This is a genomic window from Methylobacillus pratensis (genome assembly GCF_054072455.1).
The window spans coordinates 172,042-633,414 of the sequence record NZ_JBSUSR010000001.1 but is presented as its reverse complement, the minus strand read 5'-3'; the positions used below and the strand labels follow the sequence as shown (position 1 = coordinate 633,414).

399 protein-coding genes, 6 tRNA genes, 1 other RNA gene and 4 riboswitches (1 of these 410 only partly in view) are annotated in these 461,373 nt (G+C 56.9%); of the genes, 222 read left to right on the top strand and 184 right to left on the bottom strand.

The features are described 5' to 3' along the window. Positions 1-20 precede the first annotated feature (20 nt). Both ACW4YW_RS02860 and aat read right to left on the bottom strand, forming a co-directional pair. Positions 21-782 carry an arginyltransferase gene (locus tag ACW4YW_RS02860; RefSeq protein ID WP_457136172.1) on the bottom strand — a complete coding sequence of 254 codons (762 nt, stop codon included), beginning with the start codon at positions 780-782 and terminating at the stop codon, positions 21-23. Beyond that, complete coding sequence (gene aat / locus ACW4YW_RS02855; protein WP_457136171.1) at positions 779-1,474, bottom strand: leucyl/phenylalanyl-tRNA--protein transferase; 696 nt, start codon at positions 1,472-1,474, stop codon at positions 779-781. The genes ACW4YW_RS02860 and aat overlap by 4 nt, the downstream gene beginning before the upstream one ends. Before the next feature lie 101 nt (positions 1,475-1,575). On the opposite strand from aat, the gene ACW4YW_RS02850 reads away from it, so the two are divergent. Next, positions 1,576-1,941: a hypothetical protein gene (locus ACW4YW_RS02850; protein ID WP_457136170.1), complete on the top strand. Its 366-nt coding sequence runs from the start codon at positions 1,576-1,578 to the stop codon at positions 1,939-1,941. 113 nt (positions 1,942-2,054) lie between these two features. Here the strand turns inward: ACW4YW_RS02850 and ACW4YW_RS02845 are convergent, their stop codons facing one another. Further along, positions 2,055-2,297, bottom strand: a complete 243-nt coding sequence (locus ACW4YW_RS02845) for a hypothetical protein (RefSeq protein WP_457136169.1) — start codon at positions 2,295-2,297, stop codon at positions 2,055-2,057. Positions 2,298-2,308: 11 nt separating this feature from the next. On the opposite strand from ACW4YW_RS02845, the gene ACW4YW_RS02840 reads away from it, so the two are divergent. Further along, positions 2,309-3,706, top strand: coding sequence for a TolC family protein (locus ACW4YW_RS02840; RefSeq protein ID WP_457136168.1), 1,398 nt, complete (start codon positions 2,309-2,311; stop codon positions 3,704-3,706). Next, on the top strand, positions 3,706-5,073 hold the full coding sequence (locus tag ACW4YW_RS02835; RefSeq protein ID WP_457136167.1) for a multicopper oxidase family protein: 1,368 nt from the start codon (positions 3,706-3,708) through the stop codon (positions 5,071-5,073). Before ACW4YW_RS02840 ends, ACW4YW_RS02835 begins: the two co-directional genes overlap by 1 nt. A gap of 36 nt (positions 5,074-5,109) precedes the next feature. Here the strand turns inward: ACW4YW_RS02835 and ACW4YW_RS02830 are convergent, their stop codons facing one another. Further along, a complete protein-coding gene (locus ACW4YW_RS02830) occupies positions 5,110-5,301 on the bottom strand; it encodes a heavy-metal-associated domain-containing protein (protein WP_457136166.1) in 192 nt (63 codons plus the stop codon). Positions 5,302-5,700: 399 nt separating this feature from the next. On the opposite strand from ACW4YW_RS02830, the gene ACW4YW_RS02825 reads away from it, so the two are divergent. From ACW4YW_RS02825 to ACW4YW_RS02815, 3 genes are all read left to right on the top strand, one after another. Beyond that, on the top strand, positions 5,701-7,908 hold the full coding sequence (locus tag ACW4YW_RS02825; protein WP_457136165.1) for a heavy metal translocating P-type ATPase: 2,208 nt from the start codon (positions 5,701-5,703) through the stop codon (positions 7,906-7,908). A 310-nt stretch (positions 7,909-8,218) separates the two neighbouring features. Beyond that, a complete protein-coding gene (locus ACW4YW_RS02820; RefSeq protein WP_457136164.1) occupies positions 8,219-9,886 on the top strand; it encodes a GGDEF domain-containing protein in 1,668 nt (555 codons plus the stop codon). Between the two features lie 18 nt (positions 9,887-9,904). Beyond that, positions 9,905-11,050, top strand: coding sequence for a mechanosensitive ion channel protein MscS (locus tag ACW4YW_RS02815; RefSeq protein ID WP_457136163.1), 1,146 nt, complete (start codon positions 9,905-9,907; stop codon positions 11,048-11,050). A gap of 36 nt (positions 11,051-11,086) precedes the next feature. Here ACW4YW_RS02815 and ACW4YW_RS02810 read toward each other — a convergent pair whose 3' ends face one another. Continuing rightward, on the bottom strand, positions 11,087-12,358 hold the full coding sequence (locus ACW4YW_RS02810; RefSeq protein ID WP_457136162.1) for an OmpP1/FadL family transporter: 1,272 nt from the start codon (positions 12,356-12,358) through the stop codon (positions 11,087-11,089). 90 nt (positions 12,359-12,448) lie between these two features. Between ACW4YW_RS02810 and ACW4YW_RS02805 the strand changes: the two genes are divergently transcribed. The 3 genes from ACW4YW_RS02805 (at position 12,449) to speG (ending at position 16,241) form a co-directional block, all read left to right on the top strand. Next, positions 12,449-14,680, top strand: coding sequence for a YgiQ family radical SAM protein (locus tag ACW4YW_RS02805; RefSeq protein ID WP_457136161.1), 2,232 nt, complete (start codon positions 12,449-12,451; stop codon positions 14,678-14,680). Between the two features lie 15 nt (positions 14,681-14,695). Further along, positions 14,696-15,562 (top strand): TraB/GumN family protein, encoded by an 867-nt coding sequence (locus ACW4YW_RS02800; protein ID WP_457136160.1) that lies wholly within the window; start codon positions 14,696-14,698, stop codon positions 15,560-15,562. A gap of 106 nt (positions 15,563-15,668) precedes the next feature. Next, positions 15,669-16,241, top strand: a complete 573-nt coding sequence (gene speG / locus ACW4YW_RS02795) for a spermidine N1-acetyltransferase (protein WP_457136159.1) — start codon at positions 15,669-15,671, stop codon at positions 16,239-16,241. A gap of 28 nt (positions 16,242-16,269) precedes the next feature. On the opposite strand, the gene ACW4YW_RS02790 is transcribed toward speG, so the two are convergent. The 8 genes from ACW4YW_RS02790 to ACW4YW_RS02755 form a co-directional block, all read right to left on the bottom strand. Beyond that, a complete protein-coding gene (locus tag ACW4YW_RS02790; RefSeq protein WP_457136158.1) occupies positions 16,270-16,584 on the bottom strand; it encodes a DMT family transporter in 315 nt (104 codons plus the stop codon). A gap of 160 nt (positions 16,585-16,744) precedes the next feature. Continuing rightward, positions 16,745-16,894, bottom strand: coding sequence for a DUF2474 domain-containing protein (locus tag ACW4YW_RS02785; protein WP_457136157.1), 150 nt, complete (start codon positions 16,892-16,894; stop codon positions 16,745-16,747). Continuing rightward, positions 16,881-17,888: a cytochrome d ubiquinol oxidase subunit II gene (gene cydB, locus ACW4YW_RS02780; protein ID WP_457136156.1), complete on the bottom strand. Its 1,008-nt coding sequence runs from the start codon at positions 17,886-17,888 to the stop codon at positions 16,881-16,883. The genes ACW4YW_RS02785 and cydB overlap by 14 nt, the downstream gene beginning before the upstream one ends. 3 nt (positions 17,889-17,891) lie before the next feature. Beyond that, complete coding sequence (locus tag ACW4YW_RS02775; RefSeq protein WP_457136155.1) at positions 17,892-19,322, bottom strand: cytochrome ubiquinol oxidase subunit I; 1,431 nt, start codon at positions 19,320-19,322, stop codon at positions 17,892-17,894. A 152-nt stretch (positions 19,323-19,474) separates the two neighbouring features. Further along, entirely contained in the window at positions 19,475-19,897 is a 423-nt protein-coding gene (locus tag ACW4YW_RS02770) for a response regulator (RefSeq protein WP_457136154.1), read from the bottom strand. A gap of 108 nt (positions 19,898-20,005) precedes the next feature. After that, a complete protein-coding gene (locus ACW4YW_RS02765) occupies positions 20,006-20,638 on the bottom strand; it encodes a response regulator transcription factor (protein WP_309564886.1) in 633 nt (210 codons plus the stop codon). A gap of 124 nt (positions 20,639-20,762) precedes the next feature. Continuing rightward, positions 20,763-21,176, bottom strand: coding sequence for a hypothetical protein (locus ACW4YW_RS02760; protein ID WP_457136153.1), 414 nt, complete (start codon positions 21,174-21,176; stop codon positions 20,763-20,765). Between the two features lie 73 nt (positions 21,177-21,249). Beyond that, the gene (locus ACW4YW_RS02755; RefSeq protein ID WP_457136152.1) at positions 21,250-21,414 is read right to left on the bottom strand and encodes a DUF1328 domain-containing protein; all 165 of its coding nucleotides are present in this window, start codon (positions 21,412-21,414) and stop codon (positions 21,250-21,252) included. Between the two features lie 119 nt (positions 21,415-21,533). Here ACW4YW_RS02755 and ACW4YW_RS02750 point away from each other — a divergent pair, with 119 nt between their 5' ends. Then, on the top strand, positions 21,534-22,946 hold the full coding sequence (locus tag ACW4YW_RS02750) for a sensor histidine kinase (RefSeq protein WP_457136151.1): 1,413 nt from the start codon (positions 21,534-21,536) through the stop codon (positions 22,944-22,946). Positions 22,947-22,960: 14 nt separating this feature from the next. Here the strand turns inward: ACW4YW_RS02750 and ACW4YW_RS02745 are convergent, their stop codons facing one another. After that, on the bottom strand, positions 22,961-23,659 hold the full coding sequence (locus ACW4YW_RS02745; RefSeq protein WP_457136150.1) for a DUF2490 domain-containing protein: 699 nt from the start codon (positions 23,657-23,659) through the stop codon (positions 22,961-22,963). Between the two features lie 237 nt (positions 23,660-23,896). Here ACW4YW_RS02745 and ACW4YW_RS02740 point away from each other — a divergent pair, with 237 nt between their 5' ends. Next, positions 23,897-24,412: a BON domain-containing protein gene (locus ACW4YW_RS02740; protein WP_457136149.1), complete on the top strand. Its 516-nt coding sequence runs from the start codon at positions 23,897-23,899 to the stop codon at positions 24,410-24,412. A gap of 64 nt (positions 24,413-24,476) precedes the next feature. Here ACW4YW_RS02740 and ACW4YW_RS02735 read toward each other — a convergent pair whose 3' ends face one another. From ACW4YW_RS02735 to ACW4YW_RS02710, 6 genes are all read right to left on the bottom strand, one after another. After that, positions 24,477-25,043, bottom strand: a complete 567-nt coding sequence (locus ACW4YW_RS02735; protein WP_457136148.1) for a lipocalin family protein — start codon at positions 25,041-25,043, stop codon at positions 24,477-24,479. Between the two features lie 29 nt (positions 25,044-25,072). Then, complete coding sequence (locus ACW4YW_RS02730; protein WP_457136495.1) at positions 25,073-25,528, bottom strand: YaiI/YqxD family protein; 456 nt, start codon at positions 25,526-25,528, stop codon at positions 25,073-25,075. 16 nt (positions 25,529-25,544) lie between these two features. After that, positions 25,545-27,377 carry a DNA helicase RecQ gene (gene recQ, locus ACW4YW_RS02725; protein WP_457136147.1) on the bottom strand — a complete coding sequence of 611 codons (1,833 nt, stop codon included), beginning with the start codon at positions 27,375-27,377 and terminating at the stop codon, positions 25,545-25,547. Positions 27,378-27,389: 12 nt separating this feature from the next. Continuing rightward, positions 27,390-28,970, bottom strand: coding sequence for a DEAD/DEAH box helicase (locus ACW4YW_RS02720; RefSeq protein WP_457136146.1), 1,581 nt, complete (start codon positions 28,968-28,970; stop codon positions 27,390-27,392). A 231-nt stretch (positions 28,971-29,201) separates the two neighbouring features. Then, complete coding sequence (locus ACW4YW_RS02715; protein ID WP_457136145.1) at positions 29,202-29,915, bottom strand: pseudouridine synthase; 714 nt, start codon at positions 29,913-29,915, stop codon at positions 29,202-29,204. 17 nt (positions 29,916-29,932) lie between these two features. Next, on the bottom strand, positions 29,933-30,436 hold the full coding sequence (locus ACW4YW_RS02710; protein ID WP_457136144.1) for a DUF3617 domain-containing protein: 504 nt from the start codon (positions 30,434-30,436) through the stop codon (positions 29,933-29,935). A 130-nt stretch (positions 30,437-30,566) separates the two neighbouring features. Here ACW4YW_RS02710 and ACW4YW_RS02705 point away from each other — a divergent pair, with 130 nt between their 5' ends. From ACW4YW_RS02705 to ACW4YW_RS02685, 5 genes are all read left to right on the top strand, one after another. After that, complete coding sequence (locus ACW4YW_RS02705) at positions 30,567-30,908, top strand: hypothetical protein (protein ID WP_457136143.1); 342 nt, start codon at positions 30,567-30,569, stop codon at positions 30,906-30,908. A 184-nt stretch (positions 30,909-31,092) separates the two neighbouring features. After that, on the top strand, positions 31,093-31,431 hold the full coding sequence (locus tag ACW4YW_RS02700) for a zinc ribbon domain-containing protein YjdM (protein WP_457136142.1): 339 nt from the start codon (positions 31,093-31,095) through the stop codon (positions 31,429-31,431). Positions 31,432-31,434: 3 nt separating this feature from the next. Continuing rightward, on the top strand, positions 31,435-31,773 hold the full coding sequence (locus ACW4YW_RS02695) for a tRNA-binding protein (RefSeq protein ID WP_457136141.1): 339 nt from the start codon (positions 31,435-31,437) through the stop codon (positions 31,771-31,773). A 226-nt stretch (positions 31,774-31,999) separates the two neighbouring features. Beyond that, positions 32,000-33,070 (top strand): GTP pyrophosphokinase, encoded by a 1,071-nt coding sequence (locus ACW4YW_RS02690; RefSeq protein WP_457136140.1) that lies wholly within the window; start codon positions 32,000-32,002, stop codon positions 33,068-33,070. A gap of 120 nt (positions 33,071-33,190) precedes the next feature. Then, on the top strand, positions 33,191-33,619 hold the full coding sequence (locus ACW4YW_RS02685) for a VOC family protein (RefSeq protein ID WP_457136139.1): 429 nt from the start codon (positions 33,191-33,193) through the stop codon (positions 33,617-33,619). Between the two features lie 78 nt (positions 33,620-33,697). Here ACW4YW_RS02685 and dhaK read toward each other — a convergent pair whose 3' ends face one another. From dhaK to rpiA, 3 genes are read right to left on the bottom strand one after another with little or no spacing between them, the layout of a single operon-like run. Further along, entirely contained in the window at positions 33,698-34,687 is a 990-nt protein-coding gene (gene dhaK, locus ACW4YW_RS02680; protein ID WP_457136138.1) for a dihydroxyacetone kinase subunit DhaK, read from the bottom strand. A gap of 27 nt (positions 34,688-34,714) precedes the next feature. After that, entirely contained in the window at positions 34,715-35,353 is a 639-nt protein-coding gene (gene dhaL / locus ACW4YW_RS02675) for a dihydroxyacetone kinase subunit DhaL (protein WP_457136137.1), read from the bottom strand. Beyond that, positions 35,354-36,046 (bottom strand): ribose-5-phosphate isomerase RpiA, encoded by a 693-nt coding sequence (gene rpiA, locus ACW4YW_RS02670; RefSeq protein ID WP_457136136.1) that lies wholly within the window; start codon positions 36,044-36,046, stop codon positions 35,354-35,356. A 96-nt stretch (positions 36,047-36,142) separates the two neighbouring features. Between rpiA and ACW4YW_RS02665 the strand changes: the two genes are divergently transcribed. Then, a complete protein-coding gene (locus ACW4YW_RS02665; RefSeq protein WP_457136135.1) occupies positions 36,143-36,925 on the top strand; it encodes a TrmH family RNA methyltransferase in 783 nt (260 codons plus the stop codon). Positions 36,926-36,935: 10 nt separating this feature from the next. Here the strand turns inward: ACW4YW_RS02665 and hslO are convergent, their stop codons facing one another. Continuing rightward, on the bottom strand, positions 36,936-37,817 hold the full coding sequence (gene hslO / locus ACW4YW_RS02660; protein WP_457136134.1) for an Hsp33 family molecular chaperone HslO: 882 nt from the start codon (positions 37,815-37,817) through the stop codon (positions 36,936-36,938). Between the two features lie 158 nt (positions 37,818-37,975). Between hslO and ACW4YW_RS02655 the strand changes: the two genes are divergently transcribed. Further along, positions 37,976-39,655 (top strand): diguanylate cyclase, encoded by a 1,680-nt coding sequence (locus ACW4YW_RS02655; RefSeq protein ID WP_457136133.1) that lies wholly within the window; start codon positions 37,976-37,978, stop codon positions 39,653-39,655. On the opposite strand, the gene gluQRS is transcribed toward ACW4YW_RS02655, so the two are convergent. The 3 genes from gluQRS to ACW4YW_RS02640 are packed head-to-tail and all read right to left on the bottom strand — an operon-like array spanning position 39,645 to position 42,054. Next, on the bottom strand, positions 39,645-40,544 hold the full coding sequence (gene gluQRS, locus ACW4YW_RS02650; RefSeq protein ID WP_457136132.1) for a tRNA glutamyl-Q(34) synthetase GluQRS: 900 nt from the start codon (positions 40,542-40,544) through the stop codon (positions 39,645-39,647). The two genes, ACW4YW_RS02655 and gluQRS, sit on opposite strands and share 11 nt — an antisense overlap. 11 nt (positions 40,545-40,555) lie before the next feature. Continuing rightward, a complete protein-coding gene (locus ACW4YW_RS02645) occupies positions 40,556-40,882 on the bottom strand; it encodes a DUF3301 domain-containing protein (RefSeq protein ID WP_407995968.1) in 327 nt (108 codons plus the stop codon). Further along, the gene (locus ACW4YW_RS02640) at positions 40,882-42,054 is read right to left on the bottom strand and encodes a PilT/PilU family type 4a pilus ATPase (protein WP_457136131.1); all 1,173 of its coding nucleotides are present in this window, start codon (positions 42,052-42,054) and stop codon (positions 40,882-40,884) included. Before ACW4YW_RS02640 ends, ACW4YW_RS02645 begins: the two co-directional genes overlap by 1 nt. A 374-nt stretch (positions 42,055-42,428) precedes the next feature. Between ACW4YW_RS02640 and ACW4YW_RS02635 the strand changes: the two genes are divergently transcribed. Then, entirely contained in the window at positions 42,429-43,100 is a 672-nt protein-coding gene (locus ACW4YW_RS02635; RefSeq protein WP_457136130.1) for a hypothetical protein, read from the top strand. A gap of 56 nt (positions 43,101-43,156) precedes the next feature. On the opposite strand, the gene pap is transcribed toward ACW4YW_RS02635, so the two are convergent. Further along, entirely contained in the window at positions 43,157-44,650 is a 1,494-nt protein-coding gene (pap, locus tag ACW4YW_RS02630) for a polyphosphate:AMP phosphotransferase (RefSeq protein ID WP_457136129.1), read from the bottom strand. Positions 44,651-44,886: 236 nt separating this feature from the next. On the opposite strand from pap, the gene ACW4YW_RS02625 reads away from it, so the two are divergent. Then, positions 44,887-46,095: an ammonium transporter gene (locus ACW4YW_RS02625; RefSeq protein WP_457136128.1), complete on the top strand. Its 1,209-nt coding sequence runs from the start codon at positions 44,887-44,889 to the stop codon at positions 46,093-46,095. Between the two features lie 21 nt (positions 46,096-46,116). Here the strand turns inward: ACW4YW_RS02625 and ACW4YW_RS02620 are convergent, their stop codons facing one another. Continuing rightward, positions 46,117-47,076 (bottom strand): AraC family transcriptional regulator, encoded by a 960-nt coding sequence (locus ACW4YW_RS02620; protein WP_457136127.1) that lies wholly within the window; start codon positions 47,074-47,076, stop codon positions 46,117-46,119. Positions 47,077-47,211: 135 nt separating this feature from the next. Between ACW4YW_RS02620 and ACW4YW_RS02615 the strand changes: the two genes are divergently transcribed. The 4 genes from ACW4YW_RS02615 to ispF all read left to right on the top strand — a co-directional run bounded on the left by ACW4YW_RS02615 (position 47,212) and on the right by ispF (position 50,018). After that, positions 47,212-48,156 carry an alpha/beta hydrolase gene (locus ACW4YW_RS02615; RefSeq protein ID WP_457136126.1) on the top strand — a complete coding sequence of 315 codons (945 nt, stop codon included), beginning with the start codon at positions 47,212-47,214 and terminating at the stop codon, positions 48,154-48,156. A 152-nt stretch (positions 48,157-48,308) separates the two neighbouring features. Next, complete coding sequence (locus tag ACW4YW_RS02610; RefSeq protein WP_309564912.1) at positions 48,309-48,689, top strand: YbaN family protein; 381 nt, start codon at positions 48,309-48,311, stop codon at positions 48,687-48,689. A gap of 142 nt (positions 48,690-48,831) precedes the next feature. Continuing rightward, positions 48,832-49,539 carry a 2-C-methyl-D-erythritol 4-phosphate cytidylyltransferase gene (ispD, locus tag ACW4YW_RS02605; RefSeq protein ID WP_457136125.1) on the top strand — a complete coding sequence of 236 codons (708 nt, stop codon included), beginning with the start codon at positions 48,832-48,834 and terminating at the stop codon, positions 49,537-49,539. Next, the gene (gene ispF, locus ACW4YW_RS02600; protein ID WP_457136124.1) at positions 49,536-50,018 is read left to right on the top strand and encodes a 2-C-methyl-D-erythritol 2,4-cyclodiphosphate synthase; all 483 of its coding nucleotides are present in this window, start codon (positions 49,536-49,538) and stop codon (positions 50,016-50,018) included. The genes ispD and ispF overlap by 4 nt, the downstream gene beginning before the upstream one ends. Positions 50,019-50,095: 77 nt before the next feature. On the opposite strand, the gene ACW4YW_RS02595 is transcribed toward ispF, so the two are convergent. The 6 genes from ACW4YW_RS02595 to ACW4YW_RS02570 all read right to left on the bottom strand — a co-directional run bounded on the left by ACW4YW_RS02595 (position 50,096) and on the right by ACW4YW_RS02570 (position 57,806). Continuing rightward, positions 50,096-53,182: an efflux RND transporter permease subunit gene (locus tag ACW4YW_RS02595; protein WP_457136123.1), complete on the bottom strand. Its 3,087-nt coding sequence runs from the start codon at positions 53,180-53,182 to the stop codon at positions 50,096-50,098. Positions 53,183-53,192: 10 nt separating this feature from the next. Next, complete coding sequence (locus ACW4YW_RS02590) at positions 53,193-54,311, bottom strand: efflux RND transporter periplasmic adaptor subunit (RefSeq protein WP_457136122.1); 1,119 nt, start codon at positions 54,309-54,311, stop codon at positions 53,193-53,195. 17 nt (positions 54,312-54,328) lie between these two features. Then, positions 54,329-55,630 (bottom strand): TolC family protein, encoded by a 1,302-nt coding sequence (locus tag ACW4YW_RS02585; protein ID WP_457136121.1) that lies wholly within the window; start codon positions 55,628-55,630, stop codon positions 54,329-54,331. A 105-nt stretch (positions 55,631-55,735) separates the two neighbouring features. Further along, a complete protein-coding gene (locus ACW4YW_RS02580; protein ID WP_457136120.1) occupies positions 55,736-56,275 on the bottom strand; it encodes a Smr/MutS family protein in 540 nt (179 codons plus the stop codon). A gap of 51 nt (positions 56,276-56,326) precedes the next feature. Next, complete coding sequence (trxB, locus tag ACW4YW_RS02575; RefSeq protein ID WP_457136119.1) at positions 56,327-57,277, bottom strand: thioredoxin-disulfide reductase; 951 nt, start codon at positions 57,275-57,277, stop codon at positions 56,327-56,329. Positions 57,278-57,335: 58 nt separating this feature from the next. Beyond that, positions 57,336-57,806, bottom strand: coding sequence for a Dps family protein (locus ACW4YW_RS02570; protein WP_309564917.1), 471 nt, complete (start codon positions 57,804-57,806; stop codon positions 57,336-57,338). A gap of 434 nt (positions 57,807-58,240) precedes the next feature. Here ACW4YW_RS02570 and ACW4YW_RS02565 point away from each other — a divergent pair, with 434 nt between their 5' ends. The 8 genes from ACW4YW_RS02565 (at position 58,241) to serS (ending at position 67,338) form a co-directional block, all read left to right on the top strand. Then, complete coding sequence (locus tag ACW4YW_RS02565; protein ID WP_457136118.1) at positions 58,241-58,444, top strand: hypothetical protein; 204 nt, start codon at positions 58,241-58,243, stop codon at positions 58,442-58,444. 151 nt (positions 58,445-58,595) lie between these two features. Beyond that, complete coding sequence (locus tag ACW4YW_RS02560; RefSeq protein ID WP_457136117.1) at positions 58,596-60,893, top strand: DNA translocase FtsK; 2,298 nt, start codon at positions 58,596-58,598, stop codon at positions 60,891-60,893. Between the two features lie 17 nt (positions 60,894-60,910). Then, positions 60,911-61,528, top strand: coding sequence for an outer membrane lipoprotein chaperone LolA (gene lolA / locus ACW4YW_RS02555; RefSeq protein ID WP_457136116.1), 618 nt, complete (start codon positions 60,911-60,913; stop codon positions 61,526-61,528). 21 nt (positions 61,529-61,549) lie between these two features. Further along, positions 61,550-62,908: a surface lipoprotein assembly modifier gene (locus ACW4YW_RS02550; protein WP_457136115.1), complete on the top strand. Its 1,359-nt coding sequence runs from the start codon at positions 61,550-61,552 to the stop codon at positions 62,906-62,908. Between the two features lie 13 nt (positions 62,909-62,921). Beyond that, entirely contained in the window at positions 62,922-64,148 is a 1,227-nt protein-coding gene (locus tag ACW4YW_RS02545; RefSeq protein ID WP_457136114.1) for a FecR family protein, read from the top strand. A 55-nt stretch (positions 64,149-64,203) separates the two neighbouring features. Further along, a complete protein-coding gene (locus ACW4YW_RS02540) occupies positions 64,204-65,514 on the top strand; it encodes a replication-associated recombination protein A (RefSeq protein WP_457136113.1) in 1,311 nt (436 codons plus the stop codon). A gap of 113 nt (positions 65,515-65,627) precedes the next feature. Beyond that, positions 65,628-65,837 (top strand): hypothetical protein, encoded by a 210-nt coding sequence (locus ACW4YW_RS02535; protein ID WP_457136112.1) that lies wholly within the window; start codon positions 65,628-65,630, stop codon positions 65,835-65,837. Positions 65,838-66,039: 202 nt separating this feature from the next. Continuing rightward, positions 66,040-67,338: a serine--tRNA ligase gene (gene serS, locus ACW4YW_RS02530; protein WP_457136111.1), complete on the top strand. Its 1,299-nt coding sequence runs from the start codon at positions 66,040-66,042 to the stop codon at positions 67,336-67,338. A gap of 48 nt (positions 67,339-67,386) precedes the next feature. On the opposite strand, the gene ACW4YW_RS02525 is transcribed toward serS, so the two are convergent. The 5 genes from ACW4YW_RS02525 to ACW4YW_RS02505 form a co-directional block, all read right to left on the bottom strand. After that, positions 67,387-69,147 carry a cation:proton antiporter gene (locus tag ACW4YW_RS02525; protein ID WP_457136110.1) on the bottom strand — a complete coding sequence of 587 codons (1,761 nt, stop codon included), beginning with the start codon at positions 69,145-69,147 and terminating at the stop codon, positions 67,387-67,389. A gap of 226 nt (positions 69,148-69,373) precedes the next feature. After that, positions 69,374-70,792, bottom strand: coding sequence for a membrane-bound lytic murein transglycosylase MltF (gene mltF / locus ACW4YW_RS02520; protein WP_457136109.1), 1,419 nt, complete (start codon positions 70,790-70,792; stop codon positions 69,374-69,376). Between the two features lie 162 nt (positions 70,793-70,954). After that, positions 70,955-71,485: an FxDxF family PEP-CTERM protein gene (locus ACW4YW_RS02515; protein ID WP_457136108.1), complete on the bottom strand. Its 531-nt coding sequence runs from the start codon at positions 71,483-71,485 to the stop codon at positions 70,955-70,957. 387 nt (positions 71,486-71,872) lie between these two features. Then, positions 71,873-72,178 (bottom strand): addiction module antidote protein, encoded by a 306-nt coding sequence (locus ACW4YW_RS02510; protein ID WP_457136107.1) that lies wholly within the window; start codon positions 72,176-72,178, stop codon positions 71,873-71,875. A 3-nt stretch (positions 72,179-72,181) separates the two neighbouring features. Further along, on the bottom strand, positions 72,182-72,376 hold the full coding sequence (locus ACW4YW_RS02505) for a type II toxin-antitoxin system RelE/ParE family toxin (protein WP_457136494.1): 195 nt from the start codon (positions 72,374-72,376) through the stop codon (positions 72,182-72,184). 275 nt (positions 72,377-72,651) lie between these two features. Here ACW4YW_RS02505 and ACW4YW_RS02500 point away from each other — a divergent pair, with 275 nt between their 5' ends. Then, positions 72,652-77,172: a hypothetical protein gene (locus tag ACW4YW_RS02500; RefSeq protein WP_457136106.1), complete on the top strand. Its 4,521-nt coding sequence runs from the start codon at positions 72,652-72,654 to the stop codon at positions 77,170-77,172. A gap of 41 nt (positions 77,173-77,213) precedes the next feature. Here ACW4YW_RS02500 and ACW4YW_RS02495 read toward each other — a convergent pair whose 3' ends face one another. Continuing rightward, positions 77,214-77,957: a hypothetical protein gene (locus ACW4YW_RS02495; RefSeq protein ID WP_457136105.1), complete on the bottom strand. Its 744-nt coding sequence runs from the start codon at positions 77,955-77,957 to the stop codon at positions 77,214-77,216. 1,846 nt (positions 77,958-79,803) lie between these two features. Between ACW4YW_RS02495 and hhe the strand changes: the two genes are divergently transcribed. Continuing rightward, a complete protein-coding gene (gene hhe, locus ACW4YW_RS02490; RefSeq protein WP_457136104.1) occupies positions 79,804-85,293 on the top strand; it encodes a DUF4011 domain-containing anti-phage protein Hhe in 5,490 nt (1,829 codons plus the stop codon). Between the two features lie 206 nt (positions 85,294-85,499). Here hhe and ACW4YW_RS02485 read toward each other — a convergent pair whose 3' ends face one another. From ACW4YW_RS02485 to ACW4YW_RS02475, 3 genes are all read right to left on the bottom strand, one after another. After that, the gene (locus tag ACW4YW_RS02485) at positions 85,500-87,305 is read right to left on the bottom strand and encodes a DUF6538 domain-containing protein (RefSeq protein ID WP_457136103.1); all 1,806 of its coding nucleotides are present in this window, start codon (positions 87,303-87,305) and stop codon (positions 85,500-85,502) included. A 104-nt stretch (positions 87,306-87,409) separates the two neighbouring features. Further along, positions 87,410-87,500 (bottom strand) — tRNA-Ser (locus ACW4YW_RS02480). An 89-nt stretch (positions 87,501-87,589) separates the two neighbouring features. Further along, positions 87,590-88,462, bottom strand: coding sequence for a DMT family transporter (locus ACW4YW_RS02475; protein WP_457136102.1), 873 nt, complete (start codon positions 88,460-88,462; stop codon positions 87,590-87,592). A 226-nt stretch (positions 88,463-88,688) separates the two neighbouring features. Between ACW4YW_RS02475 and yegD the strand changes: the two genes are divergently transcribed. From yegD to ACW4YW_RS02460, 3 genes are all read left to right on the top strand, one after another. Then, positions 88,689-89,945, top strand: coding sequence for a molecular chaperone (yegD, locus tag ACW4YW_RS02470; RefSeq protein ID WP_457136101.1), 1,257 nt, complete (start codon positions 88,689-88,691; stop codon positions 89,943-89,945). 269 nt (positions 89,946-90,214) lie between these two features. Beyond that, complete coding sequence (locus ACW4YW_RS02465; protein ID WP_457136100.1) at positions 90,215-94,594, top strand: response regulator; 4,380 nt, start codon at positions 90,215-90,217, stop codon at positions 94,592-94,594. Between the two features lie 12 nt (positions 94,595-94,606). Next, positions 94,607-95,704 carry an HD domain-containing phosphohydrolase gene (locus tag ACW4YW_RS02460; RefSeq protein ID WP_457136099.1) on the top strand — a complete coding sequence of 366 codons (1,098 nt, stop codon included), beginning with the start codon at positions 94,607-94,609 and terminating at the stop codon, positions 95,702-95,704. Positions 95,705-95,748: 44 nt separating this feature from the next. Here ACW4YW_RS02460 and ACW4YW_RS02455 read toward each other — a convergent pair whose 3' ends face one another. From ACW4YW_RS02455 to guaB, 15 genes are all read right to left on the bottom strand, one after another. Then, positions 95,749-97,344: an ABC-F family ATPase gene (locus ACW4YW_RS02455; RefSeq protein ID WP_457136098.1), complete on the bottom strand. Its 1,596-nt coding sequence runs from the start codon at positions 97,342-97,344 to the stop codon at positions 95,749-95,751. A gap of 39 nt (positions 97,345-97,383) precedes the next feature. After that, positions 97,384-97,986: a nitroreductase family protein gene (locus tag ACW4YW_RS02450; RefSeq protein ID WP_457136097.1), complete on the bottom strand. Its 603-nt coding sequence runs from the start codon at positions 97,984-97,986 to the stop codon at positions 97,384-97,386. A gap of 13 nt (positions 97,987-97,999) precedes the next feature. Continuing rightward, positions 98,000-98,497: a GreA/GreB family elongation factor gene (locus ACW4YW_RS02445; RefSeq protein ID WP_457136096.1), complete on the bottom strand. Its 498-nt coding sequence runs from the start codon at positions 98,495-98,497 to the stop codon at positions 98,000-98,002. 157 nt (positions 98,498-98,654) lie between these two features. Then, positions 98,655-101,120: a TonB-dependent siderophore receptor gene (locus ACW4YW_RS02440; protein WP_457136095.1), complete on the bottom strand. Its 2,466-nt coding sequence runs from the start codon at positions 101,118-101,120 to the stop codon at positions 98,655-98,657. Between the two features lie 101 nt (positions 101,121-101,221). Further along, positions 101,222-102,181: a FecR domain-containing protein gene (locus ACW4YW_RS02435; RefSeq protein ID WP_457136094.1), complete on the bottom strand. Its 960-nt coding sequence runs from the start codon at positions 102,179-102,181 to the stop codon at positions 101,222-101,224. Between the two features lie 5 nt (positions 102,182-102,186). Beyond that, positions 102,187-102,690 carry a sigma-70 family RNA polymerase sigma factor gene (locus ACW4YW_RS02430; RefSeq protein WP_457136093.1) on the bottom strand — a complete coding sequence of 168 codons (504 nt, stop codon included), beginning with the start codon at positions 102,688-102,690 and terminating at the stop codon, positions 102,187-102,189. A gap of 139 nt (positions 102,691-102,829) precedes the next feature. Further along, positions 102,830-105,277, bottom strand: coding sequence for a TonB-dependent siderophore receptor (locus ACW4YW_RS02425; RefSeq protein WP_457136092.1), 2,448 nt, complete (start codon positions 105,275-105,277; stop codon positions 102,830-102,832). A 100-nt stretch (positions 105,278-105,377) separates the two neighbouring features. Continuing rightward, on the bottom strand, positions 105,378-106,376 hold the full coding sequence (locus tag ACW4YW_RS02420; protein WP_457136091.1) for a FecR domain-containing protein: 999 nt from the start codon (positions 106,374-106,376) through the stop codon (positions 105,378-105,380). A 26-nt stretch (positions 106,377-106,402) separates the two neighbouring features. Then, positions 106,403-106,915, bottom strand: a complete 513-nt coding sequence (locus tag ACW4YW_RS02415; protein ID WP_457136090.1) for a sigma-70 family RNA polymerase sigma factor — start codon at positions 106,913-106,915, stop codon at positions 106,403-106,405. Positions 106,916-107,114: 199 nt separating this feature from the next. Next, positions 107,115-108,134: a tryptophan--tRNA ligase gene (gene trpS, locus ACW4YW_RS02410; RefSeq protein WP_457136089.1), complete on the bottom strand. Its 1,020-nt coding sequence runs from the start codon at positions 108,132-108,134 to the stop codon at positions 107,115-107,117. Positions 108,135-108,181: 47 nt separating this feature from the next. Then, complete coding sequence (locus tag ACW4YW_RS02405) at positions 108,182-108,775, bottom strand: hypothetical protein (RefSeq protein WP_457136088.1); 594 nt, start codon at positions 108,773-108,775, stop codon at positions 108,182-108,184. Then, positions 108,775-109,929, bottom strand: coding sequence for an AAA family ATPase (locus ACW4YW_RS02400; RefSeq protein WP_457136087.1), 1,155 nt, complete (start codon positions 109,927-109,929; stop codon positions 108,775-108,777). Before ACW4YW_RS02400 ends, ACW4YW_RS02405 begins: the two co-directional genes overlap by 1 nt. A gap of 179 nt (positions 109,930-110,108) precedes the next feature. Continuing rightward, on the bottom strand, positions 110,109-111,689 hold the full coding sequence (gene guaA, locus ACW4YW_RS02395) for a glutamine-hydrolyzing GMP synthase (protein ID WP_457136086.1): 1,581 nt from the start codon (positions 111,687-111,689) through the stop codon (positions 110,109-110,111). Positions 111,690-111,754: 65 nt separating this feature from the next. Next, positions 111,755-112,480 carry an SIMPL domain-containing protein gene (locus tag ACW4YW_RS02390; RefSeq protein ID WP_407995993.1) on the bottom strand — a complete coding sequence of 242 codons (726 nt, stop codon included), beginning with the start codon at positions 112,478-112,480 and terminating at the stop codon, positions 111,755-111,757. 14 nt (positions 112,481-112,494) lie between these two features. Further along, positions 112,495-113,955 carry an IMP dehydrogenase gene (gene guaB, locus ACW4YW_RS02385; protein WP_457136085.1) on the bottom strand — a complete coding sequence of 487 codons (1,461 nt, stop codon included), beginning with the start codon at positions 113,953-113,955 and terminating at the stop codon, positions 112,495-112,497. Between the two features lie 160 nt (positions 113,956-114,115). On the opposite strand from guaB, the gene ACW4YW_RS02380 reads away from it, so the two are divergent. Then, the gene (locus ACW4YW_RS02380) at positions 114,116-114,586 is read left to right on the top strand and encodes a DUF4124 domain-containing protein (protein ID WP_457136084.1); all 471 of its coding nucleotides are present in this window, start codon (positions 114,116-114,118) and stop codon (positions 114,584-114,586) included. Positions 114,587-114,656: 70 nt separating this feature from the next. On the opposite strand, the gene ACW4YW_RS02375 is transcribed toward ACW4YW_RS02380, so the two are convergent. After that, on the bottom strand, positions 114,657-114,992 hold the full coding sequence (locus ACW4YW_RS02375) for an RnfH family protein (RefSeq protein WP_457136083.1): 336 nt from the start codon (positions 114,990-114,992) through the stop codon (positions 114,657-114,659). Beyond that, entirely contained in the window at positions 114,989-115,426 is a 438-nt protein-coding gene (locus ACW4YW_RS02370) for a type II toxin-antitoxin system RatA family toxin (RefSeq protein WP_457136082.1), read from the bottom strand. The genes ACW4YW_RS02375 and ACW4YW_RS02370 overlap by 4 nt, the downstream gene beginning before the upstream one ends. A 146-nt stretch (positions 115,427-115,572) precedes the next feature. Between ACW4YW_RS02370 and smpB the strand changes: the two genes are divergently transcribed. Then, entirely contained in the window at positions 115,573-116,037 is a 465-nt protein-coding gene (gene smpB, locus ACW4YW_RS02365) for an SsrA-binding protein SmpB (protein ID WP_309564946.1), read from the top strand. 107 nt (positions 116,038-116,144) lie between these two features. Beyond that, positions 116,145-116,585: a hemerythrin domain-containing protein gene (locus tag ACW4YW_RS02360; protein WP_457136081.1), complete on the top strand. Its 441-nt coding sequence runs from the start codon at positions 116,145-116,147 to the stop codon at positions 116,583-116,585. A 7-nt stretch (positions 116,586-116,592) separates the two neighbouring features. On the opposite strand, the gene ACW4YW_RS02355 is transcribed toward ACW4YW_RS02360, so the two are convergent. From ACW4YW_RS02355 to ACW4YW_RS02345, 3 genes are all read right to left on the bottom strand, one after another. Further along, positions 116,593-117,099 carry a thermonuclease family protein gene (locus ACW4YW_RS02355; protein WP_457136080.1) on the bottom strand — a complete coding sequence of 169 codons (507 nt, stop codon included), beginning with the start codon at positions 117,097-117,099 and terminating at the stop codon, positions 116,593-116,595. 172 nt (positions 117,100-117,271) lie between these two features. Next, positions 117,272-117,568 (bottom strand): c-type cytochrome, encoded by a 297-nt coding sequence (locus tag ACW4YW_RS02350; RefSeq protein WP_457136493.1) that lies wholly within the window; start codon positions 117,566-117,568, stop codon positions 117,272-117,274. Between the two features lie 253 nt (positions 117,569-117,821). Next, positions 117,822-118,475, bottom strand: coding sequence for an SDR family NAD(P)-dependent oxidoreductase (locus ACW4YW_RS02345; RefSeq protein WP_457136079.1), 654 nt, complete (start codon positions 118,473-118,475; stop codon positions 117,822-117,824). Positions 118,476-118,563: 88 nt separating this feature from the next. On the opposite strand from ACW4YW_RS02345, the gene ACW4YW_RS02340 reads away from it, so the two are divergent. Beyond that, positions 118,564-119,481 carry a LysR family transcriptional regulator gene (locus tag ACW4YW_RS02340; protein WP_457136078.1) on the top strand — a complete coding sequence of 306 codons (918 nt, stop codon included), beginning with the start codon at positions 118,564-118,566 and terminating at the stop codon, positions 119,479-119,481. Between the two features lie 484 nt (positions 119,482-119,965). Here ACW4YW_RS02340 and ACW4YW_RS02335 read toward each other — a convergent pair whose 3' ends face one another. After that, the gene (locus ACW4YW_RS02335) at positions 119,966-120,241 is read right to left on the bottom strand and encodes a hypothetical protein (RefSeq protein ID WP_457136077.1); all 276 of its coding nucleotides are present in this window, start codon (positions 120,239-120,241) and stop codon (positions 119,966-119,968) included. A gap of 533 nt (positions 120,242-120,774) precedes the next feature. Here ACW4YW_RS02335 and ACW4YW_RS02330 point away from each other — a divergent pair. Next, entirely contained in the window at positions 120,775-121,176 is a 402-nt protein-coding gene (locus tag ACW4YW_RS02330) for a hypothetical protein (protein WP_457136076.1), read from the top strand. A 4-nt stretch (positions 121,177-121,180) separates the two neighbouring features. On the opposite strand, the gene ACW4YW_RS02325 is transcribed toward ACW4YW_RS02330, so the two are convergent. Next, positions 121,181-121,375, bottom strand: coding sequence for a hypothetical protein (locus ACW4YW_RS02325; RefSeq protein ID WP_457136075.1), 195 nt, complete (start codon positions 121,373-121,375; stop codon positions 121,181-121,183). Between the two features lie 165 nt (positions 121,376-121,540). On the opposite strand from ACW4YW_RS02325, the gene ssrA reads away from it, so the two are divergent. Further along, positions 121,541-121,901, top strand: a transfer-messenger RNA (tmRNA) gene (gene ssrA / locus ACW4YW_RS02320). Positions 121,902-122,100: 199 nt separating this feature from the next. On the opposite strand, the gene ACW4YW_RS02315 is transcribed toward ssrA, so the two are convergent. The 3 genes from ACW4YW_RS02315 to ACW4YW_RS02305 all read right to left on the bottom strand — a co-directional run bounded on the left by ACW4YW_RS02315 (position 122,101) and on the right by ACW4YW_RS02305 (position 123,901). Continuing rightward, positions 122,101-122,433: a YegP family protein gene (locus ACW4YW_RS02315; RefSeq protein ID WP_457136074.1), complete on the bottom strand. Its 333-nt coding sequence runs from the start codon at positions 122,431-122,433 to the stop codon at positions 122,101-122,103. A 437-nt stretch (positions 122,434-122,870) separates the two neighbouring features. Then, positions 122,871-123,113, bottom strand: coding sequence for a hypothetical protein (locus ACW4YW_RS02310; protein ID WP_457136073.1), 243 nt, complete (start codon positions 123,111-123,113; stop codon positions 122,871-122,873). Positions 123,114-123,313: 200 nt separating this feature from the next. Further along, a complete protein-coding gene (locus tag ACW4YW_RS02305; RefSeq protein ID WP_457136072.1) occupies positions 123,314-123,901 on the bottom strand; it encodes a DUF4142 domain-containing protein in 588 nt (195 codons plus the stop codon). A gap of 316 nt (positions 123,902-124,217) precedes the next feature. Between ACW4YW_RS02305 and ACW4YW_RS02300 the strand changes: the two genes are divergently transcribed. Beyond that, complete coding sequence (locus tag ACW4YW_RS02300) at positions 124,218-124,733, top strand: hypothetical protein (RefSeq protein WP_457136071.1); 516 nt, start codon at positions 124,218-124,220, stop codon at positions 124,731-124,733. Between the two features lie 146 nt (positions 124,734-124,879). Here ACW4YW_RS02300 and ACW4YW_RS02295 read toward each other — a convergent pair whose 3' ends face one another. Next, the gene (locus ACW4YW_RS02295; protein WP_457136070.1) at positions 124,880-127,087 is read right to left on the bottom strand and encodes an EAL domain-containing protein; all 2,208 of its coding nucleotides are present in this window, start codon (positions 127,085-127,087) and stop codon (positions 124,880-124,882) included. A 10-nt stretch (positions 127,088-127,097) separates the two neighbouring features. Further along, a complete protein-coding gene (locus tag ACW4YW_RS02290; protein ID WP_457136069.1) occupies positions 127,098-129,287 on the bottom strand; it encodes an HDOD domain-containing protein in 2,190 nt (729 codons plus the stop codon). 481 nt (positions 129,288-129,768) lie between these two features. Here ACW4YW_RS02290 and ACW4YW_RS02285 point away from each other — a divergent pair, with 481 nt between their 5' ends. Continuing rightward, on the top strand, positions 129,769-130,134 hold the full coding sequence (locus ACW4YW_RS02285) for a thioredoxin family protein (RefSeq protein WP_457136068.1): 366 nt from the start codon (positions 129,769-129,771) through the stop codon (positions 130,132-130,134). Positions 130,135-130,185: 51 nt separating this feature from the next. Here ACW4YW_RS02285 and ACW4YW_RS02280 read toward each other — a convergent pair whose 3' ends face one another. Continuing rightward, positions 130,186-130,725 carry a peroxiredoxin gene (locus tag ACW4YW_RS02280; protein ID WP_457136067.1) on the bottom strand — a complete coding sequence of 180 codons (540 nt, stop codon included), beginning with the start codon at positions 130,723-130,725 and terminating at the stop codon, positions 130,186-130,188. Between the two features lie 207 nt (positions 130,726-130,932). On the opposite strand from ACW4YW_RS02280, the gene ACW4YW_RS02275 reads away from it, so the two are divergent. The 5 genes from ACW4YW_RS02275 to glgX all read left to right on the top strand — a co-directional run bounded on the left by ACW4YW_RS02275 (position 130,933) and on the right by glgX (position 134,364). Continuing rightward, positions 130,933-131,008, top strand: a tRNA-Val gene (locus tag ACW4YW_RS02275). Between the two features lie 61 nt (positions 131,009-131,069). Beyond that, positions 131,070-131,146 (top strand) — tRNA-Asp (locus ACW4YW_RS02270). A 112-nt stretch (positions 131,147-131,258) separates the two neighbouring features. Continuing rightward, positions 131,259-131,645 (top strand): surface-adhesin E family protein, encoded by a 387-nt coding sequence (locus ACW4YW_RS02265; RefSeq protein WP_457136066.1) that lies wholly within the window; start codon positions 131,259-131,261, stop codon positions 131,643-131,645. 219 nt (positions 131,646-131,864) lie between these two features. Then, complete coding sequence (locus ACW4YW_RS02260) at positions 131,865-132,071, top strand: cold-shock protein (protein ID WP_407994141.1); 207 nt, start codon at positions 131,865-131,867, stop codon at positions 132,069-132,071. A 229-nt stretch (positions 132,072-132,300) separates the two neighbouring features. After that, positions 132,301-134,364, top strand: a complete 2,064-nt coding sequence (glgX, locus tag ACW4YW_RS02255; RefSeq protein WP_457136065.1) for a glycogen debranching protein GlgX — start codon at positions 132,301-132,303, stop codon at positions 134,362-134,364. 204 nt (positions 134,365-134,568) lie between these two features. Here glgX and ACW4YW_RS02250 read toward each other — a convergent pair whose 3' ends face one another. The 3 genes from ACW4YW_RS02250 to ACW4YW_RS02240 form a co-directional block, all read right to left on the bottom strand. Then, positions 134,569-134,850: a TonB-dependent receptor domain-containing protein gene (locus tag ACW4YW_RS02250; protein ID WP_457136492.1), complete on the bottom strand. Its 282-nt coding sequence runs from the start codon at positions 134,848-134,850 to the stop codon at positions 134,569-134,571. Continuing rightward, positions 134,814-135,149 carry a TonB-dependent receptor domain-containing protein gene (locus tag ACW4YW_RS02245; protein WP_457136064.1) on the bottom strand — a complete coding sequence of 112 codons (336 nt, stop codon included), beginning with the start codon at positions 135,147-135,149 and terminating at the stop codon, positions 134,814-134,816. The genes ACW4YW_RS02250 and ACW4YW_RS02245 overlap by 37 nt, the downstream gene beginning before the upstream one ends. A gap of 13 nt (positions 135,150-135,162) precedes the next feature. Further along, positions 135,163-135,375, bottom strand: a riboswitch (cobalamin riboswitch). Positions 135,376-135,979: 604 nt separating this feature from the next. Beyond that, positions 135,980-136,387 carry a YgaP family membrane protein gene (locus tag ACW4YW_RS02240; RefSeq protein WP_457136063.1) on the bottom strand — a complete coding sequence of 136 codons (408 nt, stop codon included), beginning with the start codon at positions 136,385-136,387 and terminating at the stop codon, positions 135,980-135,982. Between the two features lie 237 nt (positions 136,388-136,624). Between ACW4YW_RS02240 and ACW4YW_RS02235 the strand changes: the two genes are divergently transcribed. Both ACW4YW_RS02235 and ACW4YW_RS02230 read left to right on the top strand, forming a co-directional pair. Beyond that, positions 136,625-136,819, top strand: a complete 195-nt coding sequence (locus tag ACW4YW_RS02235) for a hypothetical protein (RefSeq protein WP_457136062.1) — start codon at positions 136,625-136,627, stop codon at positions 136,817-136,819. A 34-nt stretch (positions 136,820-136,853) separates the two neighbouring features. Beyond that, entirely contained in the window at positions 136,854-137,165 is a 312-nt protein-coding gene (locus ACW4YW_RS02230) for a hypothetical protein (RefSeq protein WP_457136061.1), read from the top strand. Between the two features lie 358 nt (positions 137,166-137,523). Here the strand turns inward: ACW4YW_RS02230 and ACW4YW_RS02225 are convergent, their stop codons facing one another. From ACW4YW_RS02225 to ku, 4 genes are all read right to left on the bottom strand, one after another. Next, positions 137,524-137,688 carry a hypothetical protein gene (locus ACW4YW_RS02225; RefSeq protein WP_457136060.1) on the bottom strand — a complete coding sequence of 55 codons (165 nt, stop codon included), beginning with the start codon at positions 137,686-137,688 and terminating at the stop codon, positions 137,524-137,526. Positions 137,689-138,207: 519 nt separating this feature from the next. Then, positions 138,208-138,642 carry a DUF3293 domain-containing protein gene (locus ACW4YW_RS02220; RefSeq protein WP_457136059.1) on the bottom strand — a complete coding sequence of 145 codons (435 nt, stop codon included), beginning with the start codon at positions 138,640-138,642 and terminating at the stop codon, positions 138,208-138,210. Between the two features lie 182 nt (positions 138,643-138,824). Continuing rightward, positions 138,825-141,341, bottom strand: coding sequence for a DNA ligase D (ligD, locus tag ACW4YW_RS02215; RefSeq protein WP_457136058.1), 2,517 nt, complete (start codon positions 141,339-141,341; stop codon positions 138,825-138,827). Positions 141,342-141,353: 12 nt separating this feature from the next. Continuing rightward, positions 141,354-142,211 carry a non-homologous end joining protein Ku gene (gene ku, locus ACW4YW_RS02210; protein ID WP_457136057.1) on the bottom strand — a complete coding sequence of 286 codons (858 nt, stop codon included), beginning with the start codon at positions 142,209-142,211 and terminating at the stop codon, positions 141,354-141,356. A gap of 490 nt (positions 142,212-142,701) precedes the next feature. Between ku and ACW4YW_RS02205 the strand changes: the two genes are divergently transcribed. Both ACW4YW_RS02205 and ACW4YW_RS02200 read left to right on the top strand, forming a co-directional pair. Then, entirely contained in the window at positions 142,702-142,923 is a 222-nt protein-coding gene (locus ACW4YW_RS02205; RefSeq protein ID WP_457136056.1) for a hypothetical protein, read from the top strand. A gap of 348 nt (positions 142,924-143,271) precedes the next feature. Further along, on the top strand, positions 143,272-143,778 hold the full coding sequence (locus ACW4YW_RS02200; RefSeq protein WP_457136055.1) for an FxDxF family PEP-CTERM protein: 507 nt from the start codon (positions 143,272-143,274) through the stop codon (positions 143,776-143,778). 678 nt (positions 143,779-144,456) lie between these two features. Here the strand turns inward: ACW4YW_RS02200 and ACW4YW_RS02195 are convergent. Continuing rightward, entirely contained in the window at positions 144,457-144,807 is a 351-nt protein-coding gene (locus tag ACW4YW_RS02195) for a hypothetical protein (RefSeq protein WP_457136054.1), read from the bottom strand. A gap of 129 nt (positions 144,808-144,936) precedes the next feature. Further along, the gene (locus ACW4YW_RS02190; protein ID WP_457136491.1) at positions 144,937-145,002 is read right to left on the bottom strand and encodes a DUF4113 domain-containing protein; all 66 of its coding nucleotides are present in this window, start codon (positions 145,000-145,002) and stop codon (positions 144,937-144,939) included. A gap of 182 nt (positions 145,003-145,184) precedes the next feature. On the opposite strand from ACW4YW_RS02190, the gene ACW4YW_RS02185 reads away from it, so the two are divergent. Both ACW4YW_RS02185 and ACW4YW_RS02180 read left to right on the top strand, forming a co-directional pair. Next, entirely contained in the window at positions 145,185-146,234 is a 1,050-nt protein-coding gene (locus ACW4YW_RS02185; RefSeq protein WP_457136053.1) for a P63C domain-containing protein, read from the top strand. A 175-nt stretch (positions 146,235-146,409) separates the two neighbouring features. Next, complete coding sequence (locus tag ACW4YW_RS02180; RefSeq protein WP_457136052.1) at positions 146,410-147,258, top strand: hypothetical protein; 849 nt, start codon at positions 146,410-146,412, stop codon at positions 147,256-147,258. 389 nt (positions 147,259-147,647) lie between these two features. Here the strand turns inward: ACW4YW_RS02180 and ACW4YW_RS02175 are convergent. The 10 genes from ACW4YW_RS02175 to ylqF all read right to left on the bottom strand — a co-directional run bounded on the left by ACW4YW_RS02175 (position 147,648) and on the right by ylqF (position 160,887). Then, positions 147,648-147,722, bottom strand: a tRNA-Arg gene (locus ACW4YW_RS02175). An 87-nt stretch (positions 147,723-147,809) separates the two neighbouring features. Continuing rightward, positions 147,810-149,366, bottom strand: coding sequence for an alkyl hydroperoxide reductase subunit F (ahpF, locus tag ACW4YW_RS02170; protein ID WP_457136051.1), 1,557 nt, complete (start codon positions 149,364-149,366; stop codon positions 147,810-147,812). A 100-nt stretch (positions 149,367-149,466) separates the two neighbouring features. Beyond that, positions 149,467-150,036: an alkyl hydroperoxide reductase subunit C gene (gene ahpC / locus ACW4YW_RS02165; RefSeq protein WP_457136050.1), complete on the bottom strand. Its 570-nt coding sequence runs from the start codon at positions 150,034-150,036 to the stop codon at positions 149,467-149,469. A gap of 98 nt (positions 150,037-150,134) precedes the next feature. After that, positions 150,135-151,316 carry a GGDEF domain-containing protein gene (locus tag ACW4YW_RS02160; RefSeq protein WP_457136049.1) on the bottom strand — a complete coding sequence of 394 codons (1,182 nt, stop codon included), beginning with the start codon at positions 151,314-151,316 and terminating at the stop codon, positions 150,135-150,137. Positions 151,317-151,414: 98 nt separating this feature from the next. Beyond that, entirely contained in the window at positions 151,415-153,313 is a 1,899-nt protein-coding gene (locus ACW4YW_RS02155) for an ATP-binding cassette domain-containing protein (RefSeq protein WP_457136048.1), read from the bottom strand. A 79-nt stretch (positions 153,314-153,392) separates the two neighbouring features. Further along, positions 153,393-155,495, bottom strand: a complete 2,103-nt coding sequence (locus ACW4YW_RS02150; protein WP_457136047.1) for an AsmA family protein — start codon at positions 155,493-155,495, stop codon at positions 153,393-153,395. Between the two features lie 51 nt (positions 155,496-155,546). Further along, positions 155,547-156,686: an MFS transporter gene (locus ACW4YW_RS02145; protein WP_457136046.1), complete on the bottom strand. Its 1,140-nt coding sequence runs from the start codon at positions 156,684-156,686 to the stop codon at positions 155,547-155,549. Positions 156,687-156,850: 164 nt separating this feature from the next. Continuing rightward, positions 156,851-158,857 (bottom strand): UvrD-helicase domain-containing protein, encoded by a 2,007-nt coding sequence (locus ACW4YW_RS02140; protein WP_457136045.1) that lies wholly within the window; start codon positions 158,855-158,857, stop codon positions 156,851-156,853. A gap of 174 nt (positions 158,858-159,031) precedes the next feature. Beyond that, entirely contained in the window at positions 159,032-159,751 is a 720-nt protein-coding gene (locus tag ACW4YW_RS02135; RefSeq protein WP_457136044.1) for a PEP-CTERM sorting domain-containing protein, read from the bottom strand. Between the two features lie 212 nt (positions 159,752-159,963). Next, positions 159,964-160,887: a ribosome biogenesis GTPase YlqF gene (ylqF, locus tag ACW4YW_RS02130; protein WP_457136043.1), complete on the bottom strand. Its 924-nt coding sequence runs from the start codon at positions 160,885-160,887 to the stop codon at positions 159,964-159,966. 262 nt (positions 160,888-161,149) lie between these two features. Between ylqF and ACW4YW_RS02125 the strand changes: the two genes are divergently transcribed. The 4 genes from ACW4YW_RS02125 to ACW4YW_RS02110 all read left to right on the top strand — a co-directional run bounded on the left by ACW4YW_RS02125 (position 161,150) and on the right by ACW4YW_RS02110 (position 165,196). Then, a complete protein-coding gene (locus tag ACW4YW_RS02125; protein WP_457136042.1) occupies positions 161,150-161,920 on the top strand; it encodes a PEP-CTERM sorting domain-containing protein in 771 nt (256 codons plus the stop codon). A gap of 20 nt (positions 161,921-161,940) precedes the next feature. Beyond that, a complete protein-coding gene (locus tag ACW4YW_RS02120) occupies positions 161,941-163,458 on the top strand; it encodes an alkaline phosphatase (RefSeq protein ID WP_457136041.1) in 1,518 nt (505 codons plus the stop codon). Positions 163,459-163,558: 100 nt separating this feature from the next. After that, the gene (locus ACW4YW_RS02115; RefSeq protein WP_457136040.1) at positions 163,559-164,284 is read left to right on the top strand and encodes a hypothetical protein; all 726 of its coding nucleotides are present in this window, start codon (positions 163,559-163,561) and stop codon (positions 164,282-164,284) included. Between the two features lie 90 nt (positions 164,285-164,374). After that, entirely contained in the window at positions 164,375-165,196 is an 822-nt protein-coding gene (locus ACW4YW_RS02110) for a class I SAM-dependent methyltransferase (protein WP_457136039.1), read from the top strand. A 24-nt stretch (positions 165,197-165,220) separates the two neighbouring features. On the opposite strand, the gene ACW4YW_RS02105 is transcribed toward ACW4YW_RS02110, so the two are convergent. From ACW4YW_RS02105 to ACW4YW_RS02090, 4 genes are all read right to left on the bottom strand, one after another. Continuing rightward, positions 165,221-166,159 carry a YihY/virulence factor BrkB family protein gene (locus tag ACW4YW_RS02105; RefSeq protein ID WP_457136038.1) on the bottom strand — a complete coding sequence of 313 codons (939 nt, stop codon included), beginning with the start codon at positions 166,157-166,159 and terminating at the stop codon, positions 165,221-165,223. Positions 166,160-166,192: 33 nt separating this feature from the next. Further along, positions 166,193-166,642, bottom strand: a complete 450-nt coding sequence (locus ACW4YW_RS02100) for a copper chaperone PCu(A)C (RefSeq protein ID WP_457136037.1) — start codon at positions 166,640-166,642, stop codon at positions 166,193-166,195. Then, positions 166,639-166,941 (bottom strand): hypothetical protein, encoded by a 303-nt coding sequence (locus tag ACW4YW_RS02095; RefSeq protein WP_457136036.1) that lies wholly within the window; start codon positions 166,939-166,941, stop codon positions 166,639-166,641. The genes ACW4YW_RS02100 and ACW4YW_RS02095 overlap by 4 nt, the downstream gene beginning before the upstream one ends. 64 nt (positions 166,942-167,005) lie before the next feature. After that, on the bottom strand, positions 167,006-168,025 hold the full coding sequence (locus tag ACW4YW_RS02090) for a zinc-binding alcohol dehydrogenase family protein (RefSeq protein WP_457136035.1): 1,020 nt from the start codon (positions 168,023-168,025) through the stop codon (positions 167,006-167,008). 295 nt (positions 168,026-168,320) lie between these two features. On the opposite strand from ACW4YW_RS02090, the gene ACW4YW_RS02085 reads away from it, so the two are divergent. Continuing rightward, the gene (locus ACW4YW_RS02085) at positions 168,321-168,974 is read left to right on the top strand and encodes a PEP-CTERM sorting domain-containing protein (protein ID WP_457136034.1); all 654 of its coding nucleotides are present in this window, start codon (positions 168,321-168,323) and stop codon (positions 168,972-168,974) included. 160 nt (positions 168,975-169,134) lie between these two features. On the opposite strand, the gene ACW4YW_RS02080 is transcribed toward ACW4YW_RS02085, so the two are convergent. Beyond that, positions 169,135-170,313, bottom strand: coding sequence for a PEP-CTERM sorting domain-containing protein (locus tag ACW4YW_RS02080; RefSeq protein ID WP_457136033.1), 1,179 nt, complete (start codon positions 170,311-170,313; stop codon positions 169,135-169,137). A 249-nt stretch (positions 170,314-170,562) separates the two neighbouring features. Between ACW4YW_RS02080 and hrpA the strand changes: the two genes are divergently transcribed. The 3 genes from hrpA (at position 170,563) to ACW4YW_RS02065 (ending at position 177,198) form a co-directional block, all read left to right on the top strand. After that, complete coding sequence (gene hrpA, locus ACW4YW_RS02075) at positions 170,563-174,624, top strand: ATP-dependent RNA helicase HrpA (RefSeq protein WP_457136490.1); 4,062 nt, start codon at positions 170,563-170,565, stop codon at positions 174,622-174,624. Positions 174,625-174,811: 187 nt separating this feature from the next. After that, the gene (locus ACW4YW_RS02070; protein WP_457136032.1) at positions 174,812-176,065 is read left to right on the top strand and encodes a lytic murein transglycosylase; all 1,254 of its coding nucleotides are present in this window, start codon (positions 174,812-174,814) and stop codon (positions 176,063-176,065) included. 95 nt (positions 176,066-176,160) lie between these two features. After that, the gene (locus ACW4YW_RS02065) at positions 176,161-177,198 is read left to right on the top strand and encodes a Gfo/Idh/MocA family protein (protein ID WP_457136031.1); all 1,038 of its coding nucleotides are present in this window, start codon (positions 176,161-176,163) and stop codon (positions 177,196-177,198) included. A gap of 51 nt (positions 177,199-177,249) precedes the next feature. On the opposite strand, the gene ACW4YW_RS02060 is transcribed toward ACW4YW_RS02065, so the two are convergent. After that, entirely contained in the window at positions 177,250-178,131 is an 882-nt protein-coding gene (locus ACW4YW_RS02060) for a DMT family transporter (RefSeq protein WP_457136030.1), read from the bottom strand. A 101-nt stretch (positions 178,132-178,232) separates the two neighbouring features. Between ACW4YW_RS02060 and ACW4YW_RS02055 the strand changes: the two genes are divergently transcribed. Both ACW4YW_RS02055 and crcB read left to right on the top strand, forming a co-directional pair. Next, positions 178,233-179,000 (top strand): AraC family transcriptional regulator, encoded by a 768-nt coding sequence (locus ACW4YW_RS02055; protein ID WP_457136029.1) that lies wholly within the window; start codon positions 178,233-178,235, stop codon positions 178,998-179,000. Between the two features lie 74 nt (positions 179,001-179,074). Continuing rightward, positions 179,075-179,153: riboswitch (Fluoride riboswitch) on the top strand. Positions 179,154-179,402: 249 nt separating this feature from the next. Next, positions 179,403-179,789, top strand: coding sequence for a fluoride efflux transporter CrcB (gene crcB / locus ACW4YW_RS02050; RefSeq protein ID WP_457136028.1), 387 nt, complete (start codon positions 179,403-179,405; stop codon positions 179,787-179,789). Between the two features lie 35 nt (positions 179,790-179,824). Here the strand turns inward: crcB and ACW4YW_RS02045 are convergent, their stop codons facing one another. After that, positions 179,825-180,736, bottom strand: a complete 912-nt coding sequence (locus ACW4YW_RS02045) for a LysR family transcriptional regulator (protein WP_457136027.1) — start codon at positions 180,734-180,736, stop codon at positions 179,825-179,827. A gap of 119 nt (positions 180,737-180,855) precedes the next feature. On the opposite strand from ACW4YW_RS02045, the gene ACW4YW_RS02040 reads away from it, so the two are divergent. The 3 genes from ACW4YW_RS02040 (at position 180,856) to ACW4YW_RS02030 (ending at position 183,109) form a co-directional block, all read left to right on the top strand. Continuing rightward, positions 180,856-182,013 (top strand): hypothetical protein, encoded by a 1,158-nt coding sequence (locus tag ACW4YW_RS02040; RefSeq protein WP_457136026.1) that lies wholly within the window; start codon positions 180,856-180,858, stop codon positions 182,011-182,013. Positions 182,014-182,167: 154 nt separating this feature from the next. Continuing rightward, a complete protein-coding gene (locus ACW4YW_RS02035; protein ID WP_457136025.1) occupies positions 182,168-182,410 on the top strand; it encodes a rubredoxin in 243 nt (80 codons plus the stop codon). A gap of 18 nt (positions 182,411-182,428) precedes the next feature. Further along, on the top strand, positions 182,429-183,109 hold the full coding sequence (locus tag ACW4YW_RS02030) for a 5-formyltetrahydrofolate cyclo-ligase (protein WP_457136024.1): 681 nt from the start codon (positions 182,429-182,431) through the stop codon (positions 183,107-183,109). A 53-nt stretch (positions 183,110-183,162) separates the two neighbouring features. Here the strand turns inward: ACW4YW_RS02030 and ACW4YW_RS02025 are convergent, their stop codons facing one another. Then, positions 183,163-184,011: a LysR family transcriptional regulator gene (locus ACW4YW_RS02025; protein WP_457136023.1), complete on the bottom strand. Its 849-nt coding sequence runs from the start codon at positions 184,009-184,011 to the stop codon at positions 183,163-183,165. A gap of 104 nt (positions 184,012-184,115) precedes the next feature. Here ACW4YW_RS02025 and ACW4YW_RS02020 point away from each other — a divergent pair, with 104 nt between their 5' ends. From ACW4YW_RS02020 to ACW4YW_RS01970, 11 genes are all read left to right on the top strand, one after another. Then, positions 184,116-185,864 carry a diflavin oxidoreductase gene (locus ACW4YW_RS02020; protein ID WP_457136022.1) on the top strand — a complete coding sequence of 583 codons (1,749 nt, stop codon included), beginning with the start codon at positions 184,116-184,118 and terminating at the stop codon, positions 185,862-185,864. 8 nt (positions 185,865-185,872) lie between these two features. Further along, a complete protein-coding gene (locus ACW4YW_RS02015) occupies positions 185,873-187,573 on the top strand; it encodes an NADPH-dependent assimilatory sulfite reductase hemoprotein subunit (RefSeq protein ID WP_457136021.1) in 1,701 nt (566 codons plus the stop codon). Positions 187,574-187,594: 21 nt separating this feature from the next. After that, positions 187,595-187,924, top strand: coding sequence for a DsrE family protein (locus ACW4YW_RS02010; RefSeq protein ID WP_457136020.1), 330 nt, complete (start codon positions 187,595-187,597; stop codon positions 187,922-187,924). A 46-nt stretch (positions 187,925-187,970) separates the two neighbouring features. Beyond that, on the top strand, positions 187,971-188,381 hold the full coding sequence (locus ACW4YW_RS02005) for a DsrE family protein (RefSeq protein WP_457136019.1): 411 nt from the start codon (positions 187,971-187,973) through the stop codon (positions 188,379-188,381). 1 nt (position 188,382) lies between these two features. Then, positions 188,383-188,763, top strand: a complete 381-nt coding sequence (locus ACW4YW_RS02000) for a hypothetical protein (RefSeq protein ID WP_457136018.1) — start codon at positions 188,383-188,385, stop codon at positions 188,761-188,763. 16 nt (positions 188,764-188,779) lie between these two features. Beyond that, positions 188,780-189,859, top strand: a complete 1,080-nt coding sequence (gene argC / locus ACW4YW_RS01995; RefSeq protein WP_457136017.1) for an N-acetyl-gamma-glutamyl-phosphate reductase — start codon at positions 188,780-188,782, stop codon at positions 189,857-189,859. Between the two features lie 108 nt (positions 189,860-189,967). After that, entirely contained in the window at positions 189,968-190,216 is a 249-nt protein-coding gene (locus ACW4YW_RS01990; RefSeq protein WP_457136016.1) for a hypothetical protein, read from the top strand. Beyond that, positions 190,213-191,688: a cbb3-type cytochrome c oxidase subunit I gene (locus tag ACW4YW_RS01985; protein ID WP_457136015.1), complete on the top strand. Its 1,476-nt coding sequence runs from the start codon at positions 190,213-190,215 to the stop codon at positions 191,686-191,688. The genes ACW4YW_RS01990 and ACW4YW_RS01985 overlap by 4 nt, the downstream gene beginning before the upstream one ends. Then, positions 191,685-192,290: a cbb3-type cytochrome c oxidase subunit II gene (locus ACW4YW_RS01980; RefSeq protein ID WP_457136014.1), complete on the top strand. Its 606-nt coding sequence runs from the start codon at positions 191,685-191,687 to the stop codon at positions 192,288-192,290. The genes ACW4YW_RS01985 and ACW4YW_RS01980 overlap by 4 nt, the downstream gene beginning before the upstream one ends. Beyond that, complete coding sequence (locus tag ACW4YW_RS01975) at positions 192,287-192,958, top strand: c-type cytochrome (RefSeq protein ID WP_457136013.1); 672 nt, start codon at positions 192,287-192,289, stop codon at positions 192,956-192,958. Before ACW4YW_RS01980 ends, ACW4YW_RS01975 begins: the two co-directional genes overlap by 4 nt. A gap of 13 nt (positions 192,959-192,971) precedes the next feature. Further along, entirely contained in the window at positions 192,972-193,505 is a 534-nt protein-coding gene (locus tag ACW4YW_RS01970; RefSeq protein WP_457136012.1) for a hypothetical protein, read from the top strand. Between the two features lie 112 nt (positions 193,506-193,617). On the opposite strand, the gene ACW4YW_RS01965 is transcribed toward ACW4YW_RS01970, so the two are convergent. After that, a complete protein-coding gene (locus ACW4YW_RS01965; RefSeq protein WP_457136011.1) occupies positions 193,618-193,923 on the bottom strand; it encodes a thioredoxin family protein in 306 nt (101 codons plus the stop codon). Positions 193,924-194,125: 202 nt separating this feature from the next. After that, positions 194,126-194,338: riboswitch (cobalamin riboswitch) on the top strand. A 150-nt stretch (positions 194,339-194,488) separates the two neighbouring features. Between ACW4YW_RS01965 and nrdA the strand changes: the two genes are divergently transcribed. From nrdA to ACW4YW_RS01925, 8 genes are all read left to right on the top strand, one after another. Then, positions 194,489-196,765 carry a class 1a ribonucleoside-diphosphate reductase subunit alpha gene (gene nrdA / locus ACW4YW_RS01960; protein ID WP_457136010.1) on the top strand — a complete coding sequence of 759 codons (2,277 nt, stop codon included), beginning with the start codon at positions 194,489-194,491 and terminating at the stop codon, positions 196,763-196,765. A 64-nt stretch (positions 196,766-196,829) separates the two neighbouring features. Continuing rightward, on the top strand, positions 196,830-197,963 hold the full coding sequence (gene nrdB, locus ACW4YW_RS01955; RefSeq protein ID WP_407996422.1) for a class Ia ribonucleoside-diphosphate reductase subunit beta: 1,134 nt from the start codon (positions 196,830-196,832) through the stop codon (positions 197,961-197,963). After that, positions 197,960-198,373: a class I ribonucleotide reductase maintenance protein YfaE gene (yfaE, locus tag ACW4YW_RS01950; RefSeq protein WP_457136009.1), complete on the top strand. Its 414-nt coding sequence runs from the start codon at positions 197,960-197,962 to the stop codon at positions 198,371-198,373. The genes nrdB and yfaE overlap by 4 nt, the downstream gene beginning before the upstream one ends. 127 nt (positions 198,374-198,500) lie before the next feature. Continuing rightward, complete coding sequence (locus tag ACW4YW_RS01945) at positions 198,501-200,750, top strand: TonB-dependent siderophore receptor (RefSeq protein ID WP_457136008.1); 2,250 nt, start codon at positions 198,501-198,503, stop codon at positions 200,748-200,750. A 107-nt stretch (positions 200,751-200,857) separates the two neighbouring features. After that, the gene (locus ACW4YW_RS01940) at positions 200,858-201,775 is read left to right on the top strand and encodes an alpha/beta hydrolase (protein WP_457136007.1); all 918 of its coding nucleotides are present in this window, start codon (positions 200,858-200,860) and stop codon (positions 201,773-201,775) included. Then, positions 201,772-202,044, top strand: a complete 273-nt coding sequence (locus ACW4YW_RS01935) for a hypothetical protein (protein ID WP_407994092.1) — start codon at positions 201,772-201,774, stop codon at positions 202,042-202,044. The genes ACW4YW_RS01940 and ACW4YW_RS01935 overlap by 4 nt, the downstream gene beginning before the upstream one ends. Beyond that, positions 202,041-203,576 (top strand): PepSY-associated TM helix domain-containing protein, encoded by a 1,536-nt coding sequence (locus tag ACW4YW_RS01930; RefSeq protein ID WP_457136006.1) that lies wholly within the window; start codon positions 202,041-202,043, stop codon positions 203,574-203,576. The genes ACW4YW_RS01935 and ACW4YW_RS01930 overlap by 4 nt, the downstream gene beginning before the upstream one ends. Before the next feature lie 88 nt (positions 203,577-203,664). Next, entirely contained in the window at positions 203,665-204,027 is a 363-nt protein-coding gene (locus ACW4YW_RS01925; protein WP_457136489.1) for a DUF3325 domain-containing protein, read from the top strand. A 115-nt stretch (positions 204,028-204,142) separates the two neighbouring features. On the opposite strand, the gene ACW4YW_RS01920 is transcribed toward ACW4YW_RS01925, so the two are convergent. The 3 genes from ACW4YW_RS01920 to ACW4YW_RS01910 all read right to left on the bottom strand — a co-directional run bounded on the left by ACW4YW_RS01920 (position 204,143) and on the right by ACW4YW_RS01910 (position 205,866). Next, entirely contained in the window at positions 204,143-205,201 is a 1,059-nt protein-coding gene (locus ACW4YW_RS01920) for an AI-2E family transporter (protein WP_457136005.1), read from the bottom strand. 39 nt (positions 205,202-205,240) lie between these two features. Continuing rightward, complete coding sequence (locus ACW4YW_RS01915) at positions 205,241-205,543, bottom strand: DUF1840 domain-containing protein (RefSeq protein WP_457136004.1); 303 nt, start codon at positions 205,541-205,543, stop codon at positions 205,241-205,243. 68 nt (positions 205,544-205,611) lie between these two features. Next, on the bottom strand, positions 205,612-205,866 hold the full coding sequence (locus tag ACW4YW_RS01910) for a PLD nuclease N-terminal domain-containing protein (protein ID WP_407994087.1): 255 nt from the start codon (positions 205,864-205,866) through the stop codon (positions 205,612-205,614). 103 nt (positions 205,867-205,969) lie between these two features. Between ACW4YW_RS01910 and ACW4YW_RS01905 the strand changes: the two genes are divergently transcribed. Beyond that, positions 205,970-206,962, top strand: a complete 993-nt coding sequence (locus tag ACW4YW_RS01905) for a CobW family GTP-binding protein (RefSeq protein WP_457136003.1) — start codon at positions 205,970-205,972, stop codon at positions 206,960-206,962. Between the two features lie 59 nt (positions 206,963-207,021). On the opposite strand, the gene ACW4YW_RS01900 is transcribed toward ACW4YW_RS01905, so the two are convergent. From ACW4YW_RS01900 to ACW4YW_RS01885, 4 genes are all read right to left on the bottom strand, one after another. Beyond that, positions 207,022-208,044 (bottom strand): CobW family GTP-binding protein, encoded by a 1,023-nt coding sequence (locus ACW4YW_RS01900; protein ID WP_457136002.1) that lies wholly within the window; start codon positions 208,042-208,044, stop codon positions 207,022-207,024. Positions 208,045-208,168: 124 nt separating this feature from the next. After that, positions 208,169-209,389 carry a zinc metallochaperone GTPase ZigA gene (zigA, locus tag ACW4YW_RS01895; protein ID WP_457136001.1) on the bottom strand — a complete coding sequence of 407 codons (1,221 nt, stop codon included), beginning with the start codon at positions 209,387-209,389 and terminating at the stop codon, positions 208,169-208,171. 145 nt (positions 209,390-209,534) lie between these two features. Then, complete coding sequence (dksA, locus tag ACW4YW_RS01890) at positions 209,535-209,954, bottom strand: RNA polymerase-binding protein DksA (RefSeq protein ID WP_457136488.1); 420 nt, start codon at positions 209,952-209,954, stop codon at positions 209,535-209,537. A gap of 153 nt (positions 209,955-210,107) precedes the next feature. Beyond that, on the bottom strand, positions 210,108-210,509 hold the full coding sequence (locus ACW4YW_RS01885; RefSeq protein WP_287110364.1) for a Fur family transcriptional regulator: 402 nt from the start codon (positions 210,507-210,509) through the stop codon (positions 210,108-210,110). 80 nt (positions 210,510-210,589) lie between these two features. Here ACW4YW_RS01885 and ACW4YW_RS01880 point away from each other — a divergent pair, with 80 nt between their 5' ends. The 6 genes from ACW4YW_RS01880 (at position 210,590) to ACW4YW_RS01855 (ending at position 218,206) form a co-directional block, all read left to right on the top strand. Beyond that, positions 210,590-212,458, top strand: coding sequence for a ribonuclease catalytic domain-containing protein (locus ACW4YW_RS01880; protein WP_457136000.1), 1,869 nt, complete (start codon positions 210,590-210,592; stop codon positions 212,456-212,458). After that, a complete protein-coding gene (locus ACW4YW_RS01875; protein ID WP_457135999.1) occupies positions 212,458-213,261 on the top strand; it encodes a polyamine aminopropyltransferase in 804 nt (267 codons plus the stop codon). Before ACW4YW_RS01880 ends, ACW4YW_RS01875 begins: the two co-directional genes overlap by 1 nt. Before the next feature lie 18 nt (positions 213,262-213,279). Beyond that, the gene (locus tag ACW4YW_RS01870; protein WP_457135998.1) at positions 213,280-214,437 is read left to right on the top strand and encodes a THUMP domain-containing class I SAM-dependent RNA methyltransferase; all 1,158 of its coding nucleotides are present in this window, start codon (positions 213,280-213,282) and stop codon (positions 214,435-214,437) included. Further along, entirely contained in the window at positions 214,430-214,807 is a 378-nt protein-coding gene (locus ACW4YW_RS01865) for a nucleotide pyrophosphohydrolase (RefSeq protein ID WP_457135997.1), read from the top strand. Before ACW4YW_RS01870 ends, ACW4YW_RS01865 begins: the two co-directional genes overlap by 8 nt. 128 nt (positions 214,808-214,935) lie before the next feature. After that, on the top strand, positions 214,936-217,542 hold the full coding sequence (gene pepN, locus ACW4YW_RS01860; protein ID WP_457135996.1) for an aminopeptidase N: 2,607 nt from the start codon (positions 214,936-214,938) through the stop codon (positions 217,540-217,542). 259 nt (positions 217,543-217,801) lie between these two features. Next, positions 217,802-218,206, top strand: a complete 405-nt coding sequence (locus ACW4YW_RS01855; protein ID WP_457135995.1) for a group III truncated hemoglobin — start codon at positions 217,802-217,804, stop codon at positions 218,204-218,206. Here ACW4YW_RS01855 and ACW4YW_RS01850 read toward each other — a convergent pair whose 3' ends face one another. From ACW4YW_RS01850 to ACW4YW_RS01840, 3 genes are all read right to left on the bottom strand, one after another. After that, complete coding sequence (locus tag ACW4YW_RS01850; RefSeq protein WP_457135994.1) at positions 218,207-218,968, bottom strand: phytanoyl-CoA dioxygenase family protein; 762 nt, start codon at positions 218,966-218,968, stop codon at positions 218,207-218,209. A gap of 49 nt (positions 218,969-219,017) precedes the next feature. After that, on the bottom strand, positions 219,018-219,518 hold the full coding sequence (gene tpx, locus ACW4YW_RS01845) for a thiol peroxidase (protein WP_457135993.1): 501 nt from the start codon (positions 219,516-219,518) through the stop codon (positions 219,018-219,020). Between the two features lie 95 nt (positions 219,519-219,613). After that, entirely contained in the window at positions 219,614-220,759 is a 1,146-nt protein-coding gene (locus ACW4YW_RS01840; protein ID WP_407994075.1) for an FIST signal transduction protein, read from the bottom strand. A 406-nt stretch (positions 220,760-221,165) separates the two neighbouring features. Here ACW4YW_RS01840 and ACW4YW_RS01835 point away from each other — a divergent pair, with 406 nt between their 5' ends. The 8 genes from ACW4YW_RS01835 (at position 221,166) to tilS (ending at position 234,967) form a co-directional block, all read left to right on the top strand. Next, complete coding sequence (locus tag ACW4YW_RS01835; protein ID WP_309565027.1) at positions 221,166-221,546, top strand: response regulator; 381 nt, start codon at positions 221,166-221,168, stop codon at positions 221,544-221,546. Positions 221,547-221,566: 20 nt separating this feature from the next. Further along, positions 221,567-221,932, top strand: a complete 366-nt coding sequence (locus ACW4YW_RS01830; protein ID WP_457135992.1) for a response regulator — start codon at positions 221,567-221,569, stop codon at positions 221,930-221,932. Between the two features lies 1 nt (position 221,933). Next, on the top strand, positions 221,934-222,458 hold the full coding sequence (locus ACW4YW_RS01825; protein ID WP_457135991.1) for a chemotaxis protein CheW: 525 nt from the start codon (positions 221,934-221,936) through the stop codon (positions 222,456-222,458). 19 nt (positions 222,459-222,477) lie between these two features. Next, complete coding sequence (locus tag ACW4YW_RS01820; protein WP_457135990.1) at positions 222,478-224,103, top strand: methyl-accepting chemotaxis protein; 1,626 nt, start codon at positions 222,478-222,480, stop codon at positions 224,101-224,103. Between the two features lie 9 nt (positions 224,104-224,112). Further along, complete coding sequence (locus ACW4YW_RS01815) at positions 224,113-229,053, top strand: Hpt domain-containing protein (protein ID WP_457135989.1); 4,941 nt, start codon at positions 224,113-224,115, stop codon at positions 229,051-229,053. A gap of 75 nt (positions 229,054-229,128) precedes the next feature. After that, positions 229,129-232,578 (top strand): DNA polymerase III subunit alpha, encoded by a 3,450-nt coding sequence (gene dnaE / locus ACW4YW_RS01810; RefSeq protein ID WP_457135988.1) that lies wholly within the window; start codon positions 229,129-229,131, stop codon positions 232,576-232,578. Positions 232,579-232,584: 6 nt separating this feature from the next. Continuing rightward, a complete protein-coding gene (locus ACW4YW_RS01805) occupies positions 232,585-233,574 on the top strand; it encodes an acetyl-CoA carboxylase carboxyltransferase subunit alpha (RefSeq protein WP_457135987.1) in 990 nt (329 codons plus the stop codon). Beyond that, positions 233,543-234,967, top strand: a complete 1,425-nt coding sequence (gene tilS, locus ACW4YW_RS01800) for a tRNA lysidine(34) synthetase TilS (RefSeq protein WP_457135986.1) — start codon at positions 233,543-233,545, stop codon at positions 234,965-234,967. The genes ACW4YW_RS01805 and tilS overlap by 32 nt, the downstream gene beginning before the upstream one ends. A gap of 25 nt (positions 234,968-234,992) precedes the next feature. On the opposite strand, the gene ACW4YW_RS01795 is transcribed toward tilS, so the two are convergent. Next, positions 234,993-235,577: an arylesterase gene (locus tag ACW4YW_RS01795; RefSeq protein WP_457135985.1), complete on the bottom strand. Its 585-nt coding sequence runs from the start codon at positions 235,575-235,577 to the stop codon at positions 234,993-234,995. Positions 235,578-235,621: 44 nt separating this feature from the next. Between ACW4YW_RS01795 and ACW4YW_RS01790 the strand changes: the two genes are divergently transcribed. The 6 genes from ACW4YW_RS01790 (at position 235,622) to ACW4YW_RS01765 (ending at position 244,545) form a co-directional block, all read left to right on the top strand. Then, on the top strand, positions 235,622-236,308 hold the full coding sequence (locus ACW4YW_RS01790) for an ABC transporter ATP-binding protein (protein ID WP_457135984.1): 687 nt from the start codon (positions 235,622-235,624) through the stop codon (positions 236,306-236,308). Continuing rightward, on the top strand, positions 236,305-238,812 hold the full coding sequence (locus ACW4YW_RS01785; RefSeq protein ID WP_457135983.1) for an ABC transporter permease: 2,508 nt from the start codon (positions 236,305-236,307) through the stop codon (positions 238,810-238,812). The genes ACW4YW_RS01790 and ACW4YW_RS01785 overlap by 4 nt, the downstream gene beginning before the upstream one ends. Positions 238,813-239,026: 214 nt before the next feature. Continuing rightward, entirely contained in the window at positions 239,027-241,372 is a 2,346-nt protein-coding gene (locus ACW4YW_RS01780) for a TonB-dependent receptor (protein ID WP_457135982.1), read from the top strand. A gap of 29 nt (positions 241,373-241,401) precedes the next feature. Beyond that, entirely contained in the window at positions 241,402-242,820 is a 1,419-nt protein-coding gene (locus ACW4YW_RS01775; protein WP_457135981.1) for a sigma-54-dependent transcriptional regulator, read from the top strand. Positions 242,821-242,916: 96 nt separating this feature from the next. Beyond that, the gene (gene purT, locus ACW4YW_RS01770; protein WP_457135980.1) at positions 242,917-244,119 is read left to right on the top strand and encodes a formate-dependent phosphoribosylglycinamide formyltransferase; all 1,203 of its coding nucleotides are present in this window, start codon (positions 242,917-242,919) and stop codon (positions 244,117-244,119) included. 12 nt (positions 244,120-244,131) lie between these two features. After that, the gene (locus ACW4YW_RS01765; RefSeq protein WP_457135979.1) at positions 244,132-244,545 is read left to right on the top strand and encodes a group II truncated hemoglobin; all 414 of its coding nucleotides are present in this window, start codon (positions 244,132-244,134) and stop codon (positions 244,543-244,545) included. 62 nt (positions 244,546-244,607) lie between these two features. Here ACW4YW_RS01765 and ACW4YW_RS01760 read toward each other — a convergent pair whose 3' ends face one another. Beyond that, a complete protein-coding gene (locus ACW4YW_RS01760) occupies positions 244,608-245,963 on the bottom strand; it encodes a DEAD/DEAH box helicase (RefSeq protein WP_457135978.1) in 1,356 nt (451 codons plus the stop codon). Positions 245,964-246,007: 44 nt separating this feature from the next. Further along, positions 246,008-247,384 (bottom strand): DEAD/DEAH box helicase, encoded by a 1,377-nt coding sequence (locus tag ACW4YW_RS01755; RefSeq protein ID WP_457135977.1) that lies wholly within the window; start codon positions 247,382-247,384, stop codon positions 246,008-246,010. A 345-nt stretch (positions 247,385-247,729) separates the two neighbouring features. On the opposite strand from ACW4YW_RS01755, the gene typA reads away from it, so the two are divergent. The 8 genes from typA to ACW4YW_RS01715 all read left to right on the top strand — a co-directional run bounded on the left by typA (position 247,730) and on the right by ACW4YW_RS01715 (position 256,483). Further along, entirely contained in the window at positions 247,730-249,538 is a 1,809-nt protein-coding gene (gene typA / locus ACW4YW_RS01750; RefSeq protein WP_457135976.1) for a translational GTPase TypA, read from the top strand. 248 nt (positions 249,539-249,786) lie between these two features. Continuing rightward, entirely contained in the window at positions 249,787-251,508 is a 1,722-nt protein-coding gene (locus ACW4YW_RS01745) for a tetratricopeptide repeat protein (RefSeq protein ID WP_457135975.1), read from the top strand. A gap of 188 nt (positions 251,509-251,696) precedes the next feature. Beyond that, positions 251,697-253,022: a DNA recombination protein RmuC gene (locus ACW4YW_RS01740; RefSeq protein WP_457135974.1), complete on the top strand. Its 1,326-nt coding sequence runs from the start codon at positions 251,697-251,699 to the stop codon at positions 253,020-253,022. Between the two features lie 5 nt (positions 253,023-253,027). After that, the gene (locus tag ACW4YW_RS01735; RefSeq protein WP_230347029.1) at positions 253,028-253,207 is read left to right on the top strand and encodes a hypothetical protein; all 180 of its coding nucleotides are present in this window, start codon (positions 253,028-253,030) and stop codon (positions 253,205-253,207) included. After that, a complete protein-coding gene (moaD, locus tag ACW4YW_RS01730; RefSeq protein WP_457135973.1) occupies positions 253,204-253,455 on the top strand; it encodes a molybdopterin converting factor subunit 1 in 252 nt (83 codons plus the stop codon). The genes ACW4YW_RS01735 and moaD overlap by 4 nt, the downstream gene beginning before the upstream one ends. Then, entirely contained in the window at positions 253,456-253,905 is a 450-nt protein-coding gene (gene moaE, locus ACW4YW_RS01725; RefSeq protein WP_457135972.1) for a molybdopterin synthase catalytic subunit MoaE, read from the top strand. A 39-nt stretch (positions 253,906-253,944) separates the two neighbouring features. Then, entirely contained in the window at positions 253,945-256,086 is a 2,142-nt protein-coding gene (locus ACW4YW_RS01720; protein WP_457135971.1) for a Lon protease family protein, read from the top strand. Position 256,087: 1 nt separating this feature from the next. Then, entirely contained in the window at positions 256,088-256,483 is a 396-nt protein-coding gene (locus ACW4YW_RS01715) for an RNA-binding S4 domain-containing protein (RefSeq protein ID WP_457135970.1), read from the top strand. A gap of 95 nt (positions 256,484-256,578) precedes the next feature. On the opposite strand, the gene ACW4YW_RS01710 is transcribed toward ACW4YW_RS01715, so the two are convergent. The 3 genes from ACW4YW_RS01710 to ACW4YW_RS01700 all read right to left on the bottom strand — a co-directional run bounded on the left by ACW4YW_RS01710 (position 256,579) and on the right by ACW4YW_RS01700 (position 258,652). Continuing rightward, positions 256,579-256,740 (bottom strand): hypothetical protein, encoded by a 162-nt coding sequence (locus ACW4YW_RS01710; protein WP_407996461.1) that lies wholly within the window; start codon positions 256,738-256,740, stop codon positions 256,579-256,581. Between the two features lie 123 nt (positions 256,741-256,863). Next, complete coding sequence (locus ACW4YW_RS01705) at positions 256,864-257,985, bottom strand: PA0069 family radical SAM protein (protein WP_457135969.1); 1,122 nt, start codon at positions 257,983-257,985, stop codon at positions 256,864-256,866. After that, entirely contained in the window at positions 257,954-258,652 is a 699-nt protein-coding gene (locus tag ACW4YW_RS01700) for an SDR family oxidoreductase (RefSeq protein ID WP_457135968.1), read from the bottom strand. Before ACW4YW_RS01700 ends, ACW4YW_RS01705 begins: the two co-directional genes overlap by 32 nt. A 131-nt stretch (positions 258,653-258,783) precedes the next feature. On the opposite strand from ACW4YW_RS01700, the gene ACW4YW_RS01695 reads away from it, so the two are divergent. The 22 genes from ACW4YW_RS01695 to ACW4YW_RS01590 all read left to right on the top strand — a co-directional run bounded on the left by ACW4YW_RS01695 (position 258,784) and on the right by ACW4YW_RS01590 (position 283,519). Further along, positions 258,784-259,125 carry a MarR family EPS-associated transcriptional regulator gene (locus tag ACW4YW_RS01695; protein WP_457135967.1) on the top strand — a complete coding sequence of 114 codons (342 nt, stop codon included), beginning with the start codon at positions 258,784-258,786 and terminating at the stop codon, positions 259,123-259,125. Then, the gene (locus tag ACW4YW_RS01690) at positions 259,122-260,534 is read left to right on the top strand and encodes a mannose-1-phosphate guanylyltransferase/mannose-6-phosphate isomerase (protein ID WP_457135966.1); all 1,413 of its coding nucleotides are present in this window, start codon (positions 259,122-259,124) and stop codon (positions 260,532-260,534) included. Before ACW4YW_RS01695 ends, ACW4YW_RS01690 begins: the two co-directional genes overlap by 4 nt. Continuing rightward, on the top strand, positions 260,531-261,616 hold the full coding sequence (gmd, locus tag ACW4YW_RS01685; RefSeq protein WP_457135965.1) for a GDP-mannose 4,6-dehydratase: 1,086 nt from the start codon (positions 260,531-260,533) through the stop codon (positions 261,614-261,616). The genes ACW4YW_RS01690 and gmd overlap by 4 nt, the downstream gene beginning before the upstream one ends. Positions 261,617-261,633: 17 nt before the next feature. After that, complete coding sequence (locus ACW4YW_RS01680; protein ID WP_457135964.1) at positions 261,634-262,614, top strand: GDP-L-fucose synthase family protein; 981 nt, start codon at positions 261,634-261,636, stop codon at positions 262,612-262,614. Further along, positions 262,611-264,362 (top strand): ABC transporter ATP-binding protein, encoded by a 1,752-nt coding sequence (locus ACW4YW_RS01675; RefSeq protein ID WP_457135963.1) that lies wholly within the window; start codon positions 262,611-262,613, stop codon positions 264,360-264,362. Before ACW4YW_RS01680 ends, ACW4YW_RS01675 begins: the two co-directional genes overlap by 4 nt. 28 nt (positions 264,363-264,390) lie before the next feature. Beyond that, on the top strand, positions 264,391-265,389 hold the full coding sequence (gene pseB, locus ACW4YW_RS01670) for a UDP-N-acetylglucosamine 4,6-dehydratase (inverting) (protein ID WP_457135962.1): 999 nt from the start codon (positions 264,391-264,393) through the stop codon (positions 265,387-265,389). Between the two features lie 3 nt (positions 265,390-265,392). Next, positions 265,393-266,532 carry a UDP-4-amino-4,6-dideoxy-N-acetyl-beta-L-altrosamine transaminase gene (pseC, locus tag ACW4YW_RS01665; protein ID WP_457135961.1) on the top strand — a complete coding sequence of 380 codons (1,140 nt, stop codon included), beginning with the start codon at positions 265,393-265,395 and terminating at the stop codon, positions 266,530-266,532. Positions 266,533-266,563: 31 nt separating this feature from the next. After that, on the top strand, positions 266,564-268,357 hold the full coding sequence (locus ACW4YW_RS01660; RefSeq protein ID WP_457135960.1) for a cytidylyltransferase domain-containing protein: 1,794 nt from the start codon (positions 266,564-266,566) through the stop codon (positions 268,355-268,357). A gap of 50 nt (positions 268,358-268,407) precedes the next feature. Further along, positions 268,408-269,040 (top strand): pseudaminic acid biosynthesis-associated methylase, encoded by a 633-nt coding sequence (locus ACW4YW_RS01655; RefSeq protein ID WP_457135959.1) that lies wholly within the window; start codon positions 268,408-268,410, stop codon positions 269,038-269,040. Positions 269,041-269,053: 13 nt separating this feature from the next. After that, complete coding sequence (gene pseG / locus ACW4YW_RS01650) at positions 269,054-270,568, top strand: UDP-2,4-diacetamido-2,4,6-trideoxy-beta-L-altropyranose hydrolase (protein WP_457135958.1); 1,515 nt, start codon at positions 269,054-269,056, stop codon at positions 270,566-270,568. Then, on the top strand, positions 270,565-271,617 hold the full coding sequence (gene pseI / locus ACW4YW_RS01645) for a pseudaminic acid synthase (RefSeq protein ID WP_457135957.1): 1,053 nt from the start codon (positions 270,565-270,567) through the stop codon (positions 271,615-271,617). The genes pseG and pseI overlap by 4 nt, the downstream gene beginning before the upstream one ends. 34 nt (positions 271,618-271,651) lie before the next feature. Continuing rightward, positions 271,652-273,736, top strand: coding sequence for an acyltransferase family protein (locus ACW4YW_RS01640; RefSeq protein ID WP_457135956.1), 2,085 nt, complete (start codon positions 271,652-271,654; stop codon positions 273,734-273,736). A 42-nt stretch (positions 273,737-273,778) separates the two neighbouring features. After that, positions 273,779-274,798 (top strand): hypothetical protein, encoded by a 1,020-nt coding sequence (locus ACW4YW_RS01635; RefSeq protein WP_457135955.1) that lies wholly within the window; start codon positions 273,779-273,781, stop codon positions 274,796-274,798. A 110-nt stretch (positions 274,799-274,908) separates the two neighbouring features. Next, positions 274,909-275,718: a hypothetical protein gene (locus tag ACW4YW_RS01630; RefSeq protein ID WP_457135954.1), complete on the top strand. Its 810-nt coding sequence runs from the start codon at positions 274,909-274,911 to the stop codon at positions 275,716-275,718. Next, entirely contained in the window at positions 275,715-276,644 is a 930-nt protein-coding gene (locus ACW4YW_RS01625; protein ID WP_457135953.1) for an NAD-dependent epimerase/dehydratase family protein, read from the top strand. Before ACW4YW_RS01630 ends, ACW4YW_RS01625 begins: the two co-directional genes overlap by 4 nt. Next, positions 276,641-277,804, top strand: coding sequence for a glycosyltransferase family 4 protein (locus tag ACW4YW_RS01620; protein WP_457135952.1), 1,164 nt, complete (start codon positions 276,641-276,643; stop codon positions 277,802-277,804). The genes ACW4YW_RS01625 and ACW4YW_RS01620 overlap by 4 nt, the downstream gene beginning before the upstream one ends. Further along, positions 277,801-278,565 carry a glycosyltransferase family 2 protein gene (locus ACW4YW_RS01615; protein WP_457135951.1) on the top strand — a complete coding sequence of 255 codons (765 nt, stop codon included), beginning with the start codon at positions 277,801-277,803 and terminating at the stop codon, positions 278,563-278,565. Before ACW4YW_RS01620 ends, ACW4YW_RS01615 begins: the two co-directional genes overlap by 4 nt. Then, positions 278,565-279,509 (top strand): UDP-glucose 4-epimerase family protein, encoded by a 945-nt coding sequence (locus ACW4YW_RS01610; protein ID WP_457135950.1) that lies wholly within the window; start codon positions 278,565-278,567, stop codon positions 279,507-279,509. The genes ACW4YW_RS01615 and ACW4YW_RS01610 overlap by 1 nt, the downstream gene beginning before the upstream one ends. Before the next feature lie 2 nt (positions 279,510-279,511). Further along, positions 279,512-280,063 carry a sugar transferase gene (locus ACW4YW_RS01605; RefSeq protein ID WP_457135949.1) on the top strand — a complete coding sequence of 184 codons (552 nt, stop codon included), beginning with the start codon at positions 279,512-279,514 and terminating at the stop codon, positions 280,061-280,063. A gap of 92 nt (positions 280,064-280,155) precedes the next feature. Continuing rightward, the gene (locus tag ACW4YW_RS01600) at positions 280,156-282,069 is read left to right on the top strand and encodes a polysaccharide biosynthesis protein (RefSeq protein WP_457135948.1); all 1,914 of its coding nucleotides are present in this window, start codon (positions 280,156-280,158) and stop codon (positions 282,067-282,069) included. A gap of 17 nt (positions 282,070-282,086) precedes the next feature. Next, the gene (gene galU, locus ACW4YW_RS01595) at positions 282,087-282,962 is read left to right on the top strand and encodes a UTP--glucose-1-phosphate uridylyltransferase GalU (RefSeq protein ID WP_457135947.1); all 876 of its coding nucleotides are present in this window, start codon (positions 282,087-282,089) and stop codon (positions 282,960-282,962) included. A gap of 5 nt (positions 282,963-282,967) precedes the next feature. Further along, on the top strand, positions 282,968-283,519 hold the full coding sequence (locus tag ACW4YW_RS01590; protein WP_457135946.1) for a hypoxanthine-guanine phosphoribosyltransferase: 552 nt from the start codon (positions 282,968-282,970) through the stop codon (positions 283,517-283,519). Between the two features lie 2 nt (positions 283,520-283,521). Here the strand turns inward: ACW4YW_RS01590 and ACW4YW_RS01585 are convergent, their stop codons facing one another. Then, complete coding sequence (locus tag ACW4YW_RS01585; protein ID WP_457135945.1) at positions 283,522-283,914, bottom strand: response regulator transcription factor; 393 nt, start codon at positions 283,912-283,914, stop codon at positions 283,522-283,524. 175 nt (positions 283,915-284,089) lie between these two features. Between ACW4YW_RS01585 and ACW4YW_RS01580 the strand changes: the two genes are divergently transcribed. The 4 genes from ACW4YW_RS01580 (at position 284,090) to ACW4YW_RS01565 (ending at position 290,642) form a co-directional block, all read left to right on the top strand. Beyond that, complete coding sequence (locus ACW4YW_RS01580) at positions 284,090-284,728, top strand: response regulator (protein ID WP_457135944.1); 639 nt, start codon at positions 284,090-284,092, stop codon at positions 284,726-284,728. Then, a complete protein-coding gene (locus ACW4YW_RS01575; RefSeq protein ID WP_457135943.1) occupies positions 284,715-286,613 on the top strand; it encodes an ATP-binding protein in 1,899 nt (632 codons plus the stop codon). Before ACW4YW_RS01580 ends, ACW4YW_RS01575 begins: the two co-directional genes overlap by 14 nt. Positions 286,614-286,917: 304 nt before the next feature. Next, positions 286,918-288,855, top strand: coding sequence for a beta strand repeat-containing protein (locus ACW4YW_RS01570; RefSeq protein WP_457135942.1), 1,938 nt, complete (start codon positions 286,918-286,920; stop codon positions 288,853-288,855). Positions 288,856-288,983: 128 nt separating this feature from the next. After that, positions 288,984-290,642 (top strand): ShlB/FhaC/HecB family hemolysin secretion/activation protein, encoded by a 1,659-nt coding sequence (locus ACW4YW_RS01565; RefSeq protein ID WP_457135941.1) that lies wholly within the window; start codon positions 288,984-288,986, stop codon positions 290,640-290,642. A 70-nt stretch (positions 290,643-290,712) separates the two neighbouring features. Here ACW4YW_RS01565 and gdhA read toward each other — a convergent pair whose 3' ends face one another. After that, positions 290,713-292,056 (bottom strand): NADP-specific glutamate dehydrogenase, encoded by a 1,344-nt coding sequence (gene gdhA, locus ACW4YW_RS01560; protein WP_457135940.1) that lies wholly within the window; start codon positions 292,054-292,056, stop codon positions 290,713-290,715. A 256-nt stretch (positions 292,057-292,312) separates the two neighbouring features. Between gdhA and ACW4YW_RS01555 the strand changes: the two genes are divergently transcribed. From ACW4YW_RS01555 to ykgO, 3 genes are all read left to right on the top strand, one after another. Further along, a complete protein-coding gene (locus ACW4YW_RS01555) occupies positions 292,313-293,305 on the top strand; it encodes a serine/threonine protein kinase (protein WP_457135939.1) in 993 nt (330 codons plus the stop codon). A 22-nt stretch (positions 293,306-293,327) separates the two neighbouring features. After that, a complete protein-coding gene (locus tag ACW4YW_RS01550) occupies positions 293,328-293,606 on the top strand; it encodes a cupin domain-containing protein (RefSeq protein ID WP_457135938.1) in 279 nt (92 codons plus the stop codon). Positions 293,607-293,687: 81 nt separating this feature from the next. Continuing rightward, positions 293,688-293,813: a type B 50S ribosomal protein L36 gene (gene ykgO, locus ACW4YW_RS01545; RefSeq protein ID WP_011479510.1), complete on the top strand. Its 126-nt coding sequence runs from the start codon at positions 293,688-293,690 to the stop codon at positions 293,811-293,813. Positions 293,814-293,868: 55 nt separating this feature from the next. Here ykgO and ACW4YW_RS01540 read toward each other — a convergent pair whose 3' ends face one another. Further along, the gene (locus ACW4YW_RS01540) at positions 293,869-295,074 is read right to left on the bottom strand and encodes a CynX/NimT family MFS transporter (protein ID WP_457135937.1); all 1,206 of its coding nucleotides are present in this window, start codon (positions 295,072-295,074) and stop codon (positions 293,869-293,871) included. 119 nt (positions 295,075-295,193) lie between these two features. Here ACW4YW_RS01540 and ACW4YW_RS01535 point away from each other — a divergent pair, with 119 nt between their 5' ends. Next, positions 295,194-295,490 carry a hypothetical protein gene (locus ACW4YW_RS01535; RefSeq protein WP_457135936.1) on the top strand — a complete coding sequence of 99 codons (297 nt, stop codon included), beginning with the start codon at positions 295,194-295,196 and terminating at the stop codon, positions 295,488-295,490. Positions 295,491-295,531: 41 nt separating this feature from the next. After that, complete coding sequence (locus ACW4YW_RS01530) at positions 295,532-296,023, top strand: hypothetical protein (protein WP_457135935.1); 492 nt, start codon at positions 295,532-295,534, stop codon at positions 296,021-296,023. Positions 296,024-296,124: 101 nt separating this feature from the next. On the opposite strand, the gene cyoE is transcribed toward ACW4YW_RS01530, so the two are convergent. The 7 genes from cyoE to ACW4YW_RS01495 all read right to left on the bottom strand — a co-directional run bounded on the left by cyoE (position 296,125) and on the right by ACW4YW_RS01495 (position 302,480). Beyond that, positions 296,125-297,045, bottom strand: coding sequence for a heme o synthase (gene cyoE, locus ACW4YW_RS01525; protein WP_457135934.1), 921 nt, complete (start codon positions 297,043-297,045; stop codon positions 296,125-296,127). 9 nt (positions 297,046-297,054) lie between these two features. Then, positions 297,055-297,393, bottom strand: a complete 339-nt coding sequence (locus ACW4YW_RS01520) for a cytochrome o ubiquinol oxidase subunit IV (protein WP_457135933.1) — start codon at positions 297,391-297,393, stop codon at positions 297,055-297,057. Then, complete coding sequence (locus ACW4YW_RS01515) at positions 297,394-298,011, bottom strand: cytochrome o ubiquinol oxidase subunit III (protein ID WP_309565083.1); 618 nt, start codon at positions 298,009-298,011, stop codon at positions 297,394-297,396. Between the two features lie 2 nt (positions 298,012-298,013). Continuing rightward, entirely contained in the window at positions 298,014-299,993 is a 1,980-nt protein-coding gene (cyoB, locus tag ACW4YW_RS01510; RefSeq protein ID WP_457135932.1) for a cytochrome o ubiquinol oxidase subunit I, read from the bottom strand. A 2-nt stretch (positions 299,994-299,995) separates the two neighbouring features. Further along, positions 299,996-300,883, bottom strand: coding sequence for a ubiquinol oxidase subunit II (gene cyoA, locus ACW4YW_RS01505; RefSeq protein ID WP_457135931.1), 888 nt, complete (start codon positions 300,881-300,883; stop codon positions 299,996-299,998). 428 nt (positions 300,884-301,311) lie between these two features. Next, a complete protein-coding gene (gene eco / locus ACW4YW_RS01500) occupies positions 301,312-301,797 on the bottom strand; it encodes a serine protease inhibitor ecotin (RefSeq protein ID WP_457135930.1) in 486 nt (161 codons plus the stop codon). Between the two features lie 326 nt (positions 301,798-302,123). Beyond that, the gene (locus ACW4YW_RS01495) at positions 302,124-302,480 is read right to left on the bottom strand and encodes a hypothetical protein (protein ID WP_457135929.1); all 357 of its coding nucleotides are present in this window, start codon (positions 302,478-302,480) and stop codon (positions 302,124-302,126) included. Positions 302,481-302,781: 301 nt separating this feature from the next. Here ACW4YW_RS01495 and ACW4YW_RS01490 point away from each other — a divergent pair, with 301 nt between their 5' ends. Continuing rightward, positions 302,782-305,004 carry a RelA/SpoT family protein gene (locus ACW4YW_RS01490; protein WP_457135928.1) on the top strand — a complete coding sequence of 741 codons (2,223 nt, stop codon included), beginning with the start codon at positions 302,782-302,784 and terminating at the stop codon, positions 305,002-305,004. A gap of 25 nt (positions 305,005-305,029) precedes the next feature. Here the strand turns inward: ACW4YW_RS01490 and ACW4YW_RS01485 are convergent, their stop codons facing one another. Then, the gene (locus ACW4YW_RS01485; RefSeq protein ID WP_457135927.1) at positions 305,030-305,653 is read right to left on the bottom strand and encodes a DNA-3-methyladenine glycosylase family protein; all 624 of its coding nucleotides are present in this window, start codon (positions 305,651-305,653) and stop codon (positions 305,030-305,032) included. 216 nt (positions 305,654-305,869) lie between these two features. Between ACW4YW_RS01485 and alkB the strand changes: the two genes are divergently transcribed. The 3 genes from alkB (at position 305,870) to ACW4YW_RS01470 (ending at position 308,033) form a co-directional block, all read left to right on the top strand. Further along, positions 305,870-306,511 carry a DNA oxidative demethylase AlkB gene (gene alkB, locus ACW4YW_RS01480; protein ID WP_457135926.1) on the top strand — a complete coding sequence of 214 codons (642 nt, stop codon included), beginning with the start codon at positions 305,870-305,872 and terminating at the stop codon, positions 306,509-306,511. Positions 306,512-306,604: 93 nt separating this feature from the next. Then, on the top strand, positions 306,605-307,303 hold the full coding sequence (locus ACW4YW_RS01475) for a glutamine amidotransferase (protein WP_457135925.1): 699 nt from the start codon (positions 306,605-306,607) through the stop codon (positions 307,301-307,303). Positions 307,304-307,307: 4 nt separating this feature from the next. Continuing rightward, complete coding sequence (locus ACW4YW_RS01470; RefSeq protein WP_457135924.1) at positions 307,308-308,033, top strand: GNAT family N-acetyltransferase; 726 nt, start codon at positions 307,308-307,310, stop codon at positions 308,031-308,033. Here ACW4YW_RS01470 and ACW4YW_RS01465 read toward each other — a convergent pair. Next, the gene (locus ACW4YW_RS01465; protein ID WP_457135923.1) at positions 308,002-308,475 is read right to left on the bottom strand and encodes an HAD domain-containing protein; all 474 of its coding nucleotides are present in this window, start codon (positions 308,473-308,475) and stop codon (positions 308,002-308,004) included. The genes ACW4YW_RS01470 and ACW4YW_RS01465 overlap by 32 nt on opposite strands. Positions 308,476-308,614: 139 nt before the next feature. On the opposite strand from ACW4YW_RS01465, the gene ACW4YW_RS01460 reads away from it, so the two are divergent. From ACW4YW_RS01460 to ACW4YW_RS01440, 5 genes are read left to right on the top strand one after another with little or no spacing between them, the layout of a single operon-like run. Beyond that, positions 308,615-309,892: a TolC family protein gene (locus tag ACW4YW_RS01460; protein WP_457135922.1), complete on the top strand. Its 1,278-nt coding sequence runs from the start codon at positions 308,615-308,617 to the stop codon at positions 309,890-309,892. Next, a complete protein-coding gene (locus ACW4YW_RS01455) occupies positions 309,889-310,986 on the top strand; it encodes an efflux RND transporter periplasmic adaptor subunit (protein ID WP_457135921.1) in 1,098 nt (365 codons plus the stop codon). The genes ACW4YW_RS01460 and ACW4YW_RS01455 overlap by 4 nt, the downstream gene beginning before the upstream one ends. Next, positions 310,986-314,075, top strand: coding sequence for an efflux RND transporter permease subunit (locus ACW4YW_RS01450; RefSeq protein WP_457135920.1), 3,090 nt, complete (start codon positions 310,986-310,988; stop codon positions 314,073-314,075). The genes ACW4YW_RS01455 and ACW4YW_RS01450 overlap by 1 nt, the downstream gene beginning before the upstream one ends. Positions 314,076-314,089: 14 nt before the next feature. After that, entirely contained in the window at positions 314,090-314,761 is a 672-nt protein-coding gene (locus ACW4YW_RS01445; RefSeq protein WP_407994018.1) for a response regulator, read from the top strand. Continuing rightward, positions 314,758-316,119: a sensor histidine kinase gene (locus ACW4YW_RS01440; protein ID WP_457135919.1), complete on the top strand. Its 1,362-nt coding sequence runs from the start codon at positions 314,758-314,760 to the stop codon at positions 316,117-316,119. The genes ACW4YW_RS01445 and ACW4YW_RS01440 overlap by 4 nt, the downstream gene beginning before the upstream one ends. A 69-nt stretch (positions 316,120-316,188) precedes the next feature. Here ACW4YW_RS01440 and ACW4YW_RS01435 read toward each other — a convergent pair. From ACW4YW_RS01435 to ACW4YW_RS01420, 4 genes are all read right to left on the bottom strand, one after another. After that, positions 316,189-316,274, bottom strand: a tRNA-Leu gene (locus tag ACW4YW_RS01435). A 275-nt stretch (positions 316,275-316,549) separates the two neighbouring features. After that, positions 316,550-316,897 carry a type II toxin-antitoxin system PemK/MazF family toxin gene (locus ACW4YW_RS01430; protein ID WP_457135918.1) on the bottom strand — a complete coding sequence of 116 codons (348 nt, stop codon included), beginning with the start codon at positions 316,895-316,897 and terminating at the stop codon, positions 316,550-316,552. Next, positions 316,897-317,145 (bottom strand): AbrB/MazE/SpoVT family DNA-binding domain-containing protein, encoded by a 249-nt coding sequence (locus ACW4YW_RS01425; protein WP_457135917.1) that lies wholly within the window; start codon positions 317,143-317,145, stop codon positions 316,897-316,899. Before ACW4YW_RS01425 ends, ACW4YW_RS01430 begins: the two co-directional genes overlap by 1 nt. 213 nt (positions 317,146-317,358) lie before the next feature. Next, positions 317,359-317,838 (bottom strand): cupin domain-containing protein, encoded by a 480-nt coding sequence (locus ACW4YW_RS01420; RefSeq protein ID WP_457135916.1) that lies wholly within the window; start codon positions 317,836-317,838, stop codon positions 317,359-317,361. 279 nt (positions 317,839-318,117) lie between these two features. Here ACW4YW_RS01420 and ACW4YW_RS01415 point away from each other — a divergent pair, with 279 nt between their 5' ends. Continuing rightward, the gene (locus ACW4YW_RS01415; RefSeq protein ID WP_457135915.1) at positions 318,118-318,531 is read left to right on the top strand and encodes a hypothetical protein; all 414 of its coding nucleotides are present in this window, start codon (positions 318,118-318,120) and stop codon (positions 318,529-318,531) included. A 117-nt stretch (positions 318,532-318,648) separates the two neighbouring features. Further along, on the top strand, positions 318,649-319,146 hold the full coding sequence (locus tag ACW4YW_RS01410) for a DUF2059 domain-containing protein (RefSeq protein ID WP_457135914.1): 498 nt from the start codon (positions 318,649-318,651) through the stop codon (positions 319,144-319,146). Between the two features lie 14 nt (positions 319,147-319,160). Here ACW4YW_RS01410 and ACW4YW_RS01405 read toward each other — a convergent pair whose 3' ends face one another. Both ACW4YW_RS01405 and ACW4YW_RS01400 read right to left on the bottom strand, forming a co-directional pair. Continuing rightward, positions 319,161-320,114 carry a hypothetical protein gene (locus ACW4YW_RS01405; protein WP_457135913.1) on the bottom strand — a complete coding sequence of 318 codons (954 nt, stop codon included), beginning with the start codon at positions 320,112-320,114 and terminating at the stop codon, positions 319,161-319,163. A gap of 64 nt (positions 320,115-320,178) precedes the next feature. Then, on the bottom strand, positions 320,179-320,601 hold the full coding sequence (locus ACW4YW_RS01400; RefSeq protein WP_457135912.1) for a hypothetical protein: 423 nt from the start codon (positions 320,599-320,601) through the stop codon (positions 320,179-320,181). 299 nt (positions 320,602-320,900) lie between these two features. Here ACW4YW_RS01400 and ACW4YW_RS01395 point away from each other — a divergent pair, with 299 nt between their 5' ends. Together ACW4YW_RS01395 and ACW4YW_RS01390 are read left to right on the top strand one after the other, a co-directional pair. Beyond that, positions 320,901-322,589, top strand: a complete 1,689-nt coding sequence (locus tag ACW4YW_RS01395) for an EAL domain-containing protein (protein WP_457135911.1) — start codon at positions 320,901-320,903, stop codon at positions 322,587-322,589. Between the two features lie 68 nt (positions 322,590-322,657). Further along, positions 322,658-327,553, top strand: coding sequence for an autotransporter domain-containing protein (locus ACW4YW_RS01390; protein WP_457135910.1), 4,896 nt, complete (start codon positions 322,658-322,660; stop codon positions 327,551-327,553). A gap of 66 nt (positions 327,554-327,619) precedes the next feature. On the opposite strand, the gene ACW4YW_RS01385 is transcribed toward ACW4YW_RS01390, so the two are convergent. Continuing rightward, positions 327,620-328,813 (bottom strand): pyridoxal phosphate-dependent aminotransferase, encoded by a 1,194-nt coding sequence (locus tag ACW4YW_RS01385; protein WP_457135909.1) that lies wholly within the window; start codon positions 328,811-328,813, stop codon positions 327,620-327,622. 134 nt (positions 328,814-328,947) lie between these two features. Beyond that, a complete protein-coding gene (locus ACW4YW_RS01380) occupies positions 328,948-330,000 on the bottom strand; it encodes a trypsin-like peptidase domain-containing protein (protein ID WP_457135908.1) in 1,053 nt (350 codons plus the stop codon). 117 nt (positions 330,001-330,117) lie between these two features. Between ACW4YW_RS01380 and uvrB the strand changes: the two genes are divergently transcribed. Then, positions 330,118-332,157, top strand: coding sequence for an excinuclease ABC subunit UvrB (uvrB, locus tag ACW4YW_RS01375; RefSeq protein ID WP_457135907.1), 2,040 nt, complete (start codon positions 330,118-330,120; stop codon positions 332,155-332,157). Positions 332,158-332,288: 131 nt separating this feature from the next. Here the strand turns inward: uvrB and ACW4YW_RS01370 are convergent, their stop codons facing one another. Beyond that, complete coding sequence (locus tag ACW4YW_RS01370) at positions 332,289-334,988, bottom strand: Rne/Rng family ribonuclease (protein ID WP_457135906.1); 2,700 nt, start codon at positions 334,986-334,988, stop codon at positions 332,289-332,291. Positions 334,989-335,575: 587 nt separating this feature from the next. Between ACW4YW_RS01370 and ACW4YW_RS01365 the strand changes: the two genes are divergently transcribed. Genes ACW4YW_RS01365 through ACW4YW_RS01350 form a run of 4 tightly spaced genes read left to right on the top strand, consistent with a single transcriptional unit; the run spans position 335,576 to position 338,477 of the window. Further along, positions 335,576-336,565, top strand: a complete 990-nt coding sequence (locus tag ACW4YW_RS01365; protein ID WP_457135905.1) for an RluA family pseudouridine synthase — start codon at positions 335,576-335,578, stop codon at positions 336,563-336,565. Continuing rightward, positions 336,549-337,205, top strand: coding sequence for an HAD family hydrolase (locus tag ACW4YW_RS01360; RefSeq protein WP_407995243.1), 657 nt, complete (start codon positions 336,549-336,551; stop codon positions 337,203-337,205). Before ACW4YW_RS01365 ends, ACW4YW_RS01360 begins: the two co-directional genes overlap by 17 nt. Beyond that, positions 337,184-337,546, top strand: a complete 363-nt coding sequence (locus ACW4YW_RS01355) for a Rieske (2Fe-2S) protein (protein ID WP_457135904.1) — start codon at positions 337,184-337,186, stop codon at positions 337,544-337,546. Before ACW4YW_RS01360 ends, ACW4YW_RS01355 begins: the two co-directional genes overlap by 22 nt. After that, the gene (locus ACW4YW_RS01350) at positions 337,539-338,477 is read left to right on the top strand and encodes a S49 family peptidase (protein WP_457135903.1); all 939 of its coding nucleotides are present in this window, start codon (positions 337,539-337,541) and stop codon (positions 338,475-338,477) included. Before ACW4YW_RS01355 ends, ACW4YW_RS01350 begins: the two co-directional genes overlap by 8 nt. A gap of 104 nt (positions 338,478-338,581) precedes the next feature. Here ACW4YW_RS01350 and pgi read toward each other — a convergent pair whose 3' ends face one another. Then, positions 338,582-340,234, bottom strand: coding sequence for a glucose-6-phosphate isomerase (gene pgi / locus ACW4YW_RS01345; protein ID WP_457135902.1), 1,653 nt, complete (start codon positions 340,232-340,234; stop codon positions 338,582-338,584). Positions 340,235-340,537: 303 nt separating this feature from the next. Between pgi and rpsF the strand changes: the two genes are divergently transcribed. The 9 genes from rpsF (at position 340,538) to ACW4YW_RS01300 (ending at position 346,979) form a co-directional block, all read left to right on the top strand. Then, positions 340,538-340,921 (top strand): 30S ribosomal protein S6, encoded by a 384-nt coding sequence (rpsF, locus tag ACW4YW_RS01340; RefSeq protein ID WP_457135901.1) that lies wholly within the window; start codon positions 340,538-340,540, stop codon positions 340,919-340,921. A 6-nt stretch (positions 340,922-340,927) separates the two neighbouring features. After that, positions 340,928-341,227 (top strand): primosomal replication protein N, encoded by a 300-nt coding sequence (priB, locus tag ACW4YW_RS01335; protein ID WP_457135900.1) that lies wholly within the window; start codon positions 340,928-340,930, stop codon positions 341,225-341,227. A gap of 12 nt (positions 341,228-341,239) precedes the next feature. Then, complete coding sequence (rpsR, locus tag ACW4YW_RS01330) at positions 341,240-341,467, top strand: 30S ribosomal protein S18 (protein WP_011479550.1); 228 nt, start codon at positions 341,240-341,242, stop codon at positions 341,465-341,467. Between the two features lie 11 nt (positions 341,468-341,478). After that, a complete protein-coding gene (rplI, locus tag ACW4YW_RS01325; RefSeq protein ID WP_457135899.1) occupies positions 341,479-341,925 on the top strand; it encodes a 50S ribosomal protein L9 in 447 nt (148 codons plus the stop codon). 136 nt (positions 341,926-342,061) lie between these two features. Beyond that, positions 342,062-343,450 carry a replicative DNA helicase gene (gene dnaB / locus ACW4YW_RS01320; RefSeq protein WP_457135898.1) on the top strand — a complete coding sequence of 463 codons (1,389 nt, stop codon included), beginning with the start codon at positions 342,062-342,064 and terminating at the stop codon, positions 343,448-343,450. A 2-nt stretch (positions 343,451-343,452) separates the two neighbouring features. Then, positions 343,453-344,526 (top strand): alanine racemase, encoded by a 1,074-nt coding sequence (gene alr, locus ACW4YW_RS01315; RefSeq protein WP_457135897.1) that lies wholly within the window; start codon positions 343,453-343,455, stop codon positions 344,524-344,526. Continuing rightward, entirely contained in the window at positions 344,526-345,887 is a 1,362-nt protein-coding gene (gene radA, locus ACW4YW_RS01310; protein WP_457135896.1) for a DNA repair protein RadA, read from the top strand. The genes alr and radA overlap by 1 nt, the downstream gene beginning before the upstream one ends. A 165-nt stretch (positions 345,888-346,052) precedes the next feature. Next, a tRNA-Ser gene (locus ACW4YW_RS01305) sits at positions 346,053-346,142 on the top strand. 393 nt (positions 346,143-346,535) lie between these two features. After that, the gene (locus ACW4YW_RS01300; RefSeq protein WP_457135895.1) at positions 346,536-346,979 is read left to right on the top strand and encodes a hypothetical protein; all 444 of its coding nucleotides are present in this window, start codon (positions 346,536-346,538) and stop codon (positions 346,977-346,979) included. An 84-nt stretch (positions 346,980-347,063) separates the two neighbouring features. Here the strand turns inward: ACW4YW_RS01300 and ACW4YW_RS01295 are convergent, their stop codons facing one another. The 19 genes from ACW4YW_RS01295 to ACW4YW_RS01205 form a co-directional block, all read right to left on the bottom strand. Beyond that, positions 347,064-347,558 carry a type II secretion system protein gene (locus ACW4YW_RS01295; RefSeq protein WP_457135894.1) on the bottom strand — a complete coding sequence of 165 codons (495 nt, stop codon included), beginning with the start codon at positions 347,556-347,558 and terminating at the stop codon, positions 347,064-347,066. Continuing rightward, positions 347,545-347,946 carry a type II secretion system protein gene (locus tag ACW4YW_RS01290; protein WP_457135893.1) on the bottom strand — a complete coding sequence of 134 codons (402 nt, stop codon included), beginning with the start codon at positions 347,944-347,946 and terminating at the stop codon, positions 347,545-347,547. Before ACW4YW_RS01290 ends, ACW4YW_RS01295 begins: the two co-directional genes overlap by 14 nt. Positions 347,947-347,948: 2 nt before the next feature. Beyond that, complete coding sequence (locus ACW4YW_RS01285; RefSeq protein ID WP_011479557.1) at positions 347,949-348,434, bottom strand: type II secretion system protein; 486 nt, start codon at positions 348,432-348,434, stop codon at positions 347,949-347,951. Then, positions 348,431-350,332 (bottom strand): secretin N-terminal domain-containing protein, encoded by a 1,902-nt coding sequence (locus tag ACW4YW_RS01280; RefSeq protein ID WP_457136487.1) that lies wholly within the window; start codon positions 350,330-350,332, stop codon positions 348,431-348,433. The genes ACW4YW_RS01285 and ACW4YW_RS01280 overlap by 4 nt, the downstream gene beginning before the upstream one ends. A 50-nt stretch (positions 350,333-350,382) precedes the next feature. Further along, on the bottom strand, positions 350,383-350,916 hold the full coding sequence (locus ACW4YW_RS01275) for a hypothetical protein (RefSeq protein WP_457135892.1): 534 nt from the start codon (positions 350,914-350,916) through the stop codon (positions 350,383-350,385). Continuing rightward, entirely contained in the window at positions 350,913-351,479 is a 567-nt protein-coding gene (pilO, locus tag ACW4YW_RS01270; RefSeq protein WP_457135891.1) for a type 4a pilus biogenesis protein PilO, read from the bottom strand. Before pilO ends, ACW4YW_RS01275 begins: the two co-directional genes overlap by 4 nt. Then, complete coding sequence (locus ACW4YW_RS01265; RefSeq protein WP_457135890.1) at positions 351,461-351,985, bottom strand: hypothetical protein; 525 nt, start codon at positions 351,983-351,985, stop codon at positions 351,461-351,463. The genes pilO and ACW4YW_RS01265 overlap by 19 nt, the downstream gene beginning before the upstream one ends. Next, a complete protein-coding gene (locus tag ACW4YW_RS01260; RefSeq protein WP_457135889.1) occupies positions 351,985-352,842 on the bottom strand; it encodes a hypothetical protein in 858 nt (285 codons plus the stop codon). The genes ACW4YW_RS01265 and ACW4YW_RS01260 overlap by 1 nt, the downstream gene beginning before the upstream one ends. Then, a complete protein-coding gene (locus ACW4YW_RS01255) occupies positions 352,823-354,538 on the bottom strand; it encodes a GspE/PulE family protein (RefSeq protein ID WP_457135888.1) in 1,716 nt (571 codons plus the stop codon). The genes ACW4YW_RS01260 and ACW4YW_RS01255 overlap by 20 nt, the downstream gene beginning before the upstream one ends. Then, positions 354,535-355,722, bottom strand: a complete 1,188-nt coding sequence (locus tag ACW4YW_RS01250; protein ID WP_457135887.1) for a type II secretion system F family protein — start codon at positions 355,720-355,722, stop codon at positions 354,535-354,537. Before ACW4YW_RS01250 ends, ACW4YW_RS01255 begins: the two co-directional genes overlap by 4 nt. Positions 355,723-355,743: 21 nt before the next feature. Then, positions 355,744-356,190, bottom strand: a complete 447-nt coding sequence (gene gspG / locus ACW4YW_RS01245) for a type II secretion system major pseudopilin GspG (protein WP_457136486.1) — start codon at positions 356,188-356,190, stop codon at positions 355,744-355,746. 64 nt (positions 356,191-356,254) lie between these two features. Then, complete coding sequence (locus ACW4YW_RS01240; RefSeq protein ID WP_457135886.1) at positions 356,255-357,220, bottom strand: hypothetical protein; 966 nt, start codon at positions 357,218-357,220, stop codon at positions 356,255-356,257. Between the two features lie 2 nt (positions 357,221-357,222). After that, positions 357,223-358,590 carry a TolC family outer membrane protein gene (locus tag ACW4YW_RS01235; RefSeq protein WP_457135885.1) on the bottom strand — a complete coding sequence of 456 codons (1,368 nt, stop codon included), beginning with the start codon at positions 358,588-358,590 and terminating at the stop codon, positions 357,223-357,225. Positions 358,591-358,602: 12 nt separating this feature from the next. Next, complete coding sequence (locus tag ACW4YW_RS01230) at positions 358,603-359,982, bottom strand: HlyD family type I secretion periplasmic adaptor subunit (RefSeq protein WP_457135884.1); 1,380 nt, start codon at positions 359,980-359,982, stop codon at positions 358,603-358,605. An 11-nt stretch (positions 359,983-359,993) separates the two neighbouring features. After that, positions 359,994-361,700 carry a type I secretion system permease/ATPase gene (locus ACW4YW_RS01225; protein WP_457135883.1) on the bottom strand — a complete coding sequence of 569 codons (1,707 nt, stop codon included), beginning with the start codon at positions 361,698-361,700 and terminating at the stop codon, positions 359,994-359,996. Further along, on the bottom strand, positions 361,697-363,367 hold the full coding sequence (locus tag ACW4YW_RS01220) for a type I secretion system permease/ATPase (RefSeq protein ID WP_457135882.1): 1,671 nt from the start codon (positions 363,365-363,367) through the stop codon (positions 361,697-361,699). The genes ACW4YW_RS01225 and ACW4YW_RS01220 overlap by 4 nt, the downstream gene beginning before the upstream one ends. 117 nt (positions 363,368-363,484) lie before the next feature. After that, positions 363,485-365,635 carry a calcium-binding protein gene (locus ACW4YW_RS01215; protein ID WP_457135881.1) on the bottom strand — a complete coding sequence of 717 codons (2,151 nt, stop codon included), beginning with the start codon at positions 365,633-365,635 and terminating at the stop codon, positions 363,485-363,487. Positions 365,636-365,723: 88 nt separating this feature from the next. After that, the gene (locus ACW4YW_RS01210) at positions 365,724-366,824 is read right to left on the bottom strand and encodes a hypothetical protein (protein ID WP_457135880.1); all 1,101 of its coding nucleotides are present in this window, start codon (positions 366,822-366,824) and stop codon (positions 365,724-365,726) included. A 158-nt stretch (positions 366,825-366,982) separates the two neighbouring features. Further along, positions 366,983-370,576, bottom strand: a complete 3,594-nt coding sequence (locus ACW4YW_RS01205) for a TonB-dependent receptor domain-containing protein (RefSeq protein WP_457135879.1) — start codon at positions 370,574-370,576, stop codon at positions 366,983-366,985. Positions 370,577-371,376: 800 nt separating this feature from the next. Between ACW4YW_RS01205 and yjjJ the strand changes: the two genes are divergently transcribed. Further along, positions 371,377-372,777: a type II toxin-antitoxin system HipA family toxin YjjJ gene (yjjJ, locus tag ACW4YW_RS01200; protein WP_457135878.1), complete on the top strand. Its 1,401-nt coding sequence runs from the start codon at positions 371,377-371,379 to the stop codon at positions 372,775-372,777. Between the two features lie 14 nt (positions 372,778-372,791). Here yjjJ and ACW4YW_RS01195 read toward each other — a convergent pair whose 3' ends face one another. Further along, on the bottom strand, positions 372,792-373,838 hold the full coding sequence (locus ACW4YW_RS01195; RefSeq protein ID WP_457135877.1) for a FecR family protein: 1,047 nt from the start codon (positions 373,836-373,838) through the stop codon (positions 372,792-372,794). A 46-nt stretch (positions 373,839-373,884) separates the two neighbouring features. Continuing rightward, positions 373,885-374,400, bottom strand: a complete 516-nt coding sequence (locus tag ACW4YW_RS01190; protein WP_457135876.1) for a sigma-70 family RNA polymerase sigma factor — start codon at positions 374,398-374,400, stop codon at positions 373,885-373,887. A gap of 256 nt (positions 374,401-374,656) precedes the next feature. Here ACW4YW_RS01190 and ACW4YW_RS01185 point away from each other — a divergent pair, with 256 nt between their 5' ends. The 4 genes from ACW4YW_RS01185 (at position 374,657) to ACW4YW_RS01170 (ending at position 380,282) form a co-directional block, all read left to right on the top strand. Beyond that, positions 374,657-375,604, top strand: coding sequence for a succinylglutamate desuccinylase (locus tag ACW4YW_RS01185; RefSeq protein ID WP_457135875.1), 948 nt, complete (start codon positions 374,657-374,659; stop codon positions 375,602-375,604). Between the two features lie 35 nt (positions 375,605-375,639). Then, entirely contained in the window at positions 375,640-376,230 is a 591-nt protein-coding gene (locus ACW4YW_RS01180) for a YceI family protein (RefSeq protein WP_457135874.1), read from the top strand. A gap of 190 nt (positions 376,231-376,420) precedes the next feature. After that, entirely contained in the window at positions 376,421-379,948 is a 3,528-nt protein-coding gene (locus tag ACW4YW_RS01175; RefSeq protein ID WP_457135873.1) for a DUF748 domain-containing protein, read from the top strand. 94 nt (positions 379,949-380,042) lie between these two features. Further along, entirely contained in the window at positions 380,043-380,282 is a 240-nt protein-coding gene (locus ACW4YW_RS01170) for a hypothetical protein (RefSeq protein ID WP_309565186.1), read from the top strand. Positions 380,283-380,346: 64 nt separating this feature from the next. Here the strand turns inward: ACW4YW_RS01170 and ribA are convergent, their stop codons facing one another. The 3 genes from ribA to ACW4YW_RS01155 all read right to left on the bottom strand — a co-directional run bounded on the left by ribA (position 380,347) and on the right by ACW4YW_RS01155 (position 383,459). After that, on the bottom strand, positions 380,347-380,976 hold the full coding sequence (gene ribA, locus ACW4YW_RS01165) for a GTP cyclohydrolase II (protein ID WP_407996538.1): 630 nt from the start codon (positions 380,974-380,976) through the stop codon (positions 380,347-380,349). 153 nt (positions 380,977-381,129) lie between these two features. Further along, on the bottom strand, positions 381,130-382,179 hold the full coding sequence (locus ACW4YW_RS01160) for a sigma-54 interaction domain-containing protein (RefSeq protein WP_407996792.1): 1,050 nt from the start codon (positions 382,177-382,179) through the stop codon (positions 381,130-381,132). A gap of 71 nt (positions 382,180-382,250) precedes the next feature. Then, positions 382,251-383,459 carry an acyl-CoA dehydrogenase family protein gene (locus ACW4YW_RS01155; RefSeq protein WP_457135872.1) on the bottom strand — a complete coding sequence of 403 codons (1,209 nt, stop codon included), beginning with the start codon at positions 383,457-383,459 and terminating at the stop codon, positions 382,251-382,253. Positions 383,460-383,595: 136 nt separating this feature from the next. Here ACW4YW_RS01155 and ACW4YW_RS01150 point away from each other — a divergent pair, with 136 nt between their 5' ends. Genes ACW4YW_RS01150 through ACW4YW_RS01140 form a run of 3 tightly spaced genes read left to right on the top strand, consistent with a single transcriptional unit; the run spans position 383,596 to position 386,191 of the window. Further along, on the top strand, positions 383,596-383,781 hold the full coding sequence (locus tag ACW4YW_RS01150) for a hypothetical protein (protein WP_457135871.1): 186 nt from the start codon (positions 383,596-383,598) through the stop codon (positions 383,779-383,781). Positions 383,782-383,817: 36 nt separating this feature from the next. Beyond that, complete coding sequence (ssuD, locus tag ACW4YW_RS01145; protein WP_457135870.1) at positions 383,818-384,975, top strand: FMNH2-dependent alkanesulfonate monooxygenase; 1,158 nt, start codon at positions 383,818-383,820, stop codon at positions 384,973-384,975. 10 nt (positions 384,976-384,985) lie between these two features. Continuing rightward, the gene (locus ACW4YW_RS01140) at positions 384,986-386,191 is read left to right on the top strand and encodes an acyl-CoA dehydrogenase family protein (protein ID WP_457135869.1); all 1,206 of its coding nucleotides are present in this window, start codon (positions 384,986-384,988) and stop codon (positions 386,189-386,191) included. 137 nt (positions 386,192-386,328) lie between these two features. On the opposite strand, the gene ACW4YW_RS01135 is transcribed toward ACW4YW_RS01140, so the two are convergent. Continuing rightward, positions 386,329-387,555 (bottom strand): SfnB family sulfur acquisition oxidoreductase, encoded by a 1,227-nt coding sequence (locus tag ACW4YW_RS01135; protein WP_457135868.1) that lies wholly within the window; start codon positions 387,553-387,555, stop codon positions 386,329-386,331. Positions 387,556-387,962: 407 nt separating this feature from the next. Here ACW4YW_RS01135 and msuE point away from each other — a divergent pair, with 407 nt between their 5' ends. From msuE to ACW4YW_RS01050, 17 genes are all read left to right on the top strand, one after another. Then, on the top strand, positions 387,963-388,553 hold the full coding sequence (gene msuE, locus ACW4YW_RS01130) for an FMN reductase (RefSeq protein ID WP_457135867.1): 591 nt from the start codon (positions 387,963-387,965) through the stop codon (positions 388,551-388,553). Next, positions 388,550-389,959 carry an LLM class flavin-dependent oxidoreductase gene (locus tag ACW4YW_RS01125; protein ID WP_457135866.1) on the top strand — a complete coding sequence of 470 codons (1,410 nt, stop codon included), beginning with the start codon at positions 388,550-388,552 and terminating at the stop codon, positions 389,957-389,959. Before msuE ends, ACW4YW_RS01125 begins: the two co-directional genes overlap by 4 nt. Beyond that, positions 389,956-390,888: an AMP-binding protein gene (locus ACW4YW_RS01120; protein WP_457135865.1), complete on the top strand. Its 933-nt coding sequence runs from the start codon at positions 389,956-389,958 to the stop codon at positions 390,886-390,888. Before ACW4YW_RS01125 ends, ACW4YW_RS01120 begins: the two co-directional genes overlap by 4 nt. Next, a complete protein-coding gene (locus tag ACW4YW_RS01115) occupies positions 390,885-391,673 on the top strand; it encodes an ABC transporter ATP-binding protein (protein WP_457135864.1) in 789 nt (262 codons plus the stop codon). Before ACW4YW_RS01120 ends, ACW4YW_RS01115 begins: the two co-directional genes overlap by 4 nt. 13 nt (positions 391,674-391,686) lie before the next feature. Next, positions 391,687-392,568, top strand: a complete 882-nt coding sequence (locus ACW4YW_RS01110; RefSeq protein ID WP_457135863.1) for a branched-chain amino acid ABC transporter permease — start codon at positions 391,687-391,689, stop codon at positions 392,566-392,568. 35 nt (positions 392,569-392,603) lie between these two features. Continuing rightward, the gene (locus ACW4YW_RS01105; protein ID WP_457135862.1) at positions 392,604-393,659 is read left to right on the top strand and encodes a branched-chain amino acid ABC transporter permease; all 1,056 of its coding nucleotides are present in this window, start codon (positions 392,604-392,606) and stop codon (positions 393,657-393,659) included. Positions 393,660-393,706: 47 nt separating this feature from the next. Next, complete coding sequence (locus tag ACW4YW_RS01100; RefSeq protein ID WP_457135861.1) at positions 393,707-395,044, top strand: ABC transporter substrate-binding protein; 1,338 nt, start codon at positions 393,707-393,709, stop codon at positions 395,042-395,044. A 65-nt stretch (positions 395,045-395,109) separates the two neighbouring features. Next, positions 395,110-396,453, top strand: coding sequence for an ABC transporter substrate-binding protein (locus tag ACW4YW_RS01095; protein WP_457135860.1), 1,344 nt, complete (start codon positions 395,110-395,112; stop codon positions 396,451-396,453). A gap of 1 nt (position 396,454) precedes the next feature. Further along, entirely contained in the window at positions 396,455-397,234 is a 780-nt protein-coding gene (locus ACW4YW_RS01090) for an ABC transporter ATP-binding protein (protein WP_457135859.1), read from the top strand. Positions 397,235-397,277: 43 nt separating this feature from the next. Beyond that, positions 397,278-398,504: an acyl-CoA dehydrogenase family protein gene (locus tag ACW4YW_RS01085; protein WP_457135858.1), complete on the top strand. Its 1,227-nt coding sequence runs from the start codon at positions 397,278-397,280 to the stop codon at positions 398,502-398,504. A gap of 66 nt (positions 398,505-398,570) precedes the next feature. Further along, a complete protein-coding gene (gene sfnG / locus ACW4YW_RS01080; protein ID WP_457135857.1) occupies positions 398,571-399,671 on the top strand; it encodes a dimethylsulfone monooxygenase SfnG in 1,101 nt (366 codons plus the stop codon). A gap of 65 nt (positions 399,672-399,736) precedes the next feature. Continuing rightward, entirely contained in the window at positions 399,737-400,879 is a 1,143-nt protein-coding gene (locus ACW4YW_RS01075; RefSeq protein ID WP_457135856.1) for an AMP-binding protein, read from the top strand. After that, entirely contained in the window at positions 400,879-401,652 is a 774-nt protein-coding gene (locus tag ACW4YW_RS01070) for an ABC transporter ATP-binding protein (protein WP_457135855.1), read from the top strand. The genes ACW4YW_RS01075 and ACW4YW_RS01070 overlap by 1 nt, the downstream gene beginning before the upstream one ends. Positions 401,653-401,677: 25 nt before the next feature. Further along, the gene (locus ACW4YW_RS01065) at positions 401,678-402,559 is read left to right on the top strand and encodes a branched-chain amino acid ABC transporter permease (protein WP_457135854.1); all 882 of its coding nucleotides are present in this window, start codon (positions 401,678-401,680) and stop codon (positions 402,557-402,559) included. 151 nt (positions 402,560-402,710) lie between these two features. Beyond that, positions 402,711-403,778 carry a branched-chain amino acid ABC transporter permease gene (locus ACW4YW_RS01060; RefSeq protein ID WP_457135853.1) on the top strand — a complete coding sequence of 356 codons (1,068 nt, stop codon included), beginning with the start codon at positions 402,711-402,713 and terminating at the stop codon, positions 403,776-403,778. 238 nt (positions 403,779-404,016) lie between these two features. Next, the gene (locus tag ACW4YW_RS01055; RefSeq protein ID WP_457136485.1) at positions 404,017-405,315 is read left to right on the top strand and encodes an ABC transporter substrate-binding protein; all 1,299 of its coding nucleotides are present in this window, start codon (positions 404,017-404,019) and stop codon (positions 405,313-405,315) included. 204 nt (positions 405,316-405,519) lie between these two features. After that, complete coding sequence (locus ACW4YW_RS01050; RefSeq protein ID WP_457135852.1) at positions 405,520-406,089, top strand: hypothetical protein; 570 nt, start codon at positions 405,520-405,522, stop codon at positions 406,087-406,089. Positions 406,090-406,440: 351 nt separating this feature from the next. On the opposite strand, the gene ACW4YW_RS01045 is transcribed toward ACW4YW_RS01050, so the two are convergent. The 5 genes from ACW4YW_RS01045 to ACW4YW_RS01025 form a co-directional block, all read right to left on the bottom strand. Further along, on the bottom strand, positions 406,441-407,565 hold the full coding sequence (locus tag ACW4YW_RS01045) for a porin (protein ID WP_457135851.1): 1,125 nt from the start codon (positions 407,563-407,565) through the stop codon (positions 406,441-406,443). Positions 407,566-407,858: 293 nt separating this feature from the next. Then, the gene (locus ACW4YW_RS01040; protein WP_457135850.1) at positions 407,859-409,091 is read right to left on the bottom strand and encodes an MFS transporter; all 1,233 of its coding nucleotides are present in this window, start codon (positions 409,089-409,091) and stop codon (positions 407,859-407,861) included. Between the two features lie 26 nt (positions 409,092-409,117). Continuing rightward, positions 409,118-410,503, bottom strand: a complete 1,386-nt coding sequence (locus tag ACW4YW_RS01035) for an efflux transporter outer membrane subunit (protein WP_457135849.1) — start codon at positions 410,501-410,503, stop codon at positions 409,118-409,120. Continuing rightward, positions 410,500-413,616: a multidrug efflux RND transporter permease subunit gene (locus tag ACW4YW_RS01030; protein WP_457135848.1), complete on the bottom strand. Its 3,117-nt coding sequence runs from the start codon at positions 413,614-413,616 to the stop codon at positions 410,500-410,502. The genes ACW4YW_RS01035 and ACW4YW_RS01030 overlap by 4 nt, the downstream gene beginning before the upstream one ends. Before the next feature lie 22 nt (positions 413,617-413,638). Further along, complete coding sequence (locus ACW4YW_RS01025; protein WP_457135847.1) at positions 413,639-414,811, bottom strand: MexX/AxyX family multidrug efflux RND transporter periplasmic adaptor subunit; 1,173 nt, start codon at positions 414,809-414,811, stop codon at positions 413,639-413,641. Between the two features lie 136 nt (positions 414,812-414,947). Between ACW4YW_RS01025 and ACW4YW_RS01020 the strand changes: the two genes are divergently transcribed. Continuing rightward, positions 414,948-415,583: a TetR family transcriptional regulator gene (locus ACW4YW_RS01020; RefSeq protein WP_457135846.1), complete on the top strand. Its 636-nt coding sequence runs from the start codon at positions 414,948-414,950 to the stop codon at positions 415,581-415,583. Here the strand turns inward: ACW4YW_RS01020 and ACW4YW_RS01015 are convergent. Together ACW4YW_RS01015 and ACW4YW_RS01010 are read right to left on the bottom strand one after the other, a co-directional pair. Then, entirely contained in the window at positions 415,580-416,149 is a 570-nt protein-coding gene (locus ACW4YW_RS01015) for a manganese efflux pump MntP (protein ID WP_457135845.1), read from the bottom strand. The two genes, ACW4YW_RS01020 and ACW4YW_RS01015, sit on opposite strands and share 4 nt — an antisense overlap. A 66-nt stretch (positions 416,150-416,215) precedes the next feature. Further along, a riboswitch (yybP-ykoY riboswitch) is annotated at positions 416,216-416,322 on the bottom strand. A 184-nt stretch (positions 416,323-416,506) separates the two neighbouring features. Further along, a complete protein-coding gene (locus ACW4YW_RS01010; RefSeq protein WP_457135844.1) occupies positions 416,507-417,292 on the bottom strand; it encodes a lipopolysaccharide kinase InaA family protein in 786 nt (261 codons plus the stop codon). Positions 417,293-417,425: 133 nt separating this feature from the next. Here ACW4YW_RS01010 and ACW4YW_RS01005 point away from each other — a divergent pair, with 133 nt between their 5' ends. Then, positions 417,426-418,040, top strand: a complete 615-nt coding sequence (locus tag ACW4YW_RS01005; protein ID WP_457135843.1) for a LysE family translocator — start codon at positions 417,426-417,428, stop codon at positions 418,038-418,040. 14 nt (positions 418,041-418,054) lie between these two features. On the opposite strand, the gene ACW4YW_RS01000 is transcribed toward ACW4YW_RS01005, so the two are convergent. Together ACW4YW_RS01000 and glgB are read right to left on the bottom strand one after the other, a co-directional pair. Continuing rightward, complete coding sequence (locus ACW4YW_RS01000; protein WP_457135842.1) at positions 418,055-418,333, bottom strand: hypothetical protein; 279 nt, start codon at positions 418,331-418,333, stop codon at positions 418,055-418,057. Positions 418,334-418,621: 288 nt separating this feature from the next. Beyond that, positions 418,622-420,799, bottom strand: coding sequence for a 1,4-alpha-glucan branching protein GlgB (gene glgB / locus ACW4YW_RS00995; protein WP_457136484.1), 2,178 nt, complete (start codon positions 420,797-420,799; stop codon positions 418,622-418,624). Between the two features lie 195 nt (positions 420,800-420,994). On the opposite strand from glgB, the gene glgC reads away from it, so the two are divergent. The 7 genes from glgC (at position 420,995) to ACW4YW_RS00960 (ending at position 431,245) form a co-directional block, all read left to right on the top strand. Next, a complete protein-coding gene (glgC, locus tag ACW4YW_RS00990) occupies positions 420,995-422,278 on the top strand; it encodes a glucose-1-phosphate adenylyltransferase (RefSeq protein WP_457135841.1) in 1,284 nt (427 codons plus the stop codon). Positions 422,279-422,339: 61 nt separating this feature from the next. Then, positions 422,340-424,088, top strand: a complete 1,749-nt coding sequence (locus ACW4YW_RS00985) for a glycoside hydrolase (protein WP_457135840.1) — start codon at positions 422,340-422,342, stop codon at positions 424,086-424,088. Positions 424,089-424,121: 33 nt separating this feature from the next. Next, entirely contained in the window at positions 424,122-426,149 is a 2,028-nt protein-coding gene (locus ACW4YW_RS00980) for an alpha-amylase/4-alpha-glucanotransferase domain-containing protein (RefSeq protein WP_457135839.1), read from the top strand. 47 nt (positions 426,150-426,196) lie between these two features. After that, a complete protein-coding gene (locus ACW4YW_RS00975) occupies positions 426,197-427,117 on the top strand; it encodes an ROK family protein (RefSeq protein WP_457135838.1) in 921 nt (306 codons plus the stop codon). A gap of 77 nt (positions 427,118-427,194) precedes the next feature. After that, positions 427,195-427,707 carry a sigma-70 family RNA polymerase sigma factor gene (locus ACW4YW_RS00970; RefSeq protein ID WP_457135837.1) on the top strand — a complete coding sequence of 171 codons (513 nt, stop codon included), beginning with the start codon at positions 427,195-427,197 and terminating at the stop codon, positions 427,705-427,707. A 3-nt stretch (positions 427,708-427,710) separates the two neighbouring features. Next, the gene (locus ACW4YW_RS00965) at positions 427,711-428,691 is read left to right on the top strand and encodes a FecR domain-containing protein (protein ID WP_457135836.1); all 981 of its coding nucleotides are present in this window, start codon (positions 427,711-427,713) and stop codon (positions 428,689-428,691) included. Positions 428,692-428,773: 82 nt separating this feature from the next. After that, complete coding sequence (locus ACW4YW_RS00960; protein ID WP_457135835.1) at positions 428,774-431,245, top strand: TonB-dependent siderophore receptor; 2,472 nt, start codon at positions 428,774-428,776, stop codon at positions 431,243-431,245. 89 nt (positions 431,246-431,334) lie between these two features. Here the strand turns inward: ACW4YW_RS00960 and ACW4YW_RS00955 are convergent, their stop codons facing one another. Together ACW4YW_RS00955 and ACW4YW_RS00950 are read right to left on the bottom strand one after the other, a co-directional pair. Continuing rightward, positions 431,335-433,911 carry a glycosyltransferase gene (locus ACW4YW_RS00955; RefSeq protein ID WP_457135834.1) on the bottom strand — a complete coding sequence of 859 codons (2,577 nt, stop codon included), beginning with the start codon at positions 433,909-433,911 and terminating at the stop codon, positions 431,335-431,337. Positions 433,912-433,953: 42 nt separating this feature from the next. Then, on the bottom strand, positions 433,954-435,561 hold the full coding sequence (locus tag ACW4YW_RS00950) for a glycoside hydrolase family 17 protein (protein ID WP_457135833.1): 1,608 nt from the start codon (positions 435,559-435,561) through the stop codon (positions 433,954-433,956). 244 nt (positions 435,562-435,805) lie between these two features. Between ACW4YW_RS00950 and ACW4YW_RS00945 the strand changes: the two genes are divergently transcribed. Next, positions 435,806-436,330 (top strand): hypothetical protein, encoded by a 525-nt coding sequence (locus tag ACW4YW_RS00945; RefSeq protein WP_457135832.1) that lies wholly within the window; start codon positions 435,806-435,808, stop codon positions 436,328-436,330. A 46-nt stretch (positions 436,331-436,376) separates the two neighbouring features. Here the strand turns inward: ACW4YW_RS00945 and ACW4YW_RS00940 are convergent, their stop codons facing one another. The 5 genes from ACW4YW_RS00940 to queG form a co-directional block, all read right to left on the bottom strand. Continuing rightward, complete coding sequence (locus tag ACW4YW_RS00940; protein WP_457135831.1) at positions 436,377-437,183, bottom strand: ChbG/HpnK family deacetylase; 807 nt, start codon at positions 437,181-437,183, stop codon at positions 436,377-436,379. Between the two features lie 13 nt (positions 437,184-437,196). Further along, positions 437,197-437,592, bottom strand: coding sequence for a GtrA family protein (locus ACW4YW_RS00935; RefSeq protein WP_457135830.1), 396 nt, complete (start codon positions 437,590-437,592; stop codon positions 437,197-437,199). Continuing rightward, positions 437,589-438,560: a glycosyltransferase family 2 protein gene (locus ACW4YW_RS00930; protein WP_457135829.1), complete on the bottom strand. Its 972-nt coding sequence runs from the start codon at positions 438,558-438,560 to the stop codon at positions 437,589-437,591. The genes ACW4YW_RS00935 and ACW4YW_RS00930 overlap by 4 nt, the downstream gene beginning before the upstream one ends. A gap of 33 nt (positions 438,561-438,593) precedes the next feature. Then, positions 438,594-440,207, bottom strand: a complete 1,614-nt coding sequence (locus ACW4YW_RS00925) for an ArnT family glycosyltransferase (protein WP_457135828.1) — start codon at positions 440,205-440,207, stop codon at positions 438,594-438,596. Positions 440,208-440,298: 91 nt separating this feature from the next. Beyond that, positions 440,299-441,366 (bottom strand): tRNA epoxyqueuosine(34) reductase QueG, encoded by a 1,068-nt coding sequence (gene queG / locus ACW4YW_RS00920; protein ID WP_457135827.1) that lies wholly within the window; start codon positions 441,364-441,366, stop codon positions 440,299-440,301. On the opposite strand from queG, the gene tsaE reads away from it, so the two are divergent. The 6 genes from tsaE to miaA all read left to right on the top strand — a co-directional run bounded on the left by tsaE (position 441,367) and on the right by miaA (position 447,907). Further along, complete coding sequence (tsaE, locus tag ACW4YW_RS00915) at positions 441,367-441,837, top strand: tRNA (adenosine(37)-N6)-threonylcarbamoyltransferase complex ATPase subunit type 1 TsaE (RefSeq protein WP_457135826.1); 471 nt, start codon at positions 441,367-441,369, stop codon at positions 441,835-441,837. Then, a complete protein-coding gene (locus ACW4YW_RS00910; RefSeq protein ID WP_457135825.1) occupies positions 441,807-443,138 on the top strand; it encodes an N-acetylmuramoyl-L-alanine amidase in 1,332 nt (443 codons plus the stop codon). The genes tsaE and ACW4YW_RS00910 overlap by 31 nt, the downstream gene beginning before the upstream one ends. 2 nt (positions 443,139-443,140) lie before the next feature. Then, positions 443,141-444,505: an MBL fold metallo-hydrolase RNA specificity domain-containing protein gene (locus tag ACW4YW_RS00905; protein WP_457135824.1), complete on the top strand. Its 1,365-nt coding sequence runs from the start codon at positions 443,141-443,143 to the stop codon at positions 444,503-444,505. 117 nt (positions 444,506-444,622) lie between these two features. Next, a complete protein-coding gene (locus ACW4YW_RS00900) occupies positions 444,623-444,988 on the top strand; it encodes a putative quinol monooxygenase (protein ID WP_457135823.1) in 366 nt (121 codons plus the stop codon). An 81-nt stretch (positions 444,989-445,069) separates the two neighbouring features. Then, positions 445,070-446,920 carry a DNA mismatch repair endonuclease MutL gene (mutL, locus tag ACW4YW_RS00895; RefSeq protein ID WP_457135822.1) on the top strand — a complete coding sequence of 617 codons (1,851 nt, stop codon included), beginning with the start codon at positions 445,070-445,072 and terminating at the stop codon, positions 446,918-446,920. Between the two features lie 39 nt (positions 446,921-446,959). Continuing rightward, a complete protein-coding gene (miaA, locus tag ACW4YW_RS00890; protein ID WP_457135821.1) occupies positions 446,960-447,907 on the top strand; it encodes a tRNA (adenosine(37)-N6)-dimethylallyltransferase MiaA in 948 nt (315 codons plus the stop codon). On the opposite strand, the gene dapC is transcribed toward miaA, so the two are convergent. After that, positions 447,904-449,094, bottom strand: coding sequence for a succinyldiaminopimelate transaminase (gene dapC, locus ACW4YW_RS00885; RefSeq protein WP_457136483.1), 1,191 nt, complete (start codon positions 449,092-449,094; stop codon positions 447,904-447,906). The genes miaA and dapC overlap by 4 nt on opposite strands. 50 nt (positions 449,095-449,144) lie before the next feature. Further along, on the bottom strand, positions 449,145-450,239 hold the full coding sequence (locus tag ACW4YW_RS00880; protein ID WP_457135820.1) for a PilT/PilU family type 4a pilus ATPase: 1,095 nt from the start codon (positions 450,237-450,239) through the stop codon (positions 449,145-449,147). 291 nt (positions 450,240-450,530) lie between these two features. On the opposite strand from ACW4YW_RS00880, the gene ACW4YW_RS00875 reads away from it, so the two are divergent. Next, positions 450,531-452,954 (top strand): EAL domain-containing protein, encoded by a 2,424-nt coding sequence (locus ACW4YW_RS00875; RefSeq protein WP_457136482.1) that lies wholly within the window; start codon positions 450,531-450,533, stop codon positions 452,952-452,954. Here ACW4YW_RS00875 and ACW4YW_RS00870 read toward each other — a convergent pair. Then, positions 452,926-455,034, bottom strand: a complete 2,109-nt coding sequence (locus ACW4YW_RS00870; RefSeq protein WP_457135819.1) for an O-linked N-acetylglucosamine transferase, SPINDLY family protein — start codon at positions 455,032-455,034, stop codon at positions 452,926-452,928. The genes ACW4YW_RS00875 and ACW4YW_RS00870 overlap by 29 nt on opposite strands. 46 nt (positions 455,035-455,080) lie before the next feature. Further along, a complete protein-coding gene (gene mnmC, locus ACW4YW_RS00865; protein ID WP_457135818.1) occupies positions 455,081-457,021 on the bottom strand; it encodes a bifunctional tRNA (5-methylaminomethyl-2-thiouridine)(34)-methyltransferase MnmD/FAD-dependent 5-carboxymethylaminomethyl-2-thiouridine(34) oxidoreductase MnmC in 1,941 nt (646 codons plus the stop codon). 100 nt (positions 457,022-457,121) lie between these two features. Between mnmC and modA the strand changes: the two genes are divergently transcribed. From modA to ACW4YW_RS00845, 4 genes are read left to right on the top strand one after another with little or no spacing between them, the layout of a single operon-like run. Continuing rightward, positions 457,122-457,892, top strand: a complete 771-nt coding sequence (gene modA / locus ACW4YW_RS00860; protein ID WP_457135817.1) for a molybdate ABC transporter substrate-binding protein — start codon at positions 457,122-457,124, stop codon at positions 457,890-457,892. A gap of 6 nt (positions 457,893-457,898) precedes the next feature. Continuing rightward, positions 457,899-458,579 carry a molybdate ABC transporter permease subunit gene (gene modB / locus ACW4YW_RS00855; RefSeq protein ID WP_407996584.1) on the top strand — a complete coding sequence of 227 codons (681 nt, stop codon included), beginning with the start codon at positions 457,899-457,901 and terminating at the stop codon, positions 458,577-458,579. Next, positions 458,569-459,621, top strand: a complete 1,053-nt coding sequence (locus tag ACW4YW_RS00850; RefSeq protein WP_457135816.1) for an ABC transporter ATP-binding protein — start codon at positions 458,569-458,571, stop codon at positions 459,619-459,621. The genes modB and ACW4YW_RS00850 overlap by 11 nt, the downstream gene beginning before the upstream one ends. Positions 459,622-459,625: 4 nt before the next feature. Beyond that, positions 459,626-460,159, top strand: a complete 534-nt coding sequence (locus ACW4YW_RS00845) for a class I SAM-dependent methyltransferase (protein ID WP_457135815.1) — start codon at positions 459,626-459,628, stop codon at positions 460,157-460,159. A 9-nt stretch (positions 460,160-460,168) separates the two neighbouring features. On the opposite strand, the gene ACW4YW_RS00840 is transcribed toward ACW4YW_RS00845, so the two are convergent. Then, positions 460,169-460,888: a S24 family peptidase gene (locus tag ACW4YW_RS00840; RefSeq protein WP_457135814.1), complete on the bottom strand. Its 720-nt coding sequence runs from the start codon at positions 460,886-460,888 to the stop codon at positions 460,169-460,171. A gap of 142 nt (positions 460,889-461,030) precedes the next feature. Between ACW4YW_RS00840 and ACW4YW_RS00835 the strand changes: the two genes are divergently transcribed. Further along, positions 461,031-461,373, top strand: the 5' portion of a protein-coding gene (locus ACW4YW_RS00835) for a hypothetical protein (protein ID WP_457135813.1). It continues 143 nt past the right edge of the window; the window shows 343 of its 486 coding nt (coding positions 1-343); the start codon lies at positions 461,031-461,033; its stop codon lies off the right edge, out of view.

The following is a 461,373-nucleotide window of genomic DNA, read 5'->3' as shown; positions in this document are numbered from 1 at the left end:
TTGGTTCACTGCAGGCAGTATTATTTTTGTTGTTCAGGCTGTTCAGTGTGAGGCTGTTCTGCATGGATCGGGCGCCATTCGCCGTCGATCAAGCCTTCCTGGGGCAGGAAGTTTTGCTTGTAGGCCATCTTGCGGCTTTCCTTGATCCAGTAGCCCAGGTAAAGGTAAGGCAGGTTGAGGCTCGCGCACCAGTCCAGCAGCCAGAGGATGTTGTAAGTGCCGTAACTCGCATGGCGGTCCGCCGCATCATAGAAGGTATAGACCGCGGAAACGCCGTCGCGTACGATGTCCACGACGCTGACCATTTTCAGTACGCCGTTTTCGCGGAATTCCACCATCAGGCTTTCGACATTGCTCTGTACCAGGAAATTGCGGTATTGCTCCGCGGTTTCCGGGTCGCCGGAACCGCCCTCATGCCGGGCGACCTGGTACGCGGAATAGAGGGCAAAGTGCTCTTCCGAGAATGTCAGCTCCATGAGGGCGACGGACAGGTCCTGGTGCTGCTTCCAGGCCCGGCGCTGGCTGCGGCTGGGCCGGAAGTCCGCCACCGGCAGCCTGACAGGGATGCAGGCATGGCAGGTCTCGCAATGGGGGCGGTAGGCAAACTTGCCGCTGCGGCGGAAACCTAGCTGTATCAGGCCGCTGTAAGTATGGGCGTCGATTAAATGGTGGGGTGTGGCAATCAGCGATTGCGCTGGTTTATCTGCAAGGTAACCGCAGGAATACGCCGTGGTGGCGTAGAACTGGATTTTGTGCAGGTGCTGTTCGCCGGGCAATGTCATGTCGGATAGTGTACCAACTCATGCAGCCGTTGTGAAAATTCTGCGCGTGGAATTTCACGCGCGCCCAGCGAAGCCAGGTGCTGGGTCTTCATCTGGCAGTCGATCATGCCGCAACCCAGGGCCTGGAGGCGTTGCACCATATGCACGAATGCGAGCTTGGAGGCGTCGGTAGCATGGTGGAACATGGACTCCCCGTAGAACATCCTGCCTAGGCTGACGCCGTACAAGCCCCCTACCAGTTTGCCGTCCATCCAGGTCTCGGCGCTGTGGGCATGGCCGAGCTGGTGCAGCGTGGTATAGGCTTCCATGATGCCTTCGGTGATCCAGGTGCCGTTCTGGCCTTCGCGTGGGGTGGCAGCGCATGCGGCGATCACTTCCTTGAAGGCTGTGTTGTAGCGGATTTCGTAATCCTGGCGCTTGAGCCGCTTGGCCAACGACCTGGATATTTTCAGCTCACCGGGGAGCAGCACCATGCGCGGGTCCGGGCTCCACCACAATACGGGCTCTCCTTCGCTGAACCAGGGGAATATGCCTTGGTAATAGGCGCTGAGCAGGCGTTCGGCAGTCAGTTCGCCGCCGATTGCGATTAACCCGTTGGGCTCCTGCAATGCAGCCTCCAAGGGAGGGAAGGGCGTATTCGCCTGCAATGCACGCACCAGGCCGCCAGGCAAGCGGTAGTATTGATGGCTCATGAGCGTTGGTGAGTAACGGATTGTGGCGACATGGTCAGGATTAGCTTAGCATAATGCAGTTGCGGCTTTGCTGCATGTCCTGATTGTGCTATTTTTCTTCCATGCGCCTTTATCGCACCATCATCCTGTTGCTGCTGACCATGTTCCTCGCGGATACCGTAGCGGCCAGCAGCAGCCTGCATCTGCCTGCCGTTTCCCCTGCGACAGCGCGGCCAGCGGCGCATCAGCATCATGTTACCCACGATCACGCGCAGCATGATGACGGCGCGTATCAGCATGATGAGCAGCATGGCGACAATTGCAGGAACTGCCATGATTGCCTGTCATGCTTCAGCGTATTGCCTATTTCCATCCGCATGTCTACGCCCGATTTGCCGCCTCGCCAGGTGGACATCGCGCCAAGCCTGATTTATTTTCCGCCTGCCCTGGCGCAATGGCAGCGCCCGCCGATCCCGCCCTCCATCTGATCTCGTCATGGCCGCTGCCTCTGCGGCCAAAGGTTTTAATGGCCCGCTTGCATCAAGCAGGCTTCATATCATGAATGGAGAGCATCATGCGATTCAATATAGCCTTGTCAGCTTTAGGCTGCCTGTGCCTTGTCCTGCCCGTGGCGGCAGCAGAGGCTGAAACCGAGCCGAGTCCGGCCTTGCGTCATGAGCCGGTCCTCGGGCAATACCAGAAATTCGAGCAGGGCGCCGCAGCCGCCCCGCTGCAGCCGCATGCCGAACACGATATGCACCACGACCATGCCGGCCATGAGCAGCATCAGCATGCCACGCAACATGATGATGGGCAGCACGGAGACGGCCACCATCACATGCATGGGGAATGATCATGGTCAAGTTGTTGCCTAAGCAATATATATCCTGCCTTGCCATCCTTGCTCTTGCCATCGTCACTGGCCTGCTCAGCGGCTGCGCCACGTTCAGCCGCGACGGCGGCATGGACGATGTACGCTCCACGGTTGCCCAACGCCTGAAACAGGACGTGGCCTTGGATAGTGCTGGAGAGGTTTCTTCGCAGCAGTGGACGGAGGAATTGTTAGCAAAGCCGCTCGGAGTCGAGGAAGCCGTGCAGCTGGCCTTGTTGAACAACCGGGGCCTGAAAGCCGGTTTCGCCGCGCTCGGCATTGCCGAAGCGGACCTGGTGCAGGCCGGGCGCTTGCCAAATCTGCGTTTCTCCATGCTGTACACGCGCCATGACGGCGACTACAAGATCGAGCAGTCGTTCACCTTCAATCTATTTTCCCTGCTGACGATGCCTCAGGCCAAGGCCGTGGAGCAGCAACGCTTCGAACAGGCCAAGCGCGAGGTGAGCCTGCAGGTGCTGGCCTTGGCGCAGGCAACCCGGCAAGCCTGGGTTGCGGCTGTCGCGGCGGAGCAATCGTCGCTGTATGCCGCGCAGGTGATGCAGGCGGCGGAAGCGGCGGCCGAGCTGGCGCGGCGCATGCACCAGCAAGGCAACTGGAGCAAGCTGGACCAGGCGCGCGAGCAAAGCTTTTATGCCGATGCCGCGCTGGAGTATGCGGCGGCGCGCGAACACCAGCGCATGACGCGCGAGCGGTTGTCACGCGTGATCGGGCTGGGGAACAGCGAGCAATTCACGCTGCCGCCGCGCCTGCCTGATCTGCCGGCCAAGGAGGAGGATCTCTTGCAGGTGCAGCAGCAGGCTTTCCTGCAGAGGCTGGACTTGCTGGCGATGCGTGCCGAGGTGGATGCGCTCGCCAAGCAGCTCGGCTTGAGCAAGACCACGCGCCTGATCAATGTGCTGGATATCGGCCCGGCCCGCGTGCTGGAGGGGCGGCGCGGCGAGGCTTACAAGAAGGGCATCACGCTGGGCTTTGAACTGCCATTGTTCGACTGGGGCAGCGCGCGCGTGAAGCGCGCCGAGGCAATCTATACGCAGGCGCTCGAGCGTACGGCACAAACAGCCATCGATGCTGAAACCGAGGTGCGGGCCGCATATGCACGCTACCGCGTGCGTTACGAAATGGCGCGCCATGTCCAAGACGAGATCGTGCCGCTGCGCCAGCGCATTCTGCAAGAGCACCAGCTGCGCTACAACGGCATGCTGCTCAGCGCCTTCGAATTGCTTGCGGACGCGCGCGAGCAGGTCAGCAGCGTAAGCCGGTATATCAATGCCGTGCGTGATTTCTGGCTGGCGGACGCCGGGCTGACGATGGCGACCATGGGGCCCGTGGCATCGCTGGATGCGAATGGAAGGGGAGAATAATGTTGAATCGCCGTGATTTTTTCAAGCTGGGGGCGGCCGCAGTGGCGGCAGGCACGGTCAGCAAGGTGGCAATGGCGGCTTTGCCGGAAATTGCCAGCATGGGGAGTGCAGAAACCCAGGTGCCGCGTGCGCCAGGCAACGGCAGGCCTTTTCACCCGGTGGTGACCTTAAACGGCTGGAGCCTGCCCTGGCGCATGCGCGACGGCGTCAAGGAGTTCCACCTGGTGGCGGAACCCGTGGTGCGGGAGATCGCGCCCGGCATGCAGGCGCATCTGTGGGGTTACAACGGCCAGAGCCCTGGGCCGACGATCGAGGTGGTGGAGGGGGATCGCGTGCGCATCTACGTCACCAATCGCCTGCCGGAGGCAACCAGCGTCCACTGGCACGGGCAGCGCCTGCCCAATGGCATGGACGGCGTGAGCGGCCTCACGCAACCGGCGATCCCGGCCGGCAAGACCTTCGTTTACGAATTCGAGGCCAAGCGCGCCGGTACCTTTATGTATCACCCGCATGCCGACGAAATGGTGCAAATGGCCATGGGCATGATGGGGTTCTGGGTCACGCACCCGAAAAATCCCGATTTCATGCGCGTGGACCGGGACTATGTTTTCCTTATCAATGCCTATGACATCGACCCTGGCAGTTACACGCCCAAGGTGGCGACCATGCTGGAGCACAATCTCTGGACCTTCAACAGCCGCGTGTTCCCGGGTATAGCCCCGATGGTGGCCGGACTGAACGAACGGGTGCGCATACGCGTCGGCAACCTCAGCATGACCAACCATCCTATCCATCTGCACGGGCACGAGTTTACCGTGACGGGGACTGACGGCGGCTGGGTCCCGCCTGCGGCGCGCTGGCCGGAAGTGACCACCGATATCGCAGTCGGCCAGATGCGCGCGGTCGAGTTTGTCGCCGATGCGCCGGGAGACTGGGCTTTCCATTGCCACAAGAGCCACCATACCATGAATGCCATGGGCCACCAGGTGCCGACCATGATAGGCGTAGAGCAGAAAGGGCTGGTCGACAAGATCACGCAGCTGCTGCCGGACTACATGCCCATGGGCGAAAGCGGCATGGCGGAAATGGGCGAGATGGACATGCCCCTGCCGGAAAATACCCTGCCGATGATGAGCGGCAAGGGCCAGTTCGGGGACATGCACATGGGCGGCATGTTTACTGCGGTCAAAGTGCGTGCGGGATTGAAGGTCGGAGATTACAGCGATCCGGGAGATTACCCGAATCCTCCCGGTACGGTGGCGCACGAAGTCGACGCCAGCGGAGTGCCGGTGAGCAGGGCGCCCGCTGCAAGCGGCGAGGGGCATACCTTGCATATCAGGAAGCCGGGTGGGCATGAAGGGCATTAGCGTCACGCCCTCTGAATTGGTCCGGCAGCGCGGTATCTATTCAGGCGTGTAGCCGGCTTCGCTGATCGCATCGCGAAAGCGGGCGATATTGGCGTTGCTGTCTATATGCACGGCCTTTTCCGCGAGGTCCACCGTGACTTTTGCCTGCGGGTCGACCGCCTGCGCAGCCTGGGTGATCGTCTGTACGCAATGATTGCAGCTCATGTCGTTGACCTTGAATGTATGCATGAATAGCTCCAGATTGAAAAATTGAGAATTGGTTGGATACAGGCGCAACAGTATGCGCCTTTCCCGCATGATAAAGTCAAGCCTTGGCCTAAGAACCTGTTCAAAGTCTTTTTATAGGATACGTTGAATCGGCAAGGCAGCTGAAGCAAGGCGCAAACCGCAGACGTGCTCATTGCCCGGCGAGGATTTGCAACGCAGCAGCGGCTGCCTTGACGGTTCAACCCGCAGGGCATGAGTTGAAAACGCGCCCGTTCTGCGTTGCAGTCCTTGGCAAGGCAATGAGCATTACCTGCGGACTGCGTCTTGACCGGACGCGTTTTCAAGCCATGCGTACCTATAAAAAGACTTTGAATAGGCTCTAAGCCTGTGCAAGATTGATATGATAAGGAAGTTGTCGCGATGACAAAGCAGCCACCATTGGAAAAACTGGATTTCGCCATTACCGGCATGACTTGCGCAGCTTGTGCAGGGCGCATCGAGAAATCCTTGAACAAGCTGCCGGGCGTGCAGCTTGCGAATGTCAACCTGGCAACCGAAAAAGCGCATGTGGAAGCGGTTGGCGCCGACCTGGCGCAACAGGTCGAGCAGGCGGTGTCCAAGCTTGGCTACCAGGCCCGCCTGATCAGGCCGGACGCCCCCATTGCGCCGGTCGAGGATATACAGGGCGGCTGGAAGGTCGGCATCGCCGCCTTGCTGACCTTGCCGCTGGTGCTGCCGATGGCGGGAATGCTGCTGGGACAGCACTGGATGCTGCCCGGTTGGGTGCAGTGGCTGCTGGCAACGCCGGTGCAGTTCTGGCTGGGTGCCCGGTTTTACCGTGCGGGATGGAAGGCTGCGATCAATCTTTCGGGCAACATGGACTTGCTGGTCGCTATCGGGACTTCCGCAGCCTATGGGCTTTCCGTGTACCTGCTCTGGCAGCACTCCGCGCATCTGTATTTCGAGGCCAGCAGCGCCGTCATCACCCTGGTCCTGCTGGGAAAGTGGCTGGAAAGCCGCGCCAAGCGCCAGACCACCGAAGCTATACGCGCATTGCAGGCATTGCGTCCGGATATTGCGCGCGTCCGCCGCGACGGCGTCGAGCGGGATGTGCCATTGGCTGAAGTCATGGTAGGCGACATGGTGCTGGTGCGTCCGGGGGAAAGGGTGCCTGTGGACGGGCTGATACGCGAAGGCAGCAGCCACCTTGATGAATCCATGCTCACTGGCGAAAGCGTGCCGGTCAAGAAAGGGGTGGACGGCAAGGTGACAGGCGGTGCCGTGAATCTGGATGGCGTATTGCTGGTGGAGACGACGGCGATCGGCTCAGAGACCACCCTGTCCCGCATCATCCGCATGGTGGAGGATGCGCAGATCGCCAAGCCGGCCATTCAGCGCTTGGTCGACAAGGTGAGCGCCGTATTCGTGCCGCTGGTGCTGCTAATTGCCGCGCTGACATTGGCAGGGTGGGTGTGGCACGACGGTCAGTGGGAGCAGGCCGTGCTCAATGCGGTGGCGGTGCTGGTGATTGCCTGCCCTTGCGCGCTCGGGCTGGCAACGCCTACTGCCATCATGGCAGGGACTGGCGTCGCGGCGCGATACGGCATCCTCATCAAGGATGCGGATGCGCTGGAGCTGGCGCACAGGATCAATACGGTGGCATTCGACAAGACCGGCACGCTGACGGTGGGCAAGCCGCGCGTGGTCAAGGTGGCCAGCGTGCCGGGACAGGAGCTTCAGTTGCTCAGGCTGGCGGCGGCACTGGAACGGGGCAGCCACCATCCGCTGGCTGTTGCGGTACTGGAGCATGCACAAGCCGCAGGGGTGGAGGCTGCCACCGCGACGGATGCCGTGGCGTTGCCTGGCAGCGGCCTGATGGCGAAGGTCGATGGCCGTCGCGTCTGGCTGGGCAACCAGCGCGCCATGCATCAGGCGGGCGTGGCGACGGATGGCATGCAGGCCGAGCTTGCGTCGCTGACGGGCCACGGGTATACCATTTCCTGGCTTGCCGCGGATAATGACGCAGGGCAGCCTGAACTGCTTGGCCTCATGGCGTTTGGCGATGAGCTCAAGTCCGAGGCTGCGGCGTCGATAGAGCATTTACACGCGCTCGGCATCAGGGTGTTGCTGTTGACAGGCGACAACCAGGCCAGCGCGCAGCGCATCAGCCAGCAACTGGAGCTTGACGAGGTATACGCAGAGCAATTGCCCGATACCAAGGCGGCAGTCGTGACGAGTCTGCGGCAAAAGGACAGAATAGTGGCCATGGTCGGCGACGGCATCAATGACGCGCCTGCGCTGGCTGCGGCGGATATTGGCTTTGCCATGTCCAGCGGGACGGATGTGGCGATGCATACCGCAGCTGTCACCTTGATGCGGAGCAGCCCATTGCTGGTGGCGGATACGATCGCGATTTCGCGCCGTACTTACAGCAAGATAAGGCAGAACTTGTTCTGGGCGTTTATTTACAACCTGGTGGGGATCCCGTTGGCGGCCATGGGGTTGCTGAACCCGGTCATGGCAGGTGCGGCGATGGCCTTGAGTTCGGCAAGCGTGGTCACCAATGCCTTGATGTTGCGGCGCTGGCGGCCTGCAGGGACAGGGCATGCGGAAGGAAATGACCGCTGAATAGCGATTTAGGAACACTAATTGCTTCAATTGTTTAGGGGAGTAGGCAGCGCTTTTAGTGTGGATTCAATGCTGGAATTGGATATCCGGCATTTGATTTTTATATAAAAATTAACTGAATGACGCAAGGGCGGCCGCAATACAGGCGGTTTGCCTTCAAGGCTTGACGGCGCATTCCGTGCGCATGGACCGAACAAAGGCCCCCATAAAACTTTTTTATGCTGGGGTCGGCAGCAGCATTGTAGAATGCTCAGCCAAGCATGGAGGCCTTCGGGTCGGCCGGTTCATACAGCTTCATTCAGGGGAGGGAATGGTTGCGTTCATGCCATTGATGGTGAAAGCCATGCCGATCAAGCGCTGGACTATGCGCTGGCTGTTATCATGCCTGTTGGCGTGCCAAGTGCTATTGGCACACGCCCAACCGTTGGCAGGGAGCGGCACGTGGTATGAAGCCGTCGAGCATGACGGCTCGAAAGAGGCATGGAACGAACAGGACGGATTGAAACCTGTCACCAGCCCCGCCAAGACCGGCGGGCATTTCATCTACAAGGCCGCATTCGACCTGGCTGAGGCTGGGCACTACGTCATCGATTTCGACAGCTCGAGCGTCATCGGCCATTTTACCCATCATATCTATAATGCCGCTGGGGAGCAGGTGGCGGCGCTCAAGGGCGGAATACAATCCCGCGTCGCCAACCCCTACATGCTGCGCCATGGCCGCGACCTCATGCTGCCAGCGGGGCGCTACGAACTGGTGAGCGAGGTCAGCGCGCCGTTTTTCCTTGCCCACCCGCAGCCCTACATCGCCACGCTTCCGGAATACCAGCAGTCGATCAAGTTCGGCAACGCCGTCGTATTGGTGTCATACGGCGCCATGCTGATCCTCGCGATCTACTACGCGGCCCTGGGATATATCCGCAAGCAGGCAACGGACCGCATGTACGCCCTGTTCATCCTCGGCAACATTTTCTACAACGGCACGGCATTGTTGATCCTGCCGGACCTGTTCGGCGTGCATTGGTTTTACCTGATCAGTTTCCCCATCCTGTTCTCCAATATTGCCTACGTCTATTTCGTGATCTACCTGCTCGAGCTGCGCAGGTACTCCGATTCCAAGCTGTGCCGGCTGGGGCACGGCATTATTTTCCTGCTCGCCCTGTTCATTCCGGCAGCCATGATCTGGCCCAATATTTCGCTGGAGCTCGCGCGGGTCGGGGTCGGCCTGATCATGCTGTATGGATTGACGGCGGGGATCAGGAAGGCATGGCGGGGAAACCTGATTGCGAAGTACTACCTGGGCGCGATCTCGGCCTTTTTCGTGATTGGCGCGTACTCCATCACCAATACGCGCGTGAGCGGGTCGCAGACTTTCTATATAGAGCACCTGGGAATGCTGGCGGTGACGGTCGAGATGGTGCTGCTGGCCCTGGTATTGGCGCGCCAGTTTGCCTTGCTCAACTATGAAAAGGAGCATGCCTTGACGCTGTCGAAACGGCACCTGAAGATCGCCCATACCGATGCCCTGACCGAGCTGCCCAACCGTTACGCGCTGGACCAGGAGTTGTCCGCGCTGCCGGTCGACGGCGTGCTGGTCTTCATTGATATCGACGGCCTCAAGTTCTACAACGACAACTACGGCCACAAGCGCGGTGACGAACTGCTGCGTTCTTTTGCCTACACGGTGAATGAGGCGCTCGGCGAACTGGGCGTCCTGCACCGGATCGGTGGGGATGAGTTTGCGATTACCAGTCCGCAAGGCAATGTGCAAAAGCTGGAGGCATGCCTGGCGAGGTCGATTGATATGCTGCGGAAGCAGGGGTTCGAGTTTGCGGGCATGAGTTACGGCATCGCCCATGCCATGGAAAGCCGTGACAGCAACATGCTCAAGTATCTGGCGGACACGCGCATGTATGCGCAGAAGCGTGAACGCCAGCGTAGTGCCGAGCAACATCCGAGAAAAACAACGACAACCGTTTGATCACAAGGAGGATAAAAAATGAAGAAATGGCCTTTGCTTTGGCCTGTGCTGGTCTGTCTGGCACTGCCATTGATCGCTGCATGGTTCGCCTATCCCGATACCCATCTGCCGCCGGGGTTCGGCGTATTCCCGCCCGATTACGACCAACCCGTGCCGGGCTTCAACCTGACGATATTCATCGTCATTGCCCTGGTGGAAATCGCCTTCGGCATTTTCCTGCTGTTCCCGGGCTGGTTCGGCTTCAAGCCGGTCCCGCCCTCACCTAAGCCCGCTAAAAAGCCGTTCCCGCTCTGGTTCTGGATCGGTGCGGCATTCACCCTGTTCTTCTGGTGGCTGATGTGGGCGCGCGTCACGCCATTTGGCAACCTGGTCTATTATGCCTTCAGCCCGATGTGGTGGGGTTTCATCCTGGTGCTGGATGGCTGGACCTACCGGCGCAACAATGGCGTCTCGCTGCTGTCCAGCAAGCCGAAAACCTTCGCCATCAGTGCGCTGGTATCGGTATTCGGCTGGCTGTTTTTCGAGTATTACGACTACTTCGTGCTGGGGAACTGGTATTACCCCAATACGCACATTCCCGGCTTGTCGCACGGCTTGATCGTGGCCTTGTTCCTCATCGCCTACACCACCGTGTGGCCCGCTATCTTTGAATGGTACACGTTGCTCAAGACCTGTCCAAAACTGGCTAGCCGCTATAGCCAGGGCCCGAAGCTGGCATTGCCTGCCTGGCTGTTGATCTGGGGCGGGTTTGCGCTGATTTTCCTCATGACCTTCCTGCCTTACCCATTGTTCTGGGTGGTATGGATCGGGCCGTTCGCAGTGGTGGCGGGCATACTCATGCGCCTCAATATCTGGAACCCGGTCAGCGCGCTGGCCCAGGGCAACTGGACCCCGATGATCCTGGTGGCGCTGGCTTCGCTCTTCAACGGCTTTTTCTGGGAAGTATGGAACTACGGCAGCGCGCATCCGTTGCCCGAATTGCAGACCAATCCCAACTACTGGATCTACAACATTCCCTATGTCGACGTGATCCACATTTTTGCGGAAATGCCGTTGCTGGGCTTCTTCGGCTACTTGCCGTTCGGGGTGCTGGTCTGGGTGGTGTTCATCTGGGCGGGCAAGGTGTTTGGTTTCGATTCCAGCATCGAGCTGGAGCAGAAGTAAGGCCCCGGCATCGGGCGCGGCAAACGCGCCTGATGTCTATTGCCAGCGGCGGCTCAGCATGAAGTGCAGGAACAGGGCTTCGTTTCGCAGCTGGGCATCGCCGAATGGCAACTCTCTATTGTTGTAGTTTACTTTCACCACCGGGGAGTATTCCACGCCGCCGGTGAACGTCCATTCAGGGCTGAACTTGTAAGCGGCGCCAAAGGTGTAGTGATGCTCGAGTATGCCCGCGATGAACGGCGTGGTGGACGCCCTGGGCATGGGATTGCGCCCGTAGTTGTATCCGGCATAGAGCGTGGTCTTGTCATTCAGTTCGTGGGCGAGTCCCAGCGCCAATACCACCTGGTCATGCCAGTCCATGCGATTGCTGCTTGTGATTTGGGAGGGCGCGAATGCGCTGTCCGGATTGCGGGCGGTCAATGTGGTGGATTTCAGCGCGTCGGACCAGTTGATCCAGTTGAGCTTGAAGGCGAGCAACCAATCGACCTCGGGCTTCCAGGCCAGGCCGACCGCTACTTCCCTGGGTGTGGCAAAACCGTCCAGCTTGGCGTCATCGTAATGGAATGTCTGGGCCCCGGCATTAAGCGAGAACGACCCTCCGGTGAGGGGCAGCTTGGTTTTTTCCGTGTAAGCCGCACCAAGGGTCAATGTGGGGTTGAGCTTGTACTGCAGGCCGATCTTGAAGTCGGGGCGTATGCCGTCGGCATCTTCAAGTTTGATGCCGCCAATGCCGGGGGAGTCGCGATAAAGCGACTGTTGGATACTGGCATAGGTTAACCCTACCGTGGTTCCCAGCGATAGCCGCTCAGTCACCTGGCAGCCTATGCCGATACCAATCTTGGCAATCCCGAACTTCGCAGAGAAATTATCCTGGCCGTTCTGTGAGGTATTGATGTTGCGGAATACGCCGCCGGCGCCTCCTTGCACGAATGTGCCGACTCCTGCCGTACATGGCAGGCTTTCCAGGGATTGCACGTAACCGCCCCCGGCCAAGGGCGTATAGCGGTTGGAGGCATGCACGTCGCTGCCGTATTGATCCTCATGCGATAAATCCAAGGTGCGCAACACGCTGCCAAAGCCATCGAACGCCTTGCCCTTGACCTGGGCGAGTCCGGCAGGATTGGTGTTGATGGCGGAGCTGTCGCGCGCCACCGCCACATCGGCGCCGCCCATGAGCAGCGACTCTGCCCCGAAGCCGATCAGGTTGAACCCGTTGGTGGCGTGGGCCGGCAATGCCAGCGAGAATAACAAGGCCGTCGCACCCCGGCCCGCTTGTCGCGCCCTCAGGCGCATGAAACTGGTTGTCATTGAATAATTGCCTGATTTATCAGTTAAATTTATAAATTTTTAGCGTATTTTCATCATGCTGCGGGGATTCCAAGGTAAAATGCCGACCCTATGGAATTACGACCGGAATCACCACGCTTATTGAGCGCTTATCGGCCATACTGGGCCAAGCGCTTCGGCACCGCCCCCATTCTACCCATGACGCGCGAGGAAATGGAGAAATTGGGTTGGGATAGTTGCGACATTATCCTGGTCACGGGCGATGCCTATATCGACCATCCCAGTTTCGGCATGGCCTTGGTGGGGCGCTTGCTGGAAGCCCAGGGCTTCCGTGTCGGCATCATTGCCCAGCCCGATTGGCATTCGGCCGATCCGTTCCGGGCGCTGGGCAAGCCCAACCTGTATTTCGGCATTACGGCCGGCAACATGGATTCCATGGTCAACCACTACACGGCGGACCGCAAGATCCGCTCCGACGACGCGTACACCCCTGGCGCGATAGCTGGCAAGCGGCCTGACCGCGCCATTCTGGTGTATTCGCAGCGTTGCCGCGAAGCCTTTCCGGGCGTGCCGCTGGTGATCGGCAGCATCGAGGCCTCGTTGCGCCGGATTGCGCATTACGATTATTGGTCCGACAAGGTGCGCCGTTCGGTGCTGGTCGATTCCAAGGCGGATATCCTGATCTATGGCAACGCCGAGCGTGCATTGGTCGAGATCAGCCACCGCATCGCCAAGGGCGAATCCGTCAGCGAGATTACCGATATACGCGGCACCGCCTTCCTGCGCAAGCACGTGCCTGAAGGCTGGGAGGAAGTGTCCTCCACCGCCTTGGACCGCCCGGGCAAGATAGACAAGCCGGTGGACCCCTATGCGATGGAACCGGCAATGGAGCAAACCGGCGAGTCCTGCGCATCCACAGCCGCAGCTGCGGCCAATAAGGGCCTGGAGCCGGGCGTGCAGGCCATCACCATCGTGCGCAAGCCGAACAAGCCCAAGGCAGAGCGCAGCAGGCAGTTCATCCGCCTGCCTGCCTTCGAGGAAGTTTCCCAGGACCCGGTGCTGTACGCCCATGCCTCGCGTGTGCTGCACCTCGAGGCCAACCCGGGCAATGCGCGCGTATTGGTGCAACGGCACGGAGACCGCGAAGTCTGGCTGAATCCGCCGCCGATCCCGCTGACGACCAAGGAAATGGACTATGTCTACGACCTCACGTACGCGCGCACCCCGCACCCGGCATACAAGGGAGAGCGTATCCCGGCCTGGGAGATGATCCGTTTCTCGGTCAACATCATGCGCGGCTGTTTCGGCGGCTGCACGTTCTGCTCGATTACAGAGCACGAGGGCCGTATCATCCAGAGCCGCTCGGAAGCCTCCATCCTCAAGGAGCTCGAGGAAGTGCGCGACAAGGTGGAAGGGTTCACCGGTACCATCTCCGACCTCGGCGGGCCGACAGCGAACATGTACCGCCTCGCCTGCAAGAGCGAGACCATAGAGAAGAATTGCCGCAAGCTTTCCTGCGTGTTCCCGGGCATCTGCGAGAACCTCAATACCGACCATTCGCACCTGATCCAGCTTTACCGCAAGGCGAGGGCGATCCCCGGCATCAAGCGTATCCAGATCGGCTCCGGCCTGCGTTACGACCTTGCCGTGAAATCGCCCGAATACGTGAAGGAACTGGTGCAGCACCATGTCGGCGGCTATCTCAAGATTGCGCCCGAGCATTCCGAGGAGAACGTGCTCAGCAAGATGATGAAGCCGGCGATGACCGCCTACGACGAATTCAAGGAAATGTTCGAAAGGTTCTCGCGCGAGGCGGGCAAGGAGCAATACCTGATTCCCTACTTCATCGCGGCGCACCCGGGCACTACCGATGAAGACATGCTCAACCTGGCCTTGTGGCTGAAGAAATACGATTTCAAGCTCGACCAGGTGCAGACCTTCACCCCGACGCCGATGGCGATGGCGACCGCCATGTACCATTCGGGCAAGAACCCCTTGCGCAAGGTGACGCACGACAGCGAAGACGTGCCGATCCCCAAGGCGGGCGGCGTACGGCGCCTGCACAAGGCTTTCATTCGCTATCACGACCCCAACAACTGGCCGATGCTGCGCGAGGCATTGAAGAAAATGGGCCGCGAAGACCTGATCGGCAACGGCAAGAAGCACTTGGTGCCGGCCTGGCAGCCCATCTTGCCCAAGGAGCAGGCCAAGGCCAACGGCAGCCGCCGCGCGGCCAAGCCTGCCGCGGCTGCGCCACGCCCGGCGGGCCGCGCGCCTGTCGCCGGCAAGCGGCCTGCCGCTTCGCATTCCGGCAGGCCTGCCAGGAAGCCTGGCCGTCCGTAACGCGGCATGACGGAGATGCGTATTTTCTTAAGCCTCACAAGTTTGCTCTTGCGGGGCTTTTTTTCCGCCTGCTGCCTGTGGTCCGCCGTCGCCATGGCGGCTGGCGACGGCATGCTGTGGAAGGTGCAGGCGGGCAACGGCACTGTCAGCTACCTGTTCGGCACCATCCATGTGGACGATCCCAGGGTGACGACCTTGGCAGAGCCCGTCAATGCGGCGCTCGAGTCTGCGCAATCGTTCATGATGGAAGTGCTGCCCTCGAATGACGTCTCGCCTTACTATATGCAGGGCAGCCTGGCCCAAATGCTGACCGAAGCAGAGCTGGAGCAGGTCTATGCCGCTGCCGATTTTCACGGCCTGCCGCGCGACATGGCGTTGCGCATGAAGCCGTGGCTGCTGGCCATGGTGTTCGACCTGCCCGTATCGCAGTCTCCCTATACCCTGGATGTGCAACTTTACCTGCAGGCGCAACGTGCCGGTAAAGCCGTCGAGGCACTGGAAACGCCGCAGGAGCATTTTTCCGCACTGGAAAGCATCAAACTGGAAGAGCAATTGCAGATATTGCGCAGCGTGCTCAAGCGCAGCCAGGAGCAAAAGGAAAAAGACTTCGAACTGCTGATACAGGCTTATCTTTCCGGCGATCTGGATAAGGTGGCCGCGCTGGATTCCGAACTGACGGCGGATGACCTGCCTGCCGGGCTATGGGAAAAGCTGCGCGTCAAGCTGCTGGACGAGCGCAACGTGCGCATGGCTGAGCGCATTGCCGCTGCCGCCGGCCGGCAGCCAGTATTCGTGGCTGTCGGCGCTGCGCATTTGCCTGGAGAGGGCGGCGTCATCGATTTGCTCAGCCGTTCAGGCTTTACCGTGTCTCCCGTCAAATAGCCAATGCCTCATTAGCCCTGCGCTTGCTTGGCATTTTGTCTAGCGCTTGTTCACATTCCAGGCGCGCTATAATCAAGCTATCCCACATAATGCATATGGATTGATTATGGCGATGCCCGACCGCATCAACTTGCGCCCGCTGGAACGCAACGACCTGCATTTCGTACACAAGCTCAACAACAACGATACCATTATGCGCTATTGGTTCGAGGAGCCTTACGAAGCTTATGACGAGCTGGTCGCCCTGTACGACAGGCACATTCACGACCAGAACGAGCGGCGCTTCATTATCGAGCTGGAAAACGGCGAGCTGGCAGGGCTGGTCGAGCTGGTGGAGATCAACTACATCCACCGGCGCGCCGAGTTCCAGATCATCATCGCGCCCGATTACCAGGGCCGCGGCCTTGCCAAGTCGGCGACGCGCATTGCGGTGGGCTATGCCTTCCGCGTGTTGAACCTGCACAAGGTGTACCTGGTCGTGGACACGGACAACCAGGCGGCGATCCATATTTATGAAACCTGCGGCTTCGAGGTGGAAGGGCATTTGAAGGAAGAATTCTTCTCCAACGGCTCTTACCGTGATGCCTTGCGCATGCGCTTGTTGCAGGACGATTACCTGCGCCATGTCGGGCCGGCGCCCGTGGATGCCTCGGTCTTGAGGGAGTGGCAGGATTACTGATCCTGCCTTCCTCCTCGTTGCAACACCGTTACGATACGAGCTTCAGGCCGATAATGGAGCCGATCAACAGCAGCAAGAACATGATGCGCAAGGTGCCGGCCGGGTCGCCGAACAACCAGATGCCGATGACGGCGGTACCGCAGGCGCCGATGCCGGTCCAGATGGCATAGGCGGTTCCCAGCGGGATGCCTTCCAGCGCCTTGGTGAGCATGAAGAAGCTCAGGATCGTAAACACCAGGAAGCCGACCGAAGGCAAAGGCTTGCTGAAGCTCTCGGAAAATTTCAGGCAGGTGGTGAAGCCGATTTCAAACACACCGGCCAGTAACAGGTATATCCAGGACATATGCAACCCTTTCATGCAGCTCGGGCCGTCCCGGGATCGTGGAGCATGATGGGGCCGTCCCCATCACGTGAGCGCTGGCTGAGAATTCGGCCAGACAAATATGGATTGATTCTTTCACGTCCCGTCCCGGCTGTCAAACCAGGCCGGGAAGTCCCGCCGTTCAGGAATGCAGGCCGATGGCCTGCATGAAAAGCCGCATGAGAAAGGCCGCAGCCAGCATTGCCGTGACGCTGGCCGCCCAGATCAAGGCCAGCCAGAGCAGGCGCTTGGTCCAGGCCGGTCGCGCCTTATCCTGGTCAGTGGTAGCCATCGCCGTGCCGCACCTTGCCCTTGAAGACGCGGTATGACCAGATCGTGTAGACCAGGATGACCGGAATGATGGCCAGCGTGCCGACCAGTGCGAACTTGAGGCTGGCGGGGGGCGCTGCGGCTTCCCATATCGTCACGTGCGGCGGGATGATCTGCGGCCAGATGCTGATCGCCAGGCCAAACAAGCCCAGCAGCACAATGATCAAGGCGGCGATGAAGGGCTGGCGGTCATAGCCCGACTTGAGTTCGCGCATGAGGGAATACAGGCTGATGGCGACCAGCACGGGCACGAAGGAGAGGAAGTAGAAATTGGGCAGGCTGAACCAGCGCTCGGCGATGCTCGGGTGGGCGAGCGGCGTCCAGATGCTGACGCCCGCGAGTGCGACCACGACCAGCCCTACCAGCGGACGGGTGACTTGCAGCATGCGCTGCTGCAACTTGTCTTCGGTCTTCATGATGAGCCAGGTGCTGCCCAGCATGGCATAGGCGACCATCACGCCCAGCCCGGTAAACAGCGAGAACGGGCTGACCCAGTCAAATGCGCCGCCGGAGAATGCGTTGCCGCTCAGCACGATGCCGTTGATATAGGCGCCTAGCGTCACCCCCTGGAAGAATGCCGCAGTGACGGAGCCGCCGATAAAGGCCTTGTCCCAGAACGCCTGCTCGCGCTCCGGCGCCTTGAAGCGGAACTCGAACGCCACGCCGCGGAAAATCAGCCCCAGCAGCATCAGGATAATCGGCTGGTACAGGGCGCTCAGCACCACCGCATACGCCAGCGGGAAGGCCGCCATGAGACCGGCGCCACCTAGCACCAGCCAGGTTTCGTTGCCGTCCCAGACCGGGGCCACGGTGTTCATCATCACGTCGCGGTCATGCTTGTCCTTGACGAACGGGAAGAGGATGCCGATCCCGAGGTCGAACCCGTCCATGATCACGTACATTGCGATGGCGAACAGGATCACCGCCAGCCATATCATTGGTAAATCAAAATCCATCTACTACGATTCCTTAGCGTTATGCAATTGCGATTCTAGCGAGAAAGAGGCGTCGGGGGCAGACAGCGGGCGCATGGGCTGCCTTGGCTGGCCCGGACCGCCTTCGGGTTCCGTCGACGCATGCCGGACGGGCAGACGCATGAGGTGCATCAGGTAGCCAATGCCGATGCCGAACACAAAAAGGTAGACCGCGACAAACAAGGCCAACGAAGCTGCCAGAGAGGCGATGTCATGGTTGGATACCGCGTCGGCGGTACGCATGATGCCATAAACCACCCAGGGCTGGCGGCCTATTTCCGTGGTGAACCAGCCCGCCAGGATGGCAATCACGCCGGCCGGCCCCATCCACAATGCCATGCGCAGGAAACCACGGTGGCTATATAGGCTGCCGCGGTAACGCAGCCAAACGCTCCATAGGCCCAATGCGATCATCAGCATGCCCAGCCCGACCATGACGCGGAAAGACCAGAAGATGATGCTGGCGTTGGGGCGGTCTTCCGGAGGAAAGTCCTTGAGCGCAGGTACCCGGCCGTCCCAGCTGTGCGTGAGGATCAGGCTGCCCAGGTGCGGAATGGCAACAGAAAAATGCGTGGTTTCCGCCTCCATGTCCGGCAGGCCGAACAGCAACAAGGGTACTCCGCCTTCATGATGCTCCCAGTGTCCCTCGATGGCAGCCAGCTTGGCGGGCTGGTGCTCGAGCGTATTCAAGCCGTGGAAGTCGCCGACCACTGCCTGCAACGGGGCTACGCCCACCAGCATCCACATCGCCATCGACAGCATGGTGCGCGTCGCCTCGGTCTTCTGTCCCTTCAGCAGGTGCCATGCCCCTGCGGCACCCACCATCAAGGCGGTCGCCAGGAAGGCGGCAATTCCCATATGCACCAGCCGGTAAGGGAAAGAGGGGTTGAAAATGATGGCCCACCAATCTACCGGCACCACGATGCCGTTCGCGATCTCGAAGCCTTGCGGGGTCTGCATCCAGCTATTGGATGCCAGGATCCATGTCGCCGAGATCAACGTCCCCAATGCCACCATGGCGGTGGAGAGCAAATGCAGGCCTGGCCCGACCCGGCTCCACCCGAACATCATCACCCCGAGAAAACCGGCCTCCAGGAAAAAGGCGGTGAGCACCTCGTAAGTGAGAAGGGGGCCGGTGACGCTGCCGGCAAACGCGGAGAATCCGCTCCAGTTAGTTCCGAACTGGTAAGCCATGACCAGGCCCGACACTACGCCCATGCCGAAATTGACGCCGAATATCTTCAGCCAGTAGTGGTAGAGGTCCTTGTATACCTCGCGCCCGGTTTTGAGCCACATGGCCTCGAGCACGAACAGGTAGCTGGCGAGGCCGATGGTGATGGCAGGGAAGATGATATGGAACGAGACGGTGAATGCGAACTGGATGCGCGCTAAGTCGAGCGCTGAGATGTCTGGCATGGCGGTATTCTGACTCCTTGATAACCAACCTGCAGGCACGCCTGGTAGACGGTGCCTGAAACGCAAGACCGTTAGCTTACTGTGTGCCCCTCTGCCTCAACAGGCCCAGATTCCTCAATAAACACCATCACAGATCGCGACGGCGGACGAGGCTATGCGGCAAAGCGCGCTGCCTGGGCCTCTATGGTCTCGATGGCAAGGTCGAAGTCCATCGACTTGTCGAAAAAGTGGTCCACGCCCAGTTCATTCGCCATTTGGCGGTATTGCGGATAGGCATGGTTGGTGAGGATCAGATAGGCCGGGCGCGGAAAAGGGAAATCGGGCCGCTGCGTGGCCTTGATCACTTCGAAGCCATTGCCCTGGGCCAGCTCGATATCGACCAGCAGCAAGTCATAGGGCTGCTCGTAGAGCTGCGCAATGGCTTCATCCTGGCTTAGCGCGACTCCTTCGAAGGACAGGCTCCTACAGTCGGACAGGATGTCCATGATCGTTTCGCGCAAGAGCAACGAGTCCTCGACGAGCAATACCTTCATTGCTCTCGTATTCGGCTCCACACCACTGCGGCTTTCTTTCATGATCGTATTCATAGGCTCAAAAATCATTGCTTGTGAATTCTATCGGGCAGCAGGGGGGGATGCCATCCGCCATATTCCTACATTTTCTTACGTTGATCGCAGCCATGCTTATGAGATCAACTGGTTCTTGATGGCATAGTAGGTGAGGTCCGCATTGGTCTTCAAGCTCATTTTCTCCATGATGCGGGTACGGTAGGTGCTGACGGTTTTCACGCTGATGCAGAGCTCCTCGCCGATTTCAGTGGCGCTCAGGCCGCTGGCGAGCTTGAAGAAAACCTGAAATTCCCGGTCGGAAAGGGTTTCATGCAGCAGCTTTTCCGAGGGGTTGCTCAGTTCGTTGGTCATGAGTTCGGCCAGTTCCGCCGAAATGTAGCGCTTGCCGTTGGCGACGGTGCGGATCGCCTTGATGATCTCGTCCGAGTCGGCATCCTTGGACAAATAGCCCTTGCAGCCGCTGCGCATGAGGTTAAGCGCGTATTGCTCTTCGCCGTAGCCGCTCAATATCAGCACCGGGAGCTCGGGTGCGACATGGCGCAAGTCGTGCAGGGTGTCCACGCCGTTCTTGTCGGGCATGGCAATGTCCATGACGATGGCGTCATACTGGTTGCTTCTTACCAGCTTGATGGCCTCCAGCCCGGATGCGGCTTCGCCGGCCACTTCCAGGTCGGATTCCAACTCGATCAGGTTGCGCAACCCCTGTCGGACAATATTGTGGTCATCAACTAATAGTATCTTTTTCATGTGTGCTGACGATCCTTGTCATTGGTTAGTCATTCGTTACCTATGGTTGTGGATACTAAGATGGCTTGCCGGTATCCGCAAGCCATCATCAAGGCCATGCCGCAAGGCCGGCATGGGCAATGCATCAATCGTCCTTGCTCAAGGCATAACCAACCAGCACTCCGGCGCCTACCGCGAGCGACAATGTGAGCAACGAGCGCTTGCGCAGCCATTTGCGTGACTGGATGCGGCTGCTCTTCAGAGCCTGAGACAATTCCTTGTCCAGCGACTCGGACCAGTCAGAGAAGTTTTCGGTCAGCTGCTCGATGATATGCTCGGTGGCGTTGCCGTGCGCATCCGGATCCAGCACGTCCTTGAGGCTTTCCAGCAAGGCAATCGCCTCCTTCTTGCTGTCGCGGGCCTTGCTTTCCAGTTTGCGGCCCAATTTGCGAACGGAGGCCTTGCCGGCCTTGGCGCTGTCGCTCAAGGCTTCCTGTGCGGTCTCTGCCAACTCGGAGGCTTGGTCTTTAATCTCGGATTGTGTGTTGCTGTTGAACATGTCGTACTCCAATACTGTCTATGGGGGGATTTCGGTGAATCTGGACTACTTTCCTGAAATATCGTGCAGTTGATCAGCGTCTATGAAAAATACCGGCCACCAGCGACACGATGGTGATGATCAGAAAAACGAAGAACAGGATTTTGGCAATCTCTGCCGCACCTGCCGCGATACCGCTAAAGCCGAAAAAAGCGGCAATCAGCGCAATCACAAAAAATATCACGGAGTAATGCAACATTATTTTTCTCCTTGGTTGTTCGGTGTACGGTTTACACTGTAGGCTTTTGATCGGCCCGGAATTAGCAGACAGCCACTGAATCGCTTGTCAGAAAAGACTTACACGATGTTTGGAATACCATGAATATCAAAGCCATCGGCAACAAAATAACCGGATGGGGCGAAAGCCTTGTCAGGCGGCTTGGCGGAAGGGTGCTGGCCATTCTGTTTGCCTCCATGATCCTGGCCTTGGTTTCCGTCATGTTCACTGACGCCTGGCTGGTGGAGCTCGAGCAGCAAAACGTCCAGATCGACCAAGCGCAGCGCAATATCGCCGTGCTGCATCAGTTGCGTACCAGCCTCAACCTCGCCGAGAGCGCGCAGCGCGGATATTTGCTCACCCAGCGCCAGGAACTGGTCACCACCTTCAACCAGGAAATCGAGGCATCACGCCGTCATATCCGCAAGATTGAAGGCTTGTTCAACGACAAGACGGTCGCGATGCGCGGCAAGCAGGAGCAAAACTGGCTGATCGCCCTCAACTCGACCCTCGAGGCCAAAAACGCGGAAATGAAGCTCGCCATTTCCCTGGTGCAGTCGGGCAAGGCGGAAGAAGCGATGCAAGTGATCAAGCTGGATCAGGGCGTCATCGAGATGGCGAGGTTCATGCAGTATTCGCAGATATTGCTGAACCAGCAGCACGAAGCGCAGGCGCAACTGGTAAAGAAGCGCGAGCAGACCATCGTCATCACCCGCATCGCCTTGGTCGGCACGGCGCTGATCCTCATCCTGCTCGTGATCATGGTGATTCGGCAACTGGTGCAGGAAATGAACAGCCGCGACCATTTGCGCCAGCAGCTGGCACGGGATTGCGCAGCCTACGAGGAGCGCATCCGCAGCAATTCCTACATGATGAAGACGCTGGCTCTGGATTACCAGTCCGACGTGGAGCGCGCGCGGCAAAAGCTGGCGCGCGACCTGCATGACGAGCTGGGCTCCATTCTCACGGCCACCAAGATGGATATTTCCTGGACCATACGCCGCGTGAAGGACCAGGACCCGGAGATCGTGGAAAAGCTCGACAAGACCATGCGCTACCTGAACCAGGGCATCCAGTTCAAGCGGCAGGTGGTACAGAACCTGCATCCATCCATCATCACCACCATCGGGTTCTGGCCGGCATTGAAATCGCTGATCGAGGACATGGCGGAACGCAACGACTGGAAGCTGGACCTTATCCTACCGAATGAGCAGATCGAGTTACCCGAAACGCTGGGCCTGATCGCGTATCGCGTGGTGCAGGAAAGCCTGAATAACGCGAGCAAGTACGCCTACGCCACCAAGGTGTCGGTGCATATGGTGGATGCGTTGGATTACCTCAAGCTGGAGATCGAAGACAACGGCGTGGGGGCGGACCTGGACAAGACTTCCGCCAGCACCCACGGCCTTTCCGGCATCCGCAACCGCATCATGGCGATCGGCGGGCGCGTGGATATCACCAGCGCGCCCAACCGGGGTTTCCACCTGGTGGCGATCATCCCGACCAAGCTTTAAGTCGGGTCTTTTAGCTAGAAACGCAGGAACAGCGATGTGGAAAGGACATGGTTCATGCGGTCGAACTCATGTCCGCGGACATATTGGTTGACATAGCCGATCTCGAGCCGGGCATTTTGCGCCGCCTGCCAGGCTATTCCGGCAAACGCGCGGTTCTGGTCGAAGCCGCTCATGGCGCCCCAGTCCGTGCTGCGGGTGCTGACGAATAGCTCGTCCCATAACAGCCAGCTTAGCGATTCCGTCCCCTCGATCTTCTTGATGGCGCGCACCAATTGCCGTACGCGGTGGCCTGTGTCGTGCCCGGTATCGAAATTGCGTTGTTCCAGCCGCGTGCGGCTCGTGATGACAATGCCGTTCGAGGTCGGGGGAAAGGTGTACATGAATTGCTGCCACCAGCGCTGCTCGTGGTTGGTGCCTTGCGCCGTGTGCGTCCTGACGTCGGCATAGCCCAGCCAGATGCTTGCGCGGTCTGAAACCCAGTAGTTGATGGCCGGCCGGATGAGGGTCTGGTCGTGCTCCCGTCCTTCCTCCTTCAAACGCGGCTGCAACTCAGCGTACCAGCCGATGCGGCTTTCCTTCGCCAGCTTGCCTTCCATGGTCAGGTTGAACCAGAACCGGCTATCTTCCTCGACCTCGGCATATGTCCAGCAGGCGCTTGTGCCCAGTACCCCAATCGACAATCCGCGCAGCAAGCGTATGGTATTAAATCTCATGCAAATTCCTTCTCTTGAACCAATCTGTCGTCGTGACGACCGGCAAGGTTGATCGTTGAGGGTGTGACTGTAACCCACGCATCCATAAAAGGCGAGTTTGGAGGGCGAATCCGCAGCCAGGTTGTCAGTTGCCTCTGACACGATTTGCAGCGGCGCGCTGACGGTGGCGGATGTCGGATGACATTACCATGCATGCATGTTTCACGATTTACCGTCCTACCTACAGAGGAGAGCAATATGCATCGTTCTATCAAGACCAATATCATTTCCGCCGCCATCAGCGTATTGCTGGGAACCGCTGCAAGCGGTGCGTGGGCGGTATCGGTTTCCGACGAGCTCAACCAGAGCCCCGACGTGAAGCAGTTCCATGAACTGGACACCAATAACGACGGCCACTTGAACTATACCGAGGCCAGCCGCGACAGCTTCTACACCAAGGAGCACTTCAATGCCGCCGACAAGAACAAGGACGCCAAGCTGACCCAGGAAGAATACAGCAACTACAAAACCGCCCAGCAGAAAAAGGAAGTGGGCCGCGTAGTGGATGACAGCACCATCACTGCCAAGGTCAAGGCCAACATCCTGAAGGAGGAAGGCTTCAAGGGCCTGCAAGTCAGTGTGGAAACCTACAAGGGCGTGGTGCAGTTGAGCGGTTTCGTCAACAGCAAGGCCCAGATCCAGAAAGCCGGCGAAGTGGCCAAGGCGGTTGAAGGTGTGAAATCGGTCAAGAACAACCTGATCGTCAAGGGCTAAACGGCAAGCAAGTAGCCATATAAAAAAGCCTGTGGTTGTCCACAGGCTTTTTTACTTTCTACCGTTAGCGGCGCATGGTGTCCTGGTGCGGCAGCTTCATGCCGGGCTGTGCGCCATGCTCGACGAAAATCAGCTTTCTGGTGTCGAAGCCCAGGTGCTGGGCCCTGGCAATCAGTTCCGCCTTGACCGGGTAGGACAGCTCCGGCGTGCGCGAGAGTATCCAGAGGTATTCGCGATTGGGTCCCGCCACCAGAGAGAAATTGTAATTGACGTGGTCCAGCACCAATATGTTGTAAGCGCCGTAGAACGGGCCGAAAAACGATACCTTCAACTTGCCGGTATTCGGGCCATCGACAAAATAGGCTTTGCCTTCCGCCTCTTTCCAGGCCTGTTTTTCCGGGTCGTATCCGCGGTTGATCACTTTCAGGCCGCCGTCCTCGCGTTTGCTATAGGTCGCGGTGACCTGTTGCAAGCCTCGCTCGAACGAATGGTCCAGACGCGCAATCTCGTACCAGGTGCCCAGGTATTGGTCGGGCTTGAAATGGGTGACGGGCTGCAAGCCTTGGGGCGTCCCCGTGCCGGTGCAAGCCAACAGGCAGGATGCGAGCATCAGGCAAAATATGCGTTTCATGATCATCATGTTCCCTTCATCCAGCCCTTCTATTTCCCCGGCACCTGCCGCGCAATGAAACGGTCCAGCGCAGCCGCGAACGCCTGCCGGTCTGCCTGACTGAACGAGGCGGGTCCGCCCAGTTCCACGCCGCTGCTGCGCAGGTCCTCCATGAAGTGCCGCATGGCGAGCCGCTCGCCTATGCTGCCCTTGTCGTACATTTCCCCGCGCGGGTTGAGCGCGTGGCCCTCCTTGGCGATCACTTCCGCCGCAAGCGGAATGTCCGCGGTAATGACGAGGTCGCCCGGCTGGAGTTTTTGCACGATCTCCTTGTCTGCCACATCGAACCCGCCTGGTACCTGCAAGGCGCGGATATGGGGCGAGGGCGGCACACGCAGCAGTTTGTTGGCGACCAGCGTGACCATGATGCCGGTACGGTCCGCGGCGCGGAACAGGATTTCCTTCACCGCTACCGGACAGGCGTCCGCATCAACCCAGATCTGCATGGTGCCGGTCTTTGCGTTAGTTTGCATATTCTTCCAATACCTCCAGGAACGCGTCGCCGTAATGCGCCAGCTTGGCGGCGCCTATGCCGCTGATGCGGCCCATTTCCGTCAGGCTGCCGGGTTTCTGGTTGAGGATTTCCAGCAGGGTGCTGTCGTGGAAAATGACATACGGCGGTACTTCCTGCTCACGGGCGAGTTCCAGCCGCTTGGCTTTGAGTGCGAGCCAGAGCGGGTCGTCCTGCACTTCCTTGTAGGCCTCGCGGCTGCGGCTGGCGCGTTCGGCCTTGCTTGCGGTGCGCGTGGCAGGCGGATCGCTGCGCAGCCAGATTTCCGTTTCCCCGCGCAGCAACGGCCTGGCTTCCTCGGTAAGGCGCAGGCCGCCGTAGCCCTCCATGTCGGTGGAAAGCAGCCCGGCCGCCACCAGCTGGCGAAACACGCTGCTCCATTGCGCCTGGCTCAGGGCCTTGCCGATGCCGAAGGTGGTCAGCGAGTGGTGGTTGAAGCGCTTGATCTGGTCGGTCGTCTTGCCCAGCAGGATGTCGATGAGGTGGCCCGCGCCGAAGCGCTGGCCGCTGCGGTAAACGCACGAAAGCGCCATGCGCGCGGCTTCGGTGCCGTTCCAGGTGTCCACCGGGTTGAGGCAGTTGTCGCATTGCCCGCAATTGCCCGGATGCTGCTCGCCGAAATAGCGCAAGATGGCCTGGTGGCGGCAGGCAGTGGATTCGCAATAGCCGAGCAGGGCGTCCAGCTTCTGGCGTTCCAGGCGCTTTCTTTCCTCCGGCGTGTCGCCGCCGTCGAGCAATTGGCGCATGTTGACCAGGTCGCCCAGGCCATACACCATCCATGCGTCCGCATCCAGACCGTCGCGCCCGGCGCGGCCGGTTTCCTGGTAATAGCCCTCCATGCTCTTTGGCAGGTCGAGGTGGACGACGAAGCGTACGTTGGGCTTGTCTATGCCCATGCCGAAGGCCACGGTTGCGACCATGATGATGCCTTCCTCGCGCAGGAAGCGCTGCTGGTTGGCCTGGCGCAGGCTGGTGTCCAGCCCGGCATGGTAAGGCAGCGCATCCCAGCCTTGCTCCTTGAGCCAGGCCGCCGTCTCTTCCACCTTGCGCCGCGACAAGCAATAGATGATGCCTGCGTCGTTGGGGTGTTCGGATTCGAGGAAGCTGAGCAATTGCTTGCGAGCGTTGTTTTTCAATGCCACGCGATAGCGGATGTTCGGGCGGTCGAAGCTGGAAACGAATTGCCGCGCGCTTTCCAGGCCCAGGCGCTCGACGATTTCGTTGCGGGTCGGCGTATCGGCGGTGGCGGTGAGCGCGATGCGCGGCACCTCGGGAAACTCCTGGTGCAGCACCGTAAGCTGGCGGTATTCGGGCCGGAAGTCGTGCCCCCATTGCGATACGCAATGCGCCTCGTCGATCGCAAACAGCGCGATGCCGAAGCGCTGCTGGATTTCGTGCAAGGTGCTGAGGAAGTTCGGCGTCATCAGCCGCTCGGGCGCGACATACAACACCTTCATCTCGCCGCGCATCAACGCCTGGTAGACGTTGCGCGCGCTATCGCCGTCCAGGCTGGAATTGAGGAAGGCGGCTTGAATGCCCAGCTGGCGCAAGGCATCCACCTGGTCCTGCATCAGGGCAATGAGCGGGGAAACGACAATGCCGACGCCTTGCCGCAACAGCGCCGGAATCTGGTAGCAAAGCGACTTGCCGCCGCCGGTCGGCATGAGCACCAGCGCATCGCCGCCGTCGGCCACATGGTTGACGATGGCTTCCTGCTCGCCGCGGAAGGCGCTGTAGCCGAAGGTTTGCTCCAGCAGTTGCTGGGCGGCAGTGTTCGCCTGCATGCTTTTCAGATACTAGCGGCGGCCCCGGTTGGGACGCTGCCCTGAGTTATTGTGGAATTGGCGCTTGGGCGGCTGCGGCGGCACGAACAGTCCGACTTGCGGCATGGCCTGGTGGCGCGCGGCTTCAGACAAGAATTTTTCCGGCTTCTTGTTGGCTTGGTCGGTTTGGGCTTGGGGCTTGCTGCGCTGACCTTGTGCTTGCTGCTGGCCTGGCTGTTGTTGGCCTTGCGCGCGCTGCGGCCTGGCTTGGTTTTTTGCTTGGTTATTCCTGCCTTGGCGTGGCTTGTTGCCTGAGCGCGGCTCGGCGTTATTGCCACTGGCGTCGTCGCGCTCGCGCTGGCCTTGGGGGCGGTTGTTCCTGGCCTGGCGGGTTTGCGCAGGCTGCTGTTGCCTTGGCGGGCGGCTTTCTGCGGCAGGTTTTTCGCTAGGTATAAAGTCGCCAGGAATATCCAGTTTTGGAATTTCGCGCTTGATGAGGCGCTCGATGCCCTTGAGCAGCTTGACTTCCTCGCCATCCACCAGCGAAACGGCAGCGCCCGAGCAACCGGCGCGGCCAGTACGGCCAATACGGTGTACGTAGTCTTCCGGCACGTTGGGCAGCTCGAAGTTCACTACTTGCGGCAATTGGTCGATGTCGAGGCCGCGCGCGGCAATATCGGTCGCTACCAGCACCGGCAGGGAGCCGTCCTTGAACTCGGCCAGCGCCTTGGTGCGGGCGGATTGGCTCTTGTTGCCGTGAATCGCGGCGGCAGCGATGCCGTCCTTGCTGAGCTTTTCCGCGAGGCGGTTGGCGCCGTGCTTGGTGCGGGTGAATATCAGCACTTGCTTCCAGTCATGGTGGCGGATCAGGTGCGCGACCAGATCGCGCTTGTGCCCCTGGTTCACCAAATGCACTGTCTGCTCGACCAGTTCCGATGCCGTATTGCGGCGGGCCACTTCCACGTATCCTGGGTTGTGCAGCAGGCCGTCGGCCAGTTCCTTGATCTCGTCGGAGAACGTGGCGGAGAACAGCAGGTTCTGGCGCTTTTTCGGCAGCAACGCCAGCACGCGCTTGATGTCGCGGATGAAGCCCATGTCCAGCATGCGGTCCGCCTCGTCCAGCACCAGGATCTCGATCGCGGACAGGTTTATGGTTTTCTGCGCAGCGTGGTCGAGCAGGCGGCCGGGCGTGGCGACCAGGATATCCAGCGGTTTCTTCAGGCGCTCGATCTGCGGGTTGATGCCCACGCCGCCGAACATCACCATGGATTTAAGCTTCAGGTGCTTGCCGTAGGTCTGTACCGATTCTTCCACCTGGGCGGCAAGTTCGCGCGTCGGCGTCAGGATTAGGCAGCGCGGCTGGCCGGGCTGGGCCTTGATCGGCTTGGAATGCAGCAGGTGCAGCAAAGGCAGGGTAAAGCCCGCTGTCTTGCCAGTGCCCGTCTGGGCGCCGGCCAGCAGGTCGCCGCCGTTCAGCACCAGGGGAATGGCCTGGGCCTGGATCGGGGTGGGGTTGGTGTAGCCGGTATCGGCAATGGCGCGCAGAATGGGTTCTGCCAGGCCGAGATCGGAAAATTGTAGGTTGGAAAGCGTAATGCTTACGTCAGAAGACAAGCTGAAACTCCATTATATTCAAGGGTGTTTTGTCGGCCTGTTACGATGACATAACTCCAATCTAGGCAGACAGCAGGAAGGTATCTGTTAGGATTCTAGACCGCTGCGCGGATTGGATGTAGCGCAGGGAACAGGGATTATACGGCAAAAGTAGGCATGGTGTGGCTGTGCAGACTGAAAATATATATGTCGTCATGCCGGGCTTGCCCCGGCATTCGTACATAACGGACATTACGGCTGCCGTATCGGCGCTACAGCCTCCAGCATCACTGCATCCAGCCAGCGCCATTCTCCCAATGCCAGGTCGTCCGGCAAGGCAAGGCCGCCGATGCGGATGCGCTTCAATGCCTCGACCCGGTTGCTCACCGCGGCCAGCATGCGCTTGACCTGGTGGTATTTCCCCTCTGCCAGCGTCAGGTGCAGTACATGGTCGCCGACCACTTCTGCCGCCAGCGCGGCAACCGGCGCCGGTTCGTCCAGCAGTTGCACGCCGCTCAGCAGCGCAGCGATTTGCGTTTCATCCAAAGGATGCTTGGTGGTGACTTCGTAGACCTTGGGCACTTTCCACTTGGGCGAGCTCATGCGGTGGATGAACTGCCCGTCATCCGAGAGCAGCAGCAACCCTGTCGTGTCCTCGTCCAGCCTGCCTATGCTCTGCACGCCGCGTTCCAGCAGCGGCGCGGGCAGCAGGCTGAAAATGCTCGGGTGGTGCTGCGGCTTGTGCGAGCATTCATAGTGCGCGGGCTTGTTCAGCATCAGGTAGGCTTGCGTGCGGAATTGCCATGCTTCGCCGCGCACGGTGAAATTGAGGTTCTCGGGATCAAACTCGGAAAAGGGGAAATTGCACACCTCGCCGTTCACGGTGACCTCGCCGTGGCGGATCATCGAGCGGCAAATCTTGCGGGAGCCAAAGCCCTGCGAATGCAGGATACGTTCAAGTTGCATAGGGTTGGAATAAGGAATTATGGCTGATAAGTAGGAAGATCGGCATCGCAAGCGGGCTTGACCCACTTGCCGCTGATGGATGAGTTCTGGTTCACGGGCAGGCCCTGCGCAGTGCCCTGCATTGAAATGCTGCCCTGGAACGCGCTGTCGCTGAGCAAGGTCATATCGAAGCGGCCGTTGCCCTTGATCGCGCCATTGCAGCTGACGTCCCCGGTGACTTTGTCGACGTTGTGCTGGTAGTTGCGCACGCTGCAGCCGTCTTCCGTCTGCGGCAGCAGCGGCTGTTTCAGCTTGGCCTGCTCAGGCGTAATGCATTGCTGCGTCACGATCGCATTGCCGCCTACCGGCAGCTCGATGCCGAATTGCCGCAACTGTTCCAATTGCTCAGGCGCAATGGCGGGCAGGCCTTGTATCGTCACGGAGGTTTCCCACTGGCCCGGTTTGATCTGGTCGATGGCAAGCGCGGGCAAGGGGCTGAGGAACAGGGAGTACAAACATAATCTTGCAATGCGGTTGGGCATGGGCTGGCGTGGTGTCGACAATAGTGGGACAAGTATAACACCCGGGAGCCGGCCGCCTGGAATCGAGCGAAGCAAGCAAGAAAAGTGCGCAGCCTTTACAGGCCGGAAATGCATTATGGTGATTTAAAATATGCTGACCGATGGCCGCAGCATGCCAAGCCTTGAAATTATCCAATCTTATGCGAGGACCCCTATGAAGCCCTACGTCGTCTTGTTCATGCTAATTGCTGTTTTCCAAGTGCTTCCAGCCAATGCCGGGGAGAAAAGCTGTATCGCGGAGGCGGGCAAACGCCACGCCGAGATGCTGGTGAAATGGTGCAGGAACGTCAGCCCCGCGACGCATCCGCCGTGCAATGCGGCGAATAGCTGCGACTTGATCATTGATGAGATCAAACGCGGCTGTGCGTTCCTCAAGAGCGAGAAGAACCCGCCTTATTATTGTCGGCTGACGTATGCCGATAGCGATGAGTAAAGCATTTCGCTAGGGATGTTCCCTTGGCGGTGTCGGCATGAGAATCGTGCATAGTCCCAGGCTGATCAGGGTTACCAGGGCAGGGAGTGTATAATAACCATGTTGTAATATTGGTTAATTGGCAGCCGGTGATGTGCCGGGCCTTGCCGTGCAACTTCTTTGTTTAATCCAGAAGCGAGTCAAAATGAGTGAATTACCTAATTGTCCCCAATGCAGTTCCAGCTACACCTACCAGGATGGCGGCCTATTCATCTGCCCGGAATGTGCGCATGAGTGGACGACCGACAGCGAAGAGGCGACGGGCAGCGATTTCATCGTCAAGGACGCCAACGGCAACCTGCTGCAGGACGGCGACACCATTACCGTGATCAAGGACCTCAAAGTCAAGGGCTCCTCGCTGGTGGTCAAGGTAGGCACCAAGGTCAAGAACATCCGCCTGGTGGATAGCGACCACAACATCGACTGCAAAATTGACGGCATCGGCGCGATGAAGCTGAAATCGGAGTTCGTGAAAAAGGCCTGAGCCATGAACGACATCAGCTTCGAGGATTTTCTCAAGGTGGAATTGCGCGTGGGCGAAGTGGTTGCCGCCGAGATATTCGCGGCAGCCCGCAAGCCCGCCTACATATTGCATATTGATTTCGGCCCGGAAATAGGGATATTGAAATCCAGTGCCCAAATTACTGTGCATTACCAGCCGGATGAATTGATCGGCAAGCAGGTAGTGGCGGTGGTGAATTTTCCTGCAAAGCAGATCGGTCCTATTCAGTCGCAATGCCTGGTGACTGGGTTCCATGATGAGAATGATGCAGTGGCTTTGTGCGTGCCGGATAAATTGGTGCCTAAGGGGACGAGGCTGCTTTAGATATGGATTGAAGGTGTTGTTGTTGCGTTACGGTAAATTCCAAGTAAGTTTTAGCTTTCACGATATAACTTGAGCTAAAAGTCATCTGCTAAATTGTAGGCAAGCTAAATTTTGGATATCACGCCTATTATGTTGAAATGATTAACATAGTAATTGACTTCGGCCTCAATGCTTCAATACTATCTGGCTACCTCAATATAATTAGCTATCCCATAAAGAGCCAACCATGCCATCTTTAGACTTTGAAGCCGAGAAGACTCTATTTCGTGAATTTCACACTTCGAGCCACAAACTACTTGAGGATGCGAAAGATTCCTTTGTTGCATTAATCAACGCATTATTGATTCACGCTGGATCAATTGCCGTTTCAAAAATAGATGGCCGTGTCAAAGATCGCGAGGAGTGCATAAAGAAGTTCAACTTGAAATACAGAACGACTCTTGAGTCTAGTTCGACACCGTACAGCATACGTGACTGCGTCACCGATTTGATAGGACTAAGGGTTGTTTGTCTGTATGAAGACGACATTGAAAAGATTGAGCAGTGTTTATCAAGTCATTTCACGGTTGTAGATAAGACCGACAAGATATCACAAGTAGAGAATACAGAGGGTTCTTTCGGATATAAGGGATTACATCTTGACTTAAGGCTTAACGAAAGCAGAAAGATACTGCCCGAGTACAGCAAGTATTCAGAATTCACGTTTGAGGTGCAGATCAGAACAATTATTCAGGACTCCTGGAGTGTTCTAGACCATAAAATTAAGTATAAAAAGTCTATTCCAACCAGATTGAAGCGTCGAATTAATACGTTAGCCGCACTTTTTGAGCTTGCAGACCGAGAGTTTCGAGAAATTCGAGATTCAACGGTTGAAGAGATCGAGAAAGAAGAAATATCTGAAGCTGCTCTTCAGCAAGAAACTGACGAGAGCCAAGATTCACCAACCCAAGAAAAATTTCATTACTCAAGATTAAATGTATTTAGCTTTCTGAAGATAGCGAAGCATTTTTTTAATGGTTTTGAGTTTGAGGCGCATAAGGTTGACGGTTTTACGCAAGAAATTATCAATATGAAGCCAGATATCAGCAGAGGGAAGTTTAACTTCTATGTGAGAGAGAATATCGCAAAAGTTAAGCGTTATCAGTCTTGGTTTGAGGATAATAATCAGAATGACAATTTAAACCCTTACACAGTTATCCGCCACTGTCTTTACCTCGGCGACAAAGAAATATTTGCCAATATTCTCACAAATGTTGCAAAGGAAAGCTTCAATCAATGGCTGAGCGACAATGGCTAGAGATGAGAAGTAAGAAAAACCTTAATAAACCGCTCGCTCGGATGCGACATGCTTAGGTCTTGGTATTGAAGCAGCAAAGACCTCTCATAAGAAGTTGAACTCAACACGAGGAGCATTTTTATGGAAACACAACAACTGCATCGAGGTCGTCTGATTGACCATATTCAGTTGGTAGTGCAAGACCTTTCTGCCAGCCAAGCCTTTTATGCCGCTGTTCTTGCTTCTCTGAATGTCCCGATGGGCGGCACTGGTGACGGTTTTTTCTGGGCCGATGAGCTGTTTGTAACGTCTATTGCTAGCCCAGCCGCGCTGGGAGCCTTAACCGGTCGCCATCACTTAGCGTTTCAAGCGCAGGATCGAGCGATGGTCGACAGCTTTTATAAGGCCGCGCTTGCGCATGGCGGCAAGGATAACGGTGCTCCTGGGGAGCGTGCTTATCATCCGGGTTACTACGCTGCTTTCGTCTTAGATCCAGACGGTAATAATATCGAAGCTGTTTATCATGGTGAGGCGATTCGAAGCTCGGCCTCTGTGGTGATTACTTTCTAACCATGATCTATCAACGAAATAGCTAATCCAGAACAAAAATGCCGCATTCAGCGGCATTTTTTATTTCATTGGGATGCTTTAGCACTGCCAGCGCAACGCGGCAGTGTGCACCGGGCTGTCCCAATGCTGCCTGATTTCATCATCAAGCAGGGTGACTGTGATGGAGGCACCCGCCATATCGAGGGCGGTGGTGTAGTTGCCTACCAGTGATCGGCTGATGACCAGGCCATGCGCTTGCAGCAGCTTAGATGCGCTGTTGTAGAGCAGGTATAGCTCCATGAGCGGGGTGGCGGCGAAGCCGTTGATCAATAGCAGAACCTCGCTGCCCGGCGTCGGCTTGAGGTCTTCCAGGATGGCGGCGACCAGGTCTGCGACGATGGCGTCTGCGTTTCTCATCGCTTCGCGCCTGCGTCCAGGCTCGCCGTGGATGCCGACGCCTATTTCCAGTTCTGTTTCGTCAATATCGAAAGTAGGCCTGCCTGCTGCGGGCACGGTGCAGCTGGTGAGGGCGACGCCCATCGAGGCGGTGCGGCTGTTGACCTTGTCACCGAGCGCCTTGCAAGCGGCGAGGTCGGCTCCGGTCTCAGCCAGGCTGCCCACGACCTTCTCCACGATCACGGTGCCTGTCACGCCGCGGCGGCCGGTGGTGTAGGTGGAGTTCTCCACCGCGACGTCGTCGCTGGTGAGCACGGTAGCGTTTTCGAACGGCAGCATCTCGGCTGCCATCTCGAAGTTCATCACGTCACCCGCGTAGTTCTTGACGATGAACAGCACACCCTTGCCGGCATGCACGGCCTCGGCCGCTGCCAGCATCTGGTCGGGGGAAGGGGAGGTGAACACATGGCCGGGGCAGGCGGCATCCAGCATGCCGTAACCGATATAGCCGCTGTGCAGCGGCTCATGGCCCGAGCCGCCGCCGGAGATGATGGCGACCTTGTTTTCTGCTTTTTCCCTGCGGGTAAGGAAGTGCGGTGCCAGGTTGAGGCTGACGATATCCGCATGCGCCGCAGCAAAGCCGCTCAGGCTTTCGGTGAGGATGTCGTCGACGTTGTTGATGAATTTTTTCATGTTTTTCTCTCCTCCTTTGCGCTGGCTTCAGGAAGTCTGGTGCTGTTTTGCCAGTTCGGTAATGGTGTGGATGATGATCTGGCTGCTGCGCGCACCGGGATCGATATGGCCGATGGCGCGTTCGCCGAGGAAGGCGGCGCGGCCTTTGGTGGCGATCATGTCCCTGGTGGATAGCATGCCTTGTTCTGCGGCCTGCTGGAGGGCGTCGAATACCTGGACCGGGCCAGCGTTCGCTGCTGTGAGGCGGCTGAAAGTGTCCGCTACCGGGATCAGGGTATCCAGCATGGTTTTCTCGCCTGCATCGGCCTTGCCGCGCTGCTTGATGGCCTCGACACTGGCATGGAAAGCGGCGGCGATTTCGGCCAGGCTGCTGATGTCGCCGGCTTTTTCCACCTTGGCCATGGTCATGAAGAAGGTCGCGATCAGCGGGCCTGAGGCGCCGCCTATGGTGGAAAGCAATTTCATGCCGATGCGTTGCAACGCGTCGGCAGGCGGCAGCGGCGCGAGCTCCTCACGCATGGCGAGCAGGGCGGCGCAGCCGCGTTTGAGGTTGATGAAGTGGTCGCCGTCGCCGATCTCGCGGTCCAGCGACTCCAGTTCGGCCTCGCTGTTGAGTACGGCCTCATTGACCGCGGCGATGGCTTCAAGGATGAATTCGGTTCTCATTTAAATATTTCCAGGCCTCTTCCAGATTTCTTCCACCTGGCCGTTGTCGGCCACGAATACGGCATCGGCAAGCTCCTCGAACACGCCATGCTCGACTATGCCCGGAATGTCGTTGAGCAGCTGGTTGAGCTCATCGCTCTTGAAGGTTTTCGGCAGCGCAAGCTCCAGCACCAGGCTACCGTGCGAGGTGATGGCCCAGCCGTCCTTGGCGGCATTTTCCCGCAGGCTGCTTGCGACGCCGAGTTGTTGCAATGAGGCCTGGACCAGTTGCCAGGCAAATGGGATGACTTCTACCGGGATGGGGAATTTCTCGCCCAGGTGGCCCACCAGCTTGCTTTTGTCGACCAGCACGATGAAGCGCTCGCTGGCGCGGGCCAGCAGTTTTTCGCGCACGAGGTCGTAGCCGCGCCCCTTGAGCAGGGCGAGGTTGGTGGTGACTTCATCGGCGCCGTCCACGTAGAGGTCAAGTTTATTGAGGTGTTCCAGCGCTACCAACGGCAAGTCTTGCTCCTGCGCCTTGATGGTGCTGGCTACCGAGCTGGCGGCTGCGGTGATACGCAGGCCTTCCTCGCGGTGGCGGCGCGCGAGCTCCTCGATAAAGTAATTGGCTGTGGAGCCGGTGCCCAGGCCCACTACCATGCCATCTTGAACATGGCTTGCCGCCTGGATGGCGACTAGCTGTTTGTCGTTCATCGGGTTTCTCCTCCGGGTTACGCTGGCGTTTTTGCACGGGCTTTAACTTGCTGTTCGGGTAAAATGCTCTGCATCTCAAGTCCCGTGCGATTTTTCATGACATTTAAACATATCACTTCCCGCGATAACAGCCTGTTCAAGCAATTGAAGAAACTGGCCGACAATGCGCGGGAGCGGCGCAAGAACAATGAAACCTTGCTGGACGGGGCGCATTTGCTCACGGCCTATATCGAGCGTTTCGGCATGCCGAAACTGCTGGTGATTGCGGAGGGCGAATCCACCAACGAGGTGGTCGGCCTGTTGCAGGAGCTTTCCGATGTGCCGACGGTGATGTTCACGACCTTGATGTTCGCCGAACTGTCGCCTGTGGCGACGCCGACCGGGATTCTTGCGCTGGTGGATATTCCGCAGCTGCCGGTGCCCGAGCAGCCGGATTTCCTCTTGATGCTGGAAGATATCCAGGACCCGGGCAACCTGGGTAGCATGCTGCGTTCCGCGGCTGCGGCCGGGGTCGAGGGGGTCTACTTGTCCCTGGGATGTACGGATGCCTGGTCGCCCAAGGCCTTGCGCGGCGGACAGGGGGCGCAATTCGTATTGCCGATTGTCGAGCGCGCCGATCTGGCGCAGGCGGCGCAGGCATTCGTCGGACAGACGCTGGCGACTACGCTGGTGGGGGAGCCGCTCTACGGCATGGATTTGCAACAGCCGACGGCGTTCGTGATCGGCAATGAGGGAGCCGGTTTGAGCGAGGCGCTGATTGCCGCCGCCACCCGCCAGGTGAGTATTCCCATGGCCGGGAAGGTGGAGTCTTTGAACGCCGCGGCGGCAACTGCGGTATGCCTGTTTGAGCGCAGCCGCCAGAAGGCGGCGCATAGTTAGGATAGCCCGGCTAGTGGCGGACGTTGTTGCCGGGCAGAACGATTTCCGCGGTGAATAGTTGCTCGGCATCCACCTGGTCGAAGTGATATTCCGCGTTGCAGAAGTCGCAGTTGATATCAATGGTGTGTTGCTCGGCCAGGATGTCGGCGACTTCCTCTTCCCCCAGCATGCGCAGCATGTTGCCCACGCTCTCGCGCGAACAGCTGCAATGGAACTTGATGGCTTGTTCCTTGAACAGCCGCACGTCTTCTTCGTTGAACAGGCGCTTGATCAATGACACCGCGGCGAGGTCGAGCAGTTCTTCGTCCTGCACCGTATCCGCCAGCATGGTGATGCGGTTCCAGGCATCGGGGTCGGCATTATCGGGCTGGTCGGGCAGCTTCTGCACCAGCATGCCTGCTGCGCTCTTGCCGTTGCAGGCGAGCCACATGCGGGTATCGATCTGTTCCGAGCGCTGCATGTAGTTCTGCAGTATTTCGGCGATGCTGGCGCCCTCGACCGGCACAATGCCCTGGTAAGCCTGGCCGCCGTCGCGCGGATCCAGCGTGATGACGAAATGACCGTCGCTGACCATCTCGCTGAAGCTCATTCCGCCGAGTTCTTCCGACCATTTTGCCGTGGCGCGTATGCCGAGGTCCGAAGTGCATTCCACCACCAGCAGCTTCAAGGGCCCTTTGCCCTGCACCTGCAGCACCAATGCGCCGCCTTGCAGCTTGAGCGTGGCGGCCAGCAAGACGCTCGCAGCCATGAGCTCGCCCAGCGTCTGGCTCAGGACGGAAGGGAAGTCATGGTGTTGCAATGCCTGGCTGAAGCTTTCGTCCAGGTGGACTATATTGCCGCGCACGGAAGTACTTTCAAACAGGAAGCGGTGCAGTTGGTCACTGATTTGCATGGAATCCCAAGGCGTGATGGAAGTTGCTGATGAGCGACAATGATACCACCGCGAGGGGCCGGAATCAGGGCCGGATGCAGCGTAGGGAAGTAGTCCGGTTTTAAAATTATGATTTATCTATATAATTTGGCAATAAGAAAAATAAGCAGCAGAACCTAGTGAAAAAAATCATTCGATTCTTCAATATGCGCCAGCTAGCCGTTGTCCTGATCATCGTGATTGTGCCACTGTTCGCCTGGCTGTCGGTCAAGGCCAACGACGAGCTGATCAATTCGCGGGCGTGGCTCGAGCATACCTACAACGTGCTGCAGGCCCTGCATGACGTACGGGGTGAGCTGGACACGCTGGAAATCGGCCGCAAGGGCTACTTCATCCGCCGCCATGCCGAGCATTTGATGCAGATCAGCCAAGTACGCCATAACGTGCCAGCCAAGCTTGACGTGCTGCGAGGCATGACGGCTGACAATGCCTACCAGCAGGAACGCTTATCCCAACTCCAGGAGGCGCTTGGCCTCCTACTCGAGGAGACCGCCGGCAATATTGCCGATCTCGATGCGCAAAACATTCCTTATGTCGAATACAGCGACAAGGCGATCCCCTTGTTCGAGCGTGCGCGCGTGGCGCTGGGGGAAATGCACGCCCATGAGGACGCCTTGCTGAAAAGCCGCCTCTCCAACAGCGCCAGCAAGCAGTTGAACCTGGACATGGTGCTGCTGTTCATGGGCGTGAGTTTCCTGGCCCTGCTTGGATTCGTGCTGACGAATATGTACCGGGAGCTCCGCCAGCGCCGCAAGGTGGAGGCCGGCTTGCTCAAGAGCCAGATCCAGAACCAGCTGACGGTGCACAACCTGTCGCTGATGGGGGAGCTGAGCAGCCTGTTGCAAGCCTGTACCAGCATTGATGAGTCCCTGGACGTCATCCGCCAATTTGCCGTGCAATTGCTCAATGTCGATGCCGGCGCCATCTACCTGTACCGCGAATCGCGCAACCAGGTCGAGGAAAAAGCGAGTTGGGGCGGCACCCTGAAAAGTGCCCCGATTTTCCAGCCGGACGATTGCTGGGCGCTGCGCCGTGGCGAACCCCATGCCGCCGGGGGGCAGCATGATTCATTGCCATGCCGCCACCAGCAGGATGCCGAGGGCGTGTACAGCCTGTGCATCCCGGTTGTGGCGCAAGGGAACGTGCTTGGCGTATTGCACCTGGAGAAACATCAGGGAGAGCCGCTGGAAGAGGTGCAGCGCAAGCTGGCTGTTACCCTTGCCAGCCAGGTCGCCCTGGCCATGGCGAGCATGAAAATGCAGGAGACGTTGCGCAACCTGTCGGTGCGCGACCCGCTCACCGGCCTGTTCAACCGCAGGTATATGGAGGAGTCTCTGCAGCGCGAGCTCGCGATCGCCCAGCGCAAGCAGCGTCCCCTGGGGGTGGTGATCCTCGACCTGGACCATTTCAAGACCTTCAACGATAACTTTGGCCATGATGCGGGCGATTTCCTGTTGCGGGAGATCGGCGCGCTGCTGGTGTCGAACTCGCGATCCAGCGATATTGTCTGCCGCTTCGGCGGCGAGGAGTTTGTGCTGATCTTCCCGGAAACTAATGCCGCGATCGTCATGGAGCGCACGGAGCATTTGCGCCAGGTGATTTTTGCCCTACAGCTGCAGCATTTCGGACGCTCGCTCGGCCAAGTCTCCGCCTCGTTCGGGCTGGCCTTCTTCCCGGACCATGCGCACACCGGGGAGGAGTTGCTCAGGCTGGCCGACAAGGCGCTCTACCGTGCCAAGGCCGCCGGCCGCAACCGACTGGAAGCGGCATTGGGCGCTACAGACCTGCCTAAACCTTGACGGCGCGCTGGCGCGGGATATTGCCCGGCTGCCAGTGCTGCAAGGCCCATTGCCATAACGCGGCATGGGTATCCCGGCGTAGCGCCTCAGGCGGCTGTTGGCCGAGGAATGCCAAGGCCTGCCAGAGGTCTCCAGGCTTGTCGCGGCTGTCCAGCGCCTGTGCCAGCGTCTGCTTGCTGAGCTTTTCCCCTGTCGCGTTAGTTGCGACGGGTACGTGCAGGTAGGCGGGAGTGGCGTAACCTAGCGCCTGCTGCAGGAAAATCTGCCTCGGCGTGGAGTCCAATAGGTCGGCGCCGCGTACGACATGCGTGATGCCTTGCATCTCGTCGTCCACGACTACCGCGAGCTGGTAGGCAAACAGGCCGTCGGCACGCTTGAGGACGAAATCCCCGATATCGCGCGACAGCACCTGGCTGATTTCCCCTTGTACCGCATCTTGGAAGCTGACGGCGCTGCCGCCCACCTTGATGCGCCATGCGCGTGGGCTTTTGCCAGCGGCCAGGCCGTGGCGGCAGGTGCCCGGGTATACCAGACCGTCGATGCCATGTATGGCCGAATCTGCGATTTCCTTGCGCGAGCAGCCGCACGGATAGAGCAGGCCGCCAGAGGCCAGCTGCTGCAAGGCATCCTGGTAATACATATCGCGCTGGCTTTGGTATAGCACTTCGCCATCCCATTCAAAGCCGTACTCCTCCAACGTCCGCAGGATCAAGCCGGCAGCGCCGGGCATTTGCCTGGGCAGGTCCAGGTCCTCGATGCGCACCAGCCATTCGCCTTGCCTGCTGCGCGCGTCCAGATAGCTTGCGACTGCGGCAATCAGGGAGCCAATATGCAAGGGCCCGGTGGGAGAGGGGGCAAAGCGCCCCCTGGGCTTGGGAGTCTGTGCCACGGCGGCAGGCCCTAGTACAGGGGATTGGACGGCACAGGCTGCAGGTAGGGCGGGATGTGCCAGCTTTGCAGGTGACGGCCCAGCATGACCAGCTCGCAGGAAAGGCGGTCGCTGCCGCGCGCGCTGACCTCGAAGTGATAGGTGCGCCGCAACTGCATGCGTCCGCGGCTGTTGCGGCCGAACCAGACCTTGCTGCAGGAAACGGTTTCGTCCAGCAGTTGCAGGTTCCAGCGTTCCGCCAGCTCCCGTCCGCAGGCAATGGCTTGTTCGCGGCTGGCGATGCTGTCTATCCAGTACCAGGCGCCGATGACGGCAATGATGAGCAAATAGAGTTCCATTATGGCTTCAGTGGGTCGGGTTCTTCTTCGGGTTCGTCTTCATGCAGCGAGAGTGTGTCGATGCGCGCGCTGTTGTCTTCTGCGGCGGCATGCTTGCCGTGCAGCTTGAAGCGCAGGCGCAGCTCGTTGTAGGAGTCGGCGTTGCGCAATGCGTCCTCTTCCGTGATGCGGCCTTCCTCACATAGCGTGAACAACGCCTGGTCAAAGGTCTGCATGCCGAGTTCTACGGATTTTGCCATGGCATCCTTGATCATGCCGGTTTCTCCCTTGAGGATGAGGTCGGCGACCAAGGGCGAATTGAGCAAGATTTCAATCGCGGCGCAGCGTCCGCCGCCTTTCTTCGGCACCAGGCGCTGCGAGATAAATCCGCGCAGGTTGAGCGAGAGGTCCATATGCAGCTGCGCATGCCGTTCTTCCGGGAAGAAGTTGATGATGCGGTCTATGGCCTGGTTGGCGCTGTTGGCGTGCAGGGTCGCCATGCACAGGTGGCCGGTCTCGGCGAACGCCAGGGCGAACTCCATGGTTTCGCGGTCGCGGATTTCGCCAATGAGGATGACGTCCGGCGCCTGCCGTAAGGTGTTCTTGAGCGCGCTGAACCAATCGTTGGTGTCGCGCCCGACCTCGCGGTGCGTGATCAAGCAGTTCTTGCTCGCATGTACATACTCCACCGGGTCTTCCACGGTAATGATATGCCCGTGGCTGTTTTCGTTGCGGTAGTCGATCAAGGCCGCGAGGGTGGTGGACTTGCCCGAGCCGGTGCCGCCGACGAGGATCACCAGGCCGCGCTTGGCCGAGATGACTTCCTTGAGCACGGGCGGCAGGCCGAGGTCGTCGAAGCGCGGAATCTGCGTGGTGATGGTGCGCAGCACCATGCCGACCTTTTCCTGCTGGATGAAGACATTGACGCGGAAGCGGCCGATCTCCTTGGGCCAGATGGCGAAATTGCATTCCTTGCTCTGCTCGAACTCCAACCGCTGCTTTTCGCTCATGAGCGCGTAGGCGAAGGCCTTGGTGTGCTCGCCGCTCAGTTTCTGCTGGGTGACCGGCGTCATCTTGCCGTCTATCTTCATCGCGGGCGGAAAGTCCGCGGAGATGAACAAGTCGGACGCCTTCTTCTCCAGCATGGAGCGCAGTAGCGTGTGCATATAGGCCAGAGCCTGTTCCTGATTCATGCCAAATCCAATCCGGGATGCGGGTTAAAAGGGCCTTAAATAGCCGATGGGCAGATGCCATATTAAATGAGGTTAAACGCCGCTGTCATTATGTCCGGCTCCGGTTGCGTTGTCTTGATTGCTCAGGGCGGCTAACACACCTCGGCGAAGCGTTCCTGGCAAGGCAGGGCAGCAACGCCAGGAGTGGTTTGTTAGCCGCTATGCCAGCCGCGCCTGGGAAATTAAGCACGCATGGCGCTTATATGGGGTCATGGATTCTTACACTCAAGAGCCTAAATTTAATTTGGCGGATGCCGCTAATATGCTTACACTGCCATGGCGTTTCCATTGGAAACTGTTTTCTGAATTGACCGCAAGCGAGTTGTACCAAGTCCATGAACGATATCCGCGAACGCGAGGCCATGAATGCCTATCTCAAGCTGCTCAAGAACAAGGGAGTCGACAATGAGGGACTGATGCAGCGGGAGCACTGGCTTCTCGCGCTGGTGCCTGCCATTGCGGGGCAGCCGGCGGACGGCCTGATCTACCGTGAAGCCGTTGAGCACCTGCTGACCGAAGTCGAGCGCGAGCAATGGCCGTTCTTCCTTTCCGTGGTGCGCGAGTACTACCATTTCTGGAATCACGACATCAAGGCGATTGCGGCCTTGAACGCTGGGCAGGAGTTCGAGCTCAACCCGACCAAGTGGCAGCCTGTCGAGCAAGACCTCAAGACGCTGTGGCAGCGCCTGGACAGCGAGAAGTTCGGCGTAGCCGACACCTGGCCGCTCAAGGCCTATAGCCATGCATTGCGCCAGGAGGGGGCGGACCAGGCATTGGTCGATACCCGGATGCGGCTGGTCAAGCTGCTGTTGCTCAAGCTGCGGGATGCGCCCGAACGCGACCATAAGGTATATCGCCAGGCGGTGAACGCCACGGTCGGCATTTTCACCATGAAGCCTACCCAGCGGTTGTTTCTTGCCGTGGTGCGCGAGTTCTATTATTTCTGGATCGGTGACCCGGACGCGGTCAGCCACATCCAGATCGAGCGCGCGGACAATATCGCCTGAGAGGGCAGCCTAGCTGTACTTTTCCGGCGACCGTGTTTTCGCATGCGCCGCGCTACTTATTTCAATGAGTCGAGCTTGCGCTCCAGCTGCTCGCAAATGGTCTTGAGTATCTTGATGCGGGCATATTTCTTGTCGTTGGATTCGACTAGGGTCCAAGGCGCCTGCTCCGTGCTGGTGCGGTCTATCATGTCGCAGACGGCGCGCTGGTAATCGTCCCATTTCTCACGGTTGCGCCAGTCTTCCTTCGTGATCTTGTAGCGTTTGAATGCGGTGTCCTCCCTGGCCTTGAAACGGGCCAGCTGCTCTTCCTGGTCGATATGCAGCCAGAATTTCACTAGCACGATGTCGTGGCTGACCAATTGTTCCTCGAAGTCGTTGATTTCCGCATAGGCGCGCATCCAGTCCTGCGTGCTGCAAAACCCTTCCACTCGTTCCACCAGCACGCGGCCGTACCAGGTGCGGTCGAAGATCGTGACGCGCCCGCGTCTGGGCAACTGGCGCCAGAAGCGCCATAGGTAGGGCTGGGCGTTTTCCTCGTCCGAGGGCGCCGAGATCGGTACGACGCTATAAGTCCGGGCGTCCATGGCCTGGGTGACGCGGCGGATGGCGCCGCCCTTGCCGGCAGCGTCGACGCCCTCGAACGCGATGATCACCGAAATCTGCTGGAATTTTTCATGGCGGGTGAGCAGGTTGAGCTTGCCTTGGTACTCCTCCAAGCGCTCTTCATAATCGTCCTTGTCCAGGGATTTTCCCAGGTCCAATGTGTTCAGCACATTGAGGCCGTCCGCCGCCGTTAATGCTAGCGCGGGGGCTGCCGCTTTGCGGGGAGGGGGAGCCTTGCTATCCAGGCGGTTGCGTATGGTTTCCAACAGGTATTTGCCCGTGGTCAGGCTGCGGTAATTGGCGTTGAAGCCTTCGATGACCAGCCAGGGCGCGTTGGCGGTACTGGTCTCGCGCAGGATATGGCCAGTGAGGGTACGGAATTCGTCATAGTGCTTGAGGTGCTGCTTGTCCTGTTCGGTGACGCGCCAACGGGTCTTGGGATTGGCTTCCAGCTCGGCAATCCGGGTTTTCTGTTGTTTTTTGGAAAGATGGAACCAGAGCTTGATGACGAGCGCGCCTTCGTCCGTGAGCATGCGCTCGAAGCGCACAATGTCGCTGAGGTGGCTGTCGAGCTTCTTGCGCAGTTTTCCGTCCGAGAGGTTTTCCAGAATGGGCGCGGTATACCATGAGCCGAAGAAAATCCCGATTTTGCCCTTGGGCGGCAGCTCGCGCCAGAAGCGCCACATGCGGGGGCGCTCCGCCTCATCTTCCGTGGCGGGACCGAAGGCGCAAGTATGGATCAGGCGCGGGTCCATCCACTCGTTGAGCAGGTTGGCGGTTTCTCCCTTGCCCGCGCCATCCACGCCGCCGATCAGGATCAGGACGGGGAAGGCCTTGGATTCCGCCAGGTCGAACTGCAGGTCGAGCAGCGCCTCGCGCAAGGCGGGCACTTCCTTTTTATAAAGGTCGTCGTCGATGCTGTGGCCGAGCTCGGCGGATTCAAACATGGCAGGTTTCCTGGAAGGCGTTGTTAGTTGGTGTTGATTCATGGTGCAGAGTTTCAGGGCAAGTGTCAAAGCTCCTGCTGTATTTGAACGGCATTGGTGCAATGCACAGTATGCAGTTCATCTTTGGTGCGTTTCTGTCTATGGAGCTTTATAAAACCTTTTAAAAACAATGAAATGTTGAGTGGCGCGGTTTTTGCTAATTATCTCCCGCGATAAAAATAAACGGAGGAGATGACATGGACTCAACACAGTCGGGAAATGACGTGTTTTTCATATTGCTGGGCGCCATTATGGTGCTCGCCATGCACGCGGGGTTTGCCTTCCTGGAGGTGGGTACCGTGCGCCGCAAAAACCAGGTCAACGCCCTGGTCAAGATCATGGTGGATTTCTCGGTATCCACCATCGCCTATTTTTTCATCGGGTATGGCGTGGCCTACGGCGTGGGCTTCCTGCAAGGGGCGGAAGCGCTTTCTGCGCACCACGGGTATGAGCTGGTAAAGTTCTTTTTCCTGCTGACGTTTGCCGCCGCCATCCCTGCCATCATTTCCGGGGGCATTGCCGAGCGGGCCAAATTCAATCCCCAGATCGCCGCGACCTTTGTTATCGTCGGCGTGGTATACCCCTTCTTCGAGGGTATCGCCTGGAACGGCCATTTCGGTTTCCAAGACTGGCTGGAAGCGGCTTTCGGCGCTCCCTACCACGACTTTGCCGGCTCTGTCGTCGTGCATGCGATGGGCGGATGGATCGCGCTGGCGGCCGTATTGCTCCTTGGCCCTCGCATCGGCCGCTACAGCAAGGACGGCAGGCTGCATGCCTTCCCGCCGTCCAGCATTCCCTTCCTGGCGCTGGGCGCCTGGATACTCACGGTCGGCTGGTTCGGCTTCAACGTCATGTCCGCCCAGACCGTGGATGCGGTGACCGGTTTGGTAGCGCTCAATTCATTGATGGCCATGGTCGGCGGCACGCTCGCGGCATTGCTTGCGGGCAAGAACGACCCCGGCTTCGTGCATAACGGCCCGTTGGCAGGCCTGGTGGCGATTTGCGCGGGCTCGGACGTGGTCAACCCCTTGGGGGCATTGGTGATCGGGCTGGTGGCGGGCGCGGTGTTCGTCTGGACTTTTACCTTGACGCAGAACCGCTGGAAGATTGACGACGTGCTCGGCGTCTGGCCCCTGCACGGCATCTGCGGCGCCTGGGGCGGCATTGCGGCCGGCATCTTCGGCGCAACTGCGCTGGGCGGCATGGGCGGCGTCAGCTTGGTGTCGCAACTGCTGGGCACGGCATTGGGCCTGGCCGTTGCGCTGGCAGGCGGTTTCGCGGTTTACGGCGTATTGAAACTGCTGGTCGGGTTGCGTCTGGACGCTGAACAGGAATACGACGGCGCCGACCTTTCCATCCATAAAATTGCAGCTACGCCTAACTTGGCTGCAGGGCAGGATGAGTAGGCGTCCTTAATATTGAATGCATCACATGCTTTGCTGCAAGCTGTCGTGACCACTTGCAGCGGCAGGAGGGGACGATGCCTGGCGCCGGCATTGTGTCGGCGTGCATGACATGATCCTCTTGAACGCGGTGCTGAACGCGCTCTCGGATTCGTATCCCAGTGAGAAGGCGATCGAGGAAACGCTCTCGTTGCCGGAGCGTAGGCGGTCTGCCGCCAGCAGCATGCGCCAGCGCGTCAAATAGTCCATGGCGGTGCTGCCTACCAACGCCTTGAACCGTTGCGCAAACACGGTGCGCGACACGCCTGCAACCCGCGCCAGCTCTTCCAGCGTCCAATGCCGGGCAGGCTCGGCATGCATGGCGCCTATCGCAGGGCTGATCTGCCGGTCGGTCAATGCGAGGAACCACCCCTGTGGCAATTCGCTGGAAGTCACCAGGAACAGCCGGAGCACCTGGACCAGCATCAGGTGCGCCAGATGAGTGGACATCAGTACCCCACCCGGTTGCGCGTGGCGCAATTCCGAGGCAAGTTGATCAAGAGACCACCGCAAGACCTCCGCCTGGCTTGATGCCTTGGGGATATTGATGATGGGCGGCAGCGCATCGAACAGGGCGGCGGCGTGATTGCCGGAAAAGGCAAAGCGCCCGCTGATGAGAAACATCTCCCCACCGCCGTTATGGACGGCAATTCCGTGACGAGAGACGGCCTCCATGATGTGCCCGCCGTCTTCCGGGGGCAATTGCGGGTCTGTTGACAATATGACGCGGCGTTTGCTGTTCAGCAAAAAGCAGTCGCCCTCCTCGAAGCGGACCGGGTATTCCAAATCCTCCGTGATGCCCCAGCAAGCGCCTTTTACTATCGCCGTGAACTTGATTCCGTCATGAGGCGGAAAACTAAAAGACCAATCTCCGGCAGCATCGAAACCTGCATAGAATTGCCCGCGAGGTTTTAGGAGCGATAGTACGTCAGAAAGAGGATCCATCACCAAGGCCGTACTGATGAAAAAGGAATGGGTACTTTAAAGCATGGTTCGTTCACGGGGCAAGAACTACAATTTTTCCCATGCAGGATGTTTTTTCTCATCCGCCGACTTTTGCAACGTTTTGGAGGCTTCCCCATGGCACAAACACAATCCGTTATCTTCAAGAACCGCGATTGGGAGGTTGCTGCTACGCTGCGCTTTCCCCATGGCTTCGGGTTCGATACCAGCAGGAAGTACCCGGCCATTGTCTGTGCCCACCCTATCAGCAGTTGCAAGGAGCAGACTGCGGGCAACGTCTATGGCGAAGCGCTGGCCCAGGCCGGCTTCATCACGCTGGCTTTCGACGCCTCAACCCAAGGCGCCAGCGGGGGCGAGCCGCGCTTCAGCGAAGATCCCGGCACCCGCGTCGAGGACTTTCGCTGTGCCGTGGACTACCTGGTGACGCTGCCGTACGTGGATGAAGAACGCATCGGCGTGCTGGGCGTGTGCGGTGGCGGCGGCTATGCCGTCAATGCCGCCATGACTGAGCGGCGCTTCAAGGCGGTGGGCACTGTTGTCGGCGCCAACTATGGCCGCCTGATGCGCGAAGGCGACATGACGCCCGATGCCGCCATCAAGACGCTGGACGCCATCGCCACGCAGCGTACCGCCGAAGCGCGCGGCGACGAGCCGCTGATCGTCGGCTACATCCCGAACTCCGAGGCAGAGCGTGCGAAAGCCGGGCTGGACAACATCGACATCGTTGAGGCCGTACAGTACTACACTACGCCGCGCGGCCAGCAGCCAGGCTCGCCCAATAAGCTGCGCTTTACCAGCACCGCCGCGGCCATGGGCTGGGACGCCTTCCACTTCGCCGAGGTATTATTGACCCAGCCGCTGCATATCGTCATCGGCAGCGTACCCGGCGCCTTCGGTTCCTATCGCGATGGTTTAGAGTTGTATGGCCGCGCGCGTTCGAGTCAGAAGAGCATCCAGGTCGTCGAGGGGGCAAGCCATTACGACTTGTACGATCAGCCAGAAGCTACCAGCCAGGCGCTGGCACAATTGGTGCCTTTCTACAAGAAACACCTGGTGGCGTAATGTCTGGATGACCTTGTCGCTCCAGTAATGCGCCTTGATGTGCTTTATTTTAACTGAGCAGGTTCCAAGCGCATTGGCAATGGGCTGCGTAGGGCTGGGCTAGGACTCTGTTGTCGTGCTATCTTCGGGTTGTTGCGGATTCCAGGTGTTTTATGCTCAGGCAGACCAAGATATTGTTGTGGCGCTTACTAGCCGTGATTGCGTTGATTCTCGGCGTGATCGGCGCGTTCCTGCCGATCATGCCCACGGTGCCGTTCGTGCTGCTGGCGGCGTGGGCGGGCGGTCATGGCTGGCCGCAACTCGAGCATTACCTGCTCAACCACCCCAAATACGGGCATCACATCCGAGATTGGCGCGAGCGCGGGGCGGTGTCGCGCAAGGCGAAATATATCGCGGTATTCATGATGTCGTGTAGCGCAACCGGGCTCTGGTTCTCGCCGGCGCCTTTATGGGCGAAATGGGGCGTCACCGTCACCATGGCGACCGTGGCAGTCTGGCTGTTGCTACGCCCGGAGCCTGTGCCCTGCAAGTAATGATGGCCAACAAAACCTTCCAGGCATTGCCCGACCTTGCCGCGCTCTTTGTACTGCCAGCGGCAGGGCAGCGAATTGCCAGGCTTGTCAGCTGCTCCGAGCCAGGGCTGCGCTGGTGCCGGCCCATGCTAGAATGCGGCCCATGTCGAAATTTCATGTCCTGATCCCGGCAGCCGGCACAGGTAGCCGTATGGGGTCCGAATTGCCCAAGCAATACTTGCCGTTGAACGGCAAGCCGCTCATCCATCATGCCTTGTCCCTTTTCTCAGCTGCGCCCCGCATCAGTGCCGTGCACGTCGTGATCGCGCCGGACGACCGGCTGTGGGCTCAATATAGCGCTACCGGACTGGATGCAAAGGTGTGCATCCATGCGCTGGGCGGCGCAACCCGTGCGGTCACGGTCTTGAACGGGCTGGAGGCGATTGCGCGCCAGGCGGCGGATGACGACTGGATATTGGTGCATGACGCGGCGCGGCCGGGATTGAGCATGGCATTGCTGGACCGTTTGCTGGACAGCGTGCAGGACGATGCCGTGGGCGGCCTGCTCGCGATCCCGCTTGCCGATACGCTCAAGCGCGCCGATGACGGGCAGCGCGTCGCCAATACGGAGCCCAGGGAAGGGTTGTGGCAGGCGCAGACGCCGCAGATGTTCCGTTACGCCTTGTTGAAACAGGCGTTGCGCCAGGCGGGCGGGGCCCCGACGGATGAAGCCCAGGCGGTGGAGGCGCTCGGCTACAGTCCCAAGCTGGTGCCCGGCGAGCTCAGGAACCTCAAGATTACCTATCCGCAGGATTTACAACTGGCAGAAGCGATTCTGCTTGCAGATGCCAAGGAGCAGAAAACATCATGATCAGAGTAGGAAACGGATTTGACGTGCATCAATTGGTGGAAGGGCGGCCATGCATTATCGGCGGGGTGGATATCCCCTTCGCCAAGGGCCTGAAGGGGCACTCCGATGCCGACGTGCTGCTGCATGCCGTCAGCGACGCCTTGCTCGGGGCGGCTGCATTGGGCGATATCGGCAAGCATTTCCCCGACACCGATGAGCGTTTCAAGGGGGCGGACTCGCGTGCCTTGCTGCGCCATGTCGTGGCCTTGCTCAGGGCCAGGCATTACAGCATCGTGAATATCGATGCGACGATTATCGCGGAAGCGCCCAAGATGGCGCCGTACATCGCGCAAATGATGCAGCATATCGCGGAGGACTGCGACATCCCGACGGATTGCGTGAACGTGAAGGCCACCACCAGCGAAAAGCTGGGCTTCACCGGGCGCGGCGAGGGCATTGCGGCGCAGGCGGTATGCCTGATCCAGCGTTACCAGATTTGAGTTGATTGCATATGCATGAAGAGCCCAGGGCATTTTCGCCTTGGGCTTTTTATTTGGGTGCGGACGTCGTGTGTTGTCTAGTTCCGCCGCTCTTCAGAAAAATAGGGATAGAGCAACGGCAGCAGCAACAGCGTGAACAGGGTGGCGGACACCAGCCCGCCCACAATCACCACGGCGAAGGGGCGCTGGGTTTCCGAGCCGATGCCGTGCGATAGCGCCGCCGGCAACAGGCCAAGGCCCGCCATCAGCGCCGTCATCATGATCGGGCGCAGGCGCGCCACCGCGCCTTCTACTACGGCTTGTTTCATGGCATGGCCTTCGCGCATCAGGTATTTGATCTGCTCGACCATGATGACGCCGTTCTGCACCGATACGCCCGCCAGCGCGATGAAGCCGACGGCCGCTGAGACTGACAGGTGCAGTCCCGCCAAGCCCAGTGCGGCCAAGCCGCCGATCAGGGTGAACGGGATCATTAGCAGCACCAGCAGGGCGTTCTTGACGGACTTGAACGCCATGAACAGCAGGATGAAGATTAGCATCAAGGACAACGGCACGATCACTTGCAGGCGCTTCATTGCGCGTTGCTGGTTCTCGAATTGGCCGCCCCAGGTGATGCTGTAGCCGGGGGGTAGTTTCACCTGTTGTTTTACCTTGCTCATCGCCTCGGCGACGAAGCTGCCCTGGTCGCGGTTGATGAGGTTGGCCTTGATCGCGACAATGCGTGAAACCCCTTCGCGGCTCACGCGCGAGGCGCCCTGCTTGATGCCGATGTCGGCGATCTCGTCCAGCGGGATGGTGCCGGCATTGCCTGGCAAGGCCACCGGCAGCTCGGCGATGTCATCCACGCCGTCGCGGTATTGCCTGTCCAGCCTGAGCGTCACGTCGAAACGCTGGTCGCCGTCGTAGAAGGTGTTGGCGGCATTGCCTGCCAGCGCTGTCTGGATCGTGGTGTTTACGTCGTTGACCTTCATGCCGTAACGCGCAAGCTTGGCGCGGTCCAGCGTGATGTCGAGCTCGGAGTTGCCGGAAATGCGGATCGCGGCGACGTCGGTCGCGCCTTGGATGCTGTTGAGCACATCCACGACCTGGTCCGCCTTGTCTTCCAGAATGGCGAGGTCCTGGCCGAATATCTTGACCGAGATTTCGCCTTTCACCCCCGATAGCGCTTCTTCCACGCTGTCCTGGATCACTTGCGAGAAGTTGGTGGGGATGCCGGGGATGGCGTGTATCTTGGCCGAGATGCTCTCGATCAGGGCTTCCTTGTTCTTGAAGCGCCATTCGTCATGCGGCTTGAGGTCGGCGAGGATTTCGATATTGTTGGGCCCCTTGGGGTCGGTGCCGTCATCGGGGCGGCCGACGTGGCTCACTACCAGGCGCACCTCGGGATAGCCCTGCAGGATGCCGCGGACGTGTTGTTCGACTTCCTTGGTCTTCATGAGGCTGGTGGAAGGCGGCAGGCTGATGGTGAGCCAGATGTTGCCTTCGTCCAGCTTGGGCAGGAACTCGGAGCCGAGCTTGGGCGCCAGCAATAGCGACACTGCCAGCAATGCGGCGGAAGCGCCCGCCAGCGGCCAGCGTATGCCGCCGGTTCTCAGCAACAGCGTGCGGTATCCTTCCTGCAGCCTATGCATCCAGGCGCTGTGCTTTTCCGCCATGTCCTCGCGGCGCATGGTGTAGGAAAGCAATGCCGGCACCAGGGTCAGCGTGAGCAGGATGGCGCCCAGCAATGCAAAACTGAGGGTGAAGGCCATGGGCGAGAAGATCTTGCCCTCCACGCGCTGGAAGGTGAAGATCGGCAGGAAGGCCAGGATGATGATGGCCTTGGAAAAGAGGATGGGGCGGCCCATTTCCACGGCGGTCTGGCGCAAGGTATGCAGGCGCCAGCCGTAACCGGCCTGTTGCGGCACTTTGTCGATTTGCGTAACCGCCAGTTTCACCATCAGGGCTTCGACCAGCACCACGGCGCTGTCGATGATGATGCCGAAGTCCACCGCACCCAGCGAGATCAGGTTGGCGGAGACCCCGCGGATATTCATGACCACGAAAGCGAACAGCAGCGACAGCGGGATCACTGAGGCGACGATGAGTGCGGCGCGCCAGTTGCGCAGGAACACGATCAGGATGGTGACGACGAGCAGGGCGCCGACGATGAGGTTTTCCGTCACGGTATGCACGGTATGCTGGATCAGCGTAGTGCGGTCGTAGAAGGGCGCGATGCTGACGCCGGGCGGCAGTTTGGCATTGATCTCATTGACTTTTTCGCGAAGCGCATCGATCACCTTGGCCGGGTTCTGGCCCTTGTTCATGATGACGATGCCTTCCACGACATCATCGCGGTCGTTGAAGGCCACGATCCCGGAGCGGGTATGGTCGCCGATTGCCACCTGGCCGATATCGCTCACCAGGATGGGCTTGCCGCCGCGTGAATCGATCACGGTATTGGCGATATCGTCCAGGCTCTTGTAGAGGCCGATGCCGCGTACGACCAGGTCTTCATCGCCGCGGTGCATGAAGCCGCCGCCTACATTGCTGCTATTGCCGCCCAGCGCCTGGTCGACCTGGTCGACGGTAATGTCGAATTTTTTCAGCAGGTAGGGATCGAGCCTGACCTGGTATTCCTTGATGCTGCCGCCAAAGCTGGTAATGTCGGCCACGCCGGGCACGGTACGCAGCATGGGGCGGACCTGCCAATCCTGGATGGCGCGGATTTCACGTTGCGGCATATCTTTGGGCGCCTCGATCAGGTAGCGGAAAATCTCGCCCACTGCGGTGGAAAGCGGCGCCAGGGTGGGCTGGTATTCCGGCGGCAGGTCTGCGCCCTGCAGGCGTTCCAGCACCTGCTGGCGCGCAAAGTAGTCATCGGTTTTCTCAGAGAAGGTCAGGGTGATGACGGAGAGCCCGGTGATCGAGACCGAGCGCATCTGGGTGAGGTGCGGTACGCCGCTCATTTCATGCTCGATGGGCAGCGTCACCACGCGCTCGACTTCTTCCGGCGCCAGGCCCGGCACCTGCGTGACGATGCCGACGTGCACGTCCTCGACATCGGGGAACGCCTCGATCGACATGTTTTGCACGGCAAAATACCCGGAGATGATCAGGGCCAGCGTGCCGAGCAGCACGAACACGCGCTGCTGCAGCGAGAAAGTGATGAGTTTTTCCAGCATGATGTGCCCTCTATCTGCCTGCGGCGAGCTCGGAGTTCAGCAGGATGGCGCCCGAAGTGACCAGGCGCTCGTTCTTGACCAGGCCCTGCTTGACCGTGGCGTAGTCGCGGCCTTGCACATCCAGCGTGACGCGGCGCTTCTTGATATGGCCGGGACTGGTTTCCACGAACACATAGCTGTATAGCCCTTCGGTAATCAGGGCGCTATTGGGGATGCGGATGACCTTGCGCTGGTCCTGGCTCAGCGGCGTAATGCGGGCATACATTTCCGCCTTGAGCCTGCCCTTGCTCTCGATGGCGCAGCGGACCGGGATGCGGCGCGTGGCGGGGTCTATCATGCCGCCGATCGACAGCACCTTGCCGGTGAACGTCTCGCCCGGATAGGCATCCACCTCCACCGAGACGGGCTGGCCCACGCCGACCTTGCCGAGGTCGCGCTCGGGCAGGTCTATGCTGGCCCACAAATGGTTGGGGTCGGTAATGATGAACAGCGGGCTGGCGGCATCTGGGCGGATTTCGCTGCCGGGGTTCACTTGCCTGTCGACGACCAGGCCAGCGAGCGGTGTACGCACGGTATAGCTCTCGCTGGTGTTGCGGCTGGCGCCGAGGTTGTTGATGCGGGCATTGGCACGTGCGGCTTCCGCAGCGGCTTCGTCCAGGTCTGCCTTGCTGGCTTCCAGTTCCTTTCTCGGGATGACGCCGCCATCGAGCAGCATGCGGCTGCGTTCGTAGGCCTGTTTCTTGAGCTCCAGTTCGGCTTGGGCCTTGCGTGCGTCGGCCACTGCGCTGCCGAGGTCTGGCGAGTCCATGGTCATGAGGACTTGCCCGGCTTTCACGCTGTCGCCGATTTCAGCGCTGATCTTGAGCGCACGGCCGGCGACCGGCGAAGAGATCCTGGCGGTGTAGTTTTCATTGAAGATGATCTTGCCGTTCAATGGCGAGGCTGCAGGCGCGGGGATTTCGCTGACGGTCTCGATCTTGAGGCTGGCAAGCTGCGGCGCATCCTTGGGGAGGATGATTTCATCCGCCGGCTTGGGGGCGGCTTTGACCGCATTGGCGGGTTCAGCGGCAAACGCGGCGCCGCTGGCGAATGCGAAAGAAAGCAATATTGGTAAGAATTTTTTCTGCATGCTTCGTTCTTTCTTGATTATTCAGTCGCGTCGCTATTCAGGGCCGCGTGCCAGTTGGCAAGGGATTTGGCAAAATCGGCATGAGCCGTGGCCGCATCGATCTGCAATGCGCGCAGCACGCGCCGGGCATCCAGCAGGTCGGTGACGCCCATGGCGCCATGCTGGTAGGCAAACTCGGCCGCCTGCGCCGTTTTCTGCGCTTCCTGCAGCATGTTCCTGTCATAGCGCTCGACCTTGTCGATCGCGGCCTCCAGGTCGGCGCGCGCGCGCTGGATTTCGCTGACCGCATTGGCGCGTATGCGTTCTTCCGCTTCCATCGCGGTGGTGTAGTCCACCTCGGCCCGTGCGATCTCGCCCTGGTATTGGTAGCCGGTGAATAAGGGGATGCTGAAGCCCGCGCCTATGGTGTTGCGCCCATTGTTATTGCCGCCGCCTCCGCCGCCGATGCTGGGGTAGTGCTCGTACTGCACGCCGACAGTGATGTCGCGTACGGTCTGCGCCTGCGCCAGCTTGCGGTTTTCGTTTGCCATCTGGATGCGCGCCATGGCGGCTTGTATGTCCGGGCGGCTGTCCAGGCTCGCAGGGCTGAATTCAGCCAGCGCGGCGGCCGTGTCGGGCCAGGTGTCGCCAGCGGCGATATTGCGTGCTTCCTGTTCCTTGCCGATCAGGTAGGCGAGGGTTGCCTGGGCTTTTTCCTTGTCGGCGCGCGCCTGGCGCAAGTCATTCTGGGCGCGCAGCGCATCAATGCGGATCCGTGCCGCATCGGTTGCCGCAATATCGCCCGCTTTCAGGCGCAACTCTGCGGCCCTGAGCATATTGTCGTAAAGCGCCTGGTTTTCCAGCAGGATGCGTTCGGTCTCCTGTGCCAGCAGCAGGTCGTAGTAAGCGCCGTATAGCGAGCGTTTTTGCTGGCGCAGGTTGTTGCGCAGGTCCAGCTCGCTGGCTTGCACGGCGCTGTCTGCCATGGCGATGCGCAGTGCGCGCTTGTTACCGCGCTCTATCGGTTGCTCGAGGCGGGCGATGGTGTCCAGCGTGCGGTCGTTGAGGCCGCCACCGCCGTTGCTGCCATTGAATTTGAAATTGTTGGAGTTGAGGGAAAAAGTCGGATTCGGGCGTTGCGCGGCAGCGAGGGTATCGGCTTGGGCACCTTCGACGCCGCGCTTCGAGAGCAGGACTTCCCGGTTGTTTTTATTGAACAGCTCGTTCGCCTTGGCCAGGGTGAGCGACCCCAGGTTGTCGGTTTCTGCAGCCTGGATAACGGCAGGGAAGCTCAACGACAGCAACACCATGCCGGCACACGCCCAATGACGCAACTGCATGTTGTTTTTCTCTCTTTCGCGCAAGCACCAGGGGGTGCGATGCATAGTAAACGCGAGAAAAATGCTTTAGTTTACAGTCGTACGAGATTTATTTTGCCGGCGAGTTCATGCCTTGAGCAGAACGATGACGGCGCCGCTGCCGCCATCCTGCTGCCGCGCCTGGGCGTAGGCAATGACTTCATCCTTCTGCATGAGCCAGTTGCGTAATTTGTGCTTGAGCACGGGCTCGCGGTTGCGCGAGCTCAGGCCCTTGCCATGGATGATGCGCACGCAGCGGATGCCGCGCTTCCGGCAGTGGGCGAGGAATTCGGCGACGTAGAGCCGCGCCTCGTCGCTGACCATGCCGTGCAGGTCTATCGCGGCCTGCACCACCCAGTGGCCGCGCCGCAGCTTGCTCAGGATATCGGGAGAATGGCCGTCGCGCAGGTATAGCAGCTCTTCGCCGCTTTCGAGCTCGTGGGCGGGAATGTAGCCGTCGCTCAAGGAGTCGGCAAGGGCCTGGCGCTCGTCGCGCAGGAACTGGCGCGGAATGGGTTTGGGGGAAGGCGACTGATGGTATAGCCGGGTTGGCTTGAGCGGGCGCACATCCTTGACTGCATCAAGGAACAGTTTGCTTTCATCGTCCTTGTCGTCTTGATCTGCCATGTGTTGCCAACCGAAAAAGAGGCCCGCAGGGAGGCCCTGCGGGAATGTGGTTTAGGACAATTGGTCCAGGTAGCGCTCGGCATCCAGTGCCGCCATGCAGCCTGTCCCGGCGCTGGTCACCGCCTGGCGGTAGATGTGGTCCTGCACGTCGCCGGCAGCGAACACGCCGGGAACGCTGGTGGCAGTGAAGTTGCCTTCACGTCCGGCCTTGGTGACGATATAGCCGCCCTCCATGTCCAGTTGGCCCTCGAAGATGTCGGTGTTCGGCTTGTGGCCGATCGCGATGAACACGCCCTTGAGCGCGATCTCCTTGGTGGAGCCGCTGTTGACGTCCTTGAGGCGGACGCCGGTGACGCCGGAGTCGTCGCCCAGCACCTCATCCAGGGTCTGGAAGGTTTCCAGCACGATACGGCCTTCCTTGACGCGCTCCATGAGCTTGTCCACCAGGATGGCCTCGGCCTTGAACTTGTCGCGCCTGTGCACCAGGGTAACCTTGCTGGCAATGTTGGCAAGATAAAGCGCTTCTTCCACTGCGGTGTTGCCGCCGCCGATCACGGCGACTTCCTGGTTGCGGTAGAAGAAGCCGTCGCAGGTGGCGCAGGCGGACACGCCCTTGCCGGCAAAAGCCTCTTCCGAAGGCAGGCCAAGATACTTGGCGGAAGCGCCGGTCGCAATGATCAGCGCATCGCAGGTGTATTCACCGGAATCGCCGACCAGCCGGATCGGCTTTTCGGCGAGATGGGTGGTGTGGATGTGATCGAAGATCATTTCCGTATTGAAGCGCTCCGCATGCTTCTGGAAGCGTGCCATTAGCTCCGGGCCCTGTACGCCATCGGCGTCGGCGGGCCAGTTGTCCACCTCGGTGGTGGTCATGAGCTGGCCGCCCTGGGCGATGCCGGTAATCAGCACGGGCTTCAAGTTGGCACGTGCCGCATACACGCCGGCAGAATAGCCTGCCGGGCCGGAACCCAGGATCAGCAAGCGAGCATGTTTTGTTGCCATACAGTAAGTACTCCTAATGCAATATTGCTAAAAGTGCGATGTTCGAAAGGTCGGAATATTAGGGTTTTTCCAGCAGGCTGCGCAACATCCATGCGGTTTTTTCATGGATTTGCAGGCGCTGCGTCAGCAGGTCGGCCGTCGCTTCGTCTGCTGCCTTTTCCGCGGTCGGGAATACCGAGCGCGCAGTGCGCACCACGGCTTCGTGGCCGGCGACCAGCGCCTTGATCATGTCCTGGGCATGCGGGACGCCGTCGGTCTCCTCAATGGAGGTGAGCTTGCTGAACTCCTTGTAAGTGCCGGGGGCGGGGAAGTCCAGGGAGCGGATGCGTTCGGCGATCTGGTCGACCGCGGTCCACAGCTCGTTGTATTGCTCCTCGAACATCAGGTGCAAGGTGCGGAATTGCGGGCCGGTCACGTTCCAGTGGAAGTAATGGGTCTTGAGGTATAGCGTGTAAGTATCTGCAAGGAAGCGCGCAAGCCCTTCAGCGATTTTCTTGCGGTCTTTTTCACTGATGCCAATATCTACCATCTTATTCTCCTTTATTTGAGGTGAAATACCATCCGCAATCAATATGCATGCGGAATCTTTGCGGACGAGCTTTAGCGCGGCTGGCAAAACTCTTCTGGCATTGTTTGTCTTGCCATACTGCCTGCGGATAGAGCGCCTAGCACCGCTTCGCCGAGCTTTGTCAGCCGCTCTAACCTGCTTGTTACCAGACCATCATGACAATGCTTAGTTTCGCTAGTTTAGGCGTCGCTAAAGGGGAGTGCAAATTGATTATGTTTATAGGAATGATAGCCTGGGTTAATTGCCACGGCCCCATCAAAAGAGCCGGCAGGTGATATGAGCATGGGTAAAACGGCAAAGTAGGAACTATCTGACAAGGATGCCATCCAACTGCGTGACGGGAACACAATTCCTGTCGAGTCGATTCATCTCCCAAAAGGAAAAGGAAGTAGCATATGTTAGTACTAGAAGTTCGTCCCCCTTCAGGACATGCGGACGATGTTCTGCATCCTGAGCAAGTTGTTCCGCGTTTCAACCACGCTCAATATGTTCCCGCAGAAAATGTTGCAGAAAGAGAAGCGGCATTCGACCGTGTCAGCCGTGCAGGCAATCAAGGCGCGCTGGTCAGGAACATTGATGCATTTTGCGATTGTGTCTGAAGCGGTTCGATAGCACGAGTGGAATGGCTGGGGCGCGCTCCAGCCATCATGTATTTGCCGCTCCATGCTGCTGAGCAGCATGCCGGAGCGAAACAGGGTTGATGCTGATATAATCGGGACAGCTTAATTTTGTGCCGGGTACTGAATCATCTTGTTTTTCCAGAAAAAAAGCACGCCGCTCAATAGCCGTCGTCAAGCCGAACCTGAAGCCACCCCTGGCATCGTCAAGGAAGCCTGGTGGCTTGTCTTGGTCGTCGTCGGCCTTTATCTCGCCTTAATCTTATTCACCTACCACAGTACCGACCCTTCATGGTCGCATAGCACCAGCGACGGCGACGTGACGCAGAACGCAGGCGGGGCGCTGGGCGCCTGGCTGTCCGATATCCTGCTGTACCTGTTTGGCTTTTCCGCCTGGTGGTGGGTGATACTGGCGTTTTACGCCATGTGGCTGGTTTACCTGCGCCTCGAAGTCGTCGACGCCGAGCGCAAGCCATTGATCTGGCTCAACCTGGCCGGGTTCGCCATGTTGCTGCTGTCCTCGGCTGCATTGGAGGCAGGGCATTTTTACGCCATGACGGTGGAATTGCCGCTGGCCGCCGGCGGCATGCTGGGTTCCCTGGTGGATGCGGGCCTGCAGGCGATCTTGGGATTCGCGGGCTCTACATTGGTGCTGCTGTTGCTGCTTGCGGTGGGCTTCAGCCTGTTCACGGGCTGGTCGTGGATCGCGATTGCGGAAAAATTCGGCGCCGGACTGGAGTTCAGCTATCACTACATTATCGAGCGCTGGCAGGATTACCAGGACCGGAAGGTGGGCAAGGCCGCCGAGCAGCAGCGCAACGAGTTCGTGGGCAATGAGCGCAAGCGTACCGAGGACCGCCAGCCTGTACAGATCGAGGTGCCGCCTACGTTTGAGATCGTAAAAAGCGAGCGGGTGCAGCGCGAGAAGCAGACGCCGTTGTTCGAGACATTGCCGGATTCGCCGCTGCCGCCCTTGCATCTGCTGGATGAACCCAACGGCGTGGTGGAAGTACAGTCTGCCGAGACGCTCGAGTTTACTTCGCGCTTGATCGAACGCAAGCTCATGGATTTCGGCATCGAGGTCAAGGTAGTGACTGCATTGCCCGGCCCGGTGATCACGCGCTACGAAATCGACCCGGCAGCAGGGGTCAAGGGCAGCCAGGTTGCCAATCTCTCCAGGGACTTGGCACGCGCCTTGTCCGTGGTCAGTGTGCGCGTGGTGGAGACGATCCCGGGCAAAACCTACATGGGCCTGGAAATCCCCAATCCCAAGCGCCAGATTGTCTATCTCTCCGAGATTCTCGGCTCGCAGGTGTATGCCGACGTGACTTCGCCGTTGGCGATCGCCATGGGCAAGGATATTTCCGGCAAGCCCGTGGTGGCCGACCTCGCCAAGATGCCGCACGTGCTGGTCGCGGGTACCACCGGTTCCGGCAAGTCGGTGGCGATCAACGCGATGATCCTGAGCCTGGTCTACAAGGCGGAACCCAGCAAGGTGCGCCTGATCCTGATCGACCCCAAGATGCTGGAACTGTCCGTTTACGACGCGATTCCGCATTTGCTGGCCCCGGTGATTACCGACATGCGCCAGGCGGGGAATGCGCTCAACTGGAGCGTGGCGGAAATGGAGCGGCGCTACAAGCTGATGTCCATGCTGGGCGTGCGCAACCTTGCTGGCTACAACCAGAAAATCCGCGATGCGGAAAAGGAAGGCAAGTCGATTCCGCATCCGTTCAGCCTGACCCCGGACGAACCCGAACCCTTGGAAGAGCTGCCGTTGATCGTCGTGGTGATCGATGAGTTGGCCGACCTCATGATGGTGGTCGGCAAGAAGGTGGAAGAGCCGATTGCGCGTCTCGCCCAGAAGGCCCGCGCCTGCGGCATCCACCTCGTGGTGGCGACCCAGCGTCCGTCGGTGGACGTTATCACCGGCCTGATCAAAGCCAATATTCCGACCCGCGTGGCGTTCCAGGTGTCGAGCAAAATAGACTCGCGCACCATTCTCGACCAGATGGGTGCGGAAGCATTGCTGGGCCAGGGCGACATGCTCTACCAGCCGCCCGGCACCAGCGACCCGCAGCGCGTGCACGGCGCTTTCGTTTCCGACCAGGAAGTGCACCGCGTGGTCGAGCACCTCAAGCAGCATGGCGAACCGAATTACATCGAGGGGATCCTTACCGGCGGCAGCGAGGATGGTGGCGAAGGCGGCGAGCTGGGGGAAAGCGGCGGCGAGGCAGACCCGCTCTACGACGAGGCCGTCGCCATCGTGCTCAAGTCGCGCCGCGCGTCCATTTCATCCGTCCAGCGCCAACTGCGCATCGGCTACAACCGCGCTGCGCGCCTGATCGAAGAAATGGAGCGGGCCGGACTGGTGTCTGCCATGCAGAGCAATGGCAATCGGGAAGTGATTGCACCGAACAACCATGATTAAGCATTGAAGGACTCAGCATGAGGTTTTTAGCAGCGGCATCGATGATGGCCGTATTGATCACACCCTGGACGGCGCACGCGGACGGTATCGAGTCGCTCAAGGCATTTTTCAAGTCCACCAGCGCCATGCGAGCGCATTTCCACCAGGTCGTCACCGATGCGCAGGGCAGCAAAGTGCAGGAAGTCGAAGGCAATATGCAGTTGCAGCGACCCGGCAAGTTCAGGTGGGATTACGACAAGCCTTATGTGCAGCAGATTGTGGGCGACGGCGAGAAGGTCTGGCTCTACGATCCCGACCTCAACCAGGTAACCGTGCGGGCGATGAGCAAGGCGATCGGCTCCAGCCCCGCCTCTCTGCTGGCCGGTGCGCAGGATGCCGAGCGCAACTTCACCTTGACTACCGTCAGCCGGGCGGACGGCCTTGAATGGGCGCAGGCGGTGCCCAAGGCGGAAGAGAGCGGCTTCGACAAGGTATTGCTCGGCTTCAAGGGCGACGAGTTGCAGAAGATGGAGCTGCACGATAGCTTCGGGCATACCACCAGCATCCAATTCAGCAAATTGCAGCGCAACCCTTCCATCGCCAACAGCCAATTCAAGTTTGTGGTACCTGCCGGAGCCGATGTGGTGGGCGAGTAAGTGACCGTATTCAAGCAATGTATGGCAGGCAGCAAGGCCGTATTGTACAGGGCCGCTTTCCACGGCATGGTGGGGGGGGCCTTGCTGTTGATGGGCGGAGCTGCGGCTTGCGCGCAGGATGCTGACTTGCTCGACAAGGCAGGCAGTCTGATAGCGAGCCGCGACTATGCTGCCGCATACGCCCTGCTGGAGCCGGTGGAGTCCGAGCATTCGGGCGACCCGGCGTATGACATGCTGTTCGGGCTGGCCGCGATTGACAGCGGGCATGTGACGCGCGGCGTGTTTGCGCTCGAGCGCGTGCTTGCGGTGCAGCCGGATAACGCCAACGCCAGGGCGCAGATCGCCCGCGCCTATTTCCTGCTGGGCGAACAAGAAGCCGCCCGTGCCGAATTCAGGAACGTGCTCAACCAACAACCGCCGGAAGACATGACCCGGGTGATCAATCGCTACATGAGCGCGATCGACAAGGCACAGGGGCTGACGACGACATTCTCGGCGTATCTTGAAGGCACGCTGGGCCATGATTCCAATGTGAACAGCGCTACCGGGGTTTCTTCGGTGGCAATTCCCTTGTTCGGCGGGCAAATCATCCTTGATCTTGACCGGGCATCCCGTGAGACTGGCGACAATTACATGAATCTGGCCGGCGGCGTCTCGTTCCGCACACCATTGGCGGAGCGGCTCACTTTGTTTGCCGGCGTCAATGCTTCGCAACGGTTGAACAATCACGAGGATGAGTTCGCGATCGGGATGCTTGATGCCAACGTCGGACTCAGCTACCGTAAGTATCGCGATACTTACACTGTGGCGGCGCAGGCGACTCATCTGAGCCTGGATAAGCAGATATATCGCCGCACCCATGGCATCAACGCCCAGTGGCAGCGGGATATTAACAACAAGAACCAGGTCAACCTGTTTGCGCAATTGTCCCGCCTTGAATATCCTGATAACGATATTCGGGATGCGGATCGCTATGTGGCAGGGGGCGGCTGGGCGCATGTGTTCGATGGCGACCTGACGCCGCTGCTATTTATCAGCGGATATGCAGGCCGGGAGGAAACGCGGGACAAGCGGTGGGATTTCCTCAGCAATCGCTTGTACGGCATCCGTGGGGGCGGACAATTGACGCTAAAGCCTAAACTGGTGGCGTTCACCACCCTGGGATACGAATACAGGACGCATGACGAGCAAGAGCCGTTGTTCTTGAAGGACAGGGCCGACAGGCAGTGGGACTTAAGTCTGGGCTTACGCTATTTGCCTGGGTACAATTGGGTCATAAAACCGCAACTGACTTATATTAGAAACGAGTCGAACATTGATCTCAACGACTTTGACCGCTATATGGTGTCGGTCAGCGTCCGCCGTGAGTTCAATTGGTAATGGAGGGCTATTGATGCAGATCGCGACGACAATCAGGATTGCACTGCTCGTGCTGGCCACTGCGGCGAATGCCACTGTCGCCATGGCGGCTGCGGGCAAGGTGGAGTTTGTGCATGGCGCGGCGAGCATTGTGGATCGTTTGGGCAATGCGCGCGAGGCCAGCAAGGGCAGCCAGTTCGATGAGGGAGAAACCCTGATCACGGCCGATGGCCGCATGCAGGTCAAGTTTATCGATGGCGGTTATATTTCCTTGCAGCCCAATACCAGCTTCAAGGTCGAGGAATATCACTACAACGGTCGTGAAGACGGCAGCGAGCGCGGCATCTTCCGCCTGGTCAAGGGAGGCCTGCGTGCCATTACCGGCGTCATCGGCCATGCCAACAAGCCGAATTACCGCATGGATACGCCGGTTGCCACTATCGGCATACGTGGCACCGAGTTCACCGTCTCGCTCGACGATGCGCAAAAGCTGTTGGTCAAGGTGGGTGACGGTGCGGTGTTCATGCAGAACGACATAGGCAATCTCGTGCTATACAAGGGGCAGGCTGGGGAAGTGTCCAGCGCAGGCAGCCGTCCGGGCTACTCCGAAGTCTTGCCGGTACTGGTCGCAGCCGGCCCGCAACAAGGTACGTTCCAGGACACCCTGGAAGAGAAGCATGCATCGGATGCCAGTGAAAAAGGGTTTGCCAACGCCGATATCAGGAGCGATCAGGGTCTGCCTTGTGCTCTGTTGGATTGTATTGCCCTAAAGGAACCGATAACGCCATCGCCGGATGATTCCTCATTACCGCCGTTGCCGGGTGATTCTATTGCGTCACAGATTGTCCAGGCGAATGCAGGCCGGATGACAGGTAGCTGGAATGGCAGCGGCGAGGTACAAGGAAAATTCCTCGGATTCGATCTGCCATTGACTGCAACCGGCAAGCTCGATGTGAATTTCAGCAACTATCAGGCTTCCTTCAATGTCGGGCTCTCCGGGTTGGCTGGCATTGTGAGCTTGAGTACTGTGCAGGATGCTATCGGTACCTTGCAGTCTGACGGCAGTTTTAGTTTCAGCGATGGCCGCATGAGTGGCATAGGATGCACGCTAAACTGCACATTGACAGTACATTGGGGGCAGTTGTCTGGCGATAGCCTTGAAGGTGCCCGGGTGAATTTCACGGTCAGTGACCTGCTTAACCTGATTGCCCTGAGTCGACAGACGCTGGAATTGCAAGGAGGCCTGGTGCCACCGCAATAGTGTCATCTCCATTAAGTCTTAATCGCGTTGCTTATCATCCATAACAGGTACTTCTTTGACCGGACTATTCGAACCCGTTGCTCCCCAAGCCCCGCTGGCAGAGCGCCTGCGCCCTAAGTCACTGGATGAAGTGGTCGGGCAAAAGCACCTGCTGGGTGAAGGCAAGCCTTTGCGCTTGGCTTTCACCTCGGGCAAGTTGCCCTCGATGATCCTGTGGGGGCCGCCAGGGGTGGGCAAGACCACGTTGGCCAGGCTGATTGCCAATACCGCGGATGCCGAATTCATTCCTTTGTCCGCCGTGCTGGCCGGGATCAAGGACATTCGCGAAGCTGTGGAGCGTGCCGAGCATACCTTGCAGCAACGCGGCCGCCGCACCATCTTGTTCGTCGATGAGGTGCACCGCTTCAACAAGGGCCAGCAGGACGCTTTCCTGCCTTTTGTTGAGAGCGGCCTGATTACCTTCATCGGCGCCACCACCGAAAATCCTTCGTTCGAGGTCAACAGCGCTTTGTTGAGCCGGGCGCAGGTATTTGTGCTCAATGCCTTGTCCGAGGACGAGTTGAAACAATTGCTCGAGCGCGGCAAGCAGGAAATGCAACTGGACATCCCCTTGACGCCGGACGTTGTGGAGCAGGTGTTGGGCTATGCGGATGGCGACGCCAGGCGGCTGCTCAATTTTGCCGAAGGCCTGTTCAATGCAGCGATCGCGGCTGGGGTGCCGGAGATCAATGCCGAATTCCTGCAGTCGACCATGGCGAGCAAGCTGCGCCGGTTCGACAAGGGAGGCGAGGCTTTCTACGACCAGATATCCGCCCTACATAAATCCGTGCGCGGCTCCAACCCGGATGCGGCCTTGTACTGGTTCCTGCGCATGCTGGATGGCGGGGCCGATCCGCTTTATCTGGGCCGCCGCATCGTGCGCATGGCGGTCGAGGACATCGGCATCGCCGACCCGCGCGCGCAGACCATGGCGCTGGAAGCCTGCCAGATTTACGAACGCCTGGGGTCGCCGGAGGGAGAGCTGGCATTGTCCAATGCCGTGATCTACCTGGCGGTGGCGGCCAAGAGCAATGCGGCCTACATGGCTTACAACCAGGCCAAGGCCTTTGTCGCCAGTGACAAGTCGCGCCCCGTGCCCCTGCACCTGCGCAACGCGCCGACCAAGCTCATGAAGGCATTGGACTACGGCAAGGAATACCGTTATGCGCACAACGAGCCGAACGCTTACGCCGCCGGGGCAACCTATATGCCGGACGGCATGGAGGAGCCTGGCTGGTATCAGCCGACGTCAAGAGGCTTGGAAGGCAAGATCGCAGCAAAGCTTGCGCTGCTGAGAAAGTGGGACGAGGAGGCCGGCAAGAAATGAGTTTGTCCGACAGTTAAAATCGACGAAGGTGCTATATGCTCTGGCGCTTCTCAGCTAACAATACCCACCTTTACCCAGGCGCATTTCTACGCTGCCTGGATAATTCCAGTGACATGCGCTTGAGCCAAGGCGATGAGCTGTTGGTGGAATTCAGCGATGGCGTGACCGTAAGCGGGCAGTTGTCGCACGCCGATGCGGATGCCGCGACGCTGCAATTGCCCACTTATCGGACAAGGCAAGGGACGGATGTGGCCGCGCGAACATGGCGCATTGTCCCTGGCGACGAGCCAGGTTTGATGCATGTGAAGAAACGTTTGCCATGAAGCCTGGGTGCTTGGAAATATCCCCGATTTCCTCCTTGCTTCTGACCAATAACGCCAGGCGTTGGAACGACCTCCCTCACAAAGTTTCGACTTGAAGTAAAATGTGCAAGAAATTAGGGGCGTAGAGCGAAATGGTGCCTGCCGTGCCAATACAATAATTCAGCGTGCATCTGCACATTTGCAATCAATACCAGGAATTTCCATGTTAGATATCCAGCAGTTACGCAATGACCTCGATAATGTCGTGGCGCGTCTTGCCAGCCGCGGCTTTGCCTTTGATACCGACGCTTTCACGGCGCTGGAAAATGAACGCAAGACGGTGCAGACCCGCACCCAGGACTTGCAGGCCAAGCGCAATGCCACTTCCAAGCAGATCGGCATTGCCAAGTCCAGGGGCGAGGACGTGGCGCCCATCATGGCCGAGGTGGCTGGACTGGGGGCGCAGTTGAAGGAGGACGAGGAGCGGCTATCGGCGATACAGGCGGAATTGCAGCAGTTGCTGCTTAGCGTGCCCAACCTGCCGCATGAAAGCGTGCCCGCGGGCACGTCGGAAGAGGACAATGTCGAAGTGCGCCGGGTTGGTACGCCGCGCAGTTTTGATTTCGAAATCAAGGACCACACGGACATCGGCACGCCGCTGGGGCTGGATTTCGACACCGGCGCCAAGCTGGCCGGCGCGCGCTTTACCCTCATGCGCGGCCAAATCGCCCGCCTGCACCGCGCGCTGGCGCAGTTCATGCTGGATACGCAGACGGAAAAGCACGGCTATACCGAATGCTACACGCCCTACATCGTCAATGCGGACACGCTGCGCGGCACCGGGCAACTGCCCAAGTTCGAGGCTGACCTGTTCGCTGCACAGAAGGGCGGCCAGGAGGGCGACAGCAACGAGGCGCTTTACCTGATCCCGACTTCCGAGGTGACGCTGACCAACACCGTGCGCGACGAAATCGTGGCGCTGGACAGCCTGCCGATCAAGCTCACGGCGCATACGCCATGCTTCCGCTCCGAAGCCGGCTCGTACGGCCGCGATACGCGCGGCATGATACGCCAGCACCAGTTCGACAAGGTGGAAATGGTGCAGATTACGCATCCCGAGCGCAGCTATGAAGCACTGGAAGACATGGTCAGCCATGCGGAGCATGTGCTTCAGGCATTGGAACTGCCGTATCGCGTCGTGTTGCTGTGCACCGGGGATATGGGTTTTGGCGCGGCCAAGACCTATGACCTGGAAGTCTGGCTGCCTGCGCAGAATACCTACCGCGAGATTTCCTCCATATCCAACTGCGAGGCGTTCCAGTCACGCCGCCTGCAGGCGCGTTTCCGCAATGAAGGCGGCAAGCCCGAGTTGCTGCATACGTTGAACGGTTCAGGCCTTGCCGTGGGCCGTACCCTGGTGGCCGTGCTGGAGAACAACCAGCAGGCGGACGGTAGCGTGGTCGTGCCTGAAGTACTGCGCCCTTACATGGGCGGGCTGGAAGTCATCAACGCCCAGAGCTAGCAATCCTTCGTAAATTGATGCCACCGCGAGCGATTGCTCGCGGGAGTATCAATGTTCCTCTTTCTCCTGGCTCAATGTCTCGATCAGGGCAATCTGCATGCGGTAGTGCAGTATCACGAACCAGCGCCAGAGCAGGGCGACCAACCCTGCGACAATCAACAGCACCACGATCCAGACGTCCAGCGGCGGCATGATGCGATGGCTCAACGCCAGGATCAGCAATGCCATGCCAACCACGGCCAGCACGTTGATCGCCTTGGCGATGAAACGCTGTACTCGGCCGCAATCATTTCCCGTCATGCCTTGTGTAGTATGGTCGGCAAGCAGCAGGCCGAGGGATTGCAGCTTCCTGAAGGCCGCGATCAGGAAAGGCGCTGCCAGCAGCAATGCCGAACCCCAGGTGAGAGCTTGCTGCCACATGATGTCGCGCATGGGGGACGGCAGGCCGATCAGGTAGACATTGACCAGCCACGCGGCTCCCAGGAAGAGCGCGCTGACCATGCACAGGTTGACGAACACTTGCAGCAGCAGTTTGCGGTAAATGCCAGCGAGGATGGCGCTGTCGCTGTCCGGGGCATGGTTGTTGGAGGCGAGCCAGTCGCTATACAGCCGGAAAAATTGTGCAATCCTGGCCGGCATGTTGCGGGCCAGGGTGCTGGACAGCGGATCAGCGGCCTTGATGAGATAGGGCGTGGTGAGCGTGGTAATGACGGAAGCGGCCACGGCGATCGGGTAGAGGAACGAGCTGGTGACGCCGAGCGTCAGGCCCAGGGCGGCGATGATGAACGAGAACTCGCCGATCTGCGACAAGCCCATGCCCACGCGCAAGGAGGTGCGCCCATCGTTGCCAGCCGCCATGGCGCCCAGGGTGCAGGCGAAGATCTTGCCGAAGATGATCACCAGGATGACCACGATCACGGGTTCGGCATATTCGATGATGATGGCAGGGTCGAGCATGAGTCCGATGGCGACGAAGAAGATCGCGCTGAACATGTCGCGGATCGGCATGATCAGCCGCTCGATGGCCCGGATGCGGCGCGATTCCGCCATGATCGCGCCGATCATGAAGGCGCCGAGCGCCACGCTGTAATCCAGCTTCATGACCAGCAGGCAGAAGCCGAAACACAAGCCGAGGATGGTGATCAGCAGCATTTCGTCGCGCTTGAAGCTGGCGACATATTCGAGCAGCTTGGGTACGAGGATAATACCGAGCACCAGGGCGACCACCATGAACAAGGTGAGATTGGAAATGGTGATCGCGGCATCCAGGGTGGATACCTGCCCGGTGGCCGCAATGCCGGAAAGTAGCGCGATGATGCCGATACCGAGGATATCCTCGACGATCAGCACGCCGAAGATCATCTGGGCAAAGCGTTCGTGCTTCATGTTGAGCTCGTCGAGTGCCTTGACGATGATGGTGGTCGACGAAATCGCCAGCATGGCGCCGAGGAAGATGGAGTCCATGGATTTCCAGCCAAAATAGCTGCCTATCTCGTAGCCCAGCCAGACCATCACGACGATTTCCACCAGTGCCGCCACCACGGCGGTGGCGCCTACCGCCCGCAGCTTGCGCAGGCTGAACTCCAGCCCGAGCGAAAACATCAGGAACACGATGCCCAGCTCGGCGAGGATCTCGATCGTGTGGTTGTCGTGCACCATGGAGAAGGGCGGTGTATGCGGGCCCAGGATCAGCCCGGCAAGGATGTAGCCAAGCACCACCGGCTGCTTCAGGCGGTGGAAGATAATCGTGACCATGCCTGCCACCAGCATGATGACAGCCAGGTCCTGTATGAAGGCGGCGGCGTGCATAATCGTATAATTCTCTATTGTAGAGACATGACTGGAGCAAAGAGGGCGTCATGTTGTTATTGTATGGGACTGACTGGGAGCCGCTAACAAAACCCTTCTGGCGTCTGTACTCTCATGCGGCGGAGCCTAGCCAGAATCGCTTTGCCGAGTTTTGTTAGCGGCTCTTAGTCCTATTCTATAACGATCCCGGCAGGGTCAAGGGCAGGATAAAGCCTGATTCCGCTGTTTATTCCTGGCTAAGCGTATTGCCGAAGCCGTTCAGGCTTGCTACCTCGAAGCTCGGGAAGATGGGCGTATGCCGGGGTTCGCGCCGCGCCAGTATCTTGTGGTAGGTGCGTACGGATTCCACAAACACGACAGGCGCGCCACCGCGCGCAAAACCGTATTTGAGCGTTGAAAAATGCTCTTCCTTGCTCAGCAACGGCAAGGCCTTTTTCACGTCCACCCACCGGTCAGGGTTGAGCTTCAACCGCTTTGCCAGGATACGAGCATCCTGCAGGTGGGCATAACCGATGTTGTAGGCCGCAAGCGCCATCCAGGTCCGGTCCGGTTCATGTACGCTGTCCGGGATCAAGTCCTTGAGCATAAGCACATACCGTGCCCCGGCAATGATGCTCTGGCGCGCATCCAGACGGTCGGTGACGCCCAGCCTGTCGGCGGTCTCCTCCGTCAGCATCATCATGCCCCGCACATTGGTGGGCGATGTGTTGAACCTGTCCCAGTGCGACTCCTGGTATGCAATTGCGGCCACCAGTCGCCAATCCAGGCCAGTCAGCTCCTGGGCTTCATGGAACAAGCGCCTGTATTGAGGCAGCAAGGTTTCTGAACGCTGCATGAAGGTGGTGACGTCAACCGGCTTCAGGCGGTCGGCATGACCATAGTAGCGGTCGATTAGGTTGCGCAGCGTGCCGTCCTGGCTGATGCGCGTAAAAAACGCGTTGGCCTTTTCATACAGCCATTTGTCGCCGGTTTTCGGAAAGGCCCAGGCCACTTGCTCGGGCTTTCCCAGTGTCAGGCTTGCACCAAGGTTGGGATAATAGTTCTGTACCAGTGCAATCAAGTGCCCGTCTGCCACGGTGAAATCCAGCTCGCCTTCGGCAACCTGGGCCATCAGCTCGTCGGAATTCGCATTGGGGGTCTCCGTCCAGCTAAGCTGCGGCTCATGCTCCTTCAAGCGTTGCAGGCGTTCCGAGTAGCTGGTGCCAGATGAGACGGTAATCTGCCTGCCCAGCAGTTCCTTGATATTTTTTGGCGCTTTTGTCAGCTCGCTGTTAAAGACAATTTGCTGCTGCACTTTCTGGTAGGGCAGGGTAAACCTCACCAAATGCTCACGCGTATGGGTAATGCTGAGGTCCGCAGCCGCAAAATGCGCTTTGTGCTTGAGCAGCGCGGGAATCACCTGCGAGATATTATTGACGACGAGGAATTTGACACTGTACTCAGGACCGAGCTCACGTACGAAGTTGCGCACCAAGTCGTGCTCGAGCCCGGCATATTGGTTGTTGCCGCTGTAGTAGTACGTACTTGGCCCATTGTGGGTGACCACAATGATTTCCTTGGTGGTGCGCGGGTCTGCCAGCGGTTTAGGCGCTTCCTTACAGCCCATGAGCAAGAGCGCTAATAAAAAGATAACCAGTGAACGCATCCGGTCAAGTTTCCTAAAGATTGCTGTCTTTGTCCAGTCTGAGCATCTTTTAGTTCTTGTCCGCAAATGAAAATACTTGCATTGCTTTTATTTAACAACGAGTTAATACGCTACAAACAAAAAAGGCTGCGGAAACCGCAGCCTTGAAAACTGGATTGCTGATTAAGCGAACTTGCTTGCGCTCTTGCGGCTGCGAGCAGCAAAACCAACCAAACCAAGGCCCAATGCCAGCATGCCATAGGTGGATGGCTCAGGAACCGCAGCGGTGAACGTCAGGTTGCCGCCGTAGGATGCCTTGGCATCCGGAGTGGAGGCAATACCGGCAATACCACTGATTGTCAGCGTATAAGTGCCTGCGGAAAGATTGCTGGCAGAGAATGTCCATGTGTTAGTAGTGCTGGATCCGCCAACAAAATTGTAAACCAAGGATGTTTCAACACTGGATCCACCAGAAAGAACAGCACTGGTAATGTCAAAACCTGAGAAAACAATTGAGCCAACAGTCAGGTAAGTGGAACTAGCGGAACCTGTAATATCGGTAGGTTCAGCAAGTGTAAATGTGAAAACGTCAGTATAAGTACCAGAAGCAGCGAAGTTGTTGCCAAAATAGGCTTCACCGTCAGTGATGACAAATGTTGGAGCAGCGAACGCGCTGGTTGCAGCCAGTGATGCCAGGCCGAAGGCCAGTTGCAACAGCACTTTTCTTGAATGTAGTAGCTACATTATAAACTCCTAAAAAATTTAAGTATGGACAACTAAGGTCAAGCTTCTATTGAATTTATTGTCAGCCTGTGGAACGGATATTCACTGATCTCGCGATGGCGCTCAATAGGGAGAATGGACTAAATAGTCTGATCGGACTAGAGACGAAGAATCCAACGTAATACAGGGATTGGACTAGTATTGCAGAGATAGGGTAGCGGATGGCGGAGAGGGAGGGAAGCGATTTTCCGTTAAAAAACACAGTAAAATCAACACCCTAAAACAGTGCCATACATAGCCAATAGTCATTTATGTATAACGGCTTGTGACCTGCTGATATGGTAATTCAAACCACTGCTGTTGTCAGCATTTCATACATTAGGAATGCATGGGTTGAGCGATTAGCTTGACGCCCAGTGCTTTGCACACTCGCGTAATCGTATCGAAGCGCGGTTGCGCGTCAGCACGCAGCGCACGATACAAGGCTTCACGCGTCAGGCCAGAAGTCTTGGCGATTTCCGTCATGCCGCGAGCGCGCGCGACTGTCCCGAGCGCATGCATCAACTCGGCTGAATCTCCCTCTTCGAGCACAATGGTCAGATACTCGGCAATGGCTTGTTCATCAGGCAGATGCTCTGCCATATCGAATTCGGGTAATTCAGAGATTTTGATTGTCTTGGTCATGATTTAATCCTCAAGAAGACCTGCCAACTGGATAGCCTTGGCGATGTCATTGGACTGGGTAGATTTACTTCCACCACCCAACATGATGATCAATACTTCGCCGTGCTGAATATAGTACATACGCCAGCCGGGACCAAAGAACTCTCGCATTTCCCAGACTCCCTCACAGGTTTGACATCGCCCAGATTGCCTCGCGATGCTTTTTCAAGTCTGCGAGCCAAGCGCAGACGTGTCATGCTGTCTTTGATACCATCCAGCCAGGTGCTGAATTCAGGAAGTGGCTTGATCGTGTACATAAAGAAAGTGTAATCATTTGATTACACTTAGTCAATATTGCCGGTCGAAATGCTTTATCAAAAGTGCCACGCTAATGAGAAAAGCTGACCTAGAAGGCCGACTGAGCATGTGGTATCGGCTATGATCATATTTTTACAAAAAAAGTAATTAATTTAACAATTTCCATTATTGGTATAATGTCAAGTAATCTTTTAAAAATCCGAGCAATCAATGGCAGCCAGCACTTTGCATTCGAAGAGCTTTGTTGCCAACTTGCTGCGCTCGACCCGCGACCTTCCAATGCAAAATTCATAAGAAAAGGGCCGGGAGCGGATGCCGGAGTTGAATGCTATATCCGATATGCCGATGGATCCGAAGCAGGCTGGCAGGCTAAGTTTTTTGATGAGTTCGGAAATTCGCAACTGACCCAATTAACCGAATCCTTTAATCAGGCAATTGTTAAGCACCCTCAGCTTTCTTTCTATTTTGTTTGCTTACCCATTGATCTAAAGGATGGCCGTGTTGGCCGGGGGAAAACAGAGGGGCAGCGATGGAGCGACTGGCGTGATGCCAGACTAGCGGAATTAAGCGGACGGACGATAGACATTCAACTTTTGCAAGCAACCGATTTGCGGGAGCGACTCTACCGAAACGACCCAAATTACGCTGGTCGAATGTTGTTCTTTTTCGACGAACATCATCTGACTCCTGGCTGGTTCCAAACTCACTTTAAAAGTTCGTGTGACATTCTCGGAGCGCGTTACTCCCCTGCATTTCATGTGACGCTCCCGATTCGGAAAGCACTCAGTGGTATCGCGCGCGACGGAAAACTCGACGAGGCTAGAGATATCTGGATTGCGAAGCTTCGCAAACAAATCCGATCACTTGAGTCCACTCTTCTTCATGCCGGATTGGAGCCAGTGGCTTGCAAACAGGCGAGCCGATATGGAGATGTAGTGGTCAGCGAATTAGCTGGGGACTACTCGCCCTCAGACAGTTATCCACTAGATTGCTGGCAAACCGCTTTGAAGGAATTTTCAAAACAGTTGTGGCTACTCGCTGAACAGTGCTGGGAACTCCCAAAAGAAGAAAAAGCTAAGGATCGGGTTACTTTCGCGCTGAGGCAACTCTCTGAATTACGAAGCTTGGTCGACGAAATCAATGAAGAATTTTCTGATACTCCCTGGCAGTTGGCTAATAAGCAGGCCGTTTTGCTATATGGCGATGCAGGTGTCGGGAAATCTCACCTGTTGGCTGATGTCGCAAGCGATACATTGAACGCGGGTAGGCCAGCCATACTACTGATAAATAGCCAGTTCTTCCTGAGCAATCCTCGCTCTCAGATTTTGCAATTGCTTGATCTGAACGACGTCGGGTTCACCTCATTTCTTGGTGCCTTGGATGCGGCCGGTCAAGCAAGAGGTTGTAGGGCGCTTTTGATGATTGATGCTTTGAATGAGAGACATGGCATTGAATTGTGGCAAGAGCACTTGGCTGGCCTCATTAGCGAAATATCCAAATTTCACCATCTAGCGTTAGTCGTCTCTTGCCGCACGACCTATCTTGAATCGCTGTTATCGGAAAGTTCGTACCTCAGGAACCATCTTGCACACATCGAACATCATGGCTTTGCCGATGGCGGTGGGCAAGCCGCGAGAGCCTACTTAGCCATTCGAAAGATTGTTCGCCCAAGTGTTCCGCATCTACTGCCAGAGTTCAATAACTCACTGTTCTTAAAGACATGTTGCGATACTCTTGAACGAGAAGGAATGCAAGCTTTTCCGCAAGGGCTTCACGGGGTTACTCAGTACTATGAGTTTTACATCCGCTCTCTCACCCAGCAGGTAGAGCGGCGCATGAAGCTTGATTCGCGTCAACGCATTGTCGAGCGGGCACTTAACGCTTTTGTCGGGCAGCTAATCAACAAATGGCCAGATTTTCTTTCCGTGGCTGACGTAATTCAATGCTTTGACTCTATTCTTCCCTCGATGGGGCAAAGTGATCGTAGTCTCCTTACGGAGTTGGAGCATGAAGGTGTTCTAACAGTTGAGGTGATGCCGAACCAGAGTGGTTCGTATGACGAGCAGGTTCGATTTACGTTTGAGCGATTTGGCGATTTCCAGATCGCACTTAATCTACTTGACTGTCAGCAATCCGGCGGTTACGCGCTTTCGTTATTTGACGAAACCTCACCTTTGGGGGAACTCCTTAAACGAGACGATTTATATCTCTATGCTGGCATCCTTGAAGCGCTTGCGATATTGCTACCTGAAAAAGTTGACTTAGAGCTTCCTGACTTGGCTAGTACCGACGATTGGACGATTCGGAACGCGTTCTTAAATAGCCTCCTCCTGCGGAAGCAAAGTCATTTCACGACGAGAACCCGTGAGCTAATTATTGGTTATTCCGACTCATACGAGGATCATTGGATGGATGCACTGGTATCCATCACGAGCGAACCGGATAACTCGTTCAATGCGAAGTACCTGCATGAGAGACTGGCTCAACTCACCATGCCTGAGCGCGATGCTCAGTGGTCCATTGATATTGCCGAGATGAGCATGAGCGAAGGCTCTCCTCTAGATAATGTGATTTCGTGGGCCTTGGATGCAGGCTTTGAGCCTATTGAGCCAGAGCGTGCCGAGTTAGCGTCAATTTTTCTTGCGTGGCTACTTGCAACATCCAATCGAACAATACGAGATCGCGCGACAAAGGCTTTATCGAGCCTTCTTTCGAGGCGTCTTCAATTAGCACAGTCATTAATTGAGAAATTCCGCCAAGTAGATGATCTGTACATTCATGAGCGAGTACTTGGCGCTTGCTACGGCGCAACATTACAGGCGTTGGATCTGACAGGGTTAGATCAATTAGTAGCTACTGTATTTGAGTGGCAGTTTGCGCATCGGCGTCCAAGCCTGCATCTACTTCTACGCGACTACGCGAGAGGTATTTGCGAGTATGGCGCATATAAAGGCGTGCTGCCTGAGGAAAAAATTGCTTTCGCGCGGCCTCCATACGTGAGCAGTTGGCCCATTGAGTATGTATCCAAAAATGATCTGGCAAAATATACGGATGACCATAATGGGCATATCTTTCGAGATGAAATTACGTCATCTGCGGGAAGCGAATGGACGGGAGATTTTGCGAAGTATGTAATTGCACCTGCGGTCCACCATTGGACGGCTACCCCGCTTAAAGAGACAAAGGCCAAATCTCCTAGCGAAAGCTGGTTGCTTTTCTGTGAAGAGATTGTACAAAGGCGAACACCCGAGGCTGCGAAAGCACTTAACCAGCTATTGTGCTTTAGTGTCGACCTGGCGACCAAACGTCGGGATGAGGGATCCTTAAATCGAAAGTCTCCATCCATAGCTGAGTCTGTGCAAATCGAAATCACAAGCGTTGATGACAAAGCTTGGGAAAAAAGGAAGGAAACCGAAAAAGTTTTCAAAGAAATGGAGGAGGCCTTTCTCTCCACCTTGTCATCTGAAGATAGGTATTCCTATCGAACACAGGCGAGAGGCTATTTTTTCAGTTTGATGTTTGGGGGGCGGTTTGAGCGTCCCGCTCCCTTTGACGAAAAGCTTGCTCAGCGCTGGGTTACGAAACGAGCCCACGATATAGGTTGGAGTAAGGAACTGCATGGAAAATTTGATCGCCACGTTGGAAGCGGTCGCGGTCGGTCAAACAAGCATATAGAGCGCATTGGAAAGAAATACCAGTGGTTAGCGTTGTATGAGCTTCTCGCACGGATGGCAGATAATCTGATCTTTCGCAGCTCATACAGCGACGATAATCAGTCCTACGTGGGACCCTGGCAGACGTGGGACAGGGATTTAGATCCTTCGCTGCTTATCAGCAAAACAATGGATGATGGATGGAAACAGCATCCCGCTGTATGGTGGTCTCCGATTGCTGTACGACTGAAACATCTCTCCAAAGACGAACAACGCTTATGGTTGAATAATGATCAAGATCAGCTAAATAGTCCGTTGCTGCTCGATGTCATCGACCCAGAATCGCAAAGGCAATGGCTCGTTCTTAGGAGCTTCCGGAATCACGATACACCATATGGTGCCGGACCACACACGGATTCGTGGTGTCGAATATGGTGTGTAGTGACCAAGAAGGAACATCAAAATCGTCTAGTTAATGCATTGGGAAAGCACGCCTTGATCGATTCGAACGCTTTCCCGGACGCAGCAGATTTAAATCATGCTTTTGTTGGAGAGTATCCGTGGCATCCTGCCTGTTCGATGGACAGTGACTGGACTTCACTTGATAACTACTACGGCTACCGCCTAAAGGTGCTCCCGACTGTCGCTCATTACGAGGCTGAGTCCACTGGGCGAGACAAATCGCTAGACGACCATGTCCGGATTTATTTGCCAGCTCCTTGGATAATTCGGGAGCTTGGAGTTGGGCTAACTAATGGACGCTCGTTAGGCTTCACTTCTAGTTCTGGCAAAATATTATTCAAAGATCCATCTATCAGCGAAGGTGGGCCGAGCGCCGCTCTCGTCGATAAGCAAGTTTTTCTCGATTTTCTTGATAAAGAGAATTTGACTCCTGTTTGGGTAATTGCTGGGGAAAAAGGAGCATATGGTGAGGGAGATGGCGATTTCGTTGGTCGTCGCGTTCACTCATTTGTTTATACGCTTACTCCAGAGCGGAAGATCGTATGTGCTAAGGAAATTATTGAATTAGAGCTTCCTCGGTAATCCTCTCACTACCTCGGAGGGGTAGAGCAATTTTATGTAACTCACCCCCTCAACAACTCAAAACACCTTCTGCCCCTTATCCACATAAGGGATTGCTCCGGCCAATTCATCGGTGCCTCCCTGAACTGTTGATGCCACAGCTTTCTCGCTTCCTTGAGGATGCTCATCTCCTGCAACCTCACGCCATTGAAGCCCGGCATGCGTAGCATATCGGCAATCTCAGCTTCCAGCTGTTCCGCGCGGGTCGCATGAATGCGGTTTTTAGGGATCCGTCCTGAGGCCAGTCCCGTGATGCGTTCATGCAAGTGTGTGTAGTACGGCTTCTGCATTTCCCAGGTGAGATGCCACTGTCCGCCATATGCCCTGGGGCGTTGTCGGTGTACCAATACAAATTGCTGTTGCCAACGTAAGCGTCCATGCTTGTCATGTGCATCCTGAATGGCGGTGTATTCCTCCTCGAAGACACTGCCCGTCCCCGGTGTAATCAACAGCCACCACAGCACATGCGTGACCGGTTGATCCTGTCCTGGTACTTGCGAGTACATGATCAGCACGGTATTGGCCAGGCCTTGTTTCTTGTTGCGCCAACGGGTGCTATCACTGACGTCACACTGATAGCGTTCCTTGAACTTCCTTGCCAAGACTACTGCTTTCTCGATCGGGATCACGCCACTGATCCAGTAGCGATATCCTCTCTGCACCATCTCCATCAGATAACGCATGGTTTGGGCTTTGTTCACTGGAATGCGGGCATAAGGGATAGCAAGTGGTGCATGGTATGGCATTGACGGCTCCTGAATAGCAACTGGATATACCGTATAGCCACCGCATGGAAATAGAACAGATACCGTCACAATGACCTGGCATCAATCAGTGGCTAACTGATTGATGTTTATATGTGCTGTTAAAGCATGCGAAGCATACTACTAGAGATTCCATACAACAGACACCCAACTCCCGAGGGCTGTCCACCGTGGACAGCCATCGGACACATTGCGAACGTCCCGATCACTACTTCCCCATCGATACTTCCACAGCAAAAAAATCACCTCGCCAGCCGATTTCCGCCGACATGGTATCTATACAAGCGTAGGAACTAAGCAATGAGCACTGATTGCATCGGGAATCCATTGCGCCACCTCCTCCGCCAGTCACACTGGTCGGGGATGTGCGCCAACGCGTCCCCGACATGATCAAGGTTCAAGCAATGCGGTATGCCATACCGTGTTGTTCCACGCCGTAGCCGGATGCTCTTAATCGAGCTCGTCCGGCTGCAACGGGCGCTTCGGGGGCTATCCACCCCCGATTCGACCCAATCGACTTAGGTCGAGATTGGGCGACGTGGACACGGGTCCTCAGGTAACTGAGATCACCCTGCCAGAAGTGAAAGCAGGTCACCAGTCCTGCCATGGGGGTGCTGGAAACGGTACAACCATTGCCACAGCCGAAGGCGTCAGTATGTCAGTGATGATATAAGTGCATCGGGAGAAGTCTTGGATGCATGGCACTGTGGGGCGCAAGCTCTGCAGGTCGGCGAATAGCTTAAGCGGTCAAAGCACCGGTATCTTCGGTAACGAAGGTGTGGAGGTGCGATGTGGAGTCGTGGTAAGCCATTGCCTGGGCAACAGTCCCACGGTGGTTAAAGTTGGATATCGGTCAGGTGTTAAGTTAGGGACTTTGGAATCTCTCCCAGCTGAAATCTGCAATGAAAGCGGGTCACCCGCACACTGACTAGATGAGACGATGGCGTATGACGACGTAGTAGCAACTGGCTAACACGGGAACCTGTTGACGGAGGCTGGGTGGCTCCAGTCGATGTATCCGGCGCACCGAAGCGCATGGTCGCAAGATCGTGTGCATAAAACGTGCTTGCAACAGGGGGAGCGGAATTGAGTACCGAGACGTCAGATGACGGAAGTCCTGCCTGGGTGATTTAACCGAAGTCCACAGGACAATCGCAAGATACGGGAAAGATGACAGCGTGATTTGAATCGTTTGCCTGGCGGCAATGATGATGTAAACGAGTGATGTCTTTGGCGAGACGGACACTCAAGGAGGTACAACCGGGAGGTTGTGAAAGGTAGTAGTAATAGGCATCTATCACTTCGCCACCACGAGGGGTGGTTCTCAGCCCGGGCAGTTCTCTCTCTGCCCGGGTATCTTGGCATGTGCCTATCCAGTGTTAGAGATAGGCCGAGGATTACTTGATGAGCTGCAAGCTGCCGTCAGACTTTTGTGCGTACAAGCGACCACTGAGACGATCTGGAACACGTACAAAGTGTGGCTACCGAATGGATGTGGTCTCACAATCATGAATGCTCGAATATGACTCTGGGCGGATATACCCCGACACAGCGGCTGGCCATGGCCGCATAGCCGTCCTACTTCTGGCTAGCAATAAAAATGGGAAGGTTACCTTGATACTAGAGCCAAGAGAGCGAACGTGTTGATATTATCTAATGATATCAACATAAACTCACCTAGTGCAGGATAGGCATTCGCCGGTAAAATACTACATTACGGTAATGTTAGCTTCTTTAAGCGCTCATAATAAAGTTAAAAAATTTCAAATCTGGCACTTGCGAAATTTTGACAAGTCTTTGTCCAGATAATTAGGAGTTAGGGGAATCTATGGATCAAAATGGTGAAACTATCAAGCAAGAGTTATTGGAATCCAATGCATCCACTCAAGATACTGTTGCTTCTAATTTCAAGTTGGACTCTCTTGAGTCAATCCGAAAAAGACTACTGGACTTAACTGCCAGGAACAGCCTACTTAATTATCGACATCCTAAAGCTGGGTGTGTCAGAGTCATTGATGAGCTACCCGATCAGATCTATGAAGTATTGCAAGACAGCAAGAAGCTGACTTTTATTCCCGTTCCAGAGCCAACTGAGGCAGAGCTGATAAAGGCAGGCTTCATCAAAATAGAGGCTAAAACTCAACAGAAAATAGTTAATTATCCATCGGCAGAGCAATGGGCAAGACACAAAGGGATAAATACATCCTATGATTTGCCCGAGGTGCTAAATTCGGATGATGGTAGACATCAAGATGCAAACATACAAACACTGCTTTATGCTCCAGAGTTAGAGGCTCGGTTAAGGAGTATTAGAGCAAGTGCTGAAAGCGCAATTGAGGAAAGCGGTGCCAATATACTCTATTTGGCTTTGGGCTTTCTTGAGTGGTATGAATCCAGGGAGTCTGAACAGCCAAGACTAGCCCCACTTTTCACAATTCCGGTCCATCTGGAGAGAAGTGATCTGGATCGTAAGCTAGGTGCTTATAGATACACAATTACCATCAAAGACGAAGGACTAATTTCAAACATTACATTACGTGAAAAGCTAAGTAATGATTTCGGGCTGATTCTCCCAGTTATCGATGACGAGACTTTACCTGAATCATATTTCAACATCATCAAAAACACCATACTGGAACATCAGCCAAAATGGCGAATTCGCAGGCAAGCCACTCTGGTACAGCTTAACTTTTCAAAACAGGCGATGTACCAGGATTTGGATCCTAAGAATTGGCCAGCCCATGCAAATATTCAAGACCATCCATTAATTAAGCTTTTCTTCGCCTCTCAAGCAGAGGAAAACTCCGGGGAAGGGTTTTCTTACCAAGCCGAACATAAGATTGATGAAATCGACGATATTCACGAGCAATATCCACTAATTTACGATGCAGATAGCTCACAGCATAGCGCCGTTATCGATGTTATTAATGGGAAGAGTCTTGTGATAGAAGGCCCGCCGGGATCAGGTAAATCTCAAACAATTACAAATCTCATAGCAGCTTGTATCGCAAATGGTCAGAAAGTTCTGTTCGTCGCGGAAAAAATGGCGGCTCTGAATGTAGTAAAATCCAGATTAGACAAGGCTCATCTAGGTGACTTTTGTCTAGAACTACATAGTCATAAGACAAATAAGCTGAAAATATTAGGTGATCTCGCCACTCGTTTGGCTAAACAAGATCAATATATTTCTCCAAATAATATCGATGCGGATATTGCACGCTATGAAGACCATAAAGAAAAATTAAATTCCTACGTAGCAAAAGTAAATTCAATATGGGGAAATACTGGTCAGTCGATTCACCAAATACTTCAAAAAGCAACTCGGTTACGCGAAGAGTTAAATATCAAACCAGAGAGATTGTTGATAGAGGGTATTAACGGTGAAACGGCGACTAGTATCAGGCAAAGTGAGCTGATCGATTATTCCAAGATGCTTGAGAATATATATATCCAAGTATCTAAGCAATCATCTACAGGAAGCATCAAAGATCATTTCTGGCATGGTGTGGAGCGTATTAATTTTGATGCACAGGGCATAAATGATTTCTGGCAGGCACTAAAAAGCTGGAACAATGAATTGGAGCGTTTGCTTTCAGAGTGGCGTAACTATCTTAAGCAATATCTCAATGACAATATAGATGCCCCCAGCTTATCGGACATCGATTTGCTGATAGAGAAACTCGAAGCGTTACCTACTCTTATGGGTGGGGAGCTATTGGGGATCACTGATTATCTATCAAGTGAACATCAAAAAATTACGCGGTGGGTATCGGACTATGAAACATTACATACTCAAATTGGCGAATTTCAATCGATAATCCATGATCAGAAAATTCTAGATGCAGCCACTACAAAATCCATAATTGATGTTGTAGCGAAGCTAAAATCAATAGGACTAGATGGCAGCACGCAAATATCTGCGGTATTTGATGATCATCAAGAAACCACGCGGCTTTTAGATATCAATAATCAGATCGAAAATGATTTAACCTTAATTCGTGAACATTCCCCCTCCGGATTGCTACCAATCTTTGGTAATACATATAACTCTTTGAAAGAGTTGCCGCTATTCATAAGCTGCGTTGCCGCTTTACCTAGAAATCTATGGAAAGTGCGCGATGAGTTACTCGATGACGATGAGATTGATGAACTGTTAGCACCAACCGAGGAAGCACTTGCTGTGCTATATCCTTTGAAAGGAAGCCTTGAGGAACAAATCGATTTAAGCCGATTGCCATCGGCAGAGCATCTTAAAAATCTTCAATCTGTTATTGAGGGTGCTGGCATCTTCAAGTGGCTATCATCACAATATCGAGAAGCTCGAAAATCGCTTTTCTCGTTATCGCGCACCGTTCGTCCAAACAAATTATTCCTTCTTGAACAGCTACCATTAATTGTCAAATATGCGACAACACATGAGCAGCTAGATCGGCTGCATGCACTAAAGCCTGCTTTGGGGCGTTATTACCAGGGTGTTGATACCGACTTAACAACCATCAAAGATTTGCGCCAGTGGTACAAAAATATTCGAAGCGTATATGGCAGCGGGTTTGGTGAACGGGTAAAAGTTGGTGGTGAAGTTAGAGCATTAAATACCGATTTTGCTCTGGCTCTGGTGGAACTTGCTGACAAAGGGTTCAAGGGTCGGATTGAGCAAAGTATCGTTGGATTAGAGTCACTTATAAAGAAATACTCTAACCATGAACTGAGTCACCATCGTAACCATAACCTTGTGGGTCAAGAGGGGCAGCTTTCCCGACTCAACACGGATTTGGAAATCGTAACTAATACGTTAGTAGCTATCTTCAAAGATGGATCCAAAACAATTGCTGATTTAGAGCCTTTGTCTGAACAGCATAATGAGTTTATAAGTGCTGCGACAGGCTGGACTGGTAATGCATATGCCGACAGCCTGCAGCCTTTTGGCAAGAAGTTATCTATTTGGCCAGGTGAGTTCTCACAATTGAATATTGATGTCATCAAGAATTCCTTAAGGATTGCAGAAACAATTCATGCGAATCAATTGTTATCGATAATTTTTGAGCAATCACCGGATGAGTTTACTTATAAAAAAATGATCGAAGGGGTACGTGATCTTCGATTTGTAAGGCAGTCTACAGAAGAATTAAAAGCTAACTTTTCCAAGTTGGGAGCGGTCAATATTCCAGCTTGGTTAAAAGGTGTTTCAGATGAATCATTGTCGAGCCTCGTTGATAGAAACTCTCAGGCATTGACTAATCGACCTTGGTTGCAAACTTGGCTCGATTATGTACAGCTAAAACACCGCCTTTTCCAACAGGGATTACAAAACTTGGTTTCTGAATTGGAATCAAGCGAAATTCCTCCAGAGAACTTACATAAAGTTGTTGAACTTTGTATTAGCTTTCAATTAGCTCAAGAGATTTTTTCCAAGCATCCAGACTTAGCTCAATTCACTGGGTTGGAGCAAAATGCAATTCGGGAACGCTTCAAAGAGTACGATTTTAGGTTACTTAACCTTCACCGTAAGAAAGTTGCTTATAAAGCATCTAGGGTGCGTCCGCCGGCTGGGATAGGTATTGGTCGCGTAGGCGACTTTACTGAGGTGGCGTTAATAAATAAAGAGGTTGGAAAAAAGACTAGACACATCGCAGTACGTGCACTTATGAAGAGGGCCGGTAAGGCAATTCAAACGCTCAAACCTTGTTTCATGATGAGTCCGATGTCAGTTGCTCAATACTTAGAGCCTGGAATATTTGATTTTGACTTGGTAGTGATGGATGAAGCCTCGCAGATCAAACCCGAAGATGCACTTGGCGCAATTGCTCGTGGCAGGAAACTCGTTGTCGTTGGTGATCCAAAACAATTACCACCCACTAGTTTTTTCCAGAAAGCGGTTGACGGAGATGGTGACAGTGATGATGACGATAATGTAAGCGTACAAGATTCGGAAAGCATCCTTGAGTCAGTGATGCCAATGTTCAATACTCGCAGGCTGCGTTGGCATTACCGCTCAAAACATGAATCACTCATAGCGTTCTCCAATAAGAATTTCTACGATTCAGATCTGGTTTTATTCCCTTCTCCTTTCCAAGCCTCAAATGAGTTTGGCGTAAAGCTTCATCATATAACTAGGGGCCGATTTGTAAATCGCCGAAATGTTGAGGAGGCTCAGGAAATCGTTAGAGCTGCGATCAATCATTTATTGGAGCGATCACATGAGTCTCTAGGGATTGTTGCGATGAACATCCAGCAGCGAGAAGAAATCGAGAAGCAGCTTGAGCAACAGGTTAAAGATAATCCTCAATTAAAACATGCTTATGAAACCAACTTGCAATCCGAAGAACCGCTCTTCATTAAAAATCTTGAAAACGTTCAGGGCGACGAGCGGGATGTAATTTATATCTCTATAACATATGGTCCTGAGCAGGTTGGTGGGAAGCCTATGCAACGGTTTGGCCCTATCAATGCTGATGTTGGCTGGCGCCGACTCAATGTGCTTTTTACGAGGTCCAAAAAGCGCATGCATATATTCACCTCTATGACTTCTGCGGACATTACTCCTGGCCCCGGTAGTAGTAGAGGTGTGACATCTCTCAAGGCATTTCTTGAATATACGGAAACAGGTCATCTCCACTCAACAAATATAACAGGTAAACCAGCAGATAGCGATTTTGAAATCGCAGTCATGCAGTTACTCAAACAGCATGGGTATGAATGTGAACCTCAATTGGGAGTGGCGGGATTTTTCTTGGATCTTGCCGTTAGAGATCCTGGTAAACCAGGTCGGTTCTTAATGGGTATTGAATGTGATGGCGCGACGTACCATTCAGCGAAATCTGCTAGAGATCGGGATTATTTACGTCAGAAGATTCTTGAAGATTTAGGCTGGAAAATTCGGCGCATTTGGTCTACTGATTGGTTCAAACATCCGCAAGCGCAAATTCAGCCGATCTTACACGAGCTAGAGTCGCTGAGAACTTACCCGGAGTCTACATCTCAAAATGCCGAGGAGCCTATTGGCGCGGTAGAGGTTCTCAATGATGAGGAATTAAACTTGCCTCAGTCCATCTTGGAAATCTCTAGCGATAAAGGGGACGTTGATGTCCGGGCGATGCTTTTGGCTTTTGACAAAATGGTAATACGTGAAGAGTTTCCTAAGACCGATCTTCGCCAAAGACTCCTGAGGGATGAAATGCTTGATTTGTTATTGGAGCTAAAACCGACTTCAAAAGCTGAGTTTCAGGAAATGATTCCAGGTTATCTAAGATCTGGGACTGCTACTTATGAAGCAAAGTTTTTAGATGATGTGCTTTCAATAATTGCAGATTATGCCTAGCTGGGGTTACCGCTACATTCAACTCGTCGGTGCAAATTTGGTATAGGCCAGACCACTTGCATGTATTGACGCATGACGCAAAAAAGCCATCCTGTTACCGGATGGCTTTTTTTGTTGGAGCTGAAATGGTGCCCCCTCATCAGCAATTGAGCTAGTCCTCAATCAAGCCGAATCTGTTGCCAATGCATGGACGGTATGACAGACTGCTACCCAGCCAGCCAGCCAGCCAGCCTTGCCAAAGCCACCCTAAACGCCAAACTCCTCACCGCCTTCACCAGCGGTCCCAATGGATACTGCCCACTGCCATAATGCCGTCCGACACCCCCACCTGAGTGTCCGGTCAGCGCATCATGAATCTCTTCGCCAATGCCTGCTTCCCGGCAGGCATCCTTGAAGGTATACCGGAAGCTGTGAAACACCTTGGAGCTGGCGGTAATGCCGATGTCATGACGGAGATAACGGCTCCACCATTTGCTCCAGTTGCCTGAGCGTTTGCCCTTGATGTCGGTGACGAGGTGCGGGAACAGCTGGCGGTGGCCCTGTTCCTTGCATTGGGTCCAGTAGTCAATCAATCCTGCCTGGATCAAGTCAGGATGTAACGGAATCCTTCGTCTGGAACTCTCGGTCTTGAGTTGCTTGCGGTGTTCATCCTCGACATTGCTGACATCGGTAATGTTGAGGTAGTAGCCATGCTGAGGATCGTGTTTGAGATCATGCACACTGAGCTGGGCCAGTTCTTCCAGTCGCGCACCGGTATACAGCGCCAACGCCGGTAACCAGGGGGCGGCCTGACCGGCACCTGCCTTGGGGATATCACCATGATAGATGCCCGCATTAAAGATACGCTGCAAGTCCTCCTGGTTGAGTGGCTCACGCGCAGGCGTGACCACCTTGGGTTTGGCGACCTTGATGCGGGAGGCAGGATTGGTGACGAGTTGTTCCCTGTCCACCGCCACCTGGAACATGGCGCAGATCAATGCCATCTTCTTCTCCACGGTACGGTAATGCTGTTGTTTGGCAAGCAGGTGATCCGTGAACGCCATCATCTTGCCTCGGCGTATGAGGCGCACATCGGCAATACTCTCCTTGCTAAAGAATGCCTCCATATCGGCAATCAGGGTGGGCATGTAATCCAGGGTGGACTTGGCCCTGTCCTTGGATTGATTCAACCATTGCTGATACATTCCATCCAGACTCAAGACAGCAGCAGCCACACCTTCAGGAACAGGGACAGGTGACCCAGGGACAGCGCCTGGCGTGTATGCGGCAGACACGCTAGTGTCTGATCCAGCACGCGATACTGGCACTACATTGATCTCGACCTCCCTGATCTTGCACGCAGCACGCTGGGAGGTGGGCAGGTGCTGGGCGATATCGACTAGCTCGCCTTGCTGGCGTTGCCAAATCAATTGCTGGGCTTGATACGCTGTTTGCAGGAATTGCCAGCGTAACTGTAGATAGGCAGCATCTTGCGCATCCACTGCATAGCCATTCATCCAGAGCCAGGACTGCAAGGCCGGTTCGATCACCTCATGCCGTCCTGTGCTGATGGCTTGCCTGAACATGGGCAAGGTATCCAGAATGCCGGCAGATACCTCTTCTGAATCAATATCCCGGAACCCGGTAATGCGGTTGTACTCATCGCTCATGAGTACACTGGCTTTCCAGCGATCACACAGCTCCTGCATCGAGGCTGGGGTCAGTGTTAATGGCTGAGGCACAAACTCACTCCTGGGTGCACTCACGGAAGCACTGGCGATAGCCTGCGCATCGCTGCGTGAACCCATACGCGCCTGGGTCAACAATCCCAGACGGATGGCTTGAAACTCCTGATCCAGACGCACGGCATGCTCACGCGCCTTGCGCATCGCAACCCGCTGGATAGAGGTATGCAGACTAAATGAAACGAGGGTGGCTTGACCGTTCCCATAGTGAGGAACGACATCCTGAGGAATACGACGATGGAAATAAAAGATATGTCCGCGTAAGCGAAGATAAGTACCGGTGTGCATGGCAGCTCCATAGGATCAATGTATAACACCTATGTATAGCAACCGTGGGGTACAAACCCGCTCAGGGCCTGCTTTGCAGCAGTATCAAGGCTGGAAGCCTGATGTGGCGGAGAGGGAGGGATTCGAACCCTCGATACGCTTTCACGTATGCCTGATTTCGAGTCAGGTACATTCAACCAGCTCTGCCACCTCTCCGGGAGCGCGGATTATAGCTTACGGACATTTCTAAGTAAAACTCATCGTCTACAAGCCTGTTGGAGAAAAGAAGTCTCTACTTAATCCTGTTAGGCTGCCGTCCTGGATTTCTGCGATAGCACCAGTATGCCGCTGGTGCAGATGATGGCGATGCCGATAAAGCTGTAAAGGTCCGGTACATGGCCAAAGAACAGGTAGCCGATCAGTCCGGCGAATATCAATTGCCCATAGGTGAAGGGAGCCAGCGTCGCGGGGTTGGCATGATGGTACGCCTCGGTCATCAGCAGGTGGCTCAGCAGCGCTGAAGCTCCCAGGGCAAGTAGCAGCATGGCATGGTAGGCGCTAGGGGTCTGCCAGAAGAAAGGCGCAATGAAGGTGAGGGCGGCGCTGCCTACCAGGCCGCTCAGCAAGTTGGTCGTGGCGGAGCTGTCCGTGGCGTTGAGCTTGCGCGTGATGAGCTGGTACAGGCTGAAGGTGAATGCCGCGCCTACGGCAAGCAGGCTGACGGGCGTGAACAATGCGCCGCCAGGCCGCAAGATCACGAGCACGCCTATGAAACCAAGCGATACGGCAAACCATTGCAGCGGGCCGACTCGCTCGCCCAGTAGCGGGCCTGACAGCATGGTGACGATCAACGGGGTCAGGTAGATGATCGCCGTGCCTTCGGCCAACGGAATGTAGCGCAAGGCGGAAATGAAGCACATATTCGTGCCTACCATGCACAGGCCGCGCAGCAATTGCAGGCCCGGATTGCGGGTCTTGAAGATGGCGAATCCGGAGCGGGGGTACAGGACGGCCAGCATGAGGCCGCTGTGGATGACGTAGCGTATCCAGATGATCATGACGACCGCATAGAAGCCGGCCAGGTATTTGGATAGCGCGTCGCTGCCTGCGAATAGGAATATGGCGCCGCACATGCAGAGAATGCCTTGCAACAGCTGTGGCTTGAAGGTTGGGCTCATGTCGGCAAGCGTGAAAGAGTGCAGAGGTAGCATCGATGATGTAGCCGCGCAGTGTATCACGGACATTAACAAGACAATGATTAGCTGCTTCAATCATGTGGGTGTGGGGAGTGCCTGATTCTCATCCAATATTCAATACTGTGAGTCCCTGCCGTGGGCTTGTTAAGCGGACGCGTATAATGCCGTACTTTTCGAACAGCCCTTTGGGCGCTCATGGGTAGTGATCATGCATTGTGGAATAGATTACGGGACTTCCAATTCGTCGCTGGGTATAGTGAAGGATGGCAAGGTAGTGCAGGCCAAGCTGGAGCAGGACAGCGTTTACCTGCCTTCGGCGATCTACCGGGCATTCCCGGAACATGAGCTCAACGAGGATGTGGAGTCGCGCAGCATACGCCAACAATTGGGCAACGCGCAGGGCTTGTTGTACGGTTCGGAGGCGATTGATGCCTATATCCGCCATCCAGGCGACGGCTTGTTCATGAAGTCGCCCAAGGTGTTTTTGGGGAGCGATCTCAACAAGGATCAGATGGATTTTTTCGAGGTCGTCATTGCCAAGATGATGACGCATATCCTGGAGCAAGCCAGGGCCTTTTACGGGCATGAGCTGCGCCAAGCCGTCATCGGCAGGCCGATCCGCTATCACGGTATCCGCGGCGAGCAGGGCGACAAGCAGGCGTTGGCGATCATGGAGCATGCCGCTGCCGAGGCCGGGTTGGAGGAGATCGTCTTCATGTATGAGCCCTTGGCCGCGGCGCTGGATTACGAGCAGGGCCTCGACCGGGACGAAGTGTTGCTGGTGGTGGACGTGGGCGGGGGCACCACGGATTGCTCGGTGGTCAAGGTCGGTCCGTCATATCGCGGCAAGCCCGAGCGCAGCGACGACCTGCTGGCATATTCCGGCAACCGCATCGGCGGGGTGGACCTTGACGTCAACCTCGGCTGGCACAGCATCATGCCATTGTTCGGACGCGGGACGGACGAGCTGCACAACAAGGCATTCGACGCGATTGCCGTGAACAGCATTCCCAGCCAGCAGGCATTTTATTCCCGCTTCGAGATGCCCGTGCATGCCAAGGCGGACACTGCGCGCGAAAGGCTCTACAAGGTATGGCTGGACAAGCTCAGCAGCCATCTGGTGCGCAGCGCCGAACTGGCAAAGATCGAGTTGTCGACCACTGAACGCCATACACTCGGGTTGGAATATGTCGAGGAAGGCCTGGAGGTTCTCGTCACCCGTGAGGATTTCCGCGAAGCCATTGCACGTTCCACCGAGAAAATCCGGCAGGTGATCGATGAGGCACGCCAGGCGAGCGCATCCAGGCTCGACAAGATTTACCTGACTGGCGGCTCCGCCGTTTCTCCCGTCATCCAGCAGGTGATCCGGGAAGTAGTGGGCGATGCTGTGCCGTTCGTTTCGGGCAATATGCATGGCAGCGTCGCGTGCGGCCTGAGCGTATTCGCCAGCCGGCATTTTTCTTAAGTCCTTGATGTCACTCCGTTGAATCATATAAAGTATTGCCATGTGACAGCGGTTGAGCATTGTGGCGGAAGTGCGCTTGAATGCTGGTTTTTCGTCACGATACGGCCGTATTCTTATTCTCAGCCTATCCTGTCGGAAACGGATATCGGGGATGTCCATTCACGTAGCGTTTAAGTACCAATAGAAGCATTGTCGAAGAAGTAACGGGATATAGGCAGCCAGGCTGCATCTCGCGCGCTTAATAACAATTACACTTGACGAAAGTGCCTATGGGAAAGAAAAAGCATGGCTGGCCGTTGGCGTTGGGGGTGTTCATACTCGGCATGGTCGTGACGGCGATCATCGCCCGCGCCCAGTTCTATAACAGCAGCCTGCAGTCACGCCAGTTCGAGTTGGTGAGGGCGGCCGGCCAGGAGCTGCACCATGCCATCCAGACCGAGATACAGCATGCCGTGGATTTTGTACAAGCCACAGGATGGCTGTTCAACGCGAGCCAATCCGTCAGCCGCGCCGAGTTCAGCGAGTTTGCGGTTAACGCGATCCATCATAGTTACCTGCTGAAAGAGCTGCAGTGGCGGCCAAGGGTCAAGGCTGATGAAGTATTGGGCCTGGTCGAGGATGCGGCCCGCGACGGATTGTCAGGATTCCGGTTGCTGGAGCCGGATGCCGGCAGTGGCGCGTTCGTTCCAGCCCGTCCGCGTGACGAGTATTTCCCTATCTTCTACAGCGAAATGGCTTTCGAGGAAACGGCCAATCCCTCCTTGCTGGGATTGGATACATTGGCCAGCACGCAGGATTTCAAGGCGCTCGAGCAGGGCATTGCCAATAAGCATAGCGTGGTGATGTCCATCATGGACGCGAATCAATTCATGGTCATGGTGCCGGTATTTGCCGACGGCCAGCGGGATATACGGCATCTTGCCGGTTACGTTGCCGGGCGCTTGTCCATCCAGCAACTGCTGCATAGCTTGGAGCAGCAGGCGGCAAAACTCGATCTGGACGTCATCCTGCTCGACCAGGCAGGAATGCGGCTTCCGATATTGCAGGTGGTGGCCCCCGACAGCGGTTTACGGGAGTTTGATGCGCAGCAGCCTTATGAGCCGGGAGTATGGGATGTCAGCCTGCCTTTCAGCATTGCCGATTTTTCCGGCACATTGGTGGTGCATCCCCATGCCGGCCTGTCTTATCAGTATGCCGGGAAGATACTGGCGATCGTCGTGCTCGGCATGTTGGTTTCCATGCTGCTTGCCGGCTTGCTTTATCGCATGCTGGGGGAGCAGCGCGCGGTCAAATTGTCCGAGGAGCAGTTGGATAGCCTCACCGGCAACCTGCCCGTGGGGGTTTTCCAGATGCATGCGGGCAACGGCACCCCTGCCCGTTTCTCTTTCGTCAATGCCAGCGCGTGCCAACTGCTGGATGTGACGGAGGAAAGGATACTGGCGGATTGGCAGAATGCGTTCCTACACGTGGTGCCGGAGCAAAGGCAGGAGCTGTTGGCTACCTTGCGCCAGGCCAAGGACAACAAGCAGGTATGGGACGGCGAGTTCCGGCTGCAAGTGGGCCACAATACGCGTTGGCTGCGCGCGCGTGCCGTTCCGCGGCATACGATGCTGGGAGAGTTGGTATACAACGGTTTCGTCGAAGACGTGACGGAGCGCAAGCGAATCGAGCAAGAGGTCAGGTCGCAAAGCCTCTTCCTGCAACAGTTGATCGATAATATTCCCAGCCCGTTGTTCTTCAAGGGCAGCGACAGCCGTTTCCTGGGCTGCAACCGTGCCTATGAGCATGAATTCGGCGTGTCCCGCGACCGCATGATCGGCAAGACCGTGCTGGAGATGGAGTACTTGCCATACGAGGACCGCATGGCCTACCAGGAGGAGGACGAGCATGTGATAGCCACCGGCGCCACCGTGCATAAGGCGCTGTCCCTGCGGTTTGCCGATGGCAAGATGCACCAAGTGCTGTACTGGGTGAGCGGGTTCAAGCTGCCGGACGGCTCTGTTGGCGGGATGGTGGGGTCCATCGTCGATATCACCGCCCAGCGCGAGGCGCAGCAGGCGCTGAGCGTGGCGATCGACCAACAGAAGGCCTTGTTTGACTCCGCCCCCCTGGGCATCATCGAGCTGAAGAATCGCCGCGTGGTGCAATGCAACCGCAAGTTCGAAACCATGCTGGGATACCAGAGCGGCGAACTGCTGGGCCACTCCACCCGCGAATGGTTCAGCAACGACGAGGACTTCGCCGCGGTAGGCAAGGGCTATGAGGTATTGCGCCGAGGCGAGACTTATACCGGCGAACACCAGTTTACCCGCAAGGACGGAAGCAAGTTCTGGTGCCGCATCTTCGGGCACGCGGTGGACATTGACGATCCCGAGCATCAAAGTGTCTGGCAGTTTGAAGATGTCACGGAAAAGCGCGCGGCCGAAGAGCAATTGCACCTGGCACGGGATATGGCGGAAGAGGCGACGCTCGCCAAGTCCATGTTCCTGGCCAATATGAGCCATGAAATCCGTACGCCGATGAATGCCGTGATCGGGCTTGCCCACCTGGCGTTGAAAACCGAGCTTGACGCCAAGCAGCGCGATTACGTGACCAAGATTCACAGCGCGGGCATTTCCCTGTTGTCCGTCATCAACGACATCCTGGATTTCAGCAAGATCGAGTCCGGGCGGATGGATCTCGAGCAAGTGGAATTCTCGCTCGACCAGGTGTTAAGCAGCGTGACCAATACCTTGGCGTATACCGCCACCGATGCAGGGCTCGAGCTTCTGTTCGACGTCGCCGACGATGTGCCTGGCAATCTGGTCGGCGACCCCTTGAGGCTGGGCCAGATATTGCTCAACCTGGTCAGCAACGCCATTAAGTTCACCCATGATGGCGAAGTCATCATCCGCTGCCAATTGCTGGATTCCAACGACCAGCAGGTCAAGCTGCAGTTCCTCGTGATCGATTCCGGCATCGGCATGGACGATGAAACCTGTTCGCGCCTGTTCCAGCCGTTCATGCAGGCCGACGGCTCCACCACGCGCAAATACGGCGGCACCGGGCTGGGGCTGACCATCTGCAAGCGCCTGGTTGGCATGATGCAAGGGGATATCTGGGTGACCAGCGTGCCCGGGCAGGGGTCCACATTCACGTTTACCGCGTGGTTCGGCAATGGCCATCCGGCCCGGCCCTATACCCTGACCAATGAACTCAACGACCTGCACGTGCTGGTGGTGGATGACAACCTCACCGCGCGCAGCATTCTCGCCAGCCAGCTCGGCTTCCTGCCATGCAAGATCAGCCATGCCAATTCCGGCATGGAGGCGGTGGCGACGGTGCGCGACATGCAGCATGTATTGCCGGTGGATCTGGTATTGATGGACTGGAAGATGCCGGGACTGAGCGGCCTCGAGGCGGCGCGCCTGATCAAGCATGACGCCAGCCTGAGCAAAATACCCGCCATCATCATGGTCACGGCGTACGGGCGCGAGGAAATCCGCAAGGAGTGCGATGACCTGAAGCTAGAGGGCTTCCTGGTCAAGCCGGTCAGCCAGTCCACCCTGATTGATACTTTGGTGGGCATGTACAGCGCATCCGTGGAAAACTGGTCGTATGTGTCACAGAGCCCGAATTACGATCTCAGCGGCATGCGGCTGCTGGTGGTCGAGGACAATGAAATCAACCAGCAGATCGCCACCGAACTGTTGCAGGCCGTAGGGGCGGCAGTGCAGATTGCCGAGCACGGGCAGGCGGCGCTGGACAAGCTGAACGAGCAAGGTGCGCATTACGATGCGGTATTGATGGATTTGCAGATGCCGGTAATGGACGGCTATGAGGCGACACGCCATATCCGCGCCAATCCCGCCTTCGATCACTTGCCGGTGCTGGCGATGACCGCACATGCCACCGTCGAGGAGCGCCAGCGCTGCATCGAGCTCGGCATGGGGGCCCACATCACCAAGCCCATCAATCCGGATATGCTGTACCAGGCCCTTGCCTGTATTCATGCCGGCCAAGAGGCCGCCCCAGGAGATGCAGCACAAGCCATAGGAGGATATGCAGAATTGGAAATCGAAGGGTTCAATGTCCCAGAAGCGTTGCGCCGCGTCGCGGGAAACCAGGAGCTGTATCACAGGCTGTTGCGGCAATTCGCCCAGAGCCAGCAGGGCGTGCCTGAGCAAATAAGAAGCGCCTTGCAGGAGGACCGTCGGCCTGACGCCGTCAGGCTCGCCCATACGCTCAAGGGTGTGGCGGCCAACCTGGGAGCGCAGGTGTTGTCTGACGCGGCGGCCGGGCTTGAGCAGACCTTGGTGGAAAATGCCGACGCCGGGCCGGCCCTGGCGCAGCTTGAATCTGCCCTGGCCGGTGCGCTTTCTGCCGTCGCACGGGTATTGGACCAGCGGGGGGCTGAGGCTGGCGCATCACCTGTTCAAGTCACGCAACAAGAGGGCCAGGCATTGCTGCTGCGGTTGATCCAACACCTCAAGGCGAGGGACGCCAGCGTGCAGGATTTTCTCGCCGACCAGTCCCAGGTGCTGCGATCGGTCCTGGAGGCGCAACAATATGACAAGCTGGTGGAGCTTGTAGGGTTCTACCAATTCGATGCGGCGTTGTTGCTGGTGAAGCCGTTATTGGCAACAGCCTCGCATCAGAACCTATCCTAAGGATAAGCGGCGATGGACAAGATATCGGATACAAACGACAAACAAACGATCCTGGTCATTGACGACACACCGGAGAACCTGTCGGTGATTAACGCCTTGCTGAAGGAGTTCTACCGGGTCAAGGTCTCCACCAGCGGCGTGGATGGATTGAATATAGCGCAGATGCTGCCACAGCCCGACCTGATCTTGCTGGACATCATGATGCCGGATATCGACGGTTATGAAGTCTGCCGCCAGCTCAAGGCGAATCCGGTTACGGAGAACATCCCGGTCATTTTCCTCACCGCCAAGATCCATATGGAGGACGAGCAGCGCGGGTTCGACGTCGGGGCGGTGGACTATATCGTGAAGCCGATCAGCCCGCCGATCGTATTGGCGCGTATCCAGACACATTTGTTCCTCAAGGACCAGCGCCGGTTCCTGGAGTACCAGGTTGAGCAGCGCACGCGCGAGATCGCCTTGATCCAGAATGCCACCATCTTCGCGCTGGCTTCCCTCGTGGAAGCTCGCGACAACGAAACCGGCAACCATATCCGCCGCACGCAGAACTATGTGCGCCTGCTGGCGGAAAAGCTGCGCGACCATCCGAAATTTGCCGCGCAATTGACCACACCGGTGATCGACCTGATATACAAGTCCGCGCCTCTGCACGATATCGGCAAGGTGGGGATACCGGACCGCATCTTGCTCAAGCCCGGCCCGTTGACGGAGCAAGAGTATGAGGTGATGAAGCGGCACGCAAGGCTGGGCGCCAATGCCTTGATCGAGGCGGAGAAGGTGATCGGGCGCGACAACAATTTCCTGCAATATGCCCGCGAGATCGCCATGTGGCATCACGAGCACTGGGACGGTTCCGGCTATCCCGACGGCTTGCGCGGGGAGGATATCCCCATCTCGGCGCGCTTGATGGCGATTGCCGACGTCTATGATGCCTTGATCAGCGAGCGGGTGTACAAAAAGGCGTTCGACCATGAAGTAGCGGTGCAGACCATCCTCGAAGGGCGCGGCAAGCATTTCGACCCGGATATCGTCGATGCCTTCATGGCCGTCAAGGATGAATTCTGGCGCATCGCGCAGCAATACCAAGACCGGTACGCCGGCAAGGCATGAATAAAAAAGGATGGCATCTGCCATCCTTTTTTATTGGGGCAGGCTTACTCTACGCCCTGGCTGGCCAGGTAGTCCTCGTAATTGCCGAGGAAGTCGACAATGCCGTCCGACTTCACTTCCAGGATACGCGTGGCGAGGGAGCTGACGAATTCGCGGTCGTGGCTGACGAAAATCAGCGTCCCCTTGTATTTGTCCAGCGCGGTATTGAGCGCCTCGATGGATTCCATGTCCATGTGGTTGGTCGGCTCATCCATCAGCAGCACGTTGGTGCGGGCCAGCATCAGCTTGCCGTAGAGCATGCGGCCTTTCTCGCCGCCGGAAAGCACCTTGACCGATTTCTTCGTGTCCTCGCCGGAAAACAGCAAGCGCCCCAGCATGCTGCGCACGGACTGGTCGTCGTCGCCGGGCTGGGTATGCAGTGTCATCCATTCGAACAGGGATTCGCCATTCTCGAACTCGTACTCATGGTCCTGCGCGTAGTAGCCGATCTTGGCTTTTTCCGCCCACTTGACGATGCCGTGGTTGGGCTGGATGTCGCCCGCGATGCAGCGCAGCAGGGTGGTCTTGCCCACGCCGTTCTCGCCGATGATGGCGATGCGCTCTCCGGCTTCCACCATGAGGTTGACATCGTTGAACAAGGGTTTGTCGTAGCCATGGCTGAGCTTCTCGATTTCCACGGCCTGGCGGTGCAGTTTTTCCCTGTCGTCGAATTCAAAGCGGATGAACGGGTACTGGCGGCTGGAAGGCTTGAATTCCTCGATCTTGATCTTGTCGATCATCTTCAGGCGGCTGGTGGCCTGCTTGGCCTTGGACTTGTTGGCGGAGAAGCGGCGCACGAAATCCTGCAGTTCCGCCACTTTTTCCTTGGCGCGGGCGTTATCCTTGGCGGCTTGCGCGCGTGCGGCGGTGGAGGCTTCCATGTAGTCGTCGTAGTTGCCCGGGTAGACCTTGAGCGTGCCGTAGTCCATGTCGCAGGTATGCGTACAGACCTGGTTGAGGAAGTGCCGGTCGTGCGAGATGATGATCATGGTGCAGTCGCGGTTGTTGAGCACGTCTTCCAGCCAGCGGATGGTATTGATGTCCAGGTTGTTGGTCGGTTCGTCCAGCAGCAATACGTCGGGGTTTGCGAACAGCGCCTGCGCGAGCAGCACGCGCAGCTTCCAGCCCGGCGCCACGGAACTCATGAGGCCGTTGTGCTGGTCGGTGGGGATGCCCACGCCAAGCAGCAGTTCGCCCGCGCGCGCTTCGGCGGTGTAGCCGTCGTACTCGGCGAACACGGTTTCCAGCTCGGCGGCTTTCATGTAGTCGTCTTCGGTGGCTTCCAGGTTCATGTAGATGGCGTTCTTCTCTACGTTGGCCTTCCACATTTCCTCGTGTCCCATCATCACCACGTCCAGCACGCGCTGGTCTTCATACGCAAACTGGTCCTGGCGCAGGAAGGCCATGCGCTCGTTCACGTCGAGCGCGACATTGCCGGCGGTCGGTTCCAGCACGCCGGCCAGGATTTTCATGAAGGTGGACTTGCCGCAGCCGTTGGCGCCGATCAGGCCGTAGCGATTGTTGTCGCCGAACTTGACCGAGACATTCTCGAACAAGGGCTTGGCACCGAACTGCATGGTGATATTGTTTGCGATTAACACGTCGGTTGTATTCCTAAAGTAAAACTATCGATCAATGAATTAAAACTTGTTGCGGATGACGACTTCATCCAGTGCCAGCTGGCCGCCGCGCGGGCGAGGGGGCTGGATGCCCTTGCCAATGGCGACAAACATCGCTGGGATATGGTCGGCAGGCAGGTTGAGCAGCTTGGCGACCGCGTCGAAATCAAAGCCATCCATCGGGCAGGAGTCATAGCCCAGCTCCTTGGCAGCGAGCATCAGCGTGGCGGCCGCCATGCCGCAGGAGCGCATGCCCTCGTCGCGTTGTACCTGCTCCTTGCCGCGGTAATAGTTGTCGATGGCGTTGACTAGGTAGTCCTGCACGGGCTGTTCCGCCTTGCGCCAATAGCGGCGCGGTTCCTTTTCCCAGGCTTTCAGGTCCGCCGTCAACACCACCAGCAGCGAAGCATCCGTGACTTGCGCCTGGTCCCAGCTGGCGGCGCGCACTTGCTTGCGCAGCTCCGGGTCCTGCACCAGCACAAAGCGCCAGTTCTGGATATTGAATGCCGTCGGCGCCAGCACGGCCAGCGACATCAATTTCTCTATCTCTGCCTCGGACATCGTGTGGCTGGCATTATACGCCTTGACCGAGCGGCGGCTTTCAATCGCCTCAATCACATTCATGGTACCGAATTCCTCAATAGTGGATTGCAATAATTTCCAGCTCCAGGTCGCCCGCCGGGCGATGCCAGACCACGCTGTCGCCGACTTTCTGCCCGATCAGCGCCTTGGCCAGCGGCGATACCCAGCTGACGCGGTTGGTGGCGATGTCGGTTTCATCCTCGCCCACAATCATGAACGAATGGGGTTCGCCGTCCTCGTCCTCGACATCCACCGCCGCGCCGAAGAGGACGATATCTGCTGGCTGCGCGGCAGGGTCGACCAGGATGGCTGATTCCAGCCTGGCCTGAAGATAGCGCAGGTCGCGGTCTATCATGGCCAGCCGTTGTTGCGCCACCGGGTCTTCCTTGCGCTGGGCGAGCGGCAGGCGTGCCTGCTCCAACTCGCTGGCTTGCTGTTGCAACTGCTTGAGGCCATGCGGGGTGACGTAATTGGGATGCGGGCTGATCGGGCGTTCCGGCAGATCCGTGCCGGCGTGCTCCAGATCATCCTCTTTTACAAATCCACGGCTCATGGCGCACGACCTATAAAACCTTGAATTATAACTCAAGTAGCGTGAGGCGCAGCGCCTTATTCCCGATATGGAACGGAGGGCTTATTTTGAATGCTGGAAATGGATATGCGGGAAACACAATGCCCCGCAGGGCAGGGCATTGTGGGAGGAGGGGATGTTAGAAATCCATCGTGGCGGAAAGCAGCACGGTACGGGGCAGACCCTGGATCAGCCAGTTGCCGTCGACAGTGGATGCCCAGTAGTCGCGGCCGAACGCATTTTCAATGTTGGCGCGCAGCGTGAGGGGCTTGCCCCAGGACATTGTCTGGTAACGGGCGCCGAGATCGAGCCTCGACCATCCCGGTATGCTCATCGAATTGTCGGCATCCAGGTATTGACGACTTGTGGCGATCACGCGCCCGGACAGCGTCAACCCTGGTAGCAGGCCTGGATCCCACTCCAGGCCAAGGTTGGCCTGTCGGCGCGGGACGCCTGGCGCATCGCGTCCATCATTGATGCCGCCCTCGGTTTTTGTCAGCTTGGCCTCCGTCCAGGCAGCGCCGCCCAGTATCCTGACATTGGATGACAATTCGCCGAAGATATTGAGCTCCACGCCGCGGTTGCGCTGTTCGCCGTCCATCTTGAAAGTGGGATTGCCGATGGTGTTGGCGACAGTGATGCCGCTGGGCTGGGTGATCTGGAACAGGCTCGCAGTGAAGCCGAGCCGTCCTAGGTCCAGTTTCACGCCGGTTTCAAATTGCTTGCTTTTGACCGGCGGGAATAATTTATCGGGATTGGTCACATTGCCGGAGGGCGTAGGTCCCTGGCTCAAGCCTTCAATGTAGCTCGCGTACACGGACAGGTTGTCCCGTGGTTTTACCACCAGCGCCAGGCTCGGCGTGACGGCACTTTCATCATAATGCTGTGTTCTGGCCCCGTTCATATAGCCATTGGCCTTGACCTGCTGGTGGCGTACGCCGATGATCGCAGTGAGCCGGTCGTCCAGGAACGACATGGTGTCGGACAATGCCAGCGTCGGGAGATCCAGGGTATTGGTTTTCGGGGTATTGGAGGAGAACCCGGCCAATGACGGCTTGCTGACGCCTACCGGCGCGTAGATGTTCGTGAGCCAGTTCATGAAGCCATATCCATAGCCGTATTCGTCACCGAAGCTAAAGCCGTTTTCTTGCCGCAGGGTGGAAAACTGGGCATTGACCTGATGCTGCACCGAGCCTGTATCAAACGTTCCCCTGATGCCAGCCTGGATGCTTTTACGGTAGCTGTAGCCCGGATAGTAATAAGCTTGGGCTATTGCATCCCCGGTTTGACTAGTGACGGCCATGTCGGAAGACAGCCACTGATATTTATTCCAGTTTGCCCCCAATGCGCCATAGAGCGTCCACTCGGGGGACAAATCGTATTCCGCCTTGAACAACAAATATTCGCCCTTGTTTTTGGTATATTCCCAGTCCTGGGAAATCTGTTTTTCTGCCTTAGGCGCCTTCAGGCTCGGTATTGAGAATAAGTAAAATCCGCCAGCACCGGTTGGTGCCTGGGTTTTTGTGTTTTGATAGCCCAAGTCTACAGAGGCGCGCAAGTTTTCATCGCGAAAATCAATGCCTAGCGTTGCCACTGAAAACTCCCGGGATTGACCTTCCATCGCTGTTTCGCCATCGCGATATATGCCGTTGAAGCGCACGCCCCATTGCTTCATCTCGCCAAAACGACGGCCGATGTCGATATGAGCGCCATAGTGACGGTTTGATTGGTAAGACAGCGTCAACCGGTTCAGTGGCGTCTCCTCCGCGCGTTTGGGCGCGATATTGATCGTGCCGCCCACGCCGCCCCGTTGCCCCATGCCATTCAGCATCGCGCTGGGGCCTTTCAATATTTCCACGCGCTCCAGGGTTTCGACTGGCATGGTATTGATCATGGCGATACCAGCCACGCCGTCGAACAGCACGTCGGAACTATAGCTGCGGAAGCCGCGGATCATGAAGCCGTCCCCTTGGCCTGCTGCGCTCGTCAGGCCGTTGGTCGTCACGCGCACCGACGGGTCGTTTGCAACAACGTCCACCAGGCTGGTGGCTTGCTGGTCACGGATGAGCTTTGAGGTATAGGCCGCGATGTTGAACGGGACGTCCAGGATATCCGCGTCACCGAGCAATCCCAGCCGTGCGCCTCTTGCCACTTGGCCGCCTGCGTAAGGGCGCGGCAAGTTGTTGTCAGGGTCGGACTGGGCGGTCACGGTCAGCTCGGGAAGTGTTTCCGTTGCCTGGGGCGCACCGGATGAGACGTTGGCGGCCTTGGTCAGAGAATACTGGTTATTCCGGTTCTTCTTGACCGTTAACCCGCTACCCGCCAATAGGGCGTCGAATGCTTGCTCGATGGTGTACCGCCCGCTCAATGCGCGCGCTTGCCTGCCTTTGGTCTGCTCGGGCGTGAACGTGATGGTCACGCCGGTTTCGCTTGCCAATGTTTGCAGGGAAGTTGCCAGGTCGCCGGCAGGAATATCGTATTGCCGGCTGGCGGCCATTGGCCTTTCCGGCGCGTCTGCTGCAAAGGCATGGTGGGCGAGGCCTGTATTGAGTGCCAGCAGCAAGGCGAGCTGCAGCGTTTTCTGCTTATGGCGAGCTTGGTTCATGTGATTCCCTAGTGGTTGAATGACTACATGAGGGAGGTCACTTGAGAATGAGAATCGGGCAGTATTTTTTGAAATATTTTTGATGCGGCGCCGGTGCGGCGTTATCCGGCATGGCTGGCCGAGATGCGCACCCAGTAACGTGTACGGTGGGCGATGCTGACAGGCAGCGAGTTGGGAAGCGATTCGAGCGCCTGCGTAGTGTCATTGAGCGTGAATACGCCGGAGATTTTCAAGTCTGCGACATCGGCATCGCAATGGATGAAGCCCGGACGATAGCGTACTAGCTCCTGCACGAGGTCGGCAAGACGCATATCGTTGGCGAAGAGCAGGCCTTTGCTCCAGGAGCCGGCTTGCGCAGGAGCAGCCGAGGCTGCAAGCGCATCATGCTCGGTGAATGCACTTTGTTGGCCTGCCTGCATGACCAGGCTTTTCCCTTGACGCGGTGCAATATCGACAGACCCTTCCAGCACGATGACGTGCGTGGAATCCTGGGCCAGCCTTACATTGAAGCGGGTGCCGAGCGGGCTGATGCGGCCGTGCGCGGTAAGCAGCTGGAACGGCCTGTGTTCCCGGGGCTGGTGGCCGGTGGTCACCATGACTTCACCGTTGAGCAGGGTGACGGTGCGGGCTGTGTCAGTCAATTCCACGTCGATGGCGCTGCGTGTATTCAAGATGATCTGGGTTCCGTCGGAAAGCTCGATGGTTTTCAGCTCGCCGGTCCCGGAGCTGTAATCCGCTACTTGTAGCCGCCATTGCTCGGTCCGGCTGGCAAGCACGCCGCTGCCGGCCACAAGGCCCAGCCAGACCAGGGCCTTGAGCGTGCTGCGTCTGCCTGGCGCATGCAGCCTGGACAAGGTCTGGTAAGCAGCATGCGGGTTGAGGCGGTGCAGCGATGCGCTCATGCCCTCGATATGCAGCCATGCGCGCTCATGCTCTGGGTCCGCATTGCGCCATTGCTGCAGGCGTTCGGCGTCGTGCGGGCCGAAGCCTGCATCCATGCTGAGGGTGAGCCATTTGGCAGCTGCCTCGGCGACTTCCGGTGAAAAGCTGGAAGGCTGCATTTGCATCAGGTCATGGAGAAAAAGCACTGCTGGTTGGCGCGGCTGAGATATTGCTTAACCGAGCTGGTGGAAACCCGCAGCTCCTTGGCAATTTCCGCATATGAAAGCCCCTCGAGGTGCGCCAGCAGGAACGCCTGCTTGGCACGTAGCGGCAGGCCACTCAGGGCGTTGTCGATCTGTTGCAGCAGCTCTAGCGCCAAGGCCCTTTCCTCGGGGGAGGGCGCTTGCGCTTCCGGCAAGGCGGCAAGCGCTTCAAGGTAAGCTTCCTCAATGACTTGCCGCCGGTGGTAATTAGCGACGAGCCGCCGCGCGATAGTGGCCAGGAACGGTCGCGGCTCCTGGATGCCCTCCACGCTATCGCCGTTGAGTACGCTCAGGAAGGTATCTTGCGCCAGGTCTGCCGCCTGCTCCTGTTGCTTGACCTTGCGACGTAACCAGCCGAGCAGCCAGCCGTGATGATTGCGATAGAGATGGTGAAATAATTGGTTGGAATGCTGGTTGGCGGACATGGCTGCGCAAGCAAGGCTATGTAATTGCAAATATTTCTCATTCTATTGACTGCGACTGCTTTTGTATAGATGAAACGAGCGCCAACGGTTGAAGGACACCACCAATCGCTCGGTGGCGTCCACAGGCGGGAAAAGGCAGTTAGAAGTCGGCCGAGACTGACAACAGGACGGTACGTGGCGCACCCACTGTTAGACCTTCTCGTGCCGCAGACAACCAGTAGTTCTTATCGAATACGTTCTCGATCGAGCCGCGCACGGTGACGGGCGTTTTCCCTGCCATGAATGCGTACCGGGCGCCGAGGTCATATCGCGTCCAGGTCGGGATTTTCTGTGTATTGTCCACGTCGAAATACTGCGGGCTGGTATGAACCATGCGCGCTGTCAGGGTCAGGCCTGGCAGGAAGAGCGTGTCCCATTCTCCGGCAAGGTTGAATTGCAGCTTGGGTACAGCAGGGGCTGTATTGCCGTCGTTAGTGCCTGACTCTGTTTTTGTGAGCTTGCCTTGCGTCCAGGCCAGGCCGCCAAGTACGCGGATATGGTCGATGGCTTCGCCTTGGATCAGGAGTTCGATACCACGGTTGCGTTGTTCGCCATCTTGCACGAGCCGGCCTGTGGCGTTGGTAAACGTACTAGGCCTCTCAATTTGGAATGCGCTGATGGTCGTAGCGATACGGCCAAAGTCATATTTCACGCCAGCTTCTCGTTGTTTGGATACTGCTGGAGAAAATACCTGTCCAGCATTTGTTGCTGGTGCGCGGACGATTTCTCCTTGATTGAGGGCTTCAATGTAGTTGGCATAAATCGAGAGTTGCTCTGTCGGCCTGATAGTGACCGCCACGGTTGGCGTCAGTTTGGATTTATCGTATGAGGGGGAGTTTCTGTTGCCTGTTGCGCCGTCAAAAGTCGATACATCAACCTGCTGGTGGCGTAAGCCAAGAGTAAGGTGCACTTTTCGATCCAGCATGGAAAGAGTATCGGCCACTGCCACGCTGCGCAGCCTGGTTTCGCTGACTTTTGGCAGGCGACCATTTAGCACTAGGCTGGGTTTGGCTATTTCCTGCACGGCGTAAATATTGGTGATTGTGAAAGGGGCATTCGGTGTACGTAACAACCTGTTTTCCTGTGAATAACTGCTGGTACTGAACACAACATCATGCTCCACTGCGCCGGTAGTCAACTTTCCTTTCACCCCGGCTTCAGCAGAGAAAGTGGAAATGGATTCATCTAGGCGGTAGGGGCGGAAAGCCAGGCCACCTTGCGTATTGAGCAGTTGCATCTGCGTTTGCAGGCTCTTGAAGTCATATTCCTGGCCGCCGAAAGCACCATAAAGTGTCCAATGCTTACTGATGTCAAATTCGGCGCGCAATGCGCCAGAAACCTCGTTGGTTTTCCAGTAGGTCCATTTCTGGATGAAGTTTCTATCTGCATCTGGAGCAGAACCAATTTTGATGTCTGGCGCGACAAATAATAACCCGCCACGGCCCTGAGTGTTGCGATGCTGGTAATTGACATCGCCTTCTATGCGCAGGCGTTCTCCCTGAAAATCGACGCCAAGCGCAATTGCATCAAGGTTTTCGCTTACGTTATCCACGGCGGTGTCGCCGTTGCTGGTGATGGCGTTGAATCGTATCCCCAGTTGTTGTTCTGCCCCCAGGCGACGGGCTAGGTCGATATGTGTCGCCAGTTGGCTGTCATCAATATAAGACAACGTCAGCCGGTTAAGCGGGGCCATGCCTGCGCGCTTGGGTACTAGGTTGATAGAGCCGCCTACTGAGCCAGCCGGGGCCATGCCATTCAGCAGGGCATTGGGGCCGCGTAATACTTCGACGCGTTCAATGCCAATCAATGTTCCGGTGTTGCGGGGAGAAACGCCGTGAAGTCCGTTGTAGAGCACGTCATAATTGAACAGGGTAAAACCCCGGATGTTGAACTCGTCGCGCCCCGAACTGCGTGAGTATGTATTACGAACCGAAGGGTCATTCACCAGCACATCGCCGATGCTTTGCGCCTGCTGGTCTTCGATCAGCTTGGCGGTGTATTGGGTCACGCTGAAAGGCGTGTCGAGATTGTCCTTGTTCCCCAGCAGGCCTATCTTGCCGCCGCGCGCCACCTGGCCGCCAGCATATTCCTTGGCAAGTGGGTTGCTGGATGGCGTATCGCGGGAGGCTTGCACGTCGACAACAGGGAGCGTCGTGTCTTTTGCATTGCCGTGGATGAGCGCGGCCTTGCGCAAGGCATATCCTTCGCCTGACTGGGCCACGGCCTCGATACCGCTGCCGGCAAGAAGTGCGGCAAGGCCGGAAGTGACCGTATAACGGCCTTGCAGCCCGGTTGTCGTCAATTTGTCCAGTAATGCCGCGTCATAACTCAGGTTGATGCCGGAAATCCTGGCAAACTGGTTGAGCGCGGTGTCGAGCGCTCCGGCGGCAATGTTGTATTCGTTCGCTGCGTTGCTGCTGGCCTGGGTTCCCTGTGCCGTGGCTGCCCAACCGGCAGAAGGCAGGGAGCCCAAGCCGATCGTGACGCCGAGCAAGGCGCTTTGTACGGCATGCGGGATGACGCGTGTACTGAGGTGTTTGCGTTTCATATTGGTCTTTCTACGAGGTAGTCATGGAATGCTTCTACCTGGTAGGTCGATTGAGACGGCAAATCCCCTCAATTTTTGAAAAATTCTTCCAAGATGATGCCTAGCGAGGGCCGACGCTCACCCAGAAACGGGTACGGTAAGTGATTGTGATGGGCTGCGTCTGGGCAAGGAATTGCAGCGCCTGGTCCGTATCCTTGACATGGAACAGCCCGGATACGCGCAACTCGGCAACCTGGTCATCGCAATGCAGATGGCCATGGCGATAGCGCGCCAGCTCGGCCAGCAAGTCTGCCAACCGGATGTTCTTGCCTGAAATCACGCCATCGGTCCAACTGCCGGTATCGAGGCCTTGCGGTGCGAAGGGGACAGTGCCATCGTCCCGCAGCCATTGGCTTTCACCAGCTCGCACTACATGGGATGGGCCTGGGGCAGGGTAGAGCGCCACCGCGTGCTCCTGCACCGTGATGAGGGCGGCGTCTGCAGTCAGGCGTACGATGAAGCGCGTGCCCAAAGCCTCCAGCTTGCCGAATGGCGTATAGACCAGGAACGGGCGTTTGCCCACGGAACCGGCATCCGCCCCGGTAGTGACCATGATTTCGCCGCGTAGCAGCATGATGATGCGGTTTTCGCCTGCCAAGTCGATGCGGACGGCCGTATCGGTATTGAGGATAAGCGTCGTTCCATCGGCAAGTTGCCGGGTGTGCTGTTCGCCGATGCGGGTGCTGGCGTCCGCCACCAGCCGCTGCCAGGGCGTATAGGCGCGGATTCCCCAGCCTGTGCCCAGGGCGAACGTGCCAACCGACAATAATTGAATGGTCTTTCTACGTTTCAGCAGGTGCTGCTGGCGTTTGCGGTCGGCTTGCTCCAAGGCAGAAAGCACGAGACTGGATGACGCGCCAGCTTCGGCAAATGGCTGATGCAGGCTGTTGATGCGTTCCCACGCAATGGCATGCACGGGATCGGCTTGCAGCCAATCCTGGAATTGGCGCCGGGTTTCCTTGCTGGCCTGGTTGTAATTGAGCCTGACCGACCAGGTGATGGCGGCATCGACCACCGTCTCTGGCAATAAAGGGGTTGCCTCGGTATTGGATGGGTTCATTGCCGGTGCATCATGCAAAAAAATCGCTACGACTCAAAACGTACGGTATAGCAATGGCGCAAGGCCTTGGCAATGTAGCGTTCCACGGTAGAGAGCGACACGCCTAGCTGCTGTGCGATCTGTGGGCAGGTGAGGCCATCCAGCTGGGCCATCAGGAAGGCGCTGCGTACTGCGGGCTTCAATGCATCCAGCATACGGTCGATCTCGATCAGCGTCTCGAGGAAGATGAGGCGGCTTTCGGGGGCAGGGGCTTCGGCAGCTGGCAACGCTGCCAAGGTCTCCAGCCAGGCCAGCTCCAGTTCGCGACGGCGCCAGTGTTCTACCGCCAGCCCATGGGCGATGGTGGAAAGAAAAGCGCGGGGTTGGCGGGCCTCGACGGCTTGCTTGCGCAGCAGCAGGCGCATAAATACGTCTTGGGCCATGTCCCGCGCATCAAACGTGCTGCCCAGCTTGCGCCGTATCCAGCCTTGCAGCCAGCCATAGTGCTCGGTATAGAGGGTATGGACTTCCTGATGGAGCTTAAGGTCTGTATCCTGCACGGAATTCCCTGCATAGCCTAGGCAATAAATGAGAATGCTTATTATATTGTTTGGAATTAGCGCCCTGCAATAGCGATGCTGGAGGGTATGCGTCCCGCTGCTATGTAGATAGTCAGGATTGTTGCAGCAAGCGGAAAATAAAAACGCGGCCTATGGGCAAGGCCGCGTTTGCAGGGATCATGCAGCGTGTGCTGATGGATTAGAAATAATTCAAACCCAGCGCGGCCTTCACCTCGTCCATGGTCTTGGCGGCGACTTCGCGCGCGTGCTCCGTACCTTCACGCAGCAATTGCAGGATGTAGCCCTTGTCTTCAGCCAGCTCGGCACGGCGGGTACGGATCGGTTCCAGCAGTTCCTGCAGTACGGCTTCCAGGCGCTTTTTCACGATGCTGTCGGCCAGGCCGCCGCGGGTATAGTGCGCTTTCAGTTCGACTACTGCAGCCTTGTCGGTATCGAACGCATCCAGGTAGGTGAAGGCGATGTTGCCTTCCACATGGCCCGGATCTTCGATCTTGAGGTGCAGCGGGTCGGTGTAGACTTTCTTCACCGCCTTGCTGACCTCGTCCGCGCTAGCGCCGAGGTTGATGACGTTGCCCAGGGACTTGCTCATTTTCGCTTTGCCGTCGATGCCTGGCAGACGGCCGATTTCCGGCACCAGGGCCTTGGTTTCCACCAGGATTTCCTGCTTGGTGGCCGGGTTCTTGTATTGGCGGTTGAAGCGGCGCACGATCTCGTTGGTCTGCTCGATCATCGGGATCTGGTCTTCGCCCACCGGCACCAGCGTCGCCTTGAAGGCGGTGATGTCGGCAGCCTGGCTCACGGGATAGGTGAGGAAGCCAGCGGGGATGTCGCGCTCGAAATCGCGCAGGCGGATTTCTTCCTTCACCGTCGGGTTGCGCTCGAGCCGGGCGACCGTCACCAGGTTGAGGTAGTAAAAGGCAAGCTCGGTGAGCTCGGGTACCTGCGACTGGATGAAGATGGTGGACAGCTTGGGGTCGATGCCGACTGCCAGGTAATCCAGGGCCACCTCGATCACGTTTCGATGCACCTTGTCGATATCATCCATATTGTCGGTGAGCGCCTGGGCGTCGGCGAGCATGATGTACTGCTTGTATTCATGCTGGTAATGCACGCGGTTGCGCAGGCTGCCAACGAAATGCCCGAGATGCAGCGGACCGGTTGGGCGGTCGCCCGTGAGGATAATGGGTTTTGTGCTCATCATCTTTCTTTGTTAAGTTATTAAGGGGTAAGAGTTATTTAATTGTTTTATTTGGCTATCTTCATTTCGTTGAGGCGGTTTACCGTGCGCGCAAGACTAGGCGATCGTTCTAATGCTATCAAGGGTCGCCAACAGTGTGCTGCAAAGTCACGTAAGTGTACGTTGTAACCCGTGCCTGGTTTGCTACGGTCATTGGTGGAGATCATTTCCTGACGAAGGTGGCGTTGCTTAGAACGGAAGACCACATTGAGTATCACGCGTTTCGCATCTTGAATTTCATCTGGGTTATCGGGGATGATTGTTTCCGATACTTGAAGGAATTCAGCCAATGCGTGTTTGTCAGCCATGAGCCAACTTTCAATTTCTGGGATAGCAAACCGCAAATGGAATTGTGCGGGCACACCTGTTGGCGCAGCTTGCTTATGCGCATCAAGAACGCAACGACCGTCAGTATCAGCAATGCAAAGGACAGGGAATAAATTTGCAATTTGAGTATAGCGAGCTAAGTTTTTTCGTAAGTTGGTAATGCCTTTGGTATCGATCGCTGGCTGGGCCAACTCCCACTTAAGCACTTGCTCGACAAGCTTGGTGCCTAATGTGCAGCACAGCACATCCTCACCGATAACAAAAACTCTCGACATTAGAATAGCCCCATCTGATCGATACGATCGGGACGAGTTTTCGGCAGTAGTACTTCAGCCGCATTTAGGCCAAGCTCCATGGCTTGACGTTCTTCTTCGTTGGGAGGGCGTATCTTGGTTCCATTTTCTCCAGGAGCAAGTATGATGACCGAGTTTGGATCTCTTACCTCACCAATCAGGTTATCACTATGGGTCGTGCTGATAACTTGCCTCATTGCTTTTTTGCGGCTACGCAACACTCGATCAATCATGAGCGGAATGTATTCGACGATAGCATCATTGAGGGATAGTTCTGGCTCTTCTAACAGCAGTAAGCCATCACCTTCTTGCAGAGCCCAAAGTAAGCCAATTAGACGTAAAGTACCATCAGAAAATTGTTCCTCGCGTTGCCAGGATCCATGTTCGCGCCAATGCTGGAAACGTGCTTCTAGGTGTGGTCTTCCGCTAATGTCATCTTGTTTAAATCGCAATTCTGAGAACTGCGGCACAGCCACTTTCAGTGCTTCGCCAATACGCCTGAGGCGTGCATCGCGTGTCTTGCCTGATTCACTTGCTATTCGCTGTAACAATCCTTGACCAAATGGATCATTTTCAATCATACGACCGCTGATTTCATCGCCGAACTTGAGCAGTTGTGGCACTAGATGTAGATAGGTCGTAGAGGAAAGAAATTCGGCTAATTCTCTGAACTTATAGTTGTTGTTGATTTGTTCAAGGTGAGTCTGTGTCAACCTGACAATATCTTGTTTGTCTTCTTGATTAGGACGAGACAGAATGGTTTCTCCATTCTTGATGACAGACTCTCGTGAGATGAGAACGCGTTGCGCTCCTTTTCCTTCGGACTTGAACGCTAGCACATAAACCCAGCGGATTGAGTCAGGAGCCGTGGATTCGGCAATCTCGATTTCAATACCCACCTCAGGATTTGTACGTGCGTGCAGGCTACGCAATTTGCTCATGCTACCGCGTTCTTTAATGGCTTTTTGCAAACCTCCACCTTCGGTTTGAGCAACAGCGCGGAGAAACCGAAAGACATCGAGAAGATTAGATTTTCCCGAAGCATTGGCGCCAATTACATAGGTGCGAGGCCATAGCTCAATGTCCACAGCGCGGAAGTTACGCCAGTTGGTAAGCTTTAAGCGAGTAACAATCATCTCAGTTCTCCAGATTTATCACCATAACGACTCAATGCTCCGTTATTCACAATTGTAGAGGTATCTTCAGGTATAAATGCTTTTGAAAAGCAGACCGGCTCATTCTCCTACAGGATGTCTAGCACCGTTAGTACAAGCTGAAATCAAACACAGTGGAGCTGGAGTGTAGTTGTTTACACTTATTCCCACTCAATCGTTGCTGGAGGCTTGCCGGAGATATCGTATACCACGCGGTTAATGCCGCGCACTTCGTTGATGATGCGGTTGGATACCTTGCCCAATAGGTCGTAAGGCAATTCGGCCCAGTGCGCGGTCATGAAGTCGGTGGTGACCACGGCGCGCAGGGCAACCACGTAGTCATAGGTGCGGCCGTCGCCCATCACGCCGACCGACTTGACCGGAAGAAACACGGCAAAGGCCTGCGAGGTCTTGTCGTACCATGACTTACCGTCCGCATCCTTGTTGTTGCGCAGTTCCTCGATGAAGATATGGTCGGCCTGGCGCAGCAGGTCGGCGTATTCGCGCTTGACTTCGCCGAGGATGCGCACGCCGAGGCCGGGGCCGGGGAAGGGGTGGCGGTAGACCATGTCGTGCGGCAGGCCGAGCGCAACGCCGAGCTCGCGGACTTCGTCCTTGAACAGTTCGCGCAAGGGTTCGAGCAATTGCAGCTTGAGCGTATCCGGCAGGCCGCCCACATTGTGGTGGCTCTTGATGGTGTGTGCCTTCTTGGTCTTGGCGCCGGCGGACTCGATCACGTCAGGGTAGATGGTGCCCTGCGCCAGCCACTTGGCTTGCGCCAGCTTGGCGGATTCCGCCTGGAACACTTCCACGAATTCGCGGCCGATGATCTTGCGCTTAGCTTCCGGGTCGTTGACGCCCGCCAGGTCGCCGAGGAATTTGGCGCTGGCGTCGACATGGATCACCTTGACACCGAGGTTGTTGCCGAAGGTTTCCATCACTTGCTCGGCCTCGTTGAGGCGCAGCAGGCCGTTATCGACGAATACGCAGGTCAGCTGGTCGCCGATCGCACGGTGGATCAGCGCGGCAGCTACCGAGGAATCAACGCCGCCGGAAAGGCCGAGGATGACCTCGTCGCTGCCGACTTGCTCGCGGATGCGCTGCACTGCGGTTTCCACATAGTCAGGCATATTCCAGCTTTGGTCGCAGCCGCAGATGCCGTGCACGAAGCGGTTGAGCAGGGCCTTGCCTTGCTTGGTGTGGGTGACTTCGGGGTGGAACTGCACTGCGTAGAAACGGCGGCTTTCATCCGCCATGCCCGCAATCGGGGTGGAACTGTTACTGGCAATGATCTTGAAGCCCTCGGGTAGCGCCGTGACCTTGTCGCCATGGCTCATCCAGACGTCCAGCAGGCCGTGGCCCTCGGTATTGCTTTTGTCCTGGATGTCCTTGAGCAGGGCGGAGTGTCCCTGGGCGCGGATTTCGGCATAGCCGAACTCGCGCTTGGCGGCATTTTCCACCGAGCCTCCGAGCTGTGCCGCCATGGTCTGCATGCCGTAGCAGATGCCGAGCACTGGCACGCCAAGCTCGAACACGCTTTGCGGCGCGCGCGGGGTTTCGTCCTCATAGACGGAGTTGGGGCCGCCGGACAGGATCACGCCTGCCGGGTTGAACTCGCGGATGAATGCATCCGACACGTCCCACGAGTGCAGTTCACAGTAGACATTGGCCTCGCGGATGCGGCGGGCGATCAGTTGGGTGTATTGGGAGCCAAAATCGAGAATCAGAATTTTTTGTTGCATGGAAGCTCAAGCGCTGGGAATAAGGTTGAAGGGTGACCGGCCAAGTAGCATCAGCTCGCTTGGCATTAGTCGGAAAGGTAATACTCTACCGTGGATACCACGCGGACTTTCTTGATATGCGCGGTGCCGGCGTCGCGGTTCTCTATGCTGAACGTGCCCTGGTTGGCGCGCTTGATCTTGCCCAGCGTGCTGTCGGAATCTTTGGCGAACTTGTTGGCAGATTCGCGCGCGCTCTTGGTGGCTTCTTCGATCATGGCCGGCTTGATGTCGTTCAGCTTGCTGTAGATGAACTGCGTGTTGTAGCTGTCGCCCGCAATCGGGATGCCTTGCTGGCCGAGTTCGGCGACCTTGATCATGGTGTCCCGCACCTTGTCGACCTGGGCGGAGTACACGGTGATGGTGGAGCTGGCAGTGTAGCGGTACCTGGAGTTGGCGCCGGCGTCGCCATATTCGCGCGCCTGCTTGTCCACGACGGAAGGCGCGGAGACGCTCGCCTCGTCAGCGCTGAAGCCGTTGCCCTTCAGGAAGGCGAGCACGCTGGCGTTCTTTTGCTGGATGTTCTGGTACAAGGCGCTGAGGTCATTGTCCGCGACGCTGAATGTAATCGGCCAGATCGCGATATCGGCCTTGACTTCACGCTCGGACAGGCCCTTGACTTCCACCGTACGCTCGAGCTGCTTGATTTGCAGCGCGCTATGCGCAAGCTGGTAGCCGAGACCGCATAACCCTGCGAACAGCAGCACGCCAAGAATGGCATAAGCAGGGATGGATGCGGTCTTTTCGGTTGCCATGGCTTTCTCGCTGGTTAGTCGACGCGGTAGTTAGGGGCTTCTTTGGTGATCTGCACGTCGTGTACGTGGGATTCGCGCATGCCTGCCGCCGTGATCTGCACGAACTCGGCACGGGTACGCATTTCCTCGATGGTGCTGCAGCCGACATAGCCCATGGAGGCGCGCAGGCCGCCCATCAGTTGGTGGATCACCGCGAGCACGCTGCCCTTGTACGGCACGCGGCCTTCGATACCTTCAGGCACCAGCTTGTCGGCATTGCCGTTGTTGTCCTGGAAGTAGCGGTCGCTGGAGCCTTTTTCCATCGCGCCGATGGAACCCATGCCGCGGTAGGACTTGTAGGAGCGGCCCTGGAACAGCTCGATCTCGCCAGGCGCTTCCTCGGTGCCGGCGAACATGCCGCCCAGCATGACGGAATAGGCGCCGGCCGCAATCGCCTTGGAAATGTCGCCTGAGAAGCGGATGCCGCCGTCGGCGATGAAGGGCACGCCAGTGCCGCGCAAGGCTTCTTCCACGTTGCTTACCGCGCTGATTTGCGGTACTCCGACGCCGGCCACGATGCGGGTGGTGCAGATGGAACCTGGGCCGATGCCGACCTTGACGCCGTCGGCACCGGCATCGACCAATGCCTTGGCCGCGCTGGCGGTGGCGATGTTGCCGCCGATCACTTGCACTTGCGGGAAATTCTTCTTGACCCAGTTGACGCGGTCCAGCACGCCCTGGGAGTGGCCGTGGGCGGTGTCCACCACGATGACGTCCACGCCGGCCTCTGCCAATGCGGCAACGCGGTCCTCGGTGCCGTCACCGACGCCGACGGCGGCGCCGACGCGCAGGCGGCCCTTTTCGTCCTTGCAGGCGTTGGGGTGGTCGCTGGATTTCTGGATGTCCTTGACGGTGATCAAGCCCTTGAGCTCGAACGCGTCGTTGACCACCAGCACGCGCTCCAGACGGTGTTTGTGAAGAAGCGCGGTGGCTTCTTCCAGGCTGGCACCTTCACGCACCGTCACCAGGCGTTCGCGCGGGGTCATGATGTTGGAGATGGCCTGGTCGAGATTGGTCTCGAAGCGCAGGTCGCGGTTGGTGACGATGCCGACCACCTTGTTTCCGTCCACGACCGGCAAGCCGGAAATCTTATGCTGGCGGGTCAGCGCCAATACGTCACGTACGGTGAGATGGGGCTGGATGGTGACCGGGTCGATCACAACGCCGGACTCGAAGCGCTTCACGCGTGAAACGTGCGCGGCCTGGGCGGCAATGGTCATGTTCTTGTGCACGATCCCCATGCCGCCTTCCTGGGCCAGTGCGATCGCCAGCGGCGCTTCCGTCACAGTATCCATGGCGGCGGAGATCAAGGGAATGTTGAGAGTGATGGAACGGGTAAGCTTGGTAGCGAGGCTTACTTCGCGGGGCAGCACGTTGGAGTGTGCAGGTACCAGTAAAACATCGTCGAAGGTAAGCGCTTGTTGCAACAGACGCATAAAATATCTTTCCGGCAAAAGGCAATTATACCGGGTAGTGCCGTCATGGTAAATCTCCCCGACATTTTGCCGATAATGATTTGGGGGCCGAGTTTTTCAATTGACGGCAGGGATGAAGCTGCTTACTGTGTGGGCGGGATTTCGATGATTCGGGGGGTTCATGAGTAAAGCTCGATGGCTGGCATTCGTGATGATGATGGTATTGCCGTGGATGGCGCATGCCCAGGTATACAAATGGAAAGACAAGAACGGCGTCACGCTGTACTCCGATTCGCCACCGCCTGGCGATGTGCCTTACGAACTGGTGGACAACGTCAGGTCCGCACCTAAGTCAGCTGCGGCTCCCGCAGGCAATAGCGAGTCCCAGGCTGTGCGCAATGCCGCGGCTTTGCGCCGCCAGGCAGAGGCCGAGCAGGAAAGGCGCAACGACGAAAAGAAAAGGGCGGAAGACGAGGCTAGGAAAACAAATTGCCAGAACGCCAAGGCGAATTACCAGAATTTCAAGGTGGGCGGGCGTATTTACAAGATGACGCCCGAAGGCGAGCGCGAATACCTGGGGGATGAGGATATACAGCGCGGCCTGGAAGAGGCCACCAAGGAAGTGAAACAATACTGCTCGGATGAAGAGTAGCTAAACAGTCACGCTATCTAGCATGACCCATACTCTGTAGGGCATGCCCAATGAATGCCAGGGCGCAGACTCAACGCGTCCTGACCGCAACAGGCGGGGCCTTGCGCCGCACTTTCCTGGCGGCGGCGTTTTGCTTGACGCGGTTGCGTCTCGCCAGTTTCGGGTCTGCCTGCAGCGGCCGGTAGATCTCCACCCGGTCGTGCGCCTGCAGCACGGTATTCGCCGCCACCGCCTTGCCAAATATGCCCAGCTTGCTTGCTTCGATATCCAGCCCGGAAAAGTGCTCGGCAATGCCGGATTGCCTCACGGCCTCGATTGCCGTTGTTCCGGGCTCCACCTCCAGTTTGAGGATGAGCTGCTTGGCCGGCAACGCATAGGCGACCTCGATGGCAAGCTTGACGCTCATGGTGTCAGGTCGTCGCTTTCCGCCCGTTGCACGAAAGCTTCGACGAAGGTGTTGGCGATATGGCTGAAGACCGGGGCGATGAGCTTCTCCAGTATGATGCTCGAGAATTCATATTGCAGCTTGAACTGTACCTTGCACGCATCCTCTGCCAGCGGGATGAAATGCCAGAACCCTTCGAGGTGCTTGAACGGCCCGCTCTTGAGGCGGATTTCCATGCTGGTGGGGAACACCTTGTGGTTTTCCGTGGTGAAGTTCTGCTTGAGGCCGTGGTAATCGATATGGAGGGTGGCCTCGGTCACGGCTTCGTCCCGGCGATGCAGGTCTACGCCGCCGCACCAGGGCAGAAAGCGCGGGTAGGCTTTCACATCGTCCACCAGATTAAACATGCGCTCCGCGGAGTGTCCCACCAGGACTGTTTTTTCAACCTGTGCCATTCGTGTTGCGATCTAGAGTAAAATGCCAATTTTAAGTCATATTTTCCGGTTGCTAGCAAAATGGCGTGAATTGACCTGCCATATTGCATATCAAGCCAGGCGGGAAAACGCCCGAGCACCGGCCTCACATTGAAGCAGCAAACACCATGAGTATCGCCCAGAACAAAAAAGCGTTTCACGATTATTTCATCGAGGAAAAATACGAAGCCGGGATTGTGCTGGAAGGCTGGGAAGTGAAGGCGATCCGTGAAAACCGCATCCAGCTCAAGGAAGCCTACGTCATCATCCAGCGCGGCGAGATCTACCTGATCGGTTGCCATGTGACGCCTTTGGGCTCCGCGTCCACCCACGTGCGTCCCGATGCGATCCGTACGCGCAAATTGCTGCTGCACTCCGAGCAGATCGCCAAGCTGATCGGCAAGGTCGAGCGCGCCGGCTATACCCTGGTGCCGCTGGACATGCATTACACCCGCGGGCGCATCAAGGTGCAGATCGGCCTGGCCAAGGGCAAGAAGCAATACGACAAGCGCCACAGCGAGAAGGAAAAAGACTGGAAGCGCGAGCAAAGCTCGCTGATGAAGAAATACGTCAAGACCCAGGCCGGTTCCTGACCTGCTGTATCTCGGAATCATCTGACACGCATCATGGCGATGCGCTGACTGTCCATGGTTCAGCTCCCTGGTATGGTGTGGCTGGTACATTCACCGGGGACACGACAATGAACATCTTCGAAGCCTTGCGGCAAAGCCACGAGCGTCAGCGCGACCTGCTCGCGCAATTGGTCAATACCAGCGGGGACACGCCCGAGCGCAAGCAGCTATTCCTGGACGTCCAGCTCGAAATCGAGGCCCACGAAAGGGCGGAGGAGCGGCATTTCTACCGTCCTATCATGATGGATGATAACGGTGTTGATCCTTCCCGGCATGGGATCGCGGAACATCACGAGATCGATGAAATCCTGGAGTTGCTGAACGAGACCGAGCTTTCCTCCCCGGCATGGCTGGTGCATGCCAAGGAATTGCAGCACAAGGTGCTGCACCATCTGGAGGAGGAGGAGCACAAGTTTTTCCAGATGGCGGGCAAAATCCTCAACCAGCAGGAAAAACAGCAGCTTTCAACCAAGTACCTGCGTGACTACAAAGAGGCGCTCGCGCAATAATTGCTCGCTATGGCTTGCCGCGCCGGAATTCCCAGGGCGGAACCGGTTTGGCGTCCTGCCACAGCCCCTGCTTGTCGCGCTTGGCCTGGTATTCTGCCTGGGCGTAGCTGGAACGGTCTTCGGGCTCCTGTTCGCGCTCGAAATACTTGTAGTGCCATGCCATGCCTTTCTGGATTTGCTGCAGGTTGATGTCCTGCCCGTTGTAGACCACCTTGCCGACGATCCGGCCATAATCGTCGCGCTTGTTCCAGTCCACGGTGACCTGTTTGCCATTGATGGCGCGGTTGAGCGCCACGCGCGATTGCTTGCCGTATGCCTGGCTTTTCTCGGGCGCATCTATGCCCAGCAGCCTGATCTTGTGCTGGGTATTGTTCACCATGATGGTCAGGGTATCGCCGTCCGCAATATGGATGACCTTGCCTGTCAGTGTCTCGGCATGCGCGTTGAAAGTAAGCAGTGCGCCAGCCAATACCTTTAGCAAGATGCAGGCTGTATTGGATGTTGTGTTGCGCATTCCGGCTGCGGATATATCGAATATGGCGGGTTTCATGGATAAATTATTGCGCGCATGGCGTCCTATTGTCCAGAAGGCCGCCTGATGATCGCAATGCAGTAGCTGATGCCCTGCGGCGTCAGCTACTCATTCCCACAGATTTGATAAGGGATTCAGGCATGGAGCCGTCTGGTTATAAAGTCAGTATCCATTGGACGATGGCCTTGATATCTTCATCCTTGACGTGGGCATTGGGCGGCATCGGCATGTCGCCCCAGCTGCCGCTGCCGCCGGCCTTGACCTTGGCGACCAGCTTGGCCTCGGCACCTTTGTCGTTTTTGTATTTTGCCGAGACTTCCTTGTAGGACGGGCCCAGAACTTTTTTATCCACGTTGTGGCAGGCAAGACAGCCGCTCTTTTTCGCCAATGCTTGTGCTGCGCCTTCATCCGCTGCGTTCGCCGATTCGCCACAGAGCAGCGCATGCACCATGAATCCTGCACATAGGAATTTTTTCATATGTCACTTTCTCCAGATGTTGTTATTGGTAAGCCTTGATGCAATGCTTGGAAAACCATGTTCCAGGCATTGTTTAAATGATAGGGCGTCGGACCGGCTTTATGAATGCGGCAAATTGTCACGGAGGGGCATTGAGCTGACCTGCGGCCCGCAGTGAATGCGGCAGAAAGATTGATAAAGAAAAGCCCGCAGGGCGCGGGCGTTTAATAAAGAGTGTGCTCTGGGCTTACGCGGGATACACCACCTCGGCTGTCCAGGAAGCTTGCGGTTGCGAATGCAATTGCCAGAATTGCTCCGCAATGTCTTTTGCCTCTTTCGATTCCGGCGAGACAAAGGTGGCGACCGTGACAGTGGCAATATGCACATTCTTTTGCTTGGCGGACTCGAACAGACCCAGTGCGATAGTGCGTGTGCCGGCCTTGCCGATACTCAGGGATAGATAGTCAGGGCTGGGGTAGAGAGCAAAGCCGCCGCCTGTGATGAGGATGGTGCCTTGCCCCCGGCTTTCCTGCCTGGGTTTGACTGCCTGAACAGCGGCAAGCGCGCCCCCAATATTGACGGCGAGGTCGCTGACGAAGCTGTCCGCAGGTTGCGCTTCCACTGTTGCCTGGCGCAGATTGGCAGCGTTGTAGTGCAGCACATCGACGGCGCCAAGGGTACTTTCAACCTCGTTCACCAATGCAATGACGTTGGCCGGGTTGCTGGCGTCGACTGTGCGCACCTCAACCTGGTGATTGGCTTCCCGCAATGTCTTGGCCAGCGCCTCAAGTTTGTCCGCATTACGGGCGCTGATCACCACGCGGTAGCCTTCTCGGGCAAAGCGCGCTGCGGTTTCAAACCCGATTCCAGGGCCTGTGCCAATGCTTAAGAAAGTTTTCATCTCCATCTCCATGTCAAATTGAAGGGATATTGTATAGATGTGGAATCAATAGATAATGGATGTTTTAAGCAAATGAAAACTGCAGAAAATGCATGAATTGCTAAGCCGTGTTTCCCTGGATGAACTTGTCGCCTTTATGGCAGTGGCGGAAACCAGTAGTTTTTCCGCCGCCGCCAAGCGCATTGGCCGGGATGCCACCATCTTGTCCCGCAGGGTGAGCCAACTGGAAAGCCGCCTCGGCGTGCGGCTGTTGACTCGCACTACCCGGCGGGTGGTATTGACGGAGGTGGGCAATTTTTACTACCCGCGCATACGCACCATTATCGATGAACTGGATGCCGCCAGCCTTGAAGCCAGCAGTTTCGCCTCCAGTCCGCAAGGGCTGCTGCGCATATCGCTGCCGCTCACCTTCGGCAAACAATGGATAGCCCCGCTTATTCCGGGCTTCATCGCACAACATCCGCGGATCAAGGTGGACGTCAGGTTCACCGACCGCTTGGTAGATCTCGTGGCCGAAGGCTACGACATTGCCATCAGGCTGGGATCTTCCTTGAGCAGCAGCTCGCTGACCGCAAAGAAGATTGCGCCATTCCGCTACGTGTTGCTGGCGGCTCCCAAATTCATCGCGGAGCATGGTCTTCCTGCCGGCCCTGAGGATTTAACGCGTTACCCGTGCCTGGGTTTCACCAGCTTGTCGACCTGGCCTGAGTGGAGGTTGAAAAACGGCGCTCAGAGAAAGACGATCCGGCCGGAAGGGCCGCTGGTAACCGATAATTCCGAGGCCTTGCTCCTCGCTGCCATCCAGGGCGCAGGTGTCATCCTCACTGCCGACTGGCTGGCCGCTTCAGCGATACGGGAAGGGGCATTGGCCGAAATCCTCCCAGGATGGGAAGGGGCGGGGGAAGGGGGGATTTATGCCGTCATGCCGCCAGGGCGGCTCATTCCGACAAAAACCAGGCTGTTCGTGGATGAGATTACTGCATCCATACGCAAGGGATTGGGATGATCAGGCAACATGGATAAGCGAATACGGGAGCGCTTCTTTTTCATCGTCACCGGCTTTAAGTTTGCCTCAACCCGGTTCATTGTAGGGGTATGTCGGAGGATTCCCGATAGTGACAATAAGGCGCCGACGATAATATTTCCTCAAGCAGCCTGATGTATTGCTAGCTAAAGGCCGTTAAGGAGGTTGGATATGATGACCCGGAAAAATCTGTCGGATATTCTGATTTTTATCATCCTGTTGTCCGTATTCGGTGGGCTGGGCCTATGCCTGTTCTACTCTTTGTCGATACCGGTAAAGTGAAATTGTCAGTGATCAGCTTGATCCTGACGCTCCTTCCACCGACTTTCTATACTGCATATCTCGATTGATCCCCAAGAACCTGCTTTCCACTTTGTATTGAAAAGCAGGTTCTTATTTCGAAGAGGTGTATTAAAAACCAATGGCAATCGAGTTGCCGAACACTTGTTGTAAGACTCCACCCGTATCAGTGTTTTTCCTGCGGCGGCACTGGCTCGGCAGGCTCGTCGACCAACGGTGCCGTCATCCATTTGCTGGGGTTGTTGTCTCCATCGGCCTTGTCCTCCGCGGCGCGCTGCTCTATGACGCGTGCCTCCGTTTCGAGTTCTGTGCGTGCCGGCTCGGGCAATGGTGGTTCCGGCCCGATAACGCGGTAAATCCCTATTCCGGCCAGCACGGCAATGAACAATCCTATTAAGGTCCACTGCAGAGAACTCAAACGGCGCTTGTCTGGTGTGCTCATCTTCGACCTCTCGTGTGATGGGTAAAACCGTACGACAATCAATATGCGCCAAGGTGCCACCCAGCACGCGGCAATTCAAATTTCACGATCGATTCCAGAGCAATGTTGCAACGGGCACATTTGGAAAAGATTGATTCCAGAATGTAAGACAACGCCTGATAGTGAAAATGAGCATCTCTCTATATGATCCTCCGTAAACGATTCAATAACTCACGGATAAACAATAGAAAACCTAAAGGGAGACACTATGCGGCCAGAGCTCGAACCTTGGATTGCGCTGGGATTGGCTTTTGTTGGGACGTTGTTGATGGGTATCATTTGTTGGATGTATCAGTTTTACCTCACTTGAGCTTGGGCCGTTACACAGGAGCTTGGTATGCTGAGTCGACAAGAAGTCGCCGAAATTAGCATTTGGGTACTGATTCTGTTGATGATTAACGGAGTGGGGCTGTTCGTGTTCTACCAGCTAATGTCCTACGCAGAGTGAGCCTATGTGCGGCGGCCTCAAATATACCAATCCCAAAGGCGAGGATTTGGAGATTTACTTTCCCGATCCGCAAGCATATTTACCCATACAGCGTAAGCTGGGCTTGATTGAATGGTTGAAGTGGGGCAGGCGTGACGAGGAAACCGCGCCGGAGATTGCCGAGTTCCTGCAAGGCGGATGGGCCCGCAAAGACTTGCTGGATGCTGGCGAGTGGAAACAGTTTGACTCGGAGATCGTGAGCCTTGCTGCGCATGCCTTTATGGAACAGGACGAGAACAAGTCTCCGCGCTGGTTCGATGTGCCTGAAGGGCATGCCATCCAAGCGTTGCTTCTCAAGGAGCACAATGAAGAGCGTGTCTACGTCATCACTTCCGATCCTCCACAGGAATATTCCTGGTTGCATGATGGCTGGCCCTTGTTGGCATCGGTCGATCAGCTGACCGACTGACCAGTTAAGTTGCCTGTTTCAGCAAGGGAATGTAAGACAAAAGCCGATACTCGCTTTTGGGAATCATGTTTATGATGGCTGCGCTGATTGGCTCAAGCGGGATATTAATGGCTTCCCCCCCAGACATTGTTCCCAGTTCCAGTTCATGGTTGAGCCAATCAGCAACCCTGCCCAGGGCCTTGGCCGCAAGTTCCGCCAATCATTTGTGCCTGCTTGATAATCCAGTACTCATCCCCATTTAATAAGCGTCAGGGCGACCTGATAAATACAGGCGGGAAACCCGGAGAAAGGTTATAATTGCCTCCCGGCTCTCGTGAGAACTTTCATTCTTAGGGTGAGTCATATCATAGCTTCAAAACCATCAGGGGCCGACCAGGTTTCGACGTGGGTTGCAAAGCAGTGCAGGGCATACCGAGGCCTAGTCACCTCGTAAATAAACTAGAACAAGTATAGTCGCAAACGACGAAACTTACGCTCTAGCCGCTTAATCCCGGCTGGACGCTGCACCGGAAGGCCTCTCGTCCGGGCGGGTAACCGCAGCAGCGTCATTTAGAGAGGATCGTGTTGTATTGGGTTACTTAATACAACATTAAATCCAAGGTAACTCGCCTGCTGTTTGCTTGCTCGTTGGTGGGCATCAGGTTAAATCAAACAACACAGCTAAGTATGTAGAACTGTCTGTGGAGGGCTTGCGGACGGGGGTTCGATTCCCCCCGGCTCCACCAAATACCTATCCATTAAAATCCAGTAATGTCTTGAAAGCCCGCGTCAATGCGGGTTTTTTATTGCGTTTTGATCCAGCAATGTCAAGCTGACTCAATGAAATCTGTTTGTTATTAATAAATATAAGGTAGATTGGATCAGGCTCTTACTTTTAGTGTAAGTAAAGAACCAAGGCAAAGCCTTGGTTCCCTGTTACTTATCTCATGTATTATCTTTGACAGTTTCGGTCTGTCCGTTGGTCTTGACTGACTCGACGCCTTTATCCCTGGCGGCAGTTGAAGAGTAAAGCTCACTGCTCCCGATAATCTGCCCGTTTGCTGCTTTCAGGTTGAAGTACGGGCTGCCGTTCTTGGCTGTCAGTCTATCGTAGCGTGCATCATTGGCACTGTTGGCACGCACGGATTCTATGCCATTCACGGCAGAGGCTTTTGCCACGTATTGCTCGCTGGTGAGGATGATCTCTCCGTTGCCAGCCTTCAGCACAAAACCATATTGTCCATTCTTGTGGGTGTTGATTTCAAACCATCCAGCCATTTCATCCTCCTGTTTGTTGATTGTGATTTCAAAAAACCATGTCAGATGCTGCTAGTGCGATCAAGGCACAGTGTCAGTATAAACCAGCTCATGCTCATCTATAGGCAAAAAAATTTGCATCTCATCCGGACAATATGGAATTGATAAAAATATATATAAATCAGTATCATATTGAATGTAGTGAATTAAAAATAGATAAGAAGTCGTTGATGAGTTGACTTACACCTATCTAACTTCATGCTGTTTTTGAAGATTAACCACGTAAGGAGGCAGTCCGTAAGGCTGGAGGCAAGCAAGTAAAAATACAGTATGCAACTGGGTCAAGGACGGTCGTATTTCTACTATTGATCATTTTGGGGTATGTGCCAGGGGCACTGGTTTTGCTTTGAAGAATTGACGATAAGGCAAACTACTAGAGTTCCTGATTAAACTTGAGATCAACGTTCATTCTTACGCTTTAATGTCTTCTCAGCTTCAGCCTGTGGTAACTCAGAGAGTGCCTCAATGACTACGCGATATTCAGGCTCGCGGAAATGCTGTCTTAAACCGTCAAGGACATGATACTGCGCATCCTTACTCCAAGGCGTGAAAAACAGCGGCCAGTAAGCTGACTTGGGGCCGCCCCACGTACTTGGTGTTTTAAGAAGCTGCTCCACAATTACTCGATATTGTACTGCCATAAGGTAATGGGTCATTTCCAAAGCATGAGGCTAAGTGCACGAGTTAACCGGCACTAAAAGTATCATTATGACAATAATCGAGATGGTTGGTGTTTCCAAATAATGGTCTTTTCTTGGAAACGCTGCCTCAGGTAGAAGCTGGCTATGTATAGATATGGAAAGCAGGGCTAGCCCTGCATCCCTATGCAGAGGCTGTTAAATCATTTCTTTACCCTGCTCTGAAGAGTTCGCGCTTCCGCCAAATGATGCTGCAGAGTGGGTAAAGTCTTGGAGGCTAATTTCTTGACGTCAGCATCGTCCGCTTCTTTCGCGGTTTCATCAAACAGCTTGACTGCGTCTTCATGTGCGGCCACGCCTATTCCATCGGCATAAGCTTCATCGAAATCCTTGCCATCCTTGCTTTCCAGTAATTTGGCCTTGCCCTTTTGCACTAGGCTGGGCTCCGTCGGGATTTCCACTCCTTTCTTCTTGGCAAGAGCGCTCAATTCGCCGTATGCCTTGTTGTGGTCGGTAATCATGGTATTGGCAAACTTGAGCACTTCTGGATTTTTGGTCTTGGTTTTGGCAAGTTCGCTGGCTGCGATTTCAGCCTTGCTAGCTTGGGCGGCATTTTCTATGAAGTGTTTGTCCGCCATGGAAAGATCAGCCGCCAGCCCGGTGGAAGCGTATACCAACGATGCAAGCCCGAATAGCAGGCAGGGCTTGGCTAATGCATAAGGCAAAGTTTTCATTCTGGTCTCCCACTTAAATAATGAAGAAGGAAACGTATCAGTTTGAAATGATTGCACTAATAAGAAGATATCTGATTGATATGTCGGAATTTAACAATACATAGGTGTACTTCAGATGCTGTGGTGCAATCAATGCGCAGTGCCGGTATAGGCAAGCTCAAGCTCATTTATTAATAATCCGCATGCCGACTTTTAGTTAGCATCAAAAGCCATGGCAAACAGATTCAGCAATATTGCGATGTGCATTCCGCCTACGTATGCCTCCATAAGCTCCTACCCGTTTTCAAGCATCTCTCGTACAGCCTCCTGAGCATGGATGATCCATAGTGTAGTCGCAGCTTTCATCAACAAAATATAAATCTTAGGAGGCATCATGGCTAGAACTGTGACAGGATTGTTCAAGGATAAAGATAGCGCTGAGCGCGCGTACCTGAGCGCAACAAACGCCGGTTACCGGCCCGAAGAGATTGACGTTGTCATGTCGGAAGAGACGCGCGAGCGCTTTTATGGCAAGGATACGACCCTTGTTACCGAGGTAGGTAACAAGTCGGCCGAAGGTGCTGCCGTTGGTGGTGCAATCGGTGCTTCCGTCGGCGCGATTGCAGGTGCCATCGCCGCTACCGGCACGGTCCTGGCATTGCCTGGACTGGGTTTGGTGATTGCCGGCCCATTGGCTGCCGCAGTCGCCGGTGCGGGTGCTGGCGGCGTATCAGCGGGTATTGTAGGCGCCTTGGTGGGCTGGGCCATCCCTGAGGACCGGCTCAAAGAGTACGAGGAAGGCGTGAACAGGGGCGGGATACTTGTAGGCGTCCGTTCCCGCAGCGACGAGGATTCCCGCAGGTTCGCACAGGACTGGGAATCCAACAAGGGTCATTACGTCCACTCCTGATTTGGATTTTATCCTTGTTAGCAAAACGCGCCTTAAGGCGCGTTTTGTGTTTTTAAGAATAGAAAAGCTTGAGTAGCCAGGCGGTACGTGCTTTGCAACCCCTGTGTATTCCTCATAAATGGGGCGATTGGGTTAGTCGCCAACCATCAATGCTGGGTGATCAAGGCATTATTGGGCTCGCCGTTTTTCTGGAACAGGTTTGCCTGGTGCTTGAGCAGTTTGGTGATATGTTGAGCGGGCAAGGGTTTGCTGAACAGGTAGCCCTGCATTTTGCTGCAACCCATCCTGTGCAGGGTCTTCATCTGTTGCAACGTTTCCACGCCTTCTGCGATCAGGTCCAGCTTGAAGCCTTTGGCGATTCCCGAGATGGCGGTGATGATGGGCACGCTTTCGTTATGAGTGTTAATGTCGCCGACGAAGGATTTATCGATCTTGATGTTGTGAATGGGGAATTGCCTGAGGTAGGACAGGGACGAGTAGCAGGTGCCGAAATCATCCAGGGCGATTTTGATGCCTTGCTTGCCCAATGCCTTGAGTTTTGCGACGGTGTTCTCGAGGTCCCTGACCAACAGGTTTTCAGTGATCTCGATCTCGAAGAATTCCGGTTTGAGGTGCTGGGCCTGGATGTAGTTGAGTGTTTTGGCGACGAAGTTTTCCTCCTCCACCAGTTGGGGCGAGATGTTGATGGCGAGCCTGAAGCTCAACAAGCCCGCTTCCTCCCATGACTGCATCTGCTGGCAGGCTTCTGCCAGCAGCATCTCGCTGAGCGAGAAGATGAGGCCGGTTTCTTCGGCCAAGGGAATGAATTCCGTGGGCGATATGATGCCGAGCTCGGGATGATGCCAGCGCGCCAGCGCTTCTAGGCCGATGATCTTGCGGGTTTCCACGTCCACCTGGGGCTGGTAGTGCAGGACGATTTGCTTTTTCTCGATCGCGCGCCTGAGCTCGTTTTCCATGGATAGCTTTTTGTGGAACATGGCGTTCATGCTGGCTTCGTAATATTGATAGCCGTTCTTGCCGCGCCACTTGACGTGGTACATGGCGATGTCCGCGCTCTTGATCAGCGTTTCAATAGAGTCTCCATGGTCCGGATAGAGCGCAATGCCGATGCTGGACGAGATGAAGATTTCGCGTTCGTCCAGCAGGAACGGGCGCTTGAGCTCTTCCACAATCTTGGCCGCGACCAGGCTGGCGTCGTCGGGCTGCTGCAAGTCGTGCAGCAGCAGGGTGAACTCGTCGCCGCCCATGCGCGCCAGGGTGTCCTGCGCGCGCAAACAGCCGGAAAGGCGCTGCGCAACGTGCTTGAGCAGTTCGTCGCCGTAAAAGTGGCCCAGGGTGTCGTTGACCCATTTGAAGCGGTCGAGGTCCAGGAACATGATGGCGAGTTGCTGCTGGTTGCGCTTGGCGTGGTTGAGGGCGACATTGAGCCTGTCCTTGAACAGGGCGCGGTTGGGCAGGCCTGTCAGGGTGTCGTGATAGGCCTGGCGGGTGATGACTTCTTCCACCTTCTTGCGGTCGCTGATGTCACGCGCGACGCCGTAGGTGCCGCTGAAAGGGGTGCCTGACTCATGGGTGCCGATGTAAGTGCCGGTCGCATTGAGGACGACGGTGATGAAGTTGATTTCAAAATGCCGTACTTCAGTTTCGCGGTCCTTGCATTTCAAGCGCAGCTCTATGTTGCGTGTGGCGCGGTTGCCGGTGCGTCGCTCATTGAAGGCATAGGAGGCGCGGTCGAAATCATCGCTATAGATGATTTCCGTGTAGTGCTTGCCGATCAGGGATTCACGTCTGTAGCCGAGCAGGGTTTCCACCCGGTGGTTGATGAAGGTGAAGCGGCCGCTGTCATCCAGGGTGTAGATGATATCGGGCGAGCTGTTGACCAGGTAGCGGTAGAGGTTTTCCGATTCCTCGAGCCTGGCGTGGATGCTGCGGTTCTGTGTTTCCAGGCGAGATTTCTCGATCGCGTTTTCGATCGTATGCAGCAATTCTTCCGGCTGGTATGGCTTGCGCAGGAAGTCATAGGCCCCTAGGCGCATGGCCTCGATGGCGGCATTGAGGGTCTTCGTGCCGCTGATGACGATGACGGGAGGAGGGGAGGTGTGGGTGGCAAGCTCGGTCAGGACGTCGAAGCCGTTCATATCGGGCATGGAGAGGTCGAGCAACATGAGGTCGAACTTGATGTCCATGACCAGTTGCAGCGCGTCCTCGCCCGAGGAGCACATTTCCGCGTTGTAGCCATGCAGCTGCAGCAATTGCTGCAGGCTTTGCGCCAGGCGCTCATTGTCGTCGACAATCAGCACGTTGGGCCTGGACATCAGTTTGTTCACGACTTGCGAAGGGGTGGAAGCGGCCATCGAGTTTGCCTTATTTGATTAGCTCAGGTTGCGGGCTGGCTTGGATGGGCAAGCGGATGTCAAAGCTAGTTCCCGCGCTGGAGGTACGGCAGGCAATGCTGCCGCATAACCCCTTGACGAGGTCGTGGCTGATGGACAGCCCGATGCCGCTATGTTTGCCACCCTTGGTGGTTTCTACCGGGGTGAACAGCTTGCTGAGCACGCTTTCGGGAATGCCCGGCCCGGTGTCGCTGACCTGGATCAGGATGCCTTGGCCCGATACGGACTGGTTTTCCACGAAGGTGGAGATGCTGAGCTTGCCGCCTTTGTGCATGGCTTCCGCCGCATTGCGAATCAGGTTGACGAGCACTTGCCGCAATTGGTAGGGAATGGTGGTGACCTTGGGCAGGCTGGGGTGCAGGTTCAGCGTGACTTCCACCCCAGCGGGCTGCAGGTAAGTCTGGCGATGCAGGGCGACGATGTCCTGGATCAATTCGTTGATATCCGTGCTGGCGGCGATGTGATCCTGCTCCTTGGAGTACAGGTTGCCGATCAGCGAGCCGACCCGGTCGATTTCTTCGTTCACGATCGCGATGTCGCGATTGGGCATGCCGTTCAGCAGCATCTTTTGCTCGAGGATGGCGAGGTAGTTCTTGATCGTGGATAGAGGCGTGCTGGTTTCATGCACGAAGCGCTTGAGACGCTCTTCATGGACAGCGGCTTCGAGCTCCGGTTCTGCCGGCTTTTGGTCCGGCACTAGGCGGGAAGCGACGATTCTGGCCAGGGCGGATTGCACGTTCAGCTGTTGTTTTGCGATCAGGAATTCCGCCTGGTCCAGCGCGAATACCATGACGCCAACGATCGTGTCTTTTGCAAACATCGGGAAGCAGAGGATGCCATCCACCCCGCACAGCCGCATGATCTGCTGGTCAGGCAGCGAAGGCTTGAAGCCGTCAAACGCCTGGAAGCTATGGCAATGCGATTTCTTGATCCAGGCCGCGGTGATGATGCTGGTGGCGGGCTTGATTGGCAGATGGAAGCTTTCGATCCAGTCCTGGTCGTCTGAAATGGCTTTGCCTAAGAGTTGCTGCCCGGCCTCGTCTGGCACGAACAGTAGCACTTCCCTTGCATTGCACAGCAGTTTAGAGAGTTTGGACAATAGCTCAAAAAAACCGTCTTGCTGGTCTGCCTGGCCGCAGGTGGACTCCAGGTGGTTGATCAAGGCGGTGTCCATCACGCCTTTGACCAGTTTGTTCTTGCTGGAGGACGATGAGGCATGGGTCGGGTTGAAGTTCTTGCCCAACGCCTGCACCAAGGCTTCAATGTCCGGCTCCTGCTTGTCCCAGTGATGCTGGCTGGTATGGGCATTGCCGATGTTGATGCCAAGCGAGTCGGAGAGGATATGCACCTGGGAGATGCCTTGGCTCATGATGTCATTGATGACGGTGCTGTCGAGCTGGAACCATTTGTTGGCGAGTATCAGTGCCGATTGGCGTTCCGCTCGGCGTTCGGTGAGCAGCAGGTTGGCAAGGTAGACGATCTTGACCAGGTTGGGCGTGTGTTCCACCTGCGCGGCTGGCAGGTGATGGTACGCCACCGCATCCTCAAGGAAGGATTTGATGTTCCAGTTGCGGATGATCCAGGCGCCTAGCTCGCAATGGTCGATGCCGAAATGGGCGACTTCGCTTTCCAGGTAGCCGGGCAGCGAGTCGTCGATCGCGAAGAATGGCGGGTATTTGTTCTTGAAGCCCGCGAGCAGGCCAAGCCTGCCGATGTTGTGCAGCAGCCCGGCGACATAGGCTTCGTCAGCGGAGGCGGCTCCGGTGCGCGCGGCCAGCGATTTGGCTATCACGGCGCAACGCAGGGAGTGGTACCAATAATGCTCGATGTCCTGGTTGCTCTGTTCATAGTAGTCGTTGAACATGCGTTGGCAGATGATGCTGAGCGTTAGCATCTTGACCATGTCCCAGCCAAGGATGATGATGCCGCTGCGGATCGAAAGCACAGCATGACGGTCGCGGCGGTAGGCTGCCGAATTGGCGACCTCCAGCACGCGTGCGCTGATGACGACATCCATTTCAATCAGGTTGGCCAGTTGTTCCAGGCCAGAGTTCTCGTCCTGCAACGTTTCCAGTAGCTTGGTCAGGATTTGCGGAACGGAAGGTAATGCGCTGATTGTGGCATTATTCAGAACAATTTGGGCTCCTGCTGCACTGCACATTCTCTAAACGTTCCCCATATAGATATTTTGCATGTAGGCCAGTCACTTATTGTCGGCTTGGGTAATAAATATTGTGCCGAACTTTATTCGATGTGCGAGCCGTACGGACGGCGTTATAACGTGAGGGCCTGGTACCATTAAGGATTGATTTTAATTTATCAATAAATCACTTGTAAGATTTCTTAAGAAAGTACTTTAACATTGCCATTCAAGATAGTTAATACTTTTTTGCGTGCGCAGTTTGGCACTTCAGTCAATAACGGCTTTGCCAGCCTTTTATTTAGCCGTTCCAGCTGATTTTTTCATTGTACGGCCTTTTATGGCATCAACATGAAACGGGGTTTGGTCTATAGATTAGTCAAAACACTCTGACAATGACGGGAGCTTTTGACATTGTCCACGCGGTTGACTGTCTCTAGACTGGTGTGGCGATGAGAGTCGCCAAGTAACGATAACGATGAGATAGAACCGAGGAGTGATCATGGCTGTGCAGCAATTGAACAAGAGTAATTTCAAGCAAGCGATAGAAAGCAATGCGTTTGTGATCGTCGATTTTTGGGCGCCTTGGTGCGAGCCCTGCGTGTCATTCACGCCTGTCTTCGAAGCCGCATCCGATGCGCATCCCGATGTGGTGTTCGCCATGGTCAATGTCGATGAAGATCCGGAGATCAGCAATTATTTCAACGTGAAGCAGATCCCTGCCGTGATGCCGATCCGCGACCAGATCGTGGTGGATGCGCAAGTCGGGGAAATGAGCCATGCCGAGCTTGAGAACGCGATCCAGGCTTGGGCTGCCTTTGACGTGACTGAAGTTAACCGCCACTTCAATGAGAAGACATCGGCATAGGCTGTGTTATGAATTCAAAAAAACGCCGGGTTATCCGGCGTTTTTTTATGGTCACTGCGCTGTCTTGAGCTGTTTCAGGTCGTCTATGATTTCTTGGGAGTGGCGGGAAGTGTCCACGCTCAGGTAGGTCTTGGCGATATTGCCCTTGGGATCGACCAGGAAGGTATAGCGCTTTGCAATCTTGATGATGCCGAGGTTGGTCAATGCGCCGTAACTATCCGCCACTTTGCCGTCCACGTCGGAGAGGAGGGGAAAGGGCAGACTGTATTTCTCGGTGAACTTGGCATGTGAATCCGAGTCGTCCACGCTGATGCCGACTACCTTTGCGCCGAGTTTTTCCAATTGGAACAGGTCGTCCCTGAAGCTGCACGCCTCTTTGGTGCATCCCGGGGTATCGTCCTTGGGATAAAAGTACAGCACCAGCCATTGGCCGGCATAATCCGTGAGCCGGTGCTGTTCCTTCTTGGCATCCGGAAGAGTGAAGCTCGGCGCTGGCGATCCCGGTTTGGGAACGGATGCGGCATTGGCCGAGCGGAAGATGAAGAGGGCCGCCAAGCCCAACACAATAACGATAGAAAAAATTTTCAACATGTTTTCTCCGGAAGAATATGCAAGCAGGCACGGGCTATCCAGGCAAGCGGCCTGGCAAGTAATTGAAATAGAATGACATCAGTATAACGTGCCCAGGCAAAATGATTGAGCCTGTTTGGGCAGGGTGGAAAGTTTGTGCAAAAAAATTAATTCGGCCTCTTCCCAAATCAAAAAAATGCTGTAGAATGCCGCTCCTCAGTCAGGCACGGGTGATTAGCTCAGTTGGTAGAGCGTCGCCCTTACAAGGCGAATGTCGGCGGTTCGACCCCGTCATCACCCACCATCCCTTGCCTGCTGAAAAAAGCAGTAAAGCCATCAGGCATGACAACCTGGTGCAGAGTCATGGAGCGGTAGTTCAGTTGGTTAGAATACCGGCCTGTCACGCCGGGGGTCGCGGGTTCGAGCCCCGTCCGCTCCGCCAGAAAAAGCGAACCTTCGGGTTCGCTTTTTTTATTTCATATGCGTCATTTGACTGATATGCATGGCGGCTTGTTGTATAGCAACATCATGCTAACTGTCAGGAGTTAACGCACATGCATCCCTACACCTTGTTATCTGCAGCCTTGTTCCTGTCTCCGACCAACGCCTTGGCCACCGAGTGGGAGTCATTGGCCAAGAAAGCCGGGGCCGAGTTGTCGGTGGACCTGGACTCTTACGATGAGAAAGGCGCTTACTCTTCAATACTGGCCAAGCGCGAAGTGCATGGCAAACAGGCGTTCGCCAAGCAGATGAAGCTGGAATTCGATTGCGGCAAGCAGACTTACCGTACGCTTGCTACGGCGTCATTCGACGCGAAAGGCAAGTTGTTGAGCCAGACCGCAGGCACGCGCGAGTTCCAAGCCCTGCAGCATGATGAAGACGCCAGGACGATTGCAGGCTTGGTATGCCAGGTCAGGCGTATGGTGAACCCGTCATCCTGAGCAAGTTGTCTTGGGATACATTTAGGGATACATTAATTTTATGCGAATGGCCTTAATGGCCGGCCGAGGTCATTTTGCATTTATTATCAACTATTGATTGACATCCCTGGAATAAGCACGTAAAACCTTAATCAAGGTGTTTGAACTTTGATTTTTTACAGAATTTGAAATACAAACTTTTGGGGTGCCTTCCCCACACTGAAATGAATGGAATCAATTATGGCAACAGGTGTAGTTAAGTGGTTTAACGATAGCAAGGGATTTGGGTTCATCACGCCGGATGACGGCGGCAGCGATCTGTTCGCGCATTTCTCCGCTATTGTGAACGAAGGCGGTTACAAGAGCCTGGCAGAAAACCAACGCGTCAGCTTCGACGTGACCGATGGCCCTAAGGGCAAGCAAGCCAGCAACATCAAACCTGAATAAGATTTGATATAAAGCAATGAGCTAACGGAGTGCAGATGCATTCCAGATGAGGCTCATCAAGTGCCCGGCATGTCCGGGCATTTTTATGGGCGTTGATTGCTCATTTGTTGCCAGAGCATGAGTAAAGAGAATAAGTAAGAATTTCCTACGCGGCTACGGCCGAGCCTCTGATAGGCAATATTAAGCTGCTCCTATTACATTCGAGCCATCACAATCCGGCCACGATGTCATGAGCACTCTCAAAGAAGGCAGACCTTATCCCCGCGGTGCCTATTTCGATGGCAAGGGCACAAACTTTGCATTGTTTTCCGATCATGCTGCCAGCGTGACGCTGTGTCTGTTCGATGAGCATGGCGAGTCGGAAACCGAGCGTATCACTTTCAAAGAATGCACGAATGGCGTCTGGCATGGATATCTTGAAGGCATAAAGCCCGGACAGCTCTACGGTTACCGGGTCGACGGCGCCTGGGCGCCGGCAGAGGGATTGCGTTTCAACCACAACAAGCTGCTGCTGGACCCATATGCGCGCAAGCTTTCCGGTCAGATCCAGTGGGACAATGCGCTGTTCGGCTACACCATTAGCGACGATCCGGATGCCGACCTGCATATGGACGAGCGCGACAGCGCCAAGTTCATGCCCAAGGCCATCGTGGTCAAGCCCGATGTTCTGGTCAAATCTCCCAAGCCCGATATCCGCTGGCCCAAGACCATCATATACGAGGCCCATGTGCGCGGCCTGACGATGCAGCACCCGCTGATCCCGGACGATATCCGCGGGACGTTCGCCGCCCTTAGCGATTCCGCCATCATCAGCCATTTGCAGCGCATAGGCGTCACTGCCATCGAATTGATGCCGATTCACGCGTTCGCCCAGGACCGCCATCTCCTCGATCGTGGCCTGTCCAATTACTGGGGCTACAACACCTTGGCGTATTTTGCTCCCGAGCCGTCTTACCTGGGGTCGGGCGCGCTGGAGGAAATCGCCAAGACGGTAGATGCCCTGCACGATGCCGGGATAGAGGTGATACTCGACGTGGTCTACAACCATACCTGCGAAGGCAACCACCTGGGCCCGACCTTGTGCTGGAAGGGCATAGACAACCTGAGCTATTACAAGGAGCTGCCAGGCAATCCGCGCTATTACGACAACCTTACCGGCTGCGGCAATGCGCTCAACACCTCGCATCCCAAAGTGATGCAGATGATCATGGACAGCCTGCGGCTGTGGGCTTCCGTCTACGGTATCGACGGCTTCCGTTTCGACCTGGCGCTGACGCTAGGCAGGAACGACAACGGCTTCAACCGGGACCACGCATTGTTCCATGCCATGTTGCAAGACCCGATATTGACCCGTTGCAAACTGATTGCCGAACCTTGGGATGTCGGCCCGGGAGGCTTCCAGCTTGGCTCGTTCCCGCCCGGCTTTTCCGAGTGGAATGGCGACTATCGCGATGTCACCCGCGAATTCTGGGCCGGCAAGGAAAGCATGTTGTCGCGCTTTGCCAGCCGTTTCGCCGCTTCGAGCGATTTGTTCAACGACCAGCATCGGCGGCCATGGTCCAGCGTGAACTTCATCACGGCGCACGACGGCTTCACTCTGCATGACCTTGTTTCCTATAACGAAAAGCACAACGAGGCGAATGGCGAGGACAATCAGGACGGCGCCAATGACAATCACAGCTGGAACTGCGGTCACGAGGGAGATACCGATCAGGAAGGCATACTGTCGCTTCGCGCCCAGCAGAAACGCAACTTCCTCACTACACTGTTCTTGTCTCAAGGCATTCCCATGCTGCTGGCGGGTGACGAGCTCAACAACAGCCAGCAGGGCAACAACAATACTTATTGCCAGGATAACGAGATCGGCTGGGTCAACTGGGACAATGCCGACGACGCCTTGATCGACTTTGTCGGGGCGTTGGCGGAACTGCGCAAAAAGCACAGCGCCATTTCCCGTGCCGAATTTGTCACGGGCAAACTGAACGAGCATGGCAATTCAGACGTGGCCTGGTTCAATGTCAACGGCGAACCCATGAGCAACGAGGACTGGAATGATCCGTGCAACAAGGCCATGGCAGTCAAGTTCGTACCGCCAGACAAGACAGGGCGCGCAATATTGGTCATGATCAACGCATCCCATGTGACAGTGCCTGCCCGTATTCCCTACTGCGACAGCTATGATTGGAAGCTGTTGTTGGATACCCCGCTCAAGCCGATTCCCAACCAGCAAGGGGATGAGTTGGAGCTGGAACCGCGCTCTATCTATGTTTATGAAGGCAAGCTGATCGTATAGGTTGCGTTAGGAATAAAACCAACCCGCTATTGCCAAGCCAGGAACAGGAGTTGTGGCAGAGCAAGAGAAAGGCTGCTTCATAAAAACCTCAGTATATGGACAGCAATAGGGCTACTGTAAGGGAAGTGGCGATGTCGCACAGTCGATAAATGCCCGGCAAGGGAGCATGCAGGCCGGGCATTGTGTGAGTAAAAAGAATTAAAATTAGTATCGGAGCTCAGCCGTCAACTCGATCTGCCGCGGGGTGCCCACGAGTTGCTGGGTGGCTGAGTAAGCAAATGCGCTGTAAAACTTGTCCGTGAGGTTGCGGATATTGGCGCGCAGCGTCATCTGCTGGCTCACATGCCAGGCGGCGCTGGCATCGAACACGGTATAGCCGCTCATTGCAGCAATGTCATCAAGGCTATCAAAATCACCATATACATAACGTTTCCCTACATAATGGGCGCCTATACCGGCCTCCCATTGCGGCTGCTGGTAGTGAATCCAGGCATTCGTGGTATGCTCGGGGACGTTCGCGGGGATTTTGCCATTCTGGACTCGTTGTAAAGATCCGCCAAATCGTCATAGCGGGCATTGAGCGCTGTCGCATTCAAGTCGATTCGCCAATGAGGTGCGGGGAAGAGAATGGTCGAGAGTTCAATACCGCGCGAGGAAAGCTCGCCGCCTTGTAGTGTGCCGGCAAAGAATAAACTGTTATAGGTGATGATGTTGTCCTTGGCGATGTGGAAAAGCGACAAGGACACTTCGCCCCTGGCATCCGACAGCTTGTGCTTGATACCCACCCCACCCTTTGCTTCAACGTATCTGTATACGGTAGGTCTCCTGACTCTCGGGTCATCATCTTGATTGCGGCCTTCCCGGATGGTTGTCCAGTGGCGAGATTGGCAAGCAGACTCATCGATTACAGTTGCGGGGGCAGTTCCGGATTAAGATCATCTTGTCTTCACCGGATTCCCTATTAATCTGACCAATATGCATTGGTACAGAACCGTATGGGCGCTATGGTAGGTTTTGCATATGTAAAAAGCAACACGAATATGATCGCCGAGACTCAGACATGACTGACATGCAAATCGGAAACCGTCTTCTTAGAACGATCAAGCGCTAACGATATGATGCTTCTAACCATGACAAGGAGAGCATCATGTTCAAATTTAGCCTGACTGAAATTACGATCTTGTTTATTGCCATGTCTTGGCTGTCATACAATTTTCTGGTGCTTTAAGCAAAGTGGTATATAGATAGCTGCTGTCTGACCGAGATTCATTGCATAGCAGTGTTGTCAGAATCCTCCTGCAAGAAAATCAGTCGTGTCTGATAGAGTTGCTGCCGCAATATTTTTTAGAATTACCCCGCTGATTAGCTCAGGTTGAGCCAGCCTTGCGGCGAGGTTCACTTATACACGGACAATAAGAGATTGGGCTGATCAGCCATTGAGCAGGTGGCTTATGCGATTTGGGAAAATAAATAAACCTTAATTAACGTATTAGAAATTGATAATGAAGCAACCTGACTCTTTCTTTTGGTTTGTCATCGTTGTAACCGTACTGTTCATCCTTTTAATGGCGACAGGCCTAAAGCTGATTTAATCCACACTGATGCTGCCGCTCATTTAACCTTTGATCGATTCAAGCAAAGCATATTTTTCCCGATCGATTTCGCCCCTGGTACGAACGCCGAGCATGCGCAGGATTGGAAGCGGAGGGCACCACCCCTGAAGCCCATGTTGTAGCAAGAAAGTTAATACTCCCGCTGGCAAGAATAGCCATTTCTTGTTAACAAATACCCCAAGTGCCAACCCGGTGAGCGCTAGGGTGGAGGCATTAACTTCCAATACTCTTTCAATATCCCACTCCTTATCCAATTGTTGGATACGCGCCTTTACTCCCTCTTCGCCGAGGGCGGAGAACGCTTTAATATTGCGGTCGGTTTGGCGGTCTATCTCATCGTTGACGCTCTCGGTTGTAGAACTGCGGACTCGGTCGCTATTATTGTTGATTTCAAGATTGTCTGTTGCCATGGTAGTTTCCTTGAGATTCATAGCTTGAATGAATAAGACCTTTCTTCCGGTGCGTAATTCCTTCCGGTTTTGTGAAAATAGATAATTTTTTAAGGGAAAAATAATTTTGTTTTTTAGGTTAAGTAATTCTGACAAATGATGAGAACTCGACTGACAAATTGGATGGGTTTCCGCTGATATGTTTTACCGATAGAAGCTGATTTAATCTGGCCACATGAGTCAATAATGGGGAATAAAATGATTGAGTCTTTTAAATACAAGGATTTCGATGTCCAAATTAAAGGATCTAAATTCTTTGATGTGGGAGTCACTTATTCCGTTTTGATTGACCGCATAGAGCATCATCCTTGGGTCAAACCTCTATCCTCTTGGGAGGAGGCAAAACTCCAGGCTCGCCAATATGCCATTAAATTAATTGACCAAATATTTTGATCTGTTTCCCAATGGGATCAGATGGAGCTTCTCAATGAAATGGATAGTGATTGCCGCAGATAATGCTAAAAGGCTGTTTACCTTAAAAGCCTATTCCACAGGGAAATACTCTGTGATCGAGACATCTGAAAATGTTCCTCTGAGTTTCCATGATGCAGTGTTCGGGGATTTCCACTCCATAGGTTCCCGTTCGATGGAAACGGCTGGTGGCCAGAGATTTCTTATAAAGGTGAAATTGGCTGACGTGGGCATGGTCGATGCGTTGAAGACCACATTGAGTAACGGCATTCCCGCGCGCTTGAAAAGGATCACCCCTCCCCGTGGGTTATTTTCTGAATCGGGATGAGCATACGCAACATTCAGGATTGGAAGTAAAGCGGAACAATCGCATTTGTGGATGTGGCTCCGACAATGCCTGATGCACATTGCCTATTCTGGTTCCTTAGACAGGCTATCTGTCAAGGCGATATTGATCTGCATCGCCTCATGGGTTTTCTCATGCAAGTCGCAATTGGTTGGGACTACTTCCAATGCGCTGATCAGCAAATCCCTGCATTCTCAGGTTGGAGGAAACAATCTGGGAAAGGATATTGTCGGTGTCCATACGAAGCCTCTTACTTGTGCATGACGCGGGCTTTCCTGTTGCATATTGGCGAACATCAGCAAAGGGTGGTCCCCATTTGCTGATGCATGCTTATGCCGACTTAGCGGTTTTTATGGCTTTGGCTGCCTGCCTTGGCATGTTGCTCCCGGCTACCACCGCGGGTATTGCTGCCTGCCGATTGCGGCTGGTTTTTATGGCTTTGGCTGCCAGCCTTGACGTGTTGCTCATGGGTACCGCCTTGTTTGTTCTGTGTACTATTTGCCATGGTTTTATCTCCTTTGGGTCCTTGTCCAGACGGTACGTTGCTGAAGATGTCATTCATCTGGAGCAAGGATCATTGGTTAAAAGCAACGTGATTCCACTTTATGCCGTTCACGCTTGCCACTTCATCCGTCGTTGGCTGATAGATTTGTCAGATTTCCGCAACGGATCGGCTGCTTGTTTACTTTGCGCAAAGTGAAGATTGCTCTGGTAAATACTTAGCCCCTTTTAGGACTACTGACACCTAGGACCAGGAAGCTAGGCTCTAGCGAATAGCTTTCAGAATGAACGGGGCAATCCGCATTCCCAATGCCGAAAAGTCTTATTAAGCTGCGGTCGGAAAAATAGCAAAAGCAAGGAGTTCAACCACATGAAATGGAAACCCGAATATGGAGCAGGGCTGGTCATTGGCATCGTCATCTTGATGCTTCTCGCCTTGAGCCTGTTGAAGTGGTGGTTTTTTGGGCCAGCAATTGCATGAAGGCGCGATACCGAGGCAACCTTCACGCAGGTTGTAATTTTTTTATCGCAAGAGGGTTAATTGCGCGGTGCCGCATTTCTCGTAAAACACAATGGCATTTTGGTGATACAGCTTACCCAGTTCCATTGCAGCATCCAGGGTGACGCCGATAACGACGAAATTTTCTTCCGTCCACTGGTTGGATCTCGATCTCGCCAAGCCTTTCCTGAATTCAAGACGGCGATTCTTGAGCTCGTTGCCCAGCTTCGCGGTGTTTTGGATATTGATGGTTTCGTCTGCTGGCTTGCTGAGCGGATTGAACGCGGAAATGATGGCCATGGCGGTAGCCGCATGCTGCTCCAGCAGCTTGTCCATTTCCGGGCTGGCAAGGCCGATTCGCATCACGAAAGCCTGTTGGTCATGGTTCACCACATAGTCGGCATCCTGATATGCCACAATTAATTGCGGCGATAGGGCGCTCTGTGGCGAGATGTTCATGAAAGAGTCCAAAAAGATTAGTCTAAAAGATGTTTTGCAAACGAAAATCTCTTAATCCGCTACGACGGGAGGTCGCAGGCCGTGCAAAGAGCCTAAAGCCAGTATGGGAGGGCCACCTTTGCGGCAAAATCAGCATTGTCACTTTGTATATGGCAATAACGAAACGATATGAAATCCAGCCATCAAGTAAACAGCTTGAGTACCTTTGCTCCCAGTCTTTGGCGATGGGCAAGGTAGCCTTTCCAAGGATCGGTCTTTAGCTGTGCAAGGCGCTCGCTAATATTGTTGATGTTGAAAGTATCGGAGTGGATCTGCTGCCCGACCTCGTCCCATGTCAGGGGAGTCGCCACCGGGGCGCCCGCCTTGGCGCGGGTGGAGTAGGGCACGACAGCGGTGGCGCCCGCACTGTTGCGCAGGTAATCGATGAAGATGCGTCCTTCGCGTTTCTTTTTCGAGAGATTGGACGTGAAGCGCTCGGGTATCTGCGTTTCGACATGACGGGCGATTCCTTGGGTAAAGGCTTTCACCAGTTCCCAAGGATGTTCCGCCTTGATCGGCACTTCAACGTGCAATCCCTTGCCACCGGTCGTCTTGACGAAACATGCCAACTCCAGCTCTTCCAGCAGGCCCCGCAACAATAACGCCGCCTCGGTGACCCGCTCCCAGGGCAAGCCGGGGGCCGGGTCCAGGTCGAAGATGAGCCTGTCTGCCAGGGATGTATGCGGATAACGCGATCCCCAGGAGTGGAGCTCCAATACCCCAAGCTGTACCAGCTCCACGATGGCCGGCAGGGTGTTCGCCATAAAGTATTCCGGCTGTCCTCCCTTGCTGTCCAGTTGTACCGCCTTCAGGTGATGGTGCTTGCCTTGCGTGACGTGTTTCTGAAAAAAACAGTGATGGTTGTAGCCGTCGGGACAGCGCACGATGGATATCGGCCTGTTATGGAGGTAGGGCAGTATCCATTTTTCCACCGCCGCGTAATGGCGGGCGATGTCCAGCTTGGTAAGGCCATCTTCCGCAAACAGTACCTTGGCCGGGTTGCTGAGCCTGATTCCCGCCACTTGCGCCTCATGATGGCCAGGCTGGGGTTGGGGTGCTTTCTTGGCGGATTGCTTGGCGGTGCTGACGTGCTTTTTTGCTATTTCATGTACAACCTGTTCCGCCGGCTTATCGCTACGCAGGCCGACAAAGCTCGCATGTCGTACCAGGCCATCGCTGGTCCATTGGGCAAATTTGACTTCGGCGACCAATACAGGCTTGAGCCAATGCACCCCGAGCGCTTCACGCCCGCGCGGCGGGTTTGCGAATGCCGGCTTGGCGCTGCTGAGCTTGGGGAATTCCTTGGCGATCAGCTTGAGGCTGTCCTGGTTGAAGCCCGTGCCGACGCGGCCTGCATAGCGCAGTGTTCCGCTCTCTTCATGCACGCCAAGCAATAAAGCCCCGAATGACTCGCGGCTGCCTGCCGGGTCGGTGTAGCCTGCCACGACGAACTCCTGGCGCAAGCCGCATTTGACCTTGAGCCACTCATCGGAACGCTGTTGCAGGTATTTTCCCTTGGTATGCTTGACCACGATGCCTTCCAGGCCGTGCAGGCAAGCGTGCTTGAACACCTCGGGCGCGTTGCCGGCGATGTGGTCGCTGAAGCGTAAATGGCCTTGCGATGGCTGGTTGGCAAGCAATGTTTGCAAAAGCTCCTTGCGCTGCAGCAGGGGAAGCTGTGTCAAGTCATGCCCATCAAGGTAGAGCAAGTCGAAGACAAAGTAGGCAAGTTTGGCCTCGTTCCCCAGTCGCACCGCATTTTGCAGGGCCTGAAAGCTGATGCTGCCATCTGCCTCCATCGCGACGACTTCTCCATCCAACCATGCAGTGTCGGCAGGCAAATTGGAGAGCGCTTCTGCAAGCACCGGCCACTTGGCCGACCAATCGTGGCCATTGCGGGTCAGCATCTTTACCTTACCTTCTTCAATCCGCGTCAAGGCGCGATAACCGTCGTATTTCAGTTCCGACAGCCATTGGTCGCCTTCAGGGGCATGGCTGACCAGGGTGGCAAGCTGGGGTTGGTAAGCGGCCGGCATGGCGGCAGCCTCTGTGGACATACTTTCATTATCCACGCCTGCCGGCGATACAAGTTCGCTATTGAGAGGAAGCGCACTGACAGATTCGCCGGAGGTCTCGGTGATGCTGGCTTCCGGTCCGCTGCGGGCTTGCTCGTCTTGTTCCTTGATCAGCAACCAATTGGGTTGGGCTTCTTTTTCTCCTTGCTTTCCCCCTCGGGGTTTCATACGCACCAGCGCCCATTTGCCTTGCAATTTGTGGCCGTGCAGCCGGAACTTGAGAGTGCCTTTCTTGTAGCCTTGCAGCGGGTCGCCGATGGCTTCCCAGGTGCCTTGATCCCAGAGCATGACATGCCCTGCGCCGTATTGGCCCGCAGGGATGTCGCCTTCAAAACTTCCGTAGGCGAGAGGGTGGTCTTCCACCTCCACGGCCAAACGCTTTTCGCTGGGATCCAGGCTGGGGCCCTTGGGCACCGCCCAGCTTTTCAGCGTGCCTTGCAGCTCAAGCCGGAAATCATAGTGCAGGCGTCGCGCATCATGCTTCTGGATGAAGAACCGGAGCTGCCCGCCTGATTTTTCAACCTGGCCGCGCGGCTCCTGAGTGATCTTGAAATCGCGCTTTTTCCAATATTTCTGCAATCCCATGATGAGCTCCAATCAAGCCGAACGCCTGCGGCCAGGCTTGGCCGGTTTTTCAGGGACCCTGCGGCTGGCTTTTTCCCCGATGCTGGCCTTGAGCAATTGCATCAGGTCCACCACGTTGCTGGGTTTTGCTGCGGCCTGCCCATCCTCTTCCTCATTCGGCTCGGTGAGGATATGGGTTTGCTTGGCCTTCACTTTTTTCTTCACCAGCGCCATGATGTCCTGCCGGAAAGTATCCTGGTATTGCCTAGGGTTCCAAGGCTCGGTCATGTCCTCCACCAACGACAAGGCCATTTCGACCTCCTTGACGGACACCTGGCTTTGCTTGCCTGCCCTGGGCTGGGGTATTTCAGGCAGCTCGCGCAGCTCCTCCTGGTAACGCAGCAGGTTAAGCACGATGACATCCTGGAACGGCATCAGCGCCGCAAGGTGCTGTTTTGTGCGGATCACCACCTGCCCCAACCCCAGCTTGCCCGATTTCTCCAAGGTCTTGCGCAGCAGGGCATAGACTTTCTCGCCGCCCTTGGCGGGCACCAAATAGTAGGGCTGGTCAAAGAACATGATGGGAATATCGCTGACTTCGACAAACGACAGGATATCGATGGTCTGGGTGCTTTCAGGGTTGGCGTTGCGCAAATCGGCATCGCTCAGTACGACATATTCATCTTTTTGATAGGCATAACCCTTGACGATATCTTGCTGGGTTACTTCCTTGCCCGTGACCTTGTTGTATCGACGATAGCCTACCGGGGCGAAATCGCGCTTATCCAATAGATCAAGGTCTATGCCGGCGGGAGCGCTGGCTGAGTGCAATTCAACCGGGATATGGACCAGGCCGAAGCTGATGGCGCCTTTCCAGATAGGGCGTGACATAGGATAAATCCTGAGAGCAGGGTAATAAAAACATCATCCTCAGTTCGCATACGGTAGTTCTATCAGGCTTGTTCTGAACCTAGTGTAGGAAAACGTAATAGTTGTCTTGATGCTTGCAGTTGGTAAACGTCATACGTTCCGACAGCAAGTTCGGTCCATTCATTCCTATAAGTCATTGCTTAGAAGGCATACATTGACTGCATTTCGGCGCGGAAGAGGAGGCTTTGCGGAAAGATTGATTAGCCAAAACGCAGTAGGGCTTGCCAGGACACCTTTCTTCATTCTTAAAGATATGGAATGCATCATGACTGGAAAAATAAGCGCACATGGTCTAGGGCTGGACCCCAGATCCGGCAGTGAAAGCGATTGTTCAAATGGTTCTCGCTTATTACTTGTTCGGCCACCGTATCTCCCAGGAGATTGCCGTCAACACTTGGAAAGTGTTCATGGCGCATGGCATCGATTCTCCCAGTAAGATCTTCAGCAGTACTTGGCAACACCTCGTGGATTTGCTGGGGAGGGCCACTATAAACGCTATGACGAATCTACTGCGCCTAACATGCTGAATATGGCGGCATTCCAATATCAAGGGAAAATCGGCAATTTTCTCTCTGCGTCGGAAAAGAAAAGCGAAATAGCTGAACGGCTGCAGGAAATCAAAGGAGTAGGGCCGAAGGTGGCAGAAATATTCCTGCTGAATGTGAAAACGTAATTATCCGCGCCGGTTTGAACACTCAAGGCGCCTCAGATTGATGTATGTGCGCTCTTGGAGCGGTTAATTCTGGAGTGAAAAAGTAATTAAACCTCTAGTGAGCGTCTGAAGGGATAGTCCGTTAGTACCTCATACACAGCAGATAACACCGGGTTGGTATGTCCCTACGGCAAACAACCGCGAGCGCAATGATACCAAGGGTTTGCATATTATTAATGATGAGAATTTTTAATGTTGAGGTTATTTAGAAGTTATATGGGAATAACTATAAGTTCTTTGTAACGAGGCAAGTCTGTTTATAATTTCTCTGGGGGGAATTTCATCGACAACAACTTGTAAGGAGTCTGTATGAATATTCTCAAAACAGCGCTTGGTTCCGCAACGCTCATCGTTGCTTCCTCTGGTGCGTATGCCGCCGATGTGGTGGATCTTGGCGAACTGCATGCTGGTATCAATACCTATACCAACACTGTAGCCGCCGATACTACATTCACGAATACCTTCAACTTTAGCTTGGCTGATGTTTCGACAGGTACTTTCTCGCTTAGCGATTTGCCGTTAACCAATGGCGGAGTGAATGTCCTAGGCTTTAGCGACCTCAGTTTCAACCTCTACAACAGCTCTGACACATGGGTTGCTGGTTCCGTAGCCGGTGGCGAATTCACTTTTGCTAATCTCGAAGCCGGAAACTACTACATCAATGTAGAAGGCACCACCAATGGGGTGGCTGGCGGGGTCTATAGCGGTGCGATTAGCGTCCAGGCCGTGCCTGAGCCGGCCTCATATGCGCTTCTTGGCGTCGGTCTAGCACTGATAGGTGCTTTTGCCATGCGCAGGAATAAAAACCTGGGCTAATTCTCCAACCTGATAAAAGCCACCTTCGGGTGGCTTTTTTACGCCCTCATCAACCTAACAAATTATCAATGAATACGAGAAGCATAGCCCAAGCTGTTCAGGAGATATTCAAGGTGCTGAATCGCTATTGATGAGATTCAGTTTCACCTTCACCTTTCTCAGTACAACCTTGTGCTTTTCGTCGATCGGTAGAGTCTCAATGTAGAAGGTCTGGTCATTTGAGTTCTGAACGATGAACTCAAGTGGAGTGCCCTCAGCGCTGAGTAAGTGAAAAATGACAATCTCTTCCGTCTTAAATGACTTGGAAACTGATAGTTCGTGAGGGATATACAGAAGCGGTAGGGGATACCCTATCGCTCGGAGTTGGTTAGGGTTGTTGGTTGAACTGCTTTGAATGCTGGCCTGTCATCAACGAACAGATTTCATTAATCTAGTAACTGCAATGGTTATGGGATTTTAATTTTATTTGTTACCCCCAAAGTTACCCCAATTATTTTAATATCACTGTGTTTTATCTCTTCATCTTATTTTAAATTTTGCAGTCGTTTTCACCTTCTTTGGCACACATCCCAGGTCTGTGGGCACACACGACTGTATCAGCGTGCAGGCTCACCCTGCACCCTCCGGCTTGATGGGCTATGAGACTGGAAAAGAAAAGCCCGCGAGTGCGGGCTTGAACTAGTAAAGTGGATTAGGTGAATTTTTAATTTTAATTCCTGACCAGTCTTTTTCTTCTATAACAAGTAATCCATCATCAGAATCAATGAAGCTTTTAAAGTGGTTGCTCAATTCCGTGGATTTTTTTTCCTCATATTTAAAAGCATATACGGACTCTAAAACTTGAACAGCTTTGTACTTCTTAAGCTCATCATAAAGTTTTTGATAATCCCTCTTATTTCTTCTTAAATCATACGAAAGGAAATATACAGCCATGAGTAACTCTCCCCAAATGAATGAATACACATTGCCAGCAGACACATTGATTCTTACTGGCTCAAGGCGGAGGCTGTTATCAAAGGGGTGAATCATCCCGACACCTTTGCGCCTGAGACAGAATCGCGATCTGGTAAAGGTGGTGCTGTCCAGACTGCAGGATGATTTAAGCATAGCTCAGTAGTGGCGGGATATAGCCCGAATGGACACTGGCAGATTTTACAGTTACCGAATGACAGGAATGTCATTCCAGTCGGTTGTGTAGTTTGGACTCTTGAACGCCCAGCGCATGGCTCAGCCCTTCCGAGGCTAGCTTGACCCTGCCGGTAAGAGTGTCGGCCATGCAGATAGCAGGGAGTAGCAGATATAAAGCCAATATTGCCAATTTCATTAAAATATTTCTCGATGAATGCTGTCATTAATGCAAGCATTAATGGAAATTATGCTTGCATAAGATATGATTGAGTGCTTTAATGCAAGAAAATAACATAAGGGTGCTTGCAATGGTTAATGTTACAGGAAGAGCAAAGGGTGGGGTGGCGCGCAGTGAAAAATTGTCGCCTGAGAGAAGAAGTGAAATAGCTAGGATTGCTGCATTGGCAAAAAAGAAGCCGTCTGGATTGCCAAAGGCAATTAAATCCGGGCAGCTTGTGTTAGGAGATATATCAATTCCGTGTTGTGTTCTTGATGATGGCCGTCGAGTTTTATCTGAAAGGGGAATCACAGATGCATTTTTCCCCACACGCCCAAATGGAAGACAATTTAATCTTGCCGCTGGCGCCGGATTGCCTGTTTTTATTGCCCAAAAAGAACTATCTTCTTTGATTCTGAAGGATTATTGGAGCGGCGCCGGTTCAGCCATTAAATATCTAGATGAGGGGCGAGAGTTTTCAGGGTTTGAAGCGTCCGCGCTTCCTGCCGCATGTGAAATATGGTTAAAAGCCAGACAGCTGGAGTTACTTACCAAAAGTCAATTATCGCGGGCAGAACAAGCAGAAATTGTGATGAGGGCGCTGGCCCATATCGGTATTGTTGCCCTTGTGGATGAAGCGACCGGTTATCAGGAAATTCGGCCACAGGATGCTTTGCAAAAGTACCTTGAGGCAATTATTAGCAAGGAACTTGCCGTTTGGGTAAAGAAGTTCCCGGATGAGTTCTATGAAAACATATATAAGTTGAGAGGTTGGAAATGGACTGGAATGAGCAAAAATCGTTATAGCGTTGTTGCTCATTATACAAGAGACCTAGTATACGAAAGAATGGCGCCGGGGCTACTTAAGGAACTTGAGACAAAAAGTCCCAAAGATGCAGGCGGAAATAGGGAAAATAAATTGCATCAATGGCTAACCGGAGATATCGGAGACCCAATGCTTGCGAGTCATATCCAATCTATTTTAACCCTTCAGAGGTTGGCTATTGCCAGTGGGTGGGGATGGACTAAATTTATGAATATGGTTGATAAGGTCTTAAAGAAGAAGGGTGATAGTCTTGATTTGCCATTTGAGGAATTTGAATTGCCATAACCAACAACCCGCCCTGGCGGGTTTTATTTTGCCCATAAGCTCTACTTGTTGAGAGGGGCGGGCTAGGATAAAGCAGAGAAGGAGGGGTATTATCTTCACAGTTTCAGTTGGATCAAGTAAATTCATCCATTATCATAATACAAAAATCATAACGATTGCATTTAAGGGGAGTGCTGTGTCGATAAAAACTTGGCTCTGGAAGACGTTTCTAACTTTGGCCATAAAAAATCAATGTCCAAGTACTATTCCCCGTAGTGGGGAAAATGGTAGAAAAGTAGACTGCCTGACTATTTACATTAATTCAGATGGAAATCCATATTTTTTGGTTGACGAAATCAATGAAAATATCTTGATTGGTAGAAGGTGGGATGGTAATTCATTTCAACAAAATCATGAGATGTTAATCTCCGATGTTGATGATTCAAATATTGAGATATGGTTTTATAAGGGAGTGTACGAATATAGCTATAGAAGCTTAATGGCATATATGTTTCTTTATGTCACTGGGATTCATAGGGTTTGTACATTTTTAGAAATTATCAAAGACACTGTCCTTCAATTTTTTAATAATAAAAGGAAAGTAGAGGCTTTAAAAAGATATGATTTGTTAATCAGGCTAAAAGAGTTTTATTCTGATGGATCATCATTCAGCCCTACAATGTTCACTATGCAATTGTATTCATGGAGAATATTGAGAAGGCCAGATTATGCAGAAAAAATTAAAATTATAAGAACTCAGCTGGAGTGGCTTTGTGAAATAGGAGAGTTGAAGAAAAACAGGGAGGGAGATTATTTATTGGCTGGAAAATTGTGGGAGTCTTTGTCTAATTATGAGGTTGAATGGGTTAGAGAAAGAAACGCAAAGATACATAGCTGGGCAATTTTCTTTTTGACATTTATAATTTCGTTATCCGCATTAGTTCAGTCATCACTTATCCGATTGCCCCTGATCTATAAGTTGGATTCGTGGACATCCATTATAGAACCTCTCTATGAACTCTTCAGGATCAGTACTGTTTTATAGACATTCACTCTAGCACCTATACGCCTTTCCGCTGATGGAGGTGGAGCCGTGCTGAGCAGCCGGAAATAATTATGATTATCATCACCCGTCTTACCGTAATCTTACCGTTGATTTCATATTTAATAATCTGTGTTAGTGGGCGTAATTCCCTCATTTGTCCGAAATTGCTTGAAGTCCGCTTTCAAAGCTAGACTGCGACTTAAGAGTTTCAATGTGTGCAGCAGCTGTTGATTGGTATACCGTGTAAAACGAGGCCAGGAGGGTACGCCATTTTCTTAGGTTTCATCCTGTGGATATTACTGGAATGTCTCCAGAAAAGTAACCAAGTGAACCTTTGGAATCCCTTGAGGGGTAAGGCTTCTATAAAAATCAAAGCCTTAAATGGAGGATGGTGTCCCCGTCAGGACTCGAACCTGAAACTGACCCTTAGGAGGGGCCGGTGATATCCGTTTCACCACGAGGACATCCAAGTCCGTTATTCTACCTTTTAAGCAGCCTGAGCGGTACTGTTTCGCTTGGTTTTTGGCCTTGCGTCGCAGTACCGCTGCAGTTTAGTGGCGGATCAGGTGCTCGAAAGCGCCCAGTGCGGCTTTTGAGCCTTCACCCATGGCGATGATGATTTGCTTGAATGGCACGGTGGTGACGTCGCCCGCGGCAAATACGCCTGGTTCCGAGGTCTGGCCTTTGTCATCCACTTCGATCTCGCCGAATTTGCTCAAGGTGATGGTGTCCTTGATCCAGTCGGTGTTGGGCACCAGGCCGATCTGGATAAATACGGCAGCCAAGTCGATGCGGTGCGATTCGCCAGTTTGGCGGTTGGTGTAGGTCAGGCCGTTGACCTTTTCGCCGTCGCCGTTGATCTCGGTGGTTTGCGCGCCGGTGATGACGGTGACGTTGGGCAGGCTGAACAGTTTTTTCTGCAACACGGCGTCGGCACGCAATTCGCCATTGAATTCGATCAAGGTGACGTCCTTGACGATGCCGGCGAGGTCGATCGCGGCTTCGACGCCGGAATTGCCGCCGCCGATCACGGCAACGCTCCTGCCCTTGAACAAGGGGCCGTCGCAGTGCGGGCAATAGGCCACGCCGCGTCCGCGGTATTCCTTTTCGCCGGGAACATTGATTTCCCTCCAGCGTGCGCCGGTCGCGATGATGACGGATTTGGCCTTTAATACAGCGCCGCTTTCGAGCTTGACCTCGGTGAAGCCGCCGTTGTCATGTGCCGGCACCAACGCTGCTGCGCGTTGCAGGTTCATGATATCCACGTCGTAGCTCTTGACATGTTCTTCCAATGCCGCGGCCAGCTTGGGGCCGTCGGTTTCCTTGACCGAGATGAAGTTCTCGATGGCCATGGTGTCCATGACCTGTCCGCCGAAACGCTCGGCAACCACGCCGGTGCGTATGCCTTTGCGGGCTGAATAGATCGCGGCAGAAGCGCCGGCAGGACCGCCGCCGACGATCAATACGTCAAACGGTTCCTTGGCGGAGAGTTTCTCGGCTTCTTTCCTGATCGCGCCGGTGTCGATCTTGTTGAGTATTTCCTGCACGCCCATGCGTCCGTGGCCGAATTCCTGTCCGTTGAGGAAGATGGTAGGCACGGCCATGATCTTGCGCTCGTCCACTTCCTTCTGGAACAAGGCGCCGTCGATCATGACGTGGCGGATGTTCGGGTTGATGGCAGCCATGAGGTTGATGGCCTGTACCACCTCAGGACAGTTGTGGCAGCTCAACGAGATATAGGTCTCGAAGTTGAATTCGCCTTCGAGGTTGCGGATTTGCTCGATGACTTCCGGCTCGGCCTTGGGCGGATGTCCGCCAACCTGCAACAGCGCCAACACGAGCGAGGTAAATTCATGTCCCATCGGAAGCCCGGCAAAGCGGATGCCGAGGTTTTTCCCTGGGCTGTCCAAGCTGAAGGAAGGCTTGCGCTGAGTGTCATCATCACTTTGTTGGACGGTGATACGGGAAGACAGGCTCTTAAGGTCGTCAAGCAACTCCAGCAGCTCACGGGATTTGTCGCCGCCGTCTACAGAGGCGGTGATTTCGATAGGCTGGGTGAGTTTTTCGAAATAGGCCTTTAATTGCGTCTTGATGTTTGCATCCAACATGATGTGCTCTCAATTCTGTATTGATATTGCTTCAAAAAATGCCCGGGCATTGAGGCAGGGAGTTTGCGGTTGCCCGGGCACAGTCCAGCTTGACTAGCGTTTAGATCTTGCCGACGAGGTCCAGGGATGGGGCCAATGTAGCTTCGCCTTCCTTCCACTTGGCTGGGCAGACTTCGCCTGGGTGGTTGGCAACGTATTGTGCAGCCTTGATCTTGCGCACCAGGTCGGCAGCGTCGCGGCCAATGCCTTCTGCGGTGACTTCGATTGCCTGGATCACGCCGTTGGGATCGATAATGAAGGTGCCGCGGTCGGCCAAGCCCTGGTCTTCGCGCAATACGCCGAAGTTGCGGGTGATGGTGGCGGTCGGGTCGCCGATCATCGGGAACTTGATTTTGCGGATGGTATCCGAAGTGTCGTGCCAGGCCTTATGGGTGAAGTGGGTGTCGGTAGAGACGGAATACACTTCGACGCCAAGCTTTTGCAATTCATCGTAGTTGTCGGCGATGTCGCCCAATTCTGTCGGGCAGACGAAAGTGAAGTCGGCGGGGTAGAACACGACGGCTGCCCACTTGCCCTTCAAGTCCGCTTCGGTAACGGTGACGAATTCGCCATTATGGAATGCGGTGGCCTTGAACGGTTTGATTTCGGTGTTGATAAGGGATGTGGTCATTGCAATCTCCTAGGGTGGTTGAAATAGTGAGATTGCAGTGTAGGGGATTTATTTAATTAAATAAAATTGATTGTTTAAATTCAGTTGATAAATAAATTTTATTGATGATCGGCTTCGATATTATATTGCAGCATACAGTTCCGGCCTGCGGCCTTGGCGGCATACAAGGCGGTATCGGCCCGGTGCAGCATGGCCTCCCAGCTTGCAGCCAAGTCATTCGGGTTCCAGGTATACAGCCCGATGCTACAGGTGACTTGACGGTCATCACATGCCCGGTGGCGTAGATTGCGCATGGATTCCAGCAGGCGCTCGCCCAATGCGGAAGCCTCTTCCTTGGTGGTATGGGGGCAGATGATGCACAATTCCTCGCCGCCGTAGCGGCCGATGATGTCGGTATTGCGGCAAGTGTTGCTCAAGGTCAGCGCTACGCTTCTCAGCACCTTGTCGCCCACATCATGGCCGTAGGTGTCGTTGATCAATTTGAAATGATCCAGGTCCAACATGAAGACACTGATCGGGCGCTGATAGCGGTGCGCCAAGTCGATCTCGCGCCGCCCGAGGTTGACCAATGCGCGGCGGTTATAAATCTTGGTAAGTTCGTCGTGCGTCGCCAAGTGTTCTTTTTCGTGGATGATGGATTCGAAGTACATCAGCAGCAGGCCCAGGGACCCTAGCAGGTTGCACCACATCGGGATCAGGTAAAGCCCGAAGACATTGATGGGGTCATGGCTTTGCGGCGTGAGGTCTAAGCCGCCGTTGATGGCGAGGATGCCGCGCAGGATGAAATCCGCCGCTGCCAATGTATAGGCGATGATGACCAGGCTGTTGGCGAAGGATAGCCTGATGCCCCTGGCCAGGATGACCTCGACCACATTGAGGAACATCAGCAGTGCCAGCATGAGCGAAAACAGCAGGGTACGTATGCCGACGGCCAATTGCAGCAGGACCACCAGGCTGTAGGCAATGAAAAAGCCCAGCACTAGATACCAGCCGACATAGGCTGGCCGCTTGCCGAAAAAAGCCTGCGTCCCCCACCATTTTGCCGTCATGGCCGCAATCATCAGGGTGGAGCCGGTAATGAGGGGCAGGTGCCCGAACTTCGAAATGCTGAAAGCGGTAAGCGTGGAGCCGAATACGCTGATCAGCCCGGAGAGCGCCCAATAGCGCGTACAGCGCTCCGTAGGCGCGAGAAAATACATCCCGCCCATGATGATCGCGATGCACAGCTGGCTGATCGAATAGGCGATGTTGGCGGTATATGAATTCCAAAAAGAATCCAAGCTATTGTTCCCTTAGGTATTCACAATGCAATCAATCTCGAATATTGCAGGGGAGGCATGGGCTTATGTATTGTCCATGCGACCTCTGCAACTCTACGCTAATTTCTGCTTTCCAGTTCTTCCCAGCGCAGCATGGCCCGGTCAATTTCCGTGCCGATCTCGTTCAGCCTCTGCTGCAATGCGCGCGCTTGTTCAGCGTTTTCCCGGTAGATGTCCGGGTTCGCAAGCGCCGTATTGATTGAGGCTTGCTCTGCCTCGAGTGCTTCGATCGCGGCGGGGAGGCTTTCAAGCTCACGGTTTTCCTTGAAGCTGAGCTTGGCTGCGGGTTTCCTGGCTGGCGCTTCTTGCCGGGGCTTTTCCGCCGGTGTTTTGGCCGCGGTTTTTTCAGCCGTCCGTGCCTGCGTGTGGCGGGACCAGTCATCGTAGCCTCCGCCGAATTCGCTCAATACGCCATCGCCTTCGAAGGCGATGATCTGGGTGACGGTATTTTCCAGGAAGGCCCGGTCGTGGCTGACCAGGAACAAAGTACCCTCGAATTCCTGCAGCAGGCTTTCGAGCAGCTCCAGCGTCTCGATATCCAGGTCGTTGGTAGGCTCGTCCAATACCAGCACATTGGCCGGGCGCGCAAACAAACGGGCCAGCAGCAAGCGGTTGCGCTCCCCGCCGGAAAGCGACTTCACGGGCGACCTCGAACGCTGTGGCGGGAACAGGAAGTCTTCCAGGTAGCTGATGACATGCTTGCGTTCATTACCGATCTGCACGAACTCGGAGCCGGGACTGATGGTGTCGGCCAGGGTAGCCTCTTCATCCAGCTGCTCGCGCATCTGGTCGAAATACGCCACGTTGAGGTTGGTGCCGCGCTGGATGCTGCCGCTGTCAGGCTCGAGCTCACCGAGAATCAGCTTGAGGAGGGTGGATTTGCCTGCGCCGTTCGGGCCGACCAGCCCGATGCGGTCGCCGCGCATGATGCGGGTGCTGAAATCCTGGATCAGCAGTTTTTGACCATATGCGAGCGAGATATGGTCAAGTTCGGCGACCAGCTTGCCGGAGCGCTCCCCGCTATCCAGCGTAAGCTTGACGTTGCCCTGGCGCTCGCGACGGGCGGCCCGTTCAAGGCGCAAGGCCTCGAGCCTGCGCACCCGGCCTTCGTTGCGGGTGCGCCGCGCCTTGATGCCCTGGCGTATCCAGACTTCTTCCTGCGCGAGGAATTTATCGAACTTCGCGGCATGTGTCGCTTCCACCGCCAGCAATTCTTCCTTCTTCACCTGGTATTGGCTGTAATTGCCGTGGAAATCCGTCAGGCGCCCGCGATCCAGCTCAACGATGCGCGTGGCAAGCCGGTCGAGGAAGCGGCGGTCGTGCGTGATGAACAGCAGGCTGCCCTTGAAATCCAGCAGCAGGTTCTCCAACCATTCGATGGCGGCAAAGTCCAGGTGGTTGGTAGGCTCGTCGAGCAGCAATACCTCGGGCTCCGCCACCAAGGCGCGGGCAAGGGCGACCCGCTTGCGCCAGCCGCCTGAGAGCGTGTCAATCTTCGCTTCCGGGTCGAGCTGCAGCCTGCTCAAGACAGCCTCGACCCGCGCTTGGGATTGCCAGCCGCCTTGCGCTTCCAGGTCGTGTTGCAGGGTTTGCATGCGCGCGATCAGGGCGTCAATGTCGGCCCCGGGTTCTGCCATCTGCTGGGAAACGTGGTGGTATTCGACCAAGGCCTGGCGCAAGCCGCCCAAGCCTTCGGCCACCGCCTCGAAAATGGTATGTTCGGGCGACAGGGACGGTTCTTGCGGCACATAGACGACGCGCGACTTGGGCGCGCGCCAGAAGATGCCGTCGTCCAGCTTGCTTTCGCCGGCGATGACCTTGAGCAGGCTGGATTTTCCGGCGCCGTTGCGGCCAATCAAGCCGACCCGTTCGCCAGCGTCGAGCTGGAAATCGGCATGGTCGAGCAAGGGATAATGTCCATAAGCCAGGCTGGCTTGATCTAGGGTGATATAAGGCATGGGCCGTATTGTATCAGCACGGAGGACGCTGCTATATGGCCCGTTTGGGCCTAGTCAGGCCGCTAAACGGGCATTGACTTCAATGCCCGGGAATGGCCGTCGCAGGCGTTTGGGGCGGAGGAGCCTTATTGTCTGCGGGCGCCTTGGCCGGTTTGGGTGCAGAGTAGGCGTTGAGCGCCTGGCTGCAATTGTAGGAGTTACCCTTGGAGCCAGTATCCAGGTAAGGCAGGATGGCCGCCAGCGGGTTGACGAAGGCGAGCGCCACACTGCCGAGCAGGCGTGCGGCGATCGGCACGGCTTCCGGGCGCACCTTGGGATCGACGAAGCTGCCCTGTACCTTGATCGGCGAGCGTACCGTCAGGGGCGAGAAGTTCTTGGGTTTGGCAGCAAGCAGCAAATCCAGTTTCTCCTGGCCGAGGTCGATATTGCCGTCGATCAATACCAAGGTGACCGGCGTGTCGATGAGCGCGACCTCGGGGCGCACCACGCCATTGGACGCCTTGAGGTCCATGACCGCGCATTGCAGCCGCTGCGATTGGTCGCCGCCTAGCCAGGCGCTCACGCTTTGCGCGATATCCAGCCCCAGCAGCTCCATCACCAGCCGCGATATTTCCCCTTGCTCGATGAACAAGGTGGTCTTGCCGTTGAGGGAGCCAAGCAGCTCGGCGGTGGTCGAGCCCTTGCCGCTGAGGTCGGTGCGTCCGTTGAGGGTGCCGGTGACATAGGCGGGCGGCACGGGCTTGCCTTGTTTCTTAGCTTCTTCCTGCCGTGCCTTGGACACTTGCAGCCACTTGCCGAGATCGATGTCTTTCCAGCCCAATTTGATTTGCCATTGGGGCGGATATTTTCCCTTGTCGGCGTCTTTGCTTTCCTGGGCGTCGACCGAGAAGCTGCCCGTCAGGGTGCCGTCAGCGGTCTGGGCCAGGATGTCCCCGACCATGAACTTGCCCTTGTCCAGGCTAAGCTGGGCTTTGAAGGGGGAGATCGGCAGCGCGAAGGCATTGCCCAGCTCCATATAGTCCAGCTTGATCTTGATATCGGCATCCATGCGGTTGAGGGAGGGCAGGTCCAGCGGCCGGTTGGGAATGGCGCGCCCCTCGACAGGCTTGGGCTTGCTGCCGTCTGCTTGCAATGTGCCGAACGCGGGCGCCAGGTCGGCCAGGTAGAAACGGCTGCCGTCGATATGCCCGTTCAGTAGCGGAATGCCGGTGGTCTTGCTGCGAGGATCGTACTTGAACACGGCTGTGAGGCTGCTCCTGCCGATCTTCGCCGAGTCCACGTTGACATCCCAAACGTCGCTATGCTTGCTCAAGCTGGCGCTGAGGCGGAATGGGTCGGTGGTCGGGAAAACGCTGCCGACCAGCTCGCCCAGCACTGAAAGCGAGGGGCCGGTGACCACGGCGTTGCCCTCGATGTCCTGCCGGCCGAAAAGGTCGGCCACTTGGCCGTCAAAATCCACCCTGAGCTTGCCGTATTCGAGCCAGCCCTTGGATTTGATCGGCGGAGAGTCCTTGTCTTGCGTGGCGATGGGGAGGAATCCGGGCGTTTCGAGGAAAGCCTTGAGCGGACGATGCTGGAACTGGCCGTCGACGCTGACTTCCGAGCGCAGCTCTTCCTGACTGGCGCCTTCCTCGGTCTTGAATTTGGCTTCCAGCGTGGTGGCGCTGATTGCGTCGTCGATATGGCTGCTGCCATTCCTCACGATCAGCGTTTCAATGACGGGGAAGGGCGTGGCTGGCTGGCTCTCGTCCTTTGGGAATTCCCAAGTGGCGCTGCCGTCCGCATGCCGCACCAGTTGCGCGTCGATTTCATCCACCTTGATTTCGCGGATGCGCAACTCGCCATGCTTCTTGTAATGCCAGAGATCGCTATAGCGCAGCTTGATGCTGATGTTGCCGGCGTCCACCAAGTGCGGGACATTGAATTTTTCCGGGGCGGATATGTAAAGGTGGCCGAGGTCGAGCTGCACTCCTGCCCATAAGTGCAGCTTGAAAGGCTTGTCCAGTTTGATGTCGCGTTCCAGCTGCTTGCTGAGGAAGGACTGCGCGGGCTCGCGCAAGAACGTCCAACCCTGGATTTCGCAAATGATCAAAGCCAGGATCAGGCCCAGGAACAGCCAGAGCAAGGCTTTGCCGAATTTGATCAAGCCGCGGGCAGGTTGCCCGGCAAACTGTTGCGCCATTGTTCACCTTTGCTTTTGTTCAGCCCAGGCAAAGCTTGCAGGAGCTGATGGTTATAGGTTCTTTTTTCCGTAGTGCCGCATGCTGTACAAGGTCAGTAACGCCCCGCAAACGGCAACGGCTGCGCTAGCCAATGCAACGGCAGGCAAGCCGAGGCCGAAATGGATCACGGCACCGCCGAGGAAGGCGCCGCCCGCATTGCCCAGGTTGAATGCGCTCTGGTTGACGGTGGAAGCCATCAGCGGCGAGTCGCCGGCCTGCGCCATGGCATTGGTCTGCAGGCCGGGCCCGACGGCAAAGCTCACCATGCCCCAGATAAATGCCGTCGCAATCGCCGCCAGCGTGAACTGCATGCTCCAAGCGAATACGATACCCAGTAAGGCCATGCCTGTTAGTGAGAGGGTAATTGTCGGCAATAGTTTCCAATCCGCCATTTTTCCACCGATATTGAGCCCGATGGTGGCTGCGATCCCCATCGCGATCAGCATGAAGCTGACGTGGTGGGGCGAGAGCCCGGACATGTCTTCCAGTATCGGCGTGATATAGGTGAAGATGGTGAATACCCCGGCGAAGCCGATGGCGGTGATTGCCATGGCGAGCAATACGTTAGGCTGGAATACGGCGTGCATCTCGCGGCGAATGTCTGGCCTGGGCATGGCGCCGAGGTCGGGAATGAAACGCCAGATGGCATATATGGCAACCGCGCCGCAAGCCGAGACTGTCCAGAATGGGACGCGCCAGCTGGTTTCCTGGCCTAGCAGTGTGCCTAGCGGCACGCCGAGCACGTTCGCCATGGTGAGGCCGGTGAACATCAGTGCCAGGGCGCGGTTGCCTTGGCCGGGAGGAGCCAGGTAGAGCGCGACCACCGCAGCGATACCGAAAAACGAGCCATGGCTTAATGCGGTGAAGATGCGGGCAGCGGCCAGGGTGAAGTAATTCGGCGCCAAGGCGCACAGCATGTTGCCGAAAGTGAAAATTGCCATCAAGCCAAGCAGCGTGGCCTTGCGCGGGCGGTTGATCGTGAGCGCCACCATCAAGGGCCCGCCGACCACCACGCCAAGGGCGTACACAGTAACCAGGTTGCCGGTAGCCGGAATGGAGACGTCCAGCCCGTGTGCAATGTCGGGCAACAATCCCATCGGAAGAAATTCGGTCATGCCGATGCAGAACGCACCGGCGGCTAGTGCAATCATCCAACTGCCCATACTTGCTCGCTTGTTACCTGGTGGAGAAATTAACGCTGAAGAGGAAATCCTGTGCTTCCGAATGAGCGGAGCGCACGAAAGGAAAGGCCATCTAAGGGCGCTACTTTACCATGCGGCGATGTACTGGATATGAATTTATGACCCGGTCAATATCAGGAGCTACCGCCTGTTCCACTACCTAGCATGGCGCGGATCTGGGCCATGCGCTGGCGTGCGTTTTCCTTGTTGGCGGCCGGGTCGCTCTGCGGTTGGCCGGAGTGGCGCACGTCGTCTTCCGGCAGCTCGGCGATGAAGCGGCTGGGCTCGCAGGACTCATGTTCCCCGGCACGCTTGCGCTTGCGGCACCAGGAAATGTTGAGCGATTTCTGCGCGCGCGTGATGCCGACGTACATCAGGCGCCGCTCTTCCTCGATCTTGCCCTGGTCCACGCTTTCACGGTGCGGCAGGATGCCTTCCTCACACCCGACCAGGAACACATGGCCGTATTCCAGCCCCTTGGAGGCGTGCAGGGTGGAAAGCTTGACGGCATCCGGCTCGGCATCCTCCCGGCCTTCCAGCATGCTCATGAGCGAGATCATCTGCGTCAGCGCGAGCAGGTTCTTTTCGTCCTCATCGCCTTTGCGCGTGAGCCAGCCGACGAAATCCAGCACGCTCTTCCATTTGTTTTCCGCGCTACGTGGCTCTTCGCTATCGTAGAGGAAGGCTTCGTAATTGATGGCGTTGAGCAGGTCGTTCAATACCTCGCCTGCCGGGTCCTTCTCGGCGCGTTCCTGGATACGGTTGATGAATTGGCAGAAGGTCAGCAAGTCTTCCAGTTGCCGGTTGGCCATGGTGCGCTGGAAATCTCCTTCGAACGCGGCCTCGAACAACGACATCTTGTGCGCGCTGGCATATTCGCCCAGGCGTTCCAGCGTGGTGTTGCCTATGCCTTTCTTCGGCGTGGTCGCGGCGCGGATGAACGCGGGATCGTCATCTTCGTTGGCAATCAGCCGCAGGTAGCTGACGAGGTCCTTGATTTCCGCCTTGTCGAAGAAAGATTGCCCGCCCGAAATGGTGTAGGGAATCTTGTGCTGGCGCAGCTGCTGCTCGAAAATGCGTGCCTGGTGGTTGCCGCGGTAGAGGATGGCGTAATCGAGGAACTTGGTGCGGTGCTCGAACTTGTGCGCGAGCAGCTTCATCACCACGGATTCCGCCTCGTGGTCTTCATCCTTGGCGGCGCTGACCTGGATCAGGTCGCCCGTGCCCAGTTCGCTCCAGAGCTTTTTCTCGAACAGCTTGGGATTGTTGGCGATCACCTGGTTGGCGGCGCGCAGGATGCGCACGGTGGAGCGGTAGTTCTGTTCCAGCTTGATGACCTTGAGCCGGCTGAAATCCTCGGTGAGCTGGCGCAGGTTTTCCACATCGGCGCCGCGCCAGCCGTAAATCGCCTGGTCGTCATCGCCCACGGCGGTGAAGCGGCCTTCCACTCCGGTGAGCATCTTCACCAGCTTGTACTGGCAGGCATTGGTGTCCTGGTATTCGTCGATCAACAGGTATTTCAGCTTGTGCTGCCATTTGCGCAATGCATCGGGATGCTGCTCGAACAATTCCACCGGCAGCTTGATCAGGTCGTCGAAATCCACCGCCTGGTAGGCTTTCAGGGTCTGCTGGTAAACCTGGTAGACCTTGGCTGCGGCATGGCTGAGTTCTTCTTCCGCGGTCGCAGCGGCCTGGTCCGGGTTGATGAAGGCGTTCTTCCAGCTGGAAATCTGCCATTGTGTCTTGCGCAGCAGCTGCTTGTCCGTGGTGGCCAGCGCATCGGAAAGAATCTTGAAGCTGTCGGAGGAATCGAGGATGGAGAATTGCGGCTTGTAGCCCAGCAGTTCGGCTTCCTGGCGCAGCATCTGCAAGCCGAGCGAGTGGAACGTGGCGATGGTGAGCCCCTTGGTATTGCTGCCTTGCAACAAATGGCCCACGCGCTCCTGCATCTCGCGCGCGGCCTTGTTGGTGAAGGTGATCGCGGCGATTTCCTTGGGAGAGTAGCCGCATTGCTCGATCAGGTAGGTGATTTTCTGCGTGATGACGCGGGTCTTGCCGCTGCCTGCGCCGGCCAGCACCAGCAGGGGGCCATCTAGGTATTTCACAGCTTCGCGCTGCTGCGGGTTCATGGAATTCAGCATGTTGATCTGCCTGCGGCTCTATAGATGAATCTTGGGAAAAGCTGCTACAAGCATGTAACAACATCGGCCCTAATTTTATCTTGAGCCGTGTTTTGAAGCTAGCCGATATAGCCCATGACCAGTATAAAAAAGCCCCGCCAAGTTTCGGCGGGGCTGAATAAACGCTTTGGCCGATCAGGCGTACAGCCTGCTTCTGCCGCGGCGGCGTGCCATGAAGCCGACCAGCCCCAGGCCGAGCGCCAGCATGGCATAGGACTCCGGCTCCGGCACGGCGGTGACGCTGTACAGGGTGAAATCCGATTTCTCCTTGAGGGACGTCAGGGAAAAAGACTTGATCGCCGTGTCGCCGAATGGGTTGTCCAGGCTCCAGACCCCGCCCAGCCCATCAATGGCCGGGCTCAGGTTGGTGACGCTGCCTAGGCCGCTCCAGAATGCAGTGGTGTCGCCTGTGGCAACCAGCTTGAAGGTGTCGGTGGAGTTGTCAAAGTAGGTTACGGTAATCGAGGCTTGCTCCTTATTGTCCCCATATTCCGGGCCATTGAACAGCAAACCCAGGGTAAGGTTGCTGATGACGGTGGCGTCGTCGAACTTGGCGATGATCCATTCGTTCTTGTCGATTTCGCCAACCGTGACGTCGCTGCCCTTCAACGGGGATACGCCTACGCCCTGATAGCCGTCCTGTGCCGGCTTATAACTGAATACGCCGTCTTTCAGGCCGCGGTTGCCTTTGGTCTTGGCATAAAAGGTGACGCTGGTGTCTGCAATAGCGGCGGTATATTCGGAACCGGTGCCGAAATCCGTGCCATAGACGGTATTGGGCGCGGCAAAGGCCTGTACGGCAGCCATCATCAATGCGCAGCTTGCCGTGGTGGCCAGTACTCTGGAAATGCTCATGTGTTTCTCCTCATAGCAGTTGATTTGATTGGTGTTTTTTATTTTTAAACAGCAATCACATGCTAGCTCTGCAATAGGGAGCCCTCAATAGTCTGTTGTGGCTGATACGTTTGGACTAATTTTGTGAGGTTTTACAAGAGGATATGTCGTGTATGTAAATGAAATAATTGCAGATTTTCATAAGTGATAGAAATGAAAATCAACGGTGCGATTTAGTCCTTGGTTTCTTCTTCATTATTCTCTGCAGCATTTTCTTGAGTCAACCGTTGCCGCTCCAGTGCTTCAGCCACCATGGCGGCACGCGACTCAGGCGTTTCCAGGCTGATGCGGCCAAGGGTGCCGGAACGGTAATCGACGAGAAACGCCATCGCGGTCTTCTCCATATCCAGTTCGCCGCCCTTGAGCAGGTAGCCGCGACGTTTGCCGACTGCCTCGAGCAGGTCGATCGCGTCCATATTGCTCACCTCGGTCTTGTAGCGTGCCTGCAGCAGGGCAGGGTAGCGTTGCAGCAGAATGCCGGCGAGAAACTCGGCGACCTCTTCGTCGATCACCGCATTGCGGCCGATGGCATGGCTGGCAGCGAGCATGTAGCCGTCCGAGTCATATTGGATTTTCGGCCACATCATGCCCGGGGTGTCGGTAATCGTGAGTTGGGGGCTGAGCTCGAAACGCTGCTGGCTCTTGGTCACGGCAGGCTCGTCGCCGACCTTGGCGATGCGCCGGTTTAAGAGCGCGTTCATGAGCGTGGATTTCCCGACGTTGGGGATGCCCATGATCATCATGCGCAGCGGCTTGAGGTTGCTGCCACGATGCGGTGCGAGGCTACGGCAGAGGCCGGGAATCTTTTTCGCATCACCAGGCTTCTTGCATGAAAGCGCCACGGCCTTCACGCCGTCCTGCCGGTTGAAATGATTGAGCCATGCCTGGGTGACAGCGGGGTCGGCCAGGTCGGCCTTGTTGAGGATTTTCAGGCTGGGACGCTGCCGGAAAAGGCGCAGGTCTTCAATCATCGGGTTATGGCTGGCCTCCGGCACGCGCGCATCCAGCACTTCGATCACCACATCGGTGAACTCCATGGTTTCTTCCGCCTTCTTGCGCGCGGAAGTCATGTGTCCGGGGAACCATTGAATTGCCATGATGAACTGCTCTATGTGAATGCGTTGATGAAAAAAGATCGGGCTTTTTGCGTGCGGCTTGCGGGCAAGCCTGTCATGGCTGTCATTTTAGCATCCCGGCTGCTATTCCGGCCCCGTTTTGCATCTTTGTTGCAGAAATGAACGGCTGCGCATGCCATGGACTAGTCCATTAGGACTATTTTGCATCCATATATCTAACACAAGCGCTTCCTAGTATGGCTCCCGAACCGTTTTCTACTCTCACTTTTAAAGGGGAATCACCATGAAGTTACAAAAACATGGCGTAGCGCTGGCCCTGGCCAGCTCCGTGCTGTTCGCTGTTCCTGCATTCGCGCAGGAAGTCATCGTCAACGGCGGCTTCGAAGCCGACGCTGCCGAAAGCTACAACCCGCAAGGCTGGCAAGTGGCCGAGCAAGGCATTGCCGGCTCCGTTCTCGCGACAGACGCTACCGAGTCCTACGCCAGCGGCTACAAGACCGTCGGCGCCGCCAGCGGCCAGTTCTACGGCTTCCTGGATTCTTCCTACGCCAGCAGCCAAGTGCTGTACCAGAACTTTTCCATCAGCGCCGTCACGTCCGCCGTATTGTCTTTCCAGATGTTCGTGAACGACCAGAGCGACAACGGCATCGTCTACATCAACCAAGCTGGCCTGGATGCCACTACCGGCGGCAGCTATGAAGCCAACCAGCACGTCCGCGTCGATATCCTGCGCGCAGATGCCGATCCGTTCTCCATTCATGCTACTGACATCATCGGCACTTATTATCTCGGTGGAGCAAACGGCCGCCGTTTCGATGGCGATGACAACGTGAACAACTACGTAGATTACAGTTTTGATATCAGCGATGTACTCGCCGCAGGCGGAGATTACACTCTGCGCTTTGCCGCAGTGAGCAACCAGGGCGCATTGCAAGTCGGCCTGGACAACATCAGCCTGAACGTCACACCGGTGCCTGAAGCCGATACCTACGCCATGCTGCTGGCCGGCCTGGGCGTGCTTGGCCTGGCATTGCGCCGTCGTAAAACAGTTTAACCACAATGGGAGTGCATAAAATGAAAAAGGCAACAATGAAGGTTTCCGCCCTGGCGGTGATGATGGCCCTGTGTGGCCAGGCCATGGCGGAAGACGCCAACACCTGGTACCAGGATGGCCAGGAGGCCTTGGCAGCCGCCAAGAAGCTTTACCCCAATAACCGCAAGGCCAAGAACGTGATCCTGTTCGTGGGCGACGGCATGGGCGTATCCACCGTGACAGCCGCCCGCATCCTCGAAGGCCAATTGCAAGGCCGCGACGGCGAGCGCAACAAGCTGGCATTCGAGAAGCTGCCTTACCTGGCTTTGTCCAAGACTTATTCCGCCAACCAGCAGACTTCCGACTCCGCACCTACCATGACCGCCATGGTGACCGGCGTGAAGACGAATGACGGCGTCATTTCTGTCGACCAACGCGTATTGAACGGCGACAAGGACAACAGCAAGGTGCAGGCTGCCAAGCTCGCGACCATCCTCGAACTGGCTGAGCAGAACGGCCGTGCCACCGGCGTGGTTTCCACCGCCCGCATTACGCACGCTACCCCTGCAGCGACCTATGCCCATACATCCACCCGCGATTGGGAGTCCGACAACAACGTGCCTGCTGATGCGGACGTAAAGGACATCGCTTCCCAGTTGATCGATAACTTCGGCGCCGGCGCGATTGGCGACGGTATTGAAGTGGTATTGGGCGGCGGCCGCAGTCGCTTCCTGCCTAACACTGTGGACGATCCTGAAAATGCAGGCCGCAAGGGCGACCGCCGCGACGGCCGCAACCTGGCGCAGGAATACGTGAACAAGTTCGGCGGCAAGTTCGTCTGGAACCAGGCGCAATTCGATGCCATCAACCCTGCCAACACCAACCGCCTGCTGGGCTTGTTCGAGCGCTCCCACATGCAATACGAGCATGACCGCCCGAACGACACAGGCAAGGAGCCATCCCTGGCCGACATGACCGGCAAGGCGATCGATATCCTGCAGAAGAACCCCAAGGGTTTCTTCCTGATGGTGGAAGCCGGCCGTATCGACCATGGCCACCACGCCAACAATGCCTACCGTGCCTTGACCGACACCATCGCCTTGTCTGACGCAGTGAAGAAGGCGCTGGAAAAGGTAGACCTCAACGACACCCTGGTGATCGTGACTGCCGACCACAGCCACACCATGACGATTGGCGGCTACCCAGAGCGCGGCAATCCTATCCTTGGCAAGGTAACCGTGGATGGCAAGTTGACCAAAGCAACTGATGGCAACCCATACACCACGATTTCCTACGCCAACGGCAAGGGTTACTACCCTAACGTCCCAGGCGAGGATGTCTATGGCTTCCCTGCACGTAGCGGCCGTATCGAGGACATGACCAATGTCGACACCAGCGACCCTGACTTCCACCAGGAAGTGACTGTGCCTCTCGATTCCGAGACCCATGCGGCTGAAGAAGTGGAAATCTTCGCAGGCGGCCCCAAGGCCCACCTGTTCCAGGGCGTGCAAGAGCAGCACTACATCTTCCACGTCATGAAGGATGCCTTCGGCTTCTAATGCAGCGCTTGATGTTGTGTGATTGAGACGGATGGGATGGCGCAAGCCATCCCATCCATTTTGCTTTTGAGTTTGTGAGAGTATGAACATGCAAAACAACATGAAATATGCCGGGGCATTGTTGCTCGCCCTGTTGCCCAACCTGGCCGCGGCCGAGGCATTGCCCAGCCTGGATGCGCGTTTCGAGACATCGCAATGCGCGGTGCCGTGCCAGAAGCCGGTCAAGCGCGAATGGCTGATGCTGCGCGAGGCCAACCAGGTCGAATTGCGCGACCTCAACGCCAAGCACAGCGACCTTTGGCAGTGGCAGGACGGCACCCTGGATTACGTCTACCTGATGCATGATGAAAAACGCGCGATCGACTACACCTCCATCGATCTGCGTTTGCTCGGCATTGGCGCCAGTGAGGATAAATGGCAGGCATTGGCGCAATTGGTGAAGGCCAGCGAGCTTGCCAGCCTGCAGAAGAAGCCGGGCCAGCCCTACGAAAAGATGGCGACCGAGATTTACCAGGGCAAACTGAACGGCGTAGACACCGAGATCACCTGGATTCCCGCATTGCAGATCCCATTGCAGGTGGAATACCGCTACCCCAAGCATCACGTGACCGTGAAGCTGGTGGAGCGCTACCAGGGCAAGCTGCCGGTGCAGAGAACCACCAACCAGATGTTGCATGACTACCAGCATGTGGATTTTGTCGATATCGGCGACATGGAGCATGACAAGCAGGCCGTGGCCTGGCTGTCCTCAGCCAAGGGCGCGCCTGGCGTGCATGTGCATCGCCATGACCATGACGAGCTTCACGACCATCAGCACCAGCACTGAAGCATAGTGAATCCTGTCTGCCAGCGCATTTGCCTATTTAGCGTGATGCGCTGGTGAGTAGGTTGGGAAGGGCGATGCTAAAATAGCGGCATGACGCTCATCCCAGAAATCAAGCCCCAGCAATCCGTCGAACTCCTCAAGGAGTTGCACATCCTCACGCGGGAAGGCAAGCTCAACCAGGACACGCGGCGCAAGCTCAAGCAGGTATACCACCTCTACCACTTCATCGAGCCGCTGCTGCTCGAGGTGATGGAAAACAACGCCAACCCCATCGTGGTCGACCATGGGGCAGGCAAGTCGTATCTGGGGTTCATCCTCTATGACCTGTTCGTCAAGCAGCAGGCGGCAGGGCGCATTGCCGGGATAGAAACCCGCGGCGAACTGGTGGAAAAATCCAAGTCGCTCGCGGAAAGGCTGGGTTTCGAGCGCATGGATTTCCTGCATTTGAGCGTGGAAGAGGCGATTACTTCGCCTGCCTTGCCCGAGCAGGTGGATATCGTCACCGCATTGCATGCCTGCAACACGGCAACCGATGATGCGATCCGTTTCGGATTGGAGAAAAAAGCCCAGTTCATGGTGCTGGTGCCTTGTTGCCAGGCCGAGGTGGCGGAAGTGCTGCGGCGCCACAAGAGCGATTCGTTCGGCAAGACGCCGTTATCGGAGATCTGGCGCCACCCGATTCACACTCGCGAATTTGGCAGCCAGATCACTAACGTGCTGCGCTGTCTGCAGCTGGAGGCCCATGGCTACCAGGTGACGGTGACGGAGCTGGTGGGTTGGGAGCATTCGATGAAGAACGAGCTCATCATCGCCCGCTATAAAAACAGCCCGCGGCGCAACGCCCAATCCAGGCTTGAGCAGATCCTCGAGCAGCTTAACCTCCAGGACCTGCATCACCGCTTTGTCTATTAATGCTTGATATTTCCGCCCGTTGGTTTACTTGCGAGGAATCTTGTCTGCCGGGATGTCGCGCAGGCTGCCGAACGTAAGCGCATATTGCCGCGTGATTTCGGCGCCGAAGAAGAAAATCTGCGCGGAGTAATACACCCAGAGCAGCAGGGCGATCAAGGAGCCTGCGGCGCCAAAGCTTGATGCTACTGCGCTGTTGCCCAGGTATATCCCGATCAGGTATTTGCCCAGGCTGAACAGGATGGCTGTGAACGCGGCGCCGACCCAGACATCGGACCACGGCAGCTTGACGTCCGGCAGCATCTTGAAGATGACGGCAAACATCGAAGTGATCACGCCGAAACTCACCAGTGCGGAAATATGCTTGAATATGCCGATCGCAGTAATGAAGCGGCCAACGAATTCCGCGAAGAACTGTTCCACGAGCGCCAGGCCGGCATTCACCAGCAACGAGGTCAGCAGCAGGAAGGCGAGCGAGAGGATGATGCTGAAGGAGAGCAGCCGGGTCTTGATCAGGTTGCCGACCGCTTGCCTGCCGCCCTGGGCTTTTTCCTTGGTGGTTTCCCAGACTTCATCGAGGCTGGCTTTCAGCTCGGCGAATACTGTGGTTGCGCCTACGAACAGCAGGGCAGAGGCCACCAGCGTCGCAATGATCCCGGATTTGGGGTTGCTCGACCGCGCCAGCATGTTCTGGATTACCTGCGCGCCGCTTTCGCCCACCAGGTCCGACATTTGCGCCACAATTTCACCATGCGCGGCACGCTCGCCGAGGAAGTACCCTGCAATTGCAATCACCAGCACCAGGATGGGCGTGAGCGAGAACATGGTGTAGAAGGCGAGCGCGGCTCCCTTGCTGGTGGCGCGGTGGGAAAACCAGGACAGCACCGACTGGATCAACAACTGGCTCAGGCATTTCAGCCGGTGCACAGCTTGCTGGCTGAGGCCTTGTATTATTTTTGCAACCAAAAGCGTTCTCCTGTTGATGACGGCGGCAGGCGGTCAATGGGCGTGATGTTCCATGCCCTGGTGGGCGACGGCGCGGCCGTTGAACACGACGTCTACGCTCTCACGCGCGGCTTTCTTGTCTTCAAACACCAGGGTAAGCGGAATGGTGTCGCCTGCCTTGACTGCATTCTTGATCCCGACCAGCATCAGGTGCAAGCCGCCAGGCTTCAATTCCACTGGCGTGTTTGCCTTGAGCTCGAGTTGCCTGAGCGGGCGCATCCTCATGATGCCGTCATCCATCTGCATCTCATGCACTTCGACCTTGTCGGCAAAGCTTGAGTTCGCCGAGACCAGGGCGACATCTTTGTCCGAGACGATGCGCACATAGCCTGCCGCCACCTTTTGCCCGGGCGCGGTGGTGCGTACCCATGGCTCGACGACGGTGACCCCGGCTTGCGCCTGCAGGCTGCACAGAAATAGCAGGCTTATGCAGATGCTCTTCATGGTTGTTCTCCTATGGTAAGCGGCTCAGCGTAGGCGCTGATGCCGGGCAGGGCGAGTGCGGTTGGCCCAAGCGTCAATGTCTGCGAGACGAGCTGGTGCGAAAGCGCCACGCACGCAATGCATGGCGTGAGGGACTTGGTGCCGGAAGCAGGGGTAACAATGCATAGTTCGCCAAAGAAATCCGCACCGGCAGGGCCGTCGCCCATGGTCGCGGTCTGCAGCAATAACCAGCAGCCGAATCCAAACAGCAGGAAAAAAGCGCTCAGCCCGCCTACCAGCTTCAATTGATCAAATTCCATGCCGCTATCTTATCACGCAGGCTGGAACTGCTTATGCGGCATGTTGCCGCGGAGGTTACAATGCTTAAAAACCTTCCAGTACGATCTTTCCTATCGTATTCCCTGCTTCCAGTTGCGCGTGGGCCTGCCTGAGGTTGGCGGCATTGATGGGCGAAAGCACCTGGTTGACCGTGGTTTTCAAAATGCCCTGGTCCACCAGTTGCGCGACCTCGTTGAGCAAGTGATGCTGCCTCACCATGTCCTCGGTCTGGTACATCGCGCGCGTGAACATCATCTCCCAGCAGAACCGCGCGCTCTTGTTCTTGAGCGGGGCGATATCGAGCAGGTTCACATTTTCCACGATGCTGCAGATTGCGCCCTGGGGAGCGACCAGTCTGACGGCAGCCGGCGTATGCAGGTCGGTATTGTTGAGGATCAGGATGTAATCGACGAATTCATGTCCCAATGCCTGGAGCTGGCTTTCCAGGCTCTGGTGATGGTCCACGACCTCATGCGCGCCAAACTCACGGCACCATGCGGCGGATTCCGGACGCGAGGCAGTGGCGATGACGTGCAGCCCCGCGACTTTGGCGGCGAGCTGGATCGCGATCGAACCGACGCCTCCCGCGCCGCCAATGATCAGGATCGTCTTGCGGCGCCCGGGGTGCGGCGGCACTTCCACCATCAAGCGGTCGAACAACGATTCCCACGCCGTGATGGCGGTCAACGGCAGGGCGGCGGCCCCGCTAGGCGTCAGGGATTTCGGCCTGTGGCCGACAATCCGCTCATCTACCGCCTGAAATTCGCTGTTGCAACCTTGGCGCGTGATGTCGCCGGCGTAATATACCGAATCGCCGACCTGGAACAGCGATACCTCGCTGCCGATGCCGACCACTGTGCCGACTGCATCCCAGCCCAGTATGCGCGGCTCCTTCTCAATCTTGTCCTTGGGCGCGCGTACCTTGGTATCGACCGGGTTGACCGCAATCGCGTCCACCCTTACCAGCAGGTCGCGCGGTCCGGGAACCGGGACAGGCAGGTTCATATCCTGCAGGGATTCGGGATGGTAAGTCGGCAAATAGCGTGTCAGGGCGACGGCTTTCACGGGCAATCCTTAAATGGTCGAATGATGTGAGCATTTTAGCGGTGCCTGTTGGGCTGGCAAGTACACGCAATGTCTGGTGCATTTCGTTTCCTTGCATTTTGACTTCCCGTCTCTGATTTGATAGTTCGGGGGAGCCTGTCAGCCCTCTCGATGGATCAGTGGGGAGTGGGTCTGCCTTAATTTCTGCGTCACATCGTTAGCTCAAGCTTGGCTGCGTGTATTGGCGGCAGTGTGTCGTCGTGCGCATTTTCCAGATCGCCATTTCAAGCTCATTTATTTACAGGGGTAACATTGCATGAATATCTTTAAACTTTGCAGCATTGCTATTTTTGTTGCTGCTTCCGTGACTAGCGTACAGGCTGACGTGTTGACTGAAAGCTTTGATGATCCGAATTTCGGCGACTGGAAGACACGCTGGTTCGGCCAATACACCAACGCGGCGCTTGAAAGTTCGTATAACCCGGACTATCGCGGCAACAATGTCACTGGCTTGACTATCTTTGACGGCAATCGCGACGACGGCCGCTCGGTCAATATTTTCTTCGACGCGGAGTTTGGTGCGACGATCACCAACTTCTCGTTCGACATTCTCAATTACACTACCGGCCTGGCACAGACGCTGACCGTGTTCGATATCAATGGCAACACGTTGTTCAGCAGTGTGCTCGATGTTGCGCCACAGGGGATTGATGACGGTTCAAACAACGGCTACGACTTCGCGCAAGAGAACTATGTTCGTTACAGCGTCGATACCACCAACGGCATTGGCGGCTTCCGTATCCTGCCTTTCGGCTCGGAAGGCAATGTCTCGATCGACAATCTTTCGGTGACTATTGCAGCCGTTCCTGAGCCATCCAGCTGGGCGATGATGATGCTAGGTGCAGGTGTGATTGGCGCTGTTGCGCTACGCCGTCGCAAGAATGTTGTGGCTGCTGCCAAATTCGCATAAACAAGTTTGGATAAATTTGTGTAGTGAAACTGCGCCGGCCTACTAGTAGAGTTCCGGCGCAGTATTGGTGCCCCGAGCTCAAGCACAGCTGTCTCGCTAATGGGAAAATGAAAAAGCCCTGCTCCAATGCAGGGCTTTAGGATATGGCTGAAGCCGATATTTATTGGTGCGGTTTGCGGCGCGAGCTGCTCATGAGCAAACCAAGGCCTGCCAGCAGCATGGCATAAGTGGAAGGTTCCGGCACTGGTGTAAGCAGGTAATAGTTAAGGTATCCATTACTGTCTTCACCTTGAACGACGATCCAACCTTGATCGTTAATGCTATTGGCTGAAATCAAGGTAACACCCAGATTGTCGCCAATCAGGTCATTCAGGTCGATGGCATTGCCGTTTTCCCAGAGAATTGCGAATTCTTCAACACCATCTTGTTGGTCACTAACATAACTGCCGACAATTTGGCCGAGATTGTTGATGCCATAAGCATAGCTGGCGTAGCCTCCTAACCTGCCGAGGTCGATTACTTCGTCGTTTGCCCACAGCGTGGCGTGTTGGTAAGCATCCGCTGAGTTGCTCCATCCTACTGTCCAGCCAGCGTCATTGATGGCGAAAGCCTGGCTGCCGTTGCCACCCAATGAAGCCAGCTCAATCAATTGATTATCGCTGGTCCAGAAAACCGCATTTGCCCGGTCCCCTATATTTTGCCAGCCTACCGCCTGTCCTTGGTTATTGATGTCGCTCGCTTCACTGGCGGATCCTGTAGTGGTGAGGGCAATCGCGTTTCCGTTACGCCATGATGTGGCAGTCTGTTTGTTTTGATCGTTGAAACTCCAGCCGACCACTTGTCCCTGGTTGTTGATTGCATTGGCGGTGCCGTATTGATTGCTCAACCCAGCCAAGGTGGTAACAGTTCCGTTATGCCAGACGGTTGCTTGTGCATCGTAGGTCGTTGGGCCCGGAGGAATGGACTCCAAGCCCTCCGGAACTTGAGTGTTGTATTGCATGAAATCTGGCGATTGCGTATAGCTGACACCTGCCACTTGCCCAAGGTCGTTGATGGCGTTGCCGTGACTGTATTTACCTGCACCACCGTCAATTGCTTGAGCGCTTCCATTCAGCCAGATAGTGGCACGCGCTCCAACAATATATTCTGGGGAGTGTGCTGGTTCGACATCAATAAAAGCACTGGTGCCAGCGATCTGGCCGTTTTGATTGATTGCCGAGGCAACGATGAAACTGAAACCGGTTGGTGCGCTTAGTTGGCTAAGGGAATAGCTGGGTGCTGCGTTGCCGAGTGTAGGTGTCAGGATCACGGCAAGAATAGACCATTGGACTAACTTCAATTTATTTACTCCCCAAAATTAAGTTTTGTTATTAATAGTTTTTATTTCTTTACGTTCACGATTATCTCCACTGAAGAGAGTATTGGCAATTAGTCTCAATTGACTAATACAGCAACACTCTTGATGCCTGGGGAGGTGGCGATGAAGTTTCCATAGCCATGCTAAAATCCACGCCTATCTATGAGTACACCCAATCCCGTTTCCGAGCGCCAGATGCTGCAACGATTGCAGGCGCAGCTTCCCGAATGCATGTTGCAGGACCAGTTTCCGTTAAGGCGACGTTTGCAACAGCTGAATGCATCGCAGCAGCAGGGCAAACCTGTCGACCAGTCCCTGGCGGATGTGGCCGCCAAGATCCAGGCTTCCGTGCAACGGCGCCAATCCCGGCTCGAGCAGCTGCCCAGGCCTGAATATCCCGCCGAGCTGCCGGTCAGCAATCGAAAGGATGAAATTGCCGAGGCGATACGCAAGCACCAGGTGGTGATTGTCAGCGGCGAAACGGGTTCCGGCAAGACCACGCAATTGCCCAAGATTTGCCTGGAACTGGGGCGCGGCGTCAGCGGGCTGATCGGCCATACCCAGCCGCGGCGGATTGCCGCACGCTCGGTCGCGTCGCGCATTGCGCAGGAATTAAAGTCTCCGCTAGGCGAGGCGGTAGGTTACAAGGTACGCTTCAACGACCGCCTCTCGGAAAACAGCTATATCAAGCTGATGACCGACGGCATCCTGCTCGCGGAAACGCAGGGCGACCGCTTCCTCAACGCCTACGACACCATCATCATCGACGAGGCGCACGAGCGCAGCCTGAACATCGATTTCCTGCTCGGATACCTGAAGCAATTACTGCCGCGACGGCCCGATCTCAAGGTGATCGTCACCTCGGCGACCATCGACGCTGAGCGCTTCTCGCGCCATTTCAACGGCGCGCCGGTGATCGAGGTTTCCGGGCGGACATATCCGGTGGAAATCCGCTATCGTCCCTTGGGCAGCCGCCGTATGGCAATCGCGCCGCCCGCGCCAGTCGCTGCGCCTGTTCCCGTAGTGAAACGGGAAGCAGATGCGCCGCAAGAAGATATCATTGACATCGGCATCAAGCGCAAGGCCGGCAATATCGACCCTTCCATCCGCAAATGGCTGGATGACGATGATGATGTGGAGCTGCTCGGTCAGGACATCATGGGCATCCAGCGCAAGCCGCGCGCCGAGGCCAAGTGGCTGGAAGAGGACGATGCCGAGGAGGCGATGGAAGAGGCGATTCTCGATTCCGTGGAGCAACTCTCCCGGCTCGGCGGCGGCGATATCCTGGTATTCCTGCCGGGCGAGCGTGAGATTCGCGATACGGCGGATTACCTCAACAAGCACCTGCGCCATGTCGAGATATTGCCGCTGTTTGCGCGCTTGTCGATAGAAGACCAGCAGAAAGTATTCCGCTCCAGCGGTGGGCGGCGCGTGGTGCTCGCAACCAATGTCGCCGAAACTTCGCTCACTGTGCCGGGCATCAAATATGTGATTGATACCGGCCTGGCGCGCGTCAACCGCTACAGTGCGCGCGCCAAGGTCGAGCAATTGCAGGTGGAGAAAATCTCGCAGGCGGCGGCGCGCCAGCGCGCGGGCCGCTGCGGACGCGTGTCCAACGGCATCTGCATCCGGCTTTACGACGAAGCGGATTTCAACAACCGTCCCGAATTCACCGACCCCGAAATCCTGCGTTCCTCGCTGGCCGCCGTCATCCTGCGCATGGCCGCGCTCAAGCTGGGCAACGTGCAGGAGTTCCCCTTCATCGAGGCGCCCAGCTCGCGCTATATTGCCGACGGTTACCAGTTGTTGCAGGAACTGGGCGCGGTGGATGCGGAGCAGAACATCACCGAAACCGGCAGGCAATTAGCTCGGCTGCCGCTGGACCCGCGCGTCTCGCGCATGATCCTGGAAGGCAAGAAACAGGGCTGCGTGCGCGAAATCCTCATCATCGCCAGCGCGCTGGCGATCCAGGACCCGCGCGAGCGGCCGATGGACAAGCGCGAGGCGGCAGACCAGGCGCATGCCAAGTTCAAGGTCGAGCATTCCGATTTTCTCGGCTTCATCAAGCTGTGGGAATGGTACGAGGAAACATTCAAGAGCAGGAAGTCGAACAAGGATTTGCTCAACAAGTGCCACAGCAATTTCCTCTCGTTCCTGCGGCTCAAGGAGTGGCGCGAGCTGTACCAGCAACTCCGGGAGATCGCCGACGAGTTGGAGCTCAAGCTCAATGAGCAGCCCGCCTCCTATGAGCAGGTGCATCGCGCCTTGCTTGCCGGGTTGCTGGGCAATATCGGTTTCAAGGACGGCGAGGCGGACAATTACCTCGGCGCGCGCGGTATCCGCTTCCATGTCGCGCCCGGCTCCACCTTGAAGAAAGCCCGCCCGAAATGGGTGATGGCGGCGGAGCTGATGGAAACCACCAAGCTGTATGCGCGTTGCGTGGCGAAAATAGAACCGGATTGGATAGAGCCGCTGGCGCGCGGCCTGACGCAGAGCCACTACAGCGATCCGCGCTGGGACCGCAAGCCGGCGCAAGTGGCGGCCTGGGAGCGCGTGAGCCTCTACGGCCTTACCGTGGTGCCGCGCCGCCGTGTGCATTATGGCCCGATCAACCCCAAGGAATCGCGCGAGATTTTCATCCGCGAGGCGCTGGCGAACATGGAGTTCGATACCCGCGCGCCGTTTTTCGCCGCCAACCGCCGCCTGATTGCAGAGATCGAAGAGCTGGAGCACAAGGCGCGGCGGCAAGACGTGCTGGTGGACGAGCATACGCTGTTTGCGTTCTACGACGCGGTCGTTCCCGAAGGCATCGTCAACGGCGCCGGGTTCGAGAAATGGCGCGAGGACGCGGAAAAGGACAATCCGAAAATCCTCTATCTCACGCGCGACCACTTGATGCGCCACGGCGCGGCGGGCATTACCGAGGTGCAGTTCCCGGAAAGCCTGGAGCTGGACGGCGTCAAGCTGCCGCTCAAGTACCGTTTCGAGCCTGGGCATCCCTTGGATGGCGTGACGGCGACCGTGCCGCTGGCCTTGCTCAACCAGCTCAACCCGGTGGGGGCGGAATGGCTGGTGCCAGGCATGATCCGTGACAAGGTGACGGCGTTGATCAAGGCATTGCCCAAGACGCTGCGCCGCGTCTGTGTACCGGTGCCGGATTTCGTGACCGGCTTCCTGGAAACAGCGTCCAAAAAAGACGGGGCATTGCTGCCCGCATTGGCAAACTATATCCAGCAGCGTACCGGCTTGAAGCTGGGCGCGGGTGAATGGCAGGCCGATGCGCTGGATGCGCACCTTTACATGAATTTCCGTGTGGTGGACGAGAAAAACCGCGAACTGGGCAGCGGCCGCGACTGGCACGCGCTCAAGGCTCAACTTGGCCAGGCGGCGCAGCTGACTTTTCGCAGCAGTTCGCCCGGCATCGAGAAATCCGGACTCAAGCAGTGGGATTTCGGCGATTTGCCGCCGACCTTGAGCTTCAGCCGCGACGGACGCCAGTTGACCGGCTACCCGGCGTTGGAGGACAACGCCGACAGCGTCGCCATCAAGCTGTTCGATACCGAACTGGCGGCGAGGTTGGCGCACCGGACGGGGGTACGCCGCCTGATGCGCTTCGAGCTCAAAGAGCAGATGAAGCAGCTGGAAAAAGGCCTGCCCGGCTTCAACCAATATGCCTTGCAGTTGCGCAACATCATGAACCCGGACGAGTTGCGCGAAGACATGCTGGTCGCGATCAGCGACCGGGCGTTCATCGGCGAGGATGAGCTGCCGCGCAGCAACCAGGATTTCATGGCATTGAAGACCCGTGCGCGAACGCGCCTGCCGGCGGTGGTGGAGGGTGCGGGCCGGCTGGCGACGGCAATTGCCGCGGAATACACGCAACTCACACAAAAGTTGAACGCCGCTCCCGCCAACCTGTCCAGAATCAAGAAGGAGCTGGAAGGCCAGCTCGCGCGCCTGCTACCCAAGCGTTTTTTCAGCGCGACGCCGTGGGAAACCCTGCAGCACTTGCCGCGCTATATCAAGGCCATGCGTCTGCGCCTGGAGAAGTATCCAGGCGCGATAGAGCGCGATACGCGCAGCGGCCAGTTCGTGCAGCAAGTGTGGGAGCGTTGGGAGTCGCACGTGCTGGGCTTGCGCAAGGCCAACCATGAAGTGCCGCCGACCGTGCTGGATTATCGCTGGCTGATCGAGGAGCTTCGCGTTTCCCTGTTTGCGCAGGAGTTGAAGACACCGTTCCCGGTGTCGGTGAAACGCCTGGATAAGGCCTGGGAAGACATGGTTCGCGCTTAGAGCTGCTAACAAAACCCTTTTGGCGTCGTTGCTCTGCCTTGCCGTACTTGGTGTACTGTCTGCAGTAGAACGCCTAGCCAAAATCGCTTCGCTGGGTTTTGTTAGCAGCTCTTAATACGCATTGTCGCCAGCTAGTGCCTAATTTAATGATGCATTAAAGCATTGCAGCAATATTAAGGAGGATGCGTTGTTCAAATTGCGCCGTTCGCTAGCTTGTATATTGGCTTGCAGCCTGTTTTACACCATGCTGTCGTACGCCGACGGGCAAAGCTTTGACGAGTGGGTGCAGGATTTCAGCCGCGATGCGCAGGCGCAAGGGATTTCGGCGGCGACGTTGCAGGCGGCCCTGGCGGATGCCCAGCCGATAGACCGCGTGGTCGAGCTGGACCAGGCGCAGCCTGAGTTCGTGCAAACCTTCCTCGGCTACCTCGGCCGCCGAGTGACGCCGAAGCAGATCGCGCGCGGGCAGGGCTTGCTGCAGGAGCAAGCGCCTGTGCTGCAGGCGGTGGAGCAGAAGTACGGCGTGCCCGCCGCTGTATTGCTGGCCTTCTGGGGGCTGGAAACTAATTACGGCCAGACGCTTGGCAGCTTTTCCACACCCAAGGCGTTGGCGACGCTCGCTTACGAGGGGCGGCGCCATGCGTTCTTCCGCAGCCAGCTGCTGGATGCCTTGCGCATCATCGATGCGGGCCATATCGAGGCCGGCAACATGGTGGGGTCGTGGGCTGGCGCGGTCGGGCACATGCAATTCATGCCCTCGACCTTCCTGGCCTATGCCGAGGACGGTGACGGGGACGGCAGGATCAACGTCTGGCAATCCATCCCCGATGCCATGGCTTCCGCGGGACATTACTTGAGCTCGATAGGCTGGAAGCGCGATGAGCCCATCGCCGTCGAGGTGGCGCTGCCTGGGGATTTTGCCTGGCAGCAGGCCGCCATCAATCAAAAGCGCAGCGTGGAGCAATGGCAGGCCCTTGGCGTGCAGGCGGCGGACCAGACCGCTCTGCCAGCCGGCCTCAATGCGGCGATTGTGCTGCCGCAAGGCTGGCGCGGCCCGGCCTTCATGGTGTTTGATAATTTCAACGTGGTGATGCAATGGAACCGTTCCACCAGCTATGCGCTGACAGTGGCGCACCTTGCCAGCCGCCTGCAGGGCGGGCCTGCGTTGGTTGGCGGCGCCGGGGCCGAGCAGGAGGCGGTGAGCATAGATGCCGTCAAGCGCCTGCAGAGGCAATTGACGGATCTGGGCTTTGATACCGGCGGCAGCGACGGCCTGCCCGGCCCCAAGACCCAGGCGGCAATCCGCGGCTATCAACTGGCACATGCCTTGCCTGCGGACGGTTACGCATCGCCCAACCTGATGCAACACGTCGCCACCACGCTTGCCAGCCAGACGGTGGATACCGAGTTGATTCCGGGCTTCCCTGGCACGCAGCCTTGATTGGGCTGCCGCAAGGAGAGATGCAGCAAGAGAGATTCGAAACGTGAAATTAAATACAGTGAAATATTCAAACAATAGTCAAAGGAGAAACGCAGATGAGCAAGGATAGCGTGAGTCGGGACCGCAAGCTGCGCTGGGGCATACTGGGCGCGGCACGCGTCAATGAGCGCCTGTTGCCCGCCATCGTCGATGCAGCCAATGCCGAGCTGGTGGCGATTGCCAGCCGCCGTCCGGGGGCCGCCGCTGCAACCGTGCAAAAGCATGCGCCCCAGGCGGCAAGCGCCGTGAAGTGCTATGACGAGCCTGAAGCATTGCTTGACGACGACAATGTCGAGGCCGTTTACCTGCCGATGTCCAACCACGAGCATACCGAATGGGCGTTGAAGGCGATTGCGAAGGGCAAGCACGTGCTGATCGAGAAACCGCTGGCGCTGACCGTGGCCGATGTGGATGCTATTACGAATGCAGCACAGCAGCAGGGCGTGACCGTGATGGAAGGCTTCATGTACGTCTTCCATCCGCAATTCGCGCGCGTGCAAGAGTTGCTGCGTTCCGGCGTGATCGGCGACGTGAAATTCGTGCGCGCGAGCTACTCCTTCATCATGAAGCCCGCGCGGCTCTACCGCCTGGAAAAGGATGTGGACCATGGCGGCGGCGCGATGTGGGATATCGGGCCCTATGCCATCCATTCGTTGCGCAGCTGTTTCGGCACCGAACCCAAGAGCGTCGTGACGATAGCGCAATATACTGAAAGCGGGGCGGACATCGCAACCAGCGGCGTATTCGATTTCGGCGAAGGCAGGCAAGGGCAGTTCGATATCGGCTTCGAATGCTCGCGCCGTTCCGAATACCAGGTGACCGGCAGCAAGGGCGGCCTGAAATGCCACACCGTCTGGCAGCAGGCGGGCGACGTGCCGGTCATCACCTGGTGGACCGAGGACGGCCGCTTTTGGGAAGAGCGCCTGCCCGCAAGCAGCCATTTCATCCTCGAAATCGAGCATTTCAGCGACTGCGTGCTCAACGGCAAGCCGCCGTTCCTCAGCCTGGCGGATGCGCGCGGCAACTGCAAGGCGATCGTGGCGGCGATGCAGTCCGCCGCGGAAGGCCAGCGGGTCGAGATTTCCCAGGACTAGGCCGAGAGGCGGCAGGCAGAACAGGCCTGTCGCTTACGGTTTACCGCTCTTTCACTGATGACGCTTCTTGACGGGTAGCTGGGAAAGAACCACCCCAAGCAATGCCATGCCGCCGCCGATAAGGTGATAGGCGTGCAAACGCTCATGCAGTATCGCCACCGCCAGCCCCGCCGTGAACACGGGCAGCAAGTTCATGGTCATGCTGCAACGGTTGGGGCCGAGGTGTTCAATTCCCTTGATCCAGCAAAACGGCAACGCGACGGAAGCCAATATGCCCGCATACAGGACCAGGGGCAGCGATTGGGCACTGAGCTGCGCTTGCCCTGTCGGGACGAACAGCATCATGGGCGTCATAAAGGCCAATGCCGCCAGCGCTTGGAGATAGGTGGACTGCCAAGCGGGTAGGGCCAGTTTCCAATACCTCAGCAGGACGCTGTACAGCGCATAGCTGCTGACGGCAGCCAGCATCAAGAGATCCCCTACATGCCAGCCGCCTTGCAGCAGCTTGGCGATATGCCCCTGGCCGACCAGGTATAGCGTCCCCGTCAACGCAATGGCCGCCCCGAGCAGCATGACGGGCGTGGGGCGGTCGCGCAGCACCAATGTGCTCATCAGTAATGTCGCCAGCGGAGTCAGCGCGGTAATGATGGCCATATTGGTAGCGGTGGAAGTGTTGGCGGCCCAATAAGACAGGCATTGGTAAAACGCCATGCTGAGGAAGCCGAGGAACAATAGCTTGGGCAATGCCTGCTTGACCGCTTTGCGGTTTCTCCATGCGGGTATCGCGATAAACACCGACATCAGCACGACCGCCACGATCAGGCGGTAAAAGGTGATCGCAGGCGGCGCGATGATGCCGGCCGCGAGTTTGGAAACGATCACGTTGCCAGCCCACAATGCCATTGCCGTCAGGGGAAAAAGCCAGAATCTCATGTCGTGATGCCTATTCAAAATCAGGAGTGGCGATCATGGCATTCCCTGAATGAGACCGTCTCACGATAAAATGACAATCTTTATCTCAAAAGCGACATGTCATGGTCCATCCCGATGCGCATATTCTTTTCGAACATGCCGCCATGCCGGTGACTGCGATGGCGGCCGATTATCCGGACCGCCATTTCATCGAAGCGCATGCGCACCGCCGGGCGCAGTTCCTTTATGCGACGCATGGCATCATGCTGATCGAGACCCAGCAAGGGCGCTGGATCGCACCTCCCAGCCGGGGCGTATGGCTGCAGGCGGGTGTGGAGCATACCGTGCGCATGCGCGGCAATGTCAGGATGCGGACGTTGTTCGTCGACCCGGATGCCGCGCCTGGGCTGCCCAGGGGCAACTGCGTCGTATCCGTCTCGCCTTTGCTCAGGGAGCTGATCCTGGCAGCGACGGAGGTCCCGCTGGAATACGAGATGGAAAGCAGAAACGGCCGCCTCATGCGCTTTCTGCTGGACGAGCTGCGCGAATTGCCGGTGCTGCCTTTGCATATTCCATGGCCGGCGAATGAGAGGCTGGGCGCGTTGTGCCGGCAAATTTACGATCATCCCGACGCGCCAGCCAATGCCGGGGAGTGGGCGGATAAGCTGGCGATGAGCGTACGCACGTTTCACCGGCACTTCCGCAGCGAGACCGGCATTACGTTCGCGCAATGGCGCCAGCTCGCGCGGCTGCTGAGGTCATTGGAGCGCCTGGCGGAAGGGGCCTCCATATTGCAGGTGTCGCTGGAGCACGGCTACGCGAGCCAGAGCGCCTATGCTGCATTGTTCAAGCGCAATTTCGGCGTGCCGCCTTCCGCTTTTTATCGCTAGCGGCGGCAATATCGCATTGTCCCGGGTCGCGTGTTTGAATTGCGGCATGAGCAGCCGTTTTGTAATATACTTGCCAAGCAATTGGAGATGGCATTCCTCCATAAGGTTAAACACCTTTCAACCGCTGTAACAGCTAATGATGCCTACACGAATCCCGGGACCGGGATGTGTAGGCATATCTGTGCACCTTGTCCCGATGTTGATGCAAACAGAGGACAAGAGCATGCAAAACCCATATCACATAAGCTCAGGCCAATATTCGGGTGCAGGCATTACATGCCCGCCGCAACCCTATGCGCCGATAAAACCCAGGTTGCCTCCCGTGCCGCCGCCTGACCAGGGCTTGCCGGCCGATATAATTCCTGCTCCAATTTTCCAAGCTTGCTTTTTGAAAGGGATGTAATGAATCAGGTAATGCTCGTGGCCTTGGGCGGCGCAATCGGCTCAGTCGCACGCTTCAAGCTTTCGGGGCTGGTCTTGCGCTACAGCCTGGATTGGCGGTTCCCGTTCCCCACTTTCACGGTCAACATCATCGGCTGCCTGGTCATCGGCATCCTGGCCGGACTTGCCTCAAGGGAAGGGTTCATGTCAGCCGATATGCGCGTCCTGCTTTTTACCGGATTGGTGGGCGGGTTCACCACGTTTTCCGCCTTCGGGCTGGAAACCATGGTATTGCTGCGCGAAGGCCATATCGGCATTGCTGCCGCGTACGTCGTTGCAAGCATCGTCGTTGGGCTGGCGGTGATGTGGCTCGGGTTCGAGCTGGCCAAGATTGCGATGCAGGCTTGAACGCATTGTCCGGCTGAAGCGCGGCCGGCAAAAGCTTAAAGCAGCCTGATGTCGCTCAGCCCTTCCGCGCAGGTATCGCGGATGATGCGCGCAAGGTCCTGCGTGTAGGGCCTTGCCATGACGTCCGGCATGCCGAGCGCATGCAGCTCGGACCACAGTCCCTTGCGGCCGATGGGCTTCGCAATCACGTACTCATGCTCCACGTAGCTTTGTATGCCCCAGTTGGGCAAGGCGGCAATGCCGCGGCGGCTGGCGACCAATTGCATGATGGCGATGGTGAGCTCGCTGGTGCGGCGGCTGAATTCGATATTGGCAGGCTTGAGCACCTGGCGGATGACGTCGATGCGCTCTTCCGGCACCGGGTAGGTGATCAGGGTTTGACCCGCGAAATCTTCCGCCATCAGGCGCGGCTTGTTGCGCAGCTCGTGCTCGGGCGGCAACACCCCCATGATCTCGAACTTGAATAGCGGAATCGCGCCGAGTTCGCGCTGTTTCTCCGGTAGGCTGCCGATCACGAGATCGGCCTTGCCGTCGTGCAGCAAGTGCCAGGGATCGCTATGGAAACCGGCCACCAAATCCAGCTCGACTTCCGGCCAGGCACGGCGGAAGGCGTCCATCACCGGGGTGAGCCAGTCGAAGCAGGTGTGGCATTCCAGCACGATCCTCAACTCCCCCGATTGGTCGCTCTTGAGGCGGATCAGGTCGCGCTCGGCCTTTTCCTGCGCTTCCAGCACTTCCCTTGCCAATGCCAGCAACCGTTCCCCGGCGGGCGTGAAGCGGATGCCGTGCGCCGTGCGCTGGAACAGGGTGGTGTCGTAATGCTTCTCCAGCACACGGATCTGGTGCGAGAGCGCGGATTGCGTGAGGAAGACCCGCTCTGCGGCGTGGGCCAGTTTTCCAGTGTCGGCAATCGCGATCAGGGATTTCAGGTGGCGGATTTCCAGCATAAGAAGCTTGGATAGATATGAAATGAATTCAATTTTACCAAAAAAACTTTCGCTTTTTTAAATTGCTTGCCTGCCGGAAAATTCCCGGTTTCGTCAAAAAATCAGGCAAGGCATTGGGTATGGCAAGCGCACATATTCTCGGGTATCCGCGCATCGGTGAAAGACGTGCGCTCAAATACGCCCTGGAGGCATTCTGGAAGGGCGACCTGACTGCGGCGGGATTGCAGGAAATAGGCAAGGGACTGCGGGAGCAGCATTGGAACAAGCAAAAGCGGCTGGACTTCATTACTGCAGGGGATTTCTCATTCTACGACCACGTGCTCGACCACGCGGTGATGTTCGGCGCTATCCCTAGAAGGTTTGGCTTACAGGGCGCTTTATCCGAACATGACTATTTCGCGCTGGCGCGCGGCAATGCCGTCCAGCCGGCCATGAAAACCGCCAGGTGGTTCGATACCGACTATCACTATATCGTGCCGGAGCTCGATGCGGATACCGGCTTCACGATCAACGCCCATGAGTTCCTGAGCCAGCTCGACGAAGCGCAGGCGCGTTCCAGGCCGGTCAAGGCGGCGTTGCTGGGTCCTGTCAGCCTGCTGTATTTGAGCAGGGCGGATGGCTGCGACCGTTTGCAGCTGCTGGATAGGCTGGCGGAACAGTACGTGCATTTGCTGAAGGAGCTGTACCACCGCAAGATTGCCTGTCTGCAGCTTGAGGAACCCATTCTTGCCTTGAACCTGGACGATGCATGGCTGGGCGCTTTCGAACGCGCATACGCCTGGTTCCGCACGCAGCGGCCTAAAATATTGCTCGGCACCTATTTCGGCAATGTGGCGCGTTATCAAGGATTCGTCACCCATTTGCCCGTCGACGGCATCCATCTCGACCTGGTGCGCGCACCTGAACAATTGGCGCCCTGGCTCAATGCCTTGCCTGGACATTGGATATTGTCTGCCGGCATCGTGGATGGCCTCAACGCCTGGCGCAACGACCTGCGGCAAAGCCTCGATATGCTGCAGCCCGTGGCGCAGAAGCTCGGCGACAGGCTATGGGTCGCGCCCAGCTGCTCCTTGCTGCACTTGCCGGCGGTGGTTGCGCAGGAACAGGTGTCGGACGAGGAAACCAAATCCCGAATGGCCTTTGCCGACGACAAGATTGCCGAGGTGGTCGCGCTGGCGCGCGGGCTGAATGAAGGCGAGGGCAGCATTGCCGACGAGTTGCTGGCCTCCGACGCCGCAGTGCAATCACGCCGTGCTTCCGCCTCTACCGAGCAATAAATCCACGGGCTTGGGAAGCGATCCCATAGCTGGTTGATGCTGCTTCATATGGAAAAACCTGATAATAAACACCAACTATTTTCATTAGATTCAGCGCCGGATGTTCCTCATAATGCATGACCGATAAGCGATTTTTGCCGGGATGGTTGCCGGCATGATGGTCAATGAGGGCATGGAAACCGACATGAGCAATGACGTATGGCGATGCGGTCGTTGTGATTTTGTGTATGACGAACTGCTGGGACAGCATGAAAAAGGCATCTTGCCGGGCACGGCCTGGGAGGCGTTGCCGCAACATTGGACATGCGCCGTGTGCGGCGCCGGCCGTGCGGAATTTGCGCCGGTGGCCCTGGAGGATTACTTGCAAATGCGCTTCGGCGTGGAAACCCAGCCATGATGTCCGCCAGGTGAGATCATGGATCGCAAGCGGATCAGGGAGCAATTGATACAGGCAAGAATGTCGCTCGACAGCTTGTCCGTTGCCGGGATGAACGCGGCAATCGCCCAGTGTTTCAAATCCGTTTTCGAGAGCATCTACGGCCGCAGTATCGGCTGCTACTGGCCGATCAAGGGGGAGTTCGACAGCATCCCGCTGATGATGGACTTGCACAAGGCCGGAAGCATTGTCTCCCTGCCGGAAATAGATGATGAAAATGCGCAACTGACATTCAGGCAATGGCATCCCGAAGCCATGATGACCAGGGGCAGGCTGCAGATAGCGTTTCCCGTGAATACCGATTACGAGCAGCCGGAAATACTGCTCATCCCGCTGGTCGGCTTTGATCTGCATGGCTACCGGCTGGGGTGCGGCGGGGGGTATTACGACAGGACATTGCATCGTCTCGACCCGCCGCCCATTACCATTGGCATCGGTTACGAGACCGGATTGCTGGACGACCTCATGCCCCGGCCTGGAGAGGTGCCGATGGAATTCGTCCTGACGGAAAACGGCTTGCGTTACTTCCGCTCCGGCAAGCCGGAATGGATAATATCCCCCCAGCGCGTGGAAATGCTGATGCGCGATCTGTATTTTTTCCATTTCCGTTCCCGCCATGAAGCGGCATGGTCTTCCCCTGTGTGCTACGGCGGCGAGTAACAAAAGAAAGCCCGAAAAACAAGCGGGTGTGCATCACGGAGTGTTAAGCCGACCTAGTGCTGCGACCAGTCGAATTCCTTCTTGGAGGCTTCCCTGAGCGTCTTCAACACTTGCGACATCACGGCATTGTTCTTGTTGCGCGGATACATGAGGTAGATCGGGTAGGAGAACTCCGGCGACGCCTCGACCACGGCCAGCTCGCCGTTTTCGATGTATTTCTGCACGACCCGGCTCCTGAAGTAGCCGCTGCCGCCGTATTCCAGGATGTGGTTCAACGCTAGCGGGCCGAGGTTGATCGAGAGGCCGGGCTTGGCGAACTCGACCAGGGCGGAATCATGCTGCTGCTTGAAATAGTCTCCCCAGTCGATATAGATATAGGGCTCCGGATTGCGGGTTGACCTGACCATGATGAGCTTTTCTTCCAGCAGCTCCTCGATCTGCATGCCCGACCAATAGTCGGGACGGTGCACCAACGCGGCATCCATGATGCCGCCTTCCAGTTTTTTGTGCAGCGTCGCGGCTTCTCCCACTTCCACGCGGATGGCGATGGAGGGCACTTCTTCCCGCAGGCAGTTGAACCATTGCAGTAGCAGGGGGTTCCACAGGCTGATTTCCCCGCCTATCGTGATTGTGTTCACCGTGCCTTCCGGCAAGGGCAGGTCGCGCTTGGCTGCGTGCCAGGTCTGCACCATCTGCTGAGCGTAGGCAGTGAACCTGACGCCGTTGTCCGTTAGTTTCGCCCCGCTGCGGTTGCGCACGAACAACTGGCAGCCAAGCAATTCCTCCAATGTCTTGATGCGGGTGGTGATCGTCGTCTGCGTCACATGCAGCCGTTCGGCCGCGGCAATGAAGCTGCCCGACTGGATGATTTCAAGGAATGTCCTGGCGAGGGTGATATCCATATCAATTTCCTATATATCAATTTTTCCAATATTAAATTGGTTTAAATTTCATTATTAATTGATTTTATACCGGATCATAATCAGCCATCAATGCGTTTGGCATCGTGACGATTTTGAAAACAAGACCGGAAATATTCAAGGAAGAGCATTGGCAGGAGGTTGTGGATCTCACCAACCGCCTGGACGAGAAGCAGTGCATCTGGCTCTCCGGCTATCTCGCTGGGCGCGTGAATATGCAGCCATTGACGGCGCATGCGGCACAAGCGGAAACATTGGATGAGATCGTCGTCTGCCACGGCGGCGAAACGGGCAATTCCAAAAAAATAGCGCTGCAGGCGGAGAAGAAGCTCTCCGCGCTCGGCTACAGGAACAAGGTCCTGGACCTCGCTGAAGTCACCCTGCGCCAGTTTGCCAAGCTGCGCATGGCGGTCATCATCTGCAGCACGCATGGCGACGGCGACCCGCCTGAGCCGATAGCGGCTTTCTACCACAGCCTGATGTCGTCCAGGTTGCCGCTGGACGCCATGCGCTATGCGGTGCTGGCATTGGGGGATTCGTCCTACGAGCATTTCTGCGTCACTGGCATCAATATCGATGAAAAACTGCGGCAGTCCGGCGCGAGCAGCCTGCTGGAACGGCAAAACTGCGATACCGACTTCCAGAAAACGGCGGATGCCTGGCTGGACGCCCTGATCGCCAAGCTGCCAGCGCCGGACGGCGCCCAAGCCCACGCCGACATGCCGGAAGCCGTCAGGCCTGCGGTCAAGGAGATAGACAAGCATTATCCCGTCACCGTCAGCATCGCGGAAAACATCAACCTGAGCGCCAAAGGACGCCGGGATGCCGTCCATCATCTGGTCTGCGAATTGGGGGAGCACACCTTGCCTCTGGTGGCGGGCGATGCCGTCGGCATCTGGGTGAAGAACCCCGCGGAGATGGTGGAGGAGCTGTTGCAGGCCACGCACCTGAACGGCGAACAGACTGTCAGCGTCGAGGGCGTCAGCCTGAGCCTGGCGCAGGCCTTGCGCGACAAACTGGACATTACGGTGCCCAGCCGCGATTTCGGCCAGTTGTGGGAGTCGCTGGATACTTCCGGCATGTTTCATGCCGCGATGGGGGATACGGAAAAAAGCAAGAAGGATTTCCTCAAGAGCAAGCCCTTGCTGGAGCTGGTCAAACAGTTCCGCGTGACCGTGAATGCGCAGCAGCTCGTCGATGTATTGCGGCCCTTGCAGCCGCGACTCTACGATGTTGCCAACAGCCTGAAGCAGTCGCCAGAGGAATTACACCTGTGCGTCAGGAAATATCTCTATACCAAGGAAGACAGCCTATACCCCGGCGTCGGCTCGCATTATCTGGCTGATTTGAACGCCGGGGATGCGCTGGCGGTATTCCCGCACCGGCACCAGCGTTTCCATATGCCCGAGAACCGCGAGGCGCCTCTGATCCTGGTGGCGGACAGCACCGGCATCGCGCCCTTCATCGCCTTCCTGCAGGAAATGGAGGCGGAGCAGAAGCCGCATGAGTGCTGGCTGGTGTTTTCCGAGCGCAGCTTCGAGGATGATTTCCTCTACCAGTCCGTCCTGCTGAAATTCCTCGCCTCCGGCACGCTGAAATGCCTGCATCCGGTGTTCTACGGCGATACCACGGACGACGTGATTTTCGATGCGATCGTGCAGCACGAATCCCGGTTCAGGGATTGGCTCTCGCGCGGCGGACACCTGTATTTCAGCGGCGACAAGCCCCTGATGACGAAAACGGAAGAGTCCCTGAAAGCCTGGTTCAAGTCCAGGGAGGACGGTGCCTGGGAATCGTTGGCCGCTGAAAAGCGTTTACACAAGAATTTATATTGAGGTGCGCCATGGATGATAAATTCGCCCATCTTCTGAGTCGTCTCGAGCATTTCAACAGCAACGAGACGGTCAAGTACGAAAGCAACTATCTCAGGGGCACGATCGACGCCGGGCTGAAGGATCCAGTGACCGGCAGCGTGCCTTTCAACGATACATTGCTGCTCAAGTTCCACGGCATTTACCAGCAGGACGACCGCGACCTGCGCGCGGAGCGCCAGCACAGGTTCCTGGAGCCCAATTACCAGTTCATGGTGCGCGTGCGCATTCCGGGAGGCTTGCTCAGCAAGCAGCAATGGACAGGGCTGGACAGCATCTCGCGGAAATATGCGGAGCGCGGCTTGCGGATCACCACCCGCCAGACCATCCAGTTCCACGGCATCCGTAAGGGCAGCATGAAGAAATGCATGCAGGCCCTGAGAGGCATTGGCCTGGATACGATCGCCGCCTGCGGCGACGACAGCCGCGGGGTGGTGTGCGGTGGCAACCCGATGATTTCGGCCATTTCCCGGAAAGTGCAGGAAATCGCGCGGCAGACCTCGCAGCGGCTGATCCCGAAAACCGGCGCCTATCCCGAGATATGGTATGAGGAATCGCGTCCGGTGCAGCCTGTTGATGCGGAGCCTGTGTATGGGCCGCTGTATCTGCCGCGCAAGTTCAAGGTCGGCTTCGTCGTGCCGCCCATCAATGATATTGACGTCTACGGGCAGGATGTCGGCTTCATCGCCGTCGTGCAGGGTAACAAATTGCTGGGCTTCAACCTATGCGTGGGGGGCGGCATGGGCCAGATCGACGCCAGGGAGGACAGCTACCCCAGGCTGGCGCAGGAGATTGGTTTCGTCCAGGCCGACGAGGCGACGGAAGTGGCGGAAATCATCATGGGCATCCAGCGCGATTACGGCGACCGGCAGGACAGACACCAGGCCCGCTTCAAATACACGCTGGACCGGCTGGGCATGCCCTGGTTCCTCGATGAACTGCAAAAACGCCGTGGCAAACCCTTGGCGGCGGCGTTCCCCGTCAAGTTCACCAAGAACGGTGACGACATCGGCTGGAAGCACGGCGCCGACGGGTTGTGGCAATGCACGCTGCATATCGAGAGCGGCCGAGTCAATGGCGCGCTCCGCGACCAATTGGCCGCGCTGCTCCAGCAATACGACGGCGGCATCCGGCTGACCACCAACCAGAATCTGCAGCTCACGGACATCCACGACTACGCCTTGCCGCATCTCAAGGTCAGGCTGGAGGACCTGGGGCTGGCGCCATTGCTGCAGCCCAACCTGCAGGCCGCTTACACCATGAGCTGCGTCGCGCTGCCCACCTGCGGGCTGGCGATGGCGGAAGCGGAGCGCTACCTGCCCGAGTTCCTGCCGAAATTCAACCAGATCAAGGCCAATTACGGGTTGCAGGGCTTGCCGATCACCTTGCGTATCACCGGCTGCCCCAACGGATGCGCGCGGCCCTATATTGCGGAGATTGCACTGACCGGGCGGGCGCACGGCCTGTACAACTTGTACCTTGGCGGCAGCCATACCGGCAACCGGCTGGCCAGGCTGTATGCGAAGAATGTCAATGAAATGAAGATACTCACCATATTGAACGAGTTGATGCAGCGCTACAAATTGCTGGCGAATCCCGCCGAGAAGTTCGGCGATTTTTTGGTGAGGACCACGCTGCTGGATGGTGTGGCCGCTCATCTGGAACATGCATAAGAACCAATGAAAAGGAAGTGAATGATGAGCGGTTACTTGTTTATACAAAGCCAGGACCAGTTTTACGACGCGAGGACCAGCGCGCAATACGAGATGGCCATCGCCCTTGCGGACACCGGGGAGCGTGTCGACGTCCTGCTGGTGCAGAACGCGGTGCTGTCCGCGCGGAAGGGCGTGGCGACGACAGTATTCGACCGGTTGAGTGCGCGCCAGATCAGGGTTTACGCGGACGATTTATCCCTGCGGCAAAGGGAGATCGCGCAGGACGAACTCAATGCCCTGGTCGAACCGGCGCAGATCAATATGGTGATCGACGCCATGCTGAGCGGCGACAAGGTGGTCTGGTGGTGACGCCTGTGTGCTGTCTATTTATTCAGAACTTATAGAGGAACTCAGCATGGAAAACCGGAAATTGACATTTGCCTTTATGGACCCTCCGTTTGAGAACGAAAGAACGATCACATTTTTCAGGCTTGTGGATGCCGCGCTGGATGCGGGCGCGGATGTGCAGGTATTCGCCTATGAAGGCGCGGCGGCCCTGGCGTTCGCGCTGCAGAAAGCGCATGGCAACTCCGTGCATCACCGCGATGCCGCGGAGGAGGCGCACCCCTTGACCAAGGACTGGATCGCCGCCTTGCAGGTCAAGGCGCAGCGGCTAGGCTGGCAATTGGACTGGGTCAATTGCGGATTATGCGTAGACGAGCGGGGCGTCAACGAGAGCATTCCCGGCTGCAAGCGCGGCTCGCCAGCCGACTTGTGGCGTTATGCCTCAGGCTCGTTCAACACCTTGGTAATCGGGACGCGATGATATGAAGATTCTGCAAATTGTCGAACAGGCATTCAGGACGCTGAGCGAGGAACAGGACGACACGATTCTCTGGCTCACGCAATCCATGCTGGGCGCTGGCGCGAACCTGGATGTGCTCTTGTCTGGAAATGCGGTCTATTACGCTGTGATGAGGCATAGGCAGCCTGCCCTGAAAATCGGCGCCTGGCTGCAGCAGGAGCCGGCCGATATTCCCACCGACCTGGGCAGGATACTGGAGCAGGGCGTGCCAGTGTATGTGCTGAACGAAGACTTGCTCGAGCGCGGGCTGAACGTTGGCATGCTGCGGCCATCGGTCCAGGCGATAGACCGCGGCAAGCTGGCCAGCCTCTACAACCAGGCAGACCGGGTCTGGCAGTGGTGAGGAGGCAAGGAATGCCATGTTGACGCCGTCCCGCATACTCAGGCACCTCCACCTGTCTCCCGTCAGGGTCGGCATCGTGGGCGGTACCGGATATGTGGGCGCGGAGCTGGTCAGACTGCTGGCGGCACATCCCCATGTGCGGCTGCATGCGGTGACCTCGCGCGGCAACGTGGGCAGATGCGTCAACGAGCATTACCCCTATATTGCGAAATTCCTAAACCTCAGGTTCGTGGATGTCCAGGATCCTGCGCTGCAGGAATGCGACGTGGTGATTTTTTCCACGCCGCTGGGCGCTGCGATGAAATACGCCGGGGTATTTTTACAGAAGGGCATACGTATTATCGACCTGTCCCCCGATTTCAGCCTCGGAGATGCGCAAAGGTGGAAATCCTGTTTTGCCTGCGAACATCCGGGCGCGGCCTTGATTTCCACGGCAGTTTTCGGATTGCCTGCCATCAATAGAAGCGCCATCAAGACGGCTGCATTGGTGCATAGCCCCGGCAGCTACGGCACCGCCATCATCCTTGGCGCGTTACCGTTATTGCGAACAGGATTGCTGCGGGAAGGCGCCCTGCTTGCGGATATTGTCGTCGGCATGACCTCGCACGGCAGAGTGGCCCCCGACATAGCGGGGGAAAGCCTGGACGCCTTGGCAATATTCGATGCTGAACTGCCGCTGGTCAAGTTTGAAGTGGAGCATGTCATTTCCCGTATTTACGGCAGGCATCTTGAACTGACTTGTACGCCGCACGCCGCACAACTGATCACCGGATTGCACGCCACCTTGCATTTCAAGGCGGAAGCGGGTCTCAACCTGTTCGAGCTTTACAAGGATTTTTACGGAAAAGAGGTATATGTCGATGTGCTGCCCGCGGGCTGCGTGCCTGAAACACGCCATGTGCGCGGCTCCAGTTACTGCAAGATTGCGCCGCACAAGCAAAAAAATGACGGGACGGCGGTGATCCTGGTCGCGATGGACAACCTGGTGAAGGGCGCGGCCGGCCAGGCCATACAGAACCTGAACATCATGTTGGGGTTGCGGGAGTCGGAAGGGTTGCAAGCCATGCATGCCGACCCGAAAGGACATACAGCATAAGCAACGCTGCCGGTATGGCGTAAACAGCCGAATGTTGAATACGGGGCTTGCATTGCGCAGGATGTTGGCCGCAGCGCGGGTTATTCACGATATTTTCTAGGAGGCGCCATGTTTGCCAATTCATTTATATTGATTCTGCTCACGCTGGTGATCGGGCTGCCTCCGCTGGTGTTTCTGTTCATGGCGCTGGCTGCCGGGTATCTGGACGATGATGGTTCTTCCGCTGCATCCATTTTCGAAGTCGAGGAGCTGCGCTACGCGCGACCGTGGGAAAGCCGCAGGCAATTGCAGGATCGCGTACAGCAGCATGGCTACCTGCTGAACAACCCAAGACCTGAATGGGAGCGCTGGCTATGAGTACCACAGGAAAAGGCAATACGCATCACGAACATCCATCATGGCAGGCCAAGGCCAGCGCCGAAGAGATGACTGTGTACGACCAATCCGGCCGGCGGCCGGTGCTGCTGGGGTTCCTGATTGCCGTCATCTGGCTGCTGGCCGGGACGGTATTGGGCGACTTGAGCAGCTTCAAGTTCGACCGGCCGGACCTGCTGACCGGGCAAGCCTATCTTACCTTCGGCCGCATCCGCCCGGCCCACCTCAATGCCATGGTCTACGGTTGGGCCAGCACTGCCATGTTTTCTGTTTCCCTCTGGCTGATGCCCAGGCTGTGCCGCACGCCGTTGCGCTGGGGAGGGCTGGCGACCTGGGGCATCCTGATCTGGACCCTGGGGCTGGCGATCGGGCTGGGGTTGCTGCTGGCCGGACACAGCGACGGCCTGGAATGGCTGGAGTTGGACAGGGTGTGGGCCGACCCGCTGCTGGTGGCAGGGGCCGCCATGGTCGGCGCGTCGGTGTGCAGAACGCTGGCCGCGCGCAACGTGCATCATATGTATGTATCGGTCTGGTATGTGGCGGCATCCTATCCCTGGTTCCTGATTATCTTTCTCGCGGGAAACCTGCCTTTCTATCGCGGGGCGGAGTCCGCGGCGGTCAACTGGTTCTACGCGCATAACGCCTTGGGCCTCTGGCTCACGGCCGTCAACCTGGCATTGATCTATTACCTGCTGCCCAAGATCATCGGCAGGCCGATCTATTCATATTGGCTGTCGCTGGTCGGGTTCTGGGCGCTGGCGTTGTTCTACGCACTCAACGGCATGCACCACCTGATCGGCGGGCCGATTCCTTCATGGATGATCGCGACGTCGATCACCGCCAGCATCATGATGGTGATTCCCGTGATCGCGGTCGGCATCAATCAGCACATGACCGTAGTCGGGCGCTTCGGCGCCATGCGCTATTCGCCAGCGCTGACCCTCGCCGTCATCGCGGCGATGTCCTATACCGCGGTGTCGCTGCAGGGCATCCTGACGGCGCTGGTCAGCGTCAACCGCATCACCCACTTCACCCACTGGACCATCGCCCATTCCCATCTGGGGCTGTACATGTTCGTGACCCTGTCGCTGTTCGGCGGTATGTACTACATCTTGCCGAGAGTGCTGAAGCGTGAGTGGCCGAGCCGCAGCCTGATACGCATCCATATCCTGCTGACGGGCGGCGGGATGGCGCTGTACATCGTCGCGCTGGGCATAGGCGGCGTCCTGCAGGGCCTGAACCTGCTGGCGCCCGGCGTGGGATTCGAGGCATCGGTCGCGAGCACCAAGCCCTGGCTGCTGCTGCGCAGCATCTCGGCGGTGATTATCTCGGCCGGGCACGTGGCCTTCATCTATCATGCCTGGCTGCTTGCATTCTCCCGGCGCGGACGTGCATCGCAAACGCCTCCTTTCATTGAGTTCAAGCCTGTGCTGGTGAAAAGGAGGCCATCATGACGAGAATCTTCGTATTGATCATGGGGGCGCTGGCGACTGTCATCTTCGCCCTGGTGATATTGGTGATATTGCCCACCAGCATGCTGTCCACGCTGGAAGCGCCGCCGCAATTGAAACAGCCGGGACCCCAGGAGCAGTTGGGGCGGCAAATCTATATCAGTAACGGCTGCATCTATTGCCACACGCAACAGGTGAGGGATTCCGCCTTTACGACGGACGTAAGCAAGGGGCTGGGCAACCGGCCCTCGGTGCCGGAGGATTACATCCATGATGCGCCGCACCTGCTCGGCACCATGCGCACCGGGCCGGACCTCTTCAACGTCGGGGCGCGGCTGCCGGACCGCAACTGGCACTTGCTGCACCTGTATCAGCCGCGCGCGCTGGTGTCCTGGTCCATCATGCCTGCGTTTCCTTTCCTGTTCAAACACAAGCCTCAGGCAGAAGCGGGAGACAAGGTATTGCAGGTGCCTGCCGCATTCGCCCCGAAGCAGGGCGTGATCGTAACCACGCCGGAGGCGGAAGCGCTGGTGGATTACCTGGTCAGCCTGCAGCATCACTATCCGGCTCCCGGCAACGCAGCCGCCAAGGAGGCACAGCCATGAACAGGAAGCATTCTTCGCCATCCAGGCAGGCTCATGCCGGGAAAAATACCAATTCCCAGCGAAGTATGCAGGATCAGCGCGGCGACCAGATCATTTATGAAACTCCCGAGCCGTTCGAGGATATGGTCAGCGGGCCATTATGGTTTTACCTGCTGGTAGGGGTGGCGCTGGTGGCCGGGTCGTTCTACCTGGGACGCCATATGGGCAGCCTGGATACCAGGGCGCACAACGGATTTTTGCACGCGCCTGCTTCGCAGGATGCTCAGCCAGCTTTCGCCCAGGCGAGCGCGGTTTCGGGAGCCGCCATTTATACCAGCCGCTGCGTCAGTTGCCATCAGGCCAGCGGGCAGGGCGTTCCCGGCGCATTTCCGCCTTTGGTCAAGTCGCATTATGTGCTGGGCGACCCGGAAATCCTGCTGCGCATCGTGCTGCAGGGGCTGCAAGGCGAAGTACAGGTAGAAGGGCAAACCTACAATGGCCTGATGCCGCCGTGGCAGGACCAACTGAGTGACGAGGAAGTGGCCGCCGTGGCCAGCCACATCCGCAGCGAACTCGGCGGCAACAGCGCGGACAAGGTGGATGCGGCGCTGGTGAAGCACGTCAGGGAGGCCAGCAAGGATAGGCAAAAGCCCTGGACCGTCCAAGAGCTGGAGGCGCTGGGAAAATGAGGAGGATGCGATCATGAATACACAGCAAAAGCAGCGGGAATCGTTGACGGTCTCCGGGTTTTTCCAGCAGCCGCAGCAAGTGGACAAGGTGCTGTCGGCCTGCCTGCAGCGCGGCATTCCGCGCGACCTGATCGACCTTGCCTTGTCCGAACAGGCGGCTGCCAGGTTCACAGCGCTCAAACCCGGCAGGAATACGGACAACTGGTTCGCCTGGACAGGCCGGGGCGCGTTGGCCGGGCTGCTCATCAGCTCTGTGCTGACCTTGGGCATCATTCTGACCATGGAGTATGAAGTCAGCGAGCGGATGGCGGTGATCCAGTTATTGGGGCCGGATATCGGGATTGTCGTGGGCGCGGTGCTTGGGGCGGTTTACGGCTGGCTGCATGAAAGCGAGACCAATGCCCTCATGCAGCGCGCCGCCGAGCGCGACGATGCCATGCTGTTGCTGGTCTATATGCAGCCGCCGGACGAGGCGGCGCAGGTGGCTGACATATTCAGCACGCATGGCGGCCAGGGCGTGCTTGCGGAGCCTATGCAAGCACGCTAGGCGTATAGCCATTGTGGCGTTAGTTGACGATTGCTTGGACTACTTGCATTTGACGGCACCCTCCCGTCCCTTGTCCCACGTCGTCAGCCAGGGATCAATTGCTGCTGCACACTCATTCAGCTGCCGGCATGATGAGCCTGGAAATTTCTTCCACGCTTTCCGGGCGCACCACACGGCCGACTTCCTGTCCATCCCGCAACAGGATCAAGGTCGGCCATAACTTTACCTTGAAGCTGCGGCCCAGCCGCCTGCCTCTGCCGTCCTCGATGCGCTCGTGACGCAGGGCGTGCGATTGCTTTAATGCCGCGTTGAGCGAAGGCTGTGCCGCCTGGCAAAAGCCGCACCAGCTGGCGCCGAACTCCAGCAACAGCCATCCGGGCGTTGCATCGATATCGTCGCGGCTTGGTTCTGGATTCAAGGCTGGTTTCATTGTCTGGCTTGGCGAAATTTACGTTTCATGATAGGTGATTGTTGCACGACAGCCGTGCCCATGAATGACCAAAATCCGTGTAAAAAATTCGCAAAAAATTTCCCCTTAAAAATCCTGTATATATCTCAAAAAAACAATATCTAGTGTTTTTTGGTGTACACAAGCACATTTTATTGCGCTATAGTCCACCCCATCTACGGTGTTCGACGGTTGTTCGATTACGTCGGAAAAAGGGAATGCGGTCGCAGGGCGGTGCCTTGCCAAGCCGCAGCTGCCCCCGCAACTGTAACCAGTGAGTGGCATGCCAACAAGGGTCACTGGGCCTGAAAGTGTGAGGCCCGGGAAGACAGGCCGGTCATGTGGACCTGGGAGCCAGGAAACCTGCCGTAGATCATTTTCATAACGTTTGAGGCGGGGTGTCCTCGGCCGGATAGGGTATTGCGCTGCTGGGTCGGCGCCTTGTCCGTCATGCTGCTTTGTGATTGTTGCTCGGTTGCCTCGGCAATTGATGCGTGGTCATGAGGATGCCTTGCTTCCTGACAGGGAGCCTTAGATGACAAAGTATGAATCCATGAATGCCACCAAGCGGGATGGTCGCCAGGAGCCGATCAACCTGGACAAGATCCATCGCGTGATCGATTGGGCGGCGCAGGGACTGGACAACGTATCGGTATCGCAGGTCGAGCTGAAATCGCATATCCAGTTCTATGACGGGATTCGTACCGACGTCATCCATGAAACCATCATCAAGTCTGCCGCGGATTTAATCTCCGAGGACACGCCGGATTACCAGTACCTGGCGGCACGCCTGTCGATTTTCCACCTGCGCAAGATTGCCTACGGCCAGTTCGAGCCGCCGCACTTGTTCGACCACGTCACCAAGCTCACCGAGATGGGCAAGTACGACCAGCATCTCCTCGCCGACTATAGCCGTGAAGAGTTCAACGAGCTCAACGACCATATCGACCACTGGCGCGACATGAACTTCTCCTATGCCGCCGTGAAGCAGCTGGAAGGCAAATACCTGGTGCAGAACCGGGTGACCAAGAAAATCTACGAGAGCCCGCAGTTCCTTTATATCCTGGTGGCGATGAGCCTATTCGCCAAGTACGAGGGCAAGGCGCGTCTGGAATACATCAAGCGCTTCTACGATGCGGTGTCCACTTTCAAGATTTCCCTGCCCACGCCCATCATGTCCGGCGTGCGCACGCCGACGCGCCAGTTCAGCTCCTGCGTGCTGATCGAGTGCGACGACAGCCTGGACAGCATCAACGCCACCACTAGCGCGATCGTGAAATACGTCTCGCAACGCGCGGGCATCGGCGTCAATGCCGGCCGCATCCGTGCGCTGGGCAGCGAGATCCGCGGCGGCGAGGCGCAGCATACCGGCTGCCTGCCGTTCTACAAGTTGTTCCAGGCGGCGGTGAAATCCTGCTCGCAGGGTGGCGTGCGCGGCGGCGCGGCGACCTTGTTCTACCCGTTGTGGCACCTGGAAGTCGAGTCGCTGCTGGTGCTCAAGAACAACCGCGGCGTCGAGGAAAACCGCGTGCGCCATCTCGACTACGGCGTGCAGATCAACCGCCTGCTGTACCAGCGTCTGATCAAGGGCGGCGACATCACGCTGTTCTCGCCGCACGACGTGCCCGGACTCTATGACGCCTTCTTCGCCGACCAGGACGAGTTCGAGCGCCTGTATACGCAATACGAGGCGGACGACAGCCTGCGCAAGCGCACGCTGCCGGCAGTGGACCTGTTCTCGCTCCTGATGCAGGAGCGGGCGGGCACGGGCCGCATCTACATCCAGAACGTCGACCATTGCAACACGCATAGCCCATTCAACCCCAAGCTGGCACCGGTGCGCCAATCCAACCTGTGCATGGAAATCGCGCTGCCGACGCACCCGCTCGAGGACATCAACGACGAGAACGGCGAGATCGCATTGTGCACCTTGTCCGCGTTCAACCTCGGCGCGCTGGAAAGCCTCGACGAACTGGAAGGGCTGGCCGACCTCGTGGTGCGTGCATTGGACGCCTTGCTCGAATACCAAGATTACCCGGTCAAGGCCGCGCTCAATGCCACCGATAAGCGCCGCTCGCTTGGCGTGGGCGTGATCAATTACGCCTATTACCTCGCCAAGAACGGCACCGGCTATACCGACGATGCGGCGCTGGGGCTGACCCACCGCACCTTCGAGGCGATCCAGTACTACCTGTTGAAGGCCTCGGTACAGCTCGCGCGCGAGTTCGGCCCTTGCGACGCGTTCAATGAAACCACTTATTCGCAAGGCCTGCTGCCCATCGACACCTATAAGAAGGACCTCGATGCGGTGTGCCAGGAAGCGTTGCAACTGGACTGGGAGCAACTGCGCAAGGACATCGTCGCGCACGGCCTGCGCAATTCCACCCTGACCGCGCTGATGCCTTCCGAGACCTCCAGCCAGATCGCCAACGCCACCAACGGCATCGAGCCGCCGCGCGGCCTGGTGTCGGTCAAGCAGTCCAAGGACGGCATCCTGCGCCAGGTGGTGCCGGAGATCGAGCGCCTGCGCAACCAGTACCAATTGCTGTGGTCGCTGCCCAACAACGACGGCTACCTCAAGCTGGTGGGCATCATGCAGAAATTCGTCGACCAGTCGATTTCCTCCAACACCAATTACGATCCCAAGCGCTTCGAAGGCGGCAAGGTGCCGATGAAGCAATTGCTCAAGGACCTGCTGCAAGCCTACAAGCTGGGCGTGAAGACCCTGTACTACCACAACACCCGCGATGGCGCGAGCGAAGGCGGCGAGACCGGGGACGACGGATGCGAAAGCGGCGCGTGCAAGATCTAGGCAACGGGACTAAATAGAGCAGGGCGGCCATGCGCCGCCCTGACGGGATATATCGGGACAAGTCATGGCATACAGCATTTTTTCCAAGGTCGACAACGAACAACTGAAGGAGCCGATGTTCTTCGGGCAGCCGGTCAACGTGGCGCGTTACGACCAGCAGAAATACCCGGTGTTCGAGAAACTGATCGAGAAGCAGCTTTCCTTCTTCTGGCGTCCGGAAGAGGTGGACGTGTCGCAGGACCGCATCGACTACCAGGGCTTGCCCGACCATGAGAAGCATATTTTCATCAGCAACCTGAAATATCAGACGCTGCTCGATTCCATCCAGGGCCGCAGCCCCAATGTGGCCTTGCTGCCGCTGGTGTCGCTGCCCGAGCTGGAAACCTGGGTCGAGACCTGGGCGTTCTCGGAAACCATCCATTCGCGCTCCTATACCCACATCATCCGCAACATCGTCTCCGATCCGGCGCTGATCTTCGACGATATTGTGCGCAACGAGAACATCGTGGCGCGGGCGAGCGATATTTCCGCCTATTACGACGACCTGATCCATTACACCATGCTGTATTCGCAGCTGGGCGAGGGCGATCACGTCATCAACGGCGAGACCAAGACGGTCAACCTGCGTGAGCTGAAGAAGCTGCTGTACCTGTGCCTGATGAGCGTCAATATTCTGGAGGCGATCCGCTTCTATGTCAGCTTTGCTTGCTCGTTTGCATTCGCCGAGCGAAAGGTGATGGAAGGCAATGCCAAGATCATCCGCCTGATCGCGCGCGACGAGGCGCTGCATCTCACCGGCACCCAGCATATGCTCAACATCATGCGCAGCGGGCAGGACGACCCCGAATTCGCCGGTATTGCCAGCGAACTGCAGGACGAGTGCTTCGAGATGTTCAGGCGCGCGGCGGAGCAGGAGAAGAAATGGGCCGACTATTTGTTCAAGGACGGCTCCATGATCGGCCTCAACCGCGACATCCTCTGCCAGTACGTGGAATACATCACCAACAACCGCATGGCCTCTGTCGGCTTGCCTGCCGCGTTCCCCAATGCCAAGAGCAACCCCATCCCCTGGATCAATACCTGGCTGGCGTCCGATACGGTGCAGGTCGCGCCGCAGGAAGTGGAGCTGAGCTCCTACCTCATCGGCCAGATCGATTCCGAGGTCAGTTCCGACGATCTCGGCGACTTCGAGCTTTGAGCACGGTCCGCACCCAGCACACCAGCTTTAGCCTCATCCCCCAAGAAACCCTGCTCGACGGCCTCGAGCGTACCGGCCACGAAGTGGAGTACCAGTGCAGAGGAGGCTATTGCGGCATGTGCCGGGTGCGCCTGCTGGACGGCGAGGTGCAATACCTCGAGCAACCCTTGGCATTCGTTGCCGCCGACGAAATCCTGCCGTGCTGTTGCGTACCTAGGTCGGATGTCAGGGTGGATTGCGAACTCAGGCCCGAACTGCGGGGGTGGCAAGGGCAGGAAGACATGTTCCCCGTGCAGCAGCCGCTTTTCGCCGATACGTTGCCTCTACCGGAGCAGCCTTCTACGAAGAAAACACGTAGAAAAAGGACTAGCAAATCCGCTGCATCGGCAAGCAATTTATCTTTGTTCTAAAGTTGTTGTTTTTTTGCCGAACTCATCAGTACAAAAGTGTAAATAAAATGTAACAATTATTATTTCCCAATGCTGTTGAGAATTATTTTTAATAGAATCGCTGCTTTTCTTTCGTCAGGGAAAAGCAATGAAGCAAACTCCAATATTGGCAGTCCAGAAGCCAAAACTCGTCTATCTCATGGTCAGCGCATTGTTTGCAATGCCTGCCATTGCAGCGGATAGCGATAGTTCGGTATTACCAGAAGTAGCCGTCGTCGGCGCCAAGGCTGGCGGTGAAAGCAGCAGCTATGTTGCCAAGAAGACCAAAAGCTCAACCAAGACCGATACGCCTGTCGTAGAAACGCCGCAATCCATTTCGATTGTTGATCGCAAGGAACTGGATGACCGTAATGCGCAGACCTTGAACGAGGCTGTTGCATACACTGCAGGCGTGAGATCCGAGGTCGGCGGTATGGATAGCCGAGCCGACAGTTATTCCATTCGCGGCATCAAGGGCGGTATGGAAGCAGATGCTGGTACATCCAACCTTTTTCAAGATGGACTTAAGGTACCGGCTGGCGGCATGTGGAACCGCGCTACCTTTGATAATTTCGGCTTGGAGCGTATAGAAGTGCTCAAGGGACCATCGGCAGCCGTGTACGGACAGATCACGCCCGGTGGCATGATCAACCTTGTCAGCAAGCGGCCAACGATAAACCAAGTGAATGAAGTGCGTTTGCAGGGCGGCAGTTTTGACCAATACAAAGCAGCATTCGATATCGGCGGCAGCCTAGCTGACGATCAGTCGGTTTTGTTCAGGTTGGTGGGCTCGTTCAATGATGGCGGCTCCCAGATCAAACATAACGATTTGCAACGTACCTACTTCGCACCAAGCCTGCTTTGGCAGATTTCGGACAAGACCAGTCTGACATTGCTGGCGCAGTACCAGCGGGACAAGGGCGGATCGACTTTCCAGTTCTTGCCATATTACGGCACCGTGGCATTTAACTCAGTGATCGGGCGGCGGTTGGATCGCGACACTTTCTATGGGGACAATGATTGGAATACCTATGATCGTGAGCAATCAAGCGTAGGCTGGGAATTCGACCACCGCTTCAACGACACATGGCGGTTCCGCCAGAACTTGCGTTATACCAGCATTGAAAATACTTATAAGGCTGTGATTGGTGGTATCTCAAATGGCAGTGCTGTAAATGGCTTGTATTCCCGCCGCGCTACGCTTGGGGAAGGTAAGTCCGATGGGGTAGCCGTTGATAATCAGTTGCAGGCGGATTTTTCGACTGGCGCATTGCAACATACAGTGTTGTTGGGGCTGGATGCTCAGCGATTTAGCTGGAAAAACGACCGTTATAATAGTGTTAACTTTAATAACGTTAATCCCATTTCGTTATTTAATCCTGGGCCCGCCAGCGCAGGGGATTATTCTCTCAATTTGGGTTGGTCTCAGGATGTAGATCAAAAGCAAACAGGCGCTTATATTCAAGAGCAGGCTGCATTGGGCAACTGGCGCTTCAGTCTGGGCGGTCGCTACGACTATTTCGATAATACGATGTTCAATGCCTTCAATGGTCGTCGATTCGCTTATAACGATCATGCGTTTACATGGCGTACTGGCGCAGTTTATCAATTCGATAATGGCATTGCTCCGTTCGTCAGTTATTCCACCTCGTTCGATCCAGGCATGTTAGGCGTTGCAATGCTGAACGACGCAGATGTGAAGCCTGTAAAAGGCAAGCAGTACGAGGCAGGCGTAAAATATCAGCCGCCCGGTAGCAACAGCTTGATTACCGCTTCTGTGTATGAATTGTCGCAGGATAATCGCATGGTGACTTCTGGAGTGAGTACCTGTGCTGGAGCATTGGGAGCGGCTTGCTACACCCAAGTGGACGCAAGGATTCGTGGTTTCGAGTTGGAAGGTAAGGCTGCTGTCACCGATAACTTCAGTTTGTTGGGTAGCTACACCTATATGGATAGCGAAATTACCGATAGCAACAGTACAGCTGAGATCGAGGGCCGCGCTATTCCTCAGGTTGCAAAACATATGTCATCGCTGTGGGCAAATTATGCTTTTACGACCGGTTACCTTGATGGATTGAGCGTAGGGCTGGGTGCGCGCTATGTTGGCGGAACTTACGGAGTAGCTTCCCCAGCGTCGGGCGCTCCGACTGACAACCGTTATCTGCATACCGACGCTTATACAACCTATGATGCTGCGGTACGCTATAACCTGAAGTCATTAGGCTACTCTGGCGCTGAGTTTGCGATTAATGCCAGCAACTTGACCGATAGATTATATGTGACGACATGTACAACGATGGGCGCTTGCTACTACGGTTCAGGCCGTGTAGTCAACGCTACCCTGAAGTACAACTGGTAATTTGATCCAGGGCGATTGTCCGCGATGAGCGGGCAATCGCTTTTTTATGGATGAATAATGTGAAGCTGAATCCGATTTTATTTACAGGCCTCTTGTATTTATGGGCAATGCAGCCTGGTGCCAGTATTGCGGAAGAGAATAGTGCTTGGCGGGAAGCGACTTTGCCGATAGCCCAGCAGCAGGATATCCGTTCGGCAGCGACAGGCAAGACTTACCGTATTTTTATTTCCAAGCCCATGTCTGAACCGCCTGCCGGCGGCTTCCCCGTGATTTATGTGCTGGATGGGAATGCATTATTTTATCCGGTTTCCATGCTGGTACATGGGCAGTCCCAGCGGCGCGATGCGACCGGCATAGTGCCGGCAGTGGTGGTGGGAATCGGTTACCCGACGCAGGCAATGCTGGATGAGGTATCCCGCGCTGAGGATTTGACGCCGCCAGCACCCGACTTATCCAATACTGGCGACCAGCGTGCTCCCAGGCAGGGAGGGGCAGACCGTTTTCTGGATTTTGTCGAGCACGAGTTGAAGCCTATGATTGCCAAGGAAGTCAATATCGATCCGAAGCAACAGGCCTTGTTTGGACACTCCTACGGCGGCTTGTTTGCCCTGCATGCATTATTCACACGCCCCCAGGCTTTCCAGGTTTACATCGCTTCCAGCCCTTCCATTTGGTGGAACAAGCAATTCATCCTCGAGGAGCAGAAACGATTCTCTGCGCAGCCCTCTATCGACCTGGGACAATCTCGCTTGCTGCTGATGGTGGGCGGTCTGGAGCAACGGCCGCTGGCCGGTTCAGCTTCACAATCGCCCAGAATGGCCCATATGCAGCAGAGGCGCATGGTGGATGCCACGCGCGAGCTGGCTGAAGAGTTGCAGCATAGCCGTCCGCATGGGTTGGATACTTTCTTCCGGTTGCAGGAAGGGGAGAATCATGGCACCGCCATGCTGACGGGCAGCATCCGGGCAGTGGAGTTTTTCCTGGGCAGGCATGAGCAATTCAATGCGGGAACATTAGGTCAATGAAACCGTCTCGCGATATCGGCTTAAGGGTGCTGGCTGCGTTTGTCGGCGGTTATATCCTGACGGCCTTGTTCAACCTGGTGTGGGTGCTGTGGTGGCCCGGTCATCGTGCGGATGCGGTCTATTACGGCACCTTGTTGCCGTGGACGGTATATTGCGCGGTGATGATATGGGCATTTTCCGCGCGCAGCGCCTGGCGTGCCTGGGGTTGGATTGTCCTGGTCGCGCTTGTACTTGCCATATTGTGGGGACTGGCCCGGCTCGTAAAATGAAGAAGACGTTTTTCTTATCCATGGCCTGGCTGCACACCTGGTTTGGCTTGTACCTGGGATGGCTGCTGTTCGCGGTATTCCTGACCGGCACCATGGCAGTATTCGAGCACAGCATTACGCACTGGATGCAGCCTGAGGCCAGCATTGACCGTTCTGCTCCTCTGCCTTCCTTTGAAAAACAGCTTGAGGTAGGTCAGGCGTACCTGGAAAAGCACGCACTTAGGGAGAAAGGCAGTCTTTGGAGAATTATCCCGGCGGGGGAGCGTCATCCCACTTTGGATGTTGGATGGCGTGACAAGGGAAAGAATCATGAAGTGGCCCTTGATCCCTATTCCGGCCAAGAGATTGAGATACGTGAAACCGAAGGCGGGGAAATGCTCACCCATTTCCATTACACCCTGTTGGCCGGAATCCCTGGTACCATCATTGTCGGGCTGGCTGCGGTCGTGATGTTGGTAGGGCTGATTAGCGGCATTGTGATTCACAAACGCATATTCAAAGACTTTTTCACATTTCGCAAGCAATCATCTGCACAGCGCTCATGGCTAGACGCCCACAACGTAGCAGGGGTCATGATGCTGCCATTTCTCTTGATGATTACCTATACAGGACTGGTAATGCAGCCGCTGGTTTTCCTGCCTTTGGGTATCAAGGCCGCGTATGAGGATCCTCGGGGACTTCGTGCAGACGCGGTGCAGTCTTTCGACCTGCCTTACGTTGGTGAAAAAGCAGCATTGCTCAATATATCTTCATTGCTACCACGGGCGAGGGAGTCACTTGATGTCGTGGAGTGGGTGATCATCAAGAACGGCGGCGACGCTTCGTCGGTAGTCGAATTCTACGAGAGCATCAATCACAAGATTTCCGCAGTGGCTAATCATGCCGCATTCAATGGCGTCAACGGGGAGCTGATCGGGGCGCAGACAGAATGGCGCGACTCTACCTACATTTTCCGCGCTTTTGTCGGCACGCATGTGGCGGTGTTCGGCGGCTGGACGATCTCCTGGCTTTATTTCATTGGCGGCATCGTGAGTTGCGGCTTGATTGCTACAGGGCTGGTGCTGTTCACCATAAAGCGCCGCAAGCGGCCTGAAAATGAATTCGGCGCTGCCAGTGGCCGCGTCTACAGGTTGATCGAGGCGCTTAATGTGGCAGCCGTGATGGGCAGCATCAATGCCATATTGATCTATTTCTGGGCGAATCGCGTATTGCCGGCTGACCTAGCAGGGCGTTCCGACTGGGAGGTGCGCGCCTTCTTGTTCACATGGCTGGCAAGCATAGTGCATGCCTTGGTACGCAAGCCATTGGCTGGCTGGCGCGACCAGCTTGTCTTTGCCGTTGCGCTGTGTTGGCTGTTGCCGTTGTACTCGTGGTTGACCGGGCAGCCAAACTTGCTGTCTTTCTTGCAAAGGGGAGACGGCGTAGCGTTAGGCGTTGAAAGCACGATCCTGATATTCGGGGTGTTGCTTGCCGTCGCGGTGCCCAAGGTTTCCGGCGCGATGCGAGGCGTGCCTGCCAGGCGGAAAGGCTAGCGCTTTTCTTATTCCTTGATTGCTGAGGTGCGATTGTTCTGGCTTGGCAGAGTGCCAGCCGATCCTGCTAAGAATACGGGTTGATTTGATGGGTAATACTTCTTTGTTGGCCGCTTGCTTTCTGACGTATGCTTTGGCTTATGCGGGCATGACTGCATTGTGCCTGGCCATGGAAAAACATTATGCCCAGGCAATGCGGGGAGCCGATCTGCCCTTGGGCAGGAAAAAGTGCTTGAAGGTGATGGGCTGGAGTCTTCTCGCCCTGGGGATATTGTCCAGCATCCATGGATGGAACCCGACCATAGGCATCGTGGTCTGGAGCGGCTTTGTGTCGGTGGCAGCGATCAGCATGGTGCTGATGCTTTCCTATTTCCCTACCCAGGTTGTCCGTATAGGCGCAAGTGTTGTGCTCGTGGGTTTGTTTAGCCTGCTGGCTCTCATACTCGGCTAAGCGCCGCTAACAAAATCATTCTTTGTTTGGCAGGGCGCGTCGCCAGAACCCAGAATAGCTGCCGAATTTTGTTAGCGGCTCTAAGGCCATTGTTAGCGAGGTGATTGAGCCTAGCCTAGTTCTTGTCAACGACGCGCGAGCTGGCAAAAATATCCCACATGGTGATGAACAGCGCGGCGATCAGCGGCCCGATCACGAAGCCGTTGAGGCCGAATACCGCCATGCCGCCCAGCGTGGAGATCAGCACCACGTAATCGGGCAGCTTGGTATCCTTGCCGACCAGGATCGGGCGCAGGATATTGTCTACCAGGCCGATTACGAAGACCCCGAATGCAATGAGGATGACGCCTTGCCAGATGGCGCCTGTCGCGAGGAAATACACCGCAACCGGCGCCCAGATAAGGCTGGCGCCTACCGCCGGCAGCAATGAGAGGAACGCCATGATCACGGCCCATAGCAGTGCCGCCTGGATGCCGAGTATCCAGAAAATCAGCCCGCCCAGCGCGCCTTGGGTAATCGCGACGAGAATATTGCCCTTCACCGTGGCGCGGATGACGGTAGTGAACTTGTTGAACAGGTGGCGCTTATGTTCAGCGCTGAGCGGGATGGCTTGCTTCACGCGCATCGAAAGCGAGGTGCCGTCGCGCAGCAGGAAGAACATCAGGTAAAGCATGACGGCAAAGCCGACCACGAACTGGAAGGTATTCTGCCCGATGCTGAGCGCCTTGGTCGCCAATAGCTGGCTGCCCTGCATGGCAAGCTGCGAAAGCCTGTCCTGGAAACTCCTGACGTCGGTCAGGCCGACGCGCTCCAAGACGCGGTGCACGGGTGCCGGCGCGGCATCCAGTATTTCCTGCGTATACACGGCAGGATTGATCTCTCCCGTCTTGACTTTCTGGAACAGCGTCACGCCTTCATGCACCAGCGAGCTGGCAATGATGACGACCGGCACGATGACGATGATGATACAGGCGCTCAATGTGCCGAGCGCCGCGAGGTTCCGGCGGTTTTTCGTGGCTACAAGCAGGCGCCGGTACAGCGGCGTGAACAGGATGGATAGGATCACGCCCCAGAACACCGCGCCGTAAAAAGGCAGCAGGATGATGATGAGCCCGGCGGAAACCAGCAGGAGCAGGAAGATGAAGGATTTGTTATGAAAATCGGCAGTGTTCATGAGGCGGGAGTCTACTGGTTAAACACGCTGGCGCACAGTTTATTTCCACATCACGTCGCTTTGGTTCTGGATAGCGGATTGCAGCAGTTCTATCAACGGCAGGGCCCGTTTCTTCAGGCTGACATGAGTGGCTGCATCCCCAGTATCCGGTGATTCAGCGCTGTCGGGTGCGGCTGCGCCTTCGAGACCTTGCTGCAAATGCTGCAGCGCCTGTGGCACGTCGGCGGCGAGGATTGCTCCGGGAATCGTGCCGCTATGGCCCATGAGTTGGAGCAGTTGCTTGGCGACATCGCCAAACAGCATGATGTCGCTATAACGGGAGGTGGAAAAGGTGACGAGCATGGTGGCGGCCTTGAACTTGAATATGTGGGCAGGCCATCTGGCAAACGCAAGACAGCCCGTGGTAGGGATTAGTCGGTTTTGCTGCCCGGGCCGGCCAGGTACCAGACAATCAGGCCAAGCACAGGGAAGATCAATACGCCAAGAATCCAGAGGATTTTCTTTACCGTGTCTGCCGAGCTCTGGATAATCTTGATAATCGCATAAATGTCTGCAATGAGGATCAATAGACCGATGACGCTTTGCATGATGTTTTCCTTTTTCTTGGTGGTGGAAGATACGGCAGAGACTCCCTGCTGCAGTTCGGATAGGAGCGTACGCTGCACATGCAATCCGTAATATCAGACTACACTGAATTACAAGTAGGACTTTACCGACTCGCCGCAGGGCTTGGCAAGCGGAGATTGCATGCCTTGACGGGGCAAATGCATGACTGACAGGATGCGTTTGCCTGTCACGGTATTGACTGGGTTTCTCGGCGCCGGCAAGACCACCTTGCTCAACCGGTGGCTGCGGCATCCACAGGCGCAGGATACCCTGGTCATCGTCAATGAGTTCGGCGAGACCGGCCTCGACCACTTGCTGGTAGCGCATCAACAGGAACAGCCCATGGTAGTGGAGCTGAGCAATGGCTGTCTGTGCTGCCGGCTGCGTAGCGACCTCAAGCAGACGTTGAAGGAAATCCATTGGCGCTTTTCCCGCAACGGCGTGCGGCAATTCAAGCGTGTGGTGATCGAGACCAGCGGGCTGGCCGATCCCGCCCCTGTCCTCCATACCCTGATGACCGACGCCTATGTTGCAGCGGCCTACCAACTGGATGGCGTGGTCACTGTGGTCGATGGACTGCTGGGGAAGACGACCTTGCAGCAGCATCCGGAAGCGATGAAGCAGGTGCAATTGGCAGACCGCCTGCTGGTTTCGAAGACCGACCTGGCTGGCAGCGATGCATTGCATCAGCTCGAGGCCTATCTGCACCAACTGAACCCTGCAGCGGCGCTAACCAGGCTGGATCTCGCCCAGGCTGACGCGCCAGGGCCTGCGATCCTATTCGGGGCGGGGCCTGCCGCAGGTTTTCCGCATTGGTTGTCGGCGTTGGCGGCGCCGGCCTTGCATGGCGGCGAGGCAACCACTCTGAGCCTGTCGTTTGGCAAGCCTGTTCCCAGGGCGGATTTCGAGCGCTGGCTAGAGATACTGCGCGATGATGCCAGCCCGGGACTGTTGCGCCTCAAAGGCGTATTCCATATTGAGGGGGAGCCCGACCCGATAGCAGTGCACCGCGTACAGCACGTATTGCATGCGCCCGAGCCCTTGCCGCATTGGCAGGGCCGGTACCGATGCAGCCAACTGGTGCTGATTACCCAGTCGGGAATCGGCAGTGACGAGAGGCAGCTGTTGCAGTCGCTTGCCAGGTTCCTGGAGTAAATGCGGCTGACAATTTTGTCATGAGTGTAGGCGTTCCATGATCAAGCTTTAAAACGCGCCTATATCTGCATCAACGCATCGCGGATCCTGATTTCATCCAGTCCCTTGCCGATCAAGACAATCCGGGTAATCGGCTCATCCTCATCCCAGCCTTGCAGTAGATTGGGCGGATAAAGCGTGTGATGCACCGCATGCACCGCCAGTGGAGCCGGCTGGTCTTCCGCATGGATGATGCCCTTCATGCGCAGCAGGTTTTCGCCATGCGTGGCGCAAAGCCATTGCAGTACAGGTTCCAGCTGTAGCCAGGTCAACGGTTTGGGCATGGTCACGGTAAAGCTGACGATTTCGTCCTCGTGCACCGCTTGCGGCAGCATGCCGCGCCTAGCCTTGGAGCGCGACGGCGCACGCAGCCAGCGCTGCGGTTGCGCCTGTGTGCCGCCGGGATTGAACAGGCCTGCGTCAATCACCGCGGAGGGATCTATCTCGCCATGGCTGATGCGGTATTGGGTGGCGCCCGGGTTGAGCTCCTGCAGCGCCGCCGAGAGCGCATCCAGGCTTTCCGCCGATGCCAGGTCGGTCTTGGTGATGAGCAGCACATCCGCCACGGCGGCCTGCTTGCGCGCCTCGCCGTGGCCTGCAATCTGCTGCAGGCCGTAGGTGCTGTCTATGGTGACCACTACCGCATCCAGGCGATAGGTGGAGGAAATCACCGGCTCGTTGAGCAGGTTGGCCATGATGGGTCCGGGGTCCGCCATGCCGGTGGTTTCGATCACCAGGCGGGGAAAAGCCGGAATTGCTTCCAGCTGGCGCTTGAAGAACAGGTCGCGCATGGTGTCCGCCAGCTCGTTGCTCAGGGTACAGCACAGGCAGCCGGACTCCAGCAGCACGGTGTTGTCGGCAATATGCTGGCTCTCGACCGTGCGGGCGAGGATATGGTCCAGCCCGGCGCTGCCGAGCTCGTTGATGATGACGGCGGTGTCCTTCATGCCGGGGTGGTTGAGCAGCTTGTTGAGCAACGTGGTCTTGCCGCTGCCGAGAAAACCGGTCAGCAACGTCACCGGGATGCGATGGTCCAGCGTCATTGAAAAATTCCTTGAGTCCCTTGGGTATGTTGTGAGGATAGCAGGATGCCGCATTGGGGTTGCGGCATTCGCATTTTAAACGAGAATGGCGGCACCTGGCCAAAGACAAGCGTGCCGGCAGGAGTCAGGCTGCGCTTTCCGCAGGTTGGCGGTCCCAGGCGGGGAAGGGGTCGTTGAAGTCCGCCCATGCCTGCATGCCGAGCCTGAGTTCGGCATCGGTCAGCAGGCAATGGTCGAACTCCTGTTTCAGGGCGGCTTTGTCCATTCTGCTGCCGATCAGCACGATCTCCTGCTGGCGGTCGCCGAATTCGCCGGAAAAGCGCGAGCGGATGGCGCTGAGCGACTCCATGTCTTCGGGCCAATAAGGCTTGGGCGTGGCGGCCCACCAGTATCCGGCAGGTCCGTGCCGGGTGATGGAGCCGGCCTGGGACCAGCTGCCGCAATAGGCGGGGCGGCTCGCAATCCAGAAATGCCCCTTGGAGCGGATGACGTTCGGCCACTCGCGTGAGAACCATCGCCACAGCCTTTCCGGGTGGAAAGGTCGGCGCGCGCGGTAAACGAAGCTCGTAATGCCGTATTGCTCGGTCTCCGGCATATGCTCGCCGCGCAATTCCCTGAGCCAGCCGGGGGCGGCCTGGGCTTCGGCAAAATCGAACAGCCCGGTGTCGAGCACCTGGTCGAGCGGCACGCGGCCGAATTCGCTTTCCACGATCCGGGCGCGCGGATTGAAGCTTTTCAGGATGCCGTGCAATTGCTGCAATGCCTCCTGGTCGACCAAGTCGGTCTTGTTCAACACGATGACGTCGCAGAACTCGACCTGTTCGATCAACAGGTCGACGACGGTGCGCTCGTCTCCTTCGCCCATCGATGAGCCGCGTTGCGCCAGCATGTCGCGCGAGGCATAGTCGCGCAGGAAGTTGAAAGCATCCACCACGGTGACCATGGTGTCGAGCCGTGCGATGTCGGAAAGGCTGGTGCCGTCTTCATCGCGGAAGGTAAAGGTCTCGGCGACGGGAAGCGGCTCGGAAATGCCGGTGGATTCGATCAGCAGGTAGTCGAAGCGCCCGGCCTCCGCCAGGCGCTTGATCTCGACCAGCAGGTCTTCGCGCAGGGTGCAGCAGATGCAGCCGTTGCTCATTTCCACCAGCTTCTCTTCCGCGCGCGACAAATCGGCCCCGCCTTCGCGGACGAGTTGCGCATCGATATTCACTTCCGACATGTCGTTGACGATGACGGCGACGCGCTTGTCCTCGCGGTTGTTCAGGATGTGGTTGAGCAGGGTGGTCTTGCCGGCGCCGAGAAAGCCGGACAGCACGGTGACAGGGAGTTTGCGGGTGGTTTGCATGGTCATTCCTGGAGTTTGATGATTCTTAATAAAGAGTGGCTGAGAAAACTCTCCTGGTGTTGTTGCCCTGCCTTGTCGTACTAGTTGTACTGTCTGCGGCAGAGTCCCTAGCCAGAGATGCTTCGCTGAGGTTTGTCAGCTGCTCTTAATGGCTGTATTGGCGCTCGCGCCTTTCATGCCGCTCCTGCGCCTCCAGCGAAAGGGTGGCGGTCGGGCGGGCGAGCAGTCGTTGCAGGCCGATCGGCTCGCCGGACTCTTCGCAATAGCCGTATTCGCCATCGCGGATACGCTGCAATGCCGCGTTGATTTTCTTTTCCAGCTTGCGTTCGCGGTCGCGCGTGCGCAGTTCCAGCGTATGCAGTTCTTCCTGCGTGGCGCGGTCGGCCGGGTCGGGAAACTCTTCGTGTTCCCTCAGGTGCTTGCTGGTTTCGGCGGCGTTGTCGCGGATATGGGCGAGTTGCTGCTCTAGCAATCGCTGGAAAAAGGCTAGCTGCTGCGGATTCATGTAATGGTCGTCAGGCATGGAAAGCAATTCTTCAATGCTGGCGATATCGGGATTCGGCATGGTTTCGAATAGTAAATGCAACAATGTTGCATTTTAGGGTGTGGCGTCTCGATATGCAACTATGTTGCAATTAATTTTATTTCTAGGGGGAGATTGATAACGTGGATGTGCAAAGACAGGCCGGCTCGGTGAGGAAAGCTTGGCCTGGGGGGATTAGTTTCTTGCGGAATTACAGTGGTCGCATTGTCCTTTTATATTGAGTTCGACCGACTCGACGGTAAAATGGGAGGGTACGCTATTGGGAATGCGCGGCTTGACTTCGTCCAGGCAGAATATCTTGCCGCAGGAGGAGCATTCGAAATGTGCATGGTGGTGCTTGGCATTACGCTGGGTCAGCTGGAAGCGCCTGGCGCGGTCGTCGCCCATGATGGGATGCACGAGGTTGCACTCCACCAGCCAGTCGAGAACGCGATACAGGGTGACGCGGTCGAAAGGCGCTTCCTTGGTCAGCGTTTGCAGTAATTCATGATGCGTGAGCGGGAATTCCGACTCCATCAGGACATTCAATACAGCAACACGTGAGGAGGTCGGGCGCTGCCCAATCTCATGTATCATTCGTTCGGCGTTATGCATAGGCGCTAAATTACAGACAATCATCACGTGCCGTCAACAGGGCACGTCCAAAAAGCAGGATTATGAACGTATTTTTTGAAGAAGAGGGCAGTTTTAAGGTTGCCTCGGTTATGACGGAAAACCCCAGCTCTCTCCAAGTGGAGGCTATTTCCGGCAAACGTTCCAAGATCAAGTCCGCCAACGTATTGATGCGCTTCGAGGGCGCATTGTCGGGATTCATGGAAAACGCCAGCGCAGAGGCCGAGGGCCTCGATGTCCCATTTCTTTGGGAATGCTGCGGCGAGCTTGAGTTCGGTTTCGAGGAGCTTGCCGAGGAGTATTACGGCGGCAAGCCGACCTCCATCCAGGCGGCCGCCATTGCCATCCGGCTGCATGGCGCGCCCATGTATTTCTACCGCAAGGGCAAGGGGCGCTACAAGGCCGCTCCCGAGGAAACCCTGCAGGCCGCGCTGGCCGGGCTGGAAAAGAAGCGCCTGCAAGCCCAGAAGGTGGCGCAGTATGTCGAGCAGCTCAAGGCTGGGCAGTTGCCTGCCGAGTTCGACGGCAAGGTGATAGACGCCTTGCTCTACCAACCCGACAAGAATAGCCTGGAATGGAAGGCGCTGGAGCAGGCGGCGGGAGAAAGCAACCAGCATGTCGTCCGCGTGCTGGCGTCGTGTGGCGCAATTTCATCCGTGCATGATTACCACCTCGGCGCGTTCCTGCGGGAATACTTCGCCGAAGGGCAGGGCTTCCCCGACATGGACCCTCCCGTATTGCCGGCGGATCTGCCGCGTGCAGAGGCCGAGGCATTCAGCATTGACGACAGTACGACCACCGAGATCGACGATGCCTTCACCCTGGTGCCGCTGGCCGACGGCGTGACCAGGGTGGGCATCCATATCGCCGCACCGGCGCTGGGCATCCTGCCGGGCGGCCAGCTGGACCAGGTCGTCATGCAGCGGCTTTCCACCGTCTATATGCCCGGCAACAAGATCACCATGCTGCCGGAAGAGGTGGTGACGCCGTTCAGCCTGAACCAGGGCGAGTGGCGGCCGGCGCTTTCGCTTTACCTGGACGTGGCGCCCGACTTGAGCATCATCAAGCGGGAAAGCCGCGTCGAGCAGGTCAAGGTGGCCGAGAACCTGCGCCATGACACGCTGGAGCCTTTCTTCAACGAGAACATGCTGGAGCAGGATACGGGACATCCCTATTGGCAGCGGCTGCTGTTCCTGTTCCGACTGGCAGAGTCGCTGGAAAAGGCACGCGGCAAATACGATCCCACACGCCCGGTCCAGCTCGACTACAACTTCTACGTCGACGACGGCCGGGTGCGCATCGTCGGTCGCCGCCGCGGCGCACCGATCGACAAGCTGGTGGCTGAACTGATGATCGAGGCAAACAGCCATTGGGGCGGCCTGCTGGCCGAGCACAATGTGCCGGGCATCTACCGGGCCCAGAACGGCGGCAAAGTCTACATGACGGTCAAGGCCGAGCCGCACCAGGGACTGGGCGTGAACCAGTACAGCTGGAGCACTTCGCCATTGCGCCGCGCGGTGGACCTGGTCAACCAGCGCCAGATCGTTGCCGTGGTGCAGGGGCAGGAGCCTGTTTATCCGCCAGGTAGCGACGAGCTGGCGGTAGTGATGCGCAACTTCGACCTGACCTACAACGCCTATAACGAATTCCAGACGCGCATGGAGCGCTATTGGTGCCTGCAATACCTGTTGCAGGAAGACATCCATGAGATCGGCACCACTGTCTGGCGCGAGAGCCTGGTACGCCTCGACGGCATGCCGCTGATCGCCAAGGTGCACGGCATGCCCGAGCTGGCGCCCGGCAGCCGCGTGATCATTGAAATCCAGAAGGTCGATACCTTGCTGATCGAGCTCGAAAGCCGATTCAAGTCGCTGGAGCATGTCGAACCCGCGACAGAAAGCGAGGCCGCCTGATGTTCAGGGTGGGGCGCAAGATCGCGCGCAGCATACACAAGGCCATTACCAGCGAAGACAGCGTCGATGTTAGCGAGATCGACGGCGTGCGCTCCCTGCATCTGGGGTCGGACACCATCCAGAGCTCGATGCGCATCAAGGACCCGTACGCGCTGGAGCTGCGCTACTCGCGCGGCATGATGGTGTACCTGCTGTTCCAGAAGCAGCCGCGCGACCTGGTGGTGCTGGGGCTGGGCGGCGGCTCGATTCCCAAATACGTTTACCACCACATGCCGCAGGTGAAGACGCGGGTGGTGGAAATCAATCCGCGCATTATCGAGGTGGCGCGCAGCCACTTCTTCACCCCGGAAGACGACGAGCGTTTCGAGATCATCGAGGGCGATGCCGCCGCTTTCCTGCGCGACAACCCAGGCACGACTTCCATGCTCATGATGGATGCGTTCGGCAGCAACGGCTTGCCAGCAGACTTATGCTCGCAGGATTTCTTCGATTCCTGCTTCGAGGCGCTGACGCTGGATGGCATGTGCGCGATCAACCTCTGGGGCAGCGACAAGAGTTACGACGTCTACCTGCAGCGTATCGAGACCAGCTTTCATGGCCGCATTCTGGTAATGCCCACAGGCAGGCCTGGTAATGTGGTCGTGTTCGGCTTCAAGCGGGCGCCGAACGACCTGCGCTGGAGCACGCTGCGCGTTCGCGCCAAGGCGCTCGAAGCCGAGCACAAGGTCGAGTTCCTTGAGTTCGTCGAGCGCTTGCGTGAGCACAACCCGAGTACCAGCAACCGCTTGTTGCTGGAATCCTAACAGCCTTCAGGATACCGCATGCATTATCAGTTTTTTGCCACTTGTCCACGCGGACTGGAATCCCTGCTCGAAGACGAGCTGAAAAGCCTTCATGCGCGGCAAATCAAACCGACCGACGGGGGTGTGGGTTTTGCCGGGGATATGCTCCTCTGCTACCGTGCCAACCTCGAGAGCCGCATCGCCACGCGTATCCTGCTGCAAGTCGGCAAGGGGCGCTACAGCAACGAGGACGAGCTCTACCAGGGCGCATACAAGATCGACTGGGCGCAATGGTTCGAGGTGGAGCAGGATTTCATGGTCAAGGTGACCGGCGTGAAATGCCCGCTCAAGAGCCTGGAATTCGCGACGCTGCGCATCAAGGACGCCATCTGCGACCGCTTCCGCGAGGAAGTCGGCAGCCGGCCCTCCATCGACACCCGCGAGCCGGACGTGCGTGTGCATGCCTACCTGGGTGCGGAGGAATACCAGCTTTACGTGGATACTTCCGGCAATGCCTTGTATCAGCGCGGCCTGCGCCGTGCCAGCATCGAGGCGCCGTTGCGCGAAAACCTGGCCGCAGGCATCCTCAAGCTTTCGGGCTGGCAGCCCGGCATGACCTTGCTCGACCCGATGTGCGGCAGCGGCACTTTCCTGCTGGAGGCGGCGATGATCTCCCTGGATATCGCGCCCGGAAGCAACCGCAACTTCGGTTTCGAGCGCTTGAAGAATTTCAATGCCGGCGCATGGCAATCCCTGCTCAAGCAGGCGAAGAACCGGGCCAAACCCGTGGCGTTCCAGGGCATCTACGGCAGCGATGCGGACCTGCGCGCGGTGAGGGTGACCCGCAAGAACCTGGAGCAGGCCGGGCTGCTGGAAGCGGTGCAAGTCGCGCATCGCGATTTCACCGAAGCGGTTCCTCCTGCGGCCGAGGGCATCCTGGTCGCCAACCCGCCGTACGGCGTACGGATCGGCGAAGATGAGGAGCTGGCGGCGCTCTATCCCAAAATGGGCGAGGCGCTGAAAAAGAAGTTCGCTGGCTGGAACGCCTATTTCCTCACCAACGACATGCGTCTGCCCAAGCTGATGCGGCTATCGCCCACCAAGCGCACGCCCTTGTTCAACGGCCCGCTGGAATGCCGCGTTTTCGAGATCAAGATGGTGGCCGGTTCCAACCGCAAGGAGAAAAGCAATGACTGACGACAGCACCCGGCCGGATTCCCTGGAAAACCTGCGCGCGAGGATCAACCACTTTGTCGCCGAGCGCGAGTGGGACCAGTTCCACTCGCCCAAGAACCTGGCCATGGCGATGATCGTGGAAGCGGCGGAAGTGGTGGAGCATTTTCAGTGGGACAGCCCGGCCGAGAGCGCTACGCTGACCGATGAACGCAAGACCGAGGTCGGCCACGAGCTCGCCGATACCTTCGTTTACCTGCTGCGTATTGCCGAGGTGTGCGGCATCGACCTGATTGCGGCAGCCAATGCCAAGATAGACCTCAACGCGAAGAAATATCCCGTTGACAAGGCGCGCGGCAGCAACGCCAAATACACCGCATACCAGGAGCAGTGATGGTCGATGCGAATGAAAGCCTGCCCTGGTTCGCTTTTCTCATGATCTCGAACGGTATGCCATAGACCGCATCTCTTGCTACTATTTATCCATCTAACCCGAAATCCAGCCAAGAAGAAACGCCATCCATGTTCCCAGATACCGAAGCCGCGCCAAAAACGATCTACCTCAAGGACTACACGCCTGCGCCTTACCTCGCCTCGCACATTGCGCTCAAGTTCGAATTGTTCGAGGACAAGACCATCGTCAGGTCGGAAGTCGCCTATGTGAAGAACGCGGCGGCAGCCTCGAACCGGCTGGTATTGAATGGGCAGGACCAAATTGTCCGGGCCGTGGAGTTGGACGGGGCGCCGTTCGACGGCTATGTGCTGGACGGCGACAAGCTCGTCATCGACGATGCGGCCGAGAAATTCACACTCGCGATCACGACCGAGATACACCCGGAAACCAATACCGCGCTCGAAGGGCTGTACAAGTCCCAAGGCACCTTCTGCACCCAGTGCGAGGCGGAAGGGTTCCGACGCATCACCTACTTCCAGGACAGGCCCGACGTCCTGAGCATCTTCTCGGTGCGCATCGAGGCGGACAAGGCGCATTACCCCGTGCTGCTCTCGAACGGCAACCTGGTGGCTGCGGGCGATCTGGAGCAAGGCCGCCACTTTACCGAATGGCACGACCCATTCCCCAAGCCTTGCTACTTGTTCGCCCTTGTGGCCGGCGACCTGGTGCGTATCGCCGATAGCTTCCGCACCAGGTCTGGCCGCAATGTGGATCTGCATATTTACGTGCGCCAGGGGGACGAAGGACAATGCGGCCATGCCATGGCGTCGCTCAAGAAGGCCATGAAATGGGATGAAGACAAGTACGGGCGCGAATACGAGCTCAACCTGTTCAATATCGTAGCGGTCAGCGACTTCAACATGGGGGCGATGGAGAATACTTCGCTCAACATCTTCAATACCAAGCTGGTGCTGGCGCATCAGGAAACCGCAACCGATGCCGACTTCATCAGCGTCGAGGCGGTGATCGCGCATGAGTACTTCCATAACTGGACCGGCAACCGCGTGACTTGCCGGGATTGGTTCCAACTGTCATTGAAAGAGGGCCTGACCGTGTTCCGCGACCAGGAATTCAGCGCGGACATGAACTCGCGCGCGGTCCAGCGCATCGACGACGTCGACCAATTGCGCAGGCTGCAGTTTCCCGAGGATGCGAGCCCGCTGGCGCATTCGGTGCAGCCCGACCACTTCATCGAGATCAGCAACTTCTACACCATGACCATCTATGAAAAAGGGTCGGAGCTGATCCGCATGCAGCATACCCTGCTTGGCGAGGAGAAGTACCGCCAGGCCACCGATCTCTATTTCCAGCGCTACGATGGCCACGCAGTCACTATCAACGATTTCGTCCAGTGCATGGCGGATGCCTCAGGGCGTGACATGTCGCAGTTTTTCCGCTGGTACAAGCAGGCCGGCACGCCTAACCTGCAGGCAAGCGGCCGCTACAACCCGGAAGTCAGGGAATATACGCTGACCCTCAAGCAATCGCAGCCGGACACGCCAGGGCAGAGCGGCAAGCAGCCGTTGCTGATCCCGGTTGCGGTGGGGTTGCTCAATGAGGCGGGCGAGGAGACGCATGTCACCCGTGTGCTGGAGATGACGCAAGCCGAGCAAAGTTTCATTTTTGACGACGTACCATCGCGTCCCGTGCCTTCCATCCTGCGCGGTTTTTCCGCGCCGGTGAAATTGTCCACCGACCTCAGCGACGACGACCTGCGCCTGTTGCAGCTCAAGGACACGGACGGTTTCAATAAATGGGAAGCCGGCCAGACCATTGCGTTGCGCACCATTCAGCGGGTCATGGCCGACCGCGAAGCGGATATCGCGCAATTCATCGCCGATTTCGGCGTCCTGCTAGAGCAAGGCTTGAGAGAGGACACAGACAAGGCCTTGTTGGCGCGCGCCTTGTCGCTGCCCTCCATCGCGGTCATCGCCCAGGCGCAGGAGGTGGTCGACCCCGCCGCGATCGACCAGGCGCGCACCGCCATCCTCAATGCCATCAAGCGTGCGCACAAGGATACGCTGGCTGCACTGTACGAGCATAACCGCAGCATGGGAGCGTTCTCCATTTCGCCGGCGGCGATGGGCCGCCGTGCGTTGCGCAACGCCTTGCTGGATTTGCTCACCGTGACCAATGGCACCGGGTGTGCCGCGCGCGGCAAGGCGCATTACGACCAGGCCGACAACATGACAGACCGCGTGGCCGCCTTGTCCAGCCTGGCGGACAGCAACAAGCCGGAACGCGATGAGGTGTTTGCGGATTTCTACGAGTGCTTCAAGGGCTACCAGCTCGTGGTGGACAAATGGTTCTCCCTACAGGCGATTGCCAACCGGGAAAGCATTTTCGAGGACTTTGCCCGGCTGCGCCAGCATCCTGAATTCAATATCCGCAATCCGAACCGCGTCAGGGCGCTCTATTCGGCGTTTGCCGTGAACAACCCGGTGAAGTTCCATGATCCCAGCGGGCAGGGCTACGCCTTGCTCCGGGATGCGATCATCGAGTTGAACGCGATCAACCCGCAGATCGCCGCGCGCCAAGTAACGCCTTTCCGCGAATGGAAACGCTACACGCCGGTGCTGCAAGCACAGATGCAGGATGCCCTGCGCGCCATCATGGACACTCCCAACCTCTCGAATGACGTATTCGAGGTGGTGAGCAAGTGCCTGCAGGCATAGGCATGCCCGTAGCGGCTCTCAAGATTTGATGAGCCGCTACGGGCTGGGCGGCGCACCGTAGGCGAGCCGGTACCAAAAAGCATAACGGTTGCGTCGGCAGCATGTTGTTGGCCATTTTTTAACTTCAATCCAGAACTTCAATCCAGCTTACTGATTTTATGTAGTCTGCCTCGACTGTATTTTGACGATCAATTGTTGTATTTAATGAAACAATTGGTTTCCAAGTGGTTTTCTTAATCGAGAGACGAAGGAGAGGGCAATGGGCAACGATCCGATCTGTACGGAAGATGAAATCAAGGCATTGGTGCATGCGTTCTATGCCGACATCCGCCAGGATGAGCGCCTGGGACCTATATTCAACGGACATATCAACGACTGGGATGCGCACCTGGCCAAGCTGGAGGATTTCTGGTGTGCGATTTTGCTGGGAAGCCGCCGTTTTTCCGGGACGCCCATGCCCAAGCATATTGCCTTGCCGGACCTGAGCGCGGAGCTGTTCGAGCATTGGCTGGCCTTGTTCCACCAGACGCTCGCCGCTCAGCCGAACCGGGCCATGCAGGCGCAGGCGGAGCTCATGGCAGGCAAGATTGCCAACAGTTTGTGGATGGGCTACCAGATGCACCGCCAACCGGGAGAGCTGCCGGCCGGCCTGGCAACGGCCTGACTAAAGGTCAATAAAAGTGTCGCGGGTGTGCAGGGCGCCCATTTCCAGCGCCTCCTGAAACCGCAACCTGGCGCCTGCGATGCCGAACTGCACGATGACGACATCCCGCTCCCTGTGGCTGCGGTTGGGCGTGCCTCCATGCAGCAGGCGCGGGTGTATGGCCAGCACATCGCCTGCCTCGACATCCGGGTGGGCAATAGCGTCTTTATCCAGTGTGTTCTTGTCGATGCTGTCGTCCAGATGGCTGCCAGGAATGACTGCCGTTCCGCCGTTTTCCTGCGACATGCCTTGCAAGGGGATCAGCAGGCGCAGGAAGCTGTCATCCTCCGGGCAGAAAAAAGTATTCTCATTGTCACGGTGCCAACTGATGGCCGGGCCTGTTCCTGCAGGTTTGCGCGTCAGGTTGGCGTAGTGGAATACGACGTCCCCGGCTTGCGCGTCCAGCAGGTTCGCCGTGATCGACCAAAGCGGCTCTTCCGACAGCAATGAAACAAAGCGCCTGTCCAACGTGAGCATATCGCCGATGATGAAGGGCTCATTGATCAGCTTGTTGCCGTCAATGCCGGGATTGCGTTCGGGTTTCGCCAGGGCGAATTCTCCCAGGCTGACACCGTTCTGTTGCGCCAAGGGCTCATTGGCGCGGTATTGCCTGATGATGGAGGCGACGGCATCGCGTGCGCGTTGCAGCCAGGATGGCGAAAGCGCATGCCTGAAAACTTGGAACCCATGCGTGGGATAACGGGCAGTGTTGCCAGGGTGCATGATGAGGGGAGGAAATGCAGCCGCGGGCTGGCCACGGCTGCGTAAGTCGTTACAGTGCGGCTAGTGCGGCGTCGTAATTGGGTTCGTTGGCAATTTCGGATACCAGCTCGCCGTGCAGCACCTTGTTGTTTTCATCGAGCACCACCACGGCGCGCGCAGTCAGGCCCGCCAGGCTGCTGTCGGCGATTTGCACACCGTAATCCTTGGAGAACTTGGCGGTATCGCGGAAGGTGGAGAGGGTGACGACATTTTCCAGGCCTTCGGCACCGCAGAAACGGCTTTGCGCAAACGGCAAATCTGCGGAAATGCATAGCACCACGGTATTGGCCAGGCCGCTGGCCTGCTTGTTGAACGTGCGGACCGAGGTGGCGCAGGTCGGGGTGTCGATGCTTGGGAAGATATTCAATACCTTGCGCTTGCCGGCAAATTCGGCAAGGCCGACCAGGTTGCGTTTCGCATCAGCCAATTGGAAATCGGGAGCGGTTTCGCCTTTTTGCGGCAGGTTGCCGCCGATCTGTACCGGGTTGCCTTTGAGGGTGACGGTTGCCATAAATCAAGTCCTTTTCTATCTGGTTGAGTGGTGTCGGTTATTGACCAGCATCAGTGTTGCTATTGTTGAAGCTTCGTTATTTTAGAGCTCGGCTATCATAACGCTTCGCTCAGGTAACCTATGGTCATGGTCTGGTTGTGCAATACATTGTCCGTGGTGTTGGGCCGCGGACAGAATTCCCCGTAAGAGTAGAAGCCGGTCAGCACGGTCTGGCTGCCCAGCGTTTGCTGTACTGCCTGGATTTCATCCGCGATCTGGTCGGCCATGACCAGTTTGCGCCCGACGCAGCTGACGCACAAGGCCAGGCCGGGCTGGCTGGTATCCAGGTTACCGGTCACCAGCCTCGCAGCGCCGCTTGCGCCTTCCACCAGCCGGTCATGTGTGGTTTGGCAGAGACGCACCGTTTCGCCTTCCTCCACATTGCCTGCGAAGGTAAGGCTGTTTTTTGCGGAGTCGATGGCAAGCAGGGTACGGACTTTTTCCACTTCGCGCTTGCCTTCCTCGATTACTGCGAAGGGGAAGCGCAGGCCCGAACCGGGCAGGGTCTTGGCATTCTGCTCGCCGATGTACATACGATAGAGCGGCAGTGCGGGCTTGCCGTCCATTTCATACACCACGTTTTTTTCCGAGCGCGTGATCTTGCGTGGGGGGCCGTAAGGTTTCCATCCACCCAATGCTCCGCTGGCGGTGATGAGCTTGTCGCCGTAGAGGCCGATGGCGATGACCAGGCCTTCTTCAACGCTGTCGTTGAGCAATTGCAGGGTCTTGGAAAACTCGGCATTGTCGCCCGCCATGCCGCCGACGATCGGGATGTCGCCCAGTACGCTCTGAAAGCCCTGCAGCAATTCCGAGCCGTTGATGTGCAGGCCATCGGAAAAAACGAGGACGGTGCGCAGGCTGTCCGATTTGAGCTGCTTGGCGAGGTTGATGGCCGTCTCGGCCGATGTCTGCATGTTGTTGGCGCGGGCGTAGGTGACGCGCTGCATGGTCTTGTCCCAGGCGATGGCCGTGATCTGCAGGCTGTCGTCGCTGACGCCATGCGGGCCGATTTCACCGGATGTGGTGCAGCCGACGATCTGGGCGGCAGGGTAGCGCTCCTTGAGCTGGGCCGGCAGCTTGCCATCGCTGAAGCGCCTGACCGAGCCGAATACCAATACGAGATTGGCATTGGGTAATGGTGAAGACGATGGCAAATCCTTGATGCTCATCTTCGTCGTGAGGGCTTCCTGTCTGACTAGCATGATCTCCGTTCCCTATACGGCCGCTTATGGTTTGGTGCGGCGCTTCTGGTTATTGTTGTTTTGTGCGACTATGCAGATGACGTTTCAAGTCATCGTGCCTGATAGGCAGGTTATTTAACCTTTTTGTTCGCGGATTGACAACCTGCTTTTTATGGCACCGGTATTGCACGGCGTCGAAGTCTGTAGATAGAATGGTGCGAAAACCGGGCGCTTTCTCATGAACGCCGAATAAGGGCAGCCAACAAAATTCAATGCAGTAATCCTGGCTAGGCGTCTTGTCGAAAGCGTTACAAGACAGGGCGGCCCCAGGAGAGTTTTGCTAGCCGCTCTAAGCCTGCTGCTCAACGCAGCCTGTCAATACAGGGGATAAAGGGTGGGGGAAACTGATCTATCTGGTGTGAAGGTGATGGTCATTGATGACAGTCATACCATACGCAGGAGCGCCGAGATTTTCCTGCGGCAATCGGGGTGCGAAGTGTTTCTGGCCGAGGACGGCTTCGATGCTTTGTCCAAGATCGCCAATCATCTGCCGGACGTGATTTTCGTCGACATCATGATGCCGCGTCTCGACGGCTACCAGACCTGCTCCCTGATCAAGCGCAACGCGCGCTTCAAATCCATTCCCGTGATCATGCTGTCAAGCAAGGACGGCCTGTTCGACCGCGCACGCGGCCGCATGGCCGGTTCCGATCAATACCTGACCAAGCCCTTTACCCAGAATGCCTTGCTGGATGCCGTACGCCAGTACAGGCACAGTCCGGGCGAGCTGACCATGGAACAAGAATAAATGCGACGGGACAAGAATAAATGACGATCAAGAAAATCCTTGTAGTGGACGACTCAGCGACCGACCGCCTGTATTTGAGCGAGCTTCTGCAAAAAGCCGGCTTTGAGGTGAGTACGGCAGAAGACGGCCAGGACTGCCTGGACAAGGTGAGCGCAGTCATGCCGGACCTGGTGCTCATGGACGTGGTCATGCCGCGCCTCAACGGTTTCCAGGCGACGCGGTCTTTATCCAAGAATCCCGCCACCGCGCATATCCCCGTCATCGTCTGCACCGGCAAGGAGCAGGCCACCGACCGCATGTGGGCCTTGCGGCAGGGCGCCAAGGACTGTGTCATCAAGCCTGTGGACGCGGACGAGCTTCTATCCAAGATCGCGGAGATCGATTGAGGTGGCTAAATCCAGGCTCAATCTGCAGGCTTATCAGCAAAGCATCCTGGAACGCCTCCAACATGTGACCGCCGACACAGGAACGGACAGTTCCAGGCTGGGCATCCATGCCGGGGGGCAGCGCTACCTTGTTGCCTTGCGGGATATCAGCGAAGTGTTGCCGGTGCCGGAAATCCAGCCCGTGCCTCTGGTGCAGCCCTGGTTCCTCGGCATGTCCAATATTCGCGGCAACCTCTATGCCGTCACCGATTTGGCCAGGTTCCTCGGGATCAGTCATCAGCCATCTGTCATCACGGCCGAGAGCAGGTTGCTGCTGGTGCATGACGATTTCGACATCAATGCCGGCTTTCTCATCGACAGCCTGGCAGGATTGCGCAGCCTCGAGGATTTCAAGCCGCTTAACATGGTGGCGGATGTGCCATTCCATGTGGCGGCGCGCTACGAAGACGATCAGCATCATCAATGGGAGGTGCTGGACATAGCCCTCATTCTCGAAAAAAAAGAATTTCTGCAGGTAGCCGCCTGACGGAAAAGGGGAGATATTTATGGCAGCGAGTTTTGCAATATTCAAGAACCTGTTCGGCAGGAATAAAGCCGAGGACCAAGCCCTGCCGCAGGTAGGGAAGACCAGCAAGGCAACGCTGGGCGCCTTGCTGTTGGCGCTGGTGCTTGCCTTGCTCGGTTTGCTGTTCAATCAGTTGCAGGTGGCCCGCAACAACCACTTCGCCGACATTGCCACCAGCCTGAAGGTGGCGGCACAGCAAGTGGCGCGGGATGCCGCCTTGAGCGCGGGAGGGGACGCTACCGCCAGCGACCGTCTGCGCACCACGCTGGACCAGGCTTTTGCCCGCTTGGCGGATTTGCGCGAATTGCAGGGGGCTGCCTTGCTGCAAAGCAATGACGTGGCCGAGAGCTTCACGCAGCTGGAGCAGGTTTGGAACGACCTGCGCGAGCAGGCCTTGTCTCCAAGGGAGCTGGCCCAGCTGGCCACGCAAAGCGACCTCGCCGTGCAGGCTACGCACCAAACCTGGCAAGCCTATCTCGATCAAGGCAAGGCTGGCTGGTGGCTGGCCTTGTCGATTGTTGCCGGCCTGCTGGCCCTGGCTTTGCTTGTGCGCATCGGTTACCAGCAGGTTGCAGGCGCGCGCGGCCGGTTTGAGGAAATCGAGCAGACCAACCTCAATAACCAGGAGGCCATCCTCAACTTGCTGGATGAAATGGGCGACCTGGCAGACGGCGACCTGACGGTGAAGGCCGAAGTGGCGGAAAACATCACGGGCGCGATTGCCGACTCCATCAACTACACCATAGATAGCCTGCGCGACCTGGTGACCGAGATCAACCGCGCGACCGAGCAAGTGAACCAGGCGACCGCCCAGGCGCAGGAAACCTCCACCGCGCTCCTGAACGCGGCCGAGCTGCAGTCGCAGCAGATCACGGAAACCGGGGAGGCGGTCAACCACATGACCCAGTCCATCATGCAGGTTTCAAGCAATGCGGAAGAGGCCTCCGACGTGGCCCGGCGTTCGCTTGATGCGACCAACCAGGGCACGAGGGCTGTGCAGAACACGATCACGGGCATGAACGAAATCCGTACCCAGATCCAGGAAACCTCCAAGCGTATCAAGCGCCTGGGCGAGAGCTCGCAGGAAATTAGCGAGATCGTCGACCTCATTTCCGACATTACCGAGCAAACCAATATCCTGGCCCTGAATGCCGCCATACAGGCGGCCTCAGCTGGCGAGGCTGGCCGCGGTTTCACCGTGGTGGCGGAAGAAGTGCAGCGCCTTGCCGAGCGCTCCTCGGAGGCGACCAAGCAGATCAGCGCGATCGTGAAGACGATCCAGACCGATACCAACGGCGCAGTGGCAGCGATGGAGAAAAGCACGGAGGGTGTGGTGGAAGGCGCCCGTCTGTCCGATGCCGCGGGCAAGGCCCTGGGCGAGATCGAGAATGTGACCAATAATCTCGCGCGCCTGATTGAGGAAATCTCCAACGCAACCGAGGCGCAAACCAAGGCGGCTGCTACCGTAAGCTTGAATATGCAGCAGATTCAAAGTATTACGTCCCAAACTTCGGAAGGCACGAGAAAAACGGCCAATTCCATCGGCCAGCTCACCAGCCTGGCGGAGGAGTTGCGGGCCTCGGTGGCTGGCTTCAAGCTCAACTAGGACATATTGGTGGAAGATTTCGATATCGGCCCGCTGAGCTGGGTCAAGGGTGAAATAGACCAGGCCCTGGAGCAGGTATTGGCGCAACTGGCCGCGCTCGGGGCCAACCCCGCCGATCTGTCGCCGCTGCGTTTTGCCAAGACCCATCTCTACCAAGTCAACGGCGCTTTCGACATGGTGGGCCTGGAAGGGTGCAAGCGCTATTGCAACGAAATCGAAACCATCGTTTCCAAGCTGGACAAGTCGGAACTCGGCCTGGAGCCTGAGTATCTGGACACCCTGCGCTACGCCATCCTGCATTTGCAGCAATACCTGCAGGAACTCATGAACGGCGAGCAGGACCAGCCCTTGCGTTTGACCCCGCCCTTGCAAAAACTGGCGGCCCTGCATGGCGAAGCCCTGGAGGATTCGGAGCTGTTCTTCCCGGATACCAGCCAGCGCCTTCCCAAGGACATCCCTATCGAAGCGCTTGACCCGCAAGACTTGGTGGCTGCCATCAAGGAGCAGCGTGCCCAGTTCCAGAAATCCTTGCTGTCCTGGCTGAAAGGCGATGCCGAGGCGCTACAGGACATGAGCGCCGCGCTGGAGCGCGTGCAGCTTGTGCAATCGCAGGCCGCGCAGAAAACCTTGTGGTGGGTGGCGACTGCATTTACCGAGACCCTGGCCGAGGAAACCCATCGCCAGGATGCCGGCGTCAAGCGGCTGTGCCGCCGCCTTGACCAGGAATTGCGCTCTGCCGGCGAGGGCGTGAACCGCCCGGCCAGCCTCTTGTTGCGCGACTTATTGTATTTCATCGCCGTCAGCAAGCTCGCTACCGAACGTATTGCCCAGGTGAAGGCGCTGTTCGAGCTGGACGGGTTGATCCCCGCCGAGGCGACGTTCGTCCCTGATGTCGAAGAGCAGCAATATATCAAGCAATGCCAGGTAGCCCTGGATGCGCTCAAGGAATTGTGGGCGCGCGCAAATGAAGGCGAAACCGTCTTCAATGAGTTCATGACCCGCTTTGCGGGCATCCTCAACACCTACCCGGCGTTATCGAATGAGCCAGTGAAGAAGCTGTTCGCTGCAGTACATGACCAGGTGTTGGCTTTGCAGCAAGGCCATCATCCCCAGCAAGACATTGCCCTGGTCGAAGTTGCTTCTGCCTTGACCTTGTTGTCGGATGCCTTGCAGCATTACGGCCGGCAAGGCGAGCAGGCTGAGCTTGAAATGGAAAAGCAGCAGCAGCGCTTGCAGACCCTATTGCATGGCGAACTGCCCACCTTGGCGCCCGCACCTGCGGTGCAGCAGGCGGCGCAGCATGCATTGGCGCGCGAGACGGCAGCGGCATTGCAAGAGGTGGAGCAACTGCTGGATGCCTATTTCCGCCAGCCGGGCGATGTCGTCCCGTTGACGCAGGCAAGCACGCCGTTGCAGCAAGTCTCCAATGCTCTGGACATACTGGAAATGCCCGAAGTGAAGGCTTTGGCACAGGCCGCCCAAGAGGTGATCGCCGGGTTGCAGCAGGGGAGGATAGCTACAGGGCAGGAAGTGTTTGAATCGCTGGCCGACAGCCTGAGCCTGGTCGGGATGACTGTCGAGCAATATCCCCATGCCGTGAGCGGGGCGTTTGCGCTCGAGGATGCACTGGCAAGATTGAAGGCGGTGCAGAATGCGGAACCGGGGACGCAGCCTGCCGAGGTGGTGGAAATCCCAGAGGCCTATAGTGCAACGCCTGAATTGCCTGACGACGAACTGCTGGATGTCTACCTGACCGAGGCCGAGGAAGTTCTGGCAAGTGTCGCGCAGCATTTGCAGGCATTGCGCGTCAATGCGACCAATCACCAGTCCTTGGTCGAGGTGCGCAGGGGCTTCCATACCCTGAAGGGCAGCGGCCGGACAGTCGGCTTGGCCGATCTCGGCAATGTGGCTGCCATCGTCGAGACCTTGCTCAACCGCGTGATCGAACGCAAGCTCACGCCAACCAGCGCAATGATTGCCTTTATTGAGGATGCGACGGCTGCTTTCGCCGGCTGGATCGCGTCATTGCGCGACAAGGCGCATCAGGCGGTCGAGGCCGCGCTTTGGCGAGCGCGTGCGGACGAGCTGGAATCCAGTCTGTCTGGATTGGCGGCCAAGGAGCAACCGGAGGAAGTGCTGATCGGCGGCACACGCAAGATCAGCCGCGCCTTGTTCGAAGTGTTCCTGCAAGAGGCAGGACAGCACCTGGAACAATTGCAGGACTGGCTGCAGGTCGTGCTGCATCGCAGCGAACCTGTGCTCACGCCGGACAAGGAAACCTGCAGGGCCGCCCACACCCTGGCCAGCAATGCCGGCTCCACCGGGTTCAATGCATTGTCGGACTTGGCACGCGCATTGGAGCATTGGCTGGACGTGCACCAGGGCAACTGGACGGAGCAAACCGCTGCTTTATTGCAGAATGCGGTCAACACCCTGGAGAAGATGCTGGGCAAGGCCCGCGAGCGCAAACAGTCGCGCTCGGCCACGGCCTTGTTGCGTGCGCTCAAGAAAGCGGCGGCGGATGCGGCGATACCGGTGATTGATGCTTCGACCGGTAGTAATGTGGTGCCGTTTAGTCTTGCCCAGACACCGCGCCTGGCCAAGACCGAGGATGCCGTGGCCAGCCTGCTGGAAGCCGAGGCCAAGGTGAGCGGCCTGATGGAGCAGCACCAGGAGCAGGGGCCAGTGCCCGAAACCAAGGAGGCCGCTCCTGCTGAATCCGTGTCCAACCAAGGCGTCTCGGAAGCTCCAGCTGCCGACCTTCCTGCCTCGCAGCAGGCGGTGGACCAGGAGCTATTTGCCTTGTTCGTCGAGGAGGCCAGCGATCTTATGCCCATGATCGGCAGCGAGCTGCGTGCCTGGCATGCGGCTCCGTATGAAGCCGAGCATCCGGACATGCTGCAACGCGCGTTGCATACGCTCAAGGGCAGCGCGCGCATGGCAGGGCAAGGCAGCCTGGGCGACGCAGTGCATGGCATGGAGGACTTGGTCATGCGCGCCTTGAAGCAGGTGCCGCAAGCCGAGGATTTTGCCGAGATGTTTGCCGGGCTGGACCATGTTGGCGCCTTGCTGGAGGAAGTCCTGGGCGGGCAGACCACGCTGGTCACTGGCCGCCAGTCAGCCATCCAGCGCGCTGGGCGTGAACGCCGCGTTCAATATCTGCGGCTGCGTGCCGAGGCACTGGACCGGCTGATCAACGAGGCGGGCGAAGTCAGTATCGCGCGCTCGCGCCTGGAGCGCGAAATGCAGGCGTTCAAGCAGTCCTCGCTCGACCTGACCGAAAGCGTGCAGCGTCTTCGCAGCTACCTGCGCGAGCTGGAAATCGAGGCGGAGAGCCAGTTGCAGTCGCGCATGACATTGCTGCAGGAATCGAATGAAACATTCGACCCGCTGGAATTCGACCGCTTTACGCGCCTGCAGGAACTGACGCGCATGATGGCGGAAAGCGTCAACGACGTTTCCACCATCCAGCAGGGCCTGTTGCGCAATCTCGATGAGACCGAGGCTGCGTTGCAGCAGCAGGGACGCATGAGCCGCGACCTGCAATATGGCCTCATGAACGTGCGCCGGGTGCCGTTCTCGCTGGTGACGGAGCGGTTGCACCGCATCGTGCGCCAGACGGCTCGCGAGCTCGATAAGCGGGCCGAGCTTACGCTCGACGGCGCTGACACCGAGATTGACCGCAGCGTGCTGGACCGCATGGGCGCGGCGGTGGAGCATATCCTGCGCAATGCGGTGGCGCACGGTATAGAGTCGCCTGACGTGCGCCGCAAGCATGGCAAGCCCGCAGCGGGCACTATCACGCTCAAGGTGCGCCAGGAAAATGATGAAATCATGCTCACGGTCAGCGATGACGGCGCCGGCGTCGACCTGGGGCAGGTACGGGAAAGGGCCTTGGCGCAGCACCTGCTGCAGCCCGACCAGGAAGTGAGCGACCAGGCTTTGCTGGCATTGATCTTCGAGCCGGGCTTCACGACGGCGCGCACCGTGTCGCAGATATCGGGCCGGGGAGTGGGGTTGGATGCCGTGCGCAGTGACATCACGGCATTGGGCGGGCGTATCGATGTCAACAGCACCCAGGGCACGGGAACCATCTTCAGTATCTTCCTGCCCGTGACCCTTTCCGTGTCGCAGGCGGTATTGGTCAGGTATGGCAATCGTCTGTTCGCATTGCCGGCGGTGATGGTGGAGCAGGTGGTGAAGTTGAAGCCGGATGTACTGACGGCGGCGTACGCGGATGGCAAGTTGAGCTGGGCCGGCCACGATTATCCGGTCTATTTCCTCGGCAGGTTGTGCGGCGATGCCCAGGCAACGGCGGAAAGCCAGCGCTATACGCCGGTCATGCTGCTGCGTAGCGGTCAATACCGCGTGGCCCTGCATGTGGACGATATTGTCGGCAACCAGGAAGTGGTGATGAAGCAGATCGGCCCGCAACTCGCGCGCGTGCCCGGCTTGATTGGGGCCACCGTGCTGGGCGATGGCGGTATCGTGCTGATCATTAACCCATTGCAGCTTGCCAACCGTGAGGCCTTGTCGGCAGGCAGCCTCAACATCGCCGTGACAGTGGATACCCCGCCGGCGTCAAGCAAGCCGGTGGCATTGCTGGTGGACGACTCCCTCACCATGCGCAAGGTGCTGGGGCGCTTTCTCGAACGCGAGGGGTACGAGGTCGTCACGGCCAAGGATGGCATGGAAGCCATCCAGGCCATGCAGCAGTCCTTGCCGGCCGTGATCCTTACCGACATCGAGATGCCGCGCATGGATGGTTTCGAGCTTGCCCGCAATGTGCGCGACGATGAGCGCACGCACCATATCCCGCTGGTGATCGTGAGCTCGCGCACGGCGGAAAAACACCAGACCCTGGCAAAAAGCCTGGGCGTGGACGCTTTCTTCGGCAAGCCGGTACAGGAAGACGAACTGGCTGCCACGCTGCGCCGGTTGCTGGCCTGATATTGGTCCGGCCGGGAGGCCGGTATGCAATCTCCTCATAGCAAGGGCGCCTGAATCAGGTAAAATTAGGGCAGTATGTCGAATCCCTCATTCATCCATTTGCGTTGCCATAGCGAGTATTCCGTGGTCGATGGCACCGTGCGCATTGGCGATTACGTCAAGCAGGCGGTGGCTGACCAGATGCCCGCATTGGCCTTGACCGACCTCAGCAGCCTGTTCGGCGCGGTCAAATTCTATAAATCCGCCCGCGGCAAAGGCGTCAAGCCGCTGATCGGCGCCGATATCTGGCTGGAGAATGAATCCAAGCGCGACCAGCCCCACCGAGCGCTGTTGCTGTGCCAGACGCATGCGGGCTACCTGCGCCTGTGCGAGCTGCTAAGCCGCGCCTTTCTGCAAAACCAGTATCGCGGCCGCGCCGAGGTCAAGCGCGAATGGCTGCACGAAAGCGGCACCGAGGGCCTGATCCTGTTGTCCGGCGCCATGGGCGGCGACTTAGGGCAGGCCTTGCTGCAAGGCAATTTCACCCAGGCCCAGGCGCTTGCCGAGCAATGGGCGGCGCTGTTCCCGCAGCGGTTCTATATCGAGCTGCAGCGGGCAGGCCATGCCCAGCAGGAAGCCTATATCGCCAGCGCGCTCGCGATCGCCAGCGAATTAGAGCTACCCGTGGTGGCGACCCACCCCGTGCAGTTCATGACGCCTGACGACTTCAAGGCGCACGAGGCGCGCGTCTGCATTGCCGAAGGCTATGTGCTTGCGGATAACCGCCGCCCCAAGTTGTTCACCCCGGAGCAGTATTTCAAGTCCCAGGCGCAGATGGCGGAATTGTTCGCCGACATCCCCGAGGCGCTTGCCAATAGCGTCGAGATCGCCAAGCGTTGCAACCTGACCCTGACGCTGGGCAAGAATTACCTGCCGCAGTTCCCGACGCCCAATGGCGTGAGCCTGGATGAATACCTGGTTGCCCAGGCCAAGGCCGGCCTGGAGGAGCGGCTCAAGGTGCTGTATCCCGATGAGGCCAGGCGTGAAGCAAAGCGCCCGGAATATGAGGCGCGCCTGGAGTTCGAGACCAATATCATTATCCAGATGGGGTTCCCGGGCTACTTCCTCATCGTGGCGGACTTCATCAACTGGGCCAAGAACAACGGCGTGCCGGTCGGCCCCGGGCGGGGTTCTGGTGCCGGTTCCTTGGTGGCCTACAGTCTGGGGATTACCGATCTCGACCCGATGCGCTACGCATTGCTGTTCGAGCGCTTCCTCAACCCGGAGCGGGTTTCCATGCCCGACTTCGACATCGACTTCTGCCAGGAAGGCCGTGACCGCGTCATCGATTACGTGAAGCGCAAGTACGGCCTGGATTCGGTCTCCCAGATCGCCACCTTCGGTACCATGGCCGCCAAGGCCGTGATCCGCGACGTGGGCCGCGTGCTGGACCTGCCGTTCAACTTCGTCGACAGCGTCGCCAAGCTGATCCCGAACGAGCTAGGCATTAGCCTCAGCGATGCCCTGGAGAAAGAACCGCAACTCAAAGAGCGCCGCGAGCAGGAGGAAGAAGTCGGCGAGCTGCTCGAGCTCGCGCTGAGGCTGGAAGGCCTGACCCGCAATATCGGCATGCACGCGGGCGGCGTGTTGATTTCCCCGGGCAAGATTTCCGATTTCTCCCCGATCTATTGCCAGGCGGGCGGCGAGAGCGTGGTCAGCCAGTACGACAAGGACGATGTTGAAGCTGTTGGGCTGGTCAAGTTCGACTTCCTGGGCCTACGCACGCTCACCATCCTGGACATGGCGCTGGAAAGCGCCAACCTGCAGCGTGCGGAAAAGGGCCAGGAACCCCTGAATTTTGAAACCCTGCCCATAGACGACAAGCCCAGCTACCAACTGCTCAAGGCTGCCAATACCACGGCCGTGTTCCAGCTGGAATCGCGTGGCATGAAGGATATGCTGAAGCAGGCCAAGCCTGACGTCTTCGAGGACATCATCGCGCTGGTGGCGCTCTACCGTCCGGGTCCGATGGACTTGATCCCGGACTTCTGCCGCCGTAAGCACGGCTTGCAGCGCGTGGAATACCCGCACCCGGCGACCGAGCCTATCCTGAAAGAAACCTACGGCATCATGGTCTACCAGGAGCAGGTGATGCAGATCGCCCAAGTGGTGGCGGGCTACAGCCTCGGCGGCGCCGACCTGCTGCGCCGCGCCATGGGCAAGAAAAAGCCCGAGGAGATGGCGCAGCAGCGCAGCATCTTCATCGAGGGTGCGGTCAAGAACGGCACGCCTGAAAAGCAGGCCGGCGAGCTGTTCGACTTGATGGAGAAGTTCGCTAGCTACGGCTTCAACAAGTCGCACGCTGCGGCCTATGCCCTGGTTGCCTACCATACGGCCTACCTCAAGGCGCATTATCCAGCGGCTTTCCTGGCTGCCACTATGTCGGCGGACATGAACAATACGGACAACGTCCACTTATTCTATGATGATTGCCTCGTCAACGGGCTGGAAGTGCTGCCTCCGGACATCAATGCCAGCGAATACCGCTTCAAGCCGATCAATGCCAAGCAGATCATTTATGGCCTGGGTGCGATCAAGGGCACGGGCTGGGCAGCGATCGAGCTGATTCTCGCCGCCCGCAAAGAAGGCGGCGACTTCAAGGACCTGTTCGATTTCTGTAGCCGCCTGGACTTACGCAAGGTTAACCGCCGCGTGATCGAGTCGCTGATCCGCGCCGGGGCGTTCGACAAGCTCGAGTCTAACCGTGCGGCGTTGCTGGCTGGCGTCAGCCTGGCGATCAGCGCCGCAGAGCAGAGCGGGGCGGCCAGCGGGCAGGACAGCCTGTTCGGTTCGGTGATCGACAGCGCCGTGCATGTGCTGCCTGAAACGCCGCCATGGTCGGAAAAGCAACGGCTGCAAGAGGAAAAGGCCGCACTGGGCTTTTATTTCAGCGGCCATCCTTATGCGGATTACCAGAAGGAAGTCGCGACCTTCGTGCGCAACAACCTCGCCAACCTCAAGCCCAGCGACCAGCCGCAGCTGCTGGCCGGGATCGTGATGGGCGTGCGCGTGCGCATGACCGGGCGCGGCAAGATGGCGATCGTCACGCTGGACGACATGGCGGGGCGCGTGGACATTGTCGTGAGCGGGGAGCTGCTCAACGAGAATACGGCCTTGATCAAGGAAGACCAGTTGCTGGTGGTGGAAGGACGCGTCAGCCATGACGACTTCTCGGGCGGCTTGCGCGTCAATGCGCGTCGCCTGACCGATATCGCCGGCGCGCGCAATGCCTACGCCAACCTGCTCAAGCTGAGCTGCAATGGTCAGTCCGACGCGGACAAGCTAAAGACATTGCTCGCTCCTTATTGCAAGGCCGGCACTCCCGAAGCCGGGCGCGGCTGCGCCGTGAAGGTGGCCTACCATAACAAGGATGCGCAAGTGGAGCTCATGCTCGGCGATAACTGGCGTGTGGAGCTGCAGGATGAATTATTGTATGGGCTGAAGGGTTGGCTCAGCGATGAAAACGTGAAAATACTTTATAATTGACGCCCTATGAACGCCAAAACCAATAACGTGAAAACCAGCTTCCTCGAGTTCGAGCAGCCGATTGCCGAGCTGGAAGCCAAGATCGAAGAGCTGCGCTATGTGCAGGATGATTCCGCACTGGATATCTCGGAAGAGATCGAGCGCCTGCAACAAAAGAACAAGACCCTGACCAAGGATATCTATGCCAAGCTCACCGCCTGGCAGATTTCCCAAGTGGCGCGCCATCCGCAGCGGCCTTACACCCTGGATTACATCCGCGGGATCTTTTCCGATTTTGAAGAACTGCATGGCGACCGCGCCTTTGCCGATGATCCCGCCATTGTCGGCGGTATCGCCCGTTTCGATGGACAGCCTGTGATGGTGATCGGCCACCAGAAGGGCCGCGACGTGAAGGAGCGCCAGTACCGCAATTTCGGCATGCCGCGTCCCGAGGGCTATCGCAAGGCCTTGCGTCTTTATCGCCTTGCCGAGAAGTTCAGGCTGCCGATTATCACCCTGATCGATACGCCGGGCGCTTATCCCGGCATCGGGGCCGAGGAACGTGGCCAGTCCGAGGCGATCGCGCGCAACCTCTACGTGATGGCGGAGCTCACTGTGCCGATCATCGGGGTGATCATCGGCGAAGGCGGTTCCGGAGGCGCATTGGCGCTGGGCGTAGTCGACCACCTGATGATGCTGCAGTATTCCACTTATTCTGTCATTTCGCCTGAAGGCTGCGCCTCCATCCTGTGGAAGAGCGCCGACAAGGCATCGGAAGCCGCAGAGACGCTAGGCATTACCGCAGCGCGCCTCAAGACGCTGGGCCTGGTTGACCGTATCGTGCCCGAACCCATGGGCGGCGCGCACCGTGCGCCGGAAGACATGATGCAGAACCTGCGCCGCGCCCTGGCCGACGAGCTGGCCCATTTGCAGGTCAAGTCGATAGACAACTTGCTGGAAGCGCGCCATGAACGCCTCATGAGCTATGGCAAGTTCAAGGAAGTCCCTGTCAAGTAAGCCCTTATCCGGGAATGAGGGAAATCCTCCCCATTCCCGCGAGCCTGCCGCCCCGTCCAGCCTGTTCCCTGAGCTGGCACGCCGGGTAAATAATTTTCTCTCCGTACATACCAAGCCTGGACAGCGTTTGCTGGCCGCATTCAGCGGCGGGCTGGATTCGCGCGTGCTGTTGGAATTGCTTGCGCAAGCCAGGCCGCATCACGGCTTTGTGCTGGAAGCCATGTACGTGCATCATGGCCTGAGCCCGAACGCGGACCGCTGGGCTGAGTTCTGCGTCGAAGAATGTCACAGGCTGGAAGTGCCGTTCCATCAGGTGAAGGTGCATGTCGAAAAGCAGTCGGGCCTAGGCATGGAGGCAAGCGCCAGGCGGGCGCGGTATGCTGCCTTGCTCGCCCATCGCGCCGATTATGTGCTGTTGGCGCATCATCAGGATGACCAGGCCGAAACCTTGCTGTTGCAGCTGCTGCGCGGGGCCGGTGCCAAAGGCTTGGCAGCGATGGCGATGCATGATCCGTCCCGCAGGCTGTTGCGTCCCCTGATCGACGTTTCCCGTGGCGAGATCGAGGCATATGCCCGCCATACCGGCCTGCAATGGATGGACGACGAAAGCAACCTGGATACACGCTATGACAGGAATTTCCTGCGTCATGCAGTTTTTCCGCTTTTAGAGCAGCGTTATCCCGCTGCGAAAAATACATTGGCTCGTTCGGCCGTACATATAGCCGAAGCGACGGATTTGCTGGATGAGCTTGCGGTATTGGATGCTGCGTCCCTTATCGTGGACGGCAAGGTCAATGTCGAGAGTCTGAGCATGCTCTCCGACCAGCGCGCGCGCAACCTCCTGCGCTGGTGGCTGGCTTCCCATGGCTTGCCGATGCCGGGATTGCCGCGTTTGCAGGAGATGTTGCAGCAGCTGAAACATGCCGCGGACAACGCTGCCATCAAGGTCCAGGTGCATGAAGCGACTTACCTGCGGCGTTACCACGGCTGGGCCAGCCTGAGCGCGGAGCCATCTATTCCAGAGTTGGACGGCTTGCAGTGGCAAGGCGAGAGTAGCCTGTGTTTGCCTGCGAACGGGCGACTGCTGGCCCGGCATGATGTTGCGGACGGCCTAGCCATGTCACGGTTGCACGGACGCAAGCTGGACATACGCTATCGCAGCGGCGGGGAGCGTTTCAAGCCCGATGCCAGGCGGCCGACCCGTACGCTCAAGCAGCTCTATCAGGAAGCCAATATCGCGCCATGGCTGCGTGAGCGGTTGCCGTTGGTTTATGTTGATGGCGAGTTGGTGCTGGTGCCGGGTATTGGGGCGGCGGCAGCCTGGCAGGCCAAGCCAGGAGAGCCGGGCTTGATGCTGGATTGGCAGCCGTTGCAGCCAGGCCCGTTATATTGACGTATGAAACGCAGCCGGGGCTGTGCTAGGCTGGCTTGCCGCGCTTGAGCAGCGGCTCCAGCTGCTTCCAGACATTTTCCAGGATAGCCTCCTGGGCATTGGCTTTGGGGTGCAACCCATCCTGCTGGGTGAGCTCGACCTTGCCGGCGACGCCCTCCAGCAGGAACTCGACCAGGGGCAGCTTGAATTCTTTTGCCAGCGCTGCATAGCTGGCAGTGAACTCTCGCGTATATTTAGGGCCATAGTTCGGTGGAATCATCATGCCTACCAGCAGCACTTGCGCCTTGGCTTCCTGGCCGGACTTGACCATGCTGGCGAGATTGTTGCGCATATCGGCGACAGGCAGGCCGCGCAGGCCGTCATTGGCACCCAACTCCAGGATGACGATACCGGGCTTGTGCTGAGCGAGAGTTGCCGCAATTCGGCTGACCCCACCGCTGGTGGTTTCGCCGCTGATGCTGGCGTTGACGACCTTGTAGCCGGGATATTGCTGCTTGAGGCGGTTTTCCAGCAAGGCTACCCAGCCTTGCTCACGCGGGATGCCGTAGGCTGCGGAAAGGCTGTCGCCATAGACCAGGATGGTAGCGGCATGCGCGGTGCTGGCCAACATCGCGCATGCAAGGCTGAATAACAATATGAAACGGAACATCATTGATGCAAACACCTTTGGCAGTTGAAGCGGTTAATCTCGATAAATATATAGAAAACGGGGCCGGCAGGCTCGATATTTTGCAGTCGCTCTCGCTCCAGGTGGCCGCCGGGGAGAAAGTCGCCATTATCGGCAGCTCGGGTTCGGGCAAGTCTACGTTGCTGAGCCTGCTTGCAGGCTTGGACAGTCCCAGCAACGGAAAAGTGCTGGTCAATGGCACCGAGATCAGCCACCTAGACGAAGATGGACGGGCTGCCATACGCGGCAAGAGCATGGGGTTCGTATTCCAGTCATTCCAGTTGCTGCCATCGCTTACGGCTTTGGAAAACGTCATGCTGCCCTTGCAGCTGGCCGGCCGCAAGGATGCCAGGGAAAAGTCAGCCGCCGCGCTCGAACGCGTCGGGCTTGGGCACCGTCTTTCACATTATCCACGCCAGATGTCCGGCGGCGAGCAGCAGCGCGTTGCAATCGCGCGCGCCTTTGCCCCGCAACCCGCCATCCTGTTTGCAGACGAGCCGACGGGAAACCTGGATGAGCATACCGGCGAACGCATCGTCGAGTTGCTGTTCGGCCTGAATGCCGAATCCGGCACTACCTTGATCCTCGTGACGCATGACATGCAACTGGCATCGCGCTGCCAGCGCAGGCTGCGCCTGCATGACGGCCAATTGCACGAAGAGGGTGCTGCATGATGGCCTTCCTGATTGCCTGGCGCCAGTTGCGCAGCCAGTGGGCGGCTGGAGAGGTGCGTGTGTTAGTCTTCGCCCTCGTATTGGCCGTGGCTGCCACGACCTCGGTCGGCTTCTTTACCGACCGCATTGAGTCCGCCCTGGTGAGGCAGGGCGGCATGCTGCTGGGCGGCGACATATTGGTGGCAGCGGACCATGCCATTCCGGACAGCTATCTCGATGAAGCCAGGCAGCGCGGCTTGCAATCGACGCATGCCGCGGAGTTTCCCAGCATGGTGCTGCATGGCGATGACAGCCAGTTAGCCGAGATCAAGGCGGTGGGGGAGGGCTTCCCCTTGCGCGGCGAATTGACGGTGTTGCAGCAGCGGGTTGAGCCAGCCTTGATGTTGACGGGCGGACAAGCCGCAACCGGCATACCTGCGCCGGGTACGGTCTGGATAGAGCCGCGCCTGGCCTCCAAGCTGGGCGTGAACGTGGGCGACAGCCTGGAAGTGGGCGAGCGCAATATGCAGGTGTCCGCCATCCTGCAACGCGAGCCGTCACGTGGCGGGGACATGTTCAGCATCGCGCCCCGCGTGATGATGAATGCGACAGACCTGGCTTCGACCGGGTTGATCCAGTTCGGCAGCCGGGTCAAGTACCAGGTATTGCTGGCCGGCGAGGCGGCCGGGGTAAATGATTTCGCTGCCTGGCTCAAGCCCAGGCTGGAGCGGGGAGAGCAGTTGCAGAAGGTCACCGATGCCCGCCCCGAGATGCGCAACGCCCTGGAAAAGGCGCAACAGTTCCTCGGCCTGTCCGCCATGGTGAGCGTAATCCTGGCCATGGTGGCGATGTTTCTTGCCAGCCAGCCCTATGTGCAGAAAAGCCTGGACAGCTATGCCCTCATGCGTTGTTTCGGCGCTTCGCGGCGTTTCATTTTTCGTATCCTCATGAGCCAGACCTTGCTGATCGCCGCTTTCGGCAGCGGCTTGGGTGTGTTGTTCGGCTTTGCCGCGCAAGCCGGCCTCGCAGTGCTGGCGGACAGGTTGTTGCTGGAAACGCTGCCTGCGCCTGGCGTCATGCCCGCTGTTTCCGGCCTCACGGCGGGCTTTGCCACCATGCTGGCCGTGGTCTGGCCGCATCTTGCCCGTTTGCGCGACGTGCCTGCCTTGCGCATCCTGCGGCGCGATCTGGGCGATCAATATCAGGCGCATTGGCTGCATTTCGTTCCGGCCCTGCTGGTATTGGTCGGGTTGATCTTGTGGCAGGCGGGCGACGCAAAACTGGGGGCCATCGTGCTGCTGGCATTGGCAGGCCTGTTATTGGCAGTCGCCTTGCTGGCCTGGCTGGGAGTGCGCCTGCTCGCACGCTTGCCGCAAAACGCAACCGGTTCCTGGCTGCTGGGGCTGGCAGCCTTGAAGCGCAGGCCCGGCCTGGTGGTAGCCCAGGTGCTGGGATTCAGCCTGGGGCTGACGGCGCTGATCCTGCTGGCCATCGTGCGCGGCGACTTGCTGTCAAGCTGGCAGCAGACCTTGCCCGAGGATGCGCCGAACCGGTTCATCATCAATATCCAGCCCGGCCAGATTGCGCCGATCAAGCAGTTTTTCGACCGAAGCGGCCTTCATCATGTCGACATATTTCCCATGGTGCGCGGACGCTTGCTTGAGATCAACGGCAAGCCGCTTAACGTGGAGGATTACCAGGATGACAGGGCGAGGCGGCTGGCCGAGCGTGAATTCAACCTTTCCTGGGCAGCCGACATGCAGCAGGACAACCAGCTGCTCGAAGGAAGTTGGTGGCAGCCTTCGGAACACGGCAAGCCCATGCTGTCGCTGGAGCAGGGGATTGCAAACGACTTGCATCTCAAGCTGGGCGATCGTCTGACCTATGATATCGCCGGGGCGCGGCTTAAGCTGGAAATCACCAGCCTGCGCAAGGTGGAGTGGGATACCATGCGTGCCAATTTCTTTGCCGTGACGCCGCCAGGCGTGCTTGACGGTTATCCTGCCAGCTACATCACCAGCTTCCATCTTCCGAGCGGCCAGGAGCAGCTGCTCAACCAATTGGTACGCGAATTCCCCAACCTGACCGTGATTGACGTCGCGGCCTTGCTCGACCAGGTACGCGAGATCATGAGCAAGATGAGCCATGCATTGGAATACGTGTTTGCCTTCAGCCTGTTGACAGGCTTGGCGGTGCTTTATGCGGCCCTGGTGGCCACCCGCGAAGAGCGCGTCAAGGAAGCAACGCTGTTACGCGTACTGGGCGCTTCCAGGCGGCAGGTGTTGCAGGCGCTCTGGACCGAGTTCGCCGTCATTGGCGCATTGGCGGCACTGGTTGCCACGCTGGCTGCGGCCATCATGGCGTATTACCTCAGCAGCCAGGTATTCAATATTCCTTACCAGTTCAACTTGCAAGGGGCCTTGGGCGTCATGGTACTGGCAGCGTTGCTGGTGCCTGCCGCTGCGTGGCTGGGCATGCGGCGGTTCCTCAATCAGTCTCCGCGGGCAATATTGCAAAGCATATAAATGTGTGGCTATATACAACCAATTTGGTTGTATATAGCCACCATAAATTGGTTGTTTGTAGCCAATCTAGATGTCGCGCTGATATCCTCCTCCGTAGAAATCCATTAATACAATCACTTACCTCTTGCCTGGAATCCGGCATGAAACTTGATTAGTGGAGATGCCGGAATCATAAATATAAACCGGCATATCATAACAACTATGGAAGGATTGTATGTTTAAGAGAGAGAATCTGAGGCTGAGCACGATTGCAGTGCTGGTAGCCAATGCCTGTATCAGTTTCCAGGCACAGGCAGCAGATGCAACACCTATCACCACAGACAAGGTCAACGTGGTGGGCACGACGCCGCTGCCTTCGCTCGGTCTGCCATTGGAGCAGGTGCCTGCAGGCATCCAGCTTATCACCGGCCCTCAAATGCAGAAGCAGCGCAGCGTCACGATTGCAGACTACCTGCAAAACAATGTGCCTGCGGTCAACGTCAACGATACACAGAATAATCCTTTCCAGCCGGATATCAGTTTCCGCGGCTATTCGGCCTCCCCGTTGCTCGGTACCCCCCAGGGCTTGTCCGTTTATGTGGACGGCGTGCGCGTCAACGAGCCGTTTGGCGACGTCGTGAGCTGGGACCTGATCCCGGTCAATGCGCTTGCCAATATGTCCTTGATCCCCGGATCCAATCCACTGTTTGGCTTGAATACGCTGGGCGGCGCATTGTCCCTGCAGACTAAGAGCGGCCGCGACAACCAGGGTGCTGCCCTGGAAGCCAGCGTTGGCTCTTGGGGCCGCAAGACGGGATCTGTCGAGTATGGCGGTGTTTCTCAGGACGGCTCGGTTGATTTCTTCATCACGGCCAATTCATTCCGTGAGGACGGCTGGCGCGACCATTCCCCGACCGATGTACGGCAATTGTTCGCCAAGGTGGGCTGGCAGAACGAAACCACCAAGCTGGACCTGAGCTATACCGGCGCAGACAACGACATGATCGGCAACGGACTGGTGCCGTCCGAGATGATGCGCGCGCTGGGTCGCGACACTATCCTTACGCGTCCAGACCAGACACGCAACACCCTGTCGTTTCTCAACCTGACCGGTTCGCATTGGTTCAATGACGATGTGATGCTGAGTGGCAACGTTTACTACCGCCAGTCTAGGACCCGTACCTTGAATGGGGATGGTAATGATGATTTGGAAGAGGGCGATTATCTGGCGGACTGTAGCGCTTTGACTGATCCTGAAGATGCTGAGGAGGCATGTGCAGGTGCTCTTAATCGCAGCCGTGCACGTAAGGACAGTTATGGCTTTACTACTCAGCTGAGCTTCAATCAGGATTGGTTGCAAAAGAAAAACCAATTCATCGTTGGGTTTGGTTTTGACCAGAGTAAGACACGTTTCAGCCAATCGACCGAGTTTGGAAATTTGACACCAAGTCGTGGCGTAGATGGCATTGGTTTGTTCGGTGATGAAGGTGAGGTTGAGCTGACAGGACGTACACGAACTTGGAGCTTATTTGCTACTGACACGCTATCACTCAATGACTTCTGGCACCTGACTATGTCAGCTCGGTATAACCATACCAAGGTGGAAAATCGTGACCACTTAGTTGCAAGTGGTGATGAATCACTGTCAGGCGATCATAGCTTCAACCGCATCAATCCGGCAATTGGCCTGAACTTCACGCCAACCAAGGATTGGACATTCTATGGTTCATATAACGAAGGCAGTCGTGCGCCAACAGCTATCGAGCTTGGTTGTGCCAATCCAGACGTACCTTGTAAGTTGCCTAATACCATGGCTGGCGACCCGCCTTTGAAGCAAGTAGTTGCCAAGACCTACGAAGCTGGTTTGCGTGGAAGCCTGACGGAGACGTTGCGCTGGACTGCAAGCGTATATCGCGCGCAGAACTATGACGATATCCAGTTTATTTATGCCAATGCTACTAATGGTATGGGTTATTTTGATAACGTAGGCCGTACTCGTCGTGTTGGTCTTGATACCAGTTTCATTGGCAACAATGGTGATTTCAGCTGGATGTTAGGATATAGCTACATCAAGGCAACCTACGAAAACGATATCAGCCTGGCTAACGAGGTGAATACCTCCTCAGACGGCGATAGTATCAGTGTCAGCAAAGGTAGCCGTTTGGCCGGAATTCCTGCCCATCGCCTGAAGTTCCGCGGTGAATATGCCATTACGCCGAAGTGGAGCATAGGCACCAATGTCCTGATGTTTTCCGATCAATATGCCCACGGCAATGAGAACAATAAGGACCAGGGTTCTGGTTCCAAATTGGGTGGATATACGGTTGTCAATCTGGATACCCGTTATAACCTCGGTAATGGCTGGCAATTGTTTGCCAAGGTAGTCAATATCTTTGATCGTGAATATAGTAGTGGTGCCATGTTGGGACGTTCACTTTTCTTTGCAGACGGTGCGATTAATGCTGTGGACGACGATGACCGGGAGCGTGCCAGCTTACGTGCCCCAGGTGCTCCACGCGCAGGCTGGATCGGCGTGCGCTGGGAGTTTGGTGGTCCCAAGAATGTAGTATCTTCCAACTAAGCTAAGCTGTATTAAGGAGTGACCTCGCGATGCAGGAACAGGTAGCTGGGCAGGATCAAAAGTTTCAGGTCGGACGATCTGGGCCTAGGGTACGTGTCCTGCTCGTCGAGGATGAAGTGATTTTTGCCCGAGCTGTGGCCAAGCGGCTGCAGCAGGCGGGCTATGACTGCGAGCATGCCGCCACGCTTGAGGACGGGCGTGAGCTTGTGCGGCAGATGGCGCCCGATCTGGTATTGCTGGATATGCGCCTGCCCGACGGCAACGGCCTGGATTTATTGCCAGAACTGGTCGCCAAAGGCATTTCCGTGATTTCCATGACGGCCTACGGTGAAGTGGCGGATGCAGTATATGCAATGAAGCTGGGAGCCACCGATTACCTCAAGAAGCCGGTGGATCTTGATGAGCTGCTACTGACGATAGAAAAGGCGCAAGCTGCTACCCAATTAAAACATCATCTCGATTATTCGCGGCAGCGCAACATGCATGCTACCGAAGGTGTCGAGCTCCTGGGCGACAGCCCCGCCATGACCAGCGTGAAGGCGCAAATAGAGCGCTTTGCGCAGCTGGTGGCTTTTTCCGATGCCATTCCGCCAACGGTATTGATCCAGGGGGAAACCGGCACGGGCAAGGACGTGGCCGCCCGGTTGCTGCATTTGTCATGTGCGAACAGCGACCGGCCTTTCGTGCATGTGGATTGCGCCTCCTTGCCGGCCGAGTTGATCGAGAGCGAATTATTCGGCCACGAAAAAGGCGCTTTCACGAGTGCACAAGGTTCCCGGTGCGGCCTGATTGAGGCCGCCGAGGATGGCACCCTGTTCCTGGACGAGATCGGCGAATTGCCATTGGCCCTGCAGGCCAAACTGCTTAACGTTCTAGAAAGACGCATGGTGCGCCGGCTTGGCTCGACCAAGGAGCACCCCGTGCTGGCGCGGTTCGTGGCTGCAACTAACCGCGACCTGCACCAAATGGTGCTGGAGGGCCGTTTCCGCTCCGACTTGTTCTATCGCCTCAACGTATTGACCATGAACATGCCCCCGTTGCGTGAGCGCGGGGATGACATCCTGCTATTGGCCAAGCATTTTGCTGCTCAAACCGAACGTCGCTACGGGTTGCAGCCGCGGCCATTCTCCGTGGATGCCAGCCATATGATCCGCGATTACCACTGGCCTGGAAACGTGCGCGAGCTCAAGCACCAGGTGAGCCGTGCCGTGCTGCTCAGCCGTGAAAGCCAGATCATGCTGCATGACCTGGCCTTGCCGGGGAGCATACAGGCGGAGCAGGCCATGACGATCCCGGAGCGTGGCGTCACCCTGGAATCCGCGGAAAAAGTGCTGATCGAGAACGCGCTGCGCCAATCCAACAACAATGTGTCGGAAGCCGCCCGCCAACTGGGTATCACCCGTATGGCAATGCGTTACCGCATGGAGCGTCACGGCATCAAGGTTTGACCTTTGCCGGATGCCGGCTGGTGCTTGCCTGAACGGCGGCAATGCGCTCGTGGTATCATTCCGGGCATTTCCATGCTATTCAATTCCGGAGTGTTCATGAAGATCGGTACCCCTCTCAGTCCTGTTGCCACGCGTGTCATGCTGCTTGGCAGCGGGGAATTGGGCAAGGAGGTGATCATCGCCTTGCAGAGGCTGGGGGTCGAGGTGGTTGCAGTGGATCGTTACCAGAACGCGCCCGGCCACCAGGTCGCGCATCGCGCTTATGCCATCGACATGACGGACCCCGTAGCCTTGCGCGAGTTGATCGACAAGGAAAATCCCCACCTGATCGTGCCAGAGATCGAGGCGCTGAACACCCAGTTATTGGCCGAGGTCGAGTCGGCTGGACATACCCGCGTGGTTCCCACCGTCAAGGCCGTGCAGCTCACCATGAATCGTGAAGGCATACGCCGCCTTGCTGCGGAGGAACTCAAGCTGCCGACTTCGCCTTATGCGTTTGCCGATAGCGAGCAGTCGTTGCGGACAGCGATTGAAAGCGGCATCGGTTATCCCTGTTTCATCAAACCCACCATGTCGTCATCCGGCAAGGGCCAATCCCGCATCACAGCCCCAGAGCAGATTGCCGCTGCCTGGGAATATGCCGCCACGGCCGGACGTGTCAACCAGGGCAAGGTGATTGTCGAAGGACAGATCGATTTCGACTATGAAATCACCCTGCTGACCGTGCGCGCCCTGAATGCCGGGGGCGAAGTTGAGACGAGCTTCTGCGAGCCTATCGGCCATTTGCAGGAAAAGGGCGACTATATCGAGAGTTGGCAGCCGCAGCCCATGACGGCATTGGCATTGGAGCGTGCGCAGGAGATTGCACGGGCGGTGACCGAAAGCCTGGGAGGGCTGGGCTTGTTCGGGGTCGAATTGTTCATCAAGGGCGACCAGGTATGGTTCTCCGAAGTCAGTCCGCGCCCGCACGATACCGGCATGGTGACGATGGGCAGCCAGCGCTTCAGCGAGTTCGATCTGCATGCGCGCGCTATTCTCGGCTTACCGGTCAATGTAGCCTTGAGCCGGCCCGGGGCCAGTGCCGTGATTTACGGCAGGCTGGATAGCGGGCAGCTAGTGTTCGAGGGCGTCGAGCAAGCATTGGCCGTTGCGGAATCCGATATACGCCTCTTCGGCAAGCCGGAGTCATTCGAGCGCCGCCGCATGGGCGTGGCCTTGGCGACCGCCGATGATGTGGAGGAGGCGCGTGAGCGTGCCCGCAAAGCGGCAAGGCTGGTCAAGACGCGCGATGGAAAGTAAGAGAATTTAGACATGCTGGACAAGATAGGCGAGCCAGGGAGCAGCAAGGCTACCCTGTTCGAGTTGCTGGGCGGGGCGGAGCAGATTCGCGCCATCGTCGAGCGCTTTTACGACATCATGGATACCGACCCGCGCGCTGCAGGCATTCGCGCCATGCATACCCCCGACCTTGCCTCTGCGCGCGAAAAGCTGTTCATGTTCCTGACCGGGTGGACCGGCGGGCCGCAGCTTTACATGGAGCGTTACGGGCATCCCCGGCTGCGCATGCGGCATATGCCATTCCCGATTGATGAGTCCGCCCGCAACCAATGGATGTATTGCATGGTCAAGGCCATGCACGATACCGGCGTGGACGAGGCCATCATCGAGAAAATGGGGGCTGCGCTTTATGGCGTTGCGGATTTCATGCGCAACCGGGAAGGTTAGCCCAGGATGATTTATAGGATTGTCTGAGGATAATAAAAAAGGCGCATTCAGCGCCTTTTTTATTACTTGCGGTTCAATCCGCCGAGCAGGGCGGGAATTTCCTTCTTCGACTTTTCCCGGGAATGCATGGGCTTGGGCGTCGGCGCATCTGTGGAAGGCTCATACGGCTTGAAGAACCATTCATCCTCTTTATTGCGGGCGGTTTGACGCTGGCGCGGCGCAACGTTGCCTGACTTCTGCCGTTGGGCTTCCTGGCCGCGGCGTGAAGGCTGGGGAGCAGTGGCTTGTTCCTTCGGCAATTCGCGCTTGATGAGCTTCTCGATTTCCTTGAGGAATTTCTCCTCCTCGCTGGCCACCAGAGAAATCGCGATGCCGGAAGCGCCGGCGCGGCCGGTGCGGCCGATGCGGTGTACGTAGTCTTCGGCGGCGCTGGGCAGCTCGTAATTGATAACCATGGGAAGCTGGTCGATATCGAGGCCGCGTGCGGCCACGTCGGTCGCCACCAGTGCCGTGATCTTGCCTTGCTTGAAGGCGTCCAGCGCCTGGATGCGCTCAAGCTGGCTCTTGTCGCCATGAATCGCGCCAGCGGCAATGCCTTCACGCTCCAGGTGGCGCGCCAGGCGGCTCGCGGAGAGCTTGGTCTTGGTGAAGACGATGACCTGCGTCGCCTCCTTGCGCAGCAAGTCGGCCAGCACGTGCTGCTTGTGCTCGCTTTCCACCAGCAGGATTTTTTGCGTCACGTTTTCGGATGTCGCGTTGCTGCGGGCGACTTCGATCAGCGTGGGCTTGGTCAGGAACTCTTCGGAAAGCTTCTTGATTTCAGGCGAGAAGGTCGCTGAGAACATCAGGTTCTGCCGTTTTTTCGGCAGCAGTGCGAGGATGCGCTTGAGGTCGGGCATGAAGCCCATGTCCAGCATGCGGTCGGCCTCGTCCAGCACCAGCATCTGCACCTGGCCCAGTTGCACCGTGCGCTGTTCGACATGGTCGAGCAGGCGGCCCGGGGTGGCCACCAGTATTTCCACCCCTTTCATGAGATAGGGCGTCTGGGTCTTGATATCCACTCCGCCGAAGACAACCAGTGAACGCAGCGGCGTATGCTTGGCATATGTCTTGACACTTTCCTCGACCTGGATCGCAAGTTCCCGCGTAGGGGCAAGGATCAGGGCGCGTACCGGGTGCCGCGCAGGCGAGGCGCTGCTACTGGCGAGCGGCAGCAGTTTCTGCAACAAGGGCAGGGTAAAAGCCGCCGTTTTGCCAGTGCCGGTTTGCGCGCCGGCCATCAGGTCGCTGCCTTCCAGCACGACGGGAATAGCCTGAGCCTGAATCGGAGTCGGCGTGGTGTAGCCCGACTCATCCAGTGCTTTCAGTAACTCGGGCGCCAGGTTGAGTGATGCAAAGCTGGTAGTGTCTGTATTCACGTTGTCTTCAGGTTGAGTGTTCACAAGTTAACTATACAAAGCGATTAGGCAAAGCTGCGCGGGCGGCGTGCCGGACGATCGCCATCGTGACGCTTGGCTGGTCCGCGGTTGGCGTCAGGGCGGCCACTGGCTGCCCGGTCGCCGAAGGTGCGGCCTTCCGAACGGTTGCCGTCGCGGTTGCCAAAACCTTGGCCGCGCGACTTGTAGCCGCCGCCATTGCCGCCTGGACGCTGGCCGGGGCGGCCGCTGCGCGGCTTGTCATTGCGGTCCATGCGCGGGGCGGGCCGCTTGGGCTCCAGGCCTTCGATCACGGAAATTTCCAGGCGCTGGCCGGTATATTGCTCGATCTTGCGCAACTGGTGCCTGTCCATGTGCGAGGCAAACGAGAGCGCAACGCCGGTATTGCCTGCACGGCCGGTGCGGCCGATGCGGTGGACGTAGTCTTCCGCAAACTTCGGCAAGTCGTAATTGATGACGTGCGTAATGCCGTGCACGTCGATGCCGCGGGCTGCGACGTCGGTAGCCACCAATACGCGCACATCGCCATGGCGCAGCTTGGTCAGGGTGCGGTTGCGTGCGCCCTGTGTCATGTCGCCATGCAGGGCGGCGGATTTGTGGCCGGCGGCATACAAGTCTTCCGCCAGCAGGTCGGCATGACGCTTGGTCGAGGTGAAGACGATGGCCTGGTTGACGTCAGGCGCGATCAGCAAATGCTCGAGCAATTTGTTCTTGTGCGCCATATCGTCGACGAACAGCAGTTTCTGCTCGATATTGGCGTGCTTTTCCTTTTGCGCCGCGATCTGGATGACCTTGGGATCCTTGAGCAGGGTCTTGGCGATATTGGCGATCTGGCCTTCGAACGTGGCGGAGAACATCAATGTCTGGCGTTCGCCCGGCAAGGCGGAGGAAATACGCTCGATATCCGGCATGAAGCCCATGTCCAGCATGCGGTCGGCTTCGTCCAGGATCAGCATCTGCAGGCGGGACATGTCGATACGGCCGCGTTCCATATGGTCGAGCAGGCGGCCTGGCGTTGCCACCAGGATATCAATTGGCTGCGACAGCAGCTTGTTCTGCAACGGGTACGGCATGCCGCCGACGATGCTGACAGTACGGGCGCGCAAGAACTTGCCGTATTTGCGTGCCGCATCGTTTACTTGTGCGGCCAGTTCGCGGGTCGGGGTCAATACCAGGATGCGTGGGCCGCGGCTCTTGGCGGGATGCGGTGTTGCAAGCAGGTTGAGTGCTGGCAGGGTAAATGCGGCGGTCTTGCCGGTGCCGGTCTGGGCGGAGGCCATGAGGTCATGGCCGTCCAGGACTTCAGGAATCGCCTGGGCCTGGATAGGTGTAGGGGTGTTGTAGCCAGCTTCGGTCAAGGCACGCAGGATGGCAGGATGTAGGTTCAAACTTTCAAAAGACACAAAATTCCCTTTCAAGGAAAACTGACGAGGCCTCGGAAAGGCCCCAAAAGGGCGCAAGCAGCCATCATGAACCTGCCTTGCTGGCAGTATCAGTATCAGGCGCAATGACTAAATTTTTTTAGCATTCTTACCGGCGCACGGGCATAGCCACTAACCGGTAACAAAAGCAAGAGAGCCGTAAAATTGCACAGGCTTCGAGAGGCTAGGGCGATGAATCATCAATCCGTCAGAATTGAATCAGTCCGGCAGTATATAGGTTGTCCTTAATTTGTCAAAGGTTTTAACGCGGATTTAATCAAGTCTGTGTTAAAATCGCGCACTTTTTCGCAAATAGAGTAATCACACATGTCGCGCGCCCTTCGTAATATCGCCATCATCGCCCACGTTGACCATGGCAAGACCACCATGGTGGACAAGCTCCTGCAACAGGCCGGCACATTCGCCGCCCACCAGCAGGTTTCAGAACGTGTCATGGATTCCGGTGATATCGAAAAGGAACGTGGCATCACCATTCTCGCCAAGAATACCGCCGTCAATTATGAAGGCACCCACATCAACATCGTCGATACGCCAGGGCACGCCGACTTCGGCGGCGAAGTAGAGCGCGTATTGGGCATGGTGGATGGCGTGGTGCTGCTGGTCGACTCCGTAGAAGGCCCGATGCCGCAGACGCGTTTCGTGACCAAGAAGGCGTTGGCGCTCGGCTTGCGTCCCATCGTGGTGATCAACAAGGTGGACCGTCCCGGTGCGCGTCCCGACTGGGTCATCAACCAGACTTTCGACCTGTTCGCCAACCTCGGCGCCACTGACGAGCAGCTCGACTTCCCGGTGGTCTACGCTTCCGGCCTGAACGGCTTTGCAAAGCTGGACCTGAAGCAAGAGTCCGACAATATGCGTCCCCTGTTCGAGACTATCCTCAGCCATGTGCAGCCTCCTGTGGGCGATAGCGAAGCCGGCCTGCAACTGCAGATTTCCGCATTGGATTATTCTACTTATACCGGCCGCCTGGGCGTGGGCCGTATCCGCAATGGCCGCATCAAGCCGGGCCAGGTGGTTTCCGTCATGAAGGGCGACGAGCAAGTCGCGCAGGGCCGTATCAACCAGGTGCTGGGCTTCCGCGGCCTGGAGCGCGTGCAGGTGGAAGAAGCCGAGGCCGGCGATATCGTCATCATTTCCGGTATCGAGGAAATCGGCATCGGCGTCACCGTGGCCGACCGCGACAATCCCGTCGGCCTGCCTATCCTGGCGGTGGACGAGCCTACCCTGACCATGGACTTCATGGTAAATACTTCGCCGCTGGCCGGTACCGAAGGCAAGTTCGTCACCAGCCGCCAGATTCGCGACCGCCTGAACAAGGAGCTGCTGACCAACGTGGCGCTCAAGGTGGAAGATACGGCCGATGCGGACATTTTCCGCGTTTCCGGCCGTGGTGAGCTGCACTTGACCATCTTGCTGGAAAACATGCGCCGCGAGGGGTATGAGATCGCCGTGGGCAAGCCGCGCGTGGTGTATAGGGAAATCGACGGCCAGAAGTGCGAGCCTTATGAGATCCTCACGGTAGACCTGGAAGACGACTGCCAGGGCGCGGTGATGGAAGAGCTGGGCCGCCGCCGCGGCGAGCTGCAGAACATGGAATCCGACGGCAATGGCCGTACCCGCCTGGAATACAAGATTCCAGCCCGCGGCCTGATCGGCTTCCAGAGCGAGTTCCTCACCATGACGCGCGGTACCGGCCTCATGGCGCATATTTTCGATGAATACGCCCCAGTGAAGGCCGACATGCCTGGCCGCCGCAATGGCGTGCTGATTTCCTCCGAACAGGGCGAGGCCGTGGCTTATGCGCTGTGGAAGCTGCAAGATCGCGGCCGCATGTTCTCCGTGCCTGGCGACAAGCTCTATGAAGGCATGATCATCGGCATCCATAGCCGGGACAACGACCTGGTGGTGAACCCGATCAAGGGCAAGCAGTTGACCAACGTTCGTGCTTCCGGTACCGATGAAGCCGTTCGCCTGATCCCGCCTGTGCAGCTGACCCTGGAATCCGCGGTCGAGTTTATCGATGACGACGAACTGGTGGAAATCACGCCCAAGAACATCCGTATCCGCAAGCGCTACCTGCTGGAGCACGAGCGCAAGCGTGCCGCCAAGGACTAATCGTTCTTTTATCGGAATAAACAAAACCCCGGCTTGCCGGGGTTTTTGCTTTTCCAAGCCTGGCAATGGCGTCGTGTTTAAAATTGTTTCAAATTTGTAACAGAAACTATTGCCAGGGTGATGCCCCTTCATGCAGAATGCCTATAAATATACAAAATTGTATATAACCCGCACCGTGGGGAACGGTACGGTTTTGCATCAGCGGCCGATAGAGCTGCAATGCATATAATGAACTATGGAGATGTGGTATGAAGCAAGGTGTGCAGGCGGCCAGGCAGCCTGGCCAGGGCGAGGTTCATGCGCTTTTCAATCTATACAATACTGGCCAGTTGAATGCGGCAGAGGCAAGGGCGCGCGCATTGCTCAAGCAATATCCCGGGGCGCTGGTCGTCTACAACGTGCTCGGGGTCGCGCTTGAGGGGCAGGGCAAGCTCCAGGACGCGGTGCAGTGCTACCGCAAGGCGCTGGCCATCAACCCTTCGATTTCCGAGATGCACTTCAATCTTGGATCGGTTTTGTCCCAGCTCGGGCAGGACGATGAAGCGGTCACCTCGTATCGGCGGGCTATCCAGATCAGCCCGGGTCTCGCGGTAGCGCATTTCAATCTCGGCGCCTTGTTGCAGAAAAAACACTCGCTAGACGAGGCGATCAAGCACTACCGCCAAGCCGTCGTGATCGAGCCGGGGTTTTTCGAGGCCTATGGCGCCATGGGCACCGCCTTGCAGCAGCAGGGCCATCTCGACGATGCGATTGCATGCTACCGCCAGTCGCTGGCGATTTCCGACCATGCGCAAGGACATTTCAACCTGGCGACCGCCTTGCGCGACCGCGGCGGATTGGAGCAGGCCATTTCGCATTACCGCCAGGCGATTGCCTTGCAGCCGAACTATGCCGATGCGCACAATAACCTCGGCGAGGTGTTCCGCGACCAGGGCAATATGGAAAACGCCGTGACCTGTTACCTGCATGCCCTGCGCATGAAGCCCGGCCACCAGGCGGCCTCCTTCAATATGGCGCAGTTCCTTTACGATGCCGGGCGCTTCATCGAGGCGATACCTTATTTCGAGGATTCTCAGCAGGAAGACTGGCAGGAGAGAATCCTCTATTGCCTCTACAAGTCGGAGCAGTACGAGATATTCCGCCGCCGCTTGCTGCCCATGCTGGCGGCCAAGGAGCATGTCTCGCCCTTCCTCGCGACCTTGTCCACGCATTACGCGACCAACTTCCATGCCGAGGATGCCTACCGTTTCTGCAAGCAGCCCATGGATTTCGTCTTTCACCGCGGCATCAAGCCATTGGCAGAGCCGGGCAGCGCTTTGCTGTTGCAATTGCTCGAAGACGTCCAGTTCACGGAAATCGCCGAGCGCAAGCAAGGCCGCCTGCACCATGGCATGCAGTCTGCCGGCAACCTGTTCAAGCGCAAGGAGGATTCATTCTGCGAGCTTGCGGACTTGATCCGTGCCGAGGTATTGGCCTATGCACAGGCATTCCAGGGCTGGGACTGCGACCTGATGCGGCACTTTCCAGAACAGATTGAGTTTGCCAGCTCCTGGTACGTGCGCATGCGCCAGGGCGGGCACTTGACTTCCCATATCCACGAGATCGGCTGGCTGAGCGGCTGCGTCTACCTGACCCTGCCGCGGCAGGTGGAAGGGCGCGATGACGGCTGTATCGAGTTCAGCACCCATGGCGACGACTATCCCAAGCTGCATGACGATTTTCCTGTGAAGGCCATCAGGCCTTCGGTGGGTGATATTGTGCTGTTCCCATCCTCGCTGTTCCATCGCACCGTCCCGTTCCACTCCGATGAGGAGCGTATCTGCATTGCGTTCGACATCAAGCCGTCGGCGCGGTTTTCCCAAGGTGCACTGAGCTTCAACAGCATGAAGGTCATGGCATTGGCGGCGTTCAACCTGCTTGTTGCCGAGATTGTGGAACTATCGGCCTGGTCATTGAGAGTATTTGTCTAGGGTTAACAGACCTTAGACCGTTTGCTGGCCGTCCCGGATTTCTCCTTGCTTTCCCTGATCTGGTCCGGGCGGCCATTTTTTTACGCCGGCTTTTCCTTTGCTCCGGGTGCTTGACATGGCAGCGCCATCCGTCTGCAAACTAAAACGGCAGCAGACGCTGGCGAGGGATGCGTTATAATTTCATCCCTATGACAGATATATTGCTTCTCCTTGCTGCATTCGCCTCCCTATTGCTTCTGCTCTGGCTCGCCTACCGCCAAACACGGAGCGGCGACGCCAGCCGGTTGCTGTTGCAGCAACTGGAGGAAAAGCACCGCGAGATGCTGCGCGATCTCAATGACGGCCTCAACAAGCTGGGCGACCGCCTGAGTCAATCCTCAACCGAACAGGCCGAACGCCTGCGCGCTGCGGTGGCGCAAGAGCTGCAACAGACGCGCGATGCCATGAAGGCGCTGGAGTTGAGCCAAATAGCCAACCTGGCGCAAACGCGCGAAACCATGCTGGAGCGCTTGCATGTCACGCTAGCCGAGCAAGGCAAGGCCGAACAGGCCTTGATCCAGGACACCATGCTCAAGGCTACGACGCAGCTCACTGGCAGTATAGGGGCCTTGACCAAGACGGTGGACGGCAGGCTGGAGCAGATTGGCGGTAAGGTGTCCGAACGCCTCGACGAGGGGTTCAAGAAGACCAACGATACCTTTGTGCGCGTCATGGAGCGCCTGGCCACCATCGACGAGGCGCAGAAAAAGATCGACGGCTTGACTACCAATGTGGTGAGCCTGCAGGAGTTGCTGGGGGACAAACGTTCGCGCGGGGCTTTCGGCGAAGTGCAGCTCGAAGCCCTGGTGCGCAATGTGTTGCCCGTAACTTCTTATGCCATGCAGCATGTGCTCAGCAACGGCACGCGTGTGGATTGCGCCTTGTTCCTGCCCGAGCCTACCGGCACCGTGGCGGTGGATTCCAAGTTCCCGCTGGAAAACTATCACCGCATGCTGGATCGCGATATTGCCGATGCGGAACGCATTACTGCGCAACGCCAGTTCAAAACCGATGTCAAAAAACATGTCGATGATATTGCCGGCAAGTACATCATCCCCAACGTCACTTCGGACGGCGCGGTGATGTTCGTCCCGGCAGAGGCGGTGTTTGCCGAGATTCACGCCTATCATCCCGACCTTGTCGATTACGCGATGAGCCGCAGGGTATGGGTCGTGTCTCCCACCACGTTGATGGCGGTGCTCAATACCGCGCGTGCCGTGCTCAAGGACGTGGAGACGCGCAAGCAGGTGCATATCATCAAGGACGAACTGGGCAAGCTTTCCAAGGAGTTCTCGCGCTTCGACGTGCGCATGAAGAAGCTTGCCGATCATATCCGCCAGGCGCACGAGGACGTGCAGGACGTACACACCACCAGCCAGAAGATATCGCGCCGCTTTGCGCAGATCGAGCGCGTGGAGCTGGAAGGCGAGCCGCAGGCCGGCCTGGCATTGCCCGACAACGATTTAGAGGAGTAAGCGATATGAGCGACGAACAAGGCCTGATCATGCTGATCCAGCAATATGCCAGCAAATTCGGCATCACCTTCAGCTCGAGCCTGATGGACAATGAAGAACACAAGCAAAAACTATTGATGCTGATGATGGACGCCATCAATGGCAAGCGCGGCCCGGTGACCGACCAGGACGTGACCGGCGCATGATCCAACTGCTGTATTTCGCCAGGTTGCGCGAGGCGCTGGGTAGCGATGGCGAACGCCTGGACTGGCCCGAGCCTGATACTGTCTCCGCATTGAAGCACAAGCTGGCCGCACGCGGCGGAGCCTGGCTGGAGCAGTTTGCCGGCAACGCCAGCCTGCGTGCAGCCGTCAACCAGGAGCTGGCGCCGGAATCGGCGCTGGTAAAGCCGGGCGACGAGGTGGCGTTCTTCCCGCCCGTCACGGGAGGCTGAATGACGGCACGCGTACAGGAGCAGGATTTTGACGTAGGCGAAGAAGTCAGTCGCCTGCGTCTGCAATATCCCCAGGCGGGTGCTGTTGTGTCGTTCACCGGTCAGGTGCGCGACCTGAATGACGGCAAATCGGTTGCCAGTCTGACGCTGGAGCATTATCCGGGCATGACCGAGAAATCGCTGGCCGCCATTACCGAGCAGGCAAGACAGCGCTGGCCGATTTTCGATGCGGTCGTGATCCACCGTATCGGGACGTTGCAGCCGCAGGCGCAGATCGTGCTGGTCGTCGTGGCAAGCGCGCATCGCGGCGATGCCTTTGCTGCCTGCGAATTCATCATGGACTATCTCAAGACCGAAGCGCCTTTCTGGAAGAAGGAAGCGACACCGGAAGGTGAAAAATGGCTGGATTCCCGCGAAAGCGACCAGGCCGCGCGTGCGCGCTGGCAATAGCGCATTCCTGCAACTCAACCCTGACCACATGCCCATCTGATGCTAAGCAAGCTGACACCGCAACAACTCAATATATCCATCCATCCAGCCAGCCTGGGATTCGACACTACCGCAGAACTGTTGCCGCATGACCGTCCCGCGCCGCAATGGATAGGCCAGGAGCGTGCATTTGCGGCGGCCAGTTTGGGTTTGCGCATGCAGCACCCCGGCTACCACATGCTGGTAATCGGCGAGCCCGGATCCGGCCGTACCTCGTTGGTGAAGAGCATGATGGAGCAGGCGCTGGCGCAGCAGCCGGCGCCGCCGGACTTGGTATACCTGTTCAACTTGCAGTTACCGGAAAAGCCGGTTCTGCTGCACCTGAAGGCAGGCAAGGGGAGTGAGCTGCGGCATTTGCTCGACCAGTTTACGCGCAGGCAGTTGCGGACTATTCCAGCCTTGCTGCAGTCAAGGATTCCGGGCGAGTCCCGGCATGGCACGGCAGACGCGAACCCCGAGATCAACCTAAAGTTATCCCTGGAACAGGAACTGGCGAAGATTCGCCAGCAAATACTGCCGGGCCTGCTCGAACCTGAATTGTTCGACCGCTGGTCAGCGCAGCTTGTGCAGGAGGTGCTCGATAATGTCGAGCTGTTCGCCTTGACGGCCAATAACGAGGCCGACGACGTGCAGGAGGCCTTTCTCGGGCGGTTTCGCGCCAACCTCCTGCTCAGCAACGACGGCCTTGCCGGAAGCCCCGTCATCTATGACGACGACCCTAGCCATGCTTCGCTGTTTGGAGGAGTGGAGGCCTCGGCTGACCACCACTTGGCGGATTTCATGCGCCTCAAGGCCGGCAACTTGTTGCGTGCCAACGGCGGCGTGCTGATCCTGCACCTGGAGGATATCCTCGGCGACCAGCAGGCGGGAGCGAGCCCATTGCTGGAAAAGCTGGGCCGCGTATTGCGCAACCGCAAGCTGCAGATCGAGGATGCCGGCAGTGCCTCGGGCAATGCCGCATTGAATGCGCTGACGCCCGATCCTCTGCCGCTAGATTTCAAGCTGATCCTGGTGGCGAGCCGCGACGATTATTACCACTTGCACGAGCAGCATGAACCCTTCCTGGAGCATTTCCGTATCAAGGTCGAGTTTGCGGACAGCGCAAAAGCCACGCCCGATGTGTATCGTCAGGTAGCTGGCTATATTGCGCGTTATTCCGCTGAGAACGGCTTGCCGCATTTCACCGCCGCCGCGGTGGCGCGCTTGCTCCAGGTATTGCACGAGTGGGAGGAAGACCAGTCCCGCGTCAGCCTGGCGCTTGGGCATTTGCTACCCTTGCTGCATGAGGCTGCGGCCTTAACATCGCCGGGCAGTGCAGTCGATGCGGCCGAGGTCGAGCAGGCGCTGTGGGCAACGCGTCAACGCCACGATTACGCCGAGGAGCAGATCCGGGATTCCATCCTCGACGGCGAGCTGAAGATAGCGGTAACAGGGCGCCAGGTAGGGCGCATCAACGGCCTGACCCATATCGACATGGGGGATGCCGCGTTCGGGTCTCCGGTGCAGATTTCCGCACGCTGCCATCCCGGCCGGCACGGCATCATCAATATCGACCGCGAGGTCAAGCTGACGGGGCCGCAGCATGACAAAGGCATGTTCATCCTGCAGCACTGGCTGGCCGCCATGTTTGTGCAGCAGGCTCCTTTGTCGCTCAACGCTTCGCTGGTGTTCGAGCAGGAGTATCACGGCGTGGAGGGCGACTCCGCTTCCTGCGCCGAGCTGTATGCCTTGCTTTCCAGCCTTTCTGGCCTGCCGCTGGCGCAAGGCGTCGCAGTGACGGGGGCATTGAACCAGCACGGCGATGTGCTGCCGATAGGCGGGATCAACGAGAAAATAGAAGGACATTTCCGCCTGTGCGAGAAGCTGGGGCTAGACGGCCAGCAAGGCGTATTGCTGCCAGCGAGCAACCTGCGCCACGTGCTGCTGCATCAGGATGTCATCCGTGCAATGGCGGAGGGCAGGTTCCAGCTATATGCCATGGAGCACGTGCTGGACGGGATAGAACTGTTGACCGGGTTGACTGCAGGCAGTGCGGATGCAGCCGGCATTTATCCGGCCGATACTGTGCTTGGCCATGTGCAGCGCAGCTTGCAGGCTTACCAGGATATCTACCAACGCAATCACCACCCTACAGGCCAATAGCATGAGTGAACAGGACAACAAGTGCCGCCTGGACAAATGGCTATGGGCCGCAAGATTTTTCAAGACCCGCAGCCTGGCGACGGATGCGGTCGATACCGGCAAGGTGCATGTGGACGGAGACCGCGTTAAGCCGGCAAAGGAAGTCCGCTTGGGGCAAGTGATTCACATCCGCCGCAAGGAGCTGGAAATGGAAGTGATCGTGCGAGGCCTCAGCACGCAGCGCCGCGGCGCACCGGAAGCGGCGCTATTGTATGAAGAGACGCCTGAGAGCATCGCGAAACGCGAGAACCTTGCCGTGACCCTAGAGCAAGAACATGCACAGCGCGAACGCGGCATGGGGCGCCCCACCAAGCGCCAGCGCCGCGATATCAAGAAGTTTACCGGTATCGATTGGTGACCAAGTACTGCAGGCTTATGCGTTGCAATATCTGATGATATTAATGAAAAAGCCCTCTGAAGAGGGCTTTTTTAATTTGGATTAATGCTATTTGTCTAACTCAAGAACAGCTTAACAATAGCAATGGCAGCACCAAAGATACCAGCCACTGCAATGAATGGATACCATTTTGCCTCGGCATTGATCTTACTGGTTTCAGCGATCAGTTTGGCAATCTCTGCGTCGATTTTCCTTAAATCGTGTTCTTGTGTGCTCATGTGCTAGACTCCTTTCGCTCGTATCTTACGCTTTTTATCTTGAGTGTCAAAATTCCACATCTCAATATTGGAATAAGATCGCGGCTTGTTACTTCTTTTGGGCAGCTTGATATATTGCTGGTTTTAATCGAACAATCCAAGTTGCTCAGGTTTTCCAGGTGGCCGAAACAGCCCAGTATTCATCTCCAGCCTGCGCTGGTTGAGCCCTAGTTTCTTGGTCGTCAGCTTGAAGCGTTGGCGGATCATGTCAGCGAATATTCCCTTGCCTCTCATGCGCTCATGGAATTCGGACTGGTTGTTTTGCCCGTCCCGGCTTTGGCGGATGATGCTCATCACATGGCCGGCCTTGAGCGGATAGTGGTGTTGCAGCCATTCCTCGAACAGCGGCGCAACCTCCAGGGGCAGCCGCAACAGTACGTAGCCCGCACTGGCGGCCCCCGCATCGTGAGCGGCAGCCAGTATCTCTTCCATTTCCGGGTCAGTCAGCACCGGGATAACCGGCGCCGTCATCACGCCAACCGGAATCCCCGCCGCATGCAATCGCCTGATCGTCTCCAGGCGGCGCTGCGGCGCTGCTGCCCGGGGTTCCAGCGTGCGGCTGATCTGGTTGCTCAAGGTGGTGACTGAAATGAACACCTGGGCCAGCCCCTCATGGGCCATCTCGGACAGAATGTCGATATCGCGCTCCACCATGGCGGCCTTGGTGACGATGCTGACGGGATGCTTGAACTCTGCCAATACCTGCAGGATTTGCCGCGTGAGCTGTTGCTGCCTCTCCAGCGGCTGGTAAGGGTCGGTGTTGGTTCCCATCGCCATGGGCGCGCAGCGGTAATTCTTCTTGCTCAACTCCTTGCGCAGCAGGCTTGCAGCATCCGGCTTGACCAGGATGCGGCTTTCGAAATCCAGCCCTGCCGAAAGGCCCAGGTAGGTATGGGTAGGGCGGGCAAAGCAATAGATGCATCCGTGCTCGCAGCCTCGGTAGGGATTGATTGAGCGGTCGAAAGGCACGTCTGGCGAGGTGTTCCAGTTGATGATGGTGCGGGAATTGTCGATCAGTATTTCAGTGGGCAACGGATCAAGGGCTTGCTCCAGGTTGTTCCAGCCATCGTCGATATCCGCATGCTGCAGGTGATCGAAGCGGCCGCTATGGTTGCTGAGCGCACCGCGCCCCTTGAACGCCAAGGGGCGCAGCACGGCATGAGGATGCAATGGCTTACCAGGGGATTTCTTGTCCGTCATATGCATAAAACTTGCCTGCGTCCACAAGCGTGGCGTTGTCTATCACCTGGCGCAGGCCGCTGATGCTCTGCTTGGTGTTGATCAATGCATTGGGACCGCCCATATCGGTGAGCACCCATCCAGGGTGCAGCACCAGCGTGGTAATGCCTTCCTTTGCCAGTTCGATCGCCAAGCTTTTGGTGATCATGTTGAGCGCAGTCTTGCTTGAGCGGTAGATATAACTGCCGCCGCTGGTGTTGTCCGCAATGCTGCCCATCTTGCTGGTCATGTTGACGAGCTTCTTGACCTGTCCTTGCTGCAAGTGAGGCGTAAAGGCCTGCGCCACTTTGAATGGCGCCAGGCTATTGATGCGGAACGCCTCGATCCACGCTTCATAATCCGCATCCCCAAAAATCTGATTGGGACTGTCAGGGTAAATCCCGGCATTATTGATCAATACGTCAATTGGCTGGCCTGACAACGAGGCGGCCAGTTCGTCCACCTGGTGGAAATTGCCCACGTCCAGCTTATGTACGCTGACCGAACTCTTGAAACGGGATGCAAGCTGCAGCAGCTCCTCGGCCGATTCAGGGCTACGACAGCATGCCAGTACATGCCAGCCGGCTTCGGCATATTGTTGGGTGAATTCAAGGCCGAGGCCGCGATTGGCACCGGTAATAAGGACAGTTGCCATGCTTCATGCTCCATAGTGACTAGTGCTGACAGGATACCATTCGGGGGTGAATTTTTCAGGGTTGTGGCGATGGCAAAGTTTTTGTAAACTGCGTTCATCATTTGAACGCAGTGTGATCAACCTATATAGTCATGCTCACTGACGAATACCGCTACAAAATACTCAAGCTGTTGCAGGAGAAGCCTGAGATCAGCCAGCGCGAGCTAGCGAAGGCTTTGGGTATCAGCCTGGGAAAGACAAATTTCTGCCTCAAGGCCTTGGCTGAGGTCGGATTGCTCAAGGTTTCCAATTTCCGCAACAGCAAAAACAAGCTGGCTTATATGTATGTGCTGACGCCAAAAGGAATAGAGGAGAAGGCTGGTATCACCATGCGCTTCCTGAAATACAAGATGCAGGAATATACAAACTTGCAGGCGGAAATTGAAGAGCTGCGCCGGGCAGCAGGCGAATTTGTAGATGAGGAGGCCAAATGAGCGAGCGTTATGCCGTGATTCTTTGCGGCGGTTCTGGGACGCGGCTATGGCCGTTGTCACGTACATTGCGGCCCAAGCAGCTTCTTGCCTTGAACGGCAAGGAAACCTTGCTGCAGCAAACCGCACTGCGTCTTTCCCGTCATGTACCGCCCAGTAACCTGATTACCGTCACTCACGAGGATCACAAGTTCGAGGTCAAAGGGCAGCTTGCCGATGTTCTGCCGGAGGCAATAAACGGCGTCATGGCAGAGCCTTGCGCCCGGAATACGTTGCCTGCCATTGCTTGGGCTGCCAGCCGAATTCATCTTCAATCTCCGGATGCTATCGTCGGGGTCTTTCCTTCCGATCATTCCATTGATAACGAAGAGGCTTTTTATCAGGCTTGGACAGCCGCAGAAGAGGGAGCGGCCCAGGGATACCTCGCCTTGCTTGGCATATCGCCTACCGAACCAGCAACTGGTTATGGATATATACAACCCGCCGATGTGACCATTGGGCACACTTCCACACATGCAATACATGCGGTCGCCCGTTTTGTGGAGAAGCCCGACCGGACCAATGCGGATACTTTTCTGAAGCAAGGGTATTTGTGGAATAGCGGTATGTTCGTTTTCCGTGCCGATACCTTTATGGAGCTGCTGGCCGAACATCAGCCTGAGCTTTCCGCCATCATAAACAAACTCGATAGCGGCAATTTGGCAGAGGAATATGCAAAATTACCCAATGTTTCCATTGATTACGGCTTGGCGGAAAAAGTGAGCCGTGTCGCTGTCGTGCCGGCTGATATGGGCTGGAGCGACCTAGGTAGCTGGGATTCGATCTACCAGCGCAATGACAAGAATGCAGATGACAACGTTTGCGAGGGCGATGTCATTGCCCTGGATACCCAAGACAGCCTGTTGTGGAATACACATGGGTTATTGGCGACACTGGGAGTCAGCAACCTTGCCGTTATCCAGACTGCGGATGCTACCTTGATTTGTGATCGCGGACGGACCGAGGATATCAAACAATTGGTAGCGTTGGTGCAGAAGCAAAAACCTGAGCTTACCGAACTTCATCGGACAGTCCAGCGTCCCTGGGGAGCATATACCGTATTGGAGGAAGGCATTAATTTCAAGATCAAACGTATCTCAGTCAACCCCGGCGCCAGCCTTTCAATGCAGATGCATCACCACCGTTCTGAACATTGGGTGGTGGTTTCCGGAGTTGCCCGCATTACTAATGGCGACCAGGAAATTACGTTAAAAGAAAATGAATCCACATATATCCCCAAAACCCATCGGCATCGATTGTCGAACCCGGGAGAGTTGCCATTGCATATGATCGAAGTGCAATGCGGTGAGTATGTGGGAGAGGACGATATCGTTCGCTTTGAGGATACTTATGGAAGGTGCGAAAAACAATGAGTAAGGTTGCTTTGATTACAGGTGTTACCGGGCAGGATGGTGCATACCTATCTGAGTATTTGTTGAATAAAGGTTATATAGTTCATGGCATCAAGCGTCGTGCATCGTTATTTAACACCGACCGCATCGACCATCTGTATCAAGATCCACATGTAGACAATAAAAATTTCATTTTGCACTATGGCGACTTGACCGATTCCACCAATCTCATCCGCATTATCCAGCAAGTTCAGCCAGACGAAATCTATAACCTTGCTGCCATGAGCCATGTCGCGGTCAGCTTCGAAACACCGGAATATACCGCCAATGCCGACGGTATTGGCACCCTCCGTATCCTCGAAGCTATCCGCATCCTCGGCCTGGAGAAAAAGACCCGCTTTTACCAAGCTTCTACCTCCGAGTTGTATGGGCTAGTGCAAGAGGTCCCCCAAAAAGAAACCACCCCATTCTATCCGCGCAGCCCTTATGCTGTGGCTAAGCTTTACGGTTACTGGATTACCGTCAACTACCGTGAGGCCTATGGCATCTATGCATGCAACGGCATTCTCTTCAACCACGAAAGCCCATTGCGCGGCGAAACCTTCGTTACCCGCAAGATCACGCGTGCATTAGCGCGAATCAAACTCGGCCTGCAAGACAGCCTTTACCTCGGTAACTTAGACGCCTTGCGCGACTGGGGCCATGCCAAGGACTACGTCGAAATGCAATGGCTGATGTTGCAGCAGGAGCAGCCCGAAGATTTCGTGATCGCCACCGGTGTGCAATACAGTGTAAGGGACTTTGTGAATGCTGCTGCCAGAGAACTGGATATCCAGATTACCTGGAAAGGTGAGGGTGTCGAGGAAAAAGGCTATGACCCCAATGGAAAAGCCATTGTCCAGGTTGACCCGCGCTATTTCCGTCCTACCGAAGTTGAAACACTCCTGGGTGACCCGACCAAAGCCAAAAAAAAACTCGGCTGGACTCCCAGGACCAGCTTCCAGGAACTTGTATCCGAAATGGTGCAAGAAGATCTCAAGAGTGCCCAGCGTGACGAACTCGTCAAGAAGCACGGCTTCGCAGCCTACGACTACAACGAATAACAGAGCAGAGCGCACTAATGGACAAGCATGCACCCATTTACGTCGCAGGGCACCGGGGCTTGGTAGGCTCCGCTATCATCAGGAACCTCGAAGCTAAGGGATACACCAACATCCTCAAGCGCACCCATGCCGAACTTGACCTGACAGACGAAAAAGCCATTGATCAATTCTTTGCCGAACACAAGCCTGAATACGTCTTCCTGGCTGCGGCAAAAGTCGGCGGTATCGTTGCTAACAACACCTATCCGGCAGAATTCATTCGCGACAACCTCGCCATCCAGACCAACGTCATCCATAGTGCCTGGAAACACAATGTCAAGCGGTTGCTTTTCCTCGGCTCCAGCTGCATCTACCCCAAACATGCTCCGCAGCCCATGAAAGAAGAATACCTTCTGAGCGGTCCACTGGAGCCCACCAACCGCCCGTACGCCTTGGCCAAGATTGCTGGCATCGAAATGTGCTGGAGTTACAATCGCCAGTATGGCACCCAATACCTCGCTGCCATGCCCACCAATCTCTATGGCCCTGGCGACAATTACCACCCCGAGAACAGCCACGTCATCCCGGCCCTGTTGCGAAAATTCCATGAAGCCAAGCAGAACCACCAATCCACGGTCACCGTCTGGGGCACTGGTACCCCCAGAAGAGAATTCCTCTACAGCGACGATATGGCCGATGCCTGCGTTTATCTTATGAACTTGCCCCAAGGCCAATACCAGGCTCTATTGGGAAGTGACGAAAGCAAGACTGGCAGATTCGAACCGCCGCTTATTAACGTGGGTGTGGGTGAAGACGTCACCATCAAGGAGCTGGCTGAGCTCATTAAGCAGGCCGTGGGTTACCAAGGCACCATTGAATTTGACACTACAAAGCCAGATGGGACACCGAGGAAACTGATGAATGTGAGTAGGCTGACCAAGGTAGGGTGGAAGGCAAATACTGACTTAAAGGAAGGGTTGGCGCAGGCTTATAGCGATTTTAAGGTTCTTGCTGAATGAGTGTTCTGCGCAAACTTCATGCTATCTTGACACCAGCCGAACGTAGGCGTGCGATAGTTCTATTATTGCTGATGATCGTGGGAATGTTACTGGAAACATTGGGGGTGGGATTGGTTGTGCCGGTGGTGGGCATGATCATCCAGGGGGATTTGCTCAATCAGTATCCACTTCTCAGTCAAATAATCCACTTTTTCAGTATGGGAGGTCAGCTTGACATTGTTGCGGTTGCAATGTTGATCCTCGTAGGGGTGTATCTCGTCAAAAGTTTGTTTCTAAGCTTCTTGGTCAATTACCAGGCAAGATACTCATATGGGCTGCAGAAAAATGTATCTCGCCGCTTGTTTGAGCTGTATCTAAAGCAGCCATATACCTTTCATCTTCAACGTAATAGCGCGCAATTGATCAGGAATGTAACGACGGAGACCAATCTGTTTGCAATATCTACAAGTGCATTCCTGTTGATATTGACAGAAATTCTTGTGTTGATTGGAGTGATGTTGCTGCTATTGGTGATCGAGCCTATGGGTGCCACGGTTGTCTTATTGTCTTTGGGTATTTTTGGGCTCGCCTTTCTTAGCTTTTCAAGAAGGCATATTCTTCGCTGGGGGAGGGAAAGGCAGCATCATGAGGGTATGAGGATACAGCATATTCAACAAGGCCTTGGGGGAATTAAAGATGTACTCTTGCTGGGCAGGGAGAGCAACTTTATGCATCTCTACGCCAGTCATAATTCACTTGTGGCCAAAGTTGCCGGCTATCAATTCAGTCTGCAGCAAATGCCAAGGTTGTGGCTGGAATTTACAGCCGTCGTAGGTTTGGCAATTTTGGTACTGTTGATGACAACACAGGGGCGAGGTTTTCAGGAAATCATGCCTACTTTGGCATTGTTTGCAGCCGCTGCTTTCCGCCTGTTGCCCTCGGCCAATAGGCTGCTAGGCTCAATTCAGACTGTGCGATATGGCTTGCCGATAGTGAATATGCTGTATCGGGAACTGAGCCTTGCCATACGGCAGTCCACTGTGGCAGAAAGCAACATTCACTTTAATTCGGCAATAGAGCTGCAGTCTGTCGAATTCACATATCCATCCTCTGTATTTCCCACACTAAGGAATGTCAGCTTCAAGATAACCAAGGGACAGAGCATTGGCCTGATAGGCGAGAGCGGCTCGGGGAAAAGCACCGTTATTGATATCATCCTTGGGCTGCTAAAGCCACAGTCGGGGCATGTCATGGTCGATGGTCAAGATATTCATCAAGCACTGCGTTCCTGGCAGGACATGATAGGTTATGTTCCACAATCCATTTTTCTCACTGATGACAGCTTGAAACATAACATTGCTTTTGGGATGGCAGAAGAAAATATTGATATGCAAGCCCTGAATAAAGCAATCCAGGCAGCACAATTGCATATGTTCGTTGAGAGCCTGCCACATGGCATCGATACCGTTGTGGGCGAAAGAGGGGTGCGCTTATCCGGCGGACAGCGGCAGAGGATTGGGATTGCAAGGGCGCTTTATCATGATCCTGATATTCTAGTACTGGATGAGGCCACCAGTGCCCTGGATGAAGAAACGGAAAAAGAGGTCATGCAAGCTGTCGATATGCTGCATGGCAGCAAGACCATTGTTATCGTTGCTCATCGATTAACTACAATCCGTAATTGCGACCGCATCCTTAAGTTCCATGCAGGCGAGTTAATCCACTCAGGAACCGCTCAGGAATTACTGTCTGACAATATTCTCAAATAAATTAACCCATGATTACTCCAACAATTTTATGCTAACAAATTCTTCGATTTTAATTACCGGTGGCACAGGGTCTTTTGGACATACTTTTGTACCCATGACGCTGGCAAAATACAACCCAAAGCGATTGGTTATTTTCTCAAGAGATGAAATGAAGCAATGGGAAATGGCCAAACTTTACGGTAATGATAGTCGCGTCAGGTTCTTTATCGGAGACGTACGGGATAAAGACCGGTTAAGTCGAGCCCTGCATGGTATTGATTACGTAGTGCATGCTGCGGCAACCAAGATTGTGCCTACCGCAGAATACAATCCATTCGAATGTGTAAAAACAAATATCAATGGCGCCATGAATCTGATTGACGCCTGTATAGATCAAGGCGTTAAACGAGTCGTTGCACTATCCACTGATAAAGCCAGTAGCCCGGCCAATCTATATGGGGCAACCAAGCTGGCTTCAGATAAATTGTTTGTTGCAGGGAACTCATATTCAGGGATTGATGCTACAAGGTTTTCTGTTGTACGTTATGGTAACGTCATGGGGTCGAGAGGGTCTGTGATTCCTTTCTTTATGTCTCTTGCTGAGAGTGGTGTTTTACCGATTACTGATGACCGTATGACACGCTTCATGATTACCTTGGAGCAAGGGGTGGAGTTGGTCTGGCATGCTTTTGAGGATATGGTCGGTGGAGAAATCTATGTCAAGAAAATTCCATCCATGAACATTCTTGATATTGCCAAAGCAGTTGCTCCGGATGCCCGGCATGAAATAGTCGGCATACGTCCTGGTGAAAAATTGCATGAACAGATGATTGGTGAAGAAGACGCTCTCTATACCTACGAGTATCCTGAGCACTTCAAAATTTTGCCAGCCATTCACCAATGGAGCGAAGACCCTGAAAGAATCAATAACGGGGTAAAAGTTGCACCTGACTTCACCTACTCATCCAATAATAATAAAAAATGGATGACCACCTCACAATTGCAAGCCTGGATTAAAACTAATGCCAGCATAGTGGGAAAGATTTAAAACATGATCCCATATGGTCGACAAAATATCAGCGAAGCAGACATCTCTTCTGTTGTAGATGTGCTTCGCTCAGAATGGCTAACTCAAGGGCCAGGTATTGCTAATTTTGAGAATGCCATAGCAAATCAATGCCAAGCTCAATATGCTGTTGCAGTAAGTAATGCAACAGCCGCTTTACATATTGCTTGCTTAGCATTGGGAGTTACAGCAGGTGATTTCGTATGGACTAGCCCTAATACTTTCGTTGCAAGCGCTAATTGCGCTCGATACTGCGGTGCAGAAATCGATTTTGTAGATATTGATGCGTCTTCGCTCAATATGTCCGTAAATGCATTGCAACAAAAACTTGAAGTAGCAGAAAGAATCGGTAAGTTACCCAAAGTAGTCATACCTGTACACTTTTCAGGACTGCCATGTGATATGAAAGCTATCCATGCATTATCCCAAAAGTATGGGTTTCACATCATTGAAGATGCATCACATGCAATAGGCGCGCAGTATGATGGCCAACCTATTGGAGCTTGTGAATATAGTGACATAACAGTTTTTAGCTTCCATCCCGTAAAAATCATAACTACTGGCGAAGGAGGCATGGCCTTAACTAATAATTCACAGTTAGCTGATCGTTTGACACGCTTAAGAAACCATGGGATTGTTCAAAAAACGGAACAAATGCTTACATACCCCAAAGGCGCTTGGGAATATCAACAGCTTGAACTCGGATTCAACTACAGGATGACGAATCTGCAAGCAGCGCTAGGCTATAGTCAATTACAAAGACTGAATGAGTTTGTTGCTAAGAGAAGAGAGCTTGCTCGCAACTACTTCGACCTACTAGCAGACTTGCCTGTAACTCGCCCCCTGCAATCAGAAAACTCAGCATGGCATTTATATGCTATACGTCTTGATGCTGATAAAAGGAAAGATGTATTCGATGCCTTTAGACAAGCAGATATTTGGGTACAAGTGCACTATATTCCAGTACATACACAACCCTATTACCAAAAACTAGGATTCAAATGGGGAGATTTTCCGAATGCTGAAAATTATTTCTATCAAGCTATCAGCATTCCATTGTTTTTTGATTTGTCAGCAAGCGATCAAGAGCGGATTGTTTCTTTTTTAAGAAAAAAACTGTCATAACTTAAGCTTCCTCAGAATATAAAAAGTAATTATGAACAAAAAAACATTACCTTTAATTTTTGAATGCGCGAATGCTCATGGGGGAGACTATGCTCTTCTCCAACAAACAATTCAAGAATTCGGAAGTGTTAGCTATGATGAGAAATACATCAAATTTCAACCATTTCATCCTGACACTATAGCTACCAAAGATTATGAGTGGTACAACGTTTACAAAGAACTCTTTTTGCCTACGGAAAAATGGAAAGATATTATTGACTTATCTAGAAAGTACTTCAAAGGAGTTTTTCTAGATATTTTTGATACTTATGGAATTGAGATATTTATCCAAAATACGAAATTAATTAAAGGAATCAAGCTTCAGGCTTCAGTGCTGGATAATCAAGAAGTTATCGCCTCTCTTAAATCAACAGACCTTTCAAACAAATTTTTGGTATTAAATATTTCAGGGTATGAAATTTCACAAATTGAGCAGGTTATTAGTCAATTTAGCACTATCTCCCCTCGCGCTGAAATAATCTTGCAAATTGGTTACCAAGCCTATCCAACCAAGTTGGAAGATTCAGGCTTACAAAAAATCTCTATTATTCGTTCTGCTTTTCCAAACTATCAAATTTGCCTGGCAGACCATGTTGATGCAGAAAGTGAATGGGCAACAATACTTCCATTACTGGGAGTGAGTCTTGGCTGTTCGATTATCGAAAAACATATTGTGTTAAAAAGAGAGAGCGCCAAATATGATAAATTTTCTGCACTGCATAAGCATGAAATGCAGAGCTTGGCTGACAGATTAACAGCCTCTCAAAGTGCCTTAAAAGGTCCGTTTATCAGTGCAGCAGAAGCAAACTATCTTGCTAAAACTGTACAGGTCCCTATCTTAAAACACTCTTTAGCATCTGGTAGCTTGATATCAAAAACAGACATCATATTCAGACGCACATCCTCCAATGGTCTCACTTTCAAACAAATTGAAAACATTCAGTCTGAAAAGAAAGTAATTGATTTTGACTTAAAGCCGGGAGATGTTGTCCAAACATCAAACTTCAAAACAGCCCGCATCGGTACTATAGTTGCTTGTCGGATGAAATCCTCTCGATTAAAGAGTAAAGCCATATTACCAATAAATGGCATTGCATCCGTAGAACGATGTCTTAACAATGCCATTAAAATTCGGGGAGTACATGAAACTATTTTGGCAACTTCCGATTTAAAGGAAGATGCCATTTTAGCTAATTACACACTCAATGGAAAGGTTCGATTTTGGCAAGGCCATCCTGACGATGTGATTCATCGGTATTTAGGGGCATGTGAATTTTATAATTTAGATGTAATCGTGAGAATTACTGCAGATTGCCCAGTGGTTTCATCAGAAATAGCCGAATATCTTTTGAATCATCACTTCCAAACAGGGGCTGATTACACCGCCGCAAAAAACTTTTCAGTTGGAACATCCTGCGAAATCTATAATGTTCAAGCATTAAAGGAAGTAATTAATTATCTCGGCAGTGCTCAATACTCAGAGTATATGACTTGGTATATGCAAAACAATATAGATATATTTAAAGTTGAATTAGTGGACTTACCAACCGAATATATCAGGGATTACAGATTAACATTAGACTATCCTGAGGATATGGAACTATTCTCTGGCTTATTTGAGAGACTTGAGTCAGAAGGTAAAGAAGCATCGCTTAGTAATGTATTTAATATACTAGATCAAGACCCCAAACTAGCCACGTTGAATTCACATCTGGTCTTAAAATATAAGACCGACCAAGAGCTAATTGATCGCCTAAATGAAGTAACGAAAATAAAAATAAAATAACTATAAATATTATCGTCGAATAACATAACTATTAGGAATTACATATTCACATGAAAGATATTCAATCATTTTCGACTGAACAAGAAGCATTTTGGGCTGGGAGTTTTGGCTCTGAATACATATCTCGTAATCAAGGAAGTTCACTACTAGCTTCAAACCTGAATTTTTTCAGCAAAGCTCTGGCAAGTGCATTTAGCATAGAATCATGTATAGAATTTGGCGCCAACATTGGCATGAATTTACGTGCGATCAAACTTCTTTATCCTCAGATGGCATTGAACGCAATTGAAATCAATCCCGATGCTACAAAGAAGCTATCTGAAATAATGGATAATTCGAATATCTTTCACGGCTCAATATTAGACTACTCGGTAAAACAACAATTTGACTTATCTTTGATTAAAGGTGTTCTTATTCACATTAATCCAGATAAACTCAACGAGGTTTATCAAAAACTATACGACTCTTCAAGAAAATATATTTTGGTATGCGAATACTATAACCCTGCTCCAGTAAGCATTAATTATAGAGGACATACAGACCGCTTATTCAAGCGTGATTTTGCTGGTGAGATGCTTGAAAAATTTCCTGACTTGAAGCTTATTGATTACGGATTTTCATATAGACGTGACCCTTCTTTCCCTCAAGACGATATCACTTGGTTTTTAATGCAAAAGTCCTGAGAAAGCGTGTGAGATGCAGATTGCCTTCAGGGTAGATGCTTCTGTTCAAATTGGAACAGGGCATTTCATGCGGTGCTTAACTCTGGCCAGGGAGTTGTTAAAGCAGGGCGCTGAAATTACTTTCATTTGTAGACATTCCCTGCCTGCACTAACCAAGCTGCTAGAGCAAGATGGGATTAATTTCAAACAGTTACCTGCATCTCCAACTCCATTTGCCAATACTTCAGATATCTATGCTGATTGGCTTGGAACAACCCAGTTAATAGATGCTGAAGCCAGTATTGCGGCATTGTCCGACATGAAGGTCGATTGGCTGATTGTTGACCACTATGCGCTAGACCATACATGGGAAGAAAAATTAAAACCTCATACAGATAAAGTCATGGTAATTGATGATCTGGCAAATCGAAAACATCAATGCGATTTGCTGCTGGATCAAAACTACTACCATGATGGCGCGAACCCATACCACGGTCTGATACCACAGGCGTGTCAATTACTTCTGGGTCCTAGATATGCTTTATTAAGACCGGAATTTCGGCAGTTGAGAAGCCAAGTCAGACTCAGGGACAATCAGGTGCAGCGCATACTAATATTCTTTGGTGGTGTAGATGCCAATGATTACACTTCCAAAGCAATTGACGCCATCTCCACTATCGAACATCAAACGTTTGCGGTAGATGTTGTGATTGGTGACCAGCATCCGAATAAGGAAAATATCATTCAGGCTTGCCACCAGGTCGGCTACCAATGCCATATTCATACAACCAAAATGGCGGAGCTCATTGCACAGTCTGATCTGTGCATTGGTGCAGGCGGCTCGGCCACATGGGAAAGGTGTGCACTAGGCCTGCCCACTATTACGATCTGCGTGGCAGATAATCAGCGTGTACTTTGCCAAAACGCAGCGCAAGCCGGACTGATATATCTTCCGGAATGGGACTCCCAGCAGTTGACGAAAGAGATCAAAGTTCATGTCGAAGCCGTGTTGAAAAACCCTTTTTTGCGAAAAGAAATAAGCCAGAAATCCATACAATGGATTGATGTACACGGTGTAGAACGTGTTATCTCATACTTGAGCACGCTGGAGCTGACACTTAAAGTAGCTAACGCTGACGACATGCGATCCATTTTCGAATGGAGAAATCATCCGGAAATTCGTGCCATCTCAAGAAATCAGCGGGCTATTGACTGGGATAAACACCAAGCTTGGTACACCTGTATGTTGTCCAGTAATAAGATTAAACTCCTGATTGCTTACATGGACCAGAGTGAAATTGGTGTCGTCAGGTTTGACTTGGGTGAATTATCTGCTGAAATTTCAATTTATCTAATTCCCGGAATAACTCACAACCGCTTAGGTACAAAACTATTAGATGCTACCGAGAAATGGCTAAAATTACATCATCCAGAAATCCATGAGATATCGGCCGAAGTATTAGCCAATAATGTCAAATCTCAGCATTTTTTTTTAAAAAACGGGTTTACGGCCACATCCAGTCTGTTTACAAAGAGATTATATCAGTGAGAACTATCAAAATTGACTATCGAACGATTGGAGAGAGTACCTCTCCTTTCATTATTGCCGAAATGTCAGGCAACCATAATCAATCATTGCCACGTGCGCTGGAAATTGTAGAAGCTGCCGCAAAAACTGGCGCACATGCCCTCAAGATTCAAACCTATACGCCAGACACAATGACTTTGGATATAGATGAGCGTGAATTCCATATAGGCGATCCGAATAGTCTGTGGACAGGCACATCACTTTATAAGCTCTATGGCGAAGCATATACCCCTTGGGAATGGCATGAGGCCATTTTCAATCGCGCCAAAGAGCTCGGCATTATTGCATTCAGCACCCCTTTTGATGACACCTCTGTCGACTTTCTGGAGGCATTGAATGTCCCATGCTATAAAATTGCCTCCTTCGAAAATACTGACTTACCATTGATTCGTCGGGTAGCTGCTACCGGTAAACCTTTAATAATTTCAACTGGAATGGCTACTCTTGCAGAACTGGATGAAACCGTTAAGGCTGCCAGACAAGCTGGCTGTAAAGACTTGATATTACTCAAGTGTACCAGCACTTATCCTGCGTCTCCGGAAAACACTAATATTCTAACTATTCCGCATATGCGAGAAATGTTTCAGTGCGAAGTCGGCCTATCCGATCATACAATGGGTACCGGTGTCTCGGTCGCTAGTGTGGCATTAGGCGCAACTGTCATTGAAAAACATTTCACACTCTCACGAGCTGATGGTGGTGTAGATAGCACGTTTTCTATGGAACCTGATGAAATGCGACGATTAGTAACTGAGACTGAGCGTGCATGGCAATCACTGGGGAAAGTTAGTTATGGGCCAACTGAATCCGAAGCAAAATCAATACAATTCCGCCGGTCGCTGTATATTGTAAAAAATATGAAAGCTGGGGATGAACTTACAGAGGAAAATGTGAAAGCAATACGCCCTGGCTTTGGGCTTCCAACAAAATACAAAGAACTAATTTTAGGTAAAAAAGTAAATAAACCAGTAAAGTTAGGGACACCGTTATCTTGGGACTTTATTGGTTAATTGTTTAAATCATCATAATGAAATTCGTAATATTGTGAGCTCATCGATTCTTGACATAAAACACTCAACTCGCTCGTATACCCCTTCCTTAGTTCATTCAGAGTATAGACCTGATATAGATGGGTTAAGAGCGATATCCATTTTTGCAGTAGTTTTTTATCATGTATTCCCAATGTATATTTCTGGTGGGTTTGTTGGTGTTGATGTTTTTTTTGTAATTTCCGGATTCCTCATATCAGCTATCATAATTAACAATTTAGAAAAAGAAACCTTTAGTTTTTATGATTTCTATTTGCGCCGCATTAAAAGGATTTTTCCAGCATTAATTATAGTGCTGTTCTCGAGCCTTGTTTTTGGCTGGTATGTACTATTTACTGATGAGTATAAGCAACTTGGTAAGCACATTGCAGTAAGTATATTATTTCTATCAAATATTGCTTTATGGAATGAAGCTGGCTATTTTGATAGCGCTTCTGAATCGAAACCACTTCTACATCTCTGGTCGCTTGGCGTTGAAGAGCAGTTTTATATCCTATGGCCTCTCATAATTTATATATTTTGGAGATTTAAGACCAATTTACTTATTCCTATAATTGCTTTAGGAGTAATTTCTTTCTTTCTAAATACATACTATATTTCTGACAAACCTACAGCCGTATTTTACTTACCAATCTCTCGTTTTTGGGAGTTACTCGCTGGAGCCTTACTTGCATATCATGAAGTGAATAAAGGTAAAGTAAATTACATCTTTCATCGAAAATCATTTTTTGACCCTCATGCTAATAAAATCAAAAACGTACAGTCCGTTGTAGGCATTAGCCTTCTTCTTTTTGCAATCTTCACATACGATCAAAATACAAAATTTCCGGGCTGGGCAGCCCTCTTACCTGTTTTTGGCACTTTTCTTCTTATCTCTGCAGGTACAAATGCATGGGTAAATCGAGCACTTATCTCAAACTCTGGCTTAATTTGGATTGGGTTGATTAGCTACCCTTTGTATCTATGGCATTGGCCATTTTTAGTTTTTTCTAAAATTATCTATCCAGGATTTGATGATGAAATTCTTGCAAAAATACTTGTAATTTTCTTATCGATTATTTTTGCTTGGTTTACTTATAGATATATTGAGATACGCATTAGGCACTCTAAACACATCAGAACAATATCTATCTTAGTGATAACTATGGTCGGGCTCTTTGCTTTAGGCCTATCCGTTTACAATTCATTAATTATCCCAAGAGTGTCAGATGAGTGGAAAAAAGTTTCCGATGCAAGATTAGATAGAAACGCCCCACGAGGCTGGCAAAATAACATGTTGAAACCAGTTGTTATCGGTGAGCAATCTATAGCTCCATCAATTTTGTTTTTTGGAGATAGTCATATGGAACAGTATTATCCAAGAATTCAAGCGAATACTATAGATAAACTGGGGGGGGTTGACTCTGTTATGATCGCGACTGCAGGCGGTTGCCCACCCATTAAAGATGTAGATCGAATTGATGTTAAATATTCAATAGGTTGCCCTGATTTTTTTAATGCGGGAATGAAATTAGCTTTATCCTCATCAGTGAAGAAAGTTATTTTAGGTGCTTATTGGGATGGATATTTCTTAGGAAGACCGGCCCTTGATGCTGATCCGACATTAAAAGTAAGTCGGCTGTATCATACCGAAGATAATATCAAAACTATCATTCAGATTAATTCAAATCAATACAGTCGGCTTTTTGAGAAGCTAGAAACATCCATCTCTGAATTAAAAAAGAAAGGCAAACAAGTTTACATAATTCTGCCGAACCCCGCCTCTGAGCTGTATGATCCTGAATATTATATCCGTTCATATAAGAGACTATCTCTTACGAATTCCAATCCAGCCTTCCCGAAATTATCTAGAGACCAAGTTAATCAAGGTTTATTTGAAATAACAACAAGACTTAAAGTAATAGCTAATAAAACAGGAGCCATTACGCTAGATCCTCTTGATGACATTTGTAATTTTGATATATGTTTAACAGCAATTAATGGTTCTCCAATAAATCAAGATAAAGATCATTTAAGCTCCAGTTATGTAAAAAATCACATTAGATTTATTGATAAAGCTTTTACTGACAAGCTTAATTAAAGCTTTACATGACTTGATTGATCTATTAAAAATAGAAACAGTATGACTAGCCCAATAACCAATCCACTCTTCTTTTCTCAATTTTTACCGGAGGAGTTACAAAATCTAATTTTGCCTTATACAAACCATATAAAAGTTAGAAGTGAGCCTGACTTTTATGGTGCAAGTACAATTTTGTCAGACAAATTGAATTTAAAATATACACCTCGTTCATTTTCTTCTTGGTTTCATGGAGCACCAATAACAAAGCTTAAATTCCCAGAGCAGGTTATTTGGAGTAATAACTGGGTTAAGCATAGACTTGTTTCCAACTTAAGAATTAAATTCTTTTTAGAGTCTAAAGGAATAGATAAAGTACGGGCGATTGGCTCACCAATAATATACGTAGATGGAAATCAAGTAATTCGTAAAGAAAATAGTGTGTTAATAATGCTTGCTCACTCACTTTCATACGCGACATTTGATAGAAGCTTTCAACAAGCAATCGAACTTTCAAAGAAATTGGTAAGTGAAGGAAAATATGTTTGCTTTTGTGTTCATTCCGATTGCTTTGCTCAGAACAAAATTACTCCTGAACTTGATAAACACCATATAGATTGGTTTGTGGGTTCCTCTGTAAACGATGTGAATTCGCTTAGAAGGATGAGAAATATATTTGAGTATTTTGAAGTGGTAGGAAGTGATGCTATTGGCTCACATTTTCTTTACTCTCAGCTATTTGGATCAAAATTCTTTTTCATGAAGCCTTATTTCGAGTATAAAGCAGAGTTTTTTAAAAATGATCCAAACTGGGTTAGAAAACAAGAAGCTTTCACTCATACATTAATGGAGTATAGTGAGGCCGTAGTAAGGGCAAAGCACCCACAATATTTTGAGGGATGCCATAACGCGTTATGCAATAAAGAAATGGCTGAATACGAGTGTGGTATGACGGAAAAACTTGAACCACATGAGGTTGCAAATCTATTGGGCTGGAATATAAAGGATCAACTTATCTGCTCAGTACCTTATTATGGGTCAAAACTTGTAAGTAAAATCAAAACTAAAATTTCACGGATTTAACTTTTAAATTGCGAATACTAAATAAAATTAAACAGACTTTTCTTCTGCTTGCGAACTTAAAGTCCAGACTTGATGATATTCAAAATGCGCTAGGCAGAATTGAAGCGAAAATGAATACTATTCAAACGTCCAACAAACTCTCGGATACAGAATTCAAGGTATTCTCGCAGTGGGGTGAAGATGGGATTCTCCAATTTCTGACATCCAACCTTGAAATTAAAAATAAAATTTTTATCGAGTTTGGTGTAGAAACCTATAGGGAATCAAATACACGCTTTTTGTTAATGAATAACAATTGGTCTGGCTTGGTACTTGATGGTTCAAGAAAAAATATTGATTACATTAAATCAGATTCAATTTATTGGAAATATAACCTTAAAGCTGATTGCGCCTTTATCGATCGAGATAATATCAATGATTTGATTGAGAAAAATGGGCTTGCAGGTGAAATCGGACTTTTATCGGTTGATATTGATGGTAACGATTACTGGGTCTGGCAAGCGATTAATATAATCAATCCTGTTATTGTCGTTTGTGAATACAATAGCTTGTGGGGTGCTAAAGATGCAGTCAGCACGCCTTATGACGCTAGCTTTGTTAGAAGCAATAAACATTATTCGAATTTATACTACGGAGCTTCAATAAAAGCTTTGAATGATTTGGCTATCAGTAAGGGATACTCTCTAGTTGGGGGTAATAGCGCGGGTAACAATGTTTTCTTTGTCAGAAACGATATGATGGGAAGGATTGAATCTGTAGCAGTTGAAAGTGCTTGGGTTCAGTCTCAATTCAGAGAGTCCAGAGACGCGCAAGGCAATCTGACTTATTTGGATTTCGAAGCACGGAAATCATTACTTAGCGACCTCCCCTTAGTCGAGGTAAATACTGGGCAGTTAATTAAAGTTTGTGACCTTAAATGAGTTTAATCTGGATAACAGGCGGAAAAGGCTTTATAGGCCGCCATCTTGCGCAATTCATTGCTGGCAACTCACAAGTCGCACATGGACTTGGGCACGGTGCATGGGTTGAGGACGAATTCTCAGCGTGGGGTTTTAAAAGCTGGCTCAATGCGGAAATAGATTTTGCTAGTTTGAGTCACTTGGCAGCAGGCTCAGGCCTCCCCAATATTATTTTTCATCTGGCAGGTGGGTCGGCTGTTGGTCCCTCTATTCAAAATCCTTATGAAGATTTTCAACGTACTGTTGAAACCACGGCGCGGTTACTGGAATGGGTGCGGCAGCATGCGCCCGCAATCAGGGTCATCGTGGTATCCAGTGCTGCGGTGTATGGCGCTGGTTTTACAGGGGCAATCAATGAGCATACCCAAGGCACGCCATTTTCACCTTATGGTTTTCATAAGGCCATGCTGGAAAGCCTGTTTGCCTCTTACCGGGAAACCTATGGGTTGAAGCTGGGTGTGGCGCGTCTGTTCTCTGTGTATGGGCCGGGGTTGGAGAAACAGTTGCTGTGGGATCTCTGCCAAAAGCTTGAGAAAGCGGATAACGGTGAAATTCTGTTGCACGGCACCGGGTGGGAGTTGCGAGACTGGCTGCATGTGAACGATGCCTGTGATCTGCTCTGGCGTACGGCCACTGCGCCTGAGTTGCCGCAGGTAATCAACGGTGGTACCGGGAAGGCAACCAGCATTGCAGACATCGCTGCACTGGTTTCGGCAGCATGGGGCGGTCGCAACAATATTGTGTTCAGTGGTTTTGGCCGCAAAGGCGACCCAGCTTCACTGGTGGCCGATATTACTCGTGCGCGGGGGCTGGGCTTTTCTCCGGAAATCACAATCGGCATGGGCATTGAAGAGGTTGTTCGCTGGTATCGGGCGAGGTCGCGTTGAGGCGTATTGCATTCACCCAGATTGGCGGATGTGGCTGGATGGGCGGGTTGAATTATCAGGCTAACCTGTTGAGCGCCTTGGTTGCCAACGAAGGCCATAGGATTAAACCGGTTTTGTTTCTAGGTCTCGATACAGATCAAGCTGTCCTGGAGAGATTTCTACGTATAAAGGACCTTGAAATTGTTCAATCGGCCGTGTTTGATCAACAGCGTAAATGTCGCCGGCTGATCACTTCCTTATTCTTGGGCGTTGATGCCCAGGCGCTAAAGTTGTTCAAGCAGCATGCCATTGATGTTGTGTTTGAGTCCGCCAATTTTTACGGTTGGCGATTCCCGATCAAAAGTATTGCCTGGATTCCGGATCTGCAGCATCAGCGGTTGAGGCATTATTTTGGTTTTTCTGCGTTCTGGAAGCGTGAAATCGGCTTTCGCATGCAAATCCTGGGTGGCCGCCATATCATGCTGAGCAGCGATGATGCCAGGGCTGATTTTCAGCATTTCTACCATATTCCACAGCAAAGATTGCATGTGGTCCGGTTTGCCGTCCCGATAGAAGCTTGCACCTTTGATGTGGATGGGCTGATTTCTAGGTATGGATTGCCAGAACATTTTTTTTACCTGCCCAACCAGTTCTGGCGACACAAGAACCATGAATGTGTGATTCATGCACTGGCAATTGTCAAACAAGCTGGTCACGAGATTGTCGTTGCCGTATCAGGGAACACTAATGACCCGCGTGATGCGGAATATTTTCCCAATCTGCTGGCGCTTGCGAATAGACTGGGGGTAGAGAAAAACTTCAGAGTGCTCGGCTTGATTCCCTACGAGGATGTTCAAGCCTTGATGACGAGTTGTATTGCGCTTCTCAATCCCTCACGGTTTGAGGGGTGGAGTACTACCGTGGAAGAAGCGAAGGCATTGGGCGTGGAAATGCTGCTTTCCGATATCAATGTACATCGCGAGCAAGCCGGGGAGCAGGCGCAGTATTTTAATGTAGAGGATGCCGAGCATTTGGCCGAGATACTGAGGAGGCATGTCATCCGCCCCCGGGCTCCAAGGCTGCAGCAAGAGCAAACGGTGGTCGAGCGGGCGCGTAAAGGCATGGCTGATTTTGCAGCCAGCTTTGCCAGTATGGTTGAAGAGGTTGCCGGGCAAGTATGAAAATTTCCATTATCACCGTTTGCTATAACAGTGCTGCAACCATTGCGGATACGATTGCTTCAGTGGCGTCGCAGCAATATAGCGAGCGTGAGCATATTATTGTAGATGGTGCCTCTCAGGACAGCACCATGGAGATTGTAAAAAATGCTTCCAGTGTTGCGCAGTATGTCTCGGAGCCGGATCAAGGTATTTATGATGCGATGAACAAGGGGCTGAAGCTGGCGACAGGTGATGTGATTGGGCTGCTGAATGCGGATGATTTCTATGCCGATGATACGGTGCTGGATCAGGTGGCCGAGGTTTTCAAGGATCCGGATGTACAAGCCTGTTATGCCGACCTGCTGTATGTGGATCAGGAGGATACCTCGCGCGTGATCCGGTATTGGAAATCCAGGCATTTTAAGCCGGGCTCGTTCAAGCGCGGCTGGATGCCGGCTCATCCCACTTTTTTTGTGAGGCGCAGCGTCTATGAATCATTGGGGGGGTTTGACCTTCGCTTCCCACGACAGGCGGATTTTGAGCTCACGATGCGGTTTCTTGAAGTTCACGGTATCCGGTCAGTTTATGTCCCGCGTATCTGGATCAGAATGCGCATGGGTGGCGCTTCCAATAACAGCATCCTTGGCGTGATCAAGGGCAATCTGGAAGCGTTTCGCGCATGTAAACTGCATGGCCTGAATGTAGGGCCGCTGTTTATTCCGCGTAAGGTCTTGTCTCGCGTACCACAATTTTTCACTAAACCTCATATAGATACGAATTAATGCGTATTTTGATTACAGGGGCAAATGGATTTGCTGGTCGAGCATTGTGTACTGCTCTGGCAGATTCTGCTCATAAAGTGGTCGCTTGTGCCAGAAGCAAGCTGTTTCAAGAAGTTGCCAAGCAAGAGTATATTTTAGTACCGGTTATTGATGGTCATACTGATTGGCAAATGTACTTGGCTGAGATGGATGTTGTTGTCCATCTCGCAGCCCGAGTGCATGTCATGCGGGAACAGCTTGCCAACCCTTCGGGCGCATATCGCGAAACCAATGTTGAAGGGACATTGAACCTGGCCCGCCAAGCTGCAAAAGCGGGGGTAAAGCGGTTTATTTTTATAAGCTCCATCAAGGTCAACGGCGAACAGACCCTACCTGGAAAGCCTTTTACCGCGAATGATGTCGCTGCCCCTGCAGATGCATATGGCATTTCAAAGTTCGAGGCGGAGCAAGATTTGTTGGCTTTGACGAGGGAAACTGGGATGGAGGTTGTGATCATTCGGCCTCCGCTGGTCTATGGGCCTGGGGTGAAAGGTAATTTTGCCAATATGATGAATTTGGTGCGGAGATCATTGCCTCTGCCTTTCGGCGCCATCCATAATCAGCGTTCTTTGGTGGCAATTGATAACCTGGTGAGCCTGATCATTGCATGCATTGATCATCCAGCAGCCGCTAACCAGGTTTTCCTGGTAAGCGATGGCGAGGATGTATCCACTTCCGATTTGCTGCGGCGCTTGTCCAAGGCTGCTGGCGTTTCTTCTCGATTGATTCCGATTCCAGCAGGTTTGTTAAACATGGGTTTGACCATGCTGGGTAAAAGGATGGTTGCCCAGCGGCTTTTAGGTTCTTTGCAAGTCGATATTTCCAAGACTCAGGAAATGTTGGGGTGGGCGCCGCCTGTTACGGTGGATGAAGGTCTGCGACGTTGCTTCGTTTCAGAAAGTTAATCTTGATTCGATTTTTTGATGTTGTATTCTCACTATTAGGCTTGGTTCTCGGCTTGCCATTGCTACTGATTATCTATCTCTTAGGGTTGTGGGATACGGGCGCACCTTTATTTCGCCAGTTACGTGTCGGACGCTATCAGCAACCATTCACCTTGGTGAAGTTCCGTACCATGCAGGTGGATACGGCTTCAGTTGCCAGTCATTTGGCTTCAGCTTCATCGATTACAAAGCTGGGAGGTTTTTTGCGCAAGACCAAGTTGGATGAGTTGCCGCAGTTATGGAATGTACTGAAAGGGGAAATGAGCCTTGTCGGGCCGCGGCCTAATTTGTTCAATCAAGAGGAATTGATTGCGGAACGGGCAAAACGAGGTGTCTATGAGGCGCGCCCTGGCATTACTGGAATTGCGCAGGTAAACGATATTGATATGTCCGTTCCCAAGCTGTTGGCTGAAACTGATGCGCGAATGTTGCGCGATATGCGGATATCGCTTTATTTCAAATTGTTATTCCAAACGGTGTTGGGTAAAGGCAGCGGCGATCGTGTCGTGCGTTAAGTAATTCAGGGCATGTGTTAATTGTTGTGAATCATGGGTTATTGGGAAACGGTTTTTAGTAGAATGCATTTATTTCATTTTGGGTTTGATGCGTGTTGAACATCCATCCAACATTTAAGTGGTCTAATTATATTAGCTTGAATAACCCACGGTCTTTAAGCGCGTGGCTTCATGATATTGTTGTTGCGGTTTTGGCATGGTGGGTGGCTTTTCTTTTCCGCTTTAATTTCGATATTCCGAACAACTTCACGCAAAGCATGCTGGAAAGTGCCGCTTGGGTGATTCCTCTGCAGGCAATGGTATTCTTGTTTGCCGGTCTTTATCGCGGCGTCTGGCGATTTGCCAGTTTGCCGGATTTGCAGCGGCTGATTCGCGCGATTGCGATCAGCGCAGTGATGGTGATCGCGATTTTGTTCATGTACCAGCCACATGGGGTTGTTCCGCGCTCGGTGTTGCTCATGGATCCAATATTGCTCCTGTTATTCATGGGTGGCAGCCGTTTTGCTTACCGTGCATGGAAAGAGCATCGCTTGTATGGCTCTGCACAACTGGCTGGTAAACCGGTGCTGGTCCTCGGAGCGGGTGAGGCGGCCATTGCCTTGTTGAAAGACCTTTCCAAAAGTCATGAATGGCATGTTGTTGGATTGCTGGATGACAAGAAAACCATGCTTGGGCGAGAGTTGCTGGGCATCAATGTGTTGGGGGAAATTGAGCAATTGCCGCAGATTGCTGATGATTTGTCCGTTAGCCATGTGATTGTCGCCATGCCGTCCGCACGTCATCAAAGGCGCAGGCAGGTGGTTGAACTAGCCAACAAGAGTGGCCTGACCGCACTTACTGTGCCATCTTTTGACGACCTGATGAGTGGGCGCCTGAGCATGGCACAGCTTAGGCCGGTGGAGGTGGAGGATTTGCTCGGACGCGAGCCGGTCAGTCTTGACGGGGAAGGGTTGCAACATTTGCTCGAAGGGCAGGCGGTGTTGATCAGTGGCGCCGGCGGTTCCATCGGTTCTGAGTTATGCCGCCAGGTGCTGAAGTATCGCCCGGCATGCCTGGTTTGCCTGGACCAGTCGGAATATGCCTTATATCGGTTGGAGCAGGAGTTTGAGAGGCTTGAGACCGAGACCAGTATTGAATATGTGGTGGGCGACGTGAGAAATGCCCGGCGGGTGAGGCAGGTGCTTGGACGCTACATGCCACGCGTGGTGTTTCATGCCGCAGCGTATAAGCATGTGCCCATGATGGAGAACCGCAATGTGGCTGAGTCATTGTCAAATAATGTCAACGGTACTTACACGCTGGCCCAGGCGTGTAAAACTGCTGGGGTTGCCAAGTTCGTGCTGGTCTCGACCGATAAGGCGGTGAACCCGACTAACGTCATGGGGGCCAGCAAGCGCTTGGCGGAGATGGTATGTCAAGGCTTGCAAGATGAGTCGGGAACGCGTTTTGTCGTGGTGCGTTTTGGCAATGTGCTGGGCAGTAGCGGCAGTGTGATTCCCAAGTTCCGGGAGCAAATTGCGGCGGGCGGGCCGATAACGGTCACGCATCCCGAGATTACCCGTTATTTCATGTCGATTCCTGAGGCATGCCAGTTGGTTATGCAGGCCGGCATGATGGGAAGCGGGGGCGAGATATTCGTGCTGGATATGGGAGACCCTGTTAGGATTGTGGACTTGGCGCGTGATATGATCCGCTTGTCCGGGCTTAATGAAGATGACATCGAGATTGTATATTCTGGCTTGCGTCCCGGTGAGAAGCTGTATGAGGAACTTTTGGCTGACGATGAACTCACTGTACCAACGCCACATGACAAATTGCGTATTGCCGTGGCGCGAAGTGCGGATGAGGCTTGGGTTCAAGCATTGCTGAAGTGGATCGACAGGACATCGTTGATAGACGAAGCTATCATTAAGCAAGAGTTAAAAATGTGGGTGGAGGAGTATGCAGGGGATATTCATGCTAATCCATCGACATTGTTCCCCCCCGAGTCTTCAACAATACATTAGAAGAAAGATATATAAAGATGGCAAAAAAAATTACCAAGGCAGTATTCCCAGTGGCGGGTTTAGGCACGCGTTTCTTGCCGGCAACCAAGGCAAGCCCCAAAGAGATGTTGCCTATTGTGGATAAGCCGCTGATTCAGTATGCGGCGGAAGAGGCCGTGGCTGCCGGTGCAACTGAACTGATTTTCATCATCGGGCGTAACAAGCGCTCGATTCCAGACCACTTTGACAAGTCTTTCGAGCTTGAAGCGACTCTCGAAGCTGGCAATAAAACCCAGATGCTGGAGGAAATCCGCAATATCCTGCCAAAAAACGTCTCCTGTATCTATATTCGCCAGGCTGAAGCGCTTGGGCTGGGACATGCGGTATTGCTTGCCAAATCCGTAGTCGGCGACGAGCCTTTTTCGGTGATCCTGGCGGATGACCTGATCGATGCCGACAAGCCTGCGATGCAACAGATGACGGAGTTGTTCGAGAAAGAGGGCGCCAGCATTCTCGGGGTTGAAGATGTCGAGCCTAGTGAGACTGCCAGCTATGGCATCGTGGATGCGACAGAAGTGAGCGGGCCCAATGTCCTGCAATTGAACGGCATTGTGGAAAAGCCGCAACCTGAAGAAGCACCATCCAACTTGGCCGTTGTCGGCCGTTATATCCTTACGCCTGAGATATTTGAATGCCTGGAGAACGTCAAGCCAGGTAAGGGCGGTGAAATTCAATTGACTGACGGTATTGCCGCGTTGATGGAGCAACAAAAAATACTGGCCTACCGCTTTGATGGCAAGCGCTACGATTGCGGCAGCAAGCTGGGGTATGTCAAGGCCAATGTCGAATATTCCTTGAAACATGAGGAGTTCGGGGAGGAGTTTGCACAGTATTTGCGTGATCTGGCCAAGTAATCGCTGTGGCAGTGTTACAGGGCAATCCCGAGCTCATCCTGCAGCGCTCCACGCTGGTTTATGATGCAGCAACTGTCAATCAGGCGGTTGCAAGGGTAGCGCAAGAGGTCATTGCCCTGTTGAAGGCAGAGCAGCCACTCGTGCTCTGCGTGATGGGGGGAGGAGTGGTATTTACCGGGCAGCTATTGCCTCAGCTCACATTCCCCTTGGAGTTTGGCTATGTCCAGGCCAGCCGTTATCACAATCGTACACGTGGTGATGCGGACCTAGTTTGGAAGGTGAAACCCGGGGAAGAAGTTCGCGGCAGAACTGTGCTGGTACTGGACGATATCCTGGATGAAGGCGTGACGCTCGCGGAAATCAAAGCGCAATGCCTGGCGCTAGGCGCCAAGCGTGTTGTAGTGGCGGTGCTGGTCGAAAAGGCGCTGGGGCGTGATAAGCCGATCAAGGCGGATTTCGTCGGCCTGGAGGTCCCGGACCAATATGTCTTTGGTTGCGGCATGGATGCTTATGGCTGGTGGCGTAACCTGCCAGCCATTTATGCCATGCAAGATTGAGCCTAATGGCGTTGCGCCTGGATTTTGCTGTCGGATAGCAGGGACTCGACGATTTCCGCTAGCCTGATCGGGCTGAAGGGTTTGACCAGGTAATCGTCGCAGCCTGAGCGATAACCATCGAGCATATCTTGCTCTTGAGCGCGGGCGGTCAGGAAAATAATCTTCGTGTGCTTGAAATCTTCCTTTCCCTTTAAGGTATCGCAGATCTGATAGCCATTCATGATTCCCGGCATCATGATATCCATGAGGATCAAGTCCGGTTTCACTTCCTCAGCCAGCGCCAGCCCAGTATCCCCATTGTTTGCTTCATAAATAATATATTGATCGTCCCCTAGGCTGAGATGGATGAGTTTGCGCACGTCTTCTTGATCTTCGATGATGAGTATCTTGCGCAATTTGCGCTCCCCGATTTTTGAATTGATTGGCATAGCGTTATTATGATGAGTGTTTTTATCATTTTTATCATATGAATTGAATATGTCAACGCATCTATTAGGGAACAATCTATCTGATTGATTTTTATTTATAACTAAGGATAATGTGTATATATTACATTCCAATAATAGCGTCATGGTTAATCAAGATACTGGGAAGGAAGAGTTCATATCCACAAGGGACGCCTCCAAGGTGCTGGAGGTTTCCTTGCGTACTGTGCAATTGTGGGTAGAGTCCGGAATACTGAAGGCATGGAAGACTGCCGGCGGGCATCGCCGTATTGCGCGCTCTTCGGTTGATCATATCCTCAGCCAGCGACGGCAAGCGATCATGCCTGCAAGCGGTTCGGCCGCAGAGCCAAAGGCTTTTCATATTCTGTTGGTCGAGGATGACAGCGCATTGCGCAATTTGTTTTCCTATTTCTTTTCCAGCTGGAAACACCCTGTACGTATTGATGTCGCGACAGACGGTTTCGAGGGCTTGATCAGCCTAGGGCGCGAAGTCCCGAACCTCTTGATCACGGATTTGAACATGCCCGGTATGAGCGGCTTCGAAATGTTGCGCCACCTGAAGAGCTCCAATCAGTTCAGCAAGCTGAATATCATTGCGCTCACGGCATTGAATGATGACTATATCCAGGACAAGGGCGGTTTGCCTGAAGGGGTACTGCTGTTCCGCAAGCCAGTTACCCTGAGCCAGCTAGAGCCCATCATTGAGTCGATGATTGCAAATGTCATCGGTCAAGACCAGATGAAAGCCCATGCGTCAATTTAGGCCGGCGTTACAACTACCTAATTCAACACCAGATTTCCTGGCCGCTTTTCCCTTCCATATTATTATCGACGAACAACTGACTATCCAGGAGTCGGGCAATGGCCTGCAGGCTCTGGATTGTAGGCGGCTCAATGGCCGCCAACTGCCTGAATGTTTCGAGATCGTGTCCCCGGTTGAGGAGTTTTGCCTGGCATCGTTGCTGAACATGCGCGGACAGGTCTGCCTTTTGCGGCATAAGGCGAGCGGGTTGCTGCTAGGTGGCAAGTTGGCATTGCATCAGGAAGATTATGTTGCCTTCCTGCTGATGCCTTGGATCGAGAGTACTGAGGATGTGAACAAGCTGCGCGTCGGCCCCAGGATTTCTAAGCATTCAGGCTCGCGTATTTCCAATTCATCCGTAGTCAATATGCGCAAGCTGACTGTGCAGAAAAAACAATTGTTCCAGGCGCATGCCCTGCTATCGATGCGGGAGACGGAATCCAGGACATTGACCCATATCGTTTCCATGACAGACAACTCGGTGGTCATTGCCAATGCGCTGGGCTATGTGGAATGGGTGAATGATGCCTATGTGCGTCGTTCGGGATACTTGCCCGAAGAAGTGCTAGGCCGCTCCCTTGGGGACTTGATGGATGGCGATGAAGAGACGGTGGCGCAGATCAAGCGGCAGCTGGACGCCAAGCAAAGTTTCCAAGCCGAGCTGTTGCGGACCGCCAAGGATGGCTCCAGTTATTGGGTCGATCTCGATATCGAGCCTTTGTTTGATGCCAACGGGCAAGTCTTCAACTATATCGCCGTTGCGCGCGACATTACTGAAAAGAAGACGGCGCAGGAAACCTCCAGCCGCTTGCATGGCATTATGCAAAGCACGTTTGAACTGAGCCCGGATGGTTTCGTGACCTTCAACAAGAAAGGCATCCTCAGCTCTTTCAATCCTGCCTTCCTGAACATGACGGGATTGAAGCCGGAACAACTGTATGCAATCCCGCAGGACGAATTCGTCCGTCTGCTGAAGTCGCTTTGCCAGGATGACCACGGGACGGCATCCCAGCGATTGCCGGATGCCGTCGTCATGCGGATGACGAAACCCAAATTGACGGTGATCAAGCACTCCGTCCGCGAGGCACATGATTCAGACGACCGCTTCGTGGGTACCATCCATTATTTTCGCGATATTACCCAGGAGTCGGAACTGCACCGTATGAAAGGGGAGTTCCTTTCCATGGCCGCGCATGAACTGAGAACGCCGATGTCGAGCATTCATGGATTCACGGAGCTGCTCCTGAAGCGGGAATTTACCGCGGAACAGCAGAAGGACATGCTGGCAACCGTGCACCGGCAATCCGTGAGATTGACCAAGCTGATCAACGACCTGCTCGATCTTGCCAAGATCGAGGCAAGGAAGGGGATGAGTTTCGATATCAAGCCTTATCGCCTGACGGACATTGTCGATACTGCGCTCAAGGAGTTTCTCGTCAGCGGCGAAGGGCGGGCGATCAGCTTCCACTTCAATAATCATGCGCTCAAAGTGTCTGCGGATTTCGACAAGTTGATCCAGGCCCTGGTGAACGTGCTTTCCAATGCGCATAAATATTCCGATCCGGGCACCGAGATCCGCCTGCATATCCAGGAGCAGCAGCGATATCAGCATACCTATGTCGGGATTGCGATCGAGGACCATGGAATCGGCATGAGCAAGGAGCACATGGACCACCTGTTCGAGCGTTTTTATCGCGCTGACACCTCAGGCAGCATTCCCGGCACCGGGCTGGGTCTCTGCCTGGTCAAGGAAATCATGGAGATTCATGGCGGATGGGTCGACGTTTCCTCTGTCTATGGAGAGGGCAGTGTGGTCACCTTGTGGCTGAAGAAGCTCAAGGACTAAATCAGGAGCCATCAATTGTCCTGAAGCCAATCGGCTGATTTTTCTCTACTTTCCAATATACAAGCCATTTCCCGAGCGATTCGGGGAATGGCTTTTTTTATTTCCAGCAAGTGAATACAGGAAATAATTGACATTTTTGATAAAAATGATAAATATGATAAATATGTGGCCGTTATAAGATTCATAGCCACCAGGACCGACAACAAGCTACCCAGCATGTGATTAATGATGGGAGCGCTTGGAGTTAACTGTATGGAACGGAGCCAAGTAAAGGTTGGATCCATTAACATTTGAGGGGAACGCAATGTCCACTAAATCAAATATTCAATTGAATAATGCCATCGGTTTGGCCGTGATCTGCTCTTCCATTGCATTGGTAGGTTGCGATGGGGATGGCAAGAGCAATATCAGGTCTGGCGCATCGAATGGCTCGCCGGTTGTGGTGACGGAAGACATTGATACGGGAACATTCAATACGCTAAGTGAGACTATTGATACCGTCAATGATCTAACCAACAACGTCATCGAGCCAGTTACCACAGCTTTGCAGCCAGTCACCGATCCACTCGGAAATGCGTTGGAACCAGTTCTCAATCCTGTGGTGTCTGCATTGCAGCCTGTGTTATCACCGGTGATAGCGACGGTAAATCCGGTCACGGATGCCTTGGCACCTGTTACGAATACCCTATTGCCGGTCACAGGGGCGTTGGGCGAGGTAGTGGCGCCTGTGGCTATTGCTCTGGGGCCTACATCTGAAGCGCTTTCCGGAGTTGTTGCTCCTGTGACCACTGCATTGGCTCCTGTGGCCGATGGGTTGAATAGTGCATTGTTTCCGATAACAGCAGCGACAGGAAATGCTATCACTCCAGTGCTAGGCGGCCTTGGTGCAGTGATCGAGCCGATTGCCGGCCCATTGGCACCAGTGATCAATACGGCTGGCGGCGTCTTGCAACCGGTGATCGAGCCTGTAGCAGACGTGCTTGCTCCGGTGGTGCAGACATTGGCGCCTGTCACGGATACGCTTGCTCCGGTGGTCAATACAGTGGCGGGCGTTGCCAATCCATTGCTGGATACTGTTGCGGGCGTCACCGCCCCTGTGGCGTCGACACTGGCTCCTACCTTGCAAACCGTGGGTAATACAGTGGGCACGCTGGCTGGCGCAACCACTGCTGTCGGCGGCACTGTAGATGGCGTCGTGACGCCTGTGACCACGACGGTCGGCGGCGTGGTGGGGCAGCTTGGCTCCAGTCTGGGCAGCACGATCCCCGGCGTTGAGGGCGGATTGTCCCCAGTGACGGATCTGCTCGGCGGCGGCAATGGCCTGCCAGGCCTGGACGGTTTGGGCAACGGTCTGATTGCGCAAGTGGCGGATACCAGCAAATATGCGGTCGATAGCGTAGCCGGCCTCGCCAAGGGCGTGGTTGGCTCTGTCGCAGGCAATGGCGCTCTGGCTCCGGTTACCAATGTGCTGGCCGGGGCAAGCGGTGTCCTCGACCCCTTGGTTGGCACCAATGGCGTACTGCCGTTGACCACTGCAGGCGGCGACCAGACATTGCTCGATCCTTTGGTAGGCAAGAATGGCGTTTTGCCATTGACCAGCGGCCAAGCCAGCAATGGCCAGCCAACATTGCTTGATCCCTTGATTGGTCAAGGCGGTGTGTTGCCATTGGCGAGTGCCGAAGGCAACAACACGGCATTGGATCCATTGGTCGGCCCTACCGGCGTCGTGCCGCTCACAAGCAGCGCTGCCGGGAACGGCAATGGCGGCATATTGGCCCCCGTGCTCAACCTTTCCTCAGGCAACCTGGGCGGCTTGGGCAACGCGCTTGCCCCAGTCACCAATGTGCTTGCTTCGGGCAACGTGAACGGCTTGAATGGATTGCTGGCGCCTGTCACCGGCCTTCTGGGCAGCGCATTGACCAATGGCAATCTGCTGGCTCCAGTGACGAACCTGGCGGGTAGCGGCACATCCCTCAATGGCGGTTTATTGACGCCTCTCACCAATGTCTTGGCCTTGGGTTCTGCAGAAGGGAGCGCTTCTCCGGGCAATATTCTGACGCCAGTCACGACATTGCTGTCAGGCAATAATGGTGGTGGTTTGCTTGCACCGGTGACCAATATTCTGAGTGTCGCCACTCAGAATGGGGGGGGAGCTGCTGCAAGTTCACCAGTGGCTAATAGCGGCAATACTGCAGGGAATGGCGGTTTGTCTGGTCTTTTAGGCACTCTTTTAAGGCCCTAAGCCTTAAAAGCCATAAGATCCCGGTAGTAGTCGCTACTGCCGGGATTTTTATTTGAGTCGCACAGATGGACTGCATAGGGGAGAAGATGCAGAAAAGGAAAAAATGCCTGAAAAGAGCAGGCGTGGGTATGCTGGTGGCCAGCATATTGGCTAGCCCGGCTTATTTACATGCGGTGGAAAACCCCGTGGATACCTTGCCCAAGGCCGATGTTCCAAAGACCCGGCCGCAAGCCGAGGTGCAGGTGGAGAAAAAGAACGAGATATCCCCGGAGGTGCAGAAGATTCTGGCGACAGAGGTGCAGCCTGCCAGCTTCGGCATTTACGGCGTGAAAGCGGTACCGTTCGAGGAAGTCAGCGCTTTTTTCGCCCCTTACGCCAATAAGAAGATCACCATTGCCAAGATCATAGAACTGTCCAACCAGGTCACCGAGTTTTACCAGAGGCGCGGCCTGCCGTTATCGTTCTGCTATATTCCCGCACAAAACTTCAATGAGCCGATCATCAAGGTCGTCGTCATCGAAGGCCATATCGGCTCTGTCAAGATCGAGGGCAATCCGGGAGCCACCGAGGGCAAGATCCGCGAGATCATCGCCCCGTTGCTGGCGGAAAAGCCGTTGACCCGCCCCACCATGGAGCGATATACGACCATGCTTGGCTTGCTGCCGGGCTTGAAGATACAAGCCTCCCTGCCTCTGCCTCAGCAGATGGACGGTGCTTCTGAGCTGTCACTCAAGGTGGAGCGCAAGTCGATAGAGGCACTGGGCCGGCTCGAGACCGTGCAGCCATTCACGCGCGGTATCTTTACCGTCAAGGCAAGCGGCAATACCAGGCTGGCGGAGGAGATCACGGCATCCACCCTGATTTCCGCGGAGAACGAGCAATACTATGCCTTGAGCTATGCGCAGCCCATCGGCAAGGAAGGGCTGGTGGTGAGGGGGGATGCTTCCGATTATGACGGCAAGCCAACCGCGGAGCTGGCATCGGGCCTGGGCCGGCAGGTGAAATCCCAGCGCCTGAGCGTCGGCTTGAGCTATCCTCTGGTGCTGCGCCAGGATAAAAGCCTGCTGGCGAACGTATCGCTGACCGCCAATAATTTCGAGGATGAAATTCACAGCAAGCAAAATGGCGCCGCCATTACCACGACCTCCGACGTGCGCACGCTCTCGGTAGGAGGCAGCTATAGCGACAGCACCGCGCGGCGCGGGCGGCGGTTGCAATTGACGATGAGCCGTGGCCTGGACGCCATGGGCGCGTCCAAGGAGATTGCCACCAATTTCCCTGCACCGCCGATCAACAGCGATATCGACTTGAATTTCTCCAAGTATCTCGTGAGCTTCGTGCAGCGCAACTATCTCGATGGCGCCTGGGGCACGTCGGTATCGGGCACTGTGCAGTATTCGCCGGATAATTTGCCTATCACCGAGAAAGTGCAGTTCGGCGGCTACCAGCATGGCCGCGCTTACCGCCCCGGCCGCTTGGTGGGGGACTCGGGGTGGGGGATCACCCTGGAGTTGAACCGTACCGTGCCATTTAACTACAAATTGCCTTTTTACCAGATGGTCGGCTTGCAACCCTATGTATTGCTTGAATCGGCGCGCATTTATGAGCATACCAAGACACAGGACTTAGACCACATGAGTTCGTTATCGCTGGGCGTGCGCTTGATCAGCGACCAGCCTGACCGTACCAACCTGGATTTTTCCATTTCCAAGGCGATTACGTCTGGCGGGCGCAGCAATGCGCTGAAGGATCTCGCGTTCGGCTTCAATTTCGGCATACCGTTCTAAAGCGGCATGAGTGAGCAGGCATAAAAAAAGAGCACCCATGGGGTGCTCTTTTTGTGAGGCGGGCAGGGAGTTAGATCACGCCTTGCGCCAGCATGGCGTCGGCCACCTTGACGAAGCCGGCGATGTTCGCGCCGTCGACATAGTTCACGCTGCCGTCTTCACGGGCGCCGTATTGCACGCAGGCATCATGGATGCCCTTCATGATGTCGAACAGGCGCGCATCGACTTCCTCACGCGTCCAAGACAGGCGCATGGAGTTCTGGGTCATTTCCAGCCCGGAGGTCGCTACGCCGCCGGCATTGGTTGCCTTGCCTGGCGCGTAAAGGATGCGCTGCTCGTCGAACAGCTTCATCGCTTCAGCAGTACATGGCATATTGGCGCCTTCGGCCACGCACAGTACGCCATTCGCAACCAGGGTCGCTGCGTCATCCTTGGTCAGTTCATTCTGCGTAGCGCATGGCAATGCGACATCGGCCTTGACGCTCCATGGGGAGGCGCCGGCGACGAAGCGTGCGCCAACACGCTCGGCATAGTCCTTGATGCGGCCATACTCGACATTCTTGACTTGCATGAGGACTTGCAGCTTTTCCGTGGTGAAGCCGGCTTCGTCAATCACGGTGCCGCTGGAGTCGGAGGCTGTAATCACCTTGGCGCCGAGCGCCAGGGCCTTCTCAATCGCATATTGCGCCACGTTGCCTGAACCAGATACGGCAACGCGCAGGCCTGCAATGGTGCGGCCGCTGTGGCGCAGCATCTCTTCGGCGAAATAGACGGTGCCGTAGCCAGTCGCTTCCGGGCGAATCAGCGATCCGCCGTAGCTCAGGCCCTTGCCGGTCAATACACAGTCGGCACGGTTGGTGAGTTTCTTGATCATGCCGGCCATGAAGCCGATCTCGCGCCCGCCGACGCCAATATCACCGGCAGGGACATCGGTGTCCGAACCGACGTGCCGGAACAATTCACTGGCGAACGCCTGGCAGAAGCGCATGATCTCGCCATTGCTCTTGCCTTTGGGATCGAAATCGGAGCCGCCCTTGCCGCCGCCCATGGGCAGGGTGGTCAATGCGTTCTTGAAGGTCTGCTCGAAAGCGAGGAATTTCAGGATGGACAAGTTGACGGAAGGATGGAAACGCAAGCCGCCCTTGTACGGGCCGATTGCGCCGTTATGCTGGATGCGGTAACCGCGGTTGACCTGGACCTCGCCCTTGTCATCCACCCAGGAGACGCGGAACAGAATGGCACGCTCCGGCTCTACCAGCCGGTCCAGGACGCCATGTTCAGCGTAACGCGGATTGGCGCTGATGAATGGCCACAGGCTTTCCACTACTTCGGTGACTGCCTGCAGGTATTCCGGCTGACCGGGATTTTTTTGTGCGACAACGGCTAGGAAATCATGTGCCGATTGATACTTCATTCCCTCTTATCTCCATGAGCATGATCAAAAGTAGTGCATTTTCCCTTATTGAAGGTAAAAATGCACCAAAATAATTCATATTCTAATGATTTACTGCCCCAAATCCGTGCATTCGCATTGTGGGTAGGGTATGGCAGCAAGTGGATGCTTGATTCAGCGATAGCGTGATAAGCTATTCCGCGCGATAAAACAGGCGTTGGATAATGCAATCACGTCAGTTTCTCGAATCCCACCTTAATCCTATAAAGCTTTTCCGATGACAATGACGCCGTTCTCCACCCTGACCCCAGACTTGATTCTTGACGCCATGAGCAGCGTCGGCATTCTGGGAGACGGGCGCCTGCTGGCTTTGAACAGCTATGAAAACCGCGTTTACCAAGTCGGGGTGGAAGACCAGGCACCGGTGGTTGCCAAGTTCTACCGCCCCGGACGCTGGAGCGAAGCGCAGATTCTGGAAGAGCATGCGTTTTCATTGGAACTCGCAGAGGAGGAAATACCGGTAGTGGCGCCGCTTGCGTTGGCAGGCAGAACATTGCAGCATTACCAAGGCTTCCATTTCGCGGTCTTTCCCCGGCGCGGCGGGCGTATTCCCGAGCTCGACCAGCAAGGGCGCCTCGAGTGGATAGGGCGCTTCCTTGGCCGTATCCATGCAATAGGGGCGCAGGCAACGTTCCAGCACCGTCCTGCCATCGATATCAGGAGTTTTGGCGAGGAACCCGCCGATTGGTTGATGGCCAACAATTTCATTCCCGGGGACATACTTCCCGCGTACCGCAGCGTGGTGGAGCAGGCGCTGGATGGAGTGAGGTCCTGTTATCAAAGGGCGGGGAATGTGGCATCGCTGCGCTTGCATGGCGATTGCCATTTGAGCAATATGTTATGGACGGATGACGGGCCGCATTTCGTGGATTTCGACGATAGCAGGATGGGCTCGGCGATTCAGGACTTATGGATGCTGCTTTCCGGATCGCATGCCGAAATGAGTCTGCAGCTTGGCGAGCTGCTCGAAGGCTATGAATGCTTTTATGATTTCAACCCGGCAGAGCTGCACTTGATCGAGGCGCTGCGCACCCTGCGCCTGATCCATTATTCCGCCTGGCTGGCAAAGCGCTGGGATGATCCGGCATTCCCGATGACGTTTACCTGGTTCAATACCCAGCAGTATTGGCAGGACCGCATCCTGGAACTGCGGGAGCAGGTGGCATTGATGCAGGAACCGCCGCTCTCGATCGCAGGCGGCAATCGATAGTGTGATATTTAAGGAGATGATCATGAGTACAATCAAGATAGAGCATAATCCCAGCACCGAGCGGCTGAACGAGCTTGGCGTTTCCCGCTGGCCGACCTGGTCCAAGGAAGTCTCGGTATTTCCCTGGAGTTTCGGCGAACAGGAAATCGCCTATATCCTGGAAGGCGAGGTAACCATCACCCCTGACGGCGGCGGCGAGCCGGTCAATTTCGGCAAGGGCGATCTCGTCACTTTCCCCGCCGGCCTGTCCTGCACCTGGAACGTCAAGCAGGCGTTGCGCAAGCATTATCAATTAGGGTAGCACAACCTTAAAACTGCAACATTGTTGCAATTTTGGTGGGAAGCGAGGATAATCCGGCATGTCCTGAATGAGGAGCTTGTTATGAAAATCCTGTCGTCACTCAAATCTGCCAAGACACGCCACCGCGACTGCAAGGTCGTGCGCCGTCATGGCAAAATATTCGTGATCTGCAAGAGCAATCCGCGCTTCAAGGCGCGTCAGCGCTGATGAGTCAAATTGGATGACTTAAAAATAAAGGGAAGCCATGCTTCCCTTTATTTTTTCAGTTGTTGGCTGACTCCAGCACAAAACGATTCGCGCCGGCTCTGCTGCCGTGGTACAAGCCTGCGAGCGTGATGGCAGTGATGAGCCAGCCCGCTTTATCCCAATTGCCGCTAGCCTCATGAATGATCCCCAGCGACAAGGGTCCCAGGGAGGCCAGGGTATAGCCCAGCCCTTGCGACATGGCGGAAAGCTGCGCAGCCTGTCCCGGGTTGCGGGTGCGCAGCACAATCATGGTCAGCGCCATGGCAAAACCTCCGCCTTGGCCCAGCCCCAGCAATATCATCCACCACCACATATGGGCAACAGGCGCATATATCGCGCCCATCAGGCCGATATAAATCAAGGCGAACATGACGCCATTGACGAGCTTCTGGTTCGACATGAGCGACGATAACCACGGAACCAACAAGGCCGAGATTACCTGCACCATCACGGAGCCGGAAAGAAACAAGCCGGACTGCACGGCAGGAACGCCGCGGTCCTGCAATATGGTAGGCAGCCAGCCGAATACGCAATAGGCCAGCGCGCTTTGCGTCGCCATGAACAATGTCACTTGCCAGGCAAGCGAGTCACGCAGCAGATGCGGATTGCGTCGGCGATCCGCGTCGACGGAGGGTTTGCCTGCCAAGCGACGGAGTGGCCACCACGACAAGGCGCCCAGCATGGCGGGCAGGGACCAGAAGGCGAGCGCCAATGGCAGGCTGCCAAAAGCTTCAAGCAAAGGCACGGATAATCCCGCTGCGAGCGCCGTGCCCAGGCACAAGGCCATGGTGTATACCCCGGTCATGAGGTCGGGATGGCGCGGGAACTCACGCTTGATCACGCTGGGCAGCACTATGCCCAGCAAACCGATGCTCATGCCTGCAAGGCCAGTGCCGAGGAATAGGTTGGCGGTATTCCACACGCCGCGTAAGGCAAGGCCTGCCGCCAATGCCAGTAGCAATGGTATGACCAGCTTTTCTGCCCCGTAGCGCTTTGCCAGCCAGGCAGCGAAAGGAGCGCACAGCCCGAGAAAAGCCACAGGCAGCGTTGTCAGCATGCCGGCGGCACTGCCGCTCAGGCCCAGGCTCAGGCTGATCTCAGCGAGCAAGGGGGAAACGCTGGAAAAGGCCGGCCGCAAGTTGATGCCGATCAGGATGATGGCAACCACGAGCAATGCGGCATGCGGCCGTCGCTGCGGACTGCCAGGGGCTGTATTGGTCATGAGCGAACGTCAGCCCTGTCTGACGGGCATTTCGGAATAGGCTGATAGGACAATGTGTCGTTCATCTTTATGCTGAAGGTATACGGCATCGAGTAAAGCCACAATACATGGAGAATGCCATGCGTCAATTTACCACAATAGTCCTCGGCAGCCTGTTTGCGATGTTGGCTTGCCAAGCTTACAGCGTGGACTTGGACGACCCGCTTGCCCCTGGCAAGCGGGATTCTGAAGTCCAACCCCCGCCGACTCATAATTTTGACCCTACCAGAGACAAGTTGCAGCGTCCCGCTCGACCAGACGCCGAGCAAAAAACGCCTACTCCCAAGCCTTTGCCCAACAAGCATAATCCAGGTGATAAACCTGCGATCGATCCCGATGCCGAGCAAATCAACCGCGGAGCGGTGAGCCCGCGTTAGGGATTCATTAATTTGTAATTCATCTTAGAAGAGGAAGAACAATGGCTGATTATCTGGATAGTGTGACCGGGATTTATCCAACCGTAGATGAGGCCCAGAAGGCAGCCCAAGCGCTAATCGACCAAGGCTTCAGCCGGGACCAGGTGCAAGTTGCGATTGGGCGCACCGACGGCATCGAACAGGATGAGGACGACAAGGAAGTGTTGAAGAACGTGGTCGTCGATGGTGCGATTGGCACCGCGGTCGGGGCTGGAGTCGGCGCCCTTGGGCAATTAGCCATCGTGGCAGCCAATGTCAGTCTGTTCGTGGCCAGCCCGCTGGTAGGCCCTTTATTCATGGTGGGGTGGGGAGCGGCTGTTGGCGGCTTTATCGGGGCCGGCAAGGGCATTTCCAACCAGGACCGCCATTATTCCGACTTGCTTGCGAACGCAGTGGAGAAGGGCCATGCCGTCTTGGTGGCATATGCCAAGACGGAAGCCGAGGCCGAGGCTGCGCGCGCAGTGGTAGGCGCCTCCATGGAGCGATTTGCCTAATCCGGGAAGCTGGCAAATAAAAAGCCGTGGCATGCCACGGCTTTTTATTTGATCGAGCTTTATCTGCTCAATTATTTTCTAAAGTGAAGCAGGATCGCTGTTTAATCCACCTTGACTTGATGCTCGACAGCCGACGGTGTGCGGGCTGCTACCCAGACACCGTCCTTGCGCGGCTCCTTGAAGTCGATCGACATCATGACGCTCAAGGCGGTAATGGTCACGATCGAGAACATGAACAGTTTTTTTGCCCAGATCTGGTCGTTGTTCGTCTTGTAGCCTGCCAATGCCAGACCCAACCAATAAATGCTGATGACGCCGGCCACCACCAGGTAGTGGTTACCGGTATAGCCGCTGAAGGTCAGCATGATGGTGGCGATCACGAACGCCACGATATAAAGCACGATGTGCTTCTTGGTCGCGAGGATGCCTTTTTTCACCGGCAGGACCGGGATGGCTGCTGCCGTATAGTCCTTGAGCCGGAAAATCGCGATGGCGTAGGAGTGCGGCATTTGCCAGAGGCTGAAGATCACGAGCAGGATCACGGCCCCCATGTCGAACTCGTTGCTGACGGCACAGTAGCCGATCACCGGAGGCGCGGCACCGGACAGGCTGCCGATCAAGGTGCCATAGACCGAGTTGCGCTTCAGGTAGAGGCTATAGGCCCCCACATAGATCGCAAACCCGAACAGGGACAGCCAGACGGTCAGCATATTGGTGGTGGCGTAGAGCAGGGCGATCCCTGCAATTCCCAGCAGGCAGCCGTAGATCACGGCGTTCCTGGCCGGAATGAGGCCACGCACCAGCACGCGGTTGCGCGTGCGTTCCATCTTGCTGTCGATGTCGCGGTCGATGTAATTGTTGAGGACACAGCCAGAGGCAATCACCAGCGAGATGCCGATGGCGGTCGCCAGGAACAGGACGAAATCGATCTCGCCCCTGGAAGCCAGGAAGAAGCCTCCGGCAACCGAGATCAGGTTGCCGAAGATAATGCCTGGCTTGGTGATGAGTAGATATTGCTTCATCAATCTGGCTTAGAAATGCCTCATCATGTTGTGGTTCAGGTGGAACATGACCCACAGCGAGCCCACCACCACGATCGCGAGAATGATCACGGTGAAGATGAAGGCCGTCACGTTCCAGCTCTGCTCCGACGAGGTGTTCATGTGCAGGAAGTACACAAGGTGCACCACGATCTGTACCACGGCGAACACCAGGATGGTGGCGAGGACTGTGGACGAGGACAGCTCGTTGGGGAACATCAACAGCCCGAACGGAATCACCGTCAGGATCACAGAAAGAACAAAGCCAATCAGGTAAGACTTGACGCTGCCGTGGCCTGCGCCAGCGCGCTCAACGTGCCCGTGTGACATTTACAGCACTCCCATCAGATAAACAACAGTAAATACGCAGATCCAGACAATATCCAGGAAGTGCCAGAACAGGCTCAGGCACATCAGGCGGGTATTGTTGGTGTCGGTCAGGCCCTTGCTCCAGACTTGCGCCATCAATACGGCCATCCAGATCAGGCCGCAGGTCACGTGCAGGCCGTGGGTGCCGACCAGCGTGAAGAACGCGGACAGGAAGGCGCTGCGGTCAGGACCGAAACCTTCATGGATCAGGTGGTGGAATTCGTTGACTTCCATCACGATGAAGCCCAGGCCGAACAGGAAGGTGACGGCGAGCCAGTTCAGCACGGCCTGCTTGTTGCCCTTGTGCTGGGCAATCATGGCAAAGCCATAGGTGATGCTGCTGAACAGTAACAGGAAGGTCTCGCCCAGCACGTAGTCGAGCTCGAAGATATCCTTGCCGGTGGGGCCGCCGGCAAAGCTGTGGCTCAGGACCGCATAGGTCGCGAACAGGGTCGCGAACAATATCAAGTCCGTCATCAGGTAAATCCAGAACCCGAAAATCTTCGTGGCGCCGGCGTCGTGGTGGTGCGCATGCTCATCGGCATGCGCGTGTTGGGTATGCAAAGTTTGACTAGACATGGTTACGCCTGACTCGCTTGTTTAACTTGAAGGTGCTTGTTTTCAACTGCCGTGACTTCCTCGACCGGCACGTAGTAGTCGATATCATCGTTGTAGCTACGCGCAATCACGGTCACCAGCATGGCGATGGTACTGAGGATGACCAGCCACCAGATATGCCAGATGAAGGCGAAGCCGAACACCAGGCTGAACGCGCTGATGATCACGCCCTCGGAAGCGTTCTTGGGCATATGGATCTTTTCGTACTTTGCAGGCGCCTTGGCAGCACGGCCGTCCTGCTTCATTTCCCACCACTCGTCGAGATCCTTCACAACCGGCACATGGGCGAAGTTGTAGAAGGGAGGAGGCGAGGAAGTAGACCATTCCAAGGTACGGCCGCCCCATGGGTCGCCGGTCAGGTCGAGGTTCTGCTTACGGTCGCGGATGCTGACGTACAACTGGAGCAATTGAACCAGGATCGCCGCGCCGATGACGAACGCGCCTGCCAATGCGACATACAGCAATGGAGTCCATGCCGGATTGTCGTAGTTGTTGAGGCGGCGTGTCATGCCCATGAAGCCGAGCATGTACAGCGGGATGAAGGCCAGGAAGAAGCCGCTGATCCACAGGTAGGCCGCGATACGGCCCAGCTTTTCGTTCAGCTTGAAGCCGAACGCCTTGGGGAACCAGTACACGAAACCGGCCAGGTAGCCGAACACCACGCCGCCGATAATCACGTTGTGGAAGTGGGCGATCAGGAACAGGCTGTTGTGCAGCACGAAGTCAGCGCCAGGCACGGCCAGCAATACGCCGGTCATGCCGCCGATGGTGAAGGTGATCAGGAAGCCGACGGTCCAGATGATCGGGGTGGAGAACTCGATGCGGCCGCGATACATCGTGAACAGCCAGTTGAAGATCTTCACGCCGGTCGGGATCGAGATGATCATCGTCGCAATGCCGAAGAACGCGTTGACATTGGCGCCTGCACCCATGGTGAAGAAGTGGTGCAGCCAGACGATGAACGACAGGATGGTGATCACCGCGGTCGCCCATACCAGCGAGGTGTAGCCGAACAGCTTCTTCTTGGTGAAAGTCGCGACGACTTCGGAGAAGATGCCGAAAGCCGGCAGGATCAGGATGTATACCTCAGGGTGGCCCCAGATCCAGATGAGGTTGACGTACATCATCTGGTTGCCGCCGAGCTCATTGGTGAAGAAGTGGGTACCCAGGTAGCGGTCCAGGGTCAGCAAGGCAACGGTCGCCGTCAGGACAGGGAAAGCCGCCAGGATCAGGATGTTGGTGCAGAGCGCCGTCCATGTGAACACGGGCATCTTCATGAGTGTCATGCCGGGCGCGCGCATCTTCATGATGGTCACGAAGAAGTTGACCCCGGTAAGCAAGGTCCCCAGCCCGGAAATCTGCAAGCTCCAGATCCAGTAGTCAACGCCTACGCCTGGGCTGTATTCAATGCCGGAAAGCGGAGGATATGCCAGCCAGCCGGTCTGTGCGAATTCACCGACGCCGAGCGAGATGTTGATCAGCGCGACACCGACCACGAACAGCCAGAAGCTCAGCGAGTTCAGGAACGGGTAGGCAACGTCGCGCGCACCGATCTGCAACGGCACGACGATATTCATGAGGCCGACCATGAACGGCATGGCCATGAAGAAAATCATGATTACGCCGTGGGCGGTGAAAATCTGGTCGTAGTGGTGCGGGGGCAGGAAGCCTTCAGCACCGGCCGAGGCGACCGCCAGCTGGCCGCGCATCATGATGGCGTCGGCAAAGCCGCGCAGCAGCATGATGAGGGCGACGGCGATGTACATGACGCCGATCTTCTTGTGGTCGACCGAAGTCAGCCATTCGGACCAGAGCCAATTCCATTTCTTGAAGTGGGTGAGGGCGGCGGCAATGCCCACGCCCAGCACGCCGACGATTGCCAGCGTGATCATAATAATCGGTTCGTGGTAGGGAACCGCTTCCAGGGTTAATTTGCCAAACATTTTTACTCCTTGCCCTCCGAGAGTGAGTGCGCATTCGAACCAGAAGAATGTGTGTACTTCGCGACAATTCCGTCATAGAGATCAGGCGTTACGTTGGAGAAACGCTCAATCGGATTGTTGAAGGAAGCTTTTTCAAGAGCGGTGTACTTGTCTGCATCGAGCGCGGCGCTGGATTGCTTGACTTGCTGTACCCATTCGTCGAATTTTTCCTGAGAGGTCACGTTGGCATTGAATTTCATGCCCGAGAAGCCGTGGCCGCTGTAGTTGGCGGATAAGCCGTGGTAGACGCCTTCTTCGTTGGCGATCAGGTGCAAGGTGTTCTTCATGCCGGCCATGGCGTAGATCTGGCTGCCCAGCTGCGGGATGAAGAAGGAGTTCATGACGGAGCCGGAAGTCACTTCAAAGCGCACCGGGACATTGGCAGGGAAGGCCAGTTCGTTCACGGTAGCGATGCCTTGTTCCGGATAGATGAACAGCCATTTCCAGTCCAGCGCTACGACTTGGACCGTCAGGTGAGGATGCTCGGAATCGATGGGCTGGCGCGGGTCCAGTGAGTGCGTGGTTTTCCAGGTGATGGTGCCGAGCACCAGGATGATGAGGACGGGGATAGTCCAGACAACTGCTTCGATCTTATTGGAGTGCGCCCAGTCTGGGGCGTAGGTGGCTTTGGTGTTGGAAGCGCGATAGCGCCAGGCAAATACGATCGTCATGATGATGACCGGGACCACGACAATCAGCATTAGCAATATCGCGGTGATGATAAGGGATTTTTCTTCAACTCCTATCTGGCCTTTGGGATCGAGCAGCACAAAGTCGCAACCGCTTAGCAACAACGTGACACCTAGAGAAGACAATAGACTGAAAAGTCTGGGATATCGCTTTTTTATCATTTCAGCATCTCAACATGTAAAAGACGTATAAAACCACTGCCACACACCCATGGGCGGTATTGTTGCTTACCGCCTAAGGATACCTATCATCGGCTGGTAAGCCGCCGATATCTTGAAGTGTTGCTTGTAAGCGACACTTCAGGCTGGTCATTCATTGCCACCATCAACACCGCGATAGCGAGCAATCTTGAAAAGGGAGGAGTTGCTGCTCCTGACGATCAGTCCCCGATTCCTGGATTGATCCCCTTACCAACCTTATATTTTATACGATTAAACGAATTAGGCCCACATCAAATAAGGACAAATTCCACTCTGATGGACGGGTTCGGATAATGGTTGAAACAATTTGTTACAACTGTCGCCTGGCGGTAACAGAATGTTACAGATCAGCCTGACTTAGGCGGTCAGGAGTAACTATGGAAAGTGGGTCATTCCGGTGCGACAGTCTTGAATTCCTGCGAAGGCTGCCAGGTGCGGTACCTCAATTCAAAACCTTGCGGGATATATACCACGACAGGCAGCTTGCTGTTGTAGCGCACGACAAAGCCGTTGCCGTTGGCTGCGACAAACTTCGAGGCCTCGGTGCCGGGCGGGCAGGCCATCTGGGTGGAAACCGGGCCGTTGACGCTATCCACCTTGTAATATGGGTAGCCCCAACCCTGCACTGTGTGTTCAACCAGGGTAGCGCCGAAGCTATGGCGGTTGCAGTCTACCTGCATGGTTTTGCCGACTTGCAGCTCCAATTTGACATCGTGCTCTTCGGCCAATGCCGACAACTGGATGACATGGCGTTGATAGCCCGCTTCAGCCTTTGGATAGGGGACTTTGTCGTCGATCTTGCCTGCATGGACGCAGCCGTTCAGCATCAGCAGCGCCAGGGCGGCGAGGACGGTTTGATGGGACTGTAGCGGCATGGCCGGGCTCCTCGGGAATGAAGGTAGCGTTACTTTACCCCGGGAACGCGGTTTTGGTAAGCCACATCGCCAGGTCAGGCATGCCCCGAAAGCTCGACGATTTCCACGACCCAGTAGACCAGGATATAGATGAGAACGGCGGCAATCGCGAAAATGAGGAGTTTATGCATGGCTGGTTGTCACTGAATGATGAGGTTGACAGTATGGCGCGCATGGCATGGAGCAGGGTTCCGTCGTTATCTGAAACCCCTGTCGGAAAAACTAACGCAGCCCAAGTAAAAATGGCGCCATGAGTGGCGCCATTGTGATTGATCAAACAAGTAAGGTTACACGCGCTCGGGGCGGAACGGTTCGAGCACGCAGCGGATTTCCAGTACCTTGGATTCGTTTTCCACGCCTTCTTCCTTGGTGAAGCTCACCTTGGTGTTGCGCGGCGCGGTATACACCACATTCCCGGCTTTCTTGATCTGCTCTGCGGTGTTTTGCAGGCGGGCTGAACAGGACTCGATATCGTCATGGACGGAAGTCTTTAACAGGTAGTGGTTCTCCAGGTGATCGTAAATCGCAATCACCGTGCTCCACTGCCCGGGTTGGGGATCAAGCTTGGACACGTCTTCAGCGGCATAGGCCTGTGCAGAAAAAGCACCGATCATGGTCAGCGCGGCAAGAGTACGTTTCATCATGTTAGCCTTCCTCATATGGTTATTCATTTATTGGGTGTTGCCAGTCCATCTAGACCGTCTCCGGGCCAAAAAGTGCCCGCATCGTTCGATCGTGCCGTTTCATGCACATATTCTGTGGATAAAATTGTGGGTGCTGTCAGGATTGCGGTCCTAAGTGCTTGTCAGGGCAATGCAAGCCCAGGCTGATCATATTTTCAGCAAGGCTGGAAGCGGCTCCCGGAGGAGTTGGGAACTCCCGGAGAAAACTGTTGTAAAAGGCAGTGTCGAATACAACGATGGCAAATTGATGACATAATGCACCATGGTTTTTGTTCCTGATCTACTCTCTCAAGCCAGCGAGCAAGGGATGCTCGATGTCGAGTCCTGGCTCGCGTCGCTGGACAAGCAATTTACTCCCGAAGAAGTCACGCTCATCCGCAAAAGCGCGGATTTTGCCGCGCCATGCTATGCCAGCCACCATGAAATCACGGCCGTGCCGGTCCTGCACCACGTGCTGGGGGTGGCTTCCATCCTGGCCGGCATGGGCATGGACGCCGAAACCATTGCTGCAACCATCCTCCATGCCTGCCCGGAGCACCTGCCCGAGTGGAAGGCTAAGCTGCAGGAAGCGTTCTCCCCGCAGATCGTGGCGCTGGTCGAGGGCATTGCACGCATGGAGCAGATCCAGGGCTTCAGCCGGCCCGACGTCGGCCATGCCAAGGACCGCAAGAAGGACGGCGAAGCCCAGCAGGCGCAGGTCGAAAGCCTGCGCAAGATGCTGCTCGCCATGGTCGAGGATATCCGCGTGGTGCTAATCAAGCTCGCCGACCGGGTGGAAACCCTGCGCAGCCTGGCAGGCGCGCATGAGGAAGAGCAACAACGCATTGCCGAGGAGGCGAAGACGATTTTCGCGCCGTTGGCCAACCGCCTGGGCATCTGGCATATCAAATGGGAGCTGGAAGACCTGTCCCTGCGCTTCCTCGAGCCCAATCTATATAAGGAAGTCGCCAAGCTGCTGGCGGAGAAGCGCGTCGGGCGCGAGCAATATATCAAGGAAGTATTGGATATATTGCAGCAGCAATTGCAGTCCGCGGGCATCCAGGCGGAAATGATGGGGCGCCCCAAGCATATCTACAGCATCGTCAACAAGATGCGGCGCAAGCAGCTTTCCTTCAGCGAGCTGTATGACGTGCGGGCGGTGCGCATCCTGGTGGACGACATCAAGGATTGCTACGCCGCGCTCGGTTTGATCCACAACCTCTGGCAGCCGATCCCCAAGGAGTTCGACGACTACATCGCGCGCCCCAAGAGCAACAACTACCGCTCGCTGCACACCGTGGTGATCGGCCCGCGCAACCTGCCGCTGGAAATCCAGATCCGCACCCATGAAATGCACCACCACTCCGAGCTGGGCGTGGCGGCGCACTGGCGCTATAAGGAAGGGGGCAAGGCCGACAGCAAGTTCGACGACAAGATTGTCTGGCTGCGGCAGATCCTCGAATGGAAACAGGACGTGTCGGACGACGGCGGCGCTATCGGCCAGTTCAAGAACGAGCTGTTCCAGGACAAGGTCTACGTGCTGACCCCGCAGGGCCGGGTCGTCGACCTGCCGCGCGGCGCGACCCCGGTGGATTTCGCCTATATCCTCCATACCGACCTCGGACACCGCACGCGCGGCGCCAAGGTGGACGGCAGCATCGTGCCGCTCAACTACAAGCTGCAGAACGGCCAGCGCGTCGAGATTCTCGCGGCAAAGCAGGGTGCCCCGAGCCGGGATTGGCTGAACCCTAATTTAGGCTACCTGCAAAGCTCGCGCGCCCGCGCCAAAGTGCGGCACTGGTTCCGCTACCAGAACTTCGAGGAGGATGTCGCCCAGGGCCGTCTACGGCTGGACAAAGAGCTGCACCGCCTGGGCGCGGTCGACATCAACCTGGAAAAAATTTCCCAGAAGCTGCATTACCCCAAGCTGGAAGAGCTGCTGGCCGCGATCGGGCGCGGGGAAGTCGGCGAGCACCAGATCACCCAGGCCGTGCAAAGCGAACTGCCGGCCAAGCCTGAGCAGGATGTCCCGTTCCTGCTCAAGTCGGGAAGCGAAACCGATTCTTCAGGTGTTTTGGTAGAAGGCGTCGGCAACTTGATGACTTATATGGCAAAGTGCTGCAAACCCGCACCTCCGGATGCGATCATCGGCTACGTGACGCGGGGAAGGGGCGTGACCATTCATCGCCAGGCCTGCCCCTTCATCAAGCGCCTGCCCGAGGAAAAGCACGACCGGCTGCTGGCAACGCAATGGGGCAACCGCCAGGAAAAGCTTGCCGGCGTGGATATCGATATCGAGGCCTATGACCGCCAGGGCCTGTTGCGCGACATCAGCGATCTGTTTGCGCGCGAGCGCGTGAACGTGACGCAGGTCAAGACGCAGAGCCGCAACAACCAGGCCAGGATGAGCTTTTCCATCGAGATTGCAGACCTGGACCAGTTGACCAAGTTGCTGGCCTTGCTGCGCCAGGTGCCTAGCGTCAATTCGGCAAAGCGGCACCTATAGTTTCTTAAATATAAGAAGATAGGGATTAAGGTGCGGGATAGTCCCTGGGTACGCGCCACAAATACCAGGCGGCGCTGCTGCGGTGAGGGCTCCACGCCAACCCGATGTCCCGCAGGCTGCGCGGGGTGGGCGCCGTGCTCAGCCCCTTCATCCGGCGGAATCCCTCGCGTACGCCCAAGTCGTCGACAGGCAGGATGTCTGCACGCCTCAAGGTGTGCATGAGCATCATTTCCACCGTCCAGCGTCCGATTCCCGGCAATGAGGTGAGTTGGGCGATCAACGCCTCGTCCTCCATAGCCAGCGCGGTTGCATGGTCCGGGATGCTTCCCGCGAGCGATGCCTCAGCCAGGCCGGTGATATATGCGATCTTGCGCCCGGAAAACCCGCAGGCGCGCAATTGCGCGACATCGGTGGCCAGCAATGCGGCAGGCGCGGGGAATTGTCCTCCATGCAACTCCAGCAGCCTGCCGAGGATCGCGGCGGCAGCTTTGCCATGCAGTTGCTGGTAGGCCACCGCCCTGAGCAGTGCCTCATAAGGCTCCTGCGTGTCGGGGGCAATGTCGGGCCTGGGGCCTATCATTTCCACCAGCCTGGCCCAGTCGGGATCAATCGATGCCAGGAACAGGCTGGCTTCTGAAGGGGATTGCATGGATATCAAATGCTCTCAAGTTTCCGGGGAGAATGGCAGCATAACGCGCTTCGCCTGGCAGATGGCGAGAAATTCAATCGCAAGAAACACCCAGCCCGTACCTGTTTAGTTTTGCTAGACTGATTGCATGACATGTAAAGACAAAACTGGTCAGGATGGAGCCAATGACTCCAATGAATTCAGAAGGCAAGCCAACGGGCGACGGGCATAAACGCGATGCACGGTGACTTGTTCAACGAGGCATCGACCCCGGCAGCATTCGTCCCCGGTGCCTATATCCTGCGCGGTTTTGCCGGCATGCAGGATCAGCAGCTCCTGCATGACCTGCAAACCGTATTGGCCCAAGCGCCATGGCGGCATATGCAGACGCCGGGCGGCTTGGCCATGTCGGTTGCCATGAGCAATTGCGGCCGATTGGGCTGGGTGTCTGACCGTGCCGGGTACCGGTATGCCACCCATGATCCCTTGTCCGGCAAGCCATGGCCGACGATGCCGCCATCCTTTACCGTGCTGGCCCAATCCGCCGCCGCTACTGCCGGGTTCGACCATTTCGTGCCGGATGCCTGCCTGATCAACCGCTACCAGGCGGGCGCCAAGCTCAGCCTGCACCAGGACAAGGACGAGCAGGATTTCTCGCAGCCTATCGTATCGGTGTCTCTCGGGCTGGCGGCCATCTTCCTGTTCGGCGGCCTGCGGCGGAGCGACCCGGTGTTGCGCACCGAGCTCCATCATGGCGATGTCGTGGTCTGGGGCGGCCCGGCCAGATTGCGCTACCATGGCATCCTACCGCTCAAGCCGGGCCAACACCCGTTGACCGGCGATGTACGCATCAACCTGACTTTTCGTGCGGCAGGCTAGCGGCCACGCTATCGTCTAAACCTATCGTCCAAGTTGCGTTTGTTGTTAAATGAAGCCTGTTTCATTCTTGACCACAATAACAAGGAACATGTCATGAAAACCGCTATCGCCTTGCGCCATATCGCATTCGAGGACCTCGACGGAATTGCGCCTTTGCTCAGCCGCGCAGGTTACGAAGTGCATTACGTCGATACGCCCAATGCCACGGGCACCGAGCTCAAACAGGCGCGCGATGCCGATTTGCTGGTGATATTGGGCGGGCCCATCGGCGTCTACCAGACGGCGGACTTTCCTTTCCTGCAGACGGTGATCGACCTGGCCGAGACTCGCTTGCAACACGGGCAGCCGACAATGGGCATATGCCTGGGCGCGCAGATCATGGCGCGGGCGCTGGGCGCCAAGGTCTATGCCGGAGAAGCGGGCAAGGAGATCGGCTGGAGCCCGTTGAGCCTTACAGCGGAAGGCCGACAATCGCCCTTGGCCGCATTGGGGGAGGGCGAACCGGTGCTGCATTGGCATGGCGATACCTTCGACCTGCCGCAAGGCGCGGTCCGGCTGGCGTCATCAGCGCTTTACGCCAACCAGGCATTTGCCTATGGCAGGCATGGCTTGGCCTTGCAATTCCATATCGAGGTGACGGCGTCAGGGCTGGAACGCTGGTATGTCGGGCATATCGGCGAGCTGGGCGGATTGTCGATACCGGAGTTGCGCAAGCAGGGACAGGTGCTGGCGCCGCAGCTTGCACCCAAACTCGATCAGGTGGTCGCGCAATGGCTGGGCCAGTTGTCCTGACGCCATGAGCTATCGCACCAACGAATACGGACAGCCGGTCGGGGATGCCTTGCCGGGCTGGACGCCGCGCCCGCTCCCATCCCGCGTCACCTTGCAAGGCCGCTATTGCCGGCTGGAGCCCATAGAGGATCGCCATGCGGCAAGCCTATTCGCCGCATACCAGCAGGCGCCCGATAGCCGGGACTGGACTTATATTCCCTTGGAGCGGCCGGAGAACCTGGACAATTTCCGCACATATGTCGCGTCATTGCAGGCGTCGGCAGATCCGCAGCATTACGCGATCGTCGATCCTGCCACCAATCATGCGCTGGGCACGTTCGCCCTGATGCGGATCGCCCCTGCGGCAGGCGCGGTCGAGGTCGGCTTCGTCGTGTATTCGCCCGTACTGCAGAAGACCACGGCCGCGACCGAGGCCCAATTCCTGTTGATGCAGTATGTGTTCGACACCCTTGGCTACCGGCGTTATGAATGGAAGTGCGACAGCCTGAACGCGCCTTCCCGCGCTGCCGCGTTACGGCTGGGCTTCCAATTCGAGGGCATCTTCCGCCAGGCGATCGTGTACAAGGGACGCAACCGGGATACGGCCTGGTTTTCGATCATCGACAGCGAGTGGGCTATGCTGTCGCGGGCATACCGGCAATGGCTGTCACCGGACAATATCGATGCGTCGGGCAGGCAGCGTCAGCGCCTGCAGGCCTTCATGCCAGAGCGCAGTCTTGCAGCTGGTTGAGGCGCTGGCCGGGCTGCTGCGCCAGCAACTGCCTCTTGATGCGGGTAAGGGAATCCAGGTCCTGTTCGGTCAGGCCCAATAGCGGGTTGCACTTGACCAGTCGGTTGAAGCGTTCGGGGAATACGCCGTCGTCCAGCACCAGCCATTCCTGCTGGGTGCCGCAATACTGCAGCCAATCGAAAATCTCGCTCAGGCGCCAGTAGCGGTCATGCGCCTGGTCGCGCGGTGCCGGCGTGACGCCGAGAACCCTGTGCCGTACGTCCTCATTGAATAACTGGCGCAATTCCGCAATATCCATGCTGTTGCGCCACTTGCTGCTGATCACGATGTTGACTTCGGGGTGCTGTCTTAGCCATTGCTCGAGCATCGCGAGCCTGTCGAATTTCTGCCGACGGTTTCCCGTGGCGTGCAATACGCCGTCGAAGCTGAGGAAAAGAATCATCAGGTTGAGCCTGTATTTGAGTGCACGGGTAGTGTGCGCCTTCAATATGAAACCCATATGACAAGCGCAGGTATCGTCAGATTATTGTCAGCCAGGGTTAAGGTTGATGTATGGACCGCCTGCCTACAATCCGGCCATCATGCAGAAAAGATGGAACCGTTTGCTGTGCATGGCAGTGCTGGCATCGTTGGGATGGGGTGTCACCCCGTTAAAGGCGGAAGAGGCTGAGCCGTTCACCTTGCGCCAGCTGGCGCAGGAGCTGCGCGCGCGCAATCCGCAGTTCGTGCAGGCGGAGCAGGAGCGCGTGCAGATCGAGGCGCGCATTCCACAGGCGCTGGCATGGGACCGGCCCATGATCGGCATGGAGCAGGCGCCGGTGCCGCGCAGCCCGCTCAATATCGACCGCTCCCAGGGCATGAGCTACCGCTTGACGCAAACCATGTCGTTCCCGGGCAAGAAGCGCCTGGCCGCTGACATTCTGGAAGCGGAGGCAGGCAGCGCTGGCGCGCAGATCGATGGCTTGTATGTGGGCCTGCTGGCAGAGTTGAAGCGCCAGTATTACCAGTTGCTCGCCCTGCAGCAACAGGCCGACATCAACCACAATACCTTAGAGCGCCTCAACCAGATCAAGCAAGTGGCCAAGGTGCGCTATGCCAACAATGCAGCGGCATTCGTGGAGTACATGAATGCCCAGGTGGCGCATGGCAGTGCGGAAAACGATATCTACCAGACCCAGCGCCAGATCGAGCAGACCCGGCAGGGGCTGAACACCCTGATCGGGCGCGACCCAGCTCAGCCCCTGGCTGTCAAAACTGAAACATGGTCGGAATTGGAGTTGCCGCCGCTGGCGGAATTGACCAGCCGGGCACAGGGCCTACACCCAAATGTGCGCGATTCGGCCTACCGATTGCAAGCGGCGCGCAAAAGCCTGGACCTGGCGAAAAAAGCCTATTACCCGGACCTGCAGCTCATCCTCACCAAGCACAGCAACAACCCGCCCTACGGCCTGGCGGGCAACGAATACGGCGTGGAGGTGGACTTGATCCTGCCGACCTGGTTCTTCGAGCGCGAGAAAGCAGGCGTCAGCGAGGCCAATGCAGGCGTGATTTCCGCCCAGGCCGGGGCGGAACTGGCATGGCGCCAGGTGCAATTGGGAATCGCCAATGCCTACAGCCAGTTGCAGCAGGTCATCAAGGAAAAGGAACTGTTGCAGCAGCGCCGCTTACCGGAAGCGCAAGCCGCTTATCGCCTCGCCTTGAACGGCTACGCAAACAACGCCGGGGATTTCAATGGACTATTGCTGGCGCAGCAGAACCTGCGCGACACCGAGCTGTCAGCCGCCTGGGTCGATAGCGCGCTGCAGCAAGCCAAGGCCGCGCTGGATGCGGCAATAGGGCAAGGAATGGAGTCACCATGAAGCGACTCTTGTTGCCGCTGGTATTTATGTCGGGCGTAGGGCTGGGAGGCTGGCTGATTCCATGGACATCAACCACGTCGCTCGAGCCGGAAGCCGTCAGCCAGCCAGCGCAGAAAGAAGAAGCGCTGAGCGCGGACAAGGTCGCTGCGGATTTCTTTGCCAGTGCCTTGCCCGAGCAGCGCGAAATAGAGGATGTGGTGCCCTTGATGGGGCGGCTGGCGTTCAATGCAGAGAAGATACATCTGGTATCGGCGCGCATCGCCGGCAGGCTGGACAGTATCCTGGTGTTCGAGGGCGCGCAGGTCCGGCAGGGCCAGCCGTTGGCGGCACTCTATAGCCCCGAATACGTTTCGGCGCAGAACGAACTGCTGCTGGCGCGCAATACCTGGCGCACCTTGCAGGCCAGCAAGGCGACGCAGGAACTGGCGCAGGATGCCGAATCCACGCTGCAATCCGTTCGCGAGCGCATGCGGGTGATGGGCGCTTCCGAGCAGGATATTGCCGCCCTGGAGCAAAGCGGGCACATCAATGAGCACCTGTTGCTGCGCGCGCCGATCAGCGGCGTGGTCACGCAGCGCAACCTCGACCCCGGCGCTTTCATCAGCCTCGGAGACAGTTTCATGTCGCTCGCCGACATTTCCACGCTTTGGTTTTTCGGCAACGTCTATGAACAAGATTACCAGCGCATCCGCCAGGGACAGCTGTTACAGCTCGAGGTGCAGGCGTTGCCCGGCAAGCGCTATAGTGCGCGCGTCGATATCCTGTCTCCCACCTTGGACGTGGAAACCAATACATTGCGCGTGCGTTGCCTGGTGGCGAACGACGGCGCATTGCGCCCGGACTTGTTCGCCACGGCCAGCCTCAATGTCGGCAAGCGTCCGGCATTGCTGGTGCCGGTCGATGCCGTGGTGCGCTCGCAGCAGGTGGATTACCTGATTGTGGAAACGCCTGACGGCAATTACCGCAGGCGGCAAGTGAACGTCAGGCCGTACCGGGAAGGCCTGGTTGCGGTCACGGAAGGCTTGTCCGCCAATGAGAAGGTGGTGGTGCGCGGCGCAACCCTGCTCAACCAGAAGCTCTCGGGAGCCATGTAGTGCAGGCAACCGGCGCCTTCATCGCGGGCGTATTGCGCCGGCGCCTGCTGATCCTCGGGCTGTCGATCGGCTTGCTGGTGCTGGGCTATATCAGCTTCACCAAGCTGCCGATCGAGCCTTATCCGAATATCTCGCCGCTCAACGTGCAGGTGATCACCCAATGGCAGGGACGCGGCACCAACGAGGTGGAGCGACAGATCACCGTGCCGGTGGAAACCGCGCTCGCCAACCTGCCCAGGCTCAAGACCTTCCGTTCGGTATCGTTGTTCGGCCTGTCGGTGGTGACGCTGCAATTCGAGGACGGCACTGATTCCTTCACTGCTCGGCAGAACGTGCAGCTGCACCTGGATAGCGCCGCATTGCCGGAGGGCGTGCAGAGCGAGCTGAGCCCTGATGCCGACGCCCTAGGCGAGGTGTTGCGCTATCGCGTGGCCTCCGAGAGCGGCGACGATGTCATGGTGCTCAAGTCCTTCCAGGATTGGGAAATCTACCGCCAGCTCAAGACCGTGCCCGGCATTGCCGACATCAACGGCTTCGGCGGCCCGAACAAGCAATACCAGGTGCTGCCCGACATCCGCAAACTGCAATCCTACAATATCTCGCTCAACGAGCTGGTCGAGGCGCTGAGCAACGCCAATGCCAATGCGGGCGGCGGCAACCTGCGGGCAGGGGAGCAGCAGTATGTGGTGCGCGGCATCGGCCTCATCAAGACCCTGCAGGACGTGCGCAATATCGTGATCGTCTCGCGCAACGGCCTGCCGGTCCGCGTGGGCGACGTGGCGCGCGTGGAGTTCGGTTTCGCTCCGAGGCTGGGCGTGGTGCAATACAACCAGGACCCGGACGCGGTGGAAGGCATTGTGCTGATGCGGCGCGGCGGCAATGCCTCGGAAATGCTGGAGCGCGTCCACCACAAGGTCGACGAGATCAACCGCGGCGGCATTCTGCCGCAAGGCATCAAACTGGAGCCTTTCTACGATAGGCAGGAGCTGCTGGATTTGACCATGGGCACGGTGCACCATACCTTGCTGTTCGGCATGGCGCTGGTATTGATCGTGCTGTTCGTCTTTCTCGGCAGCCTGCGCGCGGCATTGGCCGTGGCCTTGGTGATCCCGCTCGCGCTCAGCGTTTCCTTTGCCGGCATGGTGCTGGCGATTCCGGCCAACCTGATCTCGCTGGGCGCGATCGATTTCGGCCTGATCGTCGATGCGGCGGTGATCGTGATCGAGAACATCATGCGCCGCATGGAAAACGGCACCAGCAACCTGCGCCAGACCATCGTCGCGGCAGCGGCGGAAGTGCAGCGCCCGATGATCTTCTCCACCATGATCATCATCATGGCCTATGCGCCGCTATTCATCATGGGCGGCGTGGAAGGCAAGATATTCCATCCCATGGCCTATACCATGGGTCTTGCCTTGCTCGCCTCCATGGTGCTGAGCCTGACCTTCATTCCCTCGGCGGCTTCCTTCCTGTTCAAGCCGGACAAGCTCGAGCATCGCCCGGGCATGATCAACGTCCTGGTCAAGCTCTACCGCCCCGTATTGGCAAGATTGCTGCGCAACCCCGGCCTGGTGGCGCTGGCAGCCTTGCTGGCTTTTTCCGTCGCCTTGTTCGGCGCCAGCCGGCTGGGTACCAGCTTCCTGCCGACATTGGAGGAAAACAACCTCTGGCTGCGCATCAGCCTGCCCAATACGGTGGACCTGCAATATTCCTCAGGCTTCGCCACCCAGGTGCGCGGCTACCTGCGCGAACAGCCGGAAGTGAAGACCGTCGTGGCGCAGATCGGCCGCCCGGACGACGGCACCGACGCTACCGGGGTGTTCAACGTCGAGTTCGGGGTGTACCTGAAAAAGCCCGAACTGTGGCCGCAAGGCGTCACGCGCAGCGACCTAATACGCCGAGTGGAAGCCTACCTGCAGCAGGTTCCCGGCATCGAGTACAACTTCTCGCAATACATCCAGGACAATGTGGCGGAAGCCTTGTCGGGCGTGAAAGGGGAGAACTCGGTCAAGATTTTCGGCGACGACCTGGAGGTGCTGCATGAAAAGGCGCTGGAAGTGCAGGCCATCCTGCAAGGCATCAAGGGCATGAGCGATGTCGGCATCTTCCGCGAACTGGGGCAGCCGACCATGAATATCCGCGTCGACCGCGAAGCCAGTGCGCGTTTCGGCCTCAATGTGGCCGATGTGCAGGCGCTGGTGGTGAACGCCATCGGCGGCAACCCGATCAGCAAGGTGCTGGAGGGCGAGCGCACCTTCGACCTTGCCTTGCGATTCCCCGAAGGCCAGCGCAACCGCCTGGACTTGATCCAGCGCCTGTTCGTCGATACGCCGGACGGGCAGCGCATCCCGCTTTCCATGGTGGCGCAGGTGGAGCTCAGCGACGGCCCGTTCTTCATCTACCGCGAATCCGGGCGGCGCTTCATCGCCATCCGCTTCGGCGTGCGCGACCGCGATCTGGGCAGCGCCGCAGCCGAGGCGCAGAAGCTGGTGGCGGAGCAGGTCGAGCTGCCGCGCGGCTACCGCACGCAGTGGGACGGGCAGTTCAACCAGATGAAGGAGGCGCACAAGAAGCTGGCCGTCATCGTGCCGCTGACGCTGCTGGCGATCTTCATCATGCTGTATTCCGCGTTCGGTTCCGCCAAGGACGCCAGCCTGGTGCTGCTCAACGTGCCGTTCGCCACTATCGGCGGCATTGCCGCGCTCTACCTGGCGGGCGAGGAGCTTTCCATCTCCGCCGGCATCGGCTTCCTCTCGCTGTTCGGCATCGCCATCCAGGACGGCGTGATCCTGATCTCGTATATCAAGAGTTTGTATAATCAGGGGGAGCACGCGCTGGATGAGGCTATTCTCGAAGGCGCCACCATGCGCCTGCGCCCGGTGTTGATGACGGCGATGCTGGCCGGCCTGGGCCTGCTGCCCGCCGCCTTGTCCCATGCCATCGGCTCGCAGGCGCAGCGCCCGCTAGCGCTGGTGATCGTGGGCGGCATGGTCACGACTACCTTGTTGACCCTGCTGGTGCTGCCTGTGGTGTTCGGCTGGATTTACCGCCATTATCCCAGGAGCGCCAGCACCCAGAGCGCTTATTAAGCTTAAGGAAAACCATGCGCATATTGGTTGTTGAAGACGATGCCATCCTCGCCGAGGGCACTTGCGAGTCGCTCTCCAAGGCGGGCTATGCCGTCGACCTGGCGGAAACCGGCACCAAGGCCAATGCCATGATAGAGGCCGGGCATTACGACATGCTGCTGCTCGACATCGGCCTGCCGGGCATGGACGGCTTCGAGGTGCTGCGCCGCCTGCGCAAGCACAACAGCAGCATTCCCGTTCTCATCATCTCTGCGCGCGACGATGTCGATTTCCGCATTTACGGTCTGGACCTCGGCGCGGACGACTTCATGCTCAAGCCCTTCGTGCTCGCGGAACTGCATGCGCGCACCCGCGCCTTGCTGCGCCGCCATACATTGAGCGAGCGCAACACCCTGGCCTGTGGCAAGCTGGTGGTGGACCTCGGCGCCCAGCGCGCCAGCGTCGACGGCGAGCCGATCGAGCTTTCGATCCGCGAATGGGACGTGCTGGTCTACCTGTTGCGCAATCTCGGCAAAGTGGTGCGCAAGGAGGCCATCATCGAAACCCTGTGCGACTGGAAGACGGACATCAGCCTCAACGCGGTGGAAGTCTACATCTCGCGCCTGCGCAGCAAGCTGGATGCGCATGGCATCCAGATCCGCACCGTGCGCGGCTTCGGCTACCTGCTGGAAGAGCCGGCGCCATGAAAGCGGCCAACAGCCTACGGCGCAAACTGCTGCGCTGGCTGCTGGTGGCGCTGAGCGCGCTGGTGGCGGTCGGCATCCTCACCGATTACTTCATGGCGCTGGAGCCCGCGCGCGAAGTGTACGACCAGCACCTGCTCAAGCTGGCGTACAACCTGGAGCGTTCGCTGCCGAACGACCCGGCAAAGTGGCATGAGGCCTATCCGCAAATCGAGCGCACCCTGTTGCGCAGTGAGCAGGATAGCTACGATGCCGCCAAGGCCGCCATCTTCGACCTTCAAGGCCAATTCCTCGCAGGCGTGGCGGATCTGCCCATCCAGCTTCCTTCCGCCGACAACAAGCCGTACTTCTACGAAGCCGAATACCAGGGCGACCCGATCCGGGTCGTCGCCATCAAGAGCCCATCACTGGATGCCGTGCTCTACCTGGCGGAAACTACCTACAAGCGTAACCGCCTGGTGCAAAAGACCTTGATCCACATGATCGTGCCCGAGCTCATTTTCGCGATTTTCTCGATCGTCGTGCTCTGGGTCGGGGTAGGGCGGGGCCTGCAGCCGTTGGCGCAAATCCGCGCTCAGATCAACGCACGCTCCGAAACCGACCTCAGCCCCATGGACGAAGGCAAGGCCCCGGTGGAAGTCCGCGAGATCATCGTCGCGCTCAACTCGCTGCTTGCGCGGCTCGACCATTCCCTCAAGCTGCAAAACCAGTTCCTTGCCAATGCCGCACACCAGTTGCGCACCCCGCTGGCAGGCTTGCAGATGCAGCTTGAGCTCGCCTCCGAGCAAAGCCCGGAGGAAAGGATGCAATCCCATGAGCGCATGCTGGTCAGCACCCGGCGCATCGTGCGCCTTGCCAACCAGCTATTGGCATTGGCGCGGGCGGAAGGAGAGGGCGAAGTCAACAAGTTCACAGAGCTGGACATCAGCAAGGCGATCGAAGCCATGGCTACGGAATGGTTGTCGCGCGCCGATGCGAAAAGCATAGACTTGGGCTTCGACCTGCATCCCGCCAAGGTCAGCGGCAGCCTGTGGCAAATCCAGGAAATGCTCGCCAACCTGGTCGACAACGCCCTGCGCTACACCCCGATGCAAGGCAACATCACCATCCGCTGCAGGCGGCAGGAACAAGAGGTTGTAATCGAAGTGGAAGACAACGGCCCCGGCATCCCGCCAGACCAGAGAGAGAATGTATTCAACCGTTTCTATCGCCTGGACGAAGGCCCTGAAGGCTGCGGCCTTGGCTTATCCATCGTCCGAGAAATCGTGCGCCATCATGGCGGGCAGGTTTCCCTCGAAACGGCAGTCCATGGCGAAGGCATTCTGGTAAGGATCATATTGCCGGCAATAGAGCGGGAATGATCCAGCTTATCCGTTGACAGTTGGTTGTCACTCAGGAGGCTGATTGTTGAGTCTTAACGCTTGATTTGCTGGTGCCCGGGGCCGGAATCGAACCGGCACGCCCAAAGGGCGAGAGATTTTAAGTCTCTTGTGTCTACCAATTTCACCACCCGGGCAGGAGTGCTTGAATCGCACCGAACGGAGCGAGGCCGTATTCTATCACCGGATAGCGACGCTTAGTAGATGAAAATGATAAAGCCTAGGCTGGAGGCCGCTTTCGTAGTAGTTAATCTAAATCAGCAAGCCGATCAGGGAGCTACTGAAAAACGCTCTTTGTTGGATAAGAAACGCCCTGAATAAGTGAGCAATCGTTGCTTCATGCAACAGCCTGCAGGGCATGGTAAGTTCTTCCTGTTGCAGACGTACCGCCGTGAAGGTCAGCACGGTACCTTTATCCCAGAATAATCGCCTCGAGCCTGGCCAGTACCTCATCCACCACAAAATCAGGCACAGCCTCTTTCAGTTTGGCTTTACGTATACGCCAATCCAATGACTTCACTTGATGGCAATGGATAGCCCCTTGGGTATCTGTTCCACATCCCATGAGCGTCACCACTGTGCCATAAGTGCGGGCAGAAGCTGCAGCACCTTGAGAGATTGGACAGATGACAGCAAGCCCCAGCTTGTTAAACGCTTTCTGACTGACGACCAGGCCAAAGTGAGGACCTTTCATTTCACTGCCTGCAGCAGGATCAAACTGAAGGTGAACAATATCACCTTGATCTGGCGTATACGCCATTACAGTGTCTCCTGACCAACTACAGGCATATCATCCCAGCCCTCAACAGCAGGCAACTCGCCCGCAGGCATCTCAGCCAGCAGATCAGTCAGCTTATAGTGTGGTCGACGTTCAGGCTTCAGCAACAAACCTTCCTTCGTAATCGACACCTCCAAGGCTGACCCAACCCCAGCACCCAATTGCTCCAAGAGTGCCGCCGGCAATCGAACACTGGCGCTATTACCCCATTTCTGAATTGAGAGTTTCATATAACCTCCATTAAGTATCTTCATTGTAGATACATTAAAGGCAGATATCAAGAATTGTTGTGTCTACTATGTATCAACATAGATAAGTGTTGATATTAGGATCAAGGGTAGGTGTGGTTTATGCGGTTCTACTCTGGATTCGCTAGCACTTAGGGAGGTTTTTGTGCATCAGTTTGCTGAAGGGTAGAAGGCTCAATTGAGCCTTCTCCTGGTTTACTTCTTCCTTGGATCGTCCTTGGGGTTGGTATAGGTAATATCCCAAGGTCCAGTGGCAATTAATTCTACGATGGTTTCATCACCCTCCGTCCATACGTAATGCGAGTGGCCTGCAGGCAATACAAAGCTTTCTCCCACTTTCAATGTTTCGCCTTTTTTCTTGTCCAGAACATCACCCATCCCATTGCCTAGCTTGCCCTTCAGCACGGTGATGACTTCGGTGAAGGGATGGGTATGGGCCGGGATTGGGTAGTTGGCGGGAAATTTCAGCCAGGCAATGAATACGCCCGGTTTGGAAGGATCGCCGAGGATAAGTGCGCTTTTGGCACCCTTGGGTAGAATCGGTTCATCTTTCCAGTCGATTTGAGCCGGCCTGAATGACTGCATTTTGTCTGCCTTCATTCTTTCAATCTGGTCTGCGGCTTGTGCGCCCGTTGCGGCGAATGCGAGGCATAGGGCGGATATGATAGTTCTCATCTTTTCTTCTCCAATAGGTGTGTTTGATTATTTTTGCTCATATGCCTGAGCTTCTTAACATGCTTTTACAATGAAGCGGCACTCATCATCGCTGATGGCTGGATAAAGCCCATACGACAGATGACTTAGTTTGGGCTAATGATCGTCATGATTTTGGGTTAAGGAAAATGATGAGAAGCCTCCAGGTGTTGCCTGAATCTCAATCTTAAAAATCGGTTTGTTCACTGAACCTAACCCCGGATTGGCAGTCTTTTGAAGATACCCATCTGTCAGGTCATCATGCGAAAAATAATATTGTCCGCGCTTTTACTTTCACTCGGCGCGTGCGCCGGGGTTCCGCTACAGAATGCATCAAGTACGCCAGTGCCGCCTGACCGGGTGTATGCGTCCTATCCCAAATTCTTCACCGGCGCCTATGTTACGGTGCGCCGCGACCCTGCGCCGAAGGAGATCGGGATCGGTTGCGAGAACGAGCTTTATATCGACAATATCCGTTCCTACACCATCATGCCGGGCGAATATGTGTCGTTCTTCCTCACTGACGGCAAGCATGTGCTCAAGGTGGATACCGGGCGCGGTTCGTGCCAGGGCAGGCCGAGTTCCGAGGAGATCAATGTTTCAAACGGTATTTCCCAGGAATACAAGATTTTCAGCCCGCCTGGAGATACGCTGCGGTTGTTCCGTATCATGTGATGCCGGTGCATGCGTTTTTTCCTTGGCGGAAATGCCTTAAAATGAAAAAAATGATAATCTTGCGTTTCGCGACAGGAACTGTCGCGGTTGACCATATGATTAAGACAGGAGATTCAAATGCTAAAGAAAACGCTCGCCATCTGTATGCTGGCCATGCTGGGCAGCGCGCATGCCGCCGCGCCTTCCGATGATCTGATTTTCAAGTTCATGGAGGTGTCCAACGTCAAGGGTGCCCTAGAGACCATGCGCGCCAATGCCGATACAGCATTGCGGAACAACCTCCTGCAATCGCTGCAATACCAGCAGTTGAACGACAAGCAGAAGAGGATCGCGGAGGAGGCCGGCGAGAAGGCGGTGAAGGTGCAGCAGGAGAATTTGTCTTACGACGCCATCGTCAAGCTGGTGTTGCCGCTATACCGCCGCACGTTCACCCAGGAAGAGTTGCAGGCTGCGATCAATTTCTATAGTTCGCCCGCCGGCAAGTCCATCAACCAGAAAATGCCGCAGTTGGCGGCGGAGTCGATGAAGCTGACCAGCGAGCTCAACCAGAAGGTGATTCCGCAATATCAAAAGATCGCCCAGGAAGCGGTGGAGCGCATCAAGCAGGCAAAGTAAGGCGAAGCGGATGATTAATCCGCTTTTTTCTTTTCTGGTGGGCTGTTTTCTGCAGGAGGCGTGGGGATGATCTGCTCGACGCTTTGCGGCTCCGTCCGCAGCATCATGATGGAATCCAGCGCCTTCTGCTCGTCAAGGGGAGGCTCGTCGTGTTGCAGCAGCGAATGCCAGTGCGATTGCACGATGTTCTTGACCTGGTGGGCCTCCTGCTCAAGGTCCAGCAATACCGGCAGGCGCACGACGCCGGTATTGGAAATCGCGAATAGCCCGATCGCCATCGTCAGCAAGACGATCACCCATTGAATGCGCGCACTGTCGCGATGCCTGCGGTTTTCCTCCTGGAAGTCGCTCAGGCTTTTCCATGCCAGGCCGGTGACCTTGTAATGGCCTTTGGCCGTCATTTCCAAGTCATGCGTTTCCACTAGCGAGGCCAGTTGGTACTTCATTTTTTGCATGTACCAGATGCGGTCTTCCTGCGTGAAGCAAAGGTAGCCGACCATTTCCCCCATGAGTTCGTTGAGCGTGAACGGCGTTTCGGAGACGGCCTTGTGCGCCACGATGTATTTGAGCAGGTCGTAGCGTTCGCGGGTTTCCGTCGGCCTGCGGTTGAGGAACACGCTGCCGAGGAAGTGCTTGATGTTGGCGGTCCAGCGGTAGATGGGGGTGAGGATGAGCGGGAGCGCCAGCATCAGGCGGCCCAGCGAGGTGTAGCGGCGGAAGCGGTTGTTGCCTGCCACCGAGTAGCGGTATTCGACCACGATGTTCTGGTAGGGAAAGCGCTCGACCGGGCTGGCGATCACGTTGCGCGAAAGCGCGCCCTCGGGATTGAGGGATTGCCCGTATACGTTGCTGCCGTCCACGGCCAGGATTTTCTGCACGCCGTATTGCGAGGTGGTGGCGACGATGTTGAAGGTGCGTTCGCGCTTGCCAAGCAACATGATCATGAGCAGCCAGAGGTTGAGCTTCATTGATGGACGGCAATATTGTTGATTTGAATTGGGGTCATTTTACCGCGTAATCGCCGCAACCAGCCTAAGTCTTTGTAAAGCTGTGCAGTTTCCCGAGCTTGATCGCGATTTTCATCAATTGCCCTATGTCTTCCTTTGTCAGCTGCACGGAGTTCGCCGGGCTCGGTGAATTGTCCTGCACCATGGCGATCACGGCATTGTAGCAATCCGCGGCATAACTGATCTGCGCTTGCTCCGGAGCGGAGCTGAAATCCGAACCGTAGAAGTGCTTGCAGGCTTCAATGCAGCCATGCAACAGGGATTTGTTGATGCAGGGGTTGCAGGCCGTTGCCTGTTGCGGCGCGTTATTGGGTGGCGAAAGGGAAGGGGGATGGTCGCTGTCGGAAACCCACCATTCCTTGGCAATGCCGGTTGCGTTGATCAATAGCTGGAAATTGGCTCCCCGCGGCATGCGGTCATGCTTGAGCCATTCATGAACAGTTTGCACTGGAAGGCCGTTTTGTTCGGCCCAGGATTTTGCAGATTGCCCGCCAATGACCTTGAGTAACTTCTTTGATATTCCACTCATCCGAATTCTTCTAAAAATCGGAAATTATTCCGGATGGGGTAAATGGCCCATAAACGCTTTTATATTCATGGTTCATCGTTATTATTTCTCCGTTATTACAAATAATTTTCCTACTATTTACTATTGACATCCGAATTAGGATGTCTTTTAATAACTCATCTTCATTGATCATCAATCTGGATGTTTGGCAACAAGTCGCTATGAATGATGAAAAAAAATTGATAACTGGAGATTGGCATCGGGCAGACATCATTGCCGCCGTGCGCAAGACCAAAACCAACTTGCAGGCGCTATCCAGGCGGTACGGCTTGTCACGCACAACGTTGAGCAATGCTCTTTACAGCCCATGTCCTCGCTATGAGCGTCTGATCGCCGAGCATATAGGCGTCACTCCACAAACAATCTGGCCCAGCCGATATCACCTCGACGGCACGCCCAAGAGCGGAAAGGGCGAGCGCAAGTCGGATGGACGCCAGCAGCATATGGTGAATGGTAGCATTGCCAGTGATTCGCGCAATCAATATCCGGTGCAAGCAGATCAATTATTTGCTGCTGTGCCCCCGAGGCTGGAGGGTGCGCACAATCCCTTGCAGGACCATGCCTACGATGCCGTAACCGGCCTGCCTGGCAAATCGCTGTTCCTGGAACATCTCGAGCAGTTTGTCGACCATGCGCGGCGGCATCCTTTACGCAAGGTGGCCGTGCTGGTGGTGAGGGTGGCGCGGTTCGAGCAGGTGACGGAGGTGCTGGGGGAACAGGCCGCTGCCATCCTGCTCAATGGCATTGCGCAGCGCTTGAACGACCGGATGCCGGTCGCGCACCTCAAGCGGGAGGAGTTCGCCGTCCTGCATACCAGCCATGATGCTGCCGATGCGGGCATCTTCAAGGCGGTGGAAGAGGTCAAGTCCCTATTCTCCAAGCCTTTCCAGGCCGATGGCGGCGAAGTCATCCTCTCGTGCAATATCGGGGTTGCGGTATATCCATGGCATGCGGAACAAAGCCCGGAACTGTTGTCGCACGCCTCTTCCGCATTGCTGCCGTGCCGCGAGTCCGATGCGCGGGACGTCTATATCTATTCCGAACAGGTGATCGGCTGCGAAAGGGAGCGCTTTTTCCTCGAGGCCGCCTTGCACCGCGCCCTGGAACGCAATGAGCTGAGCCTGTATTTCCAGCCGCAGATCGACGTGCAGGCCGGCAGGATCATCGGGGCGGAAACATTGCTGCGCTGGCACCAGCCGGAAAGGGGCGTGGTGCTGCCCGATCGCTTTATCCCGATCGCGGAGGAGAGCGGCCTCATCCTGCCGATTGGAAAGTGGACCTTGCGGCAAGTGTGCAAGCGGCTGAAGGTGTGGGGCGCGCAGGGACTGAAGCTGGAGCGGATCGCGGTCAATATTTCCGCCAAGCAATTCAGGGAGGCGTCTTTTCCCGGCGTGGTGGAAAGCATATTGCGCGAGTTCGAGGTCGACCCGGATTGCCTGGAGCTGGAGATCACGGAAAGCCTGCTGCTGGAAGACCTGGACGTGGTGGTGCCCGTCATGACGAAGCTGCGCAAGCTGGGCGTGCATATTTCCCTGGACGATTTCGGGGTTGGCTATTCCAACCTCTGCTACATCAACCGCCTGCCGGTCGACAGCATCAAGATCGACAAGTCCTTCGTCAAGAACATCGCCTCGGATTCCAACAGCATGGCGATTGCCGACGGCATTCTCTCGATTGCCAACCGCCTGGGCTTGCGCGTCATCGCGGAGGGCGTCGAGACCCGGGAGCAGCTCGACATACTCAGCAACAGCGGCTGCTATCTGATGCAGGGCTATTACTTCCACAAGCCCATGCCTGACTATGCTTTCGCCCAAATCATCGGCACTCCGTCGATCACTCATCTTCATATCACTGCGAATGCAGGCTAGGGCAGGCTGATCAACCAAGGTTGATCGACCGCGCCATTCTATTTTTTCAATCCAAGGGGAGGGCAGGGATGAACCGAGCTTATAAAACGATATGGAGCGCTGCGCGCCGGATGCACCTGGTGGTGCCTGAAACGGCCAAGAGCAAGGGCTGCGGCAGCGGGGCCGGCGTCAGTGCAGTCTTGGCCGTGCTGGCATGTTGCGCAGCATACTCGCCAATGGCGTCGGCAGAGCCTGCGGTCTATACGCCCTATGCGGTCGACATGGACCCTTCGGCCTGGAAGAAAGACAGGGGCGGCTCCCCTTCGCTGGAACGTGTGGAGTGGCAAGGGCGGGATGCCTTGAAGCTGGAGGTCAATCCGCCTGCGGCAAGCGACTCCTTCAATAACTGGCAAGGCTATTCGCAACAGACCACAGTGCCTGCGGGCGCTTCCTTCCTACGGGGCGATATGTGGGTCGACGCGGATTGGCAGAGTGGAACGGCAACCGACTATGTCAATACCGGCATGTGGGGTAGCGCCATGCCTGAATCGGTGGTGGCAGAAGGTGCGTATGTCGATAGCGAGGCCGCATTTCCCATCATCCATTTCAACAACCAGGATGGCGTTGGTCGCTTGCAGGTATGGGACAGCGGCGATTGGGTGACGCTCGCCGAGACGGCCAGCCTGATCAAGTACGACGGTTGGAATACGCTGGATTTGCGCCTGCTGCCCGAGCAGAACCTGGTCGAATATTATTTCAACGGCGAATTGATCTACGCCTGGAAGCCTCCCGCAACCGCCAGCGGCGAACCGTCCCAGTTCTGGGCCATGTACCTCAAGGCCAGGAACAATGGCGAAACCGTATTCGACACTTACTGGTCCCGGCTGTTGGCCGGCAAGGTCTATGCCGACGGGGAAGTGATCGGCAATACGGACGGCGATATCGTCGTCGACGCGGGCGCGCATGCGCAAGTGGCATCCGGCGCTAATATTGTGGGGAGCCTGCTTGCAGAGGGCAATGGCGAGGAACAGACCTCGGCGGATTTCGCCGGTAGCGCTGTGATTACTGAAAACCTGATCGGCAGCCAGGCCAGCTTCACTTTCAGCGGCGCTAGCGCAGATGTCGTCAGCATAGGCGGCAATGTCGAACTGGAAAACGGCGCATCGGCCACTGGCGGTAGCAACGGTCCATCTATCCAGGTCGAGGGCAACATCAGGCTGGACGATGCGGCGCTGGGCGGGCGCTGGAACGTGGCGGACGGCTACCTCAGTGCGGTGAACAATTCCTCGGCCTTGTTGGCCGACAGCCATTTCAGCGGTACCGTGAATGGCTCCGCCAACGCCGTGGTGAAATCCGATGCCAGCGGCATTGCGATGACCGGCGGCGCTGTGAGCAATGCCGGCAGTGGCAGTGCCGTGATGGCCGTTGCCGGCGGAACGTACGAAGGGTTCGGTGTGACAGTGACGGCCTCGGGCAGCGGTCATGGCGCAGTGGCCAATACGGGCGGGCAGGTCAGCCTGCACGACAGCAATATATCGACTCTGGGGCAGGGCGCGCATGGCCTGGTCGCCGACGGGAACGGCAGTGTGGCGGAGGCCAGCGATACCATCATCAACGTATCAGGTAGCCGTGCTTACGGCGCCTCTGCGACCAACGGCGGCCAGGTGCGGCTGGATGGCGTGACGGTCAGCCAGACGAACAGCGGCGCCTACGGGCGCGGCGTCAGCGCGACAGGAACCGGCTCCAGCGTTGTCGCGAACAATACCGAGCTGATCGTCAGCGGCACAGGCACCAACGGCAGCGATGCTCCCGTCGGTGCTGCCGCATCGCAGGGCGCCAGCGTTGTCCTTAAAGGCGGCGCCGTGCGCATGACCGGCAGTGACCGCAGCTATGCCATCCGCGCGGATACGGGCGGAAGCGCAGGGCTCGATGGAGTGGCGCTGTCCACCAAGGGAGAAAACTCTCATGCCGTGCTGGCATGGGCGGCAACGAGCGGCGCGTTTGCCGGGCAGGAAACCGTGGTGAGCATCGATAGCAGCAGCATTTCTACCGAAGGGCACAATTCCTACGGCCTGTTTGCGCAGAATGAAGGGGGCAGGATAGCGGCCGGCAATGTGGCGATCACGACGACGGGGTCCGTCGGCCGGGGATTGTACGCATACAACGGCGGACGTATCGACATGGAGGCAGGCTCGATCAGTACGTCCGGAGACGATGCCGTGGGAATCCAGGCCAGCGGCGCGCAATCCCTGATCAACGCCAACGGCATCAAGATAGAAACCAGCGGCGCGAGGGCCATGGGCGTATCGGCTGGGTGGTTTGATGGCACCGGCGGCACAGTGGTCTTCGAGTCGGGCAGCATTGCCACCAGCGGTGAGGATGCGTATGGGGTGTCGGCGATATTGGACGGCTTGGTGCGGTTGCAGGATGCATCCGTGCTGACCAGCGGCAGCAACGTGGCGGCAGCGTTCGCCACGGCGGGCGGCAGGCTCGAGCTCAGCGGCTCCAGCCTGGTTTCACAGCAGGGTGCCGGCATTCATCTTGTGAACAATGCCAGTGCAAGCCTGGGCAATACCAGCATCAATGCCGCGGGCGCTTCCATACTGTCCGAGCTGACCGAGGCCGGACAGGTGCAGGATATCCTGGTCGGGGCGGGTTCCAATCTCACCCGAAACAATGGCGTTCTGCTGCAGGTCAACCGCAACGAGCAGGGCATGGATGGCATCACCAACCTAACCCTGGCCAACGGTTCCGTTTCCAGCGGCGATATCGTGGATATCGACGGCCTGGAAGAGGGCCGTAGCGGGACGACCAACCTTATCGTCGGTTCCGGCGCGCAATGGGTGGGCATCGTCAGGGGTATCCATGACGTGACGGCCGGGGATGGCGCTACTGTCGTCAATACCGATGGCAGTCCGATCGACGGCAATGTCAGCGGCGGAGAGGGCACGACCATCGCCTTTACCAACGGCGCTGACATCGGGGGAGGCGTAGTGGCTGGCACGGGCTCCAGCGTGAGGTTCGACGGCGTCACCAACATCGCGCAGACGGTGGCTAGCAATGGCGCCAGCTTCACGTTCAACGGCGATACCAACATCGGCAGCAACATCAGCGGAATCGACCATGCCCAGCTGCAATTCAACGGCGACGCTACGACCGTGGCGGGTGGCGTTGGCGGCAGCGACAATACGACGTTGGTGTTCAACAGCGGCAATACCGCGATCAACGGCGAGCTCAACCTCGGCAGCGGCTCCACTGCCGTGTTCAACGGCAATGCGATTATCGACGGCACCGTGCATGCGAGCCAGAGCGTGGTGTCCTTTGCCGGTGCGACGACCTTGAACAGCGGCCTCAATGCCGAGGATGCCGTCATCCTGTTCAGCCGCACCGCCACCACCAACATCGTGGGCGACGTGAACCTGGGACAGGGAGCGGCCACCCATGGCGGAACGGCGGCATCGCCTATCCTGGTGGTCGGCAATGCGGTCGTGGATAGCAGCGCCACCCTGGGCGGCAACTTCATTTTCAGCGGCGCCTTGAGTGGCAGCGGCACCATCGGTCCGGGTAATTCCATCGGCACGCAGACCTACGGCTCTGTCGCCGGTTTCAGCGGTACCTATGTCGCCGAAATCAATGCGGCAGGCCAGGCGGACCTCGTGCATATCACCGATACCGGCGTGTCCGACCTGGCAGGCATCAACCTGGAGGTCACCCAGGAAAACGGCAACGGCGGCTACCTGCTCAACCACCGCTATACGGTGTTGACCACCGACGGCTCCCTAGGTACGCCGTTTTCTTCCAGCACCTGGACCGGTGGCGGATTGATCAGCCTCAATACCTTCTACAATATCGACAGTGTGGAAGTCAGCTTGGCTATTGACCAGGGCGCAGTCGACAACGTGCAGTCCAGCTTGAGCCGTAACCAGCGCTCCGTCCTGGGCGGCGTATTGCTTGCCGCCGGGAGCAACCAATTTATCGATGCGGCATTGCAGCAACAGGACACGGCGGCGGCAATGGACCAATTGTCGGGCGAAATCCATGCCTCGGCGCGCAATACCCTGATCGAGGACAGCCGCTTCGTACGCAACGCGGCGATTGACCGCACCCGCCAGGCATTTGGCGCCGTGGCGGCGGCCCGTAATGGCGATGCTGTGGAAAGGGAAGGCTATACCGCCTGGACGCAGGCGCTGGGCAGCTGGGGGCATGATAGCGGTACCCAGGATGCCGCCAGGTTGAGCCGGCGCATAGGCGGCATCCTCTTCGGCGCCGATACCCAGCTGGGCGAACGCTGGCGCGCCGGTGCGCTGGCAGGTTACTCCGACAGCAGCCAGGAAGCCAGCGGCAGGCGCTCTTCCGCCAATGTGCGCAGTTATCACCTGGGGCTCTACGGTGGTGCAGAGTGGGACGGCCTCGGCCTCAGGCTGGGGGCCAGCCACAGCTGGCATGACGTCAATACGCGCCGCAGCGTGGATTTCCCCGGGCTTGCGGCGGAAAGCAAGGCGGATTACAAAGGCCGTACCTTGCAGGGTTTCGCCGACCTGGGCTACCGCCTGGAGGCGGGGCTGCTCGCCCTCGAGCCTTTCGTGACGTTGGCGCATGTCAACCTGCATAGCGATGGTTTCGATGAGAAGCAAGGCGCCGCCCTGAGAGGCCGCAGCCAAGGTACGGACACCACCTTCACCACCCTGGGCCTACGCGCGGCCCGCCAGCTCGAAAGCGGAGAGCGCACCCATGCGCTATTGCGCGGCTCGCTGGGATGGCGGCATGCGAGCGGGGATACCAGCGAGCGGTCCCAACTGGCCTTTAGCGGAGGGGACGCCTTCGGTATCGCCGGGACGCCGGTGCGTCGTGAAGCGCTGGTGGTGGATGCCGGGCTCGACATAGCGACGGGCGACGCCTTGAGCCTGAGCCTTTCCTATTTCGGGCAGTTTGCGCGGCAAGCGGAGGACCACGGCTTGCGCGCCAGTCTGAACTGGCGGTTCTGATCACGGATAGCAATAAAAAAGCCTGCTTCGCGCAGGCTTTTTTATTGCTCAAGAATAGCGTGTCGGCTAGGCCAATGCGCGCTCGATACGCTCCAGCGCGTTCTTGAGGTTGTCCATGGAAGTGGCGAACGAGATGCGGAAGTAGCCCTCGGCTCCGAAAGCGGAGCCAGGCACCACGGCGACGCCTTCCTGTTCGAGCAGGTACTCGGACAGTGCCATGTCGGTGGCCTGCTTGATCTTGCCTGCGGCAAACAGGTTGTTGATGGCTTCGCGCGCATCGGGGAACGCATAGAATGCGCCGCCCGCCTTGATACACTTCAAGCCCTTGATCTCGTTGAAGCGCTTGACGACGAACTCGTGGCGTTCGCGGAAAGCGTCCAGCATCGGGGTGATGCATTCCTGCGGGCCTTCCAATGCAGCCTGGGCCGCCACCTGCGAGATCGAGGTCGGGTTGGAGGTGGATTGCGACTGCAGGATTTCCATCGCCTTGATGATCTTGGCCGGGCCGGCGGCGTAGCCGATGCGCCAGCCGGTCATGGAATAGGCCTTGGAAACGCCGTTGAGCACGATGCAGCGCTCCTTGAGCTCGGGCGCGGCATTGAGGATGTTGTAGAACTTGTCCCCGGTGAGGTTGACGTGCTCGTACATGTCGTCGGTGGCAACCAGCACATGGGGATGTTTCTTCAACACCTCGCCGAGCGCCTTGAGTTCTTCAAGGCTGTATACCGCGCCGGTCGGGTTCGATGGCGAGTTGATCATGAACAGCTTGGTTTGCGGCGTGATGGCGGCCTCGAGCTGCGCGGCGGTGAGCTTGAAGCCTTGCTCGATGCCGCATTCGATGATAACTGGCTTGGCACCTGCGACCAGGGCGATATCGGCGTAGGAGACCCAGTAAGGCGCAGGCACGATGACTTCGTCGCCCGGGTTCAGTACGGCGAGCGCGAGGTTGAAGATACATTGCTTGCCGCCCACGCCGACGATGACTTCCTTCTCGGTGTAGTCGAAGCCGTTTTCGTTCTTGAACTTAGCGACGATGGCTTTTTTCAGGCCGGGAATGCCGGCAACAGGGGTGTATTTGGTAAAACCTTGGTCAATCGCTTTTTTAGCGGCGTCCTTGATGTGTTGTGGAGTGTCGAAATCCGGTTCACCTGCGCCCAGGCCGATGATGTCCCGGCCTTCTGCCTTAAGCTTGGCGGCACGTGCGGTAACAGCCAGGGTGGGTGATTCTTTGATGGATTGAACGCGCTGCGAGAGTTCCAAGATCTGAAATCCTATAGAGAAATAATGAAGACGACGGCAAAACGTTAATTTTACTCATATTATTCCCAATGCGGAATATGGCGGCGTGCGATATTTGGCTGGTGTTGCGCGATAGTTGAGACAATAGGCGCAATTTATTGGGTAGAAGAAGCTGGCCTGGCGGCCATGTCATTGCAGTCGTCGGGGCATGCGGCTGCCTTGCGGAATTCCATCGCCAGCTTTTCGCTGATCTTGCCCAGCGATTGCTCTATGGCAAGAGCCTCGTCGCTCTTGCCTTGATGCGCCGCTATCAGGCCAAGGCGGAACATGGCGTCCGTGTTCGCCGGGTCGAGGCTGAGCGCCTGTTTGTAGCTGGCCTCTGCGGCCTGTGGTTGCTGCAGGTGTTCCTGGGCGTAGCCGAGCTCGTACCAGGCCTCGCTGTTGTCGGGCTCCGCCATGGTCCATTGCGTGGCGATCCTGCCCAGGGCTTGCCAGTCTTTTTGTATTTCCGGGATGGCAATCATCAGGAAGTAGAGGCGCGATTGCTCCGTCGCTTCCCACAAGGCCTGGCCGATCAAGGGAAAGCGGGTTTGCGGCTGGCGTTCCTCAAGCTGTTTCAGCCATTCCACCGGCAGGGCGTAGTAGTAAGCCTGGCGGCCAAGCGTCTTGAAGGTGTTGATGCCGACAAGCTCGCCGGCCTCGTTGTACAAGCCGCTGCCGCTGGCCCCGAGCGCGAACCTTGCGGTGCTGCGGATAATGCTGCCGTGGTCCAGGGAGTAGAGCGACTTGATATTGCCTGCCGAAATCAGGGGAGAGGCAACGCCGTTGGAATGGCCGATGGCGATGACTTGTTCGCCTTTCTTCAGTGCGGTGCTTTCCCCTAACGTCACCGGCTTGAACGGTAGGGGAACCGTATGCAGCAAGCAGAGGTCGTGCCAGAGGTCGGCTTGCACCGACTCGACCTGGTAGACATCCTCGCCGCGTGAAATCCAGGGCTTGCCGGATTCGCGCAGCACATGGCAGTTGGTGAGCACCCTGTCGCTGGCGACGACGATGCCGGAGCCGTAGCCCAGTCCGCCATCGGTGCGGTAGGCCCTCACCATGACGGTGGAGAAGAAGGGTTCGATCATTTTCTCGCGGTCGATGGCATGGGCGGGTAGCGCTGGCGTCAGCAGCCATGATGCGGCAATCCACAACAGATAACGCATAACTACCTCCAGCTCGGGCAGGAAAAGAGGCAACCGGGTTTTAAAGAAGGTTTGGCAACAGGCGCGCAGACTCCGCTGGCCTGTTAGAATCTCAGTTCCTTCTCATTGGTGATTGATGTGATTGTCACTTTCCCAAACAGCAAATACAAGCTTTTTCAGCCGTTCCCGCCCGCAGGCGACCAGCCGGCGGCAATCGAGGCGCTCACGGCCGGCGTGAACGAGGGCCTGAAGTTCCAGACCTTGCTCGGCGTGACGGGTTCCGGCAAGACGTACACCATGGCGAACGTCATTGCCCGTACAGGCCGTCCCGCGATCGTGATGGCGCCGAACAAGACATTGGCCGCCCAGCTATATTCCGAATTTAAGGAGTTCTTTCCGCAGAACGCCGTGGAGTACTTCGTCTCTTATTACGACTATTACCAGCCCGAGGCCTACGTGCCGTCGCGCGACTTGTTCATCGAGAAGGACTCCAGCATCAACGACCACATCGAGCAGATGCGGTTGTCCGCCACCAAGGCGTTGCTGGAACGGGAAGACAGCATCATCGTCGCCACGGTGTCGGCGATTTACGGCATCGGCGACCCGGGCGAATACCACGGCATGGTGCTGCATATCCACCTGGGGATGAAGATCAGCCAGCGCGATATCGTCAATAAGCTGATCGCGATGCAGTATGAGCGCAACGACTTCGATTTCTCGCGCGGCGCTTTTCGTGTGCGTGGCGACGTGCTCGACGTGTTTCCTTCGGAAAACAGCGAAACCGCGGTGCGTATCAGCCTGTTCGACGACGAGATCGAGAGCATCACCGTGTTCGACCCGTTGACCGGGCAGATTTTCAACAAGATCCACAATTTCCGCATTTTTCCCTCTAGCCATTACGTGACGGCGCGCGAGGCGACGATACGCGCGATGGAAACCATCAAGCAGGAGTTGCGCGACCGGGTGGATTTCTACATCAAGACCGGCAAGCTGGTGGAAGCACAACGCATCGAGCAACGCACTCGCTTCGATCTGGAAATGCTCAACGAGATCGGCTTCTGCAAGGGCATCGAGAATTACAGCCGCCACCTGACCGGCCGGCAGCCCGGCGATGCGCCGCCGACATTGATCGATTACCTGCCGAAGAATGCGCTCATGATCATCGACGAGAGCCATGTTACCGTGCCGCAGATCGGCGGCATGTACAAAGGCGACCGCGCGCGTAAGGAAAACCTGGTCGATTACGGCTTCCGCCTGCCGTCGGCCATGGACAACCGGCCGCTCAGGTTCGAGGAGTTCGAGCGCATCATTCCGCAATGCATTTTCGTGAGTGCGACGCCGGCGGAATACGAAGCCACGCACCAGCAGCGCATCGCTGAGCAGGTGGTGCGGCCCACCGGGCTGGTCGATCCCGAGATCATCGTCAAGCCGGCCGATACGCAGGTGGACGACCTGCTGTCGGAAATCAAGCTCAGGGTGGATGCGGGCGAGCGCGTGCTGGCCACCACATTGACCAAGCGCATGGCGGAGGACCTCACGGATTATCTTTCCGAGCATGGCGTGCGGGTGCGCTATTTGCACTCCGACATCGATACGGTGGAGCGCGTGGAAATCATCCGCGACTTGCGCCTGGGCGAGTTCGACGTGCTGGTGGGGATCAACCTGTTGCGCGAAGGCCTGGATATACCCGAGGTTTCACTGGTCGCCGTGCTCGATGCCGACAAAGAGGGTTTCCTGCGCTCGGAGCGCTCATTAATCCAGACCGCGGGGCGCGCGGCGCGCAACCTCAACGGCAAGGTGATCTTCTACGCCAACAAGGTAACGCGCTCGATGAAGCTGGCGATGGACGAGACCCAGCGCCGTCGCGCCAAGCAAATGGCATTCAACGCCGAGCACGGCATCACGCCAAAGGGCGTCAGCAAGCGCATCAAGGACATTATCGAGGGCGTCTACAGCAAGGAGGACGCCCAGCGCGACCGCAAGGCGGCCGAAGAGAAGGCGAGTTATGGCCAGATGACCGAGAAGCAACTGGTCAAGGAAATGAAACGCCTGGAAAAGGCCATGCACGAGAGCGCGAAGAACCTGGAATTCGAGAAGGCCGCCGACTACCGCGACCAATTGAAAAAGCTCAAGAACAGTTTTTACGGCGCCGAGGTGCCGGACGAACTGGCGGATTGAGATATTAAGCCAAACATGTAATCAATCCGGCTTTGCCGGGAGTGTGGCGGACGCGGTGAGACTCGACTCACAAACTCTTAAAATAAAAAAAGCCCTGACACAAGTCAGGGCTTTTTTGTTGCTGCTTGATATTACTTCTGGGTTTCCACCATGACCAGCTCATCGCCGCCGGCTTCTTCCTTGGCTGCTTTTTGCTGCCAGGCCGCTGACTTGCGCGGTGCGCGTTTTGCTGGCGCCTCTTCTGCAGGGGCGGCTGCCTGGGCTGCATCAGCCTTGGTTTCCACCAGTTGCAAGCCGGAATCTGCCAAGTCGGCCGGCTTTTCTGCCTCGGCCTTGCGGCGGCGAGGCGCGCGCGGCTTCTTCTCGGGCTTGGCTGTCTCGGCTGGTGCTTCCTCCGCCACGGTTGTGGCAGCTTTCGCTGGCTCGGCCGCAGCAGGGGCGCTATCAACGATAGGTTCACTCACAGGTGCTTTTTCCGCTTTTGCCGGTGTTTCCTTGGCAGCTGTTTCCACTATGGCTGCCTGGCTGTCCTCGATCGCGGCGGCTTCTGTCTTGGCTGCTGGCAAAGGCGCTTCTTCGCGAGGCGCTGCTTGCACCTCTGCCTGGACTGCCTCGGCCTTTTCCTTCACCTTGGGAGCGGGGGCTGTTTCCGCAACGGCTGTTGCCTTGCTCTCAGCTGGCAGGTCGGCTGCCGCAGTTGCAACAGGGGCTTCTGCGACAGCACGCAAGTCTTCAGCTTGCTGGCGGTTCTCGCGGTTGGCATTCTCATTGCGGGGCTGGCGCTCGCGGCGGCCATTGCGTCCGCGGCGGTTGCCGCGTTGCTCGCTGCCAGCTTCTACAGGCGCGTCTGTCTGCAGGGCAGGCGTAGTCGGCTGCTGCTGAGCCTTGGGCTGGCGCTCGCCACGCTCCGGACGCTCTGCCTTTTCCTGGCGGCCTTGTGAAGAGCGCTGTTCAGCCTGTTGCTGGCGGCGGTCCTGCTGGCCGCGTTGCTCCTTGCGCTGTTCCTGACGTTGCTCGTTTTGCGCCTGGCGGTCGTTGCCGGTGCGCTCGTTGGCATTGCGATCGTTACGTTTATTGTTGCTGCGGCGCTGGTTGCGGCCGCTGTCGCGACGCTGGCTTTCTTCCTGAGGCTTGGCTTCAGGCTTGGGCGCAGTGACGCTGGCGAGCCAGGACTTGAAGCGGTTCAGCAGGGAAGTGCTGTTGGGTTTCTCCTTGGCCGCTGGCGCAGGGGAGGCTGGCGTAATGCCCTTGACCGCAGCTTCGGGTTTTGCCGGCTTTGGCTCCTGGGCAATCGCAGTCTCGATAGTCTCGGACGGCAGCTCGACCATTTCATAGCTGGCGCGGCCTGTTTCTTCCACGTCGTCATGGCGGATGCGCAGGATGTTGTAGTTGGGGGTTTCCATGTGGATGTTGGGGATCAACACCACTTGCACGCCCATGCGCTGCTCGATCTTATGGATTTCCGAACGCTTTTCGTTGAGCAGGAAGGTGGCCGCCTCGACAGGGAGCTGTACCTGGATGATGGCGCTGTTTTCCTTCATCGCTTCTTCCTGCGTGATGCGCAGGATGTGCAATGCGGTCGATTCTATGCCTCGGATATGACCGGTGCCGTGGCAGCGCGGACAGGGAATGTGGTTGCTTTCACCCAGGCTTGGGCGCAGGCGCTGACGCGAAAGCTCCAGCAGGCCGAAGCGCGAGATCTTGCCGGTCTGCACGCGGGCACGGTCGTGGTGCAGCGCATCGCGCAGGCGGTTTTCCACCTCGCGCTGGTTGCGCTGGCTTTCCATGTCGATGAAGTCGATGACGACCAGGCCGCCCAGGTCGCGCAGGCGCAGTTGGCGGGCCACTTCGTCTGCAGCTTCCAGGTTGGTATTGAATGCGGTCTGCTCGATGTCGCTGCCCTTGGTGGAGCGGCCGGAGTTGACGTCCACCGATACCAGGGCTTCCGTATGGTCGATGACGATCGCGCCGCCGGAAGGCAGGCGTACTTCGCGCGCAAACGCGGACTCGATCTGGTGCTCGATCTGGAAGCGGGAGAACAGCGGAATCTCGTCGCGGTAGAGTTTGACGCGCGATACGTTGTTCGGCATCACGTGGTTCATGAACTGCACGGCTTGTTCATGAATGTCTGGTGTATCGATGAGGATCTCGCCGATATCAGGCTGGAAATAGTCGCGAATGGCCCGAATGACCAAGCTGCCTTCCTGATAGATCAGGAACGGGCCGCTCTGGATGGTGGAGGCGCTTTCGACGGCAGTCCACAATTGCAGCAGGTAATTGAGGTCCCACTGCAGTTCTTCCACGCTGCGGCCGATGCCGGCAGTGCGCGCGATGATGCTCATGCCGTTGGGTACTTGCAGCTGCGCCATGGTGTCGCGCAGCTCGTTGCGCTCTTCGCCCTCGATACGGCGGGAAACGCCGCCACCGCGAGGATTGTTGGGCATCAGCACCAGGTAGCGGCCTGCGAGCGAGACGAAGGTGGTGAGGGCGGCGCCCTTGTTGCCGCGTTCGTCTTTGTCCACCTGGACGATCAGCTCCTGGCCTTCCTTCAGGACATCCTGGATGCGTGGGCTACGGCCTGCGTCGCCATCGTTCAGGAAGTAGCTGCGGCCGACTTCCTTGAACGGAAGAAAGCCGTGGCGGTCGGTGCCATAGTTGACAAAAGCGGCTTCGAGGGAAGGTTCTATGCGGGTGATGACACCCTTGTAGATGTTGCTCTTGCGTTGTTCCTTGCCGGCGGACTCGATATCGAGATCGATGAGTTTTTGTCCATCGACAATCGCGACGCGTAATTCTTCTGATTGCGTCGCATTAAATAGCATGCGTTTCATTGCGGGCTCCCGCGCTCTTCAAGCGGGCAGCAGGCCGTGGCTTTGGGGCAGCAGCGGTATGACTGAAACTTCAATGTATGCGCCTGCTCAATGAGGCAGGCGATAACAACACGATACGAGCAGATCAAAGTCCGCAGGAGGTAACGCGAAGCAATAGTTTCTCAATTTTTCAGCTAGGCAGTTGTTTGCCTTCAGGCCGCTTTTTCCTAATGTGCGTTTTAGTGCAGTTTTTAAGGTGTCGTCTTGGGCCACCCGGAAAAAGATTTTCTAATACCGTTGTGCCACAGTATCAGCTTGAATTTGTTAACGAAAGCTTTCGTAAACTATTGGGTCTAAACCCCGGTACGTCTATTTCTGTCTCGGATTAGCCGTCATTATCGGCTAATATGCTATTTTTTCAGTATATCCTGGGCTGTTGCGCCACATGAGCTATATCGGTCTGCGGCGGCTAGAGCGCATTTTTCGTTACAAATCGCTACTTGATGTTCATTGGCGAGCGAGTTAACCAAGGTATTTTTTCATTCCAGTTGTCATTCTTGAAGAAGCGCTTAGCGCATTTACCTCAAGATGGTCGTAGTATAGGTGAGATGACTAATTTAAGCAAAACAAGAAATCAATTTAATCCCGCCGCTGTCAACCTGCTTACTGTAGATGAAGCCAGTGAAGGCCAAAGAATTGATAATTTCCTGGCCAAAATACTCAAGGGTGTCCCCAAGAGCCACATTTACCGCATCCTGCGCAGCGGAGAGGTTCGCGTCAACAGCAAGCGCGTGGATTCGAGCTGCAAGCTCAACCTGGGGGACCAGGTGCGTGTGCCGCCGGTGCGCATGGCGCAGCCGCAGGCCGAGTCGGTGGCTAAGCCGCAGGCCTCCAAGTTCGACGATGCCATCATTTTCGAGGATGAGGCGCTGCTGGTGATCGACAAGCCGGCGGGGTTCGCCGTGCACGGGGGAAGCGGCATTAGCCGCGGCGTGATCGAGCAATTGCGCCTGGAGCGCCCACATGCCAAGTTCCTCGAACTGGTGCACCGACTCGACCGCGAAACCTCCGGCTTGCTGCTGCTCGCCAAGAAGCGCGTGGCGCTGGTCAACCTGCATGACGCCATCCGCAACAACCAGACGGACAAGCGCTACCTGGTGTTGGTGCATGGCAAATGGACCGACCAGAAGCGTAGGGTCAAGCTGCCCCTGCACAAATTCGTGCTGCCGAGCGGCGAGCGCAGGGTGGCAGTGCAGGATGACGGCCAGGACTCCGAAACCATCTTTTATCTGCGCAAGCCCTTGGGCGAGTTCACCTTATTGGAAGCCCAGCTCGTAACCGGCCGTACCCATCAATTGCGCGTGCAATTGTCGCACCTGGGTTTCCCGATCGCCGGCGACGACAAGTACGGCGACTTTGCTTTGAACAAATCCCTGCAGAAGCGCGGCTTGAAACGCATGTTCCTGCACTCCGCCGAAACCAATTTAAGACACCCTATCAATGGAGAAAAGTTGAAATTAATCGCACCCTTACCTAAGGAACTTGAGAAATTTATTGAAATATTGAATGCGGAGTCCAAGCATGGCCAAGCGCTTTGATCTGATCGTGTTCGATTGGGATGGCACGCTGGCCAACTCCACGCAGATCATTGTGGACAGCATCCGCAAGGGCGCTGTCGAGACCGGGCTGGACGATCCGGGGCAGGAGGCCGCCAGCAGCATTATCGGCCTGGGCCTGCGCGAAGCGATCGAGCAATTGTTTGGCGTGATTACGCAGGAGCAGATCCAGCAGATGGCGGCACGCTACAATGTGCACTACAACGCGCACCAGGATGACGTCGTGCTGTTTGACCAGGCTTACGACACGGTAAGCAGGCTCAACCAGCAAGGCTATATGCTGGGCGTGGCGACCGGCAAGGGGCGCCGCGGACTGAACCATGCCCTGGCCCATAGCGGCCTGGGTGAGTTCATCCACGGCACGCGTTGCGTCGACGAATGCCTCTCCAAGCCCAACCCGCAAATGTTGCTCGAGCTCATGGACGAGTTCGGCGTCGAGCCCGAACGTACATTGATGGTGGGGGATACCAGCTTCGACTTGCAGATGGCGCAGAACGCCAAGGTATCCAGCCTCGGGGTGACCTATGGCGCGCATCCGTTGGAGCGCTTGCTGCCGCATTCTCCGCTGGCGCATTTCGATGATTTTGCTACACTCAGCCAATGGTTGGACGCGAACGCCTGATCTGCCAAAGCAGTGAGCTGGAAGACGGCGGCAAGGGCGTGCGCTTCGACCTTCCCGAACTCGGCAGCCATGTCAGCGGGTTCGCGGTGAGGTTCGGAGGAAAAGTCTATGCGTACGTCAACCAGTGCGCGCATATTCCGCTGGAGCTGGACTGGAACCATGGCGAGTTTTTTGATGTCAGCAGGCAATACCTGATCTGTTCGACCCACGGCGCGCATTTTGAGCCGGAAACCGGGTATTGCGTAGCAGGGCCTTGCCACGGGCGGAGCTTGCAGCCTGTGCGGGTCGAAGAGCAACAGCAGCAAATATTGATCAACCTGGAAAGCTTAATGAATGTCTGACAATTATCCTAACGGCTCCAACTGGGAGCGCGAAACACTGCATCAGCTTGCCTTGGCCACGGTCAAGGAGCAGCGGCGTTCGCGCCAGTGGGGCATTTTCTTCAAGTCGCTCGGTTTCCTCTACCTGTTCATCATCCTGTTCTATATCACCGGCTGGAACGAGAGTTCGTCCGCATCGGTGGAGCATACGGCATTGATCGACATCAACGGCGTGATCGGCAGCGATGACGTGGTGAACGCGGACAGCGTGATCGCCAGCTTGAAGTCGGCCTATGACAGCAAGGGCACCAAGGGCATCATCCTGCGCATCAACAGCCCTGGCGGCAGCCCGGTGCAGGCGGGCATCATCAACGACGAAATCAAGCGCCAGCGCAAGCTGCACCCGAATATCCCTGTATATGCCGTGGTGCAGGATATCTGCGCTTCGGGTGGCTATTATATCGCCGTGGCAGCGGACAAGATTTATGTCGACAAGGCCAGCATCGTCGGTTCTATCGGCGTATTGATGGACGGGTTCGGCTTCACGGGCGTCATGGACAAGATCGGCGTAGAGCGTCGCTTGATGACGGCCGGCACGAACAAGGCGATGCTGGATCCGTTCTCTCCCGTCAATCCCAAGCACAAGGAATTCGCCCAGCAGATGCTGGACCAGATCCATGCGCAATTCATCGCCGTGGTGCGCGAAGGGCGCGGCAAGCGCCTCAAGGAGACCGCCGAAACATTCAGCGGATTGTTCTGGAGCGGCGAGAGCAGCGTGGAAATGGGGCTGGCCGATGCCTTCGGCAGCTCTGACTATGTGGCGCGCGAAGTAATCAAGCAGGAAAACCTGGTCGACTTCACCGCCAAGGAAGGGCTGGCCGACCGGTTTGCCAAGCGCCTGGGCGCCAGCGTAAGCGCGAGTTTCCTCGGCAAGAAGTTGGGCTTGGAGTAAGCGATGTATCAACGATTCAAGTAAAGTCGATCAATGAAATAAAAAAGCCACGAAGTATCGTGGCTTTTTTATTGATAGGAGCTGAGTCCTATAAAGCTGGCAGCCTATTTTCTCGACTTGAAGTAATTCATCAGGCCGTTGGTCGAGCTGTCATACTCGTTCGACTCCTTGCCGTCGTTCAATTGAGGCAGGATTTTCTTGGCAATCTGCTTGCCGTATTCCACGCCCCATTGGTCGAAGGAGTTGATGTTCCAGATGATGCCTTGCACGAATATCTTGTGTTCGTAGATGGCGATCAGTTTGCCCAGGGTCTTGGGAGTGAGCTTGTCGAACAGGATGGTGGTGCTCGGGCGATTGCCCTCGAATACCTTGTGCGGCAACAGGATTTCAAGCTCATCGCCGCTCAGGCCTTGCGCGACGAGCTCGGCCTTGGCTTCATCCAGCGTCTTGCCTTGCATGAGGGCGCTGGTCTGCGCGAAGCAGTTGGCAAGCAGGATCAGGTGGTGTTCGTTGCCGTTCTTGCCCACGCTGTACTGGCTATGCAGCGGCATCATGAAATCGCAGGGGATCAGACGGTTGCCCTGATGTATCAATTGATAGAACGCATGTTGGCCGTTGGTGCCTGCTTCGCCCCAGATGATGGGGCCGGTGGTGCATTGCACGATGCGGCCGTCGCGGGCGACGAACTTGCCGTTGCTTTCCATATCGGCTTGCTGCAGATAGGCAGGGAAGCGCGCCAGGCCTTGGTCGTAAGGTAGTATAGCGAGGCTGTCTGCGCCGAAGAAGTTGTTGTACCAGACGCCCAGGAGCGCCATGATCACGGGAATGTTCTGTTCCAGCGGCGTGTTCTTGAAATGCAGGTCGATTTCATGGCCGCCTTGCAGCAGTTCCTCGAAGTTGTCCATGCCGATGTAGATGGCGATGGACAGGCCGATCGCAGACCACAGGGAGTAGCGTCCGCCCACCCAGTCCCAGAACTCGAACATGTTGGCGGCATCGATGCCGAACTTGCCGACTTGGTCCGCATTGGTGGAAATCGCGACGAAGTGTTTTGCAACGTGCGCTTCATCCTTGGCCGCCTGCAGGAACCAGGTGCGCGCGGAGTGCGCATTGGTCATGGTTTCCTGGGTGGTGAAGGTCTTGGACGCGACGATGAACAGCGTGGTTTCCGGGTCGCATTGCTCCAGGGTCTGGGCAAGATGGGTGCCATCGATGTTGGAGACGAAATGCGCGTTCAGGCCGGCCTGGGCATAGGGCTTGAGGGCGCCGCACACCATGACGGGCCCGAGGTCGGAACCGCCGATACCGATATTGACGACATCGGTAATGCGCTTGCCGGAGTAGCCCTTCCATTCGCCCGAACGGATGCCGTCGCTGAATTTGCGCATCTGGGCCAGCACGCGGTTGACTTCCGGCATGACGTCCTTGCCGTCGACATATATAGGTGTGTTGCTGCGGTTGCGCAGGGCCGTGTGCAGCACGGCGCGGTTTTCGGTGAAGTTGATTTTCTCGCCCGAGAACATGCGGTCGCGCCATTCCTCGACCTTGGAGTCGCGCGCGAGCTTGAACAGCAGTGGTAGCGTTTCATCGGTGATGCGGTGCTTGGAATAATCCAGCAACAGGCCTTCGGTGTTCAGGGAGAATTTTTCGAATCGGCGCCCATCCTTGGTAAACATGTCCCGCATCTGCAGGGGGAGGATTTCGTGATAATGGGCGCTAAGGTCATGCCAGACCGGACAGTTTGTTGGGTTTGTCATTGCGGGTTATATGTTTATTGGTAATCTTTAAAGTGGTTTGGTCATCTGTCTGTTTGCGAGGGTTGGCGTAAGCTGGCATGTCAATCCGAACAGCTTGCTGCATATAATGACCAGGTTCAATCCTGATGATTCTATTCAATTCTGAGTAAATAGACAATTTTAGTATGCGGCCGCTTTTCGCCGGATGGGCGGGGTAGTGCAGGTTGTGATTGATTAATTGATATTTTTTGGCTATAGTTTCGGGTTTTCCACCTTGCCTCACCGTTGCGCATACGGGAGGCTGTTAATCCAAAAGGAGATTCTATGCGACATTATGAAATCGTTTTCATCGTCCATCCGGACCAAAGCGAGCAAGTGCCAGCGATGATCGAGCGCTATCGCACACTCGTCACTTCCAATGGCGGTACCATCCATCGCCTGGAAGACTGGGGCCGCCGTCAATTGGCTTACCCAATCCAGAAGATTCACAAGGCGCATTACGTGCTGATGAACATCGAGGCTAGCCAGGAAGTGCTGGACGAGCTCGAGCACGCATTCAAGTTCAACGATGCAGTATTGCGTCACCTGACCCTGAATACCGACGAAGCCGTGACTGCGCCATCCCCAATGATGAAGGAAGAGAAGTCCAAGTCATTGCTGGCCAAGGACGAAGCTGCTGCACCCGCTGCAGAGCAAGCCACAGCTTAATAAGTAGTGAGTTTAAACAGGCTGGAGTTGGACGGCGAGTTCACGCAGGTTGCGGAACTGCGCTACACCCCGGCAGGAATACCAGTATCGAGTTTCGTCCTGAAACATATGTCTGAACAGGTCGAGGCGGGAATGAAGCGCAAGGTTGAATGTGACGTGTCAAGCATGGCCATGGGGCCGCTGGCGCTGGAAGCACAGAAAATCAGCGAAGGGACGCAGGTGAAGGTGATCGGGTTTCTCGCAAGGCGCAGCCTCAAGAGCTCGCAGCTGGTATTGCATATACAAACATTGGAAAGAATTATCTGAAAGGTTTTCATCATGGCACGTGACATGTTCAAACGCCGCCGCTACTGCCGTTTCTCGGCAGAGGGCATCAAGCAAGTGGATTACAAGGATGTTGATCTGCTGAAGGATTTCATCAACGAAAACGGCAAGATCATCCCAGCCCGTATTACTGGCACCAAGGCCAAGTATCAGCGCCAGCTGACTACTGCAGTGAAGCGCGCCCGCTTCCTTGCCCTCCTGCCATACACTGACAAGCACTAAGAGGTGAGACCATGCAAGTTATTCTGTTGGAAAAAGTAGTTAACCTGGGCAACCTCGGTGACATCGTCAAGGTGAAGGATGGCTACGGCCGCAACTTCCTGATCCCTCAAGGCAAGGCAAAGCGCGCGACCGAAGCCAACAAGGCTGAGTTCGAGGCACGCCGTGCTGAGCTGGAAAAGCAACAAGCCGAGCAACTGGCTGCTGCGCAGAAGCGTGGTGAGAAGCTGGCTGGCTTCCTGCTGCAAGTAACCCAGAAGGCTGGCGTTGACGGCCGCCTGTTCGGTTCCGTGACTACCGGCGACATTGCTGAAGCACTGACCGCGCAAGGCTTCGAGGCTTCCAAGTCTGAAGTGCGCCTGCCGGAAGGTCCTTTGAAGGTGATCGGCGATCATCAGATCAGCATTGCATTGCACCACGACGTGGTGGTCGAGATTACCGTTTCCGTACTCGGCGAGTAATACTGCATCCGGCTTTCATGCCATCGAAAGGGCTGCCATCGGCAGCCCTTTTTGTTTTGATGATTCCTGCCCATCCCCGTGCATATTATTGCCCGGAACGGGCCACCAACCCGCAAGCCTATTGTTATAATGCGCCATGGCTGACGACACACTAGAATCCCTGAAACTTCCCCCGCATTCCGTAGAGGCAGAGCAATCAGTATTGGGCGGCCTGCTGCTCGAAAATGAAGCGATGGACCGTATTGCCGACATCCTCGGCGCCGACGACTTCTACCGGCACGATCATAAGTTGATCTTCCAGCACATCAGCCGCCTGTTCGAGCGCAGCAGGCCGGCCGATATCGTGACCGTGGCAGAGTCGCTGGAGAACTCGGCCGAGCTTTCCAGCGTGGGCGGGCTGGCATACCTTGCGGCATTGGCGCAGAACACGCCGACGGCGGCCAATATCCGCCGTTACGCCGAAATCGTGCGCGAGCGCTCAGTGATGCGCAAGCTGGTCGAGGTCGGCTCCAATATTGCCGAGAGCGCATACAACCCCTTGGGGCGCGACGCCCAGCAATTGCTGGATGAGGCCGAAGCCAAGATTTTCCAGATTGCCGAAGGCGGTAAGCGCTCGACCCAGGGCTTCCTGGACATGAAGACCCTGCTGCCGCAAGTGGCGGACCGTATCGATTACCTCTACCAGCGCGACAACCACAGTGACGTCACAGGTATCCCCACCGGTTTTACCGACCTGGACGGCATGACTTCAGGCATGCAGGCCGGCGACCTCATCATCGTCGCCGGGCGTCCGTCCATGGGCAAGACCTCGTTCTCGCTCAACATTGCCGAAAATGTTGCCCTGGATACCGGATTGCCTGTCGCCGTCTTCTCCATGGAAATGGGCGCAACGCAGCTGGTGACCCGGATGATCGGCTCCATCGGCAAGCTCGACCAGCACCGCATGCGCAACGGCAACCTGGAGGACGAGGACTGGGTGCGCCTGACGACGGCACTCGGCAAGCTGAACGAGGCGCCCATCTATATCGACGAAGGCGCGGGCTTGAGTTCATTCGAAGTGCGCGCGAGGGCGCGGCGACTGCACCGGCAAGTGGGGAAGCTGGGCCTGATCGTGATCGACTATTTGCAGTTGATGACAGGCACTTCCTCCGGCGGTGGCAGGAGCGAGAACCGCGCCACGGAAATTTCCGAAATCTCGCGCTCGCTCAAAGCCCTGGCAAAGGAGCTGGACGTGCCCCTGATCGCGTTATCCCAGCTCAACCGCAGCGTGGAGCAGCGTCCCGACAAGCGCCCGGTCATGTCTGACTTACGCGAATCCGGCGCGATCGAGCAGGATGCCGACTTGATCCTGTTCATTTACCGCGACCAGGTATACAACCCGGACAGCCCAGACAAGGGCACCGCCGAGATCATCATCGCCAAGCAGCGTAACGGCCCGATTGGCCGCGTGCGCCTGACCTTCCTTGGCGAAAATACCCGCTTCGAGAATTTCGTCGGGCAATACCAAGACAACTATGACGAGTAAGCATGCGTGCGACCAAAGCGACGATTGACTTGGGCGCGCTGCGCCACAACCTGAATCTTGTGCGCGAGCGTGCGCCGGGCTCCAGGGTGTTGGCGGTGGTCAAGGCGGATGCTTACGGTCACGGCCTGTTGCGGGCAGCGCCAGGCCTGGAAGACGCCGACGGCTTTGGCGTGTTGCGCCTGGGCGAAGCCCTGGCCTTGCGTGAATCGGGCTATAGCCAACGCCTGCTGTTGCTGGAAGGGGTGTTCGGCATGGATGAGCTCGATGCCGTCGCCCGGCACGACATCAGCATTGTCGTGCACAACGAGCAGCAGCTCGCCATGCTCGAGGAGAGGGCAGCCGCGCCCGCCAAGCCTATCTCGGTATTCCTCAAGATGAACAGCGGCATGAACCGGCTGGGATTCAAGCCGCAGGCCTACAAACAAGCCTTGCAGCGGCTGGAGTCTTGCCCTGTGGTCGCAGACGTCAGCTTGATGACGCATTTCGCCACAGCGGACGACGAGCAGGGCATCGCCGGGCAACTCGATGTATTTGATGCCGCAACGGCCGGCTTAAGCCATCCCGTTAGCCTGGCCAATTCCGCCGCGATCTTACGTTTTCCGCAAGCGCATCGAGACTGGGTGAGGCCGGGCATCGTATTGTACGGCGCATCGCCGGTATCGGGCGTCAGCGCGGCCAGTTTCGGGCTACGGCCCGCGATGCGTTTCACTAGCGAAGTGATCGCGGTGCAAACGCTGGGGGCCGGGGATATCCTTGGATACGGCGCGCGTTTCACCGCAACGCAGACAACAAAGGTTGCCATTGTCGCCTGCGGCTATGCGGACGGATATCCGCGCCATGCGCCCAACGGCACGCCCATCGCGGTTGGCGGGCAGCTCACGCAAACCCTGGGGCGCGTCTCCATGGACATGCTGTTTGCGGATATCACGCAGTTGCCCGATGCCGGAGTCGGCAGCGAGGTGGAGCTCTGGGGCGAGGCAGTGCCGGTGGATGCGGTTGCCGAGGCGGCGGGCACGGTGGGGTACGAGCTGTTGTGCGCGGTGGCGCCGCGCGTGGTGTTCAAGGTGATAGGCTGATGGCGAAGGCAAAAACGGTTTATAGCTGTACCGAGTGCGGCGGGCAAACCCCGAAGTGGCAAGGGCAATGCCCCTCGTGCATGGCATGGAATACCTTGGTCGAAAGCGTGGTGGAAGCCGTCCCTAGCCAGAACCGCTATGCCGCGCTTGCACAATCCAGCGGCTTGCAGAAATTGGCCGATGTCGAGGCTGCGGACGTGCCGCGCCACCCGACCGGCATTCACGAATTCGATCGCGTCCTGGGCGGAGGTCTGGTGCCGGGCGGTGTGGTGCTGATTGGGGGAGATCCCGGCATCGGCAAGTCCACCTTGCTGCTGCAGACCTTGTGTCACATCGGCAGTATGCGCAAGGCTGTCTACGTTTCGGGCGAAGAGTCCGCGCAGCAGATCGCCATGCGCGCCAAGCGCTTGGGCCTTGACGCCGGCCCGGTCGAGCTGCTGGCGGAAATCAGCCTGGAAAAAATCCTGGCCACCTTGCAGCAGCACAAGCCCGAAGTGGCCGTCATCGACTCGATACAAACCCTGTATTCCGAGGCCTTGCAATCGGCCCCGGGTTCCGTGGCGCAAGTCAGGGAATGTTCCGCCCAGCTGACGCGTTTTGCCAAGCAGGCGGGCGTGACCATGATCCTGGTCGGGCACGTGACCAAGGAGGGTTCGCTCGCCGGTCCGCGCGTCCTGGAACATATTGTCGACACCGTGCTGTATTTCGAAGGGGACCAGAACTCCAGCTTCCGGCTGGTGCGCGCCTTCAAAAACCGTTTTGGCGCCGTGAACGAACTGGGCGTGTTCGCCATGACCGAGAAGGGGCTGCGCGAGGTCAGCAATCCCTCGGCATTGTTCCTTTCGCACCATGCAGAGCAGGTCGCAGGCTCATGCATCACTGTGACGCAGGAAGGGAGCAGGCCGCTCCTGGTGGAAGTGCAGGCACTGGTGGACGAGGCGCATGCGCCCAACCCCAAGCGCTTATGCGTCGGCCTGGAGCAGAACCGGCTTGCCATGTTGCTGGCCGTCCTGCACCGCCATGCCGGCGTAGCCTGCTTCGACCAGGACGTGTTCATCAATGCCGTGGGAGGCGTCAGGATCAGCGAGCCCGCCGTGGATCTTGCCGTGCTGCTTGCGATTGTCTCCTCGCTGAAAAACAAACCCCTGAACAATAAATTGATCGTGTTCGGCGAGGTCGGCCTGGCTGGCGAGGTCCGCCCGGTACAGCGCGGCCAGGAGCGCCTGCGGGAGGCTGCCAAGCTCGGTTTCACCCATGCGATAGTCCCCAAGTCCAATTTGCCCAAGCAAGCGATCGAAGGCTTGGACGTCAAAGGGGTGGAACGCCTCGACCAGGCTTTGCAATTGTTGAGTAACGGGTGACCCGGCCTGTAGGTTGTTTAACCTCATGATTTGTTATGGTAAATGAAGTATTACTCAGAGGATTGCGGTCATCTGCCACTGGATGGAGCATAAAAATAAGCGTTTTCTTAGGCAAAACGCTTGGTCAGCACCGGAGATTTAATATATAATCCGGCCTCGTTTTGCGGAGAGGTGGATGAGTGGTTTAAGTCACCACCCTGGAAAGGTGGCACAGGGGCAACTCTGTCGAGGGTTCGAATCCCTCCCTCTCCGCCAGATTACTTAAGGCCCCGATATATCGGGGTTTTTGCATTTATAGGCTATCAATTCAAGCCTGGGCGGCAATCTTCCAAGGTGCTCAATGTCATGCAGTCCTTTTACTAAGTCAGTAAAGATGGTCACCTTGCGCCTGAATGAAATTCCTACAGTTGTTTCAGTTATCCCTGGCTTATTTTATCTCCTGGTTTCAAGCACCATTCCTACAGCATGAAACTTAAGCGAGTATCGCTTCAGCATGTTGGTGGCGCATTATTTCCAATCTCTCAACGGAAAAATTCTTTCTATTTCTATTCCTTGCCAAGGAGGACTGAACGATGAAAGCGAACCTTTTAGTGTTATTGGCTTTAACGGTTGCATATCCGGTAGCAGCTGATATGGCGCAAGATAATATTGTCATTGCAGGCGCAGCAGGAACAGGCGCAGCAGGAACAGGTGCGGCAGGAACAGGCGCAGCAGGAACAGGTGCGGCAGGAACAGGTGCGGCAGGAACAGGTGCGGCAGGAACAGGTGCGGCAGGAACCTCGCCTAGTACTTCTCCAAGCACTTCACCCGGCGGTACAACAGGTACAACAGGTACAACAGGTACAACAGGTACAACAGGTACAACAGGTACAACAGGTACAACAGGTACAACAGGTACAACAGGTACAACAGGTACAACAGGTACAGGCGTTCAAGGATCGCCAGGGGATCCGACCAATACAGGGTCGCCAGGCAGGCCAGCAACGCCGCCAGGCACTCCTCCCGGCGCACCAACAGGGGCCCCCTCCAGTCCTGGCTCTACTTTCGATAATGGGGCAGACCCGTATGGGCAAGGAAATGGTGGAAGGGTAGGACCCTAAGAGCGGTTGAATGTTGTTTATTGAATTAAATAACCCGTCTTGATAAAGATCGAGACGGGTTTTTCATGTTTGTTATTTACTCAAGCGCTGGGGATGAGCTGTTGTCTGTCTCAGGCATGTAGGCAAATATCCAGTCTATATAAGCTTTTTTCTTTTCAAACTCCTGATAGGGCGGCGGGAAGTTCCGGGTTTTGAAAGGGCGTTCGCCCGAGAGGCTATATACGCCCATGATGCCGCCGCTGGGCGCATAAAGCAGGCCCCAGCCTTCTCTTTGCGTGACGGGGTCGATATAGAGTTTGCGCAAATGGCGTTGCGGGGTGGGGAAGCGGTTGTCCTTCAATAGCGAGTCCAGTGTAGGCGGAAACTGTTTCACCATGCCGGGAGACTGGTTGTAATAGGACCCGATGGCTTTGCGGATGGTGTCGCCTACCTTCATCAGCTCCTGCTCGCGCTCGCGCCGCTGCATGTCGCTCCAGCGGTTTCCCGCTTCAGCCAGGGCTAATCCCATGAGGATGATCACAAGCAGCGCGCCCATCAGCGCCATGCCTTGCTGTCGCCTACCATTCGGCATAGTAGCTCCCGTCCGCGGCCATGGCCTCCGAGCCGCTGCGGATGTCATAGATTTCGCCTGGGATATTGGCATCCTCAGGCGGCACCAGCATCCAGGTCTCGGTACTTTCGGTAATGGGGTCTTCCGGGATCGCGCGCAGGTACTTGCGTTCCACCAGGTCATACAGGGTGTCGGGATAACGCCCGGTATCGCTGTAGAACTTGTCGATGGCATCGCGCATGACGATGAGGTCATGCTTGAGCGAGTTTTCGCGGGCGCGGTCTATGCTGGAGAAATAGCGCGGCGTGACCAGGCTCAGCAGCGTGGCGATGATGGCGAGCACCACCAGCACCTCGATTAGGGTGAATCCCAATATCCTTGCTGGTTTTTGTCCTGAAATTGGCCGCATGCTTACCATTCCCGGTACGGCTGCTGGTTGAGCCCGGTATCGCCGGATAGGGAATAGACGTCGTAGACGTCCTCGCCCTCGGCAGGCTCCTCGAACGAGCTGGCATAGCTGCGCTTGCCCCAGGTGGCTTCATTCGGCAGCTCGGGGTCGGAGGCGAACGGGTCGCGCGGAATGCTGCGTAGGAAGTGGATTTTCCGCTTCTTGGGATCGCGCGGGTTTTCCACGCCCTGCACCAGGATTTGCAGGCTGGGGGGATACCCGGATTGCCCTGGGGTTTTCTTGATGAGCCCGTCATCTACGGCTTTCTTGTAAGCGTCGATTGCATCGCGCAATTGCCAGAGGTGGCGCTTGAGTTCTTGTTCCTTGGCGCGCTTGGCTGTCACCTGCATCACGGGCGCGGCCGAGCTGAGGATCAGCGCCAGCAGCACCAGCGCCACCATGAGCTCGATCAATGTAAAGCCGTAAGATGGTTTCGAGCACTGCTTCATTGTTGCTCATCCGGGCTCGCAATGTCTTCCACCGGGCGCATGACCGATCCGGCAAAGGAGCGGTCCGACTCGGCGCGTTCGGCCTGGATTTCCTGCGGGGTCTTGACCGGTGCAGCAGGTGCGGCTTGCGCGGTGACGGCGCCTGGCTCCGCGGCCCGGCCCGGCCTAGATGCGCTGCGGTCTATCCCGGCCGGGAAGGTTGTGTAGATGGCATTTTCCGGGGTGAGGTTGCTGATGATGCGAGGTGTGATGAAGAGGGCGATCTCTTTCTTGCTCAGGTCGTTGTTATTGTTGTTGAACAGTTTGCCGACCAGCGGCAGCTTGGAAAGTCCCGGTACGCCATTTGTGATCTTCTGTTCGTCGTTGCGCATCAGGCCCGCAAGGATTTGTGTTTCTCCATCCTTCAGTCGCAGGATGGTGCTGGCGTTGCGGGTGCCTATGGTATAGGTAACAGTGCCCGAATTTGTAGTCATGCGGTCAGTCTGGTTGCTGACTTCCAGGCCAATCTTGATCGATACTTCATCGCGCAGCAGGATGGTGGGCTCGACGTCGAGTTTGACCCCTACCTCGATGTAGTTCACCGTCTGCGATACGAAGCCGGTGGAGTTGGCGACGCTGGTGAGCACCGGGATGCGGTCGCCGACGTGTATCTTGGCTTTTTCACGGTTCTTGACGCGGATATGCGGGTTGGCCAGCAGGTTGGTGTCGGTGTCCTGCTGCAGCAGGTTCAGTGCCAGCACCGGGTCGCTGATGCTGAAGACGCCGAGGTTGGAATTGAAGTTCTTGAGCTCGTTGATGGTAAGTTTGCCTGGTGCTCTTGTGGTACTTCCGGTATCTCGTCCCTCAACGCCGAGAGAGACAGAAGTAGGATAGCGGATACCGATGTTCTCCAGGCTGCGGCGGTTGATTTCCAGCACCTCGACCTCGAGCATGACTTCCGGCTCGGCCATGTCTTGCGACATGATGAGTTTTTCCGCGGTGCGGATCGCTTCCGGCGTATCCCGCATCACCAGGGTGTTGAGCTTCTCGTCGATATAGATGTCCTTGGTCTTCACCACGGTCTTGATCATGGCCATGAGCTTCTTGGCATCGGTGTTGCTCAGGTAGAAGCTGCGCACGAAGGTTTCCTGGTATTCCTGGCTGCGGCTCAAGGGATAGATCAGCAAGGTGTTGTCATTGAGCACTTTCTTGCCGAGCTGGTTGCTCGCGAGGATGACGTCGATGGCTTCCTCGATCGGCGTATTGCGCAGGAATACGCTGGTGCGCTGGTCGCTGCGCAGTTCCTGGTCGTAGGTGAAGTTGATCGCGGCGGCCTGTGAGATGAACTCGAACACCGACTTGATGGTGACATCCTTGAATTCCAATGAAATTGGACGCTTGAAGGAGGAGCGGATGTGGGGCGGGTTCACCACCTTATCCATGCGTTTCTGCTCGATCTGCTCGAACAGGGCGCGCGCGCTGCGGTTGCTGGAGTCTTCCGCCAGCACGGTGCGTGCCAGGTTCTGCGCGCCTTCCCAGTCCTGCTTGGCGAGCAGTTCGTCGGCGCGCTGCATCATGGCGTCGTGCGTGGTGGCGATGCGCATCTGCTGGATACCGTTTTGCGCACGCTGGTTTTGGCTGTCGAGCTCGAGCACGCGCCGGTAGGCGATGTCGGCCTCGCCCCAGCGCTTTTGCTGCTTGAGCTGGTCTGCCTCCTTCAGGAGGATGGCAAGCTGGATGTCCTGCTGCTGCTTGAGGTAGTTGCGGTATTCCGGATTGTCGGGGAAGGTGCGCACCAGGCTCTTGAGCCGTTCTATCCCGGCTTCGACCTGGCCGGCGTTGATCATGTCCCTGGCTTGCTGGAACTCCAGGTTGGTCTGGTTCTGCCGCATTTCCGTGCCGGAGCAGGCGGCGAGCATGATCGCGATAAATACCGCGCTGAATTTCAGGCTTGCGTGCGATGTGGTGTTCAATTGCTTTCTCCAATCATCAATGGCACATCAGCACGCAATGGCTGATAGCTTAGGATCATGCGGGAAGGGGTGATTTCCTTGACCTTCCAGTCGCCGACGATATCGCCGGTCTTGACGCTGACATTTTTTTCTCCGAGGGAGAGAAAGACGGTAAATTGGCCGTGGTCCTCCAGCTTGCCCGCATAGGTGAAGGGGAGCGGAGGAATTTCCATGGCCTGCTGTACGATGGGTTGTTGTATGGTTTCGGCCTGGGCGACGAGTTGCCCGCCGCCGAATAAATTGTGCTCGCTGTCCTGCCAGGGCGCGCGTTGCAGCCGGGCCACGTCCAGTGAGTTCGCACCTGCTGACCGGGACTCTCCAGACGTCCTGGATTTTGGCAGGCTTTTCACGTCGGTACGCGAACCCTGCGGGCGCGACGCCGCGACTTGCACCTCGTCGGCCTGCTCGTCGTTCAAGGCGGTCCATACCGTGGCAGCTACCGTCATGGTCAATGCTGCCCACACCAGCCACTGTCTCGGCGTATGCTTCATTGCCCGTCCTTGCGCAGGTAGAGCGTGAGCTTGAGCCTGGCTTCGACATGGTCGCTCAGCATGTCTTCGCGCTTGAGTGAGATATCGTTCAGCGCGGCCGATGGCAGGGTGTTCATGACGTCGGCAATGAAGCGGCGGATGTCGAGGTATTGTCCCTGTAGCGGCAAGCTGAGCTGGTACTTGGAGAACGCTGCCGATGATTGCCGGCTCAGGGTGTAGTCGACCTTTTCCGGCACCAGGCCGTGCTGCTCTGCAATATCCAGCACCTGGTTCAGCAGGGTGGTGGCTTCGCTTTCGCGCGGCAGGAACTGGTAGAAGGCATTGAGCGAGGCCTGCGGCGAACGGTCTATCCACTGGCCCTGATGCTGTGGCATGGCGCGGTGCATGGCGGCGACATCGAGCTTGAGCTGCTGCAATGCCCTGGCATGCGGCCAGGCATAGGCGAGGGCAACGAGCAGGCAGGCTGCCAGCAAACCCAGCCCCAGCTTGCTGAGCCCGTCGAGCTGGCCGAGGCGGTAGCGCAGTTTATGCAGCTTGCCGACACTCATGGCTGCTGTATCCATACGGCCTCCACGACGAAACGCACCGGCATGGGCTGGTCATGATGAAACTCATGCGACATCAGCAGCACGTCGTTGAATACGGACTGCTCGGAGAGCCCTCGCACGTATTTGAACATATTGACCACTTCATTGGTGTTGGCCGTAATCCTCAGCTTGTGCAGCCTGGCATTGGGCTCGATGCTGGCGAGTTTGATGTCCGCGACCTTGATGCTTTCCAGCGCCAGGAACAGTTTCTGCCACGGCAAGGCGAGTTCGTGCATGGCGGCTTGCACTGCCGCGATCTCTTGCTGCTTGGCTTGGTCTTCCTTGGGGTTGAGCCTGGGAGCGCTGACCGGGGCCTGCATCTGCTGCAGGTCTGCGTTCAGCCGTTGGCGCTCCGAATTCAATTGCTGCATCCAGCTCAACAGCGCGATGCCGCAGGCCGCCGCCAGCAGGAGCGTCACGATTCCCTTCACAGGCCGGTCTTGCAGCAGGGGGGCGTGGTTGATGGAGATGACGGGTAGCATTACTGCCATGCCTCCATGCCGTGTTGGTCTTGCGAGGAGGACAGGATGTTGTGCACCTTGCGCCCGGGAAGCTGGAGCGCTGGCCGGCCGTCCGCGGCGTAGAACACGACAGGCCATTCGCTGTTGTCCACGCCTGCGATGATGGATTCGCGGTCCAGCAATGCCTGCAACTGGTTTTCGATATCGCTCTCCGCGGCATAGCTCTGCAGGCTCAGCCACTGCCCGTGCTGCACCAGGGCGATGGTGATGCGGTCGTTTTCCAACATGACCAGGTTCAAGGCGTCGGGTAAAGGCGTGCGCGCCAGCTTGCGCCGGATGACGTCGGTAGCGATCATCAGGTGGGGGTGGATGTGCTGCACCGGCATTCGCGCTTGATTGAACTCCTCGCGCAGGGCTTGCAGCAGCTTCTCGTCAATGGCGCTGGCAAAGGTCGGGTGGCCGTAGGCCACCGGCGTGGTGCGGATGTCCCATGCACGTGAAAACTCGCCGTAGACCTGCGTGAAGTAATGCCTGACGAACGCGCTTTGCTCCTTGCGGGTATGCAGGCTGGCGTTCCACGGCACGATGGCATAGTGCGCGAAATAGTTGGAGACCACCACCCTGGGCTGGCAGCCTCGCCATTGGCGGTTTTGCAACTGCTGGTGCAGGCTGGAAACCGCCGGCTGCCAGAACTCCCGGTTCTGGAACGACTCGCTGGTTGAGCGCAATGCAATATCTTCCTTTGCCACGACCCTGGCCTTCATGCCGCGCTTGATCCTGAGCATGGTGAGCGTGCGCGGCTGGATCAGGACGCGCAGTTCGTCCCGCCATGGAAAGGCCCACGAGGCGGAAGGCCAGCTAAACGAGCGAGGTAACACGGTTGATCTCCTGTAGGGTGGTTTCGCCGCGCTTGACCATGTCGAGCGCGGCTTCTCGCATGGTGCGGGTACCGTTTGCGCGCGCGGCTTCCTTGACCTTGCGTACCGGCTCCCGCGTGATGATGAGCTCGCGGATGACGTCGTTGAACACCAGCAGTTCCGCCACGGCCTTGCGCCCCTTGTAGCCGGTGCCATGGCATTGCCCGCAACCCTGGCCGGCGCGGAAGCGGTATTCGCCGATCGACTCCGGCGCAATGCCGGACTTGGCGATCAAAGCGGGGTCGGGCGTGTCGTCTATGGCGCAATGCGGGCAGATCGTGCGCACCAGCCGTTGCGCCATGATGCCGTTGATCGCCGAGACGAAGCTGTACGGGTCCACGTTCATGTTGGTGAAGCGGCCGATGACGTCGAATACGTTGTTGGCGTGCACTGTGGTCAGGACCAGGTGGCCTGTCAGCGCGGATTGCACCGCGATCTGAGCGGTTTCCGCATCGCGGATTTCGCCCACCATGATCTTGTCCGGGTCGTGGCGCAGGATGGAGCGCAGGCCGCGCGCGAAGGTCAGGCCCTTCTTTTCGTTGACTGGGATCTGCAGCACGCCGGGCAATTGGTATTCCACCGGGTCCTCGATGGTGATGATCTTGTCCTGGCCGTGGTTGATCTCGGAGATCGCGCCATACAGCGTGGTGGTCTTGCCACTACCGGTTGGCCCGGTCACCAGCAGCATGCCGTAGGGCTCCTCGGCCAGCAGGCGGAAGCGCGCCATGATGTCCGGCTCGAAGCCCAGCACGTCGAGGCTCAGTCCCTGCGCCTGATCTGAAAGCGCCTTGCGGTCGAGGATGCGCAGCACCGCGTCTTCTCCGAACACGCTGGGCATGATGGAAACGCGCAGGTCGACTTCGCGCCCCAGCGCCATGACCTTGAAGCGGCCGTCCTGCGGGATACGGCGCTCGGCGATGTCGAGCTCGGACATCACCTTGATACGCGAAATGGCTTGTTCCGCCTGCATCACGCCGTGGATGCTGCCCACGCTGCTCAGCACGCCGTCGATGCGGTACTTGATGGTCAGGCCGTGCGCGTCGGTCTCCATATGGATATCGCTGGCGCCTGCCTTGAGCGCGTCATACAGGGTGGAGCGCACCAGCTTCACCACGGGCGAGGTGTCTTCCGCGATCGAGCGCAAGGAAATGTCCTCGATGGCGCTGTTGCCGCTCTCGCTCTCGACCTGTTCCGGCAGCAGGCCATCCATGGCGCGCATGCTTTCCTCGAAACGGGAAAGGAAGGCGGCAATATCCTTGCGATGGGCGATGCTCCATTGCGCAGGCTCGGGCAGCAGTTGATTCATGCGGCTGTATAGCTGCGCATCGAAAGGGTTGGCATGCACCATGTGCAGCTTGCCGGCCTCGTCGCGCAAGGCGAGGCATTCCTGCCTGCCGGCCTCTGCAAAAGGCAGCAGCTGGAAATCCGGCTGCCACTCGTACATTTGCAGGATGCCGAGCACGGGGTAGCGCATGAGCCTGCCGAGCGCATGCATGAAGGTGCCGGCATCGAGTCCGGAAATCTCTTCCAGCACGTCCAGCAGCGGCTGCTTGCCTTGTTGCGCCAGTGCGCGCGCCTGCTGCACTTTCTCCAGGTCGATCCGGGCAAGGCCGGAACCGGCCTGGAGCAGGGAGGGGTGGTCCAGTGGCTGGTTCATTGTATGCTCCCGGCCAGGTCGAAAATCGGCATGTACATGAGCACCACCACGACACCGATGATCAGGCCGATCACCACCATCAGCAGCGGCTCCAGCAAGCGCGTGAACCAGTCCACGGCGCGGGCGATTTCCTCGTCGTAGAAACTGCCGATGCGCTCCATCATCTCGCCCATCCGCCCGGTGCGCTCGCCCACGCGCAGCATGCGCAGCGCGATCGAGGTGGTCATGCCGTGCTCCTCCATCGCGCTCGACAGCGGCTTGCCTTCGCGGATGTCATGCTCTGCCAGTTGCAACTGGTGCTTCAGGCTGGGCTGCAGCAGGGAAGCGACCATCTGCATGCCGGTCACGAGCGGGATGCCGCCTTGCAATAGCATGCCCAGCGTGCGGTAAAAGCGCGCCAGCTGGTAGATGCGCATGGTTTCGCCCAGCGCGGGGATTTTCCATAGTTGCTGCAACAGGGTGTTGCGGACCACGGGGCGGCTCAAGGCCACACCCAGCACGCTAAAGACAATGACGGAGGCCAGCAAGGCGACTTTTCCATGCTCGTGCAGCAGGCGGCCCCAGGAGAGCAATAATTGCGACATCCAGGGCAGGTTGTCCCCGGCGCTTTCATAAATGGCGCTGAAGCGCGGCACGACGTAGCCGAGCAGGAACAGCATCACCAAGCCACCGACGACGATCAGCAATACCGGGTAGATGGAGGCCGTGGTGATCTTCTTCTTGACCGCATCCAGCTGGCCCTGGTAGGTCACATGGCGGTTCAGCGCCTGCACCATGTCGCCGGTGCGTTCGCTGCTGCGGATCAGCGCCACATAGAGCGGGGGGAATGTATTGGGGAACTTCTCCAGCGCGCCCGACAGCGGCAAGCCTTCATAGAGCAAAGCCAGCAATTGCTTGAGCAATGTGCGCGACTCGGCATGGCCTTCCTTCTCCGCCAGGGCCTCGATGGCCTCGACCAGGCTCAGGCCGGAGTCCAGCAGGGACAGCAGTTCCTGGCTGAACAGCATGAGGTTGAACCTGGGCTTGCGCAATCGAGCGCCTATGCCTGCGCTTTCCAGGTGCTTCAAGCCCAATACGCTGTAGCCCTGCGCTTCCGCCTGCAGCCGCGCCTGCAAACCATCACTGGCCTCCAGGGTCAGCGACTGCACTTCTGCGCCGCGTGCGACTTTAAGCTCGAATTTCATGCGCGATGGTATCCGTCAGCGCTACTGCCAGCTCACGATATCGGCAGATTCCTCGCTGCCGCCCAGTTGGCCATCCTTGCCGAACGACCATAAATCGTAATCCCCATGCTCGCCGGGAGAGCGGTATTGGTAAGGTTTGCCCCATGGGTCCTGCGGAAGGGCTTTTTGCAGGTAAGGGCCATGCCAGCGGGACTCGTCCGACGGCTGCGCGTTGAGCGCCGCCAGGCCTTGTTCCGTGCTGGGATAGCGGCCGGTGTCGAGCCGGTATTGGTCCAGCGCCTTGCCCAGCGCCTCGATTTGCGCCTTGGCAGTCTTGGCTTCCGATTTGCCGATCTGGGCAAAATACTTGGGGCCGACGTAACCTGCCAGCAGACCGATGATCACCATCACGACCAGCAGCTCCAGCAGCGTAAAGCCGAGGTTTGTCTGCTTGGCAGGCAAGGGCTGAACGCAAGGATTGCCGGTCATGTCAGTGTTGCCTGTCATATCAGTATTCAATGGGCGAATGCGGGAAAACGGCATGGCGGTATCCTCAAGGTTGCGGTGTGGTGCTGTTGGTTGCGGGCTTGGATAACAAGCCATTAGGTACGAATCCAGGCACGCTGAGTTCGACGAAGGGGGCGATGGCCTGGCGCAGGCGGATCGCCTGCGGCTGTTCGGCTGGCGTTTCGTTGTTGCAAAGCGCTTTCACGTACAGCATGGGGGAGGCCGGGCGCTTGGGCAGGCCGACCAATGTCGTGAAATTGACCCAGTCGTCGTTCAGGGAAGCGGTTTGCTGGCTGAAGGAAGGAACGGCGCGCTCGGTCGTTTCCACGCCGTTGATGGCTTCGCGGAAGGCAGGCTCGGTCAGCGGCTGGCGCTCGTAGCCGGGGCGCTTGTAGTACTGCACGGCGGTAAAGCTGCGGTCGATGCGGTAGACCGGCTCCGCCCCCGTGGCGTACATCGCATAGGCGACCTCGATGTCCTGGCCCGCAAAGCCGCCTCTCGCGATATCCGTGATGCGGAAGAACTGCTTGCCGTGCAATTGCGCGTTGTAATCCGCATCCGCACTGGACAATGCCAAAACCCTGGTGCCGTAAATGCATTCGCCGACGGCCGGGTTGCGCCAGACCACATCCATCACATTGGCGATTTTCTTATCCGTTTGTCCCGTCAGCGTATTGTTCATCACGACTTGGCGGTTAGCGTGCTTGAACAGCTTGAAACCGGGCAGGGGGGCGGCGATTTCGTTTTCGGGAAATATAGCGCAGGCATTGCTATGCTCGACCGTGGGTTTGCGCGGGGCCATATGGCGGCCTTCGGGGTCGAACTTGCCGGTTGCATTGCAGAGAATATAGGCGCTGCTGCCGTGCTCCAGCAGCACGCCGCTGATTGGCAGCGGCTCGAAGCCCGTGGCATGCGCAGTGGACAAGAACATGAGCAGGCCGGTTGCCCAGCAGCACTTAAAGCATGTGCCGGGATTGCGGGGGATGGGGTGCATGAGCATGGCGGGCATCATGGTCAATTCGCCGCAAAATACTGGTTCAATGCATGCAGCTGGGCCTCGTTGAGCATCCCGGCGGCTTGCTTGAGATTGATGATGTCGTTGACCAGCACGTACTGCACGCGGCTGAGTTCAAGTCGGCTGCGGAACAGCTTTTGCTGCGCGTTCAGGACCTCGATGTTGGTGCGTGTTCCTGCAGCAAAGCCTTTCTGCGTGCCTTCGAGGGCGATCTCGCTCGATTTCACCGCCTGGCGGTAGGCGGAGAGCGCCAGCAGCCCGCTGCGTATGCTGTTGAGGTATTTTTTCGTATTGGCCTCGATGTCGCGGGTGCGCAGGTTGAGCAGCTCCTCGGCCGCATCCACCCTGTTGAACGCCTGGCGCACGCTGGCGCTGGTGAAGCCGCCAGCGAACAGCGGCATGTTGAGCTGCAACGCAATGGTGGTGGTGTCGAAGCGCGAGCCCAGAGTATTGTTGCTGTCGTTCTCGCTAAAGGAGCGGACGCCGACTAGGTCCAGGGTGGGGAAGTGCCCGGCGCGCTTTTTCTCCACATCCTGCTTTGCGACTTCCACCGAGAGCCGGGCGGCGGTGATTTCCGGGTTGTTGCCCAGCGCCTGCTGCATCCAGAATTCGAGATCGTCGGAATCCGGCACCCCGGCCGGCAGCTGGGCAATGTCGAGTGGGGCGATGTTGGTGACGGCGACGCCGCTCATATTGCTCAATGTCTGCTTGAACACCGCCAGCGAATTCTCGGTGGTGATGAGCTCGGCCTGGGCCAGCTCCAGGTTGGCTTGCGCCTCGTTGATCTCGGTCACGGTGCCTTCGCCGTTGTCGTAACGCCGCTGGGCCTGATCAAGCTGCTGGCTGGTGGCGGTGATATTGCTGCGCAATACCTCCACTTTTTCCTGCGCATACAGAGTTTCGAAATAGGTGGCGGCAAGGCGGCTGATCAGCGTGGCGTTTTCCTTGAGCAGCAAGGCTTCCTTGCTTTGCACGTTCGCCTCCGCGCCGCGGTAGGTCGCGATGTTTTCCTTGTTGAACAAGGGCTGCCTCAGGCTCAGCGCATAGTTCTGGATGTCATAGTTGAGCCGGGTGTCGATGGCGCCCAGGCTGGTTTGCGTGGTGCGGTCCGTGGCGCCGCGGCCGACGCTGGCGCCGAACTGCACCCTGGGCATGAATAAGGCGCGGCTCTTGTTGATCTCCTCGCGCTCCGCCGCCATGTTGGCCTCGGCAGCCTTGTACTGCGCATCGTACTGCAAGGCTTTTTCATAGAGGCTGAGCAGGTTTTCGGCGGCATGCAGCGGGGCGCTGGCGCAGATTGCCAGCGCGCAGAGCATGCGTACCAGCGCCAATCGATTCAATTTCATGGGGTAACGGCGGGTCATCATCCTGCGGGTTCCTCACTCTTCCTTCATCGAGGCCGCAATCCGCTTCACCAGCGGGTGCATCAGGTAGGTGAGCAGGGTGCGCTCGCCGGTGCGGATCACCACCTGTACCGGCATGCCGGGTTGCAGGCGGCGGTCGCCCAGGGTTTTCATGCCGTCTTCCGTGATGTTGATACGCGCAAGGTAGTAGCTGGAAGGCGCCTGGCCGCCCGTGCCGGGGTCTACCAGCAAATCGCTGGAAACCGTCTTCACCTGGCCCTCCAGCAGCAATTGCGGCGTATTGGAAAAGCTGGAGAAGCGCACGTCCGCATCCTGCCCGGTATGGATCTTGTCGATGAGGTGGGGGGGGATTCGAGCATCGAGGATCAGGGGCTCGTCGAACGGCACGATATCCATGATTTTCTGCCCGGGCTGGATGACTGCGCCGACGGTATGCACCTGCAAGCCGACGACCTGGCCGCTGACCGGCGCAGTGACGGTGATGCGCTGCAATTCATCCCAGAGCGGCTTGTACTTCTCGGCATCGGCCTGCACCGCGAGCTTCACCTGCGCCATCTCGGTGTCGATCTCCTTCTTCTCGGTTTGCTCGCGTGCGGTGATGCGCTGCTGCAGCTCGAGGATGGCCTTGCGGCTGCGCAGGATGTTCGAGTCGTTGGTCGCGATCAGGCCGTAGGTTTGGGCCAGCTTTTGCTCGAGCTCGTTCTGCTGGTTGCGCGGCGCGAAACCCTCGCTCACCAGTTGCCTGATGCCGGCCAGTTGCTGGGTCAGCAGTTCCAGCTGCGATTGATAGCTGCCGGCCACCCCCTGGTAGCCTTCGATCAGGGCCTGCTGGCCCTGGATGGATTCGCGCATTGCCTCGACATCGGCGCGCAAGGCCTCCTGGCGCGCGCGCAGCAGTTGGGACTGGTTCAGAATGAGCTGTTGCACATAAGGGTCGCCTTGCTGCTTGATCAGCTCTTCATGGAACACAATACTGCCCGCGCCCAGCTTTTCCGCGAGCAGGCGGCTTTCCTGCGCCAGCAGCCCCAGGTAGCGCTGGCGCACCTCGTCGAAGCGCGCCTTGCTTGCGGTGGCATCCAGTGTGAACAGCACGTTGCCGGCCTGCACCGCCTGGCCTTCGTGCACCATCAACTGGCTGATGATGCCGCCGTTCAGGTGCTGTACGGTTTTATGCCGTCCTTCCACCGTCACCACGCCCTCGGTCGGCACGCCTTCGTCCAGCGGAGCCAATGCGGCCCAGGCGAGAAAGCCGCCAAAACCGAGCAGCAGGATGATAAAGCCCAGCCGTGTCGTGCGCTGTTCATGGGCATGCCCGGCTGCCTGCTCGTGCAAGGGGATTACCTTGGATTCGTGCGCAGGCGCATCGGGCACCCCGTGTTGTAAAGGCAGGTTCATGTTGTTCATCCTTATGCCACCTTGCTTGCCGGGGTTTGCCTTGCCCGGTTGAGTTCTGCGATCACCTGGTCGCGCGGGCCATGGCAGACCATGGCGCCTTGGTCGAGCACCAGTAGCTTGTCCGTAATATTCAGAATGTGCGTACGGTGCGAGACGATGACGATGGTCTTGCCCTGGTTTTTCAGGAGCAGCAGCGCGGTGATCAGGCTGGCTTCGCCCTGGTCGTCCAGGTGCGAGTTCGGTTCGTCCAGGATGATGACGGCAGGCTGCTGGTAGATGGCTCTCGCTAGGCCAAGCAATTGGCGTTGGCCGCCGGAGAGCACAGGCGCCTCGGCGTCGATGCGGGTGTCGTAGCCTCGCGGCAGCCGCAGGATGGCGTCATGAATGCCCGCGGTTTGTGCAGCCTGGATCACCTTCTCCGGGTCCGGCTGCGTGAAGCGGGCAATATTCTCGGCAATGCTGCCTTCCAGCAAGGCGACCTCCTGCGGCAGGTAGCCGATAGCTGCCGCATATACATTGGCAGGCAGACGCGAGAGCGCAATGCCGTCGACGAGAATTTCGCCTTCGCGGTTATCGCAGATGCCCGCGATGCAGCGCACCAGCGTGGTCTTGCCCGAGCCCGAGGGGCCGAGAATACCGAGAATCTCGCCCGGCTCTATGCCCAGGTTCAAGGGGCGGAGCAGGGGCTTGCCGCCGGATGCTTTCACGGCCACCTGCACCAGCGCCAACCTGCCCTTGAGCGGTTCGTCCGGCGTCGTCAGGTATGCAGGGTCTTCATCCTCATGGGTGCTGGCTAGCAATTGGTTGATGTTGGCGGCAGATGCCTTGGCCTGGATGAACTGCTTCCAGGTGCTGACGATAACGTCGAAAGGCTGCAATGCGCGCGCGATCAGCACGTTGGAGGCGATCATCGCGCCGATCGAGATATCGCCTTTCACCGCCAGCAGGGCGGCCACGCCCAGCATGCCCGATTGCATGGTGTAGCGCGCAAACTTATTGACCTGCTGGTTGCGGCTCTGCACTTGGTTTGCCTGGGCGTCCAGCGCATGCCAGCGCGACTGGATGCTGCGCCAGCGCTGCCACAGGGAAGGCAGCATGCCGAGAACGTGCAATGTCTCGATATTGCGCAGCTTGCTGTCGAGGAATTGCAGCCCCTGCTGGCGGGCCTCGGCAGTTTTTTCCAAAGGCAGCGATGTACTGCGCTGGTTCCAGAGCGCGAGTCCGAACTGGACCAGGCACAAGGCAATTGCCAATGTTCCCAATATCGGACTGAGGACGAACAATACCGCCACATACAGCAATGTCCAGGGCAGGTCGAAGAAAGCGAACAAGCCGTTGCTGGTGACGAAGTGGCGGATGAAGGTCAGCTCCTGCATGGCCTGGTGCGTACCGTTCGATGCAGGCGGCTGCGTTGCCAGTCCGAGCGAGAACAGCCTGGAGGTCAACAGCTGGTCGAAGCGCACGCCGGCCTTGATCGCGACCATGGAGCGCACCCAGTCTGAAAACGCCATCACCATGAACAGGAATACGGTGATGAGGGTGACGGCGAGCAGCGTCATCTCGCTGCGGCTCAGCAATACCCGGTCATATAGTTGCAGCAGGTAGAGCGTGGGCGCGAGCATTAATATATTGGTCACCATGCTGAAGGCGGCAATGGCCCAGGCTTCACGTCTGAACAACGCCAGGTAGCCGCGCAGAGAGACAGGCGGCCTGTTCATGCCTGCATCCTCGGCGTGTTGCCGGCTTGCTGCAACGAAGCCAGCACTTCATCCGGCTTGCCGTAGCGCAGCATCTGGCCCTTCATCATCACCATCATGGTGTCGGCAACGTGCCGTATGCCTTGCAAGTGGCTGATGATGACGAACGTCGTTCCCTGCGCCTTGAGCGTGCGCACCGCGTGCTGTAGGCATTGTTCGCTGGCTTCGTCCAGGTTGGCATTCGGCTCATCCAAGACCACGACCGCAGGCTTGCCGTACAGGGCGCGCGCCAGGCCGACCAGCTGCCTGCGGCCGCCGGAGAGCAGGTGGCCCTCATGGCCGATGCGCGTATCGAGGCCGTCGGGCAAAGAGTCTATCCAGGCTTGCAATTGCAGCAGTTCAACCACACTTGCCAGCTTCTCCTGGTCTGGCGTGCCGAAACGGACGATATTTTCCGCGACCGAGCCGTCTAGCAGGGCGATTTCTTGCGGCAGGTAGCCCAGGTGTTGCCCGAGCTCCGCCTTGTCCCACTGGAAGGCATCCACGCCATCCAGCCTTACCTTGCCGGTGCTGGGTTGCAGCAGGCCGACCAGCAACTTCGAGAGGGTCGTCTTGCCGGAGGCGGAAGGGCCGCTAATGAGCAGCGCCTCGCCCGGATGCATGCGGAACTGGATATTGCGCAGCAAGGGTTCGCGCGCGTTGTCCGGCAGGGCGTAACTGAGGTTTTCCACCGAGATCTGTCCGGTCGGCGCAGGCAGCGCCATGCCGGGCCGCTTGGCCGGGTGTTGTTCCAGCAATTCGTCTAGCCTGCCGTATGCCTGCCATGCATTGGCAAGGCTGCGCCATTGGGCGATGAGCTGGCTGAACGGGGCCAGCACCCGTGCGGCCAGGATAGAGGCGACGATCATCATCGCGGCCCCGTTGACCAATGCCTGGCTGACCACCAAGTAGCAGCCCAGCCCCAGCACCAGTGATGTCAGGGTGATTTGCAGGAATTTCGAATATGCCGCGTGCCTGCCTGCAATTTCGGAGGCCATGGCCTGCTTGCTGAGAAAGGCTTGCTGCTTGTCCTGCCAGCGCGCCTCAAGCGGCGCTTGCATGCCCATGGCCCTTACCACGTCTGCATGCTGCTGGATATTGCTGAAATAACTCTGTGCCGCCAGAGCATATTGATTGGCTTCCTGCAGTACCGGCTGCACGCGCACCTGGTTGAGCAGCGCGACCACGGTCTGGATTGCCAGGCCGAGCAGGGTCAGGTATCCCAGGCTGCTATGGATGAAGAAGATCGCGACAACGAAGATCACGATGAAAGGAATATCGATCAGGCCGAGCAGGGCGGGGGAGTAGAGTATTTCCCGCAGGCTGCGATAGTCGGCAAACACGCGCTGTGCGGGGAAGCCGGCATTGGCGAGCTTGGCGGCGAATGCGGCATTGAAAATATGATGGTTCAATGATTGGTCGAGCTGGCCGGCAGCTTGCAGCATCATGCCGCGGCGCACCCATTCCAGGCTTTCCATGATCAGGTAAATAAAGACCACCATCATGGTGAGCATGAGCAAAGTGCCAAGATTGCGACTGAAAATCACGCGATCATAGACTTCGAGCATGTACCACGATGGCGCCAACACAAGAAGGTTGGTAAAAAAACCGAAGAAAATCACTCGACGGAAGAGAGAGATGAGATCCATCAAGGATTTCTTCAGTAAGGCGGAGTTGTTGCTTTTAGTCACGTAAACAGTATTCCTGGAAGTCAACTCAAGAAGCTGGTGGGCCGGTGCAAGGCCGGCCCAACTTGCCTCTACTATTTATGCAACCAAGATATCTGCAGCAGTGATCGAGGTGACGCCTGTCAAAATTGCGATATCCAAAGCTGCGCTTCCGCCATTGCCGTCTGCGTAATACTGCAGGGTATTGGTGGAAGTGTTGAACACCAGGTAATCATCTGCATCGAGCGGGCCCGAACCGATTACTAAGTTGCCAGCATTGAAGCCGACCAACGAAGCGAATTGGTCAGTATTAAGCTCGATCTTGTCCACGCCGCTTACAAAGTCGGTGATGGTGTCGGTGTCGTCATTAGTAAGATCAACACCGACGTTTTCATACTCTTGTATCTCATCATCATCGCCGGTCACGGTTTGTGTCCAAATCTTGCCAAAGGCAAAGATATCGGAACCATCTTCGCCAGTCAGAGTGTCTTTTCCACCATTACTGATGAAACGATCATTCTGTTGTGTGCCGATGAAGGTCTGGGTGTTGCCGTTTCCTTCAAAAGTCAGGCCGTTGGCTGTCACGCCGGAAGCATCCACTACGACATTGTTGATGGTGCCGCCATTGTTGCCCCTGGAATTGGAGAGATCGGCGACAGTACCGCCAGCATCGAAATAGTAGTGGTCATTCAGCAATTGCAGGGCTGTGTTTTCCACGTTCAAGCGACCCACGGTGCCGCCTACCTGCACCACCTCCATTTCCTGGAAATTGGCATCATTGAGCACGATAGTGCCTGCAGCCTGGGTGTTAGCGCCAATGCCAGTGGTGATGCGCAGGGTATCGGTACCTTCACCGCCGACGATCACGTCGTGCTTCTCGCCAGTGGCGATCCACTCAGGGTTGCCATCGTCCGCCTTGGAAGTAGTGCCTTGCACACCGCTGCCGAAGCCACCGATCAGGAAGATGTCGTCGCCTTCACCACCGTCAAGGTAATCCGCACCGCCGTGACCAACCAGCAAGTCGTTACCGCCGTTGCCGTAGACGACATCATCGCCCAGGCGTGCAGTGACGTAATCCACGCCATCGCTACCCAACACGATCTCGCGGGCACCGTCGGTTTCATTGGCACCGTCGATACGGACATAGCTGCCTGCCTCGCCCTCGGTGGCATCGTAGATGATGTCCACGTTGTGGAAGAGTTCGGCGACGGAGTAGTCATCCACCTCAAACTCGGCAGCTTCGTACTCGACCTCGTCAGCTCCTTCAACATCAGGTTCGAATTCTTCCTCCTCGAATTCCAGCTTGATGGTAACGGATTCGGTAGGGCCGCCAGCGACGCCGTAGATATGAGTGCCGGGGTTGAGTTCGCCCAGGCTTAGAGACTCACCGTTTTCCTCTAGTTGTTCAGCGGAAAGAACAATATTGACGCCACTGGCGAGTTCGATACGCTCTATACCAGAAAAGACCAATGACTCTGAGAAGTCTCCTGATTGTGTGAACTCAATGGTATCAACAGCGTTATATCCTGCAATGCTGCTTGCATAAGTGCTGATTGAACTGGAGCCGGGGCGTGTGACTAAGTTGAGACGAACATCGGTTTCTGCTTGTAGAGATTGAGCTATTGTTGTAATGGGTACAACCAAACCAGTGACGGTATCGATAGCGAACATTTCCTCGGTTTCCTCGTCCGCTCCTAAGTCTACATATCGTGCGGTATTTCCAGAGTTATCAAGGTCAGAAACACCGCCGGAAATGACAACATTTTCAGCTTCACTGCCAATTCTGAAGGTATCATTCCCACCTTCACCGATCAAAATATCGTTGTCAGATACAAGATACAGATTGCCAACTACATTTTCATCGCCTTGTGAGCTATCTCCACCATAAATAATGTCATAGCCTTCCCCACCACTCAGAACGTCATCTCCATCATCTCCAAAGATGACATCATCACCACTCCCACCAAAAATAGTATCGTTTCCGGTTCCACCAAAGATATTATCTGCGCCATCTCCACCAAAGGCTATATCATGGCCTGCACCTAAATCGATAATGTCATCGCCTCTGCCAGAAAAAACAATATCGTTACCGTTACCACCAAAAATAAAATTGTTACCGTTACCACCAAAAATTAGGTCATTCCCGTCTGCACCATCTATAAAATTTCCTAAATTATTACCAATAATTAAATCAGCATTGGCTGTGCCGGTATATTCAGTTTCTGTTGAGTTGAAAATTTTGATAGCCATTTTATTCTCCTGAAATGATTTAATTTGCGGCAAGGAAGCTTGCCTTGCCGCGAATAAAGCTTTCTATTTACTTAAACGACTGAAATATTTAAGGAACTGGAGTTACTGCAGGTTGCCCAGGTAATACGTATCCCCTAACTTTTACATCAATAAATGGTGCCAATTCCTGAGCTGTTTGACGCAGACGAATAACGTTATCTCTTGTCCATCCTCCTGGATTTGTGCCTGGATCGTAGACAGAATTAATAGTGGCTGCATTGTCATTATTATTACAAGCTACTTTGACATATGTCATAGCAGAGACTGGGTTCGTGCTTCCATCATCATCAACAGCATTTGCATCAAATGTAAAATCAACAAGCCTATGATCTACTGGGGCCTCTTGCTCAGAAGGCAGGCTTGGATTTGGTAATGGCAATGCTTTTGCTGTGGTTCCTGTAAAGCGATTAACACCAGTAATTGGATACGTTCCCGTACCGATAGTTGGTAAATCCAGATAATTTGTGCCTGGTAGCGCACCTCCTTCGTCGCCATAGGTTGGCGCAACTGCCAAGGCTCTATGCTGAACGGATACGCCGCTGCGGCCTATCCGATAAACAGGAGAAGCTGTTGAGTTGGTGATTGCATAAGCTGCATCAACCGTCAAACCATCTAGTCCAGCGCGTGCCAAGTCATTAACCTCGAATCGTTGACCAGCTAAATCAGGGAGGGTGCTATACGCAACATTAGTCAACGATACTCTTGCGCCTATAATGCACATATTCGTTGGCGTTACTGGTGCTGAAGCAGCCGGCTTGCGCCAAACCACTTCCAGGACATTGCCAACAGTAACGTTGCTACTACCAGTGTAAATATTATTCAAAACGATTGGCCTTGTAGCTGATGCCACAAAGGTATAATTGGTCTCTGGAGAGGTAATGTCATTTGCCGGGGCCGGAACAATAGCGCAAGTATTGTTTGCTCCGGTAGTGGGGGTTGGAGTGGGATTGCCATTCGAAGTGCTACCCGATCCAAAATTACCAACAGTGGTAGTGTTTCCTCCAATAGTAGTAGTTTGTGCCATGCAGCGTGTATAAGCACTAGTCGCAAATCCTGTGGTCGGGATATTCACAAAGCCTGCCGACATGGATTGAACAGATGCCACACTGAAAACTCCAAGTACAGCCAATTGTAATTTAGCGTTTTTCATCGGGACTTCCTTTCGGTACAATTAGCTAGCATTATGGTTGCCAGCAATACCAGTTCCCCTAATCAGTTCTAGTCGTTGTGAGCGCTTTGGTTGATCAGGTTGAACGCTGAAGGGCAGCCATAATGCCCTTGTAATTTTTTCTTACTCATTGATCTTGATTATCTTTTGCTAGGTGAAAATTCGTATCTCAGACTAAACCATGCCGCTCTAGGTGCGCCTGGAGCTAAGAAATTGGCACTTAGCCAATCAGTTGAGTTATGGTTGTAGCCTCCAGGGCCAATTGCACCATTGATACTGGGCGAGAATGGATTACGCCCAAGTTGACCTGCCGTGAAATATTCCTTATCCAATACATTATTTACTATCAAACTAGCGGTCCATTCAGAGTTGATTTGATAACTAGTCTGGAAATTGAATATTGCATAACCATCCACTTTGCCTGGATTTCTAAAGGGTTGCCGAGCAACAAGTTGCCCTACATTATTATAAAAATACTCAGCGACATCAGGTTGGTGCTTGTTATTTTCATTGCCGCGAATGAAACTTTCAGAGTGCAATACTGCACTGAATCCCACTCTCCATTTATCAGTAACCGCATAACTCACATTGGCATTAAAATTGTGTAAAGGAATACCTGGCATGCGGTCACCAGGCTTGACGGTGATGGATTTAAATGCTTCGCCATTCACTCCCGCGAGACCATTTGCAAGATTCACTACAGCACTGCTGTTATGTTCTGAAACCATGTCAAAAGTATCCTGAAAAGTGGCATCGGTTAGCGCATAGTTCACCCCCAGGCTCCATTTGTCCCAAGTGCCGGAAATGCCAGCCTCTATACCCCGCCGTCTTGTCTTGCCAATGGTGTCGAAGTAGCTGTTGGCAGAACCAATAGTGATCAGGTAAATATCGTCTTTCAGATCCGTCTGGTAAGCGCCAAGATTCCACCGGATATTGTCACCGATGGTACCGCGTAAACCGATGTCATAAGTGGTCGCCTTGATTTGCGGTAAGTAAGGGTCGCCCGATAGCGTAGTGGGTAAAGTGCATGAGCGGTTCTGCATAATACTGTTAGGGACATCAATCATTTCTTCAGGGTCAGGAATACCATTTCCATTGGTGTCTCCTCCCCAAGTTTTCTGTCCACTGGGGCGGCCATCAAAAGCGCAGCCCAACTCGATCACGCTGGGCGTACGCGTGCCTTGTGCCCAGTTGGCATAAAAATTAAGATCTTTCTTGGCATCCCAAGTTAAACCGAGTGAAGGATTGAGAGAGTAAAAGCTGAATTTCTCGGTTTCTGCGGGCTTTAATAGCTTGCTGCCATCGCTCGGCTTATAGCCTGTGCTGGGGCAGTTGTCTTTACTACCCATGCACATATTGAAATCGTCGGGCCTTGCTATATAAGCGCCCAATTGAAAATAAGTAAAAGCGGTGCGTGTGGCAATTTTATTTTTTACTTGCGTCTCGTTATAGCGTGCTGAGCCCGTAATGTTAAGTGTTTCAATTGGGCTCCATGTTTCGCTGAAATAAATACTTTTGGTCGTAGAGGTTCCACTAAAATCATTATTGGAAATGGGAGCATCTGCAGCTGAGTACATATCCAGGATGTTTTCTGGCGCCAAATAGGCTTTGCGATCTTCATCGAATAAACCAAAACGCTGGCTATTAGAATAGCTCGCCTTGGCTTGATCAATAGAGGCACCTACCATGAATTTATGCTTTTCAAAATTCCAGTTAAATTGTAGCGAAGCGCCATCTACCTGCTGTTTGATTGTGTTGTCAGTTAATACGGCAACTGGGATGCCATTTATTTGACCTGTCCCTCCGGCAATCCCACCATCTGGATGAATTGGCAATCCATTACTATCTGTAATGAATAAATCAGCTTGAGCTCCTTGGCATGTATCTTTATTCAGAGGAGAGCGAGTCAGCACCACATGCTTGACACCATCTGTGTCGTAAAAATAATTCATTTGTGGTTCAAAAGTTGAATTGTCAATATCAAGAGTATTAGCTTTGAGTACGTCGTATAGATTTCCTAATGTCAAATAAGAAAAATCGCCATTGGAATAATCCGTTGGATCTCCCCATGCGTTGGGTGGTGGAATATTGTTTTCCTGAAATAATGTTGAGTCCAAGGAATTTTTCCAGTAATTGAAATTATCCCTAACTCCTTTTGCATATTCTTCTGTCACTTTTCCATTGAGTGCATCAGGGGCATATTGTGCAAGCGCAGCCTCTAGATCGTAATTTGGATCATAGCTATTCGCAAAAAAGTCCTGAAGAAATGGATGTGAGTTGATGTCATAAGGATCAGCCAATGCGAACACATAATAGTCAGGAATACCGTAGGAATTGGTGCTGAGAAACTGGCAACTAACTTCTTCACCGGGTGCCAGGTTTCGTTGCAATCTCTGATTATCCGGAAAACCATCAGTATAAGCATCGGCGCCCAGTGCGCGCCTTCTGCTATTGCGTCGGTACACTTGGCCTGTGATAGTGAACGTTTCACTCGCAAAATAATTGGCGGAAAGCTGGAACTGTTCTAGTTTGTTTTTTGTAGTGTCTTCCGAGGTAAATGAAGCATTTCGATCCTGCTGATACATTTGGTTGGGAATCAGGCCATTGCCTACCAAGTCTGTTCCCACCAATAGGGTGCTTAAGTTGAGGTCAAGCTTGCTCCCTCTGTAGCTTGCCTTGCCAAAAAACTGATCAACCCGGCTGGCAGAGTTCTCTCTCCAACCATCCTCCATAAAAAAATTACCAGCGCCGAACAAAGCGACTGTGCCATTGTTCCATCCGCCTTCAGCTTGCAAATATTTGCGGCCAAAGGAACCAGTGAGTACTTCTGCACTGACACCGGCATGATTGAAACCATCCTTGGTTTTCATGGTGAGCGCGCCACCCAAGGTATTTAGCCCAAAAATGGGATTGGAGCCAGGGAATACATCCAGGCTTTCCAGTGCATTCATGGGGATCATGTCCCAATTCACAACATCGCCAAAGGGTTCATTAACACGGATGCCATCGAAGAATACAGACAGACCTTGTGGAGTGCCGATCTGTGGGCCAGCGGTAAAGCCACGATATGTCACGTCCATCTGGAAGGGGTTGCCCTGATAGTCATTGACGTTAACGGACTGTAGTTTTCTATTCATTAAATCAGTGATACTTAATGAATGAGACTCTTTAATTTCCTTGGCTGTAATACTTTGTACGTTGCCTGGAATTTGTTCTTTTGTAAGTCCCAAGCCAGGTAAAGGACCAATTTCATAAAACCGCTTGGCGCGAACTTCCACGGCATCTACTTGCTGGAAATTGATCGCAGATTTTTCTGCTGCAGGCTTGATGACGGCATTATCTTTGTCGATCGTGGATTCCAGTCCGCTGCCTGCAAGTAGCAGCCTAAGGGCTTCGTCCGCTTTCATGCGGCCCTTGACGGCGGGAGCGGTCTTGCCTGTGGCGAGCGTGCTGTCGAAGGCGACGCTGATGCCTGTGGTACGCGCGAGTTGCTTGAGTGCTGCATCCAGAGGCTGGCTGGGGATGTCGATGTTGCTGGGCGCGAACGAGCCGGTGCTTGGATTGCTTTTTGGCAATGTTGTGTCGAGCTCGGCTGCATGTGGCTGAAACGGCATGATTCCGACCATTGCCGTCAGCAGTACAGCGCTTTTATGACTATAAACGCGGTGCAATGCATGTGATAGCTGCTTCTTGAATTGTGGTTGTTCATGAAAAGTTCTCCCTCTCTTGCTCATCCCTTGCTCCATATGTGTATGTCTAATAATTTTTTATTCTTATTTTTTATGATCGAACTTCTCAACATTGAAGGTATCGCCTGACATCAATAACAGATCCTTCCATGTCGGATGAAGGCAGCAAAATTTGCCTTACATGCTTGTTTAACCGTTCAGGTCGAGAAACCCTGACGGTATTTTTTTAAGAAAAACTAGAGATTGATTGGTATGAGAAATTATTTATTTAAATCAATAGGTTATTGGTTGGGGATAATTTCCCGACTTTTTTGGGATTTTTGGAAGGAAGCTTGGGAATGTAAAAAACTGGTTTCATGCAGTAGCCGGCAGTGCGGCGAGAGGGATGTCGATTGAGGCAGCAGAGTTAGTGTGAAAACCTTGCGATGTCGGGCTAAACCGGACATGAATAGGAGTTCGCTTGGTTTTTAGCTTTCCAGCTAAACCTCGGTTGGAATATTGCCGTTTGCCTACAAGGAAAACGAGAGAGTGCCGAGCAATATAATGAACAGCAGAGCGGTCAATGCGATCACCATGCGGTACATGAGCTTGAAGATATCCAATTTAATTCTCCTGAAAAATCGGTCTTACTACCGATATAACCGCCAGGAAAACAAAACCCTGATGTCGTTGATGAAAATTCGGAAATATTTTTATGGTGGAGAGGGCGCATGGTTGCAGGTTTGGGATTTTTTATATTGTTGAATTTATAGAAATATTCTAATCATAAAAAAATAATTCATATATTTATCTCATTGTTATATATTAATAATAATTATATTATTCTTATCATAATTCATTAAATAATGAGGCCCCGTAATGAAATAGCACGTGTGCAGCTGGATAGGCTGCTCAGAACCCAAGGCCCGATTTCCGCAGCGGAGTTGGCTCGGCGAGCTGGCGTGAGCGTACCTACTGTTTTGCGTGTTATCCAATCCTGGGAGAGTGATGTTCTGCGCTTCGGCGTGACAAAACACGCCCGCTATGCAATGCGCCGGCCATTGCGAGGCAGTCACGCGCCGATTCCAGTGTATCGTGTCAACGCACAAGGGCAGGGGGTCGCTGGTGCCCTGCTGCACTTGTTGTCGCCAACAGGCACGTTCTTTTCGATGGAGGGTTTGCACTTTCCCATCGCTCGTGAGTTTGCTTCCGGGATATGGGAGGGTTTGCCGTATCCTCTTTATGACATGCGGCCGCAAGGGTACCTTGGGCGCATGTTCGCCCGTAGGGCTGCACAGGACCTCGATGTGCCGAATGATCCGGAATATTGGTCTGACGACCATATTACTTATGTATTGAGCCGGCGTGGAGCGGACACTTCCGGCCATTTGATTATTGGGGATGAGGCTTATTCTTTATGGCTTCAATCAGTCTCCATGCCTCAAATGCCGATTCCTGAACCTCAACAGGAAGCGCATTATGCACAGTTGGCGGAAGAGGCGGTCGCGTTCGTGGGCATGGGCTCAAGCGCTGGCGGGGAATTCCCGAAATTTACAGCACAACGGCAACTGGCTGGCAGCGCGACATCGCACGTGATCGTAAAGTTTTCGGGGGCGGATGATTCATCATCGGTGCGGCGATGGTCTGATCTATTGGTGTGTGAGCATCTAGCATTGGAGGCCATCCGTTCCTTGCTTCCGGTGCGTGCGGCCCAGGGCCGTATTTTGCAATCAGGCAGCCGGACTTTTCTGGAGGTCGAGCGTTTTGACCGGCAGGGCGAATGGGGGCGGTTGCCGTTGGTTTCATTGTCCAGTCTGGATGCTGCATTGATTGGCCGGGGAAGCGAAGCGTGGCCGGAGTTGGTTGAGCAACTGGTCAAGGCGGGGATGGTGGAGACGGGCGCGGTGTATGGATCGCAAGTGCTATGGTGGTTTGGCAGGCTCATCGCAAATAGCGATATGCATTTGGGTAATCTTTCATTTCAATATGATCCCGATGGAAATGACAGTGCCATTTTTTACCTGGCGCCAGCATACGATATGCTGCCCATGCTGTACGCGCCATTATCGGGCGGCGAAGTGCCGCCCCGCCAGTTCGTGCCCGAGTTGCCTTTGCCAAGGGAGGCCGAAGCCTGGAAGCAGGCTTATGCGGCAGCGCTGGCATTCTGGGATGCCGTCAGTCATGACTCCAGGGTGAGCATGCCTTTCAGGCAGATCGGCCAGCAAAACCTCACGCAACTGCAGAGGGTGCGTCCAGCAGTGCTTTAGCATCGCGAGCAACATTATTGCTTGCGGGAAGCTTGCGCCTTCTTTGGCGTCAGGAGGGTTATGTCGCCCTCTGTGGTGACCTTGACCGGAGCGATGGCGGGCAACTCCTTGATGAAGCGTTCTACATATTTTGACTGGATAACGGCAGTGATGCTGACGTCCGGTTGGGAGTCGAGATCGGCGTTGACTGGCAGAGGGCGGTAGCGGGAAAGGGTTTCCGCGATTTCCTCCAGGCCGGCCTGGTCGAAGGTGATGGTGCCATATTCAAAGCTGAAGGCATCCGCGGCTGGGCGTTGCAGGCGCTTGGCCTCGCCGTTGAGGTTGATTTCCGCTACTTCGTTGTCTCGCAGCGTCAAGACATGTTCGGCGAAGCGGTTGGGGGCGGTTTTTTCCGTGGTGAGGTATTGCTGAGGCTCGATCCGCACCACACCGTGGTCGACGCTGATCCGCACTTTGCTGCTGAATTTGTTGACGGCAAAACGGGTACCTAGCACGGTGATTCGGGCAAGGCCGCTATCGACGACAAAGGGACGGTCCGGATTCTTTGCGACATCGAAACTGGCTTCGCCGCGTTTCAGGATCACGCGGCGCTCTTTGCGCGTGTAGGTGACTTCAATATCGCTATTGGCATTGACCATGAGCTTGGTGCCGTCTTCCAGTACCTGGGAGCGGATCTGGCCGATTTCGGTGCTGGCCGCCATGTGCATGGTAGGTTCGTTCTGCCATGACTCGTAACCGTAATAGCTGGTGATGCCGAGCGCGGCAAAGAACATGACGCTGAGGGTGCGGGTGATGGCGGTGCGTATTTTTTTGCTGCGATCGGTCTTCTCGATGAAGATCTTTTGCTGCATGGCGCTTTCAAGATGCAGCAAGCGGTCGGAAGAATCCAGGTCCTCCCATAGTGCGCATACTTCCTGATAGGCCCGTTGGTGCGCCGGATGGGAAAGCAGCCATTCCTCAAAACGGCTGCGCTCGGGATGCTCGGTATCGGCATCCTGCATGATGACAAACCACTTGATGGCGGCTTGGCGTGCGCTCCGTTGGGCAGGGCTATGGCTCATTTTCTTGGTTGGCGGAGGCACCTGTAAAGGCGCTACCCGGACATGGCTAGTTGATCAAGTCTTTTGCTTCGAGCAAGTCTAGCATGGCGCGCATGATATGTTTCTGCACCATGTTGACGGAGATACCCAGTTTCTCGGCAATTTCCTGTTGGGCCAGGCCCTCGATACGGAACAGCACGAACACTTCCTTGCAGCGTGCAGGCATGTGATCGATGATGTTGAGCAGGATGGAGAGCCTTTGCTGCATATCGAGCAGGTGTTCGGTGGAGGGCGCCACCGGCTGCTCCAGCTCATAGCTTGCGCCGATCTCTTCGTCAACCAGGGGCAGGAAGCGGGATTGGTCCTTGTAGCCGTCGACCAGCAGGTTGCGGACGATGGTGCGCAGGTAGGCGTGGGGTTGTTCCATGCGCCCGGCATTGCTGGAGATGGCAAATCGGATCAGCGCATCGTGCAGCACGTCGCAAGCGGTGCGACGGTAGCCTGTTTGACGGTAGATAGTAGGCAGCAAATCTGAGTAAGCCCAGTGTAAGTCGATACCATGCCATGTTGGATTGATTCTCATGCTGATCTACTCTACAAAAGATGATCTTGCAAAAATGGTAGCAATAAACAGGCCTGTCGCGTCAGTTATTTGTAAGGATGTGATTTGTATGAGATTGCAGCGATATCTTGTTTTTACTCAAAGCAGGGTTTGGCTGCAATATGGTGGTTGTTTGTAACCAATTGGTTATAAACAGCCAATATAGAATTGGCTGGAAACGGTTTAAGTCAGCAGCGGCAACATTGCGCAAACAGGGCGTAAGCGGTGATAATCAGGCATGAGCCATCACTTTGAGTCCATTTCTTTCTGCGGGATGCAGCCAGGAAAGCGCCTGATCGTGCTGGGCGGCGTGCATGGCAACGAGCCATGCGGCACGCTGGCAATCCGCCGGGTAGTCGACGAATTGGAGAGCGGTGCGCTCGGCATCGTCGCGGGCAGCGTGACATTCGTGCCGGTCTGCAACCCGCTGGCGCGTGCGCAATACACCCGCTCAGGCGAGCGCAACCTCAATCGCAAGTTATACCCTACAGACGATCCGCAGCAGTTTGAAGACCACGTGGCCAATTGGCTCTGCCCGTTGCTGGCGAGCCATGACGTGTTGCTGGACCTGCATTCCTTCCATACTCCCGGTGAACCGTTTGCCATGCTGGGGCCCAAGAATAACCAGGGAAGCCTGGAGCCGTTCGAGTACGATGCCGAGGAAGAGTCGCTGGCCCGGCGGTTGGGGGTCAAACTGTTCGTGGACGGCTGGCTGGATACTTATGCTAGCGGCGTTGCCCACCGGCAAGCCCAGGCTGTGCAGGCAGACGCCGTTGCAGATGTGCGTTACGGCGTAGGTACTACGGAATATATGCGCTCGCAGGGCGGCTATGGCCTGACCCTGGAATGCGGGCAGCATGAGGATGCTGAAGCGCCCGAAGTCGCGTACCGGGCGATTCTGAATACATTGGCGTGGCTGGGATTGAGCGGCCAGCAAGAACCACAGGAGACGCCGGACAGGAAAACCCTGCGCTTGTTCGAGGTCGTGGACAAGCATCATCCCGAGGACCGTTTGGCGCGCGAATGGCGCGGCTTCGAGCGCCTCGAAGCGGGAACCCTCATCGGGACCCGCCATGACGGGGAGGAAATCCGTGCGGCTGATACAGTGCACATCGTGTTTCCCAATCCCGGGGCCGAGCCGGGCAACGAGTGGTTCTACCTCGCCAAGGCGATCGACCGGGTTTGATATTGAACAACAATAGTATATGGATGGAGGTTAGGATGAATAAGTTTTCTATAGTTGCTGCAACCCTGCTGGGCACTGGCTTGCTGTTTTCGCAAGGCGCCGTGGCGGACTGGGCGTTGAACAATGAGGCGTCTGTCCTCAATTTTGTGTCGGTCAAGAAGAACACCATCGGCGAGACGCACCGCTTCAACCAGCTGTCAGGCACGATCAGCCAGGATGGCGCCTTCAAGGCGAGCATCAAGCTTGCCAGCGTGAACACCAATATCGCGATCCGGGACGAGCGCATGAAGACCATGCTGTTCGACCTTGCCAATTTCCCCCAGGCCGATATTACCGGGAATACCGTCAATGCATTCAAGGCACCCGCTGCGGGCGAGGTCAAGACCGAGGCCGTAAAGCTGCAACTCGCCATCAACGGCAAGAACATTCCGCTGGAGGCGCGCTTGCGCGTGGTCGGCCTTGGCAAGCAGGGCTTGCTGGTCAGTACCATAGAGCCGCTATTGCTCGATGCCGCGGCGCTGGGGTATACCGAGGGCGTGGACAAGCTGCGCGAAGTGGCGCAACTGCCTTCGATCAGCACCGTGGTGCCGGTGACGTTCAGCCTGGTGTTCGATCATAAGCATTAAGCACTGCTGGCAAAAGCCTCCTGGCCTTGTTGCGCTGCCTGCCGGATCGCTATCTATCATTTGCGGCACAGCGCTTAGCCAGGGTTGTTTCATCAAGTTCGGTCAGCCGCTTCAATCCGGCATGGCGGGCTGACATTCATTAAGCGTGCGCTAACAGCAACAAGCCAGCAGACTGGCGAGGAGGTTTCCCATGGCGGATAGAAATATACTGGTGCAGAAAACCTGGCGGGCATTGACCAGCCTGCCGTTTCTCATGGTGCTTGGGTTCTGGATATCCTATCTGCTGTTCGGCTACTTCGCCGTCAACCCGATTGCCCAGCGCTTGTTGCCATGGATTGCCGAAAACAAGCTGGCGAGCCATTTAAAAGTGGGGCGGGTCGATTACGACCCCCTGCGGATTGCATTGACGGTAGATCAATTGCAATTGACGACGAGGGAAGGCGCTTCGCTGGCAGGGTTCGAGCGCCTGCATGCCGACCTCGAGCTGAGCGGGCTGTTCCGTTTCGCATGGCGGCTCAAGGATATCCAGCTGAGCGCGCCGCATGTGAGCTTCGAGGTATTGCCCGGCGGCGAAAGCAACTGGGCGGCATTGATCGCCAAGCTCAACGAAAACCCGGAGGAAGAGAAGAGCGAAGGCATGGCGCGCTTGCTCGTGGATCATATCCTGATCGAGCGCGGGGATATCGAATACGTGGACCGCAACCGTCCCGAGGCCTTCCGCGCGGTGCTCGAGCCATTGGGGCTGGAGCTGGACGGGTTTTCCACCTTGCCGGAAGACCTTGGCGATTACGCCATCCTGGCGAAATTGCCCGAACAGGGCGGCACGCTCAAATGGAAGGGCGAGCTTGGCCTCAACCCGGTCGTTTCCAGCGGCAAGGTCGAGCTGGAGGGACTGAGGCTTGCGAAGCTGCTCGAGGTATTGCCGCCCGATGCGTTGCCGGTCAAGCTGGAGGCAGGCCAGCTCAAGACGCGGCTGGATTACCAGTTCGCGCTGGTGCAGGACAAGCCTGAAGCCACCATCAACAATTTCAGCCTGGCGCTGGAGGATGCGGCGGCCGTCTTGCTGCAATCGCAAGCGCAGCAAGGCAGGCTTGAGCTGAAACAACTGGCGATCGAATTGCCGAGCCTGCAGTTCAAGATGCAAGACCAGGCCCAGGTGCAGTTCGATGCGCTCAAGCTGGTGCTCGAAGGCATCCAGCTGGCTCAGCAGGGCAAGCCGTTGCTGGAGTTGCCTTCCGTGACTGTTGCGGATGTCGCCCTCGACCTGCAGGCGCATAAACTGGATATCGGCAGTTTCAATATCGCGCAGGGTGAAGTGAAAGCGGTACGGCAACGGGATGGCGGTGTGAATTGGCAGCAATTGCATACCGCTTCGGAGCAATCCCAGGAACAGCCTGCCGAAGTCGAGCCTAGTGCTGATACTGCAGAAAATCCATGGAGTATCCACTTGAACCAGGCCAGCATCGACGGCCTCAAGCTGGACTACCTGGACGAAACCTTCAAGCAGCCCCTGCAAGTCGCCGTTGACAGCCTGTCGCTCAACCTCAAGTTCGCCAGCGAGCAAGGGCAGAGCAGGGTGGACGAATTGCAGAGCAATATCGGGCCGTTCTCCGTGCGCTCGGGTGCCAACAGAAAACCCGTCGCGCGCCTGGAAAGCCTTTCGGTACAGGGCGGGCAGGTAGACCTGGCAGCGCACAAGGCCGGCCTGGAGGCGGTGGTGTTGAAGGGGCTGGGCGCGGACGTACTGCGCGACGCCAAGCAGGTCAATTGGCAGGCGATCCTGGAGCCTGCCCAGCCATCCACGCCGCAGAAAAGCCAGCCTAAAACGGCACAGGCCAAGCCTGGCCCGGAAGATGCTGCCTGGACGTTCGACCTCAAGCGTTTTGCCGTCGAGGGCGCCGGCCTGCACTTCAGCGACCAAAGCACGAAGAGCCCTGTGGCGCTGGATATTGAAAACGCCAGCCTGGAAGTCAAGGACGTCAGCCTCGACACCAAGCGGGCAGTGCCTGTCAGCCTCGCGTTCAAGGTGAAGCAGGGCGGCAGTTTCAATGCCAGCGGCAAGCTGGCGCCGGAACCCATGCAGGGTGACATCAAGCTCAAGCTCGCGGATTTCTCGCTCAAGCCTTTTGCGCCATACGTCAACCAGTTCGCCATGCTCAAGCTGAATAGCGGGGCGCTGAGCACGCAAGGCGACCTGAGCCTCAAGCAGGGCCAGAAGCTCGCGGTGCAGTACAAGGGCGGTTTCAGCGCCGACAGGCTGGACATCGTGGAAGAAGATACCGGGCAGGCGTTTCTGGGATGGCGCAGCCTGTCCACGAATAATCTTAGGCTGGCATTGGCGCCCGATAGCCTGCGTATCGGCGAATTGAAGATCAACGAGCCGCGCGGCAAGTTCATCATTTACGAGGACCGTACGCTCAACGTCCAGCGTATCCTGCGCGAGCAGCCGGCAGACTCTTCAGCCCAGGCTGCGGCGCTGTCTAATCAATCTGCGGGCCAGCCTGCAGAACAGGCCGCAGACCCGTTCCCGGTCGCGGTTGAGCGTATCCGCATCGACAATGCCAACCTCGAATTCGCCGACCTCTCGCTCACGCCGCAATTCGGCACCCATATCAACACCTTGTCCGGCGTGATCAACGGCATGTCCACCAATCCAAGCACGACAGCCCAAGTGGAGCTGGACGGCAAGGTCGACGATTATGGCTCTGCACGGATTCGCGGCTCCGTGCAGCCGTTCCAGGCAACGGAATTCACCGATCTCAAGCTGATATTCCGCAACCTGGAGATGAACCGCCTAACCCCGTATTCCGGCAAGTTTGCCGGGCGGCGGATAGATTCCGGCAAGCTGTCGGTGGATCTCGAATACAAGATCAAGAACCGCCAGCTTGCGGGGGAGAACAAGTTCATCGTCAACAAGCTCAAGCTGGGCGAGAAGGTGGATAGCGAGGACGCGGTGAACCTGCCGCTGGACCTGGCAATCGCATTGCTGGAGGACAGCAACGGCATTATCGACCTGGACTTGCCGGTGTCAGGCAGCCTGGACGACCCCGAATTCAGTTACGGCAAGATAGTGTGGAAGGCGATCGTGAACGTGCTCGGCAAGCTGGTGACTTCGCCGTTCCGGGCGTTGGGCAACTTGCTCGGCATCAGCTCCGACAAGCTGGAGGCATTGGTGTTCGACCCGGGCAGCGCCGAACTTGCGCCTCCGGAGCAGGAAAAACTCAAGGTGATCAGCGAAGCGTTGGCAAAGCGGCCAGCCCTGGTATTGCAGGTGGCTCCCGTGGTCGACGAGCAGGCGGACGGTCGCGCCTTGCAGGAGCAGTTCGTGCGTAACCAGGTCGCCGCCAAGATGGGCATCAAGCTGCAGCCGGGTGAAAAGCCGGGCCCGGTGGATACTTCAAACAAAAAGGCCAGGTCCGCGCTGGACAAGCTTGCCAAGGAGCAGCTCGCTCCGGAGGCATTGGATGCCGTCAAGGCGGAAAAGGATGAAGTTGTTTACTACGGCAAATTGCTCGATGCGTTGAACAAGCAGGCCAAGCTTGAACCTTCATGGCTCGAAGCCTTGGGCAACGCGCGCCAGGAAGTGGTCCAGCGCTACCTGCTCGAGACGGTGGCGCTCGATGCCGGCAAACTGCAGGTGAAGCCCTTGAACAAGCAATCCAGCAATGACGGCGAGGTGAAGATGCCGCTGGAGCTGGGCGCGGCGCGCAAGGATTAGGTGATCGCACTTCTGCAGCGCATTGTGGTCATAAGGGGATAAAAGGTTTTACTATCTTTGAATACTTTTTAATATCAACCAGATGGAGATCATCATGAAAGTGGATATCTATAAAAGTGCGACCAGTAACAACAAGTACATCTCGGTCAGGGCAGGGGCCGATATTTCCAAGGTGGACGTGCCCGACCCGGATTATGCCAAGCTGATCCACCAGACCGCGGATGTCGAGGTGGACAAGGAGCAGCGCCACTTGCACTATGATGCCGGTCTGATCATCAAGGATATCGAGCAACACGGTTATCACCTGCATCACGTGAAGCGGAATTTCAACTGATCAAACAAAAAGAGCGGTTAACCCGCTCTTTTTTTTATGTTTTTCTGGCCTAAGTCTTACAAGATCAAAGCTCGCCGAAGTCGGGGTTTTGCATTTCCGTCTGCGCGAAGAAATGACCTAGCTTGTCGCGCTTGGTCAGCAGGTATTGCAGGTTGTCCTGGTTGGGCTGGATCACCAGCGGAATGCGCTCATTGATGGCTAGGCCGGCCTGTTGCAGGCTGGAGACTTTCTCCGGGTTGTTGGTCATCAGGCGCAGGGAGTGCACGCCCAGGTCCTTGAGGATATCCACTGCGGCAGTATAGCTGCGCTGGTCGATCGGCAGGCCGAGGTGCAGGTTGGCGTCGACGGTATCCAGCCCCTGGTCTTGCAACGCATAGGCATGGATCTTGTTCGCCAAGCCGATGCCGCGCCCCTCGTGCCCCTTGAGGTAGAGCAGCACGCCCTGGCCGGCTTCCGCGATCATGCTCTGCGCCAACACCAGCTGTTCGCCGCAATCGCAACGGTTGGAGGAGAAGATGTCGCCCGTCAGGCATTCGGAGTGCACGCGCACCAGCACGTTTTCATTGTTGAGCACATGGCCTGCCACCAGGGCGACATGCTCCTGGCCGGTTTGTACGTCGTGATAGACATGGATGATGAATTGACCGTACTTGGTGGGCAGGGTGGATGAAGAAATTTTACTGATCGTGCTCATATGGGTAATGCAATGGTTGAGTGCTGCTGCAAAACGCAGACAGGCAGATTAAAGTAAATCTGCCTATGACGCCAGGGTTTGTTGCCGTTTTGTTGGGCGGTCGAGTGTTGCGCCGGCTGGTTCCGGCATGTGGCGAATATCCTTGGGCCCTCGTCATTTCAATGCGGAAATCGCGCCCATCTTGATCAGCCTTGCCCGCACGATATTGCGGCTTACGCCCAGCAGGCGCGCCGTCTGCACCTGGTTGTTGTGGCAATAGTGGTAGGCCGTGCGCACCACCGTGTCCTCGATATGCTCGTAGAGGCTTTCATGGCCGGCCTCGAACAGCTGGTGCAATGCGTGCTGGAGCGGGTCGCCTGCGCCATGGCCGTCATGCTCCTGGCGGGCGCGGTGGAATAGTTGCATGGACGAGAGTTGCAGGTCTTCGCTGCGCAAGCGGTGGCTCTTGCAGATCAGCAACGCATGGTGGATGGCGTTCTCGAGCTCGCGGATATTGCCAGGCCAGGGATGGGCTAGCAGCTTGCGCTTGGCGTCCTCGTCGATCTCCACCTCGCCGTAACCCAGGCGGCGGCGGTATTCGCTGACGAAATACTCGGCCAAGGGCAGGATGTCGCCCGGGCGGTCGCGCAATGTCGGAATTTCCAGGAGGGCCACGCGCAGGCGGTAGAACAGGTCTTCGCGGAAATGTCCCGCCAGCACGGCTTCTTCCAGGCGTACATTGGTGGCCGCCACCAGGCGCACGTCGATCGGCGTGGGTTTGCGCGCTCCCAGGCGCACCACTTCGCGCTCCTGCAGGACGCGCAGCAGCTTGACCTGGATGCTCAGGGGCAGGTCGCCGATTTCATCGAGGAAGATGGTGCCGCCGTGGGCGGCCTCGAACCAGCCGGTCTTGGCGGAGAACGCGCCGGTGAAGGCGCCTTTCTCGTGGCCGAACAGCTCGCTTTCGACCAGGGTCTCGGAAAAGGCGCCGCAATTGACCGCCACGAAAGGTTTTCCCCGGCGGCGGCTCAAGTCATGCACGTGGCGGGCGATCAGCTCCTTGCCGGTGCCGGTCTCCCCGATGATCAGCACATTGGCGTCGCTGGGGGCGATTTTCTGGATGCGTGCGAGGAGCGCCAGGGATTTCGGGTCCTCGAACACCTGTGCCGTCGCTCGTATCGAGGTACTGAGCGATTGCGAGTTGGGTAGTGTCAACAAATTCATTTCATCCTCTTTCGAGTAAATGCCGTCAAATTCTTGGTAGGTGAGTCCCATGTAATCGTTGTCCAATATGTTCATGAGTAGAATGTTGGCGTCGGGTACTGCTGTTTCAGCGCCCATTCGCCCAGCTCCTTGATCTTGTAGTCAACGGGGTCATGCAATGTGTGGGTGCGCAGGTTGCGCCAATGCCGGTCTAGCCTGAGCCCCGCATGGGTGGCCCTCGACCCGGCGACCTCGAACATGCGGCTGGTGATGTCGAGGCCGGTGCGGGTGGCGATGATTTTGGCGGACGTAATGTCGATCGCGGCTTCGCCGCGCTCTTCCTCCGTCAACTGTCTTCCCTTGCTCCATGCCTGGTCGAAGCTTGCCGCCGCAAGGTCGGTCAGCGCCCTGGCGCTTTGCAGGCTGGCCCAGAACTCGCCGTAATGCGCGAGGATGTAAGGGTCTTCCGTTTGATGCTCCAACCCGGAGCGGTGCCAGGGCCTGGCCTCGTTCAATGTGTAGTGCCGCGCGTCCTCGAAGGCGCCTTCCGCAATGCCTAAGTAGATGTTGGTCAGGATCAATTGGGCGAGCAGGGGGCGCAGGCAGGAAAACGGCGTGCTCAGCGGCCCCGGGTCGGCGAGGATGTCGTTGGCCTCGACGCGCACTTTCTCGAAGTTGACGCTGCCGCTGTCTGTCTGCCGCTGGCCGATGTTGTGCCAGTCCTGCAATACGCTGATGCCGGTTCTCCCGGTGGGTAGCGCCGCCACGACGAGGTCGTGGCTGTCCTGGGTATAGGCGGAAACGATCAGCATCTCGGAATCCAGCGCGCCCGAGCAAAAACTCTTCTTGCCGGAGAACTCATACCAGTTGCCGACCTGCCGGCTGGTGGTGCGGTCATCCAGCGGGTTGAGCGCATTGCCCCAGAACCAGTTCAGCCTGGCGGTATGCTCGAACCAGGGGCGCCACTGGTCGGGGCGTGCGAACAGCCTGGCGGTCGCGAGCATGAGGTGGTGAAACGCGAACACATGGGCAATCGAGCTATCCGCCCTGGCGAACTCGCGCACGACTTGCATGGTGTCCTGCCAGTTGGCACCCAGTCCACCCTCGGTTTCCGGGATCGACAAAGCAAGCAGGCCGCTGTTGCGGATCAGGTCGCGCTCCGCCTTCGGCGTGCCGCCTGCTTCGTCGCGTTCTACCGCCGTCAGGCGGAATTCCGCTGCCAGCGCTTTCGCGGTTTCCTGGATGGATGGCGGTTCGTGTACCTCGACATCGTCCTGGAGTATAGTCGTTGAAATAGCCAAAAGTTATATTCCTTAATGAATTAATAAGGATATAGCAGCTATCGTGCCATGCCGTCCTGCCAAGGCTTGGTCGGTATTCTGCTGCCAGGGAAGCAATGCGCGAGGCCAAGCTGGGCTTGATCTCCCGTAAAGGCTGATGAAATCGGGGCTGCGGGCTGTTGCTTGTGAATCAGCACATTCTGCAGAAATTCGACTGAGCGATGTGCTTTCCTACCAGCAATCGAGCAGTTTTGTGCTGATTAATCAGCACCTGTACGAGTGTGGTTTTTATAACCTCTTAGAAAACATTGACTTGGATCGTGGCATGGAGCTTGCTGAATAGGGCAGGTGATGTTTATCAGTTCAAGGACAACGTTAGATGGATATATTCTGGTTTCTTCCCACGCATGGCGATAGCCGCTACCTTGGCACCAGCCATGGCGGCCGTGCCGTCAGCCACCACTATCTAAAGCAGATCGCCCAGGCTGCTGACGAGCTGGGGTTCAAGGGCGTCTTGATCCCGACCGGCCGCTCGTGCGAAGACTCCTGGGTGGTGGCGTCTTCTCTCGTCAACTTCACCGAGCGCTTGAAGTTTCTCGTCGCGATCCGTCCCGGCATCATTTCCCCTACAGTGTCCGCACGCATGGCGGCTACGCTTGACCGTATCTCCGACGGGCGGTTGCTGATCAATGTCGTGAGCGGCGGCGATCCGGACGAGCAACACGGGGACGGCAATTTCCTCAGCCATTCCGAACGTTACGCCGAGGCGGATGAGTTCCTCAAGGTGTGGCGCGGGGTGGCGGCGGGCGAATCGGTGGATTTCGAGGGGCAATATATCAAGGTCAAGAATGCCAAGACCATGTATCCACCAGTGCAGAAACCATATCCGCCATTGTTCTTCGGCGGCTCCTCGCCAGCAGCAGTTGAGCTTGCAGCTCAGCAGATCGATGTCTACCTAACATGGGGGGAACCGCTCGAAGCGGTGAAGGAAAAGATTGAACTTGTGAAGGCGCGCGCCGCCGCCTATGGCCGCACGCTCAAGTTCGGCATCCGCATGCATGTGATCGTGCGCGAAACCAGCGAACAGGCATGGCAGGCGGCGGATGACCTGATTTCCCATGTCACGGACGAGACAATAGCCGCGGCGCAGAAAGCGTTCTCGCGATTCGATTCAGAGGGGCAGCGCAGGATGTCGGCCTTGCATGGCGGGCGCCGGGACAAACTGACGGTGGCGCCCAACCTCTGGGCCGGCGTGGGGCTGGTGCGGGGAGGGGCCGGCACTGCGCTGGTAGGCAATCCGCAGGAGGTCGCGGAACGCATCCGCGAATATGCGGCGCTGGGCATCGATTACTTCATCTTTTCCGGCTACCCGCACCTGGAAGAGGCCTACCGCGTTGCCGAGCTGCTGTTCCCGCTGCTGCCGATCGAGCAGCAGAATGCGCTCGGCAATATCAACCTGACAGGCCCGTTCGGCGAAATGGTGGCAAACGATATCGTGCCGCCGCCTGCCTCGGGCAAGTTGTCCATTGTCAAATAAGGGGATGCCTGTGAACCCAGTCGAAGCTATTGCCAAGCCCAAGCTTGAGCAGTTCCATACTACTCCCCTGGAGGTTGCCCGCTCGCTCGCGGCGCAGTTTGCCAAGACGGCCGTCGCCAGGGACCAGCAGGGCGGCACTCCCAAGCAGGAGCGTGACGAGATAAGAAGGAGCGGCCTGCTCGGGCTGATCATTCCCCGGGAATTGGGCGGGACGGGAGCGAGCTGGACGGACACCCTGGAGGTGGTGCGAGAGTTCGCGCGCGTGGACAGTTCGGTCGCGCAGGTCTTCGCCTTCCAGCACCTCATGCTGGCCACGGTGCGGCTGTTCGGCACCGAAACGCAGTGGAAGCCATGGTTTCGCGAGACAGCCAGGAGTAATTGGTTTTGGGGCAATGCCTTGAATCCGCTGGATACGCGCACGAGCAGCCAGGTTGCGGGCGGACGACGCGAATTCCATGGCAAGAAGAGCTTTTGTTCAGGCGCGACGGATTCCGACATGCTGATTGCATCGGCGATCGATGCGGCAACGCAGAAACTACTCATCGCCGCGATTCCGACAGCGCGCGAAGGCATCATCCTGCACCAGGACTGGGACAATATCGGCCAGCGGCAGACCGACAGCGGCAGCGCGGATTTCGAGCATGTTCGCGTGGAAGAGTCCGAGCTGCTGACGCAGCCCGGCCCGCTCAGTACGCCGTTCGCCTGTTTGCGGCCGTTGATCGCGCAACTGATCTTTTCCAATATCTACCTGGGCATTGCCGAAGGCGCCTTGGCGGAAGCGCAGCAATACACTCTCAAGCAATCGCGTGTCTGGTCAGGCTCGTTGGCGAGCGACATCAAGCAGGAGCCTTATACCCTGCTGCATTACGGTGAGTTCTGGGTAGGGCTGGAGGGCGCGCGCCTGCTGACCAATCGCGCAGCGGCACTGCTAGATAGCGCCTGGGGCAAGGCCGAGTCTCTGACTCAGGAGGAACGCGGCGAAGTGGCGATTGCCGTGACCGCGGCAAAGGTGGCAACGAGCAAAAGCGGGCTGGACATCACCCAGCGCATGTTCGAGGTCACCGGTGCGCGCGCTACCACCGCCGCTTTGCGTCTTGACCGCTTCTGGCGCAATCTAAGGGTCTACACATTGCACGACCCGGTCGATTTCAAGCTCAGGGAGCTAGGCGACTGGGCCTTGAACCAGCAATATCCGACGCCGTCGTTTTATTCCTGATGAAGAAACCAAAAAGCCCGGATATCCGGGCTTTTTATTGTCATTGCTGCAGCAAGTTAAGCTCCAGATATTCAACGTCTTTGTAGCGTGATAAAACGCGGGAGAAACCCCGCGTTCATGCCATTGCGCCTAGCGCATTAAATCCACGGATGGCGCGGCGGATTGATGTTGTTGAGCGCGTAATTGCCCACGGCGTAGTATTTCCAGCGCACCGGGTCGTGCAGGGTGTGGGTGCGGGCATTGCGCCAATGGCGGTCCAGGTTGAATTGGGCCAGCGTCGAACGCGCACCTGCCAGCTCGAACAGCTTGCTGCCTGCGAGCAGGGCGGTTTCGGTGCTCAGCACCTTGGCTTCCGCCACGGCGATCGAGGCGGCGGCTACGGTATCCTCGTTCGGGTTACGCTGTGCTTCATCGAGCAGTTCACCAGCGCGCTTGAGCAGGGCATCGGTCGCATGCACGCGGATCTGCAGGTCGCCGATATCCCTGATCGTCAACGGGTCCTCATAGCCGTGCTCAAGGTCGCTGTCGATCCAGGGGCGGGTATGGTGACGCACGAAATGGATGGTGTCGCGCAAGGCCGCGCGCGCGATGCCGGTATCGACCGCAGCCTGGATGATTTGCGCGACCGGCCCCATGCTGGTCGGCCGGTCGAATGCCAGGTGGTGCAGCAGGACGTAATCCGCCGGGATGAAGATATTGTCGAGGATGGTGGTGCCGCTCGCGGTCGTGCGCTGGCCGAAGCTGGACCAGTCATCGATCACGGTCAGGCCGGGCGTGCCTTTCTTGACGAAGGCCACGGTCGTGTTGTCGTGCTCGTTCTTGGCGATGACCGGCACCCAGTCCGCCAGCAACGCCCCGGACGAATAGAACTTCTTGCCGGAAAGCAGGTAGCCACCCTCGGTCGGCGTGATGCGGGTCTGCACGTCATTGACGCTCTTGGTGCCGATTTCCGAGAAGGCATTGCCGAACCGCACGCCCTTCAGCACAAGGTCGAAAAAGAACTGCTTCTGGAACTCGGTGCCGTCGAGGCGTATGCCTTCCACCATGTAAAGGTGGTTCTGCGGGATTTGACCGATGCTCGGGTCGGCTTCGGAAACGATTGCGATCACTTCGGTCAGAGTGGTATTGGAGACAAACGCGCCGCCGTATTCGCGCGGCACCGTGATGCCCCACAGTCCGCTCTGCGAGAACAGGTCGAGCTCTGGCGCAGGCAAGCGGCGCTCGGCGTCGCGGACTGCCGCCTCCTTGGCGATTTCCGCGGCGACTTGCCTGGCGACTTCAATGGCTTCTGCATCGGTCTTGATGATGTGCGCCGGCGCGCGAGGGAGGTCGGTTTCTTCTATCGGTACGGATGTGGCTGTCATGGATTACCTCTTTAAATGATGAATATGCGGGATACAACGATCCTGACCGAAGTGTGCATTTAGCATGCCATCTGAGTAAGTTATTTAAATTCAATTACTTACTTTTAAATTGCTTTTGATTGCGCGCTATTGACTAGCAGCATATTGCTGACAATATGCTGCTCAATCAGCAATCCTTCTCCTGCCTGTCCTGCAGCAATCTCATTTTTCCCTTACTCCGGCTGCTGATACAGCAGCACATTTTCAGCATTCAGCCTGTCACGCAACAGGTAAAAATTCTCATTTTTACTATCAACCATATGAATATTAATGATTTTTAGTTTTGGCACGGTTGCTGCTATCTACTAATTGTTATTTGCGGACGCATAAAACGCCGCAATTGGTAATAAGTAAACAGGAGGGCGGCAATGAGTAAAAGACTGAAGCTGGTCGCCGTGTCGGGAAGCCTGAGCAATCCGTCACGCACGACAACATTATTGAAGGCCATCGTTGCCGAACTGCAGCAAAGGCTGCCGCTGGACGTGCATTTCATAGAACTGCAAAAGCTGGGGCCGGCGCTCGGAGGCAGCCTGAGCCGCCTCGAGCTGCCCAAGGCCGCCGTCGACGAAATACTCAGGATAGAAGAGGCCGACCTGCTGGCGGTGGCGACCCCGGTATACCGCGCATCGGTCACCGGCCTGTTCAAGCACCTGTTCGACTTTGTCGGGCACGAAACCCTGACCAACACCCCGGTTCTGCTCGCGGCGACCGGCGGCAGCGAGCGCCATGCCTTGGTGATCGACCACCAGCTGCGGCCTCTGTTCAGTTTCTTCCAGGCATTGACCCTGCCGGTGGGCGTATACGGCAGCGAGGCCGACTTCAAGGAGCTGGACCTGGGCGGCTATGCCATTGCCGGCCCGCAATTGAAGGAGCGCGTCGTCCTCGCGGTGGAGCGAGCATTGCCGTACCTGCAGGCGCTTGCCGTCGATAATCTATCCGTCCAGAAGGCCAGCGCATGAGCAAGACCATCCGCTTCAATGCGTTCGAAATGAATTGCGTTGGCCACCAATCCCCCGGGTTGTGGCGGCATCCCCGCGACCGCTCCTGGCAATACAAGGACCTGGAATACTGGACCGACCTGGCGAAGATCCTGGAGCGCGGCATTTTCGACGCTGTCTTCATTGCCGACGTGATCGGTTATTACGACGTCTACAAGGGCAGCAACGACCATGCCTTCCTGCAAGGCGTGCAGATTCCGGTCAACGATCCGCTGCAGCTGGCCAACCCGATTGCGCTTGCCACCAAGCACCTGGGCATCGGCATTACCGCCTCGACCTCATTCGAGCACCCCTATACGTTCGCGCGTCGGCTTTCCACGGCCGACCATCATACCAAGGGGCGCGTGGGCTGGAACATCGTGACCTCCTACCTGGAAAGCGGCGCCAAGAACATCGGCCAGGGCGGCCTCAAACGCCATGACAACCGTTACGAGGTTGCCAATGAATACCTCGAAGTGCTCTACAAGTTGTTCGAGGGCAGCTGGGAGGAGGGCGCCGTGATCCGCGACCGTGAGCAGGGCGTGTTTGCCGACCCCGGGAAAATTCACGAGATCGGACACAAGGGCAAGTATTTCGAGGTGCCCGGCTACCACCTGTGCGAACCTTCGCCGCAGCGTACCCCGGTGCTGTTTCAGGCCGGGGCGTCGAACGCCGGCAAGGATTTCGCCGCGCAGAACGCCGAGCTGGTGTTCATTTCCACGCCAACCCAGGAAACCACGCGCGCCTATGTGCAGGACATTCGCAACCGCGCCGCGGCGGCCGGGCGCGACCCGGAAAAACTGTTCATTTATGCATTGGTCACCATCGTCGTCGATGAGACCGACGCCAAGGCGCATGCCAAGCTCAAGGAATACCAGAGCTACGGTTCCTACGATGGCGCGCTGGTGCTGACCTCGGGCTGGACCGGCATCGACTTCGGCCGCTACGCCCCCAAGGACAACGTGCGCAAGGTCGAGACCAACGCCATTATTTCCGCGGTGGAGCACCTGGCCGAAGGCAGCAAGACCTGGACCATAGAAGAGCTGGCCAAGTGGGCCAGCGTCGGCGGCTTGGGGCCCTTGTTCGTCGGCTCGGCCGCCACCGTGGCCGACCAGTTGCAGCAATGGGTGGAGGCTACCGACCTCGACGGCTTCAACCTGGCCTATGCCGTGGCGCACGAGACCTTCGAGGATGTGGTGGAGCACCTGGTGCCGGAATTGCAGCGCCGCGGCGTCTATCCCAAGGAATACCGCGAAGGCACCCTGCGCGAGAAGCTGTTCGGCGAAGGCCCTTATCTGCCGGCCAACCATCCCGCTGCGCGCTACCGCGACATCGAGCGCGTCAAGCATGAACAGCAGGCGCCGTACTTGCAGGAGAAAACGGCATGACCTGGAGCGCATTGCTGGCAACGCCGGATTCGCAGGCGCTGGGCGCCGGTTTCTCGCAGGATATCCTGGCAAATGTAGCAGGCTGGACAGCGCAGCGGCCCGATGCGATTGCATTGCTGCACAAGCAGCGCGGACGCTGGGAAGCGTTCCGCTGGCATGACCTGCCTACAGCACTGGACCGCCTGCGCCAGGGATTGGCGCGGCACGGGCTGGTTGCCGGGGCCCGCTTGGCGGTGAGCGGCGCATTGGAGCCAGAGCTGATCCTGCTGGTGCTGGCCGCGCATGCGGCAGGCGCCAGGGTGGTCCCGGTCGATCGCCATGCGCAGGGCGATCACCTGAGAAAGGCGCTGCAAGCGACCGCGCCGACCCACGCTTTCGTGCAGGACAGGAAAACCATCGCCTCGTGGCTGGAGAGCGGTTACGCCAGCGCCGAGCCGGCGACCCTGTTCACCTCGCAGCCGACCGGGCACCAGCACGCCTCGTGGCGCATCGTCGCGCTGCATACGGTTTCACAGGCGGTTGCCGACGGCGCGAAGCGTCCCGGTGTAGCCTCGGACCTGTACCGCAACCTGCGTTCGCAGTCCGTGCTATGGGTAGACGAAGGCACAGAATGGCAGGGCGGGCTGGAACAGGTGCTCAAGAGCTGGCTGGAAAGCGGTATGACGTTGGCGGCGCCCGAGGTGGCGGCCTCGTCGGCGCGCGACCGCCATGAAATCCAGCCGCAGCATTTCGTGGCATCGCCCAAGAGAAAAATCCAGGTGCAGGCCGAGCTGGAAGAGCGGTTGCCGCCGCACGGCAGCTGGCAACGGCAACTGGCCGGCCAGGCGGCCGCGACACCGATTGCCAGGTGGCTGGCAGGACGCATATCGCGCCTGCACGGGCTACCGGCTGATGCAGGTGCCAATGCTCCGGCGGGAGCTGCGTCATGATGCATATCGTCAACAGCGGCGACGTCATCCTCGACGTGAAGGACATCTCGTTGTCATTCCAGGGGGTGAAGGCGATCACCAGCCTGTCGTTCTCGGTGCAACGCGGCGAGATCTGCGCGTTGATCGGGCCGAACGGCGCGGGGAAGAGTTCGCTGCTCAACGTCCTGAACGGGGTATATGTTCCCGATAGCGGTGAAATTCATTTCGACAACGAGCACTTCCGCAGGCTGCATCCGTTCCAGGCTGCGCGGCGCGGCATCGGGCGCACTTTCCAGAATAATGCCTTGTTCAAGAAGATGAGCGTGCTGGACAACATCCTCAGCGGCTTGTCGCGCCACGGCCGCTCCAGCTTCATCGAGCAGGCGCTCAGCCTGCCGCGCGCACGGCGCGAGGCGGCGGATTTCCTGCAAAGAAGCGAGGCCGTGCTCGAGTTCCTTGAGTTGCAACTGCACCGCCACACCCTGGTGGGCAACCTGGCCTACGGCCTGCAAAAGCGCGTGGAGTTGGGCCGGGCATTGGTGTCCTCCCCCAGGCTGCTGTTGCTGGACGAACCCATGGCGGGCATGAACGCCGAGGAAAAGCAGGAGATGAGCCGCTTCATCAACGATATCAACCGCGACCTCGGGATCACGGTCGTGCTGATCGAGCACGACGTGGGCGTGATCATGAACCTGTCCGACCATGTGGTGGTACTCGACTACGGCCGCAAGGTGGGCGACGGCACGCCGGCCGAAGTGCAGGCCAATCCCGACGTGATTGCCGCCTACCTCGGCTCGGTGCATTGAGGAGGGCGCGGACATGATGCTTTTCCTCGAAACGCTGATCGGCGGCCTGTTGGCCGGCACTATGTATTCGCTGGTGGCGATCGGCTTCGTGCTGATCTACAAGGCCAGCGGCGTGTTCAACTTCGCCCAGGGCTCCATCCTGCTGTTCTCGGCCTTGTTCTTCGTCACGGTGTACGAAGCCGGCGTGCCGTTCGCGCTGGCCCTGTTGGCAACCCTGGCGATGCTGGTCGTATCGTCGGTACTGATCGAGCGCGTGGTGCTGCGGCCATTGACCAACCGCAGCCCGATGACCCTGTTCATGGCGACGCTGGGGCTTTCCTACGTGGTGGAAGGCCTGGCGCAAGGCGCGATGGGCGCCAATGTCCACGAGCTGGACCTCGGCATAGACGATGTGCCGGTATTCGTCGGCGACCTGCTCATCAGCAAGTTCGACCTGGTGGCGGCCATCACTGCCGTGCTGCTGGTCTCACTGCTGGCGTTGCTGTTCAACAAGACTCGCATCGGCATCTCGCTGCGCGCAGTGGCGGACGATACGCGCGCGGCGCTGTCGGTCGGCATCAACCTCAACCGCATCTGGCAGATCGTCTGGACGGTGGCGGGCATCACCGGGCTGGTGGCAGGCATGCTCTGGGGCGCGCGCCAAGGGGTGCAGTTCGCCTTGTCGCTGGTGGTGCTCAAGGCATTGCCAGTGCTCATCATCGGCGGCTTCACCTCGATCGGCGGCGCCATCGCAGGCGGGCTGATCGTCGGCGCCGCGGAAAACCTGGCGGAAGCCTATATCGGCCCCCATATCGGCGGCGGCATTACCGGCTGGTTCGCCTATTTCCTGGCGTTGGCATTCCTATTCGTGCGTCCCGCGGGCATCTTCGGCGAACGCGCGATCGAGCGGGTGTGAGCATGAGCGGGCTATTGAATAGAAAAGGCGACACCATGAGCGGTACCCCTCTATTAACGCATTCCCGCAACTGGGCGCCAGTGCTGCTCAAGGATGGCAAGCTGCCCTATGCCTTGCTCCTGCTGCTGTTCGCATTCGCCGCCGTGCCGTTGGTGGGCAGCGACTACTGGCTCAATGCCGTCATCATCCCGTTCCTGATCCTCTCGCTGGCAGGACTGGGGCTCAACCTGCTCACCGGCTATGCCGGGCAGACCTCGCTGGGCTCGGGCGGCTTCATGGCGGTGGGGGCTTTCGCCACCTATGCGTTCCTCATTCATCTCGACCTGCCTTTCCTGGTCGCGATCTTCCTTGGCGGATTGGTGGCAGCGCTGGTGGGGCTGTTCTTCGGCTTGCCCAGCGCCAAGATCAAGGGCTTCTACCTGATGGTGACCAGCCTGGCTGCGCAGTTCTTCCTGGAATGGGTGTTCGTGAAGTTTCCGTGGTTCTACAACTACAGCTCGTCGGCCACGATTTCGTCGCCGCGGCTGGAAGTGCTGGGCTGGGAGATCGCCAGCCCGCTCACCAAGTATTACCTGGTGAGCGGCCTGGTGGCGTTGCTGACCTGGCTTGCCGTCAACCTCGTGCGCGGGCAGGCCGGGCGCAACTGGATGGCGATCCGCGACATGGATACCGCCGCCGCGGTGATCGGCATCCGCGTCAACCGCAGCAAGATCCTCGCTTTTGCCGTCAGCTCCTTCTATCTCGGCATCGCAGGAGCGCTGTGGGTATTCGCCTATCTCGGTTCGGCCGGGGTGCAGAGCTTCGGCCTGCAGCGGTCGTTCCAGATCCTGTTCATCATCATTATCGGCGGGCTGGGCAGCATCAGCGGCAGTTTCATCGGCGCCGCCTTCATCAGCCTGCTGCCGCTGGCGCTGGACTTCATTTCCCAGTCGTTGTTCGCGGGGAAGCTGGACGCCGGGTTGCTGCAGAACATCCAGAAGGTCATTTTCGGCAGCCTGATCATCTGGTTCCTGATCAAGGAGCCGGAAGGCATCGCGCGCTTGCTCAGCAACCTGCGCGGCAGGTTGTCGGTGTGGCCGTTGCGTTTTTGATTTGCACTATTTTGATTTGCACCATGTTTTCAAGGGGTTTAAACCATATGAAGTCTCCATTCTTCCTCAATACCATTGCGGCATTGACCATGTCGGCCGTGCTCGGCCTCGCTGTCCCGGCAGTGGGCAGCGCCGCGGAGCAATACGTGCCGCTACCGACCTACCGCGTTGGCCCCTATGCCTCCAGTGGCACCTTGTGGTGGGCGGGCACGCTGGATTATTTCCGCTACATCAACGAAGTCGAAGGCGGCATCGAGGGCGTCAAGATCAATTACGAGGAGTTCGAGACCGAGTGGAGCCCCGACCGCACCGTGGAGGTCTATGAGCGGGTGAAAAAGGGCAAGCACGGCTCTCCGCTGGCATTCTTCTTCACGCACAGCACGCCGGCTTCCTATGCGCTGATCGAGAAGGCCTCGGCGGACAAGATTCCCCTGATCGACCCGGCGGGCGGGCGTACCGAATCGACCGACGGCACGGTGTTCCCCTACGCATTCCCGCTGCTGTTCAACTACTACAGCCAGGCTTCCACCGGCATCAACTACATCGCGCAGAAGGAAGGCGGGCTGGACAAGCTAAAGGGCAAGAAGATCGTGACGGTCTACCACGACTCGGCCTACGGGCGCGAGACGCAGGCCGCGATTAAGCTGCTGGCGGAGAAATACGGCTTCGAGAACATCCAGATCCCGGTGGCCGATCCCGGCAACGAGCAATCGCCGCAATGGCGCCGCGTGCGCGAGATCAAGCCTGACTGGGTGTTCCTGCGCACCTGGGGCGTGTCGACGCCGGTGGCGATCAAGACCGCCGCGCGTTTCGGCATCCCGGTCGACCACATCATCGGCGATGTCTGGGCCGGTTCCGAGGCCGACGTGATCCCGGCCGGTACGGCAGCCAAGGGCTACCAGGCGCTGGCGCCTTATCCCGGCGGCGCCGGTTTCGAGATTCACCAGCGCTTGAAGAAGCACATCCTCGATGCCGGCAAGAGCGACCTGCGCGACAAGAAATTCTTCGGCGCCGTGTACTACAACATCGGCCTCGTCAATGCCGCACTGGCGGTGGAAGCGCTGCGCACCGGCTACAAGAAGTTCGGCAAGCGCCCGTTGAACGGCGAGGAAGGGCGCTGGGCTTTCGAGCACCTGGCGATCGACGATGCGCGCCTGAAGCAGATCGGTTTCCACGGCCTGTTGCAGCCGCTCAATATCACCCCGTATGACCACGAGGGCGGCGGCGCGGCGCGCATCCAGCAATGGGATGGCAAGCAGTGGCAGTTGAAGACCGACTGGATACAGGCGGACCGCAAGGCCCTGCGGCCGCTGATCGAGGCGAAATCCGCGGCCTATGCCAAGGAGAAGGGCATCGCCCGCCGCGACCCGGCCAAGGAACACTGATGCCGAGCGGTATTGATGCTGAAGGAACCCGCGATTCTATTTATTGATTTGGAGAGCACATCACCATGACGATCACGCGCGCCATGACCGTATTGGCCCTGGCATTGGGGATATCCGCCACGGCCCAGGCCGTGACCACTACGCCCGGCCCCGACGCCGGCAAGCAGTTCCAGCCCATCGCCAGCTACCGGGTGGGGCCTTATGCCTCGGCCGGGGTGCAGATATGGGCCGGGATCATCGATTACTACCGCTACATCAACGAGGTGGAAGGCGGCATCAACGGCGTCAAGATTGTCTGGCAGGAGTGCGAGACCGAGTGGACCGCGGAAAAAGGCGTAGAGTGCTACGAGCGCGCGAAGAAGGGGCTGAACGGCGCCCCGGTCGCGACTTATTACCCGAACGGCGCCCCGGCCGCCTATGCATTGTCCGACCGCGCACTGGCCGACAAGATTCCGCAGATCACCATGGCCTACGGCCGTACCGAGGCGGCGGACGGCACAGTGTTCCCATATATTTTCCCGGTGCTGCTGACCTTCTACAGTGAGGCTTCCGCGCTGGTCAACTACATCGCGCAGCAGGAAGGCGGGCTCGACAAGCTCAAGGGCAAGAAGATTGTCACCCTGTATCATGATTCGGCCTACGGACGCGAAACCATAGAGCCACTCAAGCTGCTGGCCGGGAAATACGGTTTCCAGGACATCCAGGTGCCGTTTGCCGATCCCGGCAACGAGCAGTCGGCCCAATGGCGGCAGATACGCCAAGCCAAGCCTGACTGGGTATTCATCCGCACCTGGGGCGTCTCCTCGCCGGTGGCGATCAAGACCGCCGCGCGTTTCGGCATCCCGGCCAACCGCATCATCGGCGACGTCTGGGCCAGCTCCGAGGAGGACGTCATCCCGGCCGGCGCCGCTGCCAAGGGCTACCTGGCGCTGACGCCTTATCCTGCCGGTACCGGCTTCGAAATCCACAAGCGCCTGAAAAAACACATCATCGATGCGGGCAAGAGCGATCTGCGCGATACCAGGAACTTCGGCAGCGTCTACTACAACTCGGGCCTGGTCAATGCGGTGATTGGCGTCGAGGCGGTGCGTGCGGCCCAGGCCAAGTTCGGCAAGCGGCCGATCACCGGCGAAGAAGGGCAGTGGGGCCTGGAGCACCTGAATATCGACGATGCGCGCCTCAAGGAAAACGGCTTCAAAGGCCTGTTGCAGAACTTCAAGCTCTCATGCGCCGACCATGAAGGCGGCGGCGCGGTGCGGGTGCAGCAGTGGGACGGCAGCAAATGGAAGCTGGTCAGCGACTGGATTCAGGCCGACCGACAACTGCTGTGGCCGCTGATCAAGACCAAGTCGGCCGCTTATGCCAAGCAAAAGGGCATCACGCCGCGCGAATGCGGGAAGGAGTCGTGAGATGAGCGCCGTTTCCGTTCCCCAGGCCAATCCTAGCGCAGAGGACCTACTGCGCGTGGACGACATCGAGGTCATCTACGACGGCGCGATCCTGGCCGTCAGCGGCGTATCGTTGGCCGTGCCCCAGGGCGGCATCATCGCCTTGCTTGGCGCCAACGGCGCGGGCAAGAGCACCACGCTCAAGGCGATTTCGGGCCTGGTGCGCGCCGACCGCGCCGCCATCAGCCGGGGCAGCATTCACTTCAAGGGCCAGGCCAGCACGCAAACGCCGCCCAACCTGCTGGTGCAGCAGGGCATCGTCCATGTGCTGGAAGGCCGCCATGTCTTTCCGCACCTGACGGTAGAGGAAAACCTGCGCAGCGGCGGCTTTGTCAGGCGTCCCAGCAGGCAGACCCTGCAGGACGGGCTGGAGCGTATCTATGCCTGGTTCCCGCGCCTGAAGGAAAAACGCAAGGTGCAGGCCGGATATACCTCGGGCGGCGAGCAGCAGATGGTGGCGATCGGCCGAGCCCTGATGACCAACCCCTCTCTGGTACTGCTCGATGAACCTTCCATGGGGCTGGCGCCGCTGATCGTGCAGGAGATTTTCGAGATCGTCAGCCAGCTCAATGAAAAAGAGGGCGTCAGCTTCCTGGTGGCCGAGCAGAACATCCCGGTGGCGCTCAAGCATGCGCATTACGGCTACGTGCTGGAAACCGGCCGCGTGGTGCTGTCCGGTACGGCGCAGGAGCTGTTGCGGAACAACGCCTTGCAGGACGCCTATCTGGGAAAAAAGCAATGAACCGATATGCAGCACCGATGAATATGAGGATGGAAATAGAGCAATGACGCAGATTTCACAAGCATGGGGCGCCGGGCCCAGCGAACGCTACGAAGCGATCGCCGCGCAATACCGCCCCATTTTCGACAGGATCGCCCAAGGCGCGGTGGAACGCGAGTTGCAGCGCGGGCTGCCGTTCGAGGAGCTGGAATGGCTGCGCGAGGCCGGGTTCATGGCGTTGCGGGTACCCGAGGAATACGGCGGCCAGGGCGTGAGCCTGCCGGAGTATTTCAACCTGCTGGTCGAGCTGGCCCAGGCCGATTCCAACCTGGTGCAGGCCGTGCGCGGCCATGCCGGCTTCGTGGAGAATGTCCTGAACTCGCACGACGCCGCGTTCCGCGAGCATTGGCTGGCGCGCATCAGCGGTGAGAAGGTGTTCGCAGGCCCGGCCTGGACCGAGCCGGGAGATGCGCCGCAAGGCCTGTTCGCCACCAGGGTGAGCAGGAACGGTGACCATTACCTGCTGAACGGCGTCAAGTTCTATACCACCGGTTCGCTTTACGCCAACTGGATCGAGGTAGGTTGCACCAACAATGACGATGCCTCCGCTTCCGTGCTGGTGCGCCGTGACGATCCCGGCGTGCATATCGAGGACGACTGGGACGGTTTCGGCCAAAAGCTCACGGCCAGCGGCACGGTCCATTTCAAGGATGTGCGCGTCGAAGCGGCCAATGTGAACCTGGCGGAGGAGGGGTGCCGCTACGCCACCGGCTTCTTCCAGCTCTTCCACCTGGCGGCCCTTGCCGGCATCGGCCGCAGGCTGAGCGACGAGGCCGCGCTTGCCGTGCGCCGCCGCAAGCGCAATTTCAGCCATGCCAATACGCCGCTGGCGCGCCACGACCCGCAAATACTGCAGGTGATCGGCCAGTTGCGCGGCGCGGCCTATGCCGCCGGCGCCGTCGTGTTGCAGAACGCCGCAGCCCTGCAACGTGCCTACGACACGCGCTTCCGGCATGACCTCGAGGCGGAAGACAGCGCCAATGCGATAGCCGAGCTGGAAGTCAGCCAGGCGCAGGGCACCGTCATTTCACTGATCCTGCACAGCGCCACCATCCTGTTCGACGCCCTCGGCGCTTCGGCCACGTTCAGGGAATCCGCGCTGGACCGTTTCTGGCGCAACGCGCGCACGCTCGGCTCGCACAACCCGCGCATCTACAAGGACCGCATCGTCGGCGATTTTGCCGTCAACGGCACCTTGCCGCCGTATCAGTGGCGCATTGGCGTGGCGTGATGCGCATGATTGAAGAGTTTATGGCCTGCAAGGCAGGCGTTCGTACCATTATTGAAAGGATGAATCATGAGTGAAAGCAGCAAGGAAAATATCAAGTTCGCATATTGGGTGCCCAACGTCAGCGGCGGGCTGGTGGTGAGCAAGGTCGAGCAGCGCACGGGCTGGGACCTGGACTACAACATCAAGCTGGCCCAGCTTGCGGAGCAGAACGGCTTCGACTACGCCTTGAGCCAGATCCGCTTCACGGCGGGCTACGGCGCCGAGTTCCAGCACGAGCCGGTTTCCTTTTCGCACGCCTTGCTGGCGGCCACCACCAGGCTCAAGGTGATCGCTGCCATCCTGCCGGGGCCGTGGAACCCTGCCGTGGCGGCCAAGCAGCTGGCGACCATAGACCAGCTCACCAAGGGGCGCGTCGCGGTCAATATCGTCTCCGGCTGGTTCAAGGGCGAATTCCAGGCGATTGGCGAGCCGTGGCTGGAGCATGACGAGCGCTACCGCCGCTCGGAGGAGTTCATCCGCGCGCTCAAGGGCATCTGGACCACGGACAGCTTCAGCTTCAACGGCGACTTCTACCGTTTCCACGACTACACATTGAAACCCAAGCCATACAACCAGAACCCGCATCCCGAAATCTTCCAGGGCGGCAGCTCGCGCGCCGCGCGCGACATGGCTTCGCGCGTGTCGGACTGGTACTTTACCAACGGCAACACCGTGGAAGGCATCAAGGCGCAGATAGACGACATCAAGGCGAAGGCCGCCGCCAACGACCATAAGGTCAAGATCGGCGTCAATGCCTTCATCATCGCCCGCGACACGGAAGAGGAAGCAAAGGCAGTCTTGCAGGAGATCATCGACAAGGCCGACCCGGAGGCCGTGAACGCCTTCGGCGACGCGGTGAAGCAGGCGGGCAAGGCCAGCCCGGAAGGCGAGGGCAACTGGGCCAAGTCCACCTTCGAGGACCTGGTGCAGTACAACGACGGCTTCAAGACCAACCTGATCGGCACGCCGCAGCAGATCGCCGAGCGCATCGTCGCGCTCAAGGCCATCGGCGTGGACCTGGTATTGTCGGCGTTCCTGCATTTCCAGGAGGAAGTGGTGTATTTTGGCGAGAAAGTGCTGCCGCTCGTGCGCGAGCTGGAGCAGAAACAGGTGGCCCTGGCCGCATAGGCGGTTTGGCATTCAGGCTTAAGCGCGGATGCTTGAATGCAGGCCCTATAAACAATGGAGATCATATGGCAGGCAATACCTTACCTCACTGGTTGACCCATCACTCCGCCATCCAGCCCGGACGGGTCGCGTTGCGTCACAAGCAACTGGGCATCTGGCACGAACAGCGCTGGAAAGACCTGCACGGCGAGGTCGCTCAGCTGGTTGATGCCCTGCACAAGCTGGGGTTCGGACGCGGCGACACGCTGGTATTGCTGACCCATCCCCGGCGCGAGGCATTGCTGCTATCGATTGCGGCGCAATGGCTGGGCGGGATTGCCGCGCCGCTTGACCCTTCGCTCGAAGACGACACGCTGGCCTTGCTGCTCACGCATCTCGCCCCTGCCTTCGTATTCGCCGAAGGGCAGCAGCAAGTGGAGCAGACCCTCGCCAGCAGCCAGCCAGGCGTGCAGGTGATCTATGCCGAGGCGCGCGGCCTGGAAGGACATGCGCAGAGCGCGATGCGGCAGTACCGCGCCTTGCTGTCGGCAGCCGCAGCGGTACCGAGGGCGCCGGTGGCGGAGGCTGAGCAGTCGGCGTTCGCGCTTTACCGCGTGAACGGGGGACGCCATGTGCAGGTGGAGCACTTCCGTCACGACGAGCTGCTGGAAGAGGGGCGGCAACTGGTATTTGCCGAACGGCTCGGCCGCCATGAAGAAGCGTTCGCCGCGCGCGTTTTCGCCACTAGCGGCCATTTGCGCTATTTGCTGTCGCCATGGCTGACGGCAGGCTTCACGCTCAATTTCCCCGAAAACATCCTGACGCGGGACGCCGACAGGCGCGAACTGGGACCGACGCTGGTGGTCGGCACCCGCGACACCTACCAAAGGCTGGAATCCATGGTCAGGGCCAGGCTGCCGCTGCCTGACAGCCTACTGGGCAGGTTCGTCACCTACGCCTTGCGGCCCGATGGCTCTATCTTGCAGCGTTTCCTCGGCTATTGGCTGGTGAAGCGCCCCTTGCGCGACGTCATCGGTTTCTCGCGCATCCGAGTGCCGCTGCTGATCGGCCCGGCCTTGGCGCAGGAGTCGCTGCAGTTCTTCAAGAACCTGGACATCCATATCCACACCTGGGACAAGGTCGCGAACTGGCGCACCTTGCCGACCACCACGACGCGGCAGGTGCCGTCGCCGGAGTCCGGCTCTGACGGCATCAAAAGGGCATCGTGATGGCATTAGCTCCATTGCTCGAGTTGCAGGGCATTTCGCTTTCGTTCAAGGGCGTCAAGGCGATCACCGACATCAGCTTTGCCGTGGCCAAGGGGGAAATCTGCGCATTGATCGGCCCCAACGGCGCGGGCAAGAGCTCATTGCTCAACGTCATCAATGGCGTGTATCAGGCGGACGAAGGCCTTATCGGCTTCAACGGCGCAAGCTACCGCAGGATGCGGTCGCACCAGGCGGCGTTGCAGGGCATTGCGCGCACGTTCCAGAACATTGCCCTGTTCAAGGGCATGAGCGTGCTCGACAACGTCCTGACCGGCCGCAACCTCAAGGTGAAAAGCAGCTGGGTGGAGCAGGTGCTCGGCATCGGCCGGGCATCCGCCGATGAAGCCGTGCAACGCAGGAGGGCAGAGGAAGTCATTGATTTTCTGCATATCAACCAGTGGCGCAACAGCATTGTCGGCACTCTGCCTTACGGGCTGCAGAAACGGGTGGAGCTGGCGCGGGCGCTGGCAGCGGAGCCCAGCCTGCTGCTGCTCGACGAACCGATGGCGGGCATGAACAGCGAGGAAAAGGCTGAGATGAGCCGCTTCATCCTCGACACCCAGCGCGAGTTCGGCACCACCATCGTGCTCATCGAGCATGACATCGGCGTGGTGATGAACCTGTCGGACCACGTCGTCGTGCTCGATTACGGGCGCAAGGTGGGCGACGGCACGCCGGACGAAGTGCGCAACAATCAGGAAGTGATCGCCGCATATCTTGGAGTAAAGCATTAAGAATGAATAATAAGGAAATGAAATAATGGAGTTTTTCCTTGAAGTTCTGGCAGGGGGATTGCTGGCCGGGCTGATGTATTCCTTGGTGGCGATCGGCTTCGTGCTCATTTACAAGGCATCGGGCGTATTCAATTTCGCCCAGGGCGCCATGGTACTGTTCGCCGCGCTGACCTTCGTCAGCCTGCTGGAGCGCGGCGTGCCGTTCTGGGCGTGCTTTGCCGCGACCTTGCTCATCATGGTCCTGCTGGCCTGGGGCATTGAGCGCGCCGTGTTGCGCCCCTTGGTGAACCGGCCGCCGATCACGCTGTTCATGGCGACGCTGGGCCTGAGCTACATCATCGAGGGGCTGGCGCAATTCCTCTGGGGAGCGCAGGTGCATGGCCTGGAACTGGGCATCAGCGACGAGCCGCTCGAGGTCGGCGGGCTGCTGCTGTCGCAGTTCGACCTGTTCGCCGCGGCGACGGCCGGCGTCTTGGTGCTGGTGCTGTCCCTGCTGTTCAACAAGACCAGGATCGGCATTTCGCTGCGCGCGGTGGCCGATGACCAGGTAGCGGCGCTCTCGGTCGGCGTCAGGCTGCAGCGCATCTGGATGATCGTCTGGGCGGTGGCGGGGTTCGTCGGCCTAGTGGCCGGATTGCTCTGGGGCGCGCGCCTGGGCGTGCAGTTCTCCCTGTCGCTGGTGGTGCTCAAGGCATTGCCGGTGCTGATCATCGGCGGCTTCACCTCGATCGGCGGGGCGATTATCGGCGGCCTCATCATCGGCGCGTCGGAAAAGCTCGCCGAGGTGTACCTGGGGCCGGTAATCGGCGGCGGTATAGAAAACTGGTTCCCCTATGTGCTGGCGTTGCTGTTCTTGCTGGTCAGGCCGTCGGGGATTTTTGGCGAGCGCGAGATTGCGCGGGTTTAAGAATCGATTCTAAGAGCGGCTGACAAAACCCAGCGAAGCGATTCCGGCCAAGCGCTCTGCCGCAGGCAGTACAAGTCGTACGGCAAGGCAGGGCAACAACGCCAGAAGGGTTTTGTCAGCCGTTCCAAGTAAGGTAGTTTCGGAGAAGATCATGATATACAGGGAATCGGGGCAGTTCGTCACCTCCTACCAGGCGGACAACCGCATCTTCCGGCTATGGCAGCAGCGCTGGGCTTTCTACGCCTTGCTCGGCTTCGCCTTTGCCGTGGTGCCGTTCATCGGCAACGATTACTGGTTCAGCGCCATCCTGATCCCTTTCCTGGTGCTGTCGCTGGCCGGGCTGGGCCTCAACCTGCTCACTGGCTATGCCGGGCAGATATCCCTGGGGTCGGCTGCCTTCATGGCGGTGGGCGCGTTCGCGGCCTACAACTTCCAGCTGCGTATCGACGGCCTGCCGCTGTTGCTGGGCTTTTTCTTCGGCGGCCTGGCCGCGGCGGCAGTGGGCATCATCTTCGGGCTGCCCAGCCTGCGCATCAAGGGCTTCTACCTGCTGGTGTCCACCCTGGCGGCGCAATTCGTCGTCACTTGGGCGCTGACTCAGTTCGGCTGGTTCTCCAACTACAACTCCTCGGGCGTGATCACCGCGCCGCCCTTGCGGATCGGCGGCCATGACTTCAGTTCCCCGTCCGGGCGCTACTTGCTGACCCTGGCCGTCGTCACCGTGCTCGCATTCTTCGCCCGCAGGGTGGTGCGCAGCGAGCTGGGACGGCACTGGATGGCGGTGCGCGACATGGATACCGCGGCCGCCGTGATCGGGATTTCCATTCCCAGGGCCAAGCTGCTGGCATTCGCCATCAGCTCATTCGTGCTCGGCATCGCCGGGGCGCTCTGGGCGTTCACCTATCTCGGCACGGTGGAGCCGCACGGCTTCGACCTCAGCCGCTCGTTCCAGATACTGTTCATCATCATTATCGGCGGCATGGGCAGCATATTGGGCAGCTTCCTCGGCGCGGCCTTCATCGTGCTTCTGCCCATCCTGCTTTCCAATCTCTCGGCGAGTTTCCTGGCAGGCGTGGTTGATCCGGGACAACTGGAAAACCTGCAGAAGATCATCTTCGGCGTATTCATCATCTTCTTCCTGATCAAGGAGCCCGCAGGCCTGGCGCGCATGTGGCAGACGTTCCGCGAGCGCATCCGCATCTGGCCGCTGCGGTTGTAGAGGCCAGGTTCTCCGGCCAGAACTGAACCCTATCTGAGCGATTTTTAGTTTCCCGCGTTTCGTACGGGTAGGGTTTTCTACGTCCAAATTAACTATAAATTACTTTATAAAAATATTTTAGTTAATTGAATATTAATGATTTATAAATTTTATTTTTTATACCTAAATAAAGGAGCTTGATATGTTCTCTCTCATGAAACAAACCTCGGCCATGAGGAAGCCGGCCGCACTGGCTGCGATGGCAGCGCTTGGCCTGGGCTTGCTCAGCGCGGCGGCGCAGGCGGCCAACGAGCAGTATTTCCCCTTGCAGAGCTACCGCGTCGGGCCTTACGCCGCGGGCGGCACTGGCTTTTTCGGCGGGTTCATCGACTACCTGCAATATGTGAACCTCAAGGAGGGCGGCGTCAACGGCGTGAAGTTCACCTGGAGCGAGTGCGAAACTGAATATGTGGTGGAAAAGGGCGTGGAGTGCTACGAGCGCCTGAAGAAAGGCCTCAATGGCGCGCCTGCCGCGGCGACCAATCCATTATCCGTGGGCATCGCCTATGCGACACTGGAACGCTCTACCGCCGACAAGCTGCCGCTGATCACCATCAATCACGGTCGCACCGATTCCACCGACGGCAGCGTGTTCCCCTATGTGTTCCCGCTGCAGCTCAACCCCTACAGCGAAGTGTCGGCCATCATCAACTACATCGGCGACAAATCCGGCGGCCTGGACAAGCTCAAGGGCAAGAAGATCGTGACCCTGTTCCACGGCTCGCCCTACGGCAAGGAGACCAACCCCATCCTCGAACTGCTCGCGAAGAAATACGGCTTTGAGCTGACTTTGCTTGAAGTGCCGCACCCAGGCAACGAACAGCAATCGCAATGGCTCAACATCCGCCGCATCAAGCCGGATTGGGTGATTCTGCGCGGCTGGGGCGTAATGAATCCGGTGGCGCTTAAGACCGCACAGAAGACCGGCTTCCCGGCCGACCACATTATCGGCAACATCTGGAGCAATTCCGAGGAGGATTCCGCACCGGCTGGCGCAGCCGCCAAGGGCTTCATCTCCATCACGACCCATCCGTCCGGTACCAACTTCCCGGTGCTGCAAGACATCGACAAGACCGTGATCAAGGCGGGCAAGGGCAATCTGCAAGACCCCAAGCGCTTCGGTACTGTCTACTACAACCTGGGCGTGGTGAACGGCATCCTTAATGTCGAAGCAGTACGCGTCGCGCAGGCCAAGTTCGGTAAGCGCCCCTTGACCGGCGAAGAAGTGCGTTGGGGCTTCGAAAACATCCGGCTGGACGATGCGCGGCTCAAGCAGCTGGGCGCCTACGGCCTGGTGCAACCGCTAAAACTATCTTGCTCTGACCACGAAGGCGGCGGCGCTGTACGCTTCCAGCAATGGGACGGCAAGCAATGGAAGGTGATCTCGGATTGGGTGCAGGCCGACCGCAAATTGCTGCGCCCGATTATTGAGGAATCGTCGCATAAGTATGCCAAGGAGAAGGGCATCACGCCGCGCGATTGCAGCAAGGAATCCTAGTCTCTAATCAAACAGCCTCCCTCAAGAAGGGAGGCCTGTTTCGTCTGTTGGTCAAAGCAAAATCGTCATTTTGCTTCATCAATTCTAGTGTGTATGTCATCGGTAAAATTGTAGACAGCCTCAATCATGATGTGTTCGTGCGTTGACTGAGCTCAACCTCATCAAATACGATGCAGCTATCTAAATTTAGTTAGGCAAAATGTCATGAGTGACTGGGATTTTCTTTACGAAATGAACGAGCGCGGCTTTAGCGCACAGGAAATAGCTGATGCTGCTAGTTCCGGCGCTGCGCCTTGGGAATGGGAATACATAGAAAGAGAGTGGATTGATTCTCAGCTTGAAGATGAGCTAAGGACATCCTTTCAGAGTAGAGATGGATTTCCCTTCAGCACGCTAGAGCAGGCAGAGATTTTTCACAATCTAGTTGATTGTGCTGCACGACACTTTAAGAACACGGGTAGGTATTTACAAGTCTGGGGAGAGCTGGGGGAGATCTACGCTGAGATCAAGTTTGGACTTCGCCGCCACGGAACACATACGCCTGGTTCTGACGGCATAATTGCCGGAAAGCTTGTTGAGGTAAAGACCATATCACCTGAGAAAGCCAGCGACCTTGTACTCGTTAAGAGTCAAGGAAACTTCGAGCAATTGCTCATCGTCCGCATTGATCGTGATTTCCAGTTCCAAGGTAAACTTTTTGACAGAAGCGAACTAAATGGGGTTGGTAGCAAGTTCCTTAGAGGGCGGCTCATCGATGACAAGAGCAATGCCTAACGCTCAACCTCGCTCCATTCATCGCTGAACACCGCGCAAAAGCCTCGCAGCGCTGGTTAGCTCTTAGGAGTAGCAGGAACATATAAAGAGTACGAGAGCACCATCAGCGAGTTTATAGTACGTGGTGGGTCGAAAATTCACTCCACCGTTAAGTCTATAATCTCGTCATTGCAGATGCGAAGGTGTCATGCTCAAGGCTGGTGCTACACAAGCCGCATAAGCATTGAGGGTCGAAAGCCGTTAAGAACAGCCGAACTAGCAGCTCATACTTATATCTACATAAGTCAAACACCGGGCCGCTACACAGCGACATAAACCATGAGTGGTTTCTCACCCATGGTTTTTTTGCTTTTAGAAAAAGTGCGCAATATGGAAGCGCACGGCAATGCCGTTGAAATCGGGCTGGCCCTGGTTGCGGGTTTCCCTGTAATAGTAGGTGTCGATACGCACATTGCTGCCGTTGATGAGGTAGCTGAATCCCAGGTCATAGCGCTTGCGTTCCAGCCCGGCCAGGGCCACGGCGTTGGTGTCGTCGTTCTCGAAGCGTTCATAGACGAACTTGGGCTGGATTTTCCCAATACCGATCTCCTGGGGGAACATATAGCTGCCTGTGAAGAAGAAGCCCTTGCCCTTGGCAATTTCGGGGTCCAGGGTATTGTCGTTGTCATAACGGTAGTACGAACCTTCCGCGCCGATCACGGCGCCGCCGGAAATGGCTTTTTCCAGGCGGCCGTCGATGTTCCAGTAGCGGTAATCGCCTGGGTTGGCCTGCGTGCCCGCGCCATCCTTCTGATAGCGGTAGGAAGCGCCAATCGCGAGTATGTCCTTGGCGCCGTCGTACATGGCGATATTGTAGAAGCCAGGCTCTGGGTCCCAGAAGTTGTAGGAAAGCCTGCCAGCAAAAGATAAATTATCCGATTGGTTGGAGGTGTTGGAGCCGCTGCGGCCTTCGAAGGCGCCGACATGGTACTTGAGTTTCTGGTTCAGCAGCACGCCCCAGACGGAGGCGCCGTTGTCGCGGCCTGCAAACTTGCTTGGCGCCTGCTCCGAGAATGGGTAATCGAATGTGGGAGGATAGTAGGGCGCAGATGCGGAAGCGCGGCTGGCCGGCGGCAGGAAGCGGCCGACAAAGATATTGAAGTGCTCGTTCAGCTCCAGCCCGATGCGTCCGTCCAGCAGCTTGATGTCGTCGTTGGCGTCCTTTTCGGTATTGAGTTCGAAGGAAACGTATTTATGCAGTTTGCCGTTGGTATAGAGACGCGCGCTTTCGATATCGAAGTCGTTCGACCTGTCCTTGCCGTTGGGGGCGGCGTCCTGCTCGGAACGATAGCTGGCGCGGGCCGCGACACCGATATTGATGAACTGGTCGTCATTGCGGGCAAAAGTCGGGTCTGCATAGGCCGGCGTGGAGAGCACGCCCAGGCTGAGCAGGGCTGGTAATACCCTCGGTCGGTATTGGAAACTCGTCGTTTTCATGTTGTATACACCCTGAAAGATAGATGGAAGATTCGGCAGGGCTAACAAAGGTTAGGCCTGCGTCACAGGGTGTATAGGCATTTAGTATGCCTGGTTTAAATGTTATTAATTTTCAATATTTTGAATTGAAATATTAAAGTAATAACTTGCTGATGAAAAAGCAAGGTGAGGAATGCATGCTTGCCTATAAGCAAGTGTATGCAACTTGATTTTGGGCAGGTGATTGCTGGCAGAGGCTGTGAGGGAAATCCATTGGCTCTCCTCAGTGAAAGTACTGATGCATTGTCCCTCTTTTATGCATCGGCGCGACGAATGGTAGGCGAGAGCAGGCCTAGCAGCATGACAGCGCCCCCGAGCAATCCCAGTAATATGAACAGCCAGCGCACCCCGATAAGCTCGCCCAATGGCGTGGCGACAGCCAGCCCGACTGGTGCGGCCAAGGCCATCAATGTCGTGAGCAACGCAAGCACCCGGCCATGCAGCTGGTTAGGAACAGTGCTTTGCACAATCGCCATGAAAGGCGCATTGCCCATTGCGTACGCACATGCGCCCAAGGACCAGAAAAGAATGGCAATCCAGAAATGCCCGGATGAGGGGATGGCCGTCAGGGCGAAGGAAAGGCAGGATAGGCCAAATCCCCACAGCACCCACCTGGTTCGCTGCCTGGGTGCGAGTATGGCAATCGCTATCCCGCCGATGATCATGCCGATTCCGCCTATGCTTTCAATGATGGCGACTTGGCTGGCGCCTCCGGCAAAATTCACCTTGACCAGCAGGGGAATCAAGGTGAACAGCGGCATCACGATCAGCACCGCCAACGTCAGCAAGGCATATAGCTGGCGTAGTGCAGGGTTGTGCCAGATTGTTTCGATGCCTTCCCGGAATTCTGCCCATAGGCTTGTTTGCCTGCCCATATCCCGTTCTGGCTGAGGTATCGTGAATAGGAGCAACGGCACGATGCCTAACATAGCGGTCAAGACATCGATCCCCAGCGCCCAGCCGATCGGCATGAGGCTGATTGCCAGCGCGCCTAGCGGGGCGGCGCCAATGGTCATGATCCCGAACAATGTCTGATTGAGCCCTGCAGCCCGCGAGAGAAACGCTGCCGGTACCAGCATTGCGGTACTGGCGGCGGTAGCCGGCTGCTGGAAAGCCTGCATCGCGCTGCGGACCGCCATCATGGTGTAGATATGCCAAAGGCTGACGCTGTCGGTGAGGAATAGCCCGATGAGCACCAGCATGCAGGCCGCGCTGATCAGGTCGGAGACGATCATGATCAGGCGCCGGTTGTAGCGGTCGGCAAAAGCGCCGCCCAGCGGGCCAAGCACAGCCTGGGGGAGCAGCGCCACCAAGCCTGCCATGCCCAGTGCCGATACGCTGCCAGTGGTGTCCGTGATCCACCATAGCAATACAAATTGCGTCAGCGCGGAGCCGATCAGTGATAGCGCCTGCCCCACGAAGATCGACCAATAGCGGAGACGCCAAGCATCAACAGCGGAAGTATGGTGATGCATCGATACTGTCATTCCTCCCGCTTGTCACCCAGGCCTGATCAGACCTTCCATTCTCCACCCAATACCTTGAACAGATTGATGCTGTTGGTGAGCGACAATTGCTTGAGCTGAACCAACGTCTGTTCGGCATCGAACAAGCTGCGCTGGGCATCGAGGAGCTCAAGATAGTTGGACACCCCTTTGTCAAAACGGCGGGTGGCCAGGCGCAACCGTTCGCGCTCTGCTTCGGTCACCTTGCTTTGAGCTGCGATTTGCTCGTCAATTTGCTGTTTTTGGCCCAAGACATCGTTCACTTCGCTGAAGGCGGTCTGGATGGTTTTCTCATACTCGGCTACCTGGATATTCTTGCGTACGTTGGCAAGGTCCAGGTTGGCCTGGTTGCGGCCAAAATCAAAGATGGGCAGGGTGAGCTGGGGGCTGAATGACCAAGCCTTGTCGCTGCTGCCGCCGAACAGTTTGAAGAAATGCTCGTTCACCAGCCCGGCATTGGTCGTCAGGGCGATGCTGGGAAAGAACGCAGCCCGAGCAGCGCCGATATTGGCATTGGCGGCTTTCAGACGGTGCTCCGCCGCCCGGATGTCTGGTCGGCGCTCAAGCAGCTCGGAGGGAATGCCTGCCGGTAGGGTGGCAAAACTGTTGGGATTGAGGGGGTCCTTTTTCAACAGCACCTCATAGCGTTGATCGCCCAATAACAGCAACAGCGTATTGAGGGCCTGGACGTGTTCCCGGTTGATGGAAGCCAGCGCGGCCCGCGCAGTTTCCAGTTGCAGCTCGGCGGTCTTGAATTCAAGCGCAGTGTCTATACCTGCGTCCAGCCGCCGCTTGGTGCGGGCGTAACTGACTTCCCGGGACGCCAGCGTTTCCTGGGCAAGCGCCTGTCTTTCCAACATGGCGCGGACATTCAGGTAGGCGACGGCAACCTCGGTAATCAGGCTGGTGCGTGCCGTCTGTTGCGCTTCCTCTGTCGCCAGGTAGGTCTCAAGCGCTGCGCGCGACAGGTTCTTGACGCGCCCGAAGAAATCCAGCTCGAAGTTGCTGATGCCCACGCCGACCCGGTACAGGTCAACATCAAAAGATGTCCCTTGAGCAAAAATCTGCTTGCTGCGATCATAACTGCCTGTGACGTTGATCGTCGGCAAGCGATCTGCGCGTTGCACACCGTACTGCGCCCGGGCCTCTTCAATCCTGAGCGCAGTTACCCTCAGGTCACGGTTGTTTCTGAGCGCAAAATCAATCAGCACCCGCAGGTCCTCGTCGGTGAAGTACTGTTCCCAGCTGGTCGGGGCAGGGGAGGCAATATCGGGCTGGCTGTAATGATATTCCGAAGGAATAGGGCCTTCAGGCCGTGCGTATTGCGGCGCCAACGAGCATGCTGAAAGCGCAGCGGCAATGAGCCCACCGAGACTCAGTTGACGTATGTTCATACAGATTCCTCCAACTCATGATGCTGCGGCCGCTTGATGAAACGGCCTATCACTGCAAAAAATAAAGGCACCAGGAACACGGCCAGCGCAGTTGCGGTGATGATGCCGCCCAGCACGCCGGTGCCGATCGCCACCTGGGCGCCAGAAGCGGCGCCAGTCGCCAAGGCCAGGGGCAGGACGCCCACGCCGAATGCCAGCGAGGTCATGATGATGGGGCGGAGACGCAATCTTGCAGCTTCCAGCGTTGCCTCGATAATGCCTTTGCCGTCCGCATAGAGGTCCTTGGCGAACTCCACGATCAGAATGGCGTTCTTCGCAGATAAGCCAATGGTGGCGATCAAGCCGACTTTGAAGTAGATATCGTTGGGCATATCGCGCAACATCACGCCCAGCAAGGCTCCCAATACGCCCAAAGGCACGACCAGGATGACGGAGAAGGGAATCAGCCAGCTCTCATATAGGGCGGCCAGCGCCAGGAATACGATCAGGATGGACAAACCAAACAGTACATTGGCTTGTGAGCCTGACAAGACTTCTTCGTAGGATTGGCCTGACCAGGAGAAGCCAATGCCGTTACCCAGCGATTGCGCAATTCGGCTGATCTCGGCCATGGCGTCACCGCTACTGTAGCCTTCTCCAGCATTGCCATTGATCGTGAAGGAAGGGTAGCCGTTGAAGCGGGAAAGCTGTGGTTGCCCCATCGTCCACTCCATCTTCACAAAGGAGGACATCGGCACCAGGTTCCCGGCAGTGGTGCGCACGCGCAGTTTCCTGACATCCTCAAGATCAAGGCGGTCCTTGCCGTCGGCCTGGATGATGACGCGGCGGATCTGGCTGCCGTGCATGAAATCGCCGATGTATTCCGAGCCGAACATCGTGGCCAGCGTGGCATTGATCTCGTCCATGCTTACGCCCATCGCCTGCGCTTTGCGCCGGTCAATGTCCAACTGGACAATCGGCGTCTCGGCCAGGCCGGCGAACATCAGGTTGGTCAGCACAGGGCTTTGATAGCCATCCGCCAACAACTTGTCGCGCGCCTCGACCAGCTTGTCGATGCCGACATTGCCGCGATCTTGCAACCGCAAGTCAAAGCCGTTGGATGAACCCAGTTCCGGCAATGCCGGCGTATTGAGCGCAAAGACGGTCAGGTTGTCGCGACCGTAGAAGCGGCCGTTGATCCTATCGATAATCGCCTGAACGCTCTGGCCTTCTCCGGTCCGCTCCTTCCAGTCCTTGAGGGTGGCGAAAATCATGCCGCTGCTGGAGGAGCTGCCGTAAATACTGAAGCCACCGACTTCATAGGAAAATTCCACTGGCTCTTCCGTGGTCAGGTAGTGGCTGACCTCGCCGAGCGTTTTCATGGTTTCGCTCATGGTGGCGCCCTGGGGCAGCATCACCATGACCATAAAGTTGCCTTGGTCTTCGTCCGGCAGGAATGCGGTCGGTAGGCGCACGAACATGATCGCCACCGCTGCCACAATCGCCCCATAAACAATGAGCCAGCGAATCGGCTTTTTCAGAATCTTGCCGATCCGACCTTCGTATCGGCTGCTCAACGACAGGAACATACGGTTGAACCAGCCAAAGAAACCGCGCTTCTCATGGTGGCCTGCATCAGGTTTTTTGAGCAAGGTTGCGCATAGCGCAGGGGTCAGCGACAGCGCGAGAAATGCCGAGAAGGCAATCGATACCGACAGCGACAGCGAGAATTGGCGGTAGATATTGCCTACGGCACCGCTAAAGAAGGCCATGGGCAGGAACACCGAGGTCAGCACCACGGTAATGCCAACGATGGCGCCGCTAATCTGCTTCATGGCTTTGACCGTGGCCTGATAAGGCGTCAAGCCTTCCTCTACCATGAGACGCTCGACGTTCTCGACCACCACGATGGCATCATCCACCACGATACCAATCGCCAACACCATGCCGAACATCGTCAGCACGTTGATCGAGAAGCCGAGTGCGTACATGACGCCAAAGGTGCCCAGCAAGGCAATTGGCACCACGATGGTCGGGATCAGCGTCGCCCGGACATTCTGCATGAAGAGGTACATGACCAGGAAGACCAGCAATATCGCTTCTAGCAGCGTATGCACCACTTTTTCGATAGAGATTTGGACAAACGCGGAGGTGTCGTAAGGGATCTGGTAATCCACTCCGGCCGGGAAGAACTTCTTCAGTTCATCCATGGTTTCGGTGATGCGCTTCACGGTTGCGACAGCATTGGAGCCGGGGGCCATCTTGACGGCAAGGCCCGCAGCATTCTTGCCATTGACCCGCGACATCACGGAATAATCGCTGCCGCCGTACTCAACCCGCGCTACATCCTTGAGAAGGATTGCACCACCATCGGCTTTGGTGCGCAGGGGAATGTTTTCAAAATCCTCCGGGGTGGTGAGTGAACCATCCGCCATGATGTTGGCGCTGATGGGGGCGTTGTCCGGCACCCCCAGGTTGCCCATTTGGCCTACGGTGATGCGGGCATTGTGGCTACGGATGGCGCTGCTGATATCCGAAGTGGACAGGTTGAGGGAGGTCAGCTTGGCAGGGTCCGGCCATATGCGCATCGCATATTCGGGACTGAAGTTCTGCACCTTGCCAACACCCTCCACGCGACGCAGCGCCTGCGTGATGTTGGCAGACATGATCTCGCCAAGCTCAATCTCGGTGAGGCGGTTGTTCTCCGAAGTGATCGAAACGACCAGTTGAATGGTGTCGGCAGACTTCTCGATCGAGATGCCATTGCGGCGCACGACTTCTGGCAACCTCGCCTCAACCGTCTTTAGGCGGTTCTGCACTTCAACCGCCGCCAAATCCGGGTTCGTGCCTTGCTTGAACGTCAGGCTCAACGATGCCGCCCCTGGACTGCTGCTAGCCGAGGTATACATCAACCTGGGCGCACCATTCATCTCCCGCTCAATAACGGCGGTAACGGTTTCCTCGACTACACGGGCCGAGGCGCCTGGGTAGCTTGCGGTAATGTTGACCACGGGAGGCGCGATGTCCGGGTATTGCGCCACCGGTAATCCGCGGATGGCGATAATCCCTGCCAATATGATCAGCAGCGAGATGACCCAGGCAAAGACGGGTCTATCAATAAAGAAACGTGCCATGAGATTGTCTTCTAACTAAGATTTAGTGATTAGCTTCTGGCGCAGACTCGGCTTCGCCCTGGTTTTTTTCAGACTTGGGCTTTACTTTAGTGCCTGGCGCCAGCATGCCGGGATTGGTCAAGATAATGGTTTCACCACCATTGAGCCCTTCGGTCACGATCCAGTTAGGGCCTTGCATGGCGTCAGCATTGACCTGCCTGGCTTCTACCTTGCTGTCCTGGCCGATGATCATCACACTGGAACCGGCGGAAGTTCGCACCAGCGCATCCCTGGGTACCAATACGGTGTTCTTGTTTACGGCTTGCTCCAGGCGTATTTGCACGTATGCCCCGGGCAGCAGCTCGTAGTTTGGATTGGCAAATAAAGCTCGCATGGCCACAGTGTCGGTATTGCTGTCCACCGCCATATCCGAGAAGAACAACTTGCCAGGATTCTTGTATACGCTGCCATCAGGAAACACCAGCTCGACCTGAATGGTGTCTTTTGCCACGCTTTGCATACGGCCTTCCTTGATGGCGCGTTGCAACGCCATCACCTCGGATGCAGGCTGCGAGAAATTGACGTAAATCGGATCAAGCTGCTCTACCGTAGTCAGTGGCGTGGGCGCATCCTGGCCTACCAGTGCGCCTTCCGTCACCAGTGCCCTGCGGGCGCGACCATCGATTGGTGACGTCACACGCGAATAGCTGAGGTCAAGCTTGGCGCGATCCAATTGGGCTTTTGCTGTCAGGAGTTGCGCCTTGGCCTGCATTTCTTCCGCAATCGCTGCCTTGTAATCACGATCACTGATCGACTGATCAGTGGCGAGATCCTTATAGCGTTCCAGTTTGTCTTGTGCATTGGCGTACTGCGCTTCAGCAGCTGCCAAAGTCCCCGCTGCCTGGTCGCGGGCGGCATTCAGCAATTCGGGATTGATCAAGAAGAGCGGGGTGCCTTTCTTGACGTCCTGGCCTTCTTTATACAAGCGCTCAGTCACGATCCCGGCGACGCGTGCGCGTACTTCAGCCTGGCGATAGGCTTCGAGCCTTCCGGGAAGGGTGACGGTATTGGCAACCGAGGTAAGCTCGGTAGTCATCACCGACACTTCAGGGACAGTCTCGGCCTCTTGCTGCGGCGCTTCTTTTCCGCAGCCATTCAGAAGCAATGCGATGGCGATAAGGGAGCCGGTGCCTAGGTATGAGCGATAGTGAAGCATGGTGATTGCGCCTAATTTCAAGGAAGGTAATTTAAGACTTAGCAATTTAACATGGAATTTTATTTAATCAAACATGTATGATTAAATATTTTTTGGGTATAATTGCTTTACTTTTTGATCAGAATGGTGACAAGCCGTGGCTAGAAAAACTAAGGAAGACTCCCTGCGGACACGCTCCAGCATTCTGGATGCCGCCGAGCGCGTCATTCTCGAGCGCGGCATCAGTTACGCCACCATGTCCGATATTGCCGATGCGGCGGGCGTATCGCGCGGCGCGGTGTACGGGCATTTCGAGAACAAGATCGAACTGGCGATCGCCATGTGCGAGCGGGCATTGGCCTTGGCTGCCACGCCGGAACGCAAGCCGGCGCTTTCCGCGTTGGAAACCCTGTACGAGGAAGGGATGTATTTCCTCAAGCTCTGCGGCGAGCCGGGCTCGGTACAGCGCGTGTTGCAGATTCTCTACGTGCAGTGCGATACCAACGAGGACAACCTGCCTCTGCTGGAAATCCGCGACCGGTGGGAGATACACTGCCGTTCGGAGACGGAGAAATTGATCCGCGAAGCGGTTGCCAGCGGCGAATTGCCCGAGGACATCGACGTCAATCTTGCCAACCTCTATCTGTTCTCTCTGTTCGACGGCATCTACAGTACCTTGTTCTGGGCCAACCGCGTCAAGCAGGATCGCTGGCAAGTGGCAGAGGCGCTTTACCGCGCCGGTTTTGTCGCTTTCAAGACGGCGCCGGAGCTGCGCAAGAAGTCTGCGGCCTAACCTGTGCCGTACAGGTGCTTGTAAAGAATCAGGCTGCCGATCCCGATCAGGATCAGTCCGCCGAGGATCTCCACCGTATGCTTTGAGGCCGAGCCGAGCACACGGCCCAGCATGACGCCCGCGCTCACCATGATGCAGGTCACGATGCCGATGGCGAACGCCACCGGCACGATGTCGACATCCAGGAAGGCCAGGCTGACGCCCACGCTCATCGCATCGATGCTCGTGCCCAGCGCTGTCATCGCCAGCAGTATGAAGGAGTGGCTGCGGGGCTTCTCGATCACCTCGCCCTCGGGCTTCAGGCCCGACCAGATCATGCGTATACCCAGGATGGAAAGGATGCTGAAGGCGATCCAGTGATCCCAGGCCGTGACGTAGTCGGCGGCCACGCGTCCCAGGCTCCAGCCAACCAGCGGGGTAATCGCCTCGACGGCGCCAAAAATCAGGCCGGTACGTAAAGCCTCCAGCAGGCGCGGCCGGTGCAGCATCGCACCCTTGCCAATTGCAGCGGCAAACGCATCGGCCGACATGGCCAATGCAAGGAACAGGATAGAAACGATATTCATGGATTCAATGCGTGGGGTTGGGCGTGATCAAATGGTCGCCAGACCGCCCAACCGGAACGTACTGGCATCCATTAGTCTCGCCAACCAGAATGGCTACCCGCACCACGACAGAAGCCGATTATGTTGATGCGGGCGCTTCGGAAAGAAGCAGGCTACTCCCTAAAGATAGGCGTATTTTACTATAAATCGTCCATGCTGATGAAGTCTTACGGGCTTTTGCTCAGGTTTATATGCGGCGCATGAACTTAACCTGTGAGATGCCGGCCAGGATTGAGTGATAACATTGAGTGATAACTTAGATACGCGTTGCCCAGACCAATCTGGGGCTGGCGTGGATGGCGCTTGAATTCAACAGCTTTAGCTTTTCTTCTTGCGCTCGGAACGGGCCTGGATCTGCCTGGCGATCCATTTCATCGGCGCATTGAGCTTGCCGGCGCCGTAATATTGCTTGAGAAAATACAGGCGGGTGGTGCGGCTCAGGTGCATGAGGTCGCGGTTGAGGGTGGCGAGATCCTGCAAGGTGCGTAACGGCGGCAACAGTTTGATGCGCGCTTTCTCCAGATCGATCAGCACGCTTTCGAAATCGCCGTCCAGAGTTTCCTTGACGAAAATATGCTTGGGGTAGAGGGCACGGTGCTGGAAGCGTGCAGAATGCAGCTTTGCTACCGTATGCGCGACCGATGCCACGAGTTTGCGCTGCTTTACGATGCTGACGTTTGCATTGAAAATCCCGGCAGCGAACCGGTCCAATGGAGAAAAGCCGACCAGTTCGGCGGTGAGCAGCACGGCATCGACGTCGTTTCCCTCCTTTTTCTCGGAGAAAAACAGCGGTGCCGGCACCGGAACGCCTCGCCGGGAAAGCTGGAGCAGGTTCTGGTATTCGCAGTAAAAGGTGGATACGCCATGCCACGGGTGGCGCCATGTCCTGCGCATGAAGTTATGCTGACGCTTGAGGAAGGCGTAAAACGGCGCGTTTCCATCCGCATTGCTGAACGGGATGCGGCTGACGCCGCTCCATCCCTGGCGGTGTTGGTTGGGCGCCTCGAACCATTCTCCAGCATAGTTCCAGAGAGATTCGAAATCCAGTTCGGGAGTAGCGGCACGCTTGCGATATGGCATAAGTAGCTTTATCGGTGATGTCATGGATATTTCATCCATGCTACTTATAAATGTAGTAAAGCAGTGCTAATGGTGTGGCCGAAAGGTGAAGTTTTTTGTGAAAAATGCAACCATACTGACATAAATACAACAGTGATGTATGGCGCAGGTATTGAACATGTTTAATTTTTCGTTGGAATTGATGGTGGGCTTGATCGTGTTTGCGGCGGTATCTTCGATTACGCCAGGACCGAATAACCTGATGATCATGTCGTCGGGCTTGAACTACGGCTTCAGGCGTTCGCTGCCGCACTTGCTGGGAATCAGCATCGGCTTCGGTGTCATGGTCTTGCTTATCGGCTTGGGCGCGCAAAGCCTGTTCGAGCGCTATCCGTTCTTGCATGCGCTGATGAAGTACGTGGGTGCCGCTTATCTCGGCTGGCTTGCGCTCAAGATTGCGACGGCTCCAGCGGCTGGGATGAACGGCACGACGAGCACGCTGGGCAAGCCTTTCAGTTTTCTGCAGGCCGCCGCTTTCCAGTGGGTCAACCCCAAGGCATGGGTCATGGCGGTAGCCGCATTGACGGCATACTTGCCTCAGCCGTTCGGCATGGCGGACGTGGCGGTGTTGAGCGCGGTGTTCATGCTGGTGAGCCTGCCTTGTGTTGGCGCATGGGCAGGGTTCGGCGTGGGGCTGCGCCGCATCCTTTCCGAGCCGGGCAGGATGCGGTTATTCAACTGGGCTACCGCATTGCTTTTACTGGCGTCGATTTATCCTATCCTGGCCAGCTAGGATCGTGAACGGCTCTAGAGGCCATGGAGATGCGATACGTAATAGAAGAGGACGGGGCTGAGCAGCAGGTTCATGATGCTCAGGAAATCGGTTGCCTGGTGCAAGCGCAACAGGTGATGGTAGCGCTTGAGGAAGCGCCGACGAAATTGGGTTTTGTCTTCCTTCTTCAATGACTTGATGTCGAAGATGTAGCGGTCGGTGATGAAATTCATGCCCATGGAAACCGCGGTGCACAGGATCATGAATCCAAGCCCGATGAAAAACACGTACGGGTCATCGGCAATATCCGTCATGAATAAGGCAGTCAAGGGAAAAGCATAGCCGACAAGCAACACGAAGAAGCTTGAATAAACATATCGCCTGGCCAGGGCACTGTATTCACTCATCTGGGGGGGGAGGTAAACAAACGGCAATGCGTGAATATATCACCTCGAAGACGTTTACGGGCGCACTCTGGAGAGATATTTCAGCTCGGCATTAAGCGCGCAAGTAGAACTCCCACGCTGTTCCTTTACCTTGATGTAGAGTTTGCTGATTGCGCAGCGCACCAGCCAAGGATCGCTTTGCCATCAAATGTAGCACTAGCCTGGCTGGATGATCACGCCTCCCAGCGGCGGGATGGTCACGACGAGGGACTGTTCGTGACCCATCCAGGGCTGTGCCTCGGTTTGCAACCCGTTGCCGTTGCCCTGGTTGCCCCCGCCGTAATATTCGGCATCGCTATTGAAGATTTCGCTGTAATGGCCGGCCTGGGGTACGCCGACACGGTAGCCGCTGCGCAGGATCGGGGTGAAGTTGAGCAGCACTAGCACAAAACTACCGTCCCGCGCCCGGCGCAGGTAGTTGATGATGGATTGGTCGCTATCATTGCAATCTATCCATTCGAACCCGTGAGGGTCGAAATCGAGGTCATGCAGCGCGGGCACCTGGCGGTACAGGTGGGATAAGTCCCGGTGCAGGCGCTGCACGCCCTGGTGCCAGTGCAGGTCAAGCAGCTGCCAATCGAGGCTGCTGTTGACGTTCCATTCGCGGCCTTGTGCCAGTTCGTTGCCCATGAAGTTGAGCTTCTTGCCCGAGATCGTCATCTGGTAGGTGAAGAGCAGGCGCAGGTTGGCGAATTTCTGCCAGGCGTCGCCGGGCATTTTGTCGAGCAGGGAGTGCTTGCCATGCACGACTTCGTCATGCGAGAAAGGCAGGACGAAGTTTTCGCTATAGGCATAGAGCTGGCCGAAAGTCAGTTTGTCGTGGTGGAAGCGCCGGTGGATAGGGTCGTGCTCGATGTAGGAAAGCGTGTCGTTCATCCATCCCATGTTCCATTTCATGGAGAAGCCGAGTCCGCCAAGGTAGACAGGGCGCGAAATCATGGGCCAGGAGGTCGATTCCTCCGCGACTGTCAATGCGCCGGGGAAATCCTCGTGCACCATGATGTTGAGCTGCTTGAGAAAATCGATGGCCTCGAGGTTCTCGCGTCCGCCATGCCGGTTTGGCAGCCATTCGCCTTCTTTACGGGAATAGTCGAGGTAGAGCATTGAGGCCACGGCGTCCACCCGCAGCCCGTCGATATGGAATTCCGCGAGCCAGTAATGCGCGCTGGCCAGAAGGAAGTTGCGCACCTCGTTGCGGCCGTAGTTGAAGATGTAGGTGCCCCAGTCCTGGTGCTCGCCCAGCCGCGGGTCCTCGTGCTCGAACAACGCCGAACCGTCGAAGCGCGCCAATGCCCAATCGTCCTTGGGAAAGTGGCCTGGAACCCAGTCCAGGAGGACGCCGATGCCGGCCTGGTGGCAATGGTCGATGAAGTAGCGCAGGTCGTCCGGGCTGCCGAAGCGGTTGGTGACGGCAAAATATCCTGTGGTCTGGTAGCCCCATGATTCATTGAGGGGGTGCTCGGAAATGGGCAGCAGCTCGACATGGGTATAGCCCATTTCCTGCACGTAGGGCACGAGTTCGTGCGCGAGCTCGCGATAGGTCAGAAATTCGCCTTTGGCATTGCGGCGCCATGAGCCAAGGTGGACTTCGTAACAGTTGAAAGGCGCATGCAGCCAGTCGGCGCGGGCGCGCTTGTCCAGCCATTGGGTATCCTGCCAGGCGTAATGGCCGTTTGCCGTGACCTTGGCCGCGGTGCCGGGCCGTTGTTCGAAACTGAAGCCGTAGGGGTCGGTCTTGGCGAACACCTGGCCGCTGTGGCGGTTGCGGATCTCGAACTTGTAAAGATCGCTGCTGGTCAGCCCCGGGATGAAGATTTCCCATACGCCGCTGCTGCCATGCACGCGCATCTGATGTATGCGGCCGTCCCAATGGTTGAAGCTGCCGACGACGCTGACGCGTTCCGCGTTGGGCGCCCACACCACGAAACGCACCCCGTGCACTCCTTGCTGCTCGCAAAGATGGGCGCCGAAGGTGCGATAGGCCTGTTTCAGCCTGCCTTCGCCGAACAGGTACAGCTCGTCGGGCGACAGCGCGGTCCAGAAGGTATAGGCGTCATGGGTTTCCCAGCTATTGCCTTGCTCTTCCAGCCTGATGCGGCAAGGCACGGGCGGCGGCGTGCCGCCTTTCCATTCGAACAGGCCGGCCTCATGGTTGCGCTGCAGCGGCTCCCAGCCCGATGCGGTCTGCAGCCAGACATGCTCTGCGAACGGCAGGAATACGCGAAGGACGTACTGCTTGCCGTCCTGGTGCAGGCCAAGATACGCGAAAGGATCATGATGGCGGGCATTGAGGATATGGGTGAGCTGAGGGTCGTGCTTCGGCTTTGTCAAAATAAGTTCCCGGTGTCCTGTAGATAATAATTTCCCGAATAACTAGGTGGGAAGCGCTTTTCCAGTCAATTGCCTATAGCTTAGTAGGAAACTTCGTGCCTATAATGGTTCTACAGAGTAAGACTATTGCGAATAGGCCCGGTTCGCACTCTGTTGTTACAAGATATATGACCAAACTATAAATCAGGAGGGGCAAAAATGCAGCAGCATGAATTGAGTTCTTCTCGTTTTGTCAGCACCTTGACCAAGAATACGGTAGCCCTCATCCTCGCCGGAGGCAAAGGCAGCCGCCTCAGGGACTTGACCAACTGGACAGCCAAGCCGGCAGTACCGTTCGGCGGCAAGTTCCGCATCATTGATTTCCCGTTATCCAACTGCATCAATTCTGGCGTACGCCGCATCGGGGTCGTCACCCAGTACAAGGCGCATACGCTGATCCAGCACATCCAGCGCGGCTGGGGCTTCCTGCGCGGCGAGTTCAACGAGTTCGTCGAGCTGCTGCCGGCGCAGCAACGCATACAGGAGGAGTGGTACAAGGGAACGGCCGACGCCGTGTTCCAGAATCTGGATATTCTGCGACAGACCAGCGCCGAATTCGTCCTGATTCTCGCCGGCGACCATGTCTACAAGATGGATTACGGCCAGATGCTGGCAGCGCATGTGCGCAACAAGGCGGACATGACCGTTGCCTGCATCAACGTCCCGCTCAAGGAGGCCAGCGCCTTCGGCGTCATGGGCGTGGACGAGAACGACAGGGTGGTGGATTTCGAGGAAAAGCCCGCCAACCCGACCAGCCTGCCGGACGACCCCAGCCATGCGCTGGCGAGCATGGGGATATACGTATTCAACGCGGCCTTTCTTTACGAGCAGTTGATCCGCGATGCGGACGACCCGAAGTCCTCGCACGATTTCGGGCATGACATCATCCCCTACCTGATCAAGAAGTACCGCGTGTATGCCCACCGCTTCACCGACAGTTGCGTGGGCGCGGCCGACGGCAACTATTACTGGCGCGATGTTGGTACGGTAGATGCTTATTGGGAAGCGAACATGGAGCTGACCAAGGTCGTCCCCGAACTGAACCTGTATGACAGGCAATGGCCGATCTGGACCTACCAGGAGCAATTGCCGCCGGCGAAGTTCGTGTTCGACAATGAAGAGCGGCGCGGGCAGGCGACGGACTCGCTGATTTCGGGCGGTTGCATCGTCAGCGGCGCCAGCGTCAGAAACTCTGTGCTGTTTTCCGATGTCAGGGTCAATAGCTACAGCACCATCGAGCAATCCGTGATCCTGCCCAAGGTCGATATAGGCCGGCATGTGACATTGCGGCGCGTCGTGGTTGATAACGGTGCGCGCATCCCGGACGGCATGGAGATTGGGGTCAACCTGGAACTGGACCGCAAGCGCTTCCATGTTACCGAGCAAGGCGTGGTGCTGGTGACGCCCGACATGCTGGGGCAGAACCTGCACTATATACGCTGACATTTGAACCCGGCGCAGATCGGGCAGCATTATCCATGCTTTATTTCAAGTAAAGGTAGATATGACTGCATCGCTTCCGAAGCTGTACCTCAATTTGTATTGGCACATGCACCAGCCGGACTACCGCGACATTCTCAGCGGCGAATACGTGCTGCCCTGGACTTACCTGCACGCCATCAAGGATTACACCGACATGGCTTACCACCTGGAAAACAATCCGGATGCGCGGGTTAGCTTCAATTTCGTGCCGGTGCTGCTGGACCAGCTGGAGGATTATGTCGAACAGTTCGACAGCGGCGATATCCGCGACCCGTTGCTGGCGCTGCTGGCCAAGCAGGACATGAAATCGCTGACGCAGGATGAGCGCTGCCTGATCCTGCACAGCTGCTTCAAGGGCCACCACGAAAAAATGCTCGCGCCGTTCGAGCATTACCAGTGCCTCTATAATATGTACGTCAAGCTCGAGCCGCATGGCAAGAGCATGTTCAACTACCTGTCGGGCCAATACATGGCCGACCTGATCGTCTGGTATCACCTGGCCTGGACCGGGGAGAGCGTGAGGCGCAACCACCCGGAAGTGCAGGCGCTCATGAACAAGGGCAGCCAGTTCACCCTGGAGGACAGGCAAACCCTGTTCAATGTGATCTCCGACCTGATCCGCGACCTGGTCCCGCGCTATCGCGCGCTTGAATCGACAGGGCAAGTGGAGATCTCCACCACCCCGCATTACCATCCCATCCTGCCGTTGCTGCTGGATTTCCGCTCCACGCGCGACGCCATGCCGTATGCGCCATTGCCGCACAGCCAGCAATACCCGAACGGCAAGCAGCGTGCCCAGATCCATATCGAGGAGGCGCAGACTTCGCACCGGCGCCGGTTCGGCAAACCGCCTGTCGGCATGTGGCCCGCGGAAGGCGCAGTGTCACACGAGGCCCTGACCTTGCTGGCCGAGCACGGCGTGCAGTGGGCGGCGACGGGCGAAGGGGTGCTGGCCAATAGCCTATACAAGTCATTCGACGCCGGCGAGCTGCCGCCGCGCCATGAGTACCTCTACAAGCCTTACCGCGTCAGCAACGGCAAGGACCACATCATCTGCTTTTTCCGCGACGACCATTTGTCGGACAAGATCGGCTTCGAATATGCCAACCAGCATGCGGATAACGCCGTGGCGGATTTCATCGGCAGCCTTGAGTACATCCATGCCCAGAACAATAGCGACCAGTCGCCCGTGGTCAGCATCATTCTCGATGGTGAAAACGCCTGGGAATACTATCCCTACAATGGTTATTACTTCCTGAGCCAGTTGTATGCGGCATTGAGCCGCCACGAGAACATCATCATGGTCACGCCGAGCGAGCTGGCCGCGCAATCCCTCAAGTCCGGTTCCGGCCTGCCCATGGGCGAATTGCCGGCAGTCGCCGCGGGCAGCTGGGTCTACGGCAGCTTCAGCACCTGGATAGGCAGCACCGACAAGAACCGGGGCTGGGACCTGCTATGCGAAGCCAAGGAAGCATTCGATACCGTGATGCAGGAAGGCAGCTTGAACAATGCCGAGATAGAAGCCGCAAGCCGGCAGCTGGCGATCTGCGAGGGGTCGGACTGGTTCTGGTGGTTCGGAGACTACAACTCGGCATTGAGCGTGAGCAGCTTCGACCAATTGTTCCGCCGCAACCTTGCCAACCTCTACAGCTTGCTCAAGCTGGAGGTGCCGGAGAGCGTGGGTCAGGCCATCAGCAGCGGCTCGGAAGACGCCACGGCAGCCAATGCCGGCACCATGCGCCGCGGCCAGGCCGTGGAATCGTCGATTTAACACTCAATTTAACCCATAGAACGGGAGCAGGAATTGGCTAGAACTGTTGCGTTGTTGCTTGGCGTGCATGCCCACCAGCCGGTAGGCAATTTCGAGAGCGTGCTGGAAGACGCCCATGCGAGGTGCTATGGGCCGTTCCTCAGGGTGATGCACGAATATCCGGCATTCCATTTCTCCATCCATCTCAGCGGGTGGCTGCTGGAATACATGCTCAAGCAATTTCCCGAGGACATGGCGTTGTTGCGCGAGATGGTGGAGCGCGGGCAAGCGGAATTGTTCGGCGCCGGCTTTACCGAGCCCGTGCTGGCTTCCATCCCGGTGCAGGACCGGATCGGACAGATCAACACCTTGTCGCATTTCCTCCAGCGCGAGCTGGGCGAGGCGCCGCAAGGCGCATGGCTGACGGAACGGGTTTGGGAGTCCGGCGTCGTGCCGGCGCTTGCGGATGCCGACATCAAGTACGTCACCGTGGATGACTACCATTTCATGTGCACGGGCAAGGAAGCCGGCGTATTGAACGGGTTTTACACGACGGAGGAGGATAGCCGCCATGTCGACCTGTTCCCCATTTCCGAAGCGTTGCGCTACCGCGTGCCGTTTTCTCCCGCAGACGAGGTGGTGCGCTACATTGAAAGCCTGGCCGGCCAGGAGGAACAAGAAGGGCAGCCTGCCGCGGTGTATTTCGACGATATCGAGAAATTCGGTATCTGGCCGGAAACCTATCAATGGGTATACGAGCGCGGATGGCTGCGCCAGTTTGTCGAGGGCGTGCTCAATTCAGAAGTGATCAAGCCCATGCGCTACGCCGACTACCACAAGCAGGCGCGGACGAAGGGCGTTGTCTACCTGCCGACCACCTCCTACATCGAAATGAACGAGTGGACTTTGCCCGTGCCGGCCGCGCACCATTACGCCGACTTGGTGGCGCAGGAGCGGGAGCACCAGCGCTACGATATCACCAAGCCGTTCGTGCGCGGCGGCATCTGGCGCAATTTCCTCATGCGCTATCCCGAGTCCAACTGGATGCACAAGCGCATGCTGGGCCTCTCACGGCGCTACCACAGCCTGGAGCCTGCCTTGCAGACCGCCGAGATGCTGAAGGTCCTGTATGAGGCACAGGCGAACGATGCCTATTGGCACGGCCTGTTCGGCGGCTTGTATCTGCCGCACTTGCGGCGCGCGGTCTACCATGCGCTGATCAGGCTGGAGGCCTTGCTGGACCAGGTCGAGAAGCGCCAGGCGGCGCAGGTGCTGGATATCGACCTCGACGGCCGTGACGAGCTTTTCGTCCAGAATGGCACGCTGCAAGCGGTGGTCAAACTGGATGAAACGGCGGCGATCGTCGAGCTGGACAGCTATGCGCTCAATCATAATTTCGGCGATACGCTGACCCGGCAGGCGGAACACTACCACCGCAAGATCCATTCAGCCCCCGAGCAGCACCAGCAAGGCGAGGGGATTGCCAACCCGCACGAGCAAATGGGCGCCAAGCATGAAATCCTGCCTGGCGACCTCGAGACCGATGCCTATCGCAAGGCCTTGTTCCACGACAGCTGGCTGGACAGCGGTGCCAACATCCCACTTCAGTACCGGCAGGACAGTGCTGCCAAGGCCGGGTTTTCCGGCTGGTTGCCAGGCGGCAATGCGGCCTTCCTGCGCAAGCAGTACAAGCTCGAGCGCAATACGTTGCGCGTAGCGTACCAGGCCTTGGATGCGGCTGGGGTGTCGGGCAGGCTGCGGGTCGAAATCAACCTGGCCATGCCAAGTTGCGACGGACCCGCAGGACGTTTCCGCCAGGGGCATATCCTGGGCGGCTTCGGACAGCCGCTCAGTTTAGACGACTGGCAGGAATTGTTCCTGGACGATGACGTGCTCGGCGGCACCGTGCGCCTGCACAGCAGCGCTCCGGCCAGCTATTTCAGCTATCCGCATTTTTCCGTCTCCCAGTCGGAAGCCGGGTTTGAAAAGATCATGCAGGCGGTGACAATCGTGCTGGAGTGGCAATTGGACCAAGTTGTTTCCGGCATTGATTTGAGTATTGAAATAATTAAAAACAATTAGTTATTGGTTTTTATTAATCTTAATTATTGGATTGAGATCAAGCTGCCATGGCTAAATTGAGCTTGGGTGTGGACATCGGCGGCACCAACCTCAGGGTAGGGGTGGTGCAAGCCAGGAAAGTCATTCATGAACAAAGGGTTCCTGCGGACTTCTCATCCATTTGCAAGCAGCATGCGCCGGCGATTGCCTTGCAGGAAATCCTCCGGATCAGCCTTTCCGCATTGCAACAGGCCATCAGGCTGTATCCCGGCATTGGCGCGGTCGGCATGGGTTTTCCCGGCTTCATCGATCCGCAGACGGGCTACGTCATGCAGTCGCCTAACCTACCCGGCTTGCGCAACGTGGATATCGCCGGCGAGTTATCCCGGCTAGTGGGGCTCCCGGTGAAAATGGAAAACGATGCGCTGGTGGCTGCGTTGGGCGAGTTCATGTTGCTCGATGCCGCACCCCGCAGCATGGTCTATATCGGCCTCGGCACCGGGGTGGGCGGCGGCTTGATCCATGCCGCCAGGCCTTATCCAGGCGACCATGGCATCGCCATGGAAGTCGGGCACATGATCACGGAGCCCGGCGGGCGGCAATGCGGTTGCGGCAACCACGGCTGCCTGGAGCAATATGCCGCCGCGCCAGGGGTCATTGCCAGCTATGCGCTGGCGACGGGAGAGGCGCTTTCTGCCCGCGACGTTGCTGAGAGGGCGGCCCAGGGCGATGCCGCCGCCCTGGAGGCTTACGCCGTGGCAGGGCTGCACCTGGGAAGGGCGATCGCCCATATCGCCAAGATCCTGGACCCGCAGCTGGTACTGATCGGGGGCGGCATGAGCCAGGCTTGGCCGTATTTTGCCCCTGCGTTGTACGCCCAGCTCGACCAGGACTCGATCCCGGTGCTCAAGGGCAAGATCGACATCAAGGTCTCCGGCAGCAGCGACCAGGCAGGGATTGTCGGTGCCGCGCACCTCGTGCAGGGCTGATATTCCGTCGCCCTATCTTGCCGGGCAGAACTATCTTAGAATAATAATAATTCGCATTTTTTAACCCGATCCCGCACATGAAAAACCCAGAGGCATTGAGCCTGGCCGTGATCGGCCAGCTGTATGCCGAACACCATCCTTGGCTGGTGAAATGGCTATACCGGCATCTCGGCTGCCCGCACAATGCGGCTGACCTTGCTCAGGATACCTTCACGCGCGTATTGACTGCGCGTGAAAAGCTCTACGTCGATGAGGCCAAGGCATTGCTGACCCTGATCGCCAAGGGCCTGGTGGTGGACCACTACCGCAGGTCTGCGCTCGAGCAGGCGTTCCATGATGCATTGGCCTGCTTGCCGGAAGCATCGGCGCCGTCGCCCGAGGCGCAGGCGTTGGCATTGGAGGCGGTGCTGGCCGTGGATCGCATGCTGGCTGAATTGCCAGGCAATGTGCGCAAGGCTTTCCTGCTTTCCAGGATAGATGGCTTGAGTTATGCAGAAATCGCCGAGCGGCTCGAGGTATCCGTCAGTTCCGTGCAGCAATACATGTTGCGGGCCTACGCTGCCTGCTATGCCGCGGCTTATCCCGCCTAGGCCATGAATCCCACCCCGCATGTCGTCGAAGAAGCCATCCGCTGGATGGTGCTGCTGCAATCCGGCCAGGCCAGCGCCGAGGATTACGATGCCTGCATGCGCTGGCGCCAGGCAGATGCGCAGCATCAGACGGCCTGGGACCGGCTGGGCGCGGTCAACCAGCAGGTGCAGCAGATCCCGCCCAAGGTCGCGCATGTCACGCTACATGACGAAGGCGGAACCCAGCAGCGCATCAAGGCCATGATGCAGCGCCGCCAGGCGCTCAAGCTTGTCGTGCTGGTAGGCGGGACGGCCGGCTTGTTCGGCCTCGGCTACCAGAAGCTGCCTTGGCGCCCGCTGCTGGCGGATTACGCTACCGGCGTGGGAGAAACCAGGCAATTGGCACTGAGCGACGGCAGCGACATCCGCCTGAATACCGCCAGCGCGCTGGACGTCGATTATGACGCCAATCTGCGTTTGCTACGCTTCTATCGCGGTGAAATTCTGTTCACTACCGGGCATGCGCATGGCTCGTCCGATCGTCCCTTCATCGTCGATACCGGGCATGGCCGCGTGCGCGCCCTCGGTACGCGTTTCCTGCTGCGGGAGCAGGAAGACGGCATCATGGTCAGCGTATTCGAAGGGGCGGTCGAGGTTGCGGCCGCAGGCGGGAAGGCGACCGTGCCGGCAGGCCAGGCTTTATTCTTTACGCGCCAATACTTGGGCGTTGCGCAAGCGGTCAATGCGGACAGCATCGCCTGGATCAATGGCGTGGTCGTTGCGCGCAATATGCCGTTGGGCGCATTGCTGAAAGAGCTGGAGCGGTACCGTCACGGCGCGATCAAGTGCGCTCCCGAGGTTGCTGAAGTGCGTATTTCCGGCGTATTCCCGCTGAATGACATCGACAAGGCGCTGGAAGCCGTTTCAGACACGCTGGGGCTTGCCGTCAGGCGCTCATGGTTCTATTGGACATATGTCGGACCCGCAGTACCGCCTTCAAGCTGAAAAATTTTCGTCGAAGATTGTAGTTTTTGATTCCTGCTTCGGTATGTCAGGTGAATCACTCCATTTTGACAAGGACCTGACCATGACATACCCAATGCGGGATCAAGCACCCGCTTCATTTCCCTCCAGCAAGCTCAGGCAGGCCGTCTGCGGTGCCTTTGTGGCATTGTCGCTCGGCGCTGTATTGCCCCTGCAGGCAGCCAATGCGCAAACGCCAGCGGCCGAAAGCCAGCAGCAGTACCAAGTGTCGGCAGGCACCCTGGAAAATGCCCTGGCCGAATTCGCCCAGCAAGCGGGCATATTGCTTTCATTCGAGCCCGAACTCGTCGCAGGCAAGCAAAGCAGCGGCTTGCAAGGGAGCTATACGGTCAAGCAGGCGCTGAGCAAGCTGCTGCAAGGCACTGGCCTCGACCACGTCGCGCGCGACAATGGCGCATGGGGGCTGAGAAGATTGCCGAACGCGCAGCTGCAGCAAGGAGGCAGCTTGCCCGAGGTCAAGGTCAACGCGGCAAGGCAGAATGAATCCGCGGATGCGTTGCTACCCGCATACAGCGGCGGACAAGTGGCTACCGGCGGCAGGGTCGGCATACTGGGCAACCGCGACTTCATGGATACGCCGTTCAATATCACGGCGTATACCAGCAGCATGATCCAGAACAAGCAGGCGGCGACGATCTCCGACGTGATCGATAACGACCCCTCGGTGCGCAACGGCAACCCACGCGGCGGGCGCTTTGACCAGTTCTCCATCCGCGGCGTGACCTTCATGAACAGCGATGTGGCGTTCAATGGCCTGTTCGGTATCCTGCCGACCTACGCAGTGGCGGCGGAGACCGCGGAACGCGTGGAAGTGCTCAAGGGCGCAAGCGGCATGCTCAACGGCATGATTCCCAGCGGCGGCGGTGCCGGCGGCATGATCAATATCGTTCCCAAGCGGGCAGGGGACAAGGACGTCACCCAGTTCACCGGCACCTATGCGAGCGAATCCCAATTCGGCGGGCATATGGACATGGCGAGGCGTTTCGGCCCGGACAATGCGTTTGGCATCCGTTTCAACGGCGTGTACCAGAACCCGGGGGAGATGGCTTTCGACCACCAGGCGCGCGAGCAGTCGACCGGCGCGCTTGCCTTGGATTACCGCGGCGATGCCTTGCGGCTGTCGCTGGATATCGGGCGCCAGCGGCTGAATATCAACGCGCCTCCTGAGCGCGTGACGCTGACTGGTACTGCGGCCGTTCCAGACGCCAAGCGCATCGACAGGAATTTCGAGCCGGCCTGGACCTACACCAACACCAAGGACAATTACAGCGCGGTGCGCGGCGAATACGACATCAGTTCCCGGTGGACGGTCTATGCGGCCGCCGGCGCGCGCCAGGGTGATTACGAGTTCCTTCGCGTCAATCCTTCCGTGACCAGCAATGGTGATTTCAATACCAATGTGGAGGCGCGCCTGTTCAGCCGCTACGAGCGCGTACGCTCGCTGGAGGTCGGTGTGCGCGGCACCTTCGAAACCGGCCCGGTCAAGCATGCCGTCACACTAAGCGGAAACCGTTATCGCATGGAGTACGGCAACCTCGATCACAGACTGCCCCGCGTCGTGTCCAACATCTATTTCCCGGCAGCCGTGCCCAAGCCGGATACCAGTGGCTTGTCTGACGACATCAGCAAGACCAATACCAGCGATCTCGGCAGCATCGCGTTAGTGGACAACTTGAGCTTGTGGGATGACAAGCTGCAGTTGGTGATTGGCGCACGCTCCCAGCATATCAACTCGCACAACTTCGATACCGATCGCCGCTACAACGAGAAAACCGTCACGCCAGTCGCAGCCTTTGTCGTCCGTCCGACCAGGCAGCTATCGCTGTTCGGCAGCTATATCGAAAGTTTACGCCAGGGCGATGCCATCCCGACAGGCAACACATGTAATGGACAGGCCTGCCTCAATGCAGGTGGTTTGTTGGAGCCGGTGAAGTCCAAGCAGCTTGAAATCGGCACCAAGCTCGATTTCGGCAGCTTCGCCGGCACCGTCAGCATCTTCCAGCTGGAGCAGCCGACCGCCTATGCAATCGGGCAGGTATACGGCATCAATGGCAAGCAGCGCAATCGGGGCCTGGAGTTGAATATCTTCGGCGAGCCGGTTGCGCACCACCGTCTGCTCGGCGGCCTGATGCTGCTGGATAGTGAAATGGTCAGGAGCATAGGCGGCGCCAACGACGGCAACCGCATTTTCGGCACTTCCAGGGCAAACTTCAACCTGAACTGGGAGTGGGATACGCCGTTCGCGGAGGGGTTGACGCTGGTTGCACGGACCATCTACAGCAGCTCGCAGTATTACGACGCGACCAATACGCGCAAAATCCCGGCGTGGACGCGCTTTGATATCGGCGCGCGTTATGCCACCACCGCCTATGGCCAGCCATTGACCCTGCGGGCGAACATCGAGAATCTGTTTGATCGCCAGTATTGGGCATCGGCTGCCGCCGCTTCCGGCTCCATGGGATTGAGCATAGGCACGCCGCGCATGCTGCTGATGTCGGCTACCGTGGATTTCTGATGCAACTTATCTAGTTAGGTTGTACCAATAAAAAACGGCTATGGATTCCATAGCCGTTTTTGTTTGCCTGTGACTGACGCGTTGCGGAATTACGCTTTGGGCTTGCTGTCAGGCAGTTGCGCAATGATCTGGCAAGCCAGCGTGCTCCAGTAGGGCAGGGATTGCAAGGTCAGCATGGTGACCCACAACTGCGCATCGAGGTTGCTGAAGCCGCGGGCATAGAGCATCGCGCCAGCGGAAACGATCAATGCCAGCAATAGCAGGACCTCCTCGCGGATCGGCGTGAGCAGCCCGAAGATGCTGCCCTTGACGGCCTTGCCCTTGTTGGTGGTCTTGAACACGCCCCGCTTCTGGATCAGGCCCATCATGATGCCGCGCGCGATCGTATGGGACAGGCCGAGGCCAGCCAGCGACGCGCCGAAGATGTCGGACCATTTGCAGTCCATGGTCTTGCGGTAGAGGATGGGGCCCAGCGCGCCCTTGACCACCAGGAAGCACAGCACTGGCGTCAGCATGATGGAGACCGGCAGGCTGAACGACTTGGGGAAGGCCAGCATTGCCAGGGTCCAGCCGATCGAGCTCATGGTAAAGATCAGTTGCAGGCCATCGCCCAGCCAGCCCAGCCAGCCGGTCAGGAAGTGGTAGCGTTGGCCGAAGCTGAGCGTGGACCTGCCCAGCAGCTTGGGCAGGTGGTGCTTGAGTATCTGCATCGCGCCGAAGGCCCAGCGGAAACGCTGCGACTTCAAGGCCTCGAAGTTGGCAGGTGTGAGGCCGCGGCCGAACACGCGGTCGATGTAGCGCAGCTCATAGCCGCCTTCCAGCAGGCGCAGGCCAAGTTCCGTATCCTCGCAGATGCACCACTCGGACCAGCCGCCAAGATCGACCAGTGCCTTGCGACGCACCAGCGTCATGGTGCCGTGCTGGATGAGGGCGTTGCGCTCATGGCGATGGTGCATGCCGATACGGAAGAAACCCTCGAACTCCCAGTTGCTCATGCGGCGGAAGAAGTTGTTCTCGAATTCGCGGTGCGCCTGAGGCGCCTGCACGACGGCCACGCCCTGATCCGAGAAATGCGGGATCAGCACCGCCAGCCAGTCGCGGGTGACGACGTAATCGGCATCCACCACGCCCACCACCTCAGCACGCGGGTCGGTCTCCTGCAGCGCGAAGTTGAGCGCGCCGGCCTTGAAGCCGGGCCATTGCGGCAAGTGGTAGAACTTGAAGTTGTCCGGCAGCCTGGACATATACTCCTCGACCGGCTTCCACTTGCTCTCGTCCTTGGTGTTGTTGTCAATCACGAGGACTTCGTAATTGGTGTAATCGAGCTGCGCTAGGCTTTCAATGGTGGCGATTACCATCTCGGGCGGTTCGTTGTAGCAGGCGAGGTGGATGGAAACAAAGGCTTCCTGCTCCGCAGGCACCGGGACGGCGGGCTTGTAGCCCCTGATCCAGTAGCCCTTGAACATGACTTCGCTGAACTCCACGGCATAGGTCATCAGCACCGCTGTTGTCATGAGCAGCGCAAGAATCAAGGCGACCAGGATGATCATGTCGCGCAGCGAATAGTAATAATCTCCCGGCAGGTTCCAAGTGACCACGAGCACGGTGATGCAAGCCTGAAGCAGGATTGCCAGGGAAATCTGCGCCCCTGTGCCCCAAGTGCGGAACCGCACTGCAATGATGAGGATGGGAATGAAGGCAAGCAGCGAGCCCCATAATGCCTTGGAGACCCAGCGCAAGTCCTTGGGCACGGCGCCGTGCAGGGAGTATTTCTCCTGCCGTTCGGCATCGAACATGCCCCAGTAAGGGCCTGCCCAGCCTTCGATTTTCACCTTCCAGGGCTGGTCGATGGCTTCCATCAGGTAATAGTCGTATTGTTCATACGCAGTCTTGGCGAGAAACTCTCGTACGAAGCGTGCTTGGTTGACGTTGGAGGCGACGGAGGCATCGATGGTGGGGCCCTTGCTCGGCCAGCCGATTTCACCGATGACGATCTTCTTGCGCGGATATTTGTCGATCAGCTCCTGATACCGTTCCAGTGCATAATCCACGGCTTTCTCGGCAGGCAGGCCCTCATGGTAGGGCAGCAGGTGCACCGTGATGAAGTCGACGTGCTTGACCAGCTGGGGGTAGCGCAGCCAGACGTGCCACGGCTCCGCTGTAGAGACCGGCACGCGCGAGGTGCGGCGCGCTTCTTCCAGGTAGGCGATCATTTCGTCCACCGTGAGGTCGGCGCGCAGGATGGCCTCGTTGCCGACGATGATGCGTTCAATATTGGGATATACCGCCGTCCTTGCCAGCAAGGCTTCCAGTTCGCGGCTGTTGTCCTCGTGCTCGGGCCCCAGCCAGGCGCCGGCTGTCACCTTGAGTCCGAGCCGAGCGGCAAGCGCCGTGGTTTCCGGATTCTCCAGCGCGCCATAGATACGGATGCGGTTGGTGTACTTCTTCATGAGCTCCAGGTCTTTCAATATCTCCGTGGTGCTGGGATATTTACGTTCCTGGGGGCTTTGCCCGATTTGGTAGCCGCTGTAGGCGAAGCCGTTCACGATGGGCGGCGCGTCAATCAGCGGCAACGCCCGGTTGATGATCTCCCATATGCCGAAATGCAGCAGGGTGACTGCCAATGCAATGATCAGGGCTTTGCTGTATTTATTGATGAATTTCATATCGTTGTCTTTGGTTTTTTACTATTGACGCCAGACGCCCCCTCAAACCCTGGCTCCCTTGCGCGGCCAGCTTGCATATGCGAGCAAGGCGACCACGCCTAGCCATAAGAGTGCGTGCGTGTTCAACGGTTCCAAAATCAGGCAAATCAATGCTGTCGCCAGCGCAATGATGTTGAGCTTGCGATAGCGGCCGAACGTGGTGCGATGCAGCAAGCCTAGCAAGGTCAGGCCAATGGCGTATTGCAATGCCGGCAGGGCGTAAAGCGCCAGCGGGAAGTTACGGTAACGGCCGTCTATCGTATAGATGACGTAGCCGATCATCGGGTGCAGTTCGATATCGCGCGGGATGAAGCTCATTTTCGGGATCAGCAGGAAGCTGGTGACCATGCCGGCAAGCACGAGCACGAACAACAGGCTATGCGCCAGCTTGTTTGGCCCGCGCGCGATCAGGGACGGCAGGTTGAGCAGGGCAACGATGCCGGCCAGGCTGATGCCGGCCAGCACGATCCACTCCGTCGTGTCACGGCTGGCGGCAAGCAGGTAGCCCCACTGCACGTAGGCGGTGGCGCCCGTCAGAATGCCGAGCGAGCCCATCGCCAGCAGGGCGGGCAGCCTGTGCTCCTTGCGCGCCAGCGTCAGGAGGATGAACACCGCCAGGCCGGCCAACGCCCAGATGAACGGCTGGGTGCCGTCGCGTCGCTCCGCCACCGGCCCCTTGAATTCGAACTTGCTCTCCAGGTCGGTATCGTAAAGCCCCCAATAGCCGCCGACGGTGCCTTCAAGGTCGCGTTTCCATGGCTGGTCGATGGCCTCGATCAGGTTGTAGTTCCAGTTCTTGTCGTGCGCAGTCTGCACGAATTGGCGCAGGTAGGATGCCTGGTTGACCAGGCTGGGCACCGAGGCGTTGCGGTGCTTGCCGACCGACGGCCAGCCGGTCTCGCCAATGAACAAAGGTTTGGAGAAAGTCTTGCCCATGGTCTCCATGACGAATTCTGCATGAGGGATCGCATTGTCTATGCTCTGCGGGTCGTCCTCCCAGTAGGGCAGGACGTGCACGGTGATGTAGTCCACGGCCTGTTCCAGGCGGGGATGCTTGAGCCAGAACTCCCAGACATCGGCATAGGTGACAGGGACCTCGGTGCTTGCCTGGGCCTGCTGCAGGTAGGCGATCATCACATCCTCGGTCTGTTCCTTGCGCAGCAGCACCTCGTTGCCGATGATCAGTCCTTTGACCGTGTCGGGATAACGGTTCGCCAACTCGATCGCCAGCTCGACTTCCTTGTCGTTCTCGAGCTTGACGTAGCCTATCCATGCGCCCAGCAATACCTTCATGCCGAGCTTGGACGCGGCTTCGGGGACATAGTCCAGGCCCTGCTTGACGGAATAGGTGCGTACGCAGTCGAAGCGTTCCGAAAGCAGGCGCAGGTCGCGCTCTATCCTGGACTTGTCAGCCACCGTGGTGGCGATGAAAGGAGTTTCGCCCTTGCCGTAATAAGGCGCGTAGGAAACGCAGTTGAGCTTGCCGTTGGCCGGCAGTTCAGGGTCAGGCAATGCAACCGGCTGGTTTTGCTGCCAGAACCAGTGCGCCAAGAATACAATTAACAGGAGGTTGAAGATACTGTATCGCCACAAGGCAGCAGTTTTTATCATGTTTTGGTATGAATTTATGTTGGTATTGTTGGAGAGTCGCGAAAGCAGCGTTCGGTCAGCGATTTTGCGACGGACTATATTAAAGCACCTCGCCAGCAAATACAAAAAGGCAGCCTGTTTGGGACCTGCCCAGCATGGGATTGGTTGCATCGGCCTGGCAGGAAATATTTGCCCCGGCTTGCAGAGATGACATATATACGCGTTACAATAGCCCGCTATTGCCACAAGAATCAGAGTCCTTCGGATGAAAAAAGTAATAATCGTTTCGGCCATGCTGGCTTTTTCCGGCCTGGCTCAAGCAAAACCTGCGTTTACCGGCGTCAACTACACCGGCCTTTACGAGTGCAAGGGGGAAAACTCCTCCATTGGCGCTTACGATCTCGTTGTTGCATTGCGCCTCAACCGCGTGAGCAGCCATGGCAAGTTCGGCGCCTATTACTATGAAACCGAAACCGTGAACTCCACGGTCTACCACGGTCAGGCAGTGGTCGTCGGCAATCGCATGGCGATCAGTTTCAATATCCGCGACAAGAAGAACAACGTGGACCATAGCACTGGCCTCGCCTCGATCAAGAAGGTAGGCAAGGACAGGTGGAGCTTCCGCAAGGAATACTTCGAGCCCGATGACAGCGGCGGCAGCTACGGTACTGAAGAGTGCGTCATGAAGGTGCTGACCCCTGAGGAAAAGGAAGCCCTGGAGAAGAAAAGCCAGGAAAAAACGCCTCCCAAGCCCGCAGCGACAGCGCCGCGCAGCAGCAAGCCACAATAATGAAACAGGCCCGAAAGGGCCTGTTTCATTATCAGGGCATGCGATATCAGCGAGCGAACAATTGGCTGGCTTTTGCCGGCCGAATGTCCAGCTCCTGCAGCATTCCGGCAAAGCCGGGGCCGGAAAACACCTCGTATTCAACAGGACGGGCCTGCCGGATCGGGTCTGTGCCGTCGGTGCCCGCCAGTCCGGGATGGCACATCAGGGCGCACAGGCGTCCCGCCCCGATTTCCTTGCCCGCCATGGCAAGCCATGTCCTCAGCTGCTTTTGGTAGGTGGCCACGCTGCTATCAAACGCATAGACGCCCAACAAGGTGTCGGTAACGGCAAACCCGCGGCTCAATGCCTGCCTGCGCATCGCCCGGCTTCCCAGTGCCGAGATCACCCTGCCTTTCACGCCGTCATATGCGGGATGCGAAATCCTGATCCAGGGCAATTTCCCGGCATAGCGAGATTGCAGCTCTGCCAGCAGTATATCGCGCACCTGCGGCAGCTGATGCACATGCTGATGGCCGTCGACATAATCCGGGGCGCTGTTCATTTCCTGCTCGAAAGCGTTCAATTGATTCGCGATCGTGGCCTTTAGCTGCTGAGGGTCCAGACTTCTCAGCAAGCTGCGCATGACCAATTGCGGATGCGAGTGCCGCACGGGCCGGGAATAGGTGGTGAAATCCAGGTGCAGGCCGATGTCCGCCTGTTGCCTGATCTCAGGGGTGATGGCTGCGGCTGCTTCGCGCCAGCACGGGCTGAGGCTCAGGCATGAGGTGGCGGTCAGGCGCCCCATGCGGATAAGGTCCAGGATGCCATGGTCGATGGCCGGCCCCTGGGCATAATCGTCCGCACTGATGATCAACGGGATGGCTATTTCAAGCTCCTTTCTTGAACGCCCAGAAACGGCTCAGCAGGTACGTCGATGCAGCCACGACCACCATCACGGCCGCCAAGGCCAGCCAGAAGGGAAGCTGGCTGAAGCGCAGCAGGCTCAGCAGCAGGAGTTGGTTTGCGGCAAACCCAGCGCAGGCCACCAGCAGGAAGCGGGGCAGGGCGTATCCGTGTGTATTGCCGCTGCCGGCAAACGACAAGGCATGATGGCCGATATAACTTACCGGGAAAGCCAGCAGGAAGGCGAGGAAGTTTGCCAGGCCGGGACTGAACCCAAGCCAGCCTTCGAGAACAATGGCGCTGAGGTAGTGCACCAGCGCGGCGGCGGCGCCGACAATGGTGAACCACGAGACCGACCTGGCGTCCGCGCGAGCGCTCATGGCTGCGGCGGCTCGCTCTGGTAAGCGGCGGAGACTTCGGCAACGATATAGGGAGGGCGCCCCTTCACTTCGTCGTAAATGCGCGCGATGTATTCGCCGAGGATGCCGATGAACAGCAATTGCACCCCGGAGAAGAACATCAGGCTGGCCACCACGGTGGGCCAGCCCGGGATGGATTCGTGGAAGAACATTTTTTCCAGGATCACCCAGATGCCGTAAATAAATGCCAGCAAGGCCAGCAATCCGCCGACCGCGCTCGCCAGGCGCAACGGGATGACCGAGAAGCTGGTGATGCCAGTCCAGGCCAGCTGCATGAGCTTGAGGCGGGAAAAGGTGCTGACGCCGTGGCTGCGCGGGAGCGGGGTGTAGGGAATGCCGATGGATTTGTAGCCGACCCAGGCGTACATCCCCTTCATGAAGCGGTTGCGCTCGGGCAGGTTGCGCAGCGCGTCCACCACATTGCGGTTCATGAGGCGGAAATCCCCGGCATCGCGCGGGATGGTGATGCGCTCGCCCAGGGTCATGATTTCATAGAACACCTTGGAACCCCAGCGCTTGAAGCCCGATTCGACATGCCGGTCCTGGCGTACGGCATAGACCATGTCATAGCCTTCGCGCCATTTTTCCAGCATCTCGCCGATCAGGGAGGAGGAATGCTGGCCGTCTGCATCCATGCAGATCACGATATCGCCGCTGGCATATTCCAGTCCGGCGGTAATCGCGTATTCCTTGCCGAAATTGCGCGAGAAGCGTACCAGCGTGGTGCGCAAATACGCAGGCAGGCCACGCACAATGTCGGCGGTCTTGTCGCGGCTGCCGTCGTCGATGACGACGATGTCCCAATGTGGGTTCAGGGTGGCGAGCTGGTTGGCAATGTTCTCGACAGTCGAGGTGATCGCCGCGGCTTCATTGAAGGCGGGCACGATCACGCTGATATGGGGATTGGATTGGTTACGGTCTGTTGTCATCAATACGCCCTCGCGTTTCAACGGCAGTTGGGTTCAATGTGCGCTGCCCGGGATGCGGGGCTTGCGCTGGTGTGCCAGGAGCTGGCGCCTATCCTTCACCACGGCGAGGACTACGCCCATCCGCTCCACTTCGCCGATGATGCTGCCTTTCATGACATCGTCGCATCCCATGTTGGTTGTGGAAAGATAGAAGTCAGCCGCTTCCCAGCTCTTGGTGACGCTGAAGCGTTGGTCCAGGTAGGCGGTTCCCTGGATATTCTCGGCGCAGACTGCGACCAGGTAGGGCACGATATTGCCGTCGGCGTCGCGCTTGGGCTTGGACGATATTTCCTCTTCCAATATGTCGGCCGCCTCGCGCAGGCTGCTGGACCAGTAATCGCCTTCCCATTCCTCTTCTGCCTCGGCCATGGTGCCGGCCAGGTTGTTGTAGTAGATATATTCATAAGGGTGCAGGCGCCACAGCGTAGTTACCGTCAACAGGCATAGCGCGGCGCAGGCAATGCCTAGCCCCCGGCGTACGCGCGGCCATCTGTGCAGTGCATCCCAGCTCAAGGAGAGCCCCAAGCCTGCCAATACCGCGATCGGCGGCACGACGAAGGTGAAATGCCGGATGCCGTTATAGAGCGCAGGCTTGTCGATGACATTGAACGCGATCGGAAACAACGCGGCGATGAGCACCGCCAGCCAAGGGAGGAGCTTGCCGCGATGGGCGGACAGCTTGTTCAGGTGCAGTGCCGCGACCGCCGCCAGGCCAACCAGCCCGAGCAGGAAGACTTCAGGCAGGCGCACCAGCAGGTAGGCGGGCAGGTAATAGCGCGGCACGTCGCCTATCGGCATCACCCTGCCGTCCATGATGGTGAGCATATTGAATGCGAAATGCGAGAACGACTTGGCCGCCAGCAGGGGGTGGTCTGGCGACATCACGCCCCAAGGCCAGAAAATCGCCATGAGGATAAAGGCGGTGATTCCCGCGGGCACCAGGCGGATCATGCTATCCAGCCAGTAGCGCAGGCGGGCTTTCCAGCCCGTCACATTGACCAGCCCGGCCAGGCCCAGCAGCAAAAGCAGGTAGATCACGGCAAATGCGCCACCGATGCGTAGCCCCAGCGCGCAACCGACCGCGATGCCGAGCTTGACCGACAGCTTGAGCGGCGGGCGCGGCAGCTTTTCCATGACCAGCATGGTGTAATACAGGGCCCAGGCCATGCAGGTGGCGAAAGGCACGTCTTTGGTATGGGTGAACATCGCGCCGGACCAGGCGCCCGTGATGGCAAGCAGCAATACCGTGAAAAAGCCCGCGCGCTCGCCGCCCAGACGCCGCGCGATCTTATAGGCTGCGACAATCCCGGCGAGGCCGAACAGGGCGGACAGCAGGTGCCGCATGTCCCATACCCAGATCGGCAGGATGCGCTCGAGCAAGGCGGCGATTAGGTCGAACAGGCCGCCGTAGAGAAAGAGGTTGCGGTATTCGAACGCGGACCTGTCGGTGAAGCCGGAGCTATAGAAGTCAAGCAGCAGGCGGCCATAGATATGCTGAACCTCTTCGTCGTTGCTGATGCCGTACTGGAAGAAAGTGAAGGCAATAAAAAGGCCCAGGGCTGCAAACAGCGCTAGGCTCAAGCGGCGAAACACGAGAGGCGTGAACATGTGCCGGTCTTTATCGGATTTTGGAGCGGCGATTATACAATCGGGCCGGATTTTTTTATTACGGTCGGATAAATAAATTTCAGTCTTGGTTTTATCGCTGGTTTCCATGCCGGTTCAACGCCCAGGCCACGTGTTCACGGACCAGTTCAGAGGGGTCGTCGCGCCGTTGCTCCAGCGCCTCGACCACCTCGGGCGTCGTAGCGGCATTGCCCAGCCCCACCGCGATATTGCGCAGCCATTGGACATGGCCGATGCGGTAGATGGCACTGCCGGCCATCTTCTCCTTGAAAGTGGCTTCGTCCCATTTGAACAGTTCTACCAGGCTGATGTTGTCCAGGCCGTGGCGGACCTGGAAATCAGCTTGCTGCGTCACCTGTGCAAAACGATTCCAGGGACAAGTCAGTTGACAATCGTCGCAGCCGTACACGCGATTGCCGATCAGCGGCCGCAAATTTTCGGGAATGCTGTCCTTGAGCTCGATGGTGAGGTATGAGATGCAGCGCCTCGCGTCCACCTGGTAAGGCGCGACGATCGCCTGCGTCGGGCAGACATCGATGCAGGCGGTGCACTTGCCGCAATGGCCGGATATGGGCTCGTCTACGGGCAAAGGCAGGTCGGTGTAGATTTCGCCGAGAAAGAACCACGAGCCGGCATTCCTCGACAGCAACAGGGTGTGCTTGCCACGCCAGCCGAGGCCGGCCTTCTGCGCCAGCTCGACCTCCAACACCGGCGCGCTGTCGGTGAACACGCGGTAGCCGAACTCGCCCACCTGTTGCGCGATCATGTCGCTGAGCTTTTGCAGGCGGTTGCGCAGCACTTTATGATAGTCGCGCCCCAGCGTGTAGCGTGAAATGAAAGCCAGGCCGGAGTCCTGCATGACTTCTTCGCTGTCGCGCGCTTTTGGCGGCATGTAATCCATGCGGGCGGAAATGATGCGGATGGTGCCCGGTACCAATTCCGCGGGCCGGGTGCGTTTCTCTCTATGTTTTGCCATATAATCCATGGCACCATGGAAACCTTGGGCGATCCATTCCCTGTGGCGCGGCTCGGCGGCCGACAGATCGGTATCGGTAATGCCGACCTGTCCGAACCCCAGATCCAGCCCCCAGCGCTTGATATCCGCCGCGAGGGATTCCCAGTTGTTTAAAGTTTGAGACATATGAGTGAGAATTTTACACTGGCCTTGGCCGATGAGGCAGCGACGCTGGCATTGGGTGCCAAGCTCGCCGAGGTGCTGACGCCCGGGATCAATATCTACCTGCATGGCGACCTGGGTGCAGGCAAGACCACGCTGGTGCGCGGCATATTGCGCGCTCTCGGCCACGAAGGCAAGGTCAAGAGCCCGACCTATACTTTGGTTGAACCTTACACGGTTTCTAGATTAAACTTATATCACTTTGATTTGTACAGATTTGTTGATCCGGAAGAGTGGGACGCTGCCGGATTCAGAGATTATTTCAACCCAGAGTCCCTATGCCTGGTCGAATGGCCGGAGAAGGCCCAGGAGCTGTTGCCTGCGCCTGACATCGATATCCGCCTCCAGCCCGAAGGGCAGGGCAGGCGGGTAATAGCAAGCGCCAATACTGATTCAGGAAAGCAATGCCTCACAAAACTCGATCTTATTTCCTAGCTTGCCTGCTGGGGTCGATGTTCGCCCTGGGCCTGTTGCCTGTCTACGCTGCCGACGTCATCCAAGTTTCTGCGGCACGGGTCTGGCCTGCCGAGGACTACACGCGCATCACGCTGGAAACCAGCAAGCCGGTCAGCCACGGCATGGTCATGCTCAAGGACCCCGAACGCCTGGTGCTGGATCTTGATAATGTCGAGCTTGGCGCCGTGCTCAAGAGCCTGGGCGAGAAAATCAACCCGAACGACCCCTATATCCGCCAGGTGCGCGTGGGCAACTTCAAGCCTGGCACGGTCCGCATCGTGGTTGACCTCAAGGCGGAAATCAAGCCGCAGGTCTTCACCCTGCCTCCCGCTGGCGAATACAAGGACAGGCTGGTGCTGGACATTTACCCGGCCCAGGACCCCTTGATGGCCATGCTGGAACAGCGGGGCAAACCGGAAAATGCGCAGGCGCCCTTGCCCGAACTGCAGGTGGCCCCTGAATCCCCGGCTATCGCCGACGTCACTCCTGACGTCGCGCCCGGCTCGCCTTCTGCTGACAAGCCTGCCGCGGTGGTTGCGCCATCAAGCAATAAAAAGCCCGATGCGCGCATGATCACGATTGCCATCGATGCTGGCCATGGCGGCGAAGACCCGGGCGCCAAGGGCGCCAAAGGCTCTTACGAGAAAAACGTGACGTTGGCGATTGCGAAGAAACTGAAAGCCGCGATCGATGCCGAGCCCAATATGCGCGGCGTGCTGACGCGCGACGGCGATTACTTTATTCCCTTGCACGGCCGCGTCGTCAAGGCGAGGAAGATGCAGGCGGACTTGTTCGTCTCCATCCACGCCGATGCGGCATTGAGCGCGCAGGCACGTGGTTCCTCGGTGTTCGCATTGTCGGAGACAGGCGCCACTAGTGCCATGGCACGGCTGCTAGCGCAGCGCGAGAACGAATCCGACCTGATCGGCGGGGTGAGCCTGGGCGTCAAGGACCCCAACCTGGCCCGCACCTTGCTCGATCTCTCTCAGACCGCCACCATCAACGACAGCCTCAAGCTCGGCAAGCTGGTGCTGGACCATATGGGCACTATCAACACCCTGCACAAGCGCCATGTCGAGCAGGCCGGGTTCGCGGTGCTGAAGTCTCCGGACATTCCCTCCATCCTGGTTGAAACCGCCTTCATCACCAACCCCGAGGAGGAGCGCAAGCTCAACGACAGCGCGCACCAGGACAAGCTGGTGAGCTCCATCCTCTCGGGAATCAAGAAGTATTTCGCGGCGAATCCGCCCTTGGCCAAAACCAGAATGGTAGAAAAATAAACATGCAAATCAGTTTTCTTGGCGCCGCCGGGACAGTGACAGGCTCCAAGCACCTCGTGACCAGCGGCAACCGCCGCATTCTGGTCGATTGCGGATTGTTCCAGGGATTGAAGGTGCTGCGCCTGAAGAACTGGGCCAGGCTGCCGGTCGACCCGGCGACGATAGACGCGGTGGTGCTGACCCATGCGCACATCGACCATACGGGATACCTGCCGTTGTTGGTCAAGCAAGGCTTCCGCGGCAAGGTCTATTGCAGCGAAGTCACCTTATCGCTGTGCCAGCTGTTGCTGCGCGACTCGGCCCACTTGCAGGAGGAGGAGGCGCGCTACGCCAACAAGCGCGGCTATTCCAAGCACAAGCCGGCTTTGCCGCTCTACACCAAGGAAGATGCCGAGGCGGCATTGGAGCACCTGGTTGCCATACCCCTGGGGCAAGATACCGAAATCCTGAACGGCATCACCATCAAACTGCAGCTTGCGGGGCATATCCTAGGCGCGTGCACGGTGCTGTTAAAGGACGAGCAGACTTCCGTCCTGTTCTCGGGCGACCTCGGGCGCATGGAAGACCCATTGTTTTATGCGCCCACGCCGCCCGAGGCGGCAGACTACCTCGTGGTGGAATCCACCTATGGCAACCGGCTGCACGAGAAAGCCGCGCCCGAAACCCAGCTGGCAGAGGTCATCAACCGTACCGCCAAGCGCGGCGGCATTGTGCTGGTGCCCGTGTTTGCCGTCGGGCGGGCGCAGGAAGTGCTGTACTACATACACAAGATCAAGCAGGAGGGGCTGATCCCCGACCTCCCGGTTTACTTGAACAGCCCGATGGCGGTGGATGCTACGCTGATCTTCCTTACCCACCATGCCCAGCACAAGCTCAATGCGGCGCAGTGCCGGGAGCTGGCGAAGGTCGCCAAGGTGGTGAACACCATCGAGGAGTCGATGTCATTGAACGAATTGCGGGAACCTGCCATCATCCTGGCCGCGAGCGGCATGGCATCAGGCGGGCGCGTGGTGCACCACCTCAAAGCGCTCGGTCCCGACCCGCGCAACACCGTTCTGTTCGCCGGGTTCCAGGCAGCCGGGACCAGGGGGGCGGCGCTGCTTGACGGAGCGGAAAGCGTCAAGATCCATGGCGAGTACGTGCCAATGCGCGCCGAGATCGCCTCTATAGACAACCTGTCCGCGCATGCCGACTACCAGGAGATCATGCAATGGCTGTCGCAATGCCCGCGCCCGCCGAAGCAGACCTTTATCGTGCATGGTGAACCTGTTGCCGCGGATGCACTCAGACACAGGATAGAAGAGGAAAAGCAATGGAATGTCATGGTTCCCGAGTATTTGCAAACCGTGGAACTCAATGGCAAATAGGGGCTTTACTGCCAGGTCCACCGACCAGCGGCACGACAGGCCCTAGCCGGCAAACCCAGGCTGGCACAAAAGGTGCGTACCAAAAGTACGTGAATGCGGTAACCGAGGAACAATGCAATGAGTAAATATGCGCTGTACATCAAGTTGGAAGCACGCCCGGAAAAGCGGCAAGAGCTTGAAATTTTTCTGAAAAAAACCTTGCCCGTGGTCAAGGAAGAGGACGAAACCAAGACCTGGTATGCCTTCAAGGCGGCAGAGAATATCTACGTGATTTTCGACACCTTCAGCAGCCAGTACGGCCGCGACGCCCATTTGCAGGGCAAGGCGGTGGAGGCGTTGCACCAGGTGTCGGATGACCTGCTGGTGCGTCCTCCCGAGTTCGTGCCGGTCGACCTGCTAGCGCAGAAGGTCGGCCTGGAGACGGAAGTGGTGGGCGATATCGACGTCAAGAAATACGGCCTGCGCTTCATCGACGGCCTATAAACAGCCGGGATATTAGCCTGGCATGGCGTGCCGGGGTAGAATAGGCAGCTTGATTGTCCTTGAAGCCTGCCGCGCCCCAGTATGCCATCCATCAAGCTATTACCAGATCAGTTAATCAGCCAGATCGCCGCGGGCGAAGTGGTCGAGAGGCCAGCGTCCGCGCTCAAGGAAATCCTGGAAAACAGCCTGGATGCAGGCAGCACCGATATTGCCGTGGCATTGCAGGCGGGCGGCATCAAGCAGATCAAGGTCACCGACAACGGTGGGGGCATCGCGCGCGACGAGCTGCGCCTGGCATTGACTCGTCACGCCACCAGCAAGATTGCCAGCCTGGAAGACCTGGAATGCGTTGCCAGCCTGGGCTTCCGCGGCGAGGCCCTGGCGAGTATCGCCGCGATTTCCCGTACCCAGATCACCAGTTGCCACCCGGCTGAAAAGCATGCCTGGCGCATTGCTTCCGAAGGCTCTTTCCTGACCGATATCGAGCCTGCGGCACTGGACGCCGGCACCATCGTCGATATTCAGGACTTGTATTTCAATACGCCCGCGCGGCGCAAATTCCTTAAGACTGAAAACACCGAGTTCGGCCATTGCGAGGAGGCGTTCCGCCGCGTGGCGCTGTCGCGTCCGGATGTGAATATGCTCCTGCAGCATAACGGCCGTGCCGTCGCCCGGATTGCCGCAGGCAGTGCGGAAAAGCGGTTCGAGGACATCCTGGGCCGGGATTTTGCCTCCGAGGCGTTTTACCTCGACGAATCGGCCGCTGGCCTCAGGCTTTGGGGTATGGCCGCCAAGCCGACTTTCTCGCGCCATGCGCGTGATACGCAGTACGTCTATGTCAACGGACGTTTCGTGCGCGACAAATTGATCAGCCATGCCATACGCCAGGCCTACCAGGATGTGCTGCATCACGACCGCCATCCGGCATTCGTCCTCTTCCTCGAGCTCGATCCGGCCCTGGTGGACGTCAATGTCCACCCGAGCAAGACCGAGGTGCGCTTCCGCGACGGACAGTCGGTGCACCGGTTCATTTTCCACGCGCTCAATAAGTCACTGGCAACTCCTGTGGGGCTTCCCGGCTCCCTGGTCCTTGGTATTGCGCCTGCCGTTGCCCTGGACGGGCAAATGACTGAGCCGGTTTCCGTCGCCAGCTATCCGCGCTTCCAGAGCAATATCGACCTCCGTGCCAACGAGGCTTCCAGCCATTTTTACCAAACCCTGTTCGGCAATTTGCAGCAACAGGCAACGCCCGTTGCGGAGACGGCCGTTGATGGCGACGGCGCGTCGCAGCCTTCTCCTTGGGCCGCTACGGTCCAAGCCGGGTCTGAAGCGGAAGATTTCCCGCTGGGATTCGCCGTGGCGCAGATCCACGGCGTTTACATCCTGGCCCAGAACAAGCTGGGGCTGATCGTCGTCGACATGCATGCCGCGCATGAGCGCATCATGTACGAAAAGCTCAAGAACGCGCTGGATGCCAGCCGTGTCGCCATGCAGCCTTTACTGCTGCCCGTGAGTTTCCATGCCGATCGGCTGGAAGTTGCGACCGTACAGGAGCAGCAGTCGCTTGCTGACAATGGCCTGGCCCAGCTTGGATTCGACATTGCCGTGCTGTCGCCGGCGACGCTGGCAGTGCGCGCCATCCCGATCATGCTCAAGGATGCCGATGCAGTCGCCCTCGCGAGGGACGTGCTGGCGGACTTGCGGCAATACGGCGCCAGCCGCGCATTCACCGAACGCCGCAATGAACTGCTTGGCACCATGGCCTGCCATGCCGCGGTAAGGGCCAACCGCATACTCACCATTCCCGAAATGAACGCGCTGTTGCGTGACATGGAGGCTACCGAGCGCTCCGGGCAGTGCAACCATGGCCGGCCGACCTGGTTCCAGATGACCATGGGCGAGCTGGACAAGATGTTCATGCGCGGCAAGTAGCGAGTGGCATTGGTAAGTTTAGTAAGTACCGAATCGAACATGTCCGTTTCCCATCCTCCCGCCATTTTCCTCATGGGGCCGACTGCCAGCGGCAAAACCGGGCTTGCGGTGGAACTGGTGCAGGCCATGCCGCTGGAAATCATCAGCGTCGACTCGGCCCTGGTCTACCGGGACATGGACATAGGCACGGCCAAGCCCGAGCAAGAGATATTGCGGCGCGCGCCTCATCACCTGATCGACGTGATCGACCCGATGCAGGTGTATTCGGCCGCGCAGTTCCGCACTGATGCCTTGCGTCTGATGGCGGAGATCACCGCCAAGGGCAGAGTGCCGTTGCTGGTCGGCGGCACCATGCTGTACTTCCGCGCCTTGCAGCAGGGTCTGGGTGGTTTGCCGGAGGCGGATGCTGACATACGCGCCGAACTGGACAGGGAAGCGGAGCAAATCGGCTGGCCTGGCATGCATGCGAAGCTTGCCGCCATCGACCCGGAAACCGCCGCGCGCTTGCAGCCTGCGGATTCGCAACGCATACAGCGCGCGCTGGAAGTGTACCGGCTGACAGGGCAGACCATGACGGCCCTGCACCGGCAGCAGGCTGCCGAAACCCTGCCTTACCGCCTGCTCAAGATCGCGCTGCAACCCTCGGACCGCTCCGCGCTGCATGCGCGGATCGCCGAGCGCTTCATCGCCATGATGGAGGGCGGATTATTAGAAGAGGTGCAGGGGCTGCTGGAAAAATATCCCGGCCTGCATCCGGACATGACCTCCATGCGCTGCGTGGGCTACCGGCAGACGCTGGAATATATTGCGGACAATATTGGCTACGAGGAATGGAAGGCGCAAGGCATCGCCGCCACACGCCAGCTCGCCAAGCGCCAGCTCACCTGGCTGCGCGGCATGGACGACACCCTGGTGCTGGATTGCTTGGAGCAAGGGTTGTATGGCCAAGCGCAGCGCGCCATCAGCGGGTTCTTGTCGGCAACCTAATAAGATCCGGCCAGCTGGCGGATGCGCTCGGCGGCTTCCATGCATTCAGCCAGTGACGCAACCAGCGCAATGCGGATGAAACCTTGGCCGGGATTGACGCCGTGCACCTCGCGTGCGAGGAAGCTGCCTGGCAGCACCGTGACGTTGTAGTCGCGGTATAGCCGCAACGCGAAGTCCGTATCCGATTGGCCGGTATAGGCCCAGAGGTAGAAGGCGGCATCCGGCAGTTCCACATCCAATACCTCCTGCAATACCGGCGTGACGGCGGCGAATTTTTCCGCATACAGGCGGCGGTTCTCCACCACATGTACTTCGTCCTGCCAGGCTGCGACGCTCGCGGCCTGCACAGCCGGATTCATGGCGCAGCCGTGATAGGTGCGGTAGAGCAGGAATTTCTCGAGGATTTTCGCGTCGCCCGCGACAAAGCCCGAGCGCATGCCCGGCACGTTGGAGCGCTTCGACAGCGAGCTGAACACCACCAGGCGGCTGTAGTCGCGCCCGAGCAGACGTGCGGCCTGCAAGGCGCCCAAGGGCGGCTCGGTTTCGTCGAAATAGATTTCCGAGTAACACTCGTCCGCGGCAATGACAAAGCCGTAGCGATCGGAGAGGGCGAATATCTCTTTCCATTGCTCCAGGCTCAATACCTTGCCGGACGGGTTGCCGGGCGAACAGACATAGACCAGCTGAGTACGTTGCAGGACGCTTTCCGGCACGGTTTCAAACGCCATGCCGAAATCATTGCCAGGCAGGGTGTTGAGGAAATAGGGTTCGGCGCCTGCCAGCAATGCCGCGCCTTCGTATATCTGGTAGAAAGGGTTGGGGCTGATCACCACAGGCTGCGGCAGGCTGCTGTCGATCACGGTTTGCGCGAATGCGAATAGGGCCTCGCGGTTGCCGTTGACCGGGATGATCTCGGTATCCGGGTTTAGTGCAGGGATCTGGTAACGTTTCGCGATCCAGCTGGAAATCGTTTCGCGCAGCTTGGCAATGCCAAGCGTGGTAGGGTAGGTGGCAAGCCCGGCCAGATTGTCGGCCAGCGCCGAGGAAATCAAGGCCGGCGTGGCATGCTTGGGTTCGCCAATTGATAAATTGATGGGCTGGTATTCCGGGTTGGGCACCGTGCCTGCGAACAGGTCGCGCAGGCGCTGGAAAGGATAGGGCTGCAGTTTGTAGAGATCAGGATTCATAGGCAGCATTATAAACCCTGCCGCCTTTTGGCAATAGTTGCGCTCGGGCGCTAGGCGCCGAATCCGCCTTTCGCGCTTTCGTTGGCGAACCTGATCTTGAGCGACAAGTCGTTGCGCGAATCGGCGCTTGCCAGCGCATTGTCTTCCGAGATGGCCCCTTGGCTGAAGAGTTCGAACAGCGACTGGTCGAAGGTGCGCATGCCGATGTCCTGGTTGTTGGCCATGACTTCCTTCACTTCTTCCAGCTTGGACTTGAGGATCAGTTCGGCAATGTAGGGCGTATTGATGAGCACTTCAGTGGCGACGACGCGCTTGGCCTTGATGCCGGGAACCAGGCGCTGCGAGATGATCGCCGCCAGGTTGAGCGAGAGGCTGAGCTGTATGCCTTGCTTCCCATCCGGCGGGAAGAACGACAGGATGCGCTCCAACGCCTGGTTGGCGTTGTTGGCATGCAGCGTGGCCAGGCAGAGGTGGCCGGTTTCGGAATAGGCGATCGCGTGCTTCATGGTTTCCATGTCGCGGATTTCGCCGATGAGGATGACGTCGGGCGCTTGCCGCATGGCATTCTTGAGCCCGTTCTCGAAGCTCAGGGTATCGATGCCGATTTCGCGCTGGTCGACAACGGATTTCTTGTGGTCGTGGATAAACTCGATCGGGTCTTCCAGGGTCAGGATATGGCCGTCGCGGCTGGCGTTGCGGTGGTCGATCATGGAGGCAAGCGTCGTTGACTTGCCGGAACCGGTCGCCCCCACCACCAGGATCAGCCCGCGCTGGCGCATGATGAGTTCGTTCAGTACAGGCGGCAGCCCCAGGCTTTGTAGGCTGGGAATGACGTGCTTGATATAGCGGACCACCATCGCCACCTCGCCGCGCTGGCGGAAGACGTTGATGCGGAAGCGCCCGAGGCCATGCAGGCTCAGGGCAAAATTCATCTCCAGCGTCTGCTCGAATTCCTTTTGCTGGGCTGGCGACATCAGGGCATAGGCAATTTCCTTCACCATGCCCGGCACCATGGCCTGGGCATTGATCGGGATGGTCTGGCCTTCGATGTCGATATGGATGGCGGTGCCGGTACTGAAGAATAGGTCGGAGCCGTTTTTATCGACCATGAACTTGAGTATGGGGGTGATGTCAATTGCCGCCATGTTGCCTTCCTGATTTTTGTTTGTGCCTACTGTATCACAAGGCGCAGGCTCCATGCTGGTGCGCGCATTGCACCGCAGGCCGGCGTCCGCACCAATTCCAGGCGCCGCTCCTGGCATGCGTGGGAGATTGAACTGGAAGCCGGCATGGCAAAACCGGATTGCAGCCTGCTTTTCCATGAATGGCAGGGCGGTTCTGCACAAAATAGGCAAAAGCATCGTCACGTCATGTCGTTGGCATAAGGATTGCATTGCCTCATGCAGAATTTCCCCACTTTTGCGTATGAACAGGCCATGCAGCTCTATATAAAACTCCTGAACAGCTCCCTGCAATCAGCCTCCGAAGCACATGCCGCCCAAGGGGCCTCGCCTGTGGTGCTGGCGTTCCCGTGCGAACACGACCAGGAGCTCTTGAATATCCTCGACAAGGTATCGCTCGAATATACGGAGCAGGTGCTCGAAGAGGCCTACGTCTGGTACGGGCCGGACGGCAGCCAGGATATCGAGGAGTTGATGACCGGCGTCATGCCGTTCAATACCTTTTACGCCCGCATGCGGCACCCATGGCTGCTGGAAGACTTGAGCCGGCACGTGGAAATGCACTTCCAGCCCATCGTGGATTTCACCCAGAACGGCAAGATTTTCGGTTACGAGGCCTTGTGCCGCTTGCGCGACCCCGATGGCCGGACATTGAACGGCGAGGATGCATTCCGCCTTGCCAGGCAGGTGAACCGCGCCGTCGAGCTCGACATGGTATGCCAGAACCTTGCCCTGGCAGGCAAGGCCAAGGCGATTCCCAACGGCACGCCTTTGTTCATCAATGTCCTGCCGCAAACCATCATGCGCGGGGACTGGCTGTCGGTGATGCTGGATGCGTTGGACCGCCACGGCATGGAGCACCGCGACGTGGTGATTGAAATCGTGGAGAGCGAAGAAGTGTCGCCCGACCTACTCGCCAAGCATTGCGACGTGATCCGTACCCAGGGCCTGCGCATCGCGCTCGACGACATGGGCTCGGGCTTCAACGGCCTCAGCACGCTGGCGGTGGTCAAGGCTGATTTCATCAAGATCGACAGGGCCATCGTGCACGAGGCGCAAGGCAGCCGCGTGCGCACCGTGCTGCTGGAGGCGATCATCTCCATGGCGCAGCGCCTGGGATGCACCATCGTCGCCGAGGGGCTGGAGCGCGTGGAGGATATCACCTATTGCCAGGACCTCGGCCTGGTGTACGCGCAAGGCTTCTATTTCGCCAAGCCCGAAGCCGTGCCAGCGCAAATGGTGACGGCATTGCCTGCGCGGGATGAGTCGCATCGCTCCTCGATCCCGGATGAGTTCCGCATCAACGAGTTCGTCAGCCGCGGCATCACCATCGAGGTCAATACCCCAATAGACCAGGCCAGGAAGACGTTCATTGAAAACCCCGACGTGGCCTGTGCGGTGGTGCTGGACAGCCTGCGGCCGATCGGCTTGCTGAAGCGCGGCAAGGTCTTCACCCACCGCAACGACGCGCTTGGCAATTACTGCGATCCTTTGCCGCGCATGATCACCTCGCGCATGCCTTCTTCCACGCTGGCGCGGGGTCTTTACCTGGAGCGCGGCGAAATCGAGCCCTGGATCATGGTCAGCGAAGATGGCGTCTATATCGGCATTGTGCACCCGCTGGAAATCATGTCGCAGATCATCAGCCGCAAGACCAGCTCGGGCAACCTGCATCCCTTGAGCCACCTCACCACGGGGCCGACATTGCGCCAGTCCCTGGATGTGAGCTTGCGCAACAACCCGACCACGCAGCTGGTCTATATCGACCTCGACCACTTCAAGGCCTACAACGACCGCTACGGCTTCATTCGCGGCGATGCCATGATCCGCCTACTATCCGAGATTGTGCGGCAGGAATTCCACAACCGCGCGGGCGTGCTGGTCGGCCATATCGGCGGCGACGATTTCGTCCTGATCCTGGACCATGACGACCCAGGCCTGGTCAACCTGCTGTTGAAGGTGGTGAGCCACTTCCAGGCATTGGCGGTGCACCTTTACGACGGCAGCGACCTGGAGCGCGGATTCTTCACCACCGAGGACGGCAAGGACCACCCGGTCGCCAGCGTCTCCATCGCCGTGGTCAACGGCAACCAGGGGCGCATTTCCAACAGCGTGGCGGCAGCGGAGCGCGCCGCATCGCTCAAGAAAATCGGCAAGTCCAATATCGGTAGTATCATTGTCGTTGAATCCGATCCGCCGCGTCTCGTTATTCCCCGCAGCGACGAATACATCAACTGGCAATCGCGCGCGCTCAACGCGCTCAAGATATTGCAGACCTTGCCGCGCAACGCCGATGCGCACTGCCTGGACAGCTGCTTCTCCGACTATCCGTTCTTCGAAGTGGTGTTCGAGCTCAACCCGGACGGCAGCCAGCGTTTCGCGAACTGGATCAACCCCAATATGTACGGCAAGATCAAGGCGGGCGGGGCGGGGGCCGACCGCAGCCTGCAGGCATACTACACTGCAGTGCGCGATTCCATGAGCCCCTATATCTCGAGCATCTACCTGTCCACCGCGACCGAGGATTTCTGCCTCACGGTATCCTTGCCCTTGTTCGATACCGATGGTGGCTTGGACAGCATCCTGGTGGCCGATATCAACATTGCGGCCATGGCAATGCTGAGCAGCCTGCCAGCCGAACCCGAGGGGGCTAGCCTTGCGCCGGCCGCGATAGCTTGAGGTAGAGCGCTTCGAGGTCGCGGGTGAAGCGCGTAGTGTCAAAAAGGACCGAATGTTCGCGCGCGCTCAGCAACTTGTCCCGGTACTGCTGCAATAGTGTAGGCGTATGGGCAAGCTTCAATGCCAGCGCCTCGTAGGCGGCCAGGTCCGTGGTCACGAGCTCGCCCAGCCCAACAGCCTTTAGGAGGCTGGCAGCTACGCGGCTGGCAAAAGTGCCGCCGCGGCACGTGATCAGCGGCACACCCATCCACAAGGCGTCGCTTGCCGTGGTATGGGCGTTGTAGGGGGCTGTATCGAGGAACAGGTCAGCGTGGATATGCCGGGCAAGGTGCTGGTCCATCGGCACCCGTGGAGCGAAGACCAGGCGAGAGGCCGCAACGCCATGGCTTTCTGCCGCCTGCCGCAGATTCCGGCTGGCCTCGGAGTGGCCTTGCAACAGCCAGAGTACGCTGCCGGGGGTTGCCTTCAACAGCCGCATCCAGCAGGAAAACACCTCGGGCGTGATCTTGAAACCCTGATTGAAGCAGCAATACACAAACGCGTTTTCAGGAAGGCCGCAGGAGTCGCGGCTGGGCGCCGGAGCCACCGGCCGCTTGCGGTCGTTGGGCTGGTAAGCATGCGGCAGCAATGCCAGCCGCTCCGAATAATGATCTTGCTCGGACTCGGGCGTAATGACCGCATCGCTGATCAGGTAGTCGACGAAGGGCGCGCCCATGGTGCCGGGGAACCCCAGCCAGGATGCCTGTATCGGCGCAGGGCGGAGCGCCAATATGCCGCTGCGGCTGGACTGGGTATAGCCGGTGAGATCGACCAGGATGTCCACCTCGTCGGCATGTATCCTCTCTGCGGCGGCTTGCAGCGAAAGAGGGCGGATATCGACGAAATGGTCCACGGCCTGCTGCAGGCGCAATCGTGCCGGCGTCCTGTCATCCGCCCCATAGGAATAAGCGCTGACCTTGAAACGCTCCCTGTCGTGCAGCTCCAGCATTTCGGTGACAAGCGAGGCAAGCGGATGCAGGCGGAAATCGCAGGACAGGTAGCCGATATGCAGCTTTTCGCTGATCCGGGACTTCGCTTGTGAAGATTTTGTTTGTGAGGATTTTGCTTGAGTTAGCGGCGTTGCGGATAGCAATTGACCGTGCCGGTTGTTTGTCCAGTTCCGCGCGCACTTGAGCTGTTCCGCGGGCGTGGTGCCCGACATGGCAAGAAAGGCAAACGGGGATACCTGGGCTTCGGGAACATCGCTGACCCAGCGCCGGATCTCGGCAATATCGGCATCGAGGTTCCGCCAGTCGCATAAGTGCTGCCGTTGGTGCACCAGGTGCACGCGGGCGTGGTAGAGCTTGGGGTTGATCGCCAATGCCCGCTCATAGCAGGCGACGGCCTCAGGTAGTTGCCGCAGCTCGCGCAATACGTTGCCGAGGTTGTTGTGCGCATCCGCATCGTCCGGGGCGATTGCCAGCATGCGGCGGTAGCTTTCCGCGGCCTGGGCGGCTTGTCCCTGTTCGCGCAAGGCGTTGCCCAAGTTGTAATGCCATGCGGCGTTGCCTGGCTGCAGCGCGACGAGGTCGCGGAAATGCCGCTCCGCCTCGGCGAAATGGCCCGCTTGCTGCGCCTGGTTGCCCAGGGCCTGCAACACATTGCCTAGCGCGGCATGGATATCGACATCCTGCGGCGAGCGCTGCCTGGCCTCAATGTACGCAGTTCGTGCAGCGACGAGGTCGCCTGCCGCATGTTGCGCCGCTCCCAGGTTCTGCCAGAGGTCGCCATCGGCAGGCGCCAATGCCAGGCCTTGGCGGAATTGGTGAATGGCGGCATCAAGCTGGCCATCGGCGCGCAATGCCAGCCCGAGGTTGTTGTGCTGGTCCGCATCGCCTGGGTTGGCGCGGATGGCATTGCCGATCAGTTCGATCGCCTGCTGGTGCCTGCCGGACTGGTGGCAGAGCACGCCGTAGTAATGCAAACCGTGGGCATGCCGGGGAGTGCTGGCCAGCAGCTGCCGGTAGAGTTGTTCTGCCTGTTTCAGTTGGCCCTGACGGTGCGCATCAAGGGCCGCATGGAATAGCTGGTCTGGATTCATGCCCTGCATTAAACCATATTAGCGTGTGGTCAGGCTCTAACGGCAATTAACGCAGCGGATAGCAGGCCAGGCCGCGCACCAGGCGCTTCAGGCCCAGTTTGCGCAATACGAAGCGGTTGGGGTCGAGCGCGGCAAGCAGCTCGCTATCGACCGGGGCGGGCTCGTGATGGATGGCGCAAGCCAGCATTTCCGCCGCGATCGGGGCGGTGGTGAGCCCCTTGGAGCCATGGCCGGTATTGACGTACAGCCCCGGCAGCCATGGCAGGCTGGAGGCCGGGTCGGCGGTGTAACGCGGCGGCTTGGACTCCAACAGGGCGGCATCCAGTACAGGGCCCACCAATGGCAGGTAGTCCGGACTGGTACAGCGGACGGCGGCGCGTCCTGTCGGCGCTTGCGGCATCAGGGCGTCGTATAGCGAGGGCGCCATGTGCTTGAGCATTTCCAGGTTCTGCTCGTGCTCTTCATCGCGCACCGAGGTCGAACTGTCTCCCGGGACGAAAGTCGCTCCGAGGCAATAGCCGCCATCGATCAAGGGGCTGATATAGCCGTCCGTGCACAGCAGGGTATGCAATACCGGTGCCCCGTCGATATGCTGAAGCCGGCTGATCTGCCCGCGTACCTGTTCCAGCGGCAAATGGCGGGTTTGGGCAAAGCTGGCAGCCTGCGCGGCATTGGCAATGACGACGATATCCGCCTCGTCAAAGAATTGCCCGTCGGCCCATATTCGCCAGCCGTTGCCGTGTTGCCTGAGCTCAGTGACGCGCGTGGCAAGCGTGCGTGTGATGTTGGCATGCCCAGCAAGCGCTTCGCAATAAGCCTGCGGCCTGACCCAGCCGGCCTCGGGAAAGTGCAGGGCGCCGTATGGCAGCGCTATGCCCGCAAGATTGCCGGCCTGCTCCCGGTCGACCCAGTGCAGCAGTTCGGGGGAAAAGCCTTGCTCGGCGATGGTCCGGCAACGCTGCAGCTCGCGTTGGTCGAAAGCCAGCTGCAGCATGCCGCAGCGCGCATGGGCGTCGGAATCCAGGCCAAGTTGTTGTAATAGGCGCAGGCTATGCAAGTACCCTGCAAGCGAAAGACGGCCCAATGGCACGTCCTTGCGCGCGAGCTTGGGGTAGAGCACGCCCACCGGGTTGCCTGAGGCATGTTGCGCCAGCGCCGGCTCCTGCTCGACCAGATTGACCTGCCAGCCGCGCTCGGCAAGCGCATGGCCGCTGGCGGTGCCGGCAATGCCGCCGCCGATGACGATGGCGCGCCCGGCTTGCCTGGCGGGGCGTTCGCCCCGCGTGAAGCGGCCGCACAGCATTTCGCGCTTGCGCCCGTAACCGTCGACCTTGCGCACCTCGAAACCGGCGTCCTGCAGGCCGCGCTTGACGATGCCTGCGCTGGTGAACGTGGCAAAGGTAGTCTGCTTGTGCGAGAAGGCAGCCATGGTGGCGAACAGCGCCTCCTGCCACATTTCCGGGTTGCGCGAAGGTGCGAAGCCGTCCAGGAACCAGGCGTCGGCGCGGCTGCTCAATTGCGGCAGCAATGCGAGCACATCGCCAATCAATAGTGTCAGCTGCACCCGTCCCTGGCAAAACACCAGCCTTTGCCAGCCGGGGACGATCTGACTGTATTCGGAGAGCAAAGCCGCGCTGTAATGCCTTAATTCAGGCCATAAGTCTAATGCGCGGGCGAGGTCGGCATGGCTGAGTGGAAATTTCTCGATGCTGACGAAATGCAGCCTTGCATGGGAAGGCGCAGTAAGCTCCCATAATTGCCAGGCGCAGAGGAAGTTGAGCCCAGTGCCGAAACCGGTCTCGACGATGGTGAATGCGCCCTGCTGCATGGCCTGCCAGCGTTCCGCAAGCTGGTTGTGGCGAAGGAATACGTGGCGCGTTTCCTCCAGCCCGCTTTCGCGCGAGAAATACACGTCGCCGAAATGCGCAGAATAGGGCTGGCCATCGTGCCATTCCAGCAATACCTGGTGGGGAGCTTGTATAGACATGTTCTTTTTTGACCGGCTTTATTATAATATTTCGTTATATTCCAAAGAAAATAATGCAGTCATTCATCAACCCGCCATTTTTCAAAGAAAGCATATCACCATGAAATCAATCGCCTTGCGCCTGGCCTTATCCCTGGGCCTGGTATTCAGCCTGGCCGCGCATGCGGATCCGGCGCGCGTCGCGGCGGCAGCCGATCTCAAGTTCGTCCTCGAGGAGCTTACCCAGGCATTCGAAAAACAAGGCGGGGAAAAGCCTGCCGTCACCTACGGCTCCTCCGGCGCCATCACGACGCAGATCAGCAACGGCGCGCCCTTCGAACTTTTCCTTTCCGCGGATGAGGAGTATGTGGCCAAGCTCAATAGCGGCGGCTTCACCCGGGACGAGGGCGTATTGTACGCTACCGGCCACCTGGTCATCGTGACTCTCAAGCAGGCCGCATTGGAAGTCGACCCCGAACTCAAGGGTTTACAGGCGGCCTTGAAGGCTGGCAAACTGCAACGCTTTGCCATTGCCAACCCCGAGCATGCGCCTTACGGCCGCCGCGCGGTCGAAGTGCTGAAGCATGCGGGCATCTGGGAACAGATCCAGCCCAAGCTGGTGCTGGGGGAGAACGTCGCCCAGGCAGCCCAGTTTGCCACCAGCGGCTCTACGGACGGCGGCATTGTGGCGCTATCGCTCGTGAAATCACCTCAACTGGTCAATACCGTGAAATATGCAGAAATCCCTGAAAGCTGGCACAGCCCGCAACGCCAGCGCATGGTATTGCTCAAGAACTCCGGCAGCAATGCCGAGGCATTCTATGACTTCCTGCAACAACCTGCGGCACGGCAAGTATTCGGCCGCTACGGCTTCGTCCTGCCCGGCGAATAAACGCTGATGGATTGGATCGCCCTCGGGCTGTCGCTCAAGCTGGGCGTCATGACCATTATCGTGCTGGTGCCGCTGGCGTTACTGGCCGCACGCTGGCTGGCCTACCGCCAGTTCACGGGAAAGCCTGTGGTAGAGGCCTTGCTGGCCGTGCCCTTGGTCCTGCCGCCCACGGTGGTGGGCTATTACCTGCTGGTCGGCCTCGGCAGCCAGTCATGGCTCGGGCAATGGTTGATGCAATGGACCGGCCACCTGCTGGTGTTCCATTTTTCCGGCTTGTTGATCGCCTCCATCATCGTCAATATTCCGTTTGCCGTGCAGCCGATCCAGCGCGGGTTTGAATCCATTCCGCAGGAAGTGCGCGATGCCGCGGCGTGCTGCGGCATGTCGCCGCTGCGCACCTTGCTGACCGTGGAGCTGCCCTTGGCCTGGCCCGGCATCGTCACCGCCATGGTGCTGACGTTTGCGCACACGCTGGGCGAATTCGGCGTCGTCCTCATGGTGGGCGGCAGCTTGCCTGGCGAAACCAAGACCATCGCGATCAGCATCTACGACCGGGTGCAGGCGCTGGATTTCGATGCGGCAGGCAGCATGTCCTTGATGCTGCTGCTGTTCTCCATCATCGTGCTCGCGCTGGCCAATAGCCTTTCCAAGCGCTTTGGCCGCCGCGGGAACTACCATGAAATCTGAACTGCGGCTGGACATCCGGCAACAGCGGCCTTTCGCCCTCGATGCCGTATTGCATTGCCGGGCCGGCGAGCTGCTGGCCTTGCTCGGGCCGTCGGGCTGTGGCAAGTCCACCTTGCTGCGCATGATCGCAGGCCTGCAGCATGCCGAGTCTGGCACCATCAGCCTTAACGGCGATACCTGGTTCAGCGATCAAGTCAGGCTGAAACCTCAGCAACGCCGTATCGGCTACGTACCGCAGCATTACGGCCTGTTTCCCCACATGACGGCGCTGCAGAATGTGGCGGCAGCCTTGCACGGCTTGCCCAGGCAGGAGCAGTCGGTGCGCGCCAAGGCATGGTTGGAGAAGGTGCAGCTGGCCGCATTTGCGCAGCGCAAGCCGGCCGAGCTTTCCGGCGGACAGCAGCAGCGCGTTGCCTTGGCGCGCGCCCTGGCTGCCCAGCCCAGCATCCTGCTGCTGGACGAGCCTTTTTCAGCGCTCGACAGCATCACCCGGGAAGGCCTGTACCGCATCCTGGCGCTGCTCAAGCCGCAGCTCAACATCCCCATCATCCTGGTCACGCACAACCTCACCGAGGCCCGGCTCCTGGCGGACAGGATCGCCGTGATGGGTCAGGGCAGCATCCTGCAAGAAGGTGTGCCGGAGTCCGTGGTGAAGCAGCCATTGAACCGCGCGGTGGCTGCATTGGTAGGTGTGCGCAATATATTCTTCGGCACGATAGCACGCACTTCAAGCGACCGCAGCGTGCTGGCGGTGGGTGATCAGGAGCTGGATTTGCAACGCGCTCTTCCATCCGGTACAACCTTGCATTGGTGCCTGCCGCAAGACGCGATACGCTTAGCGGCATCGGTGGAAGATCCAGGTAACCTTGCCGGTAATATCAGCCACCTGGTTCGCCTGGGCGAGCATTGGCTGGTCAGCGTCAGCTTGCCTGGGACAAGCGATATACTGGAATTGCAATGTCCGGCTACGATTCCTCTTGCCATCCAGCAACCGGTCCGGCTGGCAGTGCGTACCGAGCAACTCCACATTCTCGAGGCCTAGCTGCGTGAACGTTTCAGCGATGCAAGCGCCATGCCCTTCGGCATGGCTGGTAGAACATAGCCATTACATCAAACCCGGAGGACGGGTGTTGGATGTGGCCTCCGGCGCCGGACGCAACGCCATCTGGCTTGCGCGGCAGGGCTTCAGGGTAACTGCCGTGGATCGTGATGCCAAGGCCTTGGCTACGTTGAAAAGCCTGGCACCAAACGTTGAGGTGCAGATACGCGACCTCGAGCAAGGCGTTTGGCCTTATGTCGATGAACATTTCAATGCCGTCGTGGTCTGCCGCTACCTGCACCGGCCGTTGCTGCCTGCATTGGCGAGCAGCCTGGTACCTGGGGGAGTGTTGATCTATGAAACCTTCATGCAGGGACATGAGCAATACGGCCGGCCGAGCAATCCCGATTTTCTCCTGAGAAGCAACGAGCTGGCCGATACATTCAAACCGCTGCTGAGGATAGCGGCTTACGAGGAAGGGTTGTTGCAACCGCCGCCCAACCCTGCGGTATTGCAGCGCCTGGTGGCAGTCGCACGATAGTTTGCGGCGCTACAGCTTGAAGCGGCCGAACTTGAACGGGATCACCTTGCCGATGACCTTGAAGCGTTTGGCTTCTTCCGCGGTATAAACCTCTGGCGGCAGGTCGCCGTCGTTATCGTTCCTGACCACCACCGTGCCATCGAGGCGCAGCTGCACCCGCTTGATGCGGATGAAGTCGTTCTGGCCGATCACGAACACGGCATTGTCGTCGAATGAGCGGCAGCGTATATCCACCAGCACCTCGTCCCCGTCATGCATGGAAGGCTCGAGGCTGGTACCCCTGACCGTGAATATCTTCAGGTGCTGGTAGGGCGTATCCAGCTGGCTGCTGGCCGGGTTGAAGTCGATACTTTCCACCAAGTACTCTTCCAGAGACTCGTAGCGGTAGTTGGGTTTGTCGTAGCGCGCGACCCTGCTGGAGGAAACGACGTAATCATTCGCCACGTGCGCCTTGGCGCCCGAGCCGGTACTGTAGCGGTGAGGCGCTGGACGGCCATTGGGATATTGCTTATTGATTAATTGCAGCAGTTCCGCCGGAGGATGGTATTTCTTCGTGCGGCCTTTCCTGCCTCGGCTTGCCACTTCGATGTAAGGCCATTTTTCCGCATTGACGACGACGTCCCAGCCTTGGCGGGTTCCTGGCTTGCCTGGCAGGCGCAGTTCAGCCAGTTCTTTACATGAAAAATACAGGGATTCGTTCTCGACTTCAGGGGGAGTAGGGGTCTTCATAAATAAATATTGATTTAATTATTGACAATTGATAATTACTTATTTACTATAAAATCGTTGTCAAAGTTGCGTTGAAAGCATCGTCATTTTCCCGATAGCTCAAGCGGCGTATTGTCGCGCCAAGCCAGCAGCCAGGCGAACAGTGTCAACTGATTATCATACTCTTGATGGACCCATATGTAACCCACATATGGGGATGCATGGTTTTGTTTTATTAATTGAGCGATTGCAATTAATTAATACGCCGCCAACCTTCAAAAGCTATCGGCTCCTGTGCAGCATCCAGCATATTTTCTCGGCATCGGCTATCTTTACGCACGTCATTGACCAAGACTACGTATTTCTCCGCGCGCGCTTAGGCATATCGCTTGAAGATTCTTTGCAATACGCGGCCCTTTCTTATTCCGTCTCCGTGCATGAGGCGTTGAAGCAGGGATGCGACATATACAAACGACAATACTTGTCTGCGCCTGTCAGGAACCCTG

Excerpts from the sequence above, each read along its gene's own strand:
- ACW4YW_RS02860 (WP_457136172.1), bottom strand. The coding sequence starts at position 782 with ATGACATTGCCCGGCGAACAGCACCTGCACAAAATCCAGTTCTACGCC.
- aat (WP_457136171.1), bottom strand. The coding sequence starts at position 1,474 with ATGAGCCATCAATACTACCGCTTGCCTGGCGGCCTGGTGCGTGCATTG.
- ACW4YW_RS02850 (WP_457136170.1), top strand. The coding sequence starts at position 1,576 with ATGCGCCTTTATCGCACCATCATCCTGTTGCTGCTGACCATGTTCCTC.
- ACW4YW_RS02845 (WP_457136169.1), bottom strand. The coding sequence starts at position 2,297 with ATGCATGTGATGGTGGCCGTCTCCGTGCTGCCCATCATCATGTTGCGT.
- ACW4YW_RS02840 (WP_457136168.1), top strand. The coding sequence starts at position 2,309 with ATGGTCAAGTTGTTGCCTAAGCAATATATATCCTGCCTTGCCATCCTT.
- ACW4YW_RS02835 (WP_457136167.1), top strand. The coding sequence starts at position 3,706 with ATGTTGAATCGCCGTGATTTTTTCAAGCTGGGGGCGGCCGCAGTGGCG.
- ACW4YW_RS02830 (WP_457136166.1), bottom strand. The coding sequence starts at position 5,301 with ATGCATACATTCAAGGTCAACGACATGAGCTGCAATCATTGCGTACAG.
- ACW4YW_RS02825 (WP_457136165.1), top strand. The coding sequence starts at position 5,701 with ATGACAAAGCAGCCACCATTGGAAAAACTGGATTTCGCCATTACCGGC.
- ACW4YW_RS02820 (WP_457136164.1), top strand. The coding sequence starts at position 8,219 with ATGGTTGCGTTCATGCCATTGATGGTGAAAGCCATGCCGATCAAGCGC.
- ACW4YW_RS02815 (WP_457136163.1), top strand. The coding sequence starts at position 9,905 with ATGAAGAAATGGCCTTTGCTTTGGCCTGTGCTGGTCTGTCTGGCACTG.
- ACW4YW_RS02810 (WP_457136162.1), bottom strand. The coding sequence starts at position 12,358 with ATGACAACCAGTTTCATGCGCCTGAGGGCGCGACAAGCGGGCCGGGGT.
- ACW4YW_RS02805 (WP_457136161.1), top strand. The coding sequence starts at position 12,449 with ATGGAATTACGACCGGAATCACCACGCTTATTGAGCGCTTATCGGCCA.
- ACW4YW_RS02800 (WP_457136160.1), top strand. The coding sequence starts at position 14,696 with ATGCGTATTTTCTTAAGCCTCACAAGTTTGCTCTTGCGGGGCTTTTTT.
- speG (WP_457136159.1), top strand. The coding sequence starts at position 15,669 with ATGGCGATGCCCGACCGCATCAACTTGCGCCCGCTGGAACGCAACGAC.
- ACW4YW_RS02790 (WP_457136158.1), bottom strand. The coding sequence starts at position 16,584 with ATGTCCTGGATATACCTGTTACTGGCCGGTGTGTTTGAAATCGGCTTC.
- ACW4YW_RS02785 (WP_457136157.1), bottom strand. The coding sequence starts at position 16,894 with ATGGCTACCACTGACCAGGATAAGGCGCGACCGGCCTGGACCAAGCGC.
- cydB (WP_457136156.1), bottom strand. The coding sequence starts at position 17,888 with ATGGATTTTGATTTACCAATGATATGGCTGGCGGTGATCCTGTTCGCC.
- ACW4YW_RS02775 (WP_457136155.1), bottom strand. The coding sequence starts at position 19,322 with ATGCCAGACATCTCAGCGCTCGACTTAGCGCGCATCCAGTTCGCATTC.
- ACW4YW_RS02770 (WP_457136154.1), bottom strand. The coding sequence starts at position 19,897 with ATGAAAGAAAGCCGCAGTGGTGTGGAGCCGAATACGAGAGCAATGAAG.
- ACW4YW_RS02765 (WP_309564886.1), bottom strand. The coding sequence starts at position 20,638 with ATGAAAAAGATACTATTAGTTGATGACCACAATATTGTCCGACAGGGG.
- ACW4YW_RS02760 (WP_457136153.1), bottom strand. The coding sequence starts at position 21,176 with ATGTTCAACAGCAACACACAATCCGAGATTAAAGACCAAGCCTCCGAG.
- ACW4YW_RS02755 (WP_457136152.1), bottom strand. The coding sequence starts at position 21,414 with ATGTTGCATTACTCCGTGATATTTTTTGTGATTGCGCTGATTGCCGCT.
- ACW4YW_RS02750 (WP_457136151.1), top strand. The coding sequence starts at position 21,534 with ATGAATATCAAAGCCATCGGCAACAAAATAACCGGATGGGGCGAAAGC.
- ACW4YW_RS02745 (WP_457136150.1), bottom strand. The coding sequence starts at position 23,659 with ATGAGATTTAATACCATACGCTTGCTGCGCGGATTGTCGATTGGGGTA.
- ACW4YW_RS02740 (WP_457136149.1), top strand. The coding sequence starts at position 23,897 with ATGCATCGTTCTATCAAGACCAATATCATTTCCGCCGCCATCAGCGTA.
- ACW4YW_RS02735 (WP_457136148.1), bottom strand. The coding sequence starts at position 25,043 with ATGAAACGCATATTTTGCCTGATGCTCGCATCCTGCCTGTTGGCTTGC.
- ACW4YW_RS02730 (WP_457136495.1), bottom strand. The coding sequence starts at position 25,528 with ATGCAGATCTGGGTTGATGCGGACGCCTGTCCGGTAGCGGTGAAGGAA.
- recQ (WP_457136147.1), bottom strand. The coding sequence starts at position 27,377 with ATGCAGGCGAACACTGCCGCCCAGCAACTGCTGGAGCAAACCTTCGGC.
- ACW4YW_RS02715 (WP_457136145.1), bottom strand. The coding sequence starts at position 29,915 with ATGCAACTTGAACGTATCCTGCATTCGCAGGGCTTTGGCTCCCGCAAG.
- ACW4YW_RS02710 (WP_457136144.1), bottom strand. The coding sequence starts at position 30,436 with ATGCCCAACCGCATTGCAAGATTATGTTTGTACTCCCTGTTCCTCAGC.
- ACW4YW_RS02705 (WP_457136143.1), top strand. The coding sequence starts at position 30,567 with ATGCTGACCGATGGCCGCAGCATGCCAAGCCTTGAAATTATCCAATCT.
- ACW4YW_RS02700 (WP_457136142.1), top strand. The coding sequence starts at position 31,093 with ATGAGTGAATTACCTAATTGTCCCCAATGCAGTTCCAGCTACACCTAC.
- ACW4YW_RS02695 (WP_457136141.1), top strand. The coding sequence starts at position 31,435 with ATGAACGACATCAGCTTCGAGGATTTTCTCAAGGTGGAATTGCGCGTG.
- ACW4YW_RS02690 (WP_457136140.1), top strand. The coding sequence starts at position 32,000 with ATGCCATCTTTAGACTTTGAAGCCGAGAAGACTCTATTTCGTGAATTT.
- ACW4YW_RS02685 (WP_457136139.1), top strand. The coding sequence starts at position 33,191 with ATGGAAACACAACAACTGCATCGAGGTCGTCTGATTGACCATATTCAG.
- dhaK (WP_457136138.1), bottom strand. The coding sequence starts at position 34,687 with ATGAAAAAATTCATCAACAACGTCGACGACATCCTCACCGAAAGCCTG.
- dhaL (WP_457136137.1), bottom strand. The coding sequence starts at position 35,353 with ATGAGAACCGAATTCATCCTTGAAGCCATCGCCGCGGTCAATGAGGCC.
- rpiA (WP_457136136.1), bottom strand. The coding sequence starts at position 36,046 with ATGAACGACAAACAGCTAGTCGCCATCCAGGCGGCAAGCCATGTTCAA.
- ACW4YW_RS02665 (WP_457136135.1), top strand. The coding sequence starts at position 36,143 with ATGACATTTAAACATATCACTTCCCGCGATAACAGCCTGTTCAAGCAA.
- hslO (WP_457136134.1), bottom strand. The coding sequence starts at position 37,817 with ATGCAAATCAGTGACCAACTGCACCGCTTCCTGTTTGAAAGTACTTCC.
- ACW4YW_RS02645 (WP_407995968.1), bottom strand. The coding sequence starts at position 40,882 with ATGGAACTCTATTTGCTCATCATTGCCGTCATCGGCGCCTGGTACTGG.
- ACW4YW_RS02640 (WP_457136131.1), bottom strand. The coding sequence starts at position 42,054 with ATGAATCAGGAACAGGCTCTGGCCTATATGCACACGCTACTGCGCTCC.
- ACW4YW_RS02635 (WP_457136130.1), top strand. The coding sequence starts at position 42,429 with ATGAACGATATCCGCGAACGCGAGGCCATGAATGCCTATCTCAAGCTG.
- pap (WP_457136129.1), bottom strand. The coding sequence starts at position 44,650 with ATGTTTGAATCCGCCGAGCTCGGCCACAGCATCGACGACGACCTTTAT.
- ACW4YW_RS02625 (WP_457136128.1), top strand. The coding sequence starts at position 44,887 with ATGGACTCAACACAGTCGGGAAATGACGTGTTTTTCATATTGCTGGGC.
- ACW4YW_RS02620 (WP_457136127.1), bottom strand. The coding sequence starts at position 47,076 with ATGGATCCTCTTTCTGACGTACTATCGCTCCTAAAACCTCGCGGGCAA.
- ACW4YW_RS02615 (WP_457136126.1), top strand. The coding sequence starts at position 47,212 with ATGGCACAAACACAATCCGTTATCTTCAAGAACCGCGATTGGGAGGTT.
- ACW4YW_RS02610 (WP_309564912.1), top strand. The coding sequence starts at position 48,309 with ATGCTCAGGCAGACCAAGATATTGTTGTGGCGCTTACTAGCCGTGATT.
- ispD (WP_457136125.1), top strand. The coding sequence starts at position 48,832 with ATGTCGAAATTTCATGTCCTGATCCCGGCAGCCGGCACAGGTAGCCGT.
- ispF (WP_457136124.1), top strand. The coding sequence starts at position 49,536 with ATGATCAGAGTAGGAAACGGATTTGACGTGCATCAATTGGTGGAAGGG.
- ACW4YW_RS02595 (WP_457136123.1), bottom strand. The coding sequence starts at position 53,182 with ATGCTGGAAAAACTCATCACTTTCTCGCTGCAGCAGCGCGTGTTCGTG.
- ACW4YW_RS02590 (WP_457136122.1), bottom strand. The coding sequence starts at position 54,311 with ATGCAGAAAAAATTCTTACCAATATTGCTTTCTTTCGCATTCGCCAGC.
- ACW4YW_RS02585 (WP_457136121.1), bottom strand. The coding sequence starts at position 55,630 with ATGCAGTTGCGTCATTGGGCGTGTGCCGGCATGGTGTTGCTGTCGTTG.
- ACW4YW_RS02580 (WP_457136120.1), bottom strand. The coding sequence starts at position 56,275 with ATGGCAGATCAAGACGACAAGGACGATGAAAGCAAACTGTTCCTTGAT.
- trxB (WP_457136119.1), bottom strand. The coding sequence starts at position 57,277 with ATGGCAACAAAACATGCTCGCTTGCTGATCCTGGGTTCCGGCCCGGCA.
- ACW4YW_RS02570 (WP_309564917.1), bottom strand. The coding sequence starts at position 57,806 with ATGGTAGATATTGGCATCAGTGAAAAAGACCGCAAGAAAATCGCTGAA.
- ACW4YW_RS02565 (WP_457136118.1), top strand. The coding sequence starts at position 58,241 with ATGTTAGTACTAGAAGTTCGTCCCCCTTCAGGACATGCGGACGATGTT.
- lolA (WP_457136116.1), top strand. The coding sequence starts at position 60,911 with ATGAGGTTTTTAGCAGCGGCATCGATGATGGCCGTATTGATCACACCC.
- ACW4YW_RS02550 (WP_457136115.1), top strand. The coding sequence starts at position 61,550 with ATGGCAGGCAGCAAGGCCGTATTGTACAGGGCCGCTTTCCACGGCATG.
- ACW4YW_RS02545 (WP_457136114.1), top strand. The coding sequence starts at position 62,922 with ATGCAGATCGCGACGACAATCAGGATTGCACTGCTCGTGCTGGCCACT.
- ACW4YW_RS02535 (WP_457136112.1), top strand. The coding sequence starts at position 65,628 with ATGCGCTTGAGCCAAGGCGATGAGCTGTTGGTGGAATTCAGCGATGGC.
- serS (WP_457136111.1), top strand. The coding sequence starts at position 66,040 with ATGTTAGATATCCAGCAGTTACGCAATGACCTCGATAATGTCGTGGCG.
- ACW4YW_RS02525 (WP_457136110.1), bottom strand. The coding sequence starts at position 69,147 with ATGCACGCCGCCGCCTTCATACAGGACCTGGCTGTCATCATGCTGGTG.
- mltF (WP_457136109.1), bottom strand. The coding sequence starts at position 70,792 with ATGCGTTCACTGGTTATCTTTTTATTAGCGCTCTTGCTCATGGGCTGT.
- ACW4YW_RS02510 (WP_457136107.1), bottom strand. The coding sequence starts at position 72,178 with ATGACCAAGACAATCAAAATCTCTGAATTACCCGAATTCGATATGGCA.
- ACW4YW_RS02500 (WP_457136106.1), top strand. The coding sequence starts at position 72,652 with ATGTCAAGTAATCTTTTAAAAATCCGAGCAATCAATGGCAGCCAGCAC.
- ACW4YW_RS02495 (WP_457136105.1), bottom strand. The coding sequence starts at position 77,957 with ATGCCATACCATGCACCACTTGCTATCCCTTATGCCCGCATTCCAGTG.
- hhe (WP_457136104.1), top strand. The coding sequence starts at position 79,804 with ATGGATCAAAATGGTGAAACTATCAAGCAAGAGTTATTGGAATCCAAT.
- ACW4YW_RS02485 (WP_457136103.1), bottom strand. The coding sequence starts at position 87,305 with ATGCACACCGGTACTTATCTTCGCTTACGCGGACATATCTTTTATTTC.
- ACW4YW_RS02475 (WP_457136102.1), bottom strand. The coding sequence starts at position 88,462 with ATGAGCCCAACCTTCAAGCCACAGCTGTTGCAAGGCATTCTCTGCATG.
- yegD (WP_457136101.1), top strand. The coding sequence starts at position 88,689 with ATGCATTGTGGAATAGATTACGGGACTTCCAATTCGTCGCTGGGTATA.
- ACW4YW_RS02465 (WP_457136100.1), top strand. The coding sequence starts at position 90,215 with ATGGGAAAGAAAAAGCATGGCTGGCCGTTGGCGTTGGGGGTGTTCATA.
- ACW4YW_RS02460 (WP_457136099.1), top strand. The coding sequence starts at position 94,607 with ATGGACAAGATATCGGATACAAACGACAAACAAACGATCCTGGTCATT.
- ACW4YW_RS02450 (WP_457136097.1), bottom strand. The coding sequence starts at position 97,986 with ATGAATGTGATTGAGGCGATTGAAAGCCGCCGCTCGGTCAAGGCGTAT.
- ACW4YW_RS02445 (WP_457136096.1), bottom strand. The coding sequence starts at position 98,497 with ATGAGCCGTGGATTTGTAAAAGAGGATGATCTGGAGCACGCCGGCACG.
- ACW4YW_RS02440 (WP_457136095.1), bottom strand. The coding sequence starts at position 101,120 with ATGAACCAAGCTCGCCATAAGCAGAAAACGCTGCAGCTCGCCTTGCTG.
- ACW4YW_RS02435 (WP_457136094.1), bottom strand. The coding sequence starts at position 102,181 with ATGCAGCCTTCCAGCTTTTCACCGGAAGTCGCCGAGGCAGCTGCCAAA.
- ACW4YW_RS02430 (WP_457136093.1), bottom strand. The coding sequence starts at position 102,690 with ATGTCCGCCAACCAGCATTCCAACCAATTATTTCACCATCTCTATCGC.
- ACW4YW_RS02425 (WP_457136092.1), bottom strand. The coding sequence starts at position 105,277 with ATGAAACGCAAACACCTCAGTACACGCGTCATCCCGCATGCCGTACAA.
- ACW4YW_RS02420 (WP_457136091.1), bottom strand. The coding sequence starts at position 106,376 with ATGAACCCATCCAATACCGAGGCAACCCCTTTATTGCCAGAGACGGTG.
- trpS (WP_457136089.1), bottom strand. The coding sequence starts at position 108,134 with ATGAGCACAAAACCCATTATCCTCACGGGCGACCGCCCAACCGGTCCG.
- ACW4YW_RS02405 (WP_457136088.1), bottom strand. The coding sequence starts at position 108,775 with ATGTCGAGAGTTTTTGTTATCGGTGAGGATGTGCTGTGCTGCACATTA.
- ACW4YW_RS02400 (WP_457136087.1), bottom strand. The coding sequence starts at position 109,929 with ATGATTGTTACTCGCTTAAAGCTTACCAACTGGCGTAACTTCCGCGCT.
- guaA (WP_457136086.1), bottom strand. The coding sequence starts at position 111,689 with ATGCAACAAAAAATTCTGATTCTCGATTTTGGCTCCCAATACACCCAA.
- ACW4YW_RS02390 (WP_407995993.1), bottom strand. The coding sequence starts at position 112,480 with ATGGCAACCGAAAAGACCGCATCCATCCCTGCTTATGCCATTCTTGGC.
- guaB (WP_457136085.1), bottom strand. The coding sequence starts at position 113,955 with ATGCGTCTGTTGCAACAAGCGCTTACCTTCGACGATGTTTTACTGGTA.
- ACW4YW_RS02380 (WP_457136084.1), top strand. The coding sequence starts at position 114,116 with ATGAGTAAAGCTCGATGGCTGGCATTCGTGATGATGATGGTATTGCCG.
- ACW4YW_RS02375 (WP_457136083.1), bottom strand. The coding sequence starts at position 114,992 with ATGAGCGTCAAGCTTGCCATCGAGGTCGCCTATGCGTTGCCGGCCAAG.
- ACW4YW_RS02370 (WP_457136082.1), bottom strand. The coding sequence starts at position 115,426 with ATGGCACAGGTTGAAAAAACAGTCCTGGTGGGACACTCCGCGGAGCGC.
- smpB (WP_309564946.1), top strand. The coding sequence starts at position 115,573 with ATGAGTATCGCCCAGAACAAAAAAGCGTTTCACGATTATTTCATCGAG.
- ACW4YW_RS02360 (WP_457136081.1), top strand. The coding sequence starts at position 116,145 with ATGAACATCTTCGAAGCCTTGCGGCAAAGCCACGAGCGTCAGCGCGAC.
- ACW4YW_RS02355 (WP_457136080.1), bottom strand. The coding sequence starts at position 117,099 with ATGCGCAACACAACATCCAATACAGCCTGCATCTTGCTAAAGGTATTG.
- ACW4YW_RS02350 (WP_457136493.1), bottom strand. The coding sequence starts at position 117,568 with ATGGTGCATGCGCTGCTCTGTGGCGAATCGGCGAACGCAGCGGATGAA.
- ACW4YW_RS02345 (WP_457136079.1), bottom strand. The coding sequence starts at position 118,475 with ATGAAAACTTTCTTAAGCATTGGCACAGGCCCTGGAATCGGGTTTGAA.
- ACW4YW_RS02340 (WP_457136078.1), top strand. The coding sequence starts at position 118,564 with ATGCATGAATTGCTAAGCCGTGTTTCCCTGGATGAACTTGTCGCCTTT.
- ACW4YW_RS02335 (WP_457136077.1), bottom strand. The coding sequence starts at position 120,241 with ATGAGCACACCAGACAAGCGCCGTTTGAGTTCTCTGCAGTGGACCTTA.
- ACW4YW_RS02315 (WP_457136074.1), bottom strand. The coding sequence starts at position 122,433 with ATGGCTGGATGGTTTGAAATCAACACCCACAAGAATGGACAATATGGT.
- ACW4YW_RS02310 (WP_457136073.1), bottom strand. The coding sequence starts at position 123,113 with ATGGCAGTACAATATCGAGTAATTGTGGAGCAGCTTCTTAAAACACCA.
- ACW4YW_RS02300 (WP_457136071.1), top strand. The coding sequence starts at position 124,218 with ATGGCTAGAACTGTGACAGGATTGTTCAAGGATAAAGATAGCGCTGAG.
- ACW4YW_RS02295 (WP_457136070.1), bottom strand. The coding sequence starts at position 127,087 with ATGGCCGCTTCCACCCCTTCGCAAGTCGTGAACAAACTGATGTCCAGG.
- ACW4YW_RS02290 (WP_457136069.1), bottom strand. The coding sequence starts at position 129,287 with ATGTGCAGTGCAGCAGGAGCCCAAATTGTTCTGAATAATGCCACAATC.
- ACW4YW_RS02285 (WP_457136068.1), top strand. The coding sequence starts at position 129,769 with ATGGCTGTGCAGCAATTGAACAAGAGTAATTTCAAGCAAGCGATAGAA.
- ACW4YW_RS02280 (WP_457136067.1), bottom strand. The coding sequence starts at position 130,725 with ATGTTGAAAATTTTTTCTATCGTTATTGTGTTGGGCTTGGCGGCCCTC.
- ACW4YW_RS02265 (WP_457136066.1), top strand. The coding sequence starts at position 131,259 with ATGCATCCCTACACCTTGTTATCTGCAGCCTTGTTCCTGTCTCCGACC.
- ACW4YW_RS02260 (WP_407994141.1), top strand. The coding sequence starts at position 131,865 with ATGGCAACAGGTGTAGTTAAGTGGTTTAACGATAGCAAGGGATTTGGG.
- glgX (WP_457136065.1), top strand. The coding sequence starts at position 132,301 with ATGAGCACTCTCAAAGAAGGCAGACCTTATCCCCGCGGTGCCTATTTC.
- ACW4YW_RS02240 (WP_457136063.1), bottom strand. The coding sequence starts at position 136,387 with ATGGCAACAGACAATCTTGAAATCAACAATAATAGCGACCGAGTCCGC.
- ACW4YW_RS02235 (WP_457136062.1), top strand. The coding sequence starts at position 136,625 with ATGATTGAGTCTTTTAAATACAAGGATTTCGATGTCCAAATTAAAGGA.
- ACW4YW_RS02230 (WP_457136061.1), top strand. The coding sequence starts at position 136,854 with ATGAAATGGATAGTGATTGCCGCAGATAATGCTAAAAGGCTGTTTACC.
- ACW4YW_RS02225 (WP_457136060.1), bottom strand. The coding sequence starts at position 137,688 with ATGGCAAATAGTACACAGAACAAACAAGGCGGTACCCATGAGCAACAC.
- ACW4YW_RS02220 (WP_457136059.1), bottom strand. The coding sequence starts at position 138,642 with ATGAACATCTCGCCACAGAGCGCCCTATCGCCGCAATTAATTGTGGCA.
- ligD (WP_457136058.1), bottom strand. The coding sequence starts at position 141,341 with ATGGGATTGCAGAAATATTGGAAAAAGCGCGATTTCAAGATCACTCAG.
- ku (WP_457136057.1), bottom strand. The coding sequence starts at position 142,211 with ATGTCACGCCCTATCTGGAAAGGCGCCATCAGCTTCGGCCTGGTCCAT.
- ACW4YW_RS02200 (WP_457136055.1), top strand. The coding sequence starts at position 143,272 with ATGAATATTCTCAAAACAGCGCTTGGTTCCGCAACGCTCATCGTTGCT.
- ACW4YW_RS02195 (WP_457136054.1), bottom strand. The coding sequence starts at position 144,807 with ATGATTCACCCCTTTGATAACAGCCTCCGCCTTGAGCCAGTAAGAATC.
- ACW4YW_RS02185 (WP_457136053.1), top strand. The coding sequence starts at position 145,185 with ATGCAAGAAAATAACATAAGGGTGCTTGCAATGGTTAATGTTACAGGA.
- ahpF (WP_457136051.1), bottom strand. The coding sequence starts at position 149,366 with ATGTTGGATGCAAACATCAAGACGCAATTAAAGGCCTATTTCGAAAAA.
- ahpC (WP_457136050.1), bottom strand. The coding sequence starts at position 150,036 with ATGACCACATCCCTTATCAACACCGAAATCAAACCGTTCAAGGCCACC.
- ACW4YW_RS02155 (WP_457136048.1), bottom strand. The coding sequence starts at position 153,313 with ATGCCTTATATCACCCTAGATCAAGCCAGCCTGGCTTATGGACATTAT.
- ACW4YW_RS02150 (WP_457136047.1), bottom strand. The coding sequence starts at position 155,495 with ATGGCGCAACAGTTTGCCGGGCAACCTGCCCGCGGCTTGATCAAATTC.
- ACW4YW_RS02145 (WP_457136046.1), bottom strand. The coding sequence starts at position 156,686 with ATGATTGCACTAGCCGCCGGTGCGTTCTGCATCGGCATGACCGAATTT.
- ACW4YW_RS02140 (WP_457136045.1), bottom strand. The coding sequence starts at position 158,857 with ATGCTGAATTCCATGAACCCGCAGCAGCGCGAAGCTGTGAAATACCTA.
- ACW4YW_RS02135 (WP_457136044.1), bottom strand. The coding sequence starts at position 159,751 with ATGAGCATTTCCAGAGTACTGGCCACCACGGCAAGCTGCGCATTGATG.
- ylqF (WP_457136043.1), bottom strand. The coding sequence starts at position 160,887 with ATGGCAATTCAATGGTTCCCCGGACACATGACTTCCGCGCGCAAGAAG.
- ACW4YW_RS02125 (WP_457136042.1), top strand. The coding sequence starts at position 161,150 with ATGAAGTTACAAAAACATGGCGTAGCGCTGGCCCTGGCCAGCTCCGTG.
- ACW4YW_RS02120 (WP_457136041.1), top strand. The coding sequence starts at position 161,941 with ATGAAAAAGGCAACAATGAAGGTTTCCGCCCTGGCGGTGATGATGGCC.
- ACW4YW_RS02115 (WP_457136040.1), top strand. The coding sequence starts at position 163,559 with ATGAAATATGCCGGGGCATTGTTGCTCGCCCTGTTGCCCAACCTGGCC.
- ACW4YW_RS02110 (WP_457136039.1), top strand. The coding sequence starts at position 164,375 with ATGACGCTCATCCCAGAAATCAAGCCCCAGCAATCCGTCGAACTCCTC.
- ACW4YW_RS02100 (WP_457136037.1), bottom strand. The coding sequence starts at position 166,642 with ATGAAGAGCATCTGCATAAGCCTGCTATTTCTGTGCAGCCTGCAGGCG.
- ACW4YW_RS02095 (WP_457136036.1), bottom strand. The coding sequence starts at position 166,941 with ATGGAATTTGATCAATTGAAGCTGGTAGGCGGGCTGAGCGCTTTTTTC.
- ACW4YW_RS02085 (WP_457136034.1), top strand. The coding sequence starts at position 168,321 with ATGAATATCTTTAAACTTTGCAGCATTGCTATTTTTGTTGCTGCTTCC.
- hrpA (WP_457136490.1), top strand. The coding sequence starts at position 170,563 with ATGTTGCAGGACCAGTTTCCGTTAAGGCGACGTTTGCAACAGCTGAAT.
- ACW4YW_RS02065 (WP_457136031.1), top strand. The coding sequence starts at position 176,161 with ATGAGCAAGGATAGCGTGAGTCGGGACCGCAAGCTGCGCTGGGGCATA.
- ACW4YW_RS02060 (WP_457136030.1), bottom strand. The coding sequence starts at position 178,131 with ATGAGATTCTGGCTTTTTCCCCTGACGGCAATGGCATTGTGGGCTGGC.
- ACW4YW_RS02055 (WP_457136029.1), top strand. The coding sequence starts at position 178,233 with ATGGTCCATCCCGATGCGCATATTCTTTTCGAACATGCCGCCATGCCG.
- crcB (WP_457136028.1), top strand. The coding sequence starts at position 179,403 with ATGAATCAGGTAATGCTCGTGGCCTTGGGCGGCGCAATCGGCTCAGTC.
- ACW4YW_RS02045 (WP_457136027.1), bottom strand. The coding sequence starts at position 180,736 with ATGCTGGAAATCCGCCACCTGAAATCCCTGATCGCGATTGCCGACACT.
- ACW4YW_RS02040 (WP_457136026.1), top strand. The coding sequence starts at position 180,856 with ATGGCAAGCGCACATATTCTCGGGTATCCGCGCATCGGTGAAAGACGT.
- ACW4YW_RS02035 (WP_457136025.1), top strand. The coding sequence starts at position 182,168 with ATGATGGTCAATGAGGGCATGGAAACCGACATGAGCAATGACGTATGG.
- ACW4YW_RS02030 (WP_457136024.1), top strand. The coding sequence starts at position 182,429 with ATGGATCGCAAGCGGATCAGGGAGCAATTGATACAGGCAAGAATGTCG.
- ACW4YW_RS02025 (WP_457136023.1), bottom strand. The coding sequence starts at position 184,011 with ATGGATATCACCCTCGCCAGGACATTCCTTGAAATCATCCAGTCGGGC.
- ACW4YW_RS02015 (WP_457136021.1), top strand. The coding sequence starts at position 185,873 with ATGGATGATAAATTCGCCCATCTTCTGAGTCGTCTCGAGCATTTCAAC.
- ACW4YW_RS02010 (WP_457136020.1), top strand. The coding sequence starts at position 187,595 with ATGATGAGCGGTTACTTGTTTATACAAAGCCAGGACCAGTTTTACGAC.
- ACW4YW_RS02005 (WP_457136019.1), top strand. The coding sequence starts at position 187,971 with ATGGAAAACCGGAAATTGACATTTGCCTTTATGGACCCTCCGTTTGAG.
- ACW4YW_RS02000 (WP_457136018.1), top strand. The coding sequence starts at position 188,383 with ATGAAGATTCTGCAAATTGTCGAACAGGCATTCAGGACGCTGAGCGAG.
- argC (WP_457136017.1), top strand. The coding sequence starts at position 188,780 with ATGTTGACGCCGTCCCGCATACTCAGGCACCTCCACCTGTCTCCCGTC.
- ACW4YW_RS01990 (WP_457136016.1), top strand. The coding sequence starts at position 189,968 with ATGTTTGCCAATTCATTTATATTGATTCTGCTCACGCTGGTGATCGGG.
- ACW4YW_RS01985 (WP_457136015.1), top strand. The coding sequence starts at position 190,213 with ATGAGTACCACAGGAAAAGGCAATACGCATCACGAACATCCATCATGG.
- ACW4YW_RS01980 (WP_457136014.1), top strand. The coding sequence starts at position 191,685 with ATGACGAGAATCTTCGTATTGATCATGGGGGCGCTGGCGACTGTCATC.
- ACW4YW_RS01975 (WP_457136013.1), top strand. The coding sequence starts at position 192,287 with ATGAACAGGAAGCATTCTTCGCCATCCAGGCAGGCTCATGCCGGGAAA.
- ACW4YW_RS01970 (WP_457136012.1), top strand. The coding sequence starts at position 192,972 with ATGAATACACAGCAAAAGCAGCGGGAATCGTTGACGGTCTCCGGGTTT.
- nrdA (WP_457136010.1), top strand. The coding sequence starts at position 194,489 with ATGACAAAGTATGAATCCATGAATGCCACCAAGCGGGATGGTCGCCAG.
- nrdB (WP_407996422.1), top strand. The coding sequence starts at position 196,830 with ATGGCATACAGCATTTTTTCCAAGGTCGACAACGAACAACTGAAGGAG.
- ACW4YW_RS01945 (WP_457136008.1), top strand. The coding sequence starts at position 198,501 with ATGAAGCAAACTCCAATATTGGCAGTCCAGAAGCCAAAACTCGTCTAT.
- ACW4YW_RS01940 (WP_457136007.1), top strand. The coding sequence starts at position 200,858 with ATGCAGCCTGGTGCCAGTATTGCGGAAGAGAATAGTGCTTGGCGGGAA.
- ACW4YW_RS01935 (WP_407994092.1), top strand. The coding sequence starts at position 201,772 with ATGAAACCGTCTCGCGATATCGGCTTAAGGGTGCTGGCTGCGTTTGTC.
- ACW4YW_RS01930 (WP_457136006.1), top strand. The coding sequence starts at position 202,041 with ATGAAGAAGACGTTTTTCTTATCCATGGCCTGGCTGCACACCTGGTTT.
- ACW4YW_RS01925 (WP_457136489.1), top strand. The coding sequence starts at position 203,665 with ATGGGTAATACTTCTTTGTTGGCCGCTTGCTTTCTGACGTATGCTTTG.
- ACW4YW_RS01920 (WP_457136005.1), bottom strand. The coding sequence starts at position 205,201 with ATGAACACTGCCGATTTTCATAACAAATCCTTCATCTTCCTGCTCCTG.
- ACW4YW_RS01915 (WP_457136004.1), bottom strand. The coding sequence starts at position 205,543 with ATGCTCGTCACCTTTTCCACCTCCCGTTATAGCGACATCATGCTGTTT.
- ACW4YW_RS01905 (WP_457136003.1), top strand. The coding sequence starts at position 205,970 with ATGACTGACAGGATGCGTTTGCCTGTCACGGTATTGACTGGGTTTCTC.
- ACW4YW_RS01900 (WP_457136002.1), bottom strand. The coding sequence starts at position 208,044 with ATGACGCTGGACCATCGCATCCCGGTGACGTTGCTGACCGGTTTTCTC.
- zigA (WP_457136001.1), bottom strand. The coding sequence starts at position 209,389 with ATGCAAACCACCCGCAAACTCCCTGTCACCGTGCTGTCCGGCTTTCTC.
- dksA (WP_457136488.1), bottom strand. The coding sequence starts at position 209,954 with ATGCCGAATCCCGATATCGCCAGCATTGAAGAATTGCTTTCCATGCCT.
- ACW4YW_RS01885 (WP_287110364.1), bottom strand. The coding sequence starts at position 210,509 with ATGATACATGAGATTGGGCAGCGCCCGACCTCCTCACGTGTTGCTGTA.
- ACW4YW_RS01880 (WP_457136000.1), top strand. The coding sequence starts at position 210,590 with ATGAACGTATTTTTTGAAGAAGAGGGCAGTTTTAAGGTTGCCTCGGTT.
- ACW4YW_RS01875 (WP_457135999.1), top strand. The coding sequence starts at position 212,458 with ATGTTCAGGGTGGGGCGCAAGATCGCGCGCAGCATACACAAGGCCATT.
- ACW4YW_RS01870 (WP_457135998.1), top strand. The coding sequence starts at position 213,280 with ATGCATTATCAGTTTTTTGCCACTTGTCCACGCGGACTGGAATCCCTG.
- ACW4YW_RS01865 (WP_457135997.1), top strand. The coding sequence starts at position 214,430 with ATGACTGACGACAGCACCCGGCCGGATTCCCTGGAAAACCTGCGCGCG.
- pepN (WP_457135996.1), top strand. The coding sequence starts at position 214,936 with ATGTTCCCAGATACCGAAGCCGCGCCAAAAACGATCTACCTCAAGGAC.
- ACW4YW_RS01855 (WP_457135995.1), top strand. The coding sequence starts at position 217,802 with ATGGGCAACGATCCGATCTGTACGGAAGATGAAATCAAGGCATTGGTG.
- ACW4YW_RS01850 (WP_457135994.1), bottom strand. The coding sequence starts at position 218,968 with ATGCACCCTGGCAACACTGCCCGTTATCCCACGCATGGGTTCCAAGTT.
- tpx (WP_457135993.1), bottom strand. The coding sequence starts at position 219,518 with ATGGCAACCGTCACCCTCAAAGGCAACCCGGTACAGATCGGCGGCAAC.
- ACW4YW_RS01840 (WP_407994075.1), bottom strand. The coding sequence starts at position 220,759 with ATGCTAGTCAGACAGGAAGCCCTCACGACGAAGATGAGCATCAAGGAT.
- ACW4YW_RS01835 (WP_309565027.1), top strand. The coding sequence starts at position 221,166 with ATGGTCATTGATGACAGTCATACCATACGCAGGAGCGCCGAGATTTTC.
- ACW4YW_RS01830 (WP_457135992.1), top strand. The coding sequence starts at position 221,567 with ATGACGATCAAGAAAATCCTTGTAGTGGACGACTCAGCGACCGACCGC.
- ACW4YW_RS01820 (WP_457135990.1), top strand. The coding sequence starts at position 222,478 with ATGGCAGCGAGTTTTGCAATATTCAAGAACCTGTTCGGCAGGAATAAA.
- dnaE (WP_457135988.1), top strand. The coding sequence starts at position 229,129 with ATGTCGAATCCCTCATTCATCCATTTGCGTTGCCATAGCGAGTATTCC.
- ACW4YW_RS01805 (WP_457135987.1), top strand. The coding sequence starts at position 232,585 with ATGAACGCCAAAACCAATAACGTGAAAACCAGCTTCCTCGAGTTCGAG.
- tilS (WP_457135986.1), top strand. The coding sequence starts at position 233,543 with ATGGCAAGTTCAAGGAAGTCCCTGTCAAGTAAGCCCTTATCCGGGAAT.
- ACW4YW_RS01795 (WP_457135985.1), bottom strand. The coding sequence starts at position 235,577 with ATGTTGGCCAGCACCGCGCATGCCGCTACCATCCTGGTCTATGGCGAC.
- ACW4YW_RS01790 (WP_457135984.1), top strand. The coding sequence starts at position 235,622 with ATGCAAACACCTTTGGCAGTTGAAGCGGTTAATCTCGATAAATATATA.
- ACW4YW_RS01785 (WP_457135983.1), top strand. The coding sequence starts at position 236,305 with ATGATGGCCTTCCTGATTGCCTGGCGCCAGTTGCGCAGCCAGTGGGCG.
- ACW4YW_RS01780 (WP_457135982.1), top strand. The coding sequence starts at position 239,027 with ATGTTTAAGAGAGAGAATCTGAGGCTGAGCACGATTGCAGTGCTGGTA.
- ACW4YW_RS01775 (WP_457135981.1), top strand. The coding sequence starts at position 241,402 with ATGCAGGAACAGGTAGCTGGGCAGGATCAAAAGTTTCAGGTCGGACGA.
- purT (WP_457135980.1), top strand. The coding sequence starts at position 242,917 with ATGAAGATCGGTACCCCTCTCAGTCCTGTTGCCACGCGTGTCATGCTG.
- ACW4YW_RS01765 (WP_457135979.1), top strand. The coding sequence starts at position 244,132 with ATGCTGGACAAGATAGGCGAGCCAGGGAGCAGCAAGGCTACCCTGTTC.
- typA (WP_457135976.1), top strand. The coding sequence starts at position 247,730 with ATGTCGCGCGCCCTTCGTAATATCGCCATCATCGCCCACGTTGACCAT.
- ACW4YW_RS01745 (WP_457135975.1), top strand. The coding sequence starts at position 249,787 with ATGAAGCAAGGTGTGCAGGCGGCCAGGCAGCCTGGCCAGGGCGAGGTT.
- ACW4YW_RS01740 (WP_457135974.1), top strand. The coding sequence starts at position 251,697 with ATGACAGATATATTGCTTCTCCTTGCTGCATTCGCCTCCCTATTGCTT.
- ACW4YW_RS01735 (WP_230347029.1), top strand. The coding sequence starts at position 253,028 with ATGAGCGACGAACAAGGCCTGATCATGCTGATCCAGCAATATGCCAGC.
- moaD (WP_457135973.1), top strand. The coding sequence starts at position 253,204 with ATGATCCAACTGCTGTATTTCGCCAGGTTGCGCGAGGCGCTGGGTAGC.
- moaE (WP_457135972.1), top strand. The coding sequence starts at position 253,456 with ATGACGGCACGCGTACAGGAGCAGGATTTTGACGTAGGCGAAGAAGTC.
- ACW4YW_RS01720 (WP_457135971.1), top strand. The coding sequence starts at position 253,945 with ATGCTAAGCAAGCTGACACCGCAACAACTCAATATATCCATCCATCCA.
- ACW4YW_RS01715 (WP_457135970.1), top strand. The coding sequence starts at position 256,088 with ATGAGTGAACAGGACAACAAGTGCCGCCTGGACAAATGGCTATGGGCC.
- ACW4YW_RS01710 (WP_407996461.1), bottom strand. The coding sequence starts at position 256,740 with ATGAGCACACAAGAACACGATTTAAGGAAAATCGACGCAGAGATTGCC.
- ACW4YW_RS01705 (WP_457135969.1), bottom strand. The coding sequence starts at position 257,985 with ATGCATATGACGGACAAGAAATCCCCTGGTAAGCCATTGCATCCTCAT.
- ACW4YW_RS01700 (WP_457135968.1), bottom strand. The coding sequence starts at position 258,652 with ATGGCAACTGTCCTTATTACCGGTGCCAATCGCGGCCTCGGCCTTGAA.
- ACW4YW_RS01695 (WP_457135967.1), top strand. The coding sequence starts at position 258,784 with ATGCTCACTGACGAATACCGCTACAAAATACTCAAGCTGTTGCAGGAG.
- ACW4YW_RS01690 (WP_457135966.1), top strand. The coding sequence starts at position 259,122 with ATGAGCGAGCGTTATGCCGTGATTCTTTGCGGCGGTTCTGGGACGCGG.
- gmd (WP_457135965.1), top strand. The coding sequence starts at position 260,531 with ATGAGTAAGGTTGCTTTGATTACAGGTGTTACCGGGCAGGATGGTGCA.
- ACW4YW_RS01680 (WP_457135964.1), top strand. The coding sequence starts at position 261,634 with ATGGACAAGCATGCACCCATTTACGTCGCAGGGCACCGGGGCTTGGTA.
- ACW4YW_RS01675 (WP_457135963.1), top strand. The coding sequence starts at position 262,611 with ATGAGTGTTCTGCGCAAACTTCATGCTATCTTGACACCAGCCGAACGT.
- pseB (WP_457135962.1), top strand. The coding sequence starts at position 264,391 with ATGCTAACAAATTCTTCGATTTTAATTACCGGTGGCACAGGGTCTTTT.
- pseC (WP_457135961.1), top strand. The coding sequence starts at position 265,393 with ATGATCCCATATGGTCGACAAAATATCAGCGAAGCAGACATCTCTTCT.
- ACW4YW_RS01660 (WP_457135960.1), top strand. The coding sequence starts at position 266,564 with ATGAACAAAAAAACATTACCTTTAATTTTTGAATGCGCGAATGCTCAT.
- ACW4YW_RS01655 (WP_457135959.1), top strand. The coding sequence starts at position 268,408 with ATGAAAGATATTCAATCATTTTCGACTGAACAAGAAGCATTTTGGGCT.
- pseG (WP_457135958.1), top strand. The coding sequence starts at position 269,054 with ATGCAGATTGCCTTCAGGGTAGATGCTTCTGTTCAAATTGGAACAGGG.
- ACW4YW_RS01635 (WP_457135955.1), top strand. The coding sequence starts at position 273,779 with ATGACTAGCCCAATAACCAATCCACTCTTCTTTTCTCAATTTTTACCG.
- ACW4YW_RS01630 (WP_457135954.1), top strand. The coding sequence starts at position 274,909 with ATGAATACTATTCAAACGTCCAACAAACTCTCGGATACAGAATTCAAG.
- ACW4YW_RS01625 (WP_457135953.1), top strand. The coding sequence starts at position 275,715 with ATGAGTTTAATCTGGATAACAGGCGGAAAAGGCTTTATAGGCCGCCAT.
- ACW4YW_RS01615 (WP_457135951.1), top strand. The coding sequence starts at position 277,801 with ATGAAAATTTCCATTATCACCGTTTGCTATAACAGTGCTGCAACCATT.
- ACW4YW_RS01610 (WP_457135950.1), top strand. The coding sequence starts at position 278,565 with ATGCGTATTTTGATTACAGGGGCAAATGGATTTGCTGGTCGAGCATTG.
- galU (WP_457135947.1), top strand. The coding sequence starts at position 282,087 with ATGGCAAAAAAAATTACCAAGGCAGTATTCCCAGTGGCGGGTTTAGGC.
- ACW4YW_RS01580 (WP_457135944.1), top strand. The coding sequence starts at position 284,090 with ATGGTTAATCAAGATACTGGGAAGGAAGAGTTCATATCCACAAGGGAC.
- ACW4YW_RS01575 (WP_457135943.1), top strand. The coding sequence starts at position 284,715 with ATGCGTCAATTTAGGCCGGCGTTACAACTACCTAATTCAACACCAGAT.
- ACW4YW_RS01570 (WP_457135942.1), top strand. The coding sequence starts at position 286,918 with ATGTCCACTAAATCAAATATTCAATTGAATAATGCCATCGGTTTGGCC.
- ACW4YW_RS01565 (WP_457135941.1), top strand. The coding sequence starts at position 288,984 with ATGCTGGTGGCCAGCATATTGGCTAGCCCGGCTTATTTACATGCGGTG.
- gdhA (WP_457135940.1), bottom strand. The coding sequence starts at position 292,056 with ATGAAGTATCAATCGGCACATGATTTCCTAGCCGTTGTCGCACAAAAA.
- ACW4YW_RS01555 (WP_457135939.1), top strand. The coding sequence starts at position 292,313 with ATGACAATGACGCCGTTCTCCACCCTGACCCCAGACTTGATTCTTGAC.
- ACW4YW_RS01550 (WP_457135938.1), top strand. The coding sequence starts at position 293,328 with ATGAGTACAATCAAGATAGAGCATAATCCCAGCACCGAGCGGCTGAAC.
- ykgO (WP_011479510.1), top strand. The coding sequence starts at position 293,688 with ATGAAAATCCTGTCGTCACTCAAATCTGCCAAGACACGCCACCGCGAC.
- ACW4YW_RS01540 (WP_457135937.1), bottom strand. The coding sequence starts at position 295,074 with ATGACCAATACAGCCCCTGGCAGTCCGCAGCGACGGCCGCATGCCGCA.
- ACW4YW_RS01535 (WP_457135936.1), top strand. The coding sequence starts at position 295,194 with ATGCGTCAATTTACCACAATAGTCCTCGGCAGCCTGTTTGCGATGTTG.
- ACW4YW_RS01530 (WP_457135935.1), top strand. The coding sequence starts at position 295,532 with ATGGCTGATTATCTGGATAGTGTGACCGGGATTTATCCAACCGTAGAT.
- cyoE (WP_457135934.1), bottom strand. The coding sequence starts at position 297,045 with ATGAAGCAATATCTACTCATCACCAAGCCAGGCATTATCTTCGGCAAC.
- ACW4YW_RS01520 (WP_457135933.1), bottom strand. The coding sequence starts at position 297,393 with ATGTCACACGGGCACGTTGAGCGCGCTGGCGCAGGCCACGGCAGCGTC.
- ACW4YW_RS01515 (WP_309565083.1), bottom strand. The coding sequence starts at position 298,011 with ATGTCTAGTCAAACTTTGCATACCCAACACGCGCATGCCGATGAGCAT.
- cyoB (WP_457135932.1), bottom strand. The coding sequence starts at position 299,993 with ATGTTTGGCAAATTAACCCTGGAAGCGGTTCCCTACCACGAACCGATT.
- cyoA (WP_457135931.1), bottom strand. The coding sequence starts at position 300,883 with ATGATAAAAAAGCGATATCCCAGACTTTTCAGTCTATTGTCTTCTCTA.
- eco (WP_457135930.1), bottom strand. The coding sequence starts at position 301,797 with ATGCCGCTACAGTCCCATCAAACCGTCCTCGCCGCCCTGGCGCTGCTG.
- ACW4YW_RS01495 (WP_457135929.1), bottom strand. The coding sequence starts at position 302,480 with ATGATGAAACGTACTCTTGCCGCGCTGACCATGATCGGTGCTTTTTCT.
- ACW4YW_RS01490 (WP_457135928.1), top strand. The coding sequence starts at position 302,782 with ATGGTTTTTGTTCCTGATCTACTCTCTCAAGCCAGCGAGCAAGGGATG.
- ACW4YW_RS01485 (WP_457135927.1), bottom strand. The coding sequence starts at position 305,653 with ATGCAATCCCCTTCAGAAGCCAGCCTGTTCCTGGCATCGATTGATCCC.
- alkB (WP_457135926.1), top strand. The coding sequence starts at position 305,870 with ATGCACGGTGACTTGTTCAACGAGGCATCGACCCCGGCAGCATTCGTC.
- ACW4YW_RS01475 (WP_457135925.1), top strand. The coding sequence starts at position 306,605 with ATGAAAACCGCTATCGCCTTGCGCCATATCGCATTCGAGGACCTCGAC.
- ACW4YW_RS01470 (WP_457135924.1), top strand. The coding sequence starts at position 307,308 with ATGAGCTATCGCACCAACGAATACGGACAGCCGGTCGGGGATGCCTTG.
- ACW4YW_RS01465 (WP_457135923.1), bottom strand. The coding sequence starts at position 308,475 with ATGATTCTTTTCCTCAGCTTCGACGGCGTATTGCACGCCACGGGAAAC.
- ACW4YW_RS01460 (WP_457135922.1), top strand. The coding sequence starts at position 308,615 with ATGCAGAAAAGATGGAACCGTTTGCTGTGCATGGCAGTGCTGGCATCG.
- ACW4YW_RS01455 (WP_457135921.1), top strand. The coding sequence starts at position 309,889 with ATGAAGCGACTCTTGTTGCCGCTGGTATTTATGTCGGGCGTAGGGCTG.
- ACW4YW_RS01445 (WP_407994018.1), top strand. The coding sequence starts at position 314,090 with ATGCGCATATTGGTTGTTGAAGACGATGCCATCCTCGCCGAGGGCACT.
- ACW4YW_RS01440 (WP_457135919.1), top strand. The coding sequence starts at position 314,758 with ATGAAAGCGGCCAACAGCCTACGGCGCAAACTGCTGCGCTGGCTGCTG.
- ACW4YW_RS01430 (WP_457135918.1), bottom strand. The coding sequence starts at position 316,897 with ATGGCGTATACGCCAGATCAAGGTGATATTGTTCACCTTCAGTTTGAT.
- ACW4YW_RS01425 (WP_457135917.1), bottom strand. The coding sequence starts at position 317,145 with ATGAAACTCTCAATTCAGAAATGGGGTAATAGCGCCAGTGTTCGATTG.
- ACW4YW_RS01420 (WP_457135916.1), bottom strand. The coding sequence starts at position 317,838 with ATGAGAACTATCATATCCGCCCTATGCCTCGCATTCGCCGCAACGGGC.
- ACW4YW_RS01415 (WP_457135915.1), top strand. The coding sequence starts at position 318,118 with ATGCGAAAAATAATATTGTCCGCGCTTTTACTTTCACTCGGCGCGTGC.
- ACW4YW_RS01410 (WP_457135914.1), top strand. The coding sequence starts at position 318,649 with ATGCTAAAGAAAACGCTCGCCATCTGTATGCTGGCCATGCTGGGCAGC.
- ACW4YW_RS01405 (WP_457135913.1), bottom strand. The coding sequence starts at position 320,114 with ATGAAGCTCAACCTCTGGCTGCTCATGATCATGTTGCTTGGCAAGCGC.
- ACW4YW_RS01390 (WP_457135910.1), top strand. The coding sequence starts at position 322,658 with ATGAACCGAGCTTATAAAACGATATGGAGCGCTGCGCGCCGGATGCAC.
- ACW4YW_RS01380 (WP_457135908.1), bottom strand. The coding sequence starts at position 330,000 with ATGCGTTATCTGTTGTGGATTGCCGCATCATGGCTGCTGACGCCAGCG.
- ACW4YW_RS01370 (WP_457135906.1), bottom strand. The coding sequence starts at position 334,988 with ATGAAACGCATGCTATTTAATGCGACGCAATCAGAAGAATTACGCGTC.
- ACW4YW_RS01365 (WP_457135905.1), top strand. The coding sequence starts at position 335,576 with ATGACTAATTTAAGCAAAACAAGAAATCAATTTAATCCCGCCGCTGTC.
- ACW4YW_RS01360 (WP_407995243.1), top strand. The coding sequence starts at position 336,549 with ATGGCCAAGCGCTTTGATCTGATCGTGTTCGATTGGGATGGCACGCTG.
- ACW4YW_RS01355 (WP_457135904.1), top strand. The coding sequence starts at position 337,184 with ATGGTTGGACGCGAACGCCTGATCTGCCAAAGCAGTGAGCTGGAAGAC.
- ACW4YW_RS01350 (WP_457135903.1), top strand. The coding sequence starts at position 337,539 with ATGTCTGACAATTATCCTAACGGCTCCAACTGGGAGCGCGAAACACTG.
- pgi (WP_457135902.1), bottom strand. The coding sequence starts at position 340,234 with ATGACAAACCCAACAAACTGTCCGGTCTGGCATGACCTTAGCGCCCAT.
- rpsF (WP_457135901.1), top strand. The coding sequence starts at position 340,538 with ATGCGACATTATGAAATCGTTTTCATCGTCCATCCGGACCAAAGCGAG.
- rpsR (WP_011479550.1), top strand. The coding sequence starts at position 341,240 with ATGGCACGTGACATGTTCAAACGCCGCCGCTACTGCCGTTTCTCGGCA.
- rplI (WP_457135899.1), top strand. The coding sequence starts at position 341,479 with ATGCAAGTTATTCTGTTGGAAAAAGTAGTTAACCTGGGCAACCTCGGT.
- dnaB (WP_457135898.1), top strand. The coding sequence starts at position 342,062 with ATGGCTGACGACACACTAGAATCCCTGAAACTTCCCCCGCATTCCGTA.
- alr (WP_457135897.1), top strand. The coding sequence starts at position 343,453 with ATGCGTGCGACCAAAGCGACGATTGACTTGGGCGCGCTGCGCCACAAC.
- radA (WP_457135896.1), top strand. The coding sequence starts at position 344,526 with ATGGCGAAGGCAAAAACGGTTTATAGCTGTACCGAGTGCGGCGGGCAA.
- ACW4YW_RS01295 (WP_457135894.1), bottom strand. The coding sequence starts at position 347,558 with ATGCCGAATGGTAGGCGACAGCAAGGCATGGCGCTGATGGGCGCGCTG.
- ACW4YW_RS01290 (WP_457135893.1), bottom strand. The coding sequence starts at position 347,946 with ATGCGGCCAATTTCAGGACAAAAACCAGCAAGGATATTGGGATTCACC.
- ACW4YW_RS01285 (WP_011479557.1), bottom strand. The coding sequence starts at position 348,434 with ATGAAGCAGTGCTCGAAACCATCTTACGGCTTTACATTGATCGAGCTC.
- ACW4YW_RS01280 (WP_457136487.1), bottom strand. The coding sequence starts at position 350,332 with ATGCTCGCCGCCTGCTCCGGCACGGAAATGCGGCAGAACCAGACCAAC.
- ACW4YW_RS01275 (WP_457135892.1), bottom strand. The coding sequence starts at position 350,916 with ATGAAGCATACGCCGAGACAGTGGCTGGTGTGGGCAGCATTGACCATG.
- pilO (WP_457135891.1), bottom strand. The coding sequence starts at position 351,479 with ATGGATACAGCAGCCATGAGTGTCGGCAAGCTGCATAAACTGCGCTAC.
- ACW4YW_RS01265 (WP_457135890.1), bottom strand. The coding sequence starts at position 351,985 with ATGCTACCCGTCATCTCCATCAACCACGCCCCCCTGCTGCAAGACCGG.
- ACW4YW_RS01255 (WP_457135888.1), bottom strand. The coding sequence starts at position 354,538 with ATGAACCAGCCACTGGACCACCCCTCCCTGCTCCAGGCCGGTTCCGGC.
- ACW4YW_RS01250 (WP_457135887.1), bottom strand. The coding sequence starts at position 355,722 with ATGAAATTCGAGCTTAAAGTCGCACGCGGCGCAGAAGTGCAGTCGCTG.
- gspG (WP_457136486.1), bottom strand. The coding sequence starts at position 356,190 with ATGACCGGCAATCCTTGCGTTCAGCCCTTGCCTGCCAAGCAGACAAAC.
- ACW4YW_RS01240 (WP_457135886.1), bottom strand. The coding sequence starts at position 357,220 with ATGATGCCCGCCATGCTCATGCACCCCATCCCCCGCAATCCCGGCACA.
- ACW4YW_RS01235 (WP_457135885.1), bottom strand. The coding sequence starts at position 358,590 with ATGATGACCCGCCGTTACCCCATGAAATTGAATCGATTGGCGCTGGTA.
- ACW4YW_RS01230 (WP_457135884.1), bottom strand. The coding sequence starts at position 359,982 with ATGAACCTGCCTTTACAACACGGGGTGCCCGATGCGCCTGCGCACGAA.
- ACW4YW_RS01225 (WP_457135883.1), bottom strand. The coding sequence starts at position 361,700 with ATGAACAGGCCGCCTGTCTCTCTGCGCGGCTACCTGGCGTTGTTCAGA.
- ACW4YW_RS01220 (WP_457135882.1), bottom strand. The coding sequence starts at position 363,367 with ATGGATCTCATCTCTCTCTTCCGTCGAGTGATTTTCTTCGGTTTTTTT.
- ACW4YW_RS01215 (WP_457135881.1), bottom strand. The coding sequence starts at position 365,635 with ATGGCTATCAAAATTTTCAACTCAACAGAAACTGAATATACCGGCACA.
- ACW4YW_RS01210 (WP_457135880.1), bottom strand. The coding sequence starts at position 366,824 with ATGAAAAACGCTAAATTACAATTGGCTGTACTTGGAGTTTTCAGTGTG.
- ACW4YW_RS01205 (WP_457135879.1), bottom strand. The coding sequence starts at position 370,576 with ATGAGCAAGAGAGGGAGAACTTTTCATGAACAACCACAATTCAAGAAG.
- yjjJ (WP_457135878.1), top strand. The coding sequence starts at position 371,377 with ATGAGGCCCCGTAATGAAATAGCACGTGTGCAGCTGGATAGGCTGCTC.
- ACW4YW_RS01195 (WP_457135877.1), bottom strand. The coding sequence starts at position 373,838 with ATGAGCCATAGCCCTGCCCAACGGAGCGCACGCCAAGCCGCCATCAAG.
- ACW4YW_RS01190 (WP_457135876.1), bottom strand. The coding sequence starts at position 374,400 with ATGAGAATCAATCCAACATGGCATGGTATCGACTTACACTGGGCTTAC.
- ACW4YW_RS01185 (WP_457135875.1), top strand. The coding sequence starts at position 374,657 with ATGAGCCATCACTTTGAGTCCATTTCTTTCTGCGGGATGCAGCCAGGA.
- ACW4YW_RS01180 (WP_457135874.1), top strand. The coding sequence starts at position 375,640 with ATGAATAAGTTTTCTATAGTTGCTGCAACCCTGCTGGGCACTGGCTTG.
- ACW4YW_RS01175 (WP_457135873.1), top strand. The coding sequence starts at position 376,421 with ATGGCGGATAGAAATATACTGGTGCAGAAAACCTGGCGGGCATTGACC.
- ACW4YW_RS01170 (WP_309565186.1), top strand. The coding sequence starts at position 380,043 with ATGAAAGTGGATATCTATAAAAGTGCGACCAGTAACAACAAGTACATC.
- ribA (WP_407996538.1), bottom strand. The coding sequence starts at position 380,976 with ATGAGCACGATCAGTAAAATTTCTTCATCCACCCTGCCCACCAAGTAC.
- ACW4YW_RS01160 (WP_407996792.1), bottom strand. The coding sequence starts at position 382,179 with ATGAATTTGTTGACACTACCCAACTCGCAATCGCTCAGTACCTCGATA.
- ACW4YW_RS01150 (WP_457135871.1), top strand. The coding sequence starts at position 383,596 with ATGAAATCGGGGCTGCGGGCTGTTGCTTGTGAATCAGCACATTCTGCA.
- ssuD (WP_457135870.1), top strand. The coding sequence starts at position 383,818 with ATGGATATATTCTGGTTTCTTCCCACGCATGGCGATAGCCGCTACCTT.
- ACW4YW_RS01135 (WP_457135868.1), bottom strand. The coding sequence starts at position 387,555 with ATGACAGCCACATCCGTACCGATAGAAGAAACCGACCTCCCTCGCGCG.
- msuE (WP_457135867.1), top strand. The coding sequence starts at position 387,963 with ATGAGTAAAAGACTGAAGCTGGTCGCCGTGTCGGGAAGCCTGAGCAAT.
- ACW4YW_RS01125 (WP_457135866.1), top strand. The coding sequence starts at position 388,550 with ATGAGCAAGACCATCCGCTTCAATGCGTTCGAAATGAATTGCGTTGGC.
- ACW4YW_RS01120 (WP_457135865.1), top strand. The coding sequence starts at position 389,956 with ATGACCTGGAGCGCATTGCTGGCAACGCCGGATTCGCAGGCGCTGGGC.
- ACW4YW_RS01115 (WP_457135864.1), top strand. The coding sequence starts at position 390,885 with ATGATGCATATCGTCAACAGCGGCGACGTCATCCTCGACGTGAAGGAC.
- ACW4YW_RS01110 (WP_457135863.1), top strand. The coding sequence starts at position 391,687 with ATGATGCTTTTCCTCGAAACGCTGATCGGCGGCCTGTTGGCCGGCACT.
- ACW4YW_RS01105 (WP_457135862.1), top strand. The coding sequence starts at position 392,604 with ATGAGCGGTACCCCTCTATTAACGCATTCCCGCAACTGGGCGCCAGTG.
- ACW4YW_RS01100 (WP_457135861.1), top strand. The coding sequence starts at position 393,707 with ATGAAGTCTCCATTCTTCCTCAATACCATTGCGGCATTGACCATGTCG.
- ACW4YW_RS01095 (WP_457135860.1), top strand. The coding sequence starts at position 395,110 with ATGACGATCACGCGCGCCATGACCGTATTGGCCCTGGCATTGGGGATA.
- ACW4YW_RS01090 (WP_457135859.1), top strand. The coding sequence starts at position 396,455 with ATGAGCGCCGTTTCCGTTCCCCAGGCCAATCCTAGCGCAGAGGACCTA.
- ACW4YW_RS01085 (WP_457135858.1), top strand. The coding sequence starts at position 397,278 with ATGACGCAGATTTCACAAGCATGGGGCGCCGGGCCCAGCGAACGCTAC.
- sfnG (WP_457135857.1), top strand. The coding sequence starts at position 398,571 with ATGAGTGAAAGCAGCAAGGAAAATATCAAGTTCGCATATTGGGTGCCC.
- ACW4YW_RS01075 (WP_457135856.1), top strand. The coding sequence starts at position 399,737 with ATGGCAGGCAATACCTTACCTCACTGGTTGACCCATCACTCCGCCATC.
- ACW4YW_RS01070 (WP_457135855.1), top strand. The coding sequence starts at position 400,879 with ATGGCATTAGCTCCATTGCTCGAGTTGCAGGGCATTTCGCTTTCGTTC.
- ACW4YW_RS01065 (WP_457135854.1), top strand. The coding sequence starts at position 401,678 with ATGGAGTTTTTCCTTGAAGTTCTGGCAGGGGGATTGCTGGCCGGGCTG.
- ACW4YW_RS01060 (WP_457135853.1), top strand. The coding sequence starts at position 402,711 with ATGATATACAGGGAATCGGGGCAGTTCGTCACCTCCTACCAGGCGGAC.
- ACW4YW_RS01055 (WP_457136485.1), top strand. The coding sequence starts at position 404,017 with ATGGCAGCGCTTGGCCTGGGCTTGCTCAGCGCGGCGGCGCAGGCGGCC.
- ACW4YW_RS01050 (WP_457135852.1), top strand. The coding sequence starts at position 405,520 with ATGAGTGACTGGGATTTTCTTTACGAAATGAACGAGCGCGGCTTTAGC.
- ACW4YW_RS01045 (WP_457135851.1), bottom strand. The coding sequence starts at position 407,565 with ATGAAAACGACGAGTTTCCAATACCGACCGAGGGTATTACCAGCCCTG.
- ACW4YW_RS01040 (WP_457135850.1), bottom strand. The coding sequence starts at position 409,091 with ATGACAGTATCGATGCATCACCATACTTCCGCTGTTGATGCTTGGCGT.
- ACW4YW_RS01035 (WP_457135849.1), bottom strand. The coding sequence starts at position 410,503 with ATGAACATACGTCAACTGAGTCTCGGTGGGCTCATTGCCGCTGCGCTT.
- ACW4YW_RS01030 (WP_457135848.1), bottom strand. The coding sequence starts at position 413,616 with ATGGCACGTTTCTTTATTGATAGACCCGTCTTTGCCTGGGTCATCTCG.
- ACW4YW_RS01025 (WP_457135847.1), bottom strand. The coding sequence starts at position 414,811 with ATGCTTCACTATCGCTCATACCTAGGCACCGGCTCCCTTATCGCCATC.
- ACW4YW_RS01015 (WP_457135845.1), bottom strand. The coding sequence starts at position 416,149 with ATGAATATCGTTTCTATCCTGTTCCTTGCATTGGCCATGTCGGCCGAT.
- ACW4YW_RS01010 (WP_457135844.1), bottom strand. The coding sequence starts at position 417,292 with ATGACATCACCGATAAAGCTACTTATGCCATATCGCAAGCGTGCCGCT.
- ACW4YW_RS01005 (WP_457135843.1), top strand. The coding sequence starts at position 417,426 with ATGTTTAATTTTTCGTTGGAATTGATGGTGGGCTTGATCGTGTTTGCG.
- ACW4YW_RS01000 (WP_457135842.1), bottom strand. The coding sequence starts at position 418,333 with ATGACGGATATTGCCGATGACCCGTACGTGTTTTTCATCGGGCTTGGA.
- glgC (WP_457135841.1), top strand. The coding sequence starts at position 420,995 with ATGCAGCAGCATGAATTGAGTTCTTCTCGTTTTGTCAGCACCTTGACC.
- ACW4YW_RS00985 (WP_457135840.1), top strand. The coding sequence starts at position 422,340 with ATGACTGCATCGCTTCCGAAGCTGTACCTCAATTTGTATTGGCACATG.
- ACW4YW_RS00975 (WP_457135838.1), top strand. The coding sequence starts at position 426,197 with ATGGCTAAATTGAGCTTGGGTGTGGACATCGGCGGCACCAACCTCAGG.
- ACW4YW_RS00970 (WP_457135837.1), top strand. The coding sequence starts at position 427,195 with ATGAAAAACCCAGAGGCATTGAGCCTGGCCGTGATCGGCCAGCTGTAT.
- ACW4YW_RS00965 (WP_457135836.1), top strand. The coding sequence starts at position 427,711 with ATGAATCCCACCCCGCATGTCGTCGAAGAAGCCATCCGCTGGATGGTG.
- ACW4YW_RS00960 (WP_457135835.1), top strand. The coding sequence starts at position 428,774 with ATGACATACCCAATGCGGGATCAAGCACCCGCTTCATTTCCCTCCAGC.
- ACW4YW_RS00955 (WP_457135834.1), bottom strand. The coding sequence starts at position 433,911 with ATGAAATTCATCAATAAATACAGCAAAGCCCTGATCATTGCATTGGCA.
- ACW4YW_RS00950 (WP_457135833.1), bottom strand. The coding sequence starts at position 435,561 with ATGATAAAAACTGCTGCCTTGTGGCGATACAGTATCTTCAACCTCCTG.
- ACW4YW_RS00945 (WP_457135832.1), top strand. The coding sequence starts at position 435,806 with ATGAAAAAAGTAATAATCGTTTCGGCCATGCTGGCTTTTTCCGGCCTG.
- ACW4YW_RS00935 (WP_457135830.1), bottom strand. The coding sequence starts at position 437,592 with ATGAGCGCTCGCGCGGACGCCAGGTCGGTCTCGTGGTTCACCATTGTC.
- ACW4YW_RS00930 (WP_457135829.1), bottom strand. The coding sequence starts at position 438,560 with ATGACAACAGACCGTAACCAATCCAATCCCCATATCAGCGTGATCGTG.
- ACW4YW_RS00925 (WP_457135828.1), bottom strand. The coding sequence starts at position 440,207 with ATGTTCACGCCTCTCGTGTTTCGCCGCTTGAGCCTAGCGCTGTTTGCA.
- queG (WP_457135827.1), bottom strand. The coding sequence starts at position 441,366 with ATGTCTCAAACTTTAAACAACTGGGAATCCCTCGCGGCGGATATCAAG.
- tsaE (WP_457135826.1), top strand. The coding sequence starts at position 441,367 with ATGAGTGAGAATTTTACACTGGCCTTGGCCGATGAGGCAGCGACGCTG.
- ACW4YW_RS00910 (WP_457135825.1), top strand. The coding sequence starts at position 441,807 with ATGCCTCACAAAACTCGATCTTATTTCCTAGCTTGCCTGCTGGGGTCG.
- ACW4YW_RS00905 (WP_457135824.1), top strand. The coding sequence starts at position 443,141 with ATGCAAATCAGTTTTCTTGGCGCCGCCGGGACAGTGACAGGCTCCAAG.
- ACW4YW_RS00900 (WP_457135823.1), top strand. The coding sequence starts at position 444,623 with ATGAGTAAATATGCGCTGTACATCAAGTTGGAAGCACGCCCGGAAAAG.
- mutL (WP_457135822.1), top strand. The coding sequence starts at position 445,070 with ATGCCATCCATCAAGCTATTACCAGATCAGTTAATCAGCCAGATCGCC.
- miaA (WP_457135821.1), top strand. The coding sequence starts at position 446,960 with ATGTCCGTTTCCCATCCTCCCGCCATTTTCCTCATGGGGCCGACTGCC.
- dapC (WP_457136483.1), bottom strand. The coding sequence starts at position 449,094 with ATGAATCCTGATCTCTACAAACTGCAGCCCTATCCTTTCCAGCGCCTG.
- ACW4YW_RS00880 (WP_457135820.1), bottom strand. The coding sequence starts at position 450,239 with ATGGCGGCAATTGACATCACCCCCATACTCAAGTTCATGGTCGATAAA.
- ACW4YW_RS00875 (WP_457136482.1), top strand. The coding sequence starts at position 450,531 with ATGCAGCTCTATATAAAACTCCTGAACAGCTCCCTGCAATCAGCCTCC.
- ACW4YW_RS00870 (WP_457135819.1), bottom strand. The coding sequence starts at position 455,034 with ATGAATCCAGACCAGCTATTCCATGCGGCCCTTGATGCGCACCGTCAG.
- mnmC (WP_457135818.1), bottom strand. The coding sequence starts at position 457,021 with ATGTCTATACAAGCTCCCCACCAGGTATTGCTGGAATGGCACGATGGC.
- modA (WP_457135817.1), top strand. The coding sequence starts at position 457,122 with ATGAAATCAATCGCCTTGCGCCTGGCCTTATCCCTGGGCCTGGTATTC.
- modB (WP_407996584.1), top strand. The coding sequence starts at position 457,899 with ATGGATTGGATCGCCCTCGGGCTGTCGCTCAAGCTGGGCGTCATGACC.
- ACW4YW_RS00850 (WP_457135816.1), top strand. The coding sequence starts at position 458,569 with ATGAAATCTGAACTGCGGCTGGACATCCGGCAACAGCGGCCTTTCGCC.
- ACW4YW_RS00840 (WP_457135814.1), bottom strand. The coding sequence starts at position 460,888 with ATGAAGACCCCTACTCCCCCTGAAGTCGAGAACGAATCCCTGTATTTT.